Origin of the sequence: Devosia marina, assembly GCF_009758415.1 — a bacterium.
Classification (GTDB): Bacteria; Pseudomonadota; Alphaproteobacteria; order Rhizobiales; family Devosiaceae; genus Devosia; species Devosia marina.
In genome coordinates this window covers 56018-483147 of record NZ_WQRF01000003.1, presented here as the reverse complement: position 1 = coordinate 483147, position 427130 = coordinate 56018, and the positions used below count along the sequence as shown (strand labels likewise).

The window sequence follows — 427130 nt, the reverse complement described above, 5'->3', positions numbered from 1 at the left end:
TTGGCATGGGCCTGATAATTGTCGCCGGGGCGACTTTGGCGCTGCTGCCCTTGCTCTCGGGCCTGATCGGCATCGATCTGCCGCCGGTGCTGGACGTCCGGTCCATGCTGGTCGCGGGGGCTATCGGTCTGGTTACCGCACTGATCTTTTCATGGGTGCCCTTGCTGCAGGCGCGCGCCGTCCGGCCTGCGCTGCTGTTCCGCGCCGGATCGAGTAGCGCCATGGAGGGACTGGCCTGGCGGGCGATGCTTCAACTCGGCTTCGCTGCGCCGCTGCTGGCCGGCTTTGCTATGCTGTTTGGCCTGACCCTGTTGATTGCCAACGATCTTGTGCTGGTGGCCATCTACTTCGCCGGAACGCTCGTCGCTTTCGCCTTGTTACGCCTCGCGGCCGCCTTGCTGCGGCTCTCATTGATCCGGGTGCCGGCGCCACGCCAGCGCATGTTGCGTCAGGCGATCTCGGCGATCATCCGCCCCGGCGCGCCGACCACGACCGTATTGGTCTCAATGGGGATGGGTCTTTCGCTGCTCCTGCTGATCGTCACCACCCAGTCCAACATCAACGACCAGATCGCCACCGAGGTTGGCGCCGAGGCGCCCGACTTCGTGCTGCTGGACATGGATCGAAATGAACTTGCTGCGCTCGAAGCTTTCGTCGCCGGGACGGAGCAGATCGAGGCGCTGACGACAACTCCCATGCTGCGGGGCGTCATCACCGAACTGAACGGAAATCCTGCGCCCTCAAGCGACGACGTGCCGCGCGACGTCGCCGACATGTTCCGCGGGGATACGGCTCTCACCTGGTCCGCAACAGTCCCGCCCGGGACCGTGATCGATGAGGGCGAGTGGTGGGTGGAAAATTATGCGGGCGACCCGCAGGTCTCGCTCAGCACCGAAATGCGGGACGCGCTGAACCTTGAACTGGGTGATACGGTCACCCTCTCGATCGCAGGGCGGCCGCTGACGCTGACCATTGCCAGCTTCCGCGCCATCGATTGGCGCAGCCCGGAGTTCAATTTCCGCATTATCGCGTCGCCCGGACTGATCGAGAGCGCACCACAATCCTATTTCGGCACCATCAAGACATTGCCTGGCGCCGCGCCGGCCATTGAGGCTGGCCTGATTGCTGACTTGCCCCAACTGACCTTCGTGCCCGTGGGGGATGCTCTTGCGCGCGTCCAGTCCGTATTTGACGGGCTGATAAGCGCCATTGCCCTCGTCAGTGGTACCGCCGTTATTGCCGGTGTGCTCGTCCTGGCCGGCGCGCTCAGTGTGGGCCGTCAGCAGCGCGAGGCCGATGCAGTTGTCATGAAGGTTCTTGGGGCCCGGCGCGGCTTTGTGATCATGGCGTTTCTGATTGAGTATGCTCTCCTGGGTGCCATCGCAGCGATCCTGGCGGGCCTCATCGCCCTCTTCGGGGCCTGGTCTGCCTCAACCTTCCTGCTCGAAATCGGCTTCGCCGTGCAGCCGCTGCAATTGGGCCTGCTGGCTGCTGGCATCATTCTTGTCACGACCGCAACGGGCGCTGCCACGACCTGGTCCGCCATGTCCGCCAGGCCCGCTGATCTCCTGCGGGAAGAGGGTTAGCTCAGACGCCTATCGGCCCATGCTCAGCCTAATGACCCCATCAAGCCCGCGGTCACTTGCGACAAGCCGGTTCGTGCCACCCTCGGCGATATGGCGGGTGACTGCCCGCTCGACCAAATGAACCGGCAGTTCACAGTACCGGCGAACAGGTCCTGGTTCTCCGATTTCGCCCATGCGGTGGCATGGGCGGGCTTGCTTGCCCATGAAGCAGCGTCAGGAGCAGCTGCAACGACGCCTGAGGCGGGACCATCAATGGTCTCGACAGGGCCGAGGCCACTTGTCAGAACTTGTAGTTGACGCCGGCGCGGACCAGCGAGAAGCGCTGGGAGATGTCGCGATTGCCGGTGGGGAGCCCCGCATAGGACTGCTCGCCCAGATCGACGTAGAGATATTCAGCCTTGATGGAGATATTGGCGGTGGCTTGCGCCTCAAGGCCAAGGCCGGCGGTCCAGCCGAAATGATTGGCCGATTGCGAGGTGATGACGCCAGTGCTTTCCTGCGCCACGCCACGGCCGAACGCCAGACCGCCCGTGGCATAGGGCATGACCTGGCCTACGGTGACGCCGGCGCGACCGCGCACAGTGCCGAAGAAATCTGTCTTGGCTTCGAAAGTGCCGCCGGCGATGGGTTCGTTGTAGCCGATGCTGGCCCAATGCAGATCGGCTTCGCCGCCGACAACGAAGCCGCCCATGTCAATGTTGTAGCCGGCCTGGCCGCCCAGACTCCAGCCGGCGCTGTTATTGCTGGCCTGGCCTCCGGCCAGAGCGGGGCTGTTGGTGGTCGTGCCCCAGGCATAGCCGCCACTCAGGCCCGCATAGAAGCCGGTCCATTGGGTGGCGCTGGACGAACCGTAGATGGGCGAGGTGGCATTGCTGTTCCAGTTGAGGTCGGCGGCCTGCGCTGCAGTTGACGCCACCATAAGGGCAAGAAGGGCAATGGCTGAGTGTCGCATGGAAGCCTCGCTGGTTAAGACATTGGCGACATTTCGCGCCATTTTCTTAACGGCCCGGTAAGCAACACGGTTAACGGGGCAGCTTTCCAATCAATTTGCGATCGGTGTCAGGCGGCGTCGTTGATCAGCCCCTCCGCCATGCCGTATTCGTGCAGCTTGCGGTAAAGGGTTGAGCGGCCGATGCCGAGCGCCCGGGCCACGCGCGACATGCGGCCGCCGTGATGCTCGATGGCAAAGGCAATGGCTTCGCGCTCGATGTCCGAGAGCGGCTGGAGGTCACCGCGGTCCGAGAGAAACCGATCACGCACGGCGGGGGGCGCGTGTTCCACAGGCGGACGGGCGGTCGCCGCGTCGATATGGACCGGTTCGGTCAGTTCAACCACTCTGGTGACTGCGCGCATGGCTTCCTCACGTCCAGCGGCCTGGGCCAGCACTTGTGGGAAATCCTGGGTTTCGAGAAAGGCACCATCGCTGAGTACGATGGCGCGATAGATGGCGTTTTCGAGCTGGCGTACATTGCCCGGCCAGTCATATTTGCCCAGCAATTCGGTGACTGCTGGGGAGACGCCCAGCACGCGCTTGCCGGCCTCGGCCGAGAAGCGGGCGATGAAGTGATCGGTCAGGGCCGGCAGGTCCTCGAGCCGCTCGCGCAGGGGCGGCACATAGATTGGGAAGACATTGAGCCGGTAATACAGATCCTCGCGGAACTCGCCGGATTTGGCCAGGTTGAGCAGACGGCGATTGGTAGCCGAGATCAGCCGCACATTGACCTTTTCGGGCTTGCTCGCCCCCACCGGCTCGATCTCGCCATCCTGCAGTGCACGAAGCAATTTGACCTGGGTGTCGAGCGGCAGTTCGCCCACCTCGTCGAGGAACAGAGTGCCGCCATGCGCCTCGGCGAATTTTCCGGACTGGTCGGCATGGGCCCCGGTAAAGGCCCCCTTCTTGTGGCCGAACAGCACCGATTCCACCAGATTGGGCGGAATGGCGCCGCAATTGACGGTGATGAAGGGCTTTCCGGCCCGGTCGCCAGTGCCCTGAATAATGCGCGCCACCAATTCCTTGCCGACCCCGCTCTCGCCTTCAATGAGCACCGGGATATTGCTCTTGGCGGCCTTGGCGCAAAGCGTGATGACGCGGCCCATGGCGGGCGCGGCGGCAATCATGTCTTTCTGGCTGAAGGTGCCGGCCTTGCGCGCATGCTCGGCGCGAATGGCGGCTTCGAGGGCATCCAGTTTCATCGCGTTGCGCAGCGAAATGATCAGTCTTTCGGGCGCCACCGGCTTGACGAAGTAGTCGGCCGCGCCTTGGCGCATGGCCGAAATCACTGTTTCGAGCGAGGCATTGGCGGTCTGGATGATGACTGGGGTTGTGAGCCCTTCCTTGCGCATCGCTTCCAACACGCCCATGCCGTCGAGATCGGGCATGACCAGGTCCAGGATCATGGCCCCGAGCTGGGGATCCTCACGCAGAATGGAGAGCGCCTGTTCGCCGCCGGTTGCGGTAATCGGCTTGAAGCCGGCGCGGTTGGCGACTTCCGAGGTCAATCGCAATTGCACCGGATCATCGTCCACGACCAGAACACGCGTCATATTTACCCCAGATCAGAAATCCTACCGGCACGAATCGAGTTGTGCCGTTTTGGGAATGACGATGCCCACTGCGCCTTAAGAGGATGTTAATCCTAGCGATTTTTGCCTGGGCCACGGGCAATGAAAAAGGGCCGCGGCGCGAAGCCGGGACCCTCCAGAGCTCTAAGCGAGTTGTTTTGATGCTGCCTTATTGCCGCGTGGCGCCCTGGAGCTTGTGGAGTTCGTCCTTCACTTCGAGTTTCTTGCGCTTGAGGGCGGCGACCATGAGGTCGTCGGCAAGCCGGTTCTGGGTTTCGGTCTGGATCATCCGATCCAATTCCTGATGGCGGCGTTCAAGCGCGGCGATGTGGCCTTCAGTCGTCATAACAACTCCTTTCAGCGTGTTGGACACGGGTATCGTCACAAATAATTCATGCTTTGTCGACGCCGTTTGCGGTGGCTCCGGAATTGGGATGCAAAACTTCTCGTGATCGGTTAACCAAGGCTAAGAATTGGCGTCTGAATTGTCCGGTACATCATGCTGTCGCTGACCAAGGAACAGGAAACCCAGTTGGGGATCGAACTGGCCACAAAACGCCAGGAACACGCCGATCTCGATGCGGCGATCCATACTTTGGTGCAGTCGAAGATGGCGGATCGGATGTTGTTGCAGCGGCTCAAGAAGCGGAAGCTTTCGCTCAAGGACCGGATCGTCCAGCTCGAAAATATCCTATTGCCCGATATCATCGCCTGAACACCCGGACGCCTTGAGTTGTGGCAGGAATTGGGCTAATTGCGCGCTTTGCGGAGCGGCACGGGGGAATCGCCATGCTCAAGCCACCGGTTGCCATCGTCATGGGCAGCCAATCGGATTGGCCCACCATGCGGTTGGCCGCCGAAACCCTCGAAAATCTCGAAGTGGAATATGAGGCGCGCATCGTCTCGGCGCATCGCACGCCCGAACGCATGGTGGATTTTGCCACCAATGCTCGGGATGAGGGGGTCAAGGTCATCATCGCAGGCGCCGGGGGCGCAGCCCATTTGCCAGGCATGATCGCGGCGATGACCAGCTTGCCGGTGTTCGGCGTGCCGGTGCGGTCCAAGGCCCTGTCGGGCATGGACAGTCTCTATTCCATCGTACAAATGCCTGGGGGGGTGCCGGTGGGTACGTTGGCCATCGGCGAGCCCGGCGCCATCAATGCGGCGCTGTTGGCTGCGGCCGTCCTGGCCCTGAGCGATGACGACCTTGCCGATCGGCTTGATGCCCACCGCGCGCGTCAGACCCAGGCCGTGCCACAATTTCCGTCCGATCTCGAGTAGTGTCTTGACTGTAAATCCGACCATTCTGGCTCCTGGCTCCACCATTGGCATTCTGGGCGGCGGGCAACTCGGGCGCATGCTGGCGCTGGCGGCCGCCAGGCTTGGCCTAAAGAGCCACATCTATTGCCCTGATCCGCAGAGCCCGGCCTTTGATGTGACGCCGTTCAGGACAATTGCGGCCTATGACGATGCCGAGGCGCTCAAGGCCTTTGCGGCCCAGGTTGATGTCGTCACCTATGAATTCGAGAACGTGCCGGCGCCCACAGCCGAGGTGCTGGCGGGTCTCAAGCCGCTGCGACCCGGCGCCAATGCGCTGGCTATTTCGCAGGACCGGCTGGCGGAAAAGGGCTTTCTCGCCTCCAAGAACATTCCCGTGGCGCCCTATCGGGCAGTGCACAGCCTTGACGATCTAAAGGCAGCTGTCGGCGAACTGGGGCTGCCGGCGGTGCTCAAGACGACGCGGCTGGGCTATGACGGCAAGGGGCAAAGGGTGCTGCGTGCGCCCGAGAATGCCGAGGCGGCTTTCAATGAACTGAAGCCGCACCCGCTGGTGCTCGAGGGATTTGTGCCCTTCGAGAAGGAAATTTCGGTGGTGGTGGCGCGCGGGCTGGATGGCACTGTGCGGGCTTTCGATGCTGCGGAGAATGTGCATCGGGATCATATTCTGTTCACTTCGACCGTGCCGGGCGACATCGCGCCGGGCGTTGCCAAACATGCGGCCATGCTGGCCAAGGTGATCGTGGTGGCGCTTGATTACGTGGGCGTTCTGGGCGTCGAGTTTTTTGTTGTTGGCGGGGAGCGTCCAGCTCTGCTGGTCAATGAGATCGCCCCGCGCGTGCATAATTCAGGGCACTGGACCGAGGCTGTATGCCTGACCGACCAGTTCGAGCAGCATATTCGCGCCATTGCCGGATGGCCGCTGGGTGATCCGCAACGCATGGCTGATGTGGTCATGCAGAACCTGATCGGGGACGAGGTCGATCAGGTGCCGAACGGGATCGATGGCGACACGCAACCGCATCTTTACGGCAAGGCAGAAGCCCGGCCCGGCCGCAAGATGGGACACATCAATAGGATCGTTCGCGGCTAAGGCGTTATCGGTTCAGCCACGCGTTCATCGCTTCGGCTACCGCTTCTGGATTTTCCAGTGTCGGGATATGACCGGCGTCGGGAAAGATCACCAGTTCGGCGTCTGGGATCTGTTCGGCCATTTCTTCGGAAAGCGGCAAGGGGATGAGTTTGTCCTCCGAACCCACGCCGACCAGAGTAGGGACGCCAATGTCCTTGAGGCAAGGCCGGGAATCGATGCGTGCCATGATGGCTGTCTGCTGGCGCAGGTAAGTGTCGGTTCCGACTCGCATGGCCATGTCATGAACCTGATCGGCGACCGGGCCGTCGAGGTGTGTTGGCGCCAGCAGGCCGGGCAGGGCCATGCGTGACACAAGGGCCGACTTGCCCTGCCGCACCAGTTCCATTTCCGCCAAGCGGGCCTGTTTGCGTTCGTCAGTGTCGGGGCGGGCATTGGTGTCGAGCAGGGCCAGATGGGTCACGCGTTCCGGCGCCTGGCGCATGATTTCGAGCGCCACATAGCCCCCCATCGACAGGCCGGCCAGGGCGAAGCGTGGCGGGGCGGCAGCCAGGACGCGGGTGGCCATGCCGGCGATGGTATCGTCGATTGACACGTCGGCAATGACAGGAGCGATGTTGCCGCCAAGGTGCGGAATAACCAGCTGATAGAGAAAGCCATCGCATCTCAATCCGGGTACCATGACGAGGGGTTGAAACATGTCGGCCTCCAGCACATTGATGGCTCAGGGGTAGTCTTTGGCGAGAGAACCCACAAGATGCCCGCATTTTTCCGCGCGACGAGTGTGGACAGCTTTCCAATGTTGGGCTATAGAGCGCGCCACGGTGACCGGCTGGGCTGGTCGGCGGGGTGGCTTTTATGGCCATGCCGTTTTCATCCATACAGTTTGCATAGCTTTGAAAGGGCGGTTGACCTTTGCAAGTAGTCGTTCGCGATAACAATGTTGACCAGGCGCTGCGCGCACTGAAGAAGAAGCTGCAGCGTGAAGGTGTCTTCCGCGAGATGAAGCTGCGCAACTATTACGAGAAGCCTTCCGAGAAGAAGGCTCGCCAGAAGGCCGAAGCTGTGCGCCGTGCGCGCAAGCTGGCCCGTAAGCGTGCGCAGCGCGAAGGCGGCATCGTGGCCACTGGCCGCAATTAATCGCTTCGAAGCATTTTCGAATTGAACGTCGTCCCTTGTGGGGCGGCGTTTTTTATTGTCCGGGATAGCGACGGCGGTGCCAGAGCGCGACAATAATCGCCAGCACGGCTAGGGCCGGCAGCACGCTGACCATTGCCGTTCGCGCATCGGGGAAGAGCGCAATGGCCAGGACCGAAGCGAAGAAGCCGCCACCCATCTGGAAGAAGCCGGTCATCGCGCCTGCAGCGCCCGCGATATGCCCGTATCGGGCCATGGCGCTGGCTGTTGCGCTGGGTCCGATAGCGGCCAGGGCCAGCATCCAGAGGCTCACCGGAAGCATCGTGGCCAGCACTGCATCGGGATAGAGGCGAGGCGCAATGGCAAAGCCGGCGCCACCTAGGGCCAGGAATCCCAATCCCATCAGAATGAGCGCAGGGCCGTCGAGGCGCCGTGCCATCCGGCCAGCGATAATATTGCCGGTGATGAAGGAGGCGGTCTGGATCAGCATGGCCATGGCGAACTGGAATGGCGTCAGCCCGATCTGATCAATGAGGATGAAGGGCAGCAGCGCAGCGAAGCCATAAAAACCACCAAACGACAGGGCCAGGACCAATGCCGGCATAAGAAAGTCGGGCGCGGCGAGCAGGCGACCATAATTGGTCAGCACCCTTCGCGGATGCAGGGGGACGCGGGCTTCTGCAGGCAGGGTTTCGCGGGCGCCAAGACCGAGCAGGGCAATCACGGCCAGACCGAAACCTGCCATGATGACAAACATCAGGTGCCAAGATCCCAGAAAGAGCATGACGCTGCCCAGGGTCGGTGCCACGGCGGGCGCGACGGTCAGGATCAGATTGACCATGGTGAGGATGCGTATGGCATCCATGCCGACGAACTGGTCGCGCACCATGGCCCGGGACAGGGCCACACCGGCCGAGACGCCCAGGCCCTGCAGCAGGCGTCCGAGCAGGAGCATTTCCAGGGTCGGCGCCAGGGCGCAGACCAGCGAGCCGAGCACATAAATGGCGAAAAACGCCATTCCGACCCAGCGGCGGCCGAAACGATCCGATAGCGGCCCACAGAGCAATTGCGATATGGCGAAGGCTGCGAAATAGACCGTCATGGTCAGCTTGCCGCCTGCATCAGTGGCGCCCAGATCCGCCACGATCGAGGGCAGGGCGGGCCCATAAAGCGTCAGGCTGAGCGGGCCCGTAGTCACCATCAGTCCGCCAATGATAGCGGTCCGCCTGGAGGACATGCCCAGTCGGCGCGGCGGTTTCACCGGTTCATCGCGCGGTCAAAGAAGGGTTTGGCACGATCCCAGATGCCGGCGTCCCAGAGGTCGGAGTGCCCGGCACCATCGACGATCCAAAGCTCATCCGGGTTGGGAGCGCGGGCATAGAGGCGTTCCCCATTGGTGACATCGATGGTGCGGTCGGCAGTGCCATGCGCCACCAGAACTGGTTCGCTGACATCTTCAATCCAGTGATCGTTGCGAAACTGATCCTGCATGACCAGCGCGACCGGCAAGATGGGATAGCGTTCGGCGGCAACATTGAGGGCTGAGAGGAAAGGTGTTTCGAGCAGCAAGGCAACCGCTTCGCGTTGGCTGGCGACATAGCTGGCCGGGCCCGACCCAAGCGAACGGCCCCAGATCAGGATGGGGGCGTCGGATTTCGCGTCCAGCCAGTCATAGGCGGCCAATGCGTCTGCCAGAATATTGGTCTCGGAGATTTCGCCGCGTGAGGCCGGAAAGCCGCGATAGTCGAAGGCGAGGAAACCATAGCCGTCGGCCGCGAAGCGCTCATAACGCTCGCTTTCTTCTGTGAAGCTGCTGGAATTGCCCTTGTAGTAGACAATGACCGGCATGCCGGGCCGAGGTGGCGCATACCAGCCTGCAACTGTCTCGCCATCACTGGGGATCAGCACCTCCTGCGCATTGGTGAGCGCGGTATCGGTGAGGGCAAGGACCTCGCCCTGCGCGTCATATTGCAGGGCGCGCTGATTGAAGTACATGTAAGCTATCACGCCAACATAGCCCGTTACGATGAGGATCAGCAGGGCAAGCAGCAGACGGCGGAGCAACTTCAATTCTGGGGTCCCTTTCAAGGCGATTTGCGCTCACTATAGCAGGGCGCAAAGACTTGTCAGAGTTCCGAAATGATCTTGTCGAGCGCCTGAGCGAAAACCTCGTCGGGTTGCGCGCCGGACAATGCATATTTCTGGCCAAAGACAAAAAACGGCACGCCGCGTATTCCCTGTTCGGCGGCACTCGCGGCCAGCTGGGCGGTCACCTCGAGCTCATGCTCGTCATTGAAGGCATCAAGCGCGTCGCCACGATCCCAGCCATGCTCGACCGCAATATCGCAGAGCACCTGGTCGTCATTGATGGACTTGTACTCCAGGAAATGGGCATCGGTGATGGCTTTGGCGAGCTCGTGCTGATTGCCATTGGGTTTGGAGAGGCGGATGAGCGTGTGCGCCTTTGTGGTGCTATAGCGGCGATCCTGCTTGCTCAAATCCAGTGAGATGCCGAGCTTGGCCGCCTCGCCTTCAACGCGGGCGTACATTTCCTCTGGCTCGCGGCCGTATTTCTCGCGGAGCATTTCGTGGACATTGACGCCCTCGGGCGGCGTATTGGGATCGAGAAAGTAGGGATGGTGCTCAAGTTCGATGTCGACATCATCGGGAAGCCGGGAAATCGCCTGATCAAGCCTTGCCGAGCCAATAAGGCACCAGGGGCAGACCACATCGGTGAACACGTCGATCTTGAGCAACTTGGTCATTACGGCCTCCGGACAAAAAACTGCCGCCCAGATGGCGGTCCGGGCGGCGGCTGGCAAGAGGGAACTTTGAGGTAACTGCTAGGCAGCAGGCTGGGTGTGGCCCGACTGCATAAGCGCGAAGGGCGGGCTATAGGCAGCGGCGATGGTCAAACCCAGAGCTGCGCCGGTGCCGGTAAGGGCCAGCATCGGCGCCATCAACCAGCCAGCCAGCGGCGCGGCAGAGCCGACGCGCTGAATAGCCGCCAGGGTACTCAAAAACATGGCCGTGCAGACCAGACCCAGTTGCAGGGAATCGAGCAGGGGCGTGAAGAAAGGCAGCAGGCTGTAGAGGATGGTCAGGCCGATCAGCCATTGACGCGCAGTTCCGCGGACCACCTGCTCTGTGAGTGCCCAAAAGGCGGCACCCAGAAGTGCAAGCTGGACCAGATGCAGGGCCGCGCCGCCCCAGTGAGGGAGGCCAAATGGGGCAAAAAAGTTCGGGATCATCCCGAAGGCGCCAGCTGCAAGATGGATTAACCCAAAGGCCCCAAGGGGCAGGCTCACGCAGACGACAAGCCGCGCCGCAGATTGCGATGCGGTCATGGTATCGAGGTGGCCGTGAGCGGCCTGATCGAGCATTGCTGTGGTGGCCATTTTGCGGCTCCCCGTGGGCGGATCGTGCTCCATCAATGGCTGGCGCGGTTGAAGGGTTCCGCTTACGTCAATCTGCCGGCGAAGGTCACGCCCCTTGAAGATAGAGGGAAACCCCCGTATTCCGGGCGTTCCAGGTATGGAGAAGGCCCATGAGCAGTGCCGAACACAATGAGCGGATCGACGCGTTGGAAACACGCATCGCCTATCAGGACCAGACTATTGAGGAGCTTAATGCGGCGCTGACGGCACAATGGCAGAGCATCGATCTCTTGACCAAGAAACTGGCCATGCTCGAGGAACAAATGCGTTCTGGCAGCTATATCGCCGATCCGGCGACGGAACGACCGCCGCCGCATTATTGATGGTTTCCGCTCGCACGTATTCGTCGAATGGCCTGAAAATCAGGGCGCGGACCTTTCCAGCCCCACTGCGTCGCGAAACACGGTAATGTGATCGGCCGGCGGTTCGTCGGCCGGTGAGGTGTCTGTCCAGTAGAAGTTGTGGGTAAACAGCCGCCAGCCCAGCCGCCCCCAGGTGATTTCGACTTTTCGGTCACTGATGCCGGGCCCGAACCGATCTGCGCCGGACAAAGGCCCCGAAATGGCGTCGCCCAGCAGAAACAGTGGGCTCTCGATCCGGTCGAAAAGATTGGTCCAGCGCACCACCGAGAACACGGCGGCATGGTGGGCGACAGGGCCCTTTTGCGGATCTGGATAGATGGTGCCGCGCATCTCGTCATAGGCCTGTGGGGGCGAAGTGGGCAGGACGCGCTCGGTCTTCATGCGGGTAAAATCGGCGCTGCCATCGGTTACGAGAAATTCGGCGCTGGAGAGAGGCGAACCAAGTGTCACGAGATCGGAAATCTTCCATCCCGACTGTGACTCGGAGCCAGCCTGTCCCTTCTGCAGGCGCAGGGCCTCGTAAACCTTCCATTGCAGGGCCTGGTATTGTGCAATCTGTTCGCTGTTCCAGGCCTGCGAGGGCGCGTTGGACACGAAGTCATCCAGCGCTGAAAAGGCGGCCAGGGCGTCCGGGCCCGGCGGGTTATCCTTGGTAGGACCCACCTCGCGCCAGAGGATATGGAGCAGATCATAGGCCAGGACCGACCCCAGCGAGTGCGCAACCACGACGATGCGGTCATATTCGCGGTCCTCATGCAGGGCCTTGAGCAGGGCGAGGCCGCGATTGCGAACACCCTGCCGGCTCTGCACGGTTTCGGTCTGGGCCGAGAGATAGCTGGCCGCGTCTCCGAAATAGGGCAGTAGCAGCGTCGCGGCGAGGTAAGCTAACGTGCCCAAGAGCATCAGATTGGCGACATGGCCGTTCCACCCAAAGCTGTCGAGAATGCCGATGGCGACGACGAACACCAGCATTTGTCGTGGCAGCCGCTTGATGAAGGAGAGCGGGGTGAAGAATTTGGGAAGCAGGATAAGGGCCAAAGCCGTGATGCTAATGACATGGCCGCGCCAGGCATCGGGCGAGACGAAACGGTCGAACCAAGGGGTGTCGAGAACCTGGGGCAATGCCAGAATGGCGGCGAGGGCGCTGATGACAGCCAGAACCGTCAGCAGCCAGAACACCACCCAGGGCCAGCGCATATGTCTTGGCACCTGAGCAGGGTCGATCCAGAGCAGCCTTCGAATCCAGCGCCATAGATTGCGCATGGGCGTGGCATTGAGCAGATCGGCATAATAGAGCTCGAAAAAGTCGGTGCGCCGCCCATTGTGCTCGGGGGTCGTGATGCGCTGCAACTCGTAAAGGCCGCTCTTGTCATCGGGCACGATCCAGATGGGACGTGGCCGCGGATAGGCCTCGTCTGGCGTATCAAGTTGCGGATTGTCCTGCCAGAGGGCGTGGACGAAGTCGCGAATGGTACCCATGGGGCGCTGCTCGCCCTGACCGTGAACGATGACAATCGCCTGGCGCCGGATTGGCTCAGGCTTGGGCGCTGTAGTCCGTTTGCGCGTTGTTCTGGCCATAGTCCTCCCCCGTGGAGTGGGAGACTATGCCAAGCCGGGCTAGGAGAAAACCGGTTGCCTTATAGAGCTGTCGAATAGGCGACCCAGCCGGCCACTCCGATCAACAGCGTGGCAAAGACCGCCCCCATGACCTGGCGCCGCGCGGGGACTGTCAACAAGGGCTGGACTGTGCCGGCGAGTAGCACCACGCCGGCATGTACCAGTGTCGCCACGACCACATAGACCGTGCCGAACAGCAGAGCTTCGCGCGTGGTGGCGGTCGAGAGAAAGCCGGGCATGACCGTGAAGTAGAACAGGGCGGCCTTGGGGTTGAGCAGATTGGTGATCAGTCCGCGCAGGAAAAAGCGTCGTGCTCCCTCGCTTGGATCAAGGGCATCAATGGGCATGCGGGAATTGCGCCAGGCTTCCCAGGCGAGATAGAGCAGATAGGCCACGCCGGTCCACCGCAAAATCTGATAGAGCCAGGGTTGCTCGAGCACCAGCGTGCCGAGGCCGAAAACAGCCAACAGGCCAAGCCCGGCCAGGCCCAGCGCGACCCCTGCGACAGCCGCCAGGCCAGCAACGCGGCCTCGGTCGGCAGCCAGGATGGCAAGATAGGCCATGTTGGGGCCAGGGGTGAGCTCGATCAACAAGCTTGCCAGCGCAAATGCAAGAAGCGCGGCGCTCATGGCCGCGCTTCCCAATTGTTGTCTGGTGCCACCAAGGCCCTAGTGGCCGAACGCCTTGACGATGTCTTCGGTGACTTTCTTGGCGTCGCCGAACAGCATCATGGTGTTGTCGCGGAAGAACAATTCGTTCTGCACACCGGCATAACCGGCGGCCATGCCACGCTTGATGAACAGTACCGTGCCCGCATCTTCGACATTGAGAACCGGCATGCCGTAAATCGGCGAGGTCTTGTCGGTCTTTGCCGAGGGGTTGGTCACGTCATTGGCGCCGATGACGAAGGCCACGTCTGACTGGGCGAATTCGGAGTTGATGTCTTCCAGCTCAAAGACTTCGTCATAAGGGACGTTGGCTTCGGCCAAGAGCACGTTCATGTGCCCCGGCATACGGCCCGCCACCGGATGGATCGCGTATTTGACCTCTACGCCCTCGGCCTTGAGCAGGTCAGTCATCTCACGCAAAGCGTGTTGGGCCTGGGCGACGGCCATGCCGTAGCCGGGCACAATGATAACCTTGCTGGCATTCTTCATCAGGAATGCCGCGTCGTCGGCGGCGCCCTGCTTGACCGGACGATCATCCTCGCCAGCGGCCGCGCCGCCGGAGGTGTCGCCACCAAAGCCACCCAGGATAACCGAGATGAACGAGCGGTTCATGGCCCGGCACATGATGTAGCTCAGGATGGCGCCCGAGGAGCCGACCAGCGCGCCGGTGATGATGAGCGCCGTGTTGCCCAGGGTGAAACCGATGCCGGCCGCAGCCCAACCCGAATAGGAATTGAGCATGGACACTACAACCGGCATGTCAGCGCCGCCGATGGGGATGATCATCAGCCCGCCCAGCACGAGTGCGAGAACAGTGATCAGCCAGAACAGCCAGGGATTGCCGGTGACGGTGAAGGCCCAAACCAGCAGCACGATGGCCACACCCATGGCGATGTGAATGAGATGGCGCATCGGCAGGATGATCGGCTTACCGCTCATATTGCCGTTGAGCTTGGCGAAGGCGATGACGGAACCTGTGAAGGTGAAGGCGCCGATGGCTGTGCCGATCGACATTTCAACCAGCGCTTGGGCATGGACCGCCCCTACTTCACCGATGCCGAAGGCTTCTGGCGCATAGAGGGCGGCGGCGGCGACGAAGACGGCGGCCAGACCCACCAGCGAGTGGAAGGCGGCGACGAGCTGGGGCATGTCGGTCATCTTGACCGAGCGCGCGATATAGGCGCCGATGCCACCACCCAGGGCGAGACCGCTGATAATCAACAGCCAGCTCATGAAGTCGCTGGGTGCAGCCACCATCAGCGTGGTGACCACGGCGATGCCCATACCGATCATGCCAAAAAGATTGCCCTGGCGCGATGAGGAGGGGTGGGACAGGCCCCGGAGGGCCAGGATGAACAGAACGCCCGAAACCAGATAGAGAAGGGCGGCGATGTTTGCGTCGATCATTTCGATCAGCCCTTCTTCTTGTACATGGCCAGCATGCGCTGGGTCACCAGGAACCCGCCAAAGATGTTCACGCTTGCAAACACCAGGGCGATGAAGCCGAAGAGTTTCGACACCCAGCTGGCGTCACTGGCCAGTTGCACGCCCACGGCGAGCAGGGCGCCCACGACGATCACGGAAGAGATGGCGTTGGTCACGCTCATCAGCGGGGTATGCAGGGCCGGGGTGACGCTCCAGACCACGAAATAACCCACAAAGATCGCCAGCACGAAGATGGCGAGGCGGAAGGTGAAGGGGTCGATGGCGCCGCCGATGGCTCCATGGGCCACGGCCGCGGCGTTGGCGACAGTTTCTGCTGTAGCTTCCATTTACTTGTCTCCTCCCTCGGGGGCGGCAGATTTTTTGACCGCAGGCTTTTTCGCTGCCGGCTTTCTGGCGGCTGGTTTCTTCGCGGCGGGCGCCTTGGGCGCTGTATCTTTCTGCGGATGTGCTTCGGTTGCGGACGCTTTGGCTGCAGACGCTTTGGCTGCGGGCTTGCGGGCTGCCGTCTTGCGCGGAGCCGGCTTGGCTTCCGGTGCCTGGTCGGCATCGGCCTTTGGCGCTGCGGACGCCTCGCTTGCGGTGGCCTTACTTGCCGCTGGCTTGCGCGTTGCGGGCTTTTTTGCAGCGGGTTTTTTTGCTGGCGCGGGTTTGGCCTCGGTGTCGCCTGCCGTGTCCGTCTTGGGCGAAGCGAAGGCAGGATGCACCACGGCGCCATCGCGGGTCAGCACGGTGGCCTTGACCAGCTCGTCGTCCCAGTTGACGGCGAGCTTCTTTTCCTTGGCATCGATCAGCGTGGTGATGAAGGCGAGAAGGTTGCGTGCGTATAGCTGGCTGGCCGTTGTCGGAATGTGGCCAGCCAAATTGGTGTAGCCGATAATGGTCACGCCATTATGGGTGATGACCTTGCCCGGCTGGGTCAGTTCGACATTGCCGCCGCGTTCGGCTGCCAGATCGACGATCACCGAGCCCGGCGCCATGGATTCGACCATGGCTTTGGTCACCAGCTTGGGTGCTGGCCGGCCGGGAATGAGTGCGGTGGTGAAGACCATGTCCTGCTTGGAAATGTGCCCGGCAACCAGTTCGGCCTGGGCCGCCTGTTCGTCCTTGGTCAGTTCGCGGGCATAGCCGCCGGTGCCCGATGCGTCCTTGAGTGCCTCGGTCATAATGAATTTGGCGCCCAGCGATTCCACCTGCTCGCCGGCAGCGGATCGCACGTCGGTGGCCGAAACCACGGCGCCAAGGCGCTTGGCGGTGGCGATGGCCTGCAGGCCCGCCACGCCGGCGCCCATCACGAAAGCCTTGGCCGGTCGCACGGTGCCGGCTGCGGTCATCATCATGGGCATGGCGCGATCGAACACCGCTGCCGCTTCAACCACCGCCTGATAGCCAGCCAGGTTGGCCTGGGAAGAAAGGATATCCATGACCTGCGCGCGGGTGATGCGCGGCATGAATTCCATGGCCATGGCAGCGACACCCGCCTTGGCGAGCGCTGCAACGTCTTTTTCATTGCCGTACGGATCGAGCGCGCCGATCAACAAGGCGTCGGCGTTGACGCCCGCGAGGTCCGCGGCAGCCGGACGGCGCACGCAAAGCACGATATCGGCACCCTTGAGGGTGGCGGCTGCCGTGGCGCCGACGGTCGCGCCTGCCTCCTTGAACTGCTCGTCGGAAATGCGTGAGCCGGTGCCGGCTCCCTTCTCGACGACGATCTCGGCGCCCAGTGCGATATATTTGGCGACGGTTTCAGGTGTGGCCGCGACGCGGCTTTCACCTTCGAACCGTTCGCGCAAAACGGCAATCTTCATGGAAACTCTCCTGCCCACCTGCCCGGGGGCAGGCGCGTTTCGTGTGCCTGCGGGTTATTCGGCGATCAGGGATTGATCACGAAATAGAGGATGATCATCAGCACCGCCGTTCCGTAAACGGACCACTTCACGCCGGTGATGAAGCCATTATAGGTCTTCTCGTGTTCGGCGTAGTCCATACCAGATTCCAGTACCGGCTCGGGGTGGTGTTCGGGGCGGGTTTTGGCCATTGGGTCCTCGAAAGTATAGTCGTCTATTCGTGTTACGCCGAAAGTCCCACTCAGGGCGCGGTGGCTTCCAGCTCGTCAATCAGCCGCTCGATCATGGACAGGCCGAGCGACCAGAATTGGGGATCTTTGGCATCGAGCCCGAACGGCGCGAGTAGTTCGGAATGATGCTTGCTGCCCCCGGCCTTGAGAAGCTCAAAATAGCGCTCCGCAAAGCCATCACTGGCCTTCTCATACTGTGCGTAAAGCGAGTTCACAAGGCAGTCGCCGAAGGCATAGGCGTAGACATAGAATGGCGAGTGGATGAAATGGGGGATATAGGCCCAGAAGGTTTCGTAGCCTTCATTGGCAACAATGCCCTCGCCCAGAGACTCGGCCTGTACTTCGAGCCATAGGGCGTTGATCTCCTCGGTGCGCAATTCGCCCTGGCGGCGGGCGGTGTGCACCTTGCGTTCAAAGGCATAAAAGGCGATCTGGCGCACGACGGTGTTGAGCATGTCCTCGACCTTGCCCGAGAGCAGGGCAAAGCGCTGCTTTGGATTGGTGGTCTTGTCGAGCAGGGCGCGGAAGGTCAGCATTTCGCCAAAAACCGAGGCGGTTTCAGCCAGGGTCAGGGGCGTATTGGCCAGGATCGGGCCTTGTGCCGCCGCCAGGCGCTGGTGCACGCCATGTCCCAATTCGTGGGCCAGCGTCATGATATCCCGGGTGCGCCCGAGATAGTTCAGCATCAGATAGGGGTGGGCGCTGGGGACGGTCGGGTGCGCAAAGGCGCCCGATAGCTTGCCATTGCCGGTCGGCGCGTCGATCCAACCTGAATTGAAGAAGGGTTTTGCTACTTCCGCCAGTTCCGGGGAGAAGCGGCCATAGGCGTCCAGCACGGTGGTGACCGCCGTGTCCCAGTCCCAGATGCGCTCGTCGCTGGTGGGCAGGGGCGCATTGCGGTCCCAGGCATTGAGCTTGTCCTTGCCGAACCATTTCGCCTTCATCTTGTAGTAGCGGTGCGAAAGCCGCGGATAGGCGTCCTCGACAGCGGCCTGCAGCGCATCGACCACTTCGCGTTCGACCGAATTGGCCATATGGCGGCTATCGGCAATGTCCTGGTAGCCGCGCCATCGGTCGGAGATTTCCTTGTCCTTGGCCAGGACATTGGTGATGTGGGTGAACAGGCGCCCATTGGCCTTGAGCGTGGTAGCCAGGGCCTTGAAGGCGGCTTCGCGCTTTGTCTCATCCTTTTCGGAGAGCAGATGCAGGGTGGATTCGAGGTTGAGCGTTTCCCCGTCCACCGCGAATTCAAGGCTCGACAGCGTCTCGTCAAACAGGCGGTTCCAGGCCGAATAGGCAGTGACCGACTTGTCGTGGAACAGCTCCTCGAGCTTGTCGTCGAGCTGGTAGGGCTTGGCCTTGCGCAGATCGGCGAACCAGGTCCTGTAGCGGGCCAGTTCGGAATCTTTGTCGAGCGCGGCATCCAGATCGGCATCGGCAATGCGGTTGAGCTCAAGCTCGAAAAACAGCACACGCGTCGAAAGATTGGTCAGCGCCTCATTGGTGTCGCCCATGAATTTGGCGCGGTCCGGGTCGGTCGATTTCTGCGCATATTGCAGGAAGGCAAACGAGCCGATGCGGCCGGTGAGATCGCCCAGCGTCTCTCTGTCCTTGATCGCCTCGATCAGACGGCCGGACTTGGTCAGCTCGGCCAGCTTGCCCTTGTACTTGGCCTCGAAATCAGCGGCCAGGGTCTTGGCCTGGTCCATCGCCGCCTTGAATTCGGGGCTGTCCTTGCCGGGATAGAGATCGTTGAGGTCCCAGACGGGCAGGTTGCCGAACTGATTGTGGCCTTTTTGAGCGGCAGCGGACATGAAGGACTCCGGAAAACTGTTTCGGTCCGGACCTTAACGAGCAGGTGTCCGGCTGTGAAGGCTGTAGCAGTGGGGCTCAGCCGTGCCCCGCCATTAATCCGGTGACACCGTCCCAAACCAGTTTCAGGGCGAGGAGGAACACCAGCCAGTAGGCGATGCGGTAAAAGAGCTTGGCGTCGATGCGGCGCACCAGGTAGACGCCGATGCAAACCCCGATCAGGCCGACCGGGGCCAAAGCCGCCGACAGGGTCAGGTTCTGGGCGTTGAGCTGGCCGAGGAAGTAATAGGGCACCAGCTTGGCGGTATTGACGATGGCAAAGAAGAAGGCGGTGGTGCCGGCATAGACCGCCGGGGGCAGTCGTCGCGGTAGCGTATAGATCTGGAATGGCGGACCGCCGGTGTGAGAAATAAAGCTCGTGAACCCGGCAATGCCGCCCCAGAAAACGCCCCAGGGCTTGGATGGCGGCAGGCCCTCAAGCTTCTTGCGCAGCGGCAAGATGGCATCGAGCACGAACAGCAAGGTGACCACGCCCACCATCAGCAGCACGGCGGAATCGCTGACTACCGCCCAGAATGCCCAGCCCAGCAGCGTGCCGACGGCGGCGCCGGGCAGCATGATCCGGATCAGGCTCCAGTCGCACTCCTTGCGATACATCCAGATGGCCACCGCATCCATGCAGAGCAGGACCGGCAACATCATGCCCGCGGCCTCGCGCGGGGCCATGACCAAGGTGAGCAGGGGAACGCCGACAACGCCAAGGCCGCCGAGCAGGCCGGCCTTGGACAGGCCGACGACAAGCACCGCGATCACGGCGATCGTGACAAAAACTGGATCGATCATGGATTTATTTTAGTCCGGCGGGAAGTCGGCCTAACCGGACCTTGGCAGGCGTGATTTGTCAAGTTTGCGCGGCGTCTTGACGTCCTTTGGGCCTTCTGGCTCGTCCGCCTGCATGGCTTCGTCAAGCAGGGTCATGGACTGGCGCGCCATGCCCCAATAGGCTTCGCGATCGCCGCGCAGTGCAAAGGCCTGATCAAGCAGTTCCTGATCGCGCTCGTAGAACTCACGGGCCAGTTGTTCGGCCTTGGCATCGTCATGGCCGAGATGAACCAGGACGCGTCGGCCCAAATGCAGCGCCGAATGGAAGGTCTCCCGCTCGAACAGGGTTATGTCCAAGTCCATCAGGGCGTGGGCATGCTCCCGGTCGGTGGCGCGAGCGGCAATGGCGACATCAGGGAAATGACGGCGGACATTGCGGGCCACCTGCAGGATGCGGTCCGAACCGCCTACGGCGATTATAACCAGTTCGGCGTGGCCGACACCGGCCGCATGCAGCAGATCAGAGCGTGAGGCATCGCCATAATAGACCTTGATCCCAAAGCGGCGTACCAGCTCGATCTGGGCCGCATCGTCGTCGATCAGCGTCATATCGTAGCCATGGCGGCGCAGCATGCGGGTGATGATCTGGCCAAAGCGCCCATAGCCGAGCACGACGATGCGCCGATGCTTTTCCACCGTATCGGGATCGCGGTCGGCACGCTTGTTGCGCGCATCGAGGCGGGGCGCGATCAGCTTGTCAAAGCCGAGCAGCAGGAGCGGCGTGGTGGCCATGGATAGAGCAACCACGACGGTGAAGAGGGTATAGGCGTCCTCGGCCAGGACATCGCGATTGAAGGCAAATTGCAGTACCACGAAGGCAAATTCGCCGGCCTGGCTCAACAGGACCGCCACCAGCAGCCGGTCGGGCCGCGTCATCCGGAACAGGGTGCAGAGCCCATAAAGAATAGCGAATTTGACCGCGATGACGATCAGCACCAGGGCCGCGATCAGCCAAGGGGTTTCGAGAAATTCAGCAAAGGCGATCGACATGCCGACCGAAACAAAGAACAGGCCGAGCAGCAAGCCCTTGAAGGGCTGCAAATTGCTTTCCAGCTCATGGCGATATTCGCTATCGGCCAGCAGCACACCGCCGATAAAGGCTCCAAGCGCTGGTGACAGGCCCAGGGCCTGGGTGGCAAGCGCGGCGCCCACGACCAGCGCCAGAGCCAGGGCGGTGAAGGCCTCGCGTACGGCTGTGCGGGCGACGAAGGAGAGCAGCGGCCGAACCACATAGCGGCCACCAATGATGGCCGCGGCAAAGGTCGCCAGCAGCAGGGCCGAGGTCTGCCAGAAGATGGGATTCTCGACCTCGGAAACCGCCTCGGTGATTTCAGCTTCAAGGCTGATGCCAGAGCCAGTAAGGGCCAGGATCGGCACGATGGCGAGAATGGGAATAACCGCCACGTCCTGCACCAGCAGCACGGCGAGACTGGCCCGTCCGGCATCGGTGCGGGTGATGTCGCGCTGTTCGGCGGTCTGCATGGCGATGGCGGTTGAGCTCATGGCAAAGGCCATGCCCACGATGATCGCGGTATTGAGCGCAAAGCCGAAGAGCTGGACGATAAGCGTCACGGCGATGGCCGTCAGGACCATCTGCGGCAGGCCAAGGCCGAGCACCTTATTGCGCATGCGCCAGACTTCGCGCGGCTGCAGGTCTAGCCCGATCAGGAACAGCATCACGACGATGCCGAATTCGGAGATGTGACGGATGGTGTCGGTGTCGGTCAGCAGGCCCAGGCCATAGGGGCCGATAAGGATGCCGGCGGCCAGATAGCCCAGCACGGTACCAAGGCCGGATGCCTTGGCCAGCGGCACCAGGGCCGCGCTGGCGGCGAGCAGGGCAAAGATGGCCAGCAGCAAATTGTCTTCCACCCTGCTGGCCTTTCTTGTCTATTCGTCGTTGTCGGTCTTGATCGACTTGAGCTTGGCAAAGACTGAATCGGCGTCCAGCTCTTCTTCGCGCTGGGACGCGGAGTGCCCGGAATGATCGCCGTCAAAGCCGCCTTCGCCATCGCTCGACTGACGGGCCGTGGCGCGGGCCAGGGCTTCCTCGGCGGTCATCAGCGTGGTGCCTTCATTGAGCTCGGCCTGGGCCGGGGCATCCTTGGAGGCGCGCTTGACCTCAAGGTCGAGATCGATCTGGCTGCACAGGCCCAGCGTCACCGGGTCCATGGCGGTCAGATTGGCGGCGTTCCAGTGCGTGTTTTCGCGCACCGATTCGATGGTCGACTTGGTGGTGCCGACCAGGCGCATGATCTGTGCGTCCTTGAGCTCGGGGTGGTTGCGCACCAGCCATTTGATGGCGTTGGGACGCTCATTGCGGCGCGAAATCGGGGTGTAGCGCGGGCCCTTGCGCTTGACGGCGGCAACGCGAACCTTGGGCTCGGACACCTTCATGCGATAGTTCGGATCGGCCTCTGCCTTTTCGATCTCTTCGCGCGTCAACTGGCCGTTCTGCACCGGGTTCACGCCCATGATGCCGCTGGCCACGTCGCCATCGGCAATGCCCTGGACTTCGAGCGGATGCAGCGTGCAGAAGGCGGCAATCTGTTCGAACGAGAGGGCGGTATTGTCCACAAGCCACACGGCGGTCGCCTTGGGCATCAGAAGGGACTGGGACATGGTTAAACTTCTCCTGCTGGCGCGGCCGGTCTTCCTCCGGGCCGCTCCGCCTCTTGGCCAAATGCTGAGGGGAACTGCGCGCTAATATAGGGAAAATGCCACCTGATCGCAACGGCTAACTGGCCGGTTCTGCTGCCCCGAATGGCGTGAGCAGGATCAGTTTGCCGCGATGGCGCCGGCTTTCCATTTCCGCGTGGGCGCGTGCAGCTTCGGCCAGCCGAAAGGTGGTGATCTCGGGCTTGATCCAGCCGGGGGCGGATAAGGACGCCAGAAAGTTGTCGCGGATATGGGCGGCAATGGCGGCCTTGGTCGCCGCAGTCTGCGGTCGCAATGTCGAGCCGGACAGGGTCAGGTCCCTGGCCATCATGGTGCGCAGGGGCACATTTGCCGTGGCGCCTTCCAGGGTCGAGACCTGGACGATATGGCCGCCACGGGCCGATGCGGCGATATTGACCGCCGCCAGGGCGCCGCCGATGAGATCGACAACCCGGTCGGCGCCATGTCCATCAGTCAAGGCCATGACCCGGTCAACAATGTTCTCCCTGGTGCGGTCGATCGTGGCGATGGAGCCAAGGCGATCGCAATAGCTGGCCTTGTCCGTGTCCGAGACCACGGCAATCGCGTGAGCGCCGATAATGGAACAGATCTGGATCGCGGCACCGCCAATGCCGCCGGCGCCGCCATGGACCAGCACATGCATGCCCGGTTCGAGACCCGCCCGCATGACGAGGGTCTGGGTGATGGTGAACCAGGTTTCAGGGAGGACCGCCGCTTCGGCAAGGCTCCACTTGTCCGGCAGCGGCAGGACCTGGCCAAAAGGCACTGCAACATATTCGGCGTAGCCGCCGCCATTGGTCAGCGCCATGACCTCGTCCCCCCGGGCGAAGCCCGTCACCGCTTCGCCCATCGCTACGATGTCGCCGGCCACTTCCAGCCCCGGCAGGGGCGAGGCGCCGGGGGGCGGGGCATAGAGGCCGCGCCTTTGTGCGAGGTCAGGGCCATTGATTCCGGCGGCGGCGACCCGGATCAACACCTCAGCCGGGCCTGGCTGGGGGACTGGACTGGTGCAGGGCGTCAGCACCTCCGGCCCACCGGGTTCGGCAATGGAGACAGCGGTCATGTGCTCTGGCAAATTCATGATCCAATGCTGGCGCAAGCCGGCTTGCCCGGCAAGATGGCTGGGCTAAACTCATGGCAACATATTTGGTGGGAGTGCCGTGCAATGGAAGAAGAAGACCGCAAGCGGCCCAGCAGCCATGAAGTCGGCATGGCACTTGATGTGCTTTCCGTCGAGGAACTGCAGGACCGGATAGCTTTGCTGGAGGGGGAGATCGCGCGGATCAGGCAAGCAATAGCGGCCAAAGGCGATTCACGGCGGGCCGCAGAGGCAGCGTTCAAAATCTGAACCGGGGCAATTCGTGATGGCACCATTTCAGGACGGATGCCGTTGTGATGCGAGCCCTTGTTAGTCTTAACAAAGGGTTATGGTTTCGTCGCCTTTCGGGGTCGGGCAGGTTGGTCCGGCACGAAAGGACTTGCGGAATGGACTGGAATATTTTGGGCGTTGCCCTGCTTTTGACCCTGAGCGGGCTCTATTTTCTGGAGACCGAACGCGCCCGGGCATCAGAGCAGACAATAACAGTGCGGGCGCTGAAGCCGGCACGGACAACTTTGGAGCGAGCCTGGCTTGCCGAGCCGCTGCAGGTGTTCATGCGCCAAATGCAGATGGCGCGGCATCGTCGATCCGACCTTTGGCCAATGGACAAGGGCGGGTTCTAGTCTGCATTTCGCTGCCATCCACGGAGGAGCTGGAAGAATGGTGCGACAGGACGACATGATCTTGGAAGGCGTCAAGGCGGTGGAACTGGCCTCGCTCAGTGCGCTGGCGCGCGGTGAGCCGGTGGCCAGGGGCAGCGATATGGCGCCACTCTGCGCCAAGGGCTGGGTCGAGCTGGCAGGGGACCAGCCGATTATCACGCTGACCGGGCGGACCCTGCTCGACCACCCGCCAACAGGGTTGCGGTAAGGTCAAAGAGCAGGGTTAAGAAATCGCTCCCTGTTAAGCGCAAATTAAGTTTTGGGCGGTAACGTCTCATTATTCAGATTTGTTCTGGATTTTTCAGAGTGGTTTCTCCCTCTGTTTGACGCCTCCCTGTTAACTTCGAGAGCTGCACACTTGCGGCTCTTTTTCTTTTTCAGGCTCTGGTTTGGCGCGTCACGCTTCAACCACAAAATTAACAATACTGCGACCGCATGGGTGACCCCCAACTGGCTTGGGAGTAGCATGACCTAACGGAGGATTTTGCGTGGCCGACAGTGGTGAGACCTGGCAGGCAGTAGCGATCGGTCCGCGCATTGTGGCGTCGGGCGGGTTCGATGCGCTCTATCGCGACGGCATGGGGCTGATCGAGGACGTCGCCGCCTATCTCGATGCCGAGGGCCGGATCGAAAGCCGGGTGCTGCCGCGCGAGGCCGGGTTTCTCTACGCCACCGAGTCCATGCGCCTGACCACCCGCCTGATGCAGCTCGCCTCCTGGTTATTGTTGCAACGGGCCGTCAATGAGGGCGAAATTTCCCGCGAGAACGCCCGCTTGGAAAAGGAAAAGGTCAAGTTTTCCGCAACGCCGTCTGATCGCGGTGGGCCAGGCTATGACGAATTGCCCCAGACCCTGAGGGATTTCATCGACAAGGGTGACCGGCTGTTTGATCGCGTGATGCAGCTGGATGCGCTTGAGAAGGGCGATCTTCCCGAGAGGACGCCAGGCCGGATCAATGGCGTGGCCGATCAGCTCTCTCGACTCAAGGCTGCCTTCGGGCGGGCCGACTGACCGGTTCAGCCGCGCGGCGCAAAATAGATGACTGAAGCCCCCGCCAGGGCCAGGCTTACGCCGAGCAGATCCCAGCGATCCGGGCGGATGCCTTCAAACCCCGACATGAAGGCGACTGACGCCACGATATAGATGCCGCCATAAATGGAGAAGATGCGTCCGGCACTGTCTGTGCCGGCCAGCGAGAGCAGAACGCCGAATAGGCCCAAAGCCAACAATGCCGGCACCCAGAGCCAGGGCTGGCCATGGCGCATGGCCAGCCAGATCAGGTAGCAGCCGCCGATTTCAAAGATGGCAGCGCCGAAAAACAGCAGGAAGGCCATCGTCCGCCAACTCCAGAATTACCCCTTGAGCGGTTCCAGACCTGGGACCGTTCGGCTCAGTTGCACCTGGGTGATCTCATATTCAGCCACGCCGGCGAGAACGAAGGGGTCGGAAGCGACAAGAGTTTCGAGCTGGCTGCGTTCTCCCAGTGCCATGATGACCCCGCCGGTGCGCGGCTCCTTGCGGCCTGACGCGAGGAAGGCGCCACTGTCGTAGCCACCGGCGACCCAGGCCAGGTGCGGCTCGATATGGGCGTCCACCTCGTTCATGGGGGCGATGTAGGTTAGCGACAGGATGAACATGGCGTGGCTCCAGACAGCACAAAGCCCGGCGCGATGGCCGGGCTTTGCGGGAAAAAGGTTCGGGTTGGCTTAGATGCCAAGGCCCTTGAAGCGCTCCTTGAAGCGCGAAACACGACCGCCACGATCCATCAGCTGGCCCGAACCACCGGTCCAGGCGGGGTGGGTCTTGGGGTCGATGTCGAGCTGCAGCGTGTCGCCTTCCTTGCCCCAGGTCGAGCGGGTCTGGTAGGTGGTGCCGTCGGTCATGACCACGTTGATGGTGTGGTAGTCAGGGTGGATGTCGGTCTTCATGGCCTTGCCTCAAATCAAACGGGCGCCGCAGCGCCCGGAGAGCATCAAACTGGTGTTGGGCGGCTTCCTAGCGCAGAAGCGCGGGTTCTGCAAGACCACAGAATCGGTTGTTCGACACAAGCGGCGCGGCACTATGGCTTTGCCCGGCGCGGTTGCGGGCCGTCGGGCCAGCCCCTATATGGGGGCGGTCCTCGGCGCTGGCCGATCCAATAGCAAGAACGGCGCGTTTCAGCCATGACAGATCAGGCCATTTCCTCAGAGACAGACCCCGAAAAGCTCGTCTCAGAGGTGAAGGCGGCGCCCCGTCAACTCAAGCCACTGCGCCGGCTGCTGCCCTTTCTGCTGCGGTACCCAGTGCGCCTGGGCCTGACCGTGCTCTTCCTCCTGGTTTCGGCCATTTCCTCACTCGCCATTCCGGCTGTGCTGGGCGGGGCGATCGATGAGGGCTTCATCACCCAGAACCTGGACATGGTAGGCCGCTATGGCTGGCTGATCATCGGGATTGCCGCGATCATGGCGGTGGCCAGCGGCGCCCGCTATTATTTCATCTCGCTGATTGGCGAGCGCGTAGTCGCCGACCTGCGGCAAGCGGTCTTTGCGCAACTGCTCACGCTGGAGTCCCGCTACTTCGACACCCATCGGGTGGGCGAGTTGACCAGCCGTCTCAATGGTGATGTCAGCGTGATCCGCAGCGCCGTGGGGTCCAACCTGTCGCTGGCCCTGCGTTCGCTGGTGACCATTGCCGGCGCGCTGATCATGATGATCCTGACCAGTCCGGTACTGACGCTGGCCGTAGTGGTGGCGCTTCCCCTGATCCTCACCCCGGTGATGATCTATTCGCGACGGTTGCGCGGTATGTCGCGCATAACCCAGGATGCACTGGCCGACCTTTCGGCCATGGCGACCGAGATGCTGGGCGCCAACCGCACCGTGAAGTCCTTTACCCAGGAGGCCGGACAGGCCGCGCATTATGATGCGCGCAGCGAGGCTAGCTATCGGGCCGAGGTCCGGCGGCTCAGCGCCCGGGCCTTCCTTGTGGCCATGGTGATCTTTCTGGGCACGGCGGCGCTGGTGGGCCTGGTGTGGTGGGGCGCCCGCGCGGTGTTCGAGGGTTCGGTCTCGGCCGGGCAATTGGCCCAGTTCCTGGTCTATGCGCTGATGGCATCGGGCGCACTGACCAATGTCTCGGAAGTGCTGGGTTCGTTGCAGACAGTTGCAGGTTCGACCGAGCGGCTGGTGGAGATTCTCGATACCAAGGCGGAAATCACCGATCCGGTTCGCCCCGTGGCGCTGCCCGATCCGGCCCTTGGCACCGTCACCTTCGACAGGGTGAGTTTTTCCTATGACGGCGCGACGGGCGAGAAGGTCCTCGACAATGTCAGCTTTGCCGTGGGCAAGGGCCGCACAGTGGCGCTGGTCGGTGCCTCTGGCTCGGGCAAGTCGACCATGCTTTCCCTCTTGCAGCGCTTTTATGACGTGACCGGCGGCACGATTGCCGTCGACGGGGTCGATATTCGCGATGTTCGGCTGGCCGATCTGCGGCAACGCTTCGCCTATGTCGAGCAGGAGCCCATCATTTTTGCCGGCACGATTGCCGAGAACATCCTGTTCGGAAAACCCGATGCCAGCATGGATGAGGTGGCGGCGGCGGCCAAGGCGGCGCTGGTGGACGATTTCGTAGCGGATCTGCCAAGGGGCTATGACACGGTGGTGGGCGAGCGCGGCGTCATGCTCTCCGGCGGACAGAAGCAGCGTCTCGCCATTGCCCGCGCCATTCTCAAGAATGCGCCCATCCTGCTGCTGGACGAGGCAACATCAGCGCTGGATGCGCGATCCGAACAATTGGTGCAATTGGCGCTGGAGCACCTGATGGCAGGGCGCACGACGCTGGTCATCGCCCATCGCCTGGCCACCATCCGTGATGCGGACACAATCCTGGTGCTCGATGGCGGCAGGATCATCGACCAGGGTACGCATGACGAGCTGGTGGCCAAGGGCGGCCGCTACGCTGAACTCGCCAAGCTGCAGTTCCGGTTGGGCGAAGCCGTCTAGCCTGCATTCAGGCAGGTCTCCACCAGATCCCACAGGCGTTCCCGGCCCAGGATCAGCAGCCAGGGCGTGTTGTCCTTTGGCACGATCTCGACGCGCCCGCCGGTGCCTTGGTTGGATGTGCCCAGCCGACCGGCCGGATCGAGCAGCAAATCGTCAATCGGGTAAAAGAGGCCTCGGGTCCGCTCGAAGACAATCGGCACCAGCGGATGCACCGAAATGCGTTCCCTGGCCGCTGCGTCGAATGCAAACGGTCCCGAAACGGCCAGCGCCACATCGGTTTCATCGACCAGAAGCACATGGCGATGCGGAGCGACTTCGAGCAGGGCGCCAAGGGCCGCCAGGGTGTGATCGAGGCGTTTGCCGGTCATGCCCAGCGCCAGGGTCACCGGCGCCGAAGTGGAATAGAGCGCTTTCTGGAAATCGGTGGTGATCTGCTCGGGGATGTGGATGACGCGCGTGCGTTTCTCCCACGCAGCGCGATCCTCGAGCGAATCAAGATCGCCCAGAATGGCCTCGGGGACCAGGCCGGCCGCTCCAATGGCATTACCGCCGCCATCGGCTCCGATCAGGGCGACATCGCGCGCCGCAAGCTCGTGCAACAGCCCTGAATCCACGGTGCCGCCGCCGACAATGGCGAGCGGGCGGTCAAATTCGAGCAGGGTTTTTTCGGTTGATGGAATGGGGGATTGCACTCTGGGTTCACTCTCAATAAGGTCCGCATCGTCTCGCTGGGGTGTTCCGGTTGCTGCCGGAGCTGAGAGTTACCCATAGAACCTGAACCAGGTCATGCTGGCGGAGGAAGTTCGAGATGGCAAGGGGTGCCTTCGCGCGTCCTTTACCATTGACACATCCCTTCACCCATGGCCGCACACCACCTGAAGGGAGACCGATATGGTCAAAGCCTCCTCACTGGCGCTTGCGGTCCTTCTTGCCGGACTGTCCGGCACGGCGCATGCACAGGACAAGCCTGTCCTCACCATCTACACCTATGACGGTTTTGCCTCTGAATGGGGACCAGGCGTTCCCCTGAAGGAAGGCTTCGAGGCGACCTGCGGATGCACCCTCAACTGGGTGGCCGCCGACTCTTCGATCGGCACGCTGCGCAGGGTGCAGCTTGAAGGTGACAGCACCGAGGCCGACATGATCCTCGGGCTCGACACTGCTATTGCCGGAGAAGCACGGGCAACCGGGCTATTTGCCGATCATGGCCTCGACATGAGCCATCTGTCCCTGCCGGGCGAGTGGACCGATGCGCAATTCGTACCGTTCGATTATTCGCATTTCGCGTTCATGTGGGACACTGACACCATGGACGCGCCGCCGTCCTCATTCGAAGAGCTGATCGCGCTAGATGACGATATTAAGATCGCTATCCAGGATCCGCGTTCGGCCACGCCGGGCCTGGGCCTGCTGCTCTGGGTCAAGGCTGCCTATGGTGATCGGGCGCCGGAAATATGGGAGGGGCTTGCCCCACATATCCTCACCATCACCCGTGATTGGAGCGAGAGCTATGCGCTGTTCCTCGACGGGGAGGCGGACATGGTGCTTTCCTACACGACCTCGCCTGCGTACCACATCTTCGATGCGGACGATCACACGATCAAGGCGGCAATGTTCTCCGAAGGCCATTTCCCGCAGATCGAGGTGGCGGGGATCCTGAAGTCCTCCGACCAGCAGGATCTGGCGCGTGATTTCCTGGCCTTCCTGACCTCCAAGGAGGGCCAGGCGAACATCCCAACCACCAACTGGATGTTCCCGGTGGTTGATCTGGAAGCAGAACTCGACCCCGCGTTCCAGGGCCTGCCGCAGCCGGAAAAGACGCTGACCCTCGATGAAGCGGAGATTACCGCCAATTTGGCCGCGTGGATCGACGAAATGCTGGCGGCCGTGCAGTAGGCGCCATGCTTGCAACGGACACGGAGGCAGACCCTCCCCCTCGCGGGGAGGGTTGGGGAGGGGGGAGCCACAGGCCGGGTGCTTGTGAAGCCCCCCCTCCCAACCGCCCCCGTCAAGGGGGAGGTACTGCATTGCGCGCTTGGAAGGACCAGCGGCCATGCTGACCCTTCCCCATCGGCCCATGCGCGTCGCCGCTGCGACCGCGCTGACCCTGATCATTGCCGTGCTGATTGCGGCCGTGCTCTGGGCCATTCTGAATGCGGCGACCGATGCATCGGGCGGCTCGCGCGTGGATATTGCGCACCTGTTGCGCATGACGGCGCTGCAGGCGGGGCTGACCATGGTGCTGTCGCTGCTGGTAGGCACGGCGCTGGCTTGGGCGCTCAACAGGTTGCGCTTTGCGGGGCGCGATCTGGTGGTGGGTCTGTTTGCGGCCGCCATAGTCACTCCGGGCATGGTGGTGGCGTTCGGCCTGCTCTCGATCTGGGGGCGCAATGGCTGGATCAACCAGGCGAGCGAAGTCCTGTTCGGCATTGGCTTTGAAAGTCCGGCCTATGGCCTTTCGGGCATCCTGCTGGCCCATGTCATTCTCGATGGGGCCTTTGCCGGACGCATTCTGCTGGCGCGGCTCGACGCCATCCCGCAAAGCCGGCTCAAGATGGGGCAGTCGCTGGGCCTGTCGGCCTGGCAGCGTTTTGCCTTGATTGACTGGCCGGCGCTGCGGGGCAGCCTGCCGGGACTGGGCGCCATCATCTTCCTTCTGGCCTTTACCAGCTTTCCCATCGTGTTGCTGCTGGGCGGCGGGCCAGCGAACCAGACGCTGGAAGTCGCCATCTACACGGCCGTGCGGCTCGATTTCGACCTGGTCGGGGCGGTGCGTCTGGCGCTGACGCAGATTGGCGTTTGTTCACTTGTCATTCTACTGGCCTCGGCCTTCACCCCGGTGCCTTCGGCCCTCAGTCGTTCCACCCAGCCGCGCTGGCGCGACAGCGCCCCGGTGCGCGTGCTGCAATGGGCCGTGCTGGTTTTGGGTGCCATCGGCTTTGCCCTGCCCTTGCTCTCGGTGCTCTATGACGGATTGACGAGTGGCTTGCTTAGGGTGCTGGGCCAGGCCGGTTTCTGGCGGGCGACCGGGACCAGTATCATCATCGGGGCCAGTTCGGCGCTGTTGACGCTCGCCCTGGCCTTGATGCTGGCACTTGGCCGCAGCGCGGCGTATCGGCAGGGCGCGCGCGTGATGCTCGGCATTCCGGCCTTTGCCTATCTGGCGGTGCCCGCGGTGGTCCTGTCGCTGGGGTTCTTCCTTCTGGTCCGCACCACGGGTGTGCCGGTCGGCACGGCCGCGCCCGTGGTGGTGGTCATCGCCAATAGCCTGCTGTCCCTGCCCTTTGCCATTGCTACGCTCGGGCCACCGCTGGATGCGATCATACGGACGCGGGGCAAGCTGATCCGCTCGCTGGGCCTGTCGGGCTGGACGCAGTTCATCAGCATCGAATATCCGCTGCTTGGGCGCGATATCGGGCTGATGCTGGCGCTGGCCTTCTGTTTCTCGCTGGGCGATCTGGGGGTCATTGCCTTGTTCGGCACTCAGGATTTCCAGACCTTGCCGCTGATGATGTACCGGGCTCTCGGGTCGTACAAATCCAATGATGCGGCGGCAATCGCAGCTTTACTGTTGATCTTCACCATCGTTGCCTTTGTCGGCCTGCCGCGCCTGATTGAAAGGATTTCGCATGCTTCGCGCCGATGATCTGGTCTTTGCCCATCCGGGGCAGGAGGAGCCCTATCATTTCAGCCTGGAGGCCCAGCCGGGTGAGGTGACAGCGATTTCCGGGGCCAGCGGCTCGGGCAAGTCGACGCTGCTCGATCTCCTGGCCGGCTTCATTGCGCCGGTGAGTGGTATGCTGACGCTGGATGGAGAAGACCTGTTGTCGCTCCCACCCGAAGCGCGGCCCGTATCCCTGCTGTTGCAGGCAGACAATCTGTTTGAGCATCTCAGCGCGGAGGAAAATGCGGCCCTGGGCCTGCCGCGTGGTACGCCGAAACCCACCGGGCAACAGCTGGTTGCCCAAGCCCTGGCCGAAGTCGGTCTGGCCGGGTTCGATACCAAGCAGGCTGCCAATCTGTCAGGCGGACAAAAGCAGCGCGTCGCACTGGCGCGGACGCTGCTGCGCGATCGGCCCGTGCTGCTTCTCGATGAACCGTTTTCGGCGCTGGACGATGAGACGCGCCGCACCACGCGGGAACTGGTTGGCGCACTGACGCGCCGGCACAACTGGCACACCGTTCTGGTCAGCCACCATGCCGATGACATTGCGGCGCTCGCAAGCGCGCATTACCGGATCGTCGCGGGCCGGTTGGAGCGCGTCTAGCGCGTTCTACTCTTCCCAGGCGGCGAGAACGGTGTCGAACAGGGCCTGCGCTTCTTCATCCTTTTCCAGGGTGAGGATGGCGTTGCGGCCGGTGCCATAGACAATCGCGAGATCCATCCAGCGCTGTGTATCGAGCAGGCCGGTATTGGCAGTCAGATCGTCCGGTGCGGCGCTGAGGGCGAACAGGAAGGTGTTGCCCACAATACGCGCGGCAGCCCCGGCCAGTGCTGTGCCTGGCACCAGTTCCTCATTCTTGAGCAACACGCCGGCCAAGGTTGCAATCGATCCGCCGATAAAGGTGTCGGGGATGTCAAAGCTGATTTCCATCAGGTGGCTGGCCGGCAGGCTGGGATCGATATTCTTGCGAATAAGGATTGAGACGCTCATGTTGCGCGCCGGAATGCTGGCTTCGGCAACCAGCGTGGGCTGGCCAATCTCGTCCGTGCCCTGGGTCCATTCCACCGTACCCGAGAAGGGTACCGTGCTGGCCTGTCCGCCAGTCGATGCTTCGAGCAGGAGCGACTGATTGCCTGCCAGTTCGGCGGGATCGACGGTGGCGGCCGGATCCTCCGTTGCGGCGATTGTGGTGTCTTCGCCAGACAGGCGCTCTTCGGTCTTGACCTCGCCATTGCCAAGCGATGGCAGGACGGTTTCATCGCCGGTCGGGGTGACCGGTTCTGGCGTCGGTTCGAGGCGCTCTTCGTCACCAGCCTCGAGTGCACTGGTCGGCTCGGTGGCTGAGGTGGTTGCGGTATTGCCCGGCCCCGATGCGCTTTCATCCGTATTGGCCGGTTCGGCGGGCGTGTTGTCCATGGTCAGGCCGGTGGGCTGCTCGGTGATCTCGGGTTGCACGGCCGCCGTCTGGGTGCGCCCGAACATCTGGTCGAGATCGACATAGCCCTCGCGCCATGCCCAGAACCCGGCTCCGCCGACACCGGCCAGCAGCAGGGCGAAGACAATCAGGAAAATGGTCAGCCCGGTCCCGGTGCGTCGCTCCGCATCCGCCGGGGCAAAACTGGAATCGCTATCCTGGCCTGGTTCCTCGGCAGACAGACTTGCCTCTGCCGGATGCGGCTGGGACGGCGTTGCCTCGCCGCGCGCCTCACGATCCAGGGTTTCGATGGCCCGCTCGATGGCTCCCTCGGCGGCGCGGGCATCATCCTGTTCCACCTCGACTTCGCGCACGCTGGAAAGTGCCGGGTCGACGGGCAAAGGCGGATCGATCAGAACCGATGCGGCGCGGCCCGGCTGGCTGGCAAGTGCGGTGCTGCCCATGACGGGCTCTACGCGCGGCGCGAGCGACGACGGGGTGATCGCGTTGCCCTTGCTGGCAGTCTCGCTGGTCACAGCGTCGCGGCGTGAGAAGGAAAAGGTCTTGCCGGGCCGTTCCGGCTCGACGGGCGTTTCCGGCTTTTCGGCCGCCGGCGCCTTGTCGTCGAGCCCGGTGTCCGCGTTACGCGAAACTGTCGTGCCGCCGGTTTCAGCGGCCTGGGCGATAATGTCTTCGATCGATGGGGACTTGGCCGATGTCGGCTTGGGCTCAGGTTCTTCTGCGGGCTCGGTTGCGACCGGCAGTTCCTCAGCAGCATCGGCATTGGGGTCGTGAGCCGGTTCGGCAACTGGCGCAGCGGCGCCGCCCAGAGCAGCGGCCACGTCTTCAGGCGATGGTGCGTCCGCCTCTTCCGGTTCGGCTTCTGGCGCGATTGCGGATTGAGCTTCCGGCTCAGGCTCAGGTTCAGCTTCGGGCTCGTCCTCTGCCTCGACCTCGGGTTCAGCCGGCGCGGCGGGTGCCGTGCGCGGCTGGGGTGTAGCCGGGCGCGCAGCCAGAGGGCCATCGCGCCCGAGGCTGATAACGGCCTCGCTGGCTTCCTGTTCGACCTGGCGAATGCAATCTTCAAGTTGCAGGCGATGCTGGGTGATATCGCGTGCCGGAAGAGGCGGCTGGATGGCGCGCAATTGCCCGACAAGGGCCGAACGCGCCTTTTCATAGACCGCGCGACGCGCGGCCCCGTTATTCTCCGGCAGCGCCGAGATAGCCCGACGCAACAGCTCCTTGTAATCCGCCATTGGCTACTTGGTACTCACTCTGACAGCGCAGTCTTTTAGCAAAATTTGTCAGTCTTGGAATGGGTCAACGACCAAGATGGTGTCTGCACGTTCCGGACTGGTGGATAACAGGGCGACAGGGGCACCGATCAGTTCCTCGATATAGCGGACATATTTGACCGCTTGGGCCGGCAATTCGGCCCAGCTTCGTGCACCCGCGGTGGTTTCGGACCACCCTTCGAGCGTCTCGTAAATCGGCTTAACCCGCGCCTGTGCCCCCATTGAGGCAGGCAGATAATCAATGCGTGATCCGTCCAGCTCATAGCCGACACAGACCTTGATCTCCTTGAGGCCGTCGAGCACGTCGAGCTTGGTCAGGGCGATGCCGGTGATACCCGAGGTCTTGACGGTCTGGCGCACCAGAACCGCGTCGAACCAGCCGCAGCGGCGCGGCCGCCCGGTATTGACGCCGACTTCGCGCCCGACCACGGCCAGGTGCTTGCCAATTTCATCATCGAGTTCGCACGGGAAGGGGCCCTCGCCCACGCGGGTGGTATAGGCCTTGGTGATCCCCAGCACATAGTCGATGGCCGTGGGACCAAGGCCCGAACCTGCGGCGGCCTGTCCGGCCACGGTATTGGACGAGGTGACGAAGGGGTAGGTGCCGTGGTCATTGTCGAGCAGGGCGCCCTGCGCGCCTTCGAACAGGATACGTGCACCCTCGCGGCGCTTCTGGTCCAGCACGCGCCAGACCTGATCCATGAAAGGCAGGATTTCGGCCGCGATGGTGGTCAGCTCTTCATGGATGGTGTCGGCCGAGATCTCGGTCAGACCCATGCCCCGGCGCAGCGCATTGTGATGCGTCAGGAGGCGCTCGATCTTGGGCATGAGCGTATCGGGTTCGCTCAGATCAACAAGACGGATGGCGCGGCGGCCCACCTTGTCCTCATAGGCTGGACCGATGCCGCGGCGGGTGGTGCCGATCTTGAGGCCGGAATTGGCGTCTTCGCGAATGCCGTCGAGTTCGCGGTGCAGCGAGAGAATCAGCGGGGCATTGTCGGCCACGCGCAGCACTTCAGGGGTGATATTGACACCCTGGGCGCGCAGCTTGGCCATTTCCTCGACAAAGTGGTGCGGGTCCACCACCACGCCATTGCCGATGACCGAAAGCTTGCCTTGCACCAGACCGGAGGGCAGCAGCGCCAGCTTGTAGCTGACCCCGTCAATGACCAGCGTATGGCCGGCATTGTGGCCACCATGGAAGCGCACCACGACGTCGGCGCGCTCCGAAAGCCAGTCCACGATCTTGCCCTTGCCCTCGTCGCCCCATTGCGAGCCGACGACAACCACATTCGCCATATTCAGTCTTCCCCAAAGCAGGCACACAAACGGGACCGCACACGACGCGTCGGTCCCCACGATGATTGGACGTGACGTCCCCCCGGCCACCTTTGTCGGGTTTGATTATGGCCGAATAACTGATAAGTCCGATTGTCCATACATCACCCGGGCGACGATGACAAAGCCGCAACCACAGCAAAGTAGCGGCTTTTTCGCCCGCGTTCTGGAACAACCCTATCTGCTGCTGGTCCTGGCACCCCTGTTTTGGGGGGGCAATGTGGTGGCGGCCAAGCTGACGGTGGGGCAAATCGACCCGTTCCTGCTGCTGGCCAGCCGTTGCGTTCTGGCCACCAGTTTCATCCTGCCCTTCGCCTGGCCTCACCTCAAGGGTGACTGGGGCGTGGTGCGCCGGCACTGGCCGGTACTGATGGCCTATGGCGCGGTCGGCTATGCGCTGTTCAACGGCTTTCTCTATCTCGGGCTGCAGACAACTACGGCGGTCAATTCGGCAATCGAGCAGGGCTCGCTGCCGATGCTGATCCTGGGGGCCAATTTCATCATTTTCCGGGTGCGGGCACAGTTCATCCAGATCCTGGGGGTCTTGCTGGCCATCACCGGGGTGGTACTGACCGCCACGCATGGCGACCTCATGCGCATCCTGACGCTCGACATCAATGCGGGCGACGGTTTCGTCATGCTCGCCTGCCTGGCCTATACCAGCTACACGCTGGCGCTGCGCTTCCGCCCGAAAATGCACATCTTGAGCTTCATGGCCGTCAGCTTTTCGGGCGCGGCAATCACGTCCGTTGTCATGCTGGCGTTTTCCCAAGGCGGGTTGGGGCAGGTGGCCACGCTCACCTCGGCGCCGCCGGTGGTCTGGGCGGTTATCGCCTATGTAGCGATCTTTCCGTCCATGTTCAGCCAGGTGGCTTATGCCCGCGGCGTCGAAATGGTCGGCGCCAATCGCGCGGCGCCGAGCCACAACCTCATCCCGGTGTTCGGGACATTGGGTTCGGTGATCATTCTGGGCGAGACGCTGCAGGCCTACCACTTTGTTGCCGCCGCCATCATCGTCAGCGGCATCCTGCTGGCCGAATGGGCAGCGCGACGGGTAAAATAAAAGGCGGCCCGGAGGCCGCCTTCAAATCGCATCGCTTCTACCAGCTCAGAACTTGAGCGCTTTGGCCTGTTTGACGCCTTCGAGCTTGGCGATCTGGTCGAGCTGGGCGTCGTTCAGGGTGCCGTCGATGGAAACCAGGGCAATGGCGTCGCCACCCACTTCGGCGCGGCCGAGGTTGAAGTTGGCGATGTTGATCCCGAGCGTGCCCAGAATGGTGCCCAGGCGGCCGATATGGCCCGGCTTGTCCTCATTGGTGACATAGAGCATGTGCGGGGTGACTTCCGCTTCCATGTTGATGTCCTTGACCTGGATGATGCGCGGCTTGCCATTGGCAAACAGGGTGCCAGCGACACCGCGGGTCTGACGTTCGGTGGTCACCGTCAGGCGGATGTAGCCCTCATAGGCGCCCTGCTGGTCGCGATTTGTGGTTTCCACCACAATGCCACGGTCCTTGGCGATCTGGGGGGCCGAAACCATGTTGATGTCGCCCAGCGAGGGCTTCAAGACGCCGTTGATTGCAGCAGCCACCATGGGGCGGGTGTTCAGACCAGCCGGAGTGCCTTCGAATTCGAGCTTGATGCCCGAAATGGCGGTTTCGGTAAGCTGGCCGGCAAAGGAGCCCAGGGCCTCGGCGAGCTTGACCCAGGGGGTGATGATCGGGGCCTCCTCGGCCGAGATGGACGGGAAGTTGAGCGCATTGGTGATCTCGCCGGTCATCAGATAGGCCGAAATCTGCTCGGCCACCTGCAGCGCAACGTTTTCCTGCGCCTCGGTTGTCGCCGCGCCAAGATGGGGTGTGCAGATGACGTTGGGCAGTTCGAACAACGGATTGTTCTGAGCCGGCTCTTCAAGAAACACGTCCAATGCAGCGCCGGCGACCTGGCCGGACTTGAGTGCTTCAAAGAGCGCTGCTTCATCGATCAGACCGCCGCGGGCGCAATTGATGATCCGCACACCCTTCTTGGTCTTGCTCAGGGTTTCGGCATTCAGGATGTTGCGGGTGGCGTCGATCAGCGGGGTATGGAGGGTGATGAAGTCGGCACGGGCGAGCAGGTCGTTGAGTTCGACCTTTTCCACGCCCAGTTCCACAGCGCGTTCAGGGGTCAGGAACGGGTCATAGGCAATCACCTTCATCTTGAGGCCCTGGGCGCGGTCGGCCACGATCGAGCCGATATTGCCTGCACCGATCAAACCCAGCGTCTTGTGGGTGACCTCCACGCCCATGAAGCGGTTCTTTTCCCACTTGGAGGCGCGGGTCGAGGCGTCGGCCTCGGGAAGCTGACGGGCCAGCGCCATCATCATGGCAATGGCATGCTCGGCCGTGGTGATGGAATTGCCGAAGGGCGTGTTCATCACGATGATGCCCTTCTTGGTGGCAGCCGGAATATCGACATTGTCGACACCGATGCCGGCGCGGCCGATGACCTTGAGATTGGTGGCAGCCGAGAGGATCTTTTCGGTGACCTTGGTGGCCGAGCGAATGGCCAGGCCATCATACTGGCCGATGACCTCGAACAGCTTGTCCTTGTCCTTGCCCAGATCGGGCAGGTAGTCGACCTCGACGCCATTGTCCTTGAAGATCTGGACGGCGGTGGGGCTCAGCTTGTCGGAAACGAGAACTTTAGGCATTGGAGCAGTCCTGATTTGGATGGGAGCGGGCTTCGCCCAGCTTCACCATGAAAAGGGGAAAAAGGGCCCCGCCTTGCGGGGCCGGTAAGGGCTTAGGCGGCAGCCTTGAGCGCGGCCTTCTCCTGGGCGAAAGCCCAATCGAGCCACGGCGTCAGCTTTTCGAGATCGGAGGCCTCGACGGTCGAGCCGGTCCAGATCCGCAGACCCGTGGGCGCATCGCGGTATCCGCCGATGTCATAGGCCACGCCTTCCTTGTCGAGGCGGGCGACAATGGCCTTGGCAAAGGCCGCCTGAGCGTCGGCATCAAGCGCGTTGATGTCGGGATCGGAGATGACCAGACACACCGAGGTGTTGGAGCGCTCGTTCTCGTTCTTGGCCAGGAAGTCGATCCAGTCGGTCTTTGCCACCCAGTCGGCCAGCACTTTGGCATTGGCGTCGGCGCGAGCCTGCATGGCCTTGAGACCGCCGATCTCGACACCCCATTGCATGGCATCCACCGCATCCTCGATGCAGATCATCGAGACGGTGTTGATGGTTTCGGCCTTGAAGATGCCTTCGATCAGCTTGCCGCCCTTGGTCAGGCGGAAAATCTTGGGCAGCGGGCGGTCGGGCTTAAAGGTTTCGAGCCGTTCGACGGCGCGGGGCGAGAGGATCAGTACGCCGTGCGCCGCCTCGCCGCCCAGCGCTTTCTGCCAGGAGAAGGTGACCACGTCGAGCTTGGCGAAATCGAGTTTCTGCGCGAAGGCGGCCGAAGTCGCGTCGCAAATGGTCAGGCCTTCGCGATCGGCGGGGATCCAGTCGGCATTGGGGACGCGGACGCCCGAGGTGGTGCCGTTCCAGGTGAAGACCACATCGCGGTTGAAATCGACCTGGGTCAGATCGGGCAATTCGCCATAGGGCGCGTCGAGCACGCGGACATCGTCGAGCTTGAGCTGCTTTTGCACATCGGTGACCCAGCCGGCGCCGAAGCTTTCCCAGGCGAGCATGTCGACGCCGCGGGCGCCCAAGGCGCTCCAGAGGAACATTTCCACGGCGCCGGTGTCGGAGGCGGGAACAATGCCGATGCGATAGTCGGCGGGGACTTCGAGCAGGTCGCGGGTGAGATCGATGGCCTGCTGGATGCGCGCCTTGGCGGGCTTGGCCCGGTGCGAGCGGCCGGTCAGCGCGCCGGCAAGCGCATCAATCGTCCAACCTGGACGCTTGGAGCATGGACCCGACGAGAAATTTGGATTAGCCGGTTTGACCGCCGGTGCGGTTTGGGGCGTATCAGCCATATCAAGCGGCCCTCCCAGGCCTATTGTCTCGCGTTAGGGCGAGATGTCCTGAGGCCGCCAATACGCTCGTGACAAAGCGGCGTCAATTGGATTTTCGCCACATTGGGTGGTTTGAAACTCACAATTGGTGTTTTGACTACACATGCCCAGCCCAGAACCCTTTAATTTCAATGATTTAGCTGTTTGAGCATGTTCGCTGGTGCGAGGCTGGACTATTGGATAGTGCAGCTTAGAACTCGCCGAGCAAAAAAAGAGAGCACAGCGCCATCGGCAACAAACCGCCGATATCGCTCATGAATGCTTCCGGCGCATCCGGTCCGCCGTGAGTGCTACCCCGGGAAGTTCCCCAGCCGAGTGACCCAAAATCGGGTCCCACGTCATTGTCTTCACAGTTCGCAACCATGGCTCGGACCGGTGATCGGGTCCGGCGGCTGACAGGCATTTCCGGCGTCGGAGCGCTGAACGCGACCGCTCTGGTAGCCGCAGTGGGCAGCGCGGCTACCTTTTTGGAAGGACGTGATCTTGCTGCCCGGCCCCTTTATGAGGATCGGAACGCGCGGATCTCCATCTTGGCGGCGGCCATCGTGCCGACATGCGGGATACGCTTGTGCAGAATGATCAGGTTGTCACCCGATTTTCGCCTGCAACCGGGGCGGGCCATACGTTTGCGCCCGCTGCCTGAGATTGGCCGCGCATCGTGGTGCTGTCGATTATTTGGTGCCAGTATTCGGCGAGCCCGAGCTCGATCAGCTTTCCCAGCAAGGCGTCCCAGACCCCTTGTTCGGCCAAGCGGCGGAAACGGACATAGACCGGGTTCCACTTGCCATAGCGCTCGTGCATTCGCGTCAGGGGCAGCCAACCAGCAACACTTAGAGGATTTCGTTCAGAAAGCGCCGGTTGTCCAGGGCTGGCCGAGCCTGTCGACCCGCTCGGGCGGCAACAACGCCCCCACCAGTGCCATTCCTGATCCGTCAGATCGCCCTCCGTTTGAAGGGTGGCGTAGAGAAAGGCAGGGCCGGGGCTTTCGGCTCACGGCCATAACTGCTGCAAGCGAATCCAGTCAGAACAAGGGGTTTGCCATGCCACAAACAGCGGCCCTTTGGTTGAGCGTTGCACACGAAACTCGCTTATGCAGCTACCCTGTTCGATTCCCAAACGGAGCCTGCCAAGTCGCCTCAACTGAATTGACATCCAACAGTCAAATGATACAAAACCTCAGAAATCGCAATAATTCACAAAAAGTGATTGCGAGGGAGGAACACCGCGCATGCTCAGTCGCAGGGGAGTGCTTGTTGCATCGGCTGCATTGATGGCTGCATCCCTGGCGGGTTGCAAGATCGTGCAGATCGCTGACCAGGAGGCTGCCGCGCCGGCCGGGTTTGACGCCCAGGCTTATGCCGAAGACCTCTGGAGCGATCAGGTCCTGCCGCATTTTTCTGCCTCGGCTCGTCCCGTCGCAGAGGTGATCCCCGCCGTTCACGAAAGCCTCGAAGCGGCCGGCAATGCGTATGGCTACCGCGCAGCAGAAGGCTCTCCCTGGGCCTTCATCGTCAGTGGTACGGGCCAAGTCATCGCCAAGAACACCGAGTCTCGGGCCGGAACGCTGGATATCAAGGTGGAGGGTCTGCCAGATTCTGTCGCCTTGCAGATCGGTCCGGTCATCCGCGGCAATGCCATTCGCGATGCCCTGCCATTCGTCTCGTTTCAGGACTTCACCAATCAGCTCGAATATGCCGATGCTGGCAAGGCTTTGACGGCATTGGCGCTCCAGGCCATCTCGCCAGCGGCCGAAAATATTGCTGTCGGGGACAATGTTGCCTTTACCGGGGCGGTCAGCCTCGCGAACGCTGCGGACCGGCTGCAGATCACGCTGGTTGAACTGGACAAGACTTCGCCATGAGCGAAATTGTTCTTTCCGCCCGCGGCATAACAAAGGCCTTTCCCGGCACGGTGGCCCTGAAAGACGTTGACTTCGACGTTCACGCGGGTGCGGTCAATGTGCTGATCGGCGAGAACGGGGCGGGCAAGTCGACCCTGATGAAGATATTGGCCGGGGTCGAACAGCCCACACTCGGCACAATGACCATGGGCGGCCAGAAGGTCAGTTTCGATTCGATCCGTGATGCGGCCCGGCAGGGCATCGGAATTGTGTTCCAGGAACTCAATCTTTGCCCCAATCTCAGCGTCACCGAGAACATCTTTCTTGGACGTGACATCACCAGGGCCGGCTTTCACATCGACCGTGAAGCGCAGCGCCGGAAGGCGGCCGAACTCATAGGCAGGCTCGAACACCAGATCGACCCCGATGGTCTTGTCGGCGACCTGATGATCGGTGAACAGCAGATCGTGGAAATCGCCAAGGCGCTGGCAGAAGATGCTCGCATCCTCATCATGGACGAACCCACTTCGGCACTTTCGGTCTCGGAGGTGGAGGTGCTGTTCAAGGTCATTGGTGAACTGCGTCGCGCCGGTGTCGCAATCATCTACATTTCGCACCGTCTCGAAGAGCTGATCCGCATCGGAGATCATTTCACCGTGTTGCGGGACGGCAAGCTGGCGGCAACGGCGGAGCGCGAAGGCGTAACGATCCCCTGGATTATCGAAAAGATGCTGGGCAAGGACCAGGTCGTGGCCAATCGACCGCCAGCCATCGAAGCCGGGCCGGTACTCTTGGAGGTCGAGCGCTTGTCTTTGCCCGGGCGTGGACACGGCCTGGCACTCGATGACATTTCTGTCGCCTTCAGGCCCGGTGAAATTACCGCCATTTACGGACTTCTTGGGGCAGGTCGGACAGAGCTGTTTGAGAGCCTTTACGGGCTGCGTTCGGGTGCTCGTGGGGCCATTCGATTAGACGGGGTGGCGCTGGACGGTCATTCGGTGAACCGCCGCATGAGGGCGGGGCTGCTCCTGGTGCCGGAAGATCGCCAGCGGGACGGCCTTGCCCAGAATCTCTCGGTCGGCGGCAATCTGGGTCTGGCCAGTCTGCGCCGTTTCACGCGTTTTTTCTCGATTTCCAAGGCCGCCGAGACGCCACTATTGCAGCAGATCATCGATCAGTTGCGGATCAAGACGGCTGGAGTAGACGCGCCGATCACCTCGCTGTCCGGCGGGAACCAACAGAAGGTGGTGATTGGCAAGTCGCTGCTGACCGAGCCGCGGGTCCTCCTGCTCGATGAGCCCAGTCGGGGCATCGATATCGGCGCCAAGGCCGAAGTGTTTTCCACCATGCGCGACCTCGCCGACCGCGGCCTGTGCATCGTCTATTCCACCTCGGACCTCAAGGAGACCCATGCGGTGGCAGATCGGATACTGGTCATGGCCAATGGCCGGATTACAGCGGATCTGCGTGCCGAAGATGCGACCGACGAGGCGCTGGTGCGCGCCTCAACCCCCAAAACCGAACCGGCTTTTGCCTGAGGAGATTTCATGTCCAACGCGACCGCCACTGCCAAATCCGGTTCCACCGACAACACCTCGGTCTTGCTGCTGCTACTCAAGCTTAGAACGTTCATCGCGCTAATCGTGGTGACTTTGTTCTTTGCATTGATGGCGCCAAATTTTGTGTCAGTGGCCAATGCCATTATTATTTCCAAGCATGTGGCGATCAACGCAATCCTGGCCATCGGCATAACCTATGTCATTCTGACAGGCGGCATCGACCTTTCCGTGGGGTCCATTGTCGGTCTCACCGGCATGGTGGCAGGCGGGTTGCTGGCCCATGGTCTGCAACTGCCCATGCTGGGTATTATCATCTATCCCAATGTCCTTGAGGTGGTTTGCATCGCCCTGCTGGTGGGCACCGCAATTGGTGCCATTAACGGGCTATTGGTGACCAAATTGGGGGTCGCCCCGTTCATCGCCACCCTGGGCACGCTCTACGTGGCGCGCGGCGCGGCCTTGCTGCTCTCAGGTGGCGCGACCTTCTCCAATCTGGTTGGCAAGGAAGAGCTGGGCAATCAGGGCTATCCGATTATCGGTTCGGGGAATGTGCTGGGGATACCAGTCTCCATCGTCATTCTCGTGGTGCTGGCGCTGGTTGCGGCTTATGTCGCGCAACGCACGCCTTTCGGCCGTAAGGTTTACGCGGTCGGGGGGAACGAGCGGGCAGCGGCGCTCTCGGGCGTGCGCGTGGACCGCATCAAAATCGCTGTTTACATGATTTCCGGCTTTTGTGCCGCGGTCGTCGGTCTCATCGTTTCCTCCCAGCTTGTCGCCAGCCACCCAGCCAGCGGCGAAACCTTCGAGCTCAACGCCATCGCCGCGGCGGTTCTGGGCGGCACTTCACTTTCAGGCGGGCGAGGCCTGATCGGGGGGACAATAATCGGTGCCTTTGTCATCGGCGTGCTGAGCGACGGTCTGGTGATGATGGGCGTTTCCGAATTCTGGCAGATGGTTATCAAGGGGCTCGTGATTATTGCGGCAGTGGTCCTGGATCAGCTGCAGCGGCGCCTCGCCGCTAGCAACGGCTGATAAGCCCCATTTTCGGCAAGTCTCTGCGTCCAGGAAGGATGCAAAGACGCTTCTCTCTTGCCAGCGAGTGCAACTAGCGGTGCTCTGCGGACGCCTCATTTCGTTGACTTTGGCAAATGTCAAAGCTATTCCTTAGAAACCGCAAATAAAACAAAGTAGCCGAAAGTTGCAGGCGATTGCGGGAACCAGAGCGACACGCTCTAAAGGAGGACCAAAATGAAGTTTGCAAGAACGATCGCTGCGCTGGCACTGGGCGCAATGGCCAGTGTTTCCATGGCTTTCCCCGCCGCGGCTCAGGATCTGATCGTCATCATTACGCCCAGCCACGATAACCCCTTCTTCAAGGCAGAGGCCGAAGGTGCAAAGGCTAGAGCCGAAGAACTGGGATATACGACCCAGGTCTATTCGCATGATGACGATGCCAACAAGCAGAATGAGTTGATCGACTCCGCCATTGCCGCCGGCGCCAAGGCCATCATTCTCGACAATGCCGGCGCTGACGCGTCCGTCGCCGCGGTGCAAAAGGCAAAGGATGCGGGCATCCCGTCCTTCCTCATCGACCGCGAGATCAATGCCACCGGCGTGGCCGTGGCCCAGATTGTTTCCAACAATTACCAGGGTGCCACTCTGGGCGCTGAGGCATTTGTGGAGGCCATGGGCGAGACCGGCAATTATGTCGAGCTGGTGGGCAAAGAATCCGACACCAATGCAGGAATCCGTTCGGCAGGCTACCATGACGTGATTGATCAGTATCCAGACATGGTGATGGTTGCCCAGCAGTCGGCGAACTGGAGCCAGACGGAAGCCTTCACCAAGATGGAATCCATCCTGCAGGCCAATCCGGACATCAAGGGCGTGATCGCCGGCAACGACACCATGGCAATGGGCGCGCTCGCGGCGCTTGAGGCCGCTGGCCGCAACGACGTGATCGTGGTGGGTTTCGACGGATCGAATGATGTCCGCGACGCCATCCTCGCCGGCAAGGTCCACGCCACCGTGCTGCAGCCCGCTTACCGCCAGGCTCAGTGGGCTGTCGAGCTTGCCGACAAGTACCTCAAGGAAGGCTCCACCGGCATGGATGAAAAGATCTCCATGGACTGCGTGCTCATCGACGAAAGCAATGCAGGTGATCTCGAAACGTTTGCTCTGGCTGACTAGCGAGCTCGTTAGTCAGACTTGAATCTCCCGACGAGGCCGGCGCTACGAAAGTAGCGTCGGCCTTTGGCATGTTGGGCGGACGGCGTGGATCATGGCCCACCAGCGGCGCCTTGGTGGGCTCAAATGGACGGGGGCCGGTTCAAGAGACAAGCGCAGCATTGATGGCCGTCTGACCGCGTGCGGGGCCCTTGAGGCCAGAGCCGGTTTCATCATTCGCACAGGGCATTGGGTGTTGTGGTCTAGCGGCGCAGTGATCTGGCGCGTCTACCACCATGACACACTCACAACATCCCAACAAAAAAGCCCGCCGTCAGGAACGGCGGGCCAAGTCGGGCAGGTTGATCGAGCTCACTAACCGAAATTGGCCAGATCCTGTACGCCGCGATGAAAACGGGCGAGCTTGGCGTAGAAGTCTTCCAGGATGTAGCGGATATCGATGGAGTCATAGACCTTGATCGGCCGGTGCTGGCCGGTGTGGACGTAATGCATGTGCGGGCTGAATTCGGGAGCAGGGCGCCATTCATAGGTGCCGCCCATTGGGTTGAGGATCACGGACAGCGACGGGGTGTCGCCCAGCGACCGATGCTCGATCGGGCCCTTGTGCACCCGCAGGTTCCAGTCGATGAGCTGATCGACGAGATATTTGCCAATCGGGCCCTTGTCCTCGCAACGCTCCTGCAGTTCGGCGTAGCTGACCGACATCATGCGGTAGACCGTGGAGGGGATCTGCCAGACCTGGATTTTTGAGCGCATGACGACATTGGCCGAGGCGATGTCGTTCATAAGGTTGAATTCACGGCCACCACTCGGCCAGGTGCCGCCGCCGATCCAGACGCAGATGACATTGCGCTCGTTCAGCTTTGGCTCCATCAGCAAGGCTGATGCCATGTCGGTCAAGGGGCCGAGAAAGGCCACGTAGAGCGGCCGGTCGTCGTCCTTCATGGCCTCGTCGATGATCATCTGCGCGCCGGGGGATGGCACGGGGGTCTGCTCATCGGGCAGGGCGGTGGCTGCGCCATTGGCCACCGGAATGCGGCCGGAAAGGTCCATCAGATCGAGCAGGTGGTCGATTTCCTTGCGGCTATCCTCCATGGCCGTCTTGGACCGGTGGTCGCCGAAATGGGCGGCGATGATGCCGTGGAAATCGAAGGTTGGCGTCAGAAGCGCATGGACGATGGTGAACTGATCGTCCGCCTCGTTCTTGGCATCGGTATTGAGGATCAGGCGGGCACGCTTTTCGCGCGGCAGATTTGTCATGCTCTCAGTCTCCCATCGCGCCGAACAGCGCCTTCTGAGCGATCTTGAGGGCGCCGATGGCGTCGTGGCGGCTTTGAGCTTCTCGCAGAGCGTCTTCGTCCAGCGCATCCAGCCCCTTGGCCGCAGCCTTGAGGAAATCGATCGCGTGGGTCGCCGTGGCGACGCTGTCCTCACGGAACGGGAACTGGTCGAGCTGCCAGACGCCTTCCCACTTGTTCTTCTTGAGCACGTGGAAGAACTCGAAGAGTTCGATCGGATGGAGGCTGCCTGCCACCAGATCGTCGTCCCAGGAGCGATAATTGTCGTTGACGTCCATGCCGAACAGGCGACCGTAATCGATAGCCAGCTGCGCACTGTCGGCAGCGGATTCGCCGCCCATGATTGCGTGGCCGAAATCGAGCAGGATGCCGATATTGGGCAGGCCGATCTTTTCGATGCCCAGAATGGTGCGGGCGACCGAACCAAAGCTCATGCGCACGCGCGGCTCGCGCGGCTTATATTCGATGACGAATTTGAGGTCCGGGTTCTCGCTTGCCAGTTGGCCAACGCCATCCAGCGAACGCTGCCATTGCGTTGAATAGTCAACCTGGAAGGGATAATCCCAACCGTCCTGGCCGGGCCAGAGCTTGACATAGTCGGCCTTATGGAAGCGAACCACGTCGCAGGCCGCGGTCACCAGTTCATGCGCCTTGCGGCGGATGCCGGCATCGGGATTGGTGAAAGCGCCCTTGACGAAATCGCGGGTGTAGATCTCGGGCGTGATGCCGATCGCACCGAGCTTGTTGCGTTCAAGCGCGGTCTTTATCTCGGCGTCGGAAAACTCACCGCCGAAATAGGGCCAGTTAAGGTCGACGACCGACAGGTCCTTGACCTGGCCAGCCAGGTCGATGGCCTCGATGATACTGCGCGGCACGCCATAGCCATCGGTGGCATAGCGATCAAGATAAGTGGCGAAGTGCCAGATACCAGCGCCAAAACGGGGTGTGCTCATGGGATCCTCCTAGCTCGTCGTCTTGTTGTTTGTCGCCAATGTCTGGGTCACGGCTGACGCCCAGCGCTGGCGGTGATTGGCGCATTCTGCCGCGCTCATGCTCGGCTCGTACTTGTCGGCTGCCGGCACGCCTGGCATGGCGGTGCCGAGCGCCGAAAAGGCGAGGGCGGCGGCGCCGAGCGCACTGACTTCAGGGGCCGCAGCGGCCGCTACCGGCCGGCCCAAAATGTCGGACTGAAATTGCATCACCAATGGGTTGCGCGAAGCGCCGCCATCGGCGCGCAGTTCACCCAGGGCCGAGCCCATATCAGCTTCCATAGCCGCATAAACATCGGCAACCTGGAAGGCGATGGCTTCAAGGGCGGCCCGCGCCAGGTGCGCCGGCTTGGTTCCAAGGCTCATGCCAGTCATGGTGCCGCGCGCATCAGACCGCCAGTAGGGCGCACCCAGACCGACCAAAGCAGGTACGAACGTCACGCCATTGCTGTCCGGCACAGTTTCGGCGAGCGCAGACAAGGTCGCAGCATCGGCTAGGCCGAGCAATTCGGCGACGAAGGCTGCGGTCTGGCCCGAGACGGAAATATTGCCTTCGAGCGCATATTGCGCCTTGCCGTTCTGGCTCCAGGCAATGGTGCTCGAGATGCCATGGGTGGATCGGATGCGTTCCGGGGTCAGCGCCATCAGCGATGTGCCAGTGCCATAGGTGCCCTTGACCGTGCCCGGCTCGCGCACGCCATGGCCGAACAGGGCCGCATGAGAATCCCCGATCATGGAAAGGATCGGCGTCCCGGCGGGCAGGGCGCATGCGCCTTCGGCTGTAGCGCCGAAGCGGCTATCGGAAGATTTTATCTCGGCCAGCATGGACATTGGCACGTCGAACAGGGTGCACAGCTCCTCGTCCCAGCTCAGGGTCTTGGTGTTGAACAACTGGGTACGGGATGCGTTGGAGTGATCGGTGGTGTGCACCGTCCCGCCAGTCAGGTTCCAGAGCAGCCATGAATCCACGGTGCCTACCCGCAATTCGCCTTTCTCGGCGCGCGTCCGTGCACCAGGAACATTGTCCAGCAACCAGGTGATCTTGGCGGCGGGGAAGAGAGGGTCCAGGGCAAGCCCGGTCCGGCTTTCGATGGCTTCGGCATGACCGTCGGCGCGCAGGGCCTCGCATTTGGGGGCCGAGCGGCGGCATTGCCAGATCACGAGAGGACCAACAGGCACGCCGGTGGCGGCATCCCAGACAAGGATGGACTCGCGCTGGTTGGAAATGCCCACGCCGATGATCGGAACATCACCGGCTTTGGCGAGGACATCGGCAATCACTGTCTGGACGCCGGCAATCAAATCAATGCCGGACTGCTCTGCCCAGCCGGGCCGAGGATAGGTGACCAAATTGGGCACCGAAGCCTGACTGTGGACGCGACCGGTTGCGTCAACCAACAGCGCCTTGGTGTTGGTGGTGCCCTGGTCGATGGCGAGGATCAGTTCACGATCAGTCATTTCTTGCGGGCAATGGTCTGTCTGACGGCTGCAGCGATTCCAGCGTCAGTGAGGCCATAGTGCTCCATCAGCCATTCTGCGGAACCCGTCGGTACGAAGCCGGGGAATCCCATGATGCGCATCGGTACGGGATTAGTGCTGGCGATGATCTCCGCTACCGCGCCACCCAGACCGCCACGCACCGAATGCTCCTCGATGGTAACGATTGCTCCCGTCTCGGCAGCAGCAGCGATCGCCGCTTCGTCCAGCGGATTGACCGTAGCCATGTTGACGACACGAGCAGAAATGCCCTCGCTCCTCAGTGCCGTAGCGGCGGCAACGGCCCGATGGACCATGGTGCCATTGGCGATAATGGTGGCATCCGAACCCTCCACCAGTGTCTCGGCCTTGCCGATTGCAAACTTCGATCCGGTTGCGCGCGCCAGGGCCGGTACGGGCATGCGGCTGACACGCACGAAAACCGGGCCATCCATCTCGGCCGCGGCCAGAATGGCCTGCTCGGTCTGCCAGGGATCGGCCGGTACGATCAGGGTGAGATTGTTGAAAAGCCGCAGCCAGGCAAGATCTTCGATCGAGTGATGAGTCGGACCCAGTTCCCCGTACGCTACGCCGCTCGACTGGCCGATCAGCTTCACATTGACGTTGGAGTAGGCGATGTCGGCCTTGACCTGCTCCATGGCGCGTCCGGTGATGAAGCAGGAGGCCGCGGACACGAAGGGCACCTTGCCGCCATTGGCCAGACCTGCACCGACAGCAACCAGGGTCTGTTCGGCAATGCCGACATTGACCATGCGCTCGGGGAATTTCTTCTTGAATCCGCCAAGCTTGGATGAGCCGACGCTGTCGCTCACTACCGTCACGATCCTCGGATCGCGCTCGGCCAAAGCTTCAATGGTTGCGGCGAAGCTATCCCTGCAATCGAAATAGCCTTCTTTCTTGGATGCAGCAGCGCTCATTGGACCAGTTCCGCCATGGCTTGTTCGTATTGTTCTTTGTTTGGCACGCCGTGATGCCAGGCGACGTTGTCGTGCATGTAGCTCACGCCTTTGCCCTTGAATGTATTGGCGATCACGCAGAGCGGCTTGCCACGTCCCTTGGGCGAGGCGGTCAGGACCTCAAGCAGCTGGCCGTGATCATGCCCGTCAACCACTTCGACATGCCAGCCGAAGGCCCGCCATTTATCGTCCAACGGGTCCAGCGTTGCCGTTTCTTCGGTCCGCGCCCCCTGTTGCAGACGGTTGCGGTCAACAATGAGCGTCAAATTCTCCAGCTTGCGGTGGGCTGCGGTCAGCGCGCATTCCCAATTGCTGCCTTCCTGCAACTCACCATCGCCGGTGAGAACAAAGGTCCGAAAGTCGGCATTGTCTATCTGGCCGGCTATGGCGATGCCGGTAGCCACCGGCAGTCCGTGACCAAGTGGGCCGGTATTGGTTTCGACGCCTGGCAGGTAGTTGCGATTGGGATGGCCGTTCAGCTTGCTCAGTGGCTCCATGTAGGTCTTGAGGTCAGCCTCGGGGAAATATCCGGCGGCCGCCAGCACCGAATAGAAAGCGCCTGTGCAATGGCCCTTGCTCATCACGAAGCGGTCGCGCGCGGGGTCGTTCGGACGGTCCGGCGTAAACTGCATGACCCCGAAATAGAGCGTTGCCAGAATATCGGCCGCGCTGAAGTCTCCGCCCGGGTGCCCCATCTGCGCTTCATAGACCATCTGGAAACTGCGACGTCGTATCCACAGGGCCTTGGCTGCAATCTCTGGCACCAGGTCATTTTTTTGCAGAGTTGCGGGCGAAGTCATTGATGTCTCCCATTACGTCGAGCAAGGCAGCACGACTGCAAACCGGAAAGTCGCGGGCCGAAATTCCTGCTCCGTTGCCACCTCGTCTTTTCGACGCCATGGCCTCCTCACCACCACAGTGCGAGCCCGATTGCTGTGCTTTTCTGATAGCTACAGCGCACACGGCTTTCGCGCAATAGTGAAAACTTTCGATTTTTGCGTTTTGTCGGTGAGCTGACTTTTAGCCTTGCTGATTTATCGAGTTTTCCGGTGCCCCCCTAAGCCTGAATATGCTAAGGGCGTTATTCTGACGGTGAAGGGTGCGGGGTAAGTTAAGGTGGAAAAGGCAAAGGCGACTCGGCGCAAGCGTGGTGCGGAACGGGGTGCCCAGCCGCAATTGCTCGCAGAGCCCAGGCGCATGGCCATTCTCGAATGGCTTCAGGAAGAGGGCAGCGCGCGTGTACGTGATCTGTCCGCTGCGTTCCATGTCTCCGAGGCAACCATTCGCCAGGATCTCGAGCGGCTTGATGCTGAGGGGTTCATTACCCGGGAGCATGGAGGGGCATTTCTTCGCTCGATCCCCCAACAGGTTCAGTCCATGTCCCTGCAACAAATTCAGAACATGGATAAGAAGCGCGCGATCGGCAGTGCTGCCGCAGCGCTTGTGGGCGACAATGAGACCCTCATCATCGATTCCGGTTCGACGACGACCCAATTTGCTGAGAATCTCCGGGCTCGCCAAGAGCTAAACATCATCACCAATGCCCTCAACATCGCCCTGATCCTTGGGGCCATACCGAGCAACACCGTCCATATGCCCGCAGGGCAATTCAAAGCGCCGACACTGTCGTTGAGCGGTGAGAAGTCGGTGGAGTTCTTTGTTGGCATATATGCGCAGAAGCTGTTTCTGGCGACGGCGGGCGTGTCCTTCGATGTCGGCCTGACCTATCCCTCGATTGGCGATATCTACGTCAAGCGTGCCATGGTGAAGGCTGCCTCGCATGTCTATCTGCTGGCTGATTCCACCAAGATCGGCAAAGTGTCCTTCTCGGCTCTCGGTGGCGTGGAAATGGTTCATACGCTGATCACGGATGACGGCATTTCCGACAGTGACCGCGCCGAGTTCGAGCGCCGCGGCGTCGAAGTCATTATCGCCAGCTAGCAGCGCTTTACACCCATTGGTGATTTTTTTGGCTTCCTCACGTGTGGAGGAGCATTGACAATCGCTGCGCTCGATCATAATCCTTACTAATCGCAATAAATCGAAAATAACAACAAACGACATTGCGATGGAGCGCGGGAGCGTGCGGAGGAAAGTCAGTCCAACTTGCCTTGTTTGCAGGGCCCTGAATGGGGCCTGACAGAGCTTTGGCCTGCCTGGAATTCCGAAATGATCCGCATTGGATGGCCGCTTCAGGTCAAGCGGCTGCAGAGGAGGAAAATATGGCACGGCACGGCCGTACTTGGATGCTGCCCATCATGGGCGCCTTGATGACAACCACCGTTTTCGCTCAGGGGGCCATGACCGATGTCGGCACGCCCCGCAGTGAAACAATGATCGTGCAGACATTTGATGGGCGTTCGTCCAACCCGTCTGCCCAGAACCCCCTCAACTCCTATGCCATCTGGCGCGGTTTCCGCGAACTTGGCTGGGCGGCGCTGTGGGAGATGGATACCGCGACCGGCGAAAGCTATCCGGAATTGGCCGATGGCTTCCCTGAAGTGCTCAATGACGAGCACACCAAGTTCCGCGTCAAGATCCGCGAGGGGATCAAGTGGAGCGATGGCGAGGATTTCAACGTCGATGACATCATTTTCACCTTCGACACGGCCTTCAAATACCGCGACAAGCTAACCAACGTTTCGGCCATCACGCGTCTGGTCGATAGCTACGAAAAGATCGACGACCACACGTTCGAAGTGACGACCGCCACCCCGGTCTATGACTTCGTCACCCGCATGGGCGTTTATACCTGGGGCATGCCGTTCAACTGGGTTCCCCAGCACGTGTTTGAGCCGCTGGGCGATGAGGTGGTGACATTCCAGAACGCGCCGGCCGTCACGCTTGGCGCCTACAAGATCAAGGAATTCGATCCCAACGGTTTCTGGCAGCTCTGGGAGCTGCGCGAGGACTGGGATGAATCCGGCTGGAACATCGACGAGGAGCCGGCCGTCAAATACGTCTACTACAAGGACTTCGGTACCGAGGAGACGCGCGCGCTGGCGTTCGTGCAGAACCAGTACGATGTCGACACCTTCATGAGCCCGGATTCGATCGAGGCTGCCAAGGCGCGCAACCCGAATATCGAAACATTCTCGGCGACCTTCCCCTATCACGACATGAATGATGCCTGCTCCTATGGCATCTACATCAACAACCAGAAGGCGCCTTACGACATGCCCGAGGTGCGCTGGGCCCTGGCCCTGGCACTTGATCTCGAGCAGGTCGGCATTTCGGCGATGAGCGGCCAGTTCAAGGCCTCGCCACTGCCGCTGGCTGATACGCCGATCACCAATCCGCTTTATGTCGAGCCGCTTGAGTCCTGGCTCGAAGAGCTGACCATTGGGGATGGCTACAAGCCGTTCAACACCGATTTCGGCGCCGATCTGGTCGAAACGCTCGCCGCGCAAGGCGTTGATCAGGCGCAGCTGCCCTCTGGCGATGCGGTGGAAGCAGGCTTTGGTATCGGTTGGTGGAAGCACGATCCCGAGCAGGCCGCCAAGATGCTCGAATCGGTCGGCATGGCCAAGGGTGCGGACGGCTTCTTCACCATGCCCGACGGTTCGCCCTGGGTGCTCGAATTCGTCATTCCAGGCGACTGGAACAAGGTTCTGCAGCGCGTCGGCTTTTCGATTGCCGACAGCTGGCGCCAGGCAGGCTTCAACGTGAATGCCCGTCAGGTAGACAATGGCGAGTTTGGTACGGTCCAGACTACCAATGCCCGCATGGAGCTGCAGATCAACTGGTCGAACTCCTGCACCTATAACGCCAACTGGCAGAACTCCTGGCGCAACTTCCGCGCAGACAACGTCCTGCCCGCAGATTCCAACGATGCCCTTGTGCAGAACTATGCCCGCATCGTGGATGAACGCATCTTCGACATCGTGTCCGAAAGTGCCAGCCTCGAGATCGGCACAGAGGAGTTCGTCGAAAATGGTCGGCAGATCGCCAAGTATCTGACGGAAGACATGCAGATGATCAATCTCATGAACATCCCGACGACCATCCCGACCAATAGCACCTATTGGACGAACTTCCCCAAGCAGGACAACTTCTACGCTGCGCCCTACACCTGGTGGAGCTCGTTCAAGAAGACCGTCACCAACGTCGAGCCTACCGGACAGTGACCTCCTGACACGACCGGCTGGGGCGGCCATTCCTCCGGGCCGCCCCACACTCTATCGCAAAAGGAATCCCTGATGGGTGCACTCGTCTACATCGCCAAGCGGTTCGGACTCTATCTGGCCGTGCTGTTCATTGGCTTGTCCATCACCTTCCTGCTGCCGCGGCTGATGCCGATCAATCCCGTGGACGGCTATATCGGACAGATACAAAGCCGGGCGAATGGAGCCCTGAGCGCCGAGGCCATTGCCGAGCTCCGGGAAAATCTCGAGAATCTTTACGGCCTCAAAGGCAATCTCTTCACCCAATATGTCGATTACATGAAGCGCATAGTCTTCAGCTTCGACTTCGGGCCATCCTTCACCTATTTCCCCCAGCCCGTGTCACAGATGCTCATGGCGGCGCTGCCCTGGACCCTGAGCCTGCTGCTGACCGCCACCGTTATCGCCTGGACGCTGGGTAATCTGGTGGGCCTGGTTGCCGGCTACTTTCACAAGAAAAAGGCAGCCTCGATCCTCGAATTCGTTGGCATCCTGCTCTATCCCATCCCCTATTACATCCTGGCGGTCACGGTGTTGCTGCTGCTCGCCTACGTTTTCCCGGTCTTCCCGCTATCGGCGACTTTCCCGGTCGGTCAGATGAGCTGGGAGAAAGTCGGGATGATCATCTACAATTCGTTGCTGCCCGGCATCACGCTGGTCCTGGCAGGCTTTGGCTGGAACATCCTCTCGATGAAGGCGCTGGCCGTCGCCACCACCGAGGAACCCTATGTCATCTATGCCCGGCTGAAGGGCGCGAGCAACTGGACGCGGATGACGCGTTACGTGTTCCGCAACGCTCTGTTGCCGCAAGTGACCGCTCTGGCGCTCTCGCTGGGCATGGTCTTCAACGGCGCGCTGCTGACCGAGATGATCTTCTCCTATCCCGGCATTGGCCTTGTCATGCGCGCGGCGGCGACCGGTGGTGACTACAACGTGCTCTATGGCGCGATCACCATCTCGATCATTGCCGTGGCCACCGCCGGGCTGGTGATCGACCTGCTCTATCCACTTCTCGACCCCCGGATCCGCCACAAATGACCATAGACAGCAAAGAAATGGACCCGGTCACCCTGGTCGAAACGCCGCAAGCGGCAGAGCCCGGACTATTCAAGTCATTCCTCTGGCTCATCAATCCGCGCCTGGCGGTTGGCCTTACCATCCTGACGGTCATGGGTCTTGGCAGCTTTATCCTGCCGCTCTTCGCGCCGGCTGATCCGTCCGTGCAGGCCACCTACATGCGTAACTTGCCAGCTTCGGGCGCCCACTGGCTGGGTACCAATGCCCTGGGTCAGGATATCTTCTGGTTCCTGGTCTTTGCCATACGCAATTCGCTGATGCTGGGGGTTCTGGTGGCTGTCGGGGTCACCATCGTCGCAACCACGGTCGGTCTCAGCGCGGGCTATATCGGCGGGCGCTTCGAACGACTGGTCATGCTGATCGTCGACACGTTCATCACCATTCCGCTGCTGCCGATCCTCATCATCCTGGGGTCGCTGATCCGGGGAAACACCTCGTTCTTTACCGTGGGCTTCATCATCATCATTTTCGGCTGGGCCTGGGATGCGCGCACGGTACGTTCCATGGCGCTCTCGATACGCGAGCGTGAGTTCATCAACATGGCCCGGTTCTCCGGCGCCAACACCGCCCAGGTCATCATCCGCGAGGTGTTCCCTTATGTGATGGCCTATACGCTGGTGGGCTTCATCAACACCATCCTGTTCGCGATCAACCTTGAAGCCACCCTCGCGGTCATCGGCCTGTCCAAGGTCGAGGTGCCGACGCTGGGGTCAATCATCTTCTGGGCGCTCAACTACAACGCGTTGTTCACCGGGCATTTCCTCTGGCTGGTCGCGCCCATCATCGCTTCCGTGACGCTGTTTCTCGGACTTTTCCTGACTTCTACCGGCTTCAACGCCGCATTTGCTGAAAGGCGCGGTGTCCAATGATCAGCATCAAGGACCTCCAGGTCAGCTATCGCCTTGGAACGCGGACCATTCACGCCGTCGATGGCGTGACCCTCGATATTCCCGATGGGTGCATTGTCGGCATTGCCGGGGAGTCCGGCTGCGGAAAGTCGACCCTGATGAAGGCCATCTATGGCGACATCACCTCGCCCATGCATTTGTCGCGCGGCTCGATCACCTATGGGCTGAAGAGCGCGAAAGGCCGTCAGGTCACCGCCCAGAACATTCGCGAAGAATGGTTCAAATCCATTTCATACGTTCCGCAGAGCTCGATGAACTCGCTCAACCCGGTTATCCGTATTCGGGAACAGTTCATCGACTTCCCTGGGACCGACAGCAACAAGAAGCGCGTTCTCGAACGCGCCCGGGCCTATATGGGCAAGCTGGGATTGCCTCCTGAAGCCATGGATTCCTATCCCCATCAGCTGTCCGGCGGCATGCGGCAGCGCATGATGATCGGCCTGGCCACCTTCTTCCAGCCCGAACTGATCATCGCTGACGAGCCGACCACGGCCCTCGACGTCGTGGTGCAAAAGGACATCCTCATGCTGCTCATGGAGCTCCAGGAGGAGATGAAGAACACCATCCTGGTGGTCTCGCACGATATGGGCGTCCATTATCAGGTCACCCACAAGATGCTCATCATGTATGCCGGTCGCGTGGTCGAATACGGCGACACCGATAGCGTCTTCTCCGATCCCCAGCACCCCTACACCAAGATGCTGATCGACTCCCTGCCCACCATTGGCGACGACAGCATGCGCGGCCTGATGGCCAGCGCCGCCGGGGCCAGCGGTGACCGTGCCTATCGCGTTGAGCCAATCCTGCATGAAGTCAAGCCGGGGCACTTTGTTGCCCAGGTCGCGGCCGCGCCTGTTGCGCAGAGCGTAGGAGCCTGATCATGACCTTCATTCTCAAGACCGAAGGCCTCAACAAGGAGTACCGCTTGGGGAGCTTCGTGCGCTCCCGCAAGATCCAGGCGCTCAACGACGTCAACATCACCGTGGAAAGCGACAAACCCGTCGTGATCGCCGTTGTTGGGGAATCGGGCAGCGGCAAGACCACGCTGGCAAAGACCCTGCTGCGGCTCGAAACCCCGACCTCGGGACGCGCGATTGTCTATGACCGGCCGGTGGTCGGGGTGGGCTCCATCTCGTCGCGGAAGGAATTTCTGAGCACGGTCCAGCCTATCTTCCAGAACCCGTTCGAAGCCTTCAGCCGCTATCGGCCAGTGGACAGCTATCTGCACGAGACCGCACGCCGGGTGGCCAATATGGGGGAAAAGGAAGCCGAAGATGCGGTTGCCGATGCGCTGGACAGCGTCGGTCTCGACTATCGCGAGGTCAGCGGCAAATATACCAATCAGTTCTCGGGCGGGGAGCTGCAACGCATCTCGGTGGCGCGTGCTCTCATTCCACAGCCGCAACTGATTGTCGCCGACGAGCCGGTTAGCATGATCGACGCCTCGCGGCGCATGATCATCATCAACCTGTTCAAGCGGCTCCGGGATGAAGCGGGGCGAAGCTTTGTCTACATCACCCACGATCTGGCGACAGCCTATTACATCTCCGACTACATCGCGGTGATGAACAAAGGCCGCGTGGTCGAGTTCGGCAAGGCGCGCGAAGTCATGTCGAACCCGCAGCACGATTATACCCAGCTCCTGCTCAGCTCCATTCCCACCACGACCAGCCGCTGGAGGCCGCGTCTGCGCGCCGCCGGCTAGCCGCATCAATTGGATATTGCCATGACCAAGTCAGCCACAGCCACTGGCTCAGCGAGCCTTTGGGCGACCTATGAATTGTCACTGGAGGGCCCAGGCGAGGGCAATCCGTTTCAGGACGTCGACCTGCGGGCGGTCTTCCGCCAGGGTGACAGGGAAGTCCGTGTCAACGGTTTCTACGATGGCGGAACCACCTACAAGCTCCGCTTTCTTCCTGACACGACTGGCACTTGGCACTACGAGACGCGCAGCAATGCGCCAGCCCTTGACGGTGCTGAGGGCAGCTTCGAGGTCGCGCCTGCCAAGGACGGGCGTCACGGGCCCGTACGCGTCTCGGACCGCTACCATTTCCGCTATGCCGACGGCACCCGCTACATCAATATCGGCACCACTGCCTATGCCTGGAACCACCAGGGTGATGCCACCGAAGAGCAGACGCTGGCGACATTGGCCGAGGCCCCCTTCACCAAGATCCGCATGTGCGTGTTCCCCAAGCACTATCGCTACAACCAGAACGAGCCCGATCGGTATCCCTTCCCGCTGGTGACAAAGGGGTCCAGTGCCTGGCCCGGCTCGATCAAGGATGCCGGCTGGGAATTCGACTATGAACGGTTTGAGCCCGAATATTTCCAGCACCTGGAAAAGCGCATCAACCAGCTCGCGGAAATCGGTGTCGAGGCCGACCTGATCATCTTCCATCCTTACGACCGCTGGGGCTTCTCGCATATGACGCCCGAGCAGGACGACCGGTATCTCAGATACCTGACTGCACGATTGGCGGCGCTGCCCAATGTCTGGTGGTCAATGGCCAATGAGTACGATTTGATGCCCAATAAGAGCCCCGCTGACTGGGACCGGTTTATCCATATCGTGTCCGACAACGACCCCTATGGCCACCTGCTCAGCAACCACAATTGCTTTGCCTTTTTTGACCACAACCACCCCCGCATCACCCATTCGAGTATCCAGCGTTCGTCTGCCAATATGGCGGCGCTTTGGCGGGAGAAGTATGGCAAGCCGGTCTCGATCGATGAATGCTGCTATGAAGGCGACATCTCCGAACTCTGGGGCAATATCTCGGGCCAAAAGCTGGTGCGCCGCTTCTGGGACGGCACCGTCAATGGCGGCTATGTCACCCATGGCGAAACCTACTACAATGATGAGGAAGTGTTGTGGTGGGCCAAGGGCGGCAAGCTGGTCGGCGAGAGCGTTGCGCGCATCGCCTTTTTGCGCCGTATCCTCGAAGAGGGGCCTGACGAAGGTCTTGATCCGATCCAGTCCACCACGGCCTATCGCATTCAGATGCAGGGCGGGCTTGACAACGTCCAGCTTCAGCAACTCTTCGGCGCTGCCCCCGGCGAAGAAGGCTGGCCGCGCGTCACTTCGTGGTGGGCGACCGCCGGTCAACCGCATCGCTATTATCTCAGCTATCTCGGCGAGAACCAGCCGCACGAATATGCCGTGGCCGTACCGCCCGGCGAGCGCTACGCGGCAACCCTGATCGACTCCTGGGAGATGACCGAAACGCCGCTGGCCGACAGCGTCCAGCGTGGCGACCTGTTGCATTTCGAACCCAAGCCTTACCTCGCGATCCTGCTGAAGCGGATCGAAGACTGAGCTGGCGGCGCCGGCGATCCGCGCCCGCCACAACAATTTTTAAGGAGCAAGTCCGTGCCTGATCTGACCGTCGCCCGCTATGATGTATTCGAACATACCATCACCGCCAAGGTGGATGGCAATCCCTATGTCGACGTCGAATTCTGGGGCGTGTTCAAGCATGCCAACCGCACGATCCGGGTGCCCGGCTTTTACGACGGGGAGGGCCTATTCAAGGTCCGGCTCATGCCCGATATCGAGGGAGATTGGTCGCTGACCACCGAGTCGGATGTCGCCGCGCTCAATGACCAGACCGCCAGCTTTACGGTAACAGCGGCGCGCCAGGGCGTGCATGGTCCGGTTTCCGTACGCAAAAAGTTCCATTTCGGCTACGCCGATGGCACGCCGTACCTGCCCTTTGGCACCACCTGCTATGTGTGGACCCACCAGACCCAGGAGTTGCAGGCTCAGACACTGAAGACGCTGGAAACGGCGGGCTTCAACAAGATGCGCATGTGTGTCTTCCCCAAGCATTATCCCTACAACGAGAACGAGCCCGAGCTGCACGTCTACGAATCCAAGGGCGACGGTACGCAGGACTTCGACAAGCCCTTTTTCGAGGCCTTCCGGCACTTCGAAAAGCAGGTGGCGGCGCTGGGCGATCTCGGCATCGAAGCCGATATCATCATATTTCATCCCTACGACCGCTGGGGCTATGCCGATATGAGCCCCGAGCAGGACTACCGCTATCTCAAATATCTGGTCGCGCGGCTGGCCGCTTATCGAAATGTGTGGTGGTCGCTGGCCAATGAATACGACTTCCTGCTCAACACCAAGCCGATGGAAATGTGGGACCGCTTTTTCCAGATCATCGAGGAGAACGACCCTTACCGGCACCTCAAGTCGATCCATCAGGGCAATCCGGAACTGCTCTACAATCACCGCCGGCCCTGGGTCGATCATGTGTGCATCCAGCATCCCGATGTGCAGCGCACGGTCAACTGGCGCACCGATTTCGGCAAGCCGCTGGTCAATGACGAGCTGCAATACGAAGGCGATATTATCCAGACCTGGGGCAATATCACCGCCGAGGAAGTGGTCCACCGCTTCTGGCTGACCATGCTCAAGGGTGGCTATGCCGGTCATGGCGAAACCTATAGCCGTGAGGACGATGTGCTGTGGTGGGCCAAGGGCGGCGTGTTGCACGGCCAGAGCCCCAAGCGCATCGCCTTCATGCGCAAGATTTTCGAGGAAGATGCCAAGAACGGCCTGACGCCGTTCGAGGAGATCTATCACTCCGGCTATCCTTGGAGCAGCATCGCGGCGGCGCGTGACGGCGAGGTCAGCTATTTCTACTTCGGCGCGCACCGCCCGGTGATCTGGTCAACAGGCCTACCGCTTGAGGACGGGGACTACGAGCTCGATATCATCGACACCTGGAACATGACCATCACTCCGGCCAAGAAGGTCGCCGCGCCTGTCGCAGTGCCGACCCGCCATGGGGACGTCGTGCGGGGCGGCGAGCCGGACGCTGCCTTCGGCGTCGAGCTTCCGGGCAAGCCAAACCTGGCTTTGCGCGTGCGGCCGCGGCGCTGAGGGGAGGACGCCATGACCGCCACCAACGGCAGCGCCATCCGCCCGCGCGTCATCGTCATGACCGATTTCCCCCCGGTGGATGTCATTCCGGGCAGCGTCTACCAGAAAGGGGAGCCGCCTGAACGCTATTCCGATCCGGATGACGTTCAGTCCATGGTTCGACTGTTGATGTGCAGCAACGATCTGGAGGTCGAGGCGCTGATCGCTTCGGCCGGCAGCTTTGCCAATATCGCAGTCAAGCAGCACATCCTCGACATGCTCGATATCTATGAGCAGGTGCAGCCCAATCTTGCTCGTCATGACGCCCGCTATCCCAGCGCGGCGACGCTGCGGTCGGTAACCTTTCAGGGGCAGGACGGCACCTGGGGCTCGCCCTATTTCCGTGGCGGCATTCCGGTCGACCAGATGCTGGGTGAGGGGCTCGAAAACGAAGCCTCCGAGGCCATTATCCGCATTGTCGACAAGGATGACGACCGACCGGTCTGGGTCTGCGTCTGGGGTGGCCCGGTGGAAGTGGCCAAGGCCATCTGGAAAGTGCGGGCCACCCGCAGCTCCGAGGAGTTGGCCCGGTTCCTGGCCAAACTGCGAATCTACCTGATCGCCCGACAGGACAATACCGCCGACTGGCTGCTGGAGGAGTTCCGCGAGCTCTTCGTCATTGTCTCGGAAGAGAACTACAAGGGCATGTTCTGGAACGCGCCTGGATCGGACCATGCGCTGGGCGATCTCGACTGGGCCAACCAGCACCTGCGGGAGGGTCATGGGCCGCTGGGCGCCGCCTATCCCCGCAGCGGATTCAATGCCCATCTCCCCGGAATCTGGGAGGGCGATACGCCTTCATTCCTGCACCTGCTCGGCGCTGTCTTTGGCGTCAATGATCCCGAGCGGCCGGATCAGGATGGATGGGGCGGTCGTTTCGTGCAACCCGATCCGAACAAGAACCATTGGTGGGACGATCCTGCCGGTGCGGAGACGGTTTACCGCTGGAGAAGTGCTGTTCAGGAAGATCTGAAGCGGCGGGCAGACTGGATGGTTGAAGACCATAAAGGGTCTGTAGCGGTCTAGGTTACTGCAGCAGCGCAACTGATCAAGCTGTCAACCGGTCGCCGTACGCTAAGCCCTGGCACGCTGACGGACTACCGGCCCGACAGTGCCATGTGCGAGGCCGGATATCTGTCCCCTTGTGCCTCCATACCAACCAGGGCTTTGTCTATTTCCATCAGTTCATCAGCGGCCAAGTTCAGGTTTGCGGACGCAATGTTCTCTTCAATCCGCGTGATCTTGGTCGTTCCCGGGATAGGCACAATCCAGGGCCGCTGAGCCATCAGCCAAGCGAGCGCAACCTGTGCGGGTGTAGCGTTTCTCTGGGCCGCTACATTTCGTATCAGGTCTACAAACACGGAATTGGCGCGCATGTTCTCGGCCGAGAACCTGGGCTGCGTGCTCCTGAAATCGTCCGCACCAAAGATGTCGCCAGGGGCTACGGTGCCGGTCAGAAATCCTTTCCCCAGAGGCGCAAAGGGTACGAAGCCAATGCCCAACTCGTCCAGCAAGGGCAGAACCTCCACTTCCGGCTCCCGATACCAGAGCGAATATTCGCTCTGCAGCGCCGTCACCGGGTGGATGGCATGGGCCCGTCGAATGGATTCCACGCTCGCTTCGCAGAGGCCGAAATGCTTGACCTTGCCTTCGGCAACCAGGTCTTTGATTGTGCCTGCGACGTCCTCCATCGGCACCTTGGGATCTACCCTGTGCTGATAATAGAGATCGATACAGTCAGTCCGCAGCCGCCTGAGTGACCCCTCCACTGACGTGCGGATGCGCGCTGGCCGACTGTCAAGCTGACGGGAATATCCGCCTTCCTCACCAACATGGAAGCCGAATTTGGTGGCGATGACGACCTGATCCCGGATCGGCGCGAGTGCTTCGCCAAGCAGGTCTTCATTGGCAAAAGGGCCGTAGATTTCTGCTGTGTCGAACAGGGTGATGCCGCGATCCACGGCAGCTCGGATCAGGCGAACGGCGTCGTCGCGCCGCATGGGCGGACCAAGTGACATGGTGATCCCCATGCAGCCCAATCCGATGGGCGACACTTCGAGCCCTTGTCCAAGCGTTCTGGGTTTCACCACACCTCTCCCATTAGATGGCTGCACTCACTTATAGCGCAGGAGTTCGCGGTCCCCCGACAAAAAAGGGCGCAGCCGGAAAACCGGCCGCGCCAGGCAGGGAGGATTTTCAGATCACTGAAGCGCGATTTCCACCGCTTCTTCACCCTCGAGCGGTGAGCAATATCCGGCGAGTATGTCGTCCTTGGCCGGATCGGACCAGGCGGGATTGTCGACGTCGTAGACAATCGGCTTGAGGTAATCGACCGGATCGACCAGCCAGTGCAGGCGCGGACGCTGTTCCTGAGGCACACCCATCAGATCCATCTGATTCACATAACCAGCATAGACCGACATGGACGAGCTCTCACGTGCCTTGGTGCCGTCGGTAATGTGGTTGGGAATATAGATCTTGGGGCGCAGGGCATCCTGATACATGATCAGGTCGCGCAGACCGTTATTCTCGAAATTACCGGTGGCTGCCGTGCCCAGCTGGACATCGGTCGGGGGTAGTGCGTTGAGAATGTCGAGAATGCGCTGCCCGTCTTCCGGCGTGCCATCCCAGTCACGACCCTTGCCTTCCTTGAGGGCGCCAGCGGTGTTTTGGTAGACAAAGGAGAAGTTGCTGCCGTCGCGCAAGATGACGCTGAAGAACAGCGATTCCGAGCCACCGGGCGCACCGCGGGTGGTGCGGATGTCGATCTGCTTGTCATCGCTTGGAACAAAGTCAGCTTCGGCACGGCGTGGCCAAAGCGGCGTGCCGTTGGGGAAAAGGGCCGGGTCGCGCTCGTCCACAATGATTTCAACGGGAGTAGGTGGGAAATCCGGATCGGGCGGCACCGCAACCGAATGCAGGTGCCGGAAACCGACAACGCAGGCATTGGGCTCAAGGACTGGAAGCTTCAGGATCTCGGTGCCCGGCACCGAGCCTTCGCTTGTGACGGCCACGCAGTCGACGGACGCGCCTTCTGGAAAGGCGTAGAGCGGGTTGTCCTGAATGCGCGGATCGTCTGCCATGCGCGGAAAGTCCAGATTGGTCAGCGTACCGCAGGCCTCAGCCGTGGCATAGATCGGGGCCCCACTATGGGCTGCGATAAATACCGCGTTGTCGGCATGATCGCCATGGCCATGGCTGACCGTGATGGCATCGGGCTTCATGTTGACGATGTCCATGATCGTCAGCGGTGTGCGCCCCCGTTCAGTTTCGAGGCGCGTGACATAGGTGTCGAACATGATCACCTTGCCTTGGACGGATGCCACAAAAGATGCGGCAGACAGCCAGGAAAAGATGACCTTGTCTTCAGCCAGCGCTCCAGTTTCTGGATCAACATGTTCTGCACCAAAGATGTGCTGGCGCGCCGCGACCATGTCCTTGGTCTCGATGGCAAGGGTAGGCATAGCCGTGCCAACGGCCAGAGCCGCTGCCATGGCAGCAAGAGATGCTTTCATTTTCTCCTCCGAGTGATCGGCGCTCAACTGCTTAGTTTTTGTTAGTGCAGCGGCGTCGGTTCCGACTTTGGAGCTATCGCGCGCGCAGGCCGATATGACGAGAATTATACAAATTTCTGCTTCAATCTGATTGCTGCGGAAAATTGTATAATGACGGTACGCTGGTCACTCCCCGGACGCGATGCAACGGTCTCGACTGAGCCATATGGGGAGGACATATGAACTGCCGCCTGATCGCCACTACAGCCTCGGCTTTTATGCTTTGCAACGTCGCGGCCCACGCTCAGGATATCCATGAGCATGGTTCGAGCACATTGCAGATCGTGCGCGAGGGCAATGCTGTGACCCTGCGCCTTGATGCGCCGGCCATGGACCTAATTGGTTTCGAACACGAGGCCGAGACAGACGAACAGCACGCAGCTATTACATCTGCCCAGGAAAAGCTCAGCGACCCGCTCGGCCTTTTCGGAATTCCCGAGGAAGCCGGTTGTGTACTTGATCATACCCAATTTGAAGGGCCCCTCTCGGAGCCTGTAGGCGAGCTTGTTGCCGGCCACCACGGTCATGACGATGACCATGATCGCGACACCGAACATGCCGACGTGATCGTGGAATATGAATTCACCTGTGCCAATCCGGCCGCAGTGACACGGTTGGATAGCGCGTTCTTTGCGGCATTTTCGAGCGCCCGGGAACTGAACCTGCAGGTTGTCACCGAAAACGGCCAGTTCCAGCAGCTTCTGACCCCTGCTATGCCGTCAGCAAGCTGGCAATGAATGAGCAGTTCCGCGCCTGCTCTTTCGCTCTCGAACGTGGTCTTCAGCTGGGACCGCCACGCGCACCCCATCCAAATACCCAATCTGGTTCTGGACCGTGGCGAGAAGGTGCTTGTCTTGGGGCCCAGTGGATCGGGCAAGTCCACTATGCTCGGGCTCGTATACGGAACACTGGTACCCCATTCGGGCCGCGTTACTGTGGCGGGCCAGGACATGACGGCATTGTCCGCTCGGCGGCGCGACGGCGTGCGAGCCGAGCATGTCGGCGTCATATTCCAGCAGTTCAATCTCATCCCGCATGCCAGCGCCCTGGACAACGTCCTACTCGCTTTGCGCTTCGCGCCGCAGCGCCGCAAAAGAACTCCAGATGCTGAAGATGCGGCCCGGAATATGCTCGCCGACCTGGGCTTGCCAGAAACTGATGCCTGCCGCAGCGCGGGTCAGCTCAGTGTTGGTCAGCAGCAGCGTGTAGCGGCAGCACGCGCTCTCATCGGTTCGCCTGAACTGCTGGTCGCAGACGAGCCGACATCTTCACTCGATAGAGCCAACCAGAACCGCTTCATGGACCTAGTCCTTTCCCAAGCGCAGCAGCAGGGGTCGAGCATTCTCCTGGTCAGCCATGATGAACGTCTGGCGAAACACTTTGATCGGGTTATCGAAATGGGGTCGGGTCAGAGTGAGGACCACATGTCATGCTGACACGCCTGATCCTTTCTTCGATGCGCGCCCGGGCGCTGACCGTTGTCTTGGCGATCTTGACCATTGCCTTCTCCGTCGGCCTTGTCTTGGCCGTGAATGTCGTGCGCGACGGGACCAAGGCAAGCTTTGCCAACACCATTTCCAACACAGATCTGATCGTGGGCGCGCGTTCGGGATCAGTACAGTTGATGCTCTACACGATCTTTCAGATCGGCAATCCCACCAACAACATTTCCTGGGACAGCATGGAAGCCATAGCGGCGCGGCCCGAAGTCGATTGGCTCGTCCCGATCTCGCTGGGCGATAGCCATGGCGAGTTCCGCGTCATGGGTACCAGTGTCGCGTTCTTTGATCGCTATCGGTATCGCGGCGGACAGAGCATCGGGTTGCACCAAGGTGCGGCTTTTACTGACCTCTACCATGCGGTGGTCGGGTCTGATGTAGCGGCGACGCTGAACTATGAATTGGGCCAGGAGATCGTGGTCTCTCATGGGCTGGCCTCCTTTATCGACCACGATGACAGGCCGTTTGAGATCACCGGGATTTTGGAACGAACTGGCACGCCGCTCGACCGCGCCGTACTCATCAGCCTTGAAAGCATGGAAGCCATCCATCGAGGGTGGCGGCCGGGTGCCGGCAGTCCTACGGGGCCCGAGCCTGCCATGGCCGAACTGCAACCAAAGGAAGTCACGGCCGCCCTTGTCGGCATCGGCTCCCGGCTCGACATCTTCAACGTACAGAGATGGATAAACACCTATCCCGGTGAGCCACTACTGGCGGTGCTGCCTGGCCTGACGCTGCAGGAGCTCTGGCAGTTCATCGGCGTGGCAGAGGATGCTCTGCGCGCCGTTTCCCTCATGGTCGTCGGCGCAGCCCTCTTGGGCATGATCGCCGTCATTTTTTCCGGAGTGAATGAGCGTCGCCGGGAAATGGCGATATTGCGGGCAATGGGCGCAAGGCCGGGCGTCGTTTTCGGTCTGCTTCTGCTCGAGGCCATGATCATGGCGGGAGCCGGGTGCCTTATCGGAGCGGTGGGGACCTATGGGCTGCTTTATGCGGCTCGGCCTCTTATCGACGCCCATTTCGGCATTTGGCTGCCGATGCAGGGGCCAGGACCCGAGGAGCTGAAGCTGCTTGGCGGGGTCATGGCGGCTGCCGGTCTTGCCAGCATTTTCCCGGCTGCAAGGGCCTATCAGCTTTCTTTGGCCGATGGTCTTTCAATCAAGAATTGAGTGATTTGGAGCTCGAAATGGAAAATTCGCCGCACACTTCTCGTCTTTCGCGTCGAAAGGCACTCGCCGTTGGCAGTGCTGGCCTTCTGACGATGTCGTTGCCCGCCTGGGCCCAGCAAGCGCAGCGGATCAAATGGGCTGACTTGATCCCGGAAGGCGTCCCTTACGGGGAGATAATTGCCACCGGAGAGTACGATGGGGTCAAGGACATCTGGATTCCAGAATTCGATGACAACGGCCTTCAGCTCAATACAGCACTAGACGGCAAGATGATTACGCTTGCCGGCTATGTAATCCCGCTCGACGTCAGTAGCGCAGGCACGACCAGTTTCGTGCTCGTCCCGTTCCTGGGGGCCTGCATCCACGTGCCGCCCCCGCCACCCAATCAGCTTGTTTTTGTAACCACCGACACGCCATGGCCCAGCGACAAGCTCTGGGAGGCTGTCTTGGTGACAGGGCACCTGTCAGCTAACATCAGACGCACCGATGTCGCCCAGGTCGGCTACGACTTGGCCGCGACGCAGATCGAGAAGTTCGAGCGCTAGGCTGTGATGAGGAAAGCCCGGAAATCGTTGACATTGGTCAGCGTCGGTCCGGTGACGAGGTGGTCGCCCAAAGCCGCGAACAGGCTGCCACTGTCATGGCCGTCAAGATGGGCGCGCGGGTCGAGCCCAAGCTTGCGGCAACGCTCAAGTGAGGAGGGGGTTGCTATGGCACCGGCAGCCTCATCGGCGCCATCGATACCGTCCGTATCGGCGGCCAGGGCCCAGATGCGGTTGTGACCATCCAGGCGCAAGGTGGCCGAGAGCAGCAGTTCGGAATTGCGGCCGCCCCGCCCGGCAGCATCACCTGTAACGCTGACCGTGGTTTCGCCGCCTGAAAGGATCACCGCCGGACCGTCAAATGGCAGCCCCGATGTCGCTGCCGACACCGCCATCGTCGCCAGCACCCGGCCAATATCACGGCTCTCTCCCTCCAGGCTATCGCTTAGGATGAGGGGCCTGTATCCAAGGGCATGGGCCTCCTGTGCGGCCGCCTTTAACGACTGAGCTGCGCTACCGATAACCAGATAGCGATCCTGCGGGCGCGGGGCAGGCGCCTCCGCCGAGCCGATAATGGCCCGGATATGGCCGGGCAGTTTGAGCTGGTAGCGGCTGACACTGGCTCGTGCCAGATCCGGACCTTGTGGCGAACAAATGGTCGGTCCCGAGCCGACGACCCCCGCATCATCCCCAGGCACATCGCTGAGCACCAGCGTTACTACCGGAGCCGGCCCGGCGAAGGAAGCGAGCCGTCCGCCCTTGATGCGCGACAGACATTGGCGGATGGCGTTCATCTCCGTGATGCTGGCGCCGCTCATGAGCAACTGCTGGTTGAGCGCGCGTTTCTCTGCAAGGGTGACGCCCTCGGTGGGCATGACAGCCAGCGAGGAAGCGCCACCTGACATCAAGCAGATGACCAAATCATCCGCTGTGAGATCGCGCAGCGCATCCACCATCAATTGAGCCGCAAGGGTGCTGTTTTCGTCCGGCACCGGATGCGCTGCCTGTATGACGGAAATTCGCCCAGCGGGAACAGCGTGGCCGTAGCGGGTGCTGACAATGCCGCTGAGATTGACATCCGGCCAGGCGGCCTCCAGCGCGGAGGCCATGACGGCGGATGCCTTGCCCGAACCGATGACTACGCAGCGTCCCTTAGGCTTGGGGGGCAGGTTGGCCAAGACCGCTTTCCTGGGATCGGCGGCTTCGACTGCGACCTCGAAGAGACGCAACAATGCCGCGCGTGCAGCAGTATCTTGGTCCCGCGACATGGGGCCTCTCCTGATCACTATTTTTGGGAAGAACGGAGCATCAGGTGGCCTTGTCGGCCCAATGCGCCTGAAATGGACCGGGCAAATTTGCCCGGTCCAAGGTTCGTCAGATATTTGAAGCGCGGATGGCTTCACAGACCGCGTCGGTCACTTCCTGCGTATTGGCAGTCCCGCCAATATCGGGGGTCATGATACCCTTGCCCGACACTTGTTCCACCGCATCCATGAGGCGCCGCGCGGCCTGCGGCTCGCCCAAGTGTTCAAGCATCTGTGCGGCGGTCCAGAAGGTCGCGACCGGGTTTGCAATACCCTTGCCGGTGATGTCGAAGGCCGAGCCGTGGATGGGCTCGAACATCGAGGGATAGCGGCGTTCAGGGTCGATATTGGCTGTCGGAGCAACGCCCAGGCTTCCTGCCAGAGCGCCGGCCAGATCTGACAAGATGTCAGCATGCAGATTGGTGGCGACGATGGTGTCCAGGCTCTTGGGCTTTAAGGTCATGCGCACCGTCATGGCGTCAACCAGCATCTTGTCCCACTTCACATCGGGAAATTCGCGGGACACTTCTGCGGCAATCTCGTCCCACATGACCATGCCGTGACGCTGGGCGTTGGACTTGGTGACAACGGTTAGCAGCTTGCGCGGGCGGGATTGGGCCAGCTTGAACGCGTAGCGCATAATTCGGGTCACGCCGACGCGGGTGAAGATGGCGACCTCTGTACCCACTTCTTCAGGCAGACCGCGGTGGGCGCGACCGCCATGGCCGGAATATTCGCCTTCTGAGTTCTCGCGCACGATGACCCAGTCCAGGTCGCCAGGCCCTACGTTTTCCAAAGGCGATTTGATGCCGGGCAAGATCTTGGTGGGGCGTACATTGGCGTATTGGTCAAAGCCCTGACAGATAGGCAGACGCAGGCCCCAAAGGGTGATGTGGTCCGGTACATCCGGAGCCCCGACAGCACCGAAGAAGATCGCATCGAAGGGCTTGAGTTGGTCGGTGCCGTTCGCCGGCATCATTTCGCCGTGCTTTTTGTAATAGTCCGAACCCCAGTCGAAGTGGGTTACATCAACGGTGAAGCCGCCATCGCGCCGGGCGAGGGTTTCGAGTGCCTGCAATCCGGCCGCAATGACCTCTGGGCCGATGCCGTCCGCTGGAATGGCTGCGATTTTGTAGGTCTTCATTTGTCCCGCGTAGGTTCTTTTGTTTTTCCGTCAGGGACGCTCTTCCGCTGATTGGTTGTGCGGCTCCCCCATGCGGCTGCACTCTACGAATGGCCCTTGCATCGTCTCAATCCTTGGCGGATTATACAATAACAATGAATAATCGGCCATATGAAGGCCGCAGGAGGATCGTTTGGAAATCATTCAGCTGCGATGCTTTGTGGCGGTCGCAGAAAAACTGCACTTTGGTCGCGCAGCGCAGAGCCTGGACATGCTGCCCGCTTCGCTGGGCCGCTATATCGCCAATCTCGAAGACAGTCTGGGGGTGCGCTTGATCAACCGAACGACGCGCCATGTGGCACTCACTGCGGTGGGCGCGGAACTCCTGGATGAGGTCAGGGACCTGCTTCATAGGGTCGAGAACATCGAGGCCAAGGCGCACAATATCGATCGGCTCGATTCCGTTGCCTTGCGGGTGGGATCTATCGACAGTGCGGCGGCAGGTCTCCTGCCGCCACTGCTCAACTTCTTCAAGACAGAGCGGCCCGATATCGAAGTTACATTGTTCGAGCAAAAGACCATCCGCTTATTGCCCCGCCTCCTGTCGGGGCGGCTCGACATTGCCTTTGTCCGCCCGCCCGACATTCGGCCGGACCGCATTGTTTTCAGGCCACTGCTCAATGAAACTCCGGTCGTGGCCGTGCCGACATCGCACAGGCTTGCAAATCGTGACCGGGTGAAGATTGAAGAGCTGGCCGAAGAGCCCCTGATCGTACCAGACCGCGGGTCTCGTCCGCATAGCCATGACCTGACCATCCAGCTTTTTGCCGAGGCGGGGCTGACGGCGAAGATTGCCCAGATAGCCGAAGAAAAGCAGACGATCGTCAACATTGTCAGCGCCGGGCTGGGCCTTGCTATCGTGCCGCGGTGGGCCTCCCGCTTCGCAGTGGGCAACGTCAAGTTTGTGCCGATAGAAACGCATGGGGGGCAGGCCATGTCCAAGCTTTCCCTTGCTGCGGCGTGGGTGCGCGATGTGCGCGATCCAGCCCGCGACGCCCTTATGGAATGCCTGGTTCACCACCTGGAAGAATTCCAGAAGTCCGCATGAGGATTATTCAAAAAAGTTATATACACATCGAAAGGTTGCTGGAGTGGGGAGATGGCTCCTAATTTTCACGCAAGCCATTTTGGAGAGTGGCGCTAGATTGGGAGGACTATTCAAATGATCCACACGGCTAAGTTTTTGGTGTCAGTTGCGCTCGTCGGATGCCTGGTGTCCACAGCGACCGCCCAGGACAAGGAGGGTTGGCCAAATACGTTGACCATCGGCACGGGCAGCCAAGGTGGCGCCTATTTTGCCTATGGCAGCGGCTTCGCCACCATCATCGGACAGGAACTCGACCTTAACGCCAGCGTCGAAATCACCGGCGGGCCAGGTCAGAACGTTACCCTGGTGGAAACCGGCGATCACAATATGGGTTTCGTGACGATGGGCCCGGCCTATGATGCATGGGTCGGCAAGAGCGAAGTCATGCCCGATGTCGAGCACAAGTCGATCCGCGCCTTGTTCCCGATGTATCAGACGCCGCTTCAGGCAGCTGTGCTGGCCGGATCTGGCATCGATTCCTTCGATGACATGGAAGGCAAGCGTATCGGCGTCGGCCCGGCTAGCGGAACGTCCGCCGCCTATTGGCCGCGCTATTTCGCGAACGCTGGCATGGACGTTTCCATCTCGAGCGCCGGTGCGAGCGATACCGCGGGTCAGTTGAAGGACGGTCTGATCGATGCCTTCGTTTATGCGGCTGGCATCCCGACTGGCGCCTATACCCAGCTCGCAGTGGAAAATGACGTCAAGTTCATCAGCATGACCGAAGAGGAACGCAGCAAGTTCCTCGCCGTCGAACCGGCCATGTCGGCCTTCACCATTCCGGCCAACACCTATGAAGACCAGCCTGAAGACGTCGAGACCGTCTCGCTCTGGAACTTCGCAATTGCCGGTGAAGCAATGCCCGAGTCCCTGGCCTACGAAATCACCAAGCTGGCAATGGAAAACAACCCGCGCATGCTTCAGGTCCATCAGGCGGCAGTGGAAACCCTTCCCGAGCATGTCGACAAGAATTCTTTCATGCCCTTCCACCCAGGTGCAGTGCGCTGGTTCGAGGAAAATGGCTACACGATCCCTGACGAACTCAAATAAGCTCTGATCAACAGCGCGAAGACTTCGGGGCGGAATGGACGTGTTCCGCCCCTTTTTGTAAGTGCCGATGAGGCAAGAAGGCCCCGAGGAGGCCGGCCATGTCACAAAAGAATAAATCAGAGTTGTCCGCTGTGGCGGAAACGGAACTCCGGCTCGATGAGGCTGCCGCCAACGTTGATGAAGAGACGCTCGTCAGCAATCAACGCGAATTTCTTGGAGCCAAGCACTGGCTGATCGCGACTGCCTGCGTGCTCTATTCCGTATTCCATCTGCTGGTTATGAATGTCTACCCGCTGGAAACCTGGGTCTATCGACTGTCCCACGTCGGTGGGGGCTTGGTCCTCGGCTTTCTCATCTTCAGCGCGGTCGACATCAAGTCAGACGGTGCCACGTCACGCTCGCCGCTTTCGCGGCTTGTCCTCGCGGGCGCCGCAGTCGGCGTGCTCTTCGGCTTCGCCATGTTTGGCGTTATCCTGTTCAGTTCGCTTGCTGCAAATGCACCAAGCGGTCCGGACTGGGCCATGGACCTATTCGGTCTGCCACTGTTTCTGGGCACCGTGCTGGCCATGCTGCACAGCTGGAAATTCCCCGACGAGCGCAAGCACAATGTGGCGCTGAGCGACGTTCTGCTGGTGCTCGCGACCATCGCCGCAATTGGCTACATCATCATCTTCGCTCGTCCATTGCAGCTACGCGCCGGTATGCCAATGGCGCTACCCTCTGACATGTGGGCGGCAGTTGTCGGCGTGCTGCTGGTGATCGAGTTGACACGTCGACTGGCCGGCATGGCGCTGGTGATCATCGCCGGCGTATTCGTCCTTTATTCTTTCGTAGGTCCTTGGTTGCCGGGCATTTTCTATCACCGCGGCTATGAGGTGAAACGCTTCTTCACTTATATCTTCACTGACAATGGCATCCTCAGCGCCCCGATCTCGATATCCTCGACCTACATCATTCTGTTCGTGATATTCGCGGCCTTCCTGCAGGTGACAAAGGTGGGCGAGTATTTCGTGAATTTCGCCTTTGCAGCGGCTGGTCACAAGCGCGGCGGACCGGCGAAAGTTTCTGTGTTTGCCTCCGGCCTCATGGGCATGATCAACGGCACATCTGCGGGCAACGTGGTGGCCACGGGCAGCCTCACCATCCCGATGATGCGCAAGGTCGGTTACCGGCCGCAGACCGCCGCGGCAGTGGAAGCGGCAGCGTCGACCGGGGGGCAGATCATGCCCCCGATCATGGGTGCCGGCGCCTTCATCATGGCCGAGATCACCGGCATTCCCTATGTCGAGATCGTCTACGCAGCGATCATCCCGGCGATTATCTACTTCCTCTCCGTTTATTTCATGGTCGACCTGGCCGCCCAAAAGCACGGTATGACCGGGCTTCCGCGTTCGGCACTGCCCAAATTTGGCAAGCTTTTGCGCCAGATCTACCTCTTCACTCCCATCGTGGTGCTGATCGGTTCGCTGCTGGCCGGCTATTCGGTCATCCGCTGCGGGACGCTTGCCATGGCCTCTGCGGCTGTAGTTTCATGGCTCACTCCCCACAAGATGGGGCCGCTTCAGCTTTTCCGTGCCCTCGAAATGGGCGCACGGATGACCCTGCAACTGGTGGCCGTCTGTGCCACTGCCGGCATCATCGTTGGCGTGATCGCGCTGACCGGTATTGGATCGCGTTTTTCGTCCGTTCTCCTGGGCTTGGCGGAGCATAGCCAGCTTCTGGCGCTCGGTTTTGCGATGATCGTATCGATCGTCCTTGGTATGGGCATGCCAACGACCGCGGCTTATGTGGTTGCCGCAAGCGTCATGGCTCCTGGTCTGATCAATCTCGGCATCGAGCCGTTGACCGCTCACTTCTTCATCTTTTACTTCGCCGTGATGTCAGCCATTACCCCGCCGGTAGCGCTTGCGGCCTATGCTGGCGCTGCTTTGTCAGGATCAGATCCGGTAAAAACCAGCGTGGAGAGCTTCAAGCTTGGTCTTGCTGCCTTCATCGTGCCGTTCATGTTCTACCTGTCGGACTCGATGCTCCTGCAGGGCACCTGGATCGACGCAATTCATGTCACAGCGACGGCTTCCGTAGGCGTGTACTTGCTTTCCTCTTCAGTGCAGGGCTGGTTCTTCGGGCACGCAAATAACTGGGTGCGCCTGGGCCTGTTGGCGGCAGGTATAACGATGATCGAAGCCGGTTGGCTGACCGATGCGATCGGGGTGGCGGCCGGTGTTGTTCTCTACCTGGTGCAGAAAAAATCTGCCTCAAGAGAGACAGCGACGGCGCAACAGTGAACTATCTGCAGGTCTGAGGATACGTTCACCTTAAACAGCGGCCCGGATGATCCAAATGGCGGATCCCCGGGCCGTTGGCGTGTTCTGTTTGCCCTATCGGGGACGGTGGGCGTTTGCAGCTATCTGCAGCAGTCACGAGTCCGCGCCGCCGGGGCACCTCGACCCGACAAGTACAAAGTGCTGCAAGGCGGTTAAGTCACACCATCCACAGTCAGCCTCAAGTGCGCTGCCGAGGAGAATGAAAATGAGTATTGTGCAAGGCGGGCGCTCAAGGACCGCAGATAAAGGCAATACGGTGCTTCTGGGATCGGGATGGCCGCATGCGCGATAGAGTGCTGTTCGAGATTGCTATCGACAGCAAATTGTGCGGCCGCGACCTCAAAAAGCTCAAAATCGGTGTACTGTTGACCGTCATGAAGCTCACGACAGGACGATGGTCATTCACCATTTGACACTCCAACCGTGCAGTTCGAGACTATAATAGACGCAGCAAAGTTTTCTCGGATCCTTTTCTCGCTTTGTTTTACGATCTTTGTTCATGGATGGCCTGTGCTATCCAGAACCTGCGTCAGGAGCACGGTCCTCTTGGAACGGTCTATCCAAGAAGTGGGTTTCGCGCCAATTTGCCAGGAAACCAAGGCGACAGGCCTCGTTCCTAATCCTGCTTGGCGCGGTCTTTGGCGCCAACGATCCCGAGCGGTGAAATCAAGTTGGATGGGGCGGTCGTTTTGTTCGTCCGGATCCGAACTAGAACCACTGGTGGGACGATCTGGCGGCGCGAGACGGTCTTTCGCTGGCGGGCGGAGGTTCAGGAGGGCCTGAAGCGGCGTGCCGACTGAGTGACCTGACGGCACACGGGTTCCTCGTCCGCTAAAAGTCAAATTCCAGCTTTGCCGGACCGACCGAATGCGGCCTTCAAACGGTCATACACACAGCTGTTTGCGCCACAACCAGATAGCGCGACCCGTCGCGCTGATTACCTCTCTTCCAACTGCGTGTCCTGGTAGTCGTACATTTCCCGTCGCTTTGCAGAAAAAACCAAGCGCTTGCAATGATGGTTTGGAAATTTATGGGTTTCAAACCATCTGTTTCCCCTGCAGGGTGAGAGGGCCAGCCATGGCGCCTCAGGCGTCAAGTTATTGACGCGAAAGCATGAAACGTTCTGGTCCCCGATCGGCTTTGGGCGAGATTTGTCGCATCGACCCAAAGCAGGCATGATCAGGACGCAAGGAACCTGTGCTGGTGCATCGCCCGGCCGGAACACAGGGGGCAAGTCGAGTGGGCGGAAAAAGGCAGGCAAACATGCCCGGGAGCACGTTTCTTTCTCCAATGCTGGCGGCAGGCGCCATTCTGCTCAGCGTGGCGCTCTTGATCATGGGCAATGGCCTGCAGGTCATGTTGCTGCCCATTCGTGGCGGGCTGGAGGGTTTTTCTGCCTTTGAGGTCGGCCTGTTGGGTTCAGGTTACTTTCTCGGCTTCGTGGTGGGATGTGTGCTGACGCCACGCCTGATCATGCGCGCCGGGCATATCCGCACCTTCGCCGCGCTGGTTTCGATCGCCTCGGCGGCCGCGCTTGGCTATCCGATCGGGGTGGAATCGATGGTCTGGATCGTCTTGCGCATGATCACCGGCTTTTGCCTGGCCGGGCTTTATCTGGTGGTGGAAAGCTGGCTCAACGATCAGGCGACCAATGAAACGCGCGGCGCGCTGATTTCGATCTATGTTACGGTCAATTTCACCGTCATCACCCTGGGGCAGATGCTGGTTACGTTGTTCCAGCCCGACAGCTTCGTGCTGTTTTCCATCGCCTCCGTGCTGGTGTCGCTGGCGGCCGTGCCCATCGTGATGACGCGCTCGAGCCAACCGGCGCCCATCACCATAGTGCGGTTTCGGCCTGTGCGCATGTTCCGCCTGTCGCCTACCGGCACGGTTTCCATTTTTCTGATCGGCATGGCCACGGGCTCGTTCTGGTCGCTGGGACCAGCCTATGCCAGTGTTGCCAGCGGCAGTATCCGCGATGCGGCGCTGTTCATGAGTGCCGCCGTGCTGGGCGGGGCGGTGCTGCAATGGCCAGCCGGCAAGATTTCCGACTCCATGGACCGCCGCCAGGTGCTGATCGGGCTGGCGCTGTTCTCGATTGTCGCCGGCGGCGCGCTGGTTGTCCTGCCCTATGCCACCTGGCCCTGGCTGGCCATTGGCTTTGCCTTCGGGGCCGGACTGCTGCCCTGCTATGCTATTGCGGCTGCCCATATTTTCGACTTCGCCGACCGGGCGGATTATGTCGAGGTGTCCGCCGGCCTGTTGCTGATCAATGGTATTGGCTCGACCATTGGCCCCCTGGTGTCCTCGCTCAGTTTTGAATTGCTGGGTCCCGCCGGAATCTTTGTTACCAATGGGCTGGTGTTCGCCGTTCTGGTGGCGTTCGTGTCCGTACGGTTGACGCGACGCGAAGGTTTGCCAGAGGAGGAGAAGCAGAACTTCGATCTTGGCACCAGTGCCGCCGTTTCTGTGGTGGCAGACGAGGAAGCCATCCAGCTCAGCGACCTGGTGATCGAGGATCCGCTTGCCACGCACAATGAGACCACAGATCCCGTACCGTAGGGGCGGGTCCCGCCATTTGTCGTGGCGGGACCTCGCAAATGTCGAAGCCGTCAAATAAATCATACCAATGTCTGGCTCTTGCCGAGCAAAGCCATTAGCTTGACGCCACATTCCAGATTCAACCCCTACAATCGAGACGATCCATGGCTGAGCCTACCCTATTCGCCCGCTTCGTAGCCCTTGTCGGCGGCGCTGCCGTTGCCATCCGCCACGCGGGCGACGGCCCGAAGCCACATGCCTTCGGGACGACGCCGTCCATTCCGAACCCTAAGCCGCAGGGCAAGATTCCGACGCTGAAAATGCCGACGGCCAAGGGCTGGGAAGGCAACCACACGCCGACCCCGGCTGCTGGACTCAAGGTCAACGCCTTTGCGCGTGACCTGGTGCATCCGCGCAATATGCATGTGCTGCCCAATGGTGATGTGCTGGTGGCCGAATCCATGGGCGAAGAGGGTTCAGGCCCCCGCTCCATTTTTGATCATGCCATGCATGCGACCATGAAGCGGGCGCGGGCGGCGGGCAAAAGCCCCAACCGCGTCACCCTGCTGCGCGATGCGGACGGTGACGGCGTGGCCGAGGAGCGCCATGCCTATATCGAAAATGTCCGCCAGCCCTTCGGTATCGCCCTGATTGGCGACACGCTGTATGTCGGCGCCTCCGACGCGGTGCTGGCCTATCCCTATGTGGCCGGTGAAACCAAAATCACGACACCCGGCAAGAAGATCATGGACCTGATCCCGGGGGGACACTGGACGCGCAATCTGATTGCCTCCAAGGACGGATCCAAGCTCTATGTGGCCGTGGGTTCGCTGAGCAATATCGGCGATCATGGCATGGCGGCAGAGGAGAACCGGGCTTGCATCCACGAGCTGGATCTGGCGACAGGGAAGTCGCGCATATTCGGTTCCGGCCTGCGCAACCCGGTCGGCATGGCCTGGGAACCCGAGGGCGGCCAGCTCTGGACGGTGGTCAACGAGCGCGATGGTCTGGGCGATGAGACCCCGCCGGATTATCTCACTTCGGTGGTCGATGGCGGTTTTTATGGCTGGCCTTATTGCTATTGGAACCGCGTTGTCGACGACCGTGTGCCGCAGGATGCAGCCAAGGTTGCGAGTGCCAAGCAGCCCGATTACGCGCTGGGCGGGCATACGGCTTCGCTGGGCCTTTGCTGGCTGCCCGAGGGCACGCTGCCCGGCTTTCCTGCCGGCATGGCCATTGGCCAGCATGGCTCGTGGAACCGGTCCAAGCTTTCCGGCTACAAGCTGGCCTTTGTCGAATTCCAGAACGGCAAGCCGGTCGGCATGCCGCGCGAAATCCTGGGCAATTTCCTCTCGCCCGACGAGAAGTATTCCTATGGACGCCCGGTCGGCGTTGCGCTGGCCAGCGACGGTTCCGTGCTGATGGCCGACGATGTCGGTGACGTTATCTGGCGCGTGACCGGCGCCTGATTTCCAGGCCCTTCAATGCAAGAACGCCGCGGTCATCCGCGGCGTTTTTTGTTTGTGAACAACGTTTCGATCAGGCCCGGGCTGTCATCCCACCCATCTCGTCTTCGATGTGGGCGCGGACAATGTCGTCGAAGCTGGTCTCGGCGGCAAAGCCCAGTTCCAACGCGCGCCTGGCGTCGAAATTCTGCGGCCAGCCGGCCACGATGCGGGCAATGGTTTCATCGGGCTCACGGCGGATCAGCCCGGTCGCGGCAGTGCCGCCAAAGCGTTCGAGAGCGGCTATCTCCTCGGCAATGGTCGCCGACAGGCCCGGCATGGTGAGGGTTCGGCGCTGGCCGAGCGGGGTGGTGTCGAGCGTTGCGGCATGGCGCAGGAAGCCGATGGCTGCCCGGGGGCTGGCGAACCAGTGCCGGACGCTCTCGTCAACAGGAAGCACGGCCTCCATGCCATTGAGCGGTTCGCGGATAATGCCGGAGAAGAAGCCCGAGGCCGCCTTGTTCGGCTTGCCGGGGCGCACGACAATGGTGGGCAGACGAATGCCGATGCCGTTCACAAAGCCACGACGCGAATAATCGGCCAGCAAAAGCTCGCAAATGGCTTTCTGCGTGCCATAGCTGGTCAGGGGTGTATGGGCCATGTCGTCCGGAATTGCTGCGGGCAGGGGCTCGCCGAAAACCGCGATGGAAGAGGTGAAGACCAGGCGCGGGCAATAGGGTTCCTTTGTGCCTTCTTGGCGGATGGCCTCGAGCAGGAACCGCGTGCCGTCAAGATTGATGGCATAGCCCTTGTCAAAATCGGCCTCGGCCTCGCCCGACACAATCGCTGCCAGGTGAAAGATCAGGTCTGGCCTGTCGGCAACCAGTCTTCCGGCTGTTCCGGGAGCAGAGAGGTCGGCGGCCAGGGTGTCGCAGGGAATGGTGGTATCGGGGCTATTGGGCGCCACCACATCCGCCAGCGTGAGCTTTTCGATGGGGGCACCGCCAATTCCGCCTGCCTCCAGCAGGGCCGAAGTGAGCTTGCGGCCAACCATGCCGGCGGCACCAATAATCAGAACATGCATCGTGAAAATTCCTCCGCCCGCTATTGAGCACTTACGGACGTGGAAGGTCCAGTGGCGCAAAGAAAAAGGCCGGTGTCTTCTGACGCCGGCCCGAATTTGCCAAGGCGGAGGTGGCGGTCCGCCACAAGCCGCTTAGTTGAAGCGATAGCGAACCGTGCCGCGCACTTCGTGGACCCAATTGTCGTCGACCGAGAACGGGTAGGCCGCCGTCGTGTTTTGGATGCGGTTGATATAGAGCGCGCGGTAGCCGACATCGGCAACCACCTGCCCGAAATCATAGCCCACACCGACCATGCCGGCAGCGGCAAGGCTGGTGTTTTCGCTATGCGAGGTTGCGCCATTCGGATCGGTGACGGTGGCGTTATTGAAAGCCACACCGGCACCTGCACCGACATAGCCGAAGGCCCCGCCGGCGGCGCCATAGCCGCTATCGTTGAAGCTGAAGTCATAATAGGCATTGGCGAGGAGCACGCTGGAGCGCAGCGAAAGGCTATGATTGCCCTCGACCAGGGGACCGGCACCATCGTCGATGGCGGCAGTCATGCCGTTATTGCTCAGATAGTCATAGGTAGCGTCGAAGCGCAGGCCCGTACCCGTCTCAAAACCGGCACCGGCGCCGATCGAGTAGCCATAGCCGAATTCGGTAATGCTGTAAGTCGAGGGGGTTGCCGTCGGGTGGTTGACCCGGTGTGCCCACATCAGGTTCAGGCCGGCGCTGCCGCGCAGGTAGAACGAGCCGGAATAGCCATAGTCCACATCTGGAATTTCGATGACAGGGGGATAGTAGGGCAGATCGGCAGCTACAGCTTGCCCTGCAATCATGGTCGCTCCTGCGACCAGTACTGCGGCGGATAGGTTACGCATAACGAAGGTCCTTTGGTTGCCACGACACCAAGTCGATTGCGACCAATATCCGGCAAACTTCTTAAGGCCCACTTAACCTAAAGATTTAACCCTAACGCCAAGCGAAATGTGATTGTTTACGAAGTATTACGCGCGCCCTGACGTGTTATTGCTTTGGCAATATTTGACAGGGGCGTCAGGCCACCTCACGGATGGCGGCCTCGATCTGGCCGACCACGGTTTCCACCAGCATGGCGTCGTCTGCCTCGCCCATGACCCGGATCACCGGCTCGGTGCCCGAGGCACGAACCACCAGGCGTCCTGCGGTCCCCAGCAGGGCCTGGCCATCGGCAATGGCCTGGATGACCTGTTTGTGCTCAAGCGGTTTGCCGGCTTTGAATTTCACGCTGCGCAGCAGTTGCGGCACTTTTTCGAAGCGGGCGCAGATTTCGGAAATCGGACGGTCCATCTGCTTGAGCACGGCCAGCAATTGCAGCGCCGCCACCAGACCGTCTCCCGTGGTGGTGAAATCTGACAGGATGATATGGCCGGACTGTTCGCCACCGACATTGAAGCCTTTCGAGCGCATGGCTTCGAGCACATAGCGGTCGCCGACCTGGGTGCGTTCCAGGGTCAGGCCGAGCTTGGTCAGGTGCCGCTCCAGGCCCAGATTGGACATCACGGTCGCCACGATGCCGCCACCCGTCAGCATCTGCCGTTCCAGCCAGCTTTCCGCAATGACAGCCATGAACTGGTCGCCATCGACCACATGACCCTTTTCATCGACAATGATGACCCGATCGGCATCGCCATCGAGCGCGATACCAATGTCAGCGCGGACTTCCTTTACCTTGGCGGCAACCGCCTCGGGGGCGGTCGAGCCGACCTTGTAGTTGATGTTGAAACCGTCCGGCTCAGCGCCGATGGTGAAGACTTCCGCGCCCAGTTCCCAAAGTGCGATCGGGGCGACCTTGTAGGCGGCACCATTGGCGCAGTCGAGCACGACGCGCAGGCCCGAAAGGTCGATGTTCCGGGGCAGGGTGCGCTTGGCATATTCGATGTAGCGGGTGCGCGCTTCTTCGTCGCGATGGGCGCGTCCGATATCGCGGCCCTTGGCGAGATAGCGCGTCATATCGCTGTCGATCAGCTTTTCGATCTCAAGCTCGATCTGATCGCTGAGCTTGTATCCGTCCGGCCGGAACAGCTTGATGCCGTTGTCGTCATAGGGATTGTGCGAAGCAGAGATCATCACGCCCAGATCGGCGCGCAGCGAGCGCGTCAGCATGGCCACGGCCGGGGTCGGCATGGGACCAAGCAGATAGACGTCCATGCCCACGGCCGTGAACCCGGCTGTAAGGGCCTGCTCGATCATATAGCCGGACCGTCGTGTGTCCTTGCCAATGACGACGCGATTACGGTGGTCGCCGCGAACGAATTTCGTGCCGGCGGCCATGCCGACCTTCAGGGCCAGTTCCGGGGTCAGTTTGGTGCCATTGGCCAAGCCACGGATGCCGTCGGTGCCGAAATATTTGCGGGCCATGGGTTCGTCCCCCGATTCACTGGTGTTGCGTGGATAATACCACTTTGGGTTGGAAATAGCGGAGTGTTTGACAAGAAAAAAGGGCCGCCTGCGGCGACCCTTAATGGTGATGCCCAATTGCCTCAGCTTTCGGGCTGCGGTTCCATGCCTGGTTCAGGCGGGGAATCGGGGCGCTTCTTATTGGTCTTGCCGGCCGAGGGCACACCGCTGGCCTTGGGCGCTGCCGGACCGCTATCGTCGGGCCGCTCGGGCTGCTTGCCATCCATCAGTGCGCGCAATTCGTCGCCGGTCAGGGTTTCGAATTCGAGCAGAGCCTGGGCAATGGCTTCCCACTGGTCGTGATAGGTGGTCAGGATATGGCGGGCGGATGCTTCGCCATCCTCGATCAGCTTGCGCACTTCCTGGTCGATGATGCGCGCCGTGTCGTCCGACATATGCTGGGACTGCGTCACCGAATGGCCCAGGAACACTTCCTGATCGTTCGACTTGTAGCGCACGCGACCGAGCTTTTCGCTCATGCCCCATTCCATCACCATGGAGCGGGCGAGGCTCGTGGCCATCTGGATATCGCCAGAGGCGCCCGAGGTGACCTTTTCCGGGCCGAATTTGATAATCTCGGCCTCGCGGCCGCCGAACAGCATGGTCAGCCGGGCCAGAGCCTTCTCGCGGGAGAAGGAATAGCTGTCATTTTCGGGCAGGGTCATCACCATGCCCAGCGCGCGGCCGCGCGGGATGATGGTAGCCTTGTGGATCGGGTCGATGCCGGCAACTTTCAACGCGATGATGGCGTGGCCGGCCTCGTGATAGGCGGTCAGCTTCTTCTCGTCATCGGTCATGGCCATGGTGCGGCGCTCGGCGCCCATCATGATCTTGTCCTTGGCGTCCTCGAACTCCTGATGGGTAACGAAGCGCTTGTTCCGGCGCGCCGCCATCAGGGCCGCCTCATTGACGAGGTTCATCAGATCGGCACCGGAGAAACCGGGCGTGCCGCGGGCTAGCACCTTGAGGTCAACATCGGGCGCCAGCGGAACCTTGCGGACGTGAACCTTGAGGACTTTTTCGCGGCCCGAGACGTCGGGGTTGGGCACCACGACCTGGCGGTCGAAACGGCCGGGACGGAGCAGGGCGGGATCGAGCACGTCGGGGCGGTTGGTGGCCGCAATCAGGATAATGCCCTCATTGGCCTCAAAGCCGTCCATCTCGACCAGAAGCTGGTTCAGGGTCTGCTCGCGTTCGTCGTTACCACCGCCGAGGCCCGCGCCACGCTGGCGGCCGACGGCGTCGATTTCGTCGATGAAGATGATGCAGGGTGCGTTCTTCTTGGCCTGTTCGAACATGTCGCGGACGCGAGACGCGCCGACACCGACGAACATTTCCACAAAGTCAGAACCGGAAATGGTGAAAAAGGGCACATTGGCTTCACCGGCCACCGAGCGGGCCAGCAGGGTCTTACCAGTACCCGGAGGGCCGACCAGCAGCACACCGCGCGGAATACGGCCGCCAAGGCGCTGGAACTTGCCGGGATCGCGCAGGAACTCGACGATTTCCTCAAGGTCCTGCTTGGCTTCGTCGACGCCTGCGACGTCCTCGAAGGTCACCTTGCCCTGGGTTTCTGTGAGAAGCTTGGCGCGCGACTTGCCAAAGCCCATGGCGCCGCCGCGACCGCCGCCCTGCATCTGGCGGATGAAAAAGAACCACACGCCGATGATGACGAGGAACGGCAACCAGCTCGAAAGCAGGATGGACCAGAAGGGGCTCGATTCCGGCGCGCGGGCGGTGATGCTCACATCGCGGTTTTCGAGCTTGGTGATCACATCGGCGCCATCGGGAATGATGGTTTCGAAACGGGTGCCGTCATTGAGCTGGCCGGAGACCACATTGTCGGTGATGGTGACGGTGGAAACACGTCCCGCATCGATGTCGGTGACGAACTGGCTGTAGCTCTTTTCGGCCACGGACATGGTGCGCGTGGACGACTGGAAGACCTGGAACAGGCCCATCAGCATGAAGAGAATGACCAGCCAGATGGCAAAGTTGCGGAAGTTTCCGTTCATCAAATCCTGTCCCGGAGAGGCCGGCGCACGGGGCGCGCCAGTATTGGGGCGAATGTAAGACCCTCAATGGGGCGTTACAAGGGCAAGACCTGTGCTGTTCCGGCCTTCCCGTCCAGTCATATTGTCGCGATGGGGTTAATACGCGGTGGCGAGACAAGGATGCATGGCCAAGCGCCGGACCGCGTTTCCGCCTCCGGATTTGAAAATGGACGTGTTCCGAGGCGCGTATGGGGGAGGAATTGGGTGCGGGGATAAAGTTTTTGGATTGGCGAAATTGTCGAAGGGATACCCCCGCGTAACTTGCCATTCGCGCACAGCGCTCATGGCCTTCTTCCCTCAAATTGTGCCACCGGCGCGATTTGGCCTGCGGCACTGAGCGAAGCCCCTGATAGGGGGAGGGACCGATCCGGCACGCCATACTTTCAACGATACACCACTTCTCCTCCCCCTATCAGGGGAGGCCGGGTGGGGTACTGCGAGACGAGTTAGATGGCAGATGTCGACCCCATTGCAGACGGTCCAACCCTTGTCGACGACGGTGTGTAGCGGACGTTCAGGTCAACCGTCTTCGCGCTTCTCAGCATCGCATTCGGACACTTGGCCCCCTATCCATTCGCGTATGTGGTTGGCGGCGGTTTCAACAGATAGATTAGTGACATCTAATTTGAGAAGCTTGGATGCCGTTCGTCCAACGAGTGGCCTCTGAAGGCTGTGCCACCGTCTCGCATAATCGGCATCGACCGGCTTTCGCGATGAGAGACGGCCCGGCGACGTAATCCTGCGGATGTTCTCCTCCAATGAACAGTGGAGGTGAACGACGTAAAGCGGTCCGCGCGCTTCCGCCAATCTAAGGTATCGGCGCCAGGTTTCTGAGGCCCAGTCGGATTCGTCCGCCAGCGCCTCTGTGAAGATGATCGGCTGCTGGAGGGGCAGTATTGCCATAAGGTCGTCAGCGAGAGACCAGATTTTGCGAATGGTGCTGAAAAATTCATCAGACTTATGGTCCGCCAGTGCCAACGAGAGATTGTAGACAGTGTGAACGTCCAACAAACGCCCGCCAATTCGCTCCGACAGATTCTTGCCGATGCTAAGTTTTCCGGTGCCTGGGTTTCCGTTGATCAGAACCAACATCTGGCCGTCCTCCTTCGAGATAGCCCCTGTGTTGCAGTGCTTAGGAGATACAATAATCAGTGTCCGCTTACAGTAACTCGCGACCAGTAAAAGACTGTCCCCATCCCACCCCTATAGCCGCCCAAAACAAAAAGCCCCGGCTCATCACCGGGGCTTCCTAATCTTCACTGTCACGTCGTTCAGGACCCAGCCGCTTCCTTGACCGCTTCCTGCACCTTCTCGAACGCCCGCACTTCGATCTGGCGGATGCGTTCGCGGCTGACCTCATATTGCTGGGCCAGCTCCTCGAGGGTCGATGGGCTTTCCTGCAGGCGGCGCGCGTGGAAAATGGCGCGTTCGCGCTCATTGAGCACATCCATCGCCTTGTTCAGCATGCCCATGCGCTCGGAATATTCCTCGCTTTCGCCCAAGCTGGTTTCCTGGTCGGGCGTGTCGTCGACCAGCCAGTCCTGCCATTCGGAGGTGCCTTCATCGGCCCGCATGGGTGAATTGAGCGAGGCGTCGCCGGAGAGGCGCGAATTCATCTGCACCACTTCGTCCTCCGTGACGTTCAAGGTCGTGGCGATCTGCTTGATCTGATCGGGATGCAGCGAACCGTCCTCAAGCGCAGCGATCTGGCCCTTCACCTTGCGCAGGTTGAAGAACAGCCGCTTCTGAGCAGCGGTGGTGCCGATCTTGACCAGGCTCCAGGAGCGCAACACATATTCCTGGATAGCGGCACGAATCCACCACATGGCGTAAGTCGCCAGGCGGAAGCCCTTTTCCGGCTCGAAACGCTTGACCGCGTGCATCAGGCCCACATTACCCTCCGAGATCACCTCGGAAATGGGCAGGCCATAGCCGCGATAGCCCATGGCGATCTTGGCCACGAGGCGCAAATGGCTGGTGATGAGCTTCTGGGCCGCGCCGGGATCGGCGTGCTCCTTGTAGCGTTTTGCCAGCATGTATTCTTCATCCGGTTCCAGCATGGGGAACTTGCGGATTTCCTGAAGATAACGGCTAAGGCCACCCTCGGAAGAGAGGACCGGTAAATTCGTTTGGGCCATGGACGCACCCCCTTTCAATTTCCCCCGCTACCCGGGCGGAATTTCCTCCGCCGTCCCTCAGGCACAGCGGCGGAACATGAGGACTATATAAGTTGCAGTTTGGCGAATTTAAGAGACTGAAGGGAATCAAACGCTACAAAGCGTAGCTGGTTCCCGCCTGCTCCTCACCTTTCATCGCCAATATACGATAAAAGCATTTGTAAGAGAAGACACTTTGGTGTGACAGCGCCCTTTCGCGGCTGCCGCAAGCTGATTAATCTGGGCTCATGTCAGATCCCGTCATCATGCCCGTTCCGGTCTTTTCCCTCCTGTGCAATGCCGCGTTTGCGCTGCGGCGCGCGGTTTTCGTGTGGGAGCAAAAGGTCCCGCAGGAAGAAGAGCACGATGATTACGATCTGACGGCCACCCATTTCGTTGCGCTCGTCGAAGGAGAGGTGGTGGGCACGCTGCGGCTGATCGATCTGCCCGAGCATACCAAGATCGGCCGCGTGGCGGTCCATCAGGCCTTTCGCGGTCGGGGCATTGCGCGCAAGCTGATCGCCGCGGCCATGGCCCATGCGCGCGAACGCGGGCAGGATCGGTTTTATCTGACTGCGCAATCGGACAAGCTGGGCTTCTACGAAAGTCTGGGCTTTGTCGCCTTTGGCCCCGAATTCATGGATGGCGGCATGCCGCACCGGGCCATGCGCGACTATGACAAGCAAAGCGCCGTGCTGGTCGATTAGCAATCCATTAACGCATTAACCCGGAGCGGTCTGGCCGGCCAAATTGCTTGCGCTATGGTGGGTTTTGTCGGCCTCCTTGCGCGCCCCATGCCGCGCCGCTGGAGGCCGAAGCATCGACCGGCGTGAGCGCAGACACGCATGGAAGGGCCACAATAACATAACCCGGTTAACCGGGAGGCAGACAAAGCCGGCGCTGTAAATCAGTCGCCGGCTTTTTCTTTTGGTTCCCGATGTGGGTGCAAAAAAAGCTGCGGAACGGGTCGCCCATTGCCTGCGTTCATCGCTCATCAACGGGCCGCACGACGCGCTACCGGCAAGTTTTGCGCCGTACGGCCCTGTTCACGTAACGATGAACCATTGGAGCTTACTATGATCCGCACCCTTCTTACCAGTTCGGCTCTTGCCCTGGTGCTTGGCACCGCCGCGATCGCCCAGGACACGACCACCACTGTTACCCCTGCCACCACCGAGGCGCCGGCCAATGAAATGGCGCCCGCCGATGGCGCTGCCACGCCCGTGACCGGCGATACTGCCGTTGAACCCATGAGCCAGATCGAAGCGCGCGAGCCTTGGGACATGTCCGCCGGCTACACTTTTGGTGAAGGTGATGCCCTGGTCTCGGAAGTGATGGGCGCAACGATTTTCTCGAGCGGCGCTGAAGATGCGGAGTCTATCGGCACTGTCAACGACCTGGTGATCTCTGCCGACGGTGAGATCCATGCCGTGGTGATCGGTGTTGGCGGCTTCCTCGGTATTGGCGAGAAGAATGTCGCCGTCGATTTCGCTGAGCTTGAGCACACGGTCGCCTTCGACCAGACCGAGCGCTGGGTGCTGGCCACAACGGCCGACGCGCTGAATGCCGCACCGGAATTCGTCTGGGAAGAAAACCTGAACGGCGATCCGGCAATGGCGCCGGCCGATCCGGCGATGGCACCGGCTGACCCGGCAATGGCCCCGGCAGAGCCAGCGATGGCCCCGGCCGATAACGCCATGGGCACTGGTCAGGGCATGATGCCGCGTGAAGGTTATGCCACTGTCGAGACCGATGCTCTGACCGCCGAAAACCTGACCGGTGCCACCGTTGTCGGTCCGGATGGCGAAGACATTGCCGTGGTTGGCGATATCCTGCTGACCGAAGATGGTCAGATCGATGCCATGCTGATCGATTTCGGCGGCTTCCTGGGTATCGGCGAAAAGCGTGTTGCCGTAACGCTGGACAATCTCGAATTCGCCTCCAATGACGCTGGCGACCTTCTGATCTACAGCGACTTCACCCGCGAGCAGCTCGAAGCGCAGCCGGAATATGACGAGGCGACCTATGCCGACGATCCGGCGCAGCGCGCCACCGACATGTAAGGCATCCTCATATACCAATAGCAAAAGGCCCGCTTCGGCGGGCCTTTTCGTGTCTGTTGCGTTGATTACTGGCGGCGGTAGCGCATACGCGCCACTTCGTCATATTCGGATTGTTCGATCTTGGCCTGCTCGTCTTTTTCGCGCTGGTGTTCGCGCTGGTCGAGCAGCTCGACCTTTTTCAGATCTTCCAGGGCCTCGGCCAGAGCGTCCTGGGCGGCTTCGAGCTTGGCCTTCATGTCATTGGCGGACGCCAGCAGATTGTCGCGGCGAGTCAGCGCGGCCTTGGCAAAGGTCGAATAGGCAAAGTGAGCGGTGTCTGAAATGCCGGTCTTGGTGTGCTCGATCTCGATCTGCTGGTCGAGTTCGGACGCCATGCGCTCGAAGTCGGCGACCATCATCTCGATCTGCGCAACCTGCCGGCGCTTCTCGTCAACCTGGAACTTCTTGAGCCGAATGAGGCTCTCGCTGCGCGATTTCAAGACCTGTACTCCTTACACATCAAGTCAGTCCGGACCGGCTCATACACATTCAGCCTGCCCTTCAGTCCCGCGCATCCGCCTCGGCGATCAGTCCGGCGAGCATGGCATAGCCCTCGGCAATCGTCGTCGTCTCGTCCCTTTGCTGGCCCAGAAAGGCTTCCAGCTTGGGGAAGATAGCGATGGCGCGGTCCACATTCGGATCTGACCCTTTCCGGTAAGCCCCCAGCCGGATCAGTTCCTCCATGTCCGAAAATATGGACATGAGCTCCCGCGCCCGAGACAGGGTGGGCCGAATGTCTTCGGGCACACAGCCTGGCATGGTCCGCGAGATGGACCGGAGCACATTGACGGCCGGGTAGCGTCCCCGTTCGGCAATGCCGCGCTCCATTACAATGTGACCATCGAGAATGCCGCGCACGGCATCGGCAATGGGCTCATTGTGATCATCACCTTCCACCAAAACGGTAAACAGTCCGGTAATGGAGCCAGAATTCGGCTTACCCGGTCCCGCGCGTTCGAGCAGGCGCGGCAATTCGGTAAAGACGGTCGGCGGATAGCCCTTGGCCGTGGGTGGCTCGCCAATGGCCAGGCCAATCTCGCGCTGGGCCATGGCAAAGCGGGTCAGGCTGTCCATCATGCAGAGCACGCGGCGGCCGCTATCGCGAAAATATTCGGCAATCGACATCGAGATGAAAGCAGCCTGGCGGCGCATCAGCGCGGCTTCGTCACTCGTGGCCACCACAACGACAGCCCGCGCGAGCCCCTCTTCGCCAAGATATTCCTGGATGAACTCGTGCACCTCACGCCCGCGCTCGCCGATGAGACCAATCACGGAGACATCGACATCGGTGTTGCGGGCGAGCATCGACATCAGCACTGACTTGCCTACGCCCGAGCCGGCAAAGATGCCCATGCGCTGGCCTTCGCACATGGTGGCAAAGGTATTGAGGCACCGTACGCCCAATTCGATCGGCTCGCCGACGCGGTCACGGTCATGCGCGGCCAGGGGCGATTGGCGCAGTGGATAGGACGTCTCGCCCATGGGAAGGGGCCCCAGCCCGTCAATGGGTTCGCCCTTGGCGTTGACCACCCGGCCCAGCCAACCCTTGGACGGATTGACCGAGCCGTCATGGCGGCGAAAGACGGCCTTGCAGCCCAGCCGCACACCGCCCAGTTCCCCGAAGGGGAGGCAGAGGGCGTGGCCGTCGCGGAAGCCGATGATCTCGGCACCAAGATGGTGCCCGTCGGTGGCCTCGATGGTCACCCGCCCGCCCACGCGCAGTTCGCGCACCGGCCCCACGATTTCGATCAGCAGTCCTTGTACGGACTTGACCCGTCCAAACACTTCCACGTCGTCTATGGCGTCGATGGCCGATATCAGGGCCTTCATATTCATGCCGCGTTCCAGGAATCGTTTATCTTGGGGGTCCAGGAGGTGACCCGGGTGCCACAATTATGGTTTCTTGGGGTGCTCGACTCGCGCCGAGCGACGAATCGGATGGTAACCGATCATTAACGCAAAAGCGCTATTGGCTGAGATGATCGGTGGATTGTGTCCTGTGGCGCAAATGTGGCCGAACTCCCTCCAAATGCCCTGAATGCCTGAGTCCTGAGAGTCTCTTGGAACTCTTTCTTAATGTAGTACCTTAAGAAATTTTCAGGTCATTTATCTTTATTTTTCAATAAGTTAAGATTAATTCATCCTAACGGCGTTTGCGTATTGCGGATCAGAATTAAACTTTGTTAACTAGTTGGGCTTAGGCTTGAAGTCATATCCAGTAGGGTTGGAGCGGGAAGGGCAGATTGGCTCGGCCTCCCGCGGGTTCCAGCAGGAACGAATGACAAGGGGAATATAATGCGGGTACTCCTTATTGAGGACGACAGCGCGACAGCGCAGAGCATCGAATTGATGCTGAAGTCCGAAAGTTTCAACGTCTATACCACCGATCTCGGTGAAGAAGGCGTGGATCTCGGGAAGCTATACGACTACGATATTATTCTGCTGGACCTGAACCTGCCGGATATGAGCGGTTACGAAGTCTTGCGGACACTTCGCGTCGCCAAGGTTCAGACGCCCATTCTTATCCTGTCCGGCCTCGCCGGCATTGAGGACAAGGTTCGTGGTCTCGGCTTCGGTGCCGATGACTACATGACCAAGCCCTTCCACAAGGACGAGCTCGTGGCCCGCATCCACGCCATCGTTCGCCGTTCCAAGGGCCATGCCCAGTCGGTAATTTCCACCGGCGATCTGATGGTCAATCTGGACACCAAGACTGTCGAGGTCCAGGGCGCCCGCGTGCATCTGACCGGCAAGGAATACCAGATGCTGGAGCTGCTTTCGCTCCGCAAGGGCACGACGCTCACCAAGGAAATGTTCCTCAACCACCTCTATGGCGGCATGGACGAGCCGGAACTGAAGATCATCGACGTCTTCATCTGCAAGCTGCGCAAGAAGCTCAGCGTTGCGACCGGCGGCAAGAATTATATCGAAACCGTATGGGGCCGTGGCTATGTGCTGCGTGAACCCGATGACGCCGAAGGCTACGCCGAAAACGTCGCCTGAGCCATCGGACCGATCATATTTGAGCCTCGCGTGGCCTGGTCGCGCGGGGCTTTTCTTTGCCTGTCTGAGCAATAAGCGCGGACAAAGCGCACGGAATTCGGAACCGGCCCGGCCGCGCAACGTTTCGCCCTGATACAATTTCAGGGGGAACTCATATGGCCGACCTCTCTAATCGTCTGCGCGAACCACTTGTCCTGACTGTGCTCATTATCGCCGTTGCCGGTTGGCTGGCCTTTGTGGCCATGTGGATGAACAGCACCGGGCAGAATGAACAGTTGCGGGCCGAAATGGCAGCGTTGACCGCCGAACGCGATGCTGCCCAGCAGAACCTGGCCGAGCGCGAAGAGACGGCCGGCGCGCTGGACAGTGCCAGGGCCGAATTGGAAAGCGTCGAGGCGGAACTGGCCGCGGCCAATAGCCAGCTCGAAGCGGCTAACCAGGATTTTGAGGCCCGCAATGGCGAGCTTGAAAGCGTTTCGCAGTCCTTGACGGCGACGCAGGAGGAAGTCGCCGCGCTCGAGGCGCGCGCAGAGGAGGCGACCGCCTCGGTTCAGGAACTGGCCGCGCGTCAGGCGGCGCTGCAGTCAGAGATCCAGAGTTCCAGCCGGCAATTGAACGATGTCGGTTCGCGTCTGGAAGAGGCGCGCCGGCAGGAAGAGACGGCCACAGCCAATGTCGCGCAGCTCGCCGACGAGGCGGCCGAAGCCACGGCCAGCCTGGCGGAAACGCAAAGCCGCCTGCAGTCGGCGCGCGAAGAGCTGATGGCCGCTCAGGACGAGAGGGCAGCGCTTGCCCAGCAGGCTGAAGCAGCGGGTGCCGATCTGGCTGCTTTTCAGGAGCAGGTCGATGAACTGACGACACAGCGCAATCGCCTTGAGGAAGATGTCCAGGGGTATCAGGAACAGTTGCAAACCCTGCAGCCACAGGTCGAGGAATTGACCCAGACCCTCGCCGAACGGTCGCGGGAGCTGGAAGAGATCGAAGCGCGCATCGCATCGCAAGTGCCTGAAGAGGGCGCCGAACGGGCCCAGCAGGCTCGGATTTTCGAGGTCACGGCCGACGGTGAGGCCAACGGATTGCGCCTCACCCTTGGCGAAGATGGCCGGTTCGAAATGCAGGACCGTACCGGCACCCTGGTCGAGGGCGACTACAGGCTCGGGAATGGCGAACTGGTGCTCTCTGAAGTCACCGGACATGTCGGCACCGCCCGCTTCCCAATGACCTGCCCCATTGAGGACGGTGCTGCCGGTCTGACCATCGGCACGGCGGAAGGTTGTGTGATCGGCGGACTGCAGTTCGAGGTGCGTGAGTAAGGCGGGAGGCACGCTGGCTCTTGGCACGAAATCCTCCTCTATCGGACCGCCTTTGGAGGACGCTCGTATTTTGACTTGACCTTATGACCCCAGCATAGATGCTTTCCCGCGATTTGGGCGCACCACTATCGGGAGGATGGCCGGTTTGGGTGATGGGACAACCAAAGGGCGACAGGAAACGGACGGCGCCATTGCCGCGGTTTGGCGGGTGGAGCAGGCGCGCGTCATCGCCGGTTTGGCCCGCATGGTGCGCGATATCTCCCTGGCCGAGGAACTGGCACAGGAAGCGTTGATGGCGGCGCTGAAGAATTGGCCGGACGCCGGTGTACCGCGCAATCCGGGCGCCTGGTTGATGCAGGCGGGAAAGCGCAAGGCCATCGACTATTTCCGGCATCGCAAGATGGCCGCCGGCAAGCTAGAAATGCTGGGCCGGGAGATGGAAGATCAACGGCCCGACGCCGAAACGGCGATCCACGAGCAATTGGACGACGAGGTCGGGGATGATCTGCTGCGGCTGATCTTTACATCCTGTCATCCGGTGCTGCCGCCCGAAAGCCGGGTGGCATTGACCCTGCGGCTGATCGGCGGATTGACCACCGAAGAGATCGCCCGCGCGTTCCTCGCCAATGATACGACAATCGGGCAGCGCATCGTGCGGGCCAAGCGCACCATTGCCGAGGCGGGCGTCCCCTTCGAAGTGCCGCGCGGGGCCGAGCGTGAGGAGCGCGTGGCTTCGGTCCTGGGCGTGCTCTATCTCATCTTCAATGAAGGCTATTCGGCCACCGCCGGCGAAGACTGGATGCGGCCGCAATTATGCGAAGAAGCGATGCGCATGGGGCGCATCCTTGCCGCACTCATCCCCGAAGAACCCGAGGTTCATGGCCTTTTGGCCCTGATGGAGTTGCAGCATGCCCGGGCCAGGGCGCGCACCGACATGGCGGGCGATCCGGTGTTGTTGCCCGACCAGAACCGGGCACTGTGGGATCAAATGATGATCCGGCGCGGTCTCGACGGGCTGACAAAAGCGCAGCGGCTGGGCGGTATTGCCGGACCCTATACGCTGCAGGCCGCAATTGCCGCCTGCCATGGTCGCGCCCGCAAGGCCGAGGAGACCGATTGGCGCCAGATTGCAGCACTATATGGCCTGCTCAACCAGGTGACGCCCTCGCCGGTGATCGAGCTCAATCGCGCGGTGGCGGTTTCGATGGCCGAGGGCCCGGCGGCGGCGCTGCCATTGGTCGATGTCCTCAAGGCGAGCCCCGCCCTTGAGAACTACCACCTGCTCTATGGGGTGCGTGGCGATATCCTGCGCAAGCTGGGACGCCATAGCGAAGCCAATCTCGAATTCCGGCGGGCCGCCGAGCTGACGCGCAATGCGCGCGAAAAGGCTTTCCTTGAAGGGCGGGCGGAAGAAGCGACCTGAGTGGAATGGTCCGCTCGGGGAGCAGGCGGGACTGATTGCGCCTCAGAGTGCAGACGCTAGGCGGCTTCGGCCTTGTTCTGGAACTTGCTGATGAAAACGTTGCGATCAAACGGCTTCATCATATAGTCATCAGCACCGGCCTTGAGCGCCATTGCAATGGCGCCCACGTCGTTCTCGATCGTGCAATAAATCACGCGGGGCTTCTCGCCGCCGACATAGGCGCGCAGCAGCTTGAGAAATTCCAGACCGCTCATGATGGGCATGTTCCAGTCGAGCAGAATGGCGTCAGGCATTTCCTGGCGGCACTTGTCGATGGCTTCCTGACCGTCCTCGGCCTCGTCCACGATATAGTCGAGATCTTCGAGCAGGCGACGCGCAACCTTACGCACAACGCTTGAATCATCGACGATCAGGCAGCTACGCATGGAAGGGGCCCCTGGGGACGGTTGAGACGCTTTTTCCACTATGCCGCCCAATAGGTTGGCGAATGGTTAGCGCGCGGCGTCAAATTGCCTGCCAAAGACCCTAGCGCCTTGGGATATATCCCATGGTTGCAGATATTTACGTTCTATTCGGCGGCTGCCGCTGCAGCTTTGGGAGTGGCCGTGAAAAAGAACATATCGTCTTCCAGACCGATATTGAGCTCCATGTCGGTCATGCGCGCCAACAGCCCGGTATAGAAGGGCTGGATGCCCCGTGCATCGACCGAACCTTCTTCGGGCATGCCGGAGAGCAGACCAGTGGAACCTGATGGCACCAGCGTTTTCTGGCGCTTTTCCGGGTCGCTTTTCGAGGTGAACTCGAACTTTTCCTCGCCCGTGGCGCCCGTGATCGAAGCCGTAACCGTGCCGCCGCGTGGAACCGATCCGGCTGCAATGAGCAGCATGTTCATGAACAGCTTGGCCTTGTGCTTGGGCAGAAGGATCAGCGGCACGGTCCATTCGAGATCGGCTTTTTCGATTTCGAACAGGATGCGCGCCACGCGCTCGCATTCGCGCGTATCGATGTCGGTGCCGGCAGTCGAGGAGGCGCCATAGGCCAGGCGGGCGAATTCAAGCTTGGCGCGGCTCTGCTTGGCGGCGCTGGCGATCAGGTCCCGTGCACCTTCGGCCATTTCGCCTTGATTGGGGTCTGACAATACTTCCAGGCCGTTGCCGATGGCCCCGATGGGATTGATGAGGTCGTGGCAGACCCGCGAGCACAGCATGGCGGCGAGGTCGGTGGCCTTGAGCTCAATAATATCCATGGGTGCAGGTCTCCGTAGGCGCAATGCGCAGAATGGCGGCGAGAATCAGTACTGGGACAATAAAGCGCCCGAGGGCAGCGCACTACCGGGTCGAGAGCGTTTTGGACAGGGTGGTCCAATGTTCCTGGCCGCGTAGGGCCGCGGCATCCGGCGCCAATAGAAATGCTTCGCGATTGGCGGCCGAATAGAACATGAAGAGGCGCTGCTTGAAGACTGTGTAGATCAGCGGGTCGGCATCGGAAACAAAGCCGCGCGACATGCTCATGGCACCATGCCCGCCATATTGGGGCGCATAGATTTCCGGATTGCGCCGGAAGATTTCCATATTGGCGGCATTGGCGAACTGGAAGGGTGCACCTTTCCAGACTAGCTCGAAATCGGGCCGGCCGGGCAGGGGAGCCGGTTCGGTGAAATAGGAGACCGGATCCATGCCGCCGATCGCCTGCCCGGTCAGTGGGTCGGTCAGCACATAGGTGACGATGGATTGGGCCAGGCTTTGCTGAACCGTGGCCGGAAAGGGCCCGAAAAGCGGCAGAACAAGGGCGATCATGGTTAAGATTTGTTTAGAGATATGCTGCATGATTGGCCCAAATGATCGGGAATGCCGGGTCCAAGACTAGGGGCCAAGACCTTAAGGTCTTCGTAAGGGCAGCGATCGACACGGGAGATATGCCATGTTCAAGCGCCTTGCCCAGTTTGCCGCCCTGATTGGTGCTCTAATGGCCTTCAACGCCCCCGCGCTCGCCCAGGGGTCGCTGAGCGATACATTTTCGGGTGAGGAGCTGGTAGAAAGCGGCCGCGAGTTCTTCGGCTCTGCCGCGCAGGGCCTGGCCTCGGTGGTTGAGCGCGCCGTGGGCCAGTATGGCCAGCCCAATGGCTATATTCTGGGCGAAGAAGCGGGCGGGGCCCTGTTCATCGGCGCCAAATATGGCGAGGGCACGCTTTACACGCGCAATGCCGGTCAGTTCAAAATCTTCTGGCAGGGACCGAGCATTGGACTGGATGTGGGTGGGGACGGCTCAAAAGTGATGATGCTGGTCTATAACCTCTCCACCATCCAGGACATTTTGGGGCGCTATCCCGGCGTCGATGGCTCCGCCTATGTTATCGGCGGCGTGGGCATGACCGTGACCAAACGCGGCAATGTCGTGGTGGTGCCGATCCGTTCCGGCGTTGGCGCAAGGCTGGGCATCAATGTGGGCTATCTCAACTTCACTGCAGAGCCGACCTGGAATCCCTTCTGACGGGCTTTTCTCAATCAAATCATTGCCAAGCCGGGGACAACCGTCCCGGCTTTGTCGTGACGGCGGGCCACAAACCCGTTAGGGTTAACCAGTGCCAAAGATGGTTTCCGCCCGTCTTTGCTGCCAAAACCGGATAAGGGACTGTCCCAAGGCTGGCGCCTGCGCCGCCGGAGGCCGCATCGATGCTGATCGAAAACATCATGTATTTTGCGCTGGGCCTGCTCGTTGCAGGGCTGGTGGCGCTCATCATCATGCCAGCGGTATGGCGGCGGGCCGTGCGTCTGACCAAACGCCGCATCGAAGCGGCTACCCCCATCACCATGGCCGAATTCCGGGCCGACAAGGACCAGTTGCGGGCCGAGTTTGCTCTTTCTACACGGCGGCTCGAGATGAATGTCGAGGCGCTGCGCAAGCGGCTCGCCGAACAATTGAGCGATGCCAATCAGAAACGCACCGATCTGGGCGCGCTCCGGGCGGAGCGCGAAAAACACCTCGTCGTGGTTCGAGAGCTTGAAGAACGCGAAGTCGAGTTGCGGGCGCGCATTCTCGAACTGGAAAAGGAAGGCGCCGATCTCGGCAATCGGCTGCGCAAGCGTGATCGAGAACTGGAAGACCGCGCCGAAGAGGTCGAAACACTCCGCAATTCCCTGCGGGGCGGGCTTGCCAAGGCGACCAGGGTCGATGGCATTTCCCTCTCTGGCGATTATGAAGGCGATATCGACCAACTCACAGCGGCGCTGGCGATCGAGCGCAAGCGGGCGGCCTTTCTTGAAGACCAGGCGCATAGCCTGATCGATCGGCTGGGAAAATCCGATCGGCGCAGTGCCGAGGCCAGCGCGGCCATTGCCCAGATGCGCGATGCCCTGGCCGGGCGTGAAGCGCAACGCGAGATCGACGCCGAGGAACTGGTGGCTGCCGAGGCGCGCATTGCCAATGCAGAAAACCGCCTCAACGCCCTGTTGGCCGAAACCAGCCAGGTGGTGGAAAAGAGCGAAGATCGGGTCGAGCAATTGCTCGCCGACAGGCTTTCGATGGAAGAAGAGCTTGAGCGCCTGCGCTCCAAGGTGAGCAATGTCGAGGCCTCGATCATGGCCGATTGGGAAACCGAGCGGTTCGAGGAAGCGCACTTGCGCGAAAAACTCAACGACATTGCCGCCAGCGTCAGCCGGCTGGTGTATGCCGTCGATCACGAGGCGCCGGCCCAGGCCCAGCAGCCCGAAGAGAGCCTGTTCGACCGGGTTCAGCGCTTTGCCGATGATGGGGAGGGGCTGGACGTGTTGCCTACGCCTGCCAATTCCCAGCGCGGTACGGTGTCGGACCGTTTGGCGGCCCTCAAGGAAATTCAGGGGCGCTAGGGCTCAGCCGTATTCCGCCGGCCCTCAAGGCACCTCATTCCGCCCCGATCTGCACGCTGCGCTGCAATTCGCCCGTTTCCGCATCAAACACATTGAGCATGGTCGCGCCACCGGCAGCGAAGGTCACCTGGATGGTGCCATCGGTGCTCAGCGCCGAGATCACCTCGGCACCGGCGGGGATGGAGACGCTTTCCGCCACGGCTGGCGGCGGGCTGTCGCGCATGACGCGATAGACAAGTGCAAAGCCAATCGCCATAAAGCCGAGCAACAGAATGCCCATGGATACCGCGAAGGAGCGGCGGGCTTTTCCCAGCATGGCCCTGGCTTCCGGCGACAATTCAGTGTCGGCGGCGTCCGGCGTATTTGGTTCAGGATTGCTCATGGCGGAAGACACCGATTTCGATTTGGAGGGCGAGCCCATTGAGGTTTTGGTCGACGCCGAAATGAGCGGCGGGCGGCTCGATGCCATGTTGGCCAGGGCGCATGACGCGCTGAGCCGCAATCGCATCAAAGATCTCATCCTGGGCGGCGCCGTAACTATCGACGGCCGCCCGGTTGCCGAACCCAAATACCGGCTCAAGACCGGGGAGACAATCGTCCTTGTCGCCCCACCCCCTGAAGATCCGGACCCGCAGCCCGAAAACATCCCGCTCGATATCCTGTTTGAAGACGAAAACCTGATTGTCATCAACAAGCCGGTCGGCATGGTCGTGCATCCCGCGCCCGGCTCACCTTCGGGCACGCTGGTCAATGCGCTGATCTTTCATTGCGGGGAAAGCCTCAAGGGTATTGGCGGGGTCAAGCGGCCGGGTATCGTGCATCGGCTGGATAAGGACACCTCAGGGGTGATGGTCGCCGCCAAGACCGAGCAGGCGCACAAGCATTTGAGCGAGCAGTTTGCCGATCACGGGCGCACGGGGCCGTTGCACCGCGCCTATATCGCCTATGCCTGGGGTTCGACCCAGTCGGGCATGGGCACGGTCAATGCACCGCTGGGCCGCGATCCGGGCAATCGGTTGAAGCAGGCCGTCATCAAGCATGGACGCGAGGCGATCACCCATTATGCTGTGGAAGCGCGCTATGGTGCGCCGGGCTGGGATGTCACCCGCATCCAGTGCCAACTCGAAACCGGACGCACCCACCAGATCCGCGTGCATATGGCCCATATTGGCCATCCGCTGGTGTCCGACCTGCTCTATGCGCCCGGCTTTGCCACCAAGGTCAACAAGCTGCCGGCCGAAATTGCAGAGGCGGTGCAGGCGCTGGGGCGGCAGGCCCTGCACGCGGCTGAACTCGGGTTTGAGCATCCGACAACGGGCGAGGAGATGCTGTTCTCGGCCGAATTGCCGGAGGATTTGCAGGCGCTCGAGGATGCGCTGGCGCCCTATGATCAGGTCACACGGCGGGGCTGAAAGCGCCCGGTTTCTGGCGCACCAGCGTGTTGATGAAGGCCAGTTTCTCGATGACCGATGGAGACAGGACGAAGGGATAGGCGTCTGCCTGCCCGACGGCGCGATTGAGATTGTTGATCAGGCTCGCCAGGGGCACCCAATTGTCGATGATCTTTGTCATGTCCGGCTCGCGATAGGGATCGAGCTCGGCCGGCGCCATGTCGAGCCCGGCATCGCCGGTCCGGGCACGCGCGCCAATGCCAAATGCGGCCGCCATTTCGACAGTGTCGATGATGTGCAGGGCATGCGCGAATGTCTCGGCAAAGTCCTCCCAGGGGTGGGCGGTGGCATAGGCGCTGATATGGGTCTGTGACCAGCCTTGCGGCGCGCCATTGGCGTAGTAGGTGTCCAGTGCCTGGGCATAGTCCTGGCGCTCGTCGCCGAACAGGCTGCGGAAGGCCGCAAGGGCCGGCCCCTCGGCAACCAGCAGGTCCCAGAAATGATGGCCGATCTCGTGGCGGAAATGGCCCAGCAGCGTGCGGTAGGGCTCATTCATGCTGGTGCGCCGATATTCGCGCTCGGCATCATCGGCCTCGCTCAGGGCAATGGTGATGATGCCATTGTCGTGGCCGGTCATCACGCGCTCGGTGGTCTGGGCATCGTCGGCGAGAAAGCGGAAGGCGAGGCCATGCTGGCTGTCCTCGTCGCGGGTGTGCAACGGCAGGTCCAGCCGGATCAGGGAATAGAACAGGCGCTTCTTGGCGCGCTCAATGGTCTGCCAGCGGCGCAGATTGGCCGGATTGGCAAGGTCGGGGATGGTTTCGTTGTGACGGCAGGCGGCGCAATAGATGTCGCCACCCGCCTCGGCCGGGATCAGCCAGTTGCAGGCGCCATGCGCGGCGTTGGCGCAGAACACGAAGGCGTCCTCGGCAATGGCCGGCGAACTCCACAGCCCACCATCCTCGACCAGGGATACCAAGGCGGAGCGGTCCGGCAGATAACCCAATTGATGGCCGCAACGCTCGCAGACCGCGTTCTCAAAATAGACCGTGTTGCCACAATGGATGCAGGAAAACAGTTTCATCGGTCGCCCTCGACTTCGCAGCCATAATGCGCCCGGTCACATGCTTGTTCCACAGCAACTGTATGGGTTGGCGTGCGTTTTATAGGCATGACCAAGGAGGACAAGATGCATAGTGTCGAGCAGGACAAGATTCGCGACCGCGCCTATCAGCTGTGGGACCAGGCCGGACAGCCCGAGGGGCGTGAGGAGGAATTCTGGTATCAAGCCGAGCGCGAGCTGGCCGAGGAAGACGAGGTTGATACCTCGGCAGAGGCGTCAAAGCTTGATCTGCCGCCCGTTGTGCCGGGTGGTCTGGGCTAGACTGGCTCCTCTGGCCTAACCCGTTTGAGCCGGGCATAGTGCCCGCACAGGCGGGAGGGCCGGATGAGCATAGAATTTCTGATCACCACGCTGATCGTTGTCATTTCGCCGGGCGCCGGGGCAATTTATACCATTGCAACCGGGCTTGGACGGGGCGGCAGGGCCAGCCTCTGGGCGGCCCTGTTCTGCACCTTCGGCATTGTGCCGCACATGCTGGCCGCAATTACCGGGCTGGCCGCGGTGCTCCACACCAGCGCGCTGGCCTTCGATATCATCAAATATCTCGGCGTGGCTTATCTCCTCTACATGGCCTGGTCGACGCTGCGGGAGACCGGTGCGCTATCGGTCGAGGCACGGCAGGAGAAAAAGCCGCTTGGCGCCATGGCCGCCGAGGTGATGCTGGTCAATCTGCTCAATCCCAAGCTCTCCATTTTCTTCTTCGCGTTCCTGCCGCAATTCGTGCCGACGGGCACGCAGAATGCGGTCATGCGGATGCTCGAATTGAGCGGTGTGTTTATGGCCATGACCTTTGTGGTGTTCGCGCTGTATGGCCTGTTCGCCGCAGCAATTCGCGGCCAGGTGATGTCGCGCCCGGCGGTGCTGACCTGGATGCGCCGCAGCTTTGCGGCCGCCTTTGTGATGCTGGGGGCAAAACTGGCGCTGACCCAGCGGTGAGCTCGACGCTGTTCATCATCGCGGGCCTGCCCGGGGTGGGCAAATCGACCCGAGCCGCCGCGCTGGAGGCCGGAACCGGCGGCGTGCGGATGGAGCCCGACGCCTGGATGGACGAACTCAAGCTCGATCTCTGGGATGAGGACCGGCGCGCCAGCATCGAGGCCATGCAATGGCGGCTGGGCCGGCGGTTTCTCGCGGCCGGCCTCAGCGTCATCATTGAATGGGGGACCTGGGGGCGCCAAGAGCGGCTGGCTCTGTTGGAAGATGCGCGGGCCCTGGGCGCGCGGGTTGAGCTGATCTGGCTGACCGCGCCCGCGGAGATCATGCTGGAGCGCGTTACCCGACGCGGCCGCGAAAGCCCGCCCATCACCATGGCGCAGATCAAGGAGTGGATCGGACTGTTCCAGGTACCTGATGCGGACGAGCTGGCGCGCTATAACGCGGTGCATCGCCATTAGGGCCTGAACAAAGCCAGGCAACATGCGTTGGTCCTTCGTGCCGAATGGAGGACCCAATGAGCTATTTGCGTTTTGCCGCGATGATCGCGACCTCAACCATGGTCATGTATGGGCTGATGTATCTCAATACATACCAGTCCGATCATCTGTTCTATAGCCAGACCCGGCTCTGGATGGCGCTGTTGATGGGCGCGGTCATGGCTGTGATCATGCTGGGGTTCATGTGGACCATGTACAAGGGGCGTGCAGTCAACCTTGCCATCATTGCCGGGGCGATTGCGGTCTTTGCCGGATCGCTGTTTCTGGTGCGCAGCCAGGCGTTGGTGGGCGATGTGGACTATATGCGCGCCATGATCCCGCACCACTCCATCGCCGTGCTCACCAGCACCAATGCCAATATTCGTGATGCGCGGGTGCGCGAACTGGCCGACGAAATCATCGCCGCACAGGTGCGCGAGATCGACGAGATGAAATCCCTGATTGCAGATCTGGAAGCCAACCCGCCACCGGCTGACGCGCCCGTGCTGGCGCCCCAGCCGGTGGATGGCCCCTAGACGCTTCCCACGGTCTTGAGCCGGATGCGCGGATGCACCTCGTTCTGGCTCATCACCACGGTCTGCGGGCGGAAACGCTCGATGATCGAGCGGACATGGGGGCGGATCGAGGGTGAGGTAATCAGCACCGGCAATTCGCCCTGCTGGGCAGCGCGCTCATAGGCGGACTGCACAGCGCCGATGAATTGCTGCAGCTTGCTTGGTGCCATGGCCAGATGCCGATTGTCTGCGTCACCAGCCATGGATTCGGCGAAGTCCCGCTCCCATTGCGGGGAAAGGGTGAGCAGCGGCAGATTGCCGTCACTGCCCAGATTGGCGGCACAGATCTGCCGGGCGAGGCGGGCGCGGACATGTTCGGTGATGGTGGCGACGGAGCGGCCATTGCCGGCGATTTCGGCCACGGCCTCGAGAATGGTCGAGAGGTCCCGGATCGAGATGCGCTCGGACAGCAGGGCCTGGAGCACGCGCTGCAGGCCGGACACGGTGATCTGGCCGGGGACCAGGTCCTCGACCAGCTTCTGCTGATCCTTGGGCAGGCCCGAGAGCAGGGACTGCACATTGGCATAGCTCAATAGATCAGAGACGTTGGCCTTGAGGATTTCGGTCAGATGGGTCGAAATCACCGTCGAGGGATCGATGATCGAGAGGCCGCGCAGTTCGGCTTCGTCGCGCAGGGCTGGTTCGATCCAAGTGGCCGGCAAGCCGAAAGTGGGCTCGGTGGTGTGATTGCCCGGCAGGTCGATCTGGTTGCCATAGGGGTCCATCACCATGAGCTGGTTGGCATAAACCTCCCCGGCACCAGCCTCGACTTCCTTGATGCGCACCTTGTAGTCGTTCGGCTCGAGCTGCATGTTGTCCAGAATGCGTACGGGCGGCATGACGAAGCCCAGTTCGAGCGCAAGCTGACGACGCAGCGCCTTAATCTGCTCGGTCAGCCGGTCATTGCCCTGCTCGTCTTCCTTGACCAGGCTCAACAGGCCATAGCCCAGTTCCAGCTTGAGATCGTCGATCTTGAGACTGTCGGTGATGGGCGGCTCGGAAGGTTGCGGTGGGGGCGCTGACTTGGCGAGTTCTTCGGCCTGTTCTTCCACCTGGCGGCCGGCTTTCGCCCTGCCGGCACGGTAGGCGGCATAACCGACGCCGCCGGCCAGGGCCAGGAACGGCACCATGGGCATGCCGGGCAGCAGCGCCAAGGCGACCATTACGGCCGACGACATGCCGAGGGCGCGCGGGTAGCCGGTGAACTGCAGCGACAGGGCCTTGTCGGCGGCGCCGGTCACGCCGGATTTGGAGACCAGAATACCGGCTGCGGTCGAGACGATCAGTGCGGGAATCTGACTGACCAGTCCGTCACCAATGGTGAGCAGGGTGTAGTTGTTGGCCGCTTCCTGAAAGCCCAGACCCTGCTGCATGATGCCGATCAGCATGCCGGCGGAAACGTTGATGAAGGTGATGATGAGGCCGGCAATGGCGTCGCCGCGCACGAATTTGGAGGCGCCGTCCATGTTTCCGAAAAAGGCGCTTTCGCCTTCCAGGTCGGCGCGGCGCTTCTTGGCGGTGTCCTCGTCGATCAGGCCCGCCGAAAGATCGGCGTCGATGGCCATCTGCTTGCCGGGCATGGCGTCGAGGCTGAAGCGGGCCGCGACTTCGGCGATACGTCCCGAGCCCTTGGTGATGACGATGAAATTGACGATTACCAGGATGATGAAGACGACGATGCCGATGACGAAATTGCCGGCGGTCACGAAGCTGCCGAAAGCCTCGATGACATTGCCGGCGGCGCCGGTGCCATTGTGGCCGTCGGACAGGATAAGCCGTGTGGTCGCCAGATTGAGACCAAGCCGCAGCATGGTGGCAATCAGCAGGACGGTCGGAAAAGACGAGAATTCCAGTGGCTTTTGAATGAACAGCGACGTCATCAGGATCATCACCGAAAAGACGATCGAGATGGCCAGCAGCATATCCACCAGGATCGGCGGCATGGGCACGATCAGGATGACGATCAGCGCCATGACGCCAGTGGCGAGCGCGATATCGCCCGAGCGCAGGGTCTCGATTACCTTCGCGATCGAAGGCAATGAAAAGCCTGGTGGTTTGCCGGACGGGACGTCGGTCATTTAATGGCCTGCCTCACGCGGCGCCGCGCTTGTCGCCCGGCTCGGGCACATGCACACCCTCGTCGGCATATTGGTTGAGCTTGTTTCGCAAGGTGCGGATCGAGATTCCCAGAATGTTGGCGGCGTGGGTGCGATTGCCCAGCGTGTGGTCGAGGGTATCCAGGATCAGATCGCGTTCCACATCGGCCACGGTGCGGCCCACCAAAGCGCGGTTCATGGCTTCGGCAGTCTGGGCAAGCTGGGCGGCCGGGGAGGCCGCCCTGGCTGCTTCGCTCAGGCCCATGCCGTCGGGCAGCACGATGGCATCGGGGCCGATAATGTCGCCCGAAGAAAGCAGAACGGCGCGGTGCAGGGTGTTTTCCAACTCACGCACATTGCCCGGCCAGGGCGCCTTGACCAGCGCGTCGCGCGCCTCGGGGGAAAGGTTGCGCGGGGGCAGGCCATTGGCCTTGGCATATTTGGCGACGAAGTGTTCGGACAGGGCAATGATATCGCCGGGCCGCTCGCGCAGGGGCGGCAGCTTGAGATTGACGACGTTGAGCCGGAACAGCAGGTCTTCGCGGAAGCTGCCTTCGCGCACGGCTTCGTTCAGATTGCGGTTGGAGGTCGCCAGAATGCGGATATCGACCGGCACGGGCTTGGTGCCACCGACGCGGTCGATGATCCTCTCCTGAATGGCGCGCAACAGCTTGGCCTGCAGGCGCACGTCCATTTCCGAGATTTCATCGAGCAGCAGGGTGCCGCCCGAGGCTTCCTCGAATTTGCCGATGCGGCGGGCGATGGCGCCGGTGAAGGCGCCCTTTTCATGGCCGAACAGCTCGCTTTCCAGCAGCGCTTCGGGGATGGCCGCGCAATTGACAGAGATGAAGGGCTTGCTGGCGCGTTTGGAGCGGCCATGCACATATTTGGCAACGACTTCTTTGCCGGTGCCGCTCTCGCCGGTGATGAGGATGGAGGCTTCCGAGCCGGCGACCTGCTCGGCCATCTTGACCACACGTTCCATGGCGGGGTCGCGGTAGAGAAAATCAGAGCTCTCCCGGGCGACGGCGGCGATAACGGCGGCGATCAGTTCGGCGTCGGGCGGTAGGGGGATATATTCCTTGGCACCGGCGCGAATGGCGTTGACGGCCGCTGCCGCATTGGTCTCGACGCCGCAGGCGACGACTGGAATGGCGATGCGCTCGGCTTCCAGCCCCGCGATCAGCCCCGCAATGTCCATCATCACATCGACCAACAGCAGATCGGCGCCCTTGCCGGCGCGCAGCGAGGCCAGCGCGATTTCGATCGAAGGGGCATGGGCCACCTTGGCGCCGCCATCCATGGCCATCTTGGTTGCTGTTGAAAGCTGGCCTTCCAGGGCCCCGATAATGAGCAATCGCATGATCGTGGTCTTCCCTTATTGCGGCTTGATGATTTCGGTCATGGTAACGCCGAGCCGGTCTTCGACCAGCACGATCTCGCCGCGCGCCACCAGACGCTCGTTGATGAAGATTTCGACCGCCTCCCCGACTTGGCGGTCCAGTTCGATCACCGTGCCGGTGTCGAGCTTGAGCAGGCTTGAGACCGGCATCTTGGTGCGGCCCAGAACGACCGAGACGCGGACAGGCACGTCGAACACCGCTTCAAGATCAGCGGCGGTGCGCTCGACATGCGCCTCTCCACGTCCGTTGCGCTCGGGGGCATCCATTTCGCTGAGGTTGAAGCCTTCGGCGGCGTCGATGTCGTTTTCGGGCTCGGTCATTGACCGTTCTCCTTGCTTTGGCCGCTTGCGCGGGCAGCGAGATAGGTGGCGATCTGGTGATCGACCTGGCGGGCGGTGTCGGCGATATCGCGCACGAGGCCGCCATCGACCCATTCGAGCCGGCCGTCGCCAAGGCGAATTTCGGGGTCGCCCATGACAACCAGACGGCCGGTAAAGCCGGAATGGGACATCTGGGCGGTGGCCGTGTCACGGATGGCGTCGGCCAGGTCAGGATGGCAACGTATCACCAGATGGGGCACGCCATTGAGACTGGGCAGACATTCGGAAATCAGCGCTTCGAGCTCGGTCAGCGGAAAGCGCGCCAACAGATGCAGCGCCAGTTTGCGGCCAATGCTCAGGGCCAGTTCCACTGCCTGCTGGTGATGGTCGGCGCGGGCGGCGTCAAGCGCCCTGGCCGATTCCATACTCTGGGTTGCCAACGTGCCGGCCGCCGCCGCGATGGTCTGGGCGGCCATGGAGGCAGCGTTCTGCTCGCCGGCCTTGAGGCCTTCGGCATAGGCCTCTTCGCGCGCATTGGCGATCAATTGGGCTACCACGTCCTCGGGAATTGACGGGACGGGCGTCGGCGCCTGCCGCTTGGCGGATGAGCGAGGTTCGAGATCAAGGTCAAAGGTGAAGCGTGCGGGTTGGGCCATGGTGTCACGCAATCATCTGATCGTCGGCTTTGGACTTCATGATCAGGATTTCGCCCTTGGCGGCGAGATCCTTGGCGGTGGCGACCATGCGGGTCTGGGCTTCGTCGACATCCTTAAGGCGCACGGGACCCATACCGGCCATGTCGTCCTGCAGCATCTTGGCGGCGCGGCTCGACATGTTGTTGAAGAAACTGTCCTTGACCGAGTCGTTGGCGCCTTTGAGCGCCAGGGCGAGTTCGCGCTTGTCGAGCTTGGAGAGCAGGGTTTGGATCGCCGACATGTCGAGCTTGGCCAGATCCTCGAAGGTGAACATCAACTGCTTGATACGCTCGGCGTCGTCGCGATTGACCTCTTCGAGATTGGTAATGAAGCGAGCCTCGGTTTGGCGGTCGAAGGCGTTGAAGATTTCGGCCATCTGTTCGTGACTGTCGCGGCGCTTGGTGTGGTTCAGGGTCGACATGAATTCGGTGCGCAAAGTCATCTCGATCTTTTCGAGAATTTCCTTTTGCACCGGGTCGAGGCCGAGCATGCGGGCTACCACGTCCATGGCCAGCTCTTCGGGCAGCACGGCGAGCACCTTGGAGGCATGTTCGGTGGCGATCTTGGAGAGCACCACGGCGATGGTCTGGGGGTATTCGTTCTTGAGATAGGCGGCCAGCACATCGGCCTGCACGTTGGAGAGTTTCTCCCACATGTTACGACCGGCCGGGCCACGGATTTCCTCCATGATGGCGTCGACCTTGTCCTGGGGCAGAAAGCTCAGGAGCAGGCGCTCAGTCGAATCGGTGTTGCCCGAGAGTGAGCCATTGGACGAGATGGTGGTAACGAACTCGATCATCAGGTCATCGAGCATTTCCTGGGTAATCGGTCCCAGCCGCACCATGGCGCGGGAAAGCTGCTTCACCTCGAGTTCGTCGAGTTCGTCAAAAATCGGCTTGCCGTAGTCGGGACCAAGCGCAAGCAGGAGCGCGGCAGCCTTCTCATCGCCAGTCAGTACCCGCTGTTCGCCGCCGACCTGAAGCTGCGCGCCCACGGGCGCCGAGGCGCCAGCTGGGACTTTTTCGTCGTTGGATTGAGATACCAGGGCCATTGCTACTACGCCGCGTTGCCCAGCCAGTCACGCACGATCAGCGCAGCCTGTCTGGGGTTTTCTTCAACCAGCGCCCCGACGGTCTGAAGCGTCTGGAGCTGGGTTTCGCCCATGGATTTGGCGTTGGCCACCCAGGCAGGCGTCTTGTCGCGCGGGGCCTCCTCGATTTCCGGAATAACCTGTCCATTGGCGCCCAGGACGCCGTGATGGCTGACCTCTGCGGCCTCGGGGAGAGCCAGGGGCTGGGTTTCGGGGGTCAGGACCTTCTTGAGCAGCGGGCGCATGACGAAGAACACCAGGGCCAGTGCGATCAGCAGGGTCACAGCCATCTCGGCGCCGTTCATCAGGTCATCGCGGGTGAAGTCGAGCAGGCCTGCGCCGGCCTCGGTGCCCAGCGGCGCCAGCTCGGGGCGCTCGGCGAACTGCATGTTAACCACTTCGACACTGTCGCCACGATCGGCCGAGAAGCCGACGGCTGAGCGCACCAGGGTCTGGATTTGCGCGATTTCGTCGGCAGTACGCGGGGTGTAGGCCATGTTGCCCGCACCATCGTCGGTATAGGTGCCGTCGACCACCACCGCCACAGACAGGCGCTTGACGGCTCCGGCCTCGGTCACAGCGGTCTGGGTGGTCTTGGAAATTTCGTAGTTGATGACCTCCTCGGTCGAGGTGCCCTGCTCGGTGACGCCGCCCGCTCCATTGTTCTGATTGGCGCCAGGCAGTTCATTGGCCACCGTCACCTGGCCATTATTGCCGCCGGACAGGTTCTCGCTCTCCCGCGTCTGGGTGGAGCGCACCACCTGGCTTTCGGGATCGAATAGCTCCTGAGTTGTGGTGGAGCGGTTGAAGTCCAGTTCCGCGGCAACCTCGACGCGCGCGCGACCAGCCCCGACAACATTGGCCAGCATGTCCTCGACCCGCGTCCGCATCCGGTTTTCGAAACCCAGGGTGCGCTCGTCATTCTGCGCGGTCATGACGCCGGCGACGTCCTCGCCCGTGCCCGAGGCCAGCAGGGTGCCCTGTTCGTCGACGATGGACACACGGCTTGGTGTCAGCCCTTCGATGGCCGAGGCCACCAGATGCTGGATGGCGCGAATTTCTCCGGTGGACAATTCGCCTCGAGTGGTCAGGACGATGGAGGCAGAGGGGTCCTGGCGTTCGCGGCGGAACAATTCGCGCTCGGGCAGCACCAGATGCACGCGGGCGCCGGTGATTCGGTTGAGCGAGCCGATGGTGCGGGCCAACTCGCCTTCGAGCGCCCGGACATTGTTGATGTTCTGTACGAAGCTGGTGGCACCCAGGGTCGATTGCTGGTCGAAGATCTCATAGCCGACCTGGCCGCGCGTCGGCAGACCCTCGCCGGCAAGCGTCATGCGCATGGTGGTGATTTGGTCACGTGGCACCAGAATGGTGTCGCCCTCACCCCGCAGTTCGTAGGGAATGTTGAGGGTTTGCAGCTCTGTGACGATGGCCGAGGAATCTTCCAGGCTCAGTCCTGAATAGAGCGGCGCCAGGTTCGGCGTCTGCGCCCGCATGATCAGGAAGCCGAAAAAGCCGAGCATCAACACAGCGACCAGAGCCATGGCGGCAATGCGCGGCAGGCCGATGCGGTTGATGAGTTGTGTTAGACTTTCCACGCGGCAGACCCGGTCCGTTTGTAAACGGTCGAGGAGCCCCCATGACCGATGGGCAAAAATTACCTAGTGGATGGTAAACAATGTATTAACTGGCTGTTGCAACTTGCGATTTTAGGCAAGAACTGCCGGGTCGGGTTAACAAGAGGTGAATGGACATGATGCGGATTCTGGGGCGGGTAACGTCCATCAACGTGCGCAAGGCCACCTGGGCGGCGGGCGAACTGGGTCTTGCCTACGAGCATGAAGACTGGGGCATGCCCAATCGCGATCCCAAGGTGCCCGAATTCATGGCGCTCAACCCCAATGCGCAGGTGCCGGTACTGGTCGAGGAGGAGTTCGTGCTCTGGGAGAGTCTGGCGATCATGCTCTATCTCAACCGCAAGGCAGGGGGCTCGCTGCTGCCCGGGGAGGCGCGCCAGCAGGGCCTCGTGATGCAGTGGGTGCTTTGGCAGAATAACGAGATGGGGTCCAACTGGGCCTATCCGCTTATGTCGATCATTCGCAAGGCGCCGGGGTTCGATGACAGTCAGAAATTGGCGGACAATATCGCGGCCTGGACGGGCAAGATGAACATCATCGAAGCCCATCTGGCCAAGAGCGGCGATTTCGTGGTGGGCAATGACTTCTCGCTGGCCGACATAGCGATCACGCTGGGGCTGCACCGCTGGTTCGCGATACCCTTTGAGCACGCACCCATGCCGGCCTGTGAAGCCTATTACAATCGCATGAAGGCCCGTCCGGCAGCGGCCGAGTGGCTGACGAACGCCACGCCCTGATGACGAAAGAAACCCGCCGGAAGAATCCGGCGGGCTTGTGTGAGGCAGCCTGAAATCGGCCAGAGAAGGCGTCAGCCTTCCCTGTAGTGCTGAATCCAAGTTGTCCTGAGACCGGCAAGGCCATGCTTGTCGATGGCGGCCTGCCAGTTGAGGAATTCATCGACGCTGAGCGTATAACGCTCACACGCCTCTTCGAGGCTGAGCAGACCACCGCGAACGGCGGCGACAACTTCTGCCTTGCGGCGGATTACCCACCGTCTCGTATTGGCTGGAGGAAGATCCGCAATTGTCAGCGGGCTGCCGTCGGGGCCAATAACGTACTTCACGCGAGGACGCATCTGTACGGTCATTTTACTCTCTACTCAAACCTGACCATATGAGCCTGAGAGTAGGGCAGTGAGCTTAAGATACCCCTAAGGGGAAACTTACAACAGGTTAAGAAACGCCAGCGGTTTCAATCAATTGATTGCAGCGCAACGGAAAGGGGCGGCCCGCCGGACCGCCCCAGAAGCCACAGCGACAACGGCGCACGTTAAGGTTACGTTGCGTCGTCACCCTCTCCGTCCTTCGGTGGGGTTGCGCTGGCTAGTCGAATATCGGTGACGTCAGACAGGGCGACCTTGTTCTTGCCCACGGTCAGCATCGGTTCGGCCCCGGAGAAGTCCACTCCGGTAACAATGCCGAACGAGGAGGTGGACACCTTGACCGCATTACCAGCCAAATTGGTGCCCTTGATTTCAATGGTGTAGACGCCGTCGGGTCTATTATTGCCGTCCGATCCGACGCCATCCCAAAGGAAAGTTCCGGGACCGGCATTGAGCGAACCGGTTTCGGTATAGACCACATTGCCGGCCGCGTCCTTGATATTGACCGTAGCATTGGCGACATTGGCATCTGCATTGTAGGCCCAATAGGCACCGCCATCGACCAATTCGGCGGTTTCGCCCGAGGCTGAAACCTGCTTGCCGATATAGGAGACAGCATCGGCGCGGTAACTGGTCTGGGTGTTGAGCAGCAGTGCCTCAAGAAACTCGTTCGTCTTAAGCTGTTGTTCGACCCCCGAGAACTGCACCAATTGCGCGGTGAACTGATTGGTATCGAGCGGATCGAGCGGGTTCTGGTTCTTGAGTTGGGTCGTCAGGATCGACAGGAAGGTGTCGAAATTGCCAGCAATCGTTGAACGGGCGGAGGAGACCGCGCCGTTGGATGAACTGGATGCTACGCCATCGACTGCCATGGACGTTTACTCCTTACACCGTGATGTTGACGCCGCTGGCCGTCAGGGCACCGCGATACAGATTGACCATGGGAGGAGGTTCTTCACCCGCCTCGCCAGCCTGGCCGTTGTCGTCGCTTGTCCCAAACGGGCCATTGCCGTCCTTGCCATCCCCCATCTGGCCCTGCTGGCCGGCGAAGGGATTCTGCTTCAACGAAAATTCGAGATTGGTCTTTGCGCTGTCCAGACCTGCCTGCTGCAGAGCGCGTTCCAGTCCTCGCTGGTCGCGCTGCATCAGGTCGAGTGTTTCGGCCTTTTCCACCACCAGCCGGGCGTTGACCTGGCCAGATTCATTGATGTCGAGACGGACATCGATGCGGCCTAACTCTGGTGGGTCGAGACGGATCTGGAAACGGGTATTGCCGTCGTGAACCTGGCGAGCGAGTTCGAAGGCGATCTGAGGCAGGTTGAGCTGCTGCTGGCTGGTCTGGTAGCCGGCCTGGATGATGCGCGGATTGGCCGCCGCATCAACGCGGGAGGCGTTGGTGGCCTGCGCGCTGGCATCGGCAGAGGGCGCAGGGGTGTTCGACGCGTCGACAGGTGCCGTGGCTGCCGCATTGCCGCTGCGCGCCTCGCGGTTGCCGGGCTCTACGCGCTCCCGGCCGCGATCGGCGGCGGATTGACCATTGTTTTCGCGCTGTTGGTCCGATGTATCGAATTCTTCAGTGGTGGTTGTGGTTTTGTTCGTGCCCGGGTTGGACATGTCCAATGGGTCCGGCGTGTCGGCAGTCTTGCCGGACAGCACTGGCTCACTGACTTTCAGTGTTGGCGTGGCCAGCAATGGCTCTTCGGGCACGCTGGCAGCGTGCTGGGTCATTCCGGCGGCAAAGCGCCCTAGTGCGGCTTCAATCTCGGCGTCGAGCGGCTGCCCCGGCGTCATACCCAGGGCGGTCAGTTTCTCGGCCGGCACATCGCCGTCTGCCAGGGCCGCCAGCAGGGCCCCGAGCTTGTCGCCCAGCGCCTTGAGTAGCGCGCTGGCATCAGAGGCTGCGCGGACATTTTCTGCATCGGTCGCCGACTGTGCGGTCGAGAGGGACTGGGCAAGCGGCGCCAGCAACTGGGTCATCGCGCCGGCCAGACCCGTGTCATCCTCACCGGTGGTTTCGAGCAGGGCAGCGAAATCTTCGGGAACGGTCAGCGCCTCGATATCGAGACCCAGGGCCTCAGCCAGATCGGCAAGCGCGGTTTCCACCTGTTCGAGCAGTTCCGGGTCGAGCGTTTCCCCCTGATCCAGGCTGGTCTTGAGCGCGCTCAGCGCCTCGACAAAGTCCACCATGGGCGCGGGGTTGGCGGGAATTGCGGTCTGGTCGATGGCGGCCGCCAGGACTTCGGGATCGGCTTGTTCGTCTGAGGTGGTTTCGCCCGAACTTGCCGCTAAGCCCAAGCGGAACAGTTCGACCAGATCGAAAGTTGAATTGGGCTGACCGGAATTGGCTCCGGGCACGGGCGCCGGCACGGTTGCGCTGGTTTCCACCCCGGCATTGCCCAGCAGGGCCGCGAACAGGCCGAGCAGACCGCTGGGCGCGCTGGTTGCGTCCCGTGCGGCAGCGGACTGGCCGGCAAAAGCCTTGCCGATTGCGCCGGAGGCACTGGTGCCGCTGATTATCGTCAGATGTGATGCCAACTTGGGGCGCCCTTGAACAAAACACTCATCCGGACAGTGCAATGCAAGAGGCTTGCCACATTGCGTTTGAGGCAATGCACGCGTATTTTCAGAGACTTAAGGGATCGGGCTGGCGCATGATGAGGTGCGGGCCGGGTCGAGCTTGCCGGGCAGGCGGCAAAAGCTGCCGGGTGCGGCAATGGACAGAGCGGCCATCTCGGCGTATGGAACCGCTCACAGTTTCCGCTGGCCCTTGACCCCAACCGGATACGAGAAGAGATGTTGAACTCGCTTGATATTGCCAAGCGCCCGGAGGACACGCGCGTCGTCGTCGCCATGTCCGGCGGCGTGGATTCCTCCGTTGTTGCCGGACTGCTCGCCCGCGAGGGTTATGAAGTGGTCGGCGTGACCCTGCAGCTTTACGATCATGGCGAAGCCATTCATCGCAAGGGCGCTTGCTGCGCCGGGCAGGACATTCACGATGCGCGCCGCGTGGCCGCAAAGCTGGGCATACCCCACTATGTGCTCGACTATGAAGAGCGCTTCAAGAACGCGGTCATCGAGCCCTTTGCCAATGCCTATCAGCAGGGTGAAACGCCGGTGCCCTGCATTGCCTGCAACCAGTCGGTGAAATTCGTCGACCTGATGACGGTGGCGCAGGATCTGGGGGCCGATGTGCTGGCGACCGGCCATTATGTGCAGACGCGTCTGGGCGAGGACGGCAGGCGGCACCTGTTCCGCCCACGCGACAATGACCGCGATCAGTCCTATTTCCTGTTTGCCACCACCCAGGACCAGCTCGATTTCCTGCGCTTTCCGCTCGGTGGCATGGGCAAGGCCGAAGTGCGCGAACATGCGCGCGAAATGGGCCTGGAAATCGCCGAGAAGCATGACAGCCAGGACATCTGCTTCGTGCCGCAGGGCAAATATGCCGACATCATCGCCAAGATGCACCCCGAGGCGCTCGCCAAGGGCGAGATCGTCCATATGGATGGCCGGGTGCTGGGCGAGCATGACGGGATCGTCCACTACACGATTGGCCAGCGCAAGGGTCTGGGCATCGCTGCGGGCGAGCCGCTCTATGTGGTCAAGCTCGACCATCGCAGCGGCCGGGTGATCGTGGGCCCGCGCGAGGCGCTCAAGACCCACACGGTCCGTCTTCGAGATGTGAACTGGCTCGGCAGCCTGCCATTGGCGGACGTCAGCGCGGGCAATGGGGCGCCGGTCGAGGTCAAGGTACGCTCGACCCGTGGCCCGCAACCCGCCGTCATCCAGATGCAGGACGGCGAAGTCTATGTGACACTTGTCAGTGGCGAATATGGTATTTCGCCGGGCCAGGCCTGTGTGTTCTACGCCGATGACAGCGCGATGAGCGAAGTGCTGGGCGGCGGCTTCATTGCTGAGGCCGTGCCGCAGGCGCTGGTTGCCTGATTTCTTTTCCCCGAGCGGGAGAAGAACAGGGGGGCTTGGCTTCTAGTCCCCGCTCAACTGCTCTGCCGTCGGTTCCTTGGCCGCGTTGGAGGCGTCCCTGAGTGCCTGATAGGAATTTGGGCCACCCAGGAACATGCCGATGGAAATCAGCAGCACGAGCGCGCCCATCAGGAGGATCATGATCCGGGTGGGATTGAGCCCGAAGGGGCCGGTTTTCGGTTCGTCCGACATGGCGGAGCCTTCCAGAAAAAAATTTAGCAGCACCAAGGCAACGGACCAGGCCAGTCGCCTTGCGCACCAGAATAGCCCGGAGCGGCGGCAAGTGCATGCAGAAGCGATGGGACTGACCGCCGCACCCCAGTTGAGATTGTGAAGACGCGGAGAATGGCGCTTCTCGCGCGGCGATTGTTGCCCGGGTCGAGTTGGCCGTCCGGGCAAGCTTCGCATGCGGGCGCAGAAAGCGCGTAACTGAGCTGTCGGCCCACAGCCCCCGGCTCTGTGGGCGTATTCGTCGCCTTTGCAAATAGCGGGGAAGGCGCCCGAAAGGTCGCATTGGGGTTATGCCCGCTAAAGCATCGGGCGCGTGGGCAGGCTTACACCTTTCGCCCATCTCATGCTGCGCTTCCCCCTGTCCCGTTAACAGGAGAGGGGGAAGCTGCTGCTCGCATCAGTCCAGCGGCTTCAAGCCTGCTTCAATCTGGGCGCGCCGGTCTTCGAGGAAGGGTGGCAGGCTCAGGGTTTCGCCAAGGCTTTCCATCGGCTCGTCGGTGGCGAAGCCGGGAACGTCGGTTGCCAGTTCGAACAGAATGCCATTAGGCTCGCGGAAATAGAGCGAGGTAAAATAGTAGCGTTCCACCTCACCAGAGGAGCGAATGCCGAAGCTGTTCACCCGCTCGATCCACTCACGCAGCGTGTCCTGATTGGGTGTGCGGAAGGCGACATGATGCACGCCACCGGCGCCGGGACGGGCTTGGGGCAGGCTGGGGTCGACCGAAACATGCAGTTCGGCAGCCGGTCCACCCGGACCCATTTCATAGACGAAGACCTCTGCATTGCGTTCGCGCGCTGGATAATTGCGGACCTGGCGCATGTTCATCACCCGGGTCAGCATCGCGTCGGTCGGCTCGAGCTTGGGCACTGAGAGCGTGATCGGCCCGAGGCCAATGATCTGTTTGTCGGCAGGAACCGGCGACTTGGCCCATGGGACGACCTTGTTCTTGTCATCAACCACCAGGCGGAAGCGCTGGCCTTCGAAATCCTCGAAATCGAGCGAAAGATGGCCAAAGCGCTCCTTGATGCCGCTGGTGCCGACATTGTTCTCCTGCAGGTGATCCTTCCACCATTGCAGGGTCTCGGCGCTGTCGACACGCAGACCAGTGCGGCCCACTGTGTGGTTGCCACGCGTCTCGCGCAATGTGTTGAAATCGAAAAAAGTCAGGTCGGCGCCGGGCGAGGCCACGCCATCGCCATAGAACAGGTGATAGGCCGAGGTATCGTCCTGGTTCACCGTCTTCTTGATCAGGCGCATGCCCAGGGTCCGGGTGTAGAATTTCAGGTTCTTCGGCGCGTCGGCCGTTACTGCGGTCAGGTGATGGATGCCGCCAAGCTCGAGAGTCATGTCCAATACTCCTCATGGGCGCCGGGGGACGCTGGTGTTGAGTGCAATGTAGGGCCTGAATTCACCGGCGAAAAGCAATCCAATCGCAACGCACTGATGCCGATCTTCGAACAAATCGATGGCCAATGACAGTGTCACACAGTTTTCGCACACAGGCTGAAGGCACCGCTTGACAGGATGAGCCGGCAAACCTTAGTAAGGCGCGCGTCGGCCAACCACCGGCGGCCTGTTTGGGGCGGAGTAGCTCAGTTGGTTAGAGCAGAGGAATCATAATCCTTGTGTCGGGGGTTCAAATCCCTCCTCCGCTACCAAAATCCCTCACCGAAAAAGAAATCAGAAACCTCAGATTGCCAGCGCTTGTCAGGCGCCGTGGGCAACTCGTGTCGTTGTGTGCCACGGGGTTGGGATGCTTTGAGGCGAGTTCTGGCTCCTGTCGCAAGACTTTATTTGCCGTACCGGGCAACGACCTGTTGAGGCGGGCAATGTTTTATTGCGGGCCAAGCGCCACGGAGGGAGTACGACATTGTCTGGCGGACATCATGTTCAAAGTCGTGTGCTCTGCACCCTGGAACAGATTGAGCAGACCGCTCAGGCCTGGTCCGAACTGGAGACGGCCTGCGGCGATCCCCTCTCATACTTCCAGAGCTATGACTGGTGCCGCAATTGGGTGGCACGGTTCTGCAAGGATGGTGGCCGCACGCCCTATGTGGTCACTGTCTGGCAGGGTGAGGCGTTGGTGGCCCTGTGGCCGCGGATGATCGTTGAAAACCTTGGTCTCAAGCTCCTGGAGACGTTGGGCGTGCCGCATACGCAATATTGTGGCCTGCTGATCCGCCCGGCAATGCGCAACGATCCGGAAGTGGCGCAATGCCTCAATGCAGCCATGCAGAGCTCGGGATGCGATGTCCTGCTCTCCCGTGCGGTCCTGAGTGGCAGTGCGCTGGATTTGGTGGTCGGCGAGGGGCAAGAGCAAGCGGCCAATGTGGCTTCGATGCTCGATCTATCCCGTTTCTCTTCCGTACAGGACTATACCGACCAGCTTGGCAAGCGGCAGAAGCGCAACCGCAACAGGCGGCGCAATCATCTGGCGCGGCTGGGGGAGCTGCATTTTGAAGTCCTGTGGCCTGCTGACGAGCAGTTCGCGCCGCTGGTGGAACAGTGCGTCGCAATGAAGCGACGCTGGCTCAAGGAAACCGGCAAGTTCAGCACCGGCTTTTCAATGGGCGGCGTCGAAGCTTTCCTGCAGTCGCTGGACGGCGATGCCTCGAAACCCGACGGAGCCTGTCTTTCGGTGCTTCGAGGCGGCGGTCGCGTGCTTGCTATGGAATTGGGCTTTATCCAGCGGGGCCATTACTACGCTTATCTGGGAGGCTTTGACTGGAACTTGCGCGATTTGTCACCGGGAAAGGTGCAAATGGAGTACACCGTGGCGTGGCTGATCGAGCATCACATCCAGCGCTACGACCTGCTCATCAATCCGGCGGAATACAAGGCGAGCTGGACGAATACGGAAATTCCGATCGCACAGCATGTCGAAGCCCTGAGCTGGCGGGGGCGGTTCTACGCGACGGTCTGGCTGCGGAATTTCCGCCCCATGCTCAAGCGGGTTCATGCGCGCCTGCCCGCCACGTTCGAACGCATTCGCGCCTGGCTGCAGCCTGCCGCCTGTCTGCTGCTCTATGTCTAGAGGGCGCACCAGTGCAATCGATGCGGCCATTGCGCTGCTGATCCGCGTTCTGGGAGCCGGCCTAGTGTTCGGGCTGCAGGTGCTACTGGCGCGACTGCTGCCGGGAGAAGAATATGGTGGCTACGTCACGGTCTGGACCTGGATGCTTTCGCTGGGCAGCTTCGCGGCGATGGGCTTCGCGGAATCTTCGGTCCGGTTTCTGCCGCGATATACCCAGCGGCAACGCTTGCAGGCGCTGTTCGGATATTGGCAGTTCGGCCTGGCCGTCGTGCTCATTGTCGGGGCGGCGATTGCTGCCACCGCCTTTGGCATCTGGCTGGGGGCGGGCCTTGACGGGCCATTGCTGACCATTGTCCTTGTCGCCATCGGCCTGCCTGTTCTGGGCCTTGAGTATTATCTGGAAGGCATCGCGCGCAGCATGGGCTGGTTCCGCCTTGCTGCCGTGCCGGTATACATCCTGCGGCCGATCCTGATCGGAGGAAGCTGCCTTGGGCTGTCAGCGGCGGGCGTGACCCTGACGCTGCCGATTGTCGGCGGCGTGCTGATCGGGTGCATGGGCACCATCGCCCTGTTGCTGCTTGGACTTGTGACAAGGCGGATCAACAGGCTGGCCGGAGGGGCGCGGGGCGCCTCGAACAAGCAACGCCGCCTTTGGTTGCGAGCTTCGCTGCCGCTCCTCGTGCTGTCGGGGCTCGAGGACCTCACCAGCTATTCCGACATCTTGGTGTTGAGCCTACTGTCTGAGCCGGAAGTGGTCGGTCTCTATTTTGCAGCGGCGCGAACGCTAGCTTTGGCCGGCTTTGTTGCCTACGCCATGACGCTGGTTTCGGGCCACCGGTTTGCCATGGATCTGGCATCGTCCAACCGCACCGAGCTGCAATCAAGTATATTGGAGGCGACCCGCCTGACCTTCTGGGCCACGCTGGCTGCCGTTGGCGTGACCCTGCTTGCGGCGCCGTGGCTGCTCGCCGCGTTCGGCAGCGGCTATCTGGCAGGCCAGTCCGTCATGGTCGTGCTGGGTCTGGGCATGGTCGCAAGGGCCATGTCGGGTCAGTCCGCCGAAGCGCTGGTGGTGCTCGGACGGCAGCGCGAGGGCCTGCTGGTCGCGCTGGGCGTGGTTGCGGTCACCGTGGTGGGGGCGTTGGCTCTGGTGCCCGAGCAGGGCGCCCTCGGCGCTGCCATCGCCAGCGCCATCGCAATGGCATGTCGGACCGTGGCCCTGGCCGTTCTGCTGTGGCAGCGGGAAGGGCTGAAGGTCCTGTCATTGAGAATCCCTGTATTTCTCAGGCACCGCGCACCGTGAGCAAAAGGCGGGGCGGCCGATCGTTGGCCGTCCCAGGGGGCGGGGCGACGGGCCTTTGCTGAACAACCGATCAGAGCATGAACTCTGCCAGATCTTCGTCCGTGTCGATGTCGTCCAGGGACGCTGACCCGGCAATGGCCGCGCCTCCGGCGGCCGCAAACAACCGGTCATGAATCTGGCGCTCGGCCTCCATGGTATAGCTCTTGCGCAGGCTCGCAAGGATGGCCGACAGTTCGGAGGTGAGCTGTGCAGGCGGTGTTTGGGTGCTGAGCGCGGCGGTGGCGATGGCGATATCGTCGAGGGTTTCGGCCATCGCCGATTGACCCGACAGACCGTCCGCGGCGGCTTCGAGCAGCTTGATCACCTTGGGGCCATCGCTGTTGAGGCGTTTCAGAGCTTCAGCGAGGCCGCGATCGAGCGTGGAGAGAATGTCGAGCGCCAGATTGGCCTGGTCTTCGAGTTCTCCAATCTGGCCGCTGCCCTGGTCCGAGGCGGCACCGAAGGAGCCGGCCAGCGTCGAGGATTCCCCGAGCCGCGCCATGGCCGCTTCGGCGGCGATAACCGTTTCGCTAGTCAATTCGCGCAATTGGGTGGCGATGACAGTCAGTGAGGCGCCGCGTGGCCCGAGCTGGGCGCAGCGCACCGCGGCATTGAGGCTGACCAGGCGCATATTGGCCTCGATCTCCTGCACCGCCGCGACATGCTCAAGCAATGTCTTGACCGTTTCCTGCACGGCGTGGGCGACGATTTCCAGCTTGGCGCGTTCGGCCTCGAAGTCGGCCAGAATGGTCACGGCCTTGCGCAACTGAGCGCTGAGGCTGGCGACGGCGGAGCTGGTGCCGCGCTCGTCACCATGAAAATCGCGGCTGCGGGCCATGATAGTGCCGGCATCGGCAGCCAGGGCCGAGAGGTCGGCCTCGGCCTGCTCGACCTCCTGGGCAAAACTCTCGGCGGTATCGGCAATTTGCTGGTGCTGCAGCGCGGCCAGGGCCGCCAGGGCCGTATCATGCTGTTCACCGGGCAGCGTCTGATCGAAGGCTGCATGTCCTTCAATGAGGTCAGCCATACTGGTCAGGGCCAGTTCGGCATGCTCGATCCGCTGCCGCGTGGCGTCGCCCACCTGCAGCGACATCACGGCGCTGCCGATACGGCCCACGATCTGGCGCGAGACGCGGCCGGTTTCGGCACTGCTCTCGAGTGCCACAGCCCGCTGCTGGTCAAGCGCGGCCAGGGTCGAGCCCAGGCTGCTGCTCAGATGGGCGAGGGTATCGGCATGGGCCGTCTCGAACCGGGCGCGCTGGCTGGTGGCGCGATCCACTTCGGCGGTGAGCTGGCGATAGACCTGGGCAAAGTCCTGAATGGTGCGGCTGGCGGAATCAGAAAGCGTGGCGATGTCGGTGGTGAACACTTCGAAATCATCGCTGTCTCCGACGATGCCGGCGGCGGTGACGCGCGCATTGACCGAGACGATGCCCATCATCTTGACGGCGCGCTTGAGGTCGGAGATCGGCGAATTGGCGGCGGCAACCACCTCCGCCAGGCGCGCGAGATCCGACTTTTCCTGCGCAAAGGTGGTTGCGAGTTGCTCGGCGCGGGTAGCCACGGCGCGCAAATGACCGCTGGCCTCCTCGACCTGCTCTCCGCCCAGGGTCTGGGGCAGGGCCTCGAACAGTTTGGAAAGCTTGTTAAGCAGGGCCGCGCCATTGGTGAGCCGGCCGCCAACGGCAACGAAAGCCGCTTCAATATCCTGGCGCGGGCGGGCCAGATCGTCGGCAAGGCGGCGCATGGCGCGGGGGGCAGCAGAAGAGGTCACGTCTTTGCTCCGGAAGTGGCGGCGCGCGCATGCGCGATGATTTCGCCAGCCATTTTGGACAAGGGGAGAGTGCGGCCGGCACCGCCGCGGGCAATGGCTTCCTTGGGCATGCCGAAGACCACGCAACTGGCTTCGTCCTGGGCAATGGTGGGGCTGCCCATCTGGCGCATTTCGAGCAGGCCGCGCGCCCCGTCATCGCCCATGCCGGTCAGGATGATGCCCAGGGCGTTGCGTCCGGCCGCTTGTGCGGTCGAGCGGAACAACACATCGACGGACGGCCGGTGGCGCGAAATATGCGGCCCATCCTTGATCGAGACGGTATATCGCGAGCCGTTGCGAACCAGCAGCATGTGCAAATTCCCCGGTGCGATGAGCACCTGGCCGGGCTGGACCAGATCACCATCTTCGGCTTCCTTGACCCGGACCGCACAGCTCATGTCGAGTCGCCGGGCAAAGGCGGTGGTGAATTTTTCCGGCATGTGCTGGACGATCAATATGGGCGGGGCGCCTGCGGGTAGCGCCTCAAGCACTTCGCGCAATGCCTCCGTGCCTCCGGTGGATGCGCCGATGGCCACAATTGGTTCAGTGTCGGGGAGCCGAGCCATCAGGCTTTCCCGGCGCGCATCGGAAATCGGGGGTATAATGGCGTCGGCGGTCAGTTTGGCCTCGACCTTGACGTCAGGAGCCGGCGCGCGCAGCACGGGTGAAGCCTTGGCAAGGCCCCGCATCTTGGCATGGGCAGCAGCCTTGGCGGCGTCGCAGATGCGCATGCGCGACTCTTGCAGGAACTGGGCGGTGTCCACGCGGGGCTTTGCCACCACGTCGATCGCGCCAGCCTCAAGCGCCTGCATGAAGGCGTCTGAGCCGTCCTGGGCCAAGCTCGAGCAGATCACCACGGGTATGGGGCGCTGCGACATGATCTTGCGCAGGAAGGTGATCCCGTCCATGCGCGGCAACTCGATATCGAGAAACATCACATCAGGCACTTCCTGGCGGATGCGTTCGACAGCCACATAGGGGTCGGCGGCCGTCGCCATGACCTCAAGGTCGGGGTCGGCCGAGATGATGTCGGAAAGCGTGGTGCGCACCGAGGCGCTGTCATCAACGATCAGAACGCGGATTTTCTCACTCATCGCTTCGTCTCGCCTCAGGTCTTCTGGAATACGGCAGGCGCAACCTGCCGCATGGTGATCGAGGTGCCGATCATGGACTCCGAATGACCAAGAAGAAGATAACCGCCGGGGCGCAAATGCCCGATCAGCCGCGAAATGACCTTCGCCTGGTCGGCCTTTTCGAAATAGATCAGCACATTTCGCAGCAGGATGATGTCGACGTCCCGATCATAGGGGTAGCTCTCACTCATCAGGTTGAGCTGGTCGAAACGTACCAGCCGCCGCAACTCGGGAACGATACGCACTTCGGGGCGGGCGCCGGGACGGCGCGCCTGCATAAGGTAGCGCGACTGCATGCCGGGGGGCACCGGAACGACCTGTTCAGCGGGATAGATCGCCCGGCGACCGGTTTCGAGCACATCGGTGGAAATGTCGGTGCCCAGGACGGCGAAGCGGAAGTCGCGGCGCTGGGAAACCATGTCGGCCAACACCATGGCGGCGGTGTAGGCCTCAGCTCCGGTCGAGCTGGCAGCGCTCCACACCTTGAGCAGAGGCATGCGGTCGCGGCGCTGTGCAATCAGCTCGGCAACCAGCTTCTTCTGCATCAATTCGAAATGTTCGGGCTCGCGGAAGAAGTCGGTCTTGTTGGTGGTAACCGCATTGATCAGATAGGTGATTTCGGTCTCCAGCCCGTCGCGCCGGAAAAGATAGTCGCCATAGTCGGAGAAGCTGGCCAGATTGAGCGCGCGCAGACGGCGGCGCAGGCGCCCCTCGACCATCAGGCGCTTGCCAGGGGGCAGCTTGATGCCCACCTGTTGGCCGATAAGGTTGGAAATCTTGCTGAAATCGGCGTCGGACAGGTGGTCGTCGTCTTCCAAGCGGTGTGCAAGGGCAGCCAATTGCGATACTCCGAAAAGGCGGGGCAAGGCCGGCAGGAAAGCCGGCCTTGTGAAGTTCAGGCCGCGCGGCTAGCGGGTAGAGGGATACTGCCCAGCATACGGTCGAGATCGAGCACGGTGACGAATTCGCCGTTGCGCCGGCCGATCCCCTGGATGACCTGTTCGCCCCATCCGGCCGAAACTGGCGGCGGCGGGTCGAGCGTTGCCTGATCGAGCACGGTCACTTCGAAGACCCGATCGGCCCTCAGACCCAGGGTCAATTTGCCGTCCGCGCCGTTGATGGCGAGAACTACAATGCGGGTGTTCTCCGTATCGGGTGCCGGCTCCATGCCCAGGGTCAGGCGCAAGTCCAGCACCGGCACCCCCTGGCCGCGCACATCGATCATGCCGAGCAGGTTGCCCGGTGCCCGCGGCAGGCGGGCAATGGGCCGCATGTCGAGGATTTCGAGGACCTTGGCGACCGGCGCCGCGAAGATTTCCTCCGCGACGCCCAAGGTCACATATTGGGCTTGTTCAGCCATGGCTATCGATCCGCTCAGGCCGCGCCGCGACGGGTGAAGTCACCGTCGAGATCGTCACCGGCGTCGCCCATATCGAGGTCAAAGCCGCCGCCGTTGCTCTTGGCAGGGGCCTTGGATTTGGCCAGCTTGCGCGGGGCCATATGCGGAGCCTTGGCCAGGATGGCGGATTTAAGGTCGATCTTCTCGCCAGCGCCGTCATTGGCCACGGCCGTGATCGACGAGGCATCGATGCGGAAGTAGCTGATGGCGGATTGGAGCTGTTCGGCCTGGCTCGCGAGTTCTTCGGAGGTGGCAGACATTTCCTCTGCGGCCGAGGTGTTCTGCTGGGTCACCTTGTCGAGCTGCTGGATGGCGGTGTTGATCTGGGCAGCGCCAGCATTCTGCTCTCTGGAGCCAGCCGAGATTTCTTCCACCAGCTCTGCGGTGCGCTGAATGTCCGGGACCAGCTTGGAGAGCATGTCGCCGGCCGACTGGGCAGCCTTGACCGTAGTGCCCGACAGGGTCGAGATTTCGCCCGCCGCTGCCTGGCTGCGCTCGGCAAGCTTGCGTACCTCGGAGGCGACGACCGCAAAGCCACGGCCATGTTCACCGGCGCGGGCCGCTTCCACTGCCGCGTTGAGCGCCAGCAGGTCGGTCTGGCGGGCGATTTCCTGCACCACCATGATCTTTTCGGCAATGGTCTGCATGGCCGAGACCGCGTTGTTCACCGCCTCGCCCGAGGCAATCGCGTCGGCAGCGGACTGGCGGGCGATCTTCTCGGTCTGGGTGGCATTGTCGGCCGACTGCTTGATGGTGGCTGCCATTTCTTCCATTGAGGCGGAAGCCTCTTCGGTGGACGAGGCCTGTTCGGTGGCCCCCTGGCTGAGCTGTTCGGCGGTGGCCGACATTTCCTGGGAGCCGGCGGCGACATTGCGGGTGGCGGCAGTGACTTCGCCGACCACTTCGCGCAGCTTCTGGGTCATGGCGTTGAGCGCCTTGATCAGATCACCCACTTCGTCGTCGGATTTCACCTGGGCAGTGGCCGAGAGGTTGCCACCCGCCACTTCGTCGGCCAGACGCACCGCGCTGGAGAGAGCCCGGGAGATCGAGACAACGATCCAGGTGGCGGCGACCAGAGCGATCAGGGCCGAGCCGACCAGAAGGCCGATCAGGAAGAAGCGGCTCTGTTCAAACATGGCGTTCGCCTCGGCTACACGGCTTTCGAGCAACGCGTCATTGCGAGCGATCATGTTGTCGATTAGCGCACTGATCTGTTGGCGACGTGGCGCTGCCTCGGTTGCGTTGATATGTGCGGAGGCATAGTCGGAACGCTGCATCGCGACTGCGTTGCCTTCGTTCATAGCGTCTACCATGGCGGCGAAGTCGGCACGTACTTCACTCACTGCCGCCTGATCGGAGGGGCCCAGGACGCGAGCTAGACGCTCCAGACCAGGCTCAAGTTCGCCAACAACACCGTTGAAGTCATTGAACCACTCGTCCTGCTTCGCAGGGGCTGACGAGGCCAGTAGAATGTTGCGATGCTGACGGAAGACATCGCTGGCTTGCAGAAAGAGGTCGCTTGCGACTTGATAAGCTTGGGTCGCACCTGGCTCGCCGAGGTTCATCCGGTTCGCCAGACTGCTGCGAAGCGCCCCGAGGGACTCTTCAACTGCGGTAATGGAAGCACTTCCCTTGGAGGTCGTGATGCCGAAGGCTGTGGCTACAGTGATCTTCAAGGACTCTTCCTGGACGCGCGTGATCGCTTGGCGGTATTCGGCCAGAGTTTCGACGACTGCCTGCATATCGGCATTCGACTCAGGGATGGAGAATGACCCCTGTAAGGTCTCCGCTGTGGCGACAATACCTTCCAACCGCCGATCCATCGTCGCGCGCGTCGAAGCAAGTTCCTCCGGATCATTGGATGCAATCATCCTCTGCGCGTCGCTGGCCATCGACATCATGTCGTACTGCATACCCTTCAGGGTCATTGACCGCTCAACCGGTCCGTGCACGATGTCTCCCATCTCGGCGTTCAACTCGCCAAGGTTGGTCAGAGCCATGAACATGCTGGCGCCCGAGAGGGCGACGACCACGCCGAAGACGGCCGCCAGTTTTGTCTTGATAGTCAGTCTCACGATGCAGACCTTTCTTCTGATGCTGCGACGGGTGCGGTTCTTGCCCCCGAGATTTCGAAAATCCGTTCCATGTTGGGAATGATGATGAAGCCGCCATTGCGTTTGCCGATGCCCTTGATGAATTCAGGGCGCCAGCGCATACCGACCTTGGGGGCCTCCTCTATGGAAGCGGCCTCGATATCGGTGACGTCATGCACCTTGTCGGCCAGGATGCCGACAATGGCGGGCTCGCCATCCATGTCGACTTCCATGACGACGATGCGGGTGTCCTCGTCCGGTTCGGCCCTTTTCATGCCGAACATGACGCGTAGATCGGCCAGCGGCACAACCCGGCCGCGTACATTGATCAGCCCGCCCACAAATTCAGGGGCGTTGGGCACTTCGGTGATCGGTACCAGTTCGAGAATTTCGCGGACATGGTGGGCCTCGACGGCAAACAATTCGTCATCGAGGCGGATAGTGAGCGCGTTCATTGCATCGACTGGCGCTGTCTCGGCCAGTTCGACCAGATTCATGGCCTGGCTCATGCAGCCCTCCCAGTGAGATTGCGATCTACATAGCCCTGGCCGGCGGCCACCAAATGGGCGGTGTCCAGGATCAGGGCCACTGAGCCGTCACCCAGAATGGTGGCGCCCGAGAAGGATTTGATGCCCGAGTGCAGCTTGGAGAGCTGCTTGATGACGGTCTGGTTGTTGCCGATGATCTGGTCGACCACCAATCCTACGCGACCTTCTCCAGACGAGACGATCACCACCTTCTGGTGCGGTTCGCTCTCGCCCTTGGTGCCGAAAACTTCGCGCAACCGCAGATAGGGGACCAGCGCGCCGCGAATATCGAGGAAGTTGCGGCCCTTGGCATGGGCTTCGATGCCCTCCGGCAATTCCACGCATTCTTCGACGGCAGCCAGCGGAATGGTGTAGCGGCCATTGCCGACCCGCACGAGCATGCCATCGATGATGGCCAAGGTCAGGGGCAACCGCAGGGTCATGGTCGAGCCTTCGCCGGGGCGGGAGGTGACATCGATGGTGCCGCGCAACCCGTCAATGGTGCGCTTGACCACGTCCATGCCGACGCCGCGGCCCGAGAGGGACGTCACTTCCTTGGCAGTCGAGAAGCCCGGCGCAAAGATCAGGTGGTAGAGTTCCTGGTCTGTCAGCTTGGTGTCCGAGGTGATCAAACCGCTTTCTTCTGCCTTGGCGCGGATGCGGACGGCATCGAGCCCGGCGCCGTCATCGGTCACCGAAATGGCAACTTCGGCACCTGAATAGACAGCAGAGAGCCGCACCACGCCCTTGGCCGGCTTGCCGGCTGCGGCGCGTTTTTCGGCGCTTTCCAGGCCATGATCGATCGAATTTCGGATCAGATGCACCAGCGGATCGGCCAGACGCTCGATCATGGTCTTGTCGAGCTCGGTGTCTTCGCCGGTGGTGATGAACTCGATGGGCTTGCCCAATTCGCTCGAGAGGTCATGGATCAGGCGGCGAAAGCGGCCGAACAGGGTGCCGATGGGCACCATGCGAATGCCCATTGTGGTGTCGCGCAGCCCCGAAGACAGCCGTTCGAGTTCTTCGGCAATGGTCTTGAGCGCCGTGTCCGAGCTCAGTCCGGCAATCTGGCTCAGGCGGGCCTGGGCAATCACCAGTTCACCAACGCGATCCATCAATTCGTCCAGCCGCTCGGCCGGGACCCGCAGGGAGGAGGCTGCGGCCCGGTCGGCGGTGTCGGCCCCGCTCGCCGGTTTGGCGCGCGGCGCGGGAGCTTGGGGTGTGGTGGGGGCGGCTACAGGCGCCGGTTGGACTTCGACCCTGGCGGCCGGGGCCGGGTCTTCAGTCGTTTCTGCGTCCAGGGCAAGCCTATCGGCGGTATCCAGCCGGTTCAGGCTCAATTCCATATTGTCGCGCAGGAACAGGAAGACATCGTCGATGGCTGCCGTGGGGTCTTCCGCCTCGATATCGAGGCGCCAGCCGATATGAGGCGTCTCCGGGTCGAGCACGGCCAGGTCGGGAATCCGGTCGGTCAGCGCGGTGATTGTGACCGGTCCGATTTCGGCCAGTTCTTCGAGCAGCAAGACCGGGTTGGTGCCATAGATCAACGCGTCTGAAGGCAGGTAGAATTCCAGCCGCCAGGTCGCCGTTTCGGCCTCGGGGGCCGGTGCTGCGGATTTCTTGTGGACCGGCGCCGGTGCTGGCTCGGTCTTGGGGGCGCCTGGGGCTCCGGTTTCGCCGTTCACAATAGCGCGCAGATTGGCCAGGATTTCATCGCCGCCCGAGATTTTGGCGTCGGGCGTTTCGATCAGCAGGTGAATATGGTCCTTGGCGTCGAGCGCCACCCCGATCAGGGCTGCGTTGGCCTGGGTCTGGCCCTTGCGCACCTGGTCAAAGGCGGTTTCGAACTCGTGCACGAATTCGGCCACGGCGGTGAAGCCGAACATAGCCCCCGAACCCTTGATGGTGTGCAGGGCCCGAAACGTGGAATTGACGAGATCGCTATTGGATGGGTCCTGCTCGAGATCGAGCAGACCCGCTTCGAGCTCGTCGAGCAGTTCGCGCGCTTCCTGGCGGAAGGTTTCAGTCGGGTCGGAAATGTTCATGCCCCGGTGACCTTCTTGATAATGGCCAGCAACTGGTCCTGCTTGAATGGCTTGACGATCCAGCCGGTGGCGCCGGCTTCCTTGGCCTGGCGCTTGAGCTCGTCATCGGACTCGGTGGTGAGCAAGATGATCGGAATGCCCTTGGAAGAGGGGTGCTGGCGGTATTTCTTGATGAATTCGATGCCGTTGAGCACCGGCATGTTGAGGTCGGTCAGGACGGCGTGCACCGTATTGGTCGTCGCCACCTCGTACCCCTCCTGGCCATTGCCGGCCTCGAGTACGTCCAGCCCCGCACCGGTCAGCGTCATGGCCACCATCTGGCGGATGGAGGCGCTGTCGTCGATCGTCAGAATGGTTTTGGTCATCGCTCAGTGTCCTGCTGGCTTGTCGGGTTGTTCGGACCAGAAAGCGGCGTGCTCCTGTCCTGGGGTTAGAAAGCCGGCTTCACTCAGCACGGCCTGCAGCGCCCCCCCCAGGGGCGCGAGCAAACGCAATTCCTTGCCTTGCGCGCGGGCACTGACCCGGGCGGCGAGCAGGGATTGCACGGTCGTCACATCGGCCGCGGACAAAGCCCGCGTGTCGATGGCGACGGCTGGGTGGTTTTCGATGGCTTGGCGCAGGTTCGTCGCAACTTCGGTTGCGTTTTTGATGCCTGCGTCGCCCGTCAAGACGAGCATGTGTGTTCGTTCATCGGTCATGAGCATGACCGTGCGCAAAATACTGAGGATGACATTCTGTCTCTCTACCGCGAAAGGAGGCCGGGAAGTCGGTAGGCGAAAAGGACTGATGCGGTTGCGGTGCTCGCTATGCTGTTTCTATTGCCAATCTGTCCGCCGTATTCCCATCCGGCTTGGTACTATACTTGCACCCGTGGCTTAACCGATGGTTACTCAGTTGATATTTTTGAAGATTTATGATTTTTTCCCAAATATTACTTCAGATAGTATCGTTTTTAATAAATGTGTATATGTTGTCTTGCATTGAATCACGCTGAATCGCCGGAGTTTGACTCTGAATCAATCGCGGTTTGATTCTGAGTCAAACTTCAGTAACTCGGTGGTTTATACTTTTAGATTCACTTGGCTTGTCGCCATTTGCCTGCGAAAGATCGGCGCGCCCGCATGAAGGCGCGCGCACATATACCGATAGAGGTCAGCTAGACGGTTTTAGAAACCAGCAGCGTGCGCTGGTTCTTTGGGCTGCATGATGGCACAAATCTCGGGCCATTTGGCGCGGAAGGCGGCGACGCATTGCGGGTCGAAATGGCTGCCGCTGCAACGGACGATTTCGGCATAGGCCTTGTCGATGGGCCAGGCGGATTTGTAAGGGCGCTCGGAGCACAGCGCGTCAAAGACATCGGCAATGGCCACGATGCGCGCTTCGATTGGGATGTCGGTGCCTGAAAGGCGGTCGGGATACCCGGTGCCGTCCCATTTCTCGTGGTGGCTCTGCGCAATCAGTTCGGCGGTACGGATCAGCTCGGACCCGCCGCGTTCCAGAATGCGTGCGCCGATAGTGACATGCTCGCGCATGATGGCCATTTCCGCGTCGGTCAGCCGGCCCGGCTTGGAGAGGATGGCGTCGGCGATGCCGATCTTGCCGACATCGTGCAAGGGCGCGGAGAGATAGATCATGCGGCAGCGCTCGGGTGACAGGCCGATACCTTCGCCGATCATCTGACTGATCAGCGCCACACGCGAGACATGCTCGCCGGTGCCGCCGTCGCGATATTCGATAGCCCGCGCCAGCCGGTAAATGATCTCTTCTTCGCGTGCCAGCAGATGGGCGGTTGCCCGCTCCACTTCGCGGGTTAGCCACTGGGCGCGGTCGGCCAGTTCGACCTGAGCCTGGCGCAGGGCCAGCAGGTTGGAGACGCGTGCCTGCAGTTCGATCGGGTCGAAGGGCTTGTGCAGGAAGTCCGTGGCCCCCGCCTTGATGGCCTCGATGCGCACGGTCTTGTCGAGGTCGGAGGTCACCATGATGATGGGAACGATGCGATAGGACGGCTGCGAGCGTAGCGCGGCGGTGAAGGCAACACCGTCCATTTCAGGCATGATGTGGTCGACGATGATGAGGTCGAACTGGTAGGACTGGCAGATGTCCAGCGCTTCGAGTGGATTGAGGCATAGCTCAATCTCGCCCATCACAGCTTCTTTGACGATGCTGCCGATCAGCGCGAGGCTGGAGCGGCTATCATCGACGATCAGCAAACGCATTGTCTTGCGGCCCCCGCCCGAATTGCACCAACCATATGAGAAGCACAATTAGGTGAAGCTTAACAGGAATCGGGTCGTGGCAATGGCTTGCACTATTGGTTAGCAGTGTACTGACGCATTCAGGCGGGCGGATATGGTGACGAGGCAGATCGCTGTGATTGGGGCCGGACCGGCCGGGCTGATGGCGGCCGAGCAGGCAGCGAAGCAGGGCGTGCGCGTCGTGGTGTTTGAGGCCATGCCGACGGTCGGACGGAAATTGCTGATGGCCGGCAAGTCGGGCCTTAACATCACCCATGCCGAGGACAAGGCCGCGTTCGACGCGCGCTTTGGCACGGCGCAGGCCCAATTGCAGGCCGCGCTCGATGTCTTTTCAGCGCCCCAGTTGCGCGACTGGTGCGCGGCACTGGGTGTCGAGACCTTCGTCGGCTCTTCGGGGCGGGTGTTTCCCAAGACCATGAAGGCGTCGCCACTGTTGCGCGCCTGGCTCACGCGCCTCGGCGCGCAGGGGGTCGAGATCCGTACCCGGCACCGCTGGACCGGGTGCGCTTCGACTGGACTGACCTTCGATACGCCAACGGGCCAGGTGGTGGAGAATTTTGACGCCACCGTCCTGGCACTGGGCGGCGCAAGCTGGCCCCGGCTGGGTTCGGATGCGGCATGGGTGCCCATATTGAAGCAGCGCGGTGTGGCGGTGTCCGCATTTCGCCCGGCCAATTGCGGCTTCGAGGTGGATTGGTCTCCGGTGATGAGCGAGCGCTTTGCCGGCCAACCGATCAAGGCGGTTGTGGCCCGCAGCGCGGCCGGTGGAATTGCGGGCGAATTTGTCCTTTCGCACTGGGGCATTGAAGGCAGCCTCGTCTATGCCCATTCTGCTGCCTTGCGCGATGCGCTTGACAGAGAGGGCGCGGCACAACTCGAACTGGATCTGGCTCCCGGCCGCACGGTTGAACGCCTGGCGCATGATCTTGCCCGGCAGCCGGGCAAGGCCAGTCTTTCCAACAGGCTGCGCAAGGGCGCCGGGCTGGATGGGGTCAAGCTGGGTCTGTTGCGCGAATGTGTTCCGGACCTCGCAACCCGGACGCCCGATACGCTGGCGGCGGCCATCAAGTCGGTGCCGCTCAATGTGAAGCGGCCCCGGCCAATCGCCGAGGCGATTTCGGTGGCCGGTGGCATTGGCTGGGACGGCATGGATGAGCGCTTTATGCTCAAGGCCATGCCCGGCATTTTCGTGGCCGGTGAAATGCTCGATTGGGAAGCGCCGACGGGCGGCTATCTGCTGACGGCGTGTTTCGCCACCGGGCGGGCAGCGGGGCAGGCGGCGGTTGAATACGCGATGGGAGAGGAAAACCGATGAACACAATCGATCTTGAGGGGCAGGTGGCGGTGGTCACGGGCGGGGCGCAGGGGCTCGGCTTTGCCATTGCCCATCGGCTGCTGGCGTCGGGCGCCAGAGTGAGCCTTTGGGACAAGGATAGTGACATGCTCGACAAGGCGGTGGCGGCTCTGGGTTCCGGTGCGGCGCAGCAGAGCGTCGATGTCACCGATCTCCAAGCCATTGAACGCGCCCATGCGAGGACGGAGTCGGACCTCGGACCGATCTCGGTCCTGGTGCATTCGGCGGGGATCGCAGGAAACAATGCGACCCTGGATGCATATGATCCGGCCGAGTGGCGGCGGGTTATCGAGATCAACCTCAATGGCACCTTCTACGTCAATCGCGTCGTGGTGCCGGGAATGAAGGCCCGCAATTACGGGCGCATCGTCAATATTGCCTCGATTGCCGGCAAGGAAGGCAATCCGACCGCCTCGGCCTATTCGGCCGCCAAGGCGGGCGTCATCGGCCTGACAAAATCGTTGGGCAAGGAACTGGCCAGCTTCGATATCGCGGTCAACGCCATCACCCCGGCGACGGCCAAGACCCGCATTCTCGAGAGCCTGACCGAGGAGTTCATCACCTATATGCTGTCGCGCATTCCGCGCGGGCGATTCCTGGAGGTGGAAGAGGCCGCGTCCATGGTGGCCTGGCTGGTGAGCCGCGAAAACAGCTTTACCACCGCCAGCGTCTTCGACCTTTCGGGCGGACGCGCCACCTATTGATGCTGGGCGGTAGCGGCAGGGCAGTCCACGCCATCGCCACTCCAGTTGATTTCGACGGTAGCGTGGCCGATATCGTGCTGCTGCGCCAGGCGTGCCTTCACTTCCCTGCTGACCACTGCTGGATCGGCGCCGGGGGCCAGGGCAATGTCCAGCGTTGCCATGGTCTGGCCCGAGGACAGCGACCAGACATGAAGGTGCCCGACATCGGCCAGTCCCGGCACGGCGCTGCGCAGATCTGATTGCAGCTCTTTGATGTCGATACCGTCGGGCGCGCCTTCCATGAGAATGTTGAAGGTGCGGGTGAGCAGCGCCCAGGCGCTTCTGAGAATGAGGAGGCTTACCAGGAGGGACAGGATCGGGTCGATCGGCATCCAGCCGGTCAGCCAGATGATCACCGCCGCGGCAATGGCGCCGACCGAGCCGAGCAGATCGCCCAGCACATGGAGCAAGGCGCCCTTGATGTTGACGTGATCGGCATCGGCGCCGGAGAGAATGCGGAAGACGACCAGATTGACGATGAGCCCGAGCACGGCGACGACGAACATTGGACCGGCCAGCACCTCTTCGGGCGCAAGAAAGCGTTGCACGGCCTCATAGGCAATCCAGCCGACCAGCGCGAACAGCGAAAGCGCATTGATCAGGCCTGCCAGCACTTCCAGCCGCGAATAGCCAAAGCTGCGGCGGATGTCGGCAGGGCGGCGGCCGAGCCGGAAGCCGAGCCAGGCCAGGAATAGTGCCACAGTGTCGGTCAGCATGTGGCCGGCATCCGCAATCAGCGCCAGCGAGCCGGAGAGATAGCCGCCGATCACCTCGGCCACCATGAAGCTGCCGGTGAGGCACAGGCCAATCAGCACGGCACGCTCATTGCCTGCACTCACTGTGGGCGCGTGGCTGTGGCCATGTTCGCTGTGGTCATGGCTATGCTGATGTTCAGGCACCCGGGTCTCTCCGTTTGACATACATATGAACATACATTCATATATTGTTATGTCAAGATGCTCCTCTCTGCCAACGAGGCGCGAAAGTGGAGGTTCCGGCGGTTTAGGGCAGGCACTCAGCCGCGGATTTCGGCTTCGTCGGAAGGATCATGATCTTCCATGGCATGGTCGATCATATCGGCCAACATGCGGGCAATGTGAGCGTCGGCAGCTTCGTAGAGAACCTGTTTGTTGCGGCGGGTGCCGCGCACCAGGCGGGCGGCGCGCAGAAGCCGCAAATGGTGGCTGACAAGGGACTGGCTGGCGCCGATGGCGGCGGCGATTTCGCCAACGGCGATGGGGCCTTCAAGACAGGTGAGGACGACCTTGAGCCGCGTGGGGTCGCCGAGCAGGCGGTAGGTTTCCGCGATGACGGTCAGGTGGTGGTCTTCTGGCAGGGGCACGGCGCTTCCCATTGGCTCAATGGCCAATAGTTAGGGTGCTTCGGCCTGGCTGACCAGTCTGGTAGGCTTCACACGCGCTGGCCATCCGCGTCGATGACCACGCCGCCATCTTCCTTGGTGAAGGGAATGCCGAGCGCCTCGGGCAGGATGTCGAGCACGACTTCGGAGGGGCGGCAGAGGCGCACGCCATGCTCGGTCTCGACAAAGGGGCGATTGATCAGGATCGGGTTGGCCAGCATGGCCTCGATCAGCTCTTCATTGGACAGAGCCTCATTGTCGAGGCCAAGCTCAAAATAGGGGGTGTCCTTGACGCGAATGGCATCGCGCACTTTGAGGTCGGCGCGCTCGATCAGTTCGAGCAGGCGGTCGCGGCTGGGTGGGGTTTCGAGATAGAGGATCACTTGTAGCTCGATGCCGGCGCCGCGGATCATGGCCAGGGTGTTGCGCGAGGTGCCGCAATCGGGGTTGTGATAGATGGTGACGCTCATGTGGATCGCTCCGTTTGCGTGCGCAGCAGCCAGGCGGACAGGGCCAAGGCCAGAAGACCGCCCAGGATTTGGGCGATGATGAAACCGGGCACGTCGGCCGGGCCGATGCCGGCAAAGCTGGCGGTCAGCGCCCGGCCGATGGTGACGGCGGGGTTTGCATACGAGGTCGAGGCGGTGAACCAGTATGCGGCAGTGATATAGAGCCCGACGCGCAAGGCAATGTGCTCGGGCGCGTATCTGAGCGAGACCAGAATGGTCAGCACAAGCCCGAATGTCGCCACCGCCTCGCTCAGCCATTGGCTGGGACCATTGCGCGGGTCAGCATAGGCCGAAACCAGTGGCAGGTCGAACATCAGATGCGCCAGCAGCGTGCCCAGCATGGCGCCGCAGATCTGTGCGAGGACATAAAGCCCGGCATCTGCTGCGCTCAATTGCCGCCGCAGCGCCATGACCAGGGTTACCGCCGGGTTGAAATGTGCGCCCGAGATCGGGCCGAGCACACCGATCAGCACCACCAGAATGGCCCCGGTGGCGATGGTGTTGCCGAGCAGGGCAAGGGCAATGTCGTCAGTCAGGCGTTGCGCCATGATGCCCGAGCCGACCACGGTGGCGACCAGAATGCCGGTGCCCAGCGACTCGGCAGCGAGGCTGCGCAGGCGATCAGTCATTGCTTGCCTTGTCCGTAGCGCCGTCGAGCTTGCCGATATCCTTGAGCTTGGCCTGGAGCGACATCTTGTCGATGGTGGCCAGCGGCAGGGCGGCAAAAACTTCGATGCGACGGCGCAGATAGTTGGCCGCATTGCGGAAGGCGCTGACCTTGTCGATCTCACTGCCTTCGACGGCGGCCGGATCCTCGACGCCCCAATGGGCGGTCATGGGTTGGCCGGGCCAGAAGGGGCAGGCCTCGCCCGCCGCGTTGTCGCAGACGGTGAAGACGAAATCGAGCTTGGGTGCTTCGGGGGTAGCGAATTCGTCCCAGGACTTGGAGCGATAGCCTTCGGTGGGCAGGTCCATTTCCTTGAGCGTGTGCAAGGCCAGAGGATGGACTTCGCCCTTGGGCTGGCTGCCGGCTGAATAAGCGCGAAACTTGCCGCCGGGCACGGCGTTCATCAGCGCTTCGCCCAGAATGGAGCGGGCGGAATTGCCGGTGCACAAAAACAGCACATTATAGACGCGGTCGGATGCGGCGTTGGTCATTGGCGAACCTCCTCGGGCGCACAACAGGGGGTGATGTCCTCGATCAGCGGCGCGCACAGTTCCGGGCGGCCACCACAGCAATCATTGACCAGATAGCCCATGACCGCGCGCATATGGTCGATCTGGGCGCGGTAGGTGATGGTGCGGCCCTGCTTTTCGGCCACCAGCAGGCCGGCGCGGCTCAATTGGGCCAGATGGGTCGACATGGTGTTTTGCGGCACGTCGAGTTTCCGGGCGATTTCGCCGGCCGGCAGGCCATGGGGTTCGTGCTCGACCACCAAGCGAAAGGCGGACAGCCTGGTGGGCTGGGCCAGCGCGGAGAGCGCGTCAATGATTGATGTATCATCCATATATCTGGATTTATCGATATATTGTGACGATTGCAAGACGGTGGAGAGGTATGGCGCTACCCCCACGCTTGATCCCTCCCCACCATGGGGAGGAAATGAGGGTGCCGCGACCGGCTGGGAATGGGCACAGGGCCCTCAGCGATAGCCCGCAGCCTGAAGCTCGAACAGTTCGGCATAGCGCCCCTTGAGCGCCACCAGTTGCTCATGAGTGCCGGCTTCGAGAATGGCGCCATTGTCGAGCACCAAAATGCGGTCGGCCATGCGCACGGTCGAAAAGCGGTGGGAGATGATGACGGCGGACTTGCCTGCCGCCAGGCTCTTGAAGCGGGCGAAGACCTCGGCTTCTGCCTTGGCGTCGAGCGCGGCGGTGGGTTCGTCGAGAATGATCAGCTCGGCATCGCGCATATAGGCGCGGGCGATGGCGACCTTCTGCCATTCGCCCCCCGAGAGGTCGCGGCCCTGGCGGAACAGGCGACCCAATTGCTGGTCATAGCCCTTGGGCAGCTTGGCGATGACGCCGTCGGCCAGGCTCTGTTCGGCGGCTGTATCGATGCGGGTCTGGTCCTCGCGCGCCTCGATGCGGCCAACCCCGATATTGTCGCGGGCGGAAAAGCTGTAGCGGATGAAATCCTGGAAGATCACCCCGACATGGGTATGGATATCGACCGGCGCCATGTCCTTGAGGTCGACCTCATCGATGGTGATGCGTCCCTCACTGGGGTCGTAGAGCCGGGTCAGGAGCTTGACGATGGTGGTCTTGCCCGCGCCGTTCTCGCCCACCAGCGCCAGCGTCTCGCCGGCCGGCAGCACGAAGGAGAGGTTGCGGACGACCCAGGTATTGGTCTCGGGATATTTGAAGCCCACATTGTCGAACACGATGCCGGAGCGGATCGGCGCGGGAAAGGGCTTGGCGTCGGCCGGCGCCAACACTGTCGGTTCGATCTGGAAGAAAGAGAACAGATCATCCAGATACATGGATTGTCCGGCAATCTGGGTGAAACCAAGCAGGATGCGCTGGAACAGGCCATTGAGCCTGAGGAAGGAGCCGGAGAGAAAGGCCAGATCCCCCAGGGTGAAGGCGCCGGTAATGGTGCGCCAGACGATGTAGCCATAAGCAGCGTAATAGGCCAGGCTGGCGATGGCGGAAAACAGGGCGCCCCAACTGGCGCGCAGCGTGGCGACGCGGCGGTTCTCGATGAAGATCTGGTGCGCCAGCTTCTTGAAACGGGTGACGAGATAGCCGCCCAGGCCGAACAGCTTCACCTCCTTGGCGGTCTCGGCACTGGCCCCGATATGCCGCAGATATTCCAGCTCCCGCCGCTCCGGCGTGCGCCAGCGGCTCAGCATATAGGCCAGCGAGTTGAACCGCGCCTCTCCCCAAACCGAGGGGATGAAACTCAATGGCAGCAACAGGATCAGCCAGGGGGCGTAGAAGAACAGGCCCGCGGCCAAGGTAAAGACGGTGATGATATCCTGTGCCTGCCCGAAAATCTGGCTCAAGAGCGCATTGCGCCCGGCCGCCTGGCGGCGCGCGCGTTCCAGCCGGTCCTGATATTCGGCGCTTTCGAAGTGCTGCAGATCGAGCCGGGCGGCATGCTCCATCAATTCCACGCTCACCTGATTGGAATGGAGTTCGGACAGCACCGAGTCGACCAGGCCCGTGACCCGCGCGACGAGATCATTGGCCAGCACCAGTGCCAGTTCGAGTGCCAGGAAGCCGATCATGCCGTTGAGCGCGCCGGCGTTGAACCAGTCCAGGATAGTGGGGCCGGGCGGGGTGATTGCCGTGAGCCGCACCACTTCATCCACGATCAGCTTGGCGGCATAAAGCACCGCCACCGGCTGCACGGCTGCCAGCAGACGCAGCACGATACTGGCCGTGGTCAGACCCTTGCTGGTGCGCCAGATCTGCGCAATCAGCCGCCCCAGATGCGCGAGATTATCGAGCTGGTCGCGAAGGGTCGGGGTGGTTTCGGGAATGGGCGGCGGACGACGCCCGGGCAGGTCACTCATGGCGGCAATGTAGCCAGTTCCCGCCAAGGCGGGAATAGGAGCCGCGCAACTTCGATGCCGCAGGGGCGTTGCGCACAAATCAAAGAGGAGGATCAGATATGCTCAGGGACAAGGACAGCTCAGCCATCGTTGCAGTTTCCGATATTACGCGGGCCAAAGCGTTCTACCAGGATACGCTTGAGCTCGAGCTGACAGAGGACAGCCAGCAAGTGCTCGTGTTCAGGACAGGAACTACCAATTTGGTGGTCTATGTCTCCGAGTTTGCCGGTACCAACAAGGCCAATGCCGTGGTCTGGGGCGTCGGAGAGGAGATTGAGATCATTGTCGAACGGCTCGGCAATAAGGGGGTGAACTTTGAGCGCTATGACGGCATGGATTTTGCCGATGGCATTCACCGCGACGGCGCGTTTCGCGCGGTCTGGTTCAAGGATCCGGACGGCAACATCCTGCACCTCAACAATATGTAAAACTCGTCGGCGCGTTTAGGGCAAATTGCGCAGAAAGCCCGCCAGGTCGCTGGTGACATGGTGCACATGCGGCCCGGTCGATCGTCCGAGTTCCCAAGCTTCGACCTGCTCATGGCTGAAGTCTTCGCTGGCAACCACCTGAACAGTGACCATGCCCTGTTCGTGCGGCACCACCAGGTTCTTTTCCAGGTCATCGAACATGATGGCCCGGCTCGGATCGATGCCATGATTGGCGAAGAACCCGTCATAGGCCTTTTTGTGCGGCTTGGGCACGAAGGTCATGGCGCGGATATCGTGCACATGTTCGAACAGGTGATCGCCTCCCAGACGCCTGAGCACCGAGCGGGCGTGGCCGGTATCGCCATTGGTCAGGATGAATTTGCGGCCCGGCAGGCAGGCAATGGCCTCGACCAGATCGGGGTGCGGATCGACCGGCGAGTAATCGATGGCGTGCACGGTGTCGAGAAAATGGTCGGGGTCGATGTTATGCTTATGCATCAGCCCGTTCAGCGTGGTGCCGAAATCGCGATAATAGTCCTTTTGCAAGGCACGCGCCTTGGCGAAGTCCAGGCGCGTCACTTCCATTACATAATTGGTGATCAGCGTATCGATCTGCGCGAACAGATTGCACTCACGCGGATAGAGCGTGTTGTCGAGATCAAAGACCCAGTCGGTGACGTGGTCGAGATTTTCGTGGGGGCGGCGTAATGCGGTCATTGGTCCATCATGTCACAATTCGGCAAACGCTGCACGAACACAATGAATGTTGCGGGGCCTTGAGGCCCCGCAATGAGCCTATTTGGTCTTGGCGTTGGCCGTCACGGTGAGGCCCAGCGCCTCAATCAAGCCCGCCGGGTTGGCGGCAGCGGCGGCCAGCACCAGAACCGATGTCGGGGAGGCCGGATTGACCGCCACTTCCAGGTTCTGCGGATCATCGAGGAAGGCCGAGACGGGTGGGACAACGACGTCATTGAGGGCAGTCACGCCGCTTTCGGCAATCATGGCTGGCAGCATGGCCTTCAGGCTCTCCACGAAGGCGGCCCGTTCGACGCCCGACTGTGCGGCAAAAAGGTCGAGCAGCTTGGGCGCCAGGCCCGCATCGTCATAGCGGAGCGACGCCCCGGCAATGGACAGCGCCTGGGCGATTTCCATGCCGGCCATCATCTGCTGGGCCTGGGCTTCTTCGCTCATAGGATCAAGATCGGAGGCCTGCATGGCGTAGATCTTGTCGAGCATGTCGAGGGTGAAGCCGGTAATGTCGGCAGTAAAATTGAGGGCACCGATATCGGCGAAGTCGAGTTTGCTTTCCTCGAATACCATCCGTCCATCGGCCATTGACCAGTTCACCGACTGGGTAATGTTGCCTGAAATCTTGGTCAGTCCCAGCGCTTCGACGATGGCACCGGCTTCCGGCTCCTCCTCGCGCAGGGTCGACAGGTCAGCCCAGATGTCCGTGATGGCAACATCCGAATGGATCGATTCGAGCGCGTCGTTGGCATCATAGGCAAATTCAGAGACCGCTTCCATGCCGGCGATCTTGATGACTTCGGCGCCATCGCGCGTCACGGTCAGCGGACCGGTGGCCATGCGGCCGACCAGCTGCACCAGCACTTCAGCGCTGGTTTCGCCTTCCGGGGGCAGCCAGAGATCTTCGGCGATCATGTCCACCAGGGTCAGATGACCGACATGCTCGTCGCCGAATTCGATGTCGAGATCGGGCGTTGTCAGGCTGTCGGCAAAATAGCTGCCATCGTCATTCTCGACGACACCGGAAAAGGTCAGTTGCGAATCGAGGGCCATGGGGTCCATGCCGGCCATGGTGATGGTCACGCCATCGACCGTAATTGTATCGCCGGACAGACTGGCTTCACCAAAGCTCAAATCATAGCCCATGACCGCATAGACGGACTCGATGCGGTCAATGAATGTCTGAGCGTCGAGCGCCATAGCAGGCTGCATGAAAGCAAAGGCGGCAAGCCCGGTGGCGGCCATCAGGCTGGTATTCTTGATCGTTCTGATCATCGTATTGACGTCCCTCTTATAGTCTTGCGCGTGCCGGAATGGTCCAGTCCTGCAGAAGTGTCGACAGATTGCCCCTTGCTTCGGCAAATGCAATGGCGACATGGCGGAAATAGGTCAGCCCGCTATAGATGCGGTTTATTTCAGCCTAATGTCGGGTGGTTCGCTCAGTCCATATGCAGGAACTGGCGATAGGCCGGGTTCTGTGTCTCGTCCCAATAGGGAAAGCCGATAGCGTCGATATGGGCGAAGAAGTCTGCCCGCGTCTCGGCCGGCACCTGTACCCCCACCAGCACACGCCCATAGTCGGAGCCGTGATTGCGATAATGGAACAGGGTGATGTTCCATGCATCGTTCAGCCCCTCGAGGAATTTGAGCAAGGCGCCGGGCCGCTCGGGAAACTGGAAGCGGAACACCTGTTCATCGGTCAGCCCCGCCGCGCGCCCTCCCACCATGTGTCGGACATGGAGCTTGGCCACTTCATTGTCGGTCAGGTCGGTCACCGCGAGATCGTTGCCTTCGAGCAGGTCGATGATTTCGCGCTTCTCGATATCGCCGCGCGTGAGTTTGACGCCGACGAAAATGCGGGCGCTGTCGCCGGCGCGGTAGCGATAATTGAACTCGGTGATGGCCCTGCTGCCGATCAGGCGGATAAAGGCGCGATAGCTGCCCGGGCGTTCGGGAATGGTCACGGCCAGCAGTGCTTCTGCCCGTTCGCCGATTTCGGCGCGCTCGGCCACATAGCGCAGCCGGTCGAAATTGACATTGGCGCCAGAATTGATGGCGATCAGCGCGCCATCCTTTGGCGCATTGCCGTTTTCGATGTCACGCCGCAGCCCCGCCAGTGCCAAGGCGCCGGCCGGTTCGGTAATGGCGCGGTGATCGTCGAAAATGTCCTTGATGGCGGCGCAGATTTCATCGGCGGAGACAGTAACGATATCGTCGAGCAGATCGCGGCAAAGACGGAAGGTTTCATCGCCCACCTGGCGCACCGCCACCCCATCGGCAAACAGCCCGACCCGGTCAAGCGGCACCGGTTTGCCCGCGGCAATCGCCGCCTTCATACTGGCTGCCTCGTCCGGTTCCACGCCAATGACGCGGATTTCGGGCCGGAGGAATTTGACAAAGCTCGCAATGCCCGCCGCAAGGCCGCCGCCCCCGACCGGGACATAAATGGCGCCAATGGGCTCAGGGTGCTGGCGCATGATTTCCAGGCCGACCGTGCCTTGGCCGGCGATCACATCAGGGTCATCGAAAGGATGCACGAACACGTGGCCGTGCTTTTCTGCCAGCCCTGCCGCATGGGCGCGCGCGGCGTCGAACCCGTCGCCGAACAAGACAACTTCGCCGCCAAGGCGCTTGACCGCATTGACCTTGATGACCGGTGTGGTGGTGGGCATCACCACAATGGCGCGGATGCCCAGCCGGGTCGCGGAAAGCGCTACGCCCTGGGCATGATTGCCCGCCGAGGCGCAGATTACGCCGCGGGCGCGCTCCTCTGCGCTCAAATGGACAATACGATTGTGGGCGCCGCGAATCTTGAAAGAAAAGACAGGCTGCAGGTCTTCGCGCTTGACCAGGATGTCGTGGTCCAGCCGCGCGGACAGAAGGTCCATCTTCTCGAGCGGCGTCTGGACTGCCACCTCATAAACCGAGGAAGTCAGGATCTTGCGGACATAGTCGGTCATCGGTCGGTCTCGGGCGGCTCTTGAGTGTGGCGGTGATGGACGCCTGCTGACAGCAAATGTCAACGCCGGCAGATAGTGGCGCGGGGTGGCGGTTGGTGTCCACAGCGCCGTACCGATTGGGTCAAAGTCGAACTTGACCTGCGACATGAGCCCGATTGTGGCGTAAATGGAGGGAGCTTTCACCGGCATGGCGAATCTGCGCGCGACCGGGGCAACCAAAGGACAAGAACAGTGGCGACGCTCTATTATGTGCAAGGCTTTCGACAGAAGGGCCGGAAGCTGGAGCCTGATCAGCCGCAGCAGTCCAAATCGGCGGAAGCAGCCATCGCATCGGCCGAGCGCATTGCCCCGATGCGCGCCGGGGTGTGGGCCTATTCGGCCGATGTGGATGTCGAGGCCGACACCTATGACGAACCCAAGGTGCTGTTCAAGGCTGGCATTCTGCCCGAAGGTGTTGCCGATTGACTCCGGGTCTCGCCGTGCCGGCGGGATGTATTTTCTGATCGTTTGAATGGGCCGTTTTGGCCCATTCCCGTATTTTGAGGAATAGGCATGTCCACCAGTGAAGCCGGAGCCGCTGCGCTCGCTGACCCGCGCCGCTGGCTGGCGCTGGGCATCCTGCTCATTGCCAATTTCATGAACCTGGTCGATGTGACCATCGTCAATGTGGCGCTGCCCTCGATGCGCGACAATCTGGGGGCAAGCGACGCCCAGATCGAATGGGTGGTGGCCGCCTATGTCCTCGCCTTTGCCCTGGGCCTGCTGCCGTTCGGGCGGCTGGGGGACATCGTGGGGCGCAGCCGCATGTTTCTCATCGGCGTGGCGGCCTTCACGCTGGCCTCAGCACTGTGCGGACTGGCGCCGTCCATCGAGATGCTGATTGGCGCGCGTGTGCTGCAAGGGCTGGGCGGGGCGATGATGACACCCCAGGTGCTGGCGATTGCCACGGTGACCTTCCCGCCGCATGAGCGGGGCCAGGCATTCTCCCTGTTCGGGCTTTCGGCCGGACTGGCCTCGGTCTGCGGCCCGGTGCTGGGGGGGCTGCTGATCGACGCGCAGCTTTTCGGGCTCGACTGGCAGCCGATCTTCCTGGTCAATATTCCCATCGGCATTGCCGCCATCATTGCCGGCTGGTTCCTTATTCCGCGCCTGCCGGGGCATGCGGAACTGCGCAATGACTATGCCGGCATCGCGCTGTTCGGCCTGGGTATTGTCGCGGTGGTGTTTCCGATCATCGAGGGGCGGGCGCTGGACTGGCCGGCGTGGAGCTTTGCCATGATGGCGGCGGGCCTGACGCTGCTTGTGGTGTTCTATTTCTGGCAGAAGCGCCGGGCGCATGCGGGGCAACCGCAATTGCTCAATTACGACCTGCTGGCCAATCGCGACTATATGTTCGGGGCCTTTATCGTCACGGTATTTGCCTCGGGCATTCCCGGCTTTTTCCTGGTGATTTCGCTTTTGCTGCAATCGGGCTTCGGTTTTACGCCGCTGCAATCTGGCCTGACCAATCTACCCTTCTCGGTGGGCGTGCTGATTGCGTCGTTCATCGTCGCGCGGTTCGGAGCGCACTACCTGCGCAGCCGCCTCGCCGTGGCGGCTGGGATGGTGAGCTTCGGCATCGGCTGGCTGCATTTCGTGGTTGCCGGCACGGGCAACAGCATCGACCCCTGGAGCTTCCTGGTGCCGCTGCTGATTGCCGGCATCGGCCTGGGCACCGGCTTCTCCTCGCTGTTCCAACTGGTGTTGCGCAATGTGCCGCCACGCGATGCCGGAGCCGGGTCAGGCGCCTTGCAGGCTTTCCAGCAGGTCGGCGGCGCGCTGGGCGTGGCGCTGGTGGGACAGATCTTCTTTTCCCAGCTTGCAGGCAATCTTGCTGCCGGAGATGGGCCGCAGGCTGCCTTTGGCGACGCTGCCGCCCTGGCGATGTGGTATCAGGTGGTATCCTTCGCCCTTGTGCTGGCGCTGGCGTTTGTCTTCAAGGGCAATCGCCGCGTGACCGAGGGGCAGGAGAACGCCAGGGCTGCCGTCGCCGAGGTTTGAAGCCGTTGCGGGCGTCCGTGCTGCGAGCCGGTTTGGTCAGGCCAGCAATTGCCAGGTCTGGTAGGCGGCCAGTGAAATGACGAGCCCGCCCACAAGGATCATCAATGGCCTGGCGGGAATGATCCGGACCACGAAACCGGCGAGCGGCGCCGCGAGCACGCCGCCGACAACCAGACCGGCGACCGACCAGATGTGACCATATAGGCCGTCGGCCTGTTGCCAGTGTCCGGTGAGGAGCGCGGTCAGAAAGGCGACAGACACCGCGGTGGTGACGAAGAACTCCACCGTGTTGACCGTGCCGACGACGAAGCGGGGAGCCCCGCCCGAACCGATCAGGCTGGAGGTGACGATGGGCCCCCAGCCGCCACCGCCTGCCGCGTCAACGAATCCGCCCGCCACGCCAAGCGGGGCAACATAGGCCGTGCCGTGCTCGCGATAGGGAGCGCGCGCCCTGAAGGCCCTGAACAGGATATAGGCGCCCAGAAGTCCGAGATAGACGGTCACGAAAGGGCGCAGCACCGAGCCATCTATTGAAGTGAGGACATAGGTGCCCAATATGCCTCCGGCAATGCCGGCGGGCGCCAAACGCCAGAACAGGCGCCAGTTCACATTGCGATGACTGATATGGCTGCTGGCCGAGGCGGCGGTGGTGAACATTTCGGCGGCGTGAACGCTGGCCGAGGCCGTGGCCGGGGGGAGGCCAAAGCTGAGCAGCATGGTGGTGCTGACCACGCCATAGGCCATGCCCAGCGCACCGTCGACGATCTGGGCCAGAAAGCCGACGATTGCAAAAATCAGGAACTCTGAACCCAATCCCGCCTCCCTCAGCCGTTCCGGGGAGGTTATCGCAATACTCTATCGTTCAGATAGAGTATTTGGAGCCACTGCTTTGCGTTCGCAGGCAGGCTTTGGAAACAGTTTACCTTTTTTCACGCGCTAGCGGACGATCAGCGTTCCGGCACCGAATTCGGTGAACAGCTCCACCAGCACCACATGGGGCTGCTTGCCATTGAGAATGACGACGCCCTCGACGCCATTGTCGAGCGCCTCCAGGCAGGTCTCCACCTTGGGGATCATGCCGCCCGAGATGGTGCCGTCGGCGATCAGCGCCTTGGCGTCGCGCACGGTCAATTCGGGGATCAGCTTGCCGTCCTTGTCGAGCACGCCGGGCACGTCGGTGAGGAACAAGAGGCGCTTGGCGCCGAGCGAACCGGCAATGGCACCGGCAAAGGTATCGGCATTGATATTGTAGGTGTTGCCATCGCGGCCGGGCGCGACAGGGGCGATCACCGGGATCAGCTCGGAGCGGGCCAGCAGATCCAGCAAGGTGCGGTCGACTTCGATGGGCTCGCCGACAAAGCCGAGATCGAGCACGCGCTCGATATTGGAGCCGGGATCCTTGATGGTCTTTTCGGCCTTTTTGGCAAAGACCATATTACCGTCCTTGCCGCACAGGCCAATGGCCCATTCGCCCTCGGCATTAATCAGGGCGACGATTTCCTTGTTGATCGAGCCGGCCAGCACCATCTCGACCACTTCCATGGTCCGGGCGTCGGTGACGCGCAGCCCGCCTTCGAATTTGGATTCGATACCCAAATTCTTGAGCATCAAGGCAATCTGCGGGCCGCCGCCATGCACCACGATCGGATTGACCTTGGACTGCTTGAGCAGGGCGATGTCGCGGGCGAAAGCCTGGCCGAGCTTGAGATCGCCCATGGCATGGCCGCCATATTTGACCACCACCGTCTTGCCCTCATAGCGCTGCATATAGGGAAGGGCCTGGGCAAGAATGCCGGCATCGTGGCTGAACCGGTCGGTGTCGGAGGCTTGATCGGTCATGGTGGCGGGCAGCTCCCTGGCGTGGCCTTCATCAGGGTGAAGGGTCTATTTCATTTTGCTGTGCTATGAAACGCCATTGCCCAGCTTTTTTGAAGAGCAGTGATCCATTTATTCATTGGCCACGTTCCTCAGATACAGGCCGCGGCACGGCCTTATGGACGGGGAGGGCCCAAGCCCATGCCAAATCAATCGGGAACCGCCGAGATTGCGGACCTTATCGCGCGTTGTTCGCTCCGCGACAGGAAAGCATTTCGCACACTCTATCAACGTACAAGCGCGAAACTGTTCGGCGTGGTGTTGCGTATCTTGAGAAACAGGGCCGAGGCCGAAGAGGCCATTCAGGAGGTCTATATCAAGGTCTGGCAACGTTCGGATCGCTATGTCGCGGGGCAATATTCGCCAATAAGCTGGCTGGTGGCCATCGCGCGCAATCACGCGCTCGACATGGTGCGGGCCAGGCGCCCGGCTGGCGATGATCTGGATACGGCGATGGAAATTGCCGATACTGGGCCAAGTCCTGAGCGGTTGACGCAGTCGAGCCAGGAGGGGGCGCGTATTGAAGCGTGCCTTGCCGAGCTGGATGCCGATAGAGCTGACGCAGTACGCGGCGCGTATCTGGACGGCTATAGTTATGACGAGCTGGCACAGCGCTTTTCCGTGCCGCTCAATACGATGCGAACCTGGCTGCGGCGCAGCCTGATCAAACTGAGAGAGTGTCTGACGGCATGAGCGAAGAACAGGACAGCACTGGCGGTGGCGGTGGCGGGCGCGGCGCGCTGGTGGCTGAATATGTCCTGGGCCTGTTGGGACCAGCCGAACATGCGCGGGTGGAAGCACTGATCGCGTCCAATCCGGCCTTGCAGGCGGAGCGCGATTTCTGGGCCGCCCGCTTTGCGGCTCTCGACGATGAATTTGCCGAGGTGGCAGCCCCGGCCCATGTACTTGACCGGGTCGAGACGCGGCTGTTCGGGCATGCACAAAAGGCCTCGATCTGGAATAGCCTGGCGCTCTGGCGCGGCATCACTGCAGGCGCCCTGGCGGTCGCCGTCGCGGCGATCGGCTTCAATCTGATGCAACCGGCCCCCAGCGTCACGACGCTCACCACACAGCTTGTCGCGGCGCTTGAGGCCGAAGGGAGCGATGTTCGCTTCCTGGCCCTTTACGATGGCGCTGGTGCGGTGCGGTTGACCGCGCTCTCCGGCGAGGTTCCGACAGATCGCGATCTGGAGCTCTGGGCGATTCAGGACGAGCGCGACCCTATTTCCATGGGCGTCATTCCGGTCAATGAGCGCTCGGTGGTGGAACTGAGTGACGAAGTACAGGCCGGATGGGGCGAGGGCTCGGTGCTCGCCATTACGCTGGAACCCAAGGGTGGTTCGCCGGAAGGTAAGGCGACCGGTCCGGTCGTAGCCCTGGGCGAAGTGCGCCAGATCTGAGGCCGTCCTGTTTTGAGAGATGGTGGTGGCCGTCCATCCTTTCTCTCCTGACGCTATTGTTCCCCCCTGGAGGGGAGAGGGGAAGACGGAGCCCAGCCTTGGGGATTAGTCGACCAGCAATTCCACGCTGATCCGATCGTCAAATGACCAGCCGCCAAGGGACAAGATCTCGCCTTCGGCATCACGCACCAGCGGCGCGGTTCGGATGGCTTCGGCAGGCGTGGTCACTTTGAAACCGAGGAAATGCTCCAGGCGATGGCGCGGCATGAAATCGGTGGCGCCAGCCATCAGGCCGCTCGCGTCCGAAAGATTGGTGATCAGAAAGCGCTGATCCCAGACCAGTTTTTGGTGTGGTCCCAGGACACAGGCCTCGGGCAGCGCGCGGCCGGGCTCGCGGGATATCGTCAGCTTCTGCCCCTTGAGCCTTACCACGGCGCCCAGAAGCGTTGTGGCACGCGGCAAATCTCCCAAGGCGATCTGGTCGTAGAGTTTTTCGATCTGGCCCAGCGCTCGCGGCTTCTGCCGCCCGCCGACAATGTTGAGCGTGCGCGCCAGCACGCGCCGGCCAATGGCGGGGCTGAGGGCATGAAAAGCGGCCTGTGGCATGCTGGCCGCGCCAAAGCCGTCCAGCGTCACCAGCTCGACAAAGGCGGCGTCGGCCATCTGGGTCAGAGCCAGGTCGGCCTCGGCCATGCGGGTGGCAAAACGGGCGAGGGTGGCGCTGTCCAGCCCATCTTCGGCCAGCAGAGGCAGGCGCCTGCGCCAGCGGACCCGTTCATAGGAAAGGTCGCCATTTGATGGGTCAGTCACCGGATCAAGTCCGGCCTGCTCGACAATCAGCGCCATGCTGGCCGGCTCGACATCGAGCAAGGGGCGGAACACGGCGACACCCTCGACCTGGCTCAGCGCATTCATGCCCTTGAGGCCTTCAATGCCGCTGCCATGGGCCAGGCGCATCAGCACTGTTTCGGCCTGGTCGGCGCGATGATGGGCGGTGAGCAGCAGGCCAGCACCATCGGCCTGCATGGCCTCGCCGATAATGCGGTAGCGCGCCTGCCGGGCGGCTTCCTGCACTCCTGTCTCGGGCTTCTCGCCGGTCCAGTTCAGACCGCGAGCGGCCAGCCCCAGCTTTTCGGCCTCGCGCAACACCATCTGCACTTCGCCAGCCGCTTCGGGGCGCAGGCCATGATCGAGGCTATAGACGATCAGACGGGGCGGTGAATCGAGCGCGCTGGCCCAGCGCCGGGCCAGCAACATCAGGGCAAGGCTGTCGGGCCCGCCGGAGACGGCAAGCCCGATTGCTGCCTGATCTGCCGCCGGCGCGAACAGGCGCGCCAGAACTTCCGGATCACCCAGATCGGGTGTCAGGCCGGTGGACATTCGGCCTTTGCCTTTTCCTCGGCAAGACGGGCCTGAAAGGCCGGTATGGTATTGGGGTAACGGGTCGAGACTTCGTCAAAGGTGCGGCAGGCAGTTTCCCGCTCGCCCACGCCGGCCAGCGAAACGCCCAGCTTGAGCAGAATGTCTGGAGCGCGTTCGTGATCGGGGTCCTGTTGATAGGCGTCCACCAGCACATCGGCGGCCTCGGCATAGGCGGATCGCGCCAGCATGGCTTCGCCCAGCCAATTGCCGGCATCCACCACCTGCGGATTGTTTGGATAGAGTTCGATGAACTGGCCGAATTGCTGCTCGGCAAAGGCGTAGTCGCCGGCCAGCAGCGCTTCATAGCCGGCCCGGAACTGGGCGTCCGCGTCCGGATTGCCGGTCTGATTGGCGGTCGGGTCATAGCTCAAATTAAGCGGCTCGCCGGTGATCAGGTCGATGCCGCCAGCCTGGCCGGTGCCAACCAAGGGGTCGCCCGATTGACCCAGATCGTCCATGGGCGCACTGCCATCGTCAAAGGTGGGGTCGAATTCGATTTCACCGGGCAGTGGCTGCACGCCCTGCTCGGGAATGTCGGTCAGGGGCACGTCGGTTTCATTGACTGCCGGGTCTTGCGGCAACGCCTGGGGCTGCGTTGCGCCGCCCGCTGGTGTTGCCGCGTCACCGTTTCCCGGGCCACCGCCTTCCAGAGCCTGGAAGCGGAATTCGGCGTCTTCCTGAAAGCGGTTTAGGATTTCCTGCAATTGGGTGAGCTGGAAGGTCAGGCCTTCGATCTGGCCATTGAGCACACGGATCTGCTCTTCAAGCTGCTGGATGCGCACCATGAGCTGGGCATTATCGGCCTGGGCGACCAGAATGCGGCCGCCGTCATTGCTGAAGCTGAGGCCGCTCAATTCGCCCGGTGGCAGCACGGTCTGGGCCTGCGCCGCCGGGGCGCAAAGTCCGAGGCCGAGCGCACACAGCGCCGCGCGGCCAAGTTTCCTGAAATTCCTAAGCGTCACGCCTGCCTCCGAAATGCTGCCAGTGCTGGCCAAGATGGGGATTCTGCGTCCGCGGATAAAGAGCAATTTTGGTCAAAAGAAAGCGCCCGGACCATTTTCTGGTTCCGGGCGCTCTTGCCTCCAGCTTTCACTGGATCGGATGCCTATTGGACGACAGTGACCGCGCGGCGGTTCTGGCTCCAGCAGGAGATGTCGTTACAGATCGCCACCGGGCGTTCCTTGCCGAAGGACTGGCTGGTGATGCGCTGGGCGTTGACGCCGCGGCTGACCAGATAGTTCACCACCACAGACGCGCGGCGGGCGCCCAGGGCAATATTGTATTCGCGCGTGCCGCGTTCGTCGGCATGGCCTTCGATCATGATGCGGTAATTGGCGTATTGGTTGAGCCACTGGGCTTGCTTGTCGAGCGTGGCCATGGCTTCGCTGGTCAGCGAGCTGGAGTCGGTTTCAAAGAAGACGCGGTCACCGACGGTGACAATGAATTCCTGCTGGCTGCCCGGAGCGCCGGCCCCGGTATTGCCGACGCCGGTCAAGCCAACATTGTCGGTGGCGCTGCGCGAACAGGCGGCGATGACCACAACGAACAGCAGCATGGCTGCAGCGCGCAGGGCGGAATTGATGGGTGCGGGGATGACCACGTGAGGCTCCTGAGGGAAAGGCTTCAATCTTAAGGACAGCATTTACCGCGCTTATTCTTAAAACCGGGTGTGCCAGAGTGGTTAATCCCTGCCTAATGGGGCGCGGATGTGGCGGAAATCCTGGCTTTTTTGTGACGTTGCCGTGGCGCAACAGGGAAGAGGGGATCGGGAGATAGGGTTAAGAGCAGCCCGTGATCTTGTGGGGCCCTGTGCTGGCTTATCTTCGCCCCTTCAAGTGCCGATGAAAGAACGGCTCAACCAAGTTTCTTATCTCCGGGTCCAAATTCTCCCGCATACTCTCACTATTCCTCTCGCGTCAGGGCGGCCTGCAGCGACCAGTGGCGGGAGGGACAGCCGGGCGTGGGGCAGTCGCGTGCAGCCGCGGTCTGGGGGTCGGTCGGTGAGAGTTCGTGCCTGCTATCGGTCACAGCCGATAGTTGAAAGCGAGTGCCTGAGGGCGGTCGCGCCGGACAGCCTTCCAAGTTATCTCCTATCGAGAAAACCCGGCGTTCCCGAGACGGCTTTCGTCTCAGTTTTTAGTTTCAGGGACGAAAGCCGTCGCGGGACACCGCTCTCTACCGCATAACCGCGACGCCGTTCTGGCCGGGCGGCGCGCTTTTGCGCACGCTGCGTCTCTAGCCCTCGGTCAGCTTGAATTCGATACGGCGGTTGCGGCGATAGGCCTCTTCGGTTTCGGCCGGGTCCAGAGGGGTGAACTCGCCAAAGCCGGCCGCGACCAGCCGGTTGGGCGACACGCCCTGGGTGACCAGATATTGCGCCACCGAGATAGCGCGGGCTGCCGACAGCTCCCAGTTGGAGGGGAAGCGGGCATTTGAAATCGGGCGGCTATCGGTGTGGCCGTCAATGCGCAGCACCCAATTGATGTCGGGGGGGATCTCGGTTTCAAGCTGCAAGATGGCATCGGCCAGCGAATCCAGCTGGGGCAGGGCCGCCGGATTGACTTCCGCCTGTCCGGCGTCGAACAGCACCTCGGACTGGAAGACAAAGCGGTCGCCGACCACGGTGACGTCGGCGCGGCCTTCGAGAATTTCGCGCAGGCGGCCGAAGAAATCGGAGCGATAGCGGGTCAGGTCCTGCACGCGCTGGGCCAGTGCCAGGTTAAGCCGGCGGCCAAGGTCGGCAATCTGGGTGCGCGATTGCGCGTCCCGGGCCTCGGAGGCTTCGAGGGCAGCTTCGAGCGCGCCGATCTGGGTCCGCAGCGCCGCCAATTGCTGGTTGAGCAGGGCCACCTGGGCATTGGCCTCATCGGAGAGTTGTTCGGCCTGCAGCAGGTCCGATTCCAGCGCCGCGATGGTGTCGTCGCGATCCCCGAGGCCCGCGCCGATGCCGGCAAGCTGGTCGGACAGGGCCTCGTTTTCCGATTGGGCGCCGGCCAAGGTTGCGGTCAGCGTCGCCAATTGGGCGTTGAGGTCGTCGGAATTGGCCCGTTCGAGCTGCAGCAATTCGGTCAGCTCGGCAATCTGGCTGTTGAGCCGGGCCAGGGCCGTGTCGCGTCCCTGGATTTCCTGGCCGAGGAAAAACTGGGTCAGCATGAACAGGGACAGCATGAAGATAATGACGAGCAGCAGGCTCGAAAGCGCATCGACAAAGCCGGGCCAGTAATTGGCTTCCTGTCTGCGGCGGGCACGCGCGGCGGGCATGGCTAGTTCCGGCGCTCGTTGTCGGCTTCGTCGAGCATGGCCTGGATCAAGTCGCGCAGTTTCTGGTTGGTTTCGCCCTGCTCGGTGATGTAGCGGCGCAAATCCTCCTGCTCGGTGCGGATATGCTTGACCAGTCCATCGATGCCGCGGGCCAGTTCGGCCATGGCGCGAATCGCGTTCTGCGAAGAATTCTGGTTCTGCATGTTGGCGCCCATGCGCTCGATCATGGCCTGCATGTCAGCGCCAGCAACGCCCATGGAATTGGCCTGCATGGCGGTGACGGGGTGATCCAGCTCGGTCATCGAGGTCATCCAGTCCTCAAGATCGGTATAGAAGGCATTCTGTGCCTGGCTGGTCTGCAGGTCGAGGAAGCCCAGGATTAGCGATCCGGCGAGGCCGAACAGCGAGGACGAAAAGGCCGTGCCCATGCCGCCCAGCGGCGCGGCAAGGCCTTCCTTGAGATTGGCGAACAGGGCGGCGCTATCGGCCGAGGTGACATCGAGCGCATTAATCACGCCGGCGACCGAGCTTACGGTTTCGAGCAGGCCATAAAACGTGCCCATCAGGCCCAGGAAAACCAGCAGGCCCGTTAGATAGCGCGAGGTGTCCTTGGCCTCGTCCAGCCGGTTGCCCACTGAATCTAGAATGGACCGCATCGAGGCCGGAGTGATGATGGCTTCGCCGATCCTCTCGCGCAGAATGCCGGCGACCGGCGCCAGCAGCACGGGGGGGCGAGCCGAACTGGCGTCGCCATCCTGTAGGGAATTGACCCATTTCACCTCTGGGAAGAGTCGGAATATCTGCCGGAAGCTGAGGAAGATGCCGATGAACAGGGCAAAGAAGATCATCGAGTTGATGAACGGGTTGGCCCAAAAGAACGAAACGATGTTGGCGGCCAGGATGGCGGCGACCAGCCCCACCAGCACCAGAAAGATCACGATTTTGACCAGGTAAACGGTCGGGCTGGCGAGGTGATAGGGGTCGTAAGTCTGCGTCATCTGTCCCGAACCTTGCCCCTCGCGCGCGCAAATCAACCGCCTCTGAGTCTAGAGGCGGTAGAAAGGCGTGACAATTAAAAAGGTTAACGGTGCGGAATGACAGGAATGCGGCAGCGCTACTGGATCGTGCGCAGGGATTTTAGCAAGGCACCCTGCAGCGTCTCGTTACCGGCCACGATCTGGCCGTTCCAGACCGATCCGGGTTGGCCGGCGAAATCGGTGACGAGGCCGCCGGCTTCCTTGACCATCAGCAGACCCGGCGCGACGTCCCAGGGCTTGAGGCCTGCTTCCCATAGCGCATCGAAGCGGCCGGAGGCGAGCCAGGCCATGTCGACCGCGATCGAGCCGGAGCGGCGGATGCCGGCGACGGCCGGATTGATCTGGGCGAGCTGGCGGAGCTGCAATGTGTCGTTGCTCGTGCCCTGTGTCTTGATGCCGGTGGTTACCACGGCATCGGACAGATGCCGGCGCCCGGCCACGCGCAGGCGCTTGGTGTCGGCGAGCCAGGCGCCGCCGCCCCTTTCGGCGGTGTAGAGCTCGTCCATGATCGGATTGTAGATCACCGAGGCAACGATCTCCTCGCCGCGCTGCAGGGCAATGGCGACCGCGAACAGGGGAATGGAGTGCAGGAAATTGGTGGTGCCATCGAGCGGATCGATGATCCAGGTGTGCTGCCCATCGGTGCCGGCCACCTCGCCGCCTTCTTCCATGAGGAAGGCGTAGGTGGGTCGAGCCTTGCGCAGCTCGTCATAGACGATCTGTTCGGCGCGCAGATCGGCCTTGGAGACAAAATCGGCTGGCCCTTTGCGGGAGACCTGCAGGTTCTCGACCTCGTTGAAATCGCGCGCCAGCGACTTGCCGGCCTTAATGGCGGCGCTGACCATGACGTTGAGGAGGGCGGAACGGGCCATGACGTAAACTGCTCGCTAGCTCATGCGGTTTAACCGGGGCGGGCAGATCGGTCTGCCGGCCGGTCAAGGGGAGAAGGGCCCCGCCGCTGGATTGAAGTGTGGCGCGCTTATTGCCCCAGAACCGGCGCTGGTTCAAGGGTCTTGCGTTTCCACGCTCTCGCCAGTGTTTTCGGTTTCGGGTGCATCCTCGGATGCCGGATTGGGATCGACCACCTGGGTGGGCGCGTTGTCTGCGTCGGTCGGGCTGGGCAGCACGGGTCCCACGACGGTCGGAACAGTGGCAATTGTTTCTATGCTGGGCGGGGTAGATGGCCAGAAGCGGGCGCGTTCCTCGGCGCGTTCGAGAGCCTCGGCGGGGATCGAAACCAGCAGGCGATCGAGGTCGGGATCGGTGAGGCCTTGCCGACGGGCCAGCGCGCGCCACATAGCTGCTTCTTCAAGATCAAGGGTGACACCTTCGCCTACGGCGAGAAGCTTGGCATAGCGGTTCTGGGCCACGACATTGCCCTGTCCGGCGGCGACGCCATACCAGGAGGCCGCGGCTTCAATGTCCCGCTCGACGCCCTGGCCGAGATAGAGCAGGGTTGCATAGTCGACCTGCGCGTCGGCAAGGCCTGCTTCGGCAGCGCGACGGATATAGTCGGCGCCCTGCTCGATATCGGGGACAAGGCCAGCGCCTTCGAGCAGCATGGCGCCATAATCATAGAGGGCTTCGGGCAGTTCGGCGTCGGCCGCCTCCTTCATCAGCTCGGCCGCCCGGGTCAGGTTCGGATCGGCATAAACGCCTTCGACGTGGAGTAGAGCCAGATTGTACTTGGCTGGAATGTAGCCTGCCTCGGCTGAAGCCGTGAACAGCTCGGCGGCGCGTTGCCGGTTGCGGGGGACGCCAACTCCATCCTGATACAGCATGCCCAGTTCAAACGTGGCCAGTCGGTCGCCATTATTGGAGGCGAGCTGATACCAGCCCGCGGCGCGCTCGGCATTCTGCGCCACGCCCAGGCCACGGGCATAGATTTCGGCGATGAGGGTCTGGGCCGCGGCATCACCCTGTTCTGCGCGTGGCAGGGCCAGCTCTAGTGCGGTCAGGAAATAGCCGCGCTGATAGGCGCCATAGGCGTAGTCTGTTGGCGCGCGGGGGCCGAAGACGGAATCGTTGATCTGGTCGGCCACATTGCCCTGCGCCAGTGCAGGCAGGGCCATGCCGGCAAACGCCAATGCAGGCAGGAGACGCGCGTTCTTCATGCGTCTGCCCTGGCGGCCTTTTCGAAGGCGCTGAGCGCAGCAGCCGGGTCGCTGGCCGACCAGATGCAATCGGACAGGGCGATAAACTCGGAGCCGGTCTGGTCGAGGGATGCAGTCTGGAGGTGCGGGTCGGAATGAATGGCCGGGACTTCGAAAGTCTCGGCCCACCACGTGGCCAGCTCGGCCGCGGCGGGGTCCGTCGCGCCGCCCAGCGGGCCGAACATCACATAGTCGACGTCGAGTTCACCAAAGCTCATGGCGTCGTGGCGCGAGCGGATGTTGCCGACCCCAACTATACCCTCCGGCTTGAGCAGCGCGATGGCTTCGCGGATGGCCTTGGTGCCACCGCTGGTGACATGCACGCCATCGGCGCCGAGACGCCTTGCCAGTTCGGCGTCATCCTCAAGCAGGACGGCGGCGCCGGCGGCCTGGCCGATCTGGATGACGCGCTCGGCAAGGGCGGTGTATCCGGCATCGTCCAGGGCAGCGCGCCGCACCAGAAGGGCCGCGATTTCCGGGCCGGACAGGACGCCCATGAGCTGGCGCGGAAACTGCTCAAGCTGCGGATTTTCCGGTGTGATGAGATAGAGCTGCGGAGCCATGATGTTCCCGATATTCGCGGCGTGGTCCCTAGGCTGCCATTTTGGCAATAAAGGGACATGCCTCAATACGGGATTGACCCCATCATAGGCAATGGCGCTCGACCGGGGATAAAAAGGGCGCGCACCCCGGGAGGGAAGTGCGCGCCAGCCGCGACGTTGGGTCCGCGGGAAAACAGGACGGGGCTATGCAGCCCGGTCCAGATCGTTGGTCCATTCGCCAGTGGCAGCGAGGGAATTCATGTGAGCCCGGTGGGTGAAGGCCTGACGTGCGGCCTGAAAATTCTCGCGACGGCCGGCCCAGGTGCGCAAGGCGACGTTCTGCAGGGCCCGGCCATAGGAGAAGGTCATCGGCCAGGGTTTGCCTGCGATGCGGTTCATGGCCGAGAGATGCGCGGTGGCTTCTTCATCGGTCTGGCCACCGGAAAGGAAGGCGATGCCGGGGACGGCGGCGGGAACGTGTTCCTTGAGCACGTCAACGGTGCGGCGGGCGACCTCTTCGACGCTGGGACGCTCGCGCGAATTGATGCCGGGCAGGATCATGTTGGGCTTGAGCAGCATACCGGCCAGATCGACACCGGCGAGGCGCAGCTCCTTGAAGACATTTTCCAGCACGTCGCCGGTGACTGTGGCGCAGCGCTCCAAGGAGTGGTTGCCCGGCTCGCCATCGCCGACCACTTCGGGCTCGACGATCGGGACGATGCCGGCCTCCTGGCAGAGCATGGCATAGCGGGCCAATACATGAGCATTGGCGCGGATATTGTTGCGGGTGGGGGCGATGTCATTGATGGTTATGACCGCGCGCCATTTGGCAAAACCGGCCCCCAGCTCGGCATAATGAGCCAGGCGCTGACGCAGGCCATCGAGACCTTCGGTGATCTTTTCGCCGCCCTCGCCCGGCATGGGGAAGGCGCCGCGATCAACCTTGATGCCGGGAACGACGTCGGCATCGGCGAGGATGGCGCGGAAGGGAGTGCCGTCGGCGGCTTCCTGCTTGAGGGTTTCCTCGGTCAGGATGACGCCGGAGATATAGGACTTCATCGCCTCGGAGGCGCCGAACAGCATTTCGCGGTAGTCGCGGCGCAGTTCCAACGTATTGGGCAGGTTGATCTTGTCGAAGCGCTTGCCGATGGTGCCTTCGGACTCATCGGCAGCCAGGATGCCCATGCCGGGGGTCATTAATTTCTGGGCAATGGCATTGAGCGACTTGGTCATGGCGGTAGGAACCTCGGATGTGAACTGGCTGCAAGATTAGACTTTCGTTGGCCGGGATTCGATTAGACCTCCGGATATGAGACGAAAGGATTATCTTGTATGGTAGGTGCGGATGGAACCTGTTCCGGGGGTTGGCGATTTCGTCTTTCCATCGTAAATTGGCGATATTTCCAAGGCGTCCCTGGCGCCAACAATCACACAAAGTCAGGATAAAAAGATGAGCACGCAACCGCACGTGAGCTTCAATGACGGCCGTTCGATCCCGCAACTGGGCCTGGGCGTCTGGCAGACCCCGGACGATGTGGCGGTCGAGGCCGTGAGCACCGCGCTCAAGACCGGCTACCGGCATATCGACACCGCTGCTGTCTATAAAAACGAGGAAGGCGTCGGTAAGGGCATTGTAGCCTCCGGCATAGACCGTGGGGATATCTTTCTGACCACCAAGGTTTGGAATGACGATCAGGGTTTTGATGAAACCCTCAGGGCCATGGATGCGAGCCTCAAACGCCTGGGGACCGACTATGTCGATCTCTATCTGATCCACTGGCCGTCAGCTTTTCGTGGCAAATATATCGAGACCTGGAAGGCGCTGATCCGGTTGCGCGAAGAGGGCAAGGCGAAGTCCATTGGCGTGTCGAACTTTGAGGGCACCTATATCGACGATCTGATCCGGGAAACCGGGGTGACCCCGGCAATCAATCAGATCCAGCTCCATCCGCACTTCCAGCAGCAGGCGATGCGCGACAAGCATGCTGGCCTGGGCGTGGTGACGGAAAGCTGGAGCCCACTGGGGCAAGGCAATGTGCTGGCCGATCCGGTGATCGGCGAGATCGCCAAGCGGCATGGCAAGAGCCCGGCCCAGGTGATCATCCGCTGGCATCTGGATCTGGGTCTGGTGGTGATCCCCAAATCGGTGACCCCCAGCCGTATCGTCGAGAATTTCGAGGTGTTCGACTTTACCCTCAGCGAGGAAGACAAGGCGGCGATCGCCGGGCTGGACAGTGCCGACGGGCGGATTGGGTCGGACCCGATGTCGGCGACGTTCTAGAAAAACCAAAGGCCGGGGCGACCCGGCCTTTTTGTTTACTTCTTGAGGGCTTCGACGCCCGGCAAGGGCTTGCCTTCCATCCACTCAAGGAAGGCGCCGCCGGCGGTCGAGACATAGCTGAGCTTGTCCTTGACCCCGGCATGGGCGAGAGCGCCGACGGTGTCGCCGCCGCCCGCCACGGAAACCAGCAGGTCGTCATGCGTGCGCTTGGCGACGTGCTTGGCGATGGCCACGGTGCCGGCATCGAAAGGCTCCATCTCGAAGGCTCCGACCGGGCCATTCCAGACCACCGTATGGGCATCGTCGATGGCGGCGTTGATGCGCTCGATGGAGGAGGGGCCGATATCGAGGATCATGCCATCGGGGTCGATTGCGTCCACGCCATAGAGGCGGGTGGGCGAATTGGCCTTGAAGTGCCAGGAGACGACCGCGTCGATGGGCAGGATGATGGCGCAATTGGCCTTGTCGGCCTTGTCTATGATGCGGCGGGCGGTGTCGGCCAGATCCTTTTCGCAGAGCGATTTGCCGACGCCATACCCTTGCGCAAAGAGGAATGTGTTGGCCATGCCGCCGCCGATGACCAGGCCATCGACCTTGGTGACGAGGTTTTCGAGCAGGTCGATCTTGGAGGACACCTTGGCGCCGCCGACAATGGCGACGACGGGTTTTTTGGGCTTGCCGAGGCCGGATTCCAGGGCTTCGAGCTCGGCCTGCATGGCAAGGCCCGCTGCGGCGGGCAGCAGGCGGGCCAGCGCTTCGGTCGAGGCATGGGCGCGGTGGGCGGCCGAGAAAGCGTCGTTGACATAGACGTCCCCCAGGCTCGCCATGCGCTGGGCCAATTCGACGTCGTTGGCTTCTTCGCCAGGATGGAAACGGGTGTTCTCCATGACCATGACCGAGCCGGCGGGCGCTTCGTCGATAGCGGCCTGGGCAGCGCTGACATCAACCCAGTCGGTGGCAACGAAGCCGACCGGATGACCGGTCTGGTCGGCGACGGCCGAACAAACCTGTTCGAGCGAGAATTCGGGGTTCACCTGGCCCTTGGGACGTCCGAAATGGCTCAGCAGGATGACCTTGCCATCCTTCTTGACGATTTCGCGGATGGTGGGCACCAGGCGCTCGATGCGGGTGGCATCGGTGACCTTGCCGTCGGCGACAGGCACATTGAGGTCGGCCCGCAGGAGCACGCGCTTGCCCGTCAGATCGAGTTCGTCGAGGGTCTTGAAGCTGATGCTCATCGTGCTGCCTCCGCGGTCAGTTCTTTTCGGGCCGTGGGTAGCAGAGTGACACGTTTGGCGGAAGCGGGGACAGAAAATTTCTATTCCGGGCAGAGGCGCGCAATCTGCCACGGCTTGTGGCCGGACAGTGTCGCCACTTCCGGTTGTGCGAATAGGGCGTGACCCGAGACGGCCTCAGTCTCGAAAGTAAAAATGAGACGGAAACCGCCTCGGGACACCGGGTTTCTCCTGCCGTCGCGGCCCCTATTGATCGCTCGTCGCAAGGTGGCCCGACTGGCAGGCGAGCCCTGGAGCGAATCCAGTCTCACCGGCTCCTCCCGCAACTGTTCGCTGCAGTCCGCCCATCGCGGGAGAGATGACAAGGAGTATGCGGGAAGTTTTGGGACCGTGGATAAGTTGCTGTCGACTAGCTGGCCAGGGCCTTCTGCAAGCTGGCACCCAGCATGTAGAGCAAGGGCGAGACGAGCACCTGACCGCCCAGGCGCAGCAGATCGTCGACCATGACATGCTTGGCAAAACCGTCGCTGGCGAGCGGTGCGGAGCCGACCTGGGTGAGAATGCGGCGGTGGCGCCAGGTCAGAAAGCCCAGCATCAACGCGGCGGGCAGCGGGATCAGCCAGGGCATCTGCATGAGGCCAAGCAATAGCCAGCTCAGGGGCAGGGTTGCCGAGATGCGCTTGGTGAGAAGGAACATTTTTCACTGCTCCGTTGCCGACACAATATCTGCCATTAGGCCGATTTGGTGACAGGAGCGTAAATCAGATTTGCGTGAAGAGGCCGGGATATTCCGTGACGATGCCGTCCGCATCGATCTCCAGCACGGCCGCGAAATCGGCGGACTGATAGCGGAAATGGGTGGCGTCGAGGCGGGTGTAGATCTGCTCGGAGCGCTTGAAGGAAAAGTCCGTGGCGTCGATCCAGGCCATGGCGAAGGAGACGGGCTGGTCGTCCGCCCAGTCGCTGCGCCAGATGGGCAGGGCATTGGTGAAGGGGGTGGGCCAGATATCGACATCGACGCAGCCGCGCAGGGCCGGGATGGGTTCGGCCCGGTCATCGGACCAGGCGCCGGCGCCATCGGCGAAGAGTTCGAGGGTTTTCCCGTCGGTGCGCTCGATCTTGACCGTGCGGGTATGGCCGTTCTCGTCGAGCTTGAGGCGGTAGAACAGGCCGAAATCGGGGCCGATTATGGTGCCGCGGATGCGCGTATCGCGACCATTGGCGATAATATGGCAATGCTCTATGGTTTCGAGGTCAAGGCCGCGCCAGCGGATGGATCGGTTGAGGGTCAAAACGGCCACCTGCGCGGGCTGGAGTCGGGCGGCATCACAATGCCTTAATCGCCAAGGCCTGTCATCCCAGCGAAGGTTGGCATCCGTCCGGAGTTCTCAGGATGGGCCCGGCCTTCGCCGGGATGACATCGCGGGTGGTGGCGAGCCGGAGAAAAAAAAGGGCGCCCCGCAGGACGCCCTTGGGATCAATCTGCGCCATTCGAGCGTAGCTCTCATGACCTTCTCACCTCCACTCGCTCCACCGGAGCGAATGGCCCTGCGGGACGGTTCAAAGGGTCTTGCCCAGCGCCACGGCAGTATCGGCCATGCGGTTGGAGAAGCCCCATTCATTGTCATACCAGCTCAGCACCGAGACGAAATTGCCGTCCATCACCTTGGTCTGGTCCAGCGCCATGGTGGAGGAGTGGGGATCGTGGTTGAAGTCGATGGAGACGTTGGGGAATTCGGTGTAGCCGAGCACGCCCTTGAGTTCGCCATCGGCGTATTTCTTGACCGCGGCGTTGATTTCCTCGGCGGTCACGTCGCGCTTGGCGATGAACTTGAAATCGACGCAGGAGACGTTCGGGGTCGGCACGCGGATCGAGACGCCGTCGAGCTTGCCCTTGAGTTCGGGGAGCACCAGGCCGATGGCCTTGGCTGCGCCGGTCGAGGTGGGGATCTGGCTCAGGGCCGCTGCACGGCCGCGATAGAGATCCTTATGCATGGTGTCGAGCGTCGGCTGGTCACCGGTATAGGAATGGATGGTGGTCATCATTCCCTTTTCGATGCCGAACTCCTTGTGCAGCACATAGGCCAGTGGGGCCAGGCAATTGGTGGTGCACGAGGCGTTGGAGATCACCACGTCGTCCTTGGTCAGCGACGCATGGTTGATGCCATAGACAATGGTCTTGTCGGCGCCGTCGCCGGGCGCCGAGATGATCACCTTCTTGGCGCCGGCCTTGAGGTGCGCGCTGGCCTTTTCCTTGGACGTGAAAATGCCGGTGCATTCGAGGGCGATGTCGACGCCCATGTCACCATGGGGCAGTTCGGCAGGGTCGCGGACGGCGGTGACCTTGATGGGGCCGCGGCCGACATCGATGGTGTCGCCGTCGACGGTCACCTTGTGCGGGAAACGGCCATGCACGCTATCGAAGCGCAGCAGGTGGGCATTGGTTTCGACCGGGCCGAGATCGTTGATGGCCACCACTTCGATGTCGGTGCGGCCCGACTCGATGATGGCCCGAAGGACATTGCGGCCGATACGACCAAATCCATTGATGGCGACGCGAACTGCCATGTTTTTGTGCTCCTAGCGGGAGGGGAGGAGAAAAGGGAGGCGCGGCTCTCTTACAACTGACTGGTGACGGCTTCAACAACGGCATCGGACGTAATGCCGAAGTGGGCATAAAGGTCATCAATCTTGCCCGAAGCGCCGAACGAGTTCATGCCGACGAATTTACCCTTGTCGCCGAGCAACTTGTTCCAGCTCATCTCGATGCCGGCTTCAACCGCGACACGGACCTTGGCCGAACCGAGTACTTCAGCCTTGTAGGCATCGGACTGCTTATTGAAGAGCTCCATGGAGGGCACCGATACGACGCGGGCCGAAACCCCCTTCTCGGTCAGCTCCTTCTGGGCTTCGACGGCGATGGCCACTTCCGAGCCGGTGGCGAAGATCACCGCATCGGCGTCGGCCGGACCAACCAGGGTATAGGCGCCCTTGGCCGAGAGGTTTTCGGCGGTGTGTTCGGTGCGCACGGTCGGCAGGTTCTGCCGCGAAAGCGCGAGAATGGACGGCATGCTGTCGGCTTCCAGCGCCAACTGCCAGCATTCGGCGGTTTCCACGGCGTCGGCCGGGCGGAACACCAGCAGGTTGGGGATGGCGCGCATGGCGGACATGTGCTCGACCGGCTGGTGGGTGGGTCCGTCTTCGCCCAGGCCAATCGAGTCATGGGTCATCACATAGACGACGCGCTGGTGCATGAGGGCCGAGAGGCGGATGGCGGGGCGGGCATAATCGGTAAAGCACATGAAAGTGCCGCCATAGGGGATCAGGCCGCCATGCAGCGCGATACCGTTCATGGCCGCGGCCATGGCGTGTTCGCGAATGCCGTACATCATGTAGCGGCCGGAATAATTGTCGGCCTGGAAGGGCAGGGTTTCCTTGGTATTGGTCAGGTTCGAGCCGGTGAGATCGGCCGAGCCGCCCTGGGTTTCGGGCACAATGGCGTTGATGATTTCGAGCGCCATCTGGCTGGCCTTGCGGCTGGCGACCTTGGGCTTGTCGGTGCTGAGCTGCCGCTTGTAGTCGTTCATCGCGTCGGCAAAACCGGCGGGCAGTTGACCGGCCATGCGGCGCTCGAATTCGGCCTTGTGGGCCGAGGCGCCCAGACGGGACAGCCATTCACCGCGCACATTCTGCGAGCGGCGGCCGGCGGCGCGCCAGGCTTCGAGTGTTTCGGCGGGCACTTCGAACGCCGGATAGGTGATGCCCAGCGCCTCTTTGGCGCCGGCCAGTTCCTCAGCGCCAAGCGGCGAGCCGTGGACCTTATTGGTGCCTGCCTTTTTCGGGGCGCCGAAACCAATGGTGGTCTTGGCGGCGATCATGGTCGGCTTGTCGGATTTCTTGGCGTCGAGCAGGGCTTTTTCGATAGCGGCCTGATCGTGCCCGTCGATCTCGATGGTATTCCAGCCCGATGCCTGGAAGCGGGCGACCTGGTCGGTGCTGTCGGCGTTGGACACAGCGCCATCGATGGTGATGTTGTTGTTGTCCCAGATCACCACCAGCTTGTTCAGCTTGAGGTGGCCGGCCAGCGCAATGGCTTCCTGTGAAATGCCTTCCATGAGGCAACCGTCGCCCGCCAGGCACCAGGTATAGTGATCAACAATGTCAGCGCCGAACTCAGCGGCCAGCTTGGCTTCAGCGATAGCCATGCCCACGGCGTTGCCAATGCCCTGACCCAGCGGGCCAGTGGTGGTTTCGATGCCTTCAGCAAAACCATATTCCGGGTGCCCGGCGGTTTTGGAGCCGAGTTGGCGGAAGTTCTTCACTTCCTCGATGGTCATATCTTCGTAACCGAGCAAATAGAGCGCGGAATAGAGCAGCATCGAGCCGTGACCGGCCGAGAGAACGAAGCGGTCGCGGTCAGCCCATTTGCTGTCAGCGGGATCGAACTTCATCACCTTGGTAAAGAGCACTGTGGCAATGTCGGCGCAGCCCATGGGCAGGCCGGGATGGCCGGAATTGGCTTTTTCGACTGCGTCCATGCTGAGCGACCGGATCGCATTGGCCAAATCGTTTTGCTGGGCTGTGTTCGTCATGGGACCGCTCGCTAAATAAGGCTTGAAACTGGCGGGAGCGGGCGCTTGGGGCCCTCCTCCCAGAGGCGGGGTTGAGGCATAACAGGTTCGTCTTGCCTGTCAATGTCACCAAGGGGCGCAAGCGTTCGGTTTCAGGCCGGAATTCCGGGGGTTCGCCCCGCAACGCAGTTGCAATGATACGATGGCTGGGGCAGGCTGATGCGGGATGGAATCGTCGCGTCTTGAGGGCAGTAGCGGCCATGAGTGAGACGGAACTTGAAGATGGACTGATCTCGGCAACGGCCCGGTTCGACCGGGCATTGGCGCGATTGGCCACGAGTACCCGCGATCTCAACAGCCGGCTGCAGCGTCAGCAGCGCATGGAAGTGGATACCCAGCGGCTGGTGCAGGAACGCGCGCGTCTGGCCACCGAACTCGACAAGACCGCGGCCCGCGCCAAACGGCTCGACGACAGCGCGCATGAGGTTTCCAGGCGCCTGGTCGAGGCCATGGAAACGGTGCGCTCTGTGCTGGCAAAGGCGGAGTGATCGCGTGCCCGAGGTGAATGTCGAAATCAATGGCCGCAAATATCGCATGGCCTGCGAAGAGGGCCAGCAGGCCCGTCTGATCGGGCTGGCAGAGCGGTTCAATTCCCAGGTCGAAGGGCTCAAGGGGGCCGTGGGCGAGATCGGCGACAACCGGCTGACGGTGATGGCCGGTATTGCGGTGCTCGATGAATTGTCCGAGGCCGAGCGCAGGATCAGGGCACTCGAAGCGCAGGTGGCCGAGCTGACGCAGGCCGGACAGGACATTGCCGCTGAGCTGGAAACCACAGAAGCCCAGTTCGCGCGGAAACTGGCCGAAGCGGCCGAGGCACTCGAGGGTGTCGCCGAGACGCTGGATGGAGCGGTGCCGCTGCCCTAGGGCAGTCGCGTTCACGAGTTTGGAAAAGCGCGCATTGGCGCTTTGCACTGCCGCTCGCAAGCGCCTATATCTCGTCTCGCTGCCCGGCGCGTGAGGACTCACATATCCCCGGGGCCTTAATCGATCCTAAGGGAGCTGTCCCTGACCGGGCCCGTGGGCTCGGACATACGGCGCCCACCTACGTATGTAGGTTCCCGGGATCAGTAGTCCCACGGCCAGGGCGGCACCGAATTCGTTGGTGAAGAGGGCTTATGGCGGACCAGGCATTCGAAGAGGCAAAGGCCGCGCTGCGGGGTGAGGCACATGCCGCCCGCGCAGCCCTTTCCAGTGAAGACCGTACCGATGCGGCCAAGGCGGTGGCCGGACATTTCTTTGAATCGGTCGCTTTCGGGCCTGACGATGTGATCGCGGGCTATTGGCGGATTCGGGATGAACTGGATTGCCAGCCCATATTGGTGCGGCTGATGGATAGCGGGCAGAAGGTGCTGCTGCCAGTGGTGCAGGGCGACAACGAACCGCTCGACATGCGCGTGTGGGAGGCCGATGCGCCTCTTTATGAAGCTGGCTTCGGCACATTGGCGCCCTCAGACCTGGCGCCGCGCGCGGTTCCGGACATGGTGCTGATGCCGCTGCTGGGCTTTGACAATGAGGGCACACGGCTCGGTTATGGTGGTGGCTATTACGATCGCACCCTGGCGGTGCTGCCCAAAAAGCCCTTGCTGGTGGGCCTGGCCTTTGCCGCCCAGGAACTGGCGCATATTCCACGCGACGCCCATGACGTGCCGCTCGACATGGTGATTACCGAGGCGGGCATCCGCTCTTTTGGCACGGCCGCATGAGATTTCTGTTTCTGGGCGATGTGATGGGCCGCTCCGGCCGGGACGCGGTGAGCGAACGCCTGCCGGGGCTGATTGCCGAGCATGGCTTCGACTTTGTCGTCGTCAATGGCGAGAATGCCAGCCACGGCAAGGGGCTGATCGAGAACCACTATAATGCGTTGCGCGATGCCGGTGCCGATATTGTCACGCTGGGGGATCATGCCTTCGACCAGCGCGAGGCGCTGAGTTATATCGAGCGCGAACCCAATCTTATTCGTCCGCTGAACTACCCCCCCGGAACACCGGGGCGCGGGGCCATGCTGGTGGAGAGCCGAAAGGGCCATCGCGTCCTGGTGGTCAATGCGCTGGGACGGGTCTTCATGCCACCGATCGACGATCCGTTCCGGGCGGTTGAAGCGGCGATTGCGGATTGTCCACTGGGCGAGGTGGCCGATGCCGTGATCGTGGATTTTCACACCGAGGCGACCTCGGAAATCCAGGCCATGGGGCACTATCTCGATGGCAGGGCGACGCTGGTGGTGGGCACTCACACCCATATTCCGACAGCCGATCATCGCGTGCTCAAGGGCGGTACGGGTTTCATGGCCGATGCGGGCATGTGTGGCGACTTCGACAGCATTATTGGCACCGATACCGACGAGCCGCTCAACCGGTTCCTCACCGGCATTCCGGGCGGGCGGTTCACGCCATCGGAAGGCGAAGCGACTTTGTGTGGCGTGGCGGTGGAGACCGACCCGGTGACCGGGCTTTGCGCCAAGATCGCACCGCTCCGGATCGGCGGCGTCCTGGCACAGGTCATCCCGGACTTCTGACATTCAGCCCTGATCGGTAGATTTCTCGCTTGCCGGAACCTGCAAATTGGGTTCCGATCACGATGTTGTGCCTGGGGCGCAAAAATTGACGGTCGGCTGAGAAGGAAAAACGGGCCCCGGACGCGGCAGGAAATGCCGATCAATCGTCCACGCATGCGAGGAGTGGGGCCATGCTCGATCCGGTCATTAATTTTCTGAACGATATCTTCTGGGGCTATGTCCTCATCTACGGCCTGCTGGCGGTGGGGTTGTTCTTCACCATCCGGCTGGGATTTATCCAGTTCGTCAATTTCGGTGAAATGTTCAGGGCCGTCTCCGGCTCGCGTCAGGGTGACAGTGCCGGGATTTCACCTTTCCAGGCGTTGACCATCAGCCTGGCGTCCCGCGTGGGCACCGGCAATCTGGCTGGGGTGGCCGTGGCACTCTATCTGGGCGGACCCGGCGCGATTTTCTGGATGTGGATGGTGGCGCTGGTCGGGATGGCCACGGCCTATTCCGAATCCACGCTGGCCCAGCTCTACAAGACCAAGAATGAGGAAGGCCAGTATCGCGGCGGCCCGGCCTTTTACATCGCCAAGGGGCTCAAGGCACCCTGGGCGGGGGCGATCTTTTCGGTCTGCCTGATCATCGCCTTCGGGCTGGTATTCAACGCGGTGCAGGCCAATTCCATTGCGGACGCCATGCAGGGCGCCTTCGGGTTCGAGAAAATCTGGGTAGGGGTGGCGCTGGCCAGTTTGACCGGCATCGTGATTTTCGGCGGCATCAGGCAGATCGCGCGGGTGGCGGAGATCGTCGTGCCGTTCATGGCAGTGCTTTACCTGCTGGTGGCGCTTTATGTTGTGGCCATCCATATCGGGGAAGTGCCGGGCATGCTGGGCCATATCGTGCAGTCTGCTTTCGGGCTCGATGCGGCGGGTGGCGGTTTGGCCGGGGCCTTGCTCAATGGCGTCAAGCGCGGGCTGTTTTCCAATGAGGCCGGCATGGGCTCGGCGCCCAATATTGCGGCCGTGGCGACGCCCGATCCGCATCATCCCTCTTCGCAGGGCTTCGTGCAGGCGCTGGGCGTGTTTATCGACACCATCCTGATCTGCACGGCAACAGCGCTGATGATCCTGCTTTCGGGCGTGATGGTGGACGGAAACGAATTGACCGGCACGCCGCTGACGCAGGCGGCGATGACGGTTCATATCGGCGGAGCCGGGCAATATTTCATTGCCATCGCGATCCTGTTCTTTGCCTTCACCTCGATCATCGGCAATTACTCATATGCCGAAAACGCCATGACCTTCCTCAAGGTCGGCAATATGCCCGGCTTGACCGTATTGCGGCTGGGCGTGCTGGCGATGGTCATCTGGGGCGCCTATGAAAGCGTGGCGACGGTGTTCAATGCGGCGGATGCCTCCATGGGGCTGATGGCCACGGTCAATCTGATCGCCATCGTCATGCTCTCGGGCACGGTGGCCAAGCTGACCAAGGATTACCGGGCCCAGCGCAAGGCCGGCAGAGAGCCGGTGTTTCATGCGGCGGACTATCCTGAACTCAGCGGCAAGATCGATCAGGACATCTGGAACAAGCACGATCCGGGTTGATCGATAAGGCGGATTGGTGGCGTCCGTCCGGTCCGGCACCGGGCGGGCGCTTTATTTTTGCGCTGCGGCCCCCTATAAGCAGCGCGAAAAAGCGCAAATTGCATATCCGAGGTTCTTCATGGCTGGCCATTCCCACGCCAAAAACATCATGCACCGCAAGGGCAAGTCCGACGCCATCCGGTCCAAGATCTTTTCCAAGCTGGCCCGCGAAATCACCGTGGCGGCCAAGATGGGACAGCCCGACCCGGCCTTTAATCCGCGCCTGCGCCTGGCCATTGCCAATGCCCGCGCCCAGTCCATGCCCAAGGACAATATCGAGCGGGCCGTCAAGAAGGCCTCTGGCGGCGACGCGGAGAATTATGACGAGATCCGCTATGAGGGTTATGGCCCCGGTGGCGTTGCTGTCATCGTTGAGGCGCTGACCGACAATCGCAATCGCACTGCGTCCAATGTGCGCTCCTATTTCTCCAAGAATGGTGGCGCGCTGGGGGAAACCGGCTCGGTCGGTTTCATGTTCGACCGGGTTGGCGAAATCACCTATCCGGCCTCCATCGGCTCGGAAGACAAGGTGATGGAAGCGGCTATTGAAGCCGGTGCCGACGATGTCGAGAGCGATGACGAGAACCACTATATCTACACCACTTTCGAGACCATGGCCGAAGTCTCTTCGGCGCTCGAAGCGGTGCTGGGCGAGGCTGAGGCGGTGAAGGCGATCTGGAAGCCGCAGAACGAGACGCCGATCGACGCGGAAAAGGGGGCGACCCTGATGAAGCTGCTCAATACGCTCGAAGAAGACGACGACGTGCAGAACGTCTATTCGAACTTCAATATGAGCGAAGAAGAGGCCGCCAAGCTCGAAGGCTGATGGCATCACCTTGAGTGAGACAGGTATCAGGGGCGGTCCGAAGGGCCGCCCTTTCTGTTTCAGGCGATGCGCTTGAGGACTAGCTTCGGATGATCCTTGACCTCGGCAACCACTACGGCGTTGCGGCCCGCATGCTTGGCACCATAGAGCCGCTGATCGGCAATGCGGAACAGCTCGGTGAAGCTTGTCGTCTCGGTAAAGGCGGCACCGCCTATGCTGACCGAAAGCGGGTGTGCCTCTCCGGCGGGCGCGAAGCAGGCCACAATCACCGACATGCGGATGCGTTCGGCCACGATCTGCGCTTGATGCTGGGTGACGCCGGGCAGGAAGGCGGCAAATTCTTCGCCGCCCATGCGGCCAACGATATCGCCACTGCGCAGCACCGAGCGAATGGCGCGGGCGATAATGGTGAGCGCTTCGTCGCCATTGTCATGGCCGTAGAGGTCGTTGATCGACTTGAAATTGTCGGCGTCGATCATCAACATCGCGCCGCAGGAGGGGGGGGCGGGATTTTGCAGCCAGGCATTGACGCGCGCGGTGAAGGCCCGGCGATTAAGGCAGGCCGTGAGCCCGTCGGTACGTGCCACGCGGTCGAGCCGCATATTGGCAATCGCCAGGCCGCGCAACTTGAGGCTGAAATAGAAGAAGAGCGGCGCGCCGATCAGGATGGGCAGGGTGGCAGAAGCAAGCAGGATGCGGGGCGTCGACTCGCTCTCAAGGTCCTGCACCATCAGCCAGGTCAGGCTGAGCGAGGCGAGGACACAGGCCAAGGTGCCAAACACTGTCCAGCGTGCCACGCTGGATAAACCCGGTATTGCGATGGTCTTGGAAAGCGGCATTGCAAATAGCTCGGTTTGAAATGGGGTGGGCAGATGGTCTTGCCCTTCGAAAATGAACGCAGGTCAGGCGGCAGAAGCTATCTCGATACGATCCCGCCCCGCGCTTTTGGCGCGGTAAAGCCCCGCATCGGCCCGGCGGTAAAGGGTGCAGAAATCGGTGGGACCCTGAAATGTGGCCACGCCGATGCTGACGGAAAGGGGGCAGTGGCTGCCGGTCGCGCGGAAGGTCAATTGCGCGATGGCATTGCGGATGGTCTCGGCCCTGTTGCTGGCTTCGGCCGCGCTGGCCCCGGGCAGAAAAATCCCGAATTCCTCACCGCCAACGCGGCCAACAAGGGTTTGAGGACCACAGACCGAAGTGAAGGTGCGGGCGATCAGGCGCAAGGCGTCGTCGCCCCGGTCGTGGCCGTGATTGTCGTTGATGGCCTTGAAATGGTCGATATCGAGAATGAGCAGGGCACCGCTGGCGGATGGATCGGTCAGCGCGTGGCTGACCCTGTTGGTGAAGGCCCCGCGGTTGAGGCAGCCGGTCAGCCAGTCGGTGGCGGCAAGACGCTGCAATTGCTCATTGGCCGCGCGCAATTGTTCATGCTTGAACATGATGATGCCGATAGCCGGCGTGCCCAGCAGCATGGGCATGACGATCGCCGTCATCAGGCCTGGAACGTTGATTCCAGCCGAAAACGTTTCCATGATCAAGTTGGTGATCGCAATCGAAACAACAATGGAAATGGCAGTCAGAAGCCCAGTTACTCTGTAAATCCGCAGTTTTGACCTGCGGGACAACCGAAGTTTTGCCCCTGACATTTGCGCCCCGTTGCGATGCATTCCCGTTTTTAAGGTAGAGTTCGCCCCTTAACAGGTGGTTTGCGGAGCCCCCAAAACTTTATTGAACAAACCCGGCGAGCGCATTTTGTTGCCTATTTGTTCACTTCGCGCTTGGTAAGGTCGGGTCTCCCCTTTACAAGGAAGACCATGACAAGGGCTGTGCGAATCATCGGGATCGATCCAGGGCTGCGACGATGCGGCTGGGGGATCATCGAAGCTGTGGACAACCGGCTGAGCTTTGTGGCCGGCGGTACGCTGACTCCGCCAACGGAAGGCGCGCTGGCCGATCGGCTTGCCGCTCTGGCCGAAGGGTTAAGGGAAGTGCTGGACTTGCATCGGCCCGATGAAGCGGCCGTGGAAGAAACTTTCGTCAACTCCGGACCGCGTTCAGCGCTGATCCTGGGGCAGGCGCGCGGCGTGACCCTGGTGGTGCCGGCGCTGCGCGGGCTGGTGGTGGCCGAATATGCCACAAATCTGGTCAAGAAGTCGGTGGTGGGGACCGGGCATGCGGACAAGAACCAGATAGGCTTGATGGTCAAGACGCTGTTGCCCTCGGCCGTGGTGAAGGGCGCGGACGCGGCGGACGCCCTGGCGGTAGCGATTTGCCATGCGCATCACCGGGTCTCAGCGCGCCGCATGGGAGCAATGGCATGATCGGCAAGCTCAAGGGGGTGGTCGACAGTTTCGGCGACGATGTCGTGCTGATCGATTGCGGCGGGGTGTGTTACGAGGTGTTCTGCTCGGGCCGGACGCTGCAGGCCCTGCCCCGGGTGGGCGAGGCAGCGGTGGTCTTTATCGAGACCATTGTGCGCGAAGATTTCATCAAGCTCTACGGTTTTGCCCATGAGGCGGAAAAGAGCTGGTTCCTGCTGCTGACCAGCGTGCAGGGGGTGGGCGCCAGGGTGGCGCTGGCGATCCTGTCGGTGCTCTCGCCATCGGAGTTGTCGAGCGCGGTTGCCTTGCAGGACAAGGCGATGATCGGGCGGGCCAATGGCGTGGGGCCGAAACTGGCGGTGCGCATCGTGACCGAGCTCAAGGGCAAGGTGCCGGCCATTGGCGCTATCGACGCGGGTACGCTGGGCCTGCAAAGCGCACTGGGCGACGGCGTTGCATCCTCCAATGTCAGCGACGCGGTTTCCGCCCTGACCAATCTGGGCTATTCGAGCGCCCAGGCATCGTCTGCCTTGGCGCGGGTGGTGGCGAAGGAAGGCGAAGATACGCCGACGGAGAAGCTGATCCGGCTGGGACTTAGGGAATTGAGCCAGTAGCCTTGTTTGAGACAGGATTCCTTACTACTTTGACTTGGTAAGGAATTCGTGGAGTCATTCCGATGAATGAGATCACCCAGCTTGAGGCGTCCTCATCCGTGACGAGCAAGGGGCAAACGACGATACCGAAGTCGGTTCGCGATGCTCTTGGGATCAAGGATGGCACCCCATTGCGGTGGAGGCTCAAGGACGGTGTGCTGAGCGTGACGGCCAAAACCAAACGGCTGGAGGATTTTGCGGGTCTGCTCGGCAAACCGCCCAATGGCCGGCGCGTCAGTATCGAAGAGATGAACGAGGCCGTTCTCGATGAGGCCGCAGACCGTTTCCGGCGCAAGACAACCAGATGATCGGCATTGACACCAATGCCCTGGTGCGGGTGTTTGTCGATGAAGCGCCGGAACAGACCAGCGCGGCGCTTCACCTTCTCAGCGGGTTGTCGCAGGACAATCCGGCGTTTGTTGGTACGATCGTGCTGGTTGAATTGGCCTGGGTGCTCAAGCGCAGCTACGGGTTCGATGACAATGCCATTCTGGTGGCCGTCGATTCGCTACTCGAAAGCGAAAATATCGAGATCGAGCACGCAGACATGGTGCAAGCGGCCGTATCGGCGGCCCATGAGCACGGTTCCGACCTCGCCGATAGCCTCATCGCCTTGAGCGCGATTGCCGCAGGAGCGAGCAAAGTCGTGACCTTCGACAAGAACGCCGCCAAACGCATTGCCGGAATGGAACTTCTCGCGTGACCGATCTTACTTCCCCAATTGCCGGACGTGACGACAATCTCGACGTTTCGCTCCGCCCTTCCGGCTTTTCCGATTTTGTCGGACAGGCGGATGCGCGAGCCAATCTCGAAGTGTTCATCGAGGCGGCCAAGCAGCGGGGGGCAGCGCTGGACCATGTGTTGTTTGTCGGGCCGCCGGGCCTGGGCAAGACGACGCTGGCGCAGATCATCGCCAAGGAACTGGGCGTGGGTTTTCGCGCAACCTCCGGCCCGGTGATCGCCAAGGCGGGGGATCTGGCGGCGCTGCTGACCAATCTCGAAGAGCGCGATGTGTTGTTCATCGACGAAATTCATCGGCTCAACCCGGCCATCGAAGAAGTGCTTTATCCGGCGATGGAGGACTTCCAGCTCGATCTGATCATCGGCGAGGGGCCGGCGGCGCGCTCGGTGCGGATCGACCTGGCCAAGTTCACGCTGGTGGGGGCAACGACGCGGGCGGGGCTGCTGACCACGCCATTGCGCGACCGGTTCGGTATTCCGGTGCGGCTCAATTTCTACACGCCCGAGGAACTGGTGCAGATCGTGACCCGTGGGGCGCGGCTGCTGGGGATGGCCATGGCGCCGGATGGGGCGATGGAAATCGCGCGCCGCTCGCGCGGGACGCCGCGTATCGCTGGACGCCTGCTGCGCCGGGTGATCGACTTTGCCATGGTGGATGGCGTGGCCGAGGTTAATCGCGCGGTGGCGGACAAGGCGCTGTTGCGGCTCGATGTGGATGCGCGCGGGCTTGACCAGCTTGACCGGCGCTACCTCACCCAGATCGCCGACTTCTACAATGGCGGGCCGGTGGGCATTGAAACCATCGCTGCAGCGCTGAGCGAGCCGCGGGACGCAATCGAGGAAATCGTCGAACCCTATCTGCTGCAGCAAGGTTTTATCCAGCGGACGCCACGCGGCCGCATGCTGACCTCTATTGCCTTTCAACATATGGGCAAGGTGGTTCCACAGGGCTTTGTGGGGCTGCAATCGAGTCTGTTCGAGGAGGATGGGGAATGAGTGACCGCCATGTCATCAGCTTTCCCATTGGCGAACAGCGGTTCAATTTTCGGGTGGCGGGGATCATCATCGTCGATGGCCATGTGCTGGTGTGCCGGGAGGACGATGACGACTATTGCATGCTGCCGGGGGGGCGGATCGAGCTGGGCGAGCCGAGCGCGCTGAGCCTGGAGCGTGAGATAGAAGAAGAATTGGCGATGCCCGCCAATGTCGGGGCGATGATTGCGACGTCAGAAAGCTTCTATCGCCGGGATGATGAGGATTTCCACGAGCTGGGGTTCTTCTATGCGGCCGAACTGCCCGGGGAGCGACCGAACGGGTCTTCGCCCTGGCTGCAGCGGCCTGATGAGGGACATATCCTCTCGTTTGACTGGGTGCCGCTGGCGGGGGATGCGCTGGAGGCAGCCAATCTGATGCCGCGCTGGCTGCCGGCGTTTCTGCGGGACTTGCCGGAGAGGCAGGTCCACATCACGCACGATGAGCGGAGACAGGCATGAGCCAGGCAGATGATTCCATCGCAGACGCCCTCAAGCTGAGCCGCCCGGCACAGCGGGCGCTGGCAGAGGCCGGGATCGTCACTTTTGCCGATCTGGCGCAGTGGAGGCGCGCGGCCGTTGCGGAACTGCACGGGGTGGGGCCGAAGAGCTTTGTCGAGCTGGATCCGGCGATGAAGGCACGCGGGCTGGACTATAAGGCGGCATGAGCACGCATCGGGTTCCCGTCCGCATCTATTATGAAGACACCGACTTTTCGGGCAATGTCTATCACGCGGCCTATTTGAAGTTCTTCGAGCGCGGGCGGACCGAGCTGCTGCGCGATCTGGGTGTGCATCACGCCGAACTGGCCGAGCAGGGCCTTGCCTTTGCGGTGCGACAAATGGAGATCGCGTTCCTGGCTGCGGCGCGGATCGACGATCTGCTGACGGTGACGACCGAGGTGGCGGAAGCCGGCGGTGTCCGGCTGGTGTTGGACCAGACAATTTTGCGTGACGACAAGGTGACCACATCGGCTCGCGTGACCGTCGTCGCCATCAAAATGAGCGGCGGGCCGGCCCGCCTGCCGGCCAATCTGCGCGCGCGGCTGAAGCCCGGGGCGTAAGCTTCGGACTCTCTTTGTTAACCCTTTGGTGACCATAAATGGCGCATTGGCAGATTTGCGCCGCGCCGGACCACCCAGCGCCCGGAATTGCGGGCATTTCTCTTAATTTTGACAGATTTCATCCCCATCGCAGCGGCAATGGGGCCAAACGTACGGGCCGGCCAAAAGGGATCACGACATGGAAGCCATGGATGCAGTGGGAGCAGTCGCTCCGCATGCGGACCTCTCCATCTGGGGCCTGTTCTGGGCTGCCGACTTCGTCGTCAAATCGGTGATGCTGGGCCTGCTGGCGGCATCGATCTGGTGCTGGGCGATCATAATCGACAAGACCATCACCTTTCGGCGCGCCCATTCGGAGATGAACCGGTTTGAGCGCACATTCTGGTCGGGCCAGTCGTTGGAGGAATTGTATCAGCAGCAGGCGGAAAAACCGTCGGGCGGGCTGGGTTCGGTGTTCGTCGCAGCCATGAAGGAATGGAAGCGCAGCCACGAGCAGAATGCGGCCAGTTTCGTAGGCATGCAGCAGCGTCTGGACAAGGTGCTGGACGTGGCGATTGCGCGGGAAAGCGAATATCTCGAGAAGCGCCTGGGTTTCCTGGCCACCGTCGGTTCGGCTGGTCCCTTTATCGGGTTGTTCGGGACGGTGTGGGGCATCATGAACGCCTTCACCAATATTGCGGCCTCTTCCGACACGAACCTGGCCGTGGTAGCCGGGCCGATCGCCGAGGCCCTGTTTGCCACCGCCATTGGCCTGGTAGCCGCTATTCCGGCGGTGATCGCCTATAACAAGCTGTCTTCCGACGCAGGCAAGCTGACCGGGCGGCTGGAAGGCTTTGCCGACGAATTCTCGACCATTCTTTCCCGCCAGCTCGAAGCACGGGGCCGCTGAGATGGGCATGGGTGTCGCATCAGGCGGAGGCGGCGGCGGACGCCGTCGGCGCCGCAAGCGCAGTGCGGTCATGAGTGAAATCAACGTGACGCCGATGGTCGACGTCATGCTGGTGCTGCTGATCATCTTCATGGTGGCCGCGCCCATGATGACGTCGGGCGTACCGGTGGACCTGCCGCGCACGGCGGCCAATGAACTGCCCAGCCAGACGCGGCCGATCACGGTTTCGGTGTCGCCAGAGGGGGCGATCTTCGTCGATGAAGCGCCGGTCGGGGAAGCAGAGCTGGTCTCCACCATGGGCACGCTGGCCACGGTGGAAGACCGCATCTATCTGCGCGGCGACACAACGGCAAATTACGGCACGGTGATGCGGGTGATGGGCCTGCTCTCGGCGGCCGGATATACCAAGATCGGGCTCGTTACCGAGCGCGAGAGGTAGGCCGGGCATATGCGTACGGGCCTGGTCGCATCGATATCGCTTCATGTTCTGCTGCTGGTGCTGGGTCTGGTCAATCTGGGACTGACCGAGCCACTGCGGCCGAATGTGCAGTCCATTGCGGTCGACCTGGTGCCTATCGAGGAATATTCCAACATCCGCATGGGGCAGCTCGACAGTGAGGTCGTTGATACCGATTCGCCTTCGGCGGTCGAGAGCGAGGCGCCGGCAGAGCTCGCGCAGCGCACCGGCAATACCGAGCAGGACCAGGTCACCCCTTCGCCCGCTGACATTCCGACGCCGGCCCCGGTGACCGAAACTGCACCTGCGCCAGAGGCGGAGCCTGCGCCTGAGCCGGAGCCAACACCGGAACCGGAGCCTGCGCCGGAGCCAGAACCTGCACCCGCGCCAGCACCAACGCCGGTGACCTTGCCGCAGACGCGGCCGGAAGACCTTGCGCCGCCACCTGAGCCGGAACCGGCGCCGGAGCCTGCTCCCGAACCGGAACCCGTGCCCGAGCCAACGCCAGAGCCCGAACCCGAGCCTGAGCCGACACCGGAACCCGAGCCGCAGCCAGAACCCGCGCCAACATCACCCCAGGTGGATGTTGCGTTGCCGACCTCGCGTCCGAGCGACCTGGCGCAGGTGCGTGAACAGGCATTGGCTGCGGAGCGGCGTCGCCGGGAAGAGGAAGAACGACAGCGTCAGGCTGCAGCTGCGGCTGCCGAGCGGGCGCCACCGACCGAAATCAGCTCGGAGACGGCTGACGAGATTTCCTCGATCATCAACAACGCCCCGACCACTGGTGCAACCACCGGGCAGGGTGGTTCGCCCACTCTGGGTGATACAACGGGGACGTCGGCGCGGCTGAGCCAGAACGAGATCGACGGGCTGATCTCGCGGATCAAGAACAATTGGCAATTGTTGCCGAGCGACTTCAATAGCGGGATGAATGTGACGTTGCGGATCAACATGAACCGCGATGGCACGCTGGCGGGGACGCCGCAGGTTCTCGCTGCTGACCCGTCGCCGGCTGGGGGGCAGATTGCCCGCGCCGCGGTCCGAGCCGTCATGGCAGCTTCGCAGGAAGGACCGTTCAATTTGTCTGGCGATTCCTACGACCAATGGCGTTCCATTGAAGTGGAACTGAGACCCTGACCTTGAATTTGCCAGTTTGCTGGCCAAACTGCGGCCAAACGGCAAGACCGGAGTAAGATAGGACCGATGACCCTGTTCACTAGACGCGCGGCGCTCAAGCTTGGCCTGGCCGGCGGCGCTATGTTGGCCACAGCCCCGATGTCGCTTGCGCAATTGCGCATCGTGGTGGAAGGCGCCAATTTTCAGCCATTGCCCATAGCCATCCCTGACTTTGCCTCGTCAGACCCGGCTTTTGGGCGCGAGATTGCCGATATCGTGCGCAATAACCTGCGGCGCTCCGGCCTGTTCCTGCCGCTCGATCCGGCGTCGCTGCCGGTTGCGGTGGGCGATGTGAATGCAACGCCCGACTTCAATGTGTGGCGCACCGCCAATGTCGACGGCGTGGTGATGGGTGCGGTGGAGCGCGGAGGGCAGATCTCTGCATCCGTCCGCGTCTGGGATACCCAGCAGGCGGCGCAGGTCGTCGGCAACAGCTACGCCACAGACCCCAGCTCTGCCCGCCGCATCGGGCATCTGGTTTCGGACGCGATCTATTCGCAGCTCTCGGGTGGCACGGGCTATTTCGATACCCGTGTGCTCTATGTCGCCGAGAGCGGACCCAAGGCCAATCGCGTGCGGCGCCTGGCGATCATGGATCAGGACGGGGCCAATGTGAGCTATCTCACTGACGGGCAGACCATGGCGCTGACGCCGCGCTTTTCGCCCAACGGCGACCTCGTCACCTACATGAATTTTGCCGAGGGCAATCCGCAGGTCTATCTGTTGCAACTTTCAACCGGCCGGCAGCAGCGCCTCGCGAATGTGGGAGCAATGACCTTTGCCCCGCGATTTTCCCCGGACGGCGGTACGGTAGCCTTTTCGGTGGAGCAGGGCGGCAGCACCAATCTCTATGCGATCTCGACCGGCGGCGGGCAGCCGATGCAGCTTACTTCGGGCGCGGCGATCGATACCTCACCTTCCTACTCGGCTGATGGCAGCCGGATCATCTTCGAGAGTGACCGAGGCGGTTCGCCGCAGATCTACATGATGGGCGCCGGGGGCGGAAATGCCCAGCGCATCAGCTTCGGTCAGGGCAGCTACTCGACGCCGGTGTGGTCGCCCAAGGGCGATTTGATCGCCTTTACCCGCCAGTCGGGCGGACAATTCCATATCGGCATCATGAACCCGGACGGTTCGGGTGAGCGCCTGCTCTATTCGGGCTATCACGCCGAAGGGCCGACCTGGGCGCCCAATGGGCGAGTGATCATGTTCTATCAGGATCCAGGGGGCAATGATGGCCCGCGCCTGATGAGCGTGGATATCTGGGGGCGCGCGGCCCAGACCGTACCGACGGAAAGCTATGCGTCGGACCCGGCCTGGTCGGGCCTGAGAACCTGACGCCGGTCCCTATTGGCACCGCATTCAAAATCCCTCCGCTGGTCGGAGGGATTTTTTGTCAGGCCGGGAACCTTGGCCAAAATGGGCTCTTTTACGCAGGTGCCGCCCGGTTGGATCACCGCAGATTTTTCTTTTTCGAAGGGCGAGATCTGGTTGCTTCTTGGTCCATAAGTAACTGATATATAACGCAGTTTTGCCGCGTGAAATTTTCTTATGTTTTTTCGATGCCGGCGAAACTGGGTTGAGAGGGGGCCCGTATCTTCCTGCGTCCCATCGAGATGAATGGGAACAGAATTACACAGGAAGGAACTTCAATATGACCATTTCTATTCGTGCTCTCTCCGTCGCTGCCGTTCTTGCTTTTGGTTCGGTCGCCGGTGGTGTTATCGCCCAGGACGCTCCCATGGTCGGCGGCGCTGCCATGCCTGCCACCAACAACATCATCGAAAACGCCGTAAACTCGGCCGACCACACCACACTGGTTGCTGCCGTTCAGGCTGCCGGCCTGGTCGAGACGCTGTCGGGCGAAGGTCCGTTCACCGTGTTTGCCCCGGTCAATGCTGCGTTTGCAGCCCTGCCGGAAGGCACGGTCGAAGGTCTGCTGGCACCCGAGGCCAAGGATCAGCTGACTGCCGTTCTGACCTATCACGTCATTGCCGGTGACATTCACTCGGGTGACCTGGTGCAGATGATCAACGACAATGGCGGTGAATACAGCGCTGCCACCGTGCAGGGTGGCGAACTGACCTTCAGCCTCGACGGCGACATGGTCAAGATCACCGACGCCAATGGCGGCATGGCTACCGTGACCATCGCCGATGTGGACCAGTCCAATGGCGTGATCCACGTCATCGACGCGGTTCTGCTTCCCGCGATGTAACCAAACCCTGCACGTTTTCGAATAGTGCAGGAACGGGGCTCCGCATTCGCCCGTCCCGATATGCGGAGCCTCACCTTGACGTGACCCTGATGGACGCCCGTGGGCGCATGTGGTCACGTTCTTGCTGACTTGGTGCTGCCCGGCGTTCTGTCGGGCATTGCCAATTTGAGGAGGTTGCCATGACCCTAAATCGACGCACGATGCTGTTTTCCGGTTCGCTGCTGGCGCTCGGCGCTGCTTTGGGGCTGGGACGAACGGCCAATGCGGTGGAGGGGGATTTTCCCTTCACTCTAAGCGATGAAGAATGGCAGGCGCGCCTGTCGCCCGCCGCCTATCAGGTGTTGCGGCATGAAGATACCGAGCGCCCCTATACTTCCCCCCTGAATGAGGAAAAGCGGGCTGGCACTTACCATTGCGCAGGCTGTGACCAGGCCTTGTTCGAATCCGAGAAGAAGTATGACAGCCGCACCGGCTGGCCGAGTTTCTGGGACTTCATTCCCGGCGCTATCGGCACCAGGGAAGACAACTCGTTGTTCATGACCCGGATCGAGGTTCACTGTTCCAATTGTGGTGGGCATCAGGGGCATGTGTTCGAGGATGGTCCGCCGCCGACCGGGCTGCGCTATTGCATCAATGGATTGTCATTGCGTTTCGCGCCAGCGGCATAGAGGCCGGACGGAACGATCGTGCGTCTCGCACATTGGCCTCCTGACAGAGGAGAACAGCCATGAGTGAAATCAAGCACGATCAAGATCAGCAAGCAGAGGCCAAGCCGGTCGACGAAAAGCTCGAAAATGTCAGTACTGGTGGGCATCTGGGCGGTACGCATTTCGGTCAGGCGCCCGGCGACGCGAAAACCAAGGACGACCGGCGCGACGGCGGGCGCAAATCACGCCCAAACGACGGCAACAATTAATTCGCCGCTGCATTGCCGCCTCGCACAGGCGCGTGCTTGATCGGGCCTGTGCGTTTCCGATATGCCAATCGGGTTACAAGCACGCGGTTGGCCATGAAGATAACCACTATCGAAGTCGGCAAAGTACCAGACCCGCTCCGAGACCAGTTCGATCCTTATTCCGTCATGTTTCGTGAGATGTTCGCGTCGACCGGGCGGACCTTCGACTATGAAGCGGTAAGAGTGCTGGACGGCGAGTCCCTGCCTGACCCTGCTGGGTTAGAGGGCATCGCCATTACCGGTTCCTCAGCCGGCGTTTATGAAGACCACGCCTGGCTCGACCCCTTGCGCGACTTCATCCGCCAGGCTTATGCGGCGCGGACCCCGATGCTGGGGATCTGCTTTGGGCATCAAGCGATGGCCGATGCACTCGGCGGGAACGTGCGGAAGTCGGAAAAAGGCTGGGGGCTGGGCCGCCACCAGTATCGGGTGATTGACCGTCCCAATTTCATGGAGGCGGCACCCGAATCCCTCTCCGTCGTGTGTTCGCATCAGGACCAGGTGATCGCGCCACCCGATGAGGCCGAGGTGATCCTGGCATCGGATTTCACGCCCAATGCGGGCTTGTTCTATCGTTCCGGTCAGGCCCTGAGCTTTCAGCCGCATCCCGAGTTCGATGACAGCTACGGTACGGCCCTGGTGGAACTGCGCCGCGGCAAAGCGACCGACGGGGTGATTGCAGAAGCCCTGGGTTCGTTTTCGAGCGCCTCGGACAGCGCCCTTCTGCGCGACTATATTGCGCGGTTCATGCAGGACGCAGGCAGTCGCCGCTAAGGCCGTGTGAGTGTGACAGAGCATTGGCTTGGCCGCCCGACCAATCAGAACATATGTAAGGGCGCCCCAGGGCGCCCTTTGCTTCTGGAGCGGATCAGCTCTCGAGCAGCAGCGCGATCTCGCTGCGCAACTGATTGAGGCCGGTGCCTTTTTCCGATGATGTCTGAATGATGTCCGGATGGGCGGCGGGGCGCTTTGCAATGGCGGCGCGGGTCTTGGCGACGGCGCTTTCAAGGTCCTTGGCGGAGGGCTTGTCGACCTTGGTCATTACCACCTGATAGCTGACCGCCGCGCGGTCGAGCTCGTTCATCACCGAGATATCGTTGTCCTTGGCGCCGTGCCGGCTGTCGATCAGCACATAGACACGGCGCAGGGTGGCGCGACCGGTGAGGTATTGGTGGATCAGGGCGGTCCAGGCCCTGACCTTGGGCTCAGGCGCCTTGGCGTAGCCATAGCCGGGCATGTCGACGATGCGCAGGTTTTCGCTCTGGCTCTCGAAGATGTTGAGTTCCTGCGTGCGCCCAGGCGTATTGGAGGTGCGGGCCAGGCCCGAAGTGCCGCACAGGGCGTTGATCAGGCTCGACTTGCCGACATTGGAGCGGCCGGCAAAGGCAATTTCAAGCCTATCCATGGGCGGCAGGTCGGCCAGTTTCACGCAACCCTTCACGAACAGGAAGGGCCGGGCAAACAGCAGGCGGCCGCGCTCAATGGTGTCGGGAGAATAGTCGGGTTGCGTCATGTGTGACCCCAGATAGGAGAAGCCCGCCGGCGAAGCGGCGGGCCCATTCATTCGTTCAATGCGGCTCAGCTCTTGGTTGGCTCGGCCGGCTTGGGCTTGCGGCGGAAGCTGTCGATGATGTTGCCGAACAGGTTCACCTCAACACCGTGCCGCTTCATGATGAACCATTGCTGGGCAATCGAGAGCGTGTTGTTCCAGGCCCAGTAAATCACCAGACCTGCCGGGAAAGTGCCCAGCATGAAGGTGAAGATCACCGGCATCCAGTTGAAGATCATGGCCTGGGTCGGATCGGGCGGCGGCGGGTTGAGGCGCATCTGCACCCACATGGAAATGCCCATGATGACCGGCCAGATGCCCAGATGCAGGAAGGAGCCCAGGATCGGCAGCGCGGTCGGATTCCAGGGGATCAGGCCGAACAGGGTGAAGATATTGGTCGGATCGGGCGCCGCCAGGTCCTGAATCCAGCCGAAGAAGGGCGCGTGCCGCATTTCGAGCGAGATGAAGATCACGGTGTAGAGCGCAAAAAAGACCGGGATCTGAATGAGGATCGGCCAGCACCCGGACAGCGGGTTGATCTTCTCTTTCTTGTACAGCTCCATCATTGCCTGCTGCTGGGCGGCGCGATCGTCCTTGAGGCGCTCCTGAATGGCCTTCATTTCCGGCTGCACGCGGCGCATGGCAGCCATGGAGGCGTAGGAGCGGTTGGCGAGGGGGAAGAAGATGGCCTTGACGATGACGGTCACCGCCAGCACGGCCAGGCCGAAATTGCCCAGAATGCCGTAGAGGGTGACCAGCAGCCAGTGCATCGGCTTGGTGAGGAAGTGGAACCAGCCCCAGTCGATCAGCAGTTCAAGGCGGTCGAAACCAAAGTCTTCCTGATAGGCGGCGATGACGCGGTCTTCCTTGGCACCGGCAAAGACATAGGCTTCATGGCTGACCGTGCCGCCGGCCGGCACCATGACCGGTTGTGTCTCGACATAGTTGGTCTGGAACACATTGGTGCCGCCCGACTGGCTAAAGGCAAAACGCGCATTGATTGCGGTCTCTGGCTTGGGGAGCACTGCGGTCGCCCAATATTTGTCGGCAATGCCGAGCCAGCCGGTGGTCGAGGAGAAGTCGACCTGGCGCTCGTTCTGCAGGTCCCCGTATTTGCGGGCGACATAATTGTTCGAACCCAGCACGCCGATCGGTCCTTCATGCTGGATGAAGAAGTTTTGCACCTGCGGATTGCCGTGGCGGATGACGCGCGAATAGGGGAACAGGGCGACGTCGCCGGCCCCAGTGTTTTCCACGGTCTGGGTGACGGTGAAGAGATAGAAATCGTCCACGGCAAAGGTGCGGTGGAATACAAGGCCCTCGCCATTGTCAAAGCGCAGAGTGACCGGGGTATCAGCGGTCAGGGTGGCGTTGTCGCCTTCAAGGGTCCACACCGACTGGCTGGTCGGCAGGGCGACGCTGGAGCCGGCGGCAGCGGCCCAGCCCTGTTCGACGAAATAGGCATCGGGCAGGCCGGCGGGCTTGAGCAGGGCAATGATCGGGGAATCGGGATCGACCGTCTCACGGTATTGCTTGAGTTCGAGATCATCGATGCGGGCGCCGGTCAGATTGATCGAACCCTCGAGGTCAGCCGTGGAAATGGCGACGCGGTCGGTGGCGGCGATGGCTGTGTCGCGATCGGCGAAGACCTGCGGCGCGCCGCTTGTTGCGGCCGGCGCTGCAGCAGACCCGTCGGCATTGGTTGCCGGTACGGCAAGTTGCTCGGATTCGGCCTGCTGCTGGGCAGCAATTTCAGCCTGGCGCTGGGCCTGTTCCAATTGTGGACCGGCAATGAAAAACTGCCAGCCGAACAGCACGATCATGCTGAGCACGACGGCAAGGATCACATTGCGATTGTCAGAATTCATGGTCTCGGGTTCCGTTGGCCGCGGCCGGGTGATTTGCGATTGTCGCTCAGTTTTGTGTCATGCACACGAGCGATGAGGCCGCCGAGATCGGCGACGAGCTTGGTGAAAGGCTGGCTGATGGCCTCGCGCCGCGCCAGAAGGACATAGTCATGTCCGGGCACAAAGTCACGCGCGCATGCTGCCGCAGCGGCGCGAAGACGCCGCTTTATCCGGTTGCGCTGAGGCGAATTGCCGACTTTCTTGGTGACGGTAAAGCCGATGCCGGGATCGGGTTCACGGCTGGGAACGGCCTGCAATCCAAACGCAGAACGCCCGGCGCGATTGCCCCGGGCGGCGTTTAAGAATTGCGCGCGCCGCTTGAGGCGGCGCAATGTCGCTTGGCGCGTGGACTGTTCGGCCGTCATCCGGCCACAAATCCCTTAGGCCGAAAGCTTCTTGCGGCCGTCGCGGCGGCGGCGATTGAGAATCGCGCGGCCGTCCTTGGTCGCCATACGGGCACGGAAACCGTGACGACGGGCACGCACGAGCTTGGAAGGCTGGTATGTACGCTTCATAACATCAGACCGCGCTGTCGCACGGTTCCTCTTATTTGGTGCTGCTTGAAAGCAGAATAATCCCTGAGGCGGGCATGCGCGCCGCCTTCGCGTTGGTGGGGTCTATAGGGAAAAGACATGCCCAAGTCAACGCGCATTGGCACGCGGAACAGCCAAAGTGGCCCAGTTGTCAAGCCGCGCTTTCCCCCGCATAAGAGCGGCAATGGTTCTGGCCTGTGGCGGACATGGCTGAGATTACTCGACCCGAGCTTTGCATTGTGGGCGCAGGCGCGCTCGGAATCGCGCTGGCCCAGCATGCCCGGCGCCTTGGCGCTCGTGTTTTGCTTGTTGACAGGGGACACGCCGAACCCGGCGACGCACCGCAGCGGGCGGTGCAGGTCGCCTCGCTGGTGGCGAGCGCGTCGCGGGCCCAGGCCATGCGCAATGCCGACGCACTGGGTCTGGCCGGCGTAGATCCCAAGGTCAGCATGCGCGCGGTGCAGAAGAGGGCACGAAGCCTGGCCGCCGAACAGGCCCCGCTCGACAGTCGCGAGCGATTGACGGGGCTTGGCATATCGGTGCTCCGGGGTGACACGCGCTTTGTCGATGCCATGACATTGGCGGTGGGCGATGTTCAGGTGCGCCCGCAGGCGATTGTGCTGGCGGTCGGTGGCGCTGCGTTATTGCCGGAGATTTCCGGCCTCGATGAGGCTGGCTATTTCACACCCGACAGCATTCTCGAGAACAGCCGCAAGCTCACCCATCTGCTGGTGATTGGCGCCGATCCGGAAGGCCTGGCATTGGCACAGGCCTTTGCGCGGCTGGGATCGGATGTAACGCTGGTGCCACAGGGTGCGGCACTGCCCGGCTTCGATATCGAGGCGGCCGGCATTGTGCTGCAATGCCTGAGCGAAGAGGGCGTGCGGGTGATCGACGGTGGCAAATTGGAGGCGATCCAGCCCCGGTCGCAGGGTATTGGTGCCACGATCACGCTGCCCGATGGTGCGAGTGAAGTGCTCGACATTTCGCATGTATTGGTGTGCGCCGGCACTCAGGCGAGCCTGGACGACATGGGGTTGGAGGCGGCGCGCCTGCGGCCCCTGCGCGGCAAGGCGCGGCAATTTGCCCTTGGCGCCCTGGGGCAAACAAGCAATCGGCGGATCCGGGTGGTCGGTGCCAGCGCGGGTATCGGGCAATGGCACCACGCGCTCAGCCATGGCCGGGCGGTGATTGAAGCACTGGTGCTGGGGGCGCCGCGGCATCAGCCGGCCCAGCAGCCACAATTGGTGCAGACCGAGCCGGCCCTGGCCGAGATTGGCCGCTGGCCGACCGACTCCAAGCCGTTGGCGGCGGGACATGTGATCTTGCGCGGCGGGCTGAGCGAAAATGGCAAGGCGCGCGCACTCGGGCAGGACAGGGGGCTGGCCAAGGTCCTGGTTAATCCCAAGGGACAGATACTGGCGGCGAGCCTGGTGGGACCGGAGGCCGGCGAACTGGCTGGCGTTCTGGCGCTGGCGATGGAAAAAGGCATTGCGCTCGGGCAATTGGCTGATCTCAGCCTGCCCCATCCAAGCCTTCTGGCCATTCTGGCCGCTTTGGGTGAAAACCAGAGTGGGGCTGAAGCCGTATCTTCCTTTGCAAGGCGTCTCGGCGCGGTGCGGCGGCGGCTCGGTATCTAAGCTGCGCGCTGGCAGGGCTGTGCAGTGACAACAAATGGGGGCCTGAGAGGGATTGGCAGGATTGCGAGGATGAAGGACCAGCCCAATGCCATGGCCGGCCGGTTTCCGGGGCTTTCAAGCAAGCTGATCGCCACAATCATTGGCGTGATCCTGCTGGTCGAAATCGTCATCTTTCTGCCCTCTGTTGCAAGCTTTCGCACCACCTGGCTGGAAGACCGCCTGCAGGTCGGCGTGGTGGCGGCGCGGGTGCTCGACGCGGTGCCCGATGTGATGGCGCTGCCGCGCGACCTGACCGACAGGCTGCTCAACTCAGCCGGTGCCCATGCCATTGTCTATCGACGCGAAGGGCAGAGCCAGCTGATCGAGTTGACCAATCCGGTGATGCCGGACACGGTCGTCACCGCCGATCTGCGACAGGGCGACCTGCCCAGCCGGGTCTGGGGCGCACTCGATACGCTGGTTGCGCCGCCCGGACGTACGCTGCGGGTGGTGGGCGAGGGCGATCTCAATGAAAGCCTGGTCGAGCTGCTGATGCCCGAAGCGCCACTGCGGCGGGACATGTTCGACTATTCGCGCAGTTTTGCGCTGGTCTCCTTCGGTATCGCGGCGGTGACGGCCTTTGTGCTCTATGTCCTGGTCAGCCGCCTGTTCATTGACCCGGTCCTGCGGGTGACCCGCAATATGCTGGCCTTCCGCAAGGCGCCCGAAAACGCCTCCCTGATTCTGATTCCTTCCAGACGGTCGGACGAAATCGGAATTCTTGAACGAGAATTGGCCGATATGGAAACGGAGCTGTTTTCCATGTTGCGGCAAAGGCGGCATCTGGCCGATCTGGGGCTGGCGGTGGCCAAGATCAATCACGATCTGCGCAACACGCTGAGCTCGGCGCAATTGCTGTCCGATCAGGTGGCGACGCTGGACGATCCCAAGGTGCAACGGCTGGCGCCGCGGCTGGTGACTACATTGGACAAGGCTATCGGCTTTGCCCAGGCAGTGCTCGATTATGGCCGGGAGACGTCCATCGTGCCGCAATTTGCGCCGGTCAATCTGCGCACGCTGGTGGACGACGCTGCCTTCGACGCCCGTGTGGCGGGCAATCCGCTGATCGCGTTCGACAATGGCGTGGATGCCTCGTTGATGGTTGAGGTGGATGCGGGGCAGATGGGGCGGGTGTTGGTCAATCTGCTCAAGAATGCGCGCGAGGCCCTGGAAGCCGTGCCGGGCGAAGCGCAGGATTTTCGCATCGAGGCTCGCGCCAGTGCCGATCCCGAACGCACGGTTATTACCCTGCGCGACAATGGACCGGGCCTGCCACCGCGCGCGCGGGAAAACCTGTTCATCGCCTTTGAAGGCTCGGCCCGCTCGGGCGGTACCGGGCTAGGACTGGCCATCGCCCGGGAGATTACCGAAGCGCATGGCGGGACTCTGGCGCATGTGGATGAGGGGCAGGGGACCCGCTTCGACATCACACTGCCGGTCCGGCGCACGGAAGGCTGAATTCTTCCCACGAAAATCGTCACCGCCCCGCTTGCAATGGCCAGAACACCCATGTATGGGTTGCCCCGCTTTGATCGGCAGCGCTAGACGCACCGATCCTACAAGCCTACCGCACATGTCGGTTTGCGCGCCCGTAGCTCAGCTGGATAGAGCACCAGACTACGAATCTGGGGGTCAGGAGTTCGAATCTCTTCGGGCGCGCCATTTACGAACAAAACTGGGCACTCCGGCCGCAGTTGCTCCGCTTCCCATAACCAAGCGTTCCAGAACGGTTTTCCGGCCGTGGATGCGGATTTCCGTGTCGTCGACTTCTACATTGTCGATCATGGCGCGCAGATAGGCGCGGCGGAACGGGACGGGGCCGTCACAGATGTTGGCCCGCATGGTTTCGGTGAAAGCCTGAATCTTCTCCTGCGTGATCCGCGCTTCCGGGCGCATTTCGGTGAGCGCCCGGTCGAGTGTCGCTTGCGCGATGTCGCGCTCGGTGCGCAGCGCTTCGATCCGGTCTTTGAGAGTCGGGTCGGCGGGGTCGGCGATGCCGGTCTCGATGGCCTGGTAAAGGCGGCTGAGCCGGCCCTCGGCTTCGAGCAGTTTGGCGCGCAGCGCCGCCACCCGTTCGGCATGGTCGCTGTTGCGGGCCGCCTGCCGCTCCAGCAGGGCTTCCAGAAGGGAGTGGACCCTTGAGGGTGTCAGCAGGTCGGCAGCGAGCCTTTCCGTAACAATGTTGTCGAGCCGGTCCATCGGGATCGCGCGGCCCTTGCAGGCGCTCTTGCCCTTCTGGGCACAGGTGGCGCAGGCATAGTAGCGATAGCGGCCTGACTTGCCGGTGCGCAGGGTCATGCCGCCGCCGCAGCTGGCGCAGGTGGCAAGGCCGGTCAGCAGGATCGGCCCGGTCACGGTGCGCGGCGGCGTCACCTTCGGGTTGCGGGCCTTCAGCATCTTTTGCAGCCGGTCGAAGGTCGCCGGGTCGATGATCGGGTCGACCGGGACGATGACCTGCTCGTCCACTGGCTTGTCCTCCTTCGTCTTCCAGACTTTCTGGTTAAAGCGATACTCGCCCTTGTAGACCGTGCTGGTGATGAGCTTGTGCAGCGGCCCGATGCCCCAGCGCGCGCCGCGGCGGGTGCGATGGCCGTGATCGTTCAGCCATGCGGCGACCGCCTTGACGCCCATCGGGCCGGACGTACCGTCACCCTCGATGAACAGACGGAAGATCAGCCGCACGGTCTCGGCCTCGACCGGGTCGATGGCGAGCTTCTTCTTGGTCTTCGCCCCGCGCTGCCCTGCCGCCACGATGGCATAGCCGTAGGGGGCCGCCGCGCCGTTCCAGAAGCCCTGCCTTGCATTCTCCTGCATCGCGCGCAGGACATGCTTGGCATTTTCCTTTGACTGGTACTCGTCGAACAGCGCGAAGACCTGCCGGACCATCACGCTCATCGGGTCGTCCCCCAGATCCTGCGTGATGCTGACAAGCCGGATGCCGTGCTTGCGCAGGCGGCGGACATGATATTCGAGCGCGAAGTGATCGCGGGCAAAGCGGCTGAAGCTATGGACGATGACGGCATCGAAGGGTGCGCCGCCCGCCGTGGCGATATCGAGCAGGCGCTGGAGCTGCGGCCGGTTGTCATCCGTGCCGGACAGGCCCGCGTCGACAAACTCCGCCGCGACCTCCCAGCCGCGCGCGCCGCAGAACGCCGTCATCTGCCGTCGCTGGTCCGGGATGGACAGGTCGCTTTCCGCCTGCCGCCCGGTGGACACGCGCATATAGAGCGCGGCGCGCAGCGGCGCTGCATTGGTCGACGATGGTGCACTATGCCGGGTCATGACCGTATTTCCGTATCGATACAGTCTTCATCCTGTATGGCAGGCCTTTGCGGCTGTTTCGAGTCTGGTTTGACCTTGCCGTCATCGAAAAGGCGCGCGAGCGCCGGCATCAGGAAGGCTTCGAGAACGGCCAGTTCTTCGTCACTGACCGGATAATCTCCGTCCAGCGTGCTGGTGACGCGCAGGTCCGCGGACGCATGCGGGTGCGCGCCCGGTGCGGCAATGGCCGCATCGGCACGCAAAGCCCGGCGATCGCTGGACATATGCCCGCGCATCTCATCGTCCTCGGTGTTGGTGGGAAGCCGGCAGCCCAGCCGCCGGCCGGTTCAGTTGTCGTTCGCTGCGCCGCGATAGCGGTGCGGATGCCGCTCAAGGCCGCGTTCGCGGCTGATCGCGCCCAGTCCGTCGCAATAAGCCTCCCAGGCGCGCTCATACGCTTCGGATGAATGCGCCGCCGCCGTCAGCCCGAGCACCAGGCTCACGGCGTCGTACATGGCATTGATGCGGGTGCTGGTGGCGCGCTCGTTGCGGGCGCGCAGATAGTTCTGCGCCCAGCGCCTGAAGTCTGCCGGCACGGCGCCGGGGCGCTCCTGTCGATGACCGTCCATATTCGCCTCCTGTCTCATGAGACGAATATGCGGTCGGCGACTGGCGGGTTTTCACGGGGAAAGCGCGTGGAAATGCGCGGCGTCACAATAAAGAAGGCCCGCATCCTGAGATGCGGGCCTTTTCTAATCTCGGAATATCGGCTCTTCACCATCAAGACCGAGCGGCCCGCCGCCCGGATCGCAACGCCCTTCCTGAAAGCGCTGCTGCCAGCAGGCATAGACCCAAATCCGGTCAATGATCGACGTAAAGTGTTTACGGACATTCTCTTCCGTATCCGGCTCGCCGATTGTCGCCAGGAACCGGCGGGCGACCGCCACATGGCAGGGCGGGACGGTGATTTCGACCGTCACCGTTTCGTTATGATCGCAACAGGACATCCGTCGCCTCCTTTCCTCTGAAATGAAGATAGCGGTGCTCCGGCGGGCCATTCCTCGCCGAAACCCCGCGAAACCGGCCCGGCGGCAACCGGGCCGGCAGGCCGGCATTAGAACCGCGGCGCGGGCGCCTGCTGCCGCTGGCGGATCATCCGACTGACGGCATCGAGGCTCGCGACCGCGTGACGGTGCGCCTCCGTGCCCGGTTGCGCGTGGGCCAGTGCAAGCTGCACCTGACGGTACAGGGCATGCAGTTCGGCCAGGGATTTGTGGCTGAGTTCGCTGACAGTGATGATGCGGGACATCGCATTCTCCTTCTTCTCGGAGGCCCCGACCATCAGGGCCTCAACGGCCCCGGTCACACACATCATCGACGGATGAGGTCCCTGTGGTCGGGCGGAGAGGAGAAGCGGGAAGAAAACGGCGCGCAGCGTCGCGGCGGCGACGGGCGCGGATCACGGCCGGACGCATGCGTGGCGACAGGCGCAGCACGCGCGAAGACGAGCGTTTGTGCGGGTTTGAGGGGTTTTGAAATTTGATTGGAGGGCTGCGGCCGCGATATAATTTAAGAATAGTGAGAGTGATTTCTAATGACGATTATTTTGAGTGTTTGGATGCAGATAAGGATACTCGGCGAGATGAGTTTCGCCGAAATGCGTCAGGCGATCTTCGAGACCTTCCATGAAATTGAAGATGAATACAGGGTGTGCCGCACCTTCGGCGTGGTCCTGTTCATCAATCCGATCGACCAGGTGGGCGAGAAAGTCATTCCTCGCAACCGTCGCGGTCGTCCGGTGACGAAGGTGACGAAGAGAGGCGCCTACCGCTCTGCCGCTGAAGAGTACGATCCGCGGTAGCGACAGGACGCACGGGAGACAGGAGAAAAAGGGGGCGCGGATGCAAATGCCGCCGCATTATATCGGCCTTGAACAGGCGCGGCAGGTGCTGGCCGAAATGGGGGTCGAACTGACCCCGCGCCAGATGAAGCGGGCAGCCGACAAGGATGCCGCCGGGTGCCGCAAGCTGCCCTTCTTCGTCGACCCGATCGAGGGAACCCTAAAGATCGAGCGCGGTACACTGGTGAATATCTACCGGCAGCTGCAAATAGACGCGGAGAATCAGTACAGAAATAAGAATTGACTTATAAGTTCACTTTTTGTTCTATATTAAGAAATAACAATAACAATTGTTTGATTATGGCAGACATCAGAAAAAGAAAAGGGCGATCCGGCGTTGGCTGGCAGGTCCGGTATAAAGAGCCGGTGTCAGGGCATATCCGCTATAAATCTTTCGCGCGGCGCATGGACGCCGACGCCTTTGTGGCAACGCTCGGTCATCATGATTTCCTCCATGATCGCGATACGGTCACTATTTCCGAAGCGGCCAGCCGTTGGCTGGATGTGTGCGAGAACACAGGCCGCAAGGGTCGCGAGCCCGTAGAAGGTTCGACACTGAGAAAGTACCGTGAGCACGTCGAGATCATCGCGGCCCGGATCGGCAATGTGCGGCTGAACCAATTAACGCCGGTCACGTGCGATGAGTTTCGTGACAGTCTCTTGCGGGATTTTTCGCGCAAGTACGCGAAGAAAATACTGACTTCCTTCAAGTCGATACTGGCGCAAGCCCGGACTGATGGGCGGCTTCGGAGTGACCCCGCAGAGAGCACGGCCATTCTGATCTCCCAGCGTCACGAAAAGCAGGAAGATATGGCGATTCCCAGCCTCGCAGAGGTGCGGGCCTTGTTGGCCAAGGCGCAGGAGTTAAGGCACAGCACCAATCGTCAAACGGCGAAAGCCTGGGCGCGATACGAGCCATTTTTCCTTGTTTTGGCTTACTCCGGCATGCGCCCTTGCGAGGTGATCGGCCTGCCCTGGAGGGACGTGAACTTCGAGAAGCGCACGATCACTGTTTCGCAGGATGCCACGGAGACGCGGGAGATTGGACTGCCGAAGTCAGCATCCTCCTACCGAACCATTCATATGCCGGACCTCGTCATCGATGCTCTGCGGGCCTGGAAAGCCCACTGCCCGCATAGCGAGCTTGATCTGGTCTTCCCGACCGGAACCGGCATGGTCGAGAGCCACGGCAACATCACCAATCGCGGCTGGTACGTGTTGCAGCGCGCCTGTGGAATCGTTGATTCCGCTGGGCGGCCGCGCTACCCGCTCAAGTCATTGCGGCACGTGCGGGCGTCCCTGGAAATTCACAGCGGCGCAACACCAAAAGAAGTACAGGCGCTGATGGGGCATTCTTCTGTCAAGATAACCTTCGACGTCTACGGCCATTTGTTCTCGGATCACACGCATTTGCGGGCCGAAAGAGCCAACATCATAGCCGCACAGCTTTCTGCGTGTGGCGAATTTGTGGCAAGCGCATAGCGGAATCTATCTATATCAAGCACTTAATCGACGTTTTTCGGGGATTGAAAATCCCCGTGTCGGCGGTTCGATTCCGTCCCTGGGCACCACTTTAAAATCAAGCAGTTAGCGGCAGATTTCGTTTTCATAACCGCCAAAAACGCGCCACATCCCGCCACTTTCAGAATCCGCTGTAGCCCGCAGAAATCCTCGATTGTCCGAGGCGATCTTTTTCTGCGTGTGGCGAGTTTGTGGCAAGTCCCTTTGTTCGTTATGGCTTTTTCCGTCTGCGGCCCGAGACCCCGGCCTGGGCCTTGATGGCGTCCAGCACACCGGCATCCAGCTCGCCCCTGATGACCCGCAGGGCGGTGATGACGGTCTCCTCTATATCGGCGGTGAATGAACTCCGCCCGACGACGTTTTCCAGCAGCCAGGCGGCGAGGTCCGCATCGAGGCTGATGGTGACGTAGTGCTGGGGCCGCAGGTAGCCGCCGGCGACGGCGGGGGTCTTCGCCCTCTGGCGCGGGTTCAGCGCCTTCCATTGCTCATAGCTCATCATCTGTTTGCTCCTTCCCTGCGCGGTCCCACGCCGCGGATCGTTTTGCATCCTGCCTTTGCCGCTCCTTCAGGCGCGGTGGTTCTCAAGGATCGACGCGAGTCCTGGCCGGGCGCGCCGGCCGCTCAAACCCCGCCCGCACCACTCCCGCCGCTTGAGCGCCGGGACCGTGTTAGGGCCTGACCGTCCGTCTCGGCCGCCCGTCCTTCCTTGCCGCGTCTTGAGGAACCCCGACGCAAAGGAGACAGGTCATGTCGGACAAAACGCAAACCCCGCGGCAGGACATCTACAGCCGCATCACCAACCAGATCATCGCCGCCCTTGAGCAGGGCGTGAAACCCTGGACCCAGCCCTGGAACGCCGCCCACGCCGCCGGGCATGTGTCGCGGCCCCTTCGGCACAACGGCCAGCCTTATGCCGGCATCAACGTCCTGACGCTGTGGGCGTCCGCGATGAGCGGCTCGTTCAGCGCGCCGATCTGGATGACCTTCCGCCAGGCGATCGAACTGGGCGGCCATGTCCGTAAGGGCGAGAAGGGATCGCCGGTGGTCTACGCCAACACCATCACCCGTGCCGAGACGGATGAGGCCACCGGCGACGATATCGAACGCACCGTCCCGTTCCTCAAGGCCTACACGGTCTTCAACGTCCAGCAGATCGAGGGCCTGCCGGGCCACTTCTACGCGCTCGCCGAGAGCAGCCGTAACCCGGACGAGCGCATCGCCGACGCCGAAACCTACTTCGCGGCCACGCGCGCCGATATCAGGCATGGCGGCGACAGCGCCTATTACAGCCCTGCGCTGGACTACATCCAGATGCCGCCCTTCGAAGCCTTCCGCGACGCGCAGGCCTACTACGCGACGCTCGCCCACGAGGCGACGCACTGGACGCGCCATGCCACCCGGCTTGACCGCGACTTCGGGCGCAAGCGCTTCGGCGATGACGGCTACGCCCGCGAAGAGCTGGTCGCCGAGCTCGGCGCCGCGTTCCTGTGCGCCGACCTTGGGCTGGCGCTGGAGGATCGCGCCGACCATGCCGCCTATATCGGGCACTGGCTGGCGGTGCTGAAGGACGACAAGCGCGCCGTCTTCACCGCCGCCGCACACGCGCAGCGCGCGATCGATTACCTGCACGGGCTCGCCCGCCCGCAGGAGGTCGCCGCGTGAGCGGCGGCCTTCCCACATTGCGGCGCGCATCTCAGCCGCCGCCGCAGAGCGCGATCAGCACGATCGCGATCACGACCCAGCCGAGCGCGGACGAACCGCCCGCTGCCGGGGCCGCGCTGCGGGCGCGGCTGCCGCGCTCGACCTCCCGCGCCGCCTTGGCGGCGAGCGCCGCCGGGTGGCTGGGGATGTAGTGCGGGTCAAGCTCGGTCAGCCATGCCTGCTGCATGGCATTCCTGTCATGGATCATCTTCCTACTCCTTTCCCTCAGGCGTGCTCCGGGATGTCGCCCGGCTGCTCGCCCCATTCCTGCGCGGGGGTGAGGGCCACGCCCTTGCCCTTGCGCGCCTGCGCTTCGACCACCTCGTCACACGCCTTGAGGCGGGCGAGGATCGCGAGCGCTGTCTTGCGGCCATAGACGGCCATCAGGTCATGGCGCTGGCCGAGATATTCGAAGGTGACGATGTAGGACTCCTGGTAGTAGGGCGTCCGGAATTGCGGCCGGCCCCGCGCCTGGTCGACGCGCTGCTCATAGTCGTGCTCTGCCTGCTCGCGCCGCGCCTTGTCGTGCGGCACGAGCGCGAAGCGGTGGGCGTGGCGGCGGTCGAAACGCTCCCACCGCCCGAACCGGCGGCGCTGCACCGCGAAACTGTCGGTGGTGATGGTCATCAGCGCGCGGCGCTCGAACATCTCCCCGATCCAGCTGCGGATGATGCCCTGGCCGGCGAGCGCGCCGCCGGTCATTACGATGGTCCACCACGGGTTGGCTTCGCGGATGCCGAAGACCACGCCCATCACGACGTGATAGGCGATGCACACACCGGCACAGCCATCGGCGATGCGGGCGCGCAGGGGGGTGAGCGCCCGCGCCTCGATGGTGAAGGCGAGATTGCCGTCGGCATCCTCATACTGGCGCGTCCACGGCGCGCCGTCGAACGGCGATGTATAGCGGGCCATGCCAGCGCTCCTTTCTTCGTAAGGACTTGTCTTTTGCTGCGTCTGAGCGAAAAATAAGCGCGATTGCGGCTTGTATTCCTCGCGCAAACCGCGTCGGGCGGAGCCGGACATGGAGTATGGAGATGCCATCATCAGGCGGCTGCGGGACCGCCTGCTGCGCTATCGCAGTGACACCCGCATGGGCGGGCGCAAGCGCCCGTGGCACCAGGTCGCGCTGGATATCGCCGACGCCGAGTCCGTGCCGCGATCCTTCTATGACCGGGAAGACGACTTCGCCGTGCTCGGCGAGGCGCTGCGCCGCTTCGCGGCCGGCACGCAGGTCCTGAGCCGCGAACGGCTGGACGCGACCACTTCATTCCTCAAGGAAAAAGGCTACGTCACCGACGCCGACCTTCAGCAGGTCGAGGCGCCGGTGCAGGTGTTGCACGGCCTTGCCGCCTTCTTCGGCAATGGCAGCCTGCCCGACCCGCAGGGGCTGTGCGGCGATTACCTTGCCGTGCGGCACGCGCCGGGCGGGCGTAACGAATACCGGCTCCTGACCATCGCCCTGAACGGCAGCGGCGCCCTGGAGGCGGAGGAAGTCACCCATGTCACGACGGCCCGCACCCATACGCGCCACCCGGTGGAACTGCGCCGCTTCTTCAAGGTGGCCAGCACCGCGATGACCCGCTGCGACGGCTGGGCGGTGGCGCTTGCGGGCGGGCAGGCGCTGATCCTCGTGCGCGACCGGCTGAGCGGCGCGGGCGCGCTGCGGACCCTGTTCCCGGCCGACGACAGTGACGAGCAGGGCAGCGCCCGCGCGCTTCACATATTAGAGCACGGCCCCTTCGCCCCGCCGCGCGGCATGATCCGCCTCGGCGGTGACGCCAAGGGGGAACCGGCGCTGCCGGAACTGGTCGCCGCCTGGGCGCAATGGAACAGCTGGCGGTTCGAGCGGCAGGAGCCGGTGCGATGAGCGATGAGACCGAAGCCCGCCGCACACCTCTGCCGCCCGCCTTCATCGAGGCGGTGCGCACCGGCAATGTCGGCGCCGTCAAGCGCATGATCGCCGACGGCTATCGTGACTTCGACCACCCGGAGCCGGAGACGGGCCTGAGCGCCGTTCACTACGCCGCTGCCCGCAACGCCGTCGCGATCCTCAAGCTTATGATCGCCGCGGGGCCGTGCGACTTCACCCGCAAGGACCGGCAGGGCCGCACCCCCGCCACGCTCGCTGTGGAGGTGGCGGACAATCCCGTGCTGGGCCGCTATCTCTACGACCAACAATACCGCCAGAACCCGCACGCCCAGCCCGCAGGCGACGCGGCGTCCATAACGCGCAAGGATCGCCGCGCCCGCTAGGCCGGGTCATACTTCCCGGCGAACAGCGCATGCAGCGGGCTGGTGGCGTCGAAATACTCCACCCGCTGCAATATCATCGGGTGGTAGCCCGCCCAGATCACCAGCTGCCGCTTCAGCCGGTCGGAGCGCGCGAACAGGCGGCTGACTTCCTCCGGCGTCAGCAAATCGTGCAGCTCGATACTCTCCGAGCGGCCCGAAAGGCCGGCGGCACTCTGGTCCGGGCCGACTTCGCCCTCGCGGGTGACGGCGACCATCGTCTTGCCGAGCCGGCGCGAGACATACTCCATCGTCATCAGGTCATTATTGCCGAAGAACTGGAGCAAGCCGGCATTGCCGGCGAACGTCTCCCAGCGCTCCCCATACAGCGCCTTGCCCTGGCCCCAGTCCTGCAAGAACACCCACAGCTTCACATCGAACGATGCGATCTGCCCCGCCGCATCCTCCAGCTGGCGCATATGGCCCAGCACCGGGAACTCGTCGAGGCAGACGAGCACCGGGGCGGCGGGCTTCGCGCGCTCGCGCTCCATCGCGTCGAGCAGCTGGTTGACGAACAGGCGCAGCCAGCGATTGCACAGCCCCATGCGGCTGGCGGGCAGGCAGAGATAGAGCGTTTGCCCTCTGGCCGCGCGCTTCAGGTCGGCCAGGTCGAAATCGTGCCCCGACAGCACCCGTCGCATCGCCTTGTAGTCCAGGAACTTCGTGTGCCGCCGCGCGGTCGAGAGCACACTCGCCCGTTCCCGGTCGGGCTTCTCGTAGAACTCCCGCGCCGCGCTCTCGATCGCATTGGCGAGATCGTCGGTATCAGCATCCCGCGACAGGCGCTCGGCATTGGCGAACATCGCGTCTTCGAGGGCGAAGGCCTCGTCATCGCCGTCCGTGGCGATCATCGCATCGCGCAGCAGGTCGCGCAGTGTCACCAGCGTCCGCCGCCCCTCAAACGACGCGTCGCTCGCGATATGCAGGATCAGACCTTCGATGAAATTGCGTGCGCTCTCATCCCAGTGCGGGTCCTTGCCCGCGGACGGCACGACCAGCGCGTCCGCGATCATCCCCGCATCCTCGATCACCGTGTCGCTGTCGATACGCAGCATCGCCAGCGGGTTGTAGCGCTTGCGGTACGGCGCGACATGGTCACGACAGGTGAGAAACGGGTCCAGCACATGCACATCCTGCCCCAGCGCCGCACGGCGGCGCGCGGTCAGGTTCGCCAACTCCCCCTTGGGATCGAGCGCCAGCACGCTGCCGCGATAGAACATCAAATTCGCGACCAGCATCACCGACTTGCCCGCCCGCGACCCGGCGACGGTCAGCATATGGCGGTTGTCCTCAATGCCGATCAGCCTCTCGCCAAGCGCCCCGACCAGCACCTTCGCGCCGGGGCGGTTACAGTCGTATGCGACAGCAGGTGATCGCGCCAACTGCGCCGGGTCCTGCCACCGTGCTTGCGGCACGCTCTGTTGATTGAGAAACCGCGTGGCGATGCCACGCGGGATATCGCGGGTGAAGTCGGTGAGAGAGTGGGGCATGGGTGCAGACCATTCGATACTTCTCCTCAACTTAATTCCACGAGAGGCCACAAATCCTCGTCTAAACCCCGCGCCTATGATTACCGACCGTTTCTGTAAACCCTATTTTGGTTGATAAGTATATTTTTATCTGCAATTATCTTGATCAATAATAACCGTCAACTACAATAACTTCTCTCATTATGCGAACAACGAAAAGCACCAGAATATTACTTTTTGTCTATATCATTTTAGCCATATCCATATACGTATTGTACGTTCAGCAATGGACATATATGGGCGGAGAAAGGGAACGAAATTTTCTTTCCAAAATAGAAATGCATTTCGCGACCAATCAAAATTCAATACTGATATCTGAAATACACACAAACAACTGGGATCGTTTGTGTCTGGTACAGATTCTTGATACCGACCGTCACATGCGGCCACGCACGCGTTCACCAGAGCAAATCGAAGAGCTCTTAAGTGTAGATCTAGACTCTTCGCGACGCCCCATTCCGATACTTGAGCCGACATTTGAGCCGCCTTGGCCGACTCCTTTGTATCGTCTTGTATTGCTATTCATTAATGATCGATCAATAGTCGACATTCTTGCATTTAAAGACTCCAGTGTTCGCGTCAACGGACAACGACTAAACATCATTAACTGGAAAAAGCCGATCCAGTGCCTCGGAATAAACGCCTCTATTTCAATATCAACAGATGAAAGCTACTTACACATTCTATAGTTGGGAGGATCTTATGACTTGTGTTACGAAAGAACAATTTATTACCGCTCAGCAATCCGCTGCCGCAACTATTGCACTTATATCCGGAGTTGGCTCTGGGGGCATATCACTCATGCTGCTATCTGACCACTTTGGGAAACAGGCCGATGCATACATCCAGCAGAATCATCCCGAGTTGGAAGGAACCTGGGATCATGATGTTTTTAAACATGCATATGTCGCCGGCCGCATGAGTCAGATGATCGGAGAAGACGTAACAGTCCTTCTTGGTGACCACCGCGAATACTTCCAAATATGGTCTGAGAGTCTCATTGGATGGGTGCGCCGGACCGGAGATGATGGTCATAACGACGAATTAATGGACATAATTAACAACAGAGTTGCTGCCGACAAATATGAAAGTCGGCCCCCGACCAATTATCTAACGACTGACACAGGGCTTGCGCAGGACATCATGACGGATGTTGACGCTGGCGACGTTTATGTAATGGACCCCAGTGAAGCGCAAAATTTTTCGCCCCCGCAAAATTGCGATGTCGCGGAGGACCTTTTTGATTATCTTGGTGAGACAGAGAACATTCCCGGCTCGCACCCATCCGACATCGGACCGGGAGCGCCCCCTGCGAGACGGCCCGACAACGATCGAGCGAAGGACGTTGAAGAGAAATTCGGCGATGGGAAGCAGAAGGGTTCTCCGCTGGTATTGGATCTAGACAATTCTGACACGATTGATCTGATCAGCTTTTCGAATAGCGGCGTGTATTGGGATGTCGATTTAGATGGCTTCATGGAAGCTATGGGCTGGGTGTCTTCGGGCGACGGACTGCTGGCAATCGATCTGAATTACAATGGTATAATAGATAATAACGCTGAATTGTTTGGCGCAGTTGATCAAGACGGCTTCACCATTCTCGCTCAATACGATTCCAACTCTGATGGCTTTATAACAGCAGAGGATGCTGTTTGGGGTAATTTAATCGTTTGGCGGGATGACAATGAAAACGGGTTTTCAGAGACTTCGGAACTCTACGACCTTTCCGCTTTCCACATTATCAGTATTGACCTGAATGCCAGCCCCACGACGGAAACCAATGAGGGGCATTCTATATCACATGTCAGCACATTCACCGTGGATGATGGTATTAATCCTCCCGATACGCGCATCGTTCAGGATGTTTGGTTTCAGTATGATGACGTAAACACCGTCTACGGCCAAGACTTCACGCCCGATATTCGCGTTGCGTTCCTACCAGACATACGAGGCTATGGCCTGCTGCCCGATCTGCTTGTTGCAATGTCGCTGGACAACAGCGGCTCAGGCAACCTTCTCAATCTTGTAAAAGAAATAAAGTACACGAGTATAGAGGATATTTTTACTTCTGACGACAGCGTGAGCGATGCAGTTGCGGCGATAATGTACCGATGGGCTGGAGTGGATGGCATCGCGGTAGGCGCGCGCGGACCCCACATTGATGCCAGAAAGGTGGAGTTTCTAGAAGAGATGATGGGCCAGAGCTTCGTACAGCGTGGCGCACATAGTAATCCGTATTGGAATGCGGCCGCTGATCTTGAGAATGCATTTCATATAGCTCATCAGCATTTCTATGCCCGTCTGGTTATTCAAGGCTCCGGCGGGGACCTGTTTAACGGGGATTGGCGTTATGACAGTTGGTCCGACACATTTGTCGGCATCTCCGGCCTGAACACCAGCACGATCGACGACCTCGAAACCACCGCTACCGGTCTTGCCAACACGGCGGAGCGGACAACGTTTTGGGGGAATGTTGTGCGGGCGATCGAGTTTTCGGTTGGCACATCCAATCTCCCGGGTGGGGATCAGACCTATCTGGACGATGCGATCACAGCCAGCGATTCCACGCTCGACCTCCAGGACATCCTCGATTTCCTCGACTTCTCGACCAATGTCGGCAGTACGTATGACGGCACGTCCGGCAACGATACGCTGAACGGCAGTGCTGCGGACGATACGCTGAAAGGCCTCGCGGGGGATGACACGCTGAACGGCCAGGGCGGCAACGACACGATCTATGGCGGCGCGGGTGATGATGTGATGAACGGTGGCGCGGGCGGCGATTACCTGCTCGGCGGCGATGATGACGATACCTACACCTACGAACTCGGCGGCGGCTGGGATGTGTTCAGCGAGCACACCGACCTTGCCGGCAACGGCAACGGGACCGACACCGTCCTGCTCGGTGCGGGGATCGATAGCGGCGACGTCACCCTGACGCGCCAGGGTGAATATGACCTTGTGATCGATATCGATACGGGGACACAGACCGGGCGCATCCTGCTGGAGGATCATTTCCGCACCAGCGATTCCGGGTTCGAGACCATCGAGTTCAACGATACCTCGACCATCGACCTGACGACGATCGACTTCTCACTGACCGGGACCGCCGGCAACGATACGCTGCATGGCGTTCGGTACAATGGCGGCGCCGACGATACGATCTATGGCAATGGCGGCGATGACAAAATCTACGGCTATGCCGGGGATGACACCCTCTATGGCGGTGACGGGAATGACTGGCTCTACGGCCACACCGGCATCGGCAGCAGCACGACCGATACCATGTATGGCGGCGCGGGCGATGACCGCATCGAGGGATCGTCGGCGGTGGACATCATCCACCCCGGCACGGGCAACGACCAGGCCTGGGGCGGTACGGGTAACGACGAATATCACTACGAATCCGGCCACGACACCTATTACGAGCTGGGTGGCACGGATGAGATATTTCTGCCCTCCGGCTTCAGCAGCGTGGGGACCGTCTACTACCGCATCACGGATGACATGCGGATCGTGCTGGACGCGAACAACACGATCACCATCAGCGATTTCTACGCCTCCACCAGCGCGCGGATCGAGACGCTGAATTTCGACAGCGACCCGGCGGTCGACCTGACCACCGTGTCGGCCATCGTGCAGGGGGACAGTGGCAACAACACGCTCAGCGGTACGACGGGCAATGACACGCTGTATGGCTTCGGCGGTAATGACACGATCTCCGGCAACAACGGCAACGACGCTCTGTATGGCGGGACCGGCGACGACTCGCTGAACGGCGGGGCCGGAGATGACTTACTGGACGGCGGCGCCGGCGACGACTCGCTGATCGGCGGCTCGGGCAATGACACCTACGTCTATGTCAGCGGCAACGACAGCTTCAGCGACCAATCCACCGGCGATACGGAGACCATCCTGATCACCGGGGGCTGGACGCTGGAGGATTTGAAGTTCGAACGCCATGTGGCGGCAATCAACAACCCGCTGATCTACATCAACGCCGCCAACTCGATTGAGATCGTCGGCGGGTTCAGCGCCAATGGCCGGATCGACGTGATCGAGTTCGAGGATACGAGCACGATCAACATCGTCGACCAGCAGTTCACGACCTACGGCAACAGCAGCAACAACTCCATCTCCGGGCTGACCTCATCCCAGGCCAGCATCAACGACATCATGTACGGGTATGGCGGCAACGACACGCTCTCCGGCGGGGTCGGCGACGACGTTCTGTATGGCGGTGACGGCAACGATCTTCTGAACGGCGGCAACGACAACGACACGCTATATGGCGAAGACGGGGACGATACGCTGAACGGCGACAGCGGCAATGACACGCTGCGCGGCGGTGCGGGGGACGACACGATGAACGGCGGGTCGGGCAACGACCTGTTCATCTACGATTCCGGCCTCGACACCATCACCGACAGCAACAACACGACCGACGTGTTGTGGATCACGGGCGGCGTCACGATCAACGACATCAGCGTGTCGGACCACAGCACCTATCACACCAAGATCGTGATCGACAGCGCGGTCGATGAGATCACGATCAACAACCAGCGTAACGGCACGACCTACCGTGTGGAAACGATCAAGTTCGACGACGGCTTCGAGACCAGCCTGCTGACCTATAGCGGCTGGCTCAACGGCACGTCCGGGAACGACATGGTCGCGGGCAATGCCAACGACAACACGCTGATCGGTTTTGCCGGGAATGACAGCATGACCGGCGGGGCCGGGAATGATGCCATGCATGGCGGCGCGGGCAATGACACGGTCGAGGGCGAGGACGGCGACGACCTGCTGTACGGCGGTGACGGCGACGATACGCTCTATGGCGGTGCGGGCCTCGATACGATGCATGGCGGTGCCGGGGCGGATACGTTCGTGTTCGAGCTGGCGAGCGCCTTCAGCAATGTCGACGTGATCCGCGATTTCAGCGTCGGGGACGACGACGTTATCGACCTGACCGACATTCTCGACACGGTCTACGACCCGCTGACCGATGCGATTGCCGATTTCGTGCAGTTCACGGAGAGCAGCGGCAACACCTTCGTCGAGGTCGATCGCGACGGCACGGGCTCGACCTACAGCTTCGCGCAGATTGCGAAGCTGGAAGGGGTCACGAACCTCGCCTCGCCGGAGCTGCTGGAGACCAACGGCAACCTGCTCGCGGCCTGATCGCCGTTCCGCCTGTACATCTTGCGCGCCCCGCGGCCTTGCTGCGGGGCGTTCGCGTTGGGGGCAGCGCTTTTCGCGTGCCCATGACCCTTTCGCTGGCCGTCCCTTGGTGTTCGCCGCGCCCCTGCCGGGCGGCGCCTTGGCGTCAATGGCCGGCCCGCGCCGGCCGGCCGCCTGATGGCGGCGGCCCGTGTTGGCCATGACGCCGGCGGCTGATGCCGCCCGGCCTTTCGTGCCGCGTCCTGCGGGACGCCCACAACGAAAGGAGAAAATCATGGGACTCGATATGTATGCCTGCACCCTGCGCGAAGCGCCCGCCTCGCCGGTGGACTTCAAGGCCGAGGAGGTGTCGGAACTGCATTACTGGCGCAAGCATCCGAACCTGCACGGCTGGATGGAGCGGCTCTACCGCGAGAAGGGCGGTACGGACCCCGACTTCAACTGCGTTAACCTGCAATTGACCGCAGAAGACCTCGACCGGCTCGAAGCCGCGATCCGCAACCGGACCCTGCCGCCGACCTCCGGCTTCTTCTTCGGCGCATCCGACGGCAGCGAGAGCGACGACGATCTCGCTTTCGTCGCCAAGGCCCGCGAGGCTCTGGCCGCCGGGCTGAGCGTCTTCTACTCCTCCTGGTGGTGAACACCACCGGCCGGGACGGCCGTGCCGTCCCGGCTCACGCCTCATCGGGCAGGTCGTCCTCCCCGATGTTCATTTCCACGCGGAAGCTTTTGATCGCGGCGCTGCCGTAGCGCAGGCGCTCGCCCTGCATGACCATGAAGCGCAGCTTCTCCGCGGTCGCAAGCGTCAGCAGCAGCGGCAGCGCGTCGGCCGGCATCGACAGGATGCCGTCCATCCGTGCCTTGCGCAGGTTGATATGGCCGATCGAGACCGGCCGGTTCTGTTCCCGCACCCCTTCATCGAGCCGCTTGTCGGGCAGGATATGCAGCTCCACTTCCTCGCATTTGAGCTTCGCGGGGCGCAGCAGCCTGCCGCGCAGATTCAGGTGACGGTAATCGTCATACGGCCCGTTGCGCTCCGGCATATTGCTGACCCCGAACCAGAAGCCCCAGTCCCAGTCCTCGACCGCGACGACGTAATAGACGGGGTCATTCTTCGGCCGCCCTCGCGGCCGTTTGCGGCGGGGCGGTGATTTTACCTTCGGCTTGTCCATACGGAAGCTTACAGCCTGATCTCCCCTTTGGTCAGCCGGGGGCGCGGATCGGCTTGCGCCTGTGATGGTTTCTCCGAAGCTGGGAAACGACGGGATGCCTTGCGGAACATGTTTGAGCGGGAGCCGCCTTCACCTTCGTGATCGAGAGGGCGGCAAACGGGTCCGGGAATGCGCCTTTGCCGATGGTCGTGCCCGCAAGAGCTTGGACATGGGCTGTGGGGCGGTGGTCATGTCCTGCCGCTGCGGCGGCGTGCCGTGAGACGCTCTTCGTCCTTTCGCCGGGGATTTCCCTCGACTGAACACGCCGGAACCTGATCGGGCGCGCGGCCGGTTCAAGGCCCTGCGGCCCCTGCGGGGTGGCGCACTTGTGTCCCCGCCTTTCGCTGCGCTGCAAGGCGGGTGATCCCCCTCCCGTGCGCCAGCCGTGAACCCGCCGCTTTTCCGCCCGCTCCAAGGTGAGGCGTGTCGAGGAAAACCCAAGCGAAAGGAGCTTACATCATGGCACGCTACAACAACCGCAACAGCAAACCCGCCCGCGAACCCAAGGCCCCGGCCTTCATTGCCTGGCACGTCGACGAAAAAGGCGAAAAGTCCTTCTGGACCCGCATCGGCGCCGCCTGGGATCACAAGGACGGTGAAGGCTACACCCTCCAGCTCGACCTGGTCCCCGTCAATGGCGGCCGCGTCATCCTCCGGGCCCCGGGCGAACAGACCGAACAGGAGGCGGGCGCCTAGGCGCCCCCTCACTGTCCCGGAAAAGGAGGAGATCATGAGCTGTACCGTACAGATCACCGCCGCGCGGGCCGCACTCGCCCGCGCCGCCTGGGCCCGCGGGGTCGCGCCCTATTACGACGCCGATGCCATCACCGACCTGCTGGTCGATATCAGGCACTGGTGCGCGCAGGCCGGCATCGACTTCGCCGCAAGCGAGCAGCTGGCGGCGCGCATTTACCTCAACGAAGCCGGGGGCGCGTCATGACGCGCCTCCGCGAAACCCACACCATCCACTGGCGCGGAATCACCATTGAAGTCCGCTACGAAGAACGCTGGCTCGGCGCCGACGGCCCGTTCAGCACCGCCCATCTGGAGCTGGAGAGCATCGCGCCGGCAAGAGCACCCTTGCCGGTGACGGAGACCGGCTACCGCTCGCACTTCACCCCGGCTGCGGTCATCGCCGCAGCCGGCGGCGCGGTGGCGTTCGCCACCGCGTGGCTGGAGCGCGAAGCGGGGGCGCAGGCCTGGAAGGCGCAGGAGGAGGCCGCGCGGCAGATGACATTGTTCTAGCCGCGCGCTGCGGACATGCGAAAACGGCGCGCCCCGTGCGGGGCGCGCCGTCCTGTTCTGGTGCTGTTGCTTTATGCGCCGGGGGTCATGGCGACCATGTGGTCGCCGCAGACGAGCTTCGCGTCATGCTTCGCCCAGGCCTTGAGGTCGCAGTCCGGGCAGCAATAGCGCACGCGCTTGCCGCTCTTGTCGGCGGGCTGGGCTGCGCCTTCGCCCGGCTGTTGCGGGGGCAGCTTCACTTCCTTCCAGATCAGGGCAAAGTCCTTCGCCGTGAGCTTCTTCGCGGCTGCCTCGAAAGCACCGCCGGGGACGATCATATGACCGACGCGCTCGCCGGTCTCGTTACCGTCTTCCGCGCTGTTATCGGTCGGGTGAAGACCGATCGCCTTCATCTTCTCCGCCCATTCGCGGTTGTGATAACGCCCGCGTCCCGGTGTGCCGTGATGGTGCTGCCACAGATGCACCATCTCATGGACGAGGGTGGCGAGGATGTCGGGTAAGCCCCGGTCGGCGAAGCCCTGCGGGTTGAGGGCGATTTCATCGGCGGGCTGGCCCGCGTCATTGCTGAACTTGCGTCCCGCGAAATACCCGAACGTGCCCTTGCGGCGCTGCAAGGTAATGAGCGCGTTCGGCAGCGTGCCGTCGAACAGCGCCTTGTTGAAATGCTCGTAAGCCTGCTGGAGCCGGTCATAGGTCTCCCGCGTCGGCTTTAGGGTGAGGTCAGGGGCGGCCTGCTGCTGCCCGGTTCCGGACAGCGCATCGGCCTGCGTATGGATGTTCATGAGGGGCCATCCTTTCCGGCGGCCGTCCCCGGTCCGGGATGTACATCACAATCAGCACCAGGCCCGGGATCGAGACCGCAGATGAGAGATGGCTTCAATATCGGCTGGTTTACGGCCTATCTTCCGCGCGCAAACCTCGTGCAGTCGTGATCGTGGTCATGTAATGTGCATGACGATCGCTTGTGAGCGGCGTGCAGATTTCCAAAGCATCACGCTCCTCTGGTATAATGAGAGTATAACAGGGGAAGTCCGGATAGGCTTTTGTACAAGGTGTGCGTGGTACTACCACGCGCACCTTGCCGGGGGGATTTCACATCCCCCGCGGACCCCCCGGTGGCATCCGTAAGGCTTGCGTCTCCGCTTGCGGCGGAGTCGGTCCAACGGATGCGGTCAGCCGGACGCTTGGGCTGGCGGGTATCGAACCCGCCCCGGCTGAGGCAACGTTTCGCCGTTGCGTCACGACCGGGAGATTGCTGCTCTCCCTGGACCCATCAGGCAGGGGCTTCCGCGCCCCTTGCAACCACGGCCAGGGCTGTCGCGCCCTGGACCACGACCGATGTTTCGGCATCGGCTTCGACCAAAGGGCGGATGTCGGCTCTCCCTTTGGAAACCCATCGACGCAGGGGATGACGCTCCCCTGGACCCTCGTTTTGGTGTCGGCGGGCGGCGGTGGGTGGCGATGGCGGCGCGCGGAATGCGCGCGGCCCGTGATGCGGCGGCGCATTTATGTATGTGCGCATGACGGAGAAGAAACGCGATGCCCCGATTTCGTATCGCCCCCCGGAAGCCCTCCGCGAGGAATTCCGGGCGCGGGTCGAGAAATCCGGCCTCTCCGTCAGTGCCTTCATCACGCAATCCGTTTTCGCCGATGATGCCCCCCGGCAGGCAAGGCGCGCCCCGATCGAACAGCAGCAGGTCGCGCGTCTTCTCGCCGAGACAGCGGCCCTGCATGATCGCCTGCGCGCGCTCGGCGATGCGGATCGGGTCGATCCCGCGCTGTTCGATGCGGCGGTCCGGGACCTGCATGACATCCGCGCCGCGCTGCTGTCGGCCCTAGGGCGACGACCGTGATCCCCAAGGCGAGCCAGCGTGCCGGCGGGCAGGACCTCGCCACCCATCTGCTCAATGGCTTCGACAATGAATATGTCGAGCTGGCGGAGGTCCGCGGCGCGGTGGCTTCCGACCTGCATGGCGCGTTCGCCGAGTGGGAGGCGATCGCCCATAACCTGACCAGGTGCCGGAATTACCTCTACAGCCTGTCGGTCAATCCCGATCTCGGCCAGGGCCAGCTCAGCCGGGCGCAGTATCTCGACTACGCCGACCGCGTCGAGAAGGCGCTCGGGCTTGCGGGCCAGCCGCGCGCGCTCGTCTTTCATATCAAGGACGGGCGCGAGCATTGTCATATCGTCTGGTCGCGCATCGATGCGCGGGCGGGCAAGGCGATCCACCAGCCCTTCGACCATGACAAGCTGATGATGGTGACGCGGGAATTCGCCCGCGATCACGGGCTGGCGCTGCCCGAAGGTTATGCGCGCGGTGGTGATGAGCGGAAGAAGAAGACGCTCTACGAGATGCAGCAGCAGAAATCCTCCGGCATTACCAAAGAGGAGCGCATGGCGGCGGTCACTGCCGCCTGGAAGCGCAGCGACAGCCCGCGCGCTTTCGTCCGGGCGCTCGAAGAGCTGGGCTATGTCCTGGCCACCGGTAGCCGGCCCTATGTGCTGGTCGATCTCTACGGCAACATGAACGCATTGCCGAAGCTGATCGACGACCGGTCGGTCCGCACCAAAGATATCCGCGCCTTTCTGGAAGCTGAATTCCCGCCCGAGTCCCTGCCAAGCGTTGATGAGGCAAAAGCGCTGGTCGCGCAGCATCGCCAGGCGCGCGAGGATTTCGCCAGAAGCCAGCGCGACGGTAAGGCGCTCGACAGGCTCAAGGCTGCCCAGGCCGCGCGGCGGCAGAAGGTCGAGGCCGCGCAAGTAGCCTTGCGGGCGCGCCAACGTGATGAGCGGGCGGCGCTGGCGCGGGACCAGCTTGCCGCGCGGCAGGCGCTGAAGGCGCGTTATCTCGCTGAGGTGCGGCGGGTGAAAGCGGCGCGCGCGGCTGCCAGGCCGACCGGGCTTGCGGCCTTTCTCGGGCGGGTGACGGGCGTGTCCTTTGTCATCGCGAAGATCCACAAGCACCGCGACGCGCAGCGTCATGCGGCGTATCAGGTGGAGAAGGCCGCGCTTGCGGAGCGGCAGGCCGAAGACAAACGCGCACTCGCCCACCGCCAGGCGTTGCAGGCCGTCGATATCGCGCGGGAAGTGCGGGCGCTGGCGCAGATCGAGGCGCGCGAGCTGAAAAGCTTCGAAGTCGCGCAGCGCCGCGAAGAGCGCGTGCGCCAGCGCGCAGGCCACGACCACATGCCGGCGATGAATCTGGCGCTGAAGCCCAGAGGCCGGTCCGCCGTGCCGCACAAGGCGAAGGACCGCTATCGCAAGCGCGATCATCAGCGTGATGATGATCGTCATGATCGTCATGCTGATCGCGGGGTGCAGGATCAGGAGATCGTCATCACCGTCGATCGGCAGGAGAAGGAAAAAGGCAGCGCGTTGCGCGCGGCCTTTGCCGGCTCGGTGCGGCCGGCGGTCAAAGAGGATCAGCGCGGCGGGCGTGAGGAGGGCGAGCGCGGTGAGAGAAGCGGCGGTCGCGGCGGTGATGATGGTCGCCGCCGCCGACGGCGACGGCGGGCGCGGGAAGTGGCGGCGGAGGTGCCGGTGCAGCGCGGTCCCGATCCGGGCACGCCCGCCACCGGCCTGCCGGAGGTGCACTGGACCGAACTGCCGCTCGCCGACAAGTTCCGGGACGCGGCGCGGGACCGTGATGGCGGCGGCGATGATGGCGGGTCCGGCGGGCGGCGGATCAGGCGCTCACGTTCTGCCCGCGGGCCGGAGCGCGGTGAGGACGGGAAGGATTTTGAGCGGGAGCGGTAGGCTTTCGCCGGGAACCCCGGCGCCGGGGAATACATAATCAGTCCCGTGTGATGCAGGCGGCGTGACACGCATGGGGACGCCGCAGGCCCGGTCGTTGCAACCGCCGGAAAAGAACAGCTACAGTGTTTCATCCGCCAGGGGGGCGCATGACACTATTTTCGGATTGGCAAGGTGACCTGGTGCTGCCGCCGTTACCTGAGCGCAAGATCAAAATCGGCGGCAACCTGATTTGCCAGCGTTCGTTTCGCGGCGCCCGGTGTCGCGCACAGATTGCCCCGTCGCAATACAAGGGTCACGACCTCATAAAGACTGACCTGGCCGCGCCCTTCGACCAGATACTGCTGCGCCACAAAGGCGCGCGCCGGGTGGATTCGACATTGCCGGTGCTGAATGCCGGGCAATTATCCGGCCTCGCTGATTTGACTGACAGCACCGCGCTGCTCTGGGACAGTCCGGGTGCGCTTGAGGATTATGCCGCGACTCCCGAGCAGGTTCTCGCGCTGTGGCGCAATAAGTTCACGTTCCGCGTCGAGAACGAGGAAGAGCAGGAGCCGGGGCTGCGGATGCCGCAGATCGGTGCGCTGCACGCGATCGCGGCGCATTTCGCGGTGGGCGAGCAGTTCGAGCCGGCCACGGTCGTTCTGCCGACCGGGACCGGCAAGACCGAAACCATGCTGGCAACGCAGGTCTACAGGCAGTTGCCCCGGACCCTTGTGCTTGTGCCGTCGGATGCGCTCCGGACCCAGATATCCGAGAAGTTCGTCACGCTGGGCGTCCTGCCCGATGCCGGCGTCGTCCCCGGGCAACTCCCCGGCCCGCACGTCGCAAAGATCACCACAGGCCTGCAATCGATCGAGGAATGCCGCGCGCTGATCGAAAATGCCAACGTGATCGTGACGCTGCCCGACAGCCTGCGCACCTTTGCGCCCGAAGCTCTCGACTACCTGCTGGACCAGTGCAGTGACATCTTTGTCGACGAGGCTCATCACGTCACCGCCTCGACCTGGGCGGCGGTGCGGGACAGGTTCCTCGACAAGTGCATACTGCAATTCACCGCAACCCCGTTCCGCCGGGACGGCAAGCGCGTCGATGGCAAGATCATCTTTAATTACAAGCTCGGCGACGCCCAGAAGGCCGGCTATTACCGGCCCATCAATCTGCACACGGTCGAAGAATATGGCGATGACTCCGCCCGGGATCGCGCCATCGCCGAGAAGGCGGTCGCCGTCCTGCGCAAGGACCGCGGCGAGCTGGGCCTGGACCACCTGCTCATGGCCCGCACCCGCAACAGGGATCGCGCCGATGTCGTCTGGGCCCTGTATCAGGAGCTGGCCCCCGAACTTCATCCGGTCATCGTCTATTCCGGCCCCGGGCGGCGGCAGATCAATGCCGCCGCGCTTGACAAGGTCCTGGACCGCAGTGCGGACGGTGCGCGTATCGTGGTTTGCGTCGACATGCTCGGCGAAGGGTTCGACCTTCCCAATCTTAAAATCGCCGCCCTGCACGACACGCATAAGTCGCTGGCGATCACGCTTCAGTTCATCGGGAGATTCACGCGCAAGGGCGCCACCGGCACGATCGGGGAAGCGACCGTCGTCGCGAACATCGCGGACCCGGAAGCGGAAGCCAAGCTGGCCGCTCTTTATGCCGAGGGGGCTGACTGGGACGTGCTCATCAAGCGGCTCAGCGAAGAGCGCATCCACGAGGAACTGCGGCTTCAGGATGTCGTGATGAGCCTGAAGGAACGGGGCGATCTTCATGCCCAACTGTCGCTCTGGAATCTTCGCCCGGCCCTGTCGACCCAGATATTCCGCACGAAATGTGAGGATTGGTCGCCGCTCAACTATGCCGAGGTTCTGCCGGGCGACGCCGAGAGCTGGTACGCCCTTGATGAGGAAAACAACCTGCTCGTCGCGGTGGTGCATCGTACCTCGACCGTCGATTGGGGAAACTACCAGAACCTGGAGAATTCGGTCTACGATCTTCTTCTCGCCCGGTGGGATAAGACCGCCGGCGCATTGTTCATCTATGCCAGCGATTACCAGGGGCTGCGCACGGAGCGGATGGCCCGGGCGATCACCTCCGATGAAACGGAGCTTCTCAGCGGCCCGGCGGTCTTTCGCATTCTCAACAATGTCGAAATGCCGCTCGTCAAAAGCATGGGATCATCGCGCATCGGCGCGATCAGCTTCACGTCATATTTCGGGCCGAACGTAACGGAAGGTCTGGCGAGTATCGAGAAGGCGGAATCGCAGCTCAACAACATCGCCTGTCTGGGCTACGAGGACGGCGAACGGGTTCTTTGGGGCGGCACGCAGCGCAAAGGGAAAATCTGGCAGCAGAAATCAGGCACCATCTCCACATGGATGGAATGGTGCAATCGCACCTGGACCAAGGTGTCTTCGGACGTCGAACTGGACTCCAACATTACGCGTGACTTCCTGCGACCCCAGAAGCTGGCAGCGCCATACGGCGCATATCCGATCGCAGTGCAATGGGGCGAACAGGCGCAGATGCGCTTTAGCGACAGGCAGTTCATGCTGTTTGACAGCACCGAGGTGCCGGTCTTCCTGATCGACCTTGGCATCGGAGCCGTGGGCGACGACGGCGCGATCGATATCGACATCGCAACCGAGGGCTCGCGCTCGACCTATCGGCTACGCATCGCGGCGGACCTGCCCGGCGGATACAGCCACGACTGGGTCTCCGGTCCCCGCCTGAAATTCAAGAGGGCGCATGCGGCAGAGGCCGTGCCGCTTGAGGAATATCTCCTCACCGATCCCTTCATCGTCCGTTATGCCGACGGCACGCACTCCTACAACTGCTACCACATACCCACCCCGCTCGAACCCGCGACCTATCCGAAGGAGTCACTGGAGGCCTGGGACTGGGCGGGTATTCCGCTCAACCGGGAATCGATGAACAGGGCCGGAGACCGGGACACGATCCAGTGTCGGGCCTTTCAGCATATCGAGGACGAGTTCGACCTGATCTTCAACGATGACGGGCACGGGGAGGCCGCCGACCTTGTCGCCCTGAAGGATACCGGCGACGATATCAGGCTCTGTCTCATCCATTGCAAGAATGCGCATGGCGGGCGCATCTCGGCTGACATCCGCAATTTCTATACGCTCTGCGGCCAGGCCCAGAAGAGCATGGCGGTCAAGCATGGAGGGCTGCCCCGCCTCTATGTCGATCTCAAGCGGCGGCATGAGACATGGTCAAAGCAGGGCGCGTCGCGCTTCCTGAAGGGCGATATGAAGCTGCTTTCCTATTTCAAGGAAAAGGCCCGGCGCGCGAAGGTCGATTTTGAGGTTGTGCTGGTGCAGCCGGGGGCGAGCGCCGAGACCGTGACCCCGGAGATATTGCGGTTGCTGGCCACGACGGAACTGTTCCTGACCAAGACGACGCAGGCGCGGTTCCGGGTGGTGGTCTCCCGCGCCTAGCCGCCGAACAGATTCTCCAGTTCCGCTCGCTGCGCTTTGTGCTTGGCAGGGTTTTCGTCCTTGAGCTTGTTGAGATTGAGTAGCTTCCAGCGCACGGCCGGTAGGGTTTGTGCCTGCGGCAGGCCGATGGCGGTGAAATCCGGTGCGCCGTCATGCAGGCTCAGCAGGAATTGTCGCGTCGTGTCGTCAAGGCGGTTGCGGATATCGGCGATCAGCTGGTCGCGGGTGGCGGCAAGCTCGTCGAGGGTGATCGGGATGGTCGTCATGCCGATGAATTCCCTGGCGAAGGGCTCGTCGAGAGCGCTCAGGCTCGGTGACAGCAATTCATGCGCGGGGCGCGGGGAGCTCGCCACATAAACCAGGAAGGTGCGGAACAGCGCGTCGGTCAGCCCTTCATTCTCGTAGAGCAGCTTCACGTCGAACAGGTCGCGCGGATGCTGGCGGTCGACGGCCGCATGGAGCTTGCCGCCGAACAAATCCTCGAAGGAGACAATGTTGATGGCGGCGTAGCCGAACTCATCCTCGACGGCCGGAGAGACGCCCCGGCGCTCCGGGTCATGGACCACGCCGCGGGTGACGGGCGAGGTCTCGATCTTGACTTCCGCGCCGTCGAGCCGGGCGCGGATGCGGGTGGCGCCGCCGCCGCCGCCCTCGATGCGTTGCGCCTGGAGGCGAGGGATGCTTTCGATGGCCGCACTCATGATCCGGTCGAGCGTCGCGTTGATCTCGGCAAGGCTTCCGGCGCGGTCCTTGACCGGCAGGTAGGTCAGGTCGATATCGACCGACAGGCGCGGCATGTCGCGATAGAACAGATTGATCGCGGTCCCGCCCTTGAGGGCAAAGACCGGTTCCGTCGCAATGAAAGGCAGCAGGCGCAACAGCAGCGCGACCTGCGCGGCATAGGCGTCACGGGCCATCGGTTGCTCTGTCTGTTGTGTCCACGAAGTCCGGCGGGACCATGATGCGGTAGCGCGGGTGGATTTTGCCCCCGGCTATCAGCGCGCGGTCGCCCGTGCCGAGGTTGAAATCTTCCGGATTGAGCCGTTCGCGCCAGGCGTGTTTGTGGCGGTCGGCGAAGACGAAAAACAGACGCCGGACCTTGATCTTGCGGCAGCTGTGCAGCAGCGCCGTCAACGGGCGGGGGCGCAATGTCGTGAGCCCTTCGAACACCATATCGAGATTGTGAAAACTCTCCTGTTCCGGCAGCTCGTCGAGCGCTTCGAGGACGGCGCGCTCCGGGGTGGACAGGCGCAGGGTCCAGCCCCAGGGCAGTGTCGTCGTGCTGCCGGTCTGGTTTTCCGTTAGGCCGAGCGCCGGGTCGCTGAACAGGGACAACGGGCGGCATATGAGCGGTGCGTCGAGTGTGAGGCGGGAGAGCCAGGGCGGCGTGTCGTCGCCATAGAGCCACATGGGCGGTGGCGCGCCGAGCGGCAGATAGTGGCGGTAACCGTGAAGGCCGAGGGCGGATATGCCGCCGACGTGGACCTGATAGTGCATGATATGCTGGAGGGACAGCACGCAGCTTTGCCAGTCGAGCGGCGCGGGCTGCGGCGCGGGGCGGCGGAAGACTCCGCGCTCCAGGCGTTCGAGCCAGCCGCTCTCTATATAGCGGCGGGTCAGGAAACGGCTGACGCCATGTGTTTCCAGCCAGCGCGCGTCCACGACGAAGCCGGCGGGGACCGCTTCCAGAACGCTCTTCAGCTTTTCTTCCCGTTGTGCACTCATAGTACACATTATAGCATAATATCAAAGAGCGCGGCAAGGCGGCTTTGGCCTTTAAGGGTTTCGGGTACTTTGAGTACACGGATACGGGGAAGTTCAAAGAGAGTCAGGGTGCGTCCGGCAGGCCGGACCAGGCTCTACACTGGCCGCGTCATGGCTGGCGGCCAGCGCCAAGCCCCGCACAGCCCACGCGCACCAGTCTCGTAAGTCCCTCGAACTATTGGCGGCGCGGGTCTTGGCCCATGCGGGTGACGATCCTGCGCGCGGATTAAGAAGGGCTCGGGAGCCCACCAGACAAAGCAGGCCGGCCTGCTGTCCGGATCGCCGCCGCCCCGCCCATTGTGAGGGCGACGGACGGCTCCGGACGAAGCAGGGGTACGTAGGGCGCAAGAGCAACCCTTTGGAAATCATGTCTTTTCATAATCCAGGACATGGCCAAAAAAGTTGCGTTTTTTGGTATCGTCTGCAATCTTCAGGTCGAGTTGAAGGGGGGTGTAATGCAGGAAAGCGAAGCTCAGGGGAAGCACGAGCCCATCATAAAAGAGATCATCGAACTGCAACGGTCTTATTTCTTTGAAAAGCGAAATGTGAAAACTGAAAGACAGCGAAAGCTCAAGGACATCATCGAGAGACATACTCAAATGATGGGCGGCAGCGATGATTCTTGATGAAATAAGGCTTCAAGATTTCCGCTGCTTTTACGGTGAATGCAAGATCGCATTCTCAACCGACAAAGACCGGAACGTGACGTTGATTTATGCCGAGAATGGAGTTGGCAAGACGACGTTGCTCAACGCACTGCTGTGGTGCTTTTATGGAGAAACCACCAGCCGCTTTGAGAAGCGAGAGGACATCCTCAATTATGACGCTAAAAAGGAAGGGCGGAGTCTCGCGTCCGTAGAGGTGCTATTCGAACACAACGACAATCACTACATAGCCAAACGCTTTTTCCGTACGGGCAACGCGGAAGGCCGAAACTTCGTAGTTGCGCGGTTTGATCGTGGGGGGCAGGTGGACGTTCCTTCCCCGGACACATTCATCAATACCGTAATCCCGCGCGAAATGGCTGCGCATTTCCTCTTTGACGGCGAGCACGCTGAGGTCTTCCTAGGAGAGAAGAATCGCTCCTCCATCCGAGGGGCGGTACGAGATATATTAGGCTGCTCTCTCATTGAAACGGCCATTGATGACTTGCAGGCGATCTCCAGTCAGTTTCGCAAGCAGATACCCTCGACGCCGGCCACTCAGAAAATTGAGCAGCTAAACAACCGGCTCGACGCACTCGGCTCACAGATCGATGCAGCCAAGAGCGAAATCGAACGGCTCGAAAAATCAAGGCAGCTGACGGAAGAGCAAATCAACGACATCGACAACAAGCTCCGCAACACGGCCGCGGCGAAGGAGTTGCAGCGCAGCCGCGAACGGTTGACCGAGCAAATGCGCCGCGTCGAAAAGCGTCAGAAGGAATCTTCAGACGATGTTTATAAATGGCTTGGCGAGAACGGTCGCTTTATCGTCTCGAAGAAGATTACCGCTGAAACGTTCGATTTCTTGAATGACGAGTCCCACCGTGGACGCATCCCTTCACCCTACAACGAGGAATTCGTCAAGGACGTCTTAGAGGCTGAGTCTTGTATCTGTGGCGCGCATTTGCCGCCCGGCAGCGAGGCCGCAAAACGGGTTGCGCAGCTTCTAGAAAAAGCAGCCAATCAAATCATGCGCGACAGGGTCACGCGCGTACGTGGGAGGCTTGACGAGCTCAGATCGGAACGCGCGAAAGCGCCGAACCGTCTAGTCAAAGCCAAGGAGCGCCTCGCGGACGCGAACGAGGAGCATGCGACCATTGAAGCTCAGCTCGGGGAAATCCACGATAAGCTTAGGGGCATCAATTTCGACGATATTGCCTCGCGCGAGGAGCGACGGGAGACGCTGCGAAAGGAACTATCCGACATCGACCGTAAAATCGGAGCGCTGCAAACGGGCATCGGCAATGCAGAGCGCGAGCGCGCGCAGATTGATAGAGATATCAACGATCTTGCGCGACAGGACACACAGACTGCCATTTACGCTAAGCGTCGTAACCTTTGCGAATCGATAAAGGGAACCCTGGAACTTCAACTCGTTGAGGAAGAGGAACAGGCGAAAAAAGTGCTGAGGGCAGGCATTCGACGAATTCTGGAAGCGACAACGCGTAAAGTGCTCAACCTTCGCATGTCTGATGACTACGGCATCAGCCTTGTCAACTCGGACGGTATGGCCTTGCCCAAATCCAGCGGCGAAAACCAGCTCCTTGGACTTGCCTTTACCGCTGCGCTAGTGGAGTTCGCAAAAATCAGACAGAACGCGCAAGATTATAAGCTTCTGCCCGGCACGATTGCCCCGTTGGTGCTTGATTCACCGTTCGGCCAACTCGACGAGTCCTACCGCCGGACCACCGCCGAGTTCATCCCCAAGATGTCGCGGCAAGTTGTCTTGTTGCTATCGCGCTCACAAGGCTCCGAAGAGGTGCTGTCAGCACTTCAGGGGCATATCGGCGCAGAATACTTACTAGTGCGGCACAATCGGGCAGCTGCGGGCGAACGCAAACCCGAGAGTCGGTATTTCAAAGGCGAGGAATACCGTACGGCCGTCTTCGATTCAGCCTATGACGGCACCGAAATTGTAAAGGTGGCGGCGGCATGAGCAACAGAGCAGCAAATATTCACCGAAGCCGCATTCACGAGGACATGGTGCAGCGGCTAGCCATGACCAAGCTGCCCGGCACGGACCGAACGTTGTTTCCGACGATTCGAGAGTTGCTCTGTTTTGCAGCTTTGCTCGGCTACTCTGAAGGGCGGCGGGTTCCGCTCGACCGCAGCGCGGGAACTGAAGACGTTTCTTATCAACAGTTTGAGCGAAGGGACGCGGAGGACCTAATCTTCCTCATTGCGCTTGCCGATTCAAAGGACCCTGAAATTCTCAAGGACGGAGAGGAGGGCCGTTGCGCGGAGATCTTCGAAGAGTACGCCAATGGCGGACTTCAGGTTCTTCGCGATGCCATGCTGCGCAGCGGCGGTGAATATCCCGACCGAGACATTCTGGAGCTGCTGAAAAAAAGCGGCTACCTCAATATCGAGGAGGCCGAACCCGACATCGACGGGATCAACTTCTAGATGCTGCGCGATCTGCAATATCAGGGAGTTTACAAGTCCGATCTCGACAACATCTTAGAGGACTTCTATCTCCCGGCGCTCTCGGTTGCGAACAGCTATGACCGCGCCGTCGGGTACTTTTCAGCGTCCACGATCAGCTATGCGGCACAGGCGCTTTCGGTTTTTGTGCGCAACGGCGGGCAGATAAGACTGATCCTAGGCGCATTCTCCGACGCCCAAGACATCGAAGCGGTGCGAGAAGGACACCGGCTGCGCGAGATTTCGGAAAAGATCGGTTCTGAACTTCTCGATCACATAGCCAATGTTAGTGATGAGCTTTTTCAGAACCGCTTTGAAACGTTGGCTTGGCTCGTAGCGCACGGAAGGCTTGAAGTAAAAATCGCGCTGCGCGAGCGCGGCATGTATCACGACAAGATCGGGATCATCGGCGACACGGCCGACGACAAACTTGTTTTCTCTGGCTCGGCCAATGAAAGCACGCATGCGCTTCTGCCGACCTTCAACTACGAGTCGATCAATGTGTTTCCGACCTGGCGGCCGGAGCTGGAGGCTTACTATAGGCCGCATATCGAGAGTTTCGATCGGCTCTGGCGTAATGAAAGCCGCGCCACCGCCGTCATCGATATTCCGACTGCCGTCAGGGAAAAGCTGATCTCGACCGCAAGGGCGCTGACTTATACGCCCGATCCCGAAATTGAGGCCGGGATCGCGGCGCGGGTGCGTGACAAGATTCATGGCACGACGAGTACGACGACTTCCAAGCCTAAAGAGCCGGCGACCATCAACGGCCGTCCTTTCAAGATGCTCCCGCACCAGATCGAGGCGCTCGATGCGTGGAAGGCCAAGGGTGATTTTCAGGGAACTTTCGACCTCGCGACCGGTGCGGGCAAGACGATCACCTCCATTCATGCGATCGTTAAGCTATCCGAGCGCATCGACGGGCTGGCATGCGTGATCGCGGTGCCCTACCAGAACCTCGCCGACCAGTGGGTCGATATTCTCTCCTCGTTCAACATCTACCCGGTGCGCTGCTATGTCTCGCGCGCGAACTGGGTTGAGAAGCTGCGGAACGTCGTCCACGAGCTGGTCATGGGCAGCAGGAAATTTGCAGCCATCGTCGTCGTGAACCGTACGCTCAAAAGCCCTGAGTTCCAGGAGTGCCTCAAGCAGATTGCCGGCAATCGCTTGCTGTGGATTGGCGACGAGTGCCATCACCATACCTCAAAGGCCTATGAGGGCTTTCTGCCAGAGCATGCCCGTTTCCGGATCGGCTTGTCGGCAACGCCACAACATTATCTCGACGAAGAGCGCAACGAACGGCTTGCCGAATATTACGGTGAGATCGTCTCCCGCTACACGCTCAAGCAGGCGATCACCGACAAGGTTCTGACGCCCTATATGTATTATCCGCGCGTCGTCGAGCTCACCAAGGGCGAGGCTGACGAGTTCGTCGACCTCTCTGAGCAAATCGGCCGGATCATGGCGCGGCAGGACGGCACTAAAGGCGTGGCGTCCAATCCCCAACTGACGGCGCTGCTGATGCGGCGCGCGCGGCTCGTGGGTTCGGCCGCCAACAAGATGGCAGCGCTCGACAAGGCGCTCGAAGGTGTGAAGCCCAATCCTCACACTCTATTCTATTGCGGCGACGGCACGGTCGAAACCGATGAGGAATCCGACCAGGATTCTGAAACCGAAAGCACCGTTTCCAGCCAAAGGCAAGTCGAAGCGGTCAGCTCACTCTTGCATAAGCGCGGCTGGGACGTTTCGCGCTTCACTTCGCGAGAATCTCGAAAGGAACGGGACTCCATTCTGGAAAATTTTCGGATTGGTATCATCGATGCAATGGTCGCGATCCGCTGTCTTGACGAAGGTATCGACGTACCCGCATGTAACACCGCCTACATCCTCGCTAGCTCGCGTGATCCGCGTCAGTTCGTGCAGCGTCGCGGCCGTATCCTGCGGCGCTCGCCAGGCAAGGAAATGGCGACGATACACGATTTCGTCGTGGTACTTCCGCACGACTACGAAACCGACTCCGATTACGCCAAGCGCCTGATTAAATCGGAGCTGGGAAGGGTGGCAGAGTTTTCGTCACTGTCGGAAAACCGCGCGGAGGCTTACGAAGTCCTTGCGCCCTTCCTGAGAGAGTACGACCTCGAACACGCGATCTAGCGGAGGAGCAGGGGTCACACAACCTTCTTAGGAAGCGCCGCGTCCTCGTCACCGATGCCGCGCTGATACCGGCCAAGGACAGTGTCGTCCTTCCATTTGGAATCGCCGACCATATAAAGAAGGACTTCGCGCAAAGTGACGCGGTTGGTGTTGTCGATGCGCTGGCTCGGTGAATCCCACATCAGCCCCTCAAACGGCACCGCCGTCAGCATATGAGGCAACTTTCCGGCCAGCTCGATGGATTTTTTCAGCGTGCGCGTTTTGCTAAGATGCGCAACGATGTCTGTGAATACTATCAGGCCGATCGGCCGGAAGAGTGCGCTTCCGCCATGACTGCCGCGGTATTTTTTGACGACGGGATTGGTGTCAGTAGCGGCAAAAAACTCCGATAGCGGCGTAAAACTCGCGGCCATTAGTTCAAAATACTGCTTTGCGAGCTTAAAATAGGCTTCAAGGGTCTTATCATCCGGCCGCGCACGCTGAAGTTCAGCTTTTTCGGCTTTAAGATCAGTTTCAACGCGGGTGAACAAGGTGGTCAGTATGTCGTACAGATTGCCTATCGTGGTAAGACTTGTCGTGTTCTGAACCGGCATGTTGTTGCTGGCGACGAAGGCCACGCGCACTCCGTTAAACAGCGTGCTTTCCTCAATCAGACGCCTTACGCAGATCGCCATGACATCGTCCTCGTCGAGCGCGATGATGTCGCCTTTGGAAACCGGCTTCGCCGTCTTGTTGAGCGTGGTGAAGAGCCTGCGGGTCTTTTCCATGCCCTTCGGCGTCGTCTTGTGGGCCACAAATATGACCGATAGGTCGTCGGGTGGGTCTTGTTCCAGACCTTCTTTTACGGCCTTCTTGATGCCCGAAAGCCGGTGCTGTCCGTCCAGCGCAAAGAGCTTTTCTTCGCCGCTGAGCGATAGGAAGCCGACTGAGTTCAACGTCTCCTCTGACAGTTTGTCGGCGATGGCGTTTTTGCTTTTGCTGCTGAGTCGGTCGATGCCGCTCCAATTCGGCTGCCCCCCATACGTAGCCACGACAAGCGAATTAAAGAAGCGCTCCTCCTGCGTCTTGATGTAGTCGGCAATCTGCGCGCTGCGAGCCGCCTTGAGGCTACGCTGGATCATGTCGGAGAGCTTCTTGTTCTTGTGAATCTCGTCGGCATAGCTGACGCGCCGGGCAATCTCGTCGATGCTCATCAGGCAAGTGTAATAGACCCAATTGCCCATCACGCCCCGCAATGCCGGAAGTATGATTTCCTTGGTCTTGACCCGCGTCATCTGAAAGCCCTCCTTTGCTGTTTGATTCCGGCTTCCAGGTCGCCCTCGGCAAAGGGCGGGAGAAGAGTGCTGTTAAGCTGTTTCTCTAGCTCCTCAAGTTGAGCGGATGTCACGGCGTTGTCGACGGGCGCGAAGTAGAAACGCAACACCGGATGCCAAGTCCCGATCATGCGCGCGATGCGCTCGCGCTTCAGAACTTTTTTCGTGTTCAAATAGTCCCTGTAACGGGCGCGAAGCGAACGGGTTGATCCCCCTTTGCCGGCGATGCCGATATAGAGGACGTAACAGTGGGGCGGGAGTACCGCGCTCGTCTTGCAAATCGCAAAGGCATAAAGGCCGCGGCGATCATTGGGAACGTTGGCAATCGCGGCATCATCGGCGTAGCCGATCGATTCCCAATGAAGGGGATCGATGACAAAATCCGTCCGGCCAAACTGGTCAGTAGACAATATGAAATTGAGGTTGAATTTCGCTATCGCGTTGACCGCATCGCTGGCGAAATCCTCAAGTGCCGCAGTATTCAAGAAGTCCCCCCGAACTCAATTATTTACCTTCTCACTATTTATGGCACGCAAGGCATGCTTTGGCCTGGCCGTAAAGATCATCGATATCGAGCGGCTCGTCATCAGGTCGTAGCGGATTGACGCTGACTTTCGCCTTCGACCTACGCACACGCTCGGCATGGTCTTTCTTAATCTGCTCGACACGCTCGGGCCGCTCCAGCTCGTCGAGCGACTCGCCTTGGCTCCAGGTGAACGGGGAACCGCCGTTCAATGCGGTCTTTTCGTACCGCTTGGCCTCCTCAAAGGCATCGGGATGCTGTTCGCGCAATCTGACCCACTCGATCTTCTGCTGAAAGAAGCAGAACGTGCAGCCGCTGCGCGTGCGCCAGTTATAGTATTTGGGCAGCCCGAGCCCTGACGAATCCAGCAGTTCGAGTACGCCCGCCTTGTCGATACCGGCTTCTTTAAAGGGCAGACGCACGACGAGATTTTCGTGCTTAGAGGTATAGCCTTCGCGGTATTCCTCATCGCTGCGGATGGCGACATAGGAATAAACCTTCGTTCCCTCGGCAAGCATCGGCTTGATCCAGACCTCGAACGGCCGGAGTTTGAGCTGCCTTGTGCACCAGCGCGTTTGCGCTGAGGGCAGGAAGGAATTGTACTGTTTCAGCCAGAAATCGAAGTCTCTGTCGGGATTGAGTCTCTGGATCGGCTTGCCGAGCACGCCTTCAAGCCGCCCAAGAAACTCGTAGACCTCTGGTAATTCCTTACCCGTGTCCGTGAAGAAATATTCGATGTCGATCTCGGGGTGGTAGTGGCGCATATAGACGGCCAGCGCCGCACTATCGCGTCCACCGGAAAGACCGAGGACATGCCGCTCTGACGCCGTCATCGAGCTGCCGCCTGTTCTTGTTTGGTCTTGTCCGGATTATTGCTACTGATGACTTCCGCCGACATTTCGGCGAGCGCTGCAAGTATCACTGAACGCTTCGCCGTCTGTTGTTTGTTCAGCACCTTGCGCAGCTCACTGACCACTTTTTGGACGTTTTCAAGATCGGCATCTGTGACATCGAACTCATCAAGCAGCGGCGCTGGACGTCCGCCGAGACCGACGACGACAGCCATTGCATGACGTTTGTCGGGTCGTCCCTTTACGCGCGCGAAGGCTTCTGACTTGTTGAAGCTTTGGGCGTACTCGACAAGCTTGATTGATGCTTTGTCTAAATCGCTATCGATCCAATCTTTAGATGGTTTGCTTACGGCAAAGCCTGCCAACCCTTCGATATCGGTAAGGCTGCCCTGATACTCACAAATCCGATTAACGAAAGCATTCAGATTGAAGTCACCGCCAAGATCCCTGATGTTTTCAGCGCGTGCGCGCAGGTCCGCGAGCGCTTGAGACGAGCTATTTGGAACTTGCAATTCGGCAAGAGTGACGTCTGCCAAGCGCTCCAGCATCTGCGGATATGCTCTCACCATTTCCTCCAAGGCATCACGGACACGGCCGATAATGCGCTGAAAACCGTCTTCTGTTTCCAGATCGCGGTCGGAACCTGCGAGCTGTGGAAGATCGTTGAAAATAAACTGGTTTGGATCTCTAGCCCGCTTGAAGACGTCGCGGATTTTGATCGCGTTCGCAGACAGCCTCATTGTCCGCTGCGTCCAGTGCGGCAAACTTGTGTAGATCGAAATTAGGCCGCGACCGACATCTATGGGCTCAAGATTCTGAAGGCTATTTGATTGATCGAGGTCGCGTACGATGTTGGCGAGACCGGAAAGCAGGCGGCGGGCGACATCGCTCAGATTCATCCATCGCAGCTGAATGTCGCGCGGGTCTTTGGCTAGATAGTCGACATCAAGATCGGTGAAGCGCGCCTGGAATACGCCCTGCCGGTAGAGCGCCACATCGTTTCTTCGGGACAGAATGTAGGATACCGCCAAGACAGGCATCATGCCGTCTTTGATACCGAACGGCGCACCGCGCCACAGTTCATAGACCTCCGAAAGCGAGACCGGACGCTCCTCGCGCTCCAACAGGAATTCGGACGTCGCGTCCCAAACCGGACGAAGCCGCGCTTTATCCGATTTCGCGTCCGGCTGCACAAATCGCCATCCGTCTTTTGTCTTGGCGTAAAGACCTGAGTCGCTGAGGACTGATTCAAACATGCCGCCTTCTGCCGGATAGCCGGTGATCCCGAGCCTTTCCTGGCCTTCGAAATCGACCATTCTACGGAGCAGCGCGTTCTGGCCGGCGACCGCATTGGTCGAAGGTTTGACGCGGTTCAGAAGTTCGTTGTTGAGCACAGGGCTAAGTGGGAACCTCTTATCTGCAAGATCGGAAGCAAGGCCGTTGAGCTCGTCCTGCATGAGCTGTTTGGGACTGTGCTGCTTCTGGAACCATTGAGCGCCGTCGAAAGCGCGTTGAAGCTCCTGCTCAAGCTGCGCTTGCAGACTGACTATGCGGGCATTGATTTCGCGCCGCGCGACAGGATCGCCCTGTAACTCGGCATGTCCGTTTCTGACGTGCTCAATAGCGAGCAGTTCACGCGACAGGTTGTGTATCGACCATGAGCGCGATGAAAGCCCCACGATGATGTCATGCTTTCCTGAACGGCGTGCCGCTCGCTTGCATAGCTCCTTGGCGGTATCTTCGCTTTCGCCAAAAGTTGGGATCGCGAGCAGGAAAAGGCCGATTGTGCTAGGTCCCGGCTCGAACTCAGCCGCATATTGTAGGACATCGGCGAGGGGTGCGATCTCTACATCGAACCAGCGTAGGGCGCCGGTTTCGTGATAGTGACGCTTTGCCATCACCGGCTGAAGGCTCGCGAGCGTCCGCAACTGCTCGAAATCCACACTCTCAATGTCCCCGAGCGCGCGTTCGGTCGCGGCTTCGATATCGAAGTCACTCCCGGCATATACGGCGTAGCCGCCAAGAAACTTGCGGTAGGCAATAAGCGACCAGTCCCTAAGCTGCTTCAGCATCGAACGGAGAGCTGAATTAGAAAGGCTCGGAAAGGCCGCTGTAAGCAACTCTTCGCTTGCGACCAAGCCTGACCGCTCTTTAAAAAGGTCGACTAGCGATATCACTTTGAGAAGCTGAATTTGTGCTCCGTCGCCGCCGATCGCCTCGCATCGCTCAATGGCCTCCACAGCAATTGACCAGCGATGGCCGTCGGGCGAAGCAAGTATGGACGGCTCAAGATTAAGCTGAAGGTAGTCCCACAGACGGTCCGGTGAATATAAATCGCCGTCTTTCGCGCTTTTGAGAAAATCCTGAAAGCCGTTCGGCTCTGCTGAATTAAGGAAACCGAAGATGCTGCGCTGATTCTGCCCGAATCGGCGCCTTGAGATTGGGCCAAGGAGCGCGGCGACGATAGGATGGAGAGGCCAACATTCGGCCAGCGCCGCATCGAGAAAGCCTGATGTGCCCACCTTACGAGTCTGAATTTCTTTGGCGATCCTGCCAGCAAGGCCTGCATAGGATTTCGGCGTAGCTTCGGACGCAATTGCACGGGAGATAAGGTCAATCTGCTCTTCGCCCGCCGCGTTTACGACCAGATCAATAAATCGGCCTTGCACTTTCGACCATTCATCCCGGAAATCTCGCGACAAGCGATTTGCGTACTCTTCAAACGCTTGATGCAGGACACCCACGACAATCAGCCGGCCGCCGCTTCGGGACGCGGCCTCGGCCAATTGCTGGAACAAATAGACATCACTCTCGCCTTGGGCCGCCCCTTCGAGGAGCTTGCCCATTTCGTCGATGAAGAGGATAACGCCCCCGCGCGTTTTGTCGGCCGCGGTTTCTGTCAATGCTTCGATGATCGATACGCCGTCCCACGGCTTCCTCCGGCGCGATGACGCAAGCCCCGCCGATACCAATCCTTCTCCGATAACACGGCAAGCATCGTCACGACGCCCAACCGCAGCGATGGCCTTCCATCCCCTTTTTGTTGCACCGAAACCGGATCGAATTTCATTCGCGGCCGCTTCGCCAATCGAAGCCATCGCCAGATTGCGCAGTGGCTTGTCTGCGCCAAGCAACGCGCTCAAGGCAACAACAAGACTCGACTTCCCGCTTCCGTAGGGGCCGGTCCACGTAAATGCGCCTTGCCTCGTATCGGCGACATGCCGCGCCATCGCCAAAAGAACATCGACAGAGGATTTCGGGCACATGAAGCCGTCGAGCGATTCCTGCTGCCCAAGGTCAACATCGATGCGAATGGCGCGCTGAAATCGTGGGGCTATATAGACCTTGTCAATGAGGCTCATTACGCCACCTTCATTCGCTCGCGCACACGGAAGTCAGCGTCTACGAGGCCAAGCGCTGCCTCGACATTGAGGTCTGCTGACCGAATGACCTGCTTCAAACCGGCCGTCTCCGACCAGCGCAAAAGACCTTCGGTCGCATCTTCGATCTCTGACAGGCGATCGGCGAGGTCACCTTCATCCAAGGCGAAAACGCGCCCAGGGGAGCCCGGGCCATGAGCGATCGCTTCGAACGACAAGGTCTTGGATTTCGAATATCGCTGCCAGAACTCAATCAAAGCATACGCAAAGACCCCGTCACCCAGACTAGACTTTGCCCCTCGGACAAACCGAAAACCGTCCTTTTTGCCCGTTGCACGGATCAAGCCTAACTCAGTCAGCGGAGACTCAAGTGCTTCTTCATGGGAAAGTTGAGCGGAAGCGGCTTTGGCGGCGTATGTTCGCACGAAGCATTCAACGTCTCGCTTTACTGTCGCCGCAGAGACCCGAGGCCAGCCCCTCTCATGGGCAATAGCCAGCAGACCCTTACTCAGGGCGTCGCGCTCAAAGGTCAAATGGGAGAAATGATTAAACGCCCAAAACCAGGTCGTTCTGTCCGCCCGACCGCAAAGTCGCCAATGCAGTATCCACAAGGTGGATGGCGATTCCATATATGGGTCTAATCCGGAGGCTCCAAAGAGTTTATGGCCAAGAGCTTTTATGCGAATCTGATTTCCGGGAATATCTTCGATAATTTCACATGCCGCCGCCCAATACCGCATGGACGAGACCATATTCTTCCCAACTCCGAATCTCGCGATTGCAGTATCATCAGAAAATATGGATTTACTTGCGATGCCGTCATCGTGACTCGCAACTGCGTCATATACTTTCTTGAGCCATCCATAGCGTAGCGGAAAAGTTTCATGGCCGGAAAAAAGCGGCTTATAGCCGTTCTCAAATAATGGTCCCCTAGACATTGCCCCTCGCTGGATCGTCCGTCCAGCTCGACTCTAGCCCCTTTCCCATGATAGGGTCAATGAAAAGCTGGAGCGGTCCTCCAGATAGGCGACGTAATCGCCGCTAAGTGAGGTTCATCAACAACTTTCGGCGTAAGCATTTGTCATTTCATGCAAAATTACATGCCCATCTATCTTGACTATCAGGCGTCAACGCCGGTCGATTCCGCTATTCTGCGGACAATGTTACCGTACTTTACCGAATCGTTCGCCAATCCCCACTCAGCGGGTCATGCAGCGGGATGGGACGCTGACCGCGCCATTGAGGCGGCTCAGATAAGAATAGCAAGTTATATATCCTGCGATCCAGATGAAATTATATTTACGTCCGGAGCAACAGAATCAAACAACCTTGCGATACTCGGATTACGGAAACTATTGGTCGGAGGAAATCGTAATAAAATTGTCACCACGACCATTGAGCACAAGAGTGTCCTCGATCCGTGTCGCGTTGCGGCAGAAGACTTTGGGGCGGTGATCAATAGGTGCAACGTTGATGAAGATGGGTACATTTCCGAGGAGGAGCTGGAAGCCGCTACGGATGAAAACACTCTTCTAGTGACTTTCGGATCAGTAAATGGAGAGATAGGAACGATTCAGCGGGTTGATAAAATTTATAAACGCGCTGCGCGTTTCGGGGCATTGGTGCACTTGGACGCTGCGCAAATGCCAGTAGCGTCGGACATGTCCGCGATCACTTCGTGCGCGGACTTGATAAGTCTGTCGGGGCACAAGATGTACGGGCCGAAGGGTGTCGGATGCCTCTATGTGAGGCGAGAAATTCAGAACATGATTGCGCCGCTCATTTTCGGAGGAGGGCAGCAGCGCAATATTCGATCTGGAACATTACCCGTACCTCTTTGTGTTGGAATGGGCGCCGCCGCAGAAGTGTTTGGGAGCTGTCAAGGCGAGCGGGAGAAACTTCGGGCTAAGACAGCAAAATTCTGGAATGGGCTTAACACTCTTGGCTTTGATATCTTGCTCAACGGTCCTTCCTTGAGTGAACGGCATCCAGGAAATCTCAACGTCCGCTTTCCGGGCTATGAGGCGGAAGATATCTTGGCCGCGCTTCAACCTCATTTAGCAGCCTCTACAGGATCCGCATGCACATCCGGAACACCGCAAGCCTCACACGTCTTACGCGGTATTGGGCTGACGGAGGAGGAGGCGCGGTCATCGCTGAGATTCAGCGTCGGGTATGTGACCACTGAGGAAGAGATTGTTCGAGCCATCGAGTTGGTTGGGTCTGCTTTACGGCGCCTTGGAAGCGTCAATTCGCAAGTATGGGGCTGAGTCCGGGTTCTGCTTGGAAACCGAAACTGACGGATGGTCCTCTCGGCGTACCAGAGGACACTACGGCCTTTCCGGTGGGTGCCTCAACTTCGGCTTCTTTGACGAGTCCTTTCGTAGCTGGTCTCCTATTGCTTGATCTGTGAGCACCTCATCGTCTCTCGGGCACATCCGTACTGACTTCGGATAGACCGCATAGGCCATAACCGTTTCCCGCCGTTAGCTCAATTCATGCCGCCATTGCGGCCGGGCGCGCCGCCCGGTCAACGGCCCGCCCGCACCACCCCGGCTGGCGCCGGGCCGTGTTGGCCGTAGCCGCGTGCCGCGGTGACTGTGCGGCTTGTCCGCCCGTCCTTTCTCCCTGGCGTCTTGAGCCAACCGACAACAAAGGAGAAAGTCATGACCGAGACGCAATCCATCCCTCTAAACAAGCTCACCGTCTGGACCGGCAATGGCCGCAAGACCGGTGCGAGTGAAGCAATCGACGAGCTTGCCGCATCGATCGAGGCGCACGGGCTTTTGCAGGCGCTGATTGTCCGCAAGGCCAAAGGCGGCAAATTCGCCGTCGTCGCCGGGCAGCGCCGGCTGAAGGCATTACAGTTGCTAGCCTCGCAGAAGCGTATCGCCCCGGATGCTCCCGTGCGCTGTGATCTGGTCGCAGCAGAAGCTGATGCTGGGGAGCTGTCCCTTGCCGAAAACGTCGTGCGGGTTGCCATGCATCCGGCCGACCAGTTCGAGGCCTTCCGCGATCTTGTGGATCGGGGCCTTGATGTTGCCGCCGTAGCCCGCCGGTTCGGCGTTAGTGAAAGCGTGGTTCTGAAGCGACTAAAACTGGGTCGTCTCAGCCCGGTCGTGCTGGACGCTTACCGCAACGGCGATATCGATCTGGAAGAAGCACAGGCTTTCGCAATCACAGACGATCATGCGGCACAGGCACGCGTGCTTGGAGACCTGCCGGGATGGAACCGCAGCGCACGGACGATCCGTAACGCTCTGACGGAGGGCGAGATTCCGGCATCTGACAGGCGGGTCCGTTTCGTCGGGCTGGATATCTACGAACAGTCCGGAGGTGGCGTAAGGCGCGACCTGTTCGATGATGCCCATAGCGGTACAATCCTCGATCCCGTTCTGCTTGACCGATTGGTTACCGAAAAACTCGCAACCGTCGTTGAGGAGGTCCGCGCTGAAGGCTGGGCCTGGGTCGAACTGGCCGATGCGTTCGAGGACGTGAACGCGCAATGTCGCCGCGTCAGACCCGAGCGAATCGCACTGTCCGGCGAACAGCAAGCCGAGCTTGAGGCCCTGTCAGCTGAGTACGACGAACTCGCCGACTCACCCGAAGCCGACGAGGGCGACGAGACGGTTCTTGCACGCCTGGACGCTATCCAGGACCGCCTTGACGAACTGGACGCGGCTCAGGAGTGCTGGACGCCGGAAATCCTGGTATCAGCGGGCGCGATTATTAGCATTGACTGGAACGGCACGGCGACGGTCGAACGCGGATTTATCCGGCGTGACGCGTCCCGGCAGACTGAGACCCTTGAAGATCATAAGCCTGCCCGAGACGCTGCCATCTTGCCGGCAACGCTTGTCACCGAACTGACGGCACGCAAGACCGCGGCGCTCCAGTCCGTAGCCGGTGAGAACGTGCAGGTCATGGTCGCGGCTGTCGTGCACGCGCTGGCATTGTCCGCCTTCTACACAGGTGCAGGTGACCTGTCGTGCCTGAGGCTGTCGCTCAGCGGGTCGCGCCCGGAGTGGCATTTGCCCGACCCGGAGCCGATGCCCGTAGTGCAGGCATTCGCCGATGCCGAGACACGCTGGACGGAGCTTCTGCCCGAAGATCCGTCCGATCTGTGGGGTTGGTGTCTTTCGCAATCGCAGGACACGTTGCTCGGTCTGCTCGCCCATATCGGCGCACGGGCTATTGATGCGGTGCGCCAGAAGGTAGATCGTCCCGAAGCCGGACGCTTCGCCCATGCCGACATGGTTGCGGACGCAATCGGTTTCGACATGAGCAAACAGTACACGCCGGACGTGTCGACATATTTCAGTCGGATCAACAGCAAGCAGATTATCGCTGCCCTGTGCGAAGCGAAGGGCGTATCGCCCGCACCCGCATGGTCACGCATGAAAAAGGCGGAATTGGCTGCACTTGCTGCACGCGAGCTTACCGGTACTGGTTGGCTACCGGCGGTTCTTCGCGGTCAGGATCAACACATTTCCGTAAAACAGGCCGCGTGATCGCGACCGACTGCGCCGGTCGCGCCCGCGAGGCCGCGGCCGGCATTATACACGATGGCAGGTACTCACACACTTCGCACGTGGTCGACCATTGGAATAGGTTGAACGGCGTGAGCAGAGGAGAGAAAGTTATGACAGAAATGGATAGCTACGGTCGGCATGAAGCTCTTCACATGGCGTCGTTTCTGAGCCGGGCCGTCGCCAGCGAACTGTGCGAGCATCAACAAGTTCAAGCGAATCCTGACTGGAAAGCGCTCGCCGATGGTGCGGCAGAGTCTTTATGGGCGCTTTATCAGGCGATCGCCACCATCCATCTGGAAACGGGGGCCGTTAAGGGGTCCGGTATTCCGGTATCCGATAAGGACGAAGGTTAGGATGGGCTTCGCGAACGACGCGCGCGGGCTGATCCTTGCCGGCACCGATTTTGTGTATCTGGACGAAGGCGCCTACGGCATTATTTTCGTGAGCCGGAGCCTTGGTCGTGTTCGGAAAGTCTATCGCCACAGTGCCGACGAACGACATGCGTGCGCTGTGTTCCGGTCCGAGATTGAAGCATATGCGCGCGCGTCAGCGTCAACAGAGTTGATGACCCTCATCCCGGAGGGCTTTCAGATTTGCTCCCCTCAGCGGGTATTTGATCGCTATGGCGCTGATGTTTCGAACGAGTTTCTCCCGGAACTGGCATTTGAAATGGAATTTGTAGATTCTCGATTTCAAAAGATCGGCACGATTGCTCAGGATGAGGCGCAGCGCGTCCATGCGCTTTTTCGTAGCGTTGGTATCCTTCATACTCTTGATATGTCTGTCGCGCTTGCAGAGGACGGGTGCGTTGCCAAAGTAATTGACTTTGCCATGATAGAGCACGAGGTCTGGCATCAGGGCTGAGTGGTTTATAGTTCAAAAACAATCACATACGCGTTCCCAGTTTCATCCTCTCCGGCGCGCCACTTATTTCAATTACTTAGTGGATCTTCCCGCTTCAGTGCGGTCGACGGTTTGCAAAATCTGTGCTGCTTGCGTTCTCAAACTTGGTCATCGCTGACTTGGCGAGCGCCCGCGTACGCGACATGTATTTCTCGATTATCGTGTGCACAGACTTGCGAAGATCCCCCTGACGCTGTCCTGTATGCAGCGCTAGGATCAGCGCACGTTGCATTTCTACGGACGCCTCGCTCATGAATGCTTCAACGTGCTTTGGCAGCCAAAGCTTGTCCGACCGGTCGGTCTTGTGCAGCCGCGCAATTCCAATGGCGTGATTGTGCCAAATTCGAGTGCGATCGACCGCCCAAGACAACAGAGTGCTCAGGATTGATATCCGATTGTCTGCTTCCCGAGGTCCCGACACTGACAAGACCTCGTCGCGCCAATCCATGAAGTCGCCGCGCACGCGCTTGTCCTCGAGGGCCGCGATTGGCATTGTGCCAAATTTTTCTTCAACCTTGGTCAGCATGCGCCGATATTCTTTTTGCGCGCTCTCTGCCCGCTTGCTGAACTCCGGAGACAAGGTGAGGTCACGGACCAGCCCGCCGAGGGTTCCCGTAATGCGACTGAAGTCTAGAGTTTTCGGTGTGCAGCCAGGGTGAATGACAGGGGCCCGATCACGTTGTTGGTTTCAATCGTTTTAGATCATCGCCGCGCTGCCGTTGGCAAAGATACGCCTCCCTGTCGGGGTAGGCCGCGATCGAGAAGCCGACGCTACACAGGGTCGCAGACCGATATCTATTCGAGCTGGTCGCGCAGTAGCGGAGCAATTCACCTTCGATGCCCGGGAGACCTGTCAGGCTCTAACGGGACGTCTATCGCACAGTCTCTGTGGTTTTGACCTATATTCCCTTCGCATCGCGCGCTAGCTTGGAGCCATTCGATGCGGGCGTCACCCGTGATGCACTAGCGCGAAACCGTCTTGGGTGAGCGCGCAGGCCTTTGGGGCAGCGAGTCGGCTGACGCCGGAGAGTTTGGGATGAATGTGGGCAAGCCGATTGCGTTCAGGACGCGCGGCCTCACCAAGACATATGGCGAGGGTCGCTCCACCGTGCACGCGCTGCGCGGCGTAGACCTCGATATCCCGCAGGGCGAAATTGTGGTTCTGCTCGGGCCGTCCGGGTCTGGCAAGTCGACCTTGCTCAACATCGTTGGTGGGCTGGACAGTGCCACCCAGGGTACGGCCCATTTCCTGGACCAGTGCCTGACGGAAATGAGCAGTTCCGCACTTACCCGGTATCGGCGCCAGCATGTAGGCTTCGTTTTCCAGTTCTACAACCTGATGCCGAGCCTCACCGCGCGCGAAAACGTCGAACTTGTCACCGAGATCGCCTCCGATCCCATGGATCCCGACGACGCCCTTGCTCTCGTCGGCCTGAGGGAACGAACCGATCACTTTCCTGCACAGATGTCGGGGGGTGAACAGCAGCGGGTTGCCATTGCCCGAGCAGTCGCCAAACAGCCTGACGTTCTGTTCTGCGACGAACCCACGGGCGCGCTGGACAGCGCCACGGGCCGGACCGTGCTGAGCGTGCTGCGAGACGTCAACGAAAAGCTGGGTTCCACCGTTCTGGTGGTGACCCACAACGCAAACACGGCAGCCATGGCTGATCGGGTCATTCATTTCGCCGACGGCAATATTCGGGAGGTGATCGAGAACAACAGCAAGCTGGATCCGGCGGCGATCGAATGGTGAGCCCGCTCAACCGGAAATTGTTGCGCGATCTTTGGCGCATCAAGGGGCAGGCGACCGCTATCGGCGTGGTGATCGGCGTCGGCGTGATGCTGCTGGTCATGATGACCGGGTTGACGGCCTCGCTGACGGAAACCCGCGACGCCTATTACGACCGATATCGGCTGGCCGATATATTCGCACCCGCCAGCCGCGCGCCTGAGCGCCTCACCACTCGGCTGGCGGCCATCCCGGGGGTAGCTGCCGTGCAATCGCGGGTCCAGGGCCGCGCTCTGATCGACATCCCTGGCCAAGTTTTACCGGTGCAGGCGCAGGCCGTATCGCTGCCAGACCGAGGACGTCCCGCCATCAACGATGTCTATCTCACCGATGGCCGGCTTCCGGCGTCGGGCAGGCCAGACGAGATTCTTCTTCTGCAGAGCTTTGCGCTGGCCCATGGTCTGCACCCTGGAGATCAACTCAACGCCACCATGAACGGGGCGAGACGCAGCTTTGATGTGGTCGGTCTCGCCCAAAGCCCGGAGTTCCTCTACACGACGGCGCCAGGTGAACTGATACCGGATGATGCACGCTTCGGTGTCATCTGGATGAGCCGTTCAGGCCTTGCCGCGGCCTACGACATGAATGGCGCCTTCAACGAGGTGCTGCTCAGTCTGACCCGCGGCGCCAATCTGGAGGCGACACTCACGGCTGTCGACCGGCTTCTGGACCCCTATGGCGGCTTTGGTGCCTATGCGCGAGCCGACCAGACATCCAATCGGTTCGTCACCGAGGAGATTTCCGGGCTGGTTGCCGCCGCCATCGGCGTACCGCCAATTTTCCTGCTGGTGGCGGCCTTCCTGCTCTATATCGTGATTGGTCGCATTGTTCAGTCCGAACGCGGTCAGATCGGTCTGATGAAGGCCTTTGGGTACACCGACGGTGAATTGGGCGCCCACTACTCCAAACTCATCCTGGCCATTGCCCTCGGTGGCGCGCTGGCGGGCTGTCTCGCCGGCATTGCCGCGGGACGCGCGCTCGTGGGAGTCTACACCGACTACTTCAAATTCCCCTTCCTGGTGTTTCAGCTTGAACCGAGCTCCTTCCTTTTGGGAATCGCAGTGAGTCTGCTGGCCGCTTCCGCCGGAGGCTTCATGGTTTTGCGCCAGGTTTTTGGACTTTTGCCTGCCGCCGCAATGCGACCACCGACCCCGCCCGATTTCAGCCGCGCCGGGCATCTGAGCGGGGCGCTGGGGCGCATTCTCGATCAGCCTTCGCGCATGGTGCTGCGCCGCATAACTCGACAGCCCGGTCGCATGGCCGCATCCATGCTGGGCATAGCCCTCGGGATGGCACTCTCGGTGGCAATGATCACAATTTACGCTGGTTTCGATCGCACGATCGACCTGTCCTTTTCAGTCGTGGACCGCAGCGATGTGCGCGTTGGTTTCACACACCCGGTAAGCACCAAGACGCTATTCGAACTCGATCGCCTGCCTGGCGTCGTACGTGTCGAGGCGACGCGCACGGTTCCAGCGGTAATGAGTAACGGCTTGCACACTTATCGCGGCGGGCTCATCGGCATTCCGGCCGGCGCCGAGCTCAGTCGTGCAATCGATCGCGAACTGGAGCCCATTCTCCTGCCCCCACGCGGCGTCGTCCTGTCCTCGGCGCTGGCCCGTATTCTGGACGTTGAAATCGGCGATGTTCTGGACGTTGATGTACGCGAAGGACGGCAGCCGGTTCTGCAACTCGCCGTCGCCGGCATCGCCGAAACCCTGCTTGGTTCACCCGCCTTCATGAGTCTTGAAGGCATGAACCGTGCCTTGGGCGACACTCGGCGCGTCTCAGGCGCCTACCTCATGATTGACCAGGCTTATGCCGACGACATCTATATGGCGTTGCAGAACATGCCCACAGTCGCAGGCGTGAGCCTGAAATCGCAGGCGCGCGACGCCTTCGTGACATTGATGAATACCGGGGCCGGCGCCATTCGTTACGTCATGGGCGCGATAGCCTTCATCATCACCTTCGGAATTGTCTACAATGCGGCCCGGATCGCCTATGCCGAGCGCGCGCGCGATCTGGCCAGCCTGCGAGTAATAGGTTTTACCAGGGCAGAAACCGCCTTCGTTCTGCTTGGCGAATTGGCGGTCGTCACCCTGGTGGCGCTACCGGTCGGAGCGGTACTGGGATACTACCTGTCCTTCGGCATCGCAGCCGGCTTCTCGACCGATCTTTACCAGATCCCGGCCATATTCGATGGGCCCAGCCATGGCCAGGCGGCCCTCGTGGTCATGGCGGCTGCAATTGTTTCGGGCCTATTGGTCAAGCGCGACCTTGACCGCTCCGACCTCATCGAAGTGCTCAAGACCCGGGAATAGTGAGATGTCAAAAGCCAGAAAGCATTCGCGTCTCATCGTCACCCTGGTGGTGCTTGTCTTAATCGGCGCGGGCCTGGCCGCTGCCTTCTGGCCGCGTCCGGTGATGGTTGATCTGGCCGAGGTGACCCGAGGCTCGATGATGGTGACCATTGATGAAGAAGGCCGCACGCGGGTCCGCGAGGCCTATGTGGTATCCACTCCAATTGCCGGACGTCTGCAACGGGTGGAGGTTAATCCCGGTGATCCGGTCATCAGGGGGCAGACGGTCGTGGCGCAGATGCTGCCCATCAACCCCTCGGCCATGGATGTGCGTACAAGGGAGCAGGCGCAGGCCGGACTGCAGGCGGCAGATGCAGCCTTGCGGGTCGCCAAGGCAGACCTGAATGCTGCGCTCGCCGGTCGCGACCTGGCTGCAGCGGAACTCGAACGGTCCGTCCAGCTTTCAGAACGGGGGCTGATCAGCAGCGCCGCCTATGAGCGAACGGAGCAGGGTTTCCGGGTTGCCGAAGCAGCAGTGGAAACGGCCGAGGCGGCCATCTCCATGCGCGAGGCCGAAGTTGCCAATGCGCGTGCGCAGCTGGTGGAGTTCGGCGAACAGAACACGTTCTCGACGATGGGAACAGGCAACGGTGGTGGCATCCCACTGCTAGCCCCGGCGGACGGACGTATCCTGCGCATCATGCAGCAAAGCGAGACCACCCTGCCCGCAGGCGCCCCGATCATGGAGATTGGTGATATCGATGGAGAACTCGAAGTCGTTGTCGAGCTGATTTCCTCTGATGCGGTGCAGGTAAATATTGGCGACCGCGCCATCATTGATGATTGGGGTGGGCCTGTCCCGCTTCAGGGGCAGGTGTCACGCATTGATCCTTTTGCCATTACCAAATTCTCGGCGCTTGGCGTCGAGGAGCAAAGAGTGCCCGTGACAATCACCCTGACCGGTCCGCCCGACGAACGCGACGCGATTGGGCATGGTTATCGGATCGAGGCGCGGATCGTTGTTTGGCAAGCAGACGAGGTCATCCGTGTTCCCTCCAGCGCCCTGTTCCGGTCCGGCGAAGTCTGGTCGGTGTTCGTTGACCGGGACGGCACGGCCAGCTTGCACCGCCTCGAGCCGGGACGAAACAATGGAACGTTCGCCGAAGTCGTCGGCGGACTGGAGGCCGGCGAGCGCGTGGTCCTTTATCCGCCTTCCGGGCTGGAGGACGGTACGATGATCGCTCCGCGTCAGACAAGGTGAACTGGCTCCAGGGTGGCCCGTCATGCCAGCCCCGGCCAATGACTGCCGAGGCCAGGACTTGATGAGCGCCTTGATGGTATCCGAGCGGCTGATCTGGCCTACAAGCATTTCATCCGCGACTAGGGGGAAACGCCGATAGGGGCTGGCAAGATAGAGACAGCTCTGGCGCCGGCCAACTGGCGGTGCGGCTGTGTAGACCTAGAGCGCCCGGCGCGGGGCCGGGCTGGATTGCGTCCTTGTTTTTGCCTTGGGGCTCAAGTCAGGACCTCTATCGTCACGTCGGCAGTGCCGGGGCCGATCATATCAAGCGCACCGGCCGCGCTTCGAGGCAGGTCGATCACGCGCTTGCCAACGTAGGGACCTCGATCATTGATCCTAACGACAATGGACTTTCCATTGCTGTTGATTTCCGGCGAGAAGTGCCCCGGGGGGATGCGGACGAAAACTTGGACCGGTTATGCTGTAATGCGAGGCCTTTGGCGGTATTCGCCGGGGTTAAGAGAGCCAAGGGATACTTTGATGCGTTTCTCATTGTACCATCGGATGTAGGAATCAACTTCTTTCACGAACTGCTCGACCGTGGCCGCCAGGCGTCAATCTCTGCCAGAACCGGACAGTTCGCTGGCGGCCCCATTTCAGACTGGGAGGGGCTTAAGCGAAGCATGGAATCAGTGGCGGAGCAGATTTATCTATTGATTTCAATGCAGTAGGTGTTCGCAGTTTTGTTCTGAGCGGCGCGCCGTTTCGGTGCCGAACTGCAAATTTTCCCCTGGAGAGAGGCTGCCGCTGTGTGACTGGACCACGGTTTGTGACGCATGGGCATTTCCCCGTGTGGGAACCCGAGCCGATTTCAGGTCTGTTGGGATCCGGGCAAGAAAATGGCGGCTGTCCGGTCGCGTGGACGGCAAGGCTGGGTGGCAATGCGTGGATCGGAGTTGCTATGTGCCGGGCAAGGTGGTGCGCGGGTCAACCGGCACGCCATCCTGTGCGGCTGAGGCCTTGATGGCGTCCCACAGCCGGGCGAACCGCACGCCATTGGCGACGGTGGACGGGTTTTCCAGGGTGCCGCTGCGCACGGCAAGGAAGGTCTGCATTGGCGTGGCACGGGTTTCCTGCGTCTCGCGTTGCCCGGCAACGCCGTCGCGGGAAATCTGCCGCCAGCCGCCCCAGGCATCGATGGCAACAATGGCCTGCGAATAGAAGAAGGTGATGGACGAGGCACAGCTATCTGGGCCTTCGCCGGCCGCGTTGAGGGTCACGAGGGCACCGTTTTCAAGCCGACCGGCCACGGCTGCCGCCAAATCCACCGCGATGCCGCGGTTGTCCATATAGGCCGAGAGGCGGGCAAAAGGGCTGTCAGCCAGGACGCAGACCGTGTTCATCATATGCGCGCCGGTATCGAACATGAAGCCGCCGCCCGCAATCTCCGGCACCTGCTTCCAATTGCCGGTATAGCTTTTCTTCCAGCCCTCCCAAATGGTGGCCGAGACGCTGACCAATTCGCCGAATTCACCGGCCTGTGCCCGCCGGCGGGTGTCATGCACCAGCGGTGACAATCCCCCTTGAAAGGCGATGACGACGGTCTTGCCGGTGCGGGCCTGTTCGGCCTCCAGCGCCAGTGCCTCGGGCACGGTCGTCACCATCGGCTTTTCCAGCAACAGGTCGAGTCCGGCGGCCAGGACAGACAGCGCGTTCCGGGCGTGAAAAGCATGCGGGGTAGAGACATAGACCGCGTCAAGCCGGCCCGCCTCGGCGGTCAACATGGCCTCGGCGCTCTCATAGGCGCGTGGTGTGGCGGCTCCCGCGGCCACACAGGTGGCGGCGAAACGGTCGCGGGGGGTGGCACTGACTTCCGCCATGGCATCGATGGAAACCTCGGCCATGCTTGCCCAGCTCCGCGCATAATCCGCAGCCTTCAGGCCCGCTCCGATCACGCCTAGTCTCAGCATCGCTTCTTCCCCAAGTCCGATGGTACGGTGTCAATCAGGCCAGGGCGGGATTGTGCCTGGCGCGCGCCATCTGTCGCTCGATTTGTGCCAGCAGTCCAGGCAGTTCACCCTGGGCGCGGATGGTATAGCGCGGCACTTCGTCTGCATGTGCCGGCACCCGGCTGCGCCGATGCGAGCAGCTCCGCCAGATGCTGATGATACCGAGCTGGTTGGCGCTGCCCATGTCGCGTTCAAGATGATTGCCGACCATGACAACGCTTCCAGCGTCATCGGGTCCCAATCCCATGCCCTCCAGCGCCGCCTCGAACATGCGGCAGTCCGGCTTCTGGCAGCCTTCGGCTTCCGAAATCACCTTGACCTCGAAATGCCGGCGACTACGACCTCGTGCCCGCCACGAGCTGCGTCCAAAACACTGACGTTAGGGGTCTGCCGGTCAACCATCCCGACTCGATCAAGGCCGAAGTGCATGGTTCCGAGGATTTCCGCGCCGGCCTCTCGCATACCATCAATCGCCAGGAAATCATCGACGCGGTCTATCTGGGGCAGGGCGTACCCTTCCAGCCCGCTCCACTGAAACCCCGATAAAGCGCCCGATGGGATGTCGGTGCACGCGCATGCGAACAAGCCTTTACGGGGTCGTGGGGACAGGCAAATTACAGGCGCATGAGAAAATGACGTCGGTGATGGGCTGGGTTGCCCAATGCCCTCTGGGAAACCGAGGCGCCGGGTTATTGACTGCAGAAGCAAGGATACTCGGCCTGGAGGTTGCCTGAGCGACGGGCAAGCCGGGACGGCGCCGTTTGCAGCTTGGAGCGCGTGCTGCGAGGCGAGGATCGGTCGCGTGCTGGCTTGTGTTTGGCGGTATCAGCTGCGCCGATGTGTGCTTTCCCTGACGATCAGTTCGGGGTCGATCAGGGTGACGCTGGGCTCGGGCAGGGCGCCTTCAGTGCCGATCAATTCGATCAGGCGTGCCACGGCCAGATCGGTCACCAGCCGGATTTCGTAGTTGACGCTGGTCAGTGGTGTCGCGGCGTGTTCGGCAAATTCGATATTGTCGAAGCCAACAATGGCGACGTCCTCGGGGACGCGCAATCCGTTCTTCTGTGTCCAGCGCAGGGCGCCGATGGCAAGGGAGTCGTTGGCAGCGAACACGGCGGATGGCCGCTGGGAAAGGCGCATCAGCTTGTCCATGGCCCAGTAACCGCGAATGACCGAGTGCCCCTGCGGATCGGCCGACAGCTGGGGGTCAACCGCGATATTGGCCTCATGCAGGGCAGCGTCGTAGCCCTCGCGCTTTTCATGATTGCCCAGGAGATTGGCGCTGTCGATGATGCCAATCCGCTTGTGCCCGATATCGATCAGGTGGCGGACGGCCCGATAGGCGCCGCGCCGCTCGTCGATCGAGACTGCATCGACCCCGGCATCGGGGTCGGCCACGAGCAGCACCACCGGATAATTGGCGCGACGCAATTGCCGGATATGATCGAGCTCCCGGTGGCTGCGCGGGTAAATCAGCATGCCATCCACCTGGCGGGACTGGAACATGGCGATGACCCGCTTTTCCTCCTCCAAATCATTGTTGGACGTGGCAAACAAGGTGGAATAGCCCAGCTCGGCCAAGGCCAGCTCGATGGACTGGGCGGCCTGGGTCAAGGCCGGGTTGGTGATGTCGGTCAACACCAGCCCGATTGTCTTGGTCTCGCGGCTGACCAGGGACTTGGCCACCTGATTGGGCATGTAGTTGAGGGCACGCGCCGCGTCGCGGATGCGCATGGCGGTGTCCTCGGGAATGCGGGGGCTGCCGCGCAAGGCCAGACTGACCGTGTTCACAGAGAAACCGGTCTTGTCGGCAACATCCTTTAGTCGAACAATCGGTCTGCCCAAGGTGTGCCACCCCCCAACTTTCGGTTTGATTGAATGGATTACGCGCGCTCTTGGTGCAAGCGGCGAATGGCCTGTAATTGCAGGCAGTCTTGCGCCATTTCCATTAATTCGATCCGGTTCCCGTCCGGGTCCTCGATCCAGGCTTGGCGGTTGCCATCAAGGCCCGGCTTAATCTCGGAGGTCAGGGCAATACCGGCCGCCTTGATCCGCTCGGTCGTGCCGTCCAGATCTTCAATCGTGAAACACATGTGGTTCACGCCGTTGGCATCCCAGCCAGGGGCGCGGTCATTCTCGGCGCCGGGAAAAATTTCGAGATATTGATCATCGGTGATGCGCAAATAGACCAGCCAGGTCTCGCCATTGTCGTGCTTAAGGCGCAACATTTCCGGAAAGCCGAGGCGGTCGCGATAAAAGTCCAGCGACCGTTCCAGATCGGTGACCTTGATCGCTACGTGGCCAATGCCGACAACACCAAGCATGATATCCTCCTGACCCTTCAGGCCGTTGTAAACAAGGTCAGCTTCACTGACGTTGTATGATCGTTAATACGTCGCGTCATGGCAGTTTGAATTTAGCGTGTCAACGTGCTGAGGCTAGTCCCAGTCTGGCCCCCAGTCGGGTGCGATGGCCCTCAGGTTGCGATCCCGAGTCTCGATCAGCGCGATGTCTTCAGGTGACAATTTGAGGTGCAGGGCCGCGAAATTGGAGGCAATTCGTTCGCGCTTTCCGGAGGTGGGGATGGCCGCATAGCCCTTGGCCAGTTCAAATGCGAGGGCGAGCTGCTCGGGGCTGGCATCATAACGGCTCGCCGTGTCGACCAGCACGGGATCATCGCCCAGTCGTCCGTGTGCGATCGGTTGATAGCATGTCACCATAATGCCGTGATCGGCACAGTACTGCGCCAGTTTTTTGTTCTGAATGAATGGGTTGAGTTCGACCTGATTGGTTGCAATGCGTCCTTCACCGGCAATCGAACGGGCCTGGTCAAGCAGGGCGATGGTAAAGTTCGAGACTCCAATATACTTGGTCAGTCCGCGATCCTGCGCATCCAGAAGGGGTTCGAGATAGGCCGCCAGCGGCTGGGCGCCATTGGGGGAGGGCCAGTGCAACAGGGTTAGATCCACCTGATCGACTCCCAGGTGGGACAGGCTGGTTTCCAGTGATGGAATCAGCCGGCCTTCGGCATAATTGTCCGTCGAGATCTTGGTGGTGAGGAAGATTTCGGCACGCGCTAGGCCAGACTGCTCGAGCGCTGTTCCTACTTCGGTTTCGGTGTCATAGGTCTGGGCGGTGTCCAGATGGCGGTAGCCTGTTTCCAGTGCGCACAGGATGGCTTCGATGCCTTCGGCCTTCCAGCGCCCATAAGTGCCAAAACCGAGGCGCGGCATAACTTCTTGAATTTTCATAATTAATTCCTCCCTAAGCGCGTGACTTTCGTAGTCTTCAGGTGCGCGCTTGCTGCATTTTTCCACTTGGCCAGTTGACGTTCAGCGAATTATGCCTTTAGATTAACGATAATACAACACCCGGAAGAGAACTCTGCACACAAGGGCGACCGGGTTAATGGGAGGAGTTTCATGCGCTGGAGTCGCATTGCGCCCCAACTTGCCCTGACGCCGGCCCTGGCAATCACAGCCGTGGCCTTTGTCGGGTCAATTGGCTGGACCATTTATCTGTCCTTCACGCGTAGCCGCCGTCTGCCCGAATACGGCATCGACTGGTCGGAATGGGGGCGTCAGTATGACCGTCTGTTCCGCGATGCTGGGTGGGAAATTTCGCTCCGCAACCTGATCGTGCTCGGTCTGGGCAGTGCGCTGGCCATTGTCTTCGGCTTCATTCTCGCGGCGATGATCGACAAGGAAAAGCGCGGCGAAAGTTTCTTTCGTACGGTCTTTCTTTATCCGCTGGCCGTCTCGCTGATCGTTACCGGCGCCGCATGGCGCTGGATCCTCAATCCCACTCTGGGTGCGCAGAGCTTCCTGCGCAGCCTGGGTTGGGAGGTCGATTTCAACTGGCTCGCCCAAGGCGATACGGCCATGTATGCGATCATTCTGGCTTCCGTCTGGCAATCGGCCGGTTTTTACATGGCGCTGATGCTGGCAGGCCTGAAAGGGATCAACACCGAAATCTGGAGTGCGGCCAAGCTTGATGGCGTGCCGCTCTGGCGGGTCTATATCGAAATCATCATCCCGATGATGAAGTTCACCTTCATTACCTGTGCCATCCTGCTCTCGCTGGGGGTCATCAAGGCCTATGACGTTGTGGTGGCGATGACCAATGGCGGGCCGGGACAGAGCACTTGGGTGCCGGCCTATTTCACCATCAATGCTCTCTCGGCCAAGTCCAATCTTGGCTACGCCTCGGCGGCCGCCGTAATGATGCTGGTCATTACCCTGGTCGTCTTCATTCCATTGGTTGCCCTTACCGTGTGGCAACAGCGCAAGCGGGAGGCCACCCGATGAGCCAGGTTTCCGTTTCCGAACGCGCAGCCGCGGCCGGTGAAGTTCCCGTGACCCGCGCGCCCTATTTCGTGCGCAGGAAAAAGGGCATCACCCCACGGTCCATCGCGGTGCTGGTCTTCCTCACCATCTGTGCCCTGTTCTTTTGCGTGCCGCTTTATGTGGTGGTGGTCACCTCGTTCAAGACCATGGACCAGATTCGTGAAGGCGCGATCTTCACCCTGCCCCATATCTGGACGCTGGAAGCCTGGGACCACGCCTGGAACCATGCCTGTTCGGGCATCAAATGCGACGGTCTCAAGGTAGGCTTCTGGAATTCGGTCTCAATCCTGTTCCCCTCCCTGATCCTGTCGATTTCGCTGGCCATGGTCACCGGCTTTGCCCTGGCCTTGTGGAATGTGCGCTGGGCAGGGGGCTTCCTGTTCCTGCTGTTCATCTGCGCCTTCGTGCCGTTCCAGATCATCATGTATCCGCTGATCGTGATGACCACGACTACCAAGATCTACGGCACGCTCTGGGCCGTGGCGGTGATCCATGCGGTGCTGGCCATGCCGGTGCTGACCCTGATCTTCCGCAATTACTACAAGGATATCCCGACCGAGATCATGTCGGCGGCGATGATGGATTCGGGATCGTTCTGGCGGATCTTCTTCGAGATCATCGTGCCCATGAGCGGCAATATCCTGATCGTGGTGCTGATCCTGCAGATCACCAATATCTGGAATGACTACCTGATAGGGGTGACCTTTGGTGGCCTTACCGGCCAGCCCATGACGGTCAACCTGGCCAATCTGATCACCATTTCCACGGGCACGACCAACTACGCCCACAACATGGCGGCCGCTCTGCTTACGGCCATTCCACCCCTCGTCGTCTATTTCCTTGTCGGCAAGCTCTTCGTTCAGGGCGTAACCGCCGGCGCCATCAAGGGTTAGTGTCAATGCCTGCCGTTAGTTTCGAACATATCGTCAAACGTTATGGCACAGTCACTGTGCTGGACGATCTGAACCTTGCCATCGAGGATGGTGATTTCCTGGTGCTGCTGGGGCCCTCCGGCTGCGGCAAGACCACCTTGCTCAACCTGCTGGCCGGCCTGCTCGAAGTCAGCGACGGGCGGATCATGATCGGCGAGCGGGATGTCACCGAGCTCGATCCAAAGGATCGCGGGCTAGCCATGGTGTTCCAGTCCTATGCGCTTTATCCGACCAAGACCGTGCGGGGGAACCTCAAGTTCGGCCTTGCCGCGAGCAAGCTTCCTGCCGAGGAAGTCGAGCGCCGCATCGCCTGGGTCGCCAAAATGCTGCAGATCGAGCCTTTGCTTGATCGCAAGCCGGCCCAGCTTTCCGGTGGACAGCGCCAGCGCGTCGCCATTGGCCGTGCCATCATCAAGAAGGTCGATGTCTTTCTCTTCGATGAGCCATTGAGCAATCTGGACGCCAAGCTGCGCACCGAGATGCGGCTGGAAATCAAAAAGCTGCATGACGAGTTGAAGTCCACTGTTGTCTACGTCACGCACGACCAGATCGAGGCCATGACCATGGCAACCAAGATCGCGGTGATGGATGGCGGGGTGATCCAGCAGTTCGGTACGCCCGACGAGGTCTATGAACAACCGGCCAATCTCTTTGTCGCCGGGTTCATCGGTGCCCCCGCCATGAACATGCGGTCTGCCACGCTTGCCGTAAAAGGCAGCAAGGTCGCAGCGGTGTTCCAGTCCGGGGCCCGTCTGGACGTCTCAGACTATCCCTTCCAGGCCCCGGCGAAGGACGGATTGCCAGTGGTTATTGGGATGCGTCCCGAACATTTCACACTCGGCGAGGCGGCCAGCGACGGCACCGCCCAGTTTTCACCGCCGGTGCTGTCGGCTGAGCGCACCGGATCGGACGCGACGCTTTACCTGACCTTTGAAGACGAAATGCTCGCGCTTCGGGTTGCCCCCGATCTCGCAGCGGGCCTGCGGGTCGGCAGCACCGTGCCGGTGCAGTTTCAGGCCGGCAAGGCCAATCTTTTCGACGCCCAGACCGGGCGGCGGATCTAGCCAACATCAATAGGGAGGAAACCAAGATGTTGAAATCGATCCTGGGTGGCGTCACCGCTGCTCTCATGCTCAGCTCCGCGGCAAGCGCCACAGACCTGATCATCTACCACAACTGGTCTTCGGGACCGGAAGTGGCGGCGCTTAACGTCCTCAAAGATGGCCTGGAAGCCAAGGGCCACACCTGGACTGACATCGCCATTCCGCACAATACCGGTTCCAACGTGAACCTGATGAACCTGGTCACCGGCGGCACCCCGCCCAATGTGTTCCTCGAATCCAGCCCCGGCGTCTATCGCGACCTAGCCGGACTGGGCCTTGCGCGGCCACTGACCGAGTTCTTCACCGAACAAGGGATCCTTGAACAATATCCCTCGTCCGTGGTCAGCTCGATCACGGTCGATGGCGAGATCATGAAGATCCCGACCGCCATCCATATCGACGGAATGGCCTATTACAACATGGAAGTGGCCGAGGCTGCCGGCGTCGATCCGGCTGCCTGGGATTCGCTCGATGCCATGTTTGCCGATTTCCAGAAGATCCGCGACGCTGGTTACATCCCGCTCGCTATCGGTGGCCAGCAATGGCAGGTCGGCTATCTGGTACATGCCTTGGCGGCCGCCACCGGTGGACCGGAGTTCTACAACGCCGTTTATGGCGGCGAGCCAGATCCGTCGGTTCTCGACAGCGCCGAAATGCGGACCCTGCTCGAAACGCTGCGGCGCTTCCAACAGGAAGCCGATGAAGGCTCAGCCAACCGTGAATGGAATGTGACCACCAACATGGTGATCACCGGCCAGGCCCTGATGCAGATCCATGGCGACTGGATGAAGGGTGAATGGAGCGCTGCCGGTAAAACGGCAGGGACCGATTTCGGTTGTATCCAGATACCGGGCGCCAAGGCGGTGCCGGTGACCGTCGATAGCTGGGGCATTTTGGGTGGCCAGTCCGAAGAGGTGGACGCAGCCGAACTCGATTTTGCCGCAGTGGTCGCCGATCCCCAGGTACAGGCCGACTTCGCCAGCGCCAAGGGCTCGACGCCGACCCGGCTCGATGCGCCTTCTGAAGTGCTGGATGCCTGCTCGGTCGAAGTGCTGCGCATCCTGGAAGATGCCGATCACCAGGTGCCGAATCCGCATTCGACGGTCGATGCCGACTGGCAGAACTCGATCTGGGATGTCGTGTTCAACTTCTGGAGCGACCCGTCCATGAGCGTGGACGATGCCATCGCGCAGATCCAGGAAAACTACGAAACCATCCTGGGCTGACCCCTCCCAACTCATCCCAGCGACGGCGCGACCCGGGGCCTTAGGGCTCCGGGCCGCCCGGCACACGCCAACCCAATGGACAAGACAATGGACAAGCGCCTGCTTGATGAAGACGAAGTGATGCAGATCTGCTTCGTCACCGACGATGTGGTCAAATCGGCCAAGTGGTTTTCTGACCTGACCGGCAAGCCCATGCCCAAAGAGGGTAAGGCAGCAGAGCCCGACGAGGCCAAGGCCATCTACCACGGCAAGCCAGCCGAGGTCGGATGCCGGATCATGATGTTCCAGTTCGGCAATATCGATGTCGAGTTTCTCCAGCCCGGTCCGGAAAAGAGCGCCTGGCGCGACCTGCTCGAAGAAAAAGGCCCAGGCTGCCACCATATCGCCTTCCGTACCCGGAACCTGACCAAGCGCGATGCCTATCTGGAATCGAAGGGGCACAAGCTGCTGCAGCGCGGCGAGTTCGACGGCAGCCATGGGCGCTACGCCTACTATGACACCGTCAAGGACCTGGGCGTGATGGTCGAACTGCTTGAATTCGACAGCGACAAGGAAGCCCAGCCCTGACCTGCCCGAGGGCGTCGCGTGAAAGCGGCGCCGCCACATCTTTAGCCGGAACGACCGATGACCTACCGCAAAGCCTATCAGCTTTACTCCTCGCGCAATTTTCCGCCGCTGGCCGATCAGCTCCCAATTCTGAAGGAGATGGGATATGACGCCATCGAACCCTGGCTGCCCGCTTATGAGACGGACCCGGCATTGTTCCGACGCCAGCTCGATGATGCCGGCCTTGACTGTTATGGCTTTCACATGCCGCTTGCGGGTCTGGTCGATGAGCCGGACCGGTTCGTCGACATCGCCCAGACACTGGGCGCGACCTATCTCATTCCCCCCTATGTGACGGCCGAAGAGCGCGAGCCAACTGTCGCCTATTGGCGCAGACTAGGCGAAAAGCTGGCGCGTGGGGCCGAGGCGGCTGCCAGGCATGGTCTGCAAGTTGCCTGGCACAACCACGATTTCGAGTTCGTCCCCCTCGACGATGGCTCGCGTCCGATCGATCATATTTTTGATGCCGGCGGCCCGGGGGTGAAGTTCGAGATCGACTGCGGCTGGATCGTACGGGCGGGCGCTGACCCCGCAGCAGAGCTGGAAAAGTTCGCCGACCGGATCGTCGTCATCCAGACCAAGGATACTGCCCCGCTCGGCACCAAAGAAGATGATGGCTGGACCGCCACTGGCGACGGCATTATCGACTGGGCCGGGTTGGTTCCGCTGTTCCGCAAGACCAAGGCCGACCACATCGTCACCGAACACGATAATCCCAGTGACTGGCAGGCCTTCGCCCGCCGCTCGATCGAGCATCTCAAGGCATTGGGACTGTAGCCGCCAGACGGGGTGGCATAGCTCGCATCGTCAACAAGAGGAGGATATCATGGCCAAATCAACCGAGTCCCACTGGTCCAGGCCCAATGGAATGCTGCCCAACAGCCGCTTTCCGCTCCTGGTTTACCGCAATGGTGTCGAAGGTGGCGGCGAGGACGCTGTGCGGGAGCGGTTCCGGGCCAATGGCTGGCTCAACAACTGGCGCTATCCGGGCATCTATGATTATCCCCATTTCCATTCGACGACGCATGAATGCCTCGGCGTGGCAAAGGGCTGGATGGTGCTGGACCTGTTCGGCCAGGGCGGCAAGCGCATCAGGTTCTCTGCCGGCGATGTTGTGCTGATGCCTGCCGGGGTCTCCCATGCCATGGTCGATCAGTCTGACGATGTCATGGTTGTCGGTGGCTATCCGGAAGGGCGCGATTGGGACAATATTCAGGAAAACCACATCACCGAGGAAACCCGCCGCGCCGCGGCCAAGCGCATCATGATGCTGCCCATACCGGCGCGCGATCCGGTCTTTGGGGAAGCCTTGCTTGAATGGATCGACGCACCCTCATCGGTCGACGCCGACCTCAACGATTTCCGCGATGGCCTCGATCCGGTTTAGGCCGCATCGTCATCCCCAGACTGCCAGGACAAAATATGAAATTCAGTTTTCCCCGCCGGGGTCGCAGCCTCGGTCAAGGCCAGTCCGCAGAGTTGACGATCATCGATCTGGACGGCAACCAGCAGGTGATCTTTACCGCAGAGGAGGTGATCGAAGCCCCCAACTGGACGCCGGACGGCAATTGGCTGGTGTTCAATGCCGGCGGCAAGTTGTTTCGCATTGCCGTCAGCGGTGGCGAGCCAGAGCTGATCGATACCGGCGAACTGGCCGACCTCAATAACGACCATGTGCTTTCGCCCGACGGGGCGACGGCCTATGTAAGTTCGGACGATGGCCACCTTTATGCGGTGCCGCTTGCGGGCGGAACGCCGCGCCGGGTGTCAAACGAGCACGCCACGCCGCATCACTACTATCTGCACGGCATCTCACCCGACGGCCTGACCTTGTCCTATGTCGCCGTCGAAAGTCCGGCAGGCGAGCGGATGGTCAATGTCTTCACCATTCCCGCTGCAGGTGGTCCAGACCAGCGTTTAACGAATGTGAGTGTGCCGAACGACGGCCCCGAATATTCGCCGGATGGTGTCTGGCTTTACTTCAATTCCGAATTGGCGGCCTCCCAGCCCGGGCATGCGCAGATCTTCCGAATGAAGGCTTCCGATGGCAGCGAAGTTCAACAATTGACGTTCGATAGCCGCGTCAACTGGTTCCCGCATATCTCGCCGGACGGCCAATGGTTGGTCTATCTGAGCTATCCCGAAGGCACTATTGGGCATCCGCCCGACAAGGATGTGGAATTGCGCCTTCTGGCCCCGGACGGCGGTGACCACCGCGTGCTGGCACGTTGTTTCGGCGGACAGGGGACCATCAACGTCAATTCTTGGGCGCCGGATAGCCGGCGGTTGGCGTTTGTTTCCTACCCAATGCTAGCCTGACGCGGGCGCTTTGGGGGAGTGGTAAGGTTGGCGTTGTGCCATTCGGGCCAAGTTATGGGGCGCGAGAACCTATAGCTTGTGTACTTGGCGCCAGGGCGGACTGTGGACACGCAACAGGAAGCGGCGTCGGAAATTGCGCAGCTCAAACTGAGCCTGGAGCTCTATGGCCGACAATATACGGCCTCGGCGACCTCCATGTCCGAGCTGAACGCAACGCTGAAGGGGCTTGAGAGCCGCTTGGCCGGCCTTGAGGAGAACCTGGCCGCCCTCTCAGCGGCACCTGGGGGATCTGTTGACGCGCTGACGCAGCGGTTGTCCGCGCTGGAAGACACCCAAATTGAGAAGTTTGTTGAGGAGACCGTGGTCCCGGAGCCGCGTCCGGACTCTCAGGCAAGGGCAGCAGAAAATCGTAGCGATTGTGTCTCGCAGAACAGCCCATTCCTTGTGGCGGCGGGTGACATCTTCCCAATTTGCGGGACCGGCGGCTGGGTTGCGGTGGCCGATGTTGGCGAGCAACGCATCTCGTTCTCCGATGGCAGCGGGGCTTATGTCGGCCGCTCCGTTCCCTTGGCCGGCACCAACTGCACACTGACGGTGCGCTCGGCCAATGCGACCTGGCTGGCCGGCTATGGCGAGTTGCAGGTCAACTGCTAGAGCCAGTTTCACACCCGACCGGGTGATGGATTATCCGGCACACGTCCACGGCTGCCAGTGAACCAACGGCTTTCGACGGCATTGTCGATTTTCAGGCGACATGGAGGTGCACTTGAGTGCCGCACCGATAAGGGGCAGGTGACCGTGCATGCCGATCCGGCCGTCGTTTCGGCGATGGGCGAGAACAAGGCCGATCTCGATGTCTGGAGTGCCTATGATGCGAAAACTTCGGCGCCTGCTGATCCGTGGCGAACACACCGACTATTGCGAGTGCCATCCGCATGCGGGGCTGCCCACGGCTTGTGACCATCTTCGTTTGCGGCCACGCGCCAACCTTGGCGAGCAGCGCCCAGACTGAGGTGCTTGGCGCATTTCTTTCGGTCTGGACCTGCGTGTTTGCCGCGCCCAATCAGGAAAGCCACCCGATACGGGTTGCGAATTGCGCCATCAGGTCACATAGAGTCGCTATGGAGCGCCATTTCCAGGGGTAGTCTGGGTGAACCGGAAAGTCGGGATCAAGGATATTGCCGCGCGCGCAGAGGTTGCGGCGTCCACAGTGTCCCATGTGTTGAACGGTACCGCGACAATTTCGCTGGAAGTGCGTGAACGTGTTCTGGGCGCCGCAAGGGAGCTGGGCTATCTGGCGCGGCGGCGCGAAAAGGCCACTATTGCCGTGCTGCGCAGCATCATGCTGGCCGTGCCGAGTGATACGCTGCCGAACAATCAGCACAATCTGTTCTCCTGGACGCTGCTGAGCCGGCTGATGCGCGAATGCGAGCGGCGTTCCATCCGAGTGCTGCCGATCGAGGTGGATACGCCCAATTTCAGCGGTGCCAAATTGGTCGAGCAGGCCCGTCAGGCCGAGGTGGATGGCATCCTGCTGCTCAGCGATGACCGGGCCGATCTGCTCAGGGCAATCGCGGGTTCCCGTATTCCGGCCGTACTGATGAACGGCGAAGACCATGAAATGCAGATCGACAGCGTTACGCCGGGCAACCGGTTTGCGGCACGCTATGCCACCAACTGGCTAATCAAGCAGGGGCATCGCTCGATCATGCACCTGACCTGGGAGGGGCGTGGTACTGTCAGGCGGCGCCGTGATGGCTTTCTCGATGCGTTCCGGGCCAATGAATTGTCCCTCGAGACGGCTTATGTCCACTATGCCGAAGGCTATTTCCCCGACATGGGTGCGGCCGCCATGCGGCGCTGGATCGACAAGCATGATGGTCTTGGCGGGGTGACAGCCATCTTCTGCGCGGCTGACAATCTGGCACTTGGCGTTATCGGCGCCTTGCAGGAGGCCAATTATTCGCTGCCCAATGATATTTCGCTTGTCGGGTTCGACGGTGTGGCGCTGGGCGAATTCACCTCGCCCACACTGACAACGGTCAGCGTGCCACTCGACTATATTGGCCTGGCGGCGCTCAACCTGCTGGAGCAGCGTATTGTGGCGGCCGATCCAGGGATGCCGGCCAATCGCCTGGAGCTGGGTTGCCGACTGACCGTTCGGGGCAGCGTTCGTTCGCTGCGCTGAGATCGTCCATTGCCAAGACACAGGATTTGAAGAGGCGGAGGCCGGGTGCTCGGCTACGCCAATGTCCTCGCGAGCAGGTATTGCCTGCCCTGGAATAGCTGGCCGAAAAATTATTTTCAGACTGTTGCCGCACCGGTCGTCGACACGGAGAGTTTTTCTAAGGCATTGAAACCCCAACAAGTCTTGTATGGAAGAACGTACCTCAGAGACCGCGAAAAAGTGGCTTTGAGAGTTTAGTGAAAATCTTTTCATATTGCACTTGATGAAATCGGCGGCAAATATGCTCCCGTCACGATGACTGTTGCCACAAAAACCAAGAAAAACGGCACTTCATTCTGAACGTGACAGGGAGAGGTGAGGGGTCGTGCAAAAATTTTTGCATTCACTGTCATCTGCCTCTCATGGCTGAATTATGCGCTGTGCCGCCCCGGCGGCTTAAGGCGCTGGAGTTGAGGAGAAGTCTATGAATGCCAAGAATTGGGTCGCGGCGATTGCCCTAGCGGCGCTGTCGTCAACGGCAATGGCCGGTTCGGCCTGGGCCTTCCAGGAAGCCCCAATGTTGACCGAAATGGTAGAGGCGGGGACCCTGCCACCGGTCGATGAACGCCTGCCGACCAACCCCACGGTGGTCGAAGCCCTGAGCGTCGGCGAATATGGGGGCGTCTGGCGTCGCGCCTATAGTGGTCCGGGCGACCGCTGGGGACCGACCAAGCTCATGGAAGAGCGCGTGCTCAAATGGACTGCGGATGAGAACGGCACGGCAGTGCTGACCCCGGGCTATATCGAGAGCTATTCGGTCAACGAGGATTCGACCGAATTCACATTCACACTTCTCGAGGGCCTGAAGTGGTCCGATGGCATGCCGGTCACAACCGAGGATGTCGAGTTCTGGTACAACGACGTTTTCCTCAATCCTGCACTGGTGCCGACGATTGACCCCACCTTTGCCCCGGGCGGCGTGCCGCTTGAGCTCGAGGTTCAGGACGAGCGGACCTTCACGATCAAATTCGCCCAGCCTTATGTCTATTTTCTGCAGATCCTGGCCAAGGATTCGACCGGCGAGCCCAGCCTTGACCGGCCCAGCTTCCTGTTTCCCAAGCACTATCTGAGCCAGTACAACGATAAATATGCCAGCCAAGAAGAGCTCGCGGCAGCAGCCGAGAAGTACAATGTGGCGGCCTGGACCGATCTTTGGGGCTCCAAGGGCGCTCTGACCGGCTGGTGGAACAATCCGGAGCTGCCGGTCATCACCGCCTGGAAGATCGAAACGCCGGCGCCCGCCGAAACCGTCACCATGGTGCGCAACCCGTACTATTATGCCGTCGATCAGGAAGGGAACCAACTGCCCTATATCGATCGCATCGAGCACCGGCTGTTCCAGGACCCCGAAACGCTCAACCTGATGGTGGCGCAGGGCCAGATCGACATGCAGGCGCGCTATATGGGCCTGGATAACTACACCTTCTACAAGGAGAACGAGGAGCGCGGCGGCTATCACATCGTGCCGGGCCTGGACTCCAATGTGTGGTCGCTGGTGCCCAATATGAACACCACCGACGAGGTTCTGCGCGGGTTGTTCGAGACCGAGGCAGTACGCCATGCCATGTCAATTGCCGTGGATCGGGAACTGATCAATGAGCTGACGCAATCGGGTTTGGCAAAGGAGTTGCAGACCGCGCCAGTGATGGGGTCGCCCTATTACAGCGAGGAACTGTCGACCCACTGGACTGAATACGACCCCGATCTGGCCAACGAACTGCTTGATGAAGCGGGCCTGAGCGAACGCGATGGTGCCGGCTTCCGCCTGCGGCCCGATGGGCAGCGGTTCAGCCTGGTGGTGGAGGCCAATGACGCCGCTCACGCCAAAACGCTCGAACTGCTGGCCGAAAACTTTGCCGATGTCGGCATCGAATTCCTGCCCCGCGTGATCGACCGGACCCAGTGGGACAACAATCGCGCCAATAACGACTTCCAGATGCACTGGATTCCGTTTGACCGCCTGACCTATGTGCCGGCCGATCCGCGCCGCATCATGGGCTCGGACGGCTACGCCAACCAGAGCTTCAAGTGGTACAACACCAAGGGCGCCGAAGGCATGGAGCCGAGCGCTGAACTGCAGCAGATCTATGATCTTTGGGATCTGGCATCGCAGTCGGTTTCGGTGGAAGTCGCCGATGACTATGTCTCCCAGATGGCGGAAATCTTCGTCAATCAGGGCTGGGTAATCGGTGTCTATGGTGCCGGTACCGTGGTCAATATCGTCTCGGACAAGATGCACAATGTGCAGGCAAACCTTGTGCAGGACGACATCTTCCGCGGTGTGGGCCTGGCGCGCACCCAGCAGTTCTGGATCGAACAGGACTAAAGCCAAAAGACCCTGTCCGGGACGGGCTCGCCCGTCCCGGCTTGCCGTGGCGCCATGTGAGGATGGTGTCCGGCCCGGAGACCCCACACCATGCTCGCATTCATCGGCAACCGCGCCCTTCTGGCGATTCCGACGCTGATCTTCATCTCGTTCATTTCGTTCGTGATCATTCAGCTTCCGCCCGGCGACTATGTCACCGCCTATGCCGCGCAATTGCGCCATGCCGGAGAGTACATCTCGCCGCTGCAGGAAGAGATGATGCGCGACCAGTTCGGGCTCAACGACCCGATGATCGTGCAATATTGGCGCTGGATCAGCGATATCGTGCTGCGTGGCGATTTCGGCTATTCGCTGGAATGGAACGCGCCGGTTTCAACCCTGATCTGGGACAGGCTGATGCTGACCCTGGCGATCTCCTCGGCCAGCCTGGTGCTGACCTGGGCAATCGCCATCCCGGTCGGCGTCTATTCGGCGTCGCGGCAATATTCGTTTCTGGATCACCTGTTCACGGTGTTCGGCTTTCTGGGCAAGGGCATTCCCGATTTCCTGCTGGCCCTGATCCTGATGTGGTTGGCCTTCGCCTATCTCAACATGGATGTGGGCGGGCTGTTCTCGCCTGAATATCAGAATGCCCCCTGGAGCCTCGCCAAGCTCGGAAATCTCCTCAGCCACCTTTGGATTCCATTGGTCGTGCTGGCGACGGGCGGTGCAGCGGGACTGATCCGCGTCATGCGCGCCAATATGCTGGACGAGCTGGGTAAACCCTATGTTGAAACCGCCTATGCACAGGGTCTGAGCGAGGCCCGCGTTGTCTGGACCTATCCGGTTCGCGTGGCGCTCAATCCGTTTATTTCGACGGTCGGCTGGGCCTTGCCGGCGCTGTTTTCCGGTGACGTGATCACGGCCGTGGTTCTCAACCTGCCTACCACCGGACCGTTGCTGCTCCAGGCGCTCAAGATGCAGGACATGTATCTGGCGGGCAGCTTCATTCTCATTCTCAGCGTCTTCACTGTCGTGGGCACGCTGATCTCCGACATCCTGCTTGCGTGGTTCGACCCGCGCATCCGCAACGCGTGAGGGATTGGCCATGACCGATCAGACCATCAACTCGACCGCTGCGCCTGCCAAGGACCGCAAGGAAGATCTCTATACCGCAACGCCCGCTCAGCTTATCTGGCGCCGCTTTTCCAAACACGCCCTGGCGGTCATCTCGCTGTGGTTTCTGGTCATCCTGGCGCTTTGCGCGCTGTTCGCGGACATGGTGGCCCCATACGCACCTTTCGAAGTGCAGCGGTTGCGGACGCTGGCCCCGCCCACCGGTATCCACCTGTTCCATGAAGGCAAGTTTGTCGGCCCCTTCGTTTATGGCCTCTCGCGAGAGCGGGACGCAGAAACTGCACGGGTGCTCTACGAGACGGACCCTGAAACCGTGCTGCCGATCCGGTTTTTCCATCAGGGCGACGACTACAATTTTTTCGGCCTGTTCCAGTCCAATATCCACCTGTTCGGCGTCGATGACAGGCGGCAGCAGATCAATCTGCTCGGCACCGACGATCTGGGGCGCGATGTGTTCTCGCGGCTGATGCATGGGGGCCGGGTGACGCTGTCGGCCGGGTTGATCGGGGTGGTTTTCGCCTTTGTCCTCGGCCTGACGCTTGGCTCGATCTCGGGCTATTTCGGTGGCTGGATCGACAATTCCATTCAGCGTCTGATGGAACTGATCCGGTCGGTGCCCACAATCCCGCTATGGATGGGACTGGCGGCGGCGCTGCCGATCGCCTGGGATCCTATCGTGGTCTATGTGCTGATTACGCTGATCCTGGCTTTGATCGGCTGGACGCATCTGGCGCGCGTGGTGCGCGGACAGTTCCTGGCCATCCGCAATGAGGACTATGTGATGGCGGCCCGGCTGGCCGGAGCAACCGAATACCGCATCATCACCAAGCACATGCTGCCCTCGATGACCTCTTATATCATCGCGGCGCTGACCCTGGCCGTTCCAGAAATGATCCTGGGTGAGACCGCGCTGAGCTTCCTCGGCCTGGGCCTGCGGCCGCCGGTGGTAAGCTGGGGTGTGCTGCTGCAGGATGCGCAGAACCTTCGCTCAATCTCGCTGGCCCCCTGGTTGCTTTCGCCGGGCGCGGCGGTGGTTCTCACCGTCCTGGCCTTCAATTTCCTCGGCGATGGCCTGCGCGATGCAGCCGACCCCTATGGGCAATAAGACCATGACCAGAACCAACATGTCCCCAGAGCGGCTGCTCGATGTCGACAATGTCCAGGTCCACTTCCCCTTGCGCGAAGGGTTGGTGAAGGCGGTGGACGGCGTTTCCTATCATGTCAACAAGGGCGAAGTGCTCGGGATCGTCGGGGAATCGGGGTCGGGCAAGTCGATCACCGCGCGTTCCATTATGCGGTTGCTGCCCAAAAGGGCGCTCGACGCCGGCGGGCGGGTGGAGATGCAATTGCGCTCCGGGGAGCATTTCGAGCTTTCCTCCTATGGCCGCAACAGCCGCGCGATCCGGCAGGTGCGCGGCAAGCATATTGGCATGATCTTCCAGGAGCCGATGACGGCGCTATCGCCGGTCCATACGATCGGCAGTCAGATCATGCGTACGGTGCAACTGCACATGGGCTTGAGTCGCGCTGCTGCGCGGGAACGGGCCATTGACCTGTTGGCCAAGGTGCAGATGCCGCGGCCCGAGCAATTGGTCGATGCCTATCCACATCAGCTTTCGGGGGGCATGCGGCAGCGCGCCATGATCGCCCTGGCTATTTCCTGCGATCCGGCGCTGCTGATCGCCGATGAGCCCACCACGGCGCTCGACGTGACGACGGAAGCGCAAATCCTTGAACTGCTCAAGCAGTTGCAGTCCGAGTTGGGCATGGCGATCATTTTCATCACCCACAATTTCGGGGTGGTGGCCGACATCGCCGACCGGGTGTCGGTGATGTATCTGGGGCGTATTGTCGAAACCGCGACGGTCGACGATATCTTCTATGCCCCGAAGCACCCCTATACGCAGGCCCTGCTGCGCTCGATCCCGCGGCTGGGTGTCGATCAGGGACGTCGCTTGCCGACCATCCCTGGCATGGTACCGGATCCATTCAGCGTGCCGCCCGGCTGCGCCTTCAACCCCCGTTGCAGCCATGCGCTGGCTGGGTTGTGTGACGTGCAGGAGCCTCCGGAAAAACGCTTCGGCAGCCAGATGTCGCGCTGCCACATCGCAGACCAGTTTGCTCAGGAGCCCGTTCATGCCTGAAGCTGCCACATCCCACGCAATGCCGCAGGTCGGCGAAATGCCCGAAGACGTGCTGATCTCGGTGCGCCGGCTGAAGAAATACTTCCCCATCCAGGCCGGCTGGATGAAAAAGACCGTGGGGCACATCAAGGCCATCGACGATGTCTCGCTCGATATCCGCAAGGGAGAGACCTTCGGCCTGGTCGGGGAATCAGGCTCGGGCAAGTCGACCGTGGCGCGGCTGATGCTGCGGGCCTATGACCTCACCGATGGGCAGATCCTGTTTCGGAGAGGCAATGGAGAGGTCATTGATCTCTCGGACCTGACGGACCGGCAGATGCGCACTATGCGGCGCGAGATGCAGATGATCTTTCAAGATCCGTATTCCTCGCTCAATCCGCGTATGACGCTGCTGCAATTGGTGGGCGAGCCCATGTTGATCCACGGTGTGGGCAGCCAGGGCGAAATCCGCGACCGGGTGGCCGAATTGTTGCAGGTGGTCGGGTTGCGTCCCGAATATATCAACCGCTATCCGCACGCCTTTTCCGGAGGGCAACGCCAGCGCATCGGTATTGCCCGGGCATTGGCGCTTAATCCGAGCTTTATCGCTGCTGACGAGGCGGTGTCGGCGCTGGACGTTTCGGTGGCGGCGCAAAACATCAATCTCATGCAGGACCTGCAGGAAAAGTTTGGCCTGACTTACCTGTTCATCACCCACGATCTGGGCATGGTGGAGCATATCTCGGATCGAGTGGGCGTGATGTATCTGGGGCGGTTGATGGAGACTGCCCCGACCGACCAGCTATTCGCAAAGCCGTTGCACCCTTATACCGAAGCGCTGATGGCGGCAGTTCCGCAACCCGATCCGCGCGGCAATCGCACCCGCAAGCGCGTGCCGCTCAAGGGTGAGATTGCCAATGCGGCCAATCCGCCCAAGGGATGCACATTTCACCCGCGTTGCCCTTATGCCCAGCCGGTGTGCGGCACCGACGAGCCCGCGCTGCGCGCGGTGGCCGGTGGGCGGCAGGTCCGCTGCCATTTCGCGGAGGAGTTGACGCTGACCGGAGTGACGACGTGAGCGCAGATCTGCCGTTGAGTGACGCGGAAATCGCCGCCAGATATGCGCCGGTCTTCATGCTGGACAGCAATGAGCCCTACCTGCCGGTAGCGCTGGGGCAGACTGTGTTCCGCAACGTGGCCCCCTCGCCCTCGTCCAAGTTCACGATCGAGCCCGCTGGCGAGCTTACCATCGAATATGCGGTCTACTACGACTGGGATATCGGCCACCTCTACGACCTCGAACATGTGTGGGTGCATGTCGATCATTCCGGTGCAGTCATACGCGTGGACGCCTCCTCCCATGGCGGCCGGCTGGTCATGGACGCTGGCGCAGGCTCTGCCCAGATGTCGCATGGCCGGCCGGTGATCTATGTTGAAGCGGGAAAGCATGCACACTGGGCCAGCCCGGACCACATGGATGCCGGATCGCGTCGTCGGCTGGAGGCGGTTTGCGGCCCGCTGGCAGGCGAAGAGGGCGTGCATCTGGGCAATGATTTCGCCAAATCGGGCAAGTATTCCGCCTCGGCAGCGGACCACCGCCGTGCTCGGCTCAAGATGCAGGGAGACGCCTTTGTACCGGCTCACGCCTACCGCCGGTTCGAGATGGATCTGCCGATCCTCCCGTGGCCCGAGCTTGCGGCCGAGATTCCCAAGCGGGTCAAGAGCGAACTGGCAAGGCTTTCAGAGCAACTGCCCCATTTTGGTGCGATCCTGCTCGATTGCGGCGACACGCTCGTGGACGAGCGCACCGAAATCAAGGAGCCGGGGAGTGAGGTGGTGCTGCGAGGCGAACTTATCCCCGGCGCGGCGGAAATGATGCATGCTCTCAAGGACGCCGGGCACAAGCTGGTGCTGGTGGCCGACGGTCCGCGCCAGACCTTCAAGAATGTTTTGAGCCAGCACGGCCTGTGGGATCTGTTCGATGCCCATGTGATCTCCGGCGATGTCGGCGTGCTCAAGCCCGACGCGCGCATGTTTGACGTCGCGCTGGAGGCCGCTGGCCTCACGCGCGCAGACGCCTGGCGCTGTGTGATGGTGGGCAACAACCTTTCCAGGGACATCAAGGGCGCCAATCGGTTGGGGATCACTTCGGTCTTCATGGCGTGGTCGAGCCTTCGTCCCCATGCGCCCGCCGATGCTGAGGAGGTGCCGGACTACAGAATTTCGGCACCTGCCGAGCTGCCGACCCTGCTTGAGCGGCTCGAGGCATTGCTGCCTTACCGGCTGCCGACCACACAATTCGTCTGACCGTTTCAACAAGGTTTCTCATGTCGAGCCCTTTGCTGACCATCGCCCGCGGCGACAGTCTGACCGCCTGGGAACTGTCCGAGGTTGAAGCCGAGTATTTTCCGGGGGAGCCCGCTCCAGCGAGCGATCCGCAGGACTACAAATATGTCAACGGTTTCGTGGATGTCGGCGATCTGCCCTGCCGCGTTGCGATCTGGAAGGACGTGGCGAGCCGCAACGTTGCCTTGCGCACCGACTGGGCGGTCGAGGCGCTGTATCTGCCGGGCAACAACCGTCGGGTGGAGTTCAGCCAGTTCCGGCACCGGCCGACGCGGCTGGCGCGGTGGTGCCGCACGAAGGTGAGCAGCGCGGTCGACCGCTATTGCTCGTTCGACCTGCACACACGCGGTGGCATGCATATCTGGGTCGACGGTGAGTTGGCCGGGCGCTTTGAACCATTCACACGCAATGCGGATCAGCGCAGCGTGGTGCATCTGCCCATCAAGGCAGGTGGCAGCGAGATCATCGTGCTAACCGAGGATATGGCAGAGCGAGATACCAACTGGTTCTTCGAACTGGTGCTGCTCGACGATGTAGCGCTCAATGTCTATCTGCCCGGCGCGAGCCTCGGGGCGCATGTCGAGACGTTGCGCGAGCTATCGACCCAGGTCCGCACACGCGGCGATGTCGTGACGGGCGACGATGCGCTGACCCTGTTGTTCGACACACCGGCTAGCCTGGCGGTGCGTGTTCGTGCGGTGATTGCTTCGACTTCGCACACCAAGGCCCTGCTGCTCGACGAAGAATTTGATCTGCCGGCTGGCGCGACCGAACTGGTGTTGTGCCAGGGCCGGGACCTGCCGCAGGGCTATCACGATCTGCGGCTGACCTTTTCGGCGGGCGATAGCGTAGTTGAACGCAGTATCGGCTGCGCCATTCTGCAGCAGGCTTCGGCAATGGCACTAGGGGGCGACCTCCCCAGCCGCAAAAGACTGGCGCTCGAGAACGCGATTGCCCATGGCGAAAGCCGGATGGGACTGGTCGTGGCGCTTCTCGAAAGCGGCAGGACCGACGATCCGCGGATTACCGGCATTATCGAGGAAACATTGCTGGCTATGGCGGAACGGCGCGACTGCGCCGATTTCATTGCGGTGCCTTTGCTCTGGGTCTGGATCCGCTGCCGCGAGGCGCTGCCAACTGCGATGCAAGATCGCATCCGCCAGACCCTGCTCGATTTTCGCTACTGGGTGGATGAGCCGGGCAATGACGCGATGTGGTTCTGGAGCGAAAACCACGCGCTGTGTTTTCACGTCGCGCAGTTGCTGGCCGGTCAGAGTTTTCCCGAGGACATTTTTTCGGCCTCAGGGCGGATCGGGGCAGAGCAGGCGGAACTGGCCGCCGGGCGGCTGGCGCGCTGGTTCGACGCGGTTGAGGAAGACGGGTTGGCCGAGTGGAATTCGGCTGCTTATTACCCAGTGGATTTCATCGGGCTGCTGACACTGGCCGAGCTTGGGCCGGTGGATCTGGCAGAACGCGCCCGGGCCATGTGCGACCGGATTTTCACCATGGTTGCGCTCCATGCGCTCGAAGGCGTCCCAGCGGGGTCTATGGGGCGGGCCTATGACAAGGAATTGCGCGCTGGTCCGCTGACCGAGCTGGCGCCCTTTGCGGCAATTGCCTTTGGCAAGGGGTGGCTGAACAAGGGAGTCGCTTCGCTGCCTCTGTTTGCGGCGGGCCGCTATGAGCCGCCCGAGGGGCTAGCGCGCTATGCCTGGCCGGAGCCGGGAGAAGTGATTTCCGCGCGCTACCTGCAGGGCTATGGCCCGGCGGCTTCGCTGGGCCTGTACAAAACGCGCGATGTCCAGCTTTCGACCAATAGCGGCGCCAAGGCGGGCGGCTATGGTCACCAGCAGCATGTGCTCGACCTGCGCTTTGCCAGTCATCCCATGGCGCGCGCCTGGATCAACCATCCGGGCGAGGACGATCCCTGGGGCCAGCAGCGTCCGTCCTATTGGGCCGGCAATGGCACGCTGCCGCGCGTGGGCCAGCACGAGAATATTGCCCTACTGCAATATCGGCTGGGTGCCCAAGCGCGCCTCAAGTTCACCCACGCCTATGCGGCCCGTGCGGGTCTGATCCACCACCACCATGGTGACACGCTTATTTTGGAAGGCGGGGAGGGGCTGGTTGCGCTCAAGGCGACCGGACCACTGCAGGCAATTGCCGAGGGGCCCGCAGAGGGGCTTGAATATCGTTGCAGCGGACCGCTACAGGGGTGGGCCGTCATTGTTGCGCAGGGCGAATCCCTTGCCGATTTCATCGAACTGATCGCGCGATGCCGGCTGTATTTTGATGGCGGAGACGCGCTGGTGCTCGAGGGGCCGAGCCTGGTGCATTTGCGCCTCGACTGGCAACAAGGTCTGCTGGTCAATTCAATCCCGCAGCCGCCACCGGCCCATGGCGTGACGCCGGACATCACGATCAGCACCCTTTAGGGGCAGGACGAACGACATGCGTATCAAGAAACTGGACCACCTTCTGTGTCGCCTGCGCGCGCGTATTTTTACGGAGATCGCGACGGATTTGCCGCTGCGCTTCCGGCGCGGCCTGCCTGAGCAGCGCAGCGATATCGTTGGCGAGGACCCGCAGGGCTGGGAGGCGGTCGGTCCCGAGCTGGTATGGGGGGAGCCGGAGAGCTATTTCTGGTTCGCGACGCGCTTTGCCATGCCGCAGGCGGCGGACGGGCAGCGGGTGTTTCTCAAGGTCAATGCGCAGTTCGGCAATACGCGTGGCCGTTCGGACCCGCAATGCCTGGTCCGGGTCAATGGCCGGATCGCCCAGGGCGCCGATGGCAATCACCAGGAAGTGCTGCTGAGCACTGCTGCCAAGGCCGGCGAGATGTTCGACATCCTGATCGAGGCGGGCACCATCGAGGATCGCCGGCAATATGGCATGTCGTTCTCGTTGCTGGCGCATGACGCACTGGTCGAGAAGGTGTTCTACGATCTATCCGTGCCGCTCGATGTGGCGCGCCTGCTGGCCGAGGACGACCCGCGGCGGCACCATATTCTCAACCGCGTGGATGCGGCGCTGGCGCTGATCGATTTCCGGCCCGGTGATGCGGCGCGCTTTGCCGCATCGCTCGAACAGGCTGAGGCGATTGCTGAAGAAATCTACGCGGCCAAGGACTTCGAGGACAAGCCAGTTATCACGGTTACCGGCCACACTCATATCGATGTTGCATGGCTCTGGCGCGTGCGCGAAACCCGCCAGAAAATGGCGCGCTCAATGTCGACGGCCCTGGCGCTGATGGAGCAATATCCCGATTATCGCTTCATGTATAATCAGGGCGTGCTGCTGGACTATCTGGCTCAGGACTACCCCGAAATCTTCGAGCGGGTGCAAGAGCAGGTCGAGGCGGGCAAGTTCGAGATCGAAGGGGCGCTTTGGCTCGAACCGGACGCCAATATCACCAGCGGCGAGTCGTTTGCCCGGCACATCCTGCATGGTGTGGCCTATCACGAAGACACCTTCGGGGTGACGCCGCGCGTGTTCTGGCTGCCCGATACGTTCGGCTATTCGGCGGCCCTGCCGCAGATGATGAAATTGGCCGATGTCGACATGTTCGTCACTCACAAGATGAGCTGGAACGACACCAACCGCATGCCCAACGAGACTTTCCACTGGCAGGGGATCGATGGCAGCACGGTGGCCGCCTATTTCATGACCACCCAGCCCTATACCGCGACGGGTTTCGGCACGACCTACAATGCCGACATCAAGCCTACATTCGTGATGGGCACCTGGAAGCGCCACGCCCAGCAGGCGCTCAACAAGGAACTCTTCATGGTCTATGGCCATGGCGATGGCGGTGGCGGGCCGACCCGCGAGATGCTGGAAAACATCCGCCGCATGGAAAAGGGCATTCCCGGCTGCCCATCCATCCGTCATGAGCACATGCGGCCCTATTTCGAGCGGCTCCTGAAGCGCATGGCGGAGCGTCCGGGGGACTACCCGACCTGGGTGGGGGAGCTTTATCTGGAATATCACCGCGGCACGCTGACCTCGGTGGCCAAGAACAAGCGCAATAACCGGCTGGCTGAACAGGCGTTGCGCGAGCTCGAAGTGCTGGCCGTTCTGGCGCAGGAACAGCTTGGCGTGCCCTACCCGGCGGAGCAGTTGCACGATCTGTGGCGCATCGTGCTGCTCAACCAGTTCCATGACATTCTGCCCGGCACCTCGATCGGCGGTGTGTTCGATGACAGTGATCGCGATTATGCGCAGCTTTTTGAAATTGCCGAGCGGCTGCGCGGTGAACTGACAGGTGCGCTGGCAGGGGCGGGAGGCTTTGGCCTGCTCAATGCCCTGGGTCGGTCGCGCGATGGGTTGCTCGAGTTTGACGCTGAGCGGCCCTCCAGCCTGACGATTGGCGGACAGACATTGGTCAGCCAGCTCATTCATCGGGCCGATGGCCGGACGCGACAGGCTGTGCTGGTCAAGGACCTGCCGGCAACCAGTGTTGTGACAGTTCAATGCGCAGAAGCGGATCTGGCCGAGGGCACTGGCGGGCTCGGGGTCTCGGCGTATCATCTGGAAAACGCCTTGATCGCCGCACGCTTCAACGACAAGGGACATCTGGTGTCCCTCTTCGACAAGCGGCGTGGGCGTGAGACCATCAAGCCCGGGCAGGCGGCGAACCGGCTGCAGGCCTATCGCGACATGCCGGTCGAATATGACGCCTGGGACATTGACGATAGTTTCGAGGATCAGATCTGGGAAATCGACGCTCTGGTCAGCGCCGAGGTGGTTGAGACCGGCCCGCACCGCGCCGCGATCCGCTTCGAATGGCGCTACGAGCGCTCGCGCATCGTGCAGATCGTTTCCCTTGAGGATGATTGCGACCGGCTCGACTTCGACAGTTTCGTGGACTGGCATGAACACGATACGCTGGTGAAAGTGGCGTTTCCGCTCGATGTGCTGGCCCAGGAAAGCACCGCGGAAATCCAGTTCGGTCATGTCCGTCGCCCCAGCCACGCCAATACCTCATGGGATCAGGCGCGCTTCGAAACCGTCATGCATCGCTGGGTCGATGTTTCCGAACCCGATTTCGGCGTCGCGTTCGTCAATGACTGCAAATATGGCTATGACGTGCGTGGCAGCACGGTGCGGCTGACGCTGCTGAAGTCACCGGTCTATCCCTGGCCCGAGGCCGATCAGGGCGAACATCATTTCCGCTATGCGGCCATTGTGCATCATGGCCTGCTGGCCAGTGATGTGCCCGGCCGCGCCGAGGCCTATAATCTGCCTCTGAGGCTGATGGCGGGGCAGGGAAGTGAGGCCGCCACCGGGCCACTGATGGAACTGGACGGGCAGGGCGCGACGCTCGAGGCGCTCAAGCGCAGCGAAGACGGCACGGGCCTGATTGCGCGCATCTGGGAAACGCACGGACACAGCAGCACTGTGAGCGTGCGCCTGCCCGACGGCACAAGGCAGGCTGAGATCGTCAATCTGCTCGAACGCGATCCACAGCCCCTGACGATCGAAGATGGCAAAGTGCAGTTGGCACTGGCACCGTTCCAGATTGTGACCCTCAAGTTGCAGACAGGGACCGGCGCGTGATCCCGGCCATCCCCGCTTCGCTGCCGCCGCTTGAGGCCCGAGAAGGGGTCTGGCTCAAGGGTGACTGGCATCTGCATTCCCGGCACAGCACCGATTCATCCAATAACCCGATCGGAAAGATCATCGGCTTTGCCGAGAACCAGGGTTTTGACTATCTGGCCATCACCGACCACGACGTTCATGTCATGGGCGCGGTGGCCAGCCATACCTGGGCCGATCCCGAGTTTCATTCGGATACGCTGCTGCTGTTCCACGGGGCCGAGCTGACGGCCAATCGCGGTCACATCAATATCCTCTCGACTGGTCCTTATGACCACCAGCGGGTGTTCGACCATCGTGATGATCGCGACTGGAACCTGCTGGCGGTCAAGCGGGAACTGGGCGTGCATTTTTCGGCCAATCACCCCAGCACCAAGAACCATTACGGCTTTTCGTTCGACCTTGCGGATTCGGTGGAGATCTGGAACGGCAGCGTTTGGCCCAAGAATGTCCCCGGCGTTCGCATCTGGGATGATATGCTCAAATCGGGGCGCATGCTGGGGGGACGGGGCGGCAGTGACGCCCATCACGGCGTGCCCGATGCGCCCGAATTGACCACGCCCCACTCCATCGAGGCGACAGCCAACTATGTCGGTACACCGACGACCTGGGTCCATGCGCGGGAGCGCACCAAACAGGCCGTGCTGGAAGCCATGGCGGCGGGACGCGCTTCTGTCAGCGCCAATCCGTTCAATCCGCGTGTCGAACTGGTCGCCGATCACGATGGGGACGGGGTGATGGACATGATGATGGGCGACAATGTCAAACCGACTGGCGCGCCGGTGACCTTCGAGGTGCGCCTAGCCGGCGGTGGCATCGATAAGGCGAGCTATCGCGTGCGGGTGGTCCGCAATCGGGACGAATTTGCGACGCTGATTACCGACCCTGAGACGCGCAGTGTTCGCTTCGTCGATACGCCCGGTACAGGCGAACGCAATTATTATCGCGTCGAGATCGAGGGGCCGCAGGCCCCCTATCCGGCGGTGCCCAACTCCATGGCACTGAGCCAGAACATGGTTGCCCTCTCCAATCCCCTCTACTTCAACTACAACCCGGCTTTCTAGGCGTTTGATTGGTCAGCTTGGTCTGCGTCACTTGACAATCGAGCGGGCCGAACGCCACTAGCAGGCATGAACAAGGCAAAGTCCATGCTAGTCCTCAACGGCGTCACGCGGCATTTCGGCCGCGTCGCGGCGCTTGAGGATGTTTCGCTCGAAATCGGGGCCGGACAGGTGTTGTGCCTGGTCGGGCATTCGGGTTGCGGAAAGTCTACGCTTCTGAGGACCATTGCCGGCATTGAAACGCTTGATGCCGGTAGCATTATGATCGACGGCACGCCGGTCTCGGGGCCGGGCGTGTTTGTCGAGCCGGAGCATCGCCGAGTTGGCTTCATGTTCCAGGATTATGCTCTGTTTCCGCATTTGAGCGTGCGCGACAATATCGGTTTCGGACTCGGCCGGCTACCGCGCGCAGAGCGCCGCGCGCGCATCGATTCTATCCTTGGTAGCATCGGTATCGAAGCCCTGGCGGACCGTTATCCGCACATGCTCTCCGGAGGCGAGCAGCAACGAGTGGCTCTGGCGCGGGCTCTGGCGCCGCAGCCGCGCCTGCTGCTGATGGATGAGCCGTTCTCCAATCTGGACCGCGGGCTGCGTGATCGGGTGCGGCACGAGACCCTTTCCATCGTGCGCGAATTGGGCATGACGGCAGTGGTCGTGACCCATGATCCGGAAGAGGCCTTGGCCATTGGGGACATGGTGGCGCTGATGCAGAAGGGGCGCCTGGTCGAAATGGGAAGCGGGGAACGCATCTATGACGCGCCCTGGACCGCCTATGCGGCCGCGTTCTTTTCCAGCATGAATGTCATCCCTGCCCAATTGATAGCCAATGTGCTGGAGACACCATTGGGGCGCTTTCCGGCGCCTGCCCTAAAGGGGGTGCCAAAGGTGTTGCTGCGGCCGCAGTCGATCACATTGAGCGAAACTGGCCTGCCAGCACAGGTTCTCGACAGGTCGATTCTGGGCGAGATCGAGGAACTTCTGCTGGCCGTCGAGGGTATGAGTGAACCGCTTGTCATGCGGGGCACGGCGCGGCACGACGTTCGGCAGGGCGATGCGGTGAAAATCGCCGTAAATGCGCATGAGGTCTTGATATTTCCATCGGAAAGCGAAGCGGTCTGATTATTGGGCACAATCAATAGTTTAGACCCATTCTAAGGTGGCCTGGAATAACTTGACTTCTATTATCCAATATGGCTTTTGCGGCGTCGAAGAAGGTGTGGCGGACCGTTCCGGGCACCTCATCGACGTCGCAATGGGAGTTCGATTATGCGCAAGCTTTTCAAGAGTTTTGGTGTTGCCAGCGTGCTGGCGATGGGTGTGGCCGTTCCTGCGCTGGCCCAGGAAGTCAATATCTACACCACACGTGAGCCGGGCCTGATCCAGCCGATTCTCGACGCCTTTACTGCGGAAACCGGTATTGCAGTCAACACGGTGTTTCTCGAAAGCGGCCTGATCGAGCGTGTGCAGTCGGAAGGCGAAAGCTCCCCTGCCGACCTGTTGATGGCTGTCGATTTCGGTGCCCTGATCGATCTGGTCGAGGCCGGCGTGACGCAACCGGTGGATTCGGACGTGCTGGAGGCTGCCATTCCGGTCTCGCTGCGGGACGCCGAGGGCAACTGGTTTGCGCTCTCAGGGCGCGCCCGAGTGGTCTATGCGGCCAAGGAACTCGACCTCGACAGCATCACCTACGAGCAGCTCGACGACGAAGAATTCCGTGGCAAGCTGTGTATCCGCTCGGGGCAGCACCCCTACAATACCGCAATGTTCGCGGCCTATATGGCCAAGTATGGCGAGAACGCCACGCGGAGCTGGCTCGAAGGCATCAAGGCCAATCAGGCGCGTCCCGCCGCTGGTGGGGACCGTGATGGCGCGCGCGACATTGCGGCCGGTGTCTGCGACATCTCCGTAGCCAATTCCTATTATTACGGACTGATGGCCAGCGGTTCGAGCGGTGACGAGCAAAAGGGCTGGTCCGATGCGGTCAAGGTCATCCTGCCCACCTTCGAAGGTGGCGGCACGCTGGTCAATATCAGTGGCGCGGCCGTAGCGGCTCATGCTCCCAATCGCGAAGAAGCGGTCCAACTGCTCGAATATCTGGTATCCGACGCGGCACAGAAGCTTTATGCCGAAGCCAATTTCGAATACCCGGTATCCACCACGGCCGAGGTTCATCCGATCATCGCGGAATTTGGCACACTGGAACCTGATAGCCTCTCGCTGACCGAGGTGCTGCCGTACCGCGCACGGGCCAGCGAGCTGGTCGATGAAGTCAATTTCGACACCTTCAGCAACTAAATCAGTGGCGCGGCGTCCGAACGGACGCCGCTCTGTCTTATGGCCGACATGAACCAAGGACGCCGACGAGGCCGTCCTGACATTGCAATCAGCCCCTGGGCCGCCGTGGCATTTGTCGCGGCGGCTCTTGCGCTCGTCCCTATCGTGGCGATTGCGGCCACGGCGGTGGCCGATACTGGAGGGTTGTGGGGCCATATCTTTCAGTTCGTCCTGCCGCAATCGACCTGGAACACGCTGGTGCTGCTGGCTGGTTCTGGACTGATAGCGACCATGGTGGGCACCGGCGCGGCGTGGATTGTCAGCGCCTATGATTTCCGCGGGCGCGGCGTCCTCGAATGGGCACTGCTGCTGCCTTTGGCGGTGCCGACCTACATTATGGCCTATGCCTATCTCGATATCCTGAACCCGTTGGGGCCGGTTCAGGGCGTGCTGCGCTGGATGCTTGGCTATTCCAGCCCACGCCAGTTCCGCCTGCCCGATCTGCGGGCGATGTGGGGCGCCATCCTGGTGTTCGGCTTTGTCCTTTACCCTTACGTCTATCTGACCGCGCGGGCCATGTTCCTGACCCAGGCGGCCAACGTGACCGAAGTTGCGCGGACGCTCGGGGTGCCGCGCTCAGCCATATTCTGGCGGGTGGCTCTGCCATTGGCGCGCCCGGCCATTGTGGTCGGCGTTTCGTTGGTTCTGATGGAAGTGCTCAACGACGTCGGCGCAGCGCAGTTCCTTGGCGTGCGCACCTTGACAGCCACTGTATACACAACCTGGATCGTGCGGACGGATCTGGCCGGGGCCGCGCAGATTGCCATTGGCATGCTGGTGCTGGTTGTGGCCGTGTTGATGCTGGAGCGCTGGGCGCGGCGCAATCGGCGGTTCGCGTCCACGGCGCAGAATGCGCGGCAGATGCAGCGCTTTGCGCTCAAGGGGCCGGCCGCCGCGATTGCCTTCGGTCTTGGTGTGGCACCGATCCTGATCGGGTTTGTGGGTCCGGCCATCTACCTGGTGGTTGCTGCCGTGCGGCGGCTGGAATTTGCAGGGCTCTCCGACTCATTGCTGCGCGCGACGTTCAATACGGTCAGTGTCTCGGCGATTGCGACATTGGCCATTCTCGCCATTGGCTTTGCGCTGGCCTATGCGGCCCGCCTGCATGCCTCTGCCTGGACCAGCGCGGCGATGCGTATTGCCGCGCTGGGCTATGCCGTGCCCGGGACCGTGCTGGCAATCGGCATTCTGGTGCCGGTGGCGGCACTCGACCGGACGCTGGGGGGATGGTGGACGGCCTGGACCGGTCTGCCGGGCGGGCTATTGCTGCTCGGGTCAGGATCGGCGCTGGTCTATGCTTATGCGGCGCGTTTCATGGCGATTTCCGCTGGGGGTATCGAGGCCGGGTTGAGCCGCATTCCGCCCGCCTATGACCACGCCGCCCGCACACTGGGACAGTCATCCAGCGGCACGCTGCTGCGCGTTCACCTGCCTTTGTCGCGGTCAGCGCTGACGGCGGCAGGGCTGCTGGTCTTCGTTGATTGCATGAAGGAGCTGCCCGCCACCCTGCTGCTGCGGCCGTTGAATTTTGAAAGCCTGGCCACACTGCTCTATGGCGAAGCGGCGCGCGGCACCTATGAAGATGCCGCGCTGGCCGCTCTTATCATCGTGGCTATCGGTATTCTGCCGGTGATCCTGCTCGCGCGCACGTCGAACAGGATTCGGTGATGGGCTGCTCCATGCGCTGGTGCTCGAGCTAGATCAGCCGGGCGCGGATGCGGCGGGAGATGGCGTCGATTATCGCCACGGTCACCAGGATCATCAGGATAATGAAGGCGGCTTCCTGCCAATTGTTGATGCGGATGCGGTCGGACAGTTGCAGGCCGATGCCGCCGGCCCCGACAATGCCCAGAATGGTGGCCGAGCGGACATTGGACTCGAAAAAATAGAGCACGTGGCTCATCATAACCGGAAAGACCTGGGGGAAGACGCCGAGCCGGACGACATGGATGTTGTCGCCACCGGAGGCCCGCACGCCGTCCACCGGCTTGTTGTCGACGTTCTCGATGGCTTCGGCAAAAAGCTTGCCGAAGACCATGACGTCGCCCACGGCAATGGCCAGCACCCCTGCAAATGGCCCAAGACCAACAGCGGACACGAAGATCAGCGCCCAGACCAGACCATCGATGCCTCTGAATGCGTCGAAGAAGCGACGTAGCCCGAAATGGAACAGCCAGTTAGGGACGATGTTCTTGGCGCCGAGAAATCCAAGCGGCAGCGCCACGACAAAGGCGATCAACGTGCCCAGAAACGCCATGGCGAGGGTTTCGAACATGGCATAGATGTAGTCCCATAGGCCATCGCCGGGCCAGGGTGGGATCATCAGGGTGACCAGCAGTCCGAGCTTGTTGAGACCATTGGCGATGCGCATGGGCGAGGCATCGATCCACCACAGTCCGAAGGCGAGAACAGCCAAAAAACCCAACCACAGACCCCATGTGCGCAGGCGCTCATGCAGGGGGGCGGAAAAGATCTGGGGATTGGTGCGCCTGAGGCGCGCGATGTCGGCGGTCAGCGTAGCGTTCATGGGTCAGGCAACCTGTGTCAGGGTATGGCCGATCAGGCGATGGCGGATGGCTTCGCAACTGATGTCGATGACCGAGGTCGTCAGGATCAACAGCAGCATGATGGCCGAGATGTCGGTGTATTCGAACTGGCGGATAGCGACGTAGAGATCCTGGCCAATGCCGCCGGCACCGACGAGACCCAATGCCGAGGCGCCGCGCACATTGATCTCGAAGCGCAAGAGCAGATAGCTGGCATAGTTGGGCAGGGCCTGGGGCACGACGCCCAGGCGCATGATCATGGGCCAGTTGCCACCGGAAGCACGGACACCCTCGATGGGGCGTGGGTCGACGTTCTCGTTCACTTCGGCGAAAAGCTTGCCCAGCGCGCCTGCGGTGTGTACCGCGATGGCGAGCACTCCGGCGAACGGGCCGAGGCCAAAGGCAAAGACAAAGATCAGCGCAAACACCAGTTCGGGCACGGTGCGGAAGAATTCGAGCGTGCGGCGCGCGGCAAAATAGATGCCGGTATTCTCGACCAGATTGCGCGACGCCGGGAAACTCAGTGCGAGGGCGATGACACCGCCAAGGACGGTGCCGACGAAGCCCATAAGGATGGTCTCCACCAAAAGGCGCAGCCAGAAGCGCAGGCCCCAGTACCAGTCCGTCATGTCGGCCCAGAAATTCTCGAAGGTCAATCTGGGCATAGTGCCCGCGATGTAATTCCAGGCCATCGGCAGGCCCTTGATGAGACCCGGGATGCTGAAATCGCTGACGGCTACTGACCCGATCAGCGCCGCCAGAAACAGTGCACCATAGAGCAGGGTCCAGTTGCGACGAGTGAACTGCTGCTGACGATAGCGCTCGTCAAACGACAGCATTCGTTCTTCCCGCGTCGTCGAGGTCAGCCGACCATTGGTTGGGGAGAGTGTGGACACGCGCGCCTCACGAAAAAAAGCCGGTACGCGGGATGCGCACCGGCCAGGAAGGGATCAGTTGCCGTTCTTGCGGCGCTGTTCGGCGTTGAACTCGGTAATTGCCACAACATCGAGATAGTCTTCATGGGTGGCTTCGACATAGCCGCTGGAGGTGCCGCGGGTGTATTCGGCGAAACCTTCAGGATCCTTTTCCGGGAAGGCCATCAGGACGGTCTTGAATTCGTCCTGCAGCTCCTGGGGAAGGGTGGTCAGCATCATCACCGGGGTGTTGGGGATGACGGGCGAGGTCCAGATGATCCGGGTCGAGCCTTCCTCGATCAGACCCTTGTTTACCATGGTCTGAATATTGCCAGCTTCTTCATTCCGCCAATGGGTGGCAACCGCATCGAAGGTGCCGTTGACCAGGGCCATGACGCTCTGCTCGTGACCACCGGAGAAGGCGACTTCGCTGAAGTAGTCACTGGCTGAAGTGTTCAGCTCTGTGGTGAGATAGTAGGAGGGGACGGCATAGCCCGATGTGGAATTGGGGTCGGCGAAAGCAAACGACTTGCCCTTGATGTCTTCCAATGACTGATAGGGACTGTCGGCGCGGACCGCGATGATCGAATAGTAACCCAGATTGCCGTCGCCATCGAGGGTCACGGCGACCGGTGCAATGTCTTCGCCCATGATCTTGCGTGCCAGGGCGTAGGCGGCCGGACCAACCGAGGCGATCTGCACGTGGCCCGAGCGCATGGCTTCGATCACAGCTGCATAGTCGGTGCCGCGCACAATATTGACCGGCACGCCCAGTTCGCGGCTGAGATAGTCGGCATAGGGCTGGTTGCGGGCGATGGCGTCGGTTTCGTTTTCGCTCGAAGAGATACCGATGGTCAGTTCCGGGAACTGCTCGCGCCAGTCCTGGCTGAGGGCGGGGGAAACCAGGGCGAGCGAAACCAGCGCGGCCACAAGGCCACGGCGCGTCAGGGTAAGCATTGATGTAGCTCCGAGTTCGGGGAAGTGGGGCGGCTAGTGGGCCGCCTCAAGGTGTCGTTTGCCGGCTTGGCCTGCCGTGCCGGTGGCAGCGATGGTCGAGGTCAGGCTCTCGTCCACGGCTGTTTCGTGCTCGTCACCATAGATCTGCTGGATCATCGAACTGGTCAGCATGTCCGGCGTGCCGTCGAACACGACATGGCCATGGGCCATGCCGATGATGCGATCGCAATAGGCGCGCGCGGCGTCCAGCGTGTGCAGATTGGTGATGACGGTAATCTTGTCCTGCTGGTTGATGGTGCGCAGCGCTTCCATCACCAGTCGTGCATTACGCGGATCGAGCGAGGCGATCGGCTCGTCGGCAAGAATGATGGTGGGCTTCTGCATCAGGGCGCGGGCGATGGCCACGCGCTGCTGCTGGCCGCCCGAAAGTGTGTCTGCGCGTTGCAGGGCCTGAGAAAGCAGGTCGAGGCGGTCGAGCGCCATTGCGGCGTTTGCCCGGTCTGTTGCCGAGAAGTGTTTGAACATAACCGGCACGGTGCCGGCATTTCCGATCCGGCCGATCAGCACATTGGTCAGCACATCAAGCCGGTTGACCAGGTTGAACTGTTGGAAAATCATGGCGCAGCGGGCGCGCCAGGCGCGCAATTGGGTGCCGCTGAGGCTGCGAACGTCAATCTCGCCCGAGGTGATCTTGCCTTCATCAGCGGTGGCGAGGCGATTGATCAATCGCAATAGGGTGGATTTGCCGGCGCCGGAGCGCCCGATCACACCGACCATCTGTCCGGGTTCGAAATTGGTCGAGACATTGTTGACCGCGATCGTGTCACCGAAGCGTTTGGTGACGTTTCTCAGTTCCAGCATTTCCCACCTCGTGGCGTTGCTATGCAGAGACCCTAGATCAGCTAGATGACAGCGTTAACTCATTCGAATGACATGCTCGTGACGTCTGCCAACCCCGGAGACATCGAGGGTGCCATCGGCATGCACGATGCGGCCGCGTGAGAAGGTGGCATGTACCTGGCCCACGCCGGTGCGGGAGGCGATAGCCAGGTCAGCGCGGAGGCCGACGCGGATTTCGCCGCGATCCTCCAGGCCCAGGGCCCGTGCCGGATTTAGGGAGGTCAGGCGGGCGGCGCCAGACAGGCCATCGGGATCGGTTTGGGCCAGCACCAGCACTGCGGGCAGCATAGCCGAGGGATGATAGTCGGCGGCGAGCAGATCAAGGACGCCGGCCGCGTGGGCATCACGGGCCGAGAGATTGCCCGAATAGGATTGTCCGCGCAGGGCATTGGGTGCGCCCATGGCATTGAGCATGCCGCGGCGATGCGCTTCCTCGGCGGCTTCCAGGGTCACCGGAAACTCAGAAATATTTGCCCCGAGCTGGTCCATCAGCGTGACCTTTTCGACCGTGTCGTCGTCGTGGCTGGCGACGGGCACACCATGCATGGCGCAATATTGGGTGATGGCGCGCAGGGTTTCGGTCATGTCGCCGGCGGTTTCCTGGCGGTCACGAATACGCTGCTGGAGCTGCTCCATGGCCGCTTGTGGCGAAATGCCCTTGTTCCTGGAGATATTGGCGGCCTGCAGATCGAGGTCGCGATACTGACCCTGGCCGGGTGTGTGGTCGCACAACGAAACCAGGTCCACCGCGCCTTCGCTCACTAGTTCCTTGACCACCGAGAGTGCCGCCGGAAAGGTGACCTCGAAACGGGCATGGACGCGGTGGTCGATCAGCAGATTGGGGCGTGCGGCGACGACAGCGCGGATCAAGGCGCTGGTGAAATCATAACTGCGCATATGGCCGTAGGTGGAGCCGGGCGCGAAAGAGAGCGAGGCATAGGCGGTGGTGATTCCGGCGGTTGCCAGTTTCATGTCGAGGTCGCGCAACCCCATATCCATGGGCATGCGCACGCCGGGGCGCGGCTCGATTTCGCGCTCGATCATGTCACCATGCATGTCGATCATGCCGGGCAACAAGATGAGACCATCGCCTTCGATATCGGCATTGGCAACCGGCGTTTCGTTGATCTCGGCAATCAGCCCGTCCTCAATGCGAAGGGCGCCACGCTCGATGACGCGATTGGACAGAACGATTTGAAAGTCAGACAGCCACATGCTCTTCCTCGGCGCTCTGGTCGGCGATGACCCTGGTGTTGAGGTTGATTTCGCGGTCAATCAGTTCGGCCACGTCTCCGGGATGGTGGAACACCCCAATGATGGCGACACCGTGGGCCTTGAGATCGGCCAGGCGCCGGACCAGTGCAGCGCGGGCGCCGACGTCGAGCGAGGCGGTAGGCTCGTCGAGCAGCAGGAGCTTCTGCGGCAGGATCAGGGCGCGCGCCAGATTGACCTTTTGCTGTTCGCCGCCCGAGAAAGTGCTGGGGTAAGCGCGCCAGAGTTCGGGACGGACGCCGAACTGATCGAGCCAGTGGCGGGCCTGATCGAGCGCTTCGGCCTGGGTGGCACCGGCCAGACGCAGCGGTTCGGCGACGATATCCTGGGCGGCAACGCGGGGCCGGGCATTGAGGAACTGGGTGACGAAGCCGATTTCCTCGCGCCGGAGCAGGGCAATATCGACATCTGCAGCGTTGGCGAGGTCGATTTCGCCATGGCTCGAGGCATAGAGCACCTGACCGGCAACGGGCAGATAGCTGCGCCAGATGGTGCGCAGCAGCGTCGACTTGCCGGCGCCATTATGGCCGCGCAGCAGCAGAAACTCGCCCTGGTAGAGATCGAAGCTGATGTCCTCGAAGGCATGCAGCATGCTGTCCAGGTGATACATGCGGAAGGTCTTGGTGAGACCCTGAACGCGCAAGAGGGGCGTGGTTGTCATGGGGTCACCTCAGAGCTTGGCGTGGACGAGTTGCTGGGTATAGGGGTGTTGAGGGTCCTGGAAGACCTGGTCGGCAAGGCCCTGTTCCACCACTTCGCCATGGCGCATGACCATGACCCGGTCGGCCATGGTGCGGATGACGCCCAGATCGTGGCTGACCAGCACCATGGTGATCCTGCGATCGCGCTGCAGGCGCTTGAGCGTATCGAGCACCAGCGCCTGGACGGAAACATCAAGGCCGGTGGTCGGCTCATCGAGCAGGAGAAGGGCCGGTTCAAGAGCGATGGCCTTGGCCAGTTGCACGCGTTGCTGCATGCCGCCGGACAGCTCGATGGGCCGGGCGTCCATGCGGTCGAGCGGGAATTCGGACGCGTCGAGCGCTTCTCGCGCCTTGTCGCGCAGGACTTCGAAGCTGCGCTCGCCGGCGATGAGCAGGCGCTCGGCGACATTGCCGCTGGAGGAGTGCTTCATCAGCAGGCCAAGATGCGGGTTCTGATAGACAATGCCGATATTGCGAGCGCAAAGCATGCGGCGCTCATAGCGGGTGAGATCGAACAGGTTTTCGTTTTCGCGGCCGGGCAGCCGCAGCGTGTAGTCGCCGCTGTCGGGGGTGTCCTCAAGATTCATCATGCGCAGCAGGGTCGACTTTCCCGAGCCGCTTTCACCGACAATGCCCATGACTTCGCCGGGATAGACGGCCGCATCGACATGGCGTAGGGCGCGCACATTGCCATAGGACTTGGAAATGTCGCGCATGTTCAGGAGCGGTTCAGTCCGCATGAGGCGGGGGGCCGCGCGCTCCAGCGCGGGAAGTCCGAGGTCGAGGCTCATGCTGAATACTCCCCGTTGCGGTACCAGGTTTCGCCGATTTCAATTGCGGAACCTTCAGTCTTGTCGATGGCCTTGATCCCCAGATTGCTGTCGGACACTTCAAATACCGAGCCGCCGCCATCCTGGGGTAGTTCGTTCATGAAGAAGCCCCGGACTCCCGAACGCCGGCAGGTCAGATCCGCATGATCCTCCACCTGGTAGGGCCGATCGGAGAAAACCAGCGGTTCAACCCGCGTATAGGGCGGCACGGCATGGAGCCGTTTTTCGCGGCCGGCGGAGAGAAAGGTCAGGTGCTGAGCCATATTTAGCTTGGGCACATCCCAGCGCGGGATGGGCGAGGGGGTCATCACGTGACGGCCATTGACCATTGCCGGATAGGAGGCGCCCTGCATGATGCGGCCCTTGCGCACGATCTGCTCGTAAAGCGTGAGCCAGAGCTTGCCGTAATCGGCATCGGCATGCATCTGCCGTGCGATCGAGATGTTGGGCTCCACACCGCGCAATGGTTCAGGATTGGGCACCTGGAGCACCAGGACCTGGTCCTCGCGCATGATTTCTTCGGGGATGCGGTGGCGGGACTGCACGATGGTCGCGTCCAGCGTATCCCAGGTTTCCGACGCGCCGGAAACGCGGGAAATGAAGCGGCGGATCGAGGCGGCATTGACGCCGTCATCTGCGCCCTGATCGATAACTTTGACGACCGAGGCCGAATTGACCAGGGTCAGTGTCACCTGCAGGCCGCCGGTGCCCCACCCCCGCGCCATCGGCACTTCGCGGCTGGCATAGGGCATCTGGCAACCAGGGACGGCGATGGCCTTGAGCATCTTGCGGCGCAGTTCGCGCTTGGCCGAGGCATCGAGAAAGCCGTAGCTGGTGGCGGCCCAGTCTTTGGTCAGACTTGCAAGGCTCATAGGACGGGTTCCTCTTCGGGTTCGCCGAGATAGACTTCGCCGGCGGCCTCCGCTGCAGCTCGTTTGACTTTGGCGTCTCGCATGGCGTCCAGTATCGACTGGAAAGTGACGTAGTGTGGAAGTTTGAAGTGAATGCAGAAGCCCGAGGCTTCCACGCTTTCGGTATGGTAGAGGTAGAATTCCTCATGCACCGGTGAGCCGACGGGGGCGTCATCGGAGTTGAGATCGAGCGTGGCGGCGGCAATCACCTTGACCTCGTTCCAGCCGAAAGTGGCGGCAAAGCCGAGTTCGAGATAGCCGCCCTTTTCCTTGGAGGTCACTTCTGCCTGGCTGACCCGCACGCGGCCGGCCGAAAACTCCGTGCCGCGCGGATGTCGGACCACCACGTTGGCCTCGCCCAGGCGCAATTCGTTGACCGTGGGGTGGGCATTGCCATAGCCGCGCATGGCCGCATAGCCGAGCGCCAGCACGCCGCCGGTTTCGGCACGGGCCAGGCTTTGCAGACGGTGGGCGCGCGAGGCCGGGAACAGCAAGGGCTCGCGCGTCAGGTCCGGAATGTCTTCCGGCGAAACCGCCGACGGATTGGCCGGAGCGACCAGCCCCTGCTGGCGCTGCCAATCGGCCAACGAGGGCTGTTTTGCCGGAGCCGAGCTCGCGGCCTTGTCGACGGCGGGTGGCGCGAAAGGCTTGCCTTCGAGCACGTCGGTCGCAAGCACACGGTGGGAGTAATCGAGCGTCGGCCCGAGGATCTGGCCACCCGGAATGTCCTTGAAGGCGGCGGAGATGCGGCGTTGAGTCAGGACTTCGTCCTGCTTGACCGGTCGGGCAATGGCGAGTCGTGGCTGGGTAGTGCGCCAGGCACGCAACACCAGCACGGCTTCGGAGAGTTCACCGCCGGTTTGCGCCAACGCCAATGCGGCCAGTTCTTCATCATAAAGTGAAGCTTCGCCCATCACCCGGTCGATCAGATAGGGCATGGTGGCGCGAATGGTCTCGACGCGCTGTGCATCGATCGTGCCAAGGTCCTGTCGGAACAGCCGCTCTGCCTGTTCGATGGCCTTTTCGCCTCCGCGGGTTGCAACATAGGCCATGCTAAAGCACCTCCACCTTGGTTGAGCGCGGGATGCCGACGACCTTGTCGCCATCGACGAAGAAAATGTCGAAGCCCTCGGGATAGAGGCAGAGCATCTCGCGCATGGCCCAGAATTCGGGCGACACAGCCAGGGTTATTTCAGTTGTTTCCTGGATGCCCGGCCCGGTCAGCCGCACGCGATTGCCCAGATGTGCGGCAGCGGCGATCAATGTCGCGCCGTCGTCGGGATAGAGCGCGGTGCCGCATTTGATCTCGGCCAGTTGCTGACCGGCGTGCTCAAGCGCAGTGATAAACACGTAGTCGGCGGCGCCGATCCTATCGGACAGGTTTGCGCCGGTTGCAAGGATGCGCTCGCGCATGGCAGGCGTATCGGCATAGGCGCTGCATTCGAGATCGACCAGGGTTTCGGAAATGGCGTCAAAGCCTGCTTCGGGCAGAGTGCGGATATCGCCGGGGCGCGACAGGGCCCACATCAGCGCTTCGAAGGTGGCGTTCGAGCGCAGTTCGACGGTGTCGGGAGGCGCGACGGTGAGCATCAGAAAGTCTCCATTTCAACGCGGGTGGCTTCGACCTGGCGCATGCGCTCTTCGTCGACGGCAGCGAGATGGGCCCGTTCCTGTTCGAGAAAGTTGGCTGTGATATCGTCTTGACCTCGCGCTGCGACGCTAAGGTCAATCACCGCCATGGCCATGGCCCGTTCGAGGTCGCGGCCGGTGACCATGCCATAGCCGACATGTCCGGCTGCATCGGCGATGTGGGCTTCGCTCACCAGCACTTCGCCGAGATGGAAATCGACGTTCTTGACTGTGTCGCGCATGGGCACCATGACGAGGCCCGTGCGATTGGCGATGACATTGATCTCGCCCAGGGCGGTCAACAGTGTTTCAGCGTGTTGCTTGAGGCGATTGGGGCGGGCGCGGGCGAGGATGTCGAGCATCTCGCCGTGCCCGGGGCCGGCGGCTGGGGTCTCGTTAAACATGGGAGGCGTTCTCGGTGGTCATGACGGTGGGTTGATCGGGTTCGAAGGTGAACTGGACGCGATCACCGGCCCAGACGGCTTCGGAGAAGCAGATGGGGTTGCGGTCGAGATCGGCGTCGATCTTTTGCACCACAAGGACGGACTGGCCGGGCCGCAGCATGAGCATGCCGGCCTCGTGCTCGGTGGCCATACGGGTGAAGACAGTGGTGCGCTGGCGGTGGTAATCGGTGATGCCGTAGGAGCGGTACACCTCGGTGATAAAGGGGGTGTGGTGGCGACGTTCCTGCAGGTCGGGGAAGCGCGCTGCGTCGTGATAGGCCCAGCCCATGCTGATCGGCAGGTCGTTGGCAAAGCCGCGCCAGGAGCGAGCAAAGACCGGCGCGTCCTTGTCGATCCCGAGCGCCCTGGCAACACGCTCGCTGGCCAGAATTGTCATTTCGGACAGCGTCTCACCCGAGGCCGTCAGCCCCTGCGCCATGAGATTTTCGCGGAATCGGGTGCGTGTTCCGATGACGTAGTTGAGCAGAGGCGCGCGCTCGACAAAGGTGCCGCGGCCGTGTTCAACCCGCAGCTTGCCTTCAGCGACAAGGGCGGCGAGAGCCTTGCGCAAGGAATGGCGGCGGGCGCCATAGAGCACGCAAAGCTCGGGTTCCGAAGGCAGTTTCGAGTCCGCTGCCAGACGTCCGGAGGTTATTTCTTCACTGATCCTGTCCCGGGTCTCTTCCCAGGAATGCCCTTGACTGCGCATATCACCAACTCATTCGAATGAGATGGTTCTAGCGAGCCGAAGTGACATTGAAATGACGGTAGCGTTTTCCTGCGACAGTAGGGCGTCGACACATTCGAATGTCATCGCCGGTTGTCGTTTGCCTGTCACAGAGCCTGAGTAGGGGAAGAACCAAGGAGACGCCCATGACTGCCATCGGACTTGACCAGACCATTCTGACAAATGCCCGCATTGTGCTGGCCGATCAGGTGATGGAGGGGAGTGTCGAAATGGCAGGCGGGGTCATCACCGCTATCGGGTCGGGCAGTTCGCGCGGTGTCGACCTGGAAGGCGATTTCCTCATTCCAGGGCTGGTCGAGCTGCATACAGACCATCTGGAAACCCACTATGCACCGCGCCCGAAAGTGCGGTGGCATCCGGTGGCAGCGGTGCAAGCGCATGATGCGCAGATCGCGGCTTCGGGCATCACCACGGTGTTCGATGCCATCCGGGTGGGTACAGATGAACACGCCGATATGGGCGCTGCGGAACTGCAGGTTCTGGCCGATGCTGTGACGGCAGGTGTCCGGGCCCAGCGGCTTCGGGCAGACCATTTCATCCATCTGCGTTGCGAGGTTTCGGCGCCGGATTGCCTTGAGGCTTTCGAGGCAATCATGGATCATCCACTGGTGCGACTTGCCTCGCTGATGGATCATGCGCCGGGGCAACGCCAGTTTGCCAATCCGGAGGCCTACAAGGCCTATTATCAGGGCAAGCTCAAGATGAGCGATGCGGAGCTGGCCGAATTCATCGCGCGGCGCTCGCTGGAATCGATCACATTTTCCGATCGTCATCGCAAGGCACTGGCCGAATTGAGCCACGCGCGCGGTATCGCGCTTGCCAGCCATGACGACGCGACGGAAACGCATGTGGACGCAGCGCTGGAGTTGGGCATTCGCATTGCTGAATTCCCGACCACGCTGGAAGCGGCCCGCGCGTCGCGGGATGCGGGGCTGGCCATTCTGATGGGTGGGCCGAATCTGGTGCGCGGTGGTTCGCATTCGGGCAATGTTTCGGCGCGGGCGCTGGCTGCAGCTGGTCTGTTGGATATTGTCTCATCCGACTACATTCCATTTTCCATGCTGCAATCGGCGTTTTGTTTGGTCGATACGGTTGAGGGTATCAGTGTGCCCGAGGCGATCGGCCTGGTAACAAGACGTCCGGCCGAGGCCGCAGGCCTTGAAGATCGCGGCGAGATTGCGCTGGGCAAGCGGGCGGACCTGGTTCAGGTTCGGCTCGATGACGGGGTGCCGATCGTGCGCACGGTGTGGCGTCAGGGTAGGCGGGTGCTATGAACGGGGTCTTTGTTGCCGTTGTCGGCGCCAGCGGTGTTGGCAAGGACAGTCTGATCAATTTTGCGCGCGACCATCTGGCCGATCAGGTCGCCGTGGTGCGCCGGGTGGTAACCCGGGCGTCCGACGATGGCAGTGAGGATCACGACAGCATGACGCCGGACGGCTTCGCCGCCGCCGAGCAGCGGGGCGAATTTGCCCTGAGCTGGGAAGCGCATGGTCTGAAATATGGGCTGCCGATCACGCTTGATGACGATCTGACCGCCGGTCGCGTGGTGATCGCCAATCTCTCACGAGCGGCCCTTCCTCGGGTGCTGGCGCGCTACCCGGCGGCCCTGGTGGTTGAAGTGACAGCGGCGCCGGAGATCATCGCCCGGCGCCTGGCGGGTCGCGGTCGTGAGGACAGTGAGGAAATCCGCCGCCGCATGGCACGGGGCGCCGGTTTCAGACTGCCGCCCAGCACGGTGCAGATCGATAATTCCGGGGTGCTAGACGAGGCAGGAGAGCGCTTCGTTGGGCTGTTGCGCGATCTGCTCCGGCAGCCGGCCTGAGGACCCGAAAATGAAGAAGCTGAGCGAAACACCCTTCGTCCACGAGACGGCCAGGGTGAGCCAGTCGACATTAGGGCGCTATACCGAAGTCGGGGCACATTGCCATGTCGCCTATTCCACAATGGGTGACTACTCCTACTGTGTCGGGGGCACCCAGATCGCCTATTCCACGATCGGCAAGTTCTCCAATATTGCGGCGCATGTGCGTATTTACGCTTCCATGCATCCCATGGAACGCGCCTCGCTGCACCATTTCACCTATCGTTCAGCCCAGTATTTCGAAGGCGAAAGCGACGATGCCGCCTTTTTTGAGTGGCGGTCGGGCAATGACATCCATATCGGGCACGACACATGGATCGGGCATGGTGCGGTGATCATGCCAGGCGTGAAGATCGGCAATGGCGCGATTGTCGGTGCCAATGCCGTGGTGACCAAGGATGTTGCGGACTTTGCCATTGCGGTCGGTGTGCCGGCGCGGACCATTCGCCAGCGCTTCAGTGACGATGTCGCCAGCCGGCTTGATGCGCTCAAATGGTGGGACTGGGGTCACGAACAGCTGCATCGGGCGCTGCCGGATTTCCGCAATCTGGGCATCGAGGCCTTCCTCGAAAAGTACGAAGGCTGAAATAGCCTCTCATTCCCTCTGAGGCAAAAAGAGGTCGGAGTAGACCGTCGCGTGTCACCTCAAGATCGGCACGGCGAGCCAGTTTCCTCGAAATATGCTCTTATAAACAGCGGTATAACGCGTTCATCGAACTGTCGTTTGACTGTCGTGCCGTTGTTACGGCGCCCCTCTAGGTCATTGAGCGAAGACCAATGGGGGCGCCGGCATGCTGAAGATTTCGAACGTGACGCGACGATTTGGCGACAAGGTCGCAGTCGATGGCGTGACGCTGGAAATCGCCAAGGGTCAGATGGTGGGGATCATCGGCCGATCCGGGGCGGGCAAGTCGACCCTGTTGCGCATGATCAATCGGCTGACCGATGTCTCGGAAGGCACGATAGCCTGCCAGGGTCAGGCTGTGTCAGAGCTGAACGGTCCGGCCCTGCGCAACTGGCAGCGCGACTGCGCAATGATTTTCCAGCAGTTCAACCTGGTGCCGCGGCTCGATGTCATCACCAATGTGATGCTGGGGCGGCTGAACCAGCGCAATACGCTGATGTCCATGCTCAACCTTTTTCCGCGCCAGGACATCTTGCGGGCTATCGAGATTCTTGAGCGGCTCGGCATAGAAGAGCACGGCCCCAAGCGCGCCGAGGCGCTGTCCGGTGGCCAGCAACAGCGCGTCGGGATTGCCCGGGCCTTGATGCAGGATCCGCGTATCATCCTTGCCGACGAGCCGATCGCCTCGCTTGATCCGATGAACGCGCAAGTGGTGATGGACACGCTGCGCCGCATCCATGATGAGGATGGGCGGCTGGTCATCTGCAATCTGCACACGCTCGATACGGCGCGGCGCTATTGCGACCGGGTCATTGGCATGCGCGCGGGGAAAATCGTCTTTGACGGCCGTGCCGAGGAGCTGACCACAGCCGTTGCCCGCGAGATTTACGGCGCCGACGCGGATTTTTCCGAGGAAGCCACATCCACCAGCATCGAGACGCTGAGCCGTCCACGGGGCGCTGCGACCCGCAGGCCAGAACTCGTCGACTGACCACAGAAATCCCCGGCATCAAGCCGGGGCGGACCACCACCCCACGGGAGACTGAAATGAACAAGTTTGCTGCAGCGCTGCTGCTGACCTCGACGTTGGTCGCGCCGACCATGGCCCAGGAGATCACCGAATTCCGCATCGGTATCCTTGGCGGTGAAAACGCTCAGGACCGCCTCACCTCGAATGAATGCGTGCGCGCCTATGTAGAAGATCTGCTCGGCGTTGAAACCAAGATCTTCACCCCGGCGGACTATGACGGCGTGATCCAGGGCCTGCTGGGCGGCACCATCGACATGGCCTGGCTTGGTGCTTCCGCCTACGCCAAGACCTACCTGACCGATCCCGAAGCCGTGGACGTCGTGCTGGTCAAGACCAATCTCGACGGCTCGTTCGCCTATCATTCGATCGGTATCGCCCGGGCCGATAGCGGCATCACCTCGCTGGCCGATATGGAAGGCAAGACCTTTGGCTTTGGTGATCCGAACTCGACTTCGGGCTACCTGATCCCTTCGGTGGAAATCCCGCAGGAAACCGGCGCTTCGATGGAAAGTGGCGACTATTTCGGTGAAGTGCGCTTCACCGGTGGCCATGAGCAGACCATTGTTGCCGTCGCCAATGGCGATGTCGATGCCGGCGTGACCTGGGCCGACGGCCAGGGCGACTGGGCCGATGGCTACAATTCGGGTGCTCTGCGCAAGGCTGTGGATTCGGGCCTGGTCGACATGAACGACCTGGTCGAAATCTGGAAGTCCAAGCCGATCCCGGAAGGCCCGATCGTGCTGCGCCGCGCGCTGCCGGAAGACGTCAAGGCCCAAGTGGTCGAGTTCCTTTCGGGCCTGCATGCCAAGGACGAGCAGTGCGCCTACAACATGGCTGCCGGTGAGACCGCGGGCTTTGCTCCGATCACTCATGACGCCTACCAGACCATGATCGATCTGCGTCAGAGCCAGGAAAACTAAGTCTGGCTGAGCCAGGCCCGAGGGTCGGACGCCGAGTGCGCCCGACCCTTTTTGTATCACCGGGAGCCTCGTGACCATGTCGGATGTCGCCATCAGCGGTCGAACCGCCCCTCAGCCCCCCGACCTTCGTGCGTCCTATTTGCGGGATCTACAGCGCCGCAGGCTCTATTCGGGTCTTTTGTTGGCGCTGTTCGCACTGCTCTTTGTGTCCGGCTTTATGCTGGCGGACGATCGCAATGCAGGTGGCTTCTGGGACGGACTGCCGAAGGTTTTCGACTTTCCGAGCGAGCTGGTTGCCGAGGCCGTCGAAAAGGCGGCCAATCTGCCCGGCCATTTTGTGCGTTACTTCCCCTCGCTGCTGGAAACTATCAACATTGCTGCCGCCTCGACCCTGGTCGGGGCGATCCTGGCCAGCGTGATCTCGATGCTGGCGACCCGTGGGTTGGCGCGCTGGCCTGCGTTGATCCCACTGTTCCGCCGCATCATGGACATCATGCGCGCCGTGCCCGAAGTGGTGATCGCCCTGGTGCTGATCTTCGTGCTGGGCGGTGGGCCGGTGGCGGCGATGATCGCGATCGCCTTTCACACCACCGGCGCCCTGGGCAAGCTGTTCTCGGAAGTCAATGAAAACGCCGATCTGCGGCCGGTCGAAGGGCTGGCCTCGGTGGGGTCGACCTGGACGCAGCGCATGTGGTTTGCGGTGCTGCCGCAGGTGGCGCCGAACTATCTCAGCTACGGCCTGATGCGGTTTGAAATCAATATCCGCGCCTCTGCCATTCTCGGCTTCGTTGGCTCGGGGGGCATTGGCTATGACCTGCGCAATGCCATGAGTTGGGGCAAGGGGCGCTATGACGAAGTGGCTGCCATCTTCATTCTGCTGCTCACCACGATCGTGATCGTGGATCAGATTTCAAGCCATTACCGCAATCGGCTGGTGCGAGGGGTATGACCATGGCGCTCTCGGCAACTGGATTGGACCTGCGCAGCGAGGCATCGACACTGTTCCGGCGCAAGCGCCTGATCAGTATCGGCCTGCCGGCGCTGGTGCTGGCCTACTTCGTCTATATCTTTTTCAGCTTCGATATTGCCGGGATCGCCGAGCGGGCGCGACCGGACAATGCGCGGATCCTGCTTTCCGATACCTATAGTTTCAAAACGCATGTCACCCGAAATAACCGGTCCGGTGATTTCACCGTGGCCATTGAGGGTGAAACCAAGGGGACCTATGCACCGGGCGTGGCGCCCGACTGGGTGTCTCTCAATGGTGAAGATGCCGATGTGCGCCTCGATGCCGGCTCCGTGGTGCGGTTCCGCGGCGATATGGTCATTGTCGATCTCCCCGACTTCGGCACGATCGAGTTGATTTCCGCTGGCGGCGATATCGAGATGAAATTGCCGACTGACGAAGTTCCCGAATGGATCAGCGCCTCGGCGACACGCGTATCGCTGACACTGCCGGCAGGCCGTGTGCAGGTGACACGCTCCAAATCCGAGGTCTTCCGCTATGAAGGCGGGTGGGAGTTGTTCTTCTTCACGCTGGACAGTCCATTTCATGGCCGCAGTTTCGGTGAACTGGCCTCGCTGGCGGTGTCGCCCGAGGAAATCGTGCCCGGCAAACCCAATGCGGTCGCCATGGTGGAGGGCTTCTGGACCAATACCATGTGGCGCCATGGCGATGTGTTCTGGGCGCTATGCGAGACCGTGCTGATGGCGTTTCTGGGTACGTTCGGCGCGGGCATGATCGCCCTGCCCATCGCGTTTCTGGCGGCATCGAACTTCACCCCTGCACGCCCACTGCGCTTTGCCATGCGTCGCATTTTCGATTTTCTGCGCGGCGTTGACGGGCTGATCTGGACAATCATCCTGTCTCGCGCCTTTGGACCGGGGCCGATGACCGGCGCATTGGCGATTCTGCTCACCGATACGGGCAGTTTCGGCAAGCTGTTCTCCGAGGCGCTGGAAAATGTCGATGACAAACAGATCGAAGGTGTTCGTTCGACCGGCGCCAATGCCTTGCAGCGGCACCGTTTCGGGGTAATGCCGCAGATCGTCCCGGTGCTGATCAGCCAGCTTCTGTATTATTTCGAATCCAATACGCGCTCGGCTACCGTGATCGGTGCGATTGTCGGCGGCGGTATCGGCCTGTTGCTGACCCAGGCGATCAGTACACAGAAGGACTGGGAAGAGGTCACCTATTACATCGTGCTGATCGTGCTCATGGTCATGGCCATGGATACGCTGTCGGGATGGCTGCGCCGCGCCTTGATCAAGGGTGGACAGTGAGGGCAGGAGAACCGTCGCAGAAGGGCGGTCGGGCTAATTCCAGTCATGCCCGAAGCGGGAAAGGCAGTCGCATAGGGCATCCTCCAGATCTTGGGGCGTGACCCCGTTTGCAGAACGCGCCTCCTGCCAGTGCGCCTCAGCAAACTCAATTCCGGCGGGCAGATCGGCGGTCGCGAGGATGGTCCCAGCCTGGTCGACGACGTTTCCGCTGTCGAGCTGGAAGGCCGCGAAGTTGAGGGTGCAGTTGATGCCCTTTTCGATGAGGTTGTGCCGCTCATCCTTGAGAGCATTGGCGCGATGATCCCGCAGCAGGACGTGGCATATGAGCGTGCGTTGATACTGATCGAAGTGACCGCGACCGCTTGAGTTCGGGTAGGGCCACCATTGTTCGGCGGACGCAATCGGAGCCGACATCGCCAGCATAAGAAGCAGGGGAGCGGCCACGGGATGGCGGCTGGCAGGGCGTGGACTTCGGGTGTTGGCGTGCGCCAGGGCCGGGTTCATGGCCAGGCCGGTGGCGGAAGGGTGTCAAGGCAGACCTCGGGCTGAAAAACGCCACGCGGCACCGGGTCCCGATCCGCGGCGGGATCGTCCGTCAGGTCGCCCGCGCCATACCACAGCGCCAGGCCAATTTCGGGCACCATGACATAGGCCGGTGCAGGTTCGCCGGACATGGGGGGCTCGAAACAGAAGGTGAAGTCTTCGTCCAGCGCATAGAAGCGCAAGGCACGCAGGACGTCGTGCATGGCTTCGTCGTTGCTTGAAAGATCGATCAGTTCCTGAGGGCCGTCCGGTTTGGCGTCGGCACGTGTTGGGTCGGTCACCGGCAGCAGGGTGATGCCGCTATAGCCGTTCGAAACCGAGAAGGTGAACCAGTAGGTGCGTTGCGTGGTGGTCAGATAGAGGTAGAGGTTGGAGGCGATGGAAGCATAGTTCTGCGCGCGGGCAAAACCGAGCTCCAACCGGCCATCTTCGGTGTCAGGACTGTAGAGGGCGCGTTCTGCGGGACATTCATCAGCCAAGAGGGCGACCGGAAAGAATGGCACAAGCACTATCGCAGTCGCGGTGGCCAGTCGGGTGAAAGCCTTGAACACGGCATGTCTCCAACAATTCAGATGATGAATGGGACAAGCAGGCTAAGGGCGAGCAAGGGCAGGGTCAGAAGCCCCAGCCGCCATCGCTGGGAGGCATAACGCGGTGCGGTAAAGCCATGCCGGAAGGCCTGCAATGTCGCCGAAGGTCCGGGCACAGTTTGGCCGCTGCGCGCAACGGCGTCGGCCCTGAGGTCAAAGAGCCAGCGAAAGGCCAAAATAATCCAAAGCAGAAACAGGATCGCCTGCGCACACAGAACCAGGAGAAGGTGGAGGGGCATGGCGGTCCTGGTGTCGATCGGCTTTGTGCAAACCGACGGCCGCGGGATAGAATTAGAACGGCGCGTTCTGTTTGGCGTACAGGATGACAGCTGCAATACAGGGTTAAGTCCCGCATTGGTCGATGCCATCCGCGAGACGGTGGCCGGAGGCAGCTGGCCGGGGCGCCGGCAACAAGAAATCTGATGCATAGGATCGCTTCGACGCTGCCATGAAATGCGGTCGCGATCTGGTCTTTCAGGTCGAGCTGCCCAAACGTGAATTCCGCTCTGCTGTTCATCGTGTCGGCGCCTGGCCGGTCTTCCGGTCACGAACTCTTGGATATCATGTGTCACAGAACCGTTGCGTCAGTCGAAATGATGTGCTTAGTTCCATATTGCATACGAATGCAAAATGCATGATGCATACGTATGCAGAGGGTTGGAACGTCAAATTGAGCTTGGTGCCGCCAGCGGTGCTGCCAAGAGGGTGGGTACGGAAGTGCCCAAAGACAGGAGAACTAAAATGAAGCCCATTCTTATGCTTGCCGTCTCGGCGGCTGCCTTGGCCCTTGGAACGGGCAGCGCCTTTGCCGATTGTGGCGTGGAGACCGGGTCGGTACGCATTCTGAGCAATGATTTTGAAGCGTTGCGGATCATCAATGCGACCGCGCAGGAATGCGCGACCGATGCGGTGACTGTGACGGCCAATGCGACTGCCGAGCACAAGGAAATTCAGGTGCCGGCACTGACGATCAATCCTGCTGAATACTCGGTGGCTGTTGTTGCCAACAACTCCATCGTGCCGCTGCTCAATGAAGATCTGATCCGTCCGCTTGACGATCTGGTGGCAGAATACGGCCAGGACTTGCTGCCAAGCCAGCTCGTCAGGATCGACGGCAAGATCATGGCCATCGCCTTCATGGGCAATGGCCAGCACATGTTCTATCGCAAGGATATTCTCGAGCAAGCCGGCGTCGAGCCCCCAACCAGCTATGACGATGTGCTGGCTGCTGCCGCCGCCATCAAGGAAGCCGGTCTGATGGACTATCCGCTTGCGGCTTCCGTCAAGCCGGGCTGGGACCTGGCCGCCGAGTTCGTCAATTCCTATCTTGGGACGGGCGCTGAATTCTTTGCGCCGGGCAGTGCCGAGTTGACCATCGACAATGAGAATGGCCTGGAAGTGTTGCGTGTCATGCGCGACATGACGGCGTTCATGGATCCGGACTATCTCACTTTCGACGCCACCGAGATCCAGAAGGAATACGAAGCGGGCAATGTCGCCATCATGAATGAATGGGGGTCGCTGGGCGGTGCCATTCTCGATGATGAAGGTGCGGTCGAAGGAGTGGTAGAGAACACCGTCCTGACAGCCGCTCCGACCATCGGTGGTGGTTCCATTCCGGCAGCAGCTCTGTGGTGGGATGGCTTTACCATCGCCAAGAATATCTCCGATGAAGATGCCGAAGCGTCCTTCCGCGCCATGGTGCACGGCATTAGCCCGGAGATGATGGCGGCCAACAAGAATGCGGCAACCTGGCTGATCGCCGGCTATGAGCCTGGTCCTGCGGCGGTCGGCGTCATTGCCAATGCCAATGGGGGCGCCCGCGCCTATCCGATGCAGCCCTATATGGGCCTGCTGCACACAGCGCTCTCCACTGAACTGGCCGAGTTCGTGGCGGGTTCGGAAGATGCCGAACAGGCCCTTGCCGACGTCAAGGCCGCCTATGACACAGCCGCCCGTGAGGCCGGTTTCCTCCAGTAGGTCCTCCCTCGGACAAGCTGCGCCTCCTCCCGTAAGCGGGGGGAGGTGATCGGATCAATGTTGCCCGCCAAGCGATGAGATCCGCATAACCGGAATTTGCCTTTGCGCCGCGTGCGGGGCCGTTCCATTCTCTTTGCCGTCAGGCGAAGCGCATTGAGGAGGCAGGCAATGCCGAACAAGACATTCTTTGCTTTCATCCTGCCATCGCTGATTGCCATGGTGCTGTTCATCGCACTGCCGATCGTGTCGGTTGTGGTGCAGTCGCTCCATGTGAGTCATGAGCAGATCCTGGTGGAAGTCGAGAATTGCCAGCCCTTTGGTGGCTGTTCTACCGAACTGCGGGTGGACACCGCGGCGACTGCGGCACTGCGTGAAGAGCAGCCGCTGGGGCGGTTCAACGGCCTGGGCACTTATGTCAATCGCGCGCATCTGGCCACGAGCGAGCTGGGTGTCATTCTGTCCAGTGAGCGCAGCATTGGCGAGAAATGGGCGCAGATCCTCAATCTGCCATTCTACAAGGCGCTGATCTTCACTCTGGTCTACTGTTTCGTAGTGACGCCGCTGGCCATGGCACTGGGTTTTACCATTGCGCTGGCGGTCAATGCCTTGCCCAAGGTGACCAAAGGCCCGATCATCTTCTTCTCGCTGCTGCCCATGATCATCACGCCGCTGATTGGCTCGCTGATCCTGTATTGGATGCTTAGTCCCAATGGCATTCTGGGCGCCACCATCCAGCACATCTTCAATGATCCGACCTTGTCGCTGCGCGCGTCTCCCGCGCTGACCTGGGGGGCTTTGCTGACCTATGGCGTCTGGACCAATGCGCCGTTTTCTTTCGTGGTCTTCTATGCAGGTCTGCAGACGGTTCCCGGTGATACGCTGGAATCGGCGATGATCGACGGTGCCTCGCGCTGGGAGCGCATTCGCTATGTCATCATCCCGCATCTGGCCCCGCTAGCGACCTTCGTGGCGCTGGTGCAGCTGATGGACAATTTCCGTGTCTTCGAGCCCATTGTCGGCTTTTCAGCGGAGGCCAATGCGACCTCATTGAGCTGGCTGATCTACAACGATCTGACCGGGGATTCGCAGCAATTTGGTTCAGCCGGCGCGACTTCGGTTCTGACCATTCTGGGTGTTGTCATCCTCCTCTCGCCGGTGCTGCTGCGCACCTGGCGCGAATTCAAACACAAGGCGGTGTGATCATGTCCGAAGCAATGGCCCACAAGCGCCCGACTCTGCTCAATGCCTTCATCTACGGCTTCATCGTCCTCTGGCTCGTATTGGCCGCCGTGCCATTTCTGTGGACGGTCTGGGGCTCCTTCAAGGTGGAGGCCGATTTCTTCTCCCGCGAGAGCTGGTGGAACGCCATTTTCGGGACGGCCACGATCCGTGAGACCGGCGCGGCGTTCACGGGGGACGGCTATTACGGCGCCTGGATTACCCGTGATTTCTGGAAGGCGGCGTTCAACACGATCATTGTTACCATCTGCGTGACCTCGATTTCGCTGACCCTTGGCACGTTGGGTGGCTATGCGCTGGCCCGCTCGGGCAAGAATTATGCGTTCTGGATCCTGATCGCGGCACTGGTCTTTCGGGCCATGCCGCATATCACGCTAGTCTCGGGCTATCTGCTGCCCTTTTTCCAGCTCAATATCTGGGGCGTACTGCCCACCTCGATCATCGTGTTGGTGGCTATCAATCAGCCGTTCACATTGTGGATGCTGCACTCCTTCTTTCTCTCGATCCCCAAGGATCTGGATGAGAGCGCAATGGTGGATGGCTGCACCCGTTTCCAGGCGTTCCGGCTGGTCATCATGCCGGTGATGTGGCCGGGCGTGGTGACAACCGGGCTGTTCAGCTTCCTACTCGGCTATAACGACTTTGCGGTGACGGCCATGCTGCTGAGCGCCGACAACCAGACCATGGTACCCAAGATTTCGAGCTTCCTGGGCTCGATCCAGGAAACCGGCAATGTAATGTTCGCCGTTGCTGCTGTGGTGTCGGCCACCGTACCGCTGTTTATTCTCGTCCTCTTCTTCCAACGCCAGATCGTCAGCGGCCTGACCGCCGGCGCTGTGAAAGGCTGATCCAAAATGGCCCAGATCCGTCTCAAGAACGTTTCCAAGCGCTGGAACAAATTTATCGGCGTCGACAATTTCAACCTCGATATTGCTGACCAGGAATTCCTGGTTTTGCTGGGGCCTTCGGGCTGTGGCAAGACCACGACGATGCGGATGATCGCGGGGCTGGAGGATATCACCGAGGGTGAAATCTGGATCGGCGACCGCATGGTCAACAAGCTCGAGCCCAAAGATCGCGATATTTCGATGGTGTTCCAGAGCTATGGGCTCTATCCGAACATGACGGTCTACGAGAACATCCGCTTCCCCCTGAAGGTGCGCAAGGTGCCCAAGGAGCAACACCATGAACGCGTCATGGCCGCGTCCAAAATGGTGGAACTGGACGACTTCCTCGAGCGTCGCCCGGCGGCGCTGTCCGGCGGGCAGCGGCAGCGCGTGGCGCTCGCCCGTGCCATCGTGCGCGAGCCCAACGCCTTCCTGATGGATGAGCCGCTCTCCAACCTCGATGCCAAGCTGCGTGTCTCGACGCGCGCCCAGATCAAGAACCTGCACCACACGCTCAAGCGCACCACGGTTTACGTGACCCACGACCAGATCGAGGCCATGACGCTGGCTGACCGTGTTGTGGTGATGAACAAGGGCGTGGTGCAGCAGGTCGGCACGCCGATGGAAATCTATGACCGGCCGGCCAATACCTTTGTTGCGAGCTTCATTGGCTCGCCGGCGATGAACCTGGTCAGCGGTTCAATCGAGAACGGTGTTTTCAGCAGCGATGGCATCCGTATCGAAGGGTTGCCGCATCGTGCCAGCGGAGCGGTGACACTGGGGTTCCGGGCCGAGGACGCCACTCTTGCCGAGGCCAATGGACAGATCGAGGCGCCGATCTATACGGTGGAATTGCTCGGAGAGGCGACCATGCTCTCGATGCGGGTGGCCGGAGAACTGGTTTCGATCAAGGTCGGCAAGGACTATCGTGCCGAGATCGGTGAGTTGGCGCGGATCGCCATTCCGGCTTCAGCCTGCCATATCTTTGACCAGTCAACCGGCGCACGGATCGAGGCCTGAGTCATGATGCGGGACAGCGCTCCCAAGAGCCGGATCGAGGTTGCGTTGGAGCGTCACGGGCTAAAGGTGTCGGCCAAGGAAGCGGATGGCCTGACGCAACTGGCGACCTGGATGCATGAGGGGCTTTCCGGGCCCGTGCCGTTATCGCCCGCACCGGTCGGCAGTGATTGCCTGGATTTGCCGATCGCCGAGCTTGCAGCGCGACTGCGTGACGGGCGGCTGACCTCTGTGGCGCTGACCCGGGCGACGCTGGACAGGATAGCGGTTCGCGACAAGACCTATTTGAGCTTTTATGCTGTGCTGGAAGAGGCGGCACTAGCTGATGCCGCGCGCGCTGACGAGGACCTCGCAGCGGGTCTGGATCGGGGGCCGTTGCACGGGATCCCCGTCGGTATCAAGGATCTCATCGACGTCGCCGGGGTGCCGACCACTGCGAATACTCCGGGTCGCGCAAAGACGGTCGCGGCGCAGGATGCTGAGCTGGTCCGCCGCCTGCGTACTGGTGGTGCCATCATCATCGGCAAGCTGGCGACCTATGAATGGGCGACGGTTGGCCCGGACAAGTCGGGGCTGTTTCCGCCTGCGAAAAACCCGTGGCGGCTCGATCATATTACCGGCGGGTCCTCGTCGGGCTGTGCCGCGGCGGTGGCCGGTGGGCTGGTACGCACCTCGATTGGCACGGACACGGGCGGCTCGGTGCGCGGGCCATCGTTCTATTGTGGGACCGTGGGGTTGAAACCGACGTTTGGCTTGGTCCCGACCTCGGGGGTACTCGATCTGGCGCCGAGCCTGGACCATGTCGGGCCAATCAGCGCCTCTGTGGCCGAAGCTGCGATAACGCTGGATGTGCTGAGCGGACGCAATGGCGAAGGCCGTGCAGCAAGCCGGCTGGGCGAGCCGGTGTCCGGCCTGCGTATCGGATATGCGCGCAACTGGTTTGCTCACGACAGCCAGACCATGCCCGCCGTGACGGCGGCGCTGGATGCAGCCGTCTCGGTGCTGTCTGCACAAGGGGCTGTGGTCAGTGAGGTCGAGATGCCTGACCACGCAACGATCGAAGTCGCAGTGGCGGCAATTCTTCACGCAGAAAGCTTCAAGCTGCATGCCAAAGCGCTTCGCGAGCATGCGGAAAGCTATGGTCGCCGAGCATTTCTGAGCCTTGCCGCAGGATTGTCGCTGTCCGAGACAGAAGTGGAGAAGGCCCGCGCCATAGGGGCTTCGTTCCGGCGCGACGTGGATGAACTGCTCGGATACCATGATGTGCTGATTACAGCCGGTGCGCTGACCACGGCGCTGCCTGCCGCACCCTTCGAAGAGGAAGCGGTGTGGACGCCGATGCGCACGATTGGCTTCAACGTGTCGGGTCATCCAGTGCTGGCTGTGCCGGTCGGGTTCCATGATGGCCTGCCGATTGGCATGCAGATCATCGGGCGCCACTATGCGGAAGCGCGAATCGCGCAATTCGGCCATGCTTTCGAGCAAGCAACCGATTTCAGCGTGCAGCGACCATTGCCTCCGTGAATAGGGCGAAGGTCGTGCTTTCGCGCGCCACAAACTTGCTGTATTGCATACGTATGCAATTTTGCGAAACTGCTTAGAGAGGGGAGCACCCATGCCAGTCTGGCTGAAACGCGGAAAAGATGTCGAGGAACGGGCCGAGGCGGATCGGCAGGTCCGGGCGACGGTCGAATCCATACTGGGCGATATCGAAAAGCGCGGTGATGAAGCTGTCCGCGAACTCTCGCTCAAGTTCGACAAGTGGGATCGGGCCGATTTCCGGCTGAGCCAGAAAGAGATCGATGACTGCAAGGCGCAACTCACCGATCAGGATCTGGCCGATATCGAATTTGCCCAGACCCAGGTCCGGAACTTTGCCCAAAAACAGAAAGACACCATGGTCGACCTGGCCGTCGAGACGCTGCCGGGCGTAACCCTGGGTCACAAGCATGTGCCGATAAACGCGGTGGGCTGCTATGTGCCCGGTGGCAAATATCCGCTGCTGGCCTCGGCGCATATGTCGGTACTGACGGCCAAGGTTGCCGGCTGTCCGCGCGTCATCACCTGTGCGCCGCCATTCAATGGCAAGGCTGCGCCGGCTATCGTCGCCGCTCAGGCCATGGCGGGTGCCGATGAGATCTACGTGCTGGGCGGCATCCAGGCGATCGGCGCCATGGCCATCGGCACACAAAGCATCGACCCGGTCGATATGCTGGTGGGGCCCGGCAATGCCTTTGTGGCCGAGGCGAAACGTCAGCTCTATGGTCGGGTCGGCATTGACCTGTTTGCTGGTCCGACCGAGACGCTGGTCATTGCGGACGAAACCGTTGACGGCGAAATCTGCGCCACGGACCTTTTGGGGCAGGCCGAGCATGGCCCGACCAGCCCGGCGATCCTGCTGACCAATTCGGAAAAACTTGCCCGCGACACCATGGCTGAAATCGAGCGGCTGCTCGAAATTCTGCCCACAGCCGACATGGCGCGCAAATCCTGGGCCGATTATGGCGAAGTGGTCGTGTGTGAAGACTACGATGAAATGCTGGTTGAGGCCGACCGGATTGCTTCAGAGCATGTGCAGGTGATGACCGATCGCGATATGTGGTTCCGGGACAATATGACCAATTACGGCGCGCTGTTCTTGGGCCCGCGCACCAATGTGGCTTATGGCGACAAGGTGATTGGCACCAATCATACGCTGCCCACCATGAAGGCGGCCCGCTATACGGGTGGCCTCTGGGTTGGCAAATTCCTCAAGACCTGTACCTGGCAGACCGTGACTACCGACGCGGCTTCGGCGATGATCGGCGAATATGGTTCGCGCCTTTCCATGCTGGAAGGTTTTGTCGGCCATGCCGAGCAGGCCAATATTCGCGTGCGCCGCTATGGCGGACGCAATGTGCCTTATGGTACCGCTGCAGCCCCGAACAGCAAGACCGACCACTAGCATGCCTTTGCCCACGACCCCCAGCTTTCGTCTCGATGGCAAACGTGCCCTGGTCACCGGGGGCACGCGCGGCATCGGGCTGGGGGCCTCGGTGGCGCTGGCCGAAGCGGGGGCGCATGTCACCGTGGCGGCGCGCACCGCCGCCGATATCGAGCGGGTCGTCAACGAAATGGCAGCGGTGGGTCGCGCGGTTGAGGGCGTGGTGCTCGACATTACAGATTTCGAAGCGGTGCGGGACTTTGTCGCTGACAGCGCGCCGTTCGATGTGCTGGTCAATTCGGCCGGCACGGCGCGCCATAGCGATCTGGCTGGTGTGACGCCAGCAGACTATCAGGCTGTCATGCAGGTAAACCTGGCCGCAACGCTGTTCGTGACCCAGGCCGTGGCCGGAAAATTGCAGGCTGCGGGGCAGGGGGGCTCGATCATCAATGTGTCCTCGCAGATGGGACATGTTGGTGGACCCAATCGAGCGGTCTATGCGGCAAGCAAACATGCTGTTGAAGGTCTGACAAAAGCCTTGGCCATTGAGCTCGGGGCCAGCAATATTCGGATCAATACGGTCTGCCCGACCTTCATAGAAACCGAGTTGACGGCGAAGAACCTGAGCGATCCCGACTTCCGCTCGTGGGTTCTGTCAAAAATCAAGCTGGGGCGGCTCGGGCGGGTGGAGGATATCATGGGGCCAATTGTATTTCTGGCCTCAGACGCGGCGTCGCTGATCACCGGCACGGCGCTTCTGGTGGATGGCGGATGGACGGCGGAGTAAAAAAGTCTGGGGTGACCTCCTCGCAGGTCGCACGACGCGCAGGCGTCTCGCAGTCTGCTGTCTCCCGCACTTTTACGCCTGGCGCCTCCATCTCCCCCAAGACCCGCGAAAAGGTCATGGCCGCGGCGCAGGAACTGGGCTACCGGCCCAATGCCATCGCCCGCTCGCTGATTACCAATCGCTCGCGCATCATTGCGGTGGTGATGGCGTATCTGGAAAACCTGTTCTATCCCGATGTGCTTGAAGAGCTGGGGCGCCTGCTGGTCAAGGAAAACTACCGATTGCTACTGTTCACCGGTCATATGGATCGGGACAGCGACCCGGTGTTCGATCAGTTGATGCAGTATCGGGTGGACGGGATCATTCTCGCCTCGACGACGCTGTCCTCGCATCTGTCCGAAGAGTGCGCCACGGCGGGCATCCCGGTCGTGCTGTTCAACCGTACAACCGAACGCGATGCAGTCTCGAGCGTCACGACCCGCAACCGCGAGGGCGGACGACGTATCGCGGAATTCCTGATCGCCGGCGGGCATAGACGCTTTGGCTATATTTCGGGCGTAGAAAGCTCCTCCACCAATCGGGACCGCTTTGCCGGTTACCGGGAGGCGCTGGCAGAGGCCGGGCACGATGACATAGTCATAGGCGTGGGCAATTATGATCGGGCCGAGGCCGAGGCTGCGGCTAGAGAGATGTTTTCGCGGCCAGACCGTCCCGACGCCCTGTTTGTTGCCAATGATCACATGGCTGTCGCGGTTATGGACGTCGCCCGTTACGAGTTTGGCCTATCGATACCCAATGATCTCTCGATTGTTGGCTATGACGACGTTGGCCCGGCGCGCTGGGCTTCCTATGGTATCACCTCGATGAGCCAGCCGATGAAGCGGATGGTGGAAGCTACCGTCAATATTCTGATGGGCCAGATTTCCAGTGGGGAGATCGAGGCTGAGCACCGCATTTTGAGCGGCGACCTGATCGTGCGGACATCCGCGCGCTTGCCCAAGACTGGCGTGGTCGAAATCGACGGCCGCCGAATCTACAAACCCGGCAAAAGCTGACGAATTGTCCATGCGGACATGGCTTTGCCACATCTGAAACGCATATTGCATACGAATGCAAAAATGCTATCCTGCTGAGCGAAAGGGGATCTAACCATGACCCAGAAGACTTGGACCCAAGCCGATATGGAAAAGCGTCTGGTGCGCTATGCCGACCTCAAGGGGCTGCGCAACGCCTTTATCGATGCCCGCACGCCGGGGTCGGATCGGAAGGAAAATTTCACGATCATCGGGCCGGGCGTATCCGAAAACCCGGCGCAGGTGGTGCATATTCCCGAGGCGCATGGGTTCAATGTAGGCGCGGCGCGTCAACCCTTCGGCTGTACCAATTCCCAGCACAGCCACCTGACCGCCGAGACCTTTGTGGTCCATACAGGAAAATGGCGTTTCGTCTTTGGCCCGGACAAGGACGAGGGCTATATCGATGTTGAGCCGGGCGATGTAGCAACCGTGCCGACCCATATGTTCCGCGGCTTCGAAAAGCTCGATGAAGGCACCGGGTTCCTGTTCGTCGTGCTGGGCCATGACGATCCGGGCAAGGTTGTCTGGGCGCCGAGCGTGTTCAAGATGGCCGAGGACTACGGTTTGAAGCTGCTCAAGGGCGGCAAGCTGGTCGACACCACATTGGGCGAGACCGTGCCGGAAGGCGCCGAACTGGAGCAGCCGCCGAGCGCCGAAGTGCTCAAGGCGCTCGCCACGCCGCCGCTGGAAGAACTTGCCAAATACGCCATCAAGGCGAGCGACATCAAAGGCGATCCGAACTCGCCGCTGGCCGGTGAAGGCGTCGAGGAAGCCGCCGTGATAGGCGATGTGGATGGGCAGGATGGCATCAAGGCCGGTCCGATCATCGGGCACTGGAAGCACGACTTCACCCTGCGTCGCCTGAAGCTGGAAACGGGCGCCGTTATCCCTGCCCATGCCCGTGCGGAACAGGAAGTGATCTTTGTGCAGTCCGGCACGCTGGAGTTCACCTGGGACGGCGGTTCGCTGGTCCTGGGTGCGGGCGACACGCTGACTGTGCCTGTCGGATTGATGCATGGTTTCCGCAACCCAGCCTCGGCTGATGCGATTGCCTTTGTCATCCGTGGTGCGGCGGCTCCGGCAGCGCCGGTGTTTGCGGCGGCGCAGGCAGCGGAGTAGCAGAAATGCCCACCATCACCCTCGGAACGCTCGCCGCTCTGCGTAAGGCGGATACGCCAACCGTCTGCAATGCTCTTGAACATGTCATGGGCGGACGCACGGCGGAGGGTTTTACCAAGCAACCTGTGGTCTGTGCTGATCCGGCTCTGCCGCCGGTGGTGGGTTTTGCCCGCACGGCGAAGATCCGTGCCTCCTCGCCGGCCCAGAAGCCGGCAGCGGAGGTACGGGCGCTGCGCATGCACTATTACGAATATGTCGCGGCAGGAGACGGCCCCAATGTCGTGGTCATTGAGGATACCGACTGGCCTCATGTGATCGGCGGTTTCTGGGGCGAAATGCAGGTGGCCCAGCACAAGGGGCTGGGCGTTGCCGGTACGCTGACCAATGGCGTGTTGCGCGACCTGGGCATGCTGGACGAGGGCTATCAGGTGATCGCCGGGGCAGTGGGCCCGAGCCACGCCTTCGTGCATGTGACCGAGCTGGATTGTCCGGTGAGGGTGTTCGGGATGAGTGTCCGGCCCGATGACCTGATCCATGCGGACCGGCATGGTGCGGTGGTCATTCCGGCCGAGCATATCGAGCGCATGCCTCAAGCCATCGATGTCGTGATGCGCAAGGAAGTGCCGATTCTGTCAGCAGCACGCGCGCCCGGGTTCACAGTGGAGAAGCTGCGGGCGGCGTGGGCAGAGGCCGACGAAATCAAGTGAGGCGCTGTCGCCTTGTCATACCCACATGAGAAAGGGCCGGCGTCTCCACCGGCCCTTCCTTTTTTAGTTGGCCTTGGCTTGCATGCGGTCGAGCCGCAGTTGGGCGGCGCGGCGGTGGCCTTCGAGCCCTTCACTGGCTGACTGGCGTGCGGCGGGCGGCGCGACTTGGGAAACACCGCGTTCATCGAGCCACTGGTGGGTGGCGATCTTGACATAAGCGCCGACCCAGAGCCCGCCCGTATAGCGGCCCGCGCCCATGGTGGGCAGGGTGTGGTTGGTGCCCGAGCACTTGTCGGAATAGACTACGCTGGCCAGTTCCCCGATGAACAGCGACCCGTAATTGCGCAGCTTCTTGGCGAACGCCCTGGCATCTGCGGTGTGCACCTGCAGGTGCTCGGCAGCGATCAGGTCAGAATAGGCGATCATGGCGTCTTCGTTCTCGCAAACGGTGATCTCGCCATAGTTGATCCAGGCTTCGCGGGCAGTATTGGCTGTCGAGAGCGTTTCAAGCTGGGCCTCGACCTCCTTCTGCACGGCTTCGGCAAGGGCCTTGTCGGTGGTGATGAGGCCGACGCGTGTGCGGATGTCATGCTCGGCCTGGGCGAGCAGGTCGGTGGCGATCATTTCTGCGTCGCCCGTTGCGTCCGCGACCACGAAGATTTCGGAGGGGCCGGCAAGCTGGTCGATGCCGACGGGGCCAAACACCTGACGCTTCGCCTCGTTGACGAAGGCATTGCCGGGGCCGACGATCTTGTTGACGGCCGGAACGCTCTCAGTGCCATAGGCCATGGCGGCGATGGCCTGGGCCCCACCGATCTTGAAGATGCGGTCGGCGCCGGAGAGGTGACAACCGGCGATCATGGCCTTGTGGGCGTTGGGTGGCAGACAGGCGACGATCTCGTCGACACCGGCAACCTTGGCCGGAACGATGGTCATGATCGGAGCGGAAAGAAGCGGGTAGCGCCCGCCCGGGACGTAGCAGCCAACGCGTTCGATGGGGATGACGCGGTGCCCCATATGAACCCCAGGCAGAGTCTCGACCTCAAGCGGTAGAATAGTCGCAAGCTGCGCTTCGGCAAATTTGCGGACATTGTCGATGGCGAATTCGGTGTCCTTGCGGGTCTGCGGGTCGAGTTCGGCCAACGCCTCGGCGCGCTCCTCGTCAGTGACTTCGAAGACCTTCAATTCGGCCTTGTCGAACTTGAGCGAATAGTCCCGGACGGCAGCATCCCCATATGCACGCACATTGGCGATGATTTCACTGACCAGCGTTTCCACGGGCGCGTTGTCGCTCACAGAGGAGCGCTCGGGTGCCTTGACGTAGATTACGCCGGGGAAGGGCGAGGAAGCGGGGGCGGTCATTGCAAACTCCAAAGGCGATGGATTTATGCCGCGGGACTGGCGCGTTCTGCTTTGCGCCCGCCCGATCGGCAGTTCTGAAATTCGATCTTGCATACGTATTCAAAATTTGCCAGAGTTTTTTGCGGGAGAGGGATCGATCTTTCGTCGATGCCCGACGACACGGATCGAGGAACGGACACGCAGTGCCAGCGGTGAGAAAAGCAAGCGATGAGGTGGCGGTGATGCCGCTATTGCTGCTGCCGGGCACAGTCTGCGACGCACGTCTGTTCGGACCTCTGATGGCAGAACTGGGTCATCCGGACATGCGGGTCATGGACATGACCGGCGCCCAATCGACGCCGGAGCTGGCCGGGAAACTGCTGGCGGAGGCGCCCAAGCGGTTTGCATTGCTGGGTTTTTCGCTGGGCGGGATCGTCGCGCTCGAGATGATGGCGCAGGCGCCCGAGCGGATTGAACGCCTGGCGCTGATCGATACGACACCCCGTCCGGACCCCCCAGAGAATGCCGCGGTTCGACGCGCATCCGCCGACAAGGCGCGGCAAGACGGCATGGACGGCTACATAATCGATGGCTGGGAAAAACTCGTTTCACCGGTCAATGCCGACAATGCCGCGCTTCGCGCCACAATCATGGCCATGTCGCGCGATGCCGGCGCGGAGGTGTTGGCCCAGCAGTCCGAAGTGGCGATCCACCGTGCAGACAGCCGGCCGCGTCTCGGTGCCATCAGCGCGCCGGTACTTGTCCTCGCCGGGGCGGACGAAAAGGTCTGCCCAATTGCGGCCCACGAAGAACTGGCCCAGGGGATTCCCGGCGCGCGTTTCTTCACCATTCCAGACGCTGGGCACTTCGCCCCGCTTGAAAATCCTGCCGCAGTGGCGCGTCATATGCGCGACTGGTTGGGTGGGACAGATGCACACCATGCCGCGCAGGCAGCAGACCAAGGAGTTGAGATGAGCGCGAACGACAGCACCGGCAAGGGCAAGGCGATGCCCGCCACCGGCAAGGAAGAGGTGCTGCAGGTCGAGCGCCATGACTATGTCGACCTGGCACCGACCGACCGGCCGCGTGGCCAGTCCATGGAGGGGTTCGACGATATCTATACTGACATTGTCGACTACATCATCCGCTGCACCCACAAGATCTGGGATGAGCGCGATATCGGGCTGATCTACACCCACTATACCCATAATTGCGTGCTCTATGGCACAACCGGCACCATCTACAATCGTGAAGACATTGTGCGCGACACCATTCAGCGGCTGGTGAGCTTTCCAGAGCGGCGCGGCATGGGCACGCATGTGATCTGGAACGGCAATGACAAGGAAGGCTTTTTCACCAGTCACCTGGTGACCGGTTCCGGGCGGCATACCCAATACGGCCATTTCGGTCCGCCGACCGGCAAGCCGTTTGTCAGCCGCACCATTGCGGACTGCATGATCTTCCAGAACAAGATCTACCGGGAGTGGGTTGTGGCCGACAACATGGCCATCATCCAGCAGTTGGGCCTCGATCCGCATGCCTTCGCTATGCGCACCGCCAAGGCCAAGTTCGATGCTGGGCTGCTCTCGCTTGATATCGGAGAGAACCGCCGCTTTGTCGGCCAGACCCCGCCGGCGGAAAAGGCCGATACGTCACTGGCCCACAATGATGTGGAAGCCCAGACTATCGAAATGCTGCATGAGATCTTTACCAAGCGCATGTTTGGCCGCATCGCACAGGACTATGCGCCCAACGCGCAATATCACGGTCCGCTGATGAAGGAGCTCTATGGTCACGCAGCCATCATTCACCAGCATCTGGGGCTGATCGGTTCGCTGCCCGACGCTTCCTATGAAATCCAGCATGTGGCATCGAATCAGTGCGACGAGGGCGGCACCAAGGTCGCTGTGCGCTGGGTCATGGAAGGACACCACCTCGGCTATGGCATTCTGGGCACGCTGGGGGATCCGACCGGCAAGCGCGTGCAGGTGATGGGGATGAGCCACTATCACTGGAAGAATGGCAAGATCGTCGATGAATGGACAGTCTATGACGAGCTGAGCCTGCTCACCCAGGTCAAGCTGGGGCAGTTGGCCGACGGCGCCGAAACGGAATAATACGAAAACGGGAGCGGCCAGACCGCTCCCGTTCTGGTTTTGAGGCTGACGTTCGGACTGACTATTCGGGGTCGCGTGTCGCGCGTGAGCGCAAGGCGTCGACTACCTGCTGGCTGGAGATCGAGCCAATCTCCTTGCCGTCCTCATCGGTGACCCCAATGGTATCTGCACCATCAGACAGGGCGTCGATCACATCGGCGACCGGCGCGTCGGAAACGACCTGAACCTCGTTGTCCGGGGTCGTGGAAGGCGCATCGGCGCTGGCGAGCATAACGTCCGAGGCCTGCAGCACCCGCAGCGGATTCATGTGGGTGACGAAATCCTCGACATAGGCATTGGCCGGATTAGCGGTGATTTCCTGGGGTGTGCCGGCTTGGGTGATGCGCCCACCATCCATAATGGCGATGCGATTGCCAAGCTTGAAGGCCTCGTCGAGATCGTGGCTGACGAAGATGATCGTGCGCTTGAGCTTGGCCTGAAGTTCAAGCAATTCATCCTGCAGGCGCGTACGGATCAGCGGGTCGAGCGCGGAGAATGGCTCGTCCATGAGCAGGATCGGCGCTTCGGTGGCGAAGGCCCGCGCCAGTCCGACGCGCTGCTGCATGCCGCCCGAAAGCTCGCCGACCTTGCTGTCGGCCCAGTCGGACAAGCCGACCAGCTCAAGCTGTTCCTTCACCTTGGCTTCGCGTTTGGCTCGGCTCATGCCGCCCAGTTCGAGGCCGAGGGCGACATTGTCGGTGACATTGCGCCAGGGCAGGAGGCCGAATTGCTGAAAGACCATGGCGACGCATTCGCGGCGCAGGCGCAAAAGGTCGTCCTTGCTGCAACTGCCCGGATCGCAGGTCCAATCGCCGATATTGACCCGCACATTGCCGCGCACCACCGGATTGAGCCCATTGACGGCCCGCAAAAGGGTGGACTTGCCCGAACCGGACAGGCCCATCAGGACGAGGATTTCGCCCTCCTGTACCGACAGCGAGCAATCATGCACGCCCAGTATCTGGCCGGTTTCCTGCTGGATTTCGGCGCGGTCCCGCCCGGCATCCATCAGCGGCAGGGCCGTGTCGGGATGATCGCCGAAGACGATGCTCACATTGTCGAAGACGACAGCGTCACTCATTTCTGTTCACTCCCGATGCGCAACATGCGGTCAAGGATGATGGCCACCACGACGATGACGAAGCCGCTTTCAAAGCCGAGGGCCGTGTTGACCGAGTTGAGCGCCCGCACCACGGGAACGCCAAGTCCGTCCGCGCCCACAAGAGCGGCGACCACGACCATGGACAGCGAGAGCATGATGGTCTGATTGAGGCCCGCCATGATCTGGGGCAGTGCAAAGGGCAGTTCGACCTTGATCAGTTTCTGCGTGCCGGTGCCGCCAAAGGCATCGACCGCCTCGAGCAAGGGCGTCGGAGTGCTGGAAATGCCCAGATAGGTCAGCCGGATCGGGGCGGGCAGCACGAAGATGACGGTGGCGATCAGGCCGGGCACCATGCCGATGCCAAAGAAGACGATGGCCGGAATGAGATAGACGAAGGTGGGAAGGGTCTGCATCAGGTCCAAGACCGGCTGCAGATAGCGATACAGTGTGGGGCGGTGCGCAACAAAAATACCGATGGGCACGCCGATGGACATGCAAACCAGACAGGCGCTCATCACCAGGGTAAGGCTTTCGGTGGTTGCCTCCCAATATTCCTGGTTGAGGATGAACAGGAAACCGACCAGCACCAGAAGGCAGGTCTTCCAGTTGCGCTGAAGGATCCAGGTCAGGCCAACGAATATGCCGATGATAATGAGCGGGTGGGGGGTCTGTAGCAGCCAGAGCAGGCCCTCGATCAGGGCCTCGGCGCCGTCGGCCATGGCGTCAAATACGCCGGAAAAATTGTCGCGTAGCCAGTCGAAAAAATTACTGGCCCATTTGCCGATCGGTATCTTGTTGTCAGTCAGCCAGTCCACAGCCGTGCTCCCTCGAAATGTCCAGCCACGACAGATGGCCGGGCCGGCCAGGAGAGTGACCCCGGCATTTATGCCGGGATCACTCCGGGTCAGAGTTTAGTTGCGTGTCAAAGACGCGGCTATCCTAAAGGCCGAATTCGGCCTTGACCGCAGCAGCGCCATCGCCACCGTCCAGCGTGGTTACGCCCTCGACCCAGGCCAGTACGACGTCAGGGTTGGCCTGCATCCAGGCCAGCGAGGCGTCGCCGGCGTCTTCGCCGTCATTGAGGATGGCGCCCATGATTTCATTTTCCATGGGCAAGGAGAACTTCATGTTCTCAAGCAGCTTGCCCACATTGGGGCATTCCTCGGCAAAACCCTTTCGCGTAACGGTCTGGACGATACCTTCGCCGCCGAAAAAGTCTTCACCGCCGGGCAGATATTTGATGGGGAAGGCCGAGTTCATCGGATGTGGGGCCCAGCCGAGGAAGACAACATCTTCGCCGTCGTCAACGAGGCGATTGACCTGGGCGAGCATGCCCTGTTCGGAGCTTTCAACAACATCGAAGCCTTCCAGACCATGGGTGTTGTTTTCAATCAGTTCGACCAGATAGGCATTGCCCTCGTTGCCCGGCTCGATGCCGTAGATCTTGCCATCCAGCTCTTCGCGGAAATCGGCGATCTTGCTGTAGGAGGTCAGGCCCTTCTCGAAGGTATATTCGGGCACGGCCAGTGTGTAGTTGGTGCCTTCGAGATTGGTGGTGATCACCTCGATCTCGCCGCTTTCCAGATAGGGTGTGATGGCGCCGGTCTGAGCGGGCATCCAGTTGCCGAGGAAAATGTCGACATCATCGCTTTCGAGCGAGGCGAAGGTGACCGGCACGGAAAGGACCTTGACGTCCACATCGTAACCGAGAGCCTCGAGCACCTGCCGCGCAGCGGCGGTGGTGGTGGTGATGTCAGTCCAGCCGACATCCGAGAAAGAGACCGATTCGCACTGACCGGCGGCGAAGGCGGACGTCGACATCAGCGACACGGCCAGAGCGCCCGTCAGCGTGAGGATAGGTTTGATCATGGATTTGCTCCAGAGTGCGGGTTGGAATTTTGTTGATTGACTGTTCAATCAAAACCTACATGATGGGCAATGTAAAGCCCAGAAGCGGGAAAACTGCCCAGATGCCGAAAATTGGAATGCAACCTTTGCGCCGACAGGCAATGATCCGCGCGACCATTTCCGAGATTGCTGCGGCAGGGTCTCTCGACGTTACTGTCAGCCAGATTGCCAAACGGGCTGGAATGTCTCCGGCCCTGGCCATGCATTACTTTGGCACCAAGGATAAAATCTTTCTAGCGACGATGCGGCATGTGCTTGAACTGTATCGACAGGCAGTCAAAAGGCGGCTTGATGGCGTCTCTGACCCCTATGAACGCATTGTCGGGATAATCGACGCGAGCTTCGAGGCGAGCCAGCTTGAGCGCGAAGTGGTGGCAGCCTGGCTGGCGTTCTATGTGCGCGCGCTGCAGTCGGGCGAGGCCCGGCGGCTGCTCAATGTCTATGCCGGGCGGCTGCAATCCAACCTCCGGTTCAACTTGCGTCAATTGTTCGACGAGGCGACGGCAAGGCAGATAGCGCAGGGCCTAGCCTCGCTGATTGACGGCTTCTACATCCGTCACGCCTTGCAGGATCTGGTCCCGGATCGGGACGAAACCAGAGCCCTGGTTCAGGACTATCTCGAACTGTGGCTCGAAAGGAAAAAGCGATTTGGCTGACAAGCCCAATATTCTTGTTTTCATGGCCGACCAGCTCAACGGGACGCTGTTTCCCGATGGTCCGGTCGAGTGGCTGCATGCGCCTAATTTGAAGGCTCTGGCGGCCCGCTCGGTACGCTTTGCCAATGCCTATACCGGCTCGCCGCTCTGCGCGCCGGGGCGGGCAAGCTACATGTCCGGCCAGTTGCCGCACCGCACGCGGGTCTATGACAATGCGGCTGAGTTTGCGTCGGATATCCCGACCTATGCGCATCATCTGCGTCGAGCCGGCTATTCCACCGCGCTATCGGGCAAGATGCATTTTGTCGGCCCCGACCAGATGCACGGTTTTGAAGAGCGTTTGACCACCGATATCTATCCGGCCGATTTCGGCTGGACCCCCGATTATCGCAAGCCGGGCGAGCGGGTGGACTGGTGGTATCATAATCTCGGTTCGGTCACCGGCGCTGGGATCGGCGAGATATCCAATCAGCTCGAATATGACGACGAGGTGGCTTATCACGCCACGCGCAAGGTCTATGATTTAGGCCGGCGGCAGGACGAACGACCGTGGATGCTGACGGTAAGCTTCAGCCATCCGCATGATCCATACGTGGCGCGACAGAAATATTGGGACCTCTATGAGGATTGCGTGCATCTCGATCCAGAGGTGCCAGCCTTCGACCTGGCCGATCAGGATCCGCATTCGCGCCGCCTTCTCGAGGCGAGCGATGCCAATTCGTTCGACATTACCGAGGACAATATCCGTCGCTCGCGTCGCGCTTATTTCGCCAATATCTCCTATATCGACGACAAGATCGGGGAGGTACTGAGCGCGCTTGAGGCAACCGAGCAGTCCGAAGACACGATCATCGTGTTCGTGTCCGACCATGGCGATATGCTGGGCGAGCGCGGACTGTGGTTCAAAATGAGCTTTCTCGAGGGCTCGGCGCGCGTGCCGCTGATGATCGCGGCGCCCGGTCTGCCCGCGGGGCGGATCGAAACGCCGGTCAGCACCATGGACGTCAATCCGACGCTAGCCGATCTGGCGGGAATTGACCTGGGTGAAATCCTTCCCTGGACCGATGGGGAGACGCTGGTGCCGCTGGCCCGGGGCGAGGCCCGGACGGCGCCGGTGCTGATGGAATATGCCGCTGAAGGGTCGGAAGCGCCGCTGGTGGCGATCCGGCAGGGGCAATGGAAATACATTCATTGCGAGCTCGATCCGCCGCAATTGTTCGACCTCGATGCCGACCCGCATGAGCTGCGGAACCTGGCGCAAGACGCCGATTATGCGACCGAGGCGGGCCGGTTTGCGGCCATGGTGGGAGAGACATGGGACCTTGCCGGATTCGATGCGGCGGTGCGTGAAAGCCAGGCCCGTCGGCTCATCGTCTATGAGGCGTTGCGCAATGGCGCCTATTTCCCCTGGGATTTCCAGCCGCTGCAGCGGGCCTCCGAGCGCTTCATGCGCAATCACATGGACCTCAATGTCCTTGAACACAATCAACGCTATCCGCGAGGCGAATGAGCATGCGTAACGCCCAGCCCCAGGCGAGCCATTTCATCGATGGCCAATATGTCGAAGACCTGGCCGGTTCCGAGATCAATTGCGTCTATGCCGCAACCGGCGAGACCATTGCCGTGCTGCATTCGGCCACGCCCGGTATCATCGACAAGGCATTGAGCGCGGCAGTGCGCGCACAAAAGCAATGGGCGGCGCTGCGGCCTGTTGAGCGCGGGCAGGTGCTGCGCAGGGCTGCGGATATCATCCGCGCCCGCAATCAGGAATTATCGGAACTCGAAACGCTGGATACGGGCAAGCCGATCCAGGAAACACTGGTGGCCGATGCGCTTTCGGGTGCCGAGGCGCTGGAGTATTTTGGTGGCATTGCGGCCGGCATCACGGGCCAGACCGTGCCGCTGGGCGAGGATTTCGTCTATACCATGCGCGAACCGCTGGGTGTTTGCGTCGGGATTGGCGCATGGAATTATCCAACCCAGATCGCCTGCTGGAAGGCGGCACCCGCGCTGGCCTGCGGCAACGCCATGGTGTTCAAGCCCAGCGAGATGACGCCGCTCGGCGCGTTGAAGCTGGCCGAAATACTGATCGAGGCCGGCGCGCCGGCCGGGCTGTTCAATGTGGTGCAGGGCTATGGCGATGTCGGGGCGGGCCTGATTGCCGACAAGCGCGTCGACAAGGTGTCGTTGACCGGTTCGGTGCCCACGGGGCGTAAGGTCTATGCCGCCGCCGCCGAGGGCATGCGGCATGTCACCATGGAACTGGGGGGCAAGTCGCCGCTGATCATCTTTGAAGACGCGGACATCGAGAATGCGGTGAGCGCGGCGATCAATGCCAATTTCTATTCGACCGGACAGATCTGTTCCAATGGCACCCGGGTCTTTGTGCAGCGCGATATCCGGGCAAAGTTCGTTGCGCGCCTGGTTGAGCGCAGCAGACAGGCGGTGGTCGGCGATCCGCTGGATCCCGAGACGCAGATCGGGCCGATGGTGACGGCAGCACAGCGCGAAAAGGTGCTGGCCTATATCGAGACGGGCAAGGCCGAGGGCGCGCAACTGGTGCTGGGCGGCGGTGTGCCACAGGGCGACCGCTATGCGCAGGGCAACTATATCGACCCGACCATTTTCGATGGCGTGACCGACGAGATGACCATTGCCCGCGAGGAGATTTTCGGGCCGGTGCTGTCGGTTCTTGAATTCGGGGATGAGGACGAGGTCATCGCGCGCGCAAATGCGACCGAGTTCGGCCTAGCGGCGGGTGTGTTCACCAGGGATATCAAACGTGCCCATCGGGTTGTGGCCCGATTGGAAGCCGGTACCTGCTGGATCAATACCTACAACCTCACCCCGGTCGAGGCCCCCTTCGGCGGCGTCAAGATGTCGGGCGTGGGCCGGGAAAATTCACGCGCGGCCATCGAGCATTATTCGCAGCTCAAATCGGTCTATGTCGCCATGGGCGACGTCGAGGCGCCTTTCTAAATCGGAAAGCCGCGGCATGCGTGCCGTAGCAGGGATAGTTCAATGCAAGCAGATTTCGTCATCATCGGCTCGGGTTCGGCTGGTGCCACCATGGCGGCGCGCCTGAGCGAAAGCGGGCAGCACTCGGTGATCGTGCTCGAATTTGGTGGTTCCGACATCGGGCCGCTGATCCAGATGCCGGCGGCGCTGAGCTATCCGATGAACATGGCGATGTATGATTGGGGCTACAAAAGCGAGCCGGAACCGCATCTCGGTGGCCGGCGGCTGGTGGTGCCGCGCGGCAAGGTGGTCGGTGGCTCGTCCTCGATCAACGGCATGGTCTATGTGCGTGGCCATGCGCGCGATTTCGACACCTGGGCGCAGAGCGGGGCGAAGGGCTGGAGCTACGCCGATGTGTTGCCATACTTCAAACGGATGGAGAATTGGCACGATGGCGGCCATGGCGGGGATCCGACCTGGCGCGGCGCCGATGGTCCGCTGCATGTGACGCGCGGCAAGCGGGACAACCCGCTGTTCAAGGCTTTCGTCGAGGCAGGCACGCAAGCCGGTTTCGAGCGCACAGATGACTATAATGGCGAAAAGCAGGAGGGCTTCGGCCCGATGGAGCAGACGGTCTGGAAGGGCCGGCGCTGGTCCACCGCCAATGCCTATCTCAAGCCGGCGCTAAAGCGGCCCAACCTGGAGCTGGTCAAGTGCTTTGCCCGCCGCGTGGTGATCGAGAATGGCCGCGCTATCGGCGTGGAGATCGAGCGCGGTGGCAGGATCGAGATCGTGCGGGCCAATCGCGAGGTGATCGTGGCGGCGTCCTCGATCAACTCGCCAAAACTGCTGATGCTCTCGGGCATTGGTCCTGCTGCGCATCTGGCAGAGCACGGCATCGACGTGGTGGCTGACCGGCCGGGTGTCGGGCAGAACCTGCAGGACCATCTTGAGCTCTATATCCAGCAGGCGTCGACCCAGCCGATAACGCTCTACAAGCACTGGAACCTGTGGGGCAAGGCGCTGGCTGGGGCGCAATGGCTGTTCTTCAAATCCGGGCTGGGCGCCTCGAACCAGTTCGAAAGTGCCGGATTCATTCGCTCACGCGCTGGCGTGGAATATCCCGATATCCAGTTCCATTTCCTGCCCATTGCGGTGCGCTATGACGGACAGGCAGCGGCCGAGGGGCATGGCTTTCAGGCGCATGTGGGACCGATGCGCTCGGCCTCGCGTGGCGCAGTTACACTCACCTCGGGTGATCCACGACAGGCGCCGTCGATCCTGTTCAATTACATGTCCGATCCACAGGACTGGGCGGACTTCCGCCATTGTATCCGGGTGACAAGGGAGATCTTTGCGCAAGCGGCCTTTGATGCTTTTCGGGGGGCGGAAATCCTGCCCGGGGCGGCAGCGCAGAGCGATGACGAGTTGGATGCCCATATAAGGGAGCACGCCGAAAGCGCCTATCACCCCTGCGGCACCTGCCGCATGGGTGCGGCCGATGACCGGCAGGCGGTGGTCGATGAGGAGTGCCGGGTCATTGGGGTTGATGGATTGCGGGTGGCGGACAGTTCGATCTTTCCCACCATTCCCAACGGCAATCTCAATGCGCCATCGATCATGGTGGGCGAAAAGGCGTCCGACCATATTCTGGGGCAGGGCATGCTGCCGCCGGAACAGGTGCAACCCTGGATCAATCCGCGCTGGCAGGAATCTGATCGCTAACTCCGCTTGGGGCCGGGGACCGTCAGCCTGAACTTTGGTTTCGATTGTCAGCCATCGTCGACGTTTGCAGCCCAATCGTCCGGACGGTGGCTCAAAGTCCCAGCCGGTCTCTGAGCGCGTACCACCAGGAGCCTAGCGTCGAATATTGCGCGCGGAACATGCGGCCGCCGGGGAAGGGAATCCAGGGGAGGCTGGCAAAGGTGTCGAAGCGGGTCATGTCACCCCGTACAGCCTCGGACAGGATGCGGCCGAACAGGTGCGAGCCGGTGATTCCGTGGCCGGAATAGCCGTGGGCGAAGTAGATATTCTTGCCCAGGCGGCCGAGCTGTGGGACGCGCGAGAAGGAGAGGGCGAAATTGCCGCTCCAGGCGTAGTCCACCTTCACGTTTTTGAGCTGCGGGAAGACCTTGACCATATTGGGCCGCAGCTTGGCCTCGACATCGGCAGGGTCGGTGCCGCCATAGACCACGCCACCCCCGAAGATCAGCCGATGATCGGCCGAGAGGCGGAAATAATCGAGAATATAGCGCACATCCTCGACGCACATGTCGGTGGGCAGCAGGGCCTTTGCGCGTTCTTCGCCCAGCGGCTCGGTGGCCATCATCTGCGTCGAAACGGGCATGACCCGTGCCGTCAGTTCAGGCACGACATTGCCGAGATAGGCATTGCCGCAGATCAGCGCCGTCTTGGCCCGAACCTGGCCCTTGGCCGTTGAGACGGTCGCTCCGGAAGCGTCCTGCTCGACCTTGGTGACGGGCGAGCGCTCAAAAATGACCCCACCCAGGCTTTCCAGTGCGGCAGCCTCGCCCAGAGCCAGGTTGAGCGGGTGCATGTGAGCACCCGAGTGATCGATCATGCCCCCTTCATAGACGTCCGAGCCTATATGCTGGCGGATCTGCGCCCTGTCGAGCAGTTCATGGTCATCCATGCCATGGTTGCGCCAGAGGGCCTGCTTGGCCTTGAGCTCGTCCATGTGCTTTGGGGTATAGGCCGCATAGATATTGCCGCGCTTGAGATCGCAATTGATGCCATAGCGTTCGATGCGGTCATAGATGATACCGGCGCCTTCCTGGAGCAGGCCGCCAATGAAATTCGCCGTCTGCTGGCCATAGCGGCGCTGGATGGTGCCAAGGCTGGCGTTGAGGCCGTTGACGATCTGGCCGCCATTGCGGCCAGAGGCGCCCCAGCCGACCTCGGCCGCTTCGACCATAACCACCTTGAACCCCTGTTCGGCCAGGCTGATGGCCGCCGACAGGCCCGAATAGCCGGCGCCGACGACGCAGATGTCGGCCTCAACCGCGCCCTCAAGCACCTGAGGCTGGCGGACGATATTGCGTGAGGCGGCGTAGTAGCTGGGCGGATAGGCCGAGTTGGCGTTTGGCGTTTCAGACATCACACAACCTCAAGATAGGCAGAAAATTCAAGGTCGGTGACCTGGGAGGCAAAGCCGGCGTTTTCCTGGCGCTTGCAGGCGACGAACATGGATTGCAGCGTGTTGTCGAAAATGCGCGGCACCATATCGCCATCCTCGAAGGCGTTGATGGCAGAGGCCCAGTCCGCCGGCAGCTTGGGCAGACGCTCGGAATAGGCACGGCCCTTGAACGGCTTGGGCGGCTTGATCTGGTCTTCAATGCCGACCAGGGCCGCGCCCAGAATGCCGGCCAGCACCAGATAGGGATTGGCGTCGGCGCCCGAAACACGGTGTTCGATGCGACGCGCCTTGGGGTTGCCGCCCGGAATGCGCACGGCGGTGGTGCGGTTTTCATAACCCCAGGAAATGGCGCTGGGGGCATGGGTATCGGGGCGCAGGCGGCGGAAGGAATTGAAGTGGGGGGCAAAGAGCAAGGTGGTTTCGGCCATCCCGGCCAAGAGGCCGCCCACGGCGTGGTGCATTACCTCCGAACCGCTTTCAGTGCCGTCGTCAAAGACGTTGTTGCCAGCTTGGTCGTTGAGGCTGAAATGGACGTGGAAGCCATTGCCTGAGCGTGCGCCATAGGGCTTGGCCATGAAAGTGGCAACGAGATTGTGCTTGCGCGCGACGCCCTTGACGATGCGCTTGAACAGCACGGCGTCGTCGGCGGCCTTGAGCCCATTGGTGTGCAGCAGGTTGATCTCGAACTGGCCGATGCCGTTTTCGGCCACGGCCGTGTCGGCCGGCACGTTCTGTTGCTGGCATTGGAGATAGACGTCGCGGAAGAACTCGCCGAAATCCTCCAGCTCATCGAGCGAGAGGATGGCGTCGGAATCGAGCCGCTTGCCGGTGTAGGGTGAGATCGGGGGCTGAGCAGAATCGGGGTCAGGATCGACCAGATAGAATTCGAGCTCGGTGGCCACCACAGGTTCGAGGCCAAGCTCGGCATAGCGCCGCAGCACATGGGCCAGGGCCTGGCGGGGATCACCGAGAAATGGTGTACGGGCGTCTTGGAACAGCCAGAGCGGGATCATGGCGCTGGGGCGCGTGGTCCAGTTGATGGGCAAGGCACCGCGCCCGGTGGGGCTGCAGATGCCGTCGGTATCGCCGCTCGAAAAGACCAGCGGATTGCCCACGATATCCTCGCCCCAGACGTCGACGCCGACAATGGAGAGCGGCATGCGGATGCCGCTTTCGGCCACGCGCCGGGCCTGATCGATGGGGATGCGTTTGCCGCGCAATATGCCGTTCAGATCGCAGACGGCGGTATGCAGCACTTCGATCTGTGGATTGGCCGCCAGCCAGGAGACAATGTCTTCGTTTGCGATCTGATCGGAACTCATGCCTGTGCGTCGCCCTTTTTGTATGACATAGCATCAGACTAGCAGGTGCTGAGGCGTTGCGGGAGGCTGTCCAGAGAGAATGCCAACAATGGATGCACAAAGACTTCGGCATCGCCCGGTGATCGGGGTGATTGCCTGCGGACGAGCTGTGGAAGGGGAACCGGCCCAGGCAGTCAAGCACCGCTATCTCGAGGCGGTGGAGACACATGCGGATGCCATTCCCCTCATCGTGCCGTCAAATCAGGACGTCACGCATGCCGCCGACATCGTTGCGCGGCTCGATGCAGTCATGCTGACGGGCAGCAATTCCAACATTGCGCCGCATCACTATGGGTCCGCCCTTGACGGTCAGGCGCCGATTGATGATGGCCGAGATGATTTCAGCCAAGCGCTGATCCATGCCGCGATCAGGGCGGCCAAGCCGGTTTTCGGCATCTGCCGGGGATTGCAGGAAATCAATGTGGCTTTGGGCGGTACGCTGCGGGACCTGCGTGAAGCAGGGCAGGGACACGTGCATCATGCCCCGCCCGATGTATCGCTTGAGGACATGTTCGGGTTTGCACACGAGATTGACGTTGCCCCGACCGGCCTGTTGCATCGGGTCGTGGAAGCCGACCGGCTGCGGGTCAACAGCGTGCATTTCCAAGCTATCGACCGCCTCGGCGAGGGGTTGGTGGTCAATGCCAGTGGTCCGGGCGGTATTGTCGAGGCTGTGGCGGCCAGTCACACGCCGGCGCCTGTGTTTGCCGTGCAGTGGCATCCGGAATGGCGGCCCGAGGGGCGGGCGCATGACCTGGCCTTCTGGAATTATCTGAGCGAAGCGGCGCGGGCACGCTACATGCCTGCCCCGGGATCGGAGTTGAGTGCATGAGTGAAATCAAGACCCGCCTGTTCATCAATGGCGCCTATGTCGAGGGCCAGGGCAAGGTTGAAACCGCCTTCGAACCGGCCTTGGGCAAACCATTGGCCGAGGTTGCCTCGGCCAGCGATGCGCAGATCGACGAGGCTGTGATGGCGGCCGAGACGGCCTATCGGTCCTGGTCCAAAACCACGCCGCGCGAGCGCAGCGCGGCGCTGCTGGCCATTGCCGCCGCCATTGAAGCCAAGGCGAACCAGCTTGCCGTGGTCGAGTCGCGCAATGCTGGCAAGCCATTGCGCTTCGTCAAGGCGGGCGAGTTGGCCAATGTCGCCGATGTGTTCCGTTTCTACGGCACGGCGGTGCGCAACATGCCCGCGCCGGCGGCGGGGAACTATCGCTCCTCGACCCGCACGAGCCTGGTGCGGCGCGACCCGATTGGCGTCATCGCCCAGATCGCACCCTGGAACTATCCGCTCTTGATGGCCGCCTGGAAAATCGCGCCGGCGATTGCGGCGGGCAATGCCGTGGTCATCAAGCCCTCGGAAATGACCCCGCTCAGCCTGTTGGCGCTCAGCGAAATCTTTGCAGACTTGCTGCCTCCGGGCGTCGTCAACGTGATCTGCGGCAATGGGCCGGAGGTGGGCAATAGGTTGATTTCGCACGATCTGGTGCGGATGATCTCGCTGACGGGCGATGTGCGCACGGGGCGCGCCGTGTTGCAGGCGGCGGCCGGCAATACGATCAAGCGGACCCATCTTGAACTGGGCGGCAAGGCGCCGGTGATCGTCTGCGCGGATGCCGATCTCGACAAGCTGGTCGAGACCTTGCGCGAGGCCAGCTTCTATAATGCCGGGCAGGACTGCACGGCCGCCTGCCGCATCCTGGCGCACAAGGACATTGTGCAAGAACTGACCGACCGGCTGGAAACCATGATCGGCTCGCTGGTCTATGGCAGGCCCGAGCGCGACGATGTGGAGTTCGGCCCCGTGATCAGCGCGCGGCAGCTGGAGCGGGTGGATGGGTTCGTGTCGCGGGCGCGCAGCGAAGGCTTTGAGGTGATGCAGGGCGCGGCGCCCGATGCCGATGGATATTTCTTTTCGCCCACGCTGGTGGCCGCGCCAATCGAAGCGGAGATCGTGCAGAAAGAAGTGTTCGGGCCGGTGCTGAGCATTACGCCATTCGATGACGCGCAGCAGGCAGTCGATTGGGCCAATGCATCCGAATACGGGCTCGGATCATCGGTCTGGTCACGGGATGGCAGCCAGGCCATGGCGATTGCAAATGCCCTTGAATATGGGGTGACCTGGGTCAACACTCATGGCGTCATGGCAACCGAAATGCCGCATGGCGGCATGAAGAATTCGGGCTATGGCTCGGACCTCTCCATGCAGTCGCTGATCGACTATACCCAGATCCGCCATATCATGGTGGAGTAGGGCCCGGACGACCGGGCACTGTGTTGGATCAGTCGGCGAACGCATCGAGATCGCTGCCGGAAATGGCGGAGAGCGTAGATTTTCCGCAACCATTGGGCCGGATCAGGATGGTGACCTGACCATCGGGATCACCAGATCAACCAATTTGAGGATGGTGTTCTCGGTATGGCCGGCCTGGATTTGAAGTGCTTCAAGCCGGCTCATGCGACCCTCCATCAGGCTCTAGCGGGTGCTTTCGAGCCCATAGACATTTTCGATGTCGTCGAGCAGCAGATTGCCTGCGATGTAGCCGCCGGCGGTGTTCCACACCGCGTCTGAGACCTCGTGCACCCTGCCGGCCTGCACCACGGCAAGGTTTTGCCAAAGCGGATCGTTGAGCCAGTCCTCGGCCTGGGTGTTGCCCTCGCCATTGCCGGTTTCGTAAGTGAAATAGAACAGCCGGTCGCCCTCGAATTCCGGGATGCGTTCCTTGGTGATCTGCTCGGCGAATTCGGGCTTGTCCTGAGTGGCCGGACGGGCAAAGCCAATCTGCTCCAGCGTCAGGCCGGAAAAGCTGTCCTTGAAATAGATGCGGGTCTGGCCGCCCATGAACCGGGCGATGGAGATCTCTTCGTCGAGACTATCGCCCAGTGCCGCGGAGATCGCGGCGATGCGGGCATCATAGGCATCGAGGGCCGCCTGGCCTTCTTCGCCTTTGCCGATGGCGTCGGTGTAGAGCGCCATGTTGATCTTCCAGTCGCCGCGCAGACGCTCTGAAACAACCGTTGGGGCAATGGCCGAGAGCTGTTCGTAGATGGCTTCGTGGCGCGCCTTGTTGGCCAGGATCAGGTCTGGCTCGAGAGCCACGAGCAACTCAAGATTGACCGCGGATTCTTCGCCGACATTGGTGACGTTGGCCATCTGATCGGCAATATGATCGTACCAGGGTTCACCCAGCCAGGATTTGGCCGCGCCGACCGGGGCGACACCGACAGCCAGCAGGGCTTCAGTGCCTTCGTTGGTCAAAACGACTATGCGTTGCGGATCGTCAGGTACATCGGTCACCCCCATGGCGTGGGTGATGTCGCGGGCGTGTGCCGGCATGGATATGGTGCCAGCAACGATGATCGCGGCAATGAGCAGGTGAGGACGCTGCATCTTTCTCTTTCCTAACTTGACAAGAAAGCTCTTAAATTGGATGGCTTCATCCACCAGAATTTAATCTGACTGTCAATATCAAGATAAGAGGTTGTCGTGACCAGCATGGTCGAGGGCATGAGCCGTCCGGTTCAAGCGGACAGGTCGCGCTGGCCGGTCTATGCCGCTCTCGCGCTCGGACTGTGTGTCGCCATGCTGGCCAGCCTTACCCTGGGCTATAAGCTCTATGGGCTGGATAAAGTCTGGGCGGCGCTCTTCGCTCATGATGGTTCTGAGACCGCCACTGTGATTGCCGGGCTGCGCCTGCCGCGCGCCTTGATCGCGCCGCTGGCTGGTGCGGCCTTGGGCATGGCCGGGGTGATGGTGCAGACCCTTTCGCGCAATCGGATCGCCTCGCCCGATACGCTTGGCCTCAACGCCGGTGCGTCGATGGCCGTGGTGTTGGCAATGGTGGTTTTTGGTGTCGGATCCTTGGGGGGCCTGTCGTTGGCAGCCGCTATCGGTGCGCTGTTGACCAGCATCATCGTTTTTGGCGTGGCGGCCGGCGCAGGTGGCCTGTCGCCGCTCAAGATCGTGCTTGTGGGCGTGACCTTTGCCGGGCTTGCCCATGCGGTGGTCGAAATCGTGCTGACCAGCAATGAAGCACAATTGCAGCAATTGCTGTTCTGGCTGTCCGGCGCCTTTGTCGACCGGCCCATCAGCCTGTTCTTCAACGGCTTGCCCGTTGTGCTGGTTGGGGCGGCGCTTGCCTTTACGCTGACTTCGGCACTTGATGCACTGCAGGCCGATGATGCGACAGCAGCCAGCCTCGGCGTGCCGCTGTTGGCAGTGCGGGGGCTGACCTTTGTCGCGGTGTCGCTGCTGACCGGCGCGGCTGTTTCCATGGCCGGACCGGTGGCCTTTGTGGGCCTGGTCGTACCGCATGCCGCTCGGGGGCTGGTGGGGCTGCGCCATCGGCACCAACTCGCTGCCGCCGCCTTGGTCGGCGCGATCTATACCACGCTGGCCGATGTAGCTGCGCGTTTCGTGATCTATCCGGTCGAAGCGCCGGTGGGTGCGATTACTGCGGTGGTCGGCGCTGGTACCCTAGTGGTGTTACTGATGCGGAGGCTCGCATGAGTGAGGTCGTGGCTATGCGCCGCCGGACGATGCCAGGGTCCACGACCATTGCCCTCCTGGCCGTGTTCGCCGTCTTTGTTCTGCTGTTCCTTGCCGGCGTCGGTTTCGGTTCGACCTGGATTGGGCTCGATACCGTCACCGGCGTCCTGCTGGGTGGGGGTGACCGGACCGACAGGCTGGTCGTATTGCAACTTCGCCTGCCGCGCGTGCTGGCGGCGGCGATTGCCGGAGGCGCGATTGCCTATGCCGGCTATCTCTTGCAGCGCATCACCCGCAACGAACTCGCCTCGCCCGGGGTACTTGGCGTGGTCGATGGCGCAGCGCTGGGCGTGGTGCTGTTCCTTGCCATATTTTCCAATGAGTCCAATGCGCTCACCGTGCCGGTGGCCTGGCAGCCACTGGCTGCAGCGCTCGGCGCGATGACCGCGATCGGACTGGTTTTCCTGCTCTCGGGGCGGCAAGCGTCCTCTGCCATCCGGCTGATCCTGTTTGGTATTGCCATTGCGGCGGTCGCCAAGGCGCTTACTACCATTTTCATGCTGATCGGGCCGATCTATCAGGCGGCCCAGGCCGCGCGCTGGCTGGCCGGAGCGGTCAACACCATCAATTGGAGCGAAGTCCAGATCATGCTGATGGTGCTGGTGCCGGTGGGCATAGTTGCCGGTATTGCGGCGCGCAATCTGCCGCCGGCCGACCTGGATGATGCCTCCTCGCGCAGCATTGGCCTCAACCTGCCGGTCTATCGCATCATCATGTTCCTGCTGGCGGCCTTGCTGACAGCGGGCGCCGTTGCCTTTGCGGGTGGCGTCGGGTTTGTCGGGCTGATAGCGCCGCATATGGCCCGGCTGCTTGTCGGGCGCGGGCGGATGGCCGGCATCGTCATGTCGATCCTGCTTGGGGCAATCATCCTGGTCGGCGCCGACCTCCTGATCCGCGTGGCCTTTGCGCCGCTTGAGGTGCCCGCCGGCACGGTGACCGCCGTCATCGGGGCCCCCTATTTCCTTTATCTGCTCATGCGCAAGGACAACAGCAATGGATGACCAGATGGCCAATCGGATCGAGGTCAAGGCGTTGAGCCTGAGTTACGGGCCCGAAGTCGTGCTCGATGCGCTCAGCCTGCCGATTCCGAGCGGCCAGATCACGGTGCTGGCCGGTCCCAATGGTTGCGGCAAGTCCACCCTGCTGCGTGCCATTCGCCGCCTGCATGCGCCGCAATCGGGGCAGGTGCTGCTCGACGCGGAAGATATTTCCAAACTCAATGGCAAAGCGCTGGGACGCCGCATTGGCCTTTTGGCGCAAAGCCCCAGCGCTCCGCAGGACATGACCGTGGAAGAGTTGGTGCGGCTGGGCCGCTATCCGCATCAAGCAATGATGCAGCCCTGGGGTGCCGGCGACGATGCAGCGGTTGCCGCGGCCATGGTGGGCACCGGGGTGGCCGAGATGCGGCAACGGCGGATCGGCTCACTGTCGGGCGGGCAATTGCAGCGGGCCTGGATCGCCATGGTGCTGGCGCAGGAGACAGATGTGATCTGTCTTGATGAGCCGGTCAATCACCTCGACATGGCCCATCAACTCGATTGTCTCGAATTGGTGACCCGACTCAACAAGGAGCAGGGCCGCACGATTGTCCTGGTGTTGCACGATCTCAATCTCGCCGCCCGCTATGCCGACCAGCTGGTATTCGTTGCCGATGGCAAGGTACGCGAGCGCGGCACGCCCGAGACGATGATGCGCTCAGACCTGATCGATGAGGTGTTCAATGTCACCGCCGAGATCATCATCGACCCGGTGCATAAACGCCCGATCTGCATTCCGCATCGACGCAGCTAGAGCCGATAGATTCTCTTGGCATTGGCATTGAGCAGTTTGGCCTGCTCGTCCGGGCTGGCATCCTTGATGATCTCGCGCGTCGCGCCGACCCAGTCGGTCAGGGAGCCGCCCAGCGTAACGACGGGGTGGTCCGAGCCCCAGACGATGCGGTCCCAGCCAAAGCTGTCGATAACGTGCTCGACATAGGGGCGAATGGCTTCGAGCGTCCACTCCTTGCCGGCATAGGCGATGATGCCGGATATCTTGGCATTTAGATTAGGTCGCCTGGCAATCTCAGTAATGTGCTCACGCCAGGGAGAGAAACCGCCCACCGTTATGTCCTGGGCGCCGCAGTGGTCGAGCACGAACGTGACATCGGGGCAGCTATCAACCAGGGTCTGGCCAATGGGCAACTGATTGTGGCGCACGCAGAGGTCGAAAGTCAGGTCATGGGCCGCGAGGCGCCGGATGTTCGCGGCGAAATGGGGTGTCTGGCTGAGTGCATCGGGTGCCTGATGCAGGACGCGCCGTAGGCCGCGAACACGCGGCACGGCGGCTAGGCCTTCCAATTGACTTTCGAAGTCGGGTTTTTCCGGCCGGCATCCAGCGATGGCTCCGGCGATGCCGTCCAGTTCCAGCACAAAACGCGACTCGGCCTCGATATCGCCCTCGTCGACATCGACTTCCATGTGCAGCGCCGCTTCAATACCGAGTGGGCGTGCTTCGGCCAGATAATCCTCGATGCTCCAGGGCCGGTTGATCGCCGGCGCACCCGAAAGCCAGGGATAGGCGAAGCGGTCCGGATAGATCAGGTGCAGATGGGTATCGATGATCGGGATCATGGCCTGGCCTGGGTCGGTGTTGTCTTCGTCTTCGAGTGCCGCATTGACGGCACGGCGTCAACGCCGGACGCCGAGACGGTTCATCTTTTCGCTCAGGGTCCGGCGCGGCACCTGCAAGGCGTCGGCGGCTGCGGCGATGGCGTTGTCGTGGCGGTCGAGCTCGGCCTCGATCAAATGCCGTTCATAGGCGGCCACGCGCTCGGCGAGGCTGATCCCAGCGCTGGCAGGCGCCTTGTGGCCCAATATGTCGCCGATCGAGCGGCCTGTGGCGCCCAGTCCAAGCGCAAAGCGATCGGCGGCGGCCTTGAGTTCGCGGACATTGCCGGGCCAGGCATGGGCCAGCAAGGCGTTGATGTCGGCCGGGTGCAGGGCAGGAGCGTGGCGGCCGAAGCGGCGAGAGGCTTCGGCCAGAAAATGGTGGAAGAGTATGACGCTATCGTCGCCCCGGTCCCGCAGCGGCGGCAGGTCGAGGGTCGCCATGTTGAGGCGATAATAGAGATCGGCGCGGAAGCGGCCAGCCTGGCTTTCTGCGTTCAGGTCAACTTTGGAGGCGGCGATGATGCGCAGGTCGAGGGGGATCTGCTTGTTCGAGCCGAGGCGCTCGACCACGCGCTCCTGAATCACGCGGAGTACCTTGGCCTGGGCGAGCAGGGGCATGGATTCGATCTCGTCGAGCAACAACGTGCCGCCGTGGGCATATTCAAACTTGCCGATGCGCTGGCCCGAGGCGCCGGTGAAAGAGCCTGATTCATGGCCGAACAGCTCGCTTTCGATCAGCTCGGCCGGGATGGCGGCACAATTGACGGCAACGAACGGGCCCTTGGCGCGGGGGGAGAAGTCATGCAGGCAGCGGGCGACGACTTCCTTGCCGGTGCCGGTTTCGCCCAGAAGGATGATGTCGGCCGGGATCGGGGCGAGGTCGAGAACCGCGTGGCGCAGCGCCTGCATGGCTGGTGAAGCCCCGACCAGGCGAGTGGCCAACTCGTTTTCGCCACCATCGAGCCGGCGGCGCAGGTCGGCGAGCTCGCGCTTGAGACGAGCCTGTTCGGCCGCGCGGGTGATGGAATTGACCAGTTGGTCGGGCACATAGGGTTTTTGCAGGAAATCAAACGCACCGGCGCGCATTGCCTCGACGGCCATGGGCACGTCACCATGGCCGGTTATGAGGATGATTTCGGTGGGCAGGCCGCGCTCGGCAATCGAGCGCAGCAGGTCGAGACCCGAAAGGCCCGGCATGCGCACGTCGGTCAGTACCACATGGGGACGAATATCATCGATGCAGGCGAGGGCCTCGTCTGCATCTGCCGCGGTAGCGGTCGCGAAGCCGGACAGGCGCAACCATTGTTCAAGCGCGGTGCGCATCATTTCTTCGTCGTCGACGATCAGAACGATTGGTGCATTCATGCGGAAGCTCGTGCGGCGGCACTGGCCGCCAGGGAAAGGGAGATGGTGAAGGTGCTGCCTTGGCCGGGCCTGGATTGCACATCGATGGTGCCTCCGCTGTCGCGGACCAGGCCAAAGGAAATGGCCAATCCCAGGCCTAGGCCTTTGCCGGTCGGCTTGGTGGTGAAGAATGGATCGAACAGGTTCGATATCTCCTCTGGCGCTATGCCGGTGCCGGTGTCGGCGATAGCGATCTCGACCGCGCCGCAGCGTTGGGCGACGCCGATGGACAGGATGCGCATGGGCGTCTGCTGCATGGCGTCGGCGGCATTGGCGATCAGGTTGATCAGGACCTGTTCGAGATGCACGGGATTGGCCGTGACCGCGATGGCAGGACGCGGGCGGCGATACTCGATATCGACACCGACCTGGCGCAGACGGTGATCGGTGAGTTCTAGTGCATTGGCGATGGCCGTGCCGATATCGGCCTGCATCGGCTCGCGAGTCTGCTTGCGGGCGAAAGTCTTGAGATGGCCGGTCAAGGTAGCAAGGCGCTCGACCACCTTGTCCATGGCCGCCAGCACCGGGCCAATTTCACTGCCGCCGCGCCGCTGGTCCAGCAGGCGGGCGCTGGCAAGATGGGTGGTGAGGGCCGCTACCGGCTGGCTGACTTCATGAGCCACACCGGCCAGCGCCTGACCGAGGCTGGCGAGTTTTGCGGCTTGCACCAGATGCTCGCGGGCATCGTGTTCGGCTTTCTCAGCGCGGACGCGTTCGGCAATTTCGGCGCGTAGCTGCTCATTGGTGGTGTGCAGGTCTTCGGTGCGCTCGGCCACACGCATTTCGAGCTGGTTGTGATCGGCCAGGCGCTGGGCAACCAAGCGCCGTCGTTGTTCGAGCAGCACGATGATGAGCAGGATCGCCGCGCAGCCCAGGGCGGCGGCCGTCGCCATGGTGACGGCGCTGCCATAAAGAGGGGTGAGCGGCGAAAAGGAAAGAATCCGCCAAGCATGCTTGGGCAGGCGCAGCTCCTCCAGGACGAAATAGCCCGAGGTTTCCGGGTCGCTGCCCGAGAGCAGGGCAAATTCGGCCCCGCGCGACTGCCAGCGATCAATAATAATGCCGCGATTTTCAACACCGTTCTCGCCATAGCGCTGCTGGCCGATGATAGCGGCGAACTGGGTCAGCGGTATGGTCTGAAGCGGGCGATAGCGCCAATCTGGCCGGGTGGAGAGGATGACAACATCATTGAGGTCGACGATGCCGATCAGTTCGCCCGAGCGCCACCAATTGGCTTCGATCTCGCCCAGATTGATCTTGATGACCGCAACCCCAAGCGGACCGTCCGGACCCTCGACGCGCTGGGATAGAAACAGGCCCGGTACCCTTGTGGACATGCCGAAGGCGTAGAATTCAGCGCGGCCGCGCGCCATGGCGTCTGCAAAATAAGGGCGGAAGGAGTAATTCGTGCCAACCAGGCTGGTCAGGGTCCACCAATTGCTGGCAGCGACGACTGCGCCGGAATTGTCCATGAGAAAGATTTCGCTGGCACCGGCGGTTTCATTGATCTGGCTGAGAAAGCCATTGGCCGCTTCGACTGCACCGTTATCGCTGGCGCTTTCCAGCACCATGCGGGTTTCCCGGGCCTGAGAAATGGCGACGGGGAGATAGTGGAAGCGTTCGATAATGGCTTCGAGCGTGCGGTCGAACAGGGCAAGACGCCGCTGCGCCTGCTCCTCGGCGTCGCGCACGGCGGCGTTCAGGGTCAACTCGAACGCGACCCAGAAGACCATCAGGACAATAGCCAGTCCCGCCGCGACCAGGGCGAGTTGGCGTCCTCCGATCCAATTGCGCGTCAATGCGGCGATAGCCTGTCCTCCTCATTTCATCGACTTTGGCAAGAAGTTGCCAGTCGAGGTGGGACTTCTCGGCAATTTCTTGCCGAAAGTGTTACCACGCTCGGCAACAATTGCATATCTGCCTTGCAAGTTTCGCGTGGCACGGCGTTTGCAAGGGGTGTCAGGCCTGGGGGAGGACTTTCCGGGCCAATTCAATTGGGAGGATATCCAGAACATGAAGACCCTCGTGAAGATGATTGCTGCCGGTCTGGTCGCCGGTTCTGCCCTGAGCGCTGCCGCCGTTGTGGCGCAGGACTATCCAAAGCAGCCGGTGACCATCGTCGTGCCGTTCTCGGCCGGTGGCCCGACCGACACCGTCACGCGCCTGGTCGCCGCCGCCATGAGCGAGGATCTGGGCCAGCAGGTGGTGGTGCAGAATGTGGGTGGCGCCGGCGGAACGCTGGGTGCCGGTCAGGTGGCGGCGGCCGCCAATGACGGCTACACACTGCTTCTGCATCATATCGGCATGTCGACTGCCCCGGCGCTCTACGCCAGCCTGCCCTACGATCCGATGACCGATTTTGCCCCCATCGGGCTGGTCACAGAAGTGCCCATGACCATGGTGGCGCGCAAGGACTTCGAGCCGGCAACGCTCGAAGACCTGATCGCCTACGTCAAGGAAAATGGAGAGAACGTCACCTATGCCAATGCCGGTATTGGTGCGGCGAGCCAGCTCTGCGGCATGCTGTTTCAGGATGCGCTGGAGACCAAGCTGACAGAAGTGCCCTATCAGGGTACCGGCCCGGCCATGACCGATCTGCTTGGCGGCCAGATCGACATGATGTGCGACCAGACCACCAATACCACCAGTCAGATCCAGGCCGGTGAGATCAAGGCCTATGCCGTAACCACGTCGGAGCGTATTGCCGTTCTGCCCGACGTGCCGACCATGGCCGAGGGTGGCGTCGATAACTTCAACCTCTCGATCTGGCATGGCCTTTATGCACCGGCCGGCACAGACCAGGCCATCATCGACCGCCTGACCCAGGCTCTGCAGGCCGCTTTGGCCGATGAGACGGTGGGCAACAGCTTTGCCGAGCTGGGCACCTATCCCGTGCCGGCCAGCGAGGCCACGCCCGATGCGCTTGCCGAAAAGCTCGAAGGCCAGACGGCCCTCTGGGCTGAGGTGATCGCTGCTGCCGGCGTTGCCGCGCAGTAAGTCCGAACTGGAGCTCCCGGCCCATTCGGGTCGGGAGCTTCTCAACTGGGGAGGGGGACGCATGGCACTCAACGCGTCGCGAAACGATCTGGCATCGGGGGCGATCTTCATCGCATTTGGCGCCTATTTTGCGCTGGAAGCCCTGCGCTATGATTTCGGAACGCCATTTCGCATGGGCCCCGGCTTCATGCCGGTGGTGCTTGGGGGCATGCTGATTGCGCTGGGCATAGCGGTGGCCGCCAAGGGGCTGGGCAAGCCCGATAAAGAGGCGGCGCCGCCCTGGCCGTTGCGCGGCATCGTGCTTGTGCTGGGCACAATCCTGTTTTTCGCGGCGACCATTCGCGGGCTCGGGTTCATTCCGGTGGTGCTGATAGCCGCCTTTGCCACCGCCCTGTCTTCGAGCCGGAACACCTGGCTTTCAGCGCTGGTCATCTCGGTCGGCTTGTGCGTTCTGTGCCTGCTCGTCTTTGTGGTGGGGCTGGGCATGATCGTGCCGCTGATCGGCCCCTGGCTGCGGTTCTAGGAGCGATATGATGGACCTTTTTGCGTCGCTCGGGCTCGGCTTTTCGGTCGCCCTCGATCCCATCAACATTCTCTACTGTTTCATCGGCGTGCTGCTGGGCACATTGGTAGGTGTGCTGCCGGGCATCGGGCCGACGGCCACCATTGCCATGCTGTTGCCGATCACGTTTTCGCTGAACCCGGAAACCGCACTGATCATGCTGGCGGGCATCTATTACGGCGCCCAATATGGTGGGTCGACCACCGCCATTCTGATCAACTTGCCCGGTGAAAGCTCGGCGGCGGTGACCGCGATCGACGGCTACCAGATGGCCCGCAAGGGCCGTGCCGGTCCGGCGCTGGCGGCGGCGGCACTCGGCTCATTCTTTGCCGGGTCGGCGGCGACTTTCCTCCTCGCGGCCTTTGCGCCGCCGCTGGCGCGGGCCGCGCTCAATTTCGGGGCGCCGGAATATTTTTCGCTGATCGTCCTGGGCCTGCTGGTTTCCATTGCGCTGGCGCATGGCTCGATCATCAAGGCGCTGGGCATGATCGTCCTGGGGCTGCTGCTGGGCATGGTGGGGCAGGATATCTATACCGGCACGCCACGGTTCACCTTTGGCCTGCGCGAATTGTTCGGTGGGCTCAATTTCGTCGCCGTGGCGGTGGGCGTGTTCGGGGTCGCCGAAATCCTGCGCAATCTCGAAAACGAACATGAGCGCGAAGTCGGCGTCAAAGCGGTCAAGAACCTCTGGCTGACGCGCGACGATCTCAAGCGCATCGTCATGCCGGTGCTGCGCGGGACCGGTATCGGTTCGTTGCTGGGCGTGCTGCCTGGTGGCGGGCACATCCTTTCGTCCTTCGCCTCATACTCGGCGGAGAAGCGGCTGTCGAAACACCCTGAAGAGTTCGGCAAAGGCGCTATCGAAGGCGTGGCCGGGCCGGAATCGGCGAACAATGCCGCTGCGCAGACCTCGTTCATTCCGTTGATGACACTGGGCATCCCTGCACACCCAGTCATGGCGTTGATGATCGGAGCCTTTATCCTGCAAGGCATTACGCCGGGACCCAACGTCATCAATGAACAGCCGGCGCTGTTCTGGGGCATCATCGCCTCAATGTGGATCGGCAATCTGCTGCTGGTCGTGCTGAACCTTCCACTGGTTGGGCTGTGGGTGAAGATGCTTTCGATCCCCTATCGGGTGCTGTTCCCGGCCATCGTGTTGTTCGCCTGTATCGGGACCTTCTCGATCAACCAGAACATCTACGACATCTATGCCATCGCCTTCTTCGGCATCGTGGGTTATCTGCTGATCCGCTTCGGCTGCGAGCCGGCGCCGCTCTTGCTGGGCTTCGTGCTGGGGCCACTGCTGGAAGAGCATTTGCGGCGCGCCATGATCATTTCGCGCGGCGATCCATCGATATTTATCACGCGGCCGATCTCGGCAACTCTGCTGGTGCTGGCTCTGGCAGCCGTGCTGGTGGCTGTGCTGCCTTCGATCCGCAAGAAACGGGCCGAAGTGTTCGTCGAAGAGGACTGAGATTCCGACCCTCCCCTTCGCAGGGGAGGGCCTTGTCTGCTTCAGCGAGGGCCGACGCGTGAGGCATCAACGGAATTGGGGCGGCCGCGCAGTGACAGCGCGCTTTGGCGGCGCGGTGCGGATGCAATCACCTTGCCCGATTTAATGACGGCCAGGCGAGCGGCCTTGAGCCGGATGGCTTCGATGGGGTCGGCCGCCTGGAGCAGAACCATGTCGGCCTTGTTGCCGATCTCGATGCCATAGCCATCAAGATGCATGATTTCGGCCGGGCCGTTGGTCACCAGGTCAAAGCAGGTGCGCATGGCGTCGCGGCTGGTCATCTGCGCCACATGCAAGCCCATCGAGGCGACTTCAAGCATGTCGCCCTGACCCAGCGAATACCAGGGGTCCATGACACAGTCATGGCCGAAGGCGCAGGTGATTCCGTAGGTCAGCATTTCGGGAATGCGCGTCATGCCGCGCCGCTTGGGGTAAGTGTCGTGGCGGCCTTGAATACCGATATTGATCAGCGGGTTGGCGGTGGCGCTGACGCCAGCTTCCGCCATCAGCGGGAGAAGTTTGGAAACATAGTAATTGTCCATGGAGTGCATGGAGGTGAGGTGCGAGCCATTCACGCGTCCGGACAGCCCCAGGCGCTGGGTCTCGTACGTCAGCGTTTCAATATGGCGGGACAGCGGGTCGTCGGTCTCGTCGCAATGCAGGTCCACCAGAAGGCCACGATCGGCAGCGATTTCGCAGAGCGCTTTCACGCTGGCCGCGCCATCGGCCATGGTGCGTTCGAAGTGTGGAATGCCCCCGACCACGTCGACACCCATGTCGAGCGCGCGATTGAGCAGGTCCACCGCGCCGGGAGAACGGAAATAGCCATCCTGCGGGAAGGCGACGAGCTGCAGGTCGATATAGGGCGCGACCTGTCTCTTGACCTCGAGCAAGGCTTCGACGCCGAGCAGGCGCGCGTCGCAGATGTCGACATGGGTTCGGATGGCGAGCAGGCCCTGGCTGACCGCCAGGTCGCAATAGTCCAGCGCGCGCTGGATGACGGCCTCCTGGGTGAGGAGAGGCTTCAGCTCGCCCCAGATCTGGATGCCCTCGAGCAAGAGGCCGCTTTCATTGTGGCGCGGCAGGCCGAGCGAGAGCGTGGCATCCATATGGAAGTGACAGTCGACAAAGGGCGGGCTCACCAATTGCCCGGCGGCGTCGATTGTTTCGCTGGAATCACCGGCCAGATTGGGCTCAAGCGCGGCGATGCGGCCGTCCTGGATGCCGATATCGATGCCGGTGCGGCCGTCGGGCAGGGTAGCGTTGGTGAGCTTGAGGTCGAACATAGATGGTCCCGCAGTTAGTGGCGCTGCCCTTTGGTCCAGGGCTGAAGCAGGGCCCTTGGATAGTCGGCTTTGCGCGCGACCAGTACCAGAGCCAGGATGGAAAGCAGATAGGGCATCATCAGGAAGACCTGACCGGGCACGACCTGTCCGATCTCGGCCTGCAATCTGATCTGGAACGCGTCAAAGGCGCCAAAAAGCAGGGCGCCAAGCAGCGCCTTGCCGGGCTGCCAGGAGGCAAAGACCACCAGTGCAATGCAGATCCAGCCGCGGCCATTGACCATGCCGAAGAAGAATGCATCAAAAGCCGACATGGTGAGGAAGGCGCCACCGAGCGCCATCAGGGCCGAACCTATTACCACCGCTCCGATCCTGAGCCCGCGGACCGACAGGCCCTGCGCTTCGACCGAGGCCGGGTTGTCGCCAACCGCACGGATGGCAAGGCCCAGCGGCGTGCGATAGAGCACGAATGCGACAATAGCGACCAGCACCAGGGCCAGCCAGGTTAACAGGGTCTGCTGGAACAGAGCCGGGCCGATAAAAGGCAGGTCGGACAGGCCGGGGACGGCGATCGGCTGGAATGGTGCAATGCGCGGCGGGGAGGACACGTCGGGTAGTGTGGTGCGGTAGGTGAAATAGCTTGCGCTGGTGGCAAGCAGGGTAATGCCGATGCCCGAGACATGCTGGGAAAGGCCCAGAATGACCGTGAGGAAGGCATGCAGCAGGCCGAACAGGGCGCCTGCAAGCGCTGCAATCAGCACGCCGCCCCAGAGGCCCGCACCGAGATAGACGGCGAGCCACCCTGCCATGGCCCCGGCGACGAAAATGCCCTCGATGCCCAGATTGAGCACGCCGGCGCGTTCGCAGATCAGCGCACCCAGCACGCCGAAAATCAGCGGGGTGGCGATGCGGATGGCTGCGGCCCAGAAGTTGGCGGACGCGAAGATATCGAGAAGGACATCCATGGCTCAGGCCTCCTGCCGGGATTGCCAGCGCAGGCGGAAGCGCAGGAAGAAGCCGCCAACCAACACACAGAGCAGAGACAATGCCACCACCAGGTCGGCGAGATAGTTGGAAATGCCGGTGGCGCGGCTCATCGAGTCCGCGCCCACGAACACGGCGGCAATGAATATGGCTGCCAGGACACTGCCGATGGGCGAGAGGCCAGCCAGCATAGCGACGACAATGCCGGAGTAGCCGAAACCGGGCGAGAGATCGGCTGAGAGATAGCCCTTCACCCCAGCGACTTCGCTAACGCCGGCCAGCCCTGCCAACCCGCCAGAAATCAGCGCGACCTTGAGCATTGTCGCATCTACCGGTATGCCGGCAAAGCGGGCCGCTGCCTTGTTCTCCCCCACCGCTTTGATCTCGAAGCCGAGCACGGTGCGCTTGACCATGAGCCAGAGGATAAGCGCGGCGACCAGGCCAACGATCAGGCCCCAATGCATGCGCAGGCGCGGGATCAACTTGTCGAACCTGGCTTCTGCGACGAGCGGGACCGATTGTGGCCAGCCCATGGCCAGCGGGTCCTTGAGCGGGCCTTCGATCAGCATCTGGATGAAGAGGATGACGACAAAGTTCAGCAGCAGGGTGATGACCACCTCGTCAGCGCCGAAGCGCTGCTTGAGCATGGCCGGGATCACCATCATCAGGCCGCCAGCAAGGAATCCGGCCAGCATGATGGCGGGGATGGCGAGCGGGGCCGGCAGCTGGAGAAATCCCGAGCCAACCATTACGGCTGCAAGGGCACCCATATAGAGCTGGCCTTCTGCGCCGATGTTCCATAGCCGGGCGCGAAAGGCGACGGCGGCGGCGAGGCCAGTGAGGATGAGCGGGGTAGCGCGATTAAGGGTTTCAGACAGGGCAAACATCGAACCAAAGGCGCCCTGCGCCATCAGCAGATAGGCCTCGAATGGGTTGGCGCCCGCTGCCATGACCGGAATGGCCACCAGCAGCAGGGCGGCCAGACCCGCCACTAGGGAGACAAGCAGGCGCAAGAACAAGGGGGCGTGTTCGCGGGGGTCGAGGCGGAGGCTCATTGGGCAAGGGGCTCCGTGGTGTGGGACTGGCCAGCCATCAACAGGCCTATGGTGGCGCGGTCCAGGGCGTCGGCGGGACCGGCCTCCACCACTTCTCCGGCATGGATCACCAGAAACCGATCGGCCAGTGCGAAAAGCTCGTCGAGATCTTCGGATATGACAAGCACTGCGGCGCCCCGGTCGCGGGCCGCAAGGATGCGGCGATGCACTTCGGCCTGGGCGCCGATATCGAGACCGCGCGTGGGCTGGTTGGCCAGAATGATGCGGGGTTCGCGTTCGAGCACACGGGCGAGAATGAGCTTTTGGACATTGCCGCCCGAGAGCAGTCGCGCCTCGGCGTCGGGGCCGGGACACCGCACATCATAGGCTGCAATGGCACTTTGCGCGCGGGTCTGCATGGCATTCCGGTTTAGAAAGCCAAAGCGTGACAGCTCGGGCGATCGCACATCCTCGATAGCGATATTTTCCGCCACGCTCATAGTGCCAACGACGCCATCATGTTGACGATCCTCAGGCATTCGGGCAAAGCCAGCCTCCACAAGGCGGCGTGGACTGGTTCTGGTCATGGGCTGACCATCAAGACGGAGTGTGCCGCTGTCGGGCACGGCGAGACCCGAGAGCAGCGCAGCTATGGTTGTCTGGCCATTGCCAGAAATGCCCGCGAGGGCAACGATTTCTCCAGCCCGAAGTTTGAAGCTGACATGACTGAGGGCGGTGCGGGTTGATGGCTTGCCCAGACAGACGTCGTCGAATTCGAGCAATGCCTTGCCAATACTGCCGGGCGTGCGCGTCACTTCGGCCACCGCCTTGCCGACCATGAGATCGGCAATAGCGCGGCGGTCGGCCTGGGCAGCGGTCAGCTCACCAGCCTTTTTGCCTCCGCGCAAAACCATTATGCGGTGCGAGACAGCCAGCACTTCGCCCAGCTTGTGCGAAATGAAAATGACCCCAAGGCCATTGGCCGCCAGCCGCCGCAGCACCACAAACAGCCCCTCGGCTTCCTGCGGTGTCAGGACGGCGGTGGGTTCGTCCAGAATGAGGACGCGGGCGTCGCGATAGAGTGCCTTGAGTATCTCGATGCGCTGCTTCTCGCCGACGGTGAGGTCGGCAACGCGGCGGTCAAGATCGACCTCCAGCCCGCTTTCGGCGATGATGGATTTGATCCTGGTGCGCGCCATGGCGCGCCGTCCCAGGGAGAGCAGAGGCTCCGTACCGAGGCGGATATTGTCGAGGCCGGAGAGGTTCTCGGCCAGGGTGAAATGCTGATGGACCATGCCAACGCCGGCAGCCAGGGCCGCGCCGGGAGACCCCGGAGGCAAGCTGTTCATGTCCCCGCCATTGCTCCTGACGCGGACAAGCCCCTCATCCTGCACATAATGGCCGAACAGGATGTTCATCAGTGTGGTCTTGCCGGCGCCGTTTTCGCCCAGAAGCGCGAGGATTTCGCTCTCGCGGAGGTCGAGGGAAATGGCGTCGTTGGCGACAAGGGCGCCGAAACGCTTGGTGATGTTATCCAGGGAGAGGAGGATTGCGGGGTCCGTCATGGGTTCTTGCTCCTTTGGGGAGACCCCCTCGTAACCTCCCCCTGAGAGGGGGAGGGACCACATCGCGTTGAATTTAGGGCTCGCGGAAACCACGAACCCGCTCCTCCCCCTGTCTTTTCAAGGGGAGGAGCGGGTTGAGGCTAGCTTACTGCGTCGAAGTCGGCTCACTGTCGTTGATTTCGACGGTGAAGGAGCCATCAAGAATAGAGGCTTCGACGGCCTTGGCCGCCTCGACGGCTGCGGCGCCGGCCAGTTCTTCATCGACTACCATGGACGAGCCGCCATATTCCATGAAGGCGTAGATGCCGTAATCCTTGGCCTCGAAGGAGCCGTTCTTCACGTCGGCAATGGCCTGGTCGATCATCGGCTCGCCATGCCAGAGGGCGGAGGCGAGGATGGTGCCGGGATAGTCGGCTGCCGTGTCGATGACATTGCCGATAGCGAAAATGCCGCGCTCCTTGGCGGCGTCGGAGACGCCAAAACGCTCGGCATAGAGGATGTCGGCACCCGCATCGACCATGGCGAAGGCGGTTTCCTTGGCCTTGGGCGGATCGTACCAGGAGTTGATGAAGCTGACCGAGAAGGTCACGTCCGGATTGACCGAGAGGGCGCCGGCCATGAAGGCGTGCATGAGGCGATTGACCTCGGGAATAGCATAGCCGCCCACCATGCCGATCTGGTCGGTTTCGGTCTTCATGCCGGCGATGATGCCGGTGAGATAGCTGGGCTCGTGGATAAAATTGTCGAAGGTGGCAAAATTCGGCTCTACTGGCGGCAGGGACGACCCCATTAGGAAGCTGATCTCGGGATAGTCTGCGGCGACGGTACGAGCGGGCTGCTCGACACCAAAAGCCTCGCCGACCATCAGGGCAATACCCTGTTCGGCATATTCGCGCATGACGCGCTCATAATCGGTATTGGTGATGTTTTCCGAATAGACATAGTCGATCTCGCCGCGATCCTCGGCGGCGACCAAGGCGTTGTGCAGGCGGCTGGCCCATTGCTGTTCGACCGGCACGGTCCAGATGGCTGCCACCTTGGGCACGTCCTGGGCCCAGGAGGCGCCGGTGAAGCTAAGCGCGGTGGTCAGCCCGAGTGCCGCGACCAGAGTGCGACGATTGAGATTTCCCATTTTCGTTCCCCGTTTTTGGTTTCTTGTTCATTTTCGCCTCCCTGTCGTCATTTAGACGTCACAGAGCGGTTTGTGGAAGTGGTCTTAGCATCCTTCCCCAAGTGTTCGCGCTTCCCAGCTCGCGACAAGGCGTTGATGCCAATACAAAAAAGGCGCACCATGCGGCGCGCCTTTTCCAAAGTTCAGCGGAAGGCCGGAATGACGTGCCTTCCATAATTGGCGATGATTTCCTCCTCATCGCCGCTGTCGAGATAGATGTTGAACTGGGTGACCCCCGCAGCCTCCAGTTCATGCAGCTTCTTGATGTGGTCCTCGGGTTCTCCGAGCACACAGAAGCTTTCCACCACATCGTCGGTGATGAAATCGAGATAGGGATTATCGGCCTGCCCGTGCTTGGAATAGTCGTAGCCACGGCGCTTTTCGATATAGCTGGTCAGGCTCGACGGCACCTTGTTGCTGTCCGCGCCGTATTTCTCGACAATGTCGGCGACATGATTGCCCACCATTGCCGGGAACCACTTCACATGCTCGATGGCGCGCTTTTTCTCGCCGAAATAAGCCGGGGCGGCGGCCATGGAGCGGAAGCCGGACATGTCCTTGCCAGCCGCCTTGCCCGCATCGATGCATTGGTCGGTGAACCATTTACACAAGCCCGGATCGGCGATCTGCAACACGACGCCTTCGGCGTGCTCTCCGGCCGTCTTGAGGGCCAGCGGGCCATAGGCGGCGATCCAGCTCGGCATTTCGTGGCCGACCGCCCAGGGGAATTTCACCGCCGCGGGGATCTCGCCATAGGACACTTCCTCGCCACGCACCATGGCCTTGGTCTTGTCGATGAATTCGGCCACGCGCTTGAGGGTGGCGGGCTTCTTGCCCATGACGCGCATCGAAGAATCGCCGCGCCCGACGGCGAGATCGAAGCGCCCGCCGGACTGCTTTGAAAGCGAGCCGAAAATGGAGGCAGCGACCGACCAGTCGCGGACATCGGGATTGGTAACCAGCGGACCGAAACGCATGTCGGTGGTGTGTTCCATGCACATGGCAATGGCGGCGTAGCAATCGCGCCAGAGAATATGGCTGTCATAGAACCAGCAATAGGAGAAGCCGGCATATTCGGCAGCGCGAACCAGATAGCGGGCGCGCTCATGCTCGATAAAGCCCTTGAAGGTGATACCGAATTCCATTGTGTCCCTCTGCGCTCCCTTTGATCTGGAAATTTGACCAGTCGATCAAATTTTTGAGTGCCTGAGGCACGATTGTCAATCGGGTATTTGCGCGTCGCCCTCGGCAATCGCCTCGTCGTAGACGATCAGGGGGCGGCCATTGGTAGTGTCGGACACCAGCCTGGCAGATACCCCATAGACCGAGCGCAGCAGTTCCGGGGTAAGGATTTCGGCTGGTGAACCCTGGGCGGCTACGCGGCCATTGGCCAGCACGACCAGGTGGTCGCAGAACCGGACCGCCAGGTTGAGGTCATGCAGGGCCACCAATATGGTCATGCCGGCCCCGGCCTTTTGCCGGAGCAGGGCCAGAAGCTGAAGCTGGGCGCGGATGTCTAGATGGCTGGTCGGCTCGTCGAGCAGTAGCAGGCGGGGCTGCTGGGCCAAAGCGCGGGCCACATGCACGCGCTGCTGTTCACCGCCTGAGAGGGTGGTAAACCGTCTTGAAGCAAAGCCCGTGGTGCCCGTGTCAGACAGGGCCTTGTCGATGATCGTGTCATCTTCCGGGCTGGGTTCCGATTGCCATGCGGCCTCGTATGGTATGCGGCCAAGAGCGACAACGTCGCGCACGCTCAGGCGCTCTTCGGTGGCAGCGGATTGCTCGACGAGAGCCAGCAGTCTTGCCCGGTCACGTCGGTTCAACCGTGGCAGATCGTAACCCTCAAAGGCGATGTGTCCATTGGCCGGAAGGAGGCCGAGCAGGGCAGAGAGCAGGGTCGACTTGCCGGCGCCATTGGGTCCGATCAATCCGGTAATGCGCCGGGGCGGTGCGGAAAAGCCGACATCGGACAGGATGGCTGTGCCAGATTTCTCGACCGATAGGGCGGTGACCGAGAGGCTCATGTGATCCTCCGGTAGCGCAGCAGGACAGCCAGGAAAACCGGCGCGCCGATCAGGGCGGTGATAATGCCGACGGGCAGTTCGCGCGGATCGAACAGGGTACGCGCGGCCGTGTCGGTCCAGAGCATGAAGATGGCGCCGGCCAGCAAGACGTGGGGTAGCAATTTGCGGTGCGCCGACCCGACGGCGAGGCGTACGGCATGGGGCACGACGAGGCCAACAAAGCCGATGGCTCCACCAATCGCCACCATGATGCCGGTCAGCAGAGCCGTTGCCCCCAGCAAGGTCCAGCGCAGGCGGGGCACATCGATTCCCAGGCTCGCTGCGGCCGTATCGCCGAAGGCGAAGGCGTCGAGCGCCCGCCCATTGGCCAGGATGATCGGGAGGCAGGCGGCCAGCGCCAGGCAGACCAGGCCAGCATCTGACCATGTCGAGCCAGAGAGTGAGCCCATCAACCAGCTCAGGATTTCGCGATAGCTGTCGCCTGTGGCGGACCAGAAAATGAGAAAAGAGGTGGCGGCCGAGGCCAGGGCGGCGATGCTGATGCCGGCGAGAATGGCCCGGCTGGGGGTGGCGCCCCCAAGCAGTTGGGCGATGAGCAGCGCCAGCGCCAGTGCGCCCAGACTTCCGAAGAAGGCGCCGAGCGGCATGAGGAGAGTGAGCCCCAGCAACAGGAACAAGACCGCGCCCAGTGCTGCACCGGAAGACAGGCCGAGGAGATAGGGATCGGCGAGCGGATTTCTGGTCAGCGCCTGCATTACGGCTCCGGACAGCGCCAGACCGGCCCCGACCCCAAGAGCGGTCAGCACGCGGGGCAGGCGCAATTCCCAGACAATCGCATCACGCAGCCGCGAAACCGGGCTTTCGGGAAAAATGCCAAGATGGTGCGCGATGGCCAACCACACCTCGCCCGGTGTGATGTCGGCCGGTCCAAAAGTCACCGCAGCAATAGCGCTGGCGATGAGCAGGACGGCAAGGGCCGGCAGGGAGAGACGATGCGTGATCGTCATTCCCCAAATGTCAGCTTGGCCAGTTGCGCGGCCATGTCTGCAGTCGCCGGGACGTTGCGGATGCCAGCCTCAGAGGCGGGAAACGGAATGACCAGGTAGCGCTGGTTGATGACCGCGTCGAGCTGGCTGGTGATCGGGTTTTCTGCCAGCAGTGTCTTTTTCTGCTCGGCTGAATTCCAGGCGGCGTCGACCAGAACGATGACGTCGGGATTGGCGTCGACGATGGCTTCCCAAGAGGCAGAGGTCCAGCCTTCGTCGATATCGGCATAGATGTTGGCGATGCCAAGGGCCTCCATGATCATGGCCGGCGCATTGCTGCCGGCGCCCACATAGGGGGTCTTGGTGCCGGAGGAATACCACAGTGCGGTCAGGCCGCGCGGGTCTGGTGTGACGGCATTGAGGACCGCCTGCTGTTCGGCGACGAGGCGAGCGGCCGCGTCGCCTGCGTCGAAGATGGCGCCCAATTCGTCGATTTGGTCAAAGAGGTGATCGAATGTCAGCTTGGCCGGTTTAACCGAACGACAGGCTGCCGGAGCGACATAAGTGGCGACGCCGAACGTTGCGAGTGTCGAGCGCTCACCGGCGCCGTCGGCGGCGAAATTGCTCTCCCAGCCGCCATAGATGAAGTCAGGTTCGGCCTCCAGGACGACTTCCTGGCTGGGCAGCTTGTCGGAGAGGACCGGCAGGCCCGCGCCGGCCAGTGCCAGATGCGGGGGCAAGGGGCCGTCCTGGAAGCCGACGCCGACAATGTGGTCGCCGAGGCCCAGGGAAAGCAGCATTTCGGTTGCCGTGGATTTGATGGTGACGACCCGTTCAGGTGCCTGGTTGATGGTGATCGTATAGCCGCAATTGTCCAGGGTCAGGGGATAGGCGGCAGCCTGTGCGGGGAGGGCCAGGAGGGTCAAGATGAACGAAAAACGGCCAAGGTGACGCATGGTCAGTCCTGCTTTTGCTTTTTGCGTGAGTTCATTTCCGCCATGGCCGCTTCATAGCCAAGACGATAGGCTTCGGCGGTGCCGAAACGGAACATGTCGTCATCGCCCGTGCGGCTCAAGGTGCGGGCGCCGGGCGCATCGGGGGGCGTTACGAAGCGGCCAAGCCCGCGCACCACGGCTACAGGGATGCCAGTGGTCTTACCCTTGACCAGATCGGCGGCCCCGGCGATTTCGTCGACAATGACGGCCTGGGTGACATGCAGGGGCCGGCCGTTGGCGTCGTTTTCGCCGCGCAGATCGTCGGTCAGTTGCACGCAAGCAGCACCAATGGCCATGTCGGTCTGGCCGATGCGCCAGGCGCGGCCAATGGTGTCGGTGACGATGATGCCGATTTCTACGCCGAGCCTCTCGCGCAAGCCCTTGCAGAGCGCGCGGGCGGAAGCGTCCGGATCGGCGGGGAGACGCAGGGCGGTACCCTCTGGCACATTGGACATGTCGATGCCGGCGGCGGCCATGACCAGGCCCTGGCGGGTCTCGACGATGCGGAAGGTGCCCCCTGGATGCACGCGTTCGGCCACCACGCGCACAGTATCGGCCGCGATGGCCTGCTCGCGCTCGGCGGCCGGTACCTGCATGCCCTCGGCCTTGGAGACGATTTTTGAGGTGACCACGAGGATGTCGCCCGATTGCAGAGCCAGATCCGGGTCGGTGGCGGACTGTGTCGTGATCGCCTCGGCAATCAGCGCAACGAGGTCATCATTGGGGGCGATCTCGGGGATGCCGGTGATGCCCCAGACGGAGAAGCGTGGAGTCATCCGATCAGCGTCCGCAGCCTTGGCAGAATCTCTTTTGCATAGAGCCCGAGGAAACGGCTCTGGTCGGTGCCGGGGGCGTGGAAAACCAGATGATCAAAGCCGTAATCGATATAGGTCTTGATCTGCGAGACATGCTCGTCAGGGTCGGAGGAGACGATCCAACGCTTGGCAACACGTTCTATGGGCAGGGCGTCGGCCAGGCGCTCCATTTCCTCTGAATCCTTGACCGAATGCTTTTCTTCGGCGGAGAGGGAAAGGGCGGCCCAGTTGCGCGTATCCTCAAGGGCCCGGGCGGCATCGGTGTCGAACGAGACCTTGACCTCGATCATCCGCTCGAACGGCTTGTCCTTGAGAGCGCTTTCGGCCCGACCGGTGGCCACATTGGGCAAAAGCTGGTCGACATAAAGTTCGGCGCCCTTGCCCGAGGTGCAGATGAAGCCGTCGCCAGCACGACCGGCATATTTGGCGTTGAGCGGGCCGCCCGCCGCAATATAGATCGGCACCGGCTCGGCCGGCTTGTCATAGATGGTGGCATTGACGGTCTTGTAGTATTCGCCCTCGAAGCTCACCCGGTCCTCGGACCAGAGCTGGCGGATCAGCCGAACCGCTTCGCGCAGCCGGGCCGAGCGCTCCTTGAGTTCGGGCCAGTCCATGCCGGTGGCGGGCACCTCGTTGAGTCCCTCGCCGGTGCCGACGCCGAGGATGACGCGACCAGGAAACATGGCGCCCATTGTGCCAAAGGCATGGGCGACCACGCTGGGGTGCAGGCGAAAGGTCGGGGTGAGTACGGAGGTGCCCAGCGCGATCTTTTCAGTGCGGGCCAAGACGGCGGACATCCAGCCTGGCGCAAAGGGGGCGTGTCCGTCCGTGTGCTTCCAGGGCTGGAAATGGTCGGAGACGAAGACCGAATCGAAGCCGGCCTGCTCGGCTTCAACGGCGAAGCGAAGAAGGTCATTGGGTCCGAACTGTTCGGCCGAAGCCTTGTACCCGAAACGCATGGTGGTCCCTCTCGCTTGCGACAATCGATTTTTGATCGTTTGGTCAAAAACTATCGATAGTCAAGCCGCTTCATGCTAGGGCACCGGCGATACATTAGAACAACAAGGGATATTGCCTATCCCGAATTCCGGTTCAAACGGCCGGCACGAAAGCGAACGAGACGATGAAAGTCATTTTTGATACCGATCCCGGCATCGATGATGCCATGGCACTGCTTTACCTGAGCAAGCTGCCGGAAATTGACCTACTAGGCATTACCACGGTGGTTGGCAACGCCGACCTGGCCACGACCACTCGCAATGCGCTGTTTCTCAGAGAACGTTTCGGGCTGTCCGCGCCGGTGGTGCGGGGGGCAGGCAAGACGCTGGATGGCGTGGAGAAGGCCGAACCGGTCATCGTTCACGGCGTCAACGGGCTTGGCGAAATCGAGATTCCGGCCGTGGACGAAAGCGGGTTGGTGCCCGGCGACGCCAGCCAGTTCATCATCGATACACTCAAGGCTCATCCGGGCGAAGTTACGATCATTGCGGTCGGGCGCATGACCAATCTGGCCCTGGCGCTGCGCGCCGAGCCAGAGGTGGCCAAGCTGGCCAAGCAGGTGATCATCATGGGCGGCGCGTTCGGCTATCAGGGCCGCAGCGGCAATATCACCCCTGCGGCGGAAGCCAATATCCATGGCGATCCGGTGGCCGCAGACGAGATTTTCGCGGCGGACTGGCCGGTCGTGGTGGTGGGGCTGGATGTGACCCACGACATCATTCTGGACACTACCTATCTTGAGACCTTGTCGCGCGAAGTGGGCGAGAATGGCGCCCTGCTGGCTCAGATGTGCGAGCATTATGCCCGCTTCTACAAGGAAATGATGGGGCTTTCAGGCGTGGTCGGGCACGACCTCCTGGCCGTGACCTATGCGCTGCGTCCGGAATGGTTCGAAACGCGCCGGGGGCCGGTAATCGTGGTGCGCGACGGGGTGGCGGTTGGCCAGACGATTCAGATGCCCGAATCCCGCAAGGGTGGGCATCCTGATTGGGCAAATCGGCCAGCCCAGACCATCTGCACGGGCGTCGATGCGGGAAAAGTTCTTGAGCACTATCGCGAGACGGTCGGGCGGTAGTCTCTGTCATCGATAACACTGGGACAGTGGGCAAAAAGCCCATTGTCACTGGAAGAAAATCGCCTAGTGTTTTCCCCAATGGGGGAACGACGGTGGCGGATAGAGACCGTTCAATTGGCTTCGCCGAAGGCGTTCAGCGCGGCTTTGCGCTGGATGATGCCGTCCCATTCCGGCAGTTCATGCTGGAAATCTACGACTATCGCTGCGCCGTGACCGGCCAGGCCTATGCCTCCGACGAAGCCGATCAACATCTTGAGGTCTTCCTTTTCCAGCCGCTCGGCCATGGCGGGCAAATGGCGCCGGGCAATGCCGTTGTGGTGGACCCCGTTGTGGCCGGCCTGCTGGGCAAGGGGCATTTGCTGATCAGCGATGACTATCGTGCTTATACCTCGCACCCTGAAATCGTCTCCGAGCCGGTGGAGCCAAGCGACGCGCATGGCCGCAACATGGTGCTGCCGGGCAATGTCTCGCTCTGGCCGCAGCGGGACATGGTCGGCTATCACCGCAGCCTGTTCCGCGCACAATAAGGTCTGCGTATCGGCCTCTGCGGGCTGGATAATTCGATGCGCAGAAGGCAGATTGCCAGGGTTATCGTCAGCCCTATGGAAACAATATGCCCTTTCCCGACCTCGTCCATCCGGCCCTTGATCTTTATGAAAGCGCAGTGGATCTGCCCGACGATTTCGCAGCGTTCTGGGATGCGACCCTGGCGCAAGCGCGGCAGGCTGGCGGGGCTGTGGAGGTCGAGCCGGCGCAGACCACGCTCAAGCTGGTCGAGGTATTCGACGTGACCTTTCCTGGTTTTGGCGGGCATCCGGTCAAGGGGTGGCTGGTTTTGCCCAAGGACCGGCAGGGCCGGCTTCCGCTGATCGCACAATATGTCGGTTATGGCGGGGGACGGGGCTTTCCCCATGAATTGCTGCATTGGGCGGCTTCGGGATTTGCCTATTTCCGCATGGACACGCGCGGGCAGGGTTCGGGCTGGAGCACCGGCGCCACGCCGGACCCGGTCGGGTCGACCAGCCAGATTCCGGGGGTGATGACCAAGGGAATCCTCAATCGGGAAGACTACTATTATCGGCGGCTGTTTACCGATGGCGTGCGCGCCATCGACGCGCTGGTCGGCCAGCACTTCGTCGATCCAGACCGCATTGCGGTCTGCGGCGGCTCACAGGGTGGCGGTATTGCGCTGGCGGTGGCCGGGATCGACGCCAGGGTGAAGGCGGTAATGCCCGATGTTCCCTTTCTCTGTGATTTTCCGCGCGCAGTACGCGTGGCTGGGCGCGACCCCTATGGCGAAATCGTGCGGTTTCTGGCGCAGCACCGGGACAAGAAGGACAAGGTGTTCGAGACGCTGCGCTATTTCGACGGCGTCAATTTCGCCCGGCAAAGCCAGGCAGCGGCGCTGTTCTCGGTGGCGCTGATGGATGACATCTGCCCGCCATCGACCGTCTATGGAGCGTTCAAGGCCTTTGCGGGCACCGACAAGACCATCATCGATTATGAGTTCAACAACCACGAGGGCGGCGGGCCGTTCCAGGATCGCCAGCAGATGGCGTGGTTGTGCGAGCGCTTCGGCGTCTAGCGCCTTTCAGATGTGATCGGGCAGCGCCGGAACTTCGGTTCAATGGCGCCGTTGCAGAGCCAGCGTCATCATTCCAATGCCAACTGGAGCTGAAGACAAATGGCTGAAAAGCAACTGGACGATCTGTTTTTCGATACGCTCAAGGACATCTATTTCGCCGAGCGGCACATTCTGAAAGCCTTGCCCAAGATGGCCAAGGCTGCCGTGTCACCCGACCTCAAGGCCGGGTTCGAACAGCACCAGGCCGAAACCGAGGTGCATGTCGAGCGGCTTGAGAAAGTGTTCGAACTGCTCGGCAAGAACCCGCGCGGCAAGACCTGTGATGCCATTCTCGGCATTATCGAGGAGGGCAAGGAGATCATGGACGAGTTCAAGGGCACCCAGGCGCTCGATGCCGGACTGGTCTCGGCGGCGCAGGCTGTTGAGCACTACGAGATCGCCCGCTATGGCACGCTGGCGACCTGGGCCAAGCAGCTTGGCCATACCGAGGCACTGGATCTGTTCCTTGAGACGCTCAAGGAAGAAGAAGCCACTGACGAGAAACTGACCAAGCTGGCCAAGAGTTCGGTGAATTTGAAGGCGGCGGCGTAGTCAGAGCGTCCGTACACAAGAAGACGGGCCCGAGAGGGCCCGTTTTTGTATTGTGCAGGTGGAGTGGTAGGCCCTTCGACCTGCCACTCGACCGCAAGTCTCGTGGCCAGCATCTATAATTGCTCCACCGGCGCAAATTTGCCCTTGGCACGGTGCGCAGTCTGCGGGCCTGATCGCCTAAAATCTCCCCACTGGGGGGGGTGCTGCCGAAGCGGTGGCTCGCCTTTCGAGCATAGCTCTCAAGGCCTGATGATCGGCCGCCCTTCTACCATAGGTCTCCGGGCCCGAAGTCCTCAAAACCCTCCACTGGAGGGTTTTGACGCCGCGCCGCGGCGCCGGACTTCAGTCCTTCGCGCGTTCGACGTAGGAATTGTCTTCGGTGAGGATGACGATGCGGGTGCCGGTGCCAATATGGGGCGGGACCATGACGCGCAGGCCGTTGTTGAGGACCGCAGGTTTGTAGGACGAAGAGGCAGTCTGGCCTTTCACCACCGGCTCGGTCTCGACGATCTCGAAGGTCAGGCGCTGGGGCAGTTCCATGGAAAGCGCGATGCCTTCATGGGTCATCAGGTGTACCTTCATGCCGTCGGTGAGATAGGCTTTCTGGTCGCCGATCACGTCGTCGGGGACGGTGATCTGCTCATAGGTCTGGGGCTCCATGAAGTGGTGGCCCTCGCCGTCGGAATAGAGATAGTCGTACTCGCGATCGTCAACGTCGGCCTTTTCGACCATTTCCACAGTGCGCCAGCGGCCAACGACCTTCACGCCATCAGTGATGCGGCGCATGTTGACGTTGGTGATCGAATTACCCTTGCCGGGGTGAACGTTTTCCGCCGTCAGCACGACATGCAGATTGCCGTCCTGCTCGACGACATTGCCTTTGCGTAGCGACGAGGCGATGACCTTGACCATATTTCTTCCTTGTTCGTATCGTTGGCGCGGGCTAGAGGCAGGGCCGTCCGGGCGCCGGAATATGTCTATGTGGTGCGCCCGATACCCTATTCCGCGCCCTTTCGCCAGACCGGACGGCAAGAAACCCATCAATGACGGCATCCCAGACATCGCCCTGGTGGCATCCTGACCGCCATGCCGACCGGCGGCCGGCATTGCTGGCGCGGGCGCGTATCGAGGCCCGGGTGCGCGGCTGGCTTGCCGAACGGGACTTCCTGGTCGTCGATCCGCCGGGCCTGCAGCGCTCGCCGGGAAATGAGGCGCATCTGCATGCCTTTGGCACGCAGATGATCGGCAATGATGGGGTCGGGCAGGGCATGTATCTGCACACCTCGCCCGAATTCACCATGAAGAAGCTTCTGGCCGCAGGGGAAACCCGGATTGCGAGTCTGCAACATGTCTGGCGCAATCGGGAGCGCAGCGCCTTGCACCATCCCGAGTTCACCATGCTCGAATGGTATCGGGCAGGCGCGCCCTATGAGACAATTATCGCCGATACGCTGGCCATGATCCGGCTGGCGGCAGAGGTGACCGGGATCAGGCAGTTTGAGTTTCGCGACCGGGTCTGCGATCCGCTTGCCGTAGCGGAGCGGATCAGCGTTGCCGAGGCGTTCGAGCGCTTTGCGGGCATCGACCTGTTGGCGACCATGGATGCCGACGGCGTGCCGGACGATGCGGCACTGGCCGAGCAGCTGTTGCGAGTGGGCATGGCGCTGCCGGAGGACCGGCGCTGGAGCTATCTGTTCACGCATGTGCTGGTGGAGAAGGTCGAGCCGGCCCTGGGCAATGGGCGGGTGACGGTGCTAGACCGCTATCCGGCCTGCGAGGCGGCACTGGCGCGGCGGGTGCCGGGTGACCATCGCGTGTCTGAACGTTTCGAGGTCTATGCAGCCGGAGTGGAACTGGCCAACGGTTTTGGCGAATTGACGGACGCAGCCGAACAGCGCGTACGGTTCGAGGCGGAAATGGCCGAAAAGCGGCGCATCTATGGGGAGCGCTACCCGATCGACGAGGATTTCCTGGCAGCGCTAGAGTTCATGCCCGAGGCCAGTGGAGTTGCCCTCGGGTTCGACCGGCTGGTGATGCTGGCCACCGGCGCGCAGCGGATCGAGGCGGTGTTGTGGGCGCCGGTGGCGGAATGAATGGTTCTTCGGTCAAATCCGTGGCGGATCTGAAGGCGGCGAGGCTCGTTGCGCCAGATGCAGAGCTCGGTGCCGTCGCCGAAAAATACGCTATTGGCATTACTCCGGTAGTGCTGGACCTGATTGATCCGGACGATCCGGATGATCCGATTGCGCGGCAATTCGTGCCCACGGCCAGTGAGTTGACCACGACACCGGAGGAGCGGACCGATCCGATCGGCGATCTTGCGCATTCGCCGATGGAAGGGATCGTGCATCGCTATCCCGACCGGGTTTTGCTCAAGGCGGTGCATGTGTGCCCCGTCTATTGCCGGTTCTGCTTTCGGCGGGAAATGGTGGGGCCGCAGGGGCTGGGGACGCTGACGGCTGCCGAGCTGGATGCGGCCATCGGCTATATCGCGACGCATCGCGAAATCTGGGAGGTGATCCTGACCGGTGGTGATCCGCTGGTGCTGTCGCCGCGCCGGTTGCGTGACCTGATGGAGCGGCTGGCGGGCATTGAGCACGTCAAAATCGTCCGCTTCCACACGCGGGTGCCGGTGGTGGAGCCCGAGCGGATTGATGATGAAATGGTCGCGGCGCTGACGGCGAGCGGCAAGACGACCTATCTGGCGGTGCATGCCAACCACCCGCGCGAATTGACGGCGGCGGCGAAAGCCGGGTTCGACCGGATGCTTGCAGGAGGGATTGCGCTGATCAGTCAGAGCGTGTTGCTCAAGGGCGTCAATGATGATGTCGAGACCTTGGCGGCGCTGATGCGCGGTTTTGTCGAAAACCGTATCCGGCCCTATTACCTGCATCACCCGGACCTGGCGCCGGGTACTGGGCATTTTCGTGTCGGCATCGAGGAAGGACAGCGCCTGGTGCAGGCGCTGCGCGGCCGGATTTCCGGGCTGTGCCAGCCGGTCTATGTGCTCGATATTCCCGGCGGCTATGGCAAGGCAGATATCGGCGCGGCCTCCATTACCGGGTCGGATGGATGTTTTACCGTGCGCGACTGGCAGGGTGACCAGCACGAATACTGGTCAGAGTAGGATACCTCCACCCAACCTCCCCTGACAGGGGGAGGGGCCGTTCTGGTGGTCGCCGAGGATACTGAACAGACCGATCTTTCCCTCCCTTTTCTTGGGGGAGAAGGGAAGGTGAGCGTCGTTCAGTCCACCACGCGCGGGTCGACATCCTTGGAGTAATCCACGCCGCCAACGGCAAAGCCGAACAGGCGCATGAATTCTTCGCGGTATTTCGGCAGGTCGGCGAGTTCGGCGAGGTTTTCGGTGTTGAGCACCGCCCAGCGCTTTTTCAGTTCGGCCTGCATGGCGTCGGATAGTTCCCAGTCATCGACGCGGATACGGTTGTCGTCGTCGAGCACGATGGTGCCCTGCAGCTTGTCGCGGAACAGGCGGTCGATCTGGTGGATCGGGCCTTCGCCCAGCCCCATTTCGTCTTCGACCTTGATGAGCAGGGTACCGTAAAGGGGTACCACCGGAATGGCTGAGCTGGCCTGGGTGACGACGGCCTTGAGCGCCACGACATGGGCGGCCTGGTCGCCATGGGCGGCGCGGATGGCGGCGGCGGCGCGGTCAAGGTCGCCCTTGGCCTTGCCCAGAGTGCCCTTGTGGTAGATCGGCCAGGTCAGCTCGCTGCCGAGATAGGTGTAGTTGAGCGAGGCGAAATCGTCAGCCAGCACGCCTGCTTCAGACAGGGCAGCGATCCAGAGTTCCCAATCCTCGCCGCCCATCACCTTGACGGTCGCGGCTGCCTCTTCCTCGGTGGCCGGCTCCACAGTGACCTCGGAGACTTCGCCGGTGCCGGTGTTGAGGGTCTTGGAGGTGACCTGGCTGCCATAGGGCTTGATGGCCGAGCGATAGGTGACGCCGTCCTTGGGGTCGGTGCGGACCGGGGAGGCCAGCGAATAGACGATCAGGTCCACCTGGCCGAGCGTCTCCTTGATGGCCTCAATGGTCTGAGCCTTCACTTCATTGGAAAAGGCGTCACCCTCGATGGTGACGGCCTTGCTGCCGGCGGCGCGGGCGCGATTTTCGAAGGCCCGGTTATTGTACCAGCCGGCCGATGCGGGCTTGGTCTCGCCCGGCTCGCGTTCAAAGGACACACCGACAGTATCGGCGCCAGAGCCAAAGGTGGTGACGATGCGAGAGGCGAGGCCATAGCCGGTCGAACAGCCTAGCACCAGAACGCGCTTGCGCCCGGACGGGATGGGGCCCTTGATCACCACATGATCGATCTGGCGCTGCACATTGGTGGCGCAGCCGGTTGGATGGGCGGTGGTGCAGATGAAGCCGCGGATCTTGGGTTCGATGATCATGGGATTTTCTCCTCAGTTTGACCAAGGCAATAGCGGGAATGGCGGCGGAGGGCTAGGGGTTGAGGCGGAGTACCCCCACACTAGCTCCCCCTTATCGGAGGAGGGGTGGCCTCGGCGAGTGCCTCGGAATTTGGACTTAATCCACCTTCGCTGGCCCGGCCGGAAAGATGCCCGACATGACGGTGAAGCCGGGAATACGGCGCACCCGGTCGGTCCAACGCCGGAGGGCTGGGTAATCCTGGCGCGAAATGCCGCCTTCCTCGGAGAGCATCACATAGGGAAAACAGGCAATGTCTGCCGTGGTCGGGTGGGACGGAGAGCAGAGCCAGTCACGCCCCTCGCGTTCGCCGAACCAGAGATGCTCATCGATCAGCCGGAAAATGCGATGGGCGCCGTTCTGGCTCTTCTCGATGTCGAAAGCATAGTCATAACCCAGCGCCAGGCGGGCCGCAGAACTGGTGGAGGTGATGTCGTCGGCGACGGCATGCCAGCGCAGAATTTCGGCGGTGATGGCCGGATCGTTCGGGAACCATTGGCCGGAGGCATCGTATTTTTTCGCCAAGTAAGCGAGGATGGCGCCAGAGTCGGACAGTACCAGATCGTCGTCCTTAAGCACCGGCAATTGCCCGAAGGCATTGAGCCGCAGAAACCAGTCGGCCTTGTGCTCGCGGCCGGGGAAGAAATCCACTGGCACGATGTCATAGGGGAGCCCAAGAATGCTCATCAACAGGCGCAGCTTGTAGCAATTGCCGGAGAGCTCGAAGTCGTAAAGGGTAATGGCCATGGGTCAGATATCCAGCACCAGGCGCGCCGATTTCGCACGGCTCACACAGGTCATCATGCAGGTGTTGGACGCCTTCTCGCTCTTGTTGAGATAGACGTCCTGATGGTCGACCTCGCCCTCCATGACGGTGGTCAGGCAAGTGCCGCAGGCGCCCTGTTCGCAGGAGGAAGGGACAGACAGGCCAGCCTCGCGCATCACCTCGAGAATGGTGTGGCCGGCCGGCACATGCAGCGTCATGGCCGAGCGCGCCAGTTCGATATCGAAGGCGGATGAGGCGTCGATCGTCTTGTCGTTCTGGAAGTATTCGAAATGCACTGCCTCGTCGGGCCAGCCGAGGCCGGACGCTGTCTCCTGTACCATTTCGAGCATGGCGCCGGGGCCGCAGATATAGACATGATTGGCGAACTGGTGTGGCCCGAGCACTTGATTGATGGTGCCCTGGATCGCGTCGCGGGCGAGACCGGTATGGATGTGGACCGCACCATGCAGCACATCCAGTTCGCTTTTGAACGCGACGCTTTCCCCATTGCGGGTGAAGTAGTGCAGCTCATAGGGCAGGCTCGACTTGTCGAGAAAGCGCGCCATGGAGAGCAGGGGGGTGATGCCGATGCCACCGGCTATCAGCACGGTGCGGGTGGCGTCGCGGCGCAGCGGGAAATTGTTGCGCGGCTCGGAAATGGCCAGCACATCGCCCTCGCGCACGGTTTCAACCAGCACCTTGGAGCCGCCTTTTGAAGCGCTCTCCTGCTTGACGCCGATGACATAGCTGAGAAGGTCGCCGGGGCCATTGGTGATAGAATATTGCCGGACCAGCCCGTTGGGCAGGTGCACATCGATATGGGCGCCGGGCTGGAAGGTGGGCAGGTGGCTGCCGTCGCGGTCGGCCAATTCGAAGCCGATGACGCCGTCGGCGCTCTGCCATTTGCGCTTGACCACGACATTGAGCGTATTGCCGCGCGGCACGGCAATGTCGGGCATTGTCGCAAGGTCCGCCGAGACCTTTTCATAGATGGGCTGCAACGGTTCGGGCGCGGGCTTTTTCGCCGCGGCGCGTTCGAGCCGGTCGCGCAAACGGGTCAGCTGTTCGTTGTAGTGGCGCAGGGTCGCCAGTTCGTCGGTCGGGGTCCGGGGCAGGAGGCCGCGGATCACGGCGCGTCCGGCGTCGATAGGCTGGACGAAATAGACCACGTCGCCGAGGCGCACCGTCATGCCCGGCAAGAGGTCCGCCGGCTGATCGTCGGGGGCAAGACGGGCGAGGCCGGCTACCACATCCCCGGGTGCCGCATTGACCGGCATGGGCCGCAGGGCAAACCAGTCTTCACCGACGGCTCCCGGGAAGGGCACAAAGGGCTTTTCGTCATTGGCCGACGACCAGATCAGCCCGTAGGCTTCCTTCACCGGATATTTGCGGTTTTCGATGCGGCGGGCCGGGGCATCGGCGGGGTGGGCCGGAATATAGGTGCAGCCTGCGGATTGGTTGGCGTAGCGCCAGCCATGATATTGGCATTTGAGTTCCTGGCCTTCATTGATGCCGATGGAAAGGCGCACGCCGCGATGCAGGCACCGGTTTTCCCAGACATTTACATTGCCATCGTCGGCCCGCCAGACAGCGAGCTCCCGGCCAAGCAGCTGGCCCTGATAGACATGGCGGAAGGGCAGGTCCTCGCTCGAGGCGATGGGATACCAATTGGGGTCGGAAAGGCTCAGGGGCATATGGCTTGTCCGTCAAGGCCGGCAGTCGCGCCACGACTGCAGATATTGTGGACTGGTTGCCGGGGGCCCTTGGCGTACGAGGCGGCAACCTGGGCGATCAGCTCGCTTGAGGGATCACGCCGTAAGTAATGCCCTTCTGGCTCAGCCAGCGGCGATAGGCGATGGCGCTCTTGTCGGCGCGGATCGGGGTTTCGGCGCGCGGGTCGAGCGGCAGTTTCTTGGGATATTGATTTTCCAGGATCGGCTTGTCCTGGCCAAAAATGGTCTGCTGGAAGCGCCGCAGGTCGGTAATGGTCGAGGTCGAATCGATCATCGACTGCAACAGATGGGCGCGGCAGCGTTCCTCGGTCATGGGCTGGAGGAAAATGCCGATCACGTCGCGGCGGCTTTCATCCTCGGGGCAGGACTTGTAGAGCACCGCGCAATACGGGTGCGGCACGCGATAGACATATTCCACTTCCATGGCCTGGGTCGCCGACTTGGCCGCACGGGGCTGCATAAACCTGCATCTGGTGGCCAGCACCTCGTCGCGCTCCTCGGACACCTCGACGTCGTATTCCTTGACCTCGGTGTGCGGTTCAGAGCCCAGAATATCGGTGTGGACGTAAGGGAAGTGGCCCATATCAAGGAAGTTCTCGACCGCCCGTGGCGCGGAGACATGAATGCCGATGGAGCCACAGCTCATGTTGACCCGGTCGGGTTCGGCAAACTCCGGAATCGGGAAGAGGTCATCGGTCGGGGTGCCAAGACAGGTCCAGGTATAGCCATAGGCAGTGCGGACGGGCAGGCGTTCGACGATCGTCTCGGCGTCGATCTCGTCGCCTTGCTCCTCATCGCTGCGCAGCCAGACGACGGGCTCGCCATCATTGCCGCGGGTCAGCGCCAGGGGAGTGTCGAGCAGCAGCGTGGTTTCTATCAGGCCGATCGGCAGTTCGTTGGTGGCGGCAACAACGTGCCAGAGATTGCGGGTAATCGGATCGATGGCGTTTGGCATGGGGCAGTCTCAACTTTGTTGTCCAAGCATAACCCGGTGGGCGGTCAGTGCCAGCACAAAGTTGGGTATGGGCCATGCGTCTGAGGCATGATGGTGGACACGCAATACGCCAAGACCGCATGGTGCATATCAAAAGGCTCAGATTGAGGTCTATGAGGATGATGCGTCGTGGAAAGTGAAGCCCCCCGTTTTACCGAAACCCTGCTGGCCGAGCGCGTCGAGATGCGCCTGGCCGAGGCAGGCGCCAGTGATGCCTCAAGGGCAGCGGCGACCAGAGCCATGCTGCATGCCTCGCTGGTGGGTGTCGACAGTCATGGCGTGCGGCTGACCGGGCATTATTGCCGGATGCTGGCCGGCGGCCGGCTCAGCAAGGATCCGCAGCTTGGCGTGGACAAGCGCGGTGCGGGCAGCGCCATGGTGGATGGCGCTGACGGGCTGGGGCATTACGCGGCTTACAAGGCCGTCGAGGTTGGCATGGAACTGGCGCGGGAGGCCGGCGTAGGGGCGGTTGGTATCAAGAACTCCTCGCATCTGGGGGCGGCGGGGGCCTATGCGCTGGCGGGGGCCGAAGAAGGCTTTGTCACCTTTGCCACCACCAATACTGATTCCATGGTGGCGCTGTTTGACGGCGCGCAGAAATTTCACGGGACCAATCCGCTGGCTTTTGCCGCGCCCGTGCCGGGGAGCAGACCGTGGCTCCTCGACATGGCGACCAGCTCCATTCCGCTCAACCGGGTCCTGCTGCATCGTTCGCTCGACAAGGCTTTGCCCGTAGGTGTCGCAGCAACCCCAGATGGCGAGATGACCACCGACCCGCATGAAGCCGACATGCTGCTGCCGCTGGGGGGCACGGATTACGGCTATAAGGGCGCGGCCCTCGCCGGGGTAGCGACGCTGTTCTCGGCGCTGCTCACAGGGACCACGCTCGATCCTGATTTCATCCCCATGTATGGCGGCGATGATATTTCGACGCCACGGAATATGGGCCATTTCGTGCTGGTGATCGACCCGGCCAAATTTGCCGGCCGGGCCGCTTTTGGGGCGGCGATTACCACCTATCTGACGGCGTTGCGCGGTTCCCCGGTGCGCGAGGGCGGGCGCGTGATGGCGCCGGGCGACAGGGAATGGGAAGAGCTGGACCGGCGGCGCGCCGAAGGCATTCCCGTCGATCCGGATACGGTGGCGTTCCTGGGGCTCTAGCTTATTGCTCGCGGTAGATGTCGAACGGTCCAATCGCCTGGGTGGTGGCCATGAGCTGGATCTTGTTGACGTTGACGTGTTCGGGCAGCGACGTGGCCCAGAAGATGGACTCGGCGATGTCCTCGGCAGTCATGGCCTTGGTGTTGGCATAGACATTGCCCGCCTTATCCTCATCGCCCTTGAAGCGGACCACGGAAAATTCGGTTTCGGTCAGCCCCGGCTCGATATCGGTGACGCGGACATTCTTGCCCTGCAGGTCCGAGCGGATGGCGAGGGCGAAGTGCTTAACGAAGGCCTTGGAGGCGGCATAGACCGAGCCGCCGGGATAGGCAAATTCACCCGCCACCGATCCCAGGGTCACCACATGGCCGCCGCCGCGAGCGATAAGTCCCGGCAACAGCAGGCGCACCGTGTAAACCAGCCCTTTGATGTTGGTGTCGATCATGGTCTCCCAGTCATGCAAGTCCGTCTCGGCCGCCGGCTGCAGGCCGAGAGCCAGGCCGGCATTGGCGAGCACGATATTGATCTGGTCGAAGGGTGCGGGAATGGCGGCGATGGCCGCTTCCATGGCGGCGCGGTCGCGCACATCGAGCGGGATGATGTGGCATTTGTCATGGCCAAGTTCGTCGCGCAGTGCCAGCAAGCGGTCCTCGCGGCGACCGGTCGCGATCACCTTGCCGCCTGCAGCGACATAGCGGCGGGCTGCCGCGGCGCCGAAACCGGAAGTGGCGCCGGTGATGAAGACAACGAAGCGGCTGGGATCGAGCAGCGAATACATGATGGGTCCTGGAGGGGTGGTCAACAGTTGGCGCGCAGGGTGGACCGCACTTCCTGCCCGCGTCAACATTTCCAAAGTTTAATGCGCCTTACCCAGTGCTAACGTGAATTTGCCACCCATTGGGCTTATGGGAAACGCATACTGACTCTATTTGGGCCATTCCGAGCCATGAAGCGTTTTGTCAATTTCCTGCTTGTTCTGATCCTCCTGGGCGGTGGTTCTGCGGCGGGCTGGTGGTATTTCCTGGCCCCGACACAGGCCAGCACCACGCCCGATACGGTGACAGTCGGGCGCGGGGATATCGAGACCACTGTGTTGGCCTCGGGCGTGCTGGAGGCGAGCGCGCTGGTCAGCGTGGGCGCGGAAGTGTCTGGCAGCATCAAAGCGGTGCATGTGAGCCTGGGCGACAATGTATCCCGTGGCGATCTGATCGCCGAGATTGACAGTCTCAATCAGGAAAACGCGGTGAAATCGGCCGAAGCGGCGCTGGCGGGCATACAGGCGCAGCGACGCAATCAGGAGGCCATTCTGGCCCAGGCGGAAACCGCGCTGACGCGGCAGCAGCAGTTGAACGCCAATAGCCTGGTCTCGCAGACGGCGCTGGAAACAGCGCAGGCCGCCGTGGAACAGGCCAGGGCGCAGATTGACCAGCTTGACGCGCAGATTGCTCAGGCGGAACTGACGGTGGAGTCCGCCGAACTCGATCTGGCGCGCACCCAGATCGTGGCGCCGGCCGATGGCACCGTGGTCGCCTTGCTGGTCGAGGAAGGGCAGACGCTCAATGCCAATTCGGCGACGCCGACGATTGCCAAGATCGCCAACCTGGACACCATGGTCATCAAGGCCGAGATATCGGAAGCCGATGTGGTCAAGGTCAGCGCTGGCCAGAAGGTCTATTTCACCATTCTGGGCGAACCGGACCGACGCATCGAAGCGACGCTGCGCGAAATCGAACCGGCGCCGACCTCGATCGCCAATGACACGTCCAGTTCGGGCAGTGCGGTCTATTACAATGGGCTGTTCGAGGTGCCCAATCCCGATCATCGCCTGCGCATTTCGATGACGGCATCGGTGACCATCGTTCTGGCGGAGGCGCGCAACGTTCTGTCCCTACCCTCCGGCCTGGTTACAAGGCAGGGGCCGGATGGCGGCGCGATGGTCACAGTCTATGATCCGGCCAGTGAGGAGATGCGGCGGGTGCGCGTGGAGGTAGGGCTCAACAACAACATCAATGCCGAAATCGTTTCTGGCCTCGAAGAAGGAGACCTTGTCGTCAACGCAACTGGCGCGCGTCTGAATTCCAGTTCGGGCGGCCCAGGTGGACCCAGTGGCTCTGGCGGGCCAATGATGATGCGGCGCGGAGGCTAGGCGGGCCATGAACCGTCCTCTCAGCAACTCCGACAGGCTGGGCGCCAGGCCGGTCGAGGCCGGAACGCCGATCATCTCGATCAACGGTCTCGTACGGCGCTTCCAGGCGGGCCCGGAATCGGTGGCCGTCCTCAAGGGCGTTGATCTTGAAATTCACGGTGGCGAGATGGTTGCCATCATCGGCCAGTCCGGTTCGGGCAAGTCGACACTGATGAACATCCTTGGTTGTCTGGATCGGGCGAGCGAAGGCAGCTATCGCTTTGCCGGCCAGGATGTCAGCAAGCTCGATGCCGATGCGCTGGCCGCGCTCCGGAGGGAGCATTTCGGTTTTATCTTTCAGCGCTATCAGCTTCTCCCCGATCTCGATGCGGTGGAGAATGTCGAGGTGCCAGCGGTCTATGCCGGTGTCGACGCGGCCGCGCGACGCGAACGGGCCATTGCGCTGTTGACCCGGCTGGGGCTGGGCGAGCGTCTTGACCATCGGCCCAACGCGCTTTCAGGCGGGCAGCAGCAGCGTGTCAGCGTGGCGCGGGCGCTGATGAATGGCGGCGAGGTCATTCTGGCCGACGAGCCTACTGGCGCGCTGGATTCCCAGTCGGGCAAGGAATTGATGGCTTTGCTCAAGGAGTTGCATGCCGACGGGCACACCATAATTCTCGTCACGCACGACCCACAAATTGCTGCACAGGCCGAACGAGTGATCGAAATCGCCGATGGCGAGATCATTGCCGATCGGCACAATGTCGAGCCGCGCCAGGTCGAAAAGGCCGCAACCGAGATGAAGGTCGCGGCAAGCTGGCGGCGCGGTCTGGATAGTACCGGAGAAGCCCTGCGCATGGCCTTGCGGGCCATGGGCGCGCACAAGCTCAGGACGTTCCTGACCATGCTCGGCATCATCATCGGCATTGCCTCAGTGGTGGCGGTGGTGGCGCTGGGGCAGGGGAGCCAGCAGACCGTGCTGGAGAATATTTCCTCGATTGGCGCCAATACCATCAATGTCTATCCCGGCTCCGGCTTTGGGGACATGCGCTCGGGGCGGGTGCGGACGCTGCGGCCGACCGATGCCGAGGCGCTGGCCGAACAGGATTATGCCGACAGTGTGACACCACAGGTCAGCGCCAATGCCACCGCGCTTTATCGCAACACCGCGACGAATGCCTCGGTGACGGGGGTGGGCACGGAGTATTTCCAGGTCAATGGCCGCAGCTTCACCGCCGGTTCCGGCTTCGGTGAAGACAGTGTCACCGCCATGGCCCAGGAAGCGGTGATCGACCAGAATGCGGTGGATTCCATCTTCGCCAATGGCGGGGATCCAATCGGCGAAGTCATCATGCTGGGCAAGGTTCCGGTGCGGGTTATCGGTGTTGTAGAAACCAGTTCCGGTTTCGGGCCGGGTGGCAATAACGCCAATGTCTATGTGCCCTACACCTCGGCCATGAGCCGCATTCTGGGCCAGAGCTATCTCAATTCCATCGCCGTGCGGATTGCGGACGACTACGATACCGCGCAGGCCGAGGTGGAAATCACCGAATTGCTGACACGGCTGCATGGCGGGACGCAGGACTTCTTCCTGCAGAATACCGACACGATCCGCGAGACCATCCAGTCGACATCGGCGACGCTGTCCATCCTGATCTCCACCATTGCGGTGATTTCGCTGGTCGTGGGTGGCATTGGGGTGATGAACATCATGCTGGTCTCGGTTTCCGAGCGCACCAAGGAGATCGGCATTCGCATGGCCGTGGGCGCTCGCCGCAGCGATATCATGCGGCAATTCCTGATCGAGGCGATCCTGGTGTGCTTTGCCGGCGGGGCTGCCGGGGTGGCGCTAAGCTTTGCGTTGGGCCAGGGGCTGACGGCTATCGTTTCGGGCGCCCGGCTGGCCTATTCCACCGAGTCGATCATACTGGCGATCATTTCGGCCAGTGTGATCGGCGTGGTGTTTGGCTTCATGCCCGCCCGCTCGGCGGCGCGGCTTGATCCGGTCGAGGCACTGGCGCGAGAATAGGGCTTGGTACCTGGATATCGAGCCAATCGAGCATAGCTCTCACGGGCTTCTCACCTCCAATCATGCCACTGGCATGATTGGCCGTGCGGTTCGGCTCGTCGCGTTGCGCTTCGGCCACGTCCTGGCAATCAAAATCGAACAAATTCAATGCAAAGGCTGTTCGGCTGAGGCCGGAGGCCCTAAACTCGCCACGAAATCTTCGCCTTTTGGGCGGGAGCAGAACAGGGCGGGGAAGGATTAACGCAATCTTTCCGTCCATGCGGCAATCTTGGTTTCAGCCCGGTTTGGTTGAAGCGTAAAAGGGCGGGATAGACCACTGCAAAGCGCGCGTCTGGTAACGAGTATTGGCGCCTTGTGCATCGCCATGGCCCTGTCGGCTGCGGCGACAATGCCTGCTGTCGGTTTCGAGCTTTTTGGCATCAAGTTCTTTGAAGACCAGTCCGAGATCGACGCCGATGCGGTGATCGTTGATCCGCAACCCTATTTCGTGACCTTCACCTCCAGCGAGGGCGGCGCTGTCGAAGCGGCGCTGCGCAATGCCTCAGCCTTGCTGGCTGACGAGGCAGAGCCGGCTTCGGGCGCGGCCGGGCTGATCGCCAAGGCGCGCGGTGACTATCGGCGCCTGCTGGCCGCGCTTTATGGCGAAGGCCATTATGGCGGCGCCGTCAGCATCCGCATTGGCGGCCGCGAAGCCTCCAGCCTGGCTCCTGACTCCAGCTTGCCGGACCCGGTCGATGTTACCATCGCGGTGACTGCCGGGCCCCAGTTCCGCTTTGGCGATGTGGTGATTGTCAATCAGGCGCCACCGACACTGGACCCCTATGACCAGGTCGACCTGCCCGTGTTGCGCGGCTTTGGCGTGGGGCAGGTGGCCCGTTCGGCGGTGATCCTGAGGGCCGAGCAATTGGCGTTGCAGGCCTGGCGGCAGCAGGGCTACGCCAAGGCAGAGATCGTGTCGCGCGACGTGGTGGCCGACCATGCCACCAATACGGTGGCGGCAACGATCACGGTTAATCCGGGGCGGCTGGCCGCCTTCGGCCCGGTGCGCGTTACCGGCACGACCAATATGAACCCGGCATTCGTTGCGCAGCAGACCGGTCTGGCGGTGGGCCAGGAATATGACCCCGATGATCTGGAGCGCGCGCAGAAGCGCCTCGACCGGCTCGATGTGTTCCGCGCGGCGCGGCTGGAAGCGGCCGACAGCATCGGCAGCGATGGTTTGCTGCCCTATGACCTGATCGTGGAGGAACTGCCGGGACGTCGGTTTGGTCTGGGCGCAACCTTCTCGACGGTCGATGGGCTGGGGCTAGAGGGCTACCACCTCTGGCGCAATCTGTTCGGGCAGGCCGAGCGGCTGCGGCTCGATGCCCGCGTGGCCAGCATTGCCTGGCCGCTCGACACCGCCCAGTTCGACTATTTTATCGGTGGCACCTTCACCAAGCCGGGCTTTTATCACCCCGATGTCGATCTGGTGGCCACGGTGTCGGCCGAGCGAACGATCTATCCAAAATACACGGAGACCTCGGCGGGCAGCAAAGTCGGGCTGAGCTGGTTCTTTTCCGACGAGCTGACTTTCGAGGGCGGCGCCAGCTTCGAAATCGCCCGGTTCGACGACAGTTTCGGTACCCGCGACTTCCAGACTGCGGGGCTTTATGCCGGCGTAGTCTATGACGGCCGTGACAGCAGCGTCGATCCGACCGAGGGCTGGTACGGCTCGGCCAATATCGAACCCTTCTACGATCTCTTGGGCGGCACGCCGGGCGGGCGGCTTGTGGTCGAGGGCCGCACCTATTTCGGCTTTGGCGAGAATGATCCCTTCGTGCTGGCCGGGCGGCTCAAGGCCGGAGCGGTGGTGGGTCCGGCGCTGGTCGACATCCCGCCCGACAAGCTGTTCTTTGCCGGGGGCGGCGGCTCGGTGCGTGGCTATGGCTTCAAGTCCATCGGCGTCGACGATGGCAAGGGCAACATCACCGGCGGCCGCTACCTGCTCGAGGGTTCACTTGAGGCGCGGGCCAAGGTGACCGACGATATCGGCGTGGTCGGCTTTGTCGATGGCGGCTATGTGGCGGCGGACACCTTCCCGGGTCTCGACGATCTGCGGATTGGGGCGGGCCTCGGCGTGCGCTATTACACCGGTCTGGGGCCCTTGCGGCTCGACGTGGCCGTGCCGCTCAATCGCAAGGCGGGTGATCCGGACTATGCGATCTATGCAGGTATCGGGCAGGCGTTCTGATGGCCAAGTTTTCCGCAACCAACCGCCGTCGCCTGATGATCGCTGCATTGCTGCTGGCACCGGCAGCTGTGCCGGTGGCGCTGGTCGCGCAGGACATGAACAATGAGGAGCAGAAGGATTTCCTGACCGGCTTTGTCGAAGGCCAGCTTTCGACGCCCGAACGGCAGATCCGCCTGTCCAATATTGACGGCATTCTCGGGTCGGATGTCTCGATCCGCGAGATCACCATTTCCGACGCTGAAGGGGTCTGGCTGCGCGTCAACGATGCCAGCCTCAACTGGAACCAGGCGGCCTTGTTCGGCGGCCGGCTCGAGGTCAACTCGCTGCGCGCCGAATCCATCGAATACATTCGCAATGCCATTCCGGTGGAGGGCGCAGTTGATCTGCCGCCGCCCGAGGCTGGGTCGCTGGAGATTCCAGAGTTTCCCGTCGCTATCCAGATCGGCGCACTGGCTATACCCAGCGTGACCTTTGGGGAAGGCGTGTTCGGACTGGGTTCCGAGATTGCGCTCAATGGTTCGATGACGCTGGAAGGCGGCAATCTGGATGCGGTGCTCGATGTCGAGCGGCTCGACGGACCTGGCGGCACGCTGGACCTCGACGTGGTCTATCGGCGCGAGGACGCGACCATCGATCTGGGCCTGTCGCTGGTTGAACCGCCCAATGGGGTGCTGGCGAACCTGCTCAACATTCAGGATCGCCCCGCCATGACGCTGACGCTGGATGGTGAGGGGCCGGTTGCCGATCTGACCACGCAGATGCAGTTGCTCGCCAATGACCAGACCGCGCTGGCCGGTACGGCAACCATTGCGCAGCAGGCCGATGGCTTTGCCATCAACGCCAATCTGGGCGGCCCGCTTTCCACCCTGGTGGCGTTGCCCTACCGCGAATTCTTCGGCGCCGAGACAAGGCTGACGACGAGCGCGCTGGTCAAGAGTGCTGGTGGTATCGACATTTCCAATCTGACGCTGAGTGGCGGGCAATTGGGCCTGACGGCTCGCGCCCGGACCACGGCAGATAATTTCGTCAGCCTGCTCGACCTGACCGCGACCATTGCCGACCCCGAAGGGGACAAGGTGATCCTGCCGGTGCCCGGCAGTTCGACCCTGGTGCAGGGCGGGCAGGTTCGCGTGTCTTTCGGCACCGAGGCCAGTGACCAGTGGCAGGCGCGGATCGATGTCGAGGGACTGGAGACCGATGGCTTTGATGCGCAGACCTTCGGGCTGGGCATTGGGGGGGTTGCGCGCGATCTTGAAGACCCGGCCAGCCGCATGGTCACGTTCAATGGCGATGGCGCCGTGTCCGGCATTTCGGCCGATCCTGGCGTCGAGGCGGCGCTGGGCACTTCGGTTGGGCTGGGCGTTGCCGGGTTGTGGACTGCGGGTGCGCCGATCGAACTGGCGGAATTGCGGGTGGTGGGACAGGCGCTGACCGCGGCCATGGCTGGTGAGATAGACGGCACCGATTTCGACGGACAGATCCGGCTGGCGACGGACAGCATTGCGCCCTTCTCCGCGCTGGCCGGGCGTTCTCTTTCCGGCGGTCTTGAGTTGACGGCGGACGGACAGATTTTCCCGCTCACCGGTGGGTTTGACCTGGTGTTCGATGGCACGGGTACGAATTTGCGGATCGATGACGCGGCCGCCGATGCGCTGCTCGCGGGGCGGGTCGACCTGTCGGGCCGCCTGGCGCGTACCGAGGCCGGCATTTCGGCCGAAGACTTCCTCATTGCCAATAATCAGGTGCAGTTCAGCGCCGATGGGGTTTATGCCAGTGACGCGGCCGATTTCAACATTGCGCTCGACTTGACCGATCTCGCGCTGATCTCCGAGGAGGCCAGCGGCGCGTTGGCGGCGCGGGGCTCGGCACGACTGGCAGCGCCAGAAGATCCGCTGGTATTGGTGCTGGACGCTCAGGTGCCCAACGGCACTTTGGGTGACTACACCTTGCGTGATGCCAAGCTGGGTGTGGCGGCGACTCTGCTCGAGGGTTCGCTTAGCGGCGACGTTACAGGCGCTGCCATGCTCGACGGCCATCGCGCCACGCTGGAGACCAATTTCGAGACAGATGCCGAAATGCAGGCGCTGTCCGATATTGCCTTCGAAATCGTCGGCACGCGGATCACCGGCGGGGTGACCCGCATGGTAGAAACGGGCCTGCTGGACGGCCGCCTGGACGTGGCCGCCAATGATGTTTCGCTAGCTGCGGCACTGCTGCTGACCGATGCTTCGGGTGCGGTCAATGCTGCCATTGAACTGACGCCGCAGGATGATAGGCAGGGGGCCGGGGTGACGGCCAATGTCGCCGAGCTGCGGGTCAATGACATCTCTGTTGGTCGGGCCGATATCACCGCAGGCATTTCAGACCTGTTCGGTGTTCCAGTGGTCAATGGTACCGCCACGGCTGGCAATGTCGTCGCCGGCGGCGTCGTGGTCAATGCGCTGAGTGCGCGCGCCAGACAGTCGGGTGACACCACGAGCTTTGATGCGCAGGCGAAGCTTGCTACCGGCACCGACCTCGATCTGGCCGGGGCACTGAGCCCGGTGGATGGCGGTTATCGCCTGGCGCTGGATCGCGCGAGTCTGGAACAGGGGAACCTGGCGGCGCGGCTTGCCAATCCGGCCGTGCTGATGGTGCAGGGCGAGAGCGTCTCGCTCGATGCGCTGCGCTTCAATGTCGGCTCGGGCAGCATTACCGCCACGGGGACAGCCGGGCAGGCGCTCGACATGGTGGTGGATATTGCCGAACTGCCGCTTTCAATCACCGATGCCGTGGCGCCCGATCTGGGTCTGTCCGGCACGCTCAATGGTCGGGCTGTTGTGTCGGGCCAGGCCGATGATCCGCAAATATCCTTCGAAGTGCGCGGCGGTGGCATCGGCGCCACGGCCATTGCGCCATTCGGCATTGCGCCGCTGGCCTTCAACGCATCGGGCAGCTTTGCTGACGAGGTGGTGACGCTCGACAGTCTCAGCGCCAATGGCAGCGGCGGGTTGGCCGTTTCCGGAGCAGGCCGGGTGCCGCTGACCGGCAATGGTCTCTCCGTGGCGCTCAATGGCTCCGCACCGCTCTCGCTGGCCAACCGCTTCGTGGCGGATCGTGGCGCGCGCGTCTCCGGCACGGTCAATTTCGACGCGCGGGTGGGCGGCAGTCTCACCAGCCCGCAATTTACCGGCAGCGCCTCCACGAATGGGGCGGAATATGTCGATCCCGAGCTCAATCTGCGCCTTACCGGCATTGCCGGGCGGGTGGCGCTCAACGGCACCAATGCCGATATCGAGAGCGTGACGGCCAATCTGGCGACCGGTGGCAGTGTGTCTGCATCGGGCACGGTCGGCCTGACGGCAGCTCTGCCGGTCAATCTGGCAGTGCAGATCAATTCGGCCCGCTATGCCGATGGCGATCTGTTCGTCGCAACCCTGTCCGGCGGCCTCAACCTGACTGGTAATCTGACCGGCGCGCCGCTGCTGGCGGGCAATGTGTTCGTTGAGCAGGCCAATATCACCGTGCCAGAGGGCCTGGGTGGCGGTGCGCAATTGATCGACGTCGAGCACAGGCGCACCCCTGCCGATGTGCAGCAAACGCTGGATCGGGCCCGGATCAATGAGCGTACGGGTGTCGCCGCGGGTGGTCGCGGACCGCAATTGCAGCTCGATATCAATGTCAACGCGCCCAACCAGATCTTCATCCGCGGTCGCGGTCTTGATGCGGAAGTCGGCGGATCGGTGCGCCTGACCGGTACACTCAATGATGTACAGCCGGTAGGCGCCTTTGATCTTATCCGCGGACGGCTATCGATATTGGGGCAGCGCGTCATCTTCGAGACCGGCACTGTGACCCTGGTAGGCGATCTCGACCCGCAGCTCAATTTCGTGGCGCGCACCGAGGGCGATGGCATTACCGTCTTCGTGACCTTGTCGGGGCGCGCCTCGGCACCCGATATCAGCTTCAGCTCCAATCCGACCCTGCCGCAGGACGAGGTGCTGAGCCGGCTGATTTTCAACCGTTCGATGGGCGAGTTGTCGCCGATCCAGTTGGCGCAACTGGCGGCGGCGGCGGCCGAACTGGTTGGTGGCGGCGGTGGCGGCGGGCTGGTGGATAGCCTTCGCGGCGCCGCGGGCCTTGCCGATCTTGACGTGGTCACCGATGACGATGGCAATGTTGGAGTGCAGGCGGGGACCTATATCCAGGACAATGTCTATCTCGGCGCGACGGTCGGGGCGAATGGCCAGTCGAAGGTGACGATCAATCTCGATGTGACCGAAGACCTGACTATCCAGGGCTCGGCTGGCCAGGATGGCAATTCCAGCATCGGCGTGTTCTTCGAGAAAGACTACTAATCGCGGGTGGCCATGAGCTTCTGGGACGAACGCTACGCTACCGACGAATACGTGTTCGGTGAGGCGCCCAATGCGTTCCTCGCGTCGCAGCGGGAGCGGCTGGCCGGTTACGGCAACGCACTTGCGATCGCCGACGGCGAAGGCCGCAACGGCGTCTGGCTGGCGGAGCAGGGGCTGGCGGTTACCTCTGTCGATGCATCGCCTGTCGGGCTTGAAAAGGCGCGACGGCTTGCCGAAAAGCGCGGCGTGGCCCTCACCACGGAGCTGGCCGATATCGAGGACTATCCTTGGCCAGAGGGCGAGTTTGATGTCGTTGTGGGCATCTTCTTCCAGTTTGCGCCGCCGGCCATGCGCGATGCCATCTTTGCGGGCGTGATCCGGACGCTGGCGCCCGGCGGCCTGCTGCTGGTCGAGGGCTATGGCCCCAGGCAGATGCAGTACAAGACGGGCGGACCAGGCATTCTCGACCAGCTCTACACCGAAGAGCTGCTGGCCGATCGTTTCTCCGCGCTCGATATTATTGAGCTGCGCAGCTACGACGCCGAGCTGGCCGAAGGCAATCGCCATAGCGGAATCTCAGCGCTGGTCGATCTGGTGGCGCGCAAGCCCAATTGAAAAGGGCGGCCCATGAGCCGCCCTTTGCCTATCGTGCTGTTACTCCGCCGGTCCTTGCGGCCTTTTCCTCGTCCCACCACCACAGCGTCGGGAAGCCGGAGGAAAATTCCGGCAGTTCCTCGGGGTGGCTAAAGCGGTCCCAGCGGGCCGAGCGTGTGGTGCGCAGTGCATAGCTGGGGATAACGATGTGCTTGTTGAGCAGCACGCGGTCCAGCGCCTTGGTGACGGCTTCCTGGGTCTCACGATCGTCGGCGACGATGAGCTTTTCGATCAGGGCGTCGACCGCCGGGTCTGCTACGCCGGCGTAGTTCTGCGCACCCTGCTGATCGGCGGTGGACGAGCCGAAGAAGAAGCGCTGCTCATTGCCCGGCGAGAAGGACTGGGCCCAGCCCGAATAAATCATGTCATAATCGAAGCTGCGGGCCCGGTTAATGAATTGCGGGCTGTCGACTGTGCGAATGGTGGCGGTAATGCCGATCTGGGCCAGATTGGTCACCAAATTCTGCGCGACTGGCTCGATGGTGGGGCCGTTGAGCAGGATTTCAAAGGTGAAGGGCTGGCCGCTGGGGTCGAGCATCTGCGTGCCCTCAAGCGTGAAACCTGCCTCGGTGAACAGGTTCAGCGCCGTACGCAGATTCTCGCGCAGCTTGGTCGGATCGCCGCTGACCGGATTGGTGTAGGGCGTGGTGAAGACCTTTTCCGGGATCTGGTCGCGCACGCTTTCAAGGATTTCCAGTTCCTCGCCCTCGGGCAGGCCCGTGGACTTGAAGGGCAGGCCGAAGAAGAAGCTGTCGATACGCTCATACTGGCCATAGAACAGCGTGTTGCTCAATTCCTCGAAATCGAAGGCGTAATTCATCGCTTCGCGCACCAGTGGGTCGGCAAACTTGTCGCGCCGCAGGTTCATGATGAAGCCGACCAATACGCCCGAGCCATTATAGTCCTGCGGGAACAATTCCCTGATAACGCGTCCATCCTGGACAGCGGGAAAGTCATAGGCCGTGGCCCAGCGACGGGCCTGGTTCTCGCTCCACCAGTCGAACTGGTCACCCTTGAAGGCTTCGAACATGACGGTCAGGTCAAGGAAATATTCGATGCGGTACTCGTCGAAATTGTTCTGCCCGATTTGAGTCGGGTGATCGATACCCCAATAGTCCTCGACGCGCTGATAGGTGATCGAGCGGCCGGCATCGAAGCTGGCGAGGCGATAGGGGCCTGAACCCAGCGGCGGCTCGAGCGTCGATTCGGCAATCGAGCGGGTCTCGCCTTCGGCATTGGTGCCCTCCCACCAGTGCTGCGGCAGCACCAGCAATTGCCCCAGGATCAGCGGCAATTCGCGATTGTCGGTCTGGTTGAAGGTGAAGGTGACTTCGCCGGGCGCCGTGACTTCAGCCGAGGTGACATTGGCATAGTATTGCGCGCGGTCCGGATTGACCTCGATCAGCTTTTCGAAGGTCCAGACCACGTCTTCGGCGGTCACCGGTTCGCCGTCGTGCCATTTGGCGTCCGCATCCATGCGGAAGGTCACGGCGCCATAGTCCGGGGCAATCTTCAGCGCCTCGGCCAGATGCACGTAATAGGTATTGTTCTCGTCAAAGGACGGGGTCATCAGCGTCTCGTAGAGCAGCCCGATGCCGCCAGCCACCTCGCCTTTGGGCAGGATGGGGTTGAAGGTATCGAATCCGCCCATGTCGCCCAGCCGCACGGTGCCGCCCTTGGGCGCGTCGACATTGACATAGTCGAAATGAGGGTAGTCGGGCCCGTATTTGGGCTCGCCTTCCAGGGTGAAGGAATTGACCCAGGTGCCGGTCGGCGTTTGCGCCTGGGCCGGGCTCACCATGCCGGCGGCAATAAAACCGATGGCGAGGAGCGAGGAGAGCTTAAGGGGCAGCGTCATGGCGTGGCTCCGAATGGGACAGTCGATCAAGAGGTTATTCGGTTGTATGGGGCGGCGGCAATCGATCATCCGTCACATTTGACGGCGCGGCGAGATCGAAGGCGGCGGCAAGCAATTGACGGGTATAGGCTTGCTGCGGGTCCGCAAAGATAGCGGCGGCTTCGCCCTGTTCGACGACCTGGCCATTGCGCATGACGATCAGGCGGTGCGCCAGCGCCTTGACCACGCGCAGATCGTGGCTGATGAACAGATAGCTCAACTGCCGGCGCTGCTGGATGTCGCGTAGCAGATCGATGATCTGTGACTGGATGGAGACATCGAGCGCGGAGGTCGGCTCGTCGAGCACCAGAAAATCGGGTTCAAGCACCAGGGCGCGGGCGATGGCGATACGCTGTCGCTGTCCGCCGGAAAACTCGTGCGGGTAGCGGGCGGCCGTGGCAATGTCGAGCCCGACTTCCTTAAGGGCGGCCGCGACCTTGCCGTCCCGCTCCTGGGCTGACAGTCCGGGCATGTGGACCTTGAGACCCTCGCCGACAATCTCGCCCACCGACATGCGCGGGCTGAGCGAGCCGAACGGGTCCTGAAAAACGATCTGCATGTGCTTGCGCAAGGGTCGCAGCGCATTCCAGGAACGGGACTGAACCTCGTTGCCAAGCAGCACGATGCGGCCGGTCGAAGGGATCAGGCGCAAGAGGGCATAACCGAGCGAGGATTTGCCCGAACCGCTTTCGCCGACCACACCCAGGGTTTCGCCCTTGCGGATGCCCAGATCCACGCCGTCGACGGCGCGGATGTGTCCGACCGTGCGGCGCAACAGGCCCCGGCGTATGGGAAACCATACCTTGAGGTCCTGCGTGGACACCACATTGCTGGTTTCAATCGGAAAGGGTGCCGGATCGCCCGCCGGCGCGGCGGCCAGCAATTGTCTGGTGTAGTGGTGTGAGGGCGCTGCGAAGATGGCCTCGGTGGGCCCCGTTTCCACCATCTGCCCATTTGTCATCACACAGACCCGGTCGGCAATGTGCCGGACGATGGAAAGGTCATGGGTGATGAACAGCAGGGCCATGCCATGGGCCTGCTGCAGGGATTTGAGCAGGTCGAGCACCTGGGCCTGCACGGTGACGTCAAGCGCGGTGGTCGGCTCGTCGGCGATCAGCAGCTTGGGATCATTGGCCAGGGCCATGGCGATCATGGCGCGCTGGCGTTGTCCGCCGGAAAGCTGGTGCGGATAATCGTCGATGCGTCGCAGCGGATCGGGGATGCCGACGGCATCGAGCAGCTCCAGTGTTCGGGCCCGGGCGGCAGTGCGGCGCAGGCCCTGATGCACGCTGAGGACTTCCCCGATCTGCTTGCCGATGGTGTGGACCGGATTGAGCGAGCTCATCGGCTCCTGAAAAATCATGCCCACCTGATTGCCACGAATGGCACGCAAGGTTGCCGCATCGGCGCCAACGAGCTCGGTGCCGTCGAAATGGACCTGCCCGGTCACCGAAGCTGTAGGTGGTTGCAGGCCGAGCAGGGAAAGAGCGGTAATCGATTTGCCAGAACCGCTTTCGCCCACCAACGCCAGGGTCTCGCCCGCCGTCAAGTCAAAGGACACCTTGTCGACAGCGGCATTGGCGCCGAAGTGGACGGAGAGGTCGCGGACCGAGAGGAGAGGGGCACTCATCTGAACGTCTTTCGCGGATCGAAGGCATCGCGGACGGCTTCGCCGATAAAGACCAGAAGGGTCATCATGATGGCGACGGTGAGGAAGCCGGTCAGGGCCAGCCAGGGGGCGTCGAGGCTGGATTTGCCTTCCGCCAAGAGGCGTCCCAGCGATGGTGCGGTGACGGGCAGGCCGAAGCCGAGGAAATCCAGCGAGGTCAGGGTTGCAACCGAGCCCGAGAGAATAAAGGGCATGAAGGTGAGCGTGGCGACCATGGCGTTGGGAAGCAGGTGTCGCCACATGATCCGCCGGTTGGAGACGCCCAGGGCGCGGGCGGCGTTGACATATTCGAAATTGCGGGCGCGCAGAAATTCGGCGCGGACGATGCCGACCAGGCTCACCCAGGAAAACAGCAGCAAGATGCCGAGCAGCACCCAGAAGTTTGGGGCGATGACCGAGGAGATGATCAGCAGCAGATAGAGCGAGGGCACCGAGGTCCAGATTTCGATGAGGCGCTGGGCGATGAGATCGATCCAGCCGCCGAAATAGCCCTGCATGGCGCCGGCAACCACACCAATGATGGAAGAGAGGATGGTCAGCACGAGGCCGAAGAGGATGGAAATACGGAAGCCGTGGATCAGCCGCGCCAGCACATCGCGTCCTGCGCCATCAGTGCCCAGCCAATGGTAGTTGCCCGGCACACAGAATGGGTCTTCGGTGCCCAGGGGATAGCGTTGGCAGATCTGCTCGAGGGTCAGCAGCCAGCTTGGTGGATTTGCGCCGGGAAAGGCGACGAAGCTGTCCACGGTGTTGTGGTTGTAGCGGATGGGCGGCCAGAGCATCCAGCCATTGGCCTCGATCTCGTCGATATTCACCTTGTGGCGGAAATTGGTGACGCCGAGAAAGCCGCCGAATTTGGATTCGGGATAGTCGACAAAGGCAGGGGTCAGCAACTCGCCCTTGTACATCACGAGGATTGGCCGGTCATTGGCGACGAATTCGGCGCCCAGCGTCAGCACGAAGAAGAGCAGGAAGATCCAGAAGCTCCACCAGCCGCGCTTGTTGGCGCGAAAATTGGCCAGACGCCGCTGATTGAGCGGGGAGAGGCGAGGCGGCCTGATGCTTTCGGTTGCCCCGCTCATACGTCGCGGCTCTCGAAGTCGAGGCGCGGATCGACCCACATATAGGTGAGGTCCGAAATCAGGCCGATGATGAGACCCATCAGGGAGAAGATATAAAGCGTGGCAAAGACCACCGGATAGTCGCGATTGACCACGGAGAGGTAGCCCAGCAGGCCCAGGCCATCGAGCAGGAAGATGGTTTCGATCAGCAGCGAACCGCCAAAGAACACACCGATGAAGGCGCCGGGGAAGCCGGCGATGATCAGCATCATGGCGTTGCGGAAGACGTGGCCGTAGAGCACCTGGTTTTCGGTGAGCCCCTTGGCCCTCGCGGTCACCACATATTGCTTGCCGATTTCATCGAGAAAGGAATTTTTGGTGAGCAGGGTCGCGGTGGCAAAGGCGCCCAGTCCCATGGCGAAGATGGGCAGGGCCAGATGCCAGAAATAGTCGAGCACCTGCTGCCACCAGGGGAAATTCTCCCAGCCCGGTGAGGTCAGGCCGCGCAGCGGAAAAAATTGCCAGAAGCTGCCGCCGGCAAAGAAGACGACCAGCACGATGGCGACCAGAAAGCCCGGCACGGCATAGCCGATGATGATGATGGTCGAGGTCCAGACATCGAAGCGCGAGCCATCGCGCACTGCCTTGGCAATGCCCAGGGGGATGGAAACGCCATAGGCAATCAGCGTCATCCACAGCCCCAGCGAAATCGACACCGGCATTTTTTCCAGGATGAGGTCGATCACCGAGATGTCGCGATAGTAGCTCTCGCCGAAATCGAAGCGCAGATAATTGCCGAGCATGGAAAAGAAGCGCTCAAGCGGTGGCTTGTCGAAGCCGAACTGCTTTTCGATCCGCTCCACCAGTTCAGGCGGCAGGCCCTGGCTGCCGCGATAGCTTGAATTGCCGCCCTGGACCTGCTGACCGGCAAAATCGCCCCCTTCGCTGCCGGTGATGCGCTCGAGCGCGCCGGTGTTCTGTCCCGACAGGTTGGCCAGCGCCTGCTCGACAGGGCCGCCGGGGGCAAATTGGGTGATGAGGAAGCTGACGGCCATGATGCCGAAAACGGTTGGGATCATCAGCAAGAGGCGGCGGATGATATAGGCGCCCATTCCTGCTCCGGCGATCCCGTTTCACTGTGTTTTCGGCGGTCTTGTCCAGCGCAAATCACTGGATGACCGGATTTTTCACAATGCAACATTTCGATGACTGCTTGGCAAGCCACGGGGCACCAACATTGCGTGATCTGCGCGAAAGTCCTTGCGGGGATGGATTTGACTGGTCACGATCCAGCCTGACAAGGAGCGTATCGCGTGAAATTTGCCCCCATTATCCAGGTAAAAGATCAGTCCATGGCCCGTGTGCTGATCGTGGCGCTCAAGGCGCATGGCTTCCATCCGCTGGAGCCACGGGAAGGCGGCTTGCCCGGCGTGCCGAACCTTTTCGGCCCGGAAGGGTTCATAGTGGAAGTGCCCGAGGATGAAGTGGCGGATGCTACCGTGCTGGCGCAGGATCTGCTCAAGGACATGGTGGATCGCTCGGCATGACTGGCGCGCTGCCCTGAAAACGGCCACATTGGTGTGAAACAGGTCCGATGCGGGTCGGGCAATTGAACAGGGTGGAGGCTTTGGGTATAAGCCGCCACAAGTGTTAATGTGCATTAAGCCTTTGCGGCAGGAGTGATCAATGCAGGATTGGAAGCGCGGCGCTTCATCCGTAATCGGCCTTGCGGCCCTCGCCCTTCTGGCGGCGGCTTGCTCCCCGTCCAGCCGGACCAACACCGCCAATCTCAATGTTGTGGGTCAGCCCCAGCAATTGCAGCCGGTGCAGAACTCGACCGTTCAGCAGTCGAGCCTGCCGGCAATTGGCGCAACCGGTACGCCGGCCCCGGGCCTTTCGGGCCAGCCGGTACTTGGCGGTCAGACGACCACGACGGCCAGCGCAACAACGGCGGGTACGGCGACGGGCACCAATAGCTCGATCGTTTCGGTCGGCACGCCATTGACGACCGGCGTTTCGACCGGTCCGGAAGGCGCCTGGAATGTGGTTGCAGCCGGCCAAACCTGCCGTCTCAATCTGCCGCTCACGGCCAAGACCGGCACCAATTACTATCGCGCCTCGGCTCCGGGCTGTACCGTGCCGCAGATTGCTTCGGTGACCGGCTGGCAGCAGGTGGGCAGCCAGCTCCAGCTCTATGATGAGAACGGCAATATCGCCGCCTTCCTCGCGCCCTCCGGCGGCCGCTATATCGGCACCATGGGCGGTGGCCAGGCCGTCTCGATGGCCCGCTAGGATTTTTTTGGTGAAGCCGGCCTGCAAGGGCCGGCTTTTTTCTCAGACATTTTCAAGCCCTGTCCGCCCTTGGGTCTGGCCCGAGGAAAGGCTCCGGATTACTTCATGTCTTCCAGCACCACTGCAACCCGGTCCCCCGTCCGCGCCGCCTATGACGAGCTGGTGACGCGCGGCACGCTGACGTCCGACCCTGCACAGATTGATGCCGTCCGGGAACTCGATCGGGTGCTGGCTGATCTGCTCGCCCACAAGCCCAAGCGCCTGTTCGGGTTTTTCGAGAAAGCGCCTGTTGGGGTGCGCGGGCTCTATCTGTATGGCGATGTGGGGCGCGGCAAGACCATGCTTATGGACCTGTTTTTTGCCGCCTGCCCCTTTCGAGAGAAACGCCGGGTTCATTTTCATGAGTTCATGGACGAGGTGCATGCCGGTATTGCCACCTTCCGCAAGTCTGTGCGGGGCAAGGACGAGGATGCCGATCCAGTCGAGGCGGTGGTCAAGCCCATCCTCAAGGGTGGCTTGCGCCTATTGTGCCTGGATGAATTCCACGTGCACGATATCGCCAATGCCATGCTGCTCGATCGGTTGTTCTCCAAGCTGTTCGCTGGCGGCGTGACGCTGGTGGCGACGTCCAATGTGGTGCCCGACGGGCTCTACAAGGACGGGCTCAATCGCCAGCTCTTCCTGCCCTTCATTGCGCTGTTGAAGGAAAAGACGGTCGTTGCCGGATTGCCGAGCGAGCAGGATTACCGGCGGCTGAAGTTTGCTGGCCAGCAGGTCTATGCGTTCGGCTCGGGGCCAGCAGTGCGCGAGGCCATGGACCAGATGTGGCTGCGCATCACCGGCGGCGAACCGGGCGCGCCGGGCGTGGTGGAGAGCATCGGGCGGCAAATTCCGGTACCGTTGACCGCTATGGGCGCGGCGCGCTTCGGATTTTCCGATCTGTGCGAGAGGCCACTGGGCACCCGCGACTTCGTGCGTATTGCCCATCAGTTCGATTCCATCGTGCTCGACGATGTACCCCAGATGGACCGCACCAAATCTGACGCGTCCAAGCGGTTCATCCTGCTGATCGACTCGCTCTACGACCGCGGCGTCAAACTGGCTGCAAGCTTTGCCGTGCCGCTCGAAGAGCTGGGTGCCGACGACAAGACGGCCTTCGAGTTCCAGCGCACCCTGTCGCGGCTGACCGAGATGCAATCGGAGGACTATCTGGGCAAGGGTTTGCGGGACGCGGCGCCGGCGGAAGCTGCCCAATAGTATGACCAATGCCCAACCGGCACCGCCCCTTCGCCCATCAGCATGAGCTAAAACCCAATTACGACGAAGGGTTCACTTGCCCGCATGTCCCGACAGGGTTAAGACGTGCGCCAATTCAACGCAGTCTGGGATGAGGATTTATGGCGCGCAAAAAGATTGCCCTTATCGGTGCAGGTCAGATTGGCGGGACGCTGGCCCTGCTGTCGGCGCAGAAGGAACTCGGTGACGTGGTGCTGTTCGACGTGGTCGACGGCGTCGGCCCCGGCAAGGCGCTCGATATCGCCCAGTCGGCAGTGACCCAGTCCTTCGACGTCAAGATGAAGGGCACGTCCGAATACAAGGACATTGAAGGCGCCGACGTGGTCATCGTCACCGCCGGTGTGCCGCGCAAGCCCGGCATGAGCCGCGACGATCTGCTCGAAATCAACCTCAAGGTGATGGAGCAGGTGGGTGCGGGCATTTCTAAATATGCCCCCGACGCACTGGTCATCTGCATCACCAATCCGCTCGACGCGATGGTCTGGGCGCTGCAGAAATTCTCCGGCCTGCCTGCCAACAAGGTGATCGGCATGGCCGGCGTGCTCGACAGCTCGCGCTTCTGCCACTTCATCGCCGATGAGCTGGGCGTCTCCATCGAAGACGTCAACGCCTTCGTGCTGGGCGGCCACGGCGACACCATGGTGCCGCTGCCCCGCTATTCCACCGTTGCCGGCATTCCGCTCACCGACATCGTCAAGATGGGCTGGATGAGCAAGGAAAAGCTCGACGAGATCATCCAGCGCACCCGTGATGGCGGTGCTGAAATCGTTGGTCTGCTCAAGACTGGTTCGGCCTTCTACGCCCCGGCGGCGTCGGCGATTGCCATGGCTGAGAGCTATCTCAAGGACAAGAAGCGCGTGCTACCCTGTGCAGTGCAGCTCAATGGCGAATATGGCGTCAAGGGCACCTATGTGGGTGTGCCGGTCGTCATCGGCGCCGGCGGCGCGGAAAAGGTCGTCGAGATTGCGCTCAACTCTGCCGAGCAAAAGGCCTTCGACAAGTCGGTCGGTGCGGTGGAAGGCCTGATCGAGGCCTGTCAAAAGATCGCGCCGAAGCTGGCGTAACTCTTCAAGCCGCTGGCCCTGCCAGCGGCTTTTGGCTTTCCGGCTCCAGAAATGCCGGAACATTGTCTGCCCACCCAAGGGGAAAAGAATGAATATCCATGAACATCAGGCCAAGGCGCTGCTGAAGGAATATGGCGCGCCGGTTGCCTCGGGCGTTGCCATCTTCTCGGCGGACGAAGCCGAGGCGGCTGCCAAGTCGCTGCCCGGTCCGCTCTATGTGGTCAAGAGCCAGATTCATGCCGGTGGTCGCGGCAAGGGCAAGTTCAAGGAGCTCGGGCCCGATGCCAAGGGCGGCGTGCGCCTGGCCAAGTCGGTCGAGGACGTGATTGCCAATGCCAAAGAAATGCTGGGCAATACGCTGGTGACCAAGCAGACCGGCCCGGCCGGCAAGCAGGTCAATCGCCTCTATATCGAGGATGGCGCCGATATCGCCCGCGAGCTCTACTGCTCGTTGCTGGTCGATCGTGCAACGTCCCGGGTCTCCTTCGTCGTCTCTACTGAAGGCGGCATGGACATCGAGGCCGTGGCTGAGCATACGCCTGAGAAGATCATCACTGTCGCCATCGACCCGGTTGCCGGCGTCACCGCTGACGACGTCGCCAAGATCAATGCGGCGCTTGAACTCGACGGCGCGGCCGCCGAAGACGGCAAGACCCTGTTCCCGATCCTCTACAAGGCGTTCACCGAGAAGGACATGAGCCTGCTTGAGGTGAACCCGCTGATCGTAATGACCGATGGCCACCTGCGCGTGCTCGACGCCAAGGTCAGCTTCGACAGCAATGCCGGCTTCCGTCACGAAGAGCTCAAGCCGCTGCGCGACCTGACCGAAGAGGACGCCAAGGAAATCGAAGCGTCCAAATACGACCTCGCCTATGTGGCGCTGGACGGCAATATCGGCTGCATGGTCAATGGCGCGGGCCTGGCCATGTCCACCATGGACATCATCAAGCTCTATGGCGCCGAGCCGGCCAATTTCCTCGACGTTGGTGGCGGCGCCTCCAAGGAGAAGGTGACGGCGGCTTTCAAGATCATCACTGCCGATCCGGCAGTGAAGGGCATCCTGGTCAACATCTTTGGCGGCATCATGCGCTGCGACGTCATCGCCGAAGGCGTGATTGCCGCGGTCAAGGAAGTCGGCCTCAAGGTGCCGCTGGTGGTGCGTCTGGAAGGTACTCGCGTCAAGGAAGGCAAAGAAATCCTCGACAATTCGGGTCTCGACGTGATCTCCGCGGACGACCTGGACGATGCCGCTCAGAAGATCGTCAAGGCGGTGCAGGGCTAAGCGGATGCGCGTTGGCCTCGCACTCGCTCTGGCGCTGGTGTTGGCAGCTCAGCCAACGCTGGTCCAGGGCAAGACCAAGTCGTCACCGGCCGAACAGGCTGTGGCGGCTCTGGAGATGTGCGAGGCATTCGCCAAGGGTGACGTGCTTGCCCTCGAGACGGCCATCGGTGCCGGCTGGGACGCCTATGAGGATGAATCGGAAAGCCCGTTCATTCGTTCTTATTCGGCCGGGCGCGAGGTTCCAGGCATCGGCTGGGGCGACATGTTCGCACTGGTCGAAACCTATCCGGACCGTACGCTGGGCTATTGCCGCATCGATATTGCCGAGCCCAGAGGGCAGGGCGAAAGCGCCATCAAGGCGCTGGCCGCGCTCGATGGCTACGAGGGTGAGATGGCCAGTGAAAATGGCGGCACCTATGCAAGCCTGATTGGCACCGGCGTCCTCGAGAGCCTTCTCATCACCCATTGGGACGCTGTGGGCTTTGTTATCCAGCTTACGATCCTCACGCCGAACACCGCCACGAGCGAACATTAAACCGCCCCGGATTTGCGGGCATGAATTGGCGCCTGGCGCCGAAAGACGGAAGAGAAACAGATGTCCATTCTCGTCAACAAAGACACCAAGGTTCTTGTGCAGGGCCTGACCGGCAAGACCGGCACCTTCCACACCGAACAGGCCCTGGCCTATTTCGGCACCAAAATGGTCGGTGGCACCCATCCCAAGAAGGGCGGCGAAGTCTGGTCCTCGGGTGTCGACGGCACCGAATTGCCAATCTTTGCTTCGGTTGCCGAAGGCAAGGAAAAAACCGGCGCCAACGCTTCGGTAGTCTATGTTCCGCCCGCCGGCGCTGCCGCCGCCATTGAAGAAGCCATTGATGCCGAAATCGAACTGATCATCTGCATCACTGAAGGCGTGCCGGTCATGGACATGGTGCGCGTCAAGGCGAAGCTGGAAAAATCCAAATCGCGCCTGATCGGGCCGAACTGTCCTGGCGTCCTGACCCCGGAAGAATGCAAGATCGGCATCATGCCGGGCTCGATCTTCTCCAAGGGTTCGGTGGGCATTGTTTCGCGCTCGGGCACGCTGACCTATGAAGCCGTGTTCCAGACCACCAATGAGGGCCTGGGGCAGACCACGGCCGTCGGGATCGGCGGCGACCCGGTCAAGGGCACCGAATTCATCGACGTGCTGGAGATGTTCCTGGCCGACGAAGCCACCAAGTCGATCATCATGATCGGCGAAATCGGTGGCTCGGCCGAAGAGGAAGCGGCCCAGTTCCTGATCGACGAGGCCAAGAAGGGCCGCAAGAAGCCGATGGCCGGTTTCATTGCAGGTCGTACCGCTCCTCCGGGCCGCACCATGGGCCACGCCGGCGCCGTGATCTCCGGCGGCAAGGGTGGCGCAGAAGAAAAGATCGCGGCCATGGAAGCGGCCGGGATCAAGGTTTCGGCCTCGCCGGCGCGCATCGGCGCGACGCTGGCGGATGTTCTGAAGGGCTAAGTTTGCACCCCCACCTGACCTCCCCCGTAAGGGGAGGCATGTTGGGATGGGCCGACGCGTGTGCGACCAATGTCGGTCGCGCTTCGGTCACGGTTCGGTGCTAGTCCGGACCACAATGTGTTTATTACACAGATGAGTGAGCCGTGGCGCCTTGTGGGGCGCCGCCAGACTTAACAAGATACAAAGGAAACGCGGTCAATATTCGGCCCACTTTATGGATGACCGCATTTGACACCGGACTGGATACTCCAGGCCGGTTCGTTGAGAAGGATGGCAGGGCGCAAGGCCTTGCGACAAAAGCGATGACACGACAGGAAAAGAACGACACGTTCTTGCTGACCTCGTTCCTCTATGGGGGGAACGCCGACTACATCGAACAACTCTATTCCCGCTTCAAAACCGATCCTTCCAGCGTCGATCCGACGTGGTCGAGCTTCTTCTCCAGGCTCGACGACAGCCAGGCCGAAGCTCAGAAGAATGCGGATGGTCCGAGCTGGGGCCGCAAGGACTGGCCACCTGCCGAAAGCGGCGAGCTGGTCAGCGCGCTTGACGGCGACTGGGGACAGGCCGCGCTCAAGGTTGAGAAGGCCGTCTCCAAGAAGGCCGCGGCTGAAGGCAAGCCGGCGCCGAGCGCGACCGATGTATTGCAGGCCACGCGCGATTCGATCCGCGCCATCATGATGATCCGGGCCTATCGCATGCGCGGGCATCTGCATGCCGATCTCGACCCGCTCAAGCTCAAGACCGACGAGCCGGCACCGGAACTCGATCCGAAGAGCTATGGCTTCACCGACGCCGACTACGATCGCAAGATCTTCATCGACAACTATCTGGGCCTGGAATACGCGACCATCCCCGAGATGCTGGCTGTTCTCAAGCGCACCTATTGCGGCACGCTGGGCATCGAGTTCATGCATATCTCGGATCCTGAAGCCAAGCAGTGGATCCAGGAGCGCATCGAGGGGCCGGACAAGGAAATTACCTTCACGCCCGAGGGCAAGAAGGCAATCCTGAGCAAACTTGTCGAGGCAGAAGGCTTCGAAAAGTTTCTCGATGTCAAATACACAGGCACCAAGCGCTTTGGCCTGGATGGCGGTGAGTCCACCATTCCGGCGCTCGAGCAGATCATCAAGCGCGGCGGCGCGCTGGGCATCAAGGACATTGTGCTGGGCATGGCCCATCGCGGGCGTCTCAATGTGCTGACCCAGGTGATGCAGAAGCCGCATCGTGCGCTGTTCCACGAGTTCAAGGGCGGCGCATTCTATCCCGAAGATGTCGAGGGATCGGGCGACGTGAAGTACCATCTGGGCGCGTCCTCGGACCGCGACTTCGATGGCAACCGGGTGCACCTGTCGCTCACCGCCAACCCCTCTCACCTGGAAATCGTTGACCCGGTGGTGCTGGGCAAGTCCCGCGCCAAGCAGGACCAGCACATTGCGCCTGACGGCAAGCTGGTGAACATTGCCACCGACGGCAAGCCGGACCGCTCAATGGTGCTGCCGCTGCTGATCCATGGCGATGCGGCCTTCGCCGGTCAGGGCGTGATCGCTGAATGCCTTGGGCTTTCGGGTCTCAAGGGGCACCGTACCGGTGGCTCGATCCACTTCGTGATCAATAACCAGATCGGCTTCACCACGAGCCCGATGTACTCGCGCTCCTCGCCGTACCCGACCGATGTCGCCAAGATGATCGAGGCGCCGGTGCTGCATGTGAATGGCGATGATCCTGAAGCCGTTGTGTTCGCGGCCAAGGTGGCTGTCGAATATCGCCAAAAATTCGGCCGTCCTGTCGTCATCGACATGTTCTGCTATCGCCGCTTTGGCCACAATGAAGGCGATGAGCCCAGCTTCACCCAGCCGACCATGTACGCCAAGATCCGTGGTCACAAGACCACGCTTGAGCTCTATGCGGAAAAGCTGATCGGCGAAGGCCTGGTGACCGAGGCAGAAGTCGAGAAGCTCAAGGCCGACTGGAAAGCCAATCTCGAAAACGAGTTCGAGTCCGGACAGGACTACCGCCCGAACAAGGCGGACTGGCTCGATGGGCAGTGGAAGAGCTTCAAGCCGGCTGAAGATGAAGGTCCGCGTCGTGGGCAGACCGGTGTTGATCTCGACAAGCTGGTCGAGATCGGCACCAAGCTGGCCCAGGTGCCGGATGGTTTCAACGTCCACAAGACGGTGAAGCGCTTCATGGACAACCGCCTCAAGGCGATTGAAAGCGGCGAGGGTATCGACTGGGCAACGGCCGAGGCGCTGGCCTTTGGAACACTGGTGACCGAAGGCCATCCGGTGCGCCTGTCCGGCCAGGATGTGGAACGCGGCACGTTCAGTCAGCGACACTCTGTGCTCAACGACCAGCAGGTTGAGAACAAGACCTATACGCCGATCAACAATCTGGAGCCCGATCAGGCCCGCTACGAAGTCATCAATTCGATGCTGTCCGAGGAAGCCGTGCTGGGCTTTGAATATGGCTACTCGCTGGCCGAGCCCAAGGCGCTGACCCTGTGGGAAGCCCAGTTCGGCGATTTCGTGAATGGTGCGCAGGTCGTGATCGACCAGTTCATCTCCTCGGGCGAACGCAAGTGGTTCCGCATGTCGGGTCTGGTGATGCTTCTGCCCCATGGCTATGAAGGCCAGGGTCCTGAGCACTCCTCGGCGCGCCCCGAGCGCTTCCTGCAGCTCTGTGCCGAAGACAATATGCAGGTTGCCAACTGCACGACGCCGGCCAATTACTTCCATGTGCTGCGCCGGCAGCTCAAGCGTGACTTCCGCAAGCCGCTGATCCTGATGACGCCCAAGAGCCTGCTGCGCCACAAGCGCGCGGTGTCGGGCCTGGTGGAAATGGGACAGGATTCGTGCTTCCATCGCCTGCTCTGGGACGATGCCGAGGCACCCGGCGCACCCAAGACCACGATCAAGCTGGCGGCCGACGACAAGATCCGCCGCGTGGTGCTGTGCACTGGCAAGGTCTATTACGATCTGCTGGAAGACCGCGAGAAGAAGGGCATCAATGATGTCTATCTGCTGCGTGTCGAGCAGCTCTATCCGTTCCCGGCCAAGGCCGTGCTCGATGAACTGGGCCGCTTCCCCAATGCGGATGTGGTCTGGTGCCAGGAAGAGCCGCGCAATATGGGGGCCTGGGCGTTCATCCAGCCCTATGTTGAGTGGGTCTTCGACCAGATGGGCCGAGGCGGCGAGCGCGTGCGCTATGTCGGTCGTCCGGCCGCTGCGTCGCCGGCAACAGGTCTGATGCGTACGCATCTGGCTCAGCTTCAGGCATTCCTCGACGACGCGTTCGCGCAGTAACCCGATCTAGAAGGACAATTCTCAATGTCGACAGAAATCCGCGTCCCGACCCTGGGTGAAAGCGTTACCGAAGCCACGATTGGCCAGTGGTTCAAGAAGGTGGGCGACACCATTGCAGCCGACGAACCCATCGTCGAGCTCGAAACCGACAAGGTGACCATCGAGGTGCCGGCGCCTGCCGCCGGTGTGCTCGAAGCCATTGCCGCCCAGCCCGGTGACACCGTCGATGTCGGTGCCTTGCTTGGTGCCATCGGCGCTGGCTCCGGGGAAGCGGCGGCCGCGCCTTCGAGCCAGGATTCGAGCTCGGCTCCCGAGCCTTCCGCTGACAATCCGGTCAACGTCAATCCGGAGCCGATACCCCAGCCACGGACCGCGAGCGATCGGGCCCCTGCACCCTCGGCGCAGAAGATGATCAACGAGAAGGGCCTGAACGCAGACAATATTGCCGGTTCGGGCAAGGCCGGCCAGGTGCTCAAGGAAGATGTGCTGTCTGCCCTTGCCAAGCCCGCTGCGGCCCCGGCCGAGGCCAAGCCGGCCGCCGAGGCCAAGGCACCTGCCGCCCCGCGTGCGCCGGTTGCTGCGGACGATGCCGAGCGAGAAGAGCGGGTCAAGATGACCCGTCTGCGCCAGACCATCGCACGCCGCCTCAAAGACGCGCAGAACACCGCCGCCATGCTGACCACCTTCAACGAGGTGGACATGAAGCCGGTGATGGATCTGCGCAGTTCCTACAAGGAGCTGTTCGAAAAGAAGCATGGCGTCAAGCTTGGCTTCATGGGCTTCTTCACCAAGGCCGTGGTGCATGCGCTCAAGGAAATCCCGGCGGTCAATGCCGAGATCGATGGCGATGACCTGATCTACAAGCAATACGCGCATATCGGCGTGGCCGTGGGTACCGACAAGGGTCTGGTCGTGCCGGTCGTGCGCAATGCCGACCAGATGAGCATTGCCGAGATCGAGAAGGAAATCGGCAATCTGGGCAAGAAGGCCCGCGACGGCCAGCTGTCCATGGCCGACATGCAGGGCGGCACCTTCACCATCTCCAATGGTGGTGTCTACGGTTCGCTGATGTCGACGCCAATCCTCAACGCCCCGCAGTCGGGCATTCTGGGCATGCACAAGATCCAGGAACGTCCGGTTGTGGTCGGCGGCGAGATCGTCATCCGCCCGATGATGTATCTGGCGCTGAGCTATGACCACCGCATTGTCGACGGCAAGGAAGCGGTGACGTTCCTTGTCCGCGTCAAGGAAAGCCTTGAGGCGCCCGAGCGTCTGGTGCTTGATCTCTAAGACTTGCCACATTTGTGCGTTTGAAGGCCCGCTTCGGCGGGCCTTTTTCGTGTTCACCCAATGGTGTGTGGAGCACGGGCGCACGGTAAGGTTCTGTTAGCATTTGGCCCCGATATGCAGAGGGGCGTGGACGCGCGAACAAGGCGTTCTGGAGACGTGACGTTGAGAACTGGACTGATGGTTTGGGCGGCGATGGCACTGATGGCTACGCCCGGTTTTGCGCAGGAGCGGGCGGCTGCCGATACCGAGCTGGTCGGTGAACTCATGGCCTTCCATGGCTCAAAGGCCATTGTCGATGTGATGACCACGCATTGCTATGAGACCACGGGCCTGGACAGCGCCTATGAAGATGCCGCGGCCAATTGGTACCTTCGGAACATCGGCTATCTCGATCTTGCCGACCGCGTGATCGAGCGGCTGGGTGGCGGCAGCGAGGGTCAACGGCAGGCGGCCGAAACCTATGGCGGCAGCCAGATCATGTCGGCCTACAACCAAGCGGCCTCCAAGGAACGATTCTGCCGCGCCTTTCTGGAGCAGATCGAGAGCGAAGCGCTCGATATCGATCAGCAACTGCCAGACGTCCTGAAGCGGGCGCAGGACATCTCTGCGTCCTAGAAATGTTCAGCTAAACTGTTGGCTATCCGACTTAATTATGCAATTCATGCCGCGCTGCTGGCCGTGGTTCCGGCAGCACATGGAGCATGGCATGAGCGTTGAACTGACCCTTTTGATCTGGAGCGCCGGGCTGGCGTTTGCCTACCTTGCCGTCCAATCGGCGGCGTATCGCCTGGATTATGGGATCGTTCATGCCGGCACGCAGCGGGACAATGAGCGTCCGCCGAACAAATGGGCGGCGCGGGGCAACCGGTGTCTGCGCAATTTTCTCGAGACCTATGGCATTTTCATTGCCCTTGCGGTCGCGACCGAAATCTCCGGCCGGTCCGACAGCCTCACACAATGGGGCGCACAGATCTGGTTCTGGGCGCGTTGGGCCTATCTGCCTGCCTATTTCATCGATGTGCCGCTGATGCGCTCGTCGTTCTGGATGGTTTCGCTGGTCGGGTTGCTCATGCTGTTCGTGGGTGTTGCCGTCTAGCGTGTGCGCCCTTGCCTATCGGGCAGGGGTCAATCTCATGGTCCGCGTTGCCCGGGGGCGCCTGCTGGTGTAACCGTTAGCCCGTTATCTTGCGGCGGTGGCGACTTATGGACTTCCCCTGGTTCGAATTCCTGGGCCTGATGCTGGCCTTCGGCATCAATGCGATTATTCCCGGTGCCGATTTCGCCATGGTGCTGCGCCAGGCCGTGGTGCATGGACGGCGCGAGGCGCTGTTTACTTCCGCGGGCATTGCCACCTCGATCCTGGTGCATGGCAGCTACACGCTGCTCGGCGTCGGCGTGATCGTGGGGCAGTCTTTGCTGCTGTTCAATATTCTCAAATGGGCCGGCGCGGCCTATCTCGTCTGGCTGGCGATATCGGCGCTGCGCAGTGCGCCGCCGCAGCCGCCCGAAATGTCGGAACAGGGCGCTGCGCGCAAGGGCGACATGGCCGCGTTTGCGCTCGGGTTCCTGACCAACCTGCTCAATCCCAAGGCCGTGTTGTTCTTCCTGGCGCTGTTCACCACGCTGGTGTCGGTGCACACTGGCGGGCAGACCAAGGTGATCTATGTGGGCAGCATGGCCCTCATGCTTTTTGCCTGGTTCGCTTTGGTGTCGGTATTCTTTACGACCCCCAGGGTGCGACTGGCGTTTTTCCGTTTCGGCCGGTGGTTTAATCGGGTAACCGGCATTACATTCCTGGCGCTGGCTGTGCGTGTTGCACTGGCTCAGCAGCGCTGACCAACATCTGAGGCTTTAGGACAATGGCAGACCAATTCGACCTTACCATCATCGGCTCGGGCCCGGGCGGCTATGTCTGCGCGATCCGCGCGGCGCAGCTCGGCATGAAGGTGGCCGTGGTGGAAAAGTGGGCGACCCTTGGTGGTACCTGCCTCAATATCGGCTGCATCCCCTCCAAGGCGCTGCTGCATGCTTCGGAAATGTTTGAAGAGGCCGGTCACGGCTTCAAGTCGCTGGGGATCGACATTCCGGCGCCCCAGCTCAACCTCAAGCAGATGCTCACCCACAAGAGCGAAACGGTCGCGTCCAATGTCGGCGGCGTCGATTACCTGTTCAAGAAGAACAAGATCACCGTATTCCGCGGCATCGGTTCCATTCCGGCCGCAGGCAAGGTGCTGGTGACGCCGCAGACCGGTTCGCAGACCGAAATCGTCACCAAGAACATCGTCATTGCCACCGGCTCGGTCTCGGCCAATCTGCCGGGCATCGAGATCGACGAAAAGCAGATCGTCACCTCGACCGGTGCGCTGAATCTCGAAAAAGTGCCCAACAAGCTGGTCGTCATTGGCGCCGGCGTCATTGGGCTGGAGCTCGGCTCGGTCTGGATGCGCCTGGGCGCTCAGGTCACCGTGGTCGAATATCTCGACCGCATCCTGCCCGGCATGGACAGCGAAGTGGCCCGCCAGTTCCAGCGCATGCTGCAAAAGCAGGGCATGGAGTTCAAGCTTTCGAGCAAGGTTGCCGGCGTCGAGAAGCAGGAAGACGGCTCGCTCAAGATCAATGTGGAGCCGGCAAAGGGCGGCGAGGTCGAAGTGCTGGATGCCGACGTGGCGCTGGTGGCCATCGGCCGCAAGCCGCACACTGAGGGCCTGGGCCTTGACCTGGCTGGTGTTGCGCTGGACGAGCGCCGCCGGGTGCGCGTCGACGGGCACTATAAGAGCTCGGTCGATGGCATCTATGCCATTGGCGATGTCATCGCCGGCCCGATGCTGGCGCACAAGGCCGAGGACGAGGGCATTGCCGTTGCCGAAATCCTCAGCGGGCAGGCCGGTCATGTGAACTATGCCGCCATTCCGTCAGTGGTTTACACCAATCCCGAAGTGGCCTCCGTCGGCAAGACCGAGGACGAACTCAAGGCCGATGGCATTGAGTACAAGATCGGCAAGTTCCCCTTCACCGCCAATGGCCGCGCCAAGGCCATGCTGGCGACGCAGGGCTTCGTCAAGATCCTGGCCGATGTCGAGACCGACCGCGTGCTGGGCGCCCATATCGTGGGCAAGAATGCTGGTGAAATGATCCACGAGCTGGTGACGTTGATGGAATTTTCCGGTGCATCGGAAGATCTGGCGCGCACCACGCATGCGCACCCGACCTTGAGCGAGGCCATTCGCGAGGCGGCGCTGTCCCTCGGCGACGGCGCAATTCATATCTGAGTGGTACCAGTCGCAGCCGAAATTCACAGAAGCCCCGGGGGTCAGCTCCCGGGGTTTTCTTTTGTTTGCAGCGGTTTGTAGGGTCTCCGTAGAGTCATCATACAACATACGAATTATTGTATGTTGACTTGTCTTTTTAACTTCCATACCAGTTTGCACAAGGTCCGTTGATTGACAAGATCACAACGGGCCGGCGGCAGGCGATCTGCCGTTGCGGCCGGGAGGGACAAATGCCCGGCCTTTGAGACACATTGGGAGGACAACCATGTTTCATCTGCCTAGGATGGCGGCTGCTGCCGTCGTCGCATCCACACTTATGGTTTCGGCCGCGAGCGCCCAGACGGTGCTGCGCTCATCCGATACCCATCCGGATGGCTATCCGACCGTCGAGGCCGTCAAGCGCTTCGGCGAATTGCTTTCGGACAAGACCGATGGCCGCTACTCGGTGGAAGTGTTCCACTCGGCCCAGCTCGGCCAGGAAGCCGATACGATCGAGCAGACCCAGTTTGGTGTGATCGATCTCAATCGCATTTCCATCGGCGCTTTCGGCACCCAGGTGCCTGCGGCGACCGTGACCCAGCTTCCCTATATCTTCCGCTCGACCGAGCACTTCCACAATGTGCTGGATGGCCCGATCGGCGATGAGATCCTGGCCGCCTTTGAGGCAGTGGATGTCATCGCGCTGGCCTATTACGACGGCGGCGCCCGCTCGTTCTACAATAGCCAGAAGCCGATCAACACGCTGGCCGACATGGAAGGCATGAAGTTCCGCGTCATGGGTTCGGATGTGTTCGTGGACATGGTGGCGGCGCTGGGCGGCAATGCCACGCCTATGCCCTATGGCGAAGTCTATTCGGGTATCCAGACCGGCGTTATCGATGGCGCTGAAAACAACTATCCCAGCTTCGACACCGCCGGGCACGCGGAAGTCGCCCAGTATTACTCGCTCAACGAGCACCTGATGGTGCCCGAAGTGCTGGTGGTCTCCAAGATCGTCTGGGACGGTATGACCCCCGAGGATCAGGCTGCCATGCGCGAAGCCGCCAAGGAATCGGTTACCTATCAGCGCGAACTCTGGGCCGCCAAGGAAGTTGAGTCCAAGGCTGCCGTCGAGGCTCTCGGGGTCACGATCAACGAGGTCGACAAGGCCCCCTTCATCGAAGCGATGAAGCCGGTCTACGAGAAGTACGTCACCGATCCGATGCTGCAGGATCTGGTCGCCCGCATCCAGGCCACTGAGGGCTAATGCATCCTGCCGGGCCGGCATTCACGCCGGCCCGGCGATATGTTTCTTGGGAGATTGAGCCGATGAAGAACGGCCTCCTGGCAGCCAGCCGCGTGTTCAGCGCGATCTCGACTGCCGCCTTGTGGCTCGCTGGTGTGGGCCTTGTCGCCATGACCTCGCTCGTCGCCTACCAGGTCTTCATGCGCTACGTGATCAACTCGTCGCCATCATGGACCGAGGCGGCATCGATCCAGATCATGAGCTGGTTCATCTTTCTTGGTGCGGCCGTCGGGGTGCGCGAAAAATTCCATATGGGCTTCGATGTGCTGCTCTATGCCCTACCAGACAGCGCCCGGCCCTGGCTGCGCAGCGTCAGCGATGTCGCCATGTTCGGTTTCGGCTTCGGCATGGTCTGGTTTGGGGGTGAACTGGCTATCCGCGGTGCGAGTGTGCGCATCCCGGTGCTCGGCATGCCCCAGACCATCACCTATCTGCCCATCGTGGTTTCAGGCGCGCTGATATGCCTGTTCGTCCTGGAGCGCATGACGCTGCGCCTGGCCGGCGAACCGGTCGATACCGAAACCACTGAACGCGCTATTTCCGAGGTCTGATTTCGATGGAATACTGGGTACTATTCGGAGTTTTCGGCGGCCTGATGTTTGTCGGCACGCCCATCGCCTTCTGCCTTGGCATCGCCAGCCTCGCCACGATCATCTATCTCGGGCGCCCGCCGGTGGTGGTGTTTCAGCAGCTCAATTCGGGTGTGTCGGCCTTTACGCTGATGGCCATTCCCTTCTTCATCTTTGCCGGCGACCTGATGATGCGGGGCGGCATTGCCGCGCGCATCATTGCGTTTGCCGGCTCAATCATTGGGCATGTGCGCGGCGGCCTGGGGCAGGTCAATATTGTGGCCTCGACCCTGTTCGGCGGCATTTCGGGCTCGGCCGTGGCCGAGGCGGCCGCGGTGGGCGGGATCATGATCCCGCAGATGAAAGCGCGCGGCTATGGTGCCGATTATGCGGTCAACGTCACCTCGATGTCGGCGCTGATTGCCCTGTTGCTGCCGCCCAGCCACAACATGATCATCTATTCGCTTTCGGGCGGCGGGCGCATTTCCATTGCCGACCTGTTCACGGCCGGGATCATTCCGGGGCTGCTGCTCGCCCTGGTATTGATGATTACCGCCTATATCGTGGCACGCAGGCGTGGCTATCCCACCGAGCCGTTCCCCGGCTTTGCGAGAGCCGCGCAGTTTTTCGTCATTTCCATACCGGGCCTGATGCTGATCGCGATCATCTTTGGTGGCGTGCGTTCCGGCATCTTCACCGCCACGGAAAGCTCCTGCATTGCGGTGATCTACGCCTTCCTGGTGACCCTGCTGGTCTATCGCTCCATGGACTGGTCGAACTTCGTTCACTGCGTCATCGGCGCCGTGCGGACGACCGCCATGGTGCTGTTCATCATCGGCGCAGCAGCATCCTTTGGTTGGCTGATGGCCTATATGCGCGTGGCGCCGATGCTCACCGAGATGGTGACCCAGCTCACCAGCGACCCGTTGATGGTGCTGTTGCTTATCAATGTGCTGCTGCTGCTGCTCGGCACCTTCATGGATATGGGACCGCTGATCATCATCACCACGCCGATCTTCCTGCCCATGGTTTCCAGCTTCGGCGTCGACCCGGTGCATTTCGGCGTCATCATGATCCTCAATCTGGGGATCGGGCTCAACACACCGCCATTGGGACCTGTGCAGTTCGTGGCGGCGGCGGTTGGCAAGATTTCGATCTGGGCCGCCATGCGCAGCGTCTGGCCGTTCTACATAGCGGGGATCATTGTGCTGGGGCTGGTGACCTATATTCCAGCGTTGTCCTTGTGGCTGCCCAGCCTGTTCCGGTGATCTGATGGCCTTGATTGAAGTATCCGTCCCCGCCCGCAAGCCCAAGCTGGCACAGATGGTGGTCGATGCGCTGCGCAAGCGCATCGGTGCCGGCGAGTTCGGGCCTGGCGAAAAGCTACCCACCGAGAGCCAACTGACCACCCATTTCGGTGTCAGCCGGACCGTGGTGCGCGAGGCGATCGCCGCGCTGGCCGCCGACGGCATGGTACAGCCCCGCCAGGGCGCCGGTGTGTTTGTCATGGCGCAGGCCAGTTCGGCCTTCAGCGCCATTGCCGGCGAGCGTTCGAACAAGATCTCGGTGGCGCTCAACGTGCTTGAAGTGCGCATGGGCATCGAGATCGAGTCCGCCGGTCTTGCTGCGGGGCGCCACAGCACCAGCCAGGTTGCGGCCATTCAGGAGGCCTGGAACGAATTCGGCCGGCTGCTGGACGAGGGCAATCCGACCGGCAGGACGGATTTTTACTTTCACCGTGCCATCGCGGCGGCGACGAACAACCCCTTCTATCTCGAAGTGCTCGATGCCCTGGGCAGCCGCACCATTCCGTGCGACGTGGCATCGCCCTGGGGCACGGAGAGCGTGCTGACCTATGAATATCAGGTCGGCCTGCACGAAGAGCACAAGCGAATTCTCAATGCGATCTCCGCCCGTGACGCCGATGGAGCGCGCGAGGCCATGCGGGATCATCTCTCGCGCAGCCAGGACCGCTACCGCGCCCGCCTGGCTGAACAAGGCACAAGTAAACAGGACTAGACCATGAGCACCGACTTCGACATTCGTTTCGCCATTGACCCCTCTACGGCAGCAGCCATGGGGACCGATGAGCTGCGCGAAAATTTCTTGATCGACGATCTGTTTGCCGCCGGCGAAGTGCGCTGGACCTACACCCATTACGACCGCATGGCGGTCGGCGGGGCCGTGCCCAATGGCGGTGCGTTGGCGCTCGAAGCGATCAAGCCGACGGGCACGGCGAATTTCCTCGACCGGCGCGAGCTGATTGCCGTTAATATCGGTGAGGCCGGCACGATCTCGGTCGATGGCACCGATCATGCAGTTGGGCCGCGCGACATGCTCTATATTGGCATGGGCGCGAAAGACGTGCGCTTTGCTGGCGAGGGGGCCAAGTTCTACCTATTGAGCGCGCCGGCCCATGCCAGCCATCCCACGACCCTGTTGCAGAAGTCGGGCGCCAAGCGGCTCGACCTGGGCAGCAACGAAACCGCCAATGAGCGCTCGATCTTCCAGTATGTGAACGCCGACAGCGTAAAGACTTGCCAGCTTGTGGTAGGCCTTACCCAGTTCGCGCCAGGTTCGGTGTGGAACACCATGCCGGCCCATGTGCATGACCGCCGCATGGAAGCCTATCTCTATGTCGACCTCAAGCCCGACGCTTTTGTGGTGCATCTGATGGGCGAGCCGGACGAAAGCCGACATCTTATCGTGCGCAACGAACAGGCGATCCTCTCCCCGCCCTGGTCGATCCACTGCGGCGCGGGCACCGGCGCCTACACCTTCATCTGGGCCATGGCTGGCGACAATGTCGACTATACCGATGTCGAGAAGGTGGCCATGGAGGATCTGCGCTGATGGACCTCAGCGCGTTCTCCCTTGCGGGCAAGACCGTCATGGTCACCGGCGCCAATACCGGGATCGGACAGGGCATTGCGCTCAGCATCGGTCGGGCCGGTGGCCGGGTGATCGGCGTTGGCCGCTCGACCATGGATGAGACGGCGGACCTGATGACCGCCTCCGGTGCCGAGCTGGTGGCCGTGCAGGCCGACCTGGGATCAACCAGCGACGCACAGGCCATGTTCGAGGCGGTCTGGGACAAGCACGGGCCTATTGATGGGCTGGTCAATAATGCCGGGATCATCAAGCGCGTCGATGCGGTGGATTTCACCGAGGATGACTGGGACGCGGTGATGGACATCAATCTCAAGACGATGTTCTTCCTCAGCCAGTCCCTGGGGCGCAAAGCGATCGAAGCGGAGCGCGAGGCGCGAATTGTCAATATTGCCTCGATGCTGAGCTTTCAGGGCGGCATTCGGGTCGCGAGCTACACCGCCTCCAAAAGCGGAGTGCTTGGCATTACCCGATTGCTGGCCAATGAATGGGCGGCCAGGGGCATCAATGTGAACGCAGTAGCGCCCGGCTATATCGAGACCAACAATACCGAGGCCCTGCGCAACGATCCGGACCGGTCCGCTGCCATTCTCGGGCGCATTCCCGCCGGGCGCTGGGGCGTGCCATCCGACATTGGCGACGCGGCGGTGTTCCTGCTGGCGCCCGCTTCCAACTACATGCACGGCGCCGTCATTCCGGTGGATGGCGGCTGGCTCGCGAGGTGATGAGATGACTGAACAGAGGCTTTTTGCACAACCCGGCGCCACCGAATGGACCGAGCTGGCCCCGGGCAATACCCGAAGGGTGCTAATCCATATGCCCGAGTTGATGCAGGTCGAGTTCGGCTTCGACAAGGGCGCGGTCGGCGCACCGCACAGCCACCCCCATGTCCAGGTCAGCTATGTCGCCGAAGGCCGTTTCGAGGTGACCATTGACGGGGCGACCGAAGTGGTCGGGCAGGGCGGCAGCTTCATTGTCCCCTCGGGGCTGGTGCACAGCGTCGTTGCCCTGGAGAAGGGGCGGCTCGTCGATGTGTTCACGCCGATGCGGGCGGACTTCGTCTAGCCGATCTCTTTCAGCATTTCCGCATAAGCCGCCTCATGCCGCCCGGCCCAATTGGCCATGCCCGGCTTGGTCAGCCGGCCACGCCGGGGTGGGATGAAGCTTTGAATGCTGCGGGTCGGGGCCTCGTGCCATTGCAGGTTGAAGGCCGCGAACTTGGGAAAGAACTCCATATCGGAATAGGGCAAGTGATCGTGTATCCACCAGGCCAGGGCTTCCCAGTCGCCTGTCCGCTCATAATAGGGAATGAAACGGTTGACGATCACGCAGGCCGTGGCGCCCATATGGCCGTTGGCGTCGCGCCGGTCCCAGATATGGCCGGCAAAGTTCTTTTCATTGGTGGCGCAATTGAGCTTGTTGGCATTGCCGAACCCGTTAACCTGGGGCGAGCGATAGGCCGAGCGCACCGAGATGCGGCCAAACCGACGCTGAAGCGGTTCGAGCAGCTCCTCGCACAGGTGTTTGCCGGCGGCGATGGCCAGGTCGGGGTTATCGGGCAGATTCTGGAAGCCGTTGATGGTGGCGATCTCGGAATAGAGAAAATCGCGCATGAAGAAGCTTTGCGAGAGGCGCGTTCTGCCGAATTCTTCGAGGAGGCGGACGGTGCGGGGCTGGCGCATGGGGCTTGTTTCCGAAGCGAGCGACGGGCAGATGGTGATGGCGTAACGTTGTCCGGACAACCCGGTTTCGACGCATCTGGAGACCCGCGCCATGCTGACTATCGCCTTTTACATCGCCATCACCGTGGAGGCGATGACCGCCGCACTGGCGGCTGGGCGGCGCAATATGGACTGGTTCGGGGTGTGCCTGATTGCCTGCGTCACGGCGCTGGGTGGCGGCACCATGCGCGATATCCTGCTCGATCACTATCCGCTGGTATGGGTCAAGAACCCCTATGTGCTGCTGCTGGTCTGCGGCGCGGCGTTGCTGACCATTCCCCTTGCGCGACTGGTGGACCGACTGAAGTGGCCCTTCCTCTTGCTCGATGCGCTGGGGTTGGTGGTGTTCACCGTGATCGGCTGCAATATTGGCATCGAGGCGGGCGTCCATCCCATCATCGTCATCGTGGCGGGCATGGTGACGGGAACGGCTGGCGGCGTGCTGCGCGATGTATTGTGCAACGACATTCCGCTGATCTTTCAGGGCGAACTCTATGCCACCGTGTCGCTGATTACCGGGGTAATCTACTTTCTTGGCCTGACCAACGGCATGCCCGGCGATCTGATGGTGCTGATTGCCATTGCCGTCGGCTTCACCCTGCGCGTTTTGGCACTGGTGCTGAAATGGGAAATGCCCAAATTCGTCTTCGATCGGAATATGCGGAAATGAAACCGGCGCGCATTGTCCTGTCCCGCAAGGCGGGGTTCGATCTGCAGGCCGTGTCACACGCGCTCAACGGCCTGCCGGCCCAAACGGTAGCGCGCCCCGGTCGCTGGGGTAACCCGTTCACGATCGCCGCTGTGATGGCTGAAACCGGGCTTGAGCGGGATGCCGCGCAGGCCGAAGCGGTGGCCCGCCATGCGCGCTGGTTGGCAGGGGAGATCGAGGCCAACCGGCCGCGTCCCTCCCAAGCCGAAATCCGCACGGCACTCAGCGGCAAGAATCTGGCCTGCTGGTGCCGGTCTGGTACGCCGTGCCATGTCCAAACTCTGCTGGCGCTGGCCAATGATTGAGGCTTTCGGCGATACGCTGAATATGGCAATGAGCTTCCATACAAGAGAGGAATTTTGACTTGCGACAGACGTGGCGGTGGTTCGGCCCCAAGGACCTGACCAGTATTGACGATATTACCCAGGTCGGTGCGGCAGGTGTGGTGAGCGCCTTGCACCACGTGCCCAATGGCGTGGTGTGGTCGCCCGAGGAAATTGCCAAGCGCCATGAGGAGATCGCGACGCGGAAGGACGGTTCGGCGTCGGGGTTAACCTGGGACGTGGTGGAAAGCCTGCCGGTCACCGAAGACATCAAGAAGCAGAAGGGCGATTGGCGGGAGCATATCGCCAACTACAAGATCTCGATGAAGCATCTGGCCGATAGCGGCATTGAGACCATTTGCTACAACTTCATGCCGGTGCTGGACTGGACCCGCACCAACCTGCGCTGGACGGTGCCCAATGGCGGCTCCTGCATGCGCTTCGACATCAATGATTTTGCTGCCTTCGACATCCACATCCTCAAGCGTCCTGGCGCGGCTACTGACTTCACCAACGCCATTGCCGACGAGGCAGCGCGACGCTTCGAAGCCATGAGCGAGGACGAACAGAAGCAGCTTGGGCGCAATGTCACGATGGGGCTGCCGGGCTCCACCGAATCCATGTCACTCGAGGACGTGCAGGCGCACCTCGATGAATATGGCGCCATCAGCCGCGAGCAATTGCGGGTGCATTTCGTCAATTTCCTGGAAGAGGTGGTGCCGGTGGCCGAAGATCTGGGGCTCAGGCTCTGCTGCCACCCGGACGATCCGCCATTTGCGCTATTGGGTCTGCCGCGCATCATGTCGACCGAGGAAGACTACAGATACATTCTCGAGGCCGTCGACAGCCCTGCCAATGGCATGACGCTGTGTTCCGGATCGCTCGGAGCGCGGCCGGACAACGATCTGCCCGGCATGATGGAGCGCTTTGGCCCCAAGGTGCATTTCCTGCACCTGCGCAACGTCAAGCGAGACAGCGACGACATTGCCGGTTCCTTCTTCGAGGCCGAGCATCTGGGTGGAGACACCGACATGGTGGCGCTGATTGCCGCCATCCTCAGGGAAGAACGGCGTCGCAAGGCTGAAGGCCGCGCGGATTGGGAAATCCCGATGCGGCCGGATCACGGTCAGGACATTCTGGACGATCTCGGCCGCCGCTCGCAGCCGGGCTATCCGACCATCGGCCGCATGAAAGGCCTGGCCGAACTGCGCGGCGTGATGACTGCGCTCGATCATGCGCAATGGGGTCTGGCGCGTAGCGAGCGTCAGTCCTCCAGCAGGTAACCACCAGCGCGCGTGGGCAGAATATCACTGCCCACGATCTTGGCCACAGAAGATCCGGGCACGACATATTTTGCGCTGGCGCGGGAGAGGATGAAACCATCCGTGCCAGCCCTCAGCGGCGTGCGCGCAAGGAACGCTTCGGGGCCATCCATGGCGATGATATCGGCAACGACATCGCCCTTGTTCACCTTGTCCCCCAACGCAACGCGATAGGCCAGCAGGCCGGGACGGTCGGCGCGCAGCACTTCGGTGGCTTCGAAGGGGGTTGGGCCCGGTGCGGGGCTGGCGGGCGCGGGTCTTGCGTCGATCAAGCCGCGGCCGGCCAAGAAGTCGAACAGGCCCTGAGCGTCTTCGCGGCCGAGGTCATCATGCGTATCGGCCTGGCCCCGATATTCCAGCGTTGCGGTTTCGGCGCCCATCGGGATTGGGAAGTTCGAATTGGCGCGCTGGGCCTTGCGATAGAGGTTGGGCAAGACCTCATCGAACGAGCCGCCGCCGCTGTCTTCGGCGGTCAGGGTCGCTGCCACCTGCATGCGGTCGGCCAGATCCTGCAGGCCGGGCATCAGGTTGGGCGAAGTGAAGATATGTTTCAGGCTCTCGTCGTCGCAGTGCAGGTCGAGCATGATATCGGCATCATGGGCGGCCTTCAGGATCAGCAGGCGCAGATGCTGGGCGGCAGTTGCCGGCTGCTGCTGATCGATCCAGGTGCCGACGGCTTGGCGGATGGTTCGCAAATTGGCTGTCGCATCATCGGTGAATTTGCCGGCGACGGCCTCGGCAATCAACGGGTAGAGATCGGGCCAGCGGCGGTTGAAATTGACGCCGGTTTCGAGGTCGTAGCGGCCGATATGGCGGCGCAGAAGACGGGTGGCCAGGCCCAGCGGATTGACCGAGGGAAAGACCACGAACCGTGCCTTGAGCGAATTGGCGGCATCGGCGTCGCGCAGCATGGGCAGCAAATGGTGCAGCGCCATGGTGCCGGGCTGTTCGTCGGCATGCAGCGCGGCCTGCAGATAGATCTTGGTTTCGGCCGCTTCTGGCCCGGCGGTGTACCAATAGATTGTGGTCGAATGGCCGGGCGCATCGCCGGCAAGCTGATGCTGATGCTGAGTAAAGGTCATGATGGGCTACTTCAGGCGAGACGGGCCAGCTTGTCGGCCATGCACTGGGGTTTGTCGATACGGGTCGAGAAATGCATGGTGCAGAAAATGCGCTCGACGCCCATCTCATGCAGGCGCGCGCAACAGGCCTCCACCGCGGCACTGACATCGGCCATCTCGCCTTCGATATTAGTGCCATTGGCGTGCATGTCGTGGGTGAGGCCGGTGGTTTCCAAAACCTCGCGCACGGCCTCGATATAGGCGGACACCGATGGGCCCACGCCCATCGGGACGATGCAGAGATCGGCGATGACTTTCATGGCAGTTCCTCGTCTCAACGCAGCCATTTGGGCGCAAAGCGCAGGCCCGGCTGGGCCGGCAGATGGCGCATCAGGCGCTGATAGACCAGGCCGAACAGGAAGAACACCACCAGCGAGACCGCAAGGAAGTAGAGCGCGGCCACAGAGAAATGCAGGAATGCATTGAAATCGCGTTCGAACAGGGTCTTGGCGGTAATCATCAGGTCAGCCTGCGGGCCGACAACGGGCAGGGCAAAATAGACGATGGCCGTGGCGTGGAACAGAAATACCACCTCATTGGTATAGGCCGGCCAGGCCAGCCGGATGAGATTGGGCCAGACCACCCGGCGGAATTGCTGGCTGCGGCTCATGCCGTAGGCCCTGGCCGCCTCGACGGCGCCGCGGGGCACGGCGCGCAGCGCGCCATAGAAGATCTCGGCGGTGTAGGCGGCAGTGTTGAGCACGAGCACCAGCGGCCCCATGAAAAGGGGATGCAGCACGAAGCCGGAAATGCCGAGCGGCCGCCACACGGTCAGGTTGAGCGAAAGCGCCAGCGAATAGAACATGAAGAACTGGATGAACAGCGGGGAGCCCCGAAAGGCATAGATATAGCCGCGCGAGAGCGCATTGATCAGCGGATTGGACGAGGCCTTGCCCAGCGCCAGGAATACCGCCATCACAAAGCCCAGCGGGATCGAGGCCAGGGCGAAATAGATGTTGAACACCACCGCCGGGGCCATGATGGCCAGATCGTTGAAGAATGCCTCCATCAGGTCCGCACCTCGGACAGGATGCCGCGCCCGGTGCGGCGCATCAGATATTCGAAGGCGCGTTCGGACAGCCAGGTGACCAGAATATAGAACACGAACAGCACCAGGTAGTAGCGCCAGCGCCAGTCGTCATGGACCAGGCCCACCGTGGGCAGGAAATTGGGCGCGCCGAGCCGGTCGGCCCAGAGCACGATATCGGCGATCTGCAGCAGGGAGAGCAGCGAAGTGGCCTTGACGATCAGCATCCACACATTGGAGAGGCCCGGCAGGGCATAGACCCACATCTGGCGGATGTGGACGCGCCAAAGCACCTGGGTGGTGCTCATGCCGTAGGCGCGCGCGGCTTCGAGCTGACCGGCCGGAACGGCGCGCATGGCGCCATGAATGACATTGGTGGCAAAGGCGCCATAGACGAGCCCCAGCGAGACGCTGGCGAGCAGGAGATATTCAGTGGTGCCCAGGAACCAGTTTGCTTCGCGGCAGGGCGGCCAGGGGGCCGTCTGGGCGGCAATCGCCTCGGGCGAGCAGACCTGGGTGGACACCAACCATTCCACGCCCTGCTCGAAGGCCAGTGGGAAGAACAGGAAGAACAGCACATCGGGCACGCCGCGCACGATCGACGAATAGGTCGAGCCGACGAGGCGCAGCACGAAGAAGCGCGAATTCTTCAGCGTCGCGCCGGTCAGGCCGAACACCACGGCCAGGGCGCCGCCGAGCAGGGCAGCATAGATCGTGAACTGGAAACTGGCGTACCAGGTCAGATGCTTGCCATTGGTGATGTAGCCGAGCCAGAAGGCGAGGTCTTCGAACATGCCGCTCTTTCGCGGTTGGAGCATTTCCTGCAAAACTGGCAACGGTTTTACGGTTCGGAAATGCGTCAATACAAGTGTCCCTCCCGGTGCCGGGAGGGACAGGATTGGAGCCGGATCGGCTTATTCGGAGAAGAACGGACCCATGCCGTCGAACCACTGGGCGATCAATGCGTCCACAGTGCCGTCGGCCTTGAGCGTGGCCAGAGCCTCGTCAACGGTGGCCTTGAGTTCAGTGTCTTCCTTGCGCACGCCGGCACCCACGCCGCCGCCGATCATCACGTCTTCACCGACGAATTCGAGTGCGCCGTTCGAGGCGTTCACGACCGGCTCGAGATAGGCGCCGTCGGCCAGGATGGTGTCGAGATTGCCGGCGGCCAGGTCAGCCATGGCCTGGTCAGCGGTCGAGAAGGTGACGATGGTGTTGGCCCCGCCCAGGTTTTCCTCGGCATAGCCGGCCTGGATCGTGCCGCCCTGAACGCCGACGCGGGCGCCGGACAAGGCTGAAAAGTCGAGACCAGCGCCGGCAGCGGCGACGAACTTGGACGGATCGGGCGGGAAGTAATTGTCGGAGAAGTTGATGGTTTCGAGGCGTTCATCGGTGATCGACATGCCGGCCATGATCAGGTCGTAGTTGCCGGCCAGCAGATTCGGGATGATGGAGTCCCAGTCATTGATGATCCACTCGCAGCTCAGCTCCGCGGTTTCGCAGATGGCATTACCCAGATCGATCTCGAAACCGGCCGGTTCGCCAGCATCGTTGAGGAAGTTCCAGGGTGCATAGGCGCCTTCCGTGGCGATGCGGACAGTGTCCTGGGCGAAGGCGGGGGTGGCGAGGGCCAGAACGGCGGCCGCTGCCAGCATAGTCTTTTTCATTCTCGTTCTCCGTTTGCTTGTTCGTGTTGTCATTGCGCCCGGTTTTCCGGGTCGTTTTCCATGCAGCTCAGTCGTGGCTGGCCGCATTGAGAAATTGTTTGAGGCGGGCCGATTTGGTGGCACCGAACACCTCGTCGGGCGCGCCTTCCTCCTCGATCAGTCCCTGATGGAGAAAGATCACCCGGTCGGACACCGAGCGGGCAAAATCCATGTCATGGGTCACCAGCACCATGGTCCGGCCCTCGTCAGCCAGGAGCTTGATGACGCGCAGCACCTCCACTTCAAGCTCGGGGTCGAGCGCAGAGGTGGGTTCGTCAAACAGCATGACGCGCGGATTGATGCAGAGGGCCCGCGCGATGGCGGCGCGCTGCTGCTGTCCGCCCGACAGTTGCGCGGGATAGGCATCGGCCTTGTCACCGATCCCTACTTTGTCGAGCATGGCGCGGGCTTCGGCTTCCACCTCGGGGCGCGCGCGCTTTTGCACCACCAGCGGGGCTTCCATGACATTTTCAAGAATGGTCATGTGCGCCCAGAGGTTGAACGACTGGAACACCATGCCCAGCTCGGAACGGATGCGGCGGATCTGGTGTTCGTCGCCAATGCTGCGGCCCTGGCCATTGCCCTTGAGCACAATGGCCTCGCCGTCGATCAGCACATCCCCGCGATCGGGGATCTCGAGCATGTTGATGCAGCGCAGCAGCGTGGATTTGCCTGATCCGGAAGACCCGATAAGGGAGACGACCTGCCCTTCGCGCGCGGTGAAGGAAATGCCCTTGAGCACTTCCAGGGCGCCGAAGGACTTGTGAAGTTCGCGCAGTTCGACGACCGGCGATGGCTCCGCTTTTGCGGGCGCTGCCTGCTTCATGCTCACCATTGGCCCGTTATCGGGCGCTTCCTGACTGGCGATTGCCTTATTAATCGATTGGCAATCTTGACCGTCTGGTAGAAAACCAGAAGCCTGTGAGATAGCAAGCGAAAAAGCGGGTTTTGCCCGCACCGCGCAAGGTAGGGTGGGCATGTTCTTTGTTGTCTCGAAGCTGTTTTGGCTGGTGGCGCAGCCGATCAGCATCGTGCTGCTGCTCATTGTGCTGGGCAGCCTTCTGGTGGCGTTCGGGCGGCGGCGCCTGGCCCTTGCTGCGCTGGTTCTGGCGATTGGCGTGCTCGGGCTGGCCAGCCTGACCAATTTCGGCGCGGTGATTATTCGACCCCTGGAAGAGCGTTTTGCTGTCCCGGTCCTGCCCGAACGGGTCGATGCCATCGTGATGCTGGGTGGCGCAACCGTGTCGCGTATCAGTGGCGCGCGGCAGACCGTCGCCATGAATGATGCCGGCGAGCGGCTGAGCACTACCTTATGGCTGGCGCTGCGCTTTCCGCAGGCGCGCATCGTGCTCTCGGGTGGAGGTGGTCTGCTCAGCGCGGAGGGCGAGAGCGAAGCGGAGACCGCCCGCCGGTTCTTTGTTGGATTGGGGATTGATGAAGAGCGGTTGGTGCTCGAGGGACAGTCGCGCAATACGATCGAGAACGCCCGCTTCACCCAAAGCCTGCTGGCCGAGACTGGCGGTACCACCGTGCTGGTGACTTCGGCCTTTCACATCCCGCGCTCTGTGGGCCTGTTTCGTGCCGAAGCGGTCTCGGTCCTTCCGTGGCCCACCGATTTCCGCAGCACAGGCAAAGAAAGTTTCGGTTTCGATCTGGCCGATTTGGGGCGCAATCTCGATACGACCTCGACCGCCATGCGCGAGTGGATCGGACTGACGGTCTATTGGGCCACCGGGCAGATCGACACCTGGTTCCCTGCACCGTGAACAGAAAGAAGCGGCGCCCCTTGGGCGCCGCTTCTTTCTGTTGAATTCGACTGTCGGTCCTATGTGCCCCTGCGGAACAGACCAACCACCAGCGAGATCACGAGGAACGCCAGGAACAGGAAGAACAGGATCTGCGCGATACCAGCCGAGGCGCCGGCAATGCCACCAAAGCCCAGCACGCCAGCGATCAGCGCGATAACCAGAAAGACCAGTGCATAATACAGCATGGTAAACTCCATGTTTTGATACTTGCACTGACAACGCCGCTGTTCGCTGCAAGTTCCGGACGCAAAGAAAAAGGCCGGAACGTGCCGGCCTTATTCTTCAATCGTGTGTGCCTGGATCAGGCTGCGGCGCGCGAGCCTTCGTCGAAGAACAGAGCCTGGCTGATCAGGGCCTTCACCATGTCGGGGTTGAACGGCTTGGTGACCAGGAATGTCGGTTCGGGCCGCTCCCCGGTCAGCAGCCGCTCGGGGAAGGCAGTGATGAAGATCACCGGCACCGAGTGATTGTTGAGAATGTCGTTGACCGCATCAATGCCTGAACTGCCGTCGGCAAGCTGGATGTCGGCCAGGATCATGCGGGGCTGGGTCTGCGCAAACAGGCTCAGCGCTTCCTTGTGGGTGCGGGCAACGCTGACCACCTTGTGGCCGAGGCTCTGCACCATCTGCTCGATATCCATTGCGATCAGCGGTTCATCTTCGATGATCATGATCTCGGTGGCTACCTGACGGGAAATGTCGGTGGACGCCTGGTCGAGCAGGTCGGCGAATTCGTCCTCGCTGGTCGAGAGGATCTCGGCGGCCTGGGCGTGGCTGAACCCTTCCACGGCCACCAGCAGAAAAGCCTGGCGGGGCAGGGGCGCCAGATTGGCCAGGTTGGCGGCGGCGCGCTGTTCCCAGGCAAAACTCGAAGCCGGTTCCGGCACTTTCACCGCAGAGGATGAAAACAATGCGGAGAAAAGTTTGTAGAGTGCAATGCGGTCATTGCTGGCTTCGGGGAACAGGGAGATATCGGCGATCAGCGCTTCGAGCGTTGCGGCGACATAGGCGTCGCCTGAGGTCTGCGAACCGGTGACGGCGCGAGAAAACCGCCGCAGGTAGGGCAGATGCGGTGCGATCCGCGTGGACAAGGACATAGACGAAAACTCCCGGGTGACGCTTGTTGTACTGTACCTCACGATGGCCCAAAACGTGTGTTGCCGAGAAAAGTTCCGGCAGTTTGGAACTTTTGCAGCTCTCCGGGCATTTGGGGCACGGTACAGCGCGACAAATCAAGACTGAACGGTCAAATTGGGAATGAAGAAGGAAAATCTGGTGACGCAGCAACGTGTGCGCATGCAGGCGGAGCGGGCGGAAGATGGGCTCGGTCCGACTTCGGACATCGGGTCGCGTCTGCGCGCCCTTTATGGAGCGGTTCAGGACGAGGGCGTCCCCGACCAGCTTCTCGACTTGCTCGAAAAGCTCGACAACGCCGAACAGGCCCAGAGCGACAAGTCCTCCAATCGCGGTGGGGAGTAACGGCATGAGTGCCGAGGGAACGTCCTTCAAACGTGAAATGCTTGCGACCCTGCCCAGTCTGCGCGCCTTTGCGGTGTCGCTGACCGGCAAGCATGACAAGGCCGATGACCTGGTGCAGGACACGGTGATGAAAGCCTGGGCCAAGCAGTCCAGCTTCGAAATGGGCACCAACATCAAGGCCTGGCTGTTCACGATCCTGCGCAACGAGTTCTACAGCCAGATGCGCAAGCGCGGGCGCGAAGTGCAGGACAGCGATGGGGCCTTTACCGAGCGTCTTTCCGTGCATCCTTCCCAATATGGGTCGATGGATCTCGAGGACTTCAAGGCAGCGCTCTCCGAGCTGCCGGATGACCAGCGCGAAGCCATCATTCTGATCGGCGCTTCGGGCTTTTCCTATGAAGAGGCGGCCTCGATCTGCGAATGCGCCGTTGGCACCATGAAAAGCCGGGTCAGCCGCGCGCGCACGCGTCTGACCGAGCTGCTCAAGGTGAGCGGGGAGTCCGACTATGGTCCCGATGCCGTCTCTGCGCAGGTGACGTCAGGCAACCACGGCTTCTGAGCGAGGCGGACCTTTACTGCTTCGGCCAGGTCCGCATCCGGAAATGGCTTGAGCAAGATCGGAGTGCCGGGCAGGCCCGGCACACCCTCCGCGCGAAGGTCATCGGCGCTGATGCCGATGACGGCCACTCCGCTTCGAGCCAATTGTTGGGCAAACGCGATCAGCTCGGGCTTGTCGGTTTCGATTTCGACAATTGCGAGCGCTGCCGATGTCCAGTCAGACATATGCTGATTGGCTTCGTCAGGGCTGCGCGCCAGAACGACATGAGAGGCCCCCATGGCCTGCAGGGCGCTTTGTATTCCCAATGCGATGATGAATTCGGTCTCGAGGACGAGAACCGTGCGGCCGTTCAGCATGGGCGTGCTTTCTGTTCGTGTGGCCCCCCGCCCCTGATCGGCTCATCTGGCGCGTCTGTCATTTAACTATGACATGTCGGGAACGCGCCATGCCCACATAGCGTTCGGTATCTCGACTTCTAAAAGCGTCAGGAAATCAATTGAGTTTGGTCCTTCCCTCTTCCGGGCGACGCGTGTCCTGCGAGCAATGCCCGCTTCGCACGCTGCCAACGTTTCGCGACTTTTCGGCCGGTGAGCTGAAATTCGTTTCCAGTTTCAAAACCGGCGAAATGACCGCCGAATCCGGAGCCGTCTTCCTCACCGAGGGTGCTCATAGCGCGCAGTTATTCACCGTGCTGTCGGGCTGGGCGTTTCGCTTCAAGATGCTCGATGACGGGCGGCGGCAAATCCTGAACTATGTGCTGCCCGGCGATCTGGTCGGGTTGCAGGGCTCGGTGATCGGGGAGATGGAGCACTCGGTCGAAGCGCTTTCGCCCTTGGTGCTGTGCGTGTTTCAGCGCGATCGGCTCGATGAGTTGTTTGCCAACCACCCTGGCCTTGCCTTTGACGTCACCTGGCTGGCAGCGCGCGAAGAGCGCATGCTGGACGATCATCTGCTCAGCCTGGGCCGGCGCTCGGCGCTGGAGCGGGCCGCCTATCTCCTGGCCTTCCTCCATGAACGGGCGGTCTCGGTGGGGTTGGGCAAGGGACAGGGGCCGGTATCCATCCCGCTGACCCAGCAGCATGTCGCCGACACGCTGGGTCTGTCGATCGTTCACACCAACAAAACGTTGCGCAAACTGACAAACAAGGGTCTCATCCGCTGGCTTGGGCGGAGCTGCGAAGTGCTCGATGCAACTGAGTTGGCGCGCGTGGCCGGGTGGGAAGGTCTGGGTGAGCCGGTCCGTCCCCTGATTTAGCCATGTCGGCCTCATTGCTGCCATCGCTGGAAAGCATTGCTCGGGCACAGCGGCCGCACCCGTCGCAGGAGCAGGAGATGAGCGTCTTGGTTGACGGGCTCAAAAGTGTCGAGGGACCGCATCTTGTCCGGCGGGGCACACGACGCCTGGCGGTGTGGGTTTCGCTCGGCCTGGTGTGCCTGGCCGCCGTTGCGGCGCTGATGCTGATGCAGGGCATCGACCGACAGCTTAACGACATCAACAAGACCTATGCGGTGCGCAATGCCGCACGCGAGCTGACCCATGCGCTGAGCCAGGCCGAGGCCAGTCAGCGCGGTTTTTTGCTGACGGCCGATCCGCAGTTTCTCCAGCCCTATCGAGAAGCGGTCTCCAGCCTGGATCGTCGCGTCGCCGCCCTGATGGACATGACGACGGATGATCGCGGGCAAAGCGACCGCGTGGCCAGCATTACCGGTGACATCTCAAGCAAGATGGCGGAAATGAACCGCACCGTGGAGCTGGTCTCGACGCGGCGCAGTGAAGAGGCCCAGACGCTGACCGAGACCGGTATGGGCGCGCGGTTGATGGCCGAGGTTAGCGCAACCTTGGAAGAGTTCATCGCCGAGGAAGATGCCAAGCTGGCGGATCGCAACCAGCAGATCGACCAGACCCGAACGGGCTTGGTCGCAGCGTTGATTGCCGCGCTCGCTGCGGCGGCGATCCTGGCCTATGCCTTGTTGATGCGCACCCAGAAGCAGGTTAGCGCCTTGGCCCAGCGCCATCGCGGGCTGTTGAGCCAGAACGAGGCGCTGGAAGAAGAAGTGGCCGAGCGCACGCGGGATATCGAGGAAGCGCGAGCCCATGCCGAGCGCGAACGCCAGCGGGTCGAAGCGCTGTTGCAGGACACCAATCATCGCATCGGCAATTCGCTGGCTACGGTCTCTTCGCTCCTGGCCCTGCAGGTCATGCGCACCCAGTCGGACGATGTTCGCGCGGCGCTCGAAGCGGCGCGGCTGCGTGTCCATGCGGTGGCCTCGGCCCATCGCCGCCTTCGCCTGGGCGATGACCTTGAAACTGCGCGTGCCGATGAATTCCTTGCAGCGGTTCTCGAGGACCTTGCCGAAACCCAGACCGATGGCGGGCGGATCGCAGTACATGGCGAGCTCTCGCCCATTGAAGTGAGTGCGCGCGATGCCACGACGCTGGGCATTCTGGTCGGAGAGCTGGTGACCAATGCGCTCAAATATGCCTTTCCGGACGCGCGCAGCGGCACCATAACTGTCACCTTGGCGCCCGACGATGAAGACGTGCCGATGCTCCGCGTTAAGGATGACGGCGTGGGCATGCGGGAGGGTGATGATGCAACCGAATCCGGGCTGGGCTCGGTTATCGTCAGACAGCTCTCGGGCCAGTTTGGCGGGGAGCCGCATTACGCCCCAGCGGATGGTGGTGGGCTCGAAGTGAGGGTTCGGCTTCCCGAACTGGGCCGCACCAGGACAACAACCAAGGATGATATTCTTTGAAAATCCGGGCCATTTTGAACAAGGACGGCGGGACCCTGCGCACCATGGATCTCGACGAGATCTGCGCTATGGCAGCGGACCTGTTTGCGCGCGAGGGACACGAACTCGACTGCACGATCGTTGCGGGCAAGGATGTCGAGCAGGCCCTCAAGGCCGCTGCCAAAGATCCGTCCGTCGAGGCGGTGATAGCCGGTGGTGGCGATGGCACGATTTCGGCGGCGGCGGGCATTGCCTTCAAAAGCAACAAGCCTCTTGGCGTTTTGCCGGCCGGCACGATGAACCTGTTTGCGCGTGCCCTGGGCATGCCCCTGGAGCTCGATCGCGCCTTGGCTGCCATCGCGCGCGGGGAGGTCGACCGCATCGATATCGCCACGGCCAATGGCCGGCCTTTCGTGCATCAGTTCGGGGTCGGCATTCACGCGCGCTTGGTGCGTATCCGCAATGGCATGGTCTATCGCAGCCGTGTCGGCAAGATGCTGGCCAGCCTGCGCGCAATCCTGGCAGCAGCGGTCAACCCACCGCGCTTTGAGGTCGAGTTGCACACAGAAAAGGGCGACAGGACGGTAACCGCGACGGGCGTGGCAATTTCCAACAATCCGCTCGATGACAGTCCTGTGCCGGTGGCCATGACGCTTAATTCAGGGCGTCTGGGTGTCTATGTGGCACACAGTGTTTCCACCCGGGAATTGCTCAACCTGGCGCTCGATGTGATGAGCGGAAGCTGGCGCGCCAATCCGGCCGTCAGCGAAACCGAAGTGCGCGACCTGATCCTGCGTTTTCCCAAGCGCAAGCGGGGCACCCATGCCGTGGTCGACGGGGAACTGATTGATTTGGAAAACGCCGTGGATCTGCAATTGCATCCACTGGCCCTGCCGGTGATCCGGCCCCCCGCAGACATGCGCACCGATAGGCGCTGACGCTGTCGCGTCAGGCCTCGTCCTCTTTATCGTTGTCACGCAGGAGGGCAATGGCGGCTATGGCCGCAGCAGGCAGCCCGATGCGCAGCAACATGGGTGATTTGGTCAACAGTGGCAGGGCGGTAAGTGCGGCGGTGGTCAGGAACGTACTGGTTTCCTTGGCCCTGCGGCGCTCCGCCAGTTCCCGCTGCCGGTGGCTGCGGCCGATCAGCGAGCCCAGATAGACAGCAAGAGCAAGGACCAGAAACGTGCCTGCCAGAATGAGGGCAGCGATGATGGGCCCGACAATGTCGGCCAGTGCCATGAAGCCGGCCGCGATCAGGAAGCCGATGGCGATGGCGCAGGACAGCGCGATCAGCCCCCAGACCAGGGCGGCGGCCTTGGCCTTGGATGCAAGGCCTTCAACCTCCAGCCCCAGCAGGGAGGCAAGTGGCGAAATCAGACCCATAATTAGTGCCGGGTGAGCAGGGCGAAGACGAAGCCAATCCCGGCTGCCGCGGCTACGGCCGTCAGTGGCTTTTCGCGGATTGTATCCTTGAGCTGCTTTTCGGCCTGGGTCACCTGGTCCTGTGCGTCGTCCAGCAAGTGCTGGCCGCGAGCCTGCAACTGCTTGACCTCATTGGTCGCCAGCGCGCGGGCCTCGCCGACTTTCTCGCCGGAGAGCTTTCCCAGCGTGTCGGAAATCGCCTTGATGTCGGCCTGAAGCTGGGCGACCTGCGCCTCCAGTTCCTGCTCGCGGGTCTCGGTCTTGGCCTTGGCGGCCGCGCCACCATTGCCGGCCTTGCGACGGGTTGGGGCCATATCGGAAGTCGTAGCCATTGGACGCTCCTTGTTGAGTCGTCGGAACAACGCCAGGGACCAGCAGGAGTTCCGTGGTGAGTGGGGTGAAAAAAAGAAGTCCCGACAAGCCCTTGGCCTGTCGGGACAAAAGGTGCGGATCGAAAGGGGGGCGACCGTCGATCCGCAAGGGCACAATCCATTTTCAAGGAAACCAGAGGGACCTGGCGTGCCCGTTTGGGTTTAAGCGGTGGCTAGATGCGACCCATCAGGACCAGGATCAGCACCACGACCAGAACGACGCCGAGAATGCCTGAGGGGAAGTAGCCGAAGCCCCGTGAATATCCCCAGGTCGGCAGCGCGCCGATTAGCAACAGAACAAGAATGATAAGAAGTATCGTACCCATTGAACCCTCCGGGATCTGTTGTTGGCTGGTGCGCCATTTCGACCCTAGAGAAGGGCGACCAGCAGAGCGGTGGCAGTCGCCAGGATGAGGGAGGCGGGAAGCAGAGCTAGTGCCACTTCGGCGAAGCGCGACTGGTGATCGTAAAGATCGTCGCTCCAGGTGGCTGCGGTGACCCGGCTGTTGCCATCATGGGTTCTGAACTGGGACTGGTTCATCGTCGTCATCTCCTGCGATCCGGTTTGCCGGACCTTTCCTGGCGGGGCTGCTCTGCCCGCGTGCCAAAAGAACGAGGTGATGACGATTTTGGTTCCGTTACCGGGTCACTCGACGCGCAGCACGTCCACCGATTGCTTGGTCTCGTGCGACCCATGGGTGCGCAGAACGCCGACAATGGGCGAGATGTCGGAATAGTCACGCCCATGGCCGGTCGAGATATGGTCGGGCCCGGCAATCATGGCATTGGTGGGGTCGAACTCGACCCAACCCAGATGCTGGCCGCACCAGGCCCGCACCCAGGCGTGCATGGCGTCAGCCCCTTCCAGGCGCGCCTGTCCTTCGGGGGGATTGGTCCTCAGGAAACCCGAGACATAGCCTGCCGGAATCCCAAGGCCGCGTAGTCCCGCAATCATCACATGGGCGAAATCCTGGCACACGCCCTTGCGCAATGCGAAGGCCTCGGCAGGACGGGTTTCGACATCGGTCGCCTTGGGGTCGTATTCGAAGTCCTGGTGGATCGCCATGCAGAGTGCAGTGGCAACGCCCAGCGTCGTAGACGCGTTCGCTGCCGCGCCGCGCGCATAGTCGGTGATCGCAGGAACGATCTGTACGCGGGACGAGGCGGCCAGGAAGTGCTGCGGGCTGGTGGACGCCACCGACCAATATTGCCCGATCTCGCGGGAGAGTTGCGCCAGTGGCGGAGACAGGTCGGCGGGCGGCGAGAATTCCTCGATCTGCACACGTGCGGTCAGGCGTATGGTCAGCTTGTCATGCGGATCGGTCATGGTGATGGCGGTGACCGAATTGCCGAAGAAGTCGAGAAAGCCGCTCTGGCGCGCCGGCGCCGGTTCAATGGCCAGCGAGGAGGCAATCACACGCTGCAGGCCGGGCACATTGGCCGGCGCCACGCGAATGTGGTGGCGCCCGCCATGCACCGGGGCGTCATAGTCATATTCCAGGGCCAGGCGGATATCGTAGAGCATCTGTCCTGCCTCTAGGTGAAATAGGCTGCGGCGATCAGGCCGGACAACATGCCCACATCGTCTGCCAGCCGGTTGAGCCGCGCCGGTGTCATGCCGCTGGCTTCGGCGATGACCAGATCTGTGTGGATCTCCAGCGCCAGCTTGGCGGCAGGAGATAGCTGTTCATCGTCAATGCCGCCGGGCAGGGCCTCGATCTGGTCTCTCAGGTCGGCGAGCTGAAACAGCACCGAGCGTGGATTGAGCGGGTCGAGCACCAGAAGGTCGACGGCACTCAACGCACCGGCCGTCACCGAATAGCGGCGCCGGTGTGACATCACGCTGTCGCCGATTTCGAGCAGCATTTCGACCGACCCGTCGGGGGCTTCGGGGGCCGTCAGCCAGCCGGTGATGCGCGCCAGTTGCATGGCGCGCTCCAGGCGTCGACCCAGTTCCAGAAAACGCCAGCCGGCGAAGCGATACATGTTCTCGTGCACCAGGCCCGAGAAGCCGGCAAGCTTGCGCAGCAGCACCGTCATGGCGCGGGTGGCATCGTCGCCTGTGTCGATGCGCGAGGCAAAGCGCTGGGCGGTCTTTTGCAGGTCGGTCAGGGCCAGCCAGCCATCGGGAGAGAAACGGTCGCGGATCTGTCCGGCGCTGTGCACGGCGCTGTCGATGGAGGCCAGCAGTCCCTGCGGCATGGCTTCAGCGGCGTCGACATCGAGCGTTTCAAGCAGCGCCGCGCAATGCGTCAGGATCGGCAAATCCGGCTTGGAGAGCTCGGCCAGCCGGGCATTATAGGCGCGCAGGATCCGCACCGAGGCTTCGCAGCGCTCAGCATAACGCCCCAGCCAGATCAGATTGTCGGCGGCGCGGCTGGGCAAATTGCCGGGGGCGTTGCGCACCAGCTTTTCGCCCTCGCGCGGCAGCAGCGAGACCTGCTCGACCGGCTTGCTCGACAGCACCCAGACGTCGGCCGCCTGGCCGCCGCGTTGCATGGCCAGGGCCGTCGTATCGGTGGTGGAACCGACGCGGGCAAAGCCGCCGGGCATGATCGTCCAGCCTTCATCGGTACGGGCGGCGTAGACGCGCAGCGTAATGGGCCGCGGTTCGAGCTTGCCATCAACATAGACTGGGGCCGTGGAGAGCCGGACTGGCTCCTGCCCGACATAGGCGCCGCCATCATTGGCAATGCGGGATTTGAGGTCTGCCTTCTGCTCGGCGGTCATGCTGGCGCCAAGGGCGGTGCCGCGCAGATCGTCGAAAGGCAATTGTGTGGAAAAGGCGGGGCCGATCATGAGCTGATCGAAATTGTCGAGCACGAATTCGCGCTCGGCGCCCTGGCCGCACCACCAGGTGGCGATTTCGGGCAATTCCAGCCCGGTGCCCAGCAGATGCTTGCACAGGCGTGGCATGAAGGCGGCCAGCGCCCTTGTTTCCATGATGCCGGTGCCCAGCGCATTGATCATCGAGATCGAGCCGGCGCGGAGCGCCTCGACCATGCCGGGTGTGCCGATATGGCTGTCATAGCGCAGTTCGAGCGGATCGGCGAAACTGGCATCGAGCCGCCGCCAGAGCACGCTGACCGGCTTGAGGCCGGCCACGGTTCGCACCATAACCTGCCCGTCCTCGACCACCAGATCCTCGCCCTCGAGCAGCATCAGCCCGAGATAGCGGGCGATATAGGCGTGTTCGAAATAGGTTTCGTTGAGCTGGCCGGGGGTGAGAATGCCGACGCGACCGCCATCGCGTTGGGCCTGGTTGAAAAGCGCATCGCGGAAGCCGCGGAAGAAACCGGCCAGCCGATTGATATTCAGCGAGGCGTAGATTTCGGACAGGGCACGGGTCGTGGCTACGCGATTTTCCAGCGCGAAACCCGCACCCGATGGCGCCTGTGTTCTGTCACCCAGCACCCACCACGATCCGTCCGGCCCGCGTCCCAGTTCGAAGGCGCAGAAATGCAGATAATGCCCGCTGACCGGTCGTATCCCGACCAGGGGGCGAAGGAACTCGCTGTTCTGGGCGATCAGCTCGGGTGGCAGCAGGCCTTCCTGCACCAGCGTGTTGCTGCCATAGATATCGGCGACAATGGCTTCGAGCAGTTCGGCGCGCTGGGTCAGCCCGCTCGAAATCTGTACCCAGTCGGCCTCATTGATCAGCAGCGGGATATGGGCCAGCGGCCAGGCGCGTTCCTTACCCTCGGCCCCGTCATATTTGCGGTAGAACACCCCGGCATCGCGCAGATACTGGTCGGCGCGCTCGACCCGGGCGGCCAGTTCGGAGGGGCCCAGTGCATCGAAGGCCGCCATGAGTTTATCCCAGCCGGGCCGTATGGCGCCGGACGGGTCGATCATCTCGTCCGGCACGCCGGGCAACAGGCGGTAATCAGCAATGATGCTGGGGCCGGCTGGGGGCTTGCCGCGGGTCTGGTGATTCCGCGAACTCATGGCACTACGTGAACCGCGCCGGCCGTCTGAGGTCAAGCGTCAGCGGAAACTCATCCGCAGGCTTTTCGGGCGTGAGGCGATATCCACCCGGTGTGTAATTGTGCGGCACGAAGCGCGCGAGGCGCCGGGCCTCGGCTTCATTGCCATTGACCGGGAAGGTTTCGTAATTGCGTCCGCCCGGATGGGCCACGTGATAGGTGCAGCCGCCGATCGGCCGACCAGTCCAGTTGTCGTAAATGTCGAACACCAGCGGCGCGTGCGCCGGTATGGCCGGATGCATGCCAGAGGCCGGCTGCCAGGCCTTGAAGCGAACCCCGGCCACCGCTTCGCCTATAGCACCGGCGGGTTGCAGCGGCATTGGGCGCTGGTTGCAGGTCACCGTGTAGCGGGAGGGATTGGCGGCCTCGAGACGTACCTGCAGGCGCTCCACCGAGGAATCGACAAAGCGCACTGTGCCGCCGATCGCGCCCTGTTCACCCATCACATGCCAGGGCTCAAGCGCCTGGCGCAGTTCGAGCCTGACCCCATCCACTTCGACTTCCCCGCAGAAGGGGAAGCGGAATTCTAGCTGGGCGGCGAACCATTCGGGTTCGAAATCAAATCCGTGCTGGCGGAGGTCCTCCAACACACCGAGGAAATCCTGCCATACGAAACTGCCAAGCATAAAACGGTCGTGCAGGCTGGTGCCCCAGCGGGTGAAGTCGCCCGAGAGCGGCTTGTCCCAATAGCGGGCAATCAGGGCCCGGATCAGCAATTGCTGGGCGAGCGACATGCGCGCATTGGGCGGCATTTCGAAACCGCGGAACTCCACCAGCCCCAGCCGCCCGGTCGGGCCATCGGGGGAATAGAGCTTGTCGATGCAGATTTCGGCGCGATGCGTATTGCCGGTGACATCGACCAGCAGATTGCGGAACAGGCGGTCGGTCAGCCAGGGCAGAGGCGGGGTGCCTTCCCCCGGCGCCGGCACCTGCGCCATGGCAATTTCGAGCTCATACAAGCTGTCGTGGCGGGCCTCATCCAGGCGCGGGGCCTGGCTGGTCGGGCCGATGAACATACCGGAGAACAGGTAGCTCATCGAGGGGTGCCGCTGCCAATGCAGCACCAGCGACTTCAAGAGGTCCGGCCGGCGCAGGAACGGACTGTCATGCGGCGTGGCCCCGCCGACGACGACATGATTGCCGCCGCCAGTGCCGACATGCTTGCCATCGATCATGAACTTGTCGGCGCCGAGGCGGCATTGGCGTGCCTCCTCATAGACCGCTTCGGTCGTGGCCACGCAGTCATCCCAGCTTGAAGCGGGATGGATATTGACCTCGATGACACCCGGATCGGGTGCCACGCGAATGACGTTGAGACGCGGGTCCTGCGGCGGGGCATAGCCTTCAAGATGGACCGGCTGGCCGATTTCTTTTGCCGCTGCCTCAGCCGCTGCGATCAGTTCGAGGAAATCTTCGAGCTTCTCCACCGGCGGCAGGAAAATGCAAAGGCGATGCTCGCGCACTTCGGCGGTGACGGCGGTACGCACCTCGCCCTCGATTTCGCTGATTACCTGCTCGGTGATGTCCTGTTGCTCAGTCGCTGCGGTGAAGTCGGCAGCGGCCTGGGCGCGCGGATCGGTTTCAAGTCCGGTCTTGCTGCGCGCGAGGATTTCTTCAGGATCGGGCAGGGGGCCGCGCGGCACACCCGGGTCCTGGGGCACCACATGCGGATAGTCAGTAGCCTTCAAATGCTTGAGCGAGCTCAATGGCAGACGATAGCCCGCCGGACTGTCGCCGGGCGCCAGGAACAGCTTGCCGCGCCTGGTTTTCCATTTTTCAGTCAGCCAGGGGCTGGAGGCCTTGGCATTCCAGCGTTGCACGGGCAGCACATAGCCGGTGGGATGGGTCAGGCCCCGCTCGAATACCTTGGCAATGCGCGAGCGCGCCTCGGGATCGGCCAGTTCGGAATTGGCCGGGTCGACATTGGCCGGCAGGTTGGCTTCCTTTAGCAGCCATTCGCCGGGGTCTTCATAGGCCTCATCGATGGTTTCGCCCGTCAGGCCGAGATTGCGCGCAAAAGCATCGAGGAATCTTCGCGCATCCTCATGCGTGGCATCGGTCTTGATGCCCTCCTGGGCGATCAGCTTTTCATCCTGCCACACCGGCTTGCCGTCGACCCGCCAATAGAGTGAGAAGGTCCAGCGCGGCAGGGTTTCGCCCGGATACCACTTGCCCTGGCTATGATGCAGCATGCCATTGGGAGCAAAGCGCTGGCGCAGGCGGCGGATCAGCTGATCGGCCAGGCGCCGCTTGGTGGGGCCGACCGCGTCGGCATTCCACTCACCGGCCTCGAAATCATCGATGGACACGAAGGTCGGCTCGCCGCCCATGGTGAGGCGCACGTCCTGCTCATTGAGCTTTTCGTCGACCTTTTTGCCCAGGGCGTTGAGTCGCTCCCAGCTTCCGTCGGAGAACGGCTTGGTGATGCGTGGATGCTCGGCGATCCGGGTCACCCGCATGTCGAAGGCGAAGTCGACTTCGGCAAAAGAGGCAAAGCCGGAAATCGGCGCGGCATTGCGATAATGCGGCGTTGCTGCCAGCGGCACGTGGCTTTCGCCGGTCAGCAGACCAGACGTGGGGTCAAGGCCAATCCAGCCAGCGCCGGGCAGATAGACTTCCGCCCAGGCATGCAGATCGGTGAAATCGTGGTCGGTGCCCGCCGGGCCATCGAGGGATACAATGTCGGGCTTGAGCTGGATCAGATAGCCAGAGACAAAGCGCGCGGCCAGGCCGAGGTGGCGCAGGATGTTGACCAGCAGCCAGCTCGAATCCCGGCAGGAGCCCTTGCCGTTGCCCAGCGTTTCCTCGGGCGTCCAGACGCCGGGTTCGAGGCGAACGATATAGTTCACCACGCTTTGCAGATGGGCGTTCAGATCGGTCACGAAGGTGACGGTGTTTTTCGGGCTTTTGTCGAGCTCATCAAGGAACTTTTGCAGCAGCGGCCCGGCCGGCTCGGGCCTCATATAGATCGTCAGATCGTCGCGCAGATCCTCGGGATATTGGAAGGGCCAGGTCTCGCCGCTCTCCTCGACGAAAAAGTCGAACGGATTATAGACCGTCATGTCGGCGATCAGGTCGACTTCGATCTTGAGTTCGGTCACCGGCTCGGGAAACACGAAGCGCGTCTGGAAATTGCCATAGGGATCCTGCTGCACATTGACGAAGTGCAGGCTAGGGCTGACCCGCAACGAGTGGCTGAGCACCTTGGTTTTGGAATGCGGCGCCGGCTGCAGACGAATGACCTGCGGCTGCAAGGTGACCGGACGGTCATATTTGTAGTGGGTCAGATGATAGATGGCGGCTTTGATCGACATGCAGCTTCTGTCGCTCGCTTTTAGGCCACGGATTTTGGCTTCCCGGAAAGGAGCTTATCGGGGATTGCGACGCGTGGATAGGCGCTGCATGCGCCGGGGCATCAGCGGCCGCCAATGGCGGCGCTAGTCTAGTGCGTCGATGACTTGGCGCTGTTTGAGCATTTCAAGGAAAATGCGGTAGTCGCGGTCGAATTGCGCCCGAGCTTCGACCTTGGGCGCGCGGGCGGTGCCGCCTTGCTGCATGGCCAGACACGCCTGATCGAGGCTCGAATAGAGCCCGGCTGCATTGGCGGCGACCATGGCCATGCCGAGCAGGGTCGCATCCGGCGTCGAAGGCTCGACCACGGTGCAGCCGGTTGCATCGGCGTAAAGCTCCATCAGCAGCGGGTTGCGGGTGTGGCCGCCGGTGATGTGCAGCGTGTCGATGGCATAGCCCTTGGTGTTGAGAGTATCGAGAATATGCCGCACGCCCAGCGCAATGGAAACGCAGCTGCGCCAATAGAGCCTGCAGAGGCTGTCAAAGTCGCTGTCGAGTGTCAGCCCGGAGATCACGCCCAGCGCTGACGGATCGCCCAATGGCGAGCGATTGCCGTGAAAGTCCGGCAACACGTGCAGGCGGTCAGCCAGGGCCAGCCCCTCGCTTTCTCGCAGTTCCATCACCCGGTTGCAGATCGCCAGATGCTTGTCGCGGGTCGGCTCACCCCCGGCGCTGTGCCAGAGTATGATGTGGTCGAGCAGCGCGCCGGTGGCGGACTGACCGCCTTCATTAAGCCAGACACCTGGCAGCACGGCGCCGTAATAAGGACCCCAGACGCCCGAGGTCGGCCGGTCCTCGGCCGAAAGCGCCATGACGCAGCTCGAGGTTCCGGCGATCAGCGCCAGGTGCCGGTCGATGGTCTCGACATCGGCGGTGAAGGCGCCGAGCACCCCCAGGGCTCCGGCATGGGCATCGATCAGGCCGGCACCGACCCTGCAGGTCGTGGTGAGGCCGAGCTGATCTGCGGCCTCGGGCGTCAGCGGTCCGAGATCGGTGCCCACCGGGCTGGCTTTTTGTGGCAGAGCCGCCTTTTCCAGCAGGTCTTCAAGTCCGACCCTGGCGAGAAAATCCTGCCGCCAGCTTTGTGCATCGTGGCCCAGATAAGTCCATTTGCAGGTGAGGGTCGATTGCGAGCGAGCCAGTGAGCCCGTTGCTTGCCAGGACAAGAAATCGGCCAGGTCGAACATCTGCCCGGCGCGGTTCCAGCTTTGTGGCAGATGCCGCTTGAGCCACATCAGCTTGGGCACTTCCATTTCCGGCGACATGACGCCACCGGCATAGTGCAGTACCTCATGGCCGGTGCGGGTGCACTCGTCGGCCTCGTCAAGCGCCCGATGGTCGAGCCAGACAATGGTATCCCAGCGGTCTTCGCCATCACGCGAAACAGTGACCGGCGCGCCGGAAGCGTCCCGCACCACCAGCGAGCAGGTGGCATCAAAGGCGATGCCGGAGACATTCTCGGGCTTCACATCCGCTATCGACATGGCCTCGCGGACTGCTTCACACACGGCCTGCCAGATCTGGCCACTGTCATGCTCGGCGAAATTGGCGTCGGTGCGCCGCATGAGAATAGGCACTTCATGCCGACCAAGGAACTGGCCATCGCGCGTGAAGACACCGGCCCGGGCGCTGCCGGTTCCCACATCCACACCCACCAGGAAGTCCTGCGACACGCCGCCCTCGTATGTTCGGTCCGGGCGGACCATAGCGAATGGGATTGACAGCGACTAGAGGGAGAGAGGCAGAGGCAAAACCTAGTGCTGATCCGCCAGATACCGCTCGAGCGTCCGTGCGGTGCCCTGCATCCACAACGCGTTCAGGGCCTTGGTGAACGCGGCAACAAAGTCAGGAGCCTTGGCCAGATCACCATAAATGTCGGCCATTTCGAGCCAGGCTTTGGGGTTATCCTTGGCCTTGATGGCCTGGGCGTTGAGCCGGTCCCAATTCGGATCGTTCGGCTCGATTACCGCGCCGCTATCGGTGGTGCCGAAGCAGTAGCGGCACCACAGAGCCGAGACGAGCGCCAGGCCGGTCACGCTCTGGCCGTCGCGAATACGATCGAGCGCCGAGGGGATGATGAATTTGGGCTGCCGGTTGGAGCCATCGAGCGCCAGGCGCCGCACTGTGTCGCCGATCTTGGGATTGGCAAAGCGTCGCTCGCAAAGCGCGAAATAGGCGTCGAGATCGGTATCGGGCACAGGCGGCACGACTGGAATGATCTCTTCGGCTTCCACCTTCTTGAGAAAGGCGGAGACCAGCGGGTGCTCCATTGCCTCGTGCACATAATGAATGTCGAGCAGGCCAGCCGGATAGGCAATGGTGGCATGGCCGCCATTGAGAATGCGGATTTTCATATGCTCGTAGGGCGCGACGTCGGGCACGAACTGCACACCGACCTTTTCCAGCGCCGGGCGCCCGGCGGGAAAATTGTCTTCGAGCACCCATTGCTTGAAGCTTTCGCAGAACACCGGCCAGGCGTCTTCAATGCCAAAATTATCGGCGAGCAGTGTCTTCTCGCGGTCCGAGGTGGCGGGGGTGATGCGGTCCACCATGCCATTGGGGAAGGCGACCGAGGTCTTGACCCATTCGGCCAGCTCCGGGTGGATCAGCGTGGCCAGACCGGCGACCGCATTCTCGGTGACGTGGCCATTGCCCGGAATATTGTCGCAGCTCATTACCGTGAAGGGGACAATGCCGGCCTCTCGACGTTTAACCAGACCCGCCAGGATCAGACCGAACGCGGTTTTCGGCGCGTCGAAATGGGCCGCGTCATACGCAATGTCGGGATGCGTTGGATCGAATGTCTGGCTGGCCGGGTCGATATAGTAGCCGCCCTCGGTAATGGTCAGCGAGACGATGCGGATGGCCGGATCCGCTAGCCTGGAAATGACGGCGGCGCTGTCGCCGGGCGGCAGATAGTCGATCATGGCGCCGGTGACTTGCGCCGTGCTGGTCTCCGCCTCTTGCTCGACCACGGTGGTGAACCAGTCCTGCCCCATCAGCTTTTGCCGCATTGCCTCATCGGCTGCGCGCACGCCGGCCCCTACCAGCGCCCAGTCGTGCCCCTCGCCCAGATTGAACAGCGCGTCGAGATAGACGGCCTGATGAGCGCGATGAAAATTGCCGACGCCGAAATGCACAATGCCGGCGGTGAGATCGGCGCGGTTATAGGCCGGGGTGACCGCAGTCTTGATCGCTGGAAGCGTTGCAGTGGAAAGCCTGGTGGTCATGTCGGTTAGTCCTGGAGTGCCAGCCCGGCCGCGTCGAAGCGGTAGATGCGGTTGGCGTCGGGCGTGAGATAGACCTTGTCGCCATGGCGGAAGGTCTGTTCGCCATCGGTACGAACCGTCATCAGGCCGAGGCCCTCGACCTCGACATGCAGGAAGGTATCGGAACCGAGCTGTTCGGCGACATTGACCGTGCCGGCCCATTGCCCAGCTCCGGCGGTGGTCGAGAGCGTAAAGTGCTCAGGCCGTACGCCGATGGAGTGTGCATTGTGCTTTTCGGCCTCGGGACCATCGACGAAATTCATCTTGGGCGAGCCAATAAAGCCGGCCACAAAGCGGTTGGCGGGCCTCTTGTAGAGTTCGAGCGGGGAGCCGAATTGCTCGACATTACCCGCATTCAGCACCACGATCCGGTCGGCCATGGTCATGGCTTCCACCTGGTCGTGGGTCACATAGATCATGGTGGTCTTGAGCTGCTGGTGCAGTTCAGTGATTTCGAGCCGCATGTTAACGCGCAGCGCCGCGTCGAGGTTCGACAAGGGCTCGTCGAACAGGAACGCCTTGGGTTCGCGCACGATGGCGCGGCCAATCGCAACGCGCTGGCGTTGGCCACCGGACAGGGCCCGCGGGCGGCGGTCGAGATAGGAGCCGAGATTGAGCGTGCGGGCTGCATACTCGACCTTCTTGTCGATCTCGGCTTGCGGCATCTTGGCCATTTTGAGCGGGAAGGCGATGTTGTCGCGCACGCTCATATGCGGATAGAGCGCATAGGACTGGAACACCATGGCCAGACCGCGCCGGGCGGGCGGTGCGCCGGTGACGTCCTCGCCATCGAGTTTGATATGACCCGAGGTGGTGTCCTCAAGCCCCGCGATCAAGCGCAGCAGGGTAGATTTGCCGCAGCCCGAGGGGCCGACAAAGACAACGAATTCGCCGTCCTCGATTTCAAGCGAAATGTCGGGGATGATTTCGACTTCACCGAAGGACTTGTTGACGTGTTCGAGCGTGATGGAACCCATTTCGTAAAGCCCTTTACTTGACGGCGCCGAAGGTGAGGCCGCGGACGAGCTGCTTCTGGCTGAACCAGCCCAGCAGCAGGATTGGTGCGATGGCCAGGAGAGACGCGGCCGAAAGCTTGGCCAGGAACAGGCCCTGGGGTGATGAGAAAGACGAGATAAAGGCGGTCAATGTGCCGGCCCGGCCCGAGGTCAGGGTGATGGTCCAGAAGGCCTCGTTCCAGGCCAAAATCACATTGAGCAGCAGGGTCGAGGCGATCCCGGGAATGGCCATGGGCACCAATACATGGACGATCTCGTTCCACAGCTCGGCGCCATCCATGCGGGCAGCTTCGAGAATATCGACCGGGATTTCCTTGAAATAGGTGTAGAGCATCCAGATGATGATCGGCAGGTTGATCAGCGTCATGATGATGGTCAGGCCATGCACGGTGTCGAGCAGGCGCAGATCGCGGAAAATCAGATAGATCGGGATCAGCACGCCAACGGCAGGCATCATCTTGGTGGAGAGCATCCACATCAAAATGTCCTTGGTGCGCTTGGTCGGCGCAAAGGCCATCGACCAGGCCGCCGGAATGGCGATGACGAGGCCCAAAAGGGTCGAGCCGACCGACACCAGGATCGAGTTCCAGGCGTGCTTGATATAGTCCGAGCGGTCCTGCACATCGCCGAAATTGTCGAGCGTAAAGGTCAGGGGCAGGAAAGTGGGTGGGGTGGCGATCGCTTCGGCCTCGGTCTTGAAGGCGGTGACGATAGTCCACAGGATGGGCGAAAACAGCAGCAGGGCCACGGTCCATGCAAGCACTGTGAAGCCGACTTTGGTCTGAACGGATGCGTTGCGGGCCATGATCGTGTCTCCTTACGCGTCCAGGTTCTTGCCGACGGCGCGCATCAGGAAGATGGCGACGATGTTGGCGATGATGACCGCGACCACGCCACCGGCGGAACCGGCGCCGATGTCATTGGACAAAATACCGGTGCGGAACACCAGGAAAGCGATATTGGTCGAGGCATAGCCCGGCCCACCGCCGGTGGTGACGCGGATCTCCGCAAAGATGCCGAGCAGGAAAATGGTCTGGATCAGGATCACGATGGTGATCGCCCGGGCCATGTGCGGCAGGATGATATAGCGGAAGCGGTTGACCGCATTGGCGCCATCCATTTCGGCGGCCTCGCGCTGCTCCTCGGAGAGCGACTGCAATGCGGTGAGCAGGATGAGCGTGGCAAAAGGCAGCCACTGCCAGGCGACGATGACGATCACCGAAAACAGCGGATATTGCGCGAACCAGTCCACCGGCTCGAGGCCGAGGGCCTTGAACAGGTGCCCGAGCATGCCATAGCCGGGATGCATGAAGCCGTTCTTCCAGATCAGCGCGGCGACCGGCGGCATGACGAAGAAGGGGGAGATGACCAGGATGCGCAAAACGCCCTGGCCCCAGATCGGCTGATCGAGCAGCAGCGCCAGGAACGTGCCGCCGATCACGGTGATCAGCAGCACCCCGCCAACCAGCAGAAGCGTATTGACCAGCGCCTGGGTGAAGCTGGGGTCGCCTATGACGTATTCATAGTTTCCCCATCCGGCAAAGCCGGTCATCATCGGGTTGATCAGGCTATAATTCTGAAACGAGAACCAGATGGTCATGGCCAGCGGCACGGCCATCCAGATCAGAAGCACAATGACGGCTGGTGCCATCATGGTGCGCGCCAGGGTGCGGGTTTGCCGGGTCGCCATCCATTCCTCCCAGGGCCGATCAGGTTGGCCCGATTTGTTCGGGTCCATCGGTCCTCATCGGATGGTCACCTTGAGGTGGCCATCGGATCAGGCCCGCCAGCCTGCGGCGCAGCCGCAGTGCCGGGGATGGAGCCGTCCGGCGTCCTGAGGGGGACGAGTTTGCCGGGCGGCTCCCGTTCGGGACGCAGATGCAAGGGAGGACGAACAATCCGTGCATAGGGTCCGGAAGAGGACGGCCGAAAAGAGGTTCCGGCCGTCGAGGCTTTGGAGGAAGCCTTATTTGATATAACCGGCGCGGGTCATGTCGCGGGTTACGGCGTCCTGGGCCTGGGCCAGGGCGTCATCGGCGGACATCTGACCGGCGAGCGCTGCCGAGAAGAGCTGACCGACATTGGTGCCGATGCCAGCAAATTCGGGGATGGCCACGAACTGCACGCCAACATAAGGCACCGGATCGACCGTCGGATTAGTCGGATCAGCGGCGTTGATCGAGTCCAGGGTCATCTGCGCGAAGGGCGCGGCTTCCTGATAGTTCGGATTCTCATAAAGGGAAGTTCGCGTGCCGGGAGGCACATTTGCCCAGCCTTCTTCGGCCGCGACCGTTTCAAGATAGTCCTTGTCAGTTGCCCAGCCGATAAACTGTTCGGCAGCATCTGCGTTTTGTGAAGATGCTGGAATGGCCAACGCCCAAGACCAGAGCCAATTGGCGCGTTTGCCCTTGCCAGTGTCTGGGGCCAGCGCGAAGCCGACCTTGTCTGCCACCGTGGATTCTTCAGGGTTGGTGACGAACGAGGCTGCAACGGTAGCATCAATCCACATGCCGCACTTACCCTGCTGGAACAGGGTCAGGTTCTCGTTGAAGCCATTTGAGGATGCGCCGGACGGTCCCGCATCCGCCATGAGGCTGAGATAGGTCTCTATCGTCTCTTTCCACTCAGGGCTGTCGAACTGCGGCTGCCAGTTTTCATTGAACCAGCGCGCCCCGAAGGAATTCGACATGGTGGTCAGGAAGGCAGTGTTTTCACCCCAGCCTGCCTTGCCACGCAGGCAGACGCCGTTGATGTCGTTATTCCGGTCGGTCATGGCGCGTGCGGCTTCACCGATGAACTCCCAGGTCGGTGCTTCCGGCATCGTGAGGCCCGCTTTTTCCATCAGATCGGTGCGATACATGATGAAGGAGCTCTCGCCATAGAACGGTGCGGCATAGAGCTTGCCGTCAACGCTCAGTCCGTCGCGGATCGGCGGCAGCAGGTCGTCAACATCGTATTCGGCGTCCGCCGTCAGGCCATCGAGTGGCTTGAGCCAACCCTGCTTGGCCCAGATCGGGGCCTCGTAGGTGCCGATGGTCATGATGTCGTACTGGCCGCCATTGGTGGCGATGTCCGTCGTCACGTTCTGGCGCAGTGTGTTCTCTTCCAGAACCACCCAGTTCAGCTCGATGCCGGTTTCTTCGGTGAAGGCGCTCGACAGGCCCTGCATGCGGATCATGTCGCCATTGTTCACGGTGGCAATGGTGAGCGTCTGTGCAGAAGCGGTGCCGACAAGGGCGAGCGTCAAAACGCCCGCGAAAAGCGGTGTCAGTTTCATGAATATCCTCCCAGATACGAGACGGGCATTTGTCTCTTATGTGAGCAAATGTTCACTTTATTGGCGTGCGAGTCAAGCAGGCTTTTACGCAGATTCATGCCGTACGTGCGTCAGATGGCCCTGAAACGCGGTTCTTAGCAGCTGAGGCCGGGGGTATGAGCAAAGTCGCTGTTCGACGAGCTTATGCCCGGTATCGGGATGTCTTAATGCTGGGGAGCCACTTGGACCGTGGGTGGGCGCGAGCCCGTCAGACGTGACCTTCGAGCTTGCGGCGTGGGCTGCGAATTTTGCTGACGGCAGTTTGGCGAAAAGCGGCTTTGGTAGCTTCTTTGGCCCAAGTGCGCACTGTTACTCAGCGCCTGTACGGGTGGCTGCCGGATAACGCTCAATTATGCGTGTGCAGAAAGCCTTGCGCTCACGATTCGGTAATCGTGGCGATGGATGTCGTCTCAGTGCACCAGCTTCGACTGCGAGGAAAAAGGACTAAGACCCAACCAGGTCTGCATTGTGCTCGCCATTGCGGGATCACCTTCAAATTGGATCTTGTCTCGAACTTGCTCTACTCTTGCCAGACCCATCCAGATTTCAGTCATGGTGCGCAGGTTCGTTGTCACCCAGAGATCGACATCGTATCCAGGATCGGTCGAACAGAGGTCAACGGCACCGAAGGGCTCTACGACCAGCCACCAGTGTCGCCGGCCAGCCGCAAGCTCAGGGTAGAGAAAGCTGATCACCGTCCGGCGGTCGGGCAAGGGAGACGGGTCGAGGTTGCGGCGCATGTCCCACATCAGCAGCGATGGGTCCAGGTTATCGAGCGTTGCTTGCGTCTCGATCCATTTTTGCCCCCATATACCGAAGGCTTCAACAATAGACTGCAGGTCGTGCCCGGCCTTGGTCAGGCGGTATTCCTGTACGCTCGGCTCGTCATCTGCGGGGCCACGCGAGACTATTCCAGCCACTTCGAGCTCCTTCAGCCTTTGGGATAAAAGGCTTGGGGACATGCGAGGAACGCCGCGTCTCAAATCGTTGAACCGGGTGGAGCCGGCCACCATTTCTCGCACCAGAACGATGGTCCAGCGCGTGCAGAGCATTTCGGCCGCCATCGCGACCGGACAGAACTGTCCGTAACTGCCGATAGTCATCTTGCAACTCCTCCTCTGGAGAAAAGCCCGCTACCGCCCACGCTTCAACCTAGCACGATTTCACCCTTCGCCCGTCAGGAAAAGGCAGGTTCAGTTTCAGGACTAGTTCACCCTCATATTGGGGCGCAGTCTGCCAATAGTCCGAAAACCTATTGGAGCAATCGCCATGACCGTAGCGCTAAAAGAGCTGAATGGTGGGACCTTGGAGGTCCTCGACGAGAGACTGGCAGAATTGAGGACCGCGCTGGAGGGCCAGCTGATCGGCAAAGACGATGCCGGCTACGACGAGGCCCGATCACTTTGGAACGGCATGATAGATCGGCATCCTGGTCTGATCGTGCGCGCAACGGACCGGAGAGATATCCAGCTCGTGGTGAATTTCGCGCAGCGCAACAGCATCTTGCTAAGTATTAAAGGCGGCGGCCACCAGATTGCGGGCCATGCGGTGGCTGATGGCGCGCTGCTGCTTGATCTTTCGCAGATGAAGGGCGTTCACGTCGATGCTGATGCGGCTACAGCAACTGTCGAGCCCGGCTGCCTTTTGTCCGACGTGGATAAGGCCACCCAGGCTCACGGATTGGCGGTGCCTCTGGGCATCAACTCGACAACCGGCATTTCGGGTCTGACCCTTGGTGGTGGCTTTGGCTGGATTACTGGCAAACACGGGCTGACGATTGATAACCTGCTATCGGCTGAAGTTGTCTGCGCCGATGGCGAGATACGAACAGCAAGTGCCTCGCAAAATCCTGATCTTTTCTGGGCGATCAGCGGGGGAGGGGGCAATTTCGGCGTAGTCTGTTCGTTCAAGTTCAAGCTGCATCCGATCGGTCCTGAGGTTTTGTCTGGGCTGATAGTGCACCCGTTGTCTGATGCGCGCGGTCTCTTGCAGAAATATCGTGATCTCTGTGCCCGCGCGCCTGATGAACTGACTGTCTGGGCGGTTATGCGGCAGGCACCTCCGCTTCCCTTCATCCCGCCGGCCTGGCATGGCAAGGAAGTTCTTATTTTCGCTGCATGCTACGCCGGCGACATGGAGCAAGGCATGCAGTCAATGCAGGAGTTGCGGGCACTTGGCGAACCGATTGCCGATGTGATCGCCCCACACCCCTATGAAGGGTGGCAGCAAGCTTTCGATCCACTCCTCACCCCAGGTGCGCGCAACTACTGGAAAAGCAATGACTTCCTTGCTCTGCACGATGAGGTCATCGACGCGACCTTGTCGGCGGTTGCCGAATTGCCTGACCCGCAGACAGAGATATTTATCGCACATCTGGGCGGTGCGATGACACGTGTTGATCCCTCCGCCACACCGTTTCCTCAGCGCAAGCGCCACTTCGTGATGAATATTCACACGAGATGGTCCGACCCTGCACAAGATCAGTCATGTATCGCTTGGGCCCGCGAGCTTTTTGAGCAGACTGCCCCTCACGCCGCCGGTACCGTATATGTAAACTTTTTGCCCACGGACGACGAGGGCAGAGTATCGGAGGCCTACGGATCGAATATTGAGAAGTTGCGCGGCATCAAGGAGAAGTACGATCCGCAGAACCTTTTCCGATTGAACCACAATATTGTGCCGAAAGCGGATGTGGAGCTGATGTCCGCTTAAGGTCCGGCGCATAAAGCCACGGCCAAGCGGAGTGAGTTCGAGAAGCTGGCCCGAAATTTAATCCCCGCGCCCAAATCCTCCCCCATACTCCGCCCATCTCTCCCGAGATGGGCGGACTGCAGCGAACAGTTGCGGGAGGAGCCGGTTGGGTGCTGGGTCGCTCCAGGGCCTGCCTGCTGGTCGGGTCACCTTGCGACGAGCGATCAAAAGGGGCCGCGACAGCAGGAGAAACCCGGCGTTCCGAGGCGGCGACGTCTCTATTACTTAGTTTTACTGAGACGCACGCGCCTCGGGACACGTCCAGGTTCAACCGGAGGCTACAAGGGCCGGCCGGCGGTTCAGCGCGCCCTTTTTGTAAAGGAATTCAATAGGCCATGAGCGATCATGCTGTCACGCCAGCAGCAGTTCCGCCGTCTGTTCGTCGGTGATGATGCCATTGGCCAGGCGCCGGGTCAGGGCGGCGCGGATGGCGGCGGCCTTGGCGGGGCCCATGGCCAGGGCAATGACGCGGCCATTTTCGCGGCTGGGAATGGGGGCAGAGGCGACCCGGTCATTGGTCTGGCCCTCGATCAGCCGGCCCTCGGAATCGAATACCCAGCCACAGATTTCGCCGACCGCGCCGGCCTTTTGCAGCGCCTTGTGTTCGGTTTCGGAAATGAAGCCGTCGAGCAAAAGAGGCGCATCCGGGCCCAGATGGCCGATACCGACAAAGGTGATATTGGCGCGGGCCGCCAGGTCGAGCGTCGAGGCGATCATGGGCTGGGTATGGAGCATTGCGCGCTCCTTGGCCGAGGAGGCGATAACCGGCAAGGGCATGGGAAAGCTGCGGGCCTTGACCGTATCGGCCACGTTAAAGATGACGTTGTAGAATGCGGCCGAGCCGTCCGGGGCGATATTGCCGGTCAGCGACACCACCGTGTGGTGCGGGCAATCCATGGGCTGGAGCTGTTCGATCGCGGCCTTGAGGGTGCGGCCGGTACCGATGGCGATGATCACCGGGTCCGGGCTGCGCAGGCACCGTTCAAGCTCGGCGGCCCCCGCTTCGGCAATGCCAATCGTGGTCGAGGAACTGGCCGTGTCGGAGGGTACGACCTCGCAGTGGTCGAGCGCGTAGCGGGTGCGCAGCCGTTCGGCCAGGTCCAGGCACCGGCCGATGGGGTGGTCGAGCCGGACCTTGATCAGCCCTTCGCTCACCGAGAGCGAAACCAGCCGCTGCGCCGACTGGCGCGAAATCCCCATCTTGGCGGCGATTTCCTCCTGCGTATTGCCGGCAACATAATACAGCCAGCCGGCGCGCGCTGCATCGTCCAGCCGGGTTGCAGAAGTCTCGTTACGCGCAGCCATATGCCCTCATCCCTAGTCGCTCCCGCGATTATTCCGATGCAGCGGCCCACCGCAAGGGGCAATGGCGGAAAGGGTGGCGCTCCTATCCGCGGCCGCCGAATGGACATTGACCTTTCGATTTATAGTAACAATAAAAGTTACATATAAGAATGGAGGTGATGATGACCGATTTCGCCAATGTTGCACCGCGCTATGCGGACGGACCGCCCAGGCAGGTGCCAGGGCTCGATGGCCTACATCGCATGACCGATTTGCTGCTGGCTGAACGCGTGCCCGAGGCGGGCCGGGTGCTGGTTCTGGGCGCCGGTGGTGGCATGGAATTGGGCAATCTGGCAGACCGCCATGCGGGCTGGCAGCTCGACGGGGTGGACCCGTCCGCGCAGATGCTTGAGACCGCCCGGGTGGCAACAGCGGCCCATGCCGATCGGGTACATTTGCACGAGGGGACCATTGATGTGGCGCCGGACGGGCCATTCGATGGCGCCACGTGCCTCCTCACCTTTCATTTCATTCCCTTGGGCGAGCGGCTCGAAACCCTTGCGCAATTGCATCGCCGGCTGCTGCCGGGCGCGCCCCTGGTCCTGGCGCATATGAGCTTTCCGCAGGATCTGCAGAGCCGCGACATCTGGATGCGGCGGCATGCGGCCTTTGCAGTATCCAATGGGGTCGATCCGGCCCATGCCGAAAATGGCCGGCGGGCCATGCTGGAACGGCTGCATCTGCTTTCGCCGCAGGATGAGGAGCGGATGATGGCGGAAGCCGGATTTTCCGGCGTGAGCCTCTTTTATGCCGGGTTCGATTTCCGTGGCTGGGTCGCCTATGCCTGAAGGCGGGTCAACTCTCCACCTCGGCATCGTCTCGGGCGCCCCATTCGGCCCAGGAGCCGTCATAGACGGCGACCTGCTTTGCCCCGGCCCGCTCGAGTGCCAAAGCGAGCGTCACGGCGGTGATGCCGGAGCCGCAGGAGGTGATGATGGGCTGGTCCAGGCGCACCCCGCGTTCGGCAAAGATCGCCTGCAGCGTTTCCGGAGATTTGAGACGTCCGTTTTCCGTAACAAGGCTCACCGGGACATTGGTGCTGCCGGGAATGTGGCCGGCCTTAAGACCCTTGCGCGGTTCGGGCACTTCGCCATGAAAGCGCGGGGCAGGACGGGCATCGACCACCTGCGCGGCGTGGCTGCGCAGATTGGCCGAGACGGCTTCGAAATCAACCGCCGCATCGGGGTCGAAATTGGCCTCGAAGCGCCGCTTCTCCCGGTGCTGCAGGCCGGTTTCGGTGCCACGCTTCTCCGCGCGCCACTTCGGCCCGCCCCCTTCGAGCATCACTACATTCTCCGCGCCAAAGCAGCGGAACGTCCACCAAACGCGCGGGGCGCTGAACAGACCGACCTCGTCATAGACGACGATCGTCATGTTCTGACTAATTCCCAGGGCTCCAACTGCCCGAGCGAATTCCGCCGGGCTGGGCAGCATGTGGGGCAGGTCGCTGGAGGTATCGGCAATACCGTCGATGTCGAAAAACACCGCGCCGGGAATGTGGCCGGCCAGATATTCGGCCTGGGCATTGCGCGCACCGTTTGGCAGGTGCCAACTCGCATCGACCACAACAACGTCAGGATCTTTCAGTTGCTGGGCCAGCCAGTCGGTGGTGACGAAAGGTGACGTCATGGGGAACTCCGTGCGGCGTGTTGCTGCTAGTGGTAACGTTGAGCGTTGCTGCGCTTCAAGCGTCAATCGGTTGGTGGCGCACTGCAGTGGGTCAATGCGGCAGAATCAAGAGGGCGCTTCTGCCCTCTGCCGTTATCCCTTTGGTGCAGGTCCTGAGCTTTCGCGCAACACCAGTTCCACCGGCCAGAGCTCATGTACGTCGGCCAGCGGTTTGCCCGCCAGGATCTGCATGATCAATTCGGCAATCCGGGTTCCGGCCTGGCGGATCGAGGAGCGCGTCGTCGACATGGTGGGGTACATGTTGTCGGCGTTGAGATAGGGGAACACGTCGTCATGGGCGATCATGGAGACGTCGGATCCCAATTCCAAACCCGCCTGGCGAATGGCGCGAAAGACACCCAGCGCCGTCATCATAGAGCCGGCCAGAAAAGCGGTCGGGCGGGGGCGCTGTTCAAGCATGGCCTGGGCCATGCGAAAGGCGATTTCGTCGGTAAAGACCGAATTGCCCACAAGTGCTGGATCGACTGTCAGGCCGCGAGCGGTCAATGCAGTGCGGTAGCCGATTTCACG

407 protein-coding genes, 2 tRNA genes, 1 other RNA gene, 3 pseudogenes and 1 riboswitch (1 of these 414 cut by a window edge) are annotated in these 427130 nt (G+C 61.6%); of the genes and pseudogenes, 213 read left to right on the top strand and 200 right to left on the bottom strand.

Features of this window, described 5'->3' with window-relative positions:
• Positions 1–1586: FtsX-like permease family protein (locus GO014_RS13320; protein WP_157290814.1), on the top strand; the 1586-nt coding region annotated here is incomplete at its 5' end.
• A 280-nt stretch (positions 1587–1866) separates the two neighbouring features.
• Here GO014_RS13320 and GO014_RS13315 read toward each other — a convergent pair.
• The 3 genes from GO014_RS13315 to GO014_RS13305 form a co-directional block, all read right to left on the bottom strand.
• Positions 1867–2538: an outer membrane protein gene (locus GO014_RS13315; RefSeq protein ID WP_157290813.1), complete on the bottom strand. Its 672-nt coding sequence runs from the start codon at positions 2536–2538 to the stop codon at positions 1867–1869.
• Positions 2539–2645: 107 nt separating this feature from the next.
• The gene (locus GO014_RS13310) at positions 2646–4130 is read right to left on the bottom strand and encodes a sigma-54-dependent transcriptional regulator (RefSeq protein ID WP_157290812.1); all 1485 of its coding nucleotides are present in this window, start codon (positions 4128–4130) and stop codon (positions 2646–2648) included.
• Between the two features lie 187 nt (positions 4131–4317).
• Positions 4318–4494 carry a YdcH family protein gene (locus GO014_RS13305; protein ID WP_116589984.1) on the bottom strand — a complete coding sequence of 59 codons (177 nt, stop codon included), beginning with the start codon at positions 4492–4494 and terminating at the stop codon, positions 4318–4320.
• Between the two features lie 162 nt (positions 4495–4656).
• Between GO014_RS13305 and GO014_RS13300 the strand changes: the two genes are divergently transcribed.
• The 3 genes from GO014_RS13300 to GO014_RS13290 all read left to right on the top strand — a co-directional run bounded on the left by GO014_RS13300 (position 4657) and on the right by GO014_RS13290 (position 6519).
• Complete coding sequence (locus GO014_RS13300; protein WP_165836917.1) at positions 4657–4863, top strand: YdcH family protein; 207 nt, start codon at positions 4657–4659, stop codon at positions 4861–4863.
• Positions 4864–4937: 74 nt separating this feature from the next.
• Complete coding sequence (gene purE / locus GO014_RS13295) at positions 4938–5429, top strand: 5-(carboxyamino)imidazole ribonucleotide mutase (RefSeq protein ID WP_116589986.1); 492 nt, start codon at positions 4938–4940, stop codon at positions 5427–5429.
• 4 nt (positions 5430–5433) lie between these two features.
• Positions 5434–6519: a 5-(carboxyamino)imidazole ribonucleotide synthase gene (locus GO014_RS13290; protein WP_281351205.1), complete on the top strand. Its 1086-nt coding sequence runs from the start codon at positions 5434–5436 to the stop codon at positions 6517–6519.
• Positions 6520–6523: 4 nt separating this feature from the next.
• Here GO014_RS13290 and GO014_RS13285 read toward each other — a convergent pair whose 3' ends face one another.
• The gene (locus GO014_RS13285) at positions 6524–7216 is read right to left on the bottom strand and encodes an alpha/beta fold hydrolase (protein WP_157290810.1); all 693 of its coding nucleotides are present in this window, start codon (positions 7214–7216) and stop codon (positions 6524–6526) included.
• Positions 7217–7431: 215 nt separating this feature from the next.
• Here GO014_RS13285 and rpsU point away from each other — a divergent pair, with 215 nt between their 5' ends.
• On the top strand, positions 7432–7656 hold the full coding sequence (gene rpsU / locus GO014_RS13280; protein ID WP_116589988.1) for a 30S ribosomal protein S21: 225 nt from the start codon (positions 7432–7434) through the stop codon (positions 7654–7656).
• A gap of 52 nt (positions 7657–7708) precedes the next feature.
• On the opposite strand, the gene GO014_RS13275 is transcribed toward rpsU, so the two are convergent.
• The 4 genes from GO014_RS13275 to GO014_RS13260 all read right to left on the bottom strand — a co-directional run bounded on the left by GO014_RS13275 (position 7709) and on the right by GO014_RS13260 (position 11051).
• On the bottom strand, positions 7709–8890 hold the full coding sequence (locus GO014_RS13275; protein WP_281351204.1) for a Bcr/CflA family efflux MFS transporter: 1182 nt from the start codon (positions 8888–8890) through the stop codon (positions 7709–7711).
• A gap of 20 nt (positions 8891–8910) precedes the next feature.
• Positions 8911–9723 (bottom strand): alpha/beta hydrolase, encoded by an 813-nt coding sequence (locus GO014_RS13270; RefSeq protein ID WP_157290808.1) that lies wholly within the window; start codon positions 9721–9723, stop codon positions 8911–8913.
• A gap of 56 nt (positions 9724–9779) precedes the next feature.
• Entirely contained in the window at positions 9780–10418 is a 639-nt protein-coding gene (locus GO014_RS13265) for a DsbA family oxidoreductase (RefSeq protein WP_157290807.1), read from the bottom strand.
• Between the two features lie 78 nt (positions 10419–10496).
• Positions 10497–11051: a hypothetical protein gene (locus GO014_RS13260; RefSeq protein WP_157290806.1), complete on the bottom strand. Its 555-nt coding sequence runs from the start codon at positions 11049–11051 to the stop codon at positions 10497–10499.
• Between the two features lie 149 nt (positions 11052–11200).
• On the opposite strand from GO014_RS13260, the gene GO014_RS13255 reads away from it, so the two are divergent.
• Positions 11201–11413, top strand: coding sequence for a SlyX family protein (locus tag GO014_RS13255; RefSeq protein WP_157290805.1), 213 nt, complete (start codon positions 11201–11203; stop codon positions 11411–11413).
• A gap of 39 nt (positions 11414–11452) precedes the next feature.
• On the opposite strand, the gene GO014_RS13250 is transcribed toward GO014_RS13255, so the two are convergent.
• The 11 genes from GO014_RS13250 to GO014_RS13200 form a co-directional block, all read right to left on the bottom strand.
• Positions 11453–13030 carry a hypothetical protein gene (locus GO014_RS13250; protein ID WP_157290804.1) on the bottom strand — a complete coding sequence of 526 codons (1578 nt, stop codon included), beginning with the start codon at positions 13028–13030 and terminating at the stop codon, positions 11453–11455.
• Positions 13031–13089: 59 nt separating this feature from the next.
• Positions 13090–13698 (bottom strand): LysE family translocator, encoded by a 609-nt coding sequence (locus tag GO014_RS13245; protein ID WP_157290803.1) that lies wholly within the window; start codon positions 13696–13698, stop codon positions 13090–13092.
• Positions 13699–13737: 39 nt separating this feature from the next.
• On the bottom strand, positions 13738–15141 hold the full coding sequence (locus GO014_RS13240; RefSeq protein ID WP_343030952.1) for an NAD(P)(+) transhydrogenase (Re/Si-specific) subunit beta: 1404 nt from the start codon (positions 15139–15141) through the stop codon (positions 13738–13740).
• A gap of 8 nt (positions 15142–15149) precedes the next feature.
• On the bottom strand, positions 15150–15509 hold the full coding sequence (locus tag GO014_RS13235) for a proton-translocating transhydrogenase family protein (RefSeq protein WP_104893171.1): 360 nt from the start codon (positions 15507–15509) through the stop codon (positions 15150–15152).
• A complete protein-coding gene (locus GO014_RS13230) occupies positions 15510–16988 on the bottom strand; it encodes a Re/Si-specific NAD(P)(+) transhydrogenase subunit alpha (protein ID WP_157290801.1) in 1479 nt (492 codons plus the stop codon).
• Between the two features lie 65 nt (positions 16989–17053).
• Positions 17054–17218: an aa3-type cytochrome c oxidase subunit IV gene (locus GO014_RS13225; RefSeq protein WP_116589997.1), complete on the bottom strand. Its 165-nt coding sequence runs from the start codon at positions 17216–17218 to the stop codon at positions 17054–17056.
• A gap of 50 nt (positions 17219–17268) precedes the next feature.
• On the bottom strand, positions 17269–19071 hold the full coding sequence (locus tag GO014_RS13220; RefSeq protein WP_157290800.1) for a M3 family oligoendopeptidase: 1803 nt from the start codon (positions 19069–19071) through the stop codon (positions 17269–17271).
• Between the two features lie 76 nt (positions 19072–19147).
• Positions 19148–19912 carry a sulfite exporter TauE/SafE family protein gene (locus GO014_RS13215; RefSeq protein WP_157290799.1) on the bottom strand — a complete coding sequence of 255 codons (765 nt, stop codon included), beginning with the start codon at positions 19910–19912 and terminating at the stop codon, positions 19148–19150.
• A gap of 30 nt (positions 19913–19942) precedes the next feature.
• On the bottom strand, positions 19943–21811 hold the full coding sequence (locus GO014_RS13210; protein ID WP_179952973.1) for a monovalent cation:proton antiporter-2 (CPA2) family protein: 1869 nt from the start codon (positions 21809–21811) through the stop codon (positions 19943–19945).
• Between the two features lie 30 nt (positions 21812–21841).
• A complete protein-coding gene (locus GO014_RS13205) occupies positions 21842–22573 on the bottom strand; it encodes a DUF1013 domain-containing protein (RefSeq protein WP_157290797.1) in 732 nt (243 codons plus the stop codon).
• A 115-nt stretch (positions 22574–22688) separates the two neighbouring features.
• On the bottom strand, positions 22689–23711 hold the full coding sequence (locus GO014_RS13200; RefSeq protein WP_157290796.1) for an NAD(P)H-quinone oxidoreductase: 1023 nt from the start codon (positions 23709–23711) through the stop codon (positions 22689–22691).
• An 84-nt stretch (positions 23712–23795) separates the two neighbouring features.
• On the opposite strand from GO014_RS13200, the gene GO014_RS13195 reads away from it, so the two are divergent.
• The 4 genes from GO014_RS13195 (at position 23796) to rcdA (ending at position 25401) form a co-directional block, all read left to right on the top strand.
• Positions 23796–23978, top strand: coding sequence for a DUF1192 domain-containing protein (locus GO014_RS13195; RefSeq protein ID WP_157290795.1), 183 nt, complete (start codon positions 23796–23798; stop codon positions 23976–23978).
• 137 nt (positions 23979–24115) lie between these two features.
• Positions 24116–24352 (top strand): hypothetical protein, encoded by a 237-nt coding sequence (locus GO014_RS13190; protein WP_157290794.1) that lies wholly within the window; start codon positions 24116–24118, stop codon positions 24350–24352.
• Positions 24353–24389: 37 nt separating this feature from the next.
• On the top strand, positions 24390–24599 hold the full coding sequence (locus GO014_RS13185) for a hypothetical protein (RefSeq protein WP_157290793.1): 210 nt from the start codon (positions 24390–24392) through the stop codon (positions 24597–24599).
• A 280-nt stretch (positions 24600–24879) separates the two neighbouring features.
• Positions 24880–25401 (top strand): protease adaptor protein RcdA, encoded by a 522-nt coding sequence (rcdA, locus tag GO014_RS13180; RefSeq protein WP_343030949.1) that lies wholly within the window; start codon positions 24880–24882, stop codon positions 25399–25401.
• Positions 25402–25406: 5 nt separating this feature from the next.
• Here rcdA and GO014_RS13175 read toward each other — a convergent pair whose 3' ends face one another.
• From GO014_RS13175 to rpmE, 3 genes are all read right to left on the bottom strand, one after another.
• On the bottom strand, positions 25407–25724 hold the full coding sequence (locus GO014_RS13175) for a YnfA family protein (protein WP_157290792.1): 318 nt from the start codon (positions 25722–25724) through the stop codon (positions 25407–25409).
• 18 nt (positions 25725–25742) lie between these two features.
• Positions 25743–26027: a YciI family protein gene (locus GO014_RS13170; protein WP_157290791.1), complete on the bottom strand. Its 285-nt coding sequence runs from the start codon at positions 26025–26027 to the stop codon at positions 25743–25745.
• Between the two features lie 69 nt (positions 26028–26096).
• The gene (rpmE, locus tag GO014_RS13165; RefSeq protein ID WP_104893184.1) at positions 26097–26318 is read right to left on the bottom strand and encodes a 50S ribosomal protein L31; all 222 of its coding nucleotides are present in this window, start codon (positions 26316–26318) and stop codon (positions 26097–26099) included.
• Positions 26319–26552: 234 nt separating this feature from the next.
• Here rpmE and GO014_RS13160 point away from each other — a divergent pair, with 234 nt between their 5' ends.
• Complete coding sequence (locus tag GO014_RS13160) at positions 26553–28370, top strand: ABC transporter ATP-binding protein (protein WP_157290790.1); 1818 nt, start codon at positions 26553–26555, stop codon at positions 28368–28370.
• Here GO014_RS13160 and GO014_RS13155 read toward each other — a convergent pair.
• Positions 28367–29062: a thiamine diphosphokinase gene (locus GO014_RS13155; protein ID WP_157290789.1), complete on the bottom strand. Its 696-nt coding sequence runs from the start codon at positions 29060–29062 to the stop codon at positions 28367–28369. The genes GO014_RS13160 and GO014_RS13155 overlap by 4 nt on opposite strands.
• Positions 29063–29089: 27 nt before the next feature.
• Positions 29090–29188, top strand: a riboswitch (TPP riboswitch).
• Positions 29189–29261: 73 nt separating this feature from the next.
• Between GO014_RS13155 and thiB the strand changes: the two genes are divergently transcribed.
• The 3 genes from thiB to GO014_RS13140 all read left to right on the top strand — a co-directional run bounded on the left by thiB (position 29262) and on the right by GO014_RS13140 (position 32638).
• Positions 29262–30266: a thiamine ABC transporter substrate binding subunit gene (gene thiB, locus GO014_RS13150; RefSeq protein WP_157290788.1), complete on the top strand. Its 1005-nt coding sequence runs from the start codon at positions 29262–29264 to the stop codon at positions 30264–30266.
• A 157-nt stretch (positions 30267–30423) separates the two neighbouring features.
• Positions 30424–32016: an ABC transporter permease family protein gene (locus tag GO014_RS13145; protein WP_157290787.1), complete on the top strand. Its 1593-nt coding sequence runs from the start codon at positions 30424–30426 to the stop codon at positions 32014–32016.
• Entirely contained in the window at positions 32000–32638 is a 639-nt protein-coding gene (locus GO014_RS13140) for an ATP-binding cassette domain-containing protein (protein ID WP_157290786.1), read from the top strand. The genes GO014_RS13145 and GO014_RS13140 overlap by 17 nt, the downstream gene beginning before the upstream one ends.
• Positions 32639–32644: 6 nt before the next feature.
• Here GO014_RS13140 and GO014_RS13135 read toward each other — a convergent pair whose 3' ends face one another.
• Complete coding sequence (locus GO014_RS13135) at positions 32645–34705, bottom strand: hypothetical protein (RefSeq protein WP_157290785.1); 2061 nt, start codon at positions 34703–34705, stop codon at positions 32645–32647.
• 48 nt (positions 34706–34753) lie between these two features.
• Complete coding sequence (locus GO014_RS13130) at positions 34754–36043, bottom strand: adenylosuccinate synthase (RefSeq protein ID WP_157290784.1); 1290 nt, start codon at positions 36041–36043, stop codon at positions 34754–34756.
• A 157-nt stretch (positions 36044–36200) separates the two neighbouring features.
• Between GO014_RS13130 and GO014_RS13125 the strand changes: the two genes are divergently transcribed.
• Positions 36201–37145: a DMT family transporter gene (locus GO014_RS13125; RefSeq protein WP_179952972.1), complete on the top strand. Its 945-nt coding sequence runs from the start codon at positions 36201–36203 to the stop codon at positions 37143–37145.
• Positions 37146–37190: 45 nt separating this feature from the next.
• Here the strand turns inward: GO014_RS13125 and serA are convergent, their stop codons facing one another.
• Both serA and GO014_RS13115 read right to left on the bottom strand, forming a co-directional pair.
• The gene (serA, locus tag GO014_RS13120; RefSeq protein ID WP_157290782.1) at positions 37191–38774 is read right to left on the bottom strand and encodes a phosphoglycerate dehydrogenase; all 1584 of its coding nucleotides are present in this window, start codon (positions 38772–38774) and stop codon (positions 37191–37193) included.
• A gap of 92 nt (positions 38775–38866) precedes the next feature.
• Positions 38867–40048: a phosphoserine transaminase gene (locus GO014_RS13115; RefSeq protein ID WP_157290781.1), complete on the bottom strand. Its 1182-nt coding sequence runs from the start codon at positions 40046–40048 to the stop codon at positions 38867–38869.
• A 377-nt stretch (positions 40049–40425) separates the two neighbouring features.
• Between GO014_RS13115 and GO014_RS19190 the strand changes: the two are divergent.
• Positions 40426–40578 (top strand): annotated as a pseudogene (locus tag GO014_RS19190) (IS110 family transposase); the annotation flags it as partial.
• Positions 40579–40714: 136 nt separating this feature from the next.
• Here the strand turns inward: GO014_RS19190 and GO014_RS19650 are convergent.
• Positions 40715–41023, bottom strand: a pseudogene (locus GO014_RS19650) (transposase); the annotation flags it as partial.
• Positions 41024–41357: 334 nt separating this feature from the next.
• Here GO014_RS19650 and GO014_RS13105 point away from each other — a divergent pair.
• From GO014_RS13105 to GO014_RS13090, 4 genes are all read left to right on the top strand, one after another.
• Positions 41358–41948, top strand: a complete 591-nt coding sequence (locus GO014_RS13105) for a DUF2291 family protein (protein ID WP_179952971.1) — start codon at positions 41358–41360, stop codon at positions 41946–41948.
• On the top strand, positions 41945–43465 hold the full coding sequence (locus tag GO014_RS13100) for a sugar ABC transporter ATP-binding protein (protein WP_157290778.1): 1521 nt from the start codon (positions 41945–41947) through the stop codon (positions 43463–43465). Before GO014_RS13105 ends, GO014_RS13100 begins: the two co-directional genes overlap by 4 nt.
• A 9-nt stretch (positions 43466–43474) precedes the next feature.
• Positions 43475–44518 carry an ABC transporter permease gene (locus GO014_RS13095; RefSeq protein ID WP_116589518.1) on the top strand — a complete coding sequence of 348 codons (1044 nt, stop codon included), beginning with the start codon at positions 43475–43477 and terminating at the stop codon, positions 44516–44518.
• A 216-nt stretch (positions 44519–44734) separates the two neighbouring features.
• Positions 44735–45676 (top strand): D-ribose ABC transporter substrate-binding protein, encoded by a 942-nt coding sequence (locus tag GO014_RS13090; protein ID WP_157290777.1) that lies wholly within the window; start codon positions 44735–44737, stop codon positions 45674–45676.
• A 351-nt stretch (positions 45677–46027) separates the two neighbouring features.
• Here GO014_RS13090 and GO014_RS13085 read toward each other — a convergent pair whose 3' ends face one another.
• Genes GO014_RS13085 through GO014_RS13065 form a run of 5 tightly spaced genes read right to left on the bottom strand, consistent with a single transcriptional unit; the run spans position 46028 to position 51213 of the window.
• Positions 46028–46933, bottom strand: coding sequence for a nucleoside hydrolase (locus GO014_RS13085; RefSeq protein WP_157290776.1), 906 nt, complete (start codon positions 46931–46933; stop codon positions 46028–46030).
• A 4-nt stretch (positions 46934–46937) separates the two neighbouring features.
• Positions 46938–47924 (bottom strand): sugar phosphate isomerase/epimerase family protein, encoded by a 987-nt coding sequence (locus tag GO014_RS13080; RefSeq protein WP_157290775.1) that lies wholly within the window; start codon positions 47922–47924, stop codon positions 46938–46940.
• A 9-nt stretch (positions 47925–47933) separates the two neighbouring features.
• Positions 47934–49418: an FGGY family carbohydrate kinase gene (locus GO014_RS13075; RefSeq protein ID WP_157290774.1), complete on the bottom strand. Its 1485-nt coding sequence runs from the start codon at positions 49416–49418 to the stop codon at positions 47934–47936.
• A complete protein-coding gene (locus GO014_RS13070) occupies positions 49415–50374 on the bottom strand; it encodes a transketolase family protein (RefSeq protein ID WP_157290773.1) in 960 nt (319 codons plus the stop codon). The genes GO014_RS13075 and GO014_RS13070 overlap by 4 nt, the downstream gene beginning before the upstream one ends.
• Complete coding sequence (locus tag GO014_RS13065; protein WP_157290772.1) at positions 50371–51213, bottom strand: transketolase; 843 nt, start codon at positions 51211–51213, stop codon at positions 50371–50373. The genes GO014_RS13070 and GO014_RS13065 overlap by 4 nt, the downstream gene beginning before the upstream one ends.
• Before the next feature lie 316 nt (positions 51214–51529).
• Here GO014_RS13065 and GO014_RS13060 point away from each other — a divergent pair, with 316 nt between their 5' ends.
• The 9 genes from GO014_RS13060 to GO014_RS13020 all read left to right on the top strand — a co-directional run bounded on the left by GO014_RS13060 (position 51530) and on the right by GO014_RS13020 (position 62520).
• Entirely contained in the window at positions 51530–52354 is an 825-nt protein-coding gene (locus GO014_RS13060) for a DeoR/GlpR family DNA-binding transcription regulator (RefSeq protein ID WP_343030947.1), read from the top strand.
• 281 nt (positions 52355–52635) lie between these two features.
• The gene (locus GO014_RS13055) at positions 52636–54540 is read left to right on the top strand and encodes an ABC transporter substrate-binding protein (RefSeq protein ID WP_157290771.1); all 1905 of its coding nucleotides are present in this window, start codon (positions 52636–52638) and stop codon (positions 54538–54540) included.
• A gap of 72 nt (positions 54541–54612) precedes the next feature.
• Positions 54613–55614, top strand: a complete 1002-nt coding sequence (locus tag GO014_RS13050) for an ABC transporter permease (protein ID WP_116589510.1) — start codon at positions 54613–54615, stop codon at positions 55612–55614.
• Positions 55611–56522 (top strand): ABC transporter permease, encoded by a 912-nt coding sequence (locus GO014_RS13045; RefSeq protein ID WP_157290770.1) that lies wholly within the window; start codon positions 55611–55613, stop codon positions 56520–56522. The genes GO014_RS13050 and GO014_RS13045 overlap by 4 nt, the downstream gene beginning before the upstream one ends.
• Positions 56519–57439 carry an ABC transporter ATP-binding protein gene (locus GO014_RS13040; RefSeq protein WP_157290769.1) on the top strand — a complete coding sequence of 307 codons (921 nt, stop codon included), beginning with the start codon at positions 56519–56521 and terminating at the stop codon, positions 57437–57439. Before GO014_RS13045 ends, GO014_RS13040 begins: the two co-directional genes overlap by 4 nt.
• Positions 57440–57441: 2 nt before the next feature.
• The gene (locus GO014_RS13035) at positions 57442–58266 is read left to right on the top strand and encodes an ABC transporter ATP-binding protein (protein ID WP_157290768.1); all 825 of its coding nucleotides are present in this window, start codon (positions 57442–57444) and stop codon (positions 58264–58266) included.
• Positions 58267–58287: 21 nt separating this feature from the next.
• Entirely contained in the window at positions 58288–59880 is a 1593-nt protein-coding gene (locus tag GO014_RS13030) for a DUF5060 domain-containing protein (RefSeq protein WP_157290767.1), read from the top strand.
• 54 nt (positions 59881–59934) lie between these two features.
• Entirely contained in the window at positions 59935–61455 is a 1521-nt protein-coding gene (locus GO014_RS13025; protein ID WP_343030946.1) for an apiosidase-like domain-containing protein, read from the top strand.
• 12 nt (positions 61456–61467) lie between these two features.
• On the top strand, positions 61468–62520 hold the full coding sequence (locus tag GO014_RS13020) for a DUF1593 domain-containing protein (protein ID WP_157290766.1): 1053 nt from the start codon (positions 61468–61470) through the stop codon (positions 62518–62520).
• A 71-nt stretch (positions 62521–62591) separates the two neighbouring features.
• Here GO014_RS13020 and GO014_RS13015 read toward each other — a convergent pair whose 3' ends face one another.
• Entirely contained in the window at positions 62592–63581 is a 990-nt protein-coding gene (locus GO014_RS13015; RefSeq protein WP_343030945.1) for an aldo/keto reductase, read from the bottom strand.
• A 114-nt stretch (positions 63582–63695) separates the two neighbouring features.
• A complete protein-coding gene (locus GO014_RS13010; RefSeq protein WP_157290765.1) occupies positions 63696–65009 on the bottom strand; it encodes an MBL fold metallo-hydrolase in 1314 nt (437 codons plus the stop codon).
• 218 nt (positions 65010–65227) lie between these two features.
• Between GO014_RS13010 and GO014_RS13005 the strand changes: the two genes are divergently transcribed.
• The 4 genes from GO014_RS13005 to GO014_RS12990 are packed head-to-tail and all read left to right on the top strand — an operon-like array spanning position 65228 to position 68261.
• Positions 65228–65785 carry a ZrgA family zinc uptake protein gene (locus GO014_RS13005; RefSeq protein WP_157290764.1) on the top strand — a complete coding sequence of 186 codons (558 nt, stop codon included), beginning with the start codon at positions 65228–65230 and terminating at the stop codon, positions 65783–65785.
• Positions 65786–66484: an ABC transporter ATP-binding protein gene (locus GO014_RS13000; RefSeq protein WP_157290763.1), complete on the top strand. Its 699-nt coding sequence runs from the start codon at positions 65786–65788 to the stop codon at positions 66482–66484.
• Positions 66478–67716, top strand: a complete 1239-nt coding sequence (locus tag GO014_RS12995) for an ABC transporter permease (protein WP_157290762.1) — start codon at positions 66478–66480, stop codon at positions 67714–67716. The genes GO014_RS13000 and GO014_RS12995 overlap by 7 nt, the downstream gene beginning before the upstream one ends.
• A 17-nt stretch (positions 67717–67733) precedes the next feature.
• Positions 67734–68261 carry a DUF3299 domain-containing protein gene (locus GO014_RS12990; RefSeq protein WP_210252450.1) on the top strand — a complete coding sequence of 176 codons (528 nt, stop codon included), beginning with the start codon at positions 67734–67736 and terminating at the stop codon, positions 68259–68261.
• Here GO014_RS12990 and GO014_RS12985 read toward each other — a convergent pair.
• Together GO014_RS12985 and GO014_RS12980 are read right to left on the bottom strand one after the other, a co-directional pair.
• A complete protein-coding gene (locus tag GO014_RS12985) occupies positions 68258–69526 on the bottom strand; it encodes a glycerate kinase type-2 family protein (RefSeq protein ID WP_157290761.1) in 1269 nt (422 codons plus the stop codon). The two genes, GO014_RS12990 and GO014_RS12985, sit on opposite strands and share 4 nt — an antisense overlap.
• A 106-nt stretch (positions 69527–69632) precedes the next feature.
• Complete coding sequence (locus GO014_RS12980; RefSeq protein ID WP_157290760.1) at positions 69633–70706, bottom strand: tartrate dehydrogenase; 1074 nt, start codon at positions 70704–70706, stop codon at positions 69633–69635.
• 172 nt (positions 70707–70878) lie between these two features.
• Between GO014_RS12980 and GO014_RS12975 the strand changes: the two genes are divergently transcribed.
• The 6 genes from GO014_RS12975 to GO014_RS12955 all read left to right on the top strand — a co-directional run bounded on the left by GO014_RS12975 (position 70879) and on the right by GO014_RS12955 (position 79216).
• On the top strand, positions 70879–71793 hold the full coding sequence (locus tag GO014_RS12975) for a LysR family transcriptional regulator (RefSeq protein ID WP_157290759.1): 915 nt from the start codon (positions 70879–70881) through the stop codon (positions 71791–71793).
• Between the two features lie 114 nt (positions 71794–71907).
• A complete protein-coding gene (locus GO014_RS12970) occupies positions 71908–72882 on the top strand; it encodes a TAXI family TRAP transporter solute-binding subunit (RefSeq protein WP_157290758.1) in 975 nt (324 codons plus the stop codon).
• Between the two features lie 98 nt (positions 72883–72980).
• Positions 72981–75167, top strand: a complete 2187-nt coding sequence (locus GO014_RS12965) for a TRAP transporter permease (protein ID WP_157290757.1) — start codon at positions 72981–72983, stop codon at positions 75165–75167.
• Positions 75168–75487: 320 nt separating this feature from the next.
• Positions 75488–75619, top strand: coding sequence for a hypothetical protein (locus GO014_RS19435; RefSeq protein ID WP_281351201.1), 132 nt, complete (start codon positions 75488–75490; stop codon positions 75617–75619).
• Positions 75620–76469: 850 nt separating this feature from the next.
• On the top strand, positions 76470–77768 hold the full coding sequence (locus GO014_RS12960; protein ID WP_116590018.1) for an MFS transporter: 1299 nt from the start codon (positions 76470–76472) through the stop codon (positions 77766–77768).
• Positions 77769–77911: 143 nt separating this feature from the next.
• Positions 77912–79216: a PQQ-dependent sugar dehydrogenase gene (locus tag GO014_RS12955; RefSeq protein ID WP_157290756.1), complete on the top strand. Its 1305-nt coding sequence runs from the start codon at positions 77912–77914 to the stop codon at positions 79214–79216.
• A gap of 70 nt (positions 79217–79286) precedes the next feature.
• Here GO014_RS12955 and denD read toward each other — a convergent pair whose 3' ends face one another.
• The 6 genes from denD to rpoH form a co-directional block, all read right to left on the bottom strand.
• The gene (denD, locus tag GO014_RS12950) at positions 79287–80276 is read right to left on the bottom strand and encodes a D-erythronate dehydrogenase (protein ID WP_157290755.1); all 990 of its coding nucleotides are present in this window, start codon (positions 80274–80276) and stop codon (positions 79287–79289) included.
• 132 nt (positions 80277–80408) lie between these two features.
• Positions 80409–81140: a hypothetical protein gene (locus tag GO014_RS12945; protein WP_157290754.1), complete on the bottom strand. Its 732-nt coding sequence runs from the start codon at positions 81138–81140 to the stop codon at positions 80409–80411.
• Between the two features lie 175 nt (positions 81141–81315).
• A complete protein-coding gene (glmM, locus tag GO014_RS12940; protein ID WP_116590022.1) occupies positions 81316–82659 on the bottom strand; it encodes a phosphoglucosamine mutase in 1344 nt (447 codons plus the stop codon).
• Positions 82660–82781: 122 nt separating this feature from the next.
• A complete protein-coding gene (gene ftsH, locus GO014_RS12935) occupies positions 82782–84713 on the bottom strand; it encodes an ATP-dependent zinc metalloprotease FtsH (RefSeq protein ID WP_116590023.1) in 1932 nt (643 codons plus the stop codon).
• Positions 84714–85271: 558 nt separating this feature from the next.
• Positions 85272–85844 (bottom strand): AAA family ATPase, encoded by a 573-nt coding sequence (locus GO014_RS12930; protein ID WP_157290753.1) that lies wholly within the window; start codon positions 85842–85844, stop codon positions 85272–85274.
• A 179-nt stretch (positions 85845–86023) separates the two neighbouring features.
• The gene (rpoH, locus tag GO014_RS12925) at positions 86024–86890 is read right to left on the bottom strand and encodes an RNA polymerase sigma factor RpoH (protein ID WP_157290752.1); all 867 of its coding nucleotides are present in this window, start codon (positions 86888–86890) and stop codon (positions 86024–86026) included.
• 266 nt (positions 86891–87156) lie between these two features.
• Between rpoH and GO014_RS12920 the strand changes: the two genes are divergently transcribed.
• Positions 87157–87615: a GNAT family N-acetyltransferase gene (locus GO014_RS12920; RefSeq protein WP_157290751.1), complete on the top strand. Its 459-nt coding sequence runs from the start codon at positions 87157–87159 to the stop codon at positions 87613–87615.
• Positions 87616–87984: 369 nt separating this feature from the next.
• Positions 87985–88971, top strand: coding sequence for a PRC-barrel domain-containing protein (locus GO014_RS12915; RefSeq protein WP_157290750.1), 987 nt, complete (start codon positions 87985–87987; stop codon positions 88969–88971).
• Between the two features lie 65 nt (positions 88972–89036).
• Here the strand turns inward: GO014_RS12915 and fliJ are convergent, their stop codons facing one another.
• Positions 89037–89450, bottom strand: a complete 414-nt coding sequence (gene fliJ, locus GO014_RS12910) for a flagellar export protein FliJ (RefSeq protein ID WP_104893206.1) — start codon at positions 89448–89450, stop codon at positions 89037–89039.
• A gap of 61 nt (positions 89451–89511) precedes the next feature.
• Positions 89512–90840: a flagellar protein export ATPase FliI gene (gene fliI / locus GO014_RS12905; RefSeq protein WP_157290846.1), complete on the bottom strand. Its 1329-nt coding sequence runs from the start codon at positions 90838–90840 to the stop codon at positions 89512–89514.
• 465 nt (positions 90841–91305) lie between these two features.
• Here fliI and ctrA point away from each other — a divergent pair, with 465 nt between their 5' ends.
• The 3 genes from ctrA to GO014_RS12890 all read left to right on the top strand — a co-directional run bounded on the left by ctrA (position 91306) and on the right by GO014_RS12890 (position 94749).
• Positions 91306–92013, top strand: coding sequence for a response regulator transcription factor CtrA (ctrA, locus tag GO014_RS12900; protein WP_104893207.1), 708 nt, complete (start codon positions 91306–91308; stop codon positions 92011–92013).
• A 155-nt stretch (positions 92014–92168) separates the two neighbouring features.
• Positions 92169–93326, top strand: coding sequence for a coiled-coil domain-containing protein (locus tag GO014_RS12895; RefSeq protein WP_157290749.1), 1158 nt, complete (start codon positions 92169–92171; stop codon positions 93324–93326).
• 136 nt (positions 93327–93462) lie between these two features.
• A complete protein-coding gene (locus GO014_RS12890) occupies positions 93463–94749 on the top strand; it encodes an RNA polymerase sigma factor (RefSeq protein WP_157290748.1) in 1287 nt (428 codons plus the stop codon).
• 56 nt (positions 94750–94805) lie between these two features.
• Here GO014_RS12890 and GO014_RS12885 read toward each other — a convergent pair whose 3' ends face one another.
• The 3 genes from GO014_RS12885 to GO014_RS12875 all read right to left on the bottom strand — a co-directional run bounded on the left by GO014_RS12885 (position 94806) and on the right by GO014_RS12875 (position 96545).
• On the bottom strand, positions 94806–95174 hold the full coding sequence (locus tag GO014_RS12885) for a response regulator (protein WP_116590030.1): 369 nt from the start codon (positions 95172–95174) through the stop codon (positions 94806–94808).
• A 143-nt stretch (positions 95175–95317) separates the two neighbouring features.
• On the bottom strand, positions 95318–95995 hold the full coding sequence (chpT, locus tag GO014_RS12880; protein ID WP_157290747.1) for a histidine phosphotransferase ChpT: 678 nt from the start codon (positions 95993–95995) through the stop codon (positions 95318–95320).
• 82 nt (positions 95996–96077) lie between these two features.
• Positions 96078–96545 (bottom strand): YHS domain-containing (seleno)protein, encoded by a 468-nt coding sequence (locus GO014_RS12875; RefSeq protein ID WP_116590032.1) that lies wholly within the window; start codon positions 96543–96545, stop codon positions 96078–96080.
• Between the two features lie 124 nt (positions 96546–96669).
• Between GO014_RS12875 and GO014_RS12870 the strand changes: the two genes are divergently transcribed.
• Together GO014_RS12870 and GO014_RS12865 are read left to right on the top strand one after the other, a co-directional pair.
• Positions 96670–97239, top strand: a complete 570-nt coding sequence (locus GO014_RS12870) for a DUF1134 domain-containing protein (protein WP_116590033.1) — start codon at positions 96670–96672, stop codon at positions 97237–97239.
• A gap of 182 nt (positions 97240–97421) precedes the next feature.
• The gene (locus GO014_RS12865) at positions 97422–98594 is read left to right on the top strand and encodes a coiled-coil domain-containing protein (protein WP_157290746.1); all 1173 of its coding nucleotides are present in this window, start codon (positions 97422–97424) and stop codon (positions 98592–98594) included.
• A gap of 34 nt (positions 98595–98628) precedes the next feature.
• Here GO014_RS12865 and GO014_RS12860 read toward each other — a convergent pair whose 3' ends face one another.
• Positions 98629–98976 (bottom strand): DUF6476 family protein, encoded by a 348-nt coding sequence (locus tag GO014_RS12860; protein WP_116590035.1) that lies wholly within the window; start codon positions 98974–98976, stop codon positions 98629–98631.
• On the opposite strand from GO014_RS12860, the gene GO014_RS12855 reads away from it, so the two are divergent.
• The gene (locus GO014_RS12855; RefSeq protein ID WP_157290745.1) at positions 98975–100006 is read left to right on the top strand and encodes an RluA family pseudouridine synthase; all 1032 of its coding nucleotides are present in this window, start codon (positions 98975–98977) and stop codon (positions 100004–100006) included. The two genes, GO014_RS12860 and GO014_RS12855, sit on opposite strands and share 2 nt — an antisense overlap.
• Here GO014_RS12855 and GO014_RS12850 read toward each other — a convergent pair.
• Positions 99990–101069, bottom strand: coding sequence for a zinc-binding metallopeptidase family protein (locus tag GO014_RS12850; RefSeq protein WP_157290744.1), 1080 nt, complete (start codon positions 101067–101069; stop codon positions 99990–99992). The genes GO014_RS12855 and GO014_RS12850 overlap by 17 nt on opposite strands.
• Positions 101070–101174: 105 nt before the next feature.
• Here GO014_RS12850 and GO014_RS12845 point away from each other — a divergent pair, with 105 nt between their 5' ends.
• From GO014_RS12845 to GO014_RS12830, 4 genes are all read left to right on the top strand, one after another.
• Complete coding sequence (locus GO014_RS12845) at positions 101175–101369, top strand: DUF2934 domain-containing protein (protein ID WP_116590139.1); 195 nt, start codon at positions 101175–101177, stop codon at positions 101367–101369.
• Between the two features lie 63 nt (positions 101370–101432).
• Positions 101433–102044, top strand: a complete 612-nt coding sequence (locus GO014_RS12840) for a LysE family translocator (RefSeq protein WP_157290743.1) — start codon at positions 101433–101435, stop codon at positions 102042–102044.
• Positions 102041–102502, top strand: a complete 462-nt coding sequence (locus tag GO014_RS12835; RefSeq protein ID WP_157290742.1) for an AAA family ATPase — start codon at positions 102041–102043, stop codon at positions 102500–102502. The genes GO014_RS12840 and GO014_RS12835 overlap by 4 nt, the downstream gene beginning before the upstream one ends.
• A 56-nt stretch (positions 102503–102558) precedes the next feature.
• Complete coding sequence (locus tag GO014_RS12830) at positions 102559–103056, top strand: DUF305 domain-containing protein (RefSeq protein ID WP_157290741.1); 498 nt, start codon at positions 102559–102561, stop codon at positions 103054–103056.
• Here the strand turns inward: GO014_RS12830 and flhA are convergent.
• The 6 genes from flhA to fliF are packed head-to-tail and all read right to left on the bottom strand — an operon-like array spanning position 103053 to position 110297.
• Positions 103053–105173, bottom strand: a complete 2121-nt coding sequence (gene flhA, locus GO014_RS12825; RefSeq protein WP_157290740.1) for a flagellar biosynthesis protein FlhA — start codon at positions 105171–105173, stop codon at positions 103053–103055. The genes GO014_RS12830 and flhA overlap by 4 nt on opposite strands.
• Positions 105174–105186: 13 nt before the next feature.
• Positions 105187–106554 carry a sigma-54-dependent transcriptional regulator FlbD gene (gene flbD, locus GO014_RS12820; protein WP_157290739.1) on the bottom strand — a complete coding sequence of 456 codons (1368 nt, stop codon included), beginning with the start codon at positions 106552–106554 and terminating at the stop codon, positions 105187–105189.
• Positions 106555–106569: 15 nt separating this feature from the next.
• Positions 106570–106860, bottom strand: coding sequence for a flagellar motor switch protein FliN (gene fliN, locus GO014_RS12815; RefSeq protein WP_246204621.1), 291 nt, complete (start codon positions 106858–106860; stop codon positions 106570–106572).
• A gap of 50 nt (positions 106861–106910) precedes the next feature.
• Positions 106911–107570: a FliH/SctL family protein gene (locus GO014_RS12810; RefSeq protein WP_157290735.1), complete on the bottom strand. Its 660-nt coding sequence runs from the start codon at positions 107568–107570 to the stop codon at positions 106911–106913.
• 4 nt (positions 107571–107574) lie between these two features.
• Positions 107575–108660, bottom strand: a complete 1086-nt coding sequence (fliG, locus tag GO014_RS12805; protein ID WP_157290734.1) for a flagellar motor switch protein FliG — start codon at positions 108658–108660, stop codon at positions 107575–107577.
• A gap of 5 nt (positions 108661–108665) precedes the next feature.
• Positions 108666–110297, bottom strand: coding sequence for a flagellar basal-body MS-ring/collar protein FliF (gene fliF / locus GO014_RS12800; RefSeq protein ID WP_343030941.1), 1632 nt, complete (start codon positions 110295–110297; stop codon positions 108666–108668).
• 155 nt (positions 110298–110452) lie between these two features.
• Here fliF and GO014_RS12795 point away from each other — a divergent pair, with 155 nt between their 5' ends.
• On the top strand, positions 110453–111073 hold the full coding sequence (locus GO014_RS12795) for a glutathione S-transferase family protein (protein ID WP_179952970.1): 621 nt from the start codon (positions 110453–110455) through the stop codon (positions 111071–111073).
• A 71-nt stretch (positions 111074–111144) separates the two neighbouring features.
• On the opposite strand, the gene sciP is transcribed toward GO014_RS12795, so the two are convergent.
• The 3 genes from sciP to GO014_RS12780 all read right to left on the bottom strand — a co-directional run bounded on the left by sciP (position 111145) and on the right by GO014_RS12780 (position 113973).
• Positions 111145–111423 carry a CtrA inhibitor SciP gene (gene sciP, locus GO014_RS12790; RefSeq protein ID WP_035085775.1) on the bottom strand — a complete coding sequence of 93 codons (279 nt, stop codon included), beginning with the start codon at positions 111421–111423 and terminating at the stop codon, positions 111145–111147.
• Between the two features lie 188 nt (positions 111424–111611).
• Positions 111612–112310 carry a flagellar hook assembly protein FlgD gene (locus GO014_RS12785; RefSeq protein ID WP_157290731.1) on the bottom strand — a complete coding sequence of 233 codons (699 nt, stop codon included), beginning with the start codon at positions 112308–112310 and terminating at the stop codon, positions 111612–111614.
• A gap of 13 nt (positions 112311–112323) precedes the next feature.
• Positions 112324–113973 (bottom strand): flagellar hook-length control protein FliK, encoded by a 1650-nt coding sequence (locus GO014_RS12780; protein WP_157290729.1) that lies wholly within the window; start codon positions 113971–113973, stop codon positions 112324–112326.
• A gap of 258 nt (positions 113974–114231) precedes the next feature.
• Between GO014_RS12780 and mnmA the strand changes: the two genes are divergently transcribed.
• A complete protein-coding gene (gene mnmA, locus GO014_RS12775; RefSeq protein ID WP_179952969.1) occupies positions 114232–115383 on the top strand; it encodes a tRNA 2-thiouridine(34) synthase MnmA in 1152 nt (383 codons plus the stop codon).
• A 42-nt stretch (positions 115384–115425) separates the two neighbouring features.
• Here the strand turns inward: mnmA and GO014_RS12770 are convergent, their stop codons facing one another.
• Complete coding sequence (locus GO014_RS12770) at positions 115426–115614, bottom strand: hypothetical protein (RefSeq protein WP_157290727.1); 189 nt, start codon at positions 115612–115614, stop codon at positions 115426–115428.
• Between the two features lie 436 nt (positions 115615–116050).
• The gene (locus tag GO014_RS12765; RefSeq protein WP_157290726.1) at positions 116051–117001 is read right to left on the bottom strand and encodes a ring-cleaving dioxygenase; all 951 of its coding nucleotides are present in this window, start codon (positions 116999–117001) and stop codon (positions 116051–116053) included.
• 234 nt (positions 117002–117235) lie between these two features.
• Here GO014_RS12765 and GO014_RS12760 point away from each other — a divergent pair.
• From GO014_RS12760 to GO014_RS12750, 3 genes are all read left to right on the top strand, one after another.
• Positions 117236–117312 (top strand) — tRNA-Met (locus tag GO014_RS12760).
• Positions 117313–117524: 212 nt separating this feature from the next.
• The gene (locus GO014_RS12755) at positions 117525–118688 is read left to right on the top strand and encodes a GNAT family N-acetyltransferase (protein ID WP_157290724.1); all 1164 of its coding nucleotides are present in this window, start codon (positions 117525–117527) and stop codon (positions 118686–118688) included.
• The gene (locus tag GO014_RS12750) at positions 118681–119991 is read left to right on the top strand and encodes a lipopolysaccharide biosynthesis protein (RefSeq protein WP_179952968.1); all 1311 of its coding nucleotides are present in this window, start codon (positions 118681–118683) and stop codon (positions 119989–119991) included. The genes GO014_RS12755 and GO014_RS12750 overlap by 8 nt, the downstream gene beginning before the upstream one ends.
• 70 nt (positions 119992–120061) lie before the next feature.
• On the opposite strand, the gene GO014_RS12745 is transcribed toward GO014_RS12750, so the two are convergent.
• The 10 genes from GO014_RS12745 to GO014_RS12700 all read right to left on the bottom strand — a co-directional run bounded on the left by GO014_RS12745 (position 120062) and on the right by GO014_RS12700 (position 131256).
• Positions 120062–121804 carry a hypothetical protein gene (locus GO014_RS12745; protein ID WP_157290720.1) on the bottom strand — a complete coding sequence of 581 codons (1743 nt, stop codon included), beginning with the start codon at positions 121802–121804 and terminating at the stop codon, positions 120062–120064.
• A complete protein-coding gene (locus GO014_RS12740) occupies positions 121801–122937 on the bottom strand; it encodes a protein-glutamate methylesterase/protein-glutamine glutaminase (protein ID WP_157290718.1) in 1137 nt (378 codons plus the stop codon). The genes GO014_RS12745 and GO014_RS12740 overlap by 4 nt, the downstream gene beginning before the upstream one ends.
• 14 nt (positions 122938–122951) lie before the next feature.
• A complete protein-coding gene (locus tag GO014_RS12735) occupies positions 122952–123815 on the bottom strand; it encodes a CheR family methyltransferase (protein WP_246204601.1) in 864 nt (287 codons plus the stop codon).
• 56 nt (positions 123816–123871) lie between these two features.
• A complete protein-coding gene (locus tag GO014_RS12730; RefSeq protein WP_116590057.1) occupies positions 123872–124336 on the bottom strand; it encodes a chemotaxis protein CheW in 465 nt (154 codons plus the stop codon).
• Positions 124337–124350: 14 nt separating this feature from the next.
• Positions 124351–126450: a methyl-accepting chemotaxis protein gene (locus GO014_RS12725; RefSeq protein WP_157290717.1), complete on the bottom strand. Its 2100-nt coding sequence runs from the start codon at positions 126448–126450 to the stop codon at positions 124351–124353.
• The gene (locus tag GO014_RS12720) at positions 126447–126977 is read right to left on the bottom strand and encodes a chemotaxis protein CheW (protein WP_246204600.1); all 531 of its coding nucleotides are present in this window, start codon (positions 126975–126977) and stop codon (positions 126447–126449) included. Before GO014_RS12720 ends, GO014_RS12725 begins: the two co-directional genes overlap by 4 nt.
• Positions 126974–129040, bottom strand: coding sequence for a chemotaxis protein CheA (locus GO014_RS12715; RefSeq protein WP_157290715.1), 2067 nt, complete (start codon positions 129038–129040; stop codon positions 126974–126976). Before GO014_RS12715 ends, GO014_RS12720 begins: the two co-directional genes overlap by 4 nt.
• Entirely contained in the window at positions 129037–129405 is a 369-nt protein-coding gene (locus GO014_RS12710; protein ID WP_157290713.1) for a response regulator, read from the bottom strand. Before GO014_RS12710 ends, GO014_RS12715 begins: the two co-directional genes overlap by 4 nt.
• A 3-nt stretch (positions 129406–129408) precedes the next feature.
• A complete protein-coding gene (locus GO014_RS12705; RefSeq protein ID WP_157290711.1) occupies positions 129409–129738 on the bottom strand; it encodes an STAS domain-containing protein in 330 nt (109 codons plus the stop codon).
• A gap of 468 nt (positions 129739–130206) precedes the next feature.
• A complete protein-coding gene (locus tag GO014_RS12700) occupies positions 130207–131256 on the bottom strand; it encodes an HD domain-containing phosphohydrolase (RefSeq protein WP_157290709.1) in 1050 nt (349 codons plus the stop codon).
• Positions 131257–131389: 133 nt separating this feature from the next.
• Here GO014_RS12700 and GO014_RS12695 point away from each other — a divergent pair, with 133 nt between their 5' ends.
• Positions 131390–132610: a TIGR03862 family flavoprotein gene (locus tag GO014_RS12695; protein WP_157290706.1), complete on the top strand. Its 1221-nt coding sequence runs from the start codon at positions 131390–131392 to the stop codon at positions 132608–132610.
• Positions 132607–133353, top strand: a complete 747-nt coding sequence (locus GO014_RS12690) for an SDR family NAD(P)-dependent oxidoreductase (protein ID WP_157290705.1) — start codon at positions 132607–132609, stop codon at positions 133351–133353. The genes GO014_RS12695 and GO014_RS12690 overlap by 4 nt, the downstream gene beginning before the upstream one ends.
• On the opposite strand, the gene GO014_RS12685 is transcribed toward GO014_RS12690, so the two are convergent.
• The 7 genes from GO014_RS12685 to GO014_RS12655 all read right to left on the bottom strand — a co-directional run bounded on the left by GO014_RS12685 (position 133347) and on the right by GO014_RS12655 (position 138782).
• Positions 133347–134291, bottom strand: a complete 945-nt coding sequence (locus GO014_RS12685; protein ID WP_343030940.1) for a cation diffusion facilitator family transporter — start codon at positions 134289–134291, stop codon at positions 133347–133349. The two genes, GO014_RS12690 and GO014_RS12685, sit on opposite strands and share 7 nt — an antisense overlap.
• A 116-nt stretch (positions 134292–134407) precedes the next feature.
• Positions 134408–134734: an ArsR/SmtB family transcription factor gene (locus GO014_RS12680; protein ID WP_343030939.1), complete on the bottom strand. Its 327-nt coding sequence runs from the start codon at positions 134732–134734 to the stop codon at positions 134408–134410.
• 68 nt (positions 134735–134802) lie between these two features.
• Positions 134803–135222, bottom strand: a complete 420-nt coding sequence (gene arsC, locus GO014_RS12675) for an arsenate reductase (glutaredoxin) (RefSeq protein ID WP_157290701.1) — start codon at positions 135220–135222, stop codon at positions 134803–134805.
• Positions 135219–135890, bottom strand: a complete 672-nt coding sequence (locus tag GO014_RS12670; protein WP_157290699.1) for an aquaporin — start codon at positions 135888–135890, stop codon at positions 135219–135221. Before GO014_RS12670 ends, arsC begins: the two co-directional genes overlap by 4 nt.
• Positions 135883–136419, bottom strand: coding sequence for an arsenate reductase ArsC (locus GO014_RS12665; protein ID WP_157290697.1), 537 nt, complete (start codon positions 136417–136419; stop codon positions 135883–135885). Before GO014_RS12665 ends, GO014_RS12670 begins: the two co-directional genes overlap by 8 nt.
• Positions 136416–136769, bottom strand: a complete 354-nt coding sequence (locus GO014_RS12660) for an ArsR/SmtB family transcription factor (protein ID WP_157290696.1) — start codon at positions 136767–136769, stop codon at positions 136416–136418. Before GO014_RS12660 ends, GO014_RS12665 begins: the two co-directional genes overlap by 4 nt.
• 135 nt (positions 136770–136904) lie before the next feature.
• Positions 136905–138782 carry an ABC transporter ATP-binding protein gene (locus GO014_RS12655; RefSeq protein ID WP_157290694.1) on the bottom strand — a complete coding sequence of 626 codons (1878 nt, stop codon included), beginning with the start codon at positions 138780–138782 and terminating at the stop codon, positions 136905–136907.
• Between the two features lie 98 nt (positions 138783–138880).
• Between GO014_RS12655 and GO014_RS12650 the strand changes: the two genes are divergently transcribed.
• Positions 138881–139249 carry a VOC family protein gene (locus GO014_RS12650; RefSeq protein WP_157290692.1) on the top strand — a complete coding sequence of 123 codons (369 nt, stop codon included), beginning with the start codon at positions 138881–138883 and terminating at the stop codon, positions 139247–139249.
• A 15-nt stretch (positions 139250–139264) separates the two neighbouring features.
• On the opposite strand, the gene GO014_RS12645 is transcribed toward GO014_RS12650, so the two are convergent.
• From GO014_RS12645 to ilvA, 3 genes are all read right to left on the bottom strand, one after another.
• A complete protein-coding gene (locus GO014_RS12645) occupies positions 139265–139966 on the bottom strand; it encodes a pyrimidine 5'-nucleotidase (RefSeq protein ID WP_157290690.1) in 702 nt (233 codons plus the stop codon).
• A 78-nt stretch (positions 139967–140044) separates the two neighbouring features.
• Positions 140045–141271 (bottom strand): hypothetical protein, encoded by a 1227-nt coding sequence (locus tag GO014_RS12640; protein WP_157290688.1) that lies wholly within the window; start codon positions 141269–141271, stop codon positions 140045–140047.
• Positions 141272–141435: 164 nt separating this feature from the next.
• Positions 141436–142956, bottom strand: a complete 1521-nt coding sequence (gene ilvA, locus GO014_RS12635; RefSeq protein WP_116590075.1) for a threonine ammonia-lyase, biosynthetic — start codon at positions 142954–142956, stop codon at positions 141436–141438.
• Positions 142957–143187: 231 nt separating this feature from the next.
• Between ilvA and GO014_RS12630 the strand changes: the two genes are divergently transcribed.
• Positions 143188–143421 carry a hypothetical protein gene (locus GO014_RS12630; RefSeq protein WP_104893255.1) on the top strand — a complete coding sequence of 78 codons (234 nt, stop codon included), beginning with the start codon at positions 143188–143190 and terminating at the stop codon, positions 143419–143421.
• Between the two features lie 87 nt (positions 143422–143508).
• Positions 143509–144996 (top strand): DHA2 family efflux MFS transporter permease subunit, encoded by a 1488-nt coding sequence (locus GO014_RS12625; RefSeq protein WP_157290686.1) that lies wholly within the window; start codon positions 143509–143511, stop codon positions 144994–144996.
• 36 nt (positions 144997–145032) lie between these two features.
• Here the strand turns inward: GO014_RS12625 and GO014_RS12620 are convergent, their stop codons facing one another.
• On the bottom strand, positions 145033–145809 hold the full coding sequence (locus GO014_RS12620) for a sulfite exporter TauE/SafE family protein (protein ID WP_246204599.1): 777 nt from the start codon (positions 145807–145809) through the stop codon (positions 145033–145035).
• Between the two features lie 123 nt (positions 145810–145932).
• Positions 145933–146835, bottom strand: coding sequence for an acetylglutamate kinase (argB, locus tag GO014_RS12615; RefSeq protein WP_157290684.1), 903 nt, complete (start codon positions 146833–146835; stop codon positions 145933–145935).
• 177 nt (positions 146836–147012) lie between these two features.
• On the opposite strand from argB, the gene GO014_RS12610 reads away from it, so the two are divergent.
• Both GO014_RS12610 and GO014_RS12605 read left to right on the top strand, forming a co-directional pair.
• Positions 147013–147564 carry a sigma-70 family RNA polymerase sigma factor gene (locus GO014_RS12610; protein WP_116590078.1) on the top strand — a complete coding sequence of 184 codons (552 nt, stop codon included), beginning with the start codon at positions 147013–147015 and terminating at the stop codon, positions 147562–147564.
• Complete coding sequence (locus GO014_RS12605) at positions 147561–148271, top strand: anti-sigma factor (RefSeq protein ID WP_116590079.1); 711 nt, start codon at positions 147561–147563, stop codon at positions 148269–148271. The genes GO014_RS12610 and GO014_RS12605 overlap by 4 nt, the downstream gene beginning before the upstream one ends.
• A gap of 105 nt (positions 148272–148376) precedes the next feature.
• On the opposite strand, the gene tilS is transcribed toward GO014_RS12605, so the two are convergent.
• The 9 genes from tilS to GO014_RS12560 form a co-directional block, all read right to left on the bottom strand.
• Positions 148377–149651 (bottom strand): tRNA lysidine(34) synthetase TilS, encoded by a 1275-nt coding sequence (gene tilS, locus GO014_RS12600; RefSeq protein ID WP_157290682.1) that lies wholly within the window; start codon positions 149649–149651, stop codon positions 148377–148379.
• Positions 149636–150655 (bottom strand): tol-pal system protein YbgF, encoded by a 1020-nt coding sequence (ybgF, locus tag GO014_RS19570; protein WP_157290680.1) that lies wholly within the window; start codon positions 150653–150655, stop codon positions 149636–149638. Before ybgF ends, tilS begins: the two co-directional genes overlap by 16 nt.
• A 143-nt stretch (positions 150656–150798) precedes the next feature.
• The gene (gene pal, locus GO014_RS12590; protein WP_104894906.1) at positions 150799–151248 is read right to left on the bottom strand and encodes a peptidoglycan-associated lipoprotein Pal; all 450 of its coding nucleotides are present in this window, start codon (positions 151246–151248) and stop codon (positions 150799–150801) included.
• Positions 151249–151928: 680 nt separating this feature from the next.
• Entirely contained in the window at positions 151929–152954 is a 1026-nt protein-coding gene (locus GO014_RS12585) for a peptidoglycan -binding protein (RefSeq protein WP_116590082.1), read from the bottom strand.
• Positions 152955–152956: 2 nt separating this feature from the next.
• Positions 152957–153952: a flagellar motor protein MotA gene (locus GO014_RS12580; protein ID WP_157290676.1), complete on the bottom strand. Its 996-nt coding sequence runs from the start codon at positions 153950–153952 to the stop codon at positions 152957–152959.
• A 116-nt stretch (positions 153953–154068) separates the two neighbouring features.
• Positions 154069–154863 carry an inositol monophosphatase family protein gene (locus tag GO014_RS12575; RefSeq protein WP_116590084.1) on the bottom strand — a complete coding sequence of 265 codons (795 nt, stop codon included), beginning with the start codon at positions 154861–154863 and terminating at the stop codon, positions 154069–154071.
• A 132-nt stretch (positions 154864–154995) separates the two neighbouring features.
• A complete protein-coding gene (locus GO014_RS12570; protein WP_157290674.1) occupies positions 154996–156105 on the bottom strand; it encodes a tetratricopeptide repeat protein in 1110 nt (369 codons plus the stop codon).
• A complete protein-coding gene (locus GO014_RS12565) occupies positions 156102–156707 on the bottom strand; it encodes a thiamine phosphate synthase (RefSeq protein ID WP_157290672.1) in 606 nt (201 codons plus the stop codon). The genes GO014_RS12570 and GO014_RS12565 overlap by 4 nt, the downstream gene beginning before the upstream one ends.
• A gap of 183 nt (positions 156708–156890) precedes the next feature.
• The gene (locus tag GO014_RS12560; RefSeq protein WP_157290670.1) at positions 156891–157919 is read right to left on the bottom strand and encodes a class I fructose-bisphosphate aldolase; all 1029 of its coding nucleotides are present in this window, start codon (positions 157917–157919) and stop codon (positions 156891–156893) included.
• Between the two features lie 217 nt (positions 157920–158136).
• Here GO014_RS12560 and GO014_RS12555 point away from each other — a divergent pair, with 217 nt between their 5' ends.
• The gene (locus GO014_RS12555; RefSeq protein ID WP_157290668.1) at positions 158137–158967 is read left to right on the top strand and encodes an aldo/keto reductase; all 831 of its coding nucleotides are present in this window, start codon (positions 158137–158139) and stop codon (positions 158965–158967) included.
• 35 nt (positions 158968–159002) lie between these two features.
• Here GO014_RS12555 and GO014_RS12550 read toward each other — a convergent pair whose 3' ends face one another.
• The 5 genes from GO014_RS12550 to tkt all read right to left on the bottom strand — a co-directional run bounded on the left by GO014_RS12550 (position 159003) and on the right by tkt (position 164794).
• Entirely contained in the window at positions 159003–160205 is a 1203-nt protein-coding gene (locus GO014_RS12550) for a phosphoglycerate kinase (protein ID WP_157290665.1), read from the bottom strand.
• Between the two features lie 406 nt (positions 160206–160611).
• Positions 160612–160899 carry a hypothetical protein gene (locus GO014_RS12545; RefSeq protein WP_157290664.1) on the bottom strand — a complete coding sequence of 96 codons (288 nt, stop codon included), beginning with the start codon at positions 160897–160899 and terminating at the stop codon, positions 160612–160614.
• A gap of 64 nt (positions 160900–160963) precedes the next feature.
• Positions 160964–161494 carry a putative glycolipid-binding domain-containing protein gene (locus GO014_RS12540; protein ID WP_157290662.1) on the bottom strand — a complete coding sequence of 177 codons (531 nt, stop codon included), beginning with the start codon at positions 161492–161494 and terminating at the stop codon, positions 160964–160966.
• Between the two features lie 268 nt (positions 161495–161762).
• Positions 161763–162770: a type I glyceraldehyde-3-phosphate dehydrogenase gene (gap, locus tag GO014_RS12535; protein ID WP_157290660.1), complete on the bottom strand. Its 1008-nt coding sequence runs from the start codon at positions 162768–162770 to the stop codon at positions 161763–161765.
• 50 nt (positions 162771–162820) lie between these two features.
• Positions 162821–164794, bottom strand: coding sequence for a transketolase (tkt, locus tag GO014_RS12530; RefSeq protein WP_157290658.1), 1974 nt, complete (start codon positions 164792–164794; stop codon positions 162821–162823).
• A 239-nt stretch (positions 164795–165033) separates the two neighbouring features.
• Here tkt and GO014_RS12525 point away from each other — a divergent pair, with 239 nt between their 5' ends.
• The 7 genes from GO014_RS12525 to GO014_RS12495 all read left to right on the top strand — a co-directional run bounded on the left by GO014_RS12525 (position 165034) and on the right by GO014_RS12495 (position 169802).
• Positions 165034–165321 carry a DUF4164 family protein gene (locus GO014_RS12525; RefSeq protein ID WP_116590093.1) on the top strand — a complete coding sequence of 96 codons (288 nt, stop codon included), beginning with the start codon at positions 165034–165036 and terminating at the stop codon, positions 165319–165321.
• A 4-nt stretch (positions 165322–165325) separates the two neighbouring features.
• A complete protein-coding gene (locus GO014_RS12520) occupies positions 165326–165697 on the top strand; it encodes a cell division protein ZapA (RefSeq protein ID WP_343030937.1) in 372 nt (123 codons plus the stop codon).
• Positions 165698–165770: 73 nt separating this feature from the next.
• Positions 165771–165928: non-coding RNA, 6S RNA (gene ssrS / locus GO014_RS12515), on the top strand.
• 20 nt (positions 165929–165948) lie between these two features.
• Entirely contained in the window at positions 165949–166536 is a 588-nt protein-coding gene (locus GO014_RS12510) for a 5-formyltetrahydrofolate cyclo-ligase (RefSeq protein WP_157290655.1), read from the top strand.
• The gene (locus GO014_RS12505) at positions 166533–167348 is read left to right on the top strand and encodes a TIGR00282 family metallophosphoesterase (protein WP_157290653.1); all 816 of its coding nucleotides are present in this window, start codon (positions 166533–166535) and stop codon (positions 167346–167348) included. The genes GO014_RS12510 and GO014_RS12505 overlap by 4 nt, the downstream gene beginning before the upstream one ends.
• Before the next feature lie 170 nt (positions 167349–167518).
• The gene (locus GO014_RS12500; RefSeq protein ID WP_157290651.1) at positions 167519–168937 is read left to right on the top strand and encodes an alanine/glycine:cation symporter family protein; all 1419 of its coding nucleotides are present in this window, start codon (positions 167519–167521) and stop codon (positions 168935–168937) included.
• Between the two features lie 118 nt (positions 168938–169055).
• The gene (locus GO014_RS12495) at positions 169056–169802 is read left to right on the top strand and encodes a YebC/PmpR family DNA-binding transcriptional regulator (RefSeq protein WP_157290649.1); all 747 of its coding nucleotides are present in this window, start codon (positions 169056–169058) and stop codon (positions 169800–169802) included.
• Positions 169803–169861: 59 nt separating this feature from the next.
• Here GO014_RS12495 and GO014_RS12490 read toward each other — a convergent pair whose 3' ends face one another.
• Together GO014_RS12490 and GO014_RS12485 are read right to left on the bottom strand one after the other, a co-directional pair.
• Entirely contained in the window at positions 169862–170641 is a 780-nt protein-coding gene (locus GO014_RS12490; RefSeq protein ID WP_157290648.1) for a GGDEF domain-containing protein, read from the bottom strand.
• 63 nt (positions 170642–170704) lie between these two features.
• Complete coding sequence (locus GO014_RS12485; RefSeq protein ID WP_157290646.1) at positions 170705–171334, bottom strand: GGDEF domain-containing protein; 630 nt, start codon at positions 171332–171334, stop codon at positions 170705–170707.
• A 282-nt stretch (positions 171335–171616) separates the two neighbouring features.
• On the opposite strand from GO014_RS12485, the gene ruvC reads away from it, so the two are divergent.
• The 16 genes from ruvC to GO014_RS12405 all read left to right on the top strand — a co-directional run bounded on the left by ruvC (position 171617) and on the right by GO014_RS12405 (position 182080).
• A complete protein-coding gene (gene ruvC / locus GO014_RS12480) occupies positions 171617–172123 on the top strand; it encodes a crossover junction endodeoxyribonuclease RuvC (protein ID WP_157290644.1) in 507 nt (168 codons plus the stop codon).
• Positions 172120–172737 (top strand): Holliday junction branch migration protein RuvA, encoded by a 618-nt coding sequence (gene ruvA, locus GO014_RS12475; RefSeq protein ID WP_157290642.1) that lies wholly within the window; start codon positions 172120–172122, stop codon positions 172735–172737. Before ruvC ends, ruvA begins: the two co-directional genes overlap by 4 nt.
• A 62-nt stretch (positions 172738–172799) precedes the next feature.
• Positions 172800–173084, top strand: a complete 285-nt coding sequence (locus GO014_RS12470; RefSeq protein ID WP_157290640.1) for an AbrB/MazE/SpoVT family DNA-binding domain-containing protein — start codon at positions 172800–172802, stop codon at positions 173082–173084.
• Positions 173081–173479 carry a type II toxin-antitoxin system VapC family toxin gene (locus GO014_RS12465; RefSeq protein WP_157290639.1) on the top strand — a complete coding sequence of 133 codons (399 nt, stop codon included), beginning with the start codon at positions 173081–173083 and terminating at the stop codon, positions 173477–173479. Before GO014_RS12470 ends, GO014_RS12465 begins: the two co-directional genes overlap by 4 nt.
• Complete coding sequence (gene ruvB / locus GO014_RS12460; protein WP_343030936.1) at positions 173476–174513, top strand: Holliday junction branch migration DNA helicase RuvB; 1038 nt, start codon at positions 173476–173478, stop codon at positions 174511–174513. The genes GO014_RS12465 and ruvB overlap by 4 nt, the downstream gene beginning before the upstream one ends.
• Positions 174510–175010, top strand: coding sequence for an NUDIX hydrolase (locus GO014_RS12455; protein WP_157290637.1), 501 nt, complete (start codon positions 174510–174512; stop codon positions 175008–175010). The genes ruvB and GO014_RS12455 overlap by 4 nt, the downstream gene beginning before the upstream one ends.
• Positions 175007–175216, top strand: coding sequence for a helix-hairpin-helix domain-containing protein (locus tag GO014_RS12450; protein ID WP_157290635.1), 210 nt, complete (start codon positions 175007–175009; stop codon positions 175214–175216). The genes GO014_RS12455 and GO014_RS12450 overlap by 4 nt, the downstream gene beginning before the upstream one ends.
• Positions 175213–175611 (top strand): tol-pal system-associated acyl-CoA thioesterase, encoded by a 399-nt coding sequence (gene ybgC, locus GO014_RS12445; RefSeq protein ID WP_157290634.1) that lies wholly within the window; start codon positions 175213–175215, stop codon positions 175609–175611. Before GO014_RS12450 ends, ybgC begins: the two co-directional genes overlap by 4 nt.
• Positions 175612–175798: 187 nt before the next feature.
• The gene (gene tolQ / locus GO014_RS12440; RefSeq protein ID WP_116590147.1) at positions 175799–176500 is read left to right on the top strand and encodes a protein TolQ; all 702 of its coding nucleotides are present in this window, start codon (positions 175799–175801) and stop codon (positions 176498–176500) included.
• A gap of 1 nt (position 176501) precedes the next feature.
• The gene (locus tag GO014_RS12435) at positions 176502–176939 is read left to right on the top strand and encodes an ExbD/TolR family protein (RefSeq protein WP_116590108.1); all 438 of its coding nucleotides are present in this window, start codon (positions 176502–176504) and stop codon (positions 176937–176939) included.
• Positions 176940–176948: 9 nt separating this feature from the next.
• Entirely contained in the window at positions 176949–178094 is a 1146-nt protein-coding gene (locus tag GO014_RS18960) for a hypothetical protein (protein ID WP_179952967.1), read from the top strand.
• 66 nt (positions 178095–178160) lie between these two features.
• Positions 178161–179471, top strand: a complete 1311-nt coding sequence (tolB, locus tag GO014_RS12425; RefSeq protein ID WP_157290632.1) for a Tol-Pal system beta propeller repeat protein TolB — start codon at positions 178161–178163, stop codon at positions 179469–179471.
• Positions 179472–179874: 403 nt separating this feature from the next.
• Entirely contained in the window at positions 179875–180351 is a 477-nt protein-coding gene (locus GO014_RS12420; protein ID WP_425482081.1) for a fasciclin domain-containing protein, read from the top strand.
• Positions 180352–180530: 179 nt separating this feature from the next.
• Positions 180531–181019 carry a peptide-methionine (R)-S-oxide reductase MsrB gene (msrB, locus tag GO014_RS12415; protein WP_157290629.1) on the top strand — a complete coding sequence of 163 codons (489 nt, stop codon included), beginning with the start codon at positions 180531–180533 and terminating at the stop codon, positions 181017–181019.
• Between the two features lie 59 nt (positions 181020–181078).
• Positions 181079–181267, top strand: coding sequence for a hypothetical protein (locus GO014_RS12410; RefSeq protein WP_157290628.1), 189 nt, complete (start codon positions 181079–181081; stop codon positions 181265–181267).
• Positions 181268–181360: 93 nt separating this feature from the next.
• A complete protein-coding gene (locus GO014_RS12405; RefSeq protein WP_157290626.1) occupies positions 181361–182080 on the top strand; it encodes a type 1 glutamine amidotransferase in 720 nt (239 codons plus the stop codon).
• A 94-nt stretch (positions 182081–182174) separates the two neighbouring features.
• Here the strand turns inward: GO014_RS12405 and yihA are convergent, their stop codons facing one another.
• From yihA to rpmH, 4 genes are all read right to left on the bottom strand, one after another.
• Positions 182175–182819, bottom strand: coding sequence for a ribosome biogenesis GTP-binding protein YihA/YsxC (gene yihA / locus GO014_RS12400; protein ID WP_116590148.1), 645 nt, complete (start codon positions 182817–182819; stop codon positions 182175–182177).
• Between the two features lie 65 nt (positions 182820–182884).
• On the bottom strand, positions 182885–184723 hold the full coding sequence (gene yidC, locus GO014_RS12395) for a membrane protein insertase YidC (RefSeq protein WP_157290625.1): 1839 nt from the start codon (positions 184721–184723) through the stop codon (positions 182885–182887).
• Positions 184720–185127, bottom strand: coding sequence for a ribonuclease P protein component (rnpA, locus tag GO014_RS12390; RefSeq protein ID WP_116590115.1), 408 nt, complete (start codon positions 185125–185127; stop codon positions 184720–184722). Before rnpA ends, yidC begins: the two co-directional genes overlap by 4 nt.
• A 15-nt stretch (positions 185128–185142) precedes the next feature.
• Positions 185143–185277, bottom strand: coding sequence for a 50S ribosomal protein L34 (gene rpmH / locus GO014_RS12385; protein WP_035077916.1), 135 nt, complete (start codon positions 185275–185277; stop codon positions 185143–185145).
• Between the two features lie 224 nt (positions 185278–185501).
• On the opposite strand from rpmH, the gene GO014_RS12380 reads away from it, so the two are divergent.
• The 3 genes from GO014_RS12380 (at position 185502) to GO014_RS12370 (ending at position 188636) form a co-directional block, all read left to right on the top strand.
• Positions 185502–186935 (top strand): FAD-dependent oxidoreductase, encoded by a 1434-nt coding sequence (locus tag GO014_RS12380; protein WP_157290623.1) that lies wholly within the window; start codon positions 185502–185504, stop codon positions 186933–186935.
• A 69-nt stretch (positions 186936–187004) separates the two neighbouring features.
• On the top strand, positions 187005–188432 hold the full coding sequence (locus tag GO014_RS12375; protein ID WP_157290622.1) for a sensor histidine kinase: 1428 nt from the start codon (positions 187005–187007) through the stop codon (positions 188430–188432).
• Positions 188433–188559: 127 nt separating this feature from the next.
• Positions 188560–188636: transfer RNA gene (locus GO014_RS12370), tRNA-Arg, on the top strand.
• On the opposite strand, the gene GO014_RS12365 is transcribed toward GO014_RS12370, so the two are convergent.
• The 3 genes from GO014_RS12365 to GO014_RS12355 are packed head-to-tail and all read right to left on the bottom strand — an operon-like array spanning position 188607 to position 190864.
• A complete protein-coding gene (locus GO014_RS12365) occupies positions 188607–190256 on the bottom strand; it encodes a recombinase family protein (RefSeq protein WP_157290620.1) in 1650 nt (549 codons plus the stop codon). The two genes, GO014_RS12370 and GO014_RS12365, sit on opposite strands and share 30 nt — an antisense overlap.
• Positions 190253–190531: a hypothetical protein gene (locus tag GO014_RS12360; RefSeq protein ID WP_157290619.1), complete on the bottom strand. Its 279-nt coding sequence runs from the start codon at positions 190529–190531 to the stop codon at positions 190253–190255. The genes GO014_RS12365 and GO014_RS12360 overlap by 4 nt, the downstream gene beginning before the upstream one ends.
• 51 nt (positions 190532–190582) lie before the next feature.
• A complete protein-coding gene (locus GO014_RS12355; protein ID WP_157290617.1) occupies positions 190583–190864 on the bottom strand; it encodes a hypothetical protein in 282 nt (93 codons plus the stop codon).
• A 27-nt stretch (positions 190865–190891) separates the two neighbouring features.
• Between GO014_RS12355 and GO014_RS12350 the strand changes: the two genes are divergently transcribed.
• Positions 190892–191263 (top strand): hypothetical protein, encoded by a 372-nt coding sequence (locus GO014_RS12350; RefSeq protein WP_179952966.1) that lies wholly within the window; start codon positions 190892–190894, stop codon positions 191261–191263.
• 86 nt (positions 191264–191349) lie between these two features.
• On the opposite strand, the gene GO014_RS12345 is transcribed toward GO014_RS12350, so the two are convergent.
• A complete protein-coding gene (locus tag GO014_RS12345) occupies positions 191350–191544 on the bottom strand; it encodes a hypothetical protein (protein ID WP_157290614.1) in 195 nt (64 codons plus the stop codon).
• A gap of 285 nt (positions 191545–191829) precedes the next feature.
• Between GO014_RS12345 and GO014_RS12340 the strand changes: the two genes are divergently transcribed.
• Genes GO014_RS12340 through GO014_RS12330 form a run of 3 tightly spaced genes read left to right on the top strand, consistent with a single transcriptional unit; the run spans position 191830 to position 193617 of the window.
• Positions 191830–192096, top strand: coding sequence for a hypothetical protein (locus GO014_RS12340; RefSeq protein ID WP_246204598.1), 267 nt, complete (start codon positions 191830–191832; stop codon positions 192094–192096).
• A gap of 40 nt (positions 192097–192136) precedes the next feature.
• On the top strand, positions 192137–192379 hold the full coding sequence (locus tag GO014_RS12335; protein ID WP_179952965.1) for a hypothetical protein: 243 nt from the start codon (positions 192137–192139) through the stop codon (positions 192377–192379).
• Complete coding sequence (locus tag GO014_RS12330; RefSeq protein WP_157290613.1) at positions 192376–193617, top strand: tyrosine-type recombinase/integrase; 1242 nt, start codon at positions 192376–192378, stop codon at positions 193615–193617. Before GO014_RS12335 ends, GO014_RS12330 begins: the two co-directional genes overlap by 4 nt.
• A 250-nt stretch (positions 193618–193867) precedes the next feature.
• Here the strand turns inward: GO014_RS12330 and GO014_RS12325 are convergent, their stop codons facing one another.
• Positions 193868–194155, bottom strand: a complete 288-nt coding sequence (locus GO014_RS12325) for a hypothetical protein (RefSeq protein ID WP_157290612.1) — start codon at positions 194153–194155, stop codon at positions 193868–193870.
• Positions 194156–194403: 248 nt separating this feature from the next.
• Between GO014_RS12325 and GO014_RS12320 the strand changes: the two genes are divergently transcribed.
• On the top strand, positions 194404–195318 hold the full coding sequence (locus GO014_RS12320) for an ArdC family protein (protein ID WP_157290610.1): 915 nt from the start codon (positions 194404–194406) through the stop codon (positions 195316–195318).
• Positions 195319–195349: 31 nt separating this feature from the next.
• Here GO014_RS12320 and GO014_RS12315 read toward each other — a convergent pair whose 3' ends face one another.
• Together GO014_RS12315 and GO014_RS12310 are read right to left on the bottom strand one after the other, a co-directional pair.
• Positions 195350–195565: a hypothetical protein gene (locus tag GO014_RS12315; RefSeq protein WP_157290608.1), complete on the bottom strand. Its 216-nt coding sequence runs from the start codon at positions 195563–195565 to the stop codon at positions 195350–195352.
• A gap of 17 nt (positions 195566–195582) precedes the next feature.
• Positions 195583–196272 carry a hypothetical protein gene (locus GO014_RS12310; RefSeq protein WP_157290606.1) on the bottom strand — a complete coding sequence of 230 codons (690 nt, stop codon included), beginning with the start codon at positions 196270–196272 and terminating at the stop codon, positions 195583–195585.
• A 109-nt stretch (positions 196273–196381) separates the two neighbouring features.
• On the opposite strand from GO014_RS12310, the gene GO014_RS12305 reads away from it, so the two are divergent.
• Both GO014_RS12305 and GO014_RS12300 read left to right on the top strand, forming a co-directional pair.
• Positions 196382–197227: a cupin domain-containing protein gene (locus GO014_RS12305; RefSeq protein WP_157290605.1), complete on the top strand. Its 846-nt coding sequence runs from the start codon at positions 196382–196384 to the stop codon at positions 197225–197227.
• Positions 197224–197613 carry an ankyrin repeat domain-containing protein gene (locus GO014_RS12300; RefSeq protein ID WP_157290603.1) on the top strand — a complete coding sequence of 130 codons (390 nt, stop codon included), beginning with the start codon at positions 197224–197226 and terminating at the stop codon, positions 197611–197613. The genes GO014_RS12305 and GO014_RS12300 overlap by 4 nt, the downstream gene beginning before the upstream one ends.
• Here GO014_RS12300 and GO014_RS12295 read toward each other — a convergent pair.
• Positions 197610–199139 (bottom strand): type IV secretory system conjugative DNA transfer family protein, encoded by a 1530-nt coding sequence (locus GO014_RS12295; RefSeq protein WP_157290602.1) that lies wholly within the window; start codon positions 199137–199139, stop codon positions 197610–197612. The two genes, GO014_RS12300 and GO014_RS12295, sit on opposite strands and share 4 nt — an antisense overlap.
• Positions 199140–199979: 840 nt before the next feature.
• Between GO014_RS12295 and GO014_RS19430 the strand changes: the two genes are divergently transcribed.
• Both GO014_RS19430 and GO014_RS12285 read left to right on the top strand, forming a co-directional pair.
• Positions 199980–204362 carry a calcium-binding protein gene (locus tag GO014_RS19430; protein WP_179952964.1) on the top strand — a complete coding sequence of 1461 codons (4383 nt, stop codon included), beginning with the start codon at positions 199980–199982 and terminating at the stop codon, positions 204360–204362.
• Positions 204363–204636: 274 nt separating this feature from the next.
• The gene (locus tag GO014_RS12285) at positions 204637–205002 is read left to right on the top strand and encodes a phosphoglycerate kinase (protein WP_157290598.1); all 366 of its coding nucleotides are present in this window, start codon (positions 204637–204639) and stop codon (positions 205000–205002) included.
• A gap of 34 nt (positions 205003–205036) precedes the next feature.
• Here the strand turns inward: GO014_RS12285 and GO014_RS12280 are convergent, their stop codons facing one another.
• Positions 205037–205534 carry a hypothetical protein gene (locus tag GO014_RS12280; RefSeq protein WP_157290597.1) on the bottom strand — a complete coding sequence of 166 codons (498 nt, stop codon included), beginning with the start codon at positions 205532–205534 and terminating at the stop codon, positions 205037–205039.
• Positions 205535–206032: 498 nt separating this feature from the next.
• On the opposite strand from GO014_RS12280, the gene GO014_RS12275 reads away from it, so the two are divergent.
• Genes GO014_RS12275 through GO014_RS12265 form a run of 3 tightly spaced genes read left to right on the top strand, consistent with a single transcriptional unit; the run spans position 206033 to position 206818 of the window.
• Positions 206033–206269 (top strand): hypothetical protein, encoded by a 237-nt coding sequence (locus tag GO014_RS12275; protein WP_157290595.1) that lies wholly within the window; start codon positions 206033–206035, stop codon positions 206267–206269.
• Between the two features lie 34 nt (positions 206270–206303).
• Positions 206304–206513: a hypothetical protein gene (locus tag GO014_RS12270; RefSeq protein WP_157290593.1), complete on the top strand. Its 210-nt coding sequence runs from the start codon at positions 206304–206306 to the stop codon at positions 206511–206513.
• Positions 206510–206818: a hypothetical protein gene (locus GO014_RS12265; protein WP_157290591.1), complete on the top strand. Its 309-nt coding sequence runs from the start codon at positions 206510–206512 to the stop codon at positions 206816–206818. The genes GO014_RS12270 and GO014_RS12265 overlap by 4 nt, the downstream gene beginning before the upstream one ends.
• A gap of 71 nt (positions 206819–206889) precedes the next feature.
• Here GO014_RS12265 and GO014_RS12260 read toward each other — a convergent pair whose 3' ends face one another.
• The gene (locus GO014_RS12260) at positions 206890–207600 is read right to left on the bottom strand and encodes a SprT-like domain-containing protein (RefSeq protein ID WP_157290589.1); all 711 of its coding nucleotides are present in this window, start codon (positions 207598–207600) and stop codon (positions 206890–206892) included.
• Between the two features lie 726 nt (positions 207601–208326).
• Between GO014_RS12260 and GO014_RS12255 the strand changes: the two genes are divergently transcribed.
• The 3 genes from GO014_RS12255 to GO014_RS12245 all read left to right on the top strand — a co-directional run bounded on the left by GO014_RS12255 (position 208327) and on the right by GO014_RS12245 (position 214021).
• Complete coding sequence (locus GO014_RS12255; protein ID WP_246204597.1) at positions 208327–208671, top strand: hypothetical protein; 345 nt, start codon at positions 208327–208329, stop codon at positions 208669–208671.
• Positions 208668–210575, top strand: coding sequence for a relaxase/mobilization nuclease domain-containing protein (locus GO014_RS12250; protein ID WP_343030934.1), 1908 nt, complete (start codon positions 208668–208670; stop codon positions 210573–210575). The genes GO014_RS12255 and GO014_RS12250 overlap by 4 nt, the downstream gene beginning before the upstream one ends.
• A 146-nt stretch (positions 210576–210721) precedes the next feature.
• On the top strand, positions 210722–214021 hold the full coding sequence (locus GO014_RS12245) for a DEAD/DEAH box helicase (protein ID WP_157290586.1): 3300 nt from the start codon (positions 210722–210724) through the stop codon (positions 214019–214021).
• Here GO014_RS12245 and GO014_RS12240 read toward each other — a convergent pair.
• Positions 214018–214938 carry a nucleotidyl transferase AbiEii/AbiGii toxin family protein gene (locus GO014_RS12240; protein WP_157290585.1) on the bottom strand — a complete coding sequence of 307 codons (921 nt, stop codon included), beginning with the start codon at positions 214936–214938 and terminating at the stop codon, positions 214018–214020. The genes GO014_RS12245 and GO014_RS12240 overlap by 4 nt on opposite strands.
• Positions 214928–215746 carry a type IV toxin-antitoxin system AbiEi family antitoxin domain-containing protein gene (locus GO014_RS12235; protein ID WP_179952963.1) on the bottom strand — a complete coding sequence of 273 codons (819 nt, stop codon included), beginning with the start codon at positions 215744–215746 and terminating at the stop codon, positions 214928–214930. Before GO014_RS12235 ends, GO014_RS12240 begins: the two co-directional genes overlap by 11 nt.
• A gap of 428 nt (positions 215747–216174) precedes the next feature.
• Between GO014_RS12235 and GO014_RS12230 the strand changes: the two genes are divergently transcribed.
• The 4 genes from GO014_RS12230 to GO014_RS12215 are packed head-to-tail and all read left to right on the top strand — an operon-like array spanning position 216175 to position 221067.
• Positions 216175–216411 (top strand): hypothetical protein, encoded by a 237-nt coding sequence (locus tag GO014_RS12230; RefSeq protein WP_157290582.1) that lies wholly within the window; start codon positions 216175–216177, stop codon positions 216409–216411.
• A complete protein-coding gene (locus GO014_RS18955; protein WP_179952962.1) occupies positions 216401–218425 on the top strand; it encodes an AAA family ATPase in 2025 nt (674 codons plus the stop codon). Before GO014_RS12230 ends, GO014_RS18955 begins: the two co-directional genes overlap by 11 nt.
• The gene (locus GO014_RS12220) at positions 218422–218895 is read left to right on the top strand and encodes a DNA phosphorothioation-associated protein 4 (protein WP_157290580.1); all 474 of its coding nucleotides are present in this window, start codon (positions 218422–218424) and stop codon (positions 218893–218895) included. Before GO014_RS18955 ends, GO014_RS12220 begins: the two co-directional genes overlap by 4 nt.
• Positions 218896–221067 carry a DEAD/DEAH box helicase family protein gene (locus tag GO014_RS12215; RefSeq protein WP_157290578.1) on the top strand — a complete coding sequence of 724 codons (2172 nt, stop codon included), beginning with the start codon at positions 218896–218898 and terminating at the stop codon, positions 221065–221067.
• A gap of 14 nt (positions 221068–221081) precedes the next feature.
• Here the strand turns inward: GO014_RS12215 and GO014_RS12210 are convergent, their stop codons facing one another.
• The 5 genes from GO014_RS12210 to GO014_RS12190 are packed head-to-tail and all read right to left on the bottom strand — an operon-like array spanning position 221082 to position 228072.
• Positions 221082–222341 carry a DGQHR domain-containing protein gene (locus tag GO014_RS12210; protein ID WP_157290577.1) on the bottom strand — a complete coding sequence of 420 codons (1260 nt, stop codon included), beginning with the start codon at positions 222339–222341 and terminating at the stop codon, positions 221082–221084.
• Complete coding sequence (locus tag GO014_RS12205; RefSeq protein WP_157290575.1) at positions 222338–222865, bottom strand: hypothetical protein; 528 nt, start codon at positions 222863–222865, stop codon at positions 222338–222340. Before GO014_RS12205 ends, GO014_RS12210 begins: the two co-directional genes overlap by 4 nt.
• 34 nt (positions 222866–222899) lie before the next feature.
• Entirely contained in the window at positions 222900–223736 is an 837-nt protein-coding gene (locus GO014_RS12200) for a phosphoadenosine phosphosulfate reductase domain-containing protein (protein ID WP_157290573.1), read from the bottom strand.
• On the bottom strand, positions 223733–227116 hold the full coding sequence (locus GO014_RS12195) for a P-loop NTPase family protein (protein WP_157290572.1): 3384 nt from the start codon (positions 227114–227116) through the stop codon (positions 223733–223735). Before GO014_RS12195 ends, GO014_RS12200 begins: the two co-directional genes overlap by 4 nt.
• Entirely contained in the window at positions 227116–228072 is a 957-nt protein-coding gene (locus tag GO014_RS12190; RefSeq protein WP_157290570.1) for a DUF4007 family protein, read from the bottom strand. The genes GO014_RS12195 and GO014_RS12190 overlap by 1 nt, the downstream gene beginning before the upstream one ends.
• A gap of 162 nt (positions 228073–228234) precedes the next feature.
• Here GO014_RS12190 and GO014_RS12185 point away from each other — a divergent pair, with 162 nt between their 5' ends.
• The 4 genes from GO014_RS12185 to GO014_RS12170 all read left to right on the top strand — a co-directional run bounded on the left by GO014_RS12185 (position 228235) and on the right by GO014_RS12170 (position 232530).
• Positions 228235–229404, top strand: coding sequence for a cysteine desulfurase family protein (locus GO014_RS12185; protein WP_246204596.1), 1170 nt, complete (start codon positions 228235–228237; stop codon positions 229402–229404).
• A gap of 396 nt (positions 229405–229800) precedes the next feature.
• The gene (locus GO014_RS12180; RefSeq protein ID WP_157290567.1) at positions 229801–231645 is read left to right on the top strand and encodes a ParB/RepB/Spo0J family partition protein; all 1845 of its coding nucleotides are present in this window, start codon (positions 229801–229803) and stop codon (positions 231643–231645) included.
• Positions 231646–231776: 131 nt separating this feature from the next.
• Complete coding sequence (locus tag GO014_RS12175; protein WP_157290565.1) at positions 231777–232019, top strand: hypothetical protein; 243 nt, start codon at positions 231777–231779, stop codon at positions 232017–232019.
• 1 nt (position 232020) lies between these two features.
• The gene (locus GO014_RS12170; RefSeq protein WP_157290564.1) at positions 232021–232530 is read left to right on the top strand and encodes a hypothetical protein; all 510 of its coding nucleotides are present in this window, start codon (positions 232021–232023) and stop codon (positions 232528–232530) included.
• 94 nt (positions 232531–232624) lie between these two features.
• Here the strand turns inward: GO014_RS12170 and GO014_RS12165 are convergent, their stop codons facing one another.
• Positions 232625–233095, bottom strand: a complete 471-nt coding sequence (locus tag GO014_RS12165; protein ID WP_157290562.1) for a site-specific integrase — start codon at positions 233093–233095, stop codon at positions 232625–232627.
• Positions 233096–233605: 510 nt separating this feature from the next.
• On the opposite strand from GO014_RS12165, the gene GO014_RS12160 reads away from it, so the two are divergent.
• From GO014_RS12160 to GO014_RS12150, 3 genes are read left to right on the top strand one after another with little or no spacing between them, the layout of a single operon-like run.
• The gene (locus GO014_RS12160) at positions 233606–234322 is read left to right on the top strand and encodes an ABC transporter ATP-binding protein (protein ID WP_157290560.1); all 717 of its coding nucleotides are present in this window, start codon (positions 233606–233608) and stop codon (positions 234320–234322) included.
• Complete coding sequence (locus GO014_RS12155; protein ID WP_157290559.1) at positions 234316–236682, top strand: ABC transporter permease; 2367 nt, start codon at positions 234316–234318, stop codon at positions 236680–236682. Before GO014_RS12160 ends, GO014_RS12155 begins: the two co-directional genes overlap by 7 nt.
• A gap of 4 nt (positions 236683–236686) precedes the next feature.
• Positions 236687–237922, top strand: coding sequence for an efflux RND transporter periplasmic adaptor subunit (locus tag GO014_RS12150; protein WP_157290558.1), 1236 nt, complete (start codon positions 236687–236689; stop codon positions 237920–237922).
• Between the two features lie 455 nt (positions 237923–238377).
• Here the strand turns inward: GO014_RS12150 and GO014_RS12140 are convergent.
• The 3 genes and pseudogenes from GO014_RS12140 to GO014_RS12130 all read right to left on the bottom strand — a co-directional run.
• Positions 238378–238509, bottom strand: a pseudogene (locus tag GO014_RS12140) (IS3 family transposase); the annotation flags it as partial.
• Positions 238510–238860: 351 nt separating this feature from the next.
• On the bottom strand, positions 238861–239871 hold the full coding sequence (locus GO014_RS12135) for a Gfo/Idh/MocA family protein (RefSeq protein WP_157290557.1): 1011 nt from the start codon (positions 239869–239871) through the stop codon (positions 238861–238863).
• A 34-nt stretch (positions 239872–239905) separates the two neighbouring features.
• The gene (locus GO014_RS12130; RefSeq protein ID WP_157290556.1) at positions 239906–240223 is read right to left on the bottom strand and encodes an HAD hydrolase-like protein; all 318 of its coding nucleotides are present in this window, start codon (positions 240221–240223) and stop codon (positions 239906–239908) included.
• A gap of 32 nt (positions 240224–240255) precedes the next feature.
• Between GO014_RS12130 and GO014_RS12125 the strand changes: the two genes are divergently transcribed.
• Complete coding sequence (locus GO014_RS12125) at positions 240256–240456, top strand: hypothetical protein (RefSeq protein ID WP_157290555.1); 201 nt, start codon at positions 240256–240258, stop codon at positions 240454–240456.
• A 279-nt stretch (positions 240457–240735) separates the two neighbouring features.
• Here the strand turns inward: GO014_RS12125 and GO014_RS12120 are convergent, their stop codons facing one another.
• The 3 genes from GO014_RS12120 to GO014_RS12110 form a co-directional block, all read right to left on the bottom strand.
• Positions 240736–241755, bottom strand: a complete 1020-nt coding sequence (locus GO014_RS12120) for a LacI family DNA-binding transcriptional regulator (protein ID WP_157290554.1) — start codon at positions 241753–241755, stop codon at positions 240736–240738.
• A 38-nt stretch (positions 241756–241793) separates the two neighbouring features.
• The gene (locus tag GO014_RS12115; protein ID WP_157290553.1) at positions 241794–242234 is read right to left on the bottom strand and encodes a VOC family protein; all 441 of its coding nucleotides are present in this window, start codon (positions 242232–242234) and stop codon (positions 241794–241796) included.
• A gap of 114 nt (positions 242235–242348) precedes the next feature.
• A complete protein-coding gene (locus tag GO014_RS12110) occupies positions 242349–243161 on the bottom strand; it encodes an aldo/keto reductase (RefSeq protein ID WP_157290552.1) in 813 nt (270 codons plus the stop codon).
• A 171-nt stretch (positions 243162–243332) separates the two neighbouring features.
• On the opposite strand from GO014_RS12110, the gene GO014_RS12105 reads away from it, so the two are divergent.
• From GO014_RS12105 to GO014_RS12000, 22 genes are all read left to right on the top strand, one after another.
• Positions 243333–244217 carry a carbohydrate ABC transporter permease gene (locus GO014_RS12105; protein WP_116588772.1) on the top strand — a complete coding sequence of 295 codons (885 nt, stop codon included), beginning with the start codon at positions 243333–243335 and terminating at the stop codon, positions 244215–244217.
• Positions 244214–245149, top strand: a complete 936-nt coding sequence (locus tag GO014_RS12100; RefSeq protein WP_116588773.1) for a carbohydrate ABC transporter permease — start codon at positions 244214–244216, stop codon at positions 245147–245149. Before GO014_RS12105 ends, GO014_RS12100 begins: the two co-directional genes overlap by 4 nt.
• A 5-nt stretch (positions 245150–245154) precedes the next feature.
• Positions 245155–246252, top strand: a complete 1098-nt coding sequence (locus tag GO014_RS12095; protein ID WP_157290551.1) for an ABC transporter ATP-binding protein — start codon at positions 245155–245157, stop codon at positions 246250–246252.
• Positions 246253–246278: 26 nt separating this feature from the next.
• Positions 246279–247517: an ABC transporter substrate-binding protein gene (locus GO014_RS12090; RefSeq protein ID WP_116588775.1), complete on the top strand. Its 1239-nt coding sequence runs from the start codon at positions 246279–246281 to the stop codon at positions 247515–247517.
• Between the two features lie 87 nt (positions 247518–247604).
• Positions 247605–248084, top strand: coding sequence for a VOC family protein (locus tag GO014_RS12085; protein ID WP_157290550.1), 480 nt, complete (start codon positions 247605–247607; stop codon positions 248082–248084).
• 57 nt (positions 248085–248141) lie between these two features.
• Positions 248142–248900 (top strand): sugar phosphate isomerase/epimerase family protein, encoded by a 759-nt coding sequence (locus GO014_RS12080; RefSeq protein WP_116588777.1) that lies wholly within the window; start codon positions 248142–248144, stop codon positions 248898–248900.
• 49 nt (positions 248901–248949) lie between these two features.
• A complete protein-coding gene (locus GO014_RS12075; protein WP_157290549.1) occupies positions 248950–249510 on the top strand; it encodes a cupin domain-containing protein in 561 nt (186 codons plus the stop codon).
• Positions 249441–250442, top strand: coding sequence for a TolB family protein (locus GO014_RS12070; protein ID WP_246204595.1), 1002 nt, complete (start codon positions 249441–249443; stop codon positions 250440–250442). The genes GO014_RS12075 and GO014_RS12070 overlap by 70 nt, the downstream gene beginning before the upstream one ends.
• A gap of 102 nt (positions 250443–250544) precedes the next feature.
• Positions 250545–251096, top strand: a complete 552-nt coding sequence (locus GO014_RS12065) for a hypothetical protein (RefSeq protein ID WP_157290548.1) — start codon at positions 250545–250547, stop codon at positions 251094–251096.
• Positions 251097–251592: 496 nt separating this feature from the next.
• On the top strand, positions 251593–252630 hold the full coding sequence (locus GO014_RS12060) for a LacI family DNA-binding transcriptional regulator (protein ID WP_343030933.1): 1038 nt from the start codon (positions 251593–251595) through the stop codon (positions 252628–252630).
• A gap of 463 nt (positions 252631–253093) precedes the next feature.
• A complete protein-coding gene (locus GO014_RS12055) occupies positions 253094–254995 on the top strand; it encodes an ABC transporter substrate-binding protein (RefSeq protein WP_157290547.1) in 1902 nt (633 codons plus the stop codon).
• A 90-nt stretch (positions 254996–255085) separates the two neighbouring features.
• Positions 255086–256072, top strand: a complete 987-nt coding sequence (locus GO014_RS12050) for an ABC transporter permease (protein ID WP_157290546.1) — start codon at positions 255086–255088, stop codon at positions 256070–256072.
• A gap of 10 nt (positions 256073–256082) precedes the next feature.
• The gene (locus GO014_RS12045; protein WP_157290545.1) at positions 256083–257216 is read left to right on the top strand and encodes an ABC transporter permease; all 1134 of its coding nucleotides are present in this window, start codon (positions 256083–256085) and stop codon (positions 257214–257216) included.
• Positions 257217–257220: 4 nt separating this feature from the next.
• The gene (locus GO014_RS12040; RefSeq protein ID WP_210252449.1) at positions 257221–258255 is read left to right on the top strand and encodes an ABC transporter ATP-binding protein; all 1035 of its coding nucleotides are present in this window, start codon (positions 257221–257223) and stop codon (positions 258253–258255) included.
• Positions 258248–259312, top strand: coding sequence for an ABC transporter ATP-binding protein (locus GO014_RS12035; RefSeq protein ID WP_246204594.1), 1065 nt, complete (start codon positions 258248–258250; stop codon positions 259310–259312). Before GO014_RS12040 ends, GO014_RS12035 begins: the two co-directional genes overlap by 8 nt.
• Positions 259309–260541: an HAD family hydrolase gene (locus GO014_RS12030; RefSeq protein WP_343030932.1), complete on the top strand. Its 1233-nt coding sequence runs from the start codon at positions 259309–259311 to the stop codon at positions 260539–260541. The genes GO014_RS12035 and GO014_RS12030 overlap by 4 nt, the downstream gene beginning before the upstream one ends.
• Before the next feature lie 20 nt (positions 260542–260561).
• A complete protein-coding gene (locus tag GO014_RS12025) occupies positions 260562–263015 on the top strand; it encodes a hypothetical protein (protein ID WP_157290544.1) in 2454 nt (817 codons plus the stop codon).
• Positions 263016–263031: 16 nt separating this feature from the next.
• The gene (locus GO014_RS12020) at positions 263032–266139 is read left to right on the top strand and encodes an alpha-mannosidase (protein ID WP_157290543.1); all 3108 of its coding nucleotides are present in this window, start codon (positions 263032–263034) and stop codon (positions 266137–266139) included.
• Positions 266136–267242 (top strand): CehA/McbA family metallohydrolase, encoded by a 1107-nt coding sequence (locus GO014_RS12015; RefSeq protein WP_210252448.1) that lies wholly within the window; start codon positions 266136–266138, stop codon positions 267240–267242. The genes GO014_RS12020 and GO014_RS12015 overlap by 4 nt, the downstream gene beginning before the upstream one ends.
• An 84-nt stretch (positions 267243–267326) precedes the next feature.
• The gene (locus GO014_RS12010; RefSeq protein ID WP_246204593.1) at positions 267327–268358 is read left to right on the top strand and encodes an ABC transporter ATP-binding protein; all 1032 of its coding nucleotides are present in this window, start codon (positions 267327–267329) and stop codon (positions 268356–268358) included.
• A gap of 147 nt (positions 268359–268505) precedes the next feature.
• Positions 268506–269534 carry an extracellular solute-binding protein gene (locus tag GO014_RS12005; protein ID WP_157290541.1) on the top strand — a complete coding sequence of 343 codons (1029 nt, stop codon included), beginning with the start codon at positions 268506–268508 and terminating at the stop codon, positions 269532–269534.
• 48 nt (positions 269535–269582) lie between these two features.
• Complete coding sequence (locus tag GO014_RS12000; RefSeq protein ID WP_246204609.1) at positions 269583–271241, top strand: ABC transporter permease; 1659 nt, start codon at positions 269583–269585, stop codon at positions 271239–271241.
• A gap of 28 nt (positions 271242–271269) precedes the next feature.
• Here GO014_RS12000 and phnE (GO014_RS11995) read toward each other — a convergent pair whose 3' ends face one another.
• From phnE (GO014_RS11995) to phnF, 12 genes are read right to left on the bottom strand one after another with little or no spacing between them, the layout of a single operon-like run.
• Positions 271270–272100 carry a phosphonate ABC transporter, permease protein PhnE gene (phnE, locus tag GO014_RS11995; protein ID WP_157290539.1) on the bottom strand — a complete coding sequence of 277 codons (831 nt, stop codon included), beginning with the start codon at positions 272098–272100 and terminating at the stop codon, positions 271270–271272.
• A 3-nt stretch (positions 272101–272103) separates the two neighbouring features.
• Complete coding sequence (phnE, locus tag GO014_RS11990) at positions 272104–273015, bottom strand: phosphonate ABC transporter, permease protein PhnE (protein ID WP_343030931.1); 912 nt, start codon at positions 273013–273015, stop codon at positions 272104–272106.
• 54 nt (positions 273016–273069) lie between these two features.
• Positions 273070–273990, bottom strand: coding sequence for a phosphonate ABC transporter substrate-binding protein (gene phnD, locus GO014_RS11985; RefSeq protein WP_116588797.1), 921 nt, complete (start codon positions 273988–273990; stop codon positions 273070–273072).
• Positions 273991–274023: 33 nt separating this feature from the next.
• Complete coding sequence (phnC, locus tag GO014_RS11980; protein ID WP_157290538.1) at positions 274024–274851, bottom strand: phosphonate ABC transporter ATP-binding protein; 828 nt, start codon at positions 274849–274851, stop codon at positions 274024–274026.
• A gap of 54 nt (positions 274852–274905) precedes the next feature.
• Entirely contained in the window at positions 274906–276105 is a 1200-nt protein-coding gene (locus GO014_RS11975; RefSeq protein ID WP_157290537.1) for an alpha-D-ribose 1-methylphosphonate 5-triphosphate diphosphatase, read from the bottom strand.
• The gene (locus tag GO014_RS11970; protein ID WP_207785241.1) at positions 276092–276823 is read right to left on the bottom strand and encodes a phosphonate C-P lyase system protein PhnL; all 732 of its coding nucleotides are present in this window, start codon (positions 276821–276823) and stop codon (positions 276092–276094) included. The genes GO014_RS11975 and GO014_RS11970 overlap by 14 nt, the downstream gene beginning before the upstream one ends.
• A gap of 9 nt (positions 276824–276832) precedes the next feature.
• Positions 276833–277654, bottom strand: coding sequence for an ATP-binding cassette domain-containing protein (locus GO014_RS11965; protein WP_157290536.1), 822 nt, complete (start codon positions 277652–277654; stop codon positions 276833–276835).
• The gene (locus GO014_RS11960; protein ID WP_157290535.1) at positions 277651–278565 is read right to left on the bottom strand and encodes an alpha-D-ribose 1-methylphosphonate 5-phosphate C-P-lyase PhnJ; all 915 of its coding nucleotides are present in this window, start codon (positions 278563–278565) and stop codon (positions 277651–277653) included. The genes GO014_RS11965 and GO014_RS11960 overlap by 4 nt, the downstream gene beginning before the upstream one ends.
• Complete coding sequence (locus GO014_RS11955; protein WP_157290534.1) at positions 278562–279656, bottom strand: carbon-phosphorus lyase complex subunit PhnI; 1095 nt, start codon at positions 279654–279656, stop codon at positions 278562–278564. Before GO014_RS11955 ends, GO014_RS11960 begins: the two co-directional genes overlap by 4 nt.
• A gap of 1 nt (position 279657) precedes the next feature.
• A complete protein-coding gene (gene phnH / locus GO014_RS11950; protein WP_157290533.1) occupies positions 279658–280194 on the bottom strand; it encodes a phosphonate C-P lyase system protein PhnH in 537 nt (178 codons plus the stop codon).
• Complete coding sequence (gene phnG / locus GO014_RS11945; RefSeq protein WP_157290532.1) at positions 280194–280637, bottom strand: phosphonate C-P lyase system protein PhnG; 444 nt, start codon at positions 280635–280637, stop codon at positions 280194–280196. Before phnG ends, phnH begins: the two co-directional genes overlap by 1 nt.
• Positions 280630–281385 carry a phosphonate metabolism transcriptional regulator PhnF gene (gene phnF / locus GO014_RS11940; RefSeq protein WP_157290531.1) on the bottom strand — a complete coding sequence of 252 codons (756 nt, stop codon included), beginning with the start codon at positions 281383–281385 and terminating at the stop codon, positions 280630–280632. The genes phnG and phnF overlap by 8 nt, the downstream gene beginning before the upstream one ends.
• Before the next feature lie 164 nt (positions 281386–281549).
• Here phnF and GO014_RS11935 point away from each other — a divergent pair, with 164 nt between their 5' ends.
• The 7 genes from GO014_RS11935 to phnE (GO014_RS11905) all read left to right on the top strand — a co-directional run bounded on the left by GO014_RS11935 (position 281550) and on the right by phnE (GO014_RS11905) (position 288143).
• Positions 281550–282698, top strand: a complete 1149-nt coding sequence (locus tag GO014_RS11935; RefSeq protein WP_157290530.1) for an alpha-D-ribose 1-methylphosphonate 5-triphosphate diphosphatase — start codon at positions 281550–281552, stop codon at positions 282696–282698.
• Positions 282695–283246 carry a phosphonate metabolism protein/1,5-bisphosphokinase (PRPP-forming) PhnN gene (gene phnN, locus GO014_RS11930; protein ID WP_157290529.1) on the top strand — a complete coding sequence of 184 codons (552 nt, stop codon included), beginning with the start codon at positions 282695–282697 and terminating at the stop codon, positions 283244–283246. The genes GO014_RS11935 and phnN overlap by 4 nt, the downstream gene beginning before the upstream one ends.
• Before the next feature lie 10 nt (positions 283247–283256).
• On the top strand, positions 283257–283871 hold the full coding sequence (locus GO014_RS11925) for a DapH/DapD/GlmU-related protein (protein WP_157290528.1): 615 nt from the start codon (positions 283257–283259) through the stop codon (positions 283869–283871).
• A 205-nt stretch (positions 283872–284076) separates the two neighbouring features.
• Positions 284077–284901: a phosphonate ABC transporter ATP-binding protein gene (gene phnC, locus GO014_RS11920; RefSeq protein WP_157290527.1), complete on the top strand. Its 825-nt coding sequence runs from the start codon at positions 284077–284079 to the stop codon at positions 284899–284901.
• A gap of 56 nt (positions 284902–284957) precedes the next feature.
• The gene (phnD, locus tag GO014_RS11915; protein WP_157290526.1) at positions 284958–285860 is read left to right on the top strand and encodes a phosphonate ABC transporter substrate-binding protein; all 903 of its coding nucleotides are present in this window, start codon (positions 284958–284960) and stop codon (positions 285858–285860) included.
• A 76-nt stretch (positions 285861–285936) separates the two neighbouring features.
• Positions 285937–286809, top strand: coding sequence for a phosphonate ABC transporter, permease protein PhnE (phnE, locus tag GO014_RS11910; RefSeq protein WP_157290525.1), 873 nt, complete (start codon positions 285937–285939; stop codon positions 286807–286809).
• Complete coding sequence (phnE, locus tag GO014_RS11905; RefSeq protein WP_210252447.1) at positions 286806–288143, top strand: phosphonate ABC transporter, permease protein PhnE; 1338 nt, start codon at positions 286806–286808, stop codon at positions 288141–288143. Before phnE (GO014_RS11910) ends, phnE (GO014_RS11905) begins: the two co-directional genes overlap by 4 nt.
• Before the next feature lie 33 nt (positions 288144–288176).
• On the opposite strand, the gene GO014_RS11900 is transcribed toward phnE (GO014_RS11905), so the two are convergent.
• Genes GO014_RS11900 through GO014_RS11890 form a run of 3 tightly spaced genes read right to left on the bottom strand, consistent with a single transcriptional unit; the run spans position 288177 to position 289515 of the window.
• The gene (locus GO014_RS11900) at positions 288177–288647 is read right to left on the bottom strand and encodes a hypothetical protein (protein WP_157290524.1); all 471 of its coding nucleotides are present in this window, start codon (positions 288645–288647) and stop codon (positions 288177–288179) included.
• On the bottom strand, positions 288644–289237 hold the full coding sequence (locus GO014_RS11895; RefSeq protein ID WP_157290523.1) for a hypothetical protein: 594 nt from the start codon (positions 289235–289237) through the stop codon (positions 288644–288646). The genes GO014_RS11900 and GO014_RS11895 overlap by 4 nt, the downstream gene beginning before the upstream one ends.
• 17 nt (positions 289238–289254) lie before the next feature.
• Positions 289255–289515 carry a hypothetical protein gene (locus GO014_RS11890; protein WP_157290522.1) on the bottom strand — a complete coding sequence of 87 codons (261 nt, stop codon included), beginning with the start codon at positions 289513–289515 and terminating at the stop codon, positions 289255–289257.
• Between GO014_RS11890 and GO014_RS11885 the strand changes: the two genes are divergently transcribed.
• From GO014_RS11885 to GO014_RS11835, 11 genes are all read left to right on the top strand, one after another.
• Positions 289514–289699 carry a hypothetical protein gene (locus GO014_RS11885; protein WP_157290521.1) on the top strand — a complete coding sequence of 62 codons (186 nt, stop codon included), beginning with the start codon at positions 289514–289516 and terminating at the stop codon, positions 289697–289699. The genes GO014_RS11890 and GO014_RS11885 overlap by 2 nt on opposite strands.
• A gap of 318 nt (positions 289700–290017) precedes the next feature.
• Complete coding sequence (locus GO014_RS11880; protein WP_157290520.1) at positions 290018–291256, top strand: ABC transporter substrate-binding protein; 1239 nt, start codon at positions 290018–290020, stop codon at positions 291254–291256.
• 168 nt (positions 291257–291424) lie between these two features.
• Complete coding sequence (locus GO014_RS11875) at positions 291425–292456, top strand: carbohydrate ABC transporter permease (RefSeq protein WP_157290519.1); 1032 nt, start codon at positions 291425–291427, stop codon at positions 292454–292456.
• Between the two features lie 2 nt (positions 292457–292458).
• The gene (locus GO014_RS11870) at positions 292459–293343 is read left to right on the top strand and encodes a carbohydrate ABC transporter permease (RefSeq protein ID WP_165836815.1); all 885 of its coding nucleotides are present in this window, start codon (positions 292459–292461) and stop codon (positions 293341–293343) included.
• Positions 293344–293349: 6 nt separating this feature from the next.
• A complete protein-coding gene (locus GO014_RS11865; protein WP_157290518.1) occupies positions 293350–294402 on the top strand; it encodes an ABC transporter ATP-binding protein in 1053 nt (350 codons plus the stop codon).
• A gap of 3 nt (positions 294403–294405) precedes the next feature.
• Positions 294406–295923: an amidase gene (locus GO014_RS11860; RefSeq protein WP_246204592.1), complete on the top strand. Its 1518-nt coding sequence runs from the start codon at positions 294406–294408 to the stop codon at positions 295921–295923.
• Between the two features lie 91 nt (positions 295924–296014).
• On the top strand, positions 296015–297343 hold the full coding sequence (gene hisD / locus GO014_RS11855) for a histidinol dehydrogenase (RefSeq protein WP_157290517.1): 1329 nt from the start codon (positions 296015–296017) through the stop codon (positions 297341–297343).
• Between the two features lies 1 nt (position 297344).
• Positions 297345–298109, top strand: coding sequence for an SDR family NAD(P)-dependent oxidoreductase (locus tag GO014_RS11850; RefSeq protein WP_157290516.1), 765 nt, complete (start codon positions 297345–297347; stop codon positions 298107–298109).
• Positions 298110–298120: 11 nt separating this feature from the next.
• Positions 298121–299164, top strand: a complete 1044-nt coding sequence (locus GO014_RS11845; protein ID WP_343030928.1) for a LacI family DNA-binding transcriptional regulator — start codon at positions 298121–298123, stop codon at positions 299162–299164.
• A 96-nt stretch (positions 299165–299260) separates the two neighbouring features.
• Complete coding sequence (locus GO014_RS11840) at positions 299261–300304, top strand: cupin domain-containing protein (protein ID WP_157290514.1); 1044 nt, start codon at positions 299261–299263, stop codon at positions 300302–300304.
• Between the two features lie 5 nt (positions 300305–300309).
• On the top strand, positions 300310–301011 hold the full coding sequence (locus GO014_RS11835; RefSeq protein WP_157290513.1) for an RraA family protein: 702 nt from the start codon (positions 300310–300312) through the stop codon (positions 301009–301011).
• Between the two features lie 63 nt (positions 301012–301074).
• On the opposite strand, the gene hisD (GO014_RS11830) is transcribed toward GO014_RS11835, so the two are convergent.
• On the bottom strand, positions 301075–302373 hold the full coding sequence (gene hisD, locus GO014_RS11830; protein WP_157290512.1) for a histidinol dehydrogenase: 1299 nt from the start codon (positions 302371–302373) through the stop codon (positions 301075–301077).
• A gap of 191 nt (positions 302374–302564) precedes the next feature.
• Between hisD (GO014_RS11830) and GO014_RS19160 the strand changes: the two genes are divergently transcribed.
• Entirely contained in the window at positions 302565–304469 is a 1905-nt protein-coding gene (locus tag GO014_RS19160; protein ID WP_343030926.1) for an alpha/beta fold hydrolase, read from the top strand.
• A 61-nt stretch (positions 304470–304530) separates the two neighbouring features.
• Here GO014_RS19160 and choV read toward each other — a convergent pair whose 3' ends face one another.
• From choV to choX, 3 genes are all read right to left on the bottom strand, one after another.
• The gene (gene choV, locus GO014_RS11815) at positions 304531–305589 is read right to left on the bottom strand and encodes a choline ABC transporter ATP-binding protein (RefSeq protein WP_157290511.1); all 1059 of its coding nucleotides are present in this window, start codon (positions 305587–305589) and stop codon (positions 304531–304533) included.
• A complete protein-coding gene (gene choW / locus GO014_RS11810) occupies positions 305586–306425 on the bottom strand; it encodes a choline ABC transporter permease subunit (RefSeq protein WP_343030925.1) in 840 nt (279 codons plus the stop codon). The genes choV and choW overlap by 4 nt, the downstream gene beginning before the upstream one ends.
• A gap of 124 nt (positions 306426–306549) precedes the next feature.
• Positions 306550–307479 carry a choline ABC transporter substrate-binding protein gene (gene choX / locus GO014_RS11805; protein ID WP_157290510.1) on the bottom strand — a complete coding sequence of 310 codons (930 nt, stop codon included), beginning with the start codon at positions 307477–307479 and terminating at the stop codon, positions 306550–306552.
• 101 nt (positions 307480–307580) lie between these two features.
• Here choX and betI point away from each other — a divergent pair, with 101 nt between their 5' ends.
• From betI to betA, 4 genes are read left to right on the top strand one after another with little or no spacing between them, the layout of a single operon-like run.
• Positions 307581–308174, top strand: a complete 594-nt coding sequence (betI, locus tag GO014_RS11800; protein ID WP_157290509.1) for a transcriptional regulator BetI — start codon at positions 307581–307583, stop codon at positions 308172–308174.
• Positions 308167–309684 carry a choline-sulfatase gene (gene betC, locus GO014_RS11795; RefSeq protein WP_157290508.1) on the top strand — a complete coding sequence of 506 codons (1518 nt, stop codon included), beginning with the start codon at positions 308167–308169 and terminating at the stop codon, positions 309682–309684. The genes betI and betC overlap by 8 nt, the downstream gene beginning before the upstream one ends.
• A complete protein-coding gene (gene betB, locus GO014_RS11790) occupies positions 309681–311153 on the top strand; it encodes a betaine-aldehyde dehydrogenase (RefSeq protein WP_210252446.1) in 1473 nt (490 codons plus the stop codon). The genes betC and betB overlap by 4 nt, the downstream gene beginning before the upstream one ends.
• A gap of 42 nt (positions 311154–311195) precedes the next feature.
• Positions 311196–312857 carry a choline dehydrogenase gene (gene betA, locus GO014_RS11785; RefSeq protein WP_210252445.1) on the top strand — a complete coding sequence of 554 codons (1662 nt, stop codon included), beginning with the start codon at positions 311196–311198 and terminating at the stop codon, positions 312855–312857.
• A gap of 91 nt (positions 312858–312948) precedes the next feature.
• On the opposite strand, the gene GO014_RS11780 is transcribed toward betA, so the two are convergent.
• Both GO014_RS11780 and GO014_RS11775 read right to left on the bottom strand, forming a co-directional pair.
• Positions 312949–314250, bottom strand: coding sequence for an NAD(P)/FAD-dependent oxidoreductase (locus tag GO014_RS11780; protein WP_157290506.1), 1302 nt, complete (start codon positions 314248–314250; stop codon positions 312949–312951).
• Positions 314250–315611: a glutamine synthetase family protein gene (locus GO014_RS11775; protein ID WP_104893453.1), complete on the bottom strand. Its 1362-nt coding sequence runs from the start codon at positions 315609–315611 to the stop codon at positions 314250–314252. Before GO014_RS11775 ends, GO014_RS11780 begins: the two co-directional genes overlap by 1 nt.
• 88 nt (positions 315612–315699) lie before the next feature.
• Between GO014_RS11775 and GO014_RS11770 the strand changes: the two genes are divergently transcribed.
• Both GO014_RS11770 and GO014_RS11765 read left to right on the top strand, forming a co-directional pair.
• The gene (locus GO014_RS11770; protein WP_157290505.1) at positions 315700–316482 is read left to right on the top strand and encodes a gamma-glutamyl-gamma-aminobutyrate hydrolase family protein; all 783 of its coding nucleotides are present in this window, start codon (positions 315700–315702) and stop codon (positions 316480–316482) included.
• The gene (locus tag GO014_RS11765) at positions 316479–317906 is read left to right on the top strand and encodes an aminobutyraldehyde dehydrogenase (protein ID WP_157290504.1); all 1428 of its coding nucleotides are present in this window, start codon (positions 316479–316481) and stop codon (positions 317904–317906) included. Before GO014_RS11770 ends, GO014_RS11765 begins: the two co-directional genes overlap by 4 nt.
• A gap of 222 nt (positions 317907–318128) precedes the next feature.
• Here GO014_RS11765 and GO014_RS11760 read toward each other — a convergent pair whose 3' ends face one another.
• Complete coding sequence (locus tag GO014_RS11760) at positions 318129–319043, bottom strand: ABC transporter substrate-binding protein (RefSeq protein ID WP_157290503.1); 915 nt, start codon at positions 319041–319043, stop codon at positions 318129–318131.
• 105 nt (positions 319044–319148) lie between these two features.
• Here GO014_RS11760 and GO014_RS11755 point away from each other — a divergent pair, with 105 nt between their 5' ends.
• From GO014_RS11755 to GO014_RS11745, 3 genes are read left to right on the top strand one after another with little or no spacing between them, the layout of a single operon-like run.
• Complete coding sequence (locus GO014_RS11755; protein WP_246204607.1) at positions 319149–320162, top strand: FecCD family ABC transporter permease; 1014 nt, start codon at positions 319149–319151, stop codon at positions 320160–320162.
• Positions 320159–321202 (top strand): FecCD family ABC transporter permease, encoded by a 1044-nt coding sequence (locus GO014_RS11750; protein ID WP_246204591.1) that lies wholly within the window; start codon positions 320159–320161, stop codon positions 321200–321202. Before GO014_RS11755 ends, GO014_RS11750 begins: the two co-directional genes overlap by 4 nt.
• Entirely contained in the window at positions 321195–321992 is a 798-nt protein-coding gene (locus tag GO014_RS11745; protein WP_157290502.1) for an ABC transporter ATP-binding protein, read from the top strand. The genes GO014_RS11750 and GO014_RS11745 overlap by 8 nt, the downstream gene beginning before the upstream one ends.
• Here GO014_RS11745 and GO014_RS11740 read toward each other — a convergent pair.
• From GO014_RS11740 to GO014_RS11730, 3 genes are read right to left on the bottom strand one after another with little or no spacing between them, the layout of a single operon-like run.
• Positions 321989–322813: an amidohydrolase family protein gene (locus GO014_RS11740; protein WP_157290501.1), complete on the bottom strand. Its 825-nt coding sequence runs from the start codon at positions 322811–322813 to the stop codon at positions 321989–321991. The two genes, GO014_RS11745 and GO014_RS11740, sit on opposite strands and share 4 nt — an antisense overlap.
• A 57-nt stretch (positions 322814–322870) precedes the next feature.
• Positions 322871–324217 carry a sigma-54-dependent transcriptional regulator gene (locus GO014_RS11735; RefSeq protein ID WP_157290500.1) on the bottom strand — a complete coding sequence of 449 codons (1347 nt, stop codon included), beginning with the start codon at positions 324215–324217 and terminating at the stop codon, positions 322871–322873.
• Positions 324214–326055: a sensor histidine kinase gene (locus GO014_RS11730; protein WP_157290499.1), complete on the bottom strand. Its 1842-nt coding sequence runs from the start codon at positions 326053–326055 to the stop codon at positions 324214–324216. Before GO014_RS11730 ends, GO014_RS11735 begins: the two co-directional genes overlap by 4 nt.
• Positions 326056–326269: 214 nt before the next feature.
• On the opposite strand from GO014_RS11730, the gene GO014_RS11725 reads away from it, so the two are divergent.
• The 3 genes from GO014_RS11725 to GO014_RS11715 all read left to right on the top strand — a co-directional run bounded on the left by GO014_RS11725 (position 326270) and on the right by GO014_RS11715 (position 329292).
• Positions 326270–327253, top strand: coding sequence for a tripartite tricarboxylate transporter substrate-binding protein (locus tag GO014_RS11725; RefSeq protein WP_116589164.1), 984 nt, complete (start codon positions 326270–326272; stop codon positions 327251–327253).
• 61 nt (positions 327254–327314) lie between these two features.
• Entirely contained in the window at positions 327315–327776 is a 462-nt protein-coding gene (locus GO014_RS11720) for a tripartite tricarboxylate transporter TctB family protein (protein ID WP_116588839.1), read from the top strand.
• A 10-nt stretch (positions 327777–327786) separates the two neighbouring features.
• Positions 327787–329292, top strand: a complete 1506-nt coding sequence (locus GO014_RS11715; protein ID WP_165836818.1) for a tripartite tricarboxylate transporter permease — start codon at positions 327787–327789, stop codon at positions 329290–329292.
• A 41-nt stretch (positions 329293–329333) separates the two neighbouring features.
• Here GO014_RS11715 and GO014_RS11710 read toward each other — a convergent pair whose 3' ends face one another.
• From GO014_RS11710 to fgd, 11 genes are all read right to left on the bottom strand, one after another.
• Positions 329334–330617 (bottom strand): amidohydrolase family protein, encoded by a 1284-nt coding sequence (locus tag GO014_RS11710; protein WP_157290498.1) that lies wholly within the window; start codon positions 330615–330617, stop codon positions 329334–329336.
• Positions 330618–330631: 14 nt separating this feature from the next.
• Entirely contained in the window at positions 330632–331579 is a 948-nt protein-coding gene (locus GO014_RS11705; RefSeq protein WP_157290497.1) for an ABC transporter permease, read from the bottom strand.
• A 3-nt stretch (positions 331580–331582) separates the two neighbouring features.
• Complete coding sequence (locus GO014_RS11700) at positions 331583–332653, bottom strand: ABC transporter permease (RefSeq protein ID WP_157290496.1); 1071 nt, start codon at positions 332651–332653, stop codon at positions 331583–331585.
• Complete coding sequence (locus GO014_RS11695; RefSeq protein WP_157290495.1) at positions 332650–334197, bottom strand: ABC transporter ATP-binding protein; 1548 nt, start codon at positions 334195–334197, stop codon at positions 332650–332652. Before GO014_RS11695 ends, GO014_RS11700 begins: the two co-directional genes overlap by 4 nt.
• 145 nt (positions 334198–334342) lie before the next feature.
• Entirely contained in the window at positions 334343–335329 is a 987-nt protein-coding gene (locus GO014_RS11690) for a BMP family protein (RefSeq protein WP_157290494.1), read from the bottom strand.
• Between the two features lie 182 nt (positions 335330–335511).
• Entirely contained in the window at positions 335512–336513 is a 1002-nt protein-coding gene (locus GO014_RS11685) for a TIGR03842 family LLM class F420-dependent oxidoreductase (RefSeq protein ID WP_157290493.1), read from the bottom strand.
• 75 nt (positions 336514–336588) lie between these two features.
• Complete coding sequence (locus GO014_RS11680; RefSeq protein ID WP_157290492.1) at positions 336589–337392, bottom strand: ABC transporter ATP-binding protein; 804 nt, start codon at positions 337390–337392, stop codon at positions 336589–336591.
• Positions 337389–338399 (bottom strand): putative F420-0 ABC transporter permease subunit, encoded by a 1011-nt coding sequence (locus tag GO014_RS11675; protein WP_157290491.1) that lies wholly within the window; start codon positions 338397–338399, stop codon positions 337389–337391. Before GO014_RS11675 ends, GO014_RS11680 begins: the two co-directional genes overlap by 4 nt.
• Complete coding sequence (locus tag GO014_RS11670) at positions 338396–339334, bottom strand: putative F420-0 ABC transporter substrate-binding protein (protein ID WP_157290490.1); 939 nt, start codon at positions 339332–339334, stop codon at positions 338396–338398. Before GO014_RS11670 ends, GO014_RS11675 begins: the two co-directional genes overlap by 4 nt.
• A 2-nt stretch (positions 339335–339336) precedes the next feature.
• A complete protein-coding gene (gene cofE, locus GO014_RS11665; protein ID WP_157290489.1) occupies positions 339337–340149 on the bottom strand; it encodes a coenzyme F420-0:L-glutamate ligase in 813 nt (270 codons plus the stop codon).
• Positions 340146–341147 (bottom strand): glucose-6-phosphate dehydrogenase (coenzyme-F420), encoded by a 1002-nt coding sequence (gene fgd, locus GO014_RS11660; protein WP_157290488.1) that lies wholly within the window; start codon positions 341145–341147, stop codon positions 340146–340148. Before fgd ends, cofE begins: the two co-directional genes overlap by 4 nt.
• Before the next feature lie 164 nt (positions 341148–341311).
• Here fgd and GO014_RS11655 point away from each other — a divergent pair, with 164 nt between their 5' ends.
• From GO014_RS11655 to GO014_RS11640, 4 genes are all read left to right on the top strand, one after another.
• Complete coding sequence (locus tag GO014_RS11655) at positions 341312–342262, top strand: nucleoside hydrolase (protein ID WP_157290487.1); 951 nt, start codon at positions 341312–341314, stop codon at positions 342260–342262.
• A 92-nt stretch (positions 342263–342354) separates the two neighbouring features.
• Positions 342355–342789, top strand: coding sequence for a hypothetical protein (locus GO014_RS11650; RefSeq protein WP_157290486.1), 435 nt, complete (start codon positions 342355–342357; stop codon positions 342787–342789).
• Between the two features lie 86 nt (positions 342790–342875).
• Positions 342876–343847: an acetylxylan esterase gene (locus tag GO014_RS11645; RefSeq protein WP_157290485.1), complete on the top strand. Its 972-nt coding sequence runs from the start codon at positions 342876–342878 to the stop codon at positions 343845–343847.
• A 99-nt stretch (positions 343848–343946) separates the two neighbouring features.
• Positions 343947–344438: a YciE/YciF ferroxidase family protein gene (locus GO014_RS11640; RefSeq protein WP_116588855.1), complete on the top strand. Its 492-nt coding sequence runs from the start codon at positions 343947–343949 to the stop codon at positions 344436–344438.
• Between the two features lie 342 nt (positions 344439–344780).
• On the opposite strand, the gene efp is transcribed toward GO014_RS11640, so the two are convergent.
• The gene (gene efp, locus GO014_RS11635; protein ID WP_157290484.1) at positions 344781–345350 is read right to left on the bottom strand and encodes an elongation factor P; all 570 of its coding nucleotides are present in this window, start codon (positions 345348–345350) and stop codon (positions 344781–344783) included.
• A gap of 131 nt (positions 345351–345481) precedes the next feature.
• Between efp and epmA the strand changes: the two genes are divergently transcribed.
• Complete coding sequence (gene epmA / locus GO014_RS11630) at positions 345482–346531, top strand: EF-P lysine aminoacylase EpmA (protein WP_157290483.1); 1050 nt, start codon at positions 345482–345484, stop codon at positions 346529–346531.
• Entirely contained in the window at positions 346528–347565 is a 1038-nt protein-coding gene (locus GO014_RS11625; RefSeq protein ID WP_157290482.1) for a lysine-2,3-aminomutase-like protein, read from the top strand. The genes epmA and GO014_RS11625 overlap by 4 nt, the downstream gene beginning before the upstream one ends.
• 119 nt (positions 347566–347684) lie before the next feature.
• On the opposite strand, the gene fabV is transcribed toward GO014_RS11625, so the two are convergent.
• The 4 genes from fabV to GO014_RS11605 all read right to left on the bottom strand — a co-directional run bounded on the left by fabV (position 347685) and on the right by GO014_RS11605 (position 352345).
• Positions 347685–348854 (bottom strand): enoyl-ACP reductase FabV, encoded by a 1170-nt coding sequence (gene fabV, locus GO014_RS11620; RefSeq protein WP_157290481.1) that lies wholly within the window; start codon positions 348852–348854, stop codon positions 347685–347687.
• Between the two features lie 136 nt (positions 348855–348990).
• Positions 348991–349638 (bottom strand): glutathione S-transferase family protein, encoded by a 648-nt coding sequence (locus tag GO014_RS11615; RefSeq protein WP_157290480.1) that lies wholly within the window; start codon positions 349636–349638, stop codon positions 348991–348993.
• 3 nt (positions 349639–349641) lie between these two features.
• Entirely contained in the window at positions 349642–351351 is a 1710-nt protein-coding gene (locus tag GO014_RS11610; protein WP_157290479.1) for a Rieske 2Fe-2S domain-containing protein, read from the bottom strand.
• A 97-nt stretch (positions 351352–351448) separates the two neighbouring features.
• Positions 351449–352345: an aromatic ring-hydroxylating oxygenase subunit alpha gene (locus tag GO014_RS11605; RefSeq protein ID WP_157290478.1), complete on the bottom strand. Its 897-nt coding sequence runs from the start codon at positions 352343–352345 to the stop codon at positions 351449–351451.
• A 168-nt stretch (positions 352346–352513) separates the two neighbouring features.
• Between GO014_RS11605 and GO014_RS11600 the strand changes: the two genes are divergently transcribed.
• Complete coding sequence (locus GO014_RS11600) at positions 352514–353545, top strand: Ldh family oxidoreductase (protein WP_343030923.1); 1032 nt, start codon at positions 352514–352516, stop codon at positions 353543–353545.
• Position 353546: 1 nt separating this feature from the next.
• On the opposite strand, the gene GO014_RS11595 is transcribed toward GO014_RS11600, so the two are convergent.
• Positions 353547–354323, bottom strand: a complete 777-nt coding sequence (locus GO014_RS11595; RefSeq protein ID WP_157290477.1) for an SDR family NAD(P)-dependent oxidoreductase — start codon at positions 354321–354323, stop codon at positions 353547–353549.
• A 168-nt stretch (positions 354324–354491) separates the two neighbouring features.
• Here GO014_RS11595 and GO014_RS11590 point away from each other — a divergent pair, with 168 nt between their 5' ends.
• From GO014_RS11590 to GO014_RS11570, 5 genes are all read left to right on the top strand, one after another.
• Complete coding sequence (locus GO014_RS11590) at positions 354492–355691, top strand: efflux RND transporter periplasmic adaptor subunit (protein ID WP_157290476.1); 1200 nt, start codon at positions 354492–354494, stop codon at positions 355689–355691.
• Positions 355692–355698: 7 nt separating this feature from the next.
• A complete protein-coding gene (locus tag GO014_RS11585) occupies positions 355699–357699 on the top strand; it encodes a MacB family efflux pump subunit (RefSeq protein ID WP_157290475.1) in 2001 nt (666 codons plus the stop codon).
• 364 nt (positions 357700–358063) lie between these two features.
• Entirely contained in the window at positions 358064–359932 is a 1869-nt protein-coding gene (locus GO014_RS11580; protein WP_157290474.1) for an autotransporter assembly complex protein TamA, read from the top strand.
• Positions 359932–364269 (top strand): translocation/assembly module TamB domain-containing protein, encoded by a 4338-nt coding sequence (locus tag GO014_RS11575; protein WP_157290473.1) that lies wholly within the window; start codon positions 359932–359934, stop codon positions 364267–364269. Before GO014_RS11580 ends, GO014_RS11575 begins: the two co-directional genes overlap by 1 nt.
• Positions 364270–364281: 12 nt before the next feature.
• A complete protein-coding gene (locus GO014_RS11570) occupies positions 364282–364884 on the top strand; it encodes a class I SAM-dependent methyltransferase (protein WP_116588868.1) in 603 nt (200 codons plus the stop codon).
• A 28-nt stretch (positions 364885–364912) separates the two neighbouring features.
• On the opposite strand, the gene GO014_RS11565 is transcribed toward GO014_RS11570, so the two are convergent.
• From GO014_RS11565 to GO014_RS11550, 4 genes are read right to left on the bottom strand one after another with little or no spacing between them, the layout of a single operon-like run.
• Positions 364913–366781: an extracellular solute-binding protein gene (locus GO014_RS11565; protein WP_157290472.1), complete on the bottom strand. Its 1869-nt coding sequence runs from the start codon at positions 366779–366781 to the stop codon at positions 364913–364915.
• A gap of 34 nt (positions 366782–366815) precedes the next feature.
• Complete coding sequence (locus GO014_RS11560; RefSeq protein WP_157290471.1) at positions 366816–368450, bottom strand: ABC transporter ATP-binding protein; 1635 nt, start codon at positions 368448–368450, stop codon at positions 366816–366818.
• Positions 368447–369571, bottom strand: a complete 1125-nt coding sequence (locus GO014_RS11555) for an ABC transporter permease (protein ID WP_157290470.1) — start codon at positions 369569–369571, stop codon at positions 368447–368449. Before GO014_RS11555 ends, GO014_RS11560 begins: the two co-directional genes overlap by 4 nt.
• Positions 369568–370662, bottom strand: a complete 1095-nt coding sequence (locus GO014_RS11550; RefSeq protein WP_157290469.1) for a microcin C ABC transporter permease YejB — start codon at positions 370660–370662, stop codon at positions 369568–369570. Before GO014_RS11550 ends, GO014_RS11555 begins: the two co-directional genes overlap by 4 nt.
• Positions 370663–370863: 201 nt before the next feature.
• On the opposite strand from GO014_RS11550, the gene GO014_RS11545 reads away from it, so the two are divergent.
• From GO014_RS11545 to GO014_RS11450, 20 genes are all read left to right on the top strand, one after another.
• Entirely contained in the window at positions 370864–371097 is a 234-nt protein-coding gene (locus GO014_RS11545) for a hypothetical protein (RefSeq protein ID WP_133244489.1), read from the top strand.
• A 139-nt stretch (positions 371098–371236) separates the two neighbouring features.
• Positions 371237–371842: an AprI/Inh family metalloprotease inhibitor gene (locus GO014_RS11540; protein WP_116588874.1), complete on the top strand. Its 606-nt coding sequence runs from the start codon at positions 371237–371239 to the stop codon at positions 371840–371842.
• Between the two features lie 105 nt (positions 371843–371947).
• A complete protein-coding gene (gene zapE, locus GO014_RS11535) occupies positions 371948–373099 on the top strand; it encodes a cell division protein ZapE (RefSeq protein WP_157290468.1) in 1152 nt (383 codons plus the stop codon).
• 140 nt (positions 373100–373239) lie between these two features.
• Positions 373240–374202 (top strand): malate dehydrogenase, encoded by a 963-nt coding sequence (mdh, locus tag GO014_RS11530; RefSeq protein WP_104893510.1) that lies wholly within the window; start codon positions 373240–373242, stop codon positions 374200–374202.
• A gap of 88 nt (positions 374203–374290) precedes the next feature.
• The gene (sucC, locus tag GO014_RS11525) at positions 374291–375484 is read left to right on the top strand and encodes an ADP-forming succinate--CoA ligase subunit beta (protein ID WP_116588879.1); all 1194 of its coding nucleotides are present in this window, start codon (positions 374291–374293) and stop codon (positions 375482–375484) included.
• Between the two features lie 4 nt (positions 375485–375488).
• Positions 375489–376019 carry a hypothetical protein gene (locus GO014_RS11520; RefSeq protein ID WP_157290467.1) on the top strand — a complete coding sequence of 177 codons (531 nt, stop codon included), beginning with the start codon at positions 375489–375491 and terminating at the stop codon, positions 376017–376019.
• 60 nt (positions 376020–376079) lie between these two features.
• A complete protein-coding gene (sucD, locus tag GO014_RS11515; RefSeq protein ID WP_157290466.1) occupies positions 376080–376985 on the top strand; it encodes a succinate--CoA ligase subunit alpha in 906 nt (301 codons plus the stop codon).
• Positions 376986–377287: 302 nt separating this feature from the next.
• On the top strand, positions 377288–380290 hold the full coding sequence (locus GO014_RS11510) for a 2-oxoglutarate dehydrogenase E1 component (protein ID WP_157290465.1): 3003 nt from the start codon (positions 377288–377290) through the stop codon (positions 380288–380290).
• 24 nt (positions 380291–380314) lie between these two features.
• Positions 380315–381580: a 2-oxoglutarate dehydrogenase complex dihydrolipoyllysine-residue succinyltransferase gene (gene odhB, locus GO014_RS11505; RefSeq protein WP_116588882.1), complete on the top strand. Its 1266-nt coding sequence runs from the start codon at positions 380315–380317 to the stop codon at positions 381578–381580.
• Positions 381581–381781: 201 nt separating this feature from the next.
• Positions 381782–382195 carry a hypothetical protein gene (locus GO014_RS11500; protein ID WP_157290464.1) on the top strand — a complete coding sequence of 138 codons (414 nt, stop codon included), beginning with the start codon at positions 381782–381784 and terminating at the stop codon, positions 382193–382195.
• A 91-nt stretch (positions 382196–382286) separates the two neighbouring features.
• Complete coding sequence (locus tag GO014_RS11495; RefSeq protein ID WP_157290463.1) at positions 382287–382676, top strand: MAPEG family protein; 390 nt, start codon at positions 382287–382289, stop codon at positions 382674–382676.
• Positions 382677–382783: 107 nt separating this feature from the next.
• On the top strand, positions 382784–383416 hold the full coding sequence (locus tag GO014_RS11490; RefSeq protein WP_116588885.1) for a LysE family translocator: 633 nt from the start codon (positions 382784–382786) through the stop codon (positions 383414–383416).
• 23 nt (positions 383417–383439) lie between these two features.
• A complete protein-coding gene (lpdA, locus tag GO014_RS11485) occupies positions 383440–384849 on the top strand; it encodes a dihydrolipoyl dehydrogenase (RefSeq protein ID WP_157290462.1) in 1410 nt (469 codons plus the stop codon).
• Between the two features lie 265 nt (positions 384850–385114).
• Positions 385115–386095: a TRAP transporter substrate-binding protein gene (locus GO014_RS11480; protein WP_157290461.1), complete on the top strand. Its 981-nt coding sequence runs from the start codon at positions 385115–385117 to the stop codon at positions 386093–386095.
• A gap of 62 nt (positions 386096–386157) precedes the next feature.
• Positions 386158–386685 carry a TRAP transporter small permease gene (locus tag GO014_RS11475; RefSeq protein ID WP_116587856.1) on the top strand — a complete coding sequence of 176 codons (528 nt, stop codon included), beginning with the start codon at positions 386158–386160 and terminating at the stop codon, positions 386683–386685.
• A 5-nt stretch (positions 386686–386690) separates the two neighbouring features.
• Positions 386691–387971 carry a TRAP transporter large permease gene (locus GO014_RS11470; protein ID WP_157290460.1) on the top strand — a complete coding sequence of 427 codons (1281 nt, stop codon included), beginning with the start codon at positions 386691–386693 and terminating at the stop codon, positions 387969–387971.
• A 4-nt stretch (positions 387972–387975) separates the two neighbouring features.
• Entirely contained in the window at positions 387976–388722 is a 747-nt protein-coding gene (locus GO014_RS11465; protein ID WP_157290459.1) for a FadR/GntR family transcriptional regulator, read from the top strand.
• 3 nt (positions 388723–388725) lie between these two features.
• Positions 388726–389556 carry a 5-dehydro-4-deoxy-D-glucuronate isomerase gene (gene kduI, locus GO014_RS11460; protein ID WP_157290458.1) on the top strand — a complete coding sequence of 277 codons (831 nt, stop codon included), beginning with the start codon at positions 388726–388728 and terminating at the stop codon, positions 389554–389556.
• The gene (gene kduD, locus GO014_RS11455; RefSeq protein WP_157290457.1) at positions 389556–390317 is read left to right on the top strand and encodes a 2-dehydro-3-deoxy-D-gluconate 5-dehydrogenase KduD; all 762 of its coding nucleotides are present in this window, start codon (positions 389556–389558) and stop codon (positions 390315–390317) included. The genes kduI and kduD overlap by 1 nt, the downstream gene beginning before the upstream one ends.
• Before the next feature lie 4 nt (positions 390318–390321).
• Positions 390322–390657 carry a cupin domain-containing protein gene (locus GO014_RS11450; protein WP_157290456.1) on the top strand — a complete coding sequence of 112 codons (336 nt, stop codon included), beginning with the start codon at positions 390322–390324 and terminating at the stop codon, positions 390655–390657.
• Here GO014_RS11450 and GO014_RS11445 read toward each other — a convergent pair.
• The gene (locus GO014_RS11445) at positions 390654–391274 is read right to left on the bottom strand and encodes a peptidase M15 (protein ID WP_157290822.1); all 621 of its coding nucleotides are present in this window, start codon (positions 391272–391274) and stop codon (positions 390654–390656) included. The two genes, GO014_RS11450 and GO014_RS11445, sit on opposite strands and share 4 nt — an antisense overlap.
• 91 nt (positions 391275–391365) lie before the next feature.
• Here GO014_RS11445 and GO014_RS11440 point away from each other — a divergent pair, with 91 nt between their 5' ends.
• From GO014_RS11440 to uxuA, 3 genes are read left to right on the top strand one after another with little or no spacing between them, the layout of a single operon-like run.
• Positions 391366–391983, top strand: coding sequence for a trimeric intracellular cation channel family protein (locus GO014_RS11440; RefSeq protein WP_157290455.1), 618 nt, complete (start codon positions 391366–391368; stop codon positions 391981–391983).
• On the top strand, positions 391980–392327 hold the full coding sequence (locus GO014_RS11435) for a DUF4326 domain-containing protein (RefSeq protein ID WP_157290454.1): 348 nt from the start codon (positions 391980–391982) through the stop codon (positions 392325–392327). The genes GO014_RS11440 and GO014_RS11435 overlap by 4 nt, the downstream gene beginning before the upstream one ends.
• Before the next feature lie 59 nt (positions 392328–392386).
• Positions 392387–393628, top strand: coding sequence for a mannonate dehydratase (uxuA, locus tag GO014_RS11430; protein WP_157290453.1), 1242 nt, complete (start codon positions 392387–392389; stop codon positions 393626–393628).
• On the opposite strand, the gene GO014_RS11425 is transcribed toward uxuA, so the two are convergent.
• From GO014_RS11425 to GO014_RS11400, 6 genes are all read right to left on the bottom strand, one after another.
• The gene (locus tag GO014_RS11425) at positions 393610–394749 is read right to left on the bottom strand and encodes a succinylglutamate desuccinylase/aspartoacylase family protein (protein ID WP_157290452.1); all 1140 of its coding nucleotides are present in this window, start codon (positions 394747–394749) and stop codon (positions 393610–393612) included. The genes uxuA and GO014_RS11425 overlap by 19 nt on opposite strands.
• 11 nt (positions 394750–394760) lie before the next feature.
• On the bottom strand, positions 394761–395048 hold the full coding sequence (locus GO014_RS11420) for an MTH1187 family thiamine-binding protein (RefSeq protein WP_157290451.1): 288 nt from the start codon (positions 395046–395048) through the stop codon (positions 394761–394763).
• 14 nt (positions 395049–395062) lie between these two features.
• Positions 395063–395797, bottom strand: a complete 735-nt coding sequence (locus GO014_RS11415) for an ABC transporter permease subunit (RefSeq protein WP_116588892.1) — start codon at positions 395795–395797, stop codon at positions 395063–395065.
• Positions 395797–396609, bottom strand: a complete 813-nt coding sequence (locus tag GO014_RS11410) for an ABC transporter permease subunit (RefSeq protein ID WP_246204590.1) — start codon at positions 396607–396609, stop codon at positions 395797–395799. Before GO014_RS11410 ends, GO014_RS11415 begins: the two co-directional genes overlap by 1 nt.
• A 120-nt stretch (positions 396610–396729) precedes the next feature.
• Complete coding sequence (locus GO014_RS11405; RefSeq protein WP_157290449.1) at positions 396730–397482, bottom strand: transporter substrate-binding domain-containing protein; 753 nt, start codon at positions 397480–397482, stop codon at positions 396730–396732.
• A 67-nt stretch (positions 397483–397549) separates the two neighbouring features.
• Complete coding sequence (locus GO014_RS11400; RefSeq protein WP_116589169.1) at positions 397550–398347, bottom strand: ABC transporter ATP-binding protein; 798 nt, start codon at positions 398345–398347, stop codon at positions 397550–397552.
• Between the two features lie 151 nt (positions 398348–398498).
• On the opposite strand from GO014_RS11400, the gene GO014_RS11395 reads away from it, so the two are divergent.
• Positions 398499–399287: a YdcF family protein gene (locus GO014_RS11395; RefSeq protein ID WP_157290448.1), complete on the top strand. Its 789-nt coding sequence runs from the start codon at positions 398499–398501 to the stop codon at positions 399285–399287.
• A 59-nt stretch (positions 399288–399346) separates the two neighbouring features.
• Here GO014_RS11395 and GO014_RS11390 read toward each other — a convergent pair whose 3' ends face one another.
• Both GO014_RS11390 and GO014_RS11385 read right to left on the bottom strand, forming a co-directional pair.
• Positions 399347–399514, bottom strand: a complete 168-nt coding sequence (locus GO014_RS11390; protein WP_104894937.1) for a DUF1328 domain-containing protein — start codon at positions 399512–399514, stop codon at positions 399347–399349.
• Positions 399515–399630: 116 nt separating this feature from the next.
• The gene (locus tag GO014_RS11385; protein ID WP_116588896.1) at positions 399631–400425 is read right to left on the bottom strand and encodes a response regulator; all 795 of its coding nucleotides are present in this window, start codon (positions 400423–400425) and stop codon (positions 399631–399633) included.
• Positions 400426–400603: 178 nt separating this feature from the next.
• Here GO014_RS11385 and GO014_RS11380 point away from each other — a divergent pair, with 178 nt between their 5' ends.
• The gene (locus tag GO014_RS11380) at positions 400604–400807 is read left to right on the top strand and encodes a NepR family anti-sigma factor (RefSeq protein ID WP_343030920.1); all 204 of its coding nucleotides are present in this window, start codon (positions 400604–400606) and stop codon (positions 400805–400807) included.
• A 4-nt stretch (positions 400808–400811) separates the two neighbouring features.
• The gene (locus GO014_RS11375) at positions 400812–401366 is read left to right on the top strand and encodes an RNA polymerase sigma factor (RefSeq protein ID WP_116588898.1); all 555 of its coding nucleotides are present in this window, start codon (positions 400812–400814) and stop codon (positions 401364–401366) included.
• On the opposite strand, the gene GO014_RS11370 is transcribed toward GO014_RS11375, so the two are convergent.
• The gene (locus tag GO014_RS11370; protein ID WP_157290447.1) at positions 401312–401722 is read right to left on the bottom strand and encodes a response regulator; all 411 of its coding nucleotides are present in this window, start codon (positions 401720–401722) and stop codon (positions 401312–401314) included. The genes GO014_RS11375 and GO014_RS11370 overlap by 55 nt on opposite strands.
• 140 nt (positions 401723–401862) lie before the next feature.
• On the opposite strand from GO014_RS11370, the gene GO014_RS11365 reads away from it, so the two are divergent.
• The 3 genes from GO014_RS11365 to GO014_RS11355 all read left to right on the top strand — a co-directional run bounded on the left by GO014_RS11365 (position 401863) and on the right by GO014_RS11355 (position 405040).
• Positions 401863–402621 (top strand): Crp/Fnr family transcriptional regulator, encoded by a 759-nt coding sequence (locus GO014_RS11365; protein WP_246204589.1) that lies wholly within the window; start codon positions 401863–401865, stop codon positions 402619–402621.
• A gap of 77 nt (positions 402622–402698) precedes the next feature.
• The gene (locus tag GO014_RS11360; protein WP_179952961.1) at positions 402699–404123 is read left to right on the top strand and encodes a sensor histidine kinase; all 1425 of its coding nucleotides are present in this window, start codon (positions 402699–402701) and stop codon (positions 404121–404123) included.
• Complete coding sequence (locus GO014_RS11355) at positions 404120–405040, top strand: diacylglycerol/lipid kinase family protein (protein ID WP_157290445.1); 921 nt, start codon at positions 404120–404122, stop codon at positions 405038–405040. The genes GO014_RS11360 and GO014_RS11355 overlap by 4 nt, the downstream gene beginning before the upstream one ends.
• Before the next feature lie 10 nt (positions 405041–405050).
• Here GO014_RS11355 and GO014_RS11350 read toward each other — a convergent pair whose 3' ends face one another.
• The 14 genes from GO014_RS11350 to GO014_RS11285 form a co-directional block, all read right to left on the bottom strand.
• On the bottom strand, positions 405051–405488 hold the full coding sequence (locus GO014_RS11350; RefSeq protein WP_157290444.1) for a hypothetical protein: 438 nt from the start codon (positions 405486–405488) through the stop codon (positions 405051–405053).
• 2 nt (positions 405489–405490) lie between these two features.
• Complete coding sequence (locus GO014_RS11345) at positions 405491–405859, bottom strand: ElaB/YgaM/YqjD family protein (RefSeq protein ID WP_116588903.1); 369 nt, start codon at positions 405857–405859, stop codon at positions 405491–405493.
• Between the two features lie 212 nt (positions 405860–406071).
• Positions 406072–406224 carry a DUF3309 family protein gene (locus GO014_RS11340; RefSeq protein ID WP_116588904.1) on the bottom strand — a complete coding sequence of 51 codons (153 nt, stop codon included), beginning with the start codon at positions 406222–406224 and terminating at the stop codon, positions 406072–406074.
• A 44-nt stretch (positions 406225–406268) separates the two neighbouring features.
• Positions 406269–406439, bottom strand: a complete 171-nt coding sequence (locus tag GO014_RS11335) for a hypothetical protein (RefSeq protein ID WP_157290443.1) — start codon at positions 406437–406439, stop codon at positions 406269–406271.
• A gap of 105 nt (positions 406440–406544) precedes the next feature.
• The gene (locus GO014_RS11330) at positions 406545–407423 is read right to left on the bottom strand and encodes a transglutaminase family protein (protein WP_157290442.1); all 879 of its coding nucleotides are present in this window, start codon (positions 407421–407423) and stop codon (positions 406545–406547) included.
• An 11-nt stretch (positions 407424–407434) separates the two neighbouring features.
• Positions 407435–409846 (bottom strand): circularly permuted type 2 ATP-grasp protein, encoded by a 2412-nt coding sequence (locus GO014_RS11325; RefSeq protein ID WP_157290441.1) that lies wholly within the window; start codon positions 409844–409846, stop codon positions 407435–407437.
• Between the two features lie 4 nt (positions 409847–409850).
• The gene (locus tag GO014_RS11320) at positions 409851–413198 is read right to left on the bottom strand and encodes a transglutaminase family protein (protein WP_157290440.1); all 3348 of its coding nucleotides are present in this window, start codon (positions 413196–413198) and stop codon (positions 409851–409853) included.
• A gap of 123 nt (positions 413199–413321) precedes the next feature.
• Complete coding sequence (locus GO014_RS11315) at positions 413322–414908, bottom strand: FGGY-family carbohydrate kinase (protein ID WP_343030919.1); 1587 nt, start codon at positions 414906–414908, stop codon at positions 413322–413324.
• 81 nt (positions 414909–414989) lie between these two features.
• A complete protein-coding gene (locus GO014_RS11310; RefSeq protein ID WP_157290438.1) occupies positions 414990–416465 on the bottom strand; it encodes a mannitol dehydrogenase family protein in 1476 nt (491 codons plus the stop codon).
• Positions 416466–416470: 5 nt separating this feature from the next.
• Positions 416471–417481, bottom strand: a complete 1011-nt coding sequence (locus tag GO014_RS11305; RefSeq protein WP_157290437.1) for an ABC transporter ATP-binding protein — start codon at positions 417479–417481, stop codon at positions 416471–416473.
• Positions 417482–417494: 13 nt separating this feature from the next.
• Positions 417495–418325, bottom strand: a complete 831-nt coding sequence (locus tag GO014_RS11300; RefSeq protein ID WP_157290436.1) for a carbohydrate ABC transporter permease — start codon at positions 418323–418325, stop codon at positions 417495–417497.
• Between the two features lie 12 nt (positions 418326–418337).
• On the bottom strand, positions 418338–419210 hold the full coding sequence (locus tag GO014_RS11295) for a carbohydrate ABC transporter permease (RefSeq protein WP_157290435.1): 873 nt from the start codon (positions 419208–419210) through the stop codon (positions 418338–418340).
• 276 nt (positions 419211–419486) lie between these two features.
• A complete protein-coding gene (locus GO014_RS11290; RefSeq protein WP_157290434.1) occupies positions 419487–420797 on the bottom strand; it encodes an ABC transporter substrate-binding protein in 1311 nt (436 codons plus the stop codon).
• A gap of 449 nt (positions 420798–421246) precedes the next feature.
• Positions 421247–421939: a winged helix-turn-helix transcriptional regulator gene (locus GO014_RS11285; protein ID WP_157290433.1), complete on the bottom strand. Its 693-nt coding sequence runs from the start codon at positions 421937–421939 to the stop codon at positions 421247–421249.
• Positions 421940–422105: 166 nt separating this feature from the next.
• Between GO014_RS11285 and GO014_RS11280 the strand changes: the two genes are divergently transcribed.
• Positions 422106–423548 (top strand): FAD-binding oxidoreductase, encoded by a 1443-nt coding sequence (locus GO014_RS11280; RefSeq protein ID WP_157290432.1) that lies wholly within the window; start codon positions 422106–422108, stop codon positions 423546–423548.
• 390 nt (positions 423549–423938) lie between these two features.
• Here the strand turns inward: GO014_RS11280 and GO014_RS11275 are convergent, their stop codons facing one another.
• Positions 423939–424892, bottom strand: coding sequence for a sugar-binding transcriptional regulator (locus GO014_RS11275; RefSeq protein WP_157290431.1), 954 nt, complete (start codon positions 424890–424892; stop codon positions 423939–423941).
• A gap of 161 nt (positions 424893–425053) precedes the next feature.
• Here GO014_RS11275 and GO014_RS11270 point away from each other — a divergent pair, with 161 nt between their 5' ends.
• Complete coding sequence (locus tag GO014_RS11270) at positions 425054–425719, top strand: class I SAM-dependent methyltransferase (protein WP_157290430.1); 666 nt, start codon at positions 425054–425056, stop codon at positions 425717–425719.
• A 7-nt stretch (positions 425720–425726) separates the two neighbouring features.
• Here GO014_RS11270 and sseA read toward each other — a convergent pair whose 3' ends face one another.
• Together sseA and GO014_RS11260 are read right to left on the bottom strand one after the other, a co-directional pair.
• Positions 425727–426560, bottom strand: a complete 834-nt coding sequence (gene sseA, locus GO014_RS11265) for a 3-mercaptopyruvate sulfurtransferase (RefSeq protein ID WP_157290429.1) — start codon at positions 426558–426560, stop codon at positions 425727–425729.
• A gap of 132 nt (positions 426561–426692) precedes the next feature.
• Positions 426693–427130 carry the 3' end of a substrate-binding domain-containing protein gene (locus GO014_RS11260; RefSeq protein WP_157290428.1) on the bottom strand. 582 nt of this gene lie beyond the right edge of the window, so only the last 438 of its 1020 coding nucleotides appear in the window; the start codon falls outside the window, past its right edge — the gene reads right to left on this strand; the stop codon is at positions 426693–426695.

What these genes read in the sequence shown, in the direction of transcription:
- GO014_RS13315 (WP_157290813.1), bottom strand. Translation starts at nt 2,538, where the DNA reads ATGCGACACTCAGCCATTGCCCTTCTTGCCCTTATGGTGGCGTCAACT.
- GO014_RS13310 (WP_157290812.1), bottom strand. Translation starts at nt 4,130, where the DNA reads ATGACGCGTGTTCTGGTCGTGGACGATGATCCGGTGCAATTGCGATTG.
- GO014_RS13305 (WP_116589984.1), bottom strand. Translation starts at nt 4,494, where the DNA reads ATGACGACTGAAGGCCACATCGCCGCGCTTGAACGCCGCCATCAGGAA.
- purE (WP_116589986.1), top strand. Translation starts at nt 4,938, where the DNA reads ATGCTCAAGCCACCGGTTGCCATCGTCATGGGCAGCCAATCGGATTGG.
- GO014_RS13285 (WP_157290810.1), bottom strand. Translation starts at nt 7,216, where the DNA reads ATGTTTCAACCCCTCGTCATGGTACCCGGATTGAGATGCGATGGCTTT.
- GO014_RS13275 (WP_281351204.1), bottom strand. Translation starts at nt 8,890, where the DNA reads ATGTCCTCCAGGCGGACCGCTATCATTGGCGGACTGATGGTGACTACG.
- GO014_RS13265 (WP_157290807.1), bottom strand. Translation starts at nt 10,418, where the DNA reads ATGACCAAGTTGCTCAAGATCGACGTGTTCACCGATGTGGTCTGCCCC.
- GO014_RS13260 (WP_157290806.1), bottom strand. Translation starts at nt 11,051, where the DNA reads ATGGCCACCACAGCAATGCTCGATCAGGCCGCTCACGGCCACCTCGAT.
- GO014_RS13255 (WP_157290805.1), top strand. Translation starts at nt 11,201, where the DNA reads ATGAGCAGTGCCGAACACAATGAGCGGATCGACGCGTTGGAAACACGC.
- GO014_RS13250 (WP_157290804.1), bottom strand. Translation starts at nt 13,030, where the DNA reads ATGGCCAGAACAACGCGCAAACGGACTACAGCGCCCAAGCCTGAGCCA.
- GO014_RS13245 (WP_157290803.1), bottom strand. Translation starts at nt 13,698, where the DNA reads ATGAGCGCCGCGCTTCTTGCATTTGCGCTGGCAAGCTTGTTGATCGAG.
- GO014_RS13235 (WP_104893171.1), bottom strand. Translation starts at nt 15,509, where the DNA reads ATGGAAGCTACAGCAGAAACTGTCGCCAACGCCGCGGCCGTGGCCCAT.
- GO014_RS13230 (WP_157290801.1), bottom strand. Translation starts at nt 16,988, where the DNA reads ATGAAGATTGCCGTTTTGCGCGAACGGTTCGAAGGTGAAAGCCGCGTC.
- GO014_RS13225 (WP_116589997.1), bottom strand. Translation starts at nt 17,218, where the DNA reads ATGGCCAAAACCCGCCCCGAACACCACCCCGAGCCGGTACTGGAATCT.
- GO014_RS13220 (WP_157290800.1), bottom strand. Translation starts at nt 19,071, where the DNA reads ATGTCCGCTGCCGCTCAAAAAGGCCACAATCAGTTCGGCAACCTGCCC.
- GO014_RS13215 (WP_157290799.1), bottom strand. Translation starts at nt 19,912, where the DNA reads ATGATCGATCCAGTTTTTGTCACGATCGCCGTGATCGCGGTGCTTGTC.
- GO014_RS13205 (WP_157290797.1), bottom strand. Translation starts at nt 22,573, where the DNA reads ATGTCCCAGTCCCTTCTGATGCCCAAGGCGACCGCCGTGTGGCTTGTG.
- GO014_RS13200 (WP_157290796.1), bottom strand. Translation starts at nt 23,711, where the DNA reads ATGAATTTGCCAGAGCACATGACCGCTGTCTCCATTGCCGAACCCGGT.
- GO014_RS13195 (WP_157290795.1), top strand. Translation starts at nt 23,796, where the DNA reads ATGGAAGAAGAAGACCGCAAGCGGCCCAGCAGCCATGAAGTCGGCATG.
- GO014_RS13190 (WP_157290794.1), top strand. Translation starts at nt 24,116, where the DNA reads ATGGACTGGAATATTTTGGGCGTTGCCCTGCTTTTGACCCTGAGCGGG.
- GO014_RS13185 (WP_157290793.1), top strand. Translation starts at nt 24,390, where the DNA reads ATGGTGCGACAGGACGACATGATCTTGGAAGGCGTCAAGGCGGTGGAA.
- GO014_RS13175 (WP_157290792.1), bottom strand. Translation starts at nt 25,724, where the DNA reads ATGGCCTTCCTGCTGTTTTTCGGCGCTGCCATCTTTGAAATCGGCGGC.
- GO014_RS13170 (WP_157290791.1), bottom strand. Translation starts at nt 26,027, where the DNA reads ATGTTCATCCTGTCGCTAACCTACATCGCCCCCATGAACGAGGTGGAC.
- rpmE (WP_104893184.1), bottom strand. Translation starts at nt 26,318, where the DNA reads ATGAAGACCGACATCCACCCTGACTACCACACCATCAACGTGGTCATG.
- GO014_RS13160 (WP_157290790.1), top strand. Translation starts at nt 26,553, where the DNA reads ATGACAGATCAGGCCATTTCCTCAGAGACAGACCCCGAAAAGCTCGTC.
- thiB (WP_157290788.1), top strand. Translation starts at nt 29,262, where the DNA reads ATGGTCAAAGCCTCCTCACTGGCGCTTGCGGTCCTTCTTGCCGGACTG.
- GO014_RS13145 (WP_157290787.1), top strand. Translation starts at nt 30,424, where the DNA reads ATGCTGACCCTTCCCCATCGGCCCATGCGCGTCGCCGCTGCGACCGCG.
- GO014_RS13140 (WP_157290786.1), top strand. Translation starts at nt 32,000, where the DNA reads ATGCTTCGCGCCGATGATCTGGTCTTTGCCCATCCGGGGCAGGAGGAG.
- GO014_RS13135 (WP_157290785.1), bottom strand. Translation starts at nt 34,705, where the DNA reads ATGGCGGATTACAAGGAGCTGTTGCGTCGGGCTATCTCGGCGCTGCCG.
- GO014_RS13130 (WP_157290784.1), bottom strand. Translation starts at nt 36,043, where the DNA reads ATGGCGAATGTGGTTGTCGTCGGCTCGCAATGGGGCGACGAGGGCAAG.
- GO014_RS13125 (WP_179952972.1), top strand. Translation starts at nt 36,201, where the DNA reads ATGACAAAGCCGCAACCACAGCAAAGTAGCGGCTTTTTCGCCCGCGTT.
- serA (WP_157290782.1), bottom strand. Translation starts at nt 38,774, where the DNA reads ATGCCTAAAGTTCTCGTTTCCGACAAGCTGAGCCCCACCGCCGTCCAG.
- GO014_RS13115 (WP_157290781.1), bottom strand. Translation starts at nt 40,048, where the DNA reads ATGGCTGATACGCCCCAAACCGCACCGGCGGTCAAACCGGCTAATCCA.
- GO014_RS13105 (WP_179952971.1), top strand. Translation starts at nt 41,358, where the DNA reads ATGGCTGCATCCCTGGCGGGTTGCAAGATCGTGCAGATCGCTGACCAG.
- GO014_RS13100 (WP_157290778.1), top strand. Translation starts at nt 41,945, where the DNA reads ATGAGCGAAATTGTTCTTTCCGCCCGCGGCATAACAAAGGCCTTTCCC.
- GO014_RS13095 (WP_116589518.1), top strand. Translation starts at nt 43,475, where the DNA reads ATGTCCAACGCGACCGCCACTGCCAAATCCGGTTCCACCGACAACACC.
- GO014_RS13090 (WP_157290777.1), top strand. Translation starts at nt 44,735, where the DNA reads ATGAAGTTTGCAAGAACGATCGCTGCGCTGGCACTGGGCGCAATGGCC.
- GO014_RS13085 (WP_157290776.1), bottom strand. Translation starts at nt 46,933, where the DNA reads ATGACAAATCTGCCGCGCGAAAAGCGTGCCCGCCTGATCCTCAATACC.
- GO014_RS13080 (WP_157290775.1), bottom strand. Translation starts at nt 47,924, where the DNA reads ATGAGCACACCCCGTTTTGGCGCTGGTATCTGGCACTTCGCCACTTAT.
- GO014_RS13075 (WP_157290774.1), bottom strand. Translation starts at nt 49,418, where the DNA reads ATGACTGATCGTGAACTGATCCTCGCCATCGACCAGGGCACCACCAAC.
- GO014_RS13070 (WP_157290773.1), bottom strand. Translation starts at nt 50,374, where the DNA reads ATGAGCGCTGCTGCATCCAAGAAAGAAGGCTATTTCGATTGCAGGGAT.
- GO014_RS13065 (WP_157290772.1), bottom strand. Translation starts at nt 51,213, where the DNA reads ATGACTTCGCCCGCAACTCTGCAAAAAAATGACCTGGTGCCAGAGATT.
- GO014_RS13055 (WP_157290771.1), top strand. Translation starts at nt 52,636, where the DNA reads ATGGCACGGCACGGCCGTACTTGGATGCTGCCCATCATGGGCGCCTTG.
- GO014_RS13050 (WP_116589510.1), top strand. Translation starts at nt 54,613, where the DNA reads ATGGGTGCACTCGTCTACATCGCCAAGCGGTTCGGACTCTATCTGGCC.
- GO014_RS13045 (WP_157290770.1), top strand. Translation starts at nt 55,611, where the DNA reads ATGACCATAGACAGCAAAGAAATGGACCCGGTCACCCTGGTCGAAACG.
- GO014_RS13040 (WP_157290769.1), top strand. Translation starts at nt 56,519, where the DNA reads ATGATCAGCATCAAGGACCTCCAGGTCAGCTATCGCCTTGGAACGCGG.
- GO014_RS13035 (WP_157290768.1), top strand. Translation starts at nt 57,442, where the DNA reads ATGACCTTCATTCTCAAGACCGAAGGCCTCAACAAGGAGTACCGCTTG.
- GO014_RS13030 (WP_157290767.1), top strand. Translation starts at nt 58,288, where the DNA reads ATGACCAAGTCAGCCACAGCCACTGGCTCAGCGAGCCTTTGGGCGACC.
- GO014_RS13020 (WP_157290766.1), top strand. Translation starts at nt 61,468, where the DNA reads ATGACCGCCACCAACGGCAGCGCCATCCGCCCGCGCGTCATCGTCATG.
- GO014_RS13010 (WP_157290765.1), bottom strand. Translation starts at nt 65,009, where the DNA reads ATGAAAGCATCTCTTGCTGCCATGGCAGCGGCTCTGGCCGTTGGCACG.
- GO014_RS13005 (WP_157290764.1), top strand. Translation starts at nt 65,228, where the DNA reads ATGAACTGCCGCCTGATCGCCACTACAGCCTCGGCTTTTATGCTTTGC.
- GO014_RS13000 (WP_157290763.1), top strand. Translation starts at nt 65,786, where the DNA reads ATGAGCAGTTCCGCGCCTGCTCTTTCGCTCTCGAACGTGGTCTTCAGC.
- GO014_RS12995 (WP_157290762.1), top strand. Translation starts at nt 66,478, where the DNA reads ATGCTGACACGCCTGATCCTTTCTTCGATGCGCGCCCGGGCGCTGACC.
- GO014_RS12990 (WP_210252450.1), top strand. Translation starts at nt 67,734, where the DNA reads ATGGAAAATTCGCCGCACACTTCTCGTCTTTCGCGTCGAAAGGCACTC.
- GO014_RS12985 (WP_157290761.1), bottom strand. Translation starts at nt 69,526, where the DNA reads ATGTCGCGGGACCAAGATACTGCTGCACGCGCGGCATTGTTGCGTCTC.
- GO014_RS12980 (WP_157290760.1), bottom strand. Translation starts at nt 70,706, where the DNA reads ATGAAGACCTACAAAATCGCAGCCATTCCAGCGGACGGCATCGGCCCA.
- GO014_RS12970 (WP_157290758.1), top strand. Translation starts at nt 71,908, where the DNA reads ATGATCCACACGGCTAAGTTTTTGGTGTCAGTTGCGCTCGTCGGATGC.
- GO014_RS12965 (WP_157290757.1), top strand. Translation starts at nt 72,981, where the DNA reads ATGTCACAAAAGAATAAATCAGAGTTGTCCGCTGTGGCGGAAACGGAA.
- GO014_RS19435 (WP_281351201.1), top strand. Translation starts at nt 75,488, where the DNA reads ATGCGCGATAGAGTGCTGTTCGAGATTGCTATCGACAGCAAATTGTGC.
- GO014_RS12960 (WP_116590018.1), top strand. Translation starts at nt 76,470, where the DNA reads ATGCCCGGGAGCACGTTTCTTTCTCCAATGCTGGCGGCAGGCGCCATT.
- GO014_RS12955 (WP_157290756.1), top strand. Translation starts at nt 77,912, where the DNA reads ATGGCTGAGCCTACCCTATTCGCCCGCTTCGTAGCCCTTGTCGGCGGC.
- denD (WP_157290755.1), bottom strand. Translation starts at nt 80,276, where the DNA reads ATGCATGTTCTGATTATTGGTGCCGCCGGCATGGTTGGCCGCAAGCTC.
- GO014_RS12945 (WP_157290754.1), bottom strand. Translation starts at nt 81,140, where the DNA reads ATGCGTAACCTATCCGCCGCAGTACTGGTCGCAGGAGCGACCATGATT.
- glmM (WP_116590022.1), bottom strand. Translation starts at nt 82,659, where the DNA reads ATGGCCCGCAAATATTTCGGCACCGACGGCATCCGTGGCTTGGCCAAT.
- ftsH (WP_116590023.1), bottom strand. Translation starts at nt 84,713, where the DNA reads ATGAACGGAAACTTCCGCAACTTTGCCATCTGGCTGGTCATTCTCTTC.
- GO014_RS12930 (WP_157290753.1), bottom strand. Translation starts at nt 85,844, where the DNA reads ATGTTGGTTCTGATCAACGGAAACCCAGGCACCGGAAAACTTAGCATC.
- rpoH (WP_157290752.1), bottom strand. Translation starts at nt 86,890, where the DNA reads ATGGCCCAAACGAATTTACCGGTCCTCTCTTCCGAGGGTGGCCTTAGC.
- GO014_RS12920 (WP_157290751.1), top strand. Translation starts at nt 87,157, where the DNA reads ATGTCAGATCCCGTCATCATGCCCGTTCCGGTCTTTTCCCTCCTGTGC.
- GO014_RS12915 (WP_157290750.1), top strand. Translation starts at nt 87,985, where the DNA reads ATGATCCGCACCCTTCTTACCAGTTCGGCTCTTGCCCTGGTGCTTGGC.
- fliI (WP_157290846.1), bottom strand. Translation starts at nt 90,840, where the DNA reads ATGAAGGCCCTGATATCGGCCATCGACGCCATAGACGACGTGGAAGTG.
- ctrA (WP_104893207.1), top strand. Translation starts at nt 91,306, where the DNA reads ATGCGGGTACTCCTTATTGAGGACGACAGCGCGACAGCGCAGAGCATC.
- GO014_RS12895 (WP_157290749.1), top strand. Translation starts at nt 92,169, where the DNA reads ATGGCCGACCTCTCTAATCGTCTGCGCGAACCACTTGTCCTGACTGTG.
- GO014_RS12890 (WP_157290748.1), top strand. Translation starts at nt 93,463, where the DNA reads ATGGCCGGTTTGGGTGATGGGACAACCAAAGGGCGACAGGAAACGGAC.
- GO014_RS12885 (WP_116590030.1), bottom strand. Translation starts at nt 95,174, where the DNA reads ATGCGTAGCTGCCTGATCGTCGATGATTCAAGCGTTGTGCGTAAGGTT.
- chpT (WP_157290747.1), bottom strand. Translation starts at nt 95,995, where the DNA reads ATGGATATTATTGAGCTCAAGGCCACCGACCTCGCCGCCATGCTGTGC.
- GO014_RS12875 (WP_116590032.1), bottom strand. Translation starts at nt 96,545, where the DNA reads ATGATCGCCCTTGTTCTGCCGCTTTTCGGGCCCTTTCCGGCCACGGTT.
- GO014_RS12870 (WP_116590033.1), top strand. Translation starts at nt 96,670, where the DNA reads ATGTTCAAGCGCCTTGCCCAGTTTGCCGCCCTGATTGGTGCTCTAATG.
- GO014_RS12865 (WP_157290746.1), top strand. Translation starts at nt 97,422, where the DNA reads ATGCTGATCGAAAACATCATGTATTTTGCGCTGGGCCTGCTCGTTGCA.
- GO014_RS12855 (WP_157290745.1), top strand. Translation starts at nt 98,975, where the DNA reads ATGGCGGAAGACACCGATTTCGATTTGGAGGGCGAGCCCATTGAGGTT.
- GO014_RS12860 (WP_116590035.1), bottom strand. Translation starts at nt 98,976, where the DNA reads ATGAGCAATCCTGAACCAAATACGCCGGACGCCGCCGACACTGAATTG.
- GO014_RS12850 (WP_157290744.1), bottom strand. Translation starts at nt 101,069, where the DNA reads ATGAAACTGTTTTCCTGCATCCATTGTGGCAACACGGTCTATTTTGAG.
- GO014_RS12845 (WP_116590139.1), top strand. Translation starts at nt 101,175, where the DNA reads ATGCATAGTGTCGAGCAGGACAAGATTCGCGACCGCGCCTATCAGCTG.
- GO014_RS12840 (WP_157290743.1), top strand. Translation starts at nt 101,433, where the DNA reads ATGAGCATAGAATTTCTGATCACCACGCTGATCGTTGTCATTTCGCCG.
- GO014_RS12830 (WP_157290741.1), top strand. Translation starts at nt 102,559, where the DNA reads ATGAGCTATTTGCGTTTTGCCGCGATGATCGCGACCTCAACCATGGTC.
- flhA (WP_157290740.1), bottom strand. Translation starts at nt 105,173, where the DNA reads ATGACCGACGTCCCGTCCGGCAAACCACCAGGCTTTTCATTGCCTTCG.
- flbD (WP_157290739.1), bottom strand. Translation starts at nt 106,554, where the DNA reads ATGCGATTGCTCATTATCGGGGCCCTGGAAGGCCAGCTTTCAACAGCA.
- fliN (WP_246204621.1), bottom strand. Translation starts at nt 106,860, where the DNA reads ATGGATGCCCCCGAGCGCAACGGACGTGGAGAGGCGCATGTCGAGCGC.
- GO014_RS12810 (WP_157290735.1), bottom strand. Translation starts at nt 107,570, where the DNA reads ATGGCCCAACCCGCACGCTTCACCTTTGACCTTGATCTCGAACCTCGC.
- fliG (WP_157290734.1), bottom strand. Translation starts at nt 108,660, where the DNA reads ATGGCCCTGGTATCTCAATCCAACGACGAAAAAGTCCCAGCTGGCGCC.
- GO014_RS12795 (WP_179952970.1), top strand. Translation starts at nt 110,453, where the DNA reads ATGATGCGGATTCTGGGGCGGGTAACGTCCATCAACGTGCGCAAGGCC.
- sciP (WP_035085775.1), bottom strand. Translation starts at nt 111,423, where the DNA reads ATGACCGTACAGATGCGTCCTCGCGTGAAGTACGTTATTGGCCCCGAC.
- GO014_RS12785 (WP_157290731.1), bottom strand. Translation starts at nt 112,310, where the DNA reads ATGGCAGTCGATGGCGTAGCATCCAGTTCATCCAACGGCGCGGTCTCC.
- mnmA (WP_179952969.1), top strand. Translation starts at nt 114,232, where the DNA reads ATGTTGAACTCGCTTGATATTGCCAAGCGCCCGGAGGACACGCGCGTC.
- GO014_RS12770 (WP_157290727.1), bottom strand. Translation starts at nt 115,614, where the DNA reads ATGTCGGACGAACCGAAAACCGGCCCCTTCGGGCTCAATCCCACCCGG.
- GO014_RS12765 (WP_157290726.1), bottom strand. Translation starts at nt 117,001, where the DNA reads ATGACTCTCGAGCTTGGCGGCATCCATCACCTGACCGCAGTAACGGCC.
- GO014_RS12750 (WP_179952968.1), top strand. Translation starts at nt 118,681, where the DNA reads ATGTCTAGAGGGCGCACCAGTGCAATCGATGCGGCCATTGCGCTGCTG.
- GO014_RS12740 (WP_157290718.1), bottom strand. Translation starts at nt 122,937, where the DNA reads ATGAGTGAGAAAATCCGCGTTCTGATCGTTGATGACAGCGCCTCGGTG.
- GO014_RS12730 (WP_116590057.1), bottom strand. Translation starts at nt 124,336, where the DNA reads ATGGCTGAACAAGCCCAATATGTGACCTTGGGCGTCGCGGAGGAAATC.
- GO014_RS12720 (WP_246204600.1), bottom strand. Translation starts at nt 126,977, where the DNA reads ATGAGCCAGGCCATGAATCTGGTCGAACTGGCCGAGACAGCGCCAGTC.
- GO014_RS12715 (WP_157290715.1), bottom strand. Translation starts at nt 129,040, where the DNA reads ATGAACATTTCCGACCCGACTGAAACCTTCCGCCAGGAAGCGCGCGAA.
- GO014_RS12710 (WP_157290713.1), bottom strand. Translation starts at nt 129,405, where the DNA reads ATGACCAAAACCATTCTGACGATCGACGACAGCGCCTCCATCCGCCAG.
- GO014_RS12705 (WP_157290711.1), bottom strand. Translation starts at nt 129,738, where the DNA reads ATGACCGATGAACGAACACACATGCTCGTCTTGACGGGCGACGCAGGC.
- GO014_RS12700 (WP_157290709.1), bottom strand. Translation starts at nt 131,256, where the DNA reads ATGCGTTTGCTGATCGTCGATGATAGCCGCTCCAGCCTCGCGCTGATC.
- GO014_RS12695 (WP_157290706.1), top strand. Translation starts at nt 131,390, where the DNA reads ATGGTGACGAGGCAGATCGCTGTGATTGGGGCCGGACCGGCCGGGCTG.
- GO014_RS12690 (WP_157290705.1), top strand. Translation starts at nt 132,607, where the DNA reads ATGAACACAATCGATCTTGAGGGGCAGGTGGCGGTGGTCACGGGCGGG.
- arsC (WP_157290701.1), bottom strand. Translation starts at nt 135,222, where the DNA reads ATGAGCGTCACCATCTATCACAACCCCGATTGCGGCACCTCGCGCAAC.
- GO014_RS12670 (WP_157290699.1), bottom strand. Translation starts at nt 135,890, where the DNA reads ATGACTGATCGCCTGCGCAGCCTCGCTGCCGAGTCGCTGGGCACCGGC.
- GO014_RS12665 (WP_157290697.1), bottom strand. Translation starts at nt 136,419, where the DNA reads ATGACCAACGCCGCATCCGACCGCGTCTATAATGTGCTGTTTTTGTGC.
- GO014_RS12660 (WP_157290696.1), bottom strand. Translation starts at nt 136,769, where the DNA reads ATGGATGATACATCAATCATTGACGCGCTCTCCGCGCTGGCCCAGCCC.
- GO014_RS12655 (WP_157290694.1), bottom strand. Translation starts at nt 138,782, where the DNA reads ATGAGTGACCTGCCCGGGCGTCGTCCGCCGCCCATTCCCGAAACCACC.
- GO014_RS12650 (WP_157290692.1), top strand. Translation starts at nt 138,881, where the DNA reads ATGCTCAGGGACAAGGACAGCTCAGCCATCGTTGCAGTTTCCGATATT.
- GO014_RS12645 (WP_157290690.1), bottom strand. Translation starts at nt 139,966, where the DNA reads ATGACCGCATTACGCCGCCCCCACGAAAATCTCGACCACGTCACCGAC.
- GO014_RS12640 (WP_157290688.1), bottom strand. Translation starts at nt 141,271, where the DNA reads ATGATCAGAACGATCAAGAATACCAGCCTGATGGCCGCCACCGGGCTT.
- ilvA (WP_116590075.1), bottom strand. Translation starts at nt 142,956, where the DNA reads ATGACCGACTATGTCCGCAAGATCCTGACTTCCTCGGTTTATGAGGTG.
- GO014_RS12625 (WP_157290686.1), top strand. Translation starts at nt 143,509, where the DNA reads ATGTCCACCAGTGAAGCCGGAGCCGCTGCGCTCGCTGACCCGCGCCGC.
- argB (WP_157290684.1), bottom strand. Translation starts at nt 146,835, where the DNA reads ATGACCGATCAAGCCTCCGACACCGACCGGTTCAGCCACGATGCCGGC.
- GO014_RS12610 (WP_116590078.1), top strand. Translation starts at nt 147,013, where the DNA reads ATGCCAAATCAATCGGGAACCGCCGAGATTGCGGACCTTATCGCGCGT.
- GO014_RS12605 (WP_116590079.1), top strand. Translation starts at nt 147,561, where the DNA reads ATGAGCGAAGAACAGGACAGCACTGGCGGTGGCGGTGGCGGGCGCGGC.
- tilS (WP_157290682.1), bottom strand. Translation starts at nt 149,651, where the DNA reads ATGTCCACCGGCCTGACACCCGATCTGGGTGATCCGGAAGTTCTGGCG.
- pal (WP_104894906.1), bottom strand. Translation starts at nt 151,248, where the DNA reads ATGCTGCTGTTCGTTGTGGTCATCGCCGCCTGTTCGCGCAGCGCCACC.
- GO014_RS12585 (WP_116590082.1), bottom strand. Translation starts at nt 152,954, where the DNA reads ATGCCCGCCGCGCGTGCCCGCCGCAGACAGGAAGCCAATTACTGGCCC.
- GO014_RS12580 (WP_157290676.1), bottom strand. Translation starts at nt 153,952, where the DNA reads ATGACGCAGACTTACGACCCCTATCACCTCGCCAGCCCGACCGTTTAC.
- GO014_RS12575 (WP_116590084.1), bottom strand. Translation starts at nt 154,863, where the DNA reads ATGGCCCGTTCCGCCCTCCTCAACGTCATGGTCAGCGCCGCCATTAAG.
- GO014_RS12570 (WP_157290674.1), bottom strand. Translation starts at nt 156,105, where the DNA reads ATGAAGAACGCGCGTCTCCTGCCTGCATTGGCGTTTGCCGGCATGGCC.
- GO014_RS12565 (WP_157290672.1), bottom strand. Translation starts at nt 156,707, where the DNA reads ATGGCTCCGCAGCTCTATCTCATCACACCGGAAAATCCGCAGCTTGAG.
- GO014_RS12560 (WP_157290670.1), bottom strand. Translation starts at nt 157,919, where the DNA reads ATGACCAAGTCGCTCAATGCCATTGCCCAGAAATTAATGACCCCCGGC.
- GO014_RS12555 (WP_157290668.1), top strand. Translation starts at nt 158,137, where the DNA reads ATGAGCACGCAACCGCACGTGAGCTTCAATGACGGCCGTTCGATCCCG.
- GO014_RS12550 (WP_157290665.1), bottom strand. Translation starts at nt 160,205, where the DNA reads ATGAGCATCAGCTTCAAGACCCTCGACGAACTCGATCTGACGGGCAAG.
- GO014_RS12545 (WP_157290664.1), bottom strand. Translation starts at nt 160,899, where the DNA reads ATGTTCCTTCTCACCAAGCGCATCTCGGCAACCCTGCCCCTGAGCTGG.
- gap (WP_157290660.1), bottom strand. Translation starts at nt 162,770, where the DNA reads ATGGCAGTTCGCGTCGCCATCAATGGATTTGGTCGTATCGGCCGCAAT.
- tkt (WP_157290658.1), bottom strand. Translation starts at nt 164,794, where the DNA reads ATGACGAACACAGCCCAGCAAAACGATTTGGCCAATGCGATCCGGTCG.
- GO014_RS12525 (WP_116590093.1), top strand. Translation starts at nt 165,034, where the DNA reads ATGAGTGAGACGGAACTTGAAGATGGACTGATCTCGGCAACGGCCCGG.
- GO014_RS12510 (WP_157290655.1), top strand. Translation starts at nt 165,949, where the DNA reads ATGGCGGACCAGGCATTCGAAGAGGCAAAGGCCGCGCTGCGGGGTGAG.
- GO014_RS12505 (WP_157290653.1), top strand. Translation starts at nt 166,533, where the DNA reads ATGAGATTTCTGTTTCTGGGCGATGTGATGGGCCGCTCCGGCCGGGAC.
- GO014_RS12500 (WP_157290651.1), top strand. Translation starts at nt 167,519, where the DNA reads ATGCTCGATCCGGTCATTAATTTTCTGAACGATATCTTCTGGGGCTAT.
- GO014_RS12495 (WP_157290649.1), top strand. Translation starts at nt 169,056, where the DNA reads ATGGCTGGCCATTCCCACGCCAAAAACATCATGCACCGCAAGGGCAAG.
- GO014_RS12490 (WP_157290648.1), bottom strand. Translation starts at nt 170,641, where the DNA reads ATGCCGCTTTCCAAGACCATCGCAATACCGGGTTTATCCAGCGTGGCA.
- GO014_RS12485 (WP_157290646.1), bottom strand. Translation starts at nt 171,334, where the DNA reads ATGGAAACGTTTTCGGCTGGAATCAACGTTCCAGGCCTGATGACGGCG.
- ruvC (WP_157290644.1), top strand. Translation starts at nt 171,617, where the DNA reads ATGACAAGGGCTGTGCGAATCATCGGGATCGATCCAGGGCTGCGACGA.
- ruvA (WP_157290642.1), top strand. Translation starts at nt 172,120, where the DNA reads ATGATCGGCAAGCTCAAGGGGGTGGTCGACAGTTTCGGCGACGATGTC.
- GO014_RS12470 (WP_157290640.1), top strand. Translation starts at nt 172,800, where the DNA reads ATGAATGAGATCACCCAGCTTGAGGCGTCCTCATCCGTGACGAGCAAG.
- GO014_RS12465 (WP_157290639.1), top strand. Translation starts at nt 173,081, where the DNA reads ATGATCGGCATTGACACCAATGCCCTGGTGCGGGTGTTTGTCGATGAA.
- GO014_RS12455 (WP_157290637.1), top strand. Translation starts at nt 174,510, where the DNA reads ATGAGTGACCGCCATGTCATCAGCTTTCCCATTGGCGAACAGCGGTTC.
- GO014_RS12450 (WP_157290635.1), top strand. Translation starts at nt 175,007, where the DNA reads ATGAGCCAGGCAGATGATTCCATCGCAGACGCCCTCAAGCTGAGCCGC.
- ybgC (WP_157290634.1), top strand. Translation starts at nt 175,213, where the DNA reads ATGAGCACGCATCGGGTTCCCGTCCGCATCTATTATGAAGACACCGAC.
- tolQ (WP_116590147.1), top strand. Translation starts at nt 175,799, where the DNA reads ATGGATGCAGTGGGAGCAGTCGCTCCGCATGCGGACCTCTCCATCTGG.
- GO014_RS12435 (WP_116590108.1), top strand. Translation starts at nt 176,502, where the DNA reads ATGGGCATGGGTGTCGCATCAGGCGGAGGCGGCGGCGGACGCCGTCGG.
- GO014_RS18960 (WP_179952967.1), top strand. Translation starts at nt 176,949, where the DNA reads ATGCGTACGGGCCTGGTCGCATCGATATCGCTTCATGTTCTGCTGCTG.
- tolB (WP_157290632.1), top strand. Translation starts at nt 178,161, where the DNA reads ATGACCCTGTTCACTAGACGCGCGGCGCTCAAGCTTGGCCTGGCCGGC.
- GO014_RS12420 (WP_425482081.1), top strand. Translation starts at nt 179,875, where the DNA reads ATGGTCGGCGGCGCTGCCATGCCTGCCACCAACAACATCATCGAAAAC.
- msrB (WP_157290629.1), top strand. Translation starts at nt 180,531, where the DNA reads ATGACCCTAAATCGACGCACGATGCTGTTTTCCGGTTCGCTGCTGGCG.
- GO014_RS12410 (WP_157290628.1), top strand. Translation starts at nt 181,079, where the DNA reads ATGAGTGAAATCAAGCACGATCAAGATCAGCAAGCAGAGGCCAAGCCG.
- GO014_RS12405 (WP_157290626.1), top strand. Translation starts at nt 181,361, where the DNA reads ATGAAGATAACCACTATCGAAGTCGGCAAAGTACCAGACCCGCTCCGA.
- yihA (WP_116590148.1), bottom strand. Translation starts at nt 182,819, where the DNA reads ATGACGCAACCCGACTATTCTCCCGACACCATTGAGCGCGGCCGCCTG.
- yidC (WP_157290625.1), bottom strand. Translation starts at nt 184,723, where the DNA reads ATGAATTCTGACAATCGCAATGTGATCCTTGCCGTCGTGCTCAGCATG.
- rnpA (WP_116590115.1), bottom strand. Translation starts at nt 185,127, where the DNA reads ATGACGGCCGAACAGTCCACGCGCCAAGCGACATTGCGCCGCCTCAAG.
- rpmH (WP_035077916.1), bottom strand. Translation starts at nt 185,277, where the DNA reads ATGAAGCGTACATACCAGCCTTCCAAGCTCGTGCGTGCCCGTCGTCAC.
- GO014_RS12380 (WP_157290623.1), top strand. Translation starts at nt 185,502, where the DNA reads ATGGCTGAGATTACTCGACCCGAGCTTTGCATTGTGGGCGCAGGCGCG.
- GO014_RS12375 (WP_157290622.1), top strand. Translation starts at nt 187,005, where the DNA reads ATGAAGGACCAGCCCAATGCCATGGCCGGCCGGTTTCCGGGGCTTTCA.
- GO014_RS12365 (WP_157290620.1), bottom strand. Translation starts at nt 190,256, where the DNA reads ATGACCCGGCATAGTGCACCATCGTCGACCAATGCAGCGCCGCTGCGC.
- GO014_RS12360 (WP_157290619.1), bottom strand. Translation starts at nt 190,531, where the DNA reads ATGCGCGGGCATATGTCCAGCGATCGCCGGGCTTTGCGTGCCGATGCG.
- GO014_RS12355 (WP_157290617.1), bottom strand. Translation starts at nt 190,864, where the DNA reads ATGGACGGTCATCGACAGGAGCGCCCCGGCGCCGTGCCGGCAGACTTC.
- GO014_RS12350 (WP_179952966.1), top strand. Translation starts at nt 190,892, where the DNA reads ATGCGGTCGGCGACTGGCGGGTTTTCACGGGGAAAGCGCGTGGAAATG.
- GO014_RS12345 (WP_157290614.1), bottom strand. Translation starts at nt 191,544, where the DNA reads ATGTCCCGCATCATCACTGTCAGCGAACTCAGCCACAAATCCCTGGCC.
- GO014_RS12340 (WP_246204598.1), top strand. Translation starts at nt 191,830, where the DNA reads ATGACGATTATTTTGAGTGTTTGGATGCAGATAAGGATACTCGGCGAG.
- GO014_RS12335 (WP_179952965.1), top strand. Translation starts at nt 192,137, where the DNA reads ATGCAAATGCCGCCGCATTATATCGGCCTTGAACAGGCGCGGCAGGTG.
- GO014_RS12325 (WP_157290612.1), bottom strand. Translation starts at nt 194,155, where the DNA reads ATGATGAGCTATGAGCAATGGAAGGCGCTGAACCCGCGCCAGAGGGCG.
- GO014_RS12320 (WP_157290610.1), top strand. Translation starts at nt 194,404, where the DNA reads ATGTCGGACAAAACGCAAACCCCGCGGCAGGACATCTACAGCCGCATC.
- GO014_RS12315 (WP_157290608.1), bottom strand. Translation starts at nt 195,565, where the DNA reads ATGATCCATGACAGGAATGCCATGCAGCAGGCATGGCTGACCGAGCTT.
- GO014_RS12310 (WP_157290606.1), bottom strand. Translation starts at nt 196,272, where the DNA reads ATGGCCCGCTATACATCGCCGTTCGACGGCGCGCCGTGGACGCGCCAG.
- GO014_RS12305 (WP_157290605.1), top strand. Translation starts at nt 196,382, where the DNA reads ATGGAGTATGGAGATGCCATCATCAGGCGGCTGCGGGACCGCCTGCTG.
- GO014_RS12300 (WP_157290603.1), top strand. Translation starts at nt 197,224, where the DNA reads ATGAGCGATGAGACCGAAGCCCGCCGCACACCTCTGCCGCCCGCCTTC.
- GO014_RS12295 (WP_157290602.1), bottom strand. Translation starts at nt 199,139, where the DNA reads ATGCCCCACTCTCTCACCGACTTCACCCGCGATATCCCGCGTGGCATC.
- GO014_RS19430 (WP_179952964.1), top strand. Translation starts at nt 199,980, where the DNA reads ATGCTGCTATCTGACCACTTTGGGAAACAGGCCGATGCATACATCCAG.
- GO014_RS12285 (WP_157290598.1), top strand. Translation starts at nt 204,637, where the DNA reads ATGGGACTCGATATGTATGCCTGCACCCTGCGCGAAGCGCCCGCCTCG.
- GO014_RS12280 (WP_157290597.1), bottom strand. Translation starts at nt 205,534, where the DNA reads ATGGACAAGCCGAAGGTAAAATCACCGCCCCGCCGCAAACGGCCGCGA.
- GO014_RS12275 (WP_157290595.1), top strand. Translation starts at nt 206,033, where the DNA reads ATGGCACGCTACAACAACCGCAACAGCAAACCCGCCCGCGAACCCAAG.
- GO014_RS12270 (WP_157290593.1), top strand. Translation starts at nt 206,304, where the DNA reads ATGAGCTGTACCGTACAGATCACCGCCGCGCGGGCCGCACTCGCCCGC.
- GO014_RS12265 (WP_157290591.1), top strand. Translation starts at nt 206,510, where the DNA reads ATGACGCGCCTCCGCGAAACCCACACCATCCACTGGCGCGGAATCACC.
- GO014_RS12260 (WP_157290589.1), bottom strand. Translation starts at nt 207,600, where the DNA reads ATGAACATCCATACGCAGGCCGATGCGCTGTCCGGAACCGGGCAGCAG.
- GO014_RS12255 (WP_246204597.1), top strand. Translation starts at nt 208,327, where the DNA reads ATGTATGTGCGCATGACGGAGAAGAAACGCGATGCCCCGATTTCGTAT.
- GO014_RS12245 (WP_157290586.1), top strand. Translation starts at nt 210,722, where the DNA reads ATGACACTATTTTCGGATTGGCAAGGTGACCTGGTGCTGCCGCCGTTA.
- GO014_RS12240 (WP_157290585.1), bottom strand. Translation starts at nt 214,938, where the DNA reads ATGGCCCGTGACGCCTATGCCGCGCAGGTCGCGCTGCTGTTGCGCCTG.
- GO014_RS12235 (WP_179952963.1), bottom strand. Translation starts at nt 215,746, where the DNA reads ATGAGTGCACAACGGGAAGAAAAGCTGAAGAGCGTTCTGGAAGCGGTC.
- GO014_RS12230 (WP_157290582.1), top strand. Translation starts at nt 216,175, where the DNA reads ATGGCCAAAAAAGTTGCGTTTTTTGGTATCGTCTGCAATCTTCAGGTC.
- GO014_RS18955 (WP_179952962.1), top strand. Translation starts at nt 216,401, where the DNA reads ATGATTCTTGATGAAATAAGGCTTCAAGATTTCCGCTGCTTTTACGGT.
- GO014_RS12220 (WP_157290580.1), top strand. Translation starts at nt 218,422, where the DNA reads ATGAGCAACAGAGCAGCAAATATTCACCGAAGCCGCATTCACGAGGAC.
- GO014_RS12215 (WP_157290578.1), top strand. Translation starts at nt 218,896, where the DNA reads ATGCTGCGCGATCTGCAATATCAGGGAGTTTACAAGTCCGATCTCGAC.
- GO014_RS12210 (WP_157290577.1), bottom strand. Translation starts at nt 222,341, where the DNA reads ATGACGCGGGTCAAGACCAAGGAAATCATACTTCCGGCATTGCGGGGC.
- GO014_RS12200 (WP_157290573.1), bottom strand. Translation starts at nt 223,736, where the DNA reads ATGACGGCGTCAGAGCGGCATGTCCTCGGTCTTTCCGGTGGACGCGAT.
- GO014_RS12195 (WP_157290572.1), bottom strand. Translation starts at nt 227,116, where the DNA reads ATGAGCCTCATTGACAAGGTCTATATAGCCCCACGATTTCAGCGCGCC.
- GO014_RS12190 (WP_157290570.1), bottom strand. Translation starts at nt 228,072, where the DNA reads ATGTCTAGGGGACCATTATTTGAGAACGGCTATAAGCCGCTTTTTTCC.
- GO014_RS12185 (WP_246204596.1), top strand. Translation starts at nt 228,235, where the DNA reads ATGCCCATCTATCTTGACTATCAGGCGTCAACGCCGGTCGATTCCGCT.
- GO014_RS12180 (WP_157290567.1), top strand. Translation starts at nt 229,801, where the DNA reads ATGACCGAGACGCAATCCATCCCTCTAAACAAGCTCACCGTCTGGACC.
- GO014_RS12175 (WP_157290565.1), top strand. Translation starts at nt 231,777, where the DNA reads ATGACAGAAATGGATAGCTACGGTCGGCATGAAGCTCTTCACATGGCG.
- GO014_RS12170 (WP_157290564.1), top strand. Translation starts at nt 232,021, where the DNA reads ATGGGCTTCGCGAACGACGCGCGCGGGCTGATCCTTGCCGGCACCGAT.
- GO014_RS12165 (WP_157290562.1), bottom strand. Translation starts at nt 233,095, where the DNA reads ATGCTGACCAAGGTTGAAGAAAAATTTGGCACAATGCCAATCGCGGCC.
- GO014_RS12160 (WP_157290560.1), top strand. Translation starts at nt 233,606, where the DNA reads ATGAATGTGGGCAAGCCGATTGCGTTCAGGACGCGCGGCCTCACCAAG.
- GO014_RS12155 (WP_157290559.1), top strand. Translation starts at nt 234,316, where the DNA reads ATGGTGAGCCCGCTCAACCGGAAATTGTTGCGCGATCTTTGGCGCATC.
- GO014_RS12150 (WP_157290558.1), top strand. Translation starts at nt 236,687, where the DNA reads ATGTCAAAAGCCAGAAAGCATTCGCGTCTCATCGTCACCCTGGTGGTG.
- GO014_RS12135 (WP_157290557.1), bottom strand. Translation starts at nt 239,871, where the DNA reads ATGCTGAGACTAGGCGTGATCGGAGCGGGCCTGAAGGCTGCGGATTAT.
- GO014_RS12115 (WP_157290553.1), bottom strand. Translation starts at nt 242,234, where the DNA reads ATGCTTGGTGTTGTCGGCATTGGCCACGTAGCGATCAAGGTCACCGAT.
- GO014_RS12110 (WP_157290552.1), bottom strand. Translation starts at nt 243,161, where the DNA reads ATGAAAATTCAAGAAGTTATGCCGCGCCTCGGTTTTGGCACTTATGGG.
- GO014_RS12105 (WP_116588772.1), top strand. Translation starts at nt 243,333, where the DNA reads ATGCGCTGGAGTCGCATTGCGCCCCAACTTGCCCTGACGCCGGCCCTG.
- GO014_RS12100 (WP_116588773.1), top strand. Translation starts at nt 244,214, where the DNA reads ATGAGCCAGGTTTCCGTTTCCGAACGCGCAGCCGCGGCCGGTGAAGTT.
- GO014_RS12095 (WP_157290551.1), top strand. Translation starts at nt 245,155, where the DNA reads ATGCCTGCCGTTAGTTTCGAACATATCGTCAAACGTTATGGCACAGTC.
- GO014_RS12090 (WP_116588775.1), top strand. Translation starts at nt 246,279, where the DNA reads ATGTTGAAATCGATCCTGGGTGGCGTCACCGCTGCTCTCATGCTCAGC.
- GO014_RS12085 (WP_157290550.1), top strand. Translation starts at nt 247,605, where the DNA reads ATGGACAAGCGCCTGCTTGATGAAGACGAAGTGATGCAGATCTGCTTC.
- GO014_RS12080 (WP_116588777.1), top strand. Translation starts at nt 248,142, where the DNA reads ATGACCTACCGCAAAGCCTATCAGCTTTACTCCTCGCGCAATTTTCCG.
- GO014_RS12075 (WP_157290549.1), top strand. Translation starts at nt 248,950, where the DNA reads ATGGCCAAATCAACCGAGTCCCACTGGTCCAGGCCCAATGGAATGCTG.
- GO014_RS12070 (WP_246204595.1), top strand. Translation starts at nt 249,441, where the DNA reads ATGGATCGACGCACCCTCATCGGTCGACGCCGACCTCAACGATTTCCG.
- GO014_RS12055 (WP_157290547.1), top strand. Translation starts at nt 253,094, where the DNA reads ATGAATGCCAAGAATTGGGTCGCGGCGATTGCCCTAGCGGCGCTGTCG.
- GO014_RS12050 (WP_157290546.1), top strand. Translation starts at nt 255,086, where the DNA reads ATGCTCGCATTCATCGGCAACCGCGCCCTTCTGGCGATTCCGACGCTG.
- GO014_RS12045 (WP_157290545.1), top strand. Translation starts at nt 256,083, where the DNA reads ATGACCGATCAGACCATCAACTCGACCGCTGCGCCTGCCAAGGACCGC.
- GO014_RS12040 (WP_210252449.1), top strand. Translation starts at nt 257,221, where the DNA reads ATGACCAGAACCAACATGTCCCCAGAGCGGCTGCTCGATGTCGACAAT.
- GO014_RS12035 (WP_246204594.1), top strand. Translation starts at nt 258,248, where the DNA reads ATGCCTGAAGCTGCCACATCCCACGCAATGCCGCAGGTCGGCGAAATG.
- GO014_RS12025 (WP_157290544.1), top strand. Translation starts at nt 260,562, where the DNA reads ATGTCGAGCCCTTTGCTGACCATCGCCCGCGGCGACAGTCTGACCGCC.
- GO014_RS12020 (WP_157290543.1), top strand. Translation starts at nt 263,032, where the DNA reads ATGCGTATCAAGAAACTGGACCACCTTCTGTGTCGCCTGCGCGCGCGT.
- GO014_RS12010 (WP_246204593.1), top strand. Translation starts at nt 267,327, where the DNA reads ATGCTAGTCCTCAACGGCGTCACGCGGCATTTCGGCCGCGTCGCGGCG.
- GO014_RS12005 (WP_157290541.1), top strand. Translation starts at nt 268,506, where the DNA reads ATGCGCAAGCTTTTCAAGAGTTTTGGTGTTGCCAGCGTGCTGGCGATG.
- GO014_RS12000 (WP_246204609.1), top strand. Translation starts at nt 269,583, where the DNA reads ATGAACCAAGGACGCCGACGAGGCCGTCCTGACATTGCAATCAGCCCC.
- phnE (WP_157290539.1), bottom strand. Translation starts at nt 272,100, where the DNA reads ATGAACGCTACGCTGACCGCCGACATCGCGCGCCTCAGGCGCACCAAT.
- phnD (WP_116588797.1), bottom strand. Translation starts at nt 273,990, where the DNA reads ATGCTTACCCTGACGCGCCGTGGCCTTGTGGCCGCGCTGGTTTCGCTC.
- phnC (WP_157290538.1), bottom strand. Translation starts at nt 274,851, where the DNA reads ATGCTGGAACTGAGAAACGTCACCAAACGCTTCGGTGACACGATCGCG.
- GO014_RS11975 (WP_157290537.1), bottom strand. Translation starts at nt 276,105, where the DNA reads ATGTGGCTGTCTGACTTTCAAATCGTTCTGTCCAATCGCGTCATCGAG.
- GO014_RS11970 (WP_207785241.1), bottom strand. Translation starts at nt 276,823, where the DNA reads ATGACAACCACGCCCCTCTTGCGCGTTCAGGGTCTCACCAAGACCTTC.
- GO014_RS11965 (WP_157290536.1), bottom strand. Translation starts at nt 277,654, where the DNA reads ATGAGCCTCGACCTCGGACTTCCCGCGCTGGAGCGCGCGGCCCCCCGC.
- GO014_RS11960 (WP_157290535.1), bottom strand. Translation starts at nt 278,565, where the DNA reads ATGAGCCTTGCAAGTCTGACCAAAGACTGGGCCGCCACCAGCTACGGC.
- GO014_RS11955 (WP_157290534.1), bottom strand. Translation starts at nt 279,656, where the DNA reads ATGGCCTATGTTGCAACCCGCGGAGGCGAAAAGGCCATCGAACAGGCA.
- phnH (WP_157290533.1), bottom strand. Translation starts at nt 280,194, where the DNA reads ATGCTCACCGTCGCGCCTCCCGACACCGTCGAACTGCGCTCGAACGCC.
- phnG (WP_157290532.1), bottom strand. Translation starts at nt 280,637, where the DNA reads ATGTTTAACGAGACCCCAGCCGCCGGCCCCGGGCACGGCGAGATGCTC.
- phnF (WP_157290531.1), bottom strand. Translation starts at nt 281,385, where the DNA reads ATGCGCAGTCAAGGGCATTCCTGGGAAGAGACCCGGGACAGGATCAGT.
- GO014_RS11935 (WP_157290530.1), top strand. Translation starts at nt 281,550, where the DNA reads ATGACTGCCATCGGACTTGACCAGACCATTCTGACAAATGCCCGCATT.
- phnN (WP_157290529.1), top strand. Translation starts at nt 282,695, where the DNA reads ATGAACGGGGTCTTTGTTGCCGTTGTCGGCGCCAGCGGTGTTGGCAAG.
- GO014_RS11925 (WP_157290528.1), top strand. Translation starts at nt 283,257, where the DNA reads ATGAAGAAGCTGAGCGAAACACCCTTCGTCCACGAGACGGCCAGGGTG.
- phnC (WP_157290527.1), top strand. Translation starts at nt 284,077, where the DNA reads ATGCTGAAGATTTCGAACGTGACGCGACGATTTGGCGACAAGGTCGCA.
- phnD (WP_157290526.1), top strand. Translation starts at nt 284,958, where the DNA reads ATGAACAAGTTTGCTGCAGCGCTGCTGCTGACCTCGACGTTGGTCGCG.
- phnE (WP_157290525.1), top strand. Translation starts at nt 285,937, where the DNA reads ATGTCGGATGTCGCCATCAGCGGTCGAACCGCCCCTCAGCCCCCCGAC.
- phnE (WP_210252447.1), top strand. Translation starts at nt 286,806, where the DNA reads ATGACCATGGCGCTCTCGGCAACTGGATTGGACCTGCGCAGCGAGGCA.
- GO014_RS11900 (WP_157290524.1), bottom strand. Translation starts at nt 288,647, where the DNA reads ATGAACCCGGCCCTGGCGCACGCCAACACCCGAAGTCCACGCCCTGCC.
- GO014_RS11885 (WP_157290521.1), top strand. Translation starts at nt 289,514, where the DNA reads ATGGCGGTCCTGGTGTCGATCGGCTTTGTGCAAACCGACGGCCGCGGG.
- GO014_RS11890 (WP_157290522.1), bottom strand. Translation starts at nt 289,515, where the DNA reads ATGCCCCTCCACCTTCTCCTGGTTCTGTGTGCGCAGGCGATCCTGTTT.
- GO014_RS11880 (WP_157290520.1), top strand. Translation starts at nt 290,018, where the DNA reads ATGAAGCCCATTCTTATGCTTGCCGTCTCGGCGGCTGCCTTGGCCCTT.
- GO014_RS11875 (WP_157290519.1), top strand. Translation starts at nt 291,425, where the DNA reads ATGCCGAACAAGACATTCTTTGCTTTCATCCTGCCATCGCTGATTGCC.
- GO014_RS11870 (WP_165836815.1), top strand. Translation starts at nt 292,459, where the DNA reads ATGTCCGAAGCAATGGCCCACAAGCGCCCGACTCTGCTCAATGCCTTC.
- GO014_RS11865 (WP_157290518.1), top strand. Translation starts at nt 293,350, where the DNA reads ATGGCCCAGATCCGTCTCAAGAACGTTTCCAAGCGCTGGAACAAATTT.
- GO014_RS11860 (WP_246204592.1), top strand. Translation starts at nt 294,406, where the DNA reads ATGATGCGGGACAGCGCTCCCAAGAGCCGGATCGAGGTTGCGTTGGAG.
- hisD (WP_157290517.1), top strand. Translation starts at nt 296,015, where the DNA reads ATGCCAGTCTGGCTGAAACGCGGAAAAGATGTCGAGGAACGGGCCGAG.
- GO014_RS11850 (WP_157290516.1), top strand. Translation starts at nt 297,345, where the DNA reads ATGCCTTTGCCCACGACCCCCAGCTTTCGTCTCGATGGCAAACGTGCC.
- GO014_RS11840 (WP_157290514.1), top strand. Translation starts at nt 299,261, where the DNA reads ATGACCCAGAAGACTTGGACCCAAGCCGATATGGAAAAGCGTCTGGTG.
- GO014_RS11835 (WP_157290513.1), top strand. Translation starts at nt 300,310, where the DNA reads ATGCCCACCATCACCCTCGGAACGCTCGCCGCTCTGCGTAAGGCGGAT.
- hisD (WP_157290512.1), bottom strand. Translation starts at nt 302,373, where the DNA reads ATGACCGCCCCCGCTTCCTCGCCCTTCCCCGGCGTAATCTACGTCAAG.
- choV (WP_157290511.1), bottom strand. Translation starts at nt 305,589, where the DNA reads ATGAGTGACGCTGTCGTCTTCGACAATGTGAGCATCGTCTTCGGCGAT.
- choX (WP_157290510.1), bottom strand. Translation starts at nt 307,479, where the DNA reads ATGATCAAACCTATCCTCACGCTGACGGGCGCTCTGGCCGTGTCGCTG.
- betI (WP_157290509.1), top strand. Translation starts at nt 307,581, where the DNA reads ATGCCGAAAATTGGAATGCAACCTTTGCGCCGACAGGCAATGATCCGC.
- betB (WP_210252446.1), top strand. Translation starts at nt 309,681, where the DNA reads ATGAGCATGCGTAACGCCCAGCCCCAGGCGAGCCATTTCATCGATGGC.
- betA (WP_210252445.1), top strand. Translation starts at nt 311,196, where the DNA reads ATGCAAGCAGATTTCGTCATCATCGGCTCGGGTTCGGCTGGTGCCACC.
- GO014_RS11780 (WP_157290506.1), bottom strand. Translation starts at nt 314,250, where the DNA reads ATGTCTGAAACGCCAAACGCCAACTCGGCCTATCCGCCCAGCTACTAC.
- GO014_RS11775 (WP_104893453.1), bottom strand. Translation starts at nt 315,611, where the DNA reads ATGAGTTCCGATCAGATCGCAAACGAAGACATTGTCTCCTGGCTGGCG.
- GO014_RS11770 (WP_157290505.1), top strand. Translation starts at nt 315,700, where the DNA reads ATGGATGCACAAAGACTTCGGCATCGCCCGGTGATCGGGGTGATTGCC.
- GO014_RS11765 (WP_157290504.1), top strand. Translation starts at nt 316,479, where the DNA reads ATGAGTGAAATCAAGACCCGCCTGTTCATCAATGGCGCCTATGTCGAG.
- GO014_RS11760 (WP_157290503.1), bottom strand. Translation starts at nt 319,043, where the DNA reads ATGCAGCGTCCTCACCTGCTCATTGCCGCGATCATCGTTGCTGGCACC.
- GO014_RS11755 (WP_246204607.1), top strand. Translation starts at nt 319,149, where the DNA reads ATGGTCGAGGGCATGAGCCGTCCGGTTCAAGCGGACAGGTCGCGCTGG.
- GO014_RS11750 (WP_246204591.1), top strand. Translation starts at nt 320,159, where the DNA reads ATGAGTGAGGTCGTGGCTATGCGCCGCCGGACGATGCCAGGGTCCACG.
- GO014_RS11745 (WP_157290502.1), top strand. Translation starts at nt 321,195, where the DNA reads ATGGATGACCAGATGGCCAATCGGATCGAGGTCAAGGCGTTGAGCCTG.
- GO014_RS11740 (WP_157290501.1), bottom strand. Translation starts at nt 322,813, where the DNA reads ATGATCCCGATCATCGATACCCATCTGCACCTGATCTATCCGGACCGC.
- GO014_RS11735 (WP_157290500.1), bottom strand. Translation starts at nt 324,217, where the DNA reads ATGAATGCACCAATCGTTCTGATCGTCGACGACGAAGAAATGATGCGC.
- GO014_RS11725 (WP_116589164.1), top strand. Translation starts at nt 326,270, where the DNA reads ATGAAGACCCTCGTGAAGATGATTGCTGCCGGTCTGGTCGCCGGTTCT.
- GO014_RS11720 (WP_116588839.1), top strand. Translation starts at nt 327,315, where the DNA reads ATGGCACTCAACGCGTCGCGAAACGATCTGGCATCGGGGGCGATCTTC.
- GO014_RS11715 (WP_165836818.1), top strand. Translation starts at nt 327,787, where the DNA reads ATGGACCTTTTTGCGTCGCTCGGGCTCGGCTTTTCGGTCGCCCTCGAT.
- GO014_RS11710 (WP_157290498.1), bottom strand. Translation starts at nt 330,617, where the DNA reads ATGTTCGACCTCAAGCTCACCAACGCTACCCTGCCCGACGGCCGCACC.
- GO014_RS11705 (WP_157290497.1), bottom strand. Translation starts at nt 331,579, where the DNA reads ATGGATGTCCTTCTCGATATCTTCGCGTCCGCCAACTTCTGGGCCGCA.
- GO014_RS11700 (WP_157290496.1), bottom strand. Translation starts at nt 332,653, where the DNA reads ATGAGCCTCCGCCTCGACCCCCGCGAACACGCCCCCTTGTTCTTGCGC.
- GO014_RS11695 (WP_157290495.1), bottom strand. Translation starts at nt 334,197, where the DNA reads ATGACGGACCCCGCAATCCTCCTCTCCCTGGATAACATCACCAAGCGT.
- GO014_RS11690 (WP_157290494.1), bottom strand. Translation starts at nt 335,329, where the DNA reads ATGGGAAATCTCAATCGTCGCACTCTGGTCGCGGCACTCGGGCTGACC.
- GO014_RS11685 (WP_157290493.1), bottom strand. Translation starts at nt 336,513, where the DNA reads ATGGAATTCGGTATCACCTTCAAGGGCTTTATCGAGCATGAGCGCGCC.
- GO014_RS11680 (WP_157290492.1), bottom strand. Translation starts at nt 337,392, where the DNA reads ATGAGCCTCTCGGTCACCGCCCTATCGGTCGAGAAATCTGGCACAGCC.
- GO014_RS11675 (WP_157290491.1), bottom strand. Translation starts at nt 338,399, where the DNA reads ATGACGATCACGCATCGTCTCTCCCTGCCGGCCCTTGCCGTCCTGCTC.
- GO014_RS11670 (WP_157290490.1), bottom strand. Translation starts at nt 339,334, where the DNA reads ATGCGTCACCTTGGCCGTTTTTCGTTCATCTTGACCCTCCTGGCCCTC.
- cofE (WP_157290489.1), bottom strand. Translation starts at nt 340,149, where the DNA reads ATGACTCCACGCTTCTCCGTCTGGGGCATCACCGGCATCCCCGAGATC.
- fgd (WP_157290488.1), bottom strand. Translation starts at nt 341,147, where the DNA reads ATGCGTTTCGGGTACAAGGCTTCGGCCGAACAGTTCGGACCCAATGAC.
- GO014_RS11655 (WP_157290487.1), top strand. Translation starts at nt 341,312, where the DNA reads ATGAAAGTCATTTTTGATACCGATCCCGGCATCGATGATGCCATGGCA.
- GO014_RS11645 (WP_157290485.1), top strand. Translation starts at nt 342,876, where the DNA reads ATGCCCTTTCCCGACCTCGTCCATCCGGCCCTTGATCTTTATGAAAGC.
- GO014_RS11640 (WP_116588855.1), top strand. Translation starts at nt 343,947, where the DNA reads ATGGCTGAAAAGCAACTGGACGATCTGTTTTTCGATACGCTCAAGGAC.
- efp (WP_157290484.1), bottom strand. Translation starts at nt 345,350, where the DNA reads ATGGTCAAGGTCATCGCCTCGTCGCTACGCAAAGGCAATGTCGTCGAG.
- epmA (WP_157290483.1), top strand. Translation starts at nt 345,482, where the DNA reads ATGACGGCATCCCAGACATCGCCCTGGTGGCATCCTGACCGCCATGCC.
- GO014_RS11625 (WP_157290482.1), top strand. Translation starts at nt 346,528, where the DNA reads ATGAATGGTTCTTCGGTCAAATCCGTGGCGGATCTGAAGGCGGCGAGG.
- fabV (WP_157290481.1), bottom strand. Translation starts at nt 348,854, where the DNA reads ATGATCATCGAACCCAAGATCCGCGGCTTCATCTGCACCACCGCCCAT.
- GO014_RS11615 (WP_157290480.1), bottom strand. Translation starts at nt 349,638, where the DNA reads ATGGCCATTACCCTTTACGACTTCGAGCTCTCCGGCAATTGCTACAAG.
- GO014_RS11610 (WP_157290479.1), bottom strand. Translation starts at nt 351,351, where the DNA reads ATGCCCCTGAGCCTTTCCGACCCCAATTGGTATCCCATCGCCTCGAGC.
- GO014_RS11605 (WP_157290478.1), bottom strand. Translation starts at nt 352,345, where the DNA reads ATGCCAAACGCCATCGATCCGATTACCCGCAATCTCTGGCACGTTGTT.
- GO014_RS11595 (WP_157290477.1), bottom strand. Translation starts at nt 354,323, where the DNA reads ATGTATTCGCTGCTCGATCCCAGCCGCTTCGTTGTCTTCATCACCGGC.
- GO014_RS11590 (WP_157290476.1), top strand. Translation starts at nt 354,492, where the DNA reads ATGAAGCGTTTTGTCAATTTCCTGCTTGTTCTGATCCTCCTGGGCGGT.
- GO014_RS11585 (WP_157290475.1), top strand. Translation starts at nt 355,699, where the DNA reads ATGAACCGTCCTCTCAGCAACTCCGACAGGCTGGGCGCCAGGCCGGTC.
- GO014_RS11580 (WP_157290474.1), top strand. Translation starts at nt 358,064, where the DNA reads ATGGCCCTGTCGGCTGCGGCGACAATGCCTGCTGTCGGTTTCGAGCTT.
- GO014_RS11575 (WP_157290473.1), top strand. Translation starts at nt 359,932, where the DNA reads ATGGCCAAGTTTTCCGCAACCAACCGCCGTCGCCTGATGATCGCTGCA.
- GO014_RS11570 (WP_116588868.1), top strand. Translation starts at nt 364,282, where the DNA reads ATGAGCTTCTGGGACGAACGCTACGCTACCGACGAATACGTGTTCGGT.
- GO014_RS11565 (WP_157290472.1), bottom strand. Translation starts at nt 366,781, where the DNA reads ATGACGCTGCCCCTTAAGCTCTCCTCGCTCCTCGCCATCGGTTTTATT.
- GO014_RS11560 (WP_157290471.1), bottom strand. Translation starts at nt 368,450, where the DNA reads ATGAGTGCCCCTCTCCTCTCGGTCCGCGACCTCTCCGTCCACTTCGGC.
- GO014_RS11555 (WP_157290470.1), bottom strand. Translation starts at nt 369,571, where the DNA reads ATGAGCGGGGCAACCGAAAGCATCAGGCCGCCTCGCCTCTCCCCGCTC.
- GO014_RS11550 (WP_157290469.1), bottom strand. Translation starts at nt 370,662, where the DNA reads ATGGGCGCCTATATCATCCGCCGCCTCTTGCTGATGATCCCAACCGTT.
- GO014_RS11540 (WP_116588874.1), top strand. Translation starts at nt 371,237, where the DNA reads ATGCAGGATTGGAAGCGCGGCGCTTCATCCGTAATCGGCCTTGCGGCC.
- zapE (WP_157290468.1), top strand. Translation starts at nt 371,948, where the DNA reads ATGTCTTCCAGCACCACTGCAACCCGGTCCCCCGTCCGCGCCGCCTAT.
- mdh (WP_104893510.1), top strand. Translation starts at nt 373,240, where the DNA reads ATGGCGCGCAAAAAGATTGCCCTTATCGGTGCAGGTCAGATTGGCGGG.
- sucC (WP_116588879.1), top strand. Translation starts at nt 374,291, where the DNA reads ATGAATATCCATGAACATCAGGCCAAGGCGCTGCTGAAGGAATATGGC.
- GO014_RS11520 (WP_157290467.1), top strand. Translation starts at nt 375,489, where the DNA reads ATGCGCGTTGGCCTCGCACTCGCTCTGGCGCTGGTGTTGGCAGCTCAG.
- sucD (WP_157290466.1), top strand. Translation starts at nt 376,080, where the DNA reads ATGTCCATTCTCGTCAACAAAGACACCAAGGTTCTTGTGCAGGGCCTG.
- GO014_RS11510 (WP_157290465.1), top strand. Translation starts at nt 377,288, where the DNA reads ATGACACGACAGGAAAAGAACGACACGTTCTTGCTGACCTCGTTCCTC.
- odhB (WP_116588882.1), top strand. Translation starts at nt 380,315, where the DNA reads ATGTCGACAGAAATCCGCGTCCCGACCCTGGGTGAAAGCGTTACCGAA.
- GO014_RS11500 (WP_157290464.1), top strand. Translation starts at nt 381,782, where the DNA reads ATGGCTACGCCCGGTTTTGCGCAGGAGCGGGCGGCTGCCGATACCGAG.
- GO014_RS11495 (WP_157290463.1), top strand. Translation starts at nt 382,287, where the DNA reads ATGAGCGTTGAACTGACCCTTTTGATCTGGAGCGCCGGGCTGGCGTTT.
- GO014_RS11490 (WP_116588885.1), top strand. Translation starts at nt 382,784, where the DNA reads ATGGACTTCCCCTGGTTCGAATTCCTGGGCCTGATGCTGGCCTTCGGC.
- lpdA (WP_157290462.1), top strand. Translation starts at nt 383,440, where the DNA reads ATGGCAGACCAATTCGACCTTACCATCATCGGCTCGGGCCCGGGCGGC.
- GO014_RS11480 (WP_157290461.1), top strand. Translation starts at nt 385,115, where the DNA reads ATGTTTCATCTGCCTAGGATGGCGGCTGCTGCCGTCGTCGCATCCACA.
- GO014_RS11475 (WP_116587856.1), top strand. Translation starts at nt 386,158, where the DNA reads ATGAAGAACGGCCTCCTGGCAGCCAGCCGCGTGTTCAGCGCGATCTCG.
- GO014_RS11470 (WP_157290460.1), top strand. Translation starts at nt 386,691, where the DNA reads ATGGAATACTGGGTACTATTCGGAGTTTTCGGCGGCCTGATGTTTGTC.
- GO014_RS11465 (WP_157290459.1), top strand. Translation starts at nt 387,976, where the DNA reads ATGGCCTTGATTGAAGTATCCGTCCCCGCCCGCAAGCCCAAGCTGGCA.
- kduI (WP_157290458.1), top strand. Translation starts at nt 388,726, where the DNA reads ATGAGCACCGACTTCGACATTCGTTTCGCCATTGACCCCTCTACGGCA.
- kduD (WP_157290457.1), top strand. Translation starts at nt 389,556, where the DNA reads ATGGACCTCAGCGCGTTCTCCCTTGCGGGCAAGACCGTCATGGTCACC.
- GO014_RS11450 (WP_157290456.1), top strand. Translation starts at nt 390,322, where the DNA reads ATGACTGAACAGAGGCTTTTTGCACAACCCGGCGCCACCGAATGGACC.
- GO014_RS11445 (WP_157290822.1), bottom strand. Translation starts at nt 391,274, where the DNA reads ATGCGCCAGCCCCGCACCGTCCGCCTCCTCGAAGAATTCGGCAGAACG.
- GO014_RS11440 (WP_157290455.1), top strand. Translation starts at nt 391,366, where the DNA reads ATGCTGACTATCGCCTTTTACATCGCCATCACCGTGGAGGCGATGACC.
- GO014_RS11435 (WP_157290454.1), top strand. Translation starts at nt 391,980, where the DNA reads ATGAAACCGGCGCGCATTGTCCTGTCCCGCAAGGCGGGGTTCGATCTG.
- GO014_RS11425 (WP_157290452.1), bottom strand. Translation starts at nt 394,749, where the DNA reads ATGACCTTTACTCAGCATCAGCATCAGCTTGCCGGCGATGCGCCCGGC.
- GO014_RS11420 (WP_157290451.1), bottom strand. Translation starts at nt 395,048, where the DNA reads ATGAAAGTCATCGCCGATCTCTGCATCGTCCCGATGGGCGTGGGCCCA.
- GO014_RS11415 (WP_116588892.1), bottom strand. Translation starts at nt 395,797, where the DNA reads ATGGAGGCATTCTTCAACGATCTGGCCATCATGGCCCCGGCGGTGGTG.
- GO014_RS11410 (WP_246204590.1), bottom strand. Translation starts at nt 396,609, where the DNA reads ATGTTCGAAGACCTCGCCTTCTGGCTCGGCTACATCACCAATGGCAAG.
- GO014_RS11405 (WP_157290449.1), bottom strand. Translation starts at nt 397,482, where the DNA reads ATGAAAAAGACTATGCTGGCAGCGGCCGCCGTTCTGGCCCTCGCCACC.
- GO014_RS11400 (WP_116589169.1), bottom strand. Translation starts at nt 398,347, where the DNA reads ATGAAGCAGGCAGCGCCCGCAAAAGCGGAGCCATCGCCGGTCGTCGAA.
- GO014_RS11395 (WP_157290448.1), top strand. Translation starts at nt 398,499, where the DNA reads ATGTTCTTTGTTGTCTCGAAGCTGTTTTGGCTGGTGGCGCAGCCGATC.
- GO014_RS11390 (WP_104894937.1), bottom strand. Translation starts at nt 399,514, where the DNA reads ATGCTGTATTATGCACTGGTCTTTCTGGTTATCGCGCTGATCGCTGGC.
- GO014_RS11385 (WP_116588896.1), bottom strand. Translation starts at nt 400,425, where the DNA reads ATGTCCTTGTCCACGCGGATCGCACCGCATCTGCCCTACCTGCGGCGG.
- GO014_RS11375 (WP_116588898.1), top strand. Translation starts at nt 400,812, where the DNA reads ATGAGTGCCGAGGGAACGTCCTTCAAACGTGAAATGCTTGCGACCCTG.
- GO014_RS11370 (WP_157290447.1), bottom strand. Translation starts at nt 401,722, where the DNA reads ATGCTGAACGGCCGCACGGTTCTCGTCCTCGAGACCGAATTCATCATC.
- GO014_RS11360 (WP_179952961.1), top strand. Translation starts at nt 402,699, where the DNA reads ATGAGCGTCTTGGTTGACGGGCTCAAAAGTGTCGAGGGACCGCATCTT.
- GO014_RS11350 (WP_157290444.1), bottom strand. Translation starts at nt 405,488, where the DNA reads ATGGGTCTGATTTCGCCACTTGCCTCCCTGCTGGGGCTGGAGGTTGAA.
- GO014_RS11345 (WP_116588903.1), bottom strand. Translation starts at nt 405,859, where the DNA reads ATGGCTACGACTTCCGATATGGCCCCAACCCGTCGCAAGGCCGGCAAT.
- GO014_RS11340 (WP_116588904.1), bottom strand. Translation starts at nt 406,224, where the DNA reads ATGGGTACGATACTTCTTATCATTCTTGTTCTGTTGCTAATCGGCGCG.
- GO014_RS11335 (WP_157290443.1), bottom strand. Translation starts at nt 406,439, where the DNA reads ATGAACCAGTCCCAGTTCAGAACCCATGATGGCAACAGCCGGGTCACC.
- GO014_RS11330 (WP_157290442.1), bottom strand. Translation starts at nt 407,423, where the DNA reads ATGCTCTACGATATCCGCCTGGCCCTGGAATATGACTATGACGCCCCG.
- GO014_RS11325 (WP_157290441.1), bottom strand. Translation starts at nt 409,846, where the DNA reads ATGAGTTCGCGGAATCACCAGACCCGCGGCAAGCCCCCAGCCGGCCCC.
- GO014_RS11320 (WP_157290440.1), bottom strand. Translation starts at nt 413,198, where the DNA reads ATGTCGATCAAAGCCGCCATCTATCATCTGACCCACTACAAATATGAC.
- GO014_RS11310 (WP_157290438.1), bottom strand. Translation starts at nt 416,465, where the DNA reads ATGACCACCAGGCTTTCCACTGCAACGCTTCCAGCGATCAAGACTGCG.
- GO014_RS11305 (WP_157290437.1), bottom strand. Translation starts at nt 417,481, where the DNA reads ATGGGTTCCATCACGCTCGAACACGTCAACAAGTCCTTCGGTGAAGTC.
- GO014_RS11300 (WP_157290436.1), bottom strand. Translation starts at nt 418,325, where the DNA reads ATGGCCCGCAACGCATCCGTTCAGACCAAAGTCGGCTTCACAGTGCTT.
- GO014_RS11295 (WP_157290435.1), bottom strand. Translation starts at nt 419,210, where the DNA reads ATGGCGACCCGGCAAACCCGCACCCTGGCGCGCACCATGATGGCACCA.
- GO014_RS11290 (WP_157290434.1), bottom strand. Translation starts at nt 420,797, where the DNA reads ATGAAACTGACACCGCTTTTCGCGGGCGTTTTGACGCTCGCCCTTGTC.
- GO014_RS11285 (WP_157290433.1), bottom strand. Translation starts at nt 421,939, where the DNA reads ATGACTATCGGCAGTTACGGACAGTTCTGTCCGGTCGCGATGGCGGCC.
- GO014_RS11280 (WP_157290432.1), top strand. Translation starts at nt 422,106, where the DNA reads ATGACCGTAGCGCTAAAAGAGCTGAATGGTGGGACCTTGGAGGTCCTC.
- GO014_RS11275 (WP_157290431.1), bottom strand. Translation starts at nt 424,892, where the DNA reads ATGGCTGCGCGTAACGAGACTTCTGCAACCCGGCTGGACGATGCAGCG.
- GO014_RS11270 (WP_157290430.1), top strand. Translation starts at nt 425,054, where the DNA reads ATGACCGATTTCGCCAATGTTGCACCGCGCTATGCGGACGGACCGCCC.
- sseA (WP_157290429.1), bottom strand. Translation starts at nt 426,560, where the DNA reads ATGACGTCACCTTTCGTCACCACCGACTGGCTGGCCCAGCAACTGAAA.